The organism is Flagellimonas sp. 2504JD4-2, from assembly GCF_053642935.1.
This window is the reverse complement of sequence record NZ_JBSIOV010000001.1, coordinates 928,884-1,390,256: the sequence shown is the minus strand read 5'-3', so window position 1 is coordinate 1,390,256 and position 461,373 is coordinate 928,884. Positions and strand designations below refer to the sequence as shown.

Sequence of the window (461,373 nt, the reverse complement as noted above, 5' to 3'; positions counted from 1 at the left end):
TGTTTTTCCAACTTTTCCATGATGCTATCTATTTACCTCTAGATTCCGATCGAGGTGACATTCCTTTTAATTTTAAATTTTCTTGGAGCATTTTTCGGGCCTTGAACAATTGTGACTTTGATGTGCCCTCGGAAATCTCCAATATTTCGGCTATTTCATGATGCTTGTATCCTTCTATGGCATAAAGCAAAAAGACCATTTTATATCCTTCTGGAAGCTTATCTATCAACTGTTGCACGTATTCCACATCCAAAATGGATGCACTTTCGCCAGCTTCTTTCGGTCTGGATTCCAACACCTCATCATCATACACCACAAATTGTTTTTTACGCAAGTATGAAATGCTCTCCCTCACCATTATTTTTCGTATCCAACCTTCAAAACTTCCCTGATGCCGAAACGATGTCAAATTTTCAAAAACCTTTACATAGCCGTTCACCATAACATCCTCAGCAAATTGTACATCCTTTACATACTGTCTGCATACGCTCAACATCTTGGCAGCATATTTTTCATACAGAAATTGTTGGGCTTGCCTATTTCCAGCAATTGCCCTTTTGATCAACAACTTCTCATTGGTATATAAAGAAATAATCTTCAACAGCGGTTCCCGGTTTTGTTTCTATAAAGATAGACGAGGCGAATTCCAAAAAGGTTGCCCAGGGGGAAATTTTTTAAGTAGATGTGATTTCAGACCAGTTGAATATCGACTATTGCGAAGAAATTACTTTTTGCGGTCAACTACGTAATTGACCATAAGGGTAAGTGCGCTTTTGTATTCGGAGTCGGGGTAATTGTCCAACAAGGACAGGGCCTCATCCTTAAAAGCCAGCATTTTGGTCACGGCGTACTCCAATCCGCCCATTTCCTTAACATAGGCGATGACTTCCTTGACCCTTTTCTTGTTTTTGTTGTGATTTTTGATGGAACTTATCAACCAGCGTTTTTTTTCACTGTCACTTTGATTGAGCGCATAAATGAGCGGTAAGGTCATTTTTTGCTCTTTGATATCAATTCCAGTGGGTTTTCCGATTTTCTCTGCTCCATAGTCAAAGAGGTCATCCTTTATTTGAAATGCCATTCCACAGAGTTCCCCAAACCTTCTGAAAGTTTCAACATGTTCCGTATCAGGTTTCACCGAACATGCTCCCATACTGCAACAGGCGGCAATGAGCGTGGCAGTCTTTTGTCGAATAATGCTATAATATATATCTTCGGTAATGTCCAACAAACGGGCTTTTTCAATCTGAAGCAACTCTCCTTCGCTCATATCCCTTACCGCATTGGAAATAATATGGAGCAGGTCATAATCTTTATTCTCCAGTGCCACCAAAACCCCTTTTGAAAAAAGGAAGTCCCCTACCAAAACCGCAATCTTATTTTTCCAAAGGGCATTGATGGAAAAAAAGCCTCTTCGTTTATGGCTATCATCCACAACGTCATCATGAACAAGACTGGCCGTATGTATCAATTCGATAATGGAAGCTCCGCAATAGGTCCGGTCATTCACCTGTCCGCCATTGATCAATTTGGCGGTAAGAAAAACAAACATAGGACGCATTTGCTTTCCCTTTCTGTTCACAATGTAATAAGTGATACGATTGAAAAGGGCCACCTTTGAAGACATGGATTTTAAGAACTTTTCTTCGAAAAGCTCCATTTCTTGTTCTATGGGTTCCCTAATTTGCGAAACTATCTTCAATACAACCGTAGTTTGGTGAATTTGGTTTTGAATGCCTAAAAGTAGGGAAAATGAAAGAGTTCATTGGTAGAAGGTGCAAGTTTTAAGTTAGGCAGGCAAAAGTATCGACAATCTGCAATGAACAATGGTCTCGGCAATTGCTAATTGCCAATTGATTATTGATTATTGATTATTGATTATTCAACCTAACTCTTATTGGCCAATTGACCGCAGGCGGCATCTATATCCTTTCCTCTTGACCTTCTCACAGTTACAGTAATTCCATTTTGCTCCAATATGTTTTCGTACATGTCGATGGCATCTATTGACGCTTGTTGAAATTCGCCATCGTCAATAGGGTTGTATTCTATCAAATTGACTTTTGACGGAGCAAACTTGCAGAACTTGACCAAAGCTTTCGCTGCTTCGGGGGTGTCATTGATACCCTCCCATACCACGTATTCGTAGGTTATCCTATTCTTGGTTTTACTATACCAATATTCCAGAGCTTCCCTTAAGTCCTTGAGTGGAAAAGTGGCGTTAAAGGGCATGATGGAAGTACGAACCTCGTCAATGGCCGAATGTAAGGAAACCGCCAGTCCAAATTTGACTTCTTCGTCTGCCATTTTTTTGATCATTTTAGGAACTCCAGACGTCGAAACCGTAATGCGCTTAGGTGACATTCCAAGCCCTTCCGGGGAGGTGATTTTTTCGATGGCCTTGAGCACATTGTTATAGTTCATCAAAGGCTCGCCCATACCCATAAACACAATATTGCTCAAGGGGCGATTAAAATATAGCCGGCTTTCCTGATCAATAGCGACTACCTGATCATAAATTTCATCGGGATTAAGATTTCGCATTCTTTTTAATCGTGCAGTAGCGCAAAATTTGCAATCCAAACTGCATCCTACTTGGCTTGAAACACATGCCGTGGTTCTAGTGTCTGTGGGTATGAGAACAGATTCTACAATCAGTCCATCGTGAAGTCGTACAGCATTTTTAATCGTGCCATCGGAGCTGCGCTGCATTTGGTCAACTTGGATATGGTTGATAACAAAGTTGTCCTCGAGCATTTGTCGTGTTTCTTTGGAAATGTTGGTCATTCCGTCGAAAGAATGGGCAGATTTTTGCCATAACCACTCATAGACCTGGTTTCCTCGAAAGGCTTTATCCCCTTGCTCCACAAAAAAATTACGAAGCTGTTCTTTTGAAAGTGCCCGTATGTCCTTCTTTTTTACCTCCACGTGTCAAATATAGTCAAGAAAAATCCCGTAAGGTATTTGGCCAAACGGGATTCACTCTATGATTTATGTGCTTAAATTTTTCTTTAGATGACCAACATGGCATCTCCATAAGAATAAAAGCGATACTGTTCCAAGATGGCTTGTTTGTATGCTTTTTTCATCAAATCATGACCAATGAATGCAGAAACCATCATCAACAAAGTTGATTTTGGTAAGTGAAAATTGGTAATCATGCAGTTGGCTATGCTGAAATCATACGGAGGGAAAATAAATTTGTTGGTCCAACCTTCAAAGGTATTTAAAGTATGTTCCGATGAAACGGCACTTTCCAAACCTCTCATTACGGTTGTCCCCACCGCACAAATTCTTTTCTTCTCCTGTTTGGCGTTATTTACAATCTCCGTTGCTTTCTCATCAATCACCAACTCCTCACTATCCATTTTATGCTTGGATAGATCCTCTACCTCAACCGGGTTAAAGGTTCCCAGTCCAACATGCAAGGTTACCTCTGCAAAATCAACTCCTTTGATCTCCAGTCTCTTCAATAGGTGTTTTGAAAAGTGCAAACCTGCGGTTGGTGCAGCTACGGCTCCCTCGTATTTGGCATAAATTGTTTGATATCGCTCCTCATCCTCTGGCTCAACATCCCTTTTGATGTATTTTGGTAGTGGAGTTTCACCCAATTCGCGAAGTTTTCTTCTAAAGTCGGTATAAGAGCCATCATAAAGAAAGCGCAAGGTTCTTCCACGAGAGGTGGTATTATCGATAACCTCGGCAACTAAACTCTCATCATCCCCAAAATACAACTTGTTACCAATACGGATTTTTCTAGCTGGGTCTACCAAAACATCCCAAAGGCGCTGTTCTTGATTCAGCTCACGTAATAGAAAAACTTCGATGCGGGCACCTGTTTTTTCTTTGTTTCCGTATAGTCTTGCCGGAAATACTTTGGTATTGTTCAAGACCATAACGTCCCCTTCATCAAAATAATCGATTAGGTCCTTGAACATTTTGTGCTCAATTTTTCCAGTTTCGCGATGAATTACCATAAGTTTGGATTCGTCCCGATTTTCCGCAGGATACTCCGCCAATAATTCTTTAGGTAGTTCAAAGTTGAAGTTTGATAATTTCATGTAGGCTTTTTTAGCGTGTTTTTGAAAGAGCGCAAATATACAATCTCGACATAGGGGATGTCAAGTAATTTGATGATTAAATGTGAATTACAGCTCGTTGATGGAAAAACCTAATGTTTTTAGGTCGTTCCAGAAATCGGGATATGATTTGGAAACCACTTCTGCGTCATTGATTTTCAACGAAGTACGCAATCCCAAAGGTCCAAAGGCCATCGCCATGCGATGATCATTGTACGTATCAATCGCCAGATCTGAAGTAATATTTTGACAAGAATGGAGTGTTAAACTTTCGGCATCAATCTCCACCGAAGCTCCCAATTTTTCCAATTCGGTCTTCATGGCACCCAAGCGATCTGTTTCTTTAATGGGCAAGGTGTGCAGACCGGTAAGGTAACATCCCATTCCGAGTCCCAGACAAGTGACCGAAATGGTTTGGGCGATATCAGGGGCATTGGATAGGTCATAATTGACCTTTTCCAGTTCACATTCACGTGTTTTTGAAAGTGTAATCGTATTATTTAAAAATTCGGTCTCCACACCGAACTCTTTATAGATTTCTGACAAAACACTATCACCTTGCAAGGAGTTTTCTTTATAGGAGGACAACTGAATTTTGGTGCCAACATCACCCATGGCAACGATGCTGTAGAAATAACTTGCCGAACTCCAATCTGACTCAACCACCAAAGTGGTATCCTTCACGCTTGGAGTTGCCGCTACTTTTATAAGATTTCCCTCAAAGTGGGTTGCTACACCTATTTGCTCCAAAAGGCCCAAAGTCATCTTTATGTAAGGAACGGAGGTGATTTTCCCCAAAAGCTCCAACTCCAAGCCATTTTGCAAGCTTGGCGCGATAAGCAGCAAAGAGGAAATATACTGACTACTAATATTGGCCGGAAGGGAAACCCTGCTTTTGGTCAGTTTCTTTCCTTTTATTTTTAATGGAGGACATCCTTCAGTTTCTTCGTACCCAATTTCCGCTCCTAGATCACGAAGTGCTTCAACCAATACTTTTATAGGGCGCTCCTTCATGCGCTTTGATCCAGTAAGGATGACCTCTTTTCCCTCTTGCGAAGCAAAATAACCAGTTAGAAAGCGCATTGCCGTACCAGCGTGGTGGATATCCACTTCTCCAGTTGTTTTTTGCAACCCAGCCTGCATCACCTGCCCATCATCGGAATTGGACATGTTTTCTATGGTGATATTGGGAAAAAGTGCCTGCAACAACAAAGATCTGTTGGTCTCGCTTTTGGAGCCTGTGATCTTTATTGTTTTTTCTATTTTTTTGCTATCAGAAAAGGAAAGTTGGAGTTTCAAATATGTCTAATTTGGTTGAAACCCCAAAGCTAGAAAAAACCGAATTATCAAGCTGTGATGTAATGCTTTTTATTTGAGTTTTTCGTTATTCTGGTGACGATCGTGATCTCGTTTTGTTTTTATCTCCAACTTTTTGTCAAAGGCCTCCTGCAATTCTACTCCGGTCTGGTTGGCCAGGCATAATACCACAAAAAGCACATCGGCCAATTCTTCGCCCAAATCTTTGGTCTTATCCGACTCTTTTTCGCTCTGTTCCCCGTACCGTCTTGCAATAATTCGTGCCACCTCTCCCACTTCTTCAGTAAGCTGCGCCATATTGGTAAGCTCATTAAAATAGCGCACCCCATGGTTTTTAATCCATTCGTCAACTGCTTTTTGGGCGTTTTGGATGTTCATGTCAAAATATGTGTTGATTAAGACTAATGTCCAAAATTATGCTTTCTCAAGAACAATGAAAGATTTATTTTGGATATCAACAGCTTCCGTAAAAAAAGCTTTTATGATATGATAGGCTTCACTTTTGAATTGGACAGCATTTATACCGAGCTTAAAAAAAACATTTACCTTACCAAAACTCTCATTACTCTCAAATCTTAAATATCCCGAATCTTGTGGCAGTTTTAGATTTGTTTTTTCAGGCAAATTCTTAATCTTATAACCGTCCGGTATTGCCATAGAAAGTCGATATTCATAACTTCTGGGATAGCCAAAATCAATCGGATAACTTCTTTCATCAGAAACAAAAGGGTTTTTTTTGAAGAATTTCGTCAAAAAAGGATTCATATAAATGGCGTTGTCCCTTAGAATATTTTCCATTTCAAATTCGAATTGCTCCATCATTTTCGTTTCACCGGAAAGCTCTTTTTCTACACTATAGGATTTTATATAAAGATCATCTCCAAAACCTCCTTCAATTTCACGCAAATATTCCTCCCTATCCTTTTTGTCTATTTTCTTGCGTTGTCTTACGCTTTCATATCCCTCACTAAAAAGGTCAAATTTTCCGAAAGCAATCCCTTCTGCTTTATCAAATGACATTGTCGCCCGTATTGACCTTCTATTTCCTTGTTCAGGTGCAATATTATACCAATAGCTTTTCCTTTCGAAGTCCATTACACGGCCATAATGATTGAGACATCTGAATGGTATCATTCCAAAAGGCTGCATTTTATCTGTTGCGTCCAACAAATAATCTTGGTCGTTAATCCTGGCAATTGCCATGATATAATTGAAATCGCCCATTACAGGGTGACCAAGCTTTGGCAATCCATTCTTTCTTGTACTAGACAACATCATATTGGTCTCTATGCCTGCAGCGTTCAGCAAATTTATCAGGACCATATTAATTTCAGCAACATTGCCCCTTTGTTCATCAAAGGCTTTTTTCACGTTATTATGATGCCATAGTCCATATCCTCCATTCCATGTAAAGTGGTTTTGGACGAATTTATAAATGTTCTTCGCTTTTTCTAAAGGGTCGGAACCCTTCAATAGTTCGTTGGGTACTTTTCTTTCAAAGAAATTCTTTTTTCTTAGCTGATGTCCAACATCTTTGTCATCTTTAAACTCTTTGTCGACATCTTCCCAAGATTTGGTATACTTTGTTTTACTACCCGTAAAATCGATATATTCTGACAGTTCAAATTCCAGTTTGGAACGATAGTTATTTCCCGATAACATATAATCTTCTGATTCTTTGAACGCAGGAACATCTTTCATAGCATACCTCAAAGTTTCACAATCTGATGGACGCCTAGCTATTGGAACACGAAAACAACCCTTTTTGACATTGGATTCATTTATGTCCAACTTTAAATTACCAATAAGAGATCTGTTATACACCCAATTACCAGGAATTTCGGCATAGTATTCTGTATATATCTTGGGAATATTCGATTGAAATTTCCAGCCAGTCAGGTTGAAAAAAAATGGCGATTCGATTTCGTAGCTATATTCTAGTATAGAGCCAACTTCCACTTTTGGGAAAGTGAATTTTCTAATTGATCCGCGAGCACTTATTTCTTCATCAAAAATCTGGTCCTCATCTACAGGTATTTTCTCTTCATTGTTATGGGTGAAAGCCCATATTTTCAAACTTTTTTCGCCAGTACTGGCATTACGATAATAAGGTATTTCTACGGTAGCATGTTCAAAACCTTCTTTTCTTAAAATTTTGATCTTTGCATGATACTTGGTTATGAGCCTTATTTTGTTATATCTAACTTCAAAAAAATTAGCTCCTTTCTCATAAAGATAGATGGCATTGGCCGTAGTATCTCTTTCATATTGGGTGAAGCTTTTTTCAGTTGTTGTAAGCTTCCCAAACTCATGTTCTTCTTGTGAAAAAAGGATTTGGCATATGCCAAAAACGAATATCGCTATTGTCCTTTTCATCTTTATATTTTCGAAAGAACCACCTTTTCTGTTTCTTTTTCTACGATTTGGCGGTAAAACTCTTTTAAGAAATCATAAAATTGAGCTGGAACAACAGCCGTATTTGAACTTAAAGAAGCTCTTAGGCTTATGGTTTTGTCCGTTGCCGACACCAAGTATTTGAAGGAGCCTACATTCTCCGGCAGTGATATTGCCATGGATTCCGGCACAGATTCTACCTTATAACCTTCAGGAATCTTAATATTGATCATATACTTGTCTTCCCATGGAAATCCGTAGTCAACTGGGTATTCCCTTTTTTCCGCTTTAAATGGGTTTTCCATGGTGCAGAGATGGAACATCGGTGAAAAATACAGTTTTCCAGAGATGGTCTCTACGGCATCTTCTTTGAAAAGAGTATAATCTTGAACAATCGGTTTCTCCAAATCAACATTATTTTTCAAATGGTAGTCAGATATTTCAATATCTCCTTGTTCCTGTTCCATTTCTTCCAAAAAAGACTCTTCTGTACCCTGGTTGTAGGAATTCCTAAATAGGTAAGCATTGTTTTCCGTGTATTGCTGTCTCATCTTCGCGTCTATAGAGCCATCTTCATTTAAATCAACATTCATCATCACCATATCCACCGATTTTTTTCTGGGCATAAGATCCATTATTTCCGAGTTGCCATTTTCTGAAACCATTCGGCCAAGCCAATTCAGGCTTCGGGTTGGAAGCACATCCATAGTGCTGTATGCATTTGTTGCGTCCAAAAGGTGGTATTCTGTACCTATTTTGGCAGCAGCGATAACATAGTTGTATCCTTGAAGTGTTGGAAACAACGGAACCCCATGATCCCTTGTACTTATCAAAACCGGATGTGCCTTTACTCCTGCATGCTTGAGCATTGAAACCAACATCAAGTTTATGTCGGCGCTATTGCCAGTTCCATCTTTATAGGCTTTTCTTGTGCCTTCATAGACAGCATAACCACGATAGGTGTTCCATTTTACTTTTTGTTTTACAAACTCCAATACTTTTTTAATTCTTGCCTCTTCCCCATTGATTCCCTGTAAAGCCGCGTCCAGGTCTGCTCTGAAATAACTGCTTTTGTTCAGCTCTCCACCAAAAGATTCGCTTTTATAGATGGTCTTTACCACATTGTCCCATGTTTTGGAATATGTCCTGTAGGTACTTCCTGGAATTTCCAAAGAGACGATTTCAAATTTTACCCCTGAACGGTAGTTCCTAATATTGGAAACAAAATTTTCCTTTTTCATTGCCGGTATATGTTCCAAATCGAAACTTGTGGTCGTTACCTCCAAATTTAGGTTAGTGTCTCTTTTTGATTCAACTTTAGGTACTAGGGGAAGGAACCCTTTTTGGCGCTGTCTAAATTTGAAATATTCCAAGATTCGCATGCTAGCCTCTATCTTTTTAATAGGAATGGCATCTTGAAAGACAAATTCATCAATACTTTGAACATAAGGTGATCTGATCTTATAACTAAACTCCACGACAGAGCCCGATTTAACATTGGGCATGGTAAATTTGACCTGAGTCCTGTACTTGGTTTTTTTAGTTTCAAAAATGCCATCTTTCCCTAGTTTTGATTCAACTACATCATCTCCCTCCAAAGAATAAGTGTATCCTTTTATCGAGATAGCTTTTTCGCCTGAACCTCCACCGTCATATAAATCGATGGTTTCAGTAGCAAAGTGAAAACCTTCCGTGCTATAGATTTTTATCCTTTTGTGGATCTCTGTAATGAGCAGAAGACCTTCACCTTTAGAATACCTATAAAAAGAGTTTCTCTTTATGTATAGATATGCAGCGGGAGCCGAAGAGTCCTTCGCATATAATTTTTCCGATAATTCTTCTTTGGAAACCTTTCCAAATTTGTAATTCTGTGCATTTAACTGAAATCCTATGGTGAACAATAGGATATATATTAGTTTTTTATTCATTGGTATGGTTTGATATGATAAGTTTTAGGTTGTCGTTCTTTGCGACAAACCTTCTAAAGGTTCTATAGGTATTGTATTCTTCTTTTGGATAATCGCCCTTTAAAACAAGAAGCCTTCTTTTGTATAAAAGTGCATGCTCCCCTTGCTTTACAATTTCCATTTCATAAGTGCCAAATTTTGTCTCTTTGAGAACTTTAGGTGGAAGCTCTCCTATGGTATACCCTTCCGGCAATTGTATGGTGGATATATCCTCATCCAAAAAACCTCTTTGTATCCTAAACGGTAATTTTCTGCTTCGGTATCGGTTAGGCACATAGCTGTTATTGTTGAATGCATTCACCGGGATAATCAGGTCTTTTCCACTTTTGGAAGCATATTCCTTAGCTTCAATCTGCACTTTTTCCGAAAAAACCACATGGTCCCTATCGTTTTTAAATCCATATTCCTTTATGTCCAAACCATTTATATTGGACCAAAAGTCCCTGTAATGCATTATAATCTTCTCCTTGGATCTTTTCGGGACGTTGAATCGATTATCATATCGTACCCCTTTGGTTGTGATATTCACCTCCCCTTTTATGGAACCGTCCTCAGCAATCTGGTAGCTCGATTCCATTCTTTGCAGATTTTCATCATTGACATAGGCCGTAGTCTTGACAATTTCACCTCCTTCGGGCTTTACCACCAAGACCTTTCTATCGTCAGTAAAATCTCCAATAAAACCGAATGGATGCACTTGGGACGTACAATCTATCCAATAGTACTGACCCTTGTATGGAATGGTCAAAATTGCATGGTTTCCTTGTAGTAGATCCGCAAAATCTTCGTCGAAGTCCACTTTGGTGTCCCCAGCTTGAACCACAACATAATAAGACTCTACTCCGACTGCTTCTAAAAGGGCTTTGGTATAGTTGGAAAGCCCCTTACAATCTCCATATTTTACCTCATCCACTTCAATGGCACTGATGGGTTGAAACCCTCCTATCCCAATCTGAACACTTATGTACCGCGTATTATCTTGTACATATTGGTATATAATTTTTGCCTTTTCGAGATTATCATCAACCCCTTGGACCAACATTTTTGCCTTTTGAATTGTTCCTTCTTCCAATTGGGTCCTACCCGACAACAGATTTTTATCAATCCATAGCCCCATTTCCTTCCAGTTATCCACGTTTGCATCATAGCCCTTATAATGAAACTTGGGAAGACGCACCGATAATTTTGCGCAAAAAGTATCAAATGGAGGACTGAGACTTTCCCCTTTTAAGGCCGGAATATTATTTGACGTATATACGATCTGTCCACTACCCTCTTCCTTTTGAAAGGTGATTCCCGAAAGATTGTTCTCAATCACAACCGGTTTCAGGTCCTCCTGTGCATACGATACGGCATAACGACTTTTTTCTACAGACGTTCCATAGCCTGGAGTAAAGTACCATTGTGGTAAAATCCCCGTGTCCGAAGTCTCAATGTCATATTTAAACTCTACGGTATATGGGTATTCTACAGGGACATATTGATAGTACAGCAATCTATCATCCAAATACAAGGAGAAGCCATCAACCGCTGCGATGTCCCTAAAATCCTTGCGCTTGATGTGTTCAATTTCGTTTCCTTCAGCATCATAGACAAATGCCTCTATCTTTTTGATTTTTTTCTCTTTATCATAAAACGCCCTAGTTCTGACCCGGTTATCGCCTTGTTTGTTAAGCACAGTAAAAACCTCGTTTACCGAATAGGTCATTTTATTCACCGCCTCAATTTGAATGTCCATTGCATCCACCCTGGCGACAACATTGGCATTTTTAAGGAGCTCAGGGGATATTTCAGAGAATTTGAATTTTTGGGAAAATGAAAAGCAGGAAATTAATCCGAAGAATAAAAAGGTAAGAATTCGCATTTAGATTGGTAGGTTGGTTTATATAATGCTAAAATGCCAATTTTCCCACAAAAAATGAAAATTATTTCGATTAAAACCTGTTATTCCCTGTTCTTAGTGTCCATGAAAATGGTCACAGGGCCATCATTGAGCAGGTCAACTTTCATATCAGTCCCAAAGATTCCTGTCCCCACTTTTCTTCCTAAATCTTGTTCAATTTGATGGACAAGGTCCTCATACAAGGGAATTGCCACTTCGGGCTTTGATGCTTTAATGTAAGACGGCCGATTTCCTTTTTTGGTCTGGGCATGCAAGGTAAATTGGCTTACCACAATAATATCCCCTTCCATATCCAACACGGAAAGATTCATAACGTCTTGGTCATCATTGAAGATTCTTAAGTTGACAATCTTTTTTGATAGCCAGGTTATATCTTCTTTGTTATCGGCATCCTCAATCCCCAATAAAACCAATAATCCAGCACCTATTTTAGAGGTTATCTTTCCTTCTACGGTGACACTTGCCTTTGAAACACGCTGAATTACCGCTCTCATCTAACGCTCTTTATAAATATCAATTCTGTAATTATCCTCTTCCCCAGTAAGCATCTGCACATAGCTACGATATCGGCTCCAAGAAACCTCGTTGTTCTCCAAAGCCTCTTTTATCGCACATTTGGGCTCATCCAAATGCAAACAATTATTGAATTTGCATTCCGGCTTTAGTTTAAAAAACTCTGGAAAGTAATCACCGATCTCATCCTCGTCCATGTCCACAATACCAAATCCTTTTATTCCAGGGGTATCAACAATACGTGCATCAAACGAAAGGTCATACATCTCAGCAAAAGTCGTGGTATGCTGGCCTTGAAGATGTTGTTGGGATATTTCTGCCGTCTTAAGCTTCAATCCCGGCTCCAACGCATTGACCAAAGTGGATTTTCCAACGCCTGAATGGCCAGCAAACATGCTGGTTTTTCCAAGCATCAATTCCCTTACCTGTTCAACGTTGTTTCCTTCTTTTGCGGCAATTTCGAGACAGTTGTAACCTATTTCTCGATACAACTGTACCAAATAATCAACTTCTACCATTTGATCCCCATCATACACATCCATTTTATTGAAGAGCAGCACCACTGGAATATCGTAGGCTTCAGCTGTAACCAAAAAACGATCTATAAAACTGGTAAAAGTCGGTGGATTGTTCAACGTGACCAATAAAAACACTTGGTCCAGATTGGAAGCTATGATATGGGTTTGCTTCGACAGTTTCACAGATTTTCGGACGATATAGTTCTTTCTATCCTTTATCGCTGAAATTACTGCTACGGTTTCGTCGCCCACTTTCTCCAAATCAAAAACAACTTCATCCCCAACTGCAATGGGGTTGGTACTTTTGATACCTTTTATGCGGAACTTTCCCTTTATTCGACATTCATAAAAACTACCGTCTTCCGCCTTCACGGTGTACCAGCTTCCAGTAGATTTATAAACAGTTCCTTGCATTATTTGTTAAAATTTTTATTGCAAAGAAACAATAATCCTGTGATTGGCACGTATATTGTTTAGTATAGTCACAACCACAAAAAATCTCAATCATTATGAAAAAAATGTTTTTTATCGCAGTAATCGCCCTGACTGCAACAATTGAAATGAATGCTCAACAATTTAAGGTTATCACCAGTGTTGAGTCCATTGTACCAAATGGCCTTGGACGTTCCAGAATTGTAAACGCTTTGGAAGACAAGGATTATAGAGAGTACACCAGTGTGCAGACCGATGAGGATAACACAAGAAACAAGTCAAAACGTGGGGAGATCCGTGTAAAGAACTTTGAAGAAACCAAATTATTGAACTTCTATAACCTAGGAGGTATTCGTTTCCAAAACATAGCTGCCAATGACGCGTTACTTACTTCCATGATCAATGATATGGTTGCCAATGGCTGGGAACTGGCCTTTGTAACAAGTGCAGTCGAAAGTGAAGGCGGAAAAGGCGATGGAAAAGGTATTTTTATCACTAGATATATCTTCAAAAAATAAAATACTAACGTTTTATTTTTAAGAAGCCCTTTAAAAAATTAAAGGGCTTTTTTTATTCCCAAATGCAACCTTTTAATTTTTCTTCTTGTCTTTCTGATACTTTAAAGAAAATAATCATGAAGAAATTTTTATTAGTTGCAAGTTTGACGCTGACCATGGGTTTTGGTCTAAGTGCGCAAGAGTATAAGGTAATCACGAGTGTAGAATCCATTGTCCCAAATGGACTAGGCAGATCGCGAATCATCAACGCATTGGAAGACAAGGATTATCGTGAATATACCAGTGTGCAAACTGAGGACGACAATACCCGGAACAAATCGAAACGGGGAAAGATCAGGGTAAAGAATTTTGAAGAGACCAAATTGTTGAACTTTTTCAATATTGGTGGTATCCGTTTTCAGAACATAGCTGCCAACGATGCCATGTTATCATCAATGATCAACGATATGGTAGCCAACGGTTGGGAACTAGCTTTTGTGAGTAGTGCTGTGGAAAGTGACGGTGGGGAAGGTGATGGCCAAGGGATTTTTATTACCCGATATATCTTCAGAAAATAATCATCAATAAAAATAAAAGCCCCTTCAAATGAAGGGGCTTTTCATTAATCAACTTCTTCTTAATCCACCATATACACCCTTCCCCCAATGAAAGTATTCTTGTATACTTTTTTGGGCTTTCCATAGACATGCACATCTCCTCCTGCCTTTACATTTATATCCACCACCTCGGAAGCAAATACATCAGCCTCGCCTCCAGCCGATATTTTAATATCAGTGGTCGCAGTGCGCAAATCTTTACCGTCGAAAATTCCACCTGTGTTGATTACAATACTTTGATTTTTAGCTAATCCGGTCGCTCGAATGATACCTCCGGTAACGGCCCTTACATCAGCGTACTCCACATCCATCCCAATACGAATAACGGCCCCTTCTTGAGCACGCAGTTCTATCTTATTTTTCTTTACCAGTTCATTACAGGTAATTTTAGCCCCTTCATTGCCATCTATTACATCCAAATTGGTATAAAAGACTTCTATCAAGGTATCTTCTCCCAAGAATTTCCTATCCAACTTCATACGAAGCTTCAATACCCCATCCTTGTTCATCCAAATAATGTCATCAACATTTCTTCCCTTGATTACAATCCGATCTTCATCCGATTGTATCAGGTTCACTTCTATCAAATCGAAAACCTTGATTTTACTGAATTCCCCAACTTCTGTATCTATTATTCGTTGAGAAAAAATAGCAGTGGTAAAGCACAAAAGACCTAGTGTAAAAAGTTTTTTCATAGTAGTGTTATTTTATCAATATAGAGATAGGCCAATTGGCGGACTGTTACAGTTTAAAATAAAAAAAACCATTTAGAGCAGAAAATTATCCTGTCCTAAATGGTTGAATACCACTAAAAATCAAGAACTATTTGTTGATGACCTTTTCTTGGTGGTTGATGGATTCCTGGTGAATTGCCTTGAACATACGCAAAACAAATTCCTCGCTAAGCCCTCTTTGTTCCCCTTCCAATATCATATTGCCCAAAATGGCGTTCCATCTGTTGGACTGAAGCACGGCCACATTTCTGTTCTTTTTAAGCTTTCCTATCTCATCTGAAATTTTCATTCTCTTGCCCATGGTATCGATCAATTGGTTATCTATAACATCAATTTGGGCCCTGAGGTTGCTCAATTTACTATTGTATTCAGCTTCCTCATCGGTTTCCTTACGTATGCGCAAATCTCTCATAATCTGAACAAGGGTTTTTGGTGTTACCTGCTGAGCAGCGTCACTCCACGCATTATCCGGGTCATGATGTGTCTCTATCATTAGACCATCAAAATTCAGGTCCAATGCTGTTTGTGATACATCAAAGATCATGTCCCTTTTCCCGGTAATGTGGCTTGGATCATTTATGATGGGTAAATCTGGAAATTTAGACTGCAATTCAATGGCCATTTGCCATTCGGGAATGTTTCGGTATTTGGTTTTTTCATAGGTTGAAAAACCTCTATGGATGACCCCCAATTTCTTAATGTTCGCTGTATGCAATCTCTCAACGGCACCCAACCATAATGAAAGATCGGGGTTTACCGGATTCTTGATCAAAACAATCTTGTCAGTTCCCTCCAAAGCATCGGCTATTTCTTGCACAATGAATGGACTTACCGTAGAACGGGCTCCAATCCAAAGTAGATCCACATCATGTTCCAATGCCAGATCTACATGGGCTCTGTTGGCTACCTCCGTCGCCGTCTTTAATCCAGTTTCTTCTTTGACCTTTTGCAACCACTTTAATCCGATGGCCCCTACTCCTTCAAAGTTACCTGGACGCGTACGAGGTTTCCAGATTCCTGCGCGATAGTAGTTTACATCCGTATCTTTTAGATCATGTGCAATCTTAAGCACCTGATCTTCCGTTTCAGCACTACATGGACCGGCTATTACCAAAGGATGTGGTAATTCCATATCGTCCAGCCATTTTCTCATTTCCTTGTTGTTCTCCATCTTCTTTTTTACTTTTTTGTAAGTGGTATTCCTTTTAATATTTGTTTGATTCTATTTGTATTACTCATTTCATTGTGAACGTTCTCAAAATCGTTGTCGACAATCAATTGCTTGAAGGTTTCCAGGTTTTGAATGTATTCTTCCAGAGTCTCGATTACGTTCTCCTTATTCTGTTCAAAAATCGGAGTCCACATGTCCGGGGAGCTTTTTGCCAACCTCACTGTACTCTCAAATCCACTGCCCGCCATGTCAAAAATATCACGCTCATTTTTTTCTTTTTCAATAACAGTCTTTCCCAACATAAATGAGCTGATATGTGATAAATGGGATACATAGGCTATATGTTTATCATGCGCTTCCGGATTCATATAACGGATACGCATTTTTAGCTTTTGAAAGGTTTCCAATGCCCTTTCCTGAAGCTTAAAAGCTGTTTTTTCCACCTCACAAATAATGTTGGTCTTGCCTTCATACAGACCGCAAATAGCAGCGGAAGGACCTGAGAATTCGGTTCCCGCAATCGGGTGACAAGCCATAAAATTTCTTCGCTTTGGATGGTCCGTTACCGCATCGCAGATGAGTTTTTTTGTTGACCCGGCGTCCATTACAACTGTATCATCACCGACAGCATCCAAGATTTTGGGTAATTCTACCACAAGTGCATCAACCGGAATGGTAACAAAAACCATTTCGGAATCCGATAGGTCATCATATGTCCCCTTTTGATCAATAAATCCAAGGGTCAAGGCCTCATCCAAGTTTTCCCCACTGGCATCTATTCCAACAATATTGGAATCGGGATGCAATGACTTAATGTCCTTCGCAAACGAACCTCCTATCAATCCAACTCCTATGACAGCAATATTCATATCAAAATCTATCAATGGCTTCTTTAATTTTTTCTTCTTTCACACAAAGTGAAAATCGAATATACCCTTCTCCATTACTCCCGAAAATGGTTCCAGGGGCGATGAAAATGTTCTTGTCCAACAGCACACCATCAATGAACTCCTCGGACGAAGCAGATCCTTCCGGTAGCTTGCACCATACAAACATGCCCACTGCATCTTTTGAATACTCACAACCCAGTTTTTCGACCAGTTGGAACATCAATGCTCTCCTCCTAGTGTAGACCTTATCAAGTTCTTCAAACCATTCTGCCCCACTTTGTAATGCTGCGATAGCTCCTTTTTGGATTCCATAGAACATTCCAGAATCCATATTGCTCTTAACTTTGAGCACGGCATTGATGTGTTCGCTGCTTCCCAAAACCATGCCTACTCTCCACCCAGCCATGTTAAACGTTTTACTTAAGCTGTTCAGCTCAAGGGTACAGTTTTTGGCACCTTCAATGGACAAAATGCTAATAGGGTTGTCGGAAAGCACAAAGCTGTACGGGTTATCGTTCACCAGCAAAATCTCATTTGTGTTGGCAAAGTCCACCAATGCTTTAAGTTGCTCAATACTGGCGGTCGCTCCGGTGGGCATATGTGGATAACTCACCCACATTACCTTGGTTTTGGACAAATCTTGCTCAGTAAGCGCCTCCAAATCGGGAAACCATCCATTTTCTGCCTTTAAATCATATGTTTTCGGAACAGCTCCCACCAATTTGGTCACTGATGCATAGGTGGGATATCCCGGATTGGGCAAGAGCACCTCATCACCTTCATTTAAAAAGGCCATACTAATATGCATAATCCCCTCCTTGGAACCCATTAACGGCAGTATTTCAGTGGAAGGATCCACATCCACACCAAATTTCATCTGATAGAAATCGGCTATTGCCCCGCGAAGTTCCGGCAGTCCTTGATAACTTTGGTACTGATGCGCGCCATTATCTGTAATGGCAGCTTTCAACGTTTCCAAAACCTTTGGTGAGGGAGCTAAATCAGGGCTTCCAATCCCCATGTTGATAATGGGTTTACCCTCATTTATCATACCCCTAACCTCTCTTAACTTTCTAGAGAAGTAGTATTCCTGAACTGTATTTAGCCGTTCAGCTGTTATCATGGCAATAATGCGTTTTTATATTCTCCCAACACCCTAAAATCTTCCGACATAATTTCCAACAGAGACTTTGCCTTGGCAAAGTAGTCATAGGTTTCAAATGTGACGTCAACAAAAAAGGCGTACTTCCAAGGTGTCTCAATCACTGGTAGGGATTGAATTTTGGTAAGATTCAAATTACAATCACTCATAACGTTGAGTACGGTAGCCAAACTACCTCTTTTGTGGTCGGTTATAAATCTTAACGATGCCTTGTTAATCTCTTCCTTGGGCAAAACCTTATTTTGCCTTTTAAGGACAATAAATCTTGTGGCATTGTTCTTTATCGTCTGGATTTCAGAAGCAATAATATCCAAATTGTATAATTCTGCCGCGACTTTTGGAGCAACGGCAGCAATATTGGTTAATTGACCTTCTTTTATACGTTTGGCTGTTTCAGCAGTATCAACGCTCTCAACTAACTTAATTTCAGGATATTGCTTAAAAAACTCCTTACATTGTAACAGCGCCATGGGATGGGAATGTACTTCCTCGATGTCTTCAATGTTAGTTCCCGGTAAAACCATCAAATTATGGTGGATACTTAAGTAATGCTCCCCGATAATATGGATGTTGTTATGGTAAACCAGGTTGTAATTGGGAATAATGGAGCCCGCGATCGAGTTTTCAATGGCCATAATACCCTTATCCGCGGTACCATTACACAAATGGTTGATCATGGCATCAAACGAGAGGCATTCCACCAAATCAATGTCGTTTCCGAAAAAATCGTTTGCAACCTGATGATGGTTAGATCCCTTAATTCCTTGAATGGCTATTTTTAAATCCATGGCAAAAAAAAATCCCGATTTACATCGGGACTTTACATCTTTTTTATACTTAGTGTATATCTAGAACAGTCCCGTGCCTCCCTTAAAAAAGAAGTAGAAATAAAAACCGTTCCAGAAATACGTCTTTGTCATTTTGTCAAAATCTTGGGCTAAGATAGGTATTCAATTGAAAAACAAAAGACAAACCCAAAATTTTTTCGATTTTTAGCGAAATTGTTCAATTTGTTACATTTTGCTTCGTAGAAATCCTGATTTTTTACGGATTTTGAATATTTAGCGATTTGGAAAGCTTCAGAAATACCTAGATCTATTGCGAAATTCCATTTCTTATTCCTGCGGAACATCTAAAAGAGTATTTTTGATTCAAATTCATCGAAATGTCCATTAAAGTCAATCGTATCACAAAAACCTTTGGAAAACAAAAGGCGCTGAACGACGTCTCTTTTTCCATAGAAAAGGGAGAAATCGTGGGTTTTTTAGGGCCCAATGGAGCAGGAAAATCCACCATGATGCGAATCTTGACAACCTACTATAAAGCGGACCAAGGTGAAGCTGAAGTCAACGGACATGATGTGCTCAACGAAGAAAAAAATGTGCAAAACAGTGTTGGGTACCTCCCTGAACATAATCCTTTATACCACGAAATGTATGTAAAGGAATATTTGGCCTTTAATGCCGATGTCTATAATGCTCCCAAAGCACGGATCGAAGAAGTTATCGAGCAGACTGGGCTTTCTCCTGAAGCGCACAAGAAAATTGGCCAGCTATCCAAAGGTTATAAACAACGTGTAGGTCTAGCGGCGGCACTGCTGCATGATCCAAAGGTATTGATTCTTGATGAGCCTACCACGGGATTGGACCCAAACCAATTGATAGAAATCCGCAAACTGATCCGTGCCATAGGTAAGCAGAAGACCATTTTGCTTTCGACACACATTATGAAAGAAGTTGAGGCGGTCTGCGATAGGGTAATTATCATCAACAAAGGAGAGTTGGTGGCCGATAAAAAACTGGAGGAACTTCGCGCGGCAACCGAACAGATCATTGAGGTGGAATTTGACTATCGTATAGAAGAAGTACTGTTGAAGAATCTTCCCCATGTCTCACATGTCAAAAATACGGGTGGCTTTGTTTACGAGATAATTTTTAGCACTTCTGAGGATATGCGACCCGCCGTTTTTGATTTTGCGCATGACAACCAGCTAAAGACGCTTCAACTTAGTCGAAAAAACAAAAACCTGGAAAGTTTGTTTACCGAGTTGACCTCTTAATAGGTTTGGACACACTCAATTTATACGGTCCAAATTTGAATCAACGTCCCGGTTTTTAAAATTGGCTTTACTAGTGCTTCCAAATCGGTATTTGAGGGAAAGTGCCATTTCCCTGCCATCGGCAAAATAAACTCCATCCGCAATGACCCCGTTCAAGGCATACTTTTCTTCAAAATTCATGGCACGGGTGATGTCGTTGAAGCGAAAGGTACAGTCCCAATTTTTGAAAAGGGTCTTGGATAGGGAAGCTTCAAAAATTGCAAGTCCGTTTCTTTTAAAAATACCTACCTGTCTCCTGCCCAACATGGTTGCCCCCAAAACCAGGGTAGTATCCTTAGCAATTTTCAGTTGGTGATTGGTGTAGGCATAGATATAGGGTTTTGCACTGGAAAAAGAGGCACCACTATCCTTTAGTTGGTTGTAATTGAGGGAAACCGTGTTATTTGAAGTCCATATTCCCTTGGAATACGGTAAGGTCACACCCGCATAGAATCCATTTTCCTTTTCAAGATTTACAAGTGAAAGTAAGGCTGTATCGGCCTGAGGATCGTATGAAATTGTGAAGTTGGTCGGATTGGAACTTTGGTAATAGGTTATGAACAACGACTTATTTCCTTTTTGATAATTCACTGAGAATTCATCGGTTAAGGTAGGCCGTAGATTAACGTTCCCGGAACCTTCCAAAAATGGATTGATAAAAGCTGTAATGGAGCTGGCCCGTGAAAAATCGGGTCGTTGAATGCTCTTGCCATAGTTGATACTTAGGCTCTTTGTGCTATCCAATGCAACAGTAATATTGGTTTTGGGAAACAGATTGGTGTTTGTTCTGGAAACAATCGGTGAATCGTCTGATGCTATGGCTCCATCAACGGTATTGTGTTCAACGCGCAAACCAGTTTCAAAATCGATCTTCTTACCCAGTTTCCCCGCGACCGAACTATAAGCAGCATATAGTTTCTCCTCATATCCAAAATCGATAAGGGTTTCCTCGTTCTCTGAAAATTGTTGGATCTCGGTGAAGGCATCTGCTTTGGCTTGACTGATGTTGACTCCTAATTCCCACTTTAGTTGTTCAGAAAACTTCCTTTCCACGTCAAGTCGAAACGCCAATGAATTGATGCTGTATTCCTGTTCCCTTGTCTGATCTAAAACAAATGCTGAACCATCAATGCTGTTTGTAATTTCCGTATCCAAAGTTTGTTTGAATCCAGAGTATTGTACCCCAGTAAAAAGATTCCAGGTTTTGTTCAGTTTTTTATTGAAATTGAATGTGGAACTGTAGTAATTCTTGCTATTATCGTTTTGTGTTTGCGTCTCGACAAACTGCTCATTATTTCCATCCACCAAAAATGTATCCGTAAAAAAAGGAGCATCATCGGTTTGTGAACGTATTGTGGAGTTAAAGGAGATATAATCCGAATCATTCCACTGAAAATATAGGCCCAGTCCGCCGTTTATTTGGACCCTATCATTTCGGGGAATCAAAACAAGGTAATCGACCAAGACTTCCCTTTCCGGGATTTCAAACAAAAAACTATTGCTCTCCCATTGCTGCAGCTGATTGTATCCCAAATTCCCGCGAACTGTCCATCTTTCTTTGGCATAGCTTGAGTTGAATCCCAAATAATTGTTGAAATTCCGCTTTGCCGATGCCGTTTCGGTAACACTTCCGCGTAAACCATTATTTTGTCCCCTTTTCAACATAATCAATAGCACCGCACGACCTTCTGCCTCATATTTGGCGGATGGATTGTTGATCAACTCTATTGTTGCAATACCATCAACAGGTAGCGCAGCGAACTCTTCCATGGAAATACGTTGATTGCCCAAGTAAATTAGAGGATTACCCTTTCCTAAAATGGATATGGATTCCCTGTCCGGTGATACTTGCACATTTGGGAGTCGGGATAGCAAATCCACCGGGTCGGGTATGGACGAAAAGTAGGGATTTTGGACATCTACTTTCAGGTTGCCTGCTTTATATTCTAAAGGGCTTTTGGTTGCCACGACCTCAACCTCTCTAAGTTCAGTCGCCCCTTCTTTTAAAACAATATTGAAATCTTTATTCCAAGTTAGCGAAAAGGCTTCTTGGTAAGGTTCAAAACCCAATGCCGAAATCCGAAGTATATAATCTCCTGGGGGAACATCTTCCAAAATAAAATTACCTTCCAAAAGCGTTGCATATTTTTCCAAAGTGTTCGTCCCGTTTTTCAAAAGGAGTACATCACCAATTGAAACCACAAGCCCAGTGTCATCAAAAACCTGTCCTTCAAGTTTGAAGACATCTTGGCCGTAGGCATTGGAAATAATTACAAAGAACAATAGGCTTATCCGTCTCAAAGTATTGTGTTTTGAGACAAAATAAATTCGGAAAATTGCTTAGGAAAGCATCTTTGGGGTATGATTTAGGTACTAGTACCCGTACTTTTTTGCAACAGCTCCTTTCTGTTGGCGACATTTAACTTGCTGTAAATGTTTGTAATATGCGTTTTTACCGTGCTCAAACTGATAAATAGCTCATTGGCGATTTCCTTATTGCTTTTTCCCTGGAGGATTAGACTTCGGATGGTCTGTTCTTGTTTGCTCAGTTCAGAAACCAAAATTGCATGACGCCTTCTTCTGGTAGTAAAGATGATAATACTTAATCCTAGGGTCAGAAAAAACAATCCGAAGTTCAACCATTTACTTTGCGCCAATTTTCGTTCCAGATCCGCATTCGTTAAATATGCCAATCTTCGCTCCAAAAACGCATAGGTTGAAGGATTCAAATCGCTTGATTGCAATTCGGAAAGCAGATTTAGATAGTATGTCTCATTTTCTGAGATATCCCTATCCAACAATTGTTTTCTTTCCAATTCTTTGATCCCGACCAATTTTACCAGCAATATTTGAAGAGAATCTTTTACAAAACCCTTTCGCGGTTTTACTGTTTCTTCTTGGGTGAGGTATTGATGGATCAATTTTGTTTCAAAATCCTTCAGTTTTTGCCATTCCTTATCAGCTTGGTTGGTTGTGGAATAAGCACCAAAAATCCTCTTCCCTTTTTTAAATTCAATTTTATCTTTTGCAGATAACATGAAGGTCACCTTCTTGGCCACTGTATCATTTACAATATTCCGTATCCTCTCAACGTGCAACTGATATATCTTGTCGTTGGTTGAAAAATGTTTCTTATCAAATTTGAAGAAGCCGTTTTTCTGAATATCCGTAATGGCGATTGGTTTCGTTTTGGAATTGTCTTCCACATCGGACAGTCCAACCTGACTTAGATAAATTTTAGGTTTCCAAGAGTCGGCATCCTCAAAATTGACAAATCCGGAAACCGCTTGCTGCGCAGTAAGCTGAAATCCAAGGAAAACCAAGACCAGAACCAAAAAGGGTTTGTACATCACTAAAAGTTGATGACTAAAATTAAGGATTTGAGTCGTAGAAACAATTCTATTTTACATCAAATATCATGTTATCCCGATATTCAAATTGGTACTTTTGCAACTTGAAGGTAAACCCGATTTATGAAAAGGAACAATTCCAAGTTAGAGCTGTCTTCCAAAGCCATGAAAACCTATGGTTATCAGGTGGTGGATGCCATTGTTGAACATTTTGACACCCAAAAGAATAAGTTGCCCGTTGCCATGGGATCAAGGGAAGAAATGGATTCCCTTTTTCTTGAGGAAGCTCCAGAAGAGGGAACAGCTGCCGATAAGGTGCTCGATTTTGTACTTGAAAAAGTCATGACCAACAGCACCAATATGTCCCATCCAAGATCGTATTCCTTCGTTCCGGGACCGAGCAATTATGTGAGTGTAATGGCGGATGCCCTAGCGACCGGATTCAACATTTTCTCGGGTGGATGGGTTGCATCCCCGGCGGCTGCTGAGCTCGAAATCATTACCATTCAATGGTTGCTCAAAATATTTGGATTCCCACAAAAAAAAGGAGGTGGAATTTTCACCAGTGGAGGGTCCATGGCCAATCTGACCGCCTTGACCACAGCTCGGCGCATTAAATGTGGGGACGACTTTTCCAAAGCTGTGATCTATCTTTCTGACCAAGCGCATTCTTCCAATATCAAGGCAATTCGGGTTTTGGGGTTCAAAAAGGAACAGATTCGAATTATTCCTACAGATATTGAGTTCAAATTTGCCATCAACAAGCTTAAAAACTGTATTGCCAAAGACCGTTTGGAAGGGCTTCATCCATTTTGCTTGATCGCCACTTCGGGGACTACAAACACCGGTACGGTTGATCAACTTTCGGAATTGGCCAAAATTTGTAAAAAAGAGGACATATGGTTCCACATTGACGGCGCTTACGGTGCAGCAGCCATTCTGTCTCCAAAGGGAAAACAATTGATGAAGGGGATTGAAAAAGCCGACTCATTGACCGTAGACCCCCACAAATGGTTTTTCCAGCCCTATGAAATGGGGTGTCTTTTGGTTCGAAACCATAAACATCTGAGTCATACCTTTACCGAAAAACCTGAATATCTCAGGGATATTGAAGGGAATACTTCCGAAATCAATTTTTATGATCATGGGATTCAATTGACCAGAAGGTTTAGGGCCCTTAAATTTTATATGTCGATAAAGACCTTTGGACTGAAGGAATTTAGAAATGCCATTACCTATAATATCGATTTGGCCGAAGCCACGGAAACCATTTTACGCAAGAGCGACCAATGGGAAGTGGTTTTTCCCGCTACTTTGGCGGTCATCAATTTTAGGTACCATCCGCTTGGTAAGAAATACAACGAGAAACAACTGGATGAAATCAACCAGTACATCTCAGAAAAAGTGGTTTCGTCTAGAAAAGCACTTTTGGTCACGACCTTGCTGCATGGCCAAGTAGTTTTACGAATGTGCCTGATCAACCCAAGAACCACATTGGATGATGTAAAGGAGACCTTGGCACTTTGCGAGGGTTTTGCAAAAGAATATGTTTAAACCATATGGCCTTATTTAGCCGATAGACGTTTTCGGTGCTCAAAAATGGTAATAAACATACGCACACTTATGTTTCGGGCCCGTTGTTTTGCCTTTTCCGCATTTTCTCCAATGAAGTTGGTGTCAATAGTTTCGATCCAATAACGTAACCAAATTCCAAAGTGTTCATTGGTTATGGTTTGGTCCTTCTTTTCATCCACTTCTGCGTGGACCATTAATGGATTGCCCTTGTATTTTTGGACAAAAAACAGATTGGTTTCCCAAAAGTTGGTCAATTTTTCAATATGCTCCGGCCAATCTTCAATGATGTCATTAAAAAAATGACCTATATCTACATCCTTTCTGACCTTTTCATAAAACTTGGTCACCAAAAAATTTACATCTTCCCTTGTTTCTATCTGCTTTCTGGACATATTAGAGCAAATTTAAGATTAATACCAAAGTGCTGAGAAGAACACTGATAATAAACAGGTTGAAAACCACTTTTGGCTTTTGCTGGGATAAAACAGACGCATTAAATCCCATACAAGCGATCGTAATCAAAAACAATTGGAACATTTGCAACGGAGCTACTCCGTTGACCAATATATAGAGGGCAGCTACTGATCCCAAACAGCTCTGGGCAATGATAAAAATAGCGGCATAACCACTCATATTTTTCTCAAATTCGAATAGTCCTTTGTGATAGAGTTCCATAATACCTGTCATTTGTCATATTATGGAACAAAGCTAATGGGGTTCAAACGCTATTATTTATGACTGAAATCATAAAACACGTTGACCATCTCTATCGAACAATCTTGTGTGATTTGAGCTGGACCATATTCTTTTTTTCCAAGGATTTAATGGCCCTGATCACGGTTTCGACACGTAAACCTGTAAGATCGGCCATCTGCTGACGAGACAATTCCACCAAATACGGTTCTTCGTCAGGGATTTTGTGGATATGCGTTTTGAAATAGTCTATCAGCTTCAACAATCGATGCTCTGGACTTTCTGTTGAAATCTCAGCGACCATTGTGGCCTTATAATGGAGTCGTCCGGCCAATACTTTGGTCAATTCCAAATGTATATCTGGATTCTCTCGAAGCAAGTTGAAGAAACTTTCCTTTTCCAATCTCCAGATACTGCTTTCTTCCACCGCTTCCGCTTGGGCGGGATACTTCAATTCGACAAACAAAGGAGGTTCTCCAAAACTTGAACCTAGTGGAAATATGCCTTGTATAAACTCCTTGCCATCTTCATTGAAGTTGTTCATTTTGATTTTGCCTGAACTTACCTGATAATAATAGCGGGGATGTGTATCAATGGTAAAAAGTACCTCCTTTTTTTCCAGAAACAGCTGTGTAGCCCCATACTTTATCAAAAGCTCTTCCGGAATCATGGTTTTTCTTCAAATTCCACACAGTCCAATCGTATATCGGAATGTTTTAATTGCTTTTCCAGTAAGTTACAGTAATGATCATCGGCTGTTTTTTGATAGAACTTGCAGGCAAAACAGGTCCGTTGTACCGTCAATACCCCTATTTGATTCAGTTGATAAATCAGTTTGCTAAGGGTCTTGAACAGATTTTCTTTTTCCACAGTATCAACCAACTCCAACTGCTCTGCCAGGGGATTTGCAAAGTGCTCCGTTTCAGCAACAATCTTTTTCCCCTTACCGGAAAGGAGAATGGAATAGCTTCGATTGTCTGCTGATGAATGGTCCTTGATCACCAATTCCTTTTTGACCAAAACACGTATGGCATCGCTAATGGTAGGTTTGGTCACATTAAATTCCTGTGCCAAAAAACTCACATTGTTGAACTCACTTTTATGGTAAGCAACAAAAATCAAGATTTGAATCTGGATAGGGCTCAATCCCAATTGCTTCGCCTTTTCCCATAAAAGTGCCTTGAAAGCTTGCGAAATGCGCTCCAAACCAGCAATTATCTTGCTAGAAAGGTCAATTTGCTGATGCTCTGGGTCAAAAATGCTTCTTCTATCCATAATGAACAATGCCTGCCGATAGCTTCGACAGGCAAAGTTAGTTATCCTAATTAAATTAGGAACAATTTTCCATTTCAATGATATGGTAACCTTCCGCTTCGATGCTCTGCACCACATTCGCAGGAGCCGATTGCATATGACAAAATCGACATTCATTAGCGGATAACAGTCCTGTTTGAAAAGGTTTGGAGCTTAAATATTCCTTTCCATAACCAAAAATAACATCCGTGTCCGACACTGTTGATGGCACCAAGATGTCAAAATGCATTACTTTACCATCTTCCCGAGGCACATACGTATCCCAAACTGAAACTTCCATTATTGAACACTATAAGGTAAGGATAGGTCGCCGCTGGCAACACTAAATACTTCATATACACCAAGCATCGGCAAATCCTCCTTGCTTGTGTTCACTTTCATAAATGCGGCAACCCCGTCATACTTGAAATCGGTTTTGTTGTTGATCCGATAATTGGGTACAACCACCTTTATGCTATTGCTTTTGGTTGTCACAGGATATCCAGGAGAGTCCATATACATGGGCATACCAGGATTGGTAGGCGGTAACACAACGGTTTTGTCCGCCTTTTTGAATTGTTTTACCGAAAGTCCACCAGCTACCCGCTTGTCCTCAGTAAGTACAACCCAATGGGGGTGCCATATAATCCCATCGTTATCAAAAACTGAATCACCGTTTTCATCCCACAGTGGAGTATCATCAAAATCGGGATGGGAGGTCAGGGCCAGTGCTACAATTCCTTCAACTGCCCCAAATCCAACATCCGTGGGTTGTAAGCTGGTAGGGAAAACATAACCCAAAACGGGAGCTCCATCCAATTGTCCGGCCGGAATAGGAACTGTGGTACCTGCCTGACCGTTGACCGTAATCTCCCAAACCAAGATTCCAAGATCTGCTTTGTTCGTTACTTGAACGGTCCGAATCTGAAAATCATCATTGTTGTATGGACTTTTCTGGGCACAAGAAGTCAACAAACCACTGCCCAATACCAAAGTCAGCATTAATAATTTTTTAGTTTTCATAGTTTATTCATTTTATTAGGATTCCTAACTTTTTAAATCAAAAAAAATTTAATTCCTCAAATCCTCTATAGACGCACCATAGTTGATATGAAGTACATTGCCGTTGGGTGTCACCAAAGCGGGCACCGATTTAACGCCTCTACTTTCCGCTTCGTCCACTTTTTCCTTGTTCTCCCCAACATGGACTATTGATACATTCTCCGAACCGATAAGGTTAACCAAATCTTGTTCTGCACTTACACATACAGGACAACCTGCATGATAAAAAACTGATTTACTCATTTCTTCTATTTTATGGTTTTTTGCAAAATTGCTTCGCAAATATAGTAAGGATTCCTAATTAAATAAAATATTTATGGAATTAAGTTCATCTTGCACATTAGGATCCGTGCAATTGATCAAAACGGAAATCACTAATTGTTCATCTGGATAAACAAAGAAATTGGAATAGGCCCCAACGCTATTGCCCACATGACCCACAAAGCTTTTGCCCATCGCATCTTGACTCACCTGAAAACCCAAACCGTAATAGGTCGAATTTCCATTGACGTTTTGAGCAGTCAGCATCTCCTCAAGGATCCTGGGGTCCACTACCTTCGGATTTAATATTTCATTACCCAATTTGGTCACATCCTCACTTGTCGACAGGTATCCACCTCCTGCCATTTTATAATGGTTGTTTACTTGTACCGCCTTTTTAAAACCTGATGCCGTCTTCGTGTAAAATTTGGCCAGATTATCAGTTTTGTTTGTCTTTTCATTATTCAAACCAGGTGGAATGGTATTACGCATTGCCAAAGGTTCCAAAATCTTTTCCTTAATATATTCTTCAAACGGGATTCCGACAACTTCTTGCATCGCCAAAGAAAGCAACACAAAGTCAAAACTGTTGTACAGATAACCTTTCCCTGGTTCAAAGATCAATGGATCATTTTTAAAAACCTCTATACCATCCTTTATTGAAAAAGAACGATTTAAAGCAAATTCTTTTCCGCGATAAGTACGTATACCAGCAGTATGACCGGCCAATTGCCTCAATGTAAAATCATATTCTTTTTTAGGGTAGTAGGGTACATATTCATAGAACGAAGTATCTAAATCCACCATCCCTTCCTCTACCATCTTCGCCAATGCAATTCCTGTGATGCATTTTGAAATGCTCGCAATCCGAAATAGTGTGCTTTGTGGATTGACCGTGACCCTTTTTTCAATATTGGCGTAGCCATAACCTTTATCAAGGATAATTTCTCCCCCTTTTGAAATGGTAACCGCCATTCCAGGAACTTTTGCTTCGATTGCCATGTTATAGAGCATCGCATTGGCTTTTTCCAATCCCTCCAAACCTTCCAAAGATTTGACTTTTGAAGGCGCAAAAAGATTCTTCAAATAAGTTACTATTGATTTCAAATTCCCAGGTTTACTCCTTTCGAATGTACTGAGAATTCCTTTTACAAATCCAAAATTTGCGAGTTGGGTGTCAATTCCTAAATATCAGCTGTCCATTGAAAAGTTCCTCTACCTCAACTTCTGGTGGGCGGTTGATACCGATTACGTCCCCAGTTCCACGAATTACTCCAGAAATTCTTTGTTGAGGGTTTACTATAACATCGTTCGAACCACGATGGTCAACTCTTACATTTTGAGCAACCAAGCCTTCAGCTTCTATCCTGGAATCACCTGCCGCCACAACAACATTAAAATTCGTAGTAGTACCTATCAGTTTGAAAAAAGCAATTCCATTAACAACGATATTGACATTCTCGCTTTCCAGTGCCAGATCAAAAGATCCATCGGTAGTTTCGGTTTCAGGATTCGTAAAACTCTCAGAAATCAATCGGAGGTTCGGATAAGTTAAAATGCCGTCACTGGAAATCAACAATCCCGTGCTGCTTCGAATTTCGGTAATGTTGGGTGATGTAACATAGACGGTGGTCAAACCATAGTCCCGAATAAAATTACATCCATTTTCATTTCTTAGGATGAGTCGATTGTCATCAACTTCTGCGGTAACCTCGTTTTGTAAAAACTCTCCGGTCTCAATTTCCACCTGCTGTTCGTTCCCCTGTTTTAAAACCAAATTGATATTCTCGAACACCGTGATAGTGGTGAAATTGGAAACCTCAACGGTTCTTCTTGTCAAATCCCCGGCATTCTGGAAGCAATCGGGAGTATTTTCTCCATTGCATGCGACGAAAAGGAAAACCATAATCAAATAAAAAGACCTCTCGATAGCTCCTTCGACTGCGCTCAGGATGACATTGCTCGAGGTAACTTTGATCACATTTTTCAACTTTCCCAATAGTTTCATTTCACTCCTATAATCTTATTCCAACTCCAAATTCCACGGTTTCAGCTTTGGCAGCATGGGATTTTAAGGTAATTGCTCCAAAAAACTTATCTCCAAAATATCGTTTTAACCCAATTCTATTGTAGACCTGACCTTCAAAATCGAACGGATAATAGACGTAATAGCCCAATTGGGTCACAATACTCATTTTGTTGATGAACAGCTCATGTCCAACAAACAGTCCAACACGTTTAAAATCTGTATCTGCAGCAACATTCAACTCAGGAAATGAAGTAGACTGAAACCGAATCAATTCCTTTAGAAAATTGGAAAAGAACACATCCGTTCCCAGTTGGATGGCACTTTTTCTTCCCAATCGTTTGTCGGCATAGGCAGAAAGTATCCAAAACCCGTATCGTCCAGAATTAATCACATCACTTTCGTTGACGCCTGTCCTAAACGCCAGATTAAAACGAATGGGTTCTGTAATTTTTCCCGTTGCTTCGGGGGCAAGGAATTCAAAGGTTTCCCCGCCATCCAAATCATAGGTCAGCCCAACATTCAGTGCCATCGTATTGGTAGATGTATTGGGTGCCTTAAAATTAGCATTGGAATAGTGAATCAGGGAAAGTCCCGCTTTTAATCCCAGTCCAGAGAACAAATTTTCCTTATGATAATTGAGCATCACCATGGTAGAGCTCAACAGATGAGTACCATAAGCATTGTTCCTAAAATTGTTATTCTTGTCATAGGGATTGGTGTTATAAGCTACCCCCTGACCTACCCGGAACTGTAAATTCCGCTTAAAGAAATAGAAGTTATAATGCGCATACAATCCAAAATTTTCTCCCAAAGTAGAGTTGTTCATATTTTGGTAGATGAACGAAAATCCTGTATCCGGATACCCATATTTCGATTCCCATTCCTCGTTTCCAAACCTTTTTCGGTTAAACCCAAGAATAAGTCCGCCTGGGTGATTGGTTATTAAATGGGAAATGTCGGTATTGTGCAAAAGTATGGAGCCATAAAACTGACTAGCATCCAACACATACTTTTTTGGGGTTTCCTTTGTTTGGGAAAATCCATTAAAGCAGCATAACACAACACATAAATAAAGTAGGCGCTTCATGAAGCGCTAAAGTAGGAAATTAAAAAACCTCCTTGGCAATGGCCTTGATATTATCTGATTTTCCCATCGAATAGTAATGCAAGACCGGAACACCTGCTGCCTTAAGTTCTTTGGATTGTTGAATACACCATTCAACCCCTACTTGCCTTACTTCCTTGTTGTTTTTGCAACCTTCGACAGCATCAATCAAATCTTCTGGAATATCCACACGAAATACTTGAGGTAACAATTGTAGGTGTCTTTTGACGGCAATTGGTTTGATTCCGGGAATAATTGGTACATTGATACCCATTTCACGGGCGGCATCCACAAACGTGAAGAACTTTTTGTTGTCGAAGAACATCTGTGTTACCACATAGTCGGCACCTAAATCCACTTTATGCTTCAATCGTTTTAAATCGGACTTCAGTGAAGGCGCTTCCATGTGTTTCTCTGGATATCCGGCCACCCCGACACAAAAGTCAGCGCAATTGTCTGTTTCGATGACTTCATGCAAATAATTTCCTTTGTTTAAAGCCTGGATCTGACTGACCAAATCCGAGGCATATAGGTGTCCGCCACTGGTTGGAGAAAAATATTTTTCCTCTTTCATAGCATCTCCTCTCAACGCCATTACATTATCAATCCCCAAATAATGACAATCCACCAACAAGTACTCGGTCTCTTCCTTGGTAAAACCACCACACAGTACATGGGGAACAGTATCCACATTATACTTATGCGTAATCGACGCACAAATTCCCAAAGTTCCAGGACGCATACGCGTTAATTTCTTGTCCAAAAGACCATCCCTGTCGATATAAACATATTCCTCGCGAGAGGTAGTGACATCAATAAATGGAGGTTTAAACTCCATCAAAGGGTCAATGTTGTCATAAAGTTCTTGGATGCTCTTCCCTTTTACGGGCGGTATGATCTCAAAACTGAAGAGTGTTTCTTCTTTAGCTTGTTTTATGTGGTCGGTTACTTTCATAAATGTATTCCGTCATTCCCACAATAGTGGGAATCTTATCTATTATAATTTTTATGGATTCCTGTCTTCACAGGAATGACAAATTTCAACTATCAACAATATTGGGAGCTAGCCATTTCTGTGCCTTCTCCAGTTCAATTCCTTTTCTGTTGGCAAAATCCTCTACCTGATCTTGCTTAATTTTTCCAAGTCCAAAATACTTGGCCTGTGGATGTCCAAAATAATATCCACTTACGCTGGCAGCAGGCCACATGGCCAAACCATCTGTCAGTTTTACCCCTATTTTTTCCTCTACACCTAGAAGTTCCCAAATAGTGAGTTTTTCAAGATGGTCAGGACAAGCGGGATAACCAGGTGCCGGTCTTATTCCACGATATTTCTCGTCGATCAGTTCATTATTGGACAAACTTTCTTTGCATGCATAGCCCCAATGCTTTGCCCTCACCTCCTTATGCAGGTATTCGGCAAAAGCTTCCGCCAAACGGTCAGCCAATGCCTTTACCATAATAGAGGAATAGTCATCTAGCTTGTCTTCATACTTCTTCGCCAATTCCTGTGTACCAAATCCAGTGGTCACGCAAAAACATCCCATGTAGTCCTGAATTCCAGAAGATTTTGGTGCTATAAAATCTGCTAAAGCAATATTTGGTACCCCAGCTCTTTTTTTCAATTGTTGACGCAAAGTGCGAAATACCCCCCTCTGTCCGTTGGACATCTCCCCCGGAGAGGGAGAAACTATTTCTATATCATCTTCACCTATTTGATTCGCGGGGAACAATCCAAAAATGGCCTTGGCTTTCAATTGTTTTTCGTCCAAAATTTTCTTGAGCATCTTTTGAGCATCTTCAAAAAGCTCTGTGGCCTGTTTCCCTACTACTTTATCCTTAAGGATGTCAGGATACTTTCCATGTAAATCCCAACTTCTGAAAAATGGGGTCCAATCAATGAAATCTGTAAGTTTTTTTAAATTGAAATCTTCCCAAACTTGAATTCCCACATCCTTGGGTTTCACAATGTCTGATGGATTCCATTCAATCTGGAGTTTGTTGCTTCTTGCCTCTTCCAAAGTCAGATATTCCTTTTGTTTGGTACGATTCAAGAATTTATCCCGAAAGCTTTCATAATCCAGCTTGATTGACTTTTTATACTTATCCGAAGTCTCTTTTTGTAACAAGTCACCGACAACGGTCACTGCCCGGGATGCGTCATTTACATGTACCACGGAATGACTGTATACCGGGTCGATTTTAACCGCAGTATGAGCCTTACTGGTTGTTGCTCCACCTATCAGCAATGGTACACTAAAGTCTTGGCGCTCCATTTCTTTGGCCAAAAAAACCATTTCATCCAGAGAAGGAGTAATCAAACCACTCAAACCGACAATGTCGACCTGTTCTTCTTTAGCCTTATTGATGATTTTCTCAGGTGGAACCATCACACCCATATCCACAATTTCATAGTTATTGCACGCCAAAACCACACTTACAATGTTCTTCCCGATATCGTGGACGTCTCCTTTAACAGTAGCCATTAATATTTTTCCCGCAGCTTGCGTATCGGAATCTTTAGATTCTTCAATAAACGGAGTAAGGTATGCTACCGCCTTTTTCATCACACGAGCTGATTTCACCACCTGAGGTAAAAACATTTTCCCACTTCCAAACAGGTCCCCTACCACATTCATTCCAGTCATCAAATTCCCTTCGATGACCTCAAGTGGTCTGGCAGCCTGTTGACGGGCTTCTTCCACATCCTCTACAATATACTGGTCTATTCCCTTGACCAAGGCACGGGTAATCCTATTTTGCAATGGTTCTTCCCTCCAAGACAAATCAACTTTGCTTTCCTTGGCTTTTCCGACCACCGTTTCAGCGAATTCCAACAATCTTTCTGTGGCATCATCCCGTCTGTTGAGAATTACATCTTCTACATGCTCCAACAAATCTTTAGGAATGTCATCATAGACTTCCAGCAAAGCTGGGTTCACGATTCCCATATTCATTCCGGCATTAATGGCATGAAAGAGAAAAACAGAATGCATGGCCTCCCGAACGGGATTGTTTCCCCTAAACGAAAAGGAAACATTGCTGACTCCACCACTTACACTGCAATAAGGCAGATTTTCCCGCACCCATCTGGTTCCATTGATAAAATCGAGGGCATTGAGCTTGTGTTCATCCATTCCGGTGGCCACGGGAAAGATGTTAAGGTCAAAGATGATATCCTCAGGGGCAAATTTGACCTCATCCACCAAAATTCGGTATGAGCGTTCAGCAATTTCAATTCGTCTTTCATAGGTGTCCGCTTGCCCAACCTCATCAAATGCCATTACGATAACAGCTGCTCCGTACCGTTTTATCAATTTAGCTTGATGGATAAACTGTTCTTTTCCTTCTTTTAAACTGATGGAATTGACCACGCATTTTCCCTGGACAACTTGTAATCCCGCTTCTATGATTTCCCATTTTGAACTATCTATCATAATGGGGACCCTGGCAATATCGGGTTCTGAGACAATCAAGTTCAAAAATCTGACCATAGCTTCCTTACCGTCGATAAGGCCATCGTCCATATTGATGTCTATGATCTGGGCCCCACCTTCTACTTGATGTCGGGCCACATCCAAAGCTTCATCATATTTCTCCTCTTTGATCAGACGAAGAAACTTTTTGGACCCGGCCACATTGGTACGTTCCCCTACGTTGATGAAATTACTTTCAGGGGTAATTACCAAAGGCTCAAGGCCAGATAACTTTAGATATCTTGGTTTTTGATTACTCATACGGAAACAGCAAGTTTTCGTGGTTCATAGTTTTTGACCAAATCGGAAATGGCCTTAATATGTTCTGGAGTGGTACCACAGCATCCTCCAACGATATTCACCAACCCTTTTTCGACATATTCCTTGATTTGGGAAGCCATTTCTTCTGGAGATTCGTCATATTCCCCAAAAGCATTTGGCAATCCGGCATTCGGATGCGCCGAAACACCATAAATCGTTTTTGCAGAGACCACCTCTAAATGGGGAACCAGTTGTTTTGCCCCCAAAGCGCAATTGAATCCTACCGAAAGAATCGGGATATGTGAAATTGAAATCAAAAAAGCTTCCGCAGTTTGACCAGAAAGTGTTCTGCCGGAGGCATCCGTAATAGTACCACTTACCATTACGGGAACTTCAATATTCCTCTCCTCCTTTACTTCCTCGATAGCAAACAGGGCTGCCTTAGCATTTAACGTGTCAAAAATAGTTTCTACCAAAAGGATATCTGAGCCTCCATCCAGTAGCGCTTCCACCTGTTCTTTATAGGCTTCTCGAAGTTCATCAAATGAGACAGCTCTAAATCCAGGGTCATTGACGTCGGGAGACATACTGGCCGTTTTATTGGTAGGACCAATACTTCCTGCTACAAATCTTGGTTTATGGGGTTCCTTGGCTGTAAATTCGTTCGCTACTTCCTTGGCTATGCGCGCAGATTCATAATTGAGCTCATATACCAAATCCTCCATATGATAGTCGGCCATGGCGATGGATGTTCCGGAAAAAGTATTGGTCTCAACGATATCTGCACCAGCCTCAAAGTACTTTCTATGCACCTCAGCAATAGCCTGAGGTTGCGTCAAAGACAGTAAATCGTTATTTCCCTTTAAAGGATGTTCCCAATCCTTAAAGCGGTCACCTCTAAAGTCTTCTTCTTCGAACTTATAACGTTGTAACATGGTGCCCATGGCCCCATCCAACACCAAAATCCGATTGTGTAATATTTCTTCGATACGCGTCATAACACAATTCCCTTTAATTAGGGTTATAAATGGTATCAAGAAAAATGCAGGAATACGTTAGGAAAACATCCTATGTTATCCTTCCCGCATCATGGAGAGTTTTTTTCCATGAGGTCCTGAAACTAGTTCAGGACAAGGGTAGAATGTAGCACCTTCTTTATGTGGATTAAAGGGTTGCTAAGGCTTCAAAGGGTCCAATCCCTCCACCTTTCTTGATAACAATTTCAATTTTTAAATGAACTGGGAACAAAATAACCACACTTTCCAATCAAAAGCAACTTAAATTCCCCTTTTTTACAAGTTAAAACCTTCCAAAGTGGAACAATGGAAGGTTTGACTAACTCAAATAACCTAAAAAAACTTTTAGACTATACTTTGCACCACCTCTTTTTTGGCCTCTTTTTTGGAACCGTCGAATCCGGTCACACCGCCAACAGTGGTATATTTCATGACAAATCGTTTATCTGGATTGATAATCTGATAGGCATATTGGCACATTACCGCCGCCTCATGGAATCCGGATAAGATCAATTTTAATTTTCCTTCATAGGTATTTACATCCCCGATGGCAAAAACTCCGGGTATGTTGGTCTGATAGTCCTTCGAATTATTGACCTTGATCGCATTTTTCTCTATTTCCAGGCCCCAACTGCCAATAGGTCCAAGTTTAGGGGAAAGTCCGAACAACGGAATAAAATTGTCTGTCTCCACATAGGTCTCTCCTTTGGCTTCATCATTATGCTTAATGACCACCGCCTTTAACTCATCCTCTCCGTGTAGTTCTTTCACCTCTGCTTCGGTGTACAATTGGATCTTGCCCAATTTTGCCAGCTCGGAAGCTTTTTCAACAGAATCCAAGGCTCCCCTGAATTCATTTCTACGGTGTACCAAGGATACTTCGGATGCCACATCTGCCAGGTAAATTGCCCAGTCCAAGGCTGAATCACCACCACCGGCGATGACCACTTTTTTATCCCGATATACTTCTGGGTCCTTGATAATATAGGCCACTCCCTTGTCCTCAAAATCACTTATGTTGGAAATCAGAGGTTTTCTAGGTTCGAAAGAGCCCAATCCACCAGCGATGACCACAACAGGGGCATGATGCTTAGTCCCTTTGTTCGTGGTAACAATAAAAGAACCATCTTCTTGTTTTTCCAAAGTATCGGCTCGCTCACCCAAAGTGAACCCGGGTTCAAAAGGCTTGATCTGCTCCATAAGTCTGTCTACCAAATCACCAGCTAAAATCTCAGGATAGGCCGGGATATCGTAAATAGGTTTCTTTGGATAAATCTCCGAGCATTGACCTCCAGGCTGTGGTAGTGCATCAATCAAATGCGTTTTCAACTTTAGCAGTCCCGCTTCAAAGACCGTAAACAATCCTGTTGGTCCCGCTCCAATTATCAGTATATCTGTTTTAATCATAATCTTAATTTAAAGTCTCAGCCAGAGCCGATAATTATACTTTTTCAAACAATTTAATTCCCGTTTCAATGGAGTTCTTTTGAATCTCCGCTATTTTTTGTCGATGTTTTACAACTTCACCAATCACAACTATGGCCGGATTTGACAACTGTTGTTCACTTACCTTCTCCACAATAGTTGAGACTGTGCCAATTCCAATTTTTTCATTGTCCGTTGTACCATTCTGAATGATAGCAACCGGTACATCCGATTTTCCTTCCTTGGCGAAGAGCTCGGTGATCTCATTCAATTTTGACATGCCCATCAAAATCACAACGGTGGCATTTGATTTAGCCGCCAAAGCTACATCCGCGGACAACTTATGCTCTTTGGTAGTACCTGTAATCACCCAAAAACTCTCCGAAGCACCTCTTTTGGTCACTGGAATGTTTTGGGATGCTGGCACCGCCACTGAAGACGAAATCCCAGGAACAACCTCAACATTCAAACCATAGGCTGCCGCATATTCCATCTCCTCGGCTCCCCTTCCAAATACAAATGGGTCACCTCCTTTTAATCGAACCACATGCTTGCCCGAACTTGCCCGTTGCACAATCAATTCATTGATTTGATCTTGCTGGTAGGCATAGCATCCTTTGCGTTTGCCCACAAAAATATGCTCGGCCTTTGAGGCATAATTCAACAGTTCAATATCAACAAGAGCATCATACAATACAACGTCCGAGCTCTGTAATGCCTTGATTCCCTTTAGGGTAATCAAATCCACATCCCCGGGGCCAGCCCCTACCACTGTCAGCTTGCCGTTATACATGTGCCAATTCTAATTTTCTAAAGTCTTCCAACACTTCCAAAACCTGCTTTGCGTCCTCCAAATAGGATTTAGCGAACTCCTGCGTAGGTTTGTTTTTGTTTAATTGAAGTGCTATGTCTTCAAAGCTTATCGCCAAGTCTATTTTACCGGTTTCAACATACAATCTGTCAAAATCCTTGATGATTCCAGAATGCGTGTTTACTTTAACTTTTTCGGATGTTAAAAGTGCCTTGGCTGAGTTTACAATAGATTGATACGAATAGTAAATACTTGCAGCCCATTTTTCTTCGGCCCAGGCTTCTTCCGCCTTCTCAATCTTCTCTTGACTTTCAAAGAATAGCGTAGCTACCAGATCCACAATAACCCCTGCACACTCGCCTATTCCGATTTCTTTCTTGTATTTTTCCTCAGTACCCCAATCGATAAAATCATCTTGGGTGAGGTTTTCAATATCTGTAAGTGGTTTTAGGAACTCATAAAAATATTGTTCTCCTTTTTCCCAGTAATAATCAGCAAAGGAAGCCCCATTCCCGTTTGCATTAAAATCATCCAGAATCAATCTGAGGGCCTGGGGGCCTCGCTTACTTGGGATTTTTACCACTTTGTCGGCAAATCTACCTTTACCGTTTCCAAAGTTTCCGCCACCCAACAGCACTTGAAGTGCTGGAGCCACTAATTTATCCTTGGTACGGATGGACATTCCTTGAAATCCGATGTTTGCCATGTTATGTTGACCACAGGCGTTCATACAACCACTTATTTTGATGACCACATCTGGGTTCTTGATGTACTGTGGATACTCGGCTTTTATAACTCGCTCCAATTCCTCCGCGATTCCTGTACTGCTAGAAATACCAAGGTTACAGGTATCTGTACCTGGACAAGCAGTTATATCCAATGCTTTATTATATCCCGCTTCTACAAAGTCTAATTTTTTCAACTCCGAATAGAAAAATGGGACCAACTCCTCTTTTACAAAAGGGATTAGAATATTTTGACGAAGTGATAAACGAATTTCACCAGCGGCATAATCTTGGACCAGTTTGGCCAATTCCCTTGCTTTATCCGTATAAAAATCACCCAATAACACTTTGATTCCTATAGCTACATAGCCTTTTTGTTTTTGCGGAACCAGATTGGTTGATTTCCATTGTTCGAATTTCTCCTTTTCTTCAATCTGTACTGAAGGAACTTCGACATTGGCAACCACAGGTTTTGGATAACTTTCAAAATCTATGGGATATGATTGAATCGGAATGGCCAATTGTTCTTCTTCCAACAACACCTTGAATCCTTCCAAACCAATATCCTTCAATAAGAATTTCATACGGGCCTTAGCTCGACTTTTACGTTCTCCGTATCTGTCAAAAACACGGATTACCCCTTCCATTAAGGGAACAATTTTATCCGTTGGTAAAAAGCTGTAAAGCTCATCTGCATGGCGAGGTTGGGACCCCAATCCACCAGCCAACATTACTTTAAAACCTCTTTCCCCATTTTTAACCTTGGCAATAAAGCCCAAATCATGCATATAGGAAAGACCTGTGTCTGCATCGCTTGACGAGAAAGAAACCTTGAATTTTCTTCCCATTTCCTGACCTATGGGGTTTCTTAGGAAATATTGAAAAACGGCATGTGCATAAGGAGACACATCGAAGGGTTCGTCAACATCAATTCCAGCAGTTTCACTGGCGGTTACGTTACGAACGGTATTTCCACATGCTTCACGTAGGGTGACATCATCCCGTTCCAACTCGGCCCAAAGTTCAGGAGTACGATCAAGATCCACATAGTGGATTTGAATATCCTGACGTGTGGTGATATGCAGTCTTCCTCTTGAGTACTCATCAGAAACATCACAAATGCGTAGCAATTGGTTGGAGGTTACTTTACCATAAGGTAATTTGATACGAACCATCTGAACTCCTTGCTGACGCTGACCGTAAACTCCACGGGCCAAACGTAGACTCCTGAATTTTTCTTCATCCAATTCGCCTCCTTTAAACTGGCGAATCTTTCTTTCCAATTCAATAATGTCATTTTCAACTACTGGATTCTCTATTTCTGTTCTAAAGCTTCTCATTTTTCTATTTTTCCTATCTGGTTAATAGGTTTTATTCAAAATTGGGTTATCCAATCCGGCGTTGGTTGGTCGCATTTAATTTATGAAACCAACACCTGCCGTTGTATTTGTTCTACTGTCGATAATGATAAAGGAACCGTTTGTACGATGATCTTTGAACCGATCGTAAAAAATAGGTTTGTTCAACTTCAACCTTACTTTGGCAATATCATTCATTTGTAAGCTTGAAACGTTCTCTTCAATCCCTGAATAATCGGGGTGAATCTTATGTTCGATGGCATCTACTTTTGCCAATACCTTGTTTATCCCATGCTGCACCACATACTTACCGCCCGTTGTAAGGTTATCGGAATCCATCCAAGAAACCGTAGCTATAAGTTGTTTGTCTATTGTGGGTAAATCACCTGTTTTCACCAACATATCTCCCCTGCTCACATTGACCTCATCTTCCAAGGTAATGGTCACCGACGATCGTCTTGGCGCTGTTTCGTATTGCTGATCGTAGAAATAAATGCTCTTGATTCGGCTTCGTGTCATGGAAGGCAAAACCACAACATCATCCCCAACATTCAACTCTCCACCATATACTTTCCCTGCGAATCCGCGAAAATCATGAAATTCCTCGGTTTTGGGTCGAACCACATATTGTACCGGAAACCTTGGGGTCCCCACATTGGATACTGCAGCCAAATCCAAACTTTCCAAGTGTTCCAATATGGTCTCGCCATCGTACCAAGGTGTATTCTCGGATTTCTCTACTACGTTGTCTCCCTTTAATGCACTAATCGGGATAAACGTGATTTTTTGATCTGCGTAATCACGTTTGTCCATTAACTGCTCAAAGTCAGCTTTTATCGCATTATATTTTTCTTCCGAAAAATCCACCAAATCCATTTTGTTGATGGCAACAATCACTTCTTTGACACGCAATAAGTTATTAATAAAAAAGTGTCTGTTGGTCTGCTCAATTACTCCTTTTCTGGCATCGATGAGTATGATAGCCGTTTGGGAAGTTGATGCTCCCGTAACCATATTTCTAGTGTATTCCACGTGTCCGGGAGTATCCGCTATGATATAACTCTTGTTTGCTGTTGAAAAGTAGATATGGGCCACATCAATAGTGATTCCCTGTTCCCTTTCCGCTACCAAACCGTCAGTTGCCAACGAAAAATCCAGATAATCGTACCCTTTTTGTTTACTGGTACGCTCAATGGCTTCCAATTTATCGTCTGTCAACGATTTGGTGTCATATAACAGTCTCCCAATCAAGGTACTTTTACCGTCATCCACGCTACCTGCCGTAGCAATTTTCAATACTTCCATAATCCTTTAAAAATACCCTTGTTGCTTTCGTTTTTCCATGGCTGCTTCGGAACGTTTGTCATCTATTCTAGCACCTCGTTCTGAGATTTTTGATTCCCTGATTTCGGCGACCACCTTATCGATGGTATCGGCATAAGATGCTACCGCTGCCGTACAGCTCATATCACCCACAGTTCTGAAACGAACCACTCGCTCCTCCACCACTTCGTCATCAGCGCGGAACACTACATCATCTTCCGCGGACCAAATCAGGCCATCCCGAAGGAACGTATTACGCTTGTGCGCAAAATATATGGATGGAATCTCAATATTTTCTTTTTCAATATAGCTCCAAACATCAAGCTCTGTCCAGTTACTGATTGGAAAAACCCGAACGTTTTGTCCCATTTCAATCTCACCGTTCAACATATCGAACAACTCTGGGCGTTGGTTTTTTTCATCCCATTGGCCAAAATCGTCACGAACAGAAAATATGCGCTCTTTGGCCCTTGCTTTTTCCTCATCTCTACGAGCACCTCCGATACAAGCATCAAACTTGAATTCCTCGATGGAATCCAATAAAGTAGTGGTCTGCAGCATATTTCTACTGGCGTATTTTCCAGTTTCCTCCACTACTTTTCCCTGATCTATTGAATCCTGTACATTTCTCACGATAAGCTCAACGCCCAACTCTTCAACTAATTTATCCCGGAACTCGATTGTTTCTGGGAAATTATGTCCTGTATCAATATGCATCAAAGGAAATGGAATCTTCGCTGGCCAAAATGCCTTTTGGGCCAGTCTCACCAAGGTGATGGAATCCTTTCCTCCCGAAAACAACAATACCGGTTTTTCAAACTGGGCCGCAACTTCGCGGATAATATAAATGGCCTCATGCTCTAGCGCATTGGCCTTTGGTCTTTTTTCCAAATCCAATATTTCAGGTTTTTGTATTTCTTCTAAAAGTGTGCTCAATGTTTTATTTTCTTTTAGGTATGCAATCCACACTCCCGGTTTTCCAACACTTTTGTGGGATCAAAATATTTATGTTCGTTTGGCAAATTGTATTCTTTTAGATAAGCATCCAACTGGGTATCGCTCCAGTGATAGAACGGGCTTACTTTTAGCACTCCATCGCTACTCAAGCTCAGTACATCCAAAGAATCCCTATGAGCGGTTTGTCCTTTTCTCAGGTTGGTGAACCAGACATCTGGTTTGTGCTCCCCCATGGCTCTTCTAAAAGGTTCCAATTTAACTTGTTCGGTGAATACGGCATGTAATGGGTCATCTATTTGCGGAATTCCCATTATGGCATCACGATGGGCAGCAGTTTGTTTTGGTACGTAAAGTTTTATATTCAACCCTAATCTTGAAATCAACTCTTCCGCATGCTTGTAGGTGTTGGGTGTATTATAGCCCGTATCGCACCATACCACAGGAATGTCGTGATCAATATCGGTAACGGCGTGAAGTATCGCCACTTCGTAGGGGCGAAAATTGGTGGTCACCACAGGGGTATTTCCATTTGCGATGGCCCAAGAAATAATTTCTTGTGGATCAATGCCTTTGAACTGTCGATTTAAATTTTCTATGCTCTCTTGTGTAAATGCCATATCGTGTTTTTTTATTTTCCCCAGCCAACCTTGTTCCAAATTCTTTCATGGAAAAAATATAGAATCATTTTGGTGACAAAATCCGCGGAGGCTATGGAAGCGGCCAAGACAACTTCGTCAACAAAAAAATAAGAGATGATCAAAGTATCCAGGGTTCCTACCACCCTCCAGCTTACAGCTTTTGCAATACTTCGAATCGGTCTCTCTGAATTCTTATCTTTTTGGAAAGATGTTTTTTCCTTTTTGTTGCTAAGTATCAGTTGGTCTGCGATCATAACATTATCCTATAGATTTACTAGGAAATACAAACATACATGTTTTATACTAATGGAATCGTTAAAATCGGTATAAAATTACCATTACCCTATCGTTTTTGTAGATTTTAACAAATGTGTGCTGGAATTTTATGAATTTATTGATCCCGAAACAGAATCAGTATCGAATTCGAACTAGGAAATCAGATCGGCTAAGGTGTTATTTCTATAGACTTCAAGAGCGCTATCCCTTATCTGTAGCATCAATTTATTGACAGAACATTTGTTCTCGTCAGGACAGTCATCACATTTTTCGTAAAAATTGAGACTTACACAGGGAACCATTGCTATGGGGCCTTCCAATACCCGCATTACCGCGGTCATTAAGATATCTTCTGGCTCCTTGATCAAATAATAGCCTCCCCCCTTGCCTTTTTTTGAACCTAAAAACCCATTCCGTCTTAAGGTAAGCAATATGCTTTCCAGGAATTTTTGGGAAATGTTCTCATGCTTTGCAATTTCCGCAATCTGAACAGGTTCCCGGCTTTCAAGGGAAGCCAGATAGGTAAGGGCTTTTAAGCCATATTTTGTCTTCTTTGACAGCATCCCACGAAGATAGCGAATTTTAACAATTGGCTGTCCTCATTAGGTCAAAAGGAAAAAATGTTTAGTCCAGTGCCTGTTCGATGTCTGCAATGATATCATCAATATGCTCCAAACCAACTGAAATCCGTACCGTGCCATCAGAAATTCCAACGGATTTTCGTTCCTCGACGGTCAACTTGCTATGTGTTGTCGATGCCGGATGGGTGACTATACTGCGCGAATCCCCCAAATTGGCCGAAAGGGACAACATTTTTACGGAATCAAAGAACTTTCGTCCAGCCTCAAGACCTCCTTTTACCTCGAAAGCAACCACACATCCACCAGCCTTCATCTGTTTTTTGGCCACCTCATATTTAGGATGCGATTTCAAGAAAGGATATTTGACCCATGCTATCTTGGGATGACTTTCCAAAAAAGTAGCTAATTGCAGTGCGTTTGCGCAATGTCTATCCACTCGAAGCGCCAAAGTTTCCAAACTTTTGGACAAAACCCATGCATTGAAAGGGGAAAGCGATGGTCCCGTTATTCTTGAAAAACGGTAAATTTTATCGACAAGATCCTCGTTTCCCACGGTGATCCCCGCCAAAACCCGTCCTTGACCATCCATCAATTTTGTTCCTGAATGAATAACCAAATGTGCTCCAAACTTTATAGGCTGCTGCAAATACGGAGAAGCAAAGCAATTATCGATAATAAAGATCAGGTTATGCTTTTTGGCTACGTTCCCCAATATCTCCAGGTCCAAAACATCCACTCCCGGATTGGTCGGGGATTCAGCATAAATGATTTTGGTCTTGTCCGTAATCAAACTTTCAACCTTGTCCACATCATTAACATTGAAATAGCTGGTTGTAATGTTCCACTTAGGAAAAAACTGGGTAAACAACGTATGGGTAGATCCAAAAATACTCCTGCAAGAGACGATATGGTCTCCACTTTCCAACAGGGCTGCAAAAGTACCGTATACCGCTGCCATACCCGAAGCAAAGGCAAAACCGCTCTCTGCTCCCTCCATTTTGCACACTTTATCGATAAACTCAGAAGAATTGGGATTGGAGTAACGCGAATAGATATTTCGGTCCTTTTCTTCGGCAAAAGAAGCTCTCATATCCTCAGCATCCTCAAAAACAAAGCTTGAGGTCAAATACATTGGGCTCGAATGCTCCAAGAATTGTGTGCGCTCTATTTGCGTTCGAATCGCTTCTGTTTCAAATTGTTTTTTCTGACTCATATTTACTTTTTCGGTGGCTGAGCGGAGTCGAAGCCACATTATTCTTTCTCCTTAAAATATTTGCAATGCGTTTCATTCTTACATTCAGCCAAATTGGGCAAAGTGTCAAATTCTCCATTTATTAATGCTTCTTTTTTGGTACGCGACCACCCCTGAACCTGTTTTTCCCTATAAAAAGCCGCATCAATACTCAAATACTCTTCAACATAAACCAATTGTACCGGCAATCGTTTTTTAGTATGATTAGCTCCTCTTCCATCTTGGTGCTCTTTTATTCGCTTATCCAAATCTATTGTGCTTCCCGTATAGTAGCTTCCATCTGAACATTCCAATAAATAGAGAAATCCTTTCATAATACTTCTTTGTGGCTTCGACTCCGCTCAGCCACCAAAACAAGCTTTGTGTTTTAGCTAAATTCAGCCAAAACTATATTTTTTCCGCTATTCTTAAAATATCACCAAAAACCCCACGTGCGGTGACCGCAGCGCCTGCTCCAGCACCTTGAATCACCAAAGGGTTCTCGCCATAGGATTCTGTGTAAATCTCAATAATGGAATCTGAACCACTCACCTGCCCCAATGCACTTTCTTTGGGCACAGAAACGAGTTTCACATCCAATATGCCTTTGTCTTGTTGCAGGTCTCCATGCAAATCTCCAATATAACGAAGCACGTGGCCCTCTTTCTGGGACTTCTTGACTTTTCCGTATACCTCATCCATAACATTAATCTGTTCTTTGAATTCATCAAAACTTAGAGGTTGTAACTCCTTTGGAATTAAATTTTCAATTTGTATATCATCAAATTCGTTGTGCAAATCAAGTTCCCGGGCCAAAATCAACAACTTTCTTCCCACATCGTTTCCAGAGAGGTCTTCCCTAGGATCTGGTTCTGTAAACCCTTTTTCCATTGCTTCTTTCACAATACTGGAAAACGCAACATCATTTTCTGAAAACGTATTGAAAATATAACTTAACGAACCGGAGAACACCCCTTTTATCCTGGTGATATTCTCCCCAGATAAATGCAACAGTTTTATGGTATCGATAAGTGGGAGTCCTGCCCCAACATTGGTTTCATAGAGGTATTGCTTTTGGTTTTTCTCCAAATGTTTCCGGATTGATTTGTAGTAATCAAATCCCAAGGTGTTTGCAATTTTATTTGAAGAAACCAGATCAAACCCGCTGTCTATAAACTCTTCATAACTGGCCACAAAACCTTCACTTGCCGTGTTGTCCACCACTATCAGGTTTTCCAAATGATTGGTCTTGGCAAATTCAATAATCTCCCCGATTTGATATGGGGTTCCGTTTTTGTCCAAATTCCCCTTCCAGTTTTTCGAAATCCCTTTGGCATTCAACAGCACCTTTTTGGAATTGGATACGGCAAAAATCCGAAGGTCAATATCTTTTCTATTTTCAATGCTGTCTTTAGAATCCAATATTTGGTCTATCAAAGTTCCGCCCACATTCCCATGTCCGAAGATGGCCAGATTTACTTTTTTGGCAATTCCAAAAATCTGTCCGTGCACTACATTGATCGCTTTGTTCAAGTCGGCCTTCTTCAAAACCAAACTCACATTTTTACCAGTCACAGTATTGTTGAAGAGTAAGGGTACCACCTGGTTCTTCACCAAAGCATTAAAGGGTTTATGAAAAGTGCTCAAGTCCATTCCCACGATGGAAATCACTGAAACATCTTTCATAACGGTAATTTGATTTACATCTTGAGATGTGTAATCTGTTTCAAATTCTAAATCGAGTACTTTTTTGGCTTTCCTTGCCTCCTTCGCATCGACCACCAGACCAATTCCTCTTTCGGAAGAGCCTTGGGAGATAATTCCAACATTGATGTTATTCTGACCTAGCGCTTTAAAAATCCGTGCATCAATCCCCACTTTGCCCAAAAGCCCTCTTCCCTCTAGGTTGATCAAGGCAACATCTTCTAAAACCGACAGAGATTTTATCCCTCCATTGTCCGTTTTGGGTCCAATCAATGTTCCTTGGTTGTCATTGTTGAAGGTATTTAGAATTCGCAACGGAATATTTTTCTCAATAAGAGGAATTATGGTCTTCGCGTGCAAAATGTTGGCTCCAAAATTGGCCAGCTCATTGGCTTCAGCATACGAAATAACATCGATCAGCTTAGCATCTGAAACCAAATCGGGGTTTGCGGTATAAATACCGTTCACATGGGTGTAGTTGAGCAATTCTTGGGCATCCAAGAAATTGGCAAGCAAAGCTGCGGAATAATTAGTGCCATTTCTACCCAAAGTTGTGGTTTCCCCAAAGTTATTGGAAGCTATAAATCCGGTTACAATGGGAATTACGTCCGAGTTCAGGTTTTTAAAAGCTCGGATAACATTTTCCTTGGAAACACCCTCATCTACCTCAGCATTGGTGAAATTGTCATCGGTTTTAATCAAATCCCTTGAATCCAGCAATTCTGCATTGACTCCAGCTTCCTTCAACAAAGCTGTTACAGTTCTACCTGAAATCAGTTCACCATAAGACATAAGCTCATCTTTGGTCTTCGCACTGTAATCCCCTGTGAGCGAGACCCCTTTAAGTATTTTCTCAACCGCCTTAAGTTCGTTGGCAATAACGGAAGTATTGGACAATCCTTCTTTCTGATAGTTTTCAAAAAACTTAAGTTCTTCTTCAAAATCTTCGTCGTTGGCCGCTTTCTTAAGCATCGACTCCAGTTGGTCAGTGGCTTTTCCCCTTGCCGAGAGTACCACAGCAAAATGTTCCTTTTCTTGGGCTTTTTTGGAAATAATTTTGAGAACGCGTTCTATTCCTTCTCCATTGGCCAAGGATTTCCCTCCAAACTTTAGAATTTTGATGCGTTCCGACTTTCCATTTTTCTGAAACACAGGCTCCAACAATTTTTCCAACTGCTCAAACTCCATCAAAAAAGCGTCATGTCCATGAAGGGACTGCACTTCCCCATAGGTAACATTGGTATTAACCAGTGCCAATCTTCTAAAGGTTTCTTTGTTTTCCTCAGCAGTAAAGAACAGATCCGAGTTGACACCGATAATGTGAATCTTGGTTTCACTTTCTTGCAGTGCCTTAAACGCTTCATCACCATCTCTTGTGATGTCGATGGTCTTTAGCAATTGGTTCATCAGTTTATAGGCTGACAACTGAAACCGTTCTTGCAGTTTTTTCCCATGGTGCATCAACCAGCTCTCCACATTGAAAACCTGAAGCTCCTCATTGGTACTACGCTTGAACCGTTCTTTAAACGATTCAGGTGTGCGATAACACAGCATGGCATGCATACGGGCATCGTGAACAGGCTGTTTTGAATTCACAAGAAATTGTTCTTGTATCTGGCAATTTGCAATCAACCAATCCGTGGATTTCCAATCTGATGCCACGGGAATCAGATGCTCCGTGATCTTTGGATTTAAGGCCGTCATTTCCCATGCAATACCTCCACCCAGGGAACCGCCAATAATTGCATACAAGCGGTCAATTTTCAATTGATTTAGTCCCTGTAGAAAGGTCTTGGCAACATCTCCAGCCACAAAATCCTTATAATTGTCAATCACAAATCCATCATATCCATTACCTGGAATATTGAAGGCCAAAATGGTAAACTTATCGGCATCAATGCTTTTGCCCTTTCCAATCAAATCGGACCACCAACCTGATTCTCCTGTTACATTCGAGTTTCCTGTAAGGGCGTGATTTACCAAAACAATTGGGGCCGTATGCAACTCCTTTCCAAAAATTTGATAGGACAACTGCAAATCTTGGGTAACGCCACTTATCGTGGTAAAATCCTTTATTTCTAATGTGTGGAGCATATTTGACTTTTGCTCCTTCTCCCTTTAGAGAAGGTTGGGGTGAAGGGTTTACTTCACCTTAATCCTTTCCTAAAAGGAGAGGAAACCTGTTATTATCTTTATGGAACCTACTATTTATCAATTGTTGAAAAAGCTTGTTCTAAATCGGCCTTTAAATCAGCTAGATCTTCAAGTCCCACAGATAAGCGAATCAAATCCTTGGTCACTCCTGTGGATTCCTGCTGAGCATCATCCAACTGCTGATGGGTGGTGCTTGCAGGGTGAATAATCAATGATTTGGTATCTCCAATATTTGCCAAAAGCGAAAAAATCTTGGTTTCATCGGCTATTTTTTTGGCCGATTCGAACCCTCCTTTTACACCAAAGGTGACAATACTACTTTGTCCTTTAGGCAAATATTCATCAGATAACGACTTATACTTGCTTGACTCCAAACCCGGATAATTGACCCAGGTCACCTCATCCCGGTCTTCTAACCATTTTGCTACTGCCAATGCATTTTCACTGTGTTTTTTCATACGGACTTCCAAGGTTTCCAATCCCTGTATAATTTGAAAGGCATTGAATGGACTCAAACATGCTCCATGATCTCGAAGACCTTCGATTCTGACTTTGGCAATGAATGCGGCAGGTCCAAGTGCATCATGATAGACCAATCCGTGGTAACCTGGGGATGGTTCCGTAAATTCCGGGAATTTTCCATTGGCCCAATCGAATGTTCCCGCATCGATAATCGCACCGCCTAAGGCAGTTCCGTTTCCATTGATGTATTTGGTCAAGGAATGGATCACAATGTTGGCGCCGTGTTCTATGGGGTTCTGTAAAGCTGGAGAGGCCACCGTGTTATCAACAATAAAAGGCACTTTGGCCGCTTTTGCTTCCTTGGAAATAGCTTTAAGATCCAATACGTCCAATTTTGGATTGCCTAAAGATTCTACAAAGAAAGCACGTGTATTTTCTTGAACCGCTTTACCGAAATTGGCTGGGTCCGAAGGGTCCACAAAAGTTGTTGTGATTCCCAAACGCGGCAAAGTCACACTAAACAGGTTATACGTTCCCCCATAAAGGCTATTGGAAGAAACAATATGATCTCCAGCTTTTAACAGAACCAACAAGGCTGTATTTATCGCTCCGGTCCCAGATGAAGTAACCACAGAGGCTATTCCTCCTTCCAAAGCGGCCAGACGCTGCTCTAGAATATCATTGGTAGGGTTATTGATCCGCGTATAGATGTTTCCGAATTCTGCCAAGGAGAAAAGATTCGCAGCGTGGTCGGCATTATTGAATACATAGGCCGTACTTTGGTAAATAGGCACCGCCCTTGTTCCTCCGTTGACGGTAACATCGTGCCCGGCATGCAAAGCATTGGTTGAAAATTTTTGATCACTCATGATTTTTTTGCTTTTAATTAAACTATTTCGTTTTTAGATTCCCACTTTCGTGAGAATGACATCGTTTTTAAAATTCATTTTAAAAACACAAAAAAGCCAAACCCTGCTCGACCTTTAGGTCGATAGGAAAAATCAAAAAGTTATAAGAAAGTGAAACCGAAACTATCGGTTGTTGTTATCTATTCCCACATGGGATAGAATTTAGCACCTTCTTGACATAAGCAGCCAAGGGTTGCTAAGGCTTCATAGGGTCTATTCCCTCCACCTTTCTTGATAACTATTCAATACGTGTTTGAACTTGTGAGGACAAATATAGTATCAGAATGTTTTAAAATCCTAATGATTTTGGGAAATTTTGCGGATTTAGCCCCAGAGAACAGAAAATCTCGTCCACCAAGTTAGTTTAATTGAACTCATGCCATCTCGAACAAGGTAGTCACCACTCTTCCGCCTAAACTTGGGGAGTTTACAACTAACAATTGCCTCGCTTCCTTCACCTTTAAATAAAATGGAGCTTCCTGTAAATCTACACCACTTTGTTTTTTTAATCTGATGCCCTGACCTGAAACGATGTCCATATTGGGCGAAAAATCGCCATGAGGTAGGTGTTCCGTCAAAACCACATATTTGAAATCATAGAGCTTGTTTACAATGCTTTTGATTTCTTGGTTGGACAAATGTTGCAATACTTGGCGTAGAACAGCGCAATCGGCCGATGGCAGCTCATCTTTTGCAATATCCAGACAATAGAATTCCAAATTTGGATGCTGGAACTTCTTTTTATTGAAGTTTATCAACTCTTCCACGATATCCACTGCGATATATTTTTTGGTGCTCTCAATCAATGCTTTACCAATATTGAAATCGCCACAACCCAAGTCAACCACGGTCAATGGGTTTTCAAAGGATTTTAAAAGTGATTGAAGCACGTCAACATAAGGTTCTACCATCTCAGGATGGTGAGATCCGTCACCAGAATAGAATTCAGCACCATTATCTCCCCAAAGTTTGGCCTCATAAATTTGCTCCATCGCCGCCTTTGTAGGCCATGGTTTTTTGGTTTTCCGAGCTGAGGTCATTTTCAATTTAAAACTGAAAACTCTATGCTAGAATCTGTAAATACCGTGTGGGTTTGAGTCTTGAAATCCTCTTCATTCGCCTTGAAGATATTGTCTACATAGGTCTGTGGATTCAAATCAATTAAAGGGAACCAAGTGCTCTGCACCTGAATCTGGAGTTTATGTCCTTTTTTGATGGTATGGAAAACGTCTTGCAATTTTATGGTCACATCGGTTTTCTTGTTTGGTGTAAAAGGTTCAGGTTTGGAAAAACTATTTCTAAATCGCCCTCTTAAGACCTCACTACGCACCATCAGATGATAGTTGGACATTTTGAGATGATCCTGCATTTCTTCATTGGTTTTGGTGTCCGAAGGATGCACATCGATCACCTTTACAATCCAATCAGAGGCGGTTCCAGTTGTTGCCACCTTCAATTTGGCGAGAATATCCCCAGCCAAGGTCATATCTTCTTCCATCACATCCGTCTCAAAAACGAGCACATCCGACCTGCGCGCAGCAAAACGCTGATCGTCCGTCATGTACTTTCTTGGGGTAAAAACGGATTTGATATCCTCGGAATAGGGAACGGGTTTTTTTACATCACTAACAAATTGAATATCTGAAACCTCATTTTGTTCTGAGCTCAATTTTTGGTCCTCCGACAGGAACATGGTCTGTTTGTCAACTCCCTGGGGAGGCCATGAATCGTAGGTCTTCCATTCTTTACGTCCAGAATCAAAAACATAGGCTTCTGGAAGTCCACTGTTTTTATCCCCATCCCCCTTTAAGAAATGGTTGAAGAATTTTGTTTCAATATTTTTCTGATAAAACCTGGAAATAGAATCCCCGAAGTAATAGTTGCCTACAACATTTCTATCCACGTTCCTTGCCCAACCTCCGTGGTCCCATGGGCCAAAAACCATGGTATTATAGTTTCCTTCGTTGTGACGTTCAATATTCTTATAGGTTTCCAAGGGGCCATGTAGGTCTTCAGCATCAAACCATCCACCAACAATCATTGTGGCCACATTGGTCTTTACATTCTTCAGGTGTTGAATGATTCCCCTGCTTTGCCATAATCCATCATAATTGGGATGCTCTTTGAGCTCATTCCAAAAATAATCATCCGTAAGGCCCTCAGGTCTCATGGTCGGGGTATCGGCTGTCTCGTATTCAAAAAAGGAATTTAAATTCTTCAATGGCCCAACATCCAAAAAGAACTGATATTGGTCTTCCGTTTGGATATCGGGCAGGGTGTACCAAGCTGTATCAATGGGCTGGTCATTATTCGGTCTTGGAGTCCCAAAAAGGGAAGTAGCCCTAAAATAGCTCAGCAAGTATGCCCCGTTATGATGGAAATCATCAAAAAAGAAGTCGCCAATGCAGGCTTGTGGTGAAGCAGCTTTTAAAGCAGGATGGGCATCAACAGTGGCATAGGTCGCGTAAAACCCGGGATATGAAATGCCCCATACACCAACCCTACCATTGTTGTTTTCCACATTGTTCACCAACCATTCAATGGTATCATAGGTATCTGAACTTTCATCCACATCTTCATCCGAAGTCTTATTTGGAATATAAGCCCTCATATTCTCGTAATGTCCCTCGCTCAACCATCTGCCACGCACGTCTTGGTATACGATTATATTCCCTTCTTTCATTAAATGAACGTTGGGTCCAATTCGCTTTCTGAAATTCCCCTCTCCATAGGGTCTGGAGCTATAGGGTGTTCGCTGCATCAAAATGGGATATTCCTTTGAAGTATCTTTTGGGGAATAAATGGTTGTGTGCAATTTTATCCCATCGCGCATTTCTACATCCACTTCTTGTTTATTGTAGTTGTCGGCTACATAGGTATCTTCAAGTTGGACTTCTGTTTTGACGGTTTTTTTACAGGATGAAATTGCCAATGCCATAACTGACATCAGCATCACAAGGCGACACATTCTTTTCATTTTAAAGAAATTTTGACTGATTGCTAAAACTACGAAGAAATCTCTTTCCCAGAAGGATTCTTTTTCCTTCTTCAAATCATGAAAAACAAAGTAAGCCGTTAAAGTCCGAAGGCCTCTTTTATAGCATCAACACTGTCCAATTTCTCCCAAGTGAAAAGCTCAACTTCCTTTTCAACTTTTCCGTTGTAAGGAGATTCAAAAACCTTTGAGATTTTCTGGGGCTGTTTTCCCATATGACCGTAAGCTGCCGTCTCCAAATAAATAGGATTTCTCAATTTTAACCGCTCTTCTATGGCAAAAGGGCGCATATCGAACAATTCCGAAGCTTTTTCGGCGATTTCTCCATCGGACAACTGCACCTTGGAAGTACCAAACGTATCCACAAAAATAGAAGTAGGCTCCACTACTCCAATTGCATAACTCACCTGTACCAGGATTTCATCAGCTATTCCAGCAGCAACTAAATTTTTTGCTGCATGTCGAGCTGCATATGCCGCGCTTCTATCCACTTTACTAGGATCCTTACCACTAAAGGCTCCGCCTCCATGAGCACCCTTTCCTCCGTAGGTGTCGACAATGATTTTACGTCCGGTCAGACCGGTATCGCCATGGGGACCACCGATAACAAACTTGCCGGTTGGATTGATATGGTATTTAATATCATCATTAAAAAGGACTTGAATGGATTCGGGCAGTAATTTTTTCACCTCCGGGATCAAAATTGAAAGGATGTCCTCCTTTATTTTGGCCAACATCTTTTCATCAGCATCAAACTCGTCATGTTGTGTAGATACTACAATGGTGTCGATACGCTGAGGCACATTTTCATCGGAATATTCAATAGTTACCTGAGCTTTGGCATCTGGTCTCAAATAAGGAATTCTTGTGCCCTCTCTTCTTAAATCAGCCAAAACCTGAAGGATTTTATGCGAAATATCAAGGGCCAAAGGCATATAATTCTCGGTTTCTTTGGTCGCATAACCAAACATCATTCCCTGATCCCCTGCACCTTGCTCTTCCTTGCTTCCCCTGTCAACCCCTTGATTGATATCTTGCGATTGTTCGTGGATCAGTGAAATCACTCCACAGGAATCTCCACTGAACTGATATTCTCCCTTGGTGTAACCTATCTTGTTGATAACGTCCCTTGCAATGTGCTGTACATCGAGATAGGTATCACTTTTAACTTCACCTGCCAGTACTACCTGCCCGGTGGTCACCAAAGTTTCACAGGCAACTTTGCTTTCTGGGTCAAACGCCAAAAAATTGTCTAAAAGTGCATCACTGATTTGGTCCGCTATTTTATCTGGGTGGCCTTCACTTACGGATTCTGATGTAAACAGGTATGGCATGTACGTATTAATTTGTGTGGTAAGATTTGACGGTACAGCCCTAAAAAGTTTACACTCCTTTTTAGCATTTTTTAGCGAGGTTGCAAGCAGTCAAATCTTTCCTCATTGTTGTGACGGCAAAAGTATGCGAAAACTTAAAATCCCCAAAATTAATCTCTATCCAAAGTGAACCCTAAATGTCATACTTGACCTTAAAGATGATGTATCGAGGCTGTACCACATAGGAAGAAGTCCTAAAGAACAGATCATTGAAGGTATCACTGTTCAATACTTGATTGTTGGTCAAATTTGTGGCATTCACACTATACTCCCATTTGCTATCCTTCTTTTGGTAGGATAAACTGGCATTTAAAAAACCGTATTTATTCTCCACGGTGCCCAATTTATCTCGATAGAAGTAGTAATCATAATCCGCTAACAGGATAAACCCTTTCCAGAATGCCATATCGAACTTGGCAAAGGGACGATCCGTAAAAAAGGTAGATTCCGCTCCACCATTATTGTAGTCATTAATGGTATAACGATAACCCACTTCCAAATTTGGGGCATTGACAAAGCTGCTACCCACAGATCCGCGATAACTTTGGGATAACGAGGTAGAATTCCGTGGGGCATCATTTACAATATTATTGGTGTTGGAATAGTTTAAACTGGCCCTGGTACTTACCTTAATTTTTCCAAATGTGCGCTGAAAATTTCCCGATACACTAAAAGTCTCATCTTCCAAATTCGAATTTATGGTAGTATTGGCCTGATTAATGCCTCCAATATCCGTGCTGCTTTTAAAGGCATCTATTCTTTTGCTATATGAAGCGTTGGCAAAAATATTCTGCAAGCTGAACATATTGAAGCTGAAGAAATTCAGCGATACATTGTGGTAAAGTGCGCTCTCCAAATCCCGGTTCCCTTGATAAAGCGAATTGTAATTACTGAATACATACCCTTGCGCAAATCGATTGATATCCGAGAAGTTACGTCGAACGTTGTAATTCAACCTGATGCTTTCCGATTGTTTTAATTGTAGGTTCACAAACAGGTCGGGTACGATATTGAAAAGATCATCTTTTACATCCGAGCCCAACTGCGAGTTGGTAGCTGTATAATTATGCACTGTAAACCCGGGATTAAGAGTAAACTTACCTGCTATGAGTTTGTAATGAAACCCAAAAAACATATCAGAAAAATCATAGCTTACCCTATTGTTCAACTCATCTTGACCAAAATTCAAGGTTGATGCATCGTCTAGAATCTGAAAAATGCTAGAGTTGAAATTCTGACTGCTCTCCGTGGTTCCGAGCGTAAAGTTTAGATTGCTTTTTGGGCCGACAACCCAATAATAATCCAATTTGGCATCAACCCTATTTGTCAATACACGCTGTTCCTGACCAATATTAAAATTACTTTGCGTATCGTCGAACGGGATAATATTCAAAAAAGGCTGTTCTTCACGAATTGCATTGTAAAAAGGATCTTCATCCGTATGAACGTATTGTAGTTCAAGGGCGAAAATATGGTCTTTGTTCAAAGTGTAGTACACGTTTGAATTCTGTGTAATGTTGGTCGGCCTTTGCACCTTGTTTTCCTCAATATTGTCAGTAACATCCGCAACAGAAAGTACGTTTACGGCCTCCTCCTCATCTGAAAGTTTTATGAAAGCATCATAATTCCATTGTAGATGATCAGACGGACTAAAATTGGTTTCAAACTTTATCAATCCCAACTGAGAAACTTGATCGGTTCCAGTAATTGTGGATTCTTGTTGATTGCTGGTGATAAATGTCCTGGCCGCATTGGTTTCCATTAGACTGTTGTTGTACGAATAAATACCAAAACCACTAAAACGCCATGTTTCCGAAGGTTTATAGCTAAAATTGACTGCTCCAAACCGTGAATCGATCTCTTTGGCCCTATTGTTTTGCAGCGTACTTAAGCCCAAATCGTTGGAACCTGTATTGAACAAGGTACCGTTATTTTGTCTGGTAGCGCCCCGTAAGCCTCCGGTGAAATTTCGCAGATCACGTGCGGTATAGGGAAGATCTCCAATATTGTTCAAATCCGTCAGGATATTGATGCTATACTCCGGACTATAATAAAATAATTTTGGATGTGCCACATAACGTTCATCAGCACCGGTACCTCCCGTTACTTCACCAAACCAAAATTTCTTCTTTCCTTCTTTTAGTTTGATATTCAAGGCCACATTATCCTGATTATTGGTCACTCCCCTTAATTGCGACACCTCACTATAGTTGCGCAACACCTCTACCTTGTCCAATGCGTTGGCAGGAATGTTCTTTGAGGCCAACTTGGAATCTCCATCAAAAAAATCTTCTCCTTCTACCATTACTTTGGTTACCTGCTTGCCTTCCACTTCTATCTCACCATCATCGTTCACTTCGATTCCGGGGAGTTTTTCAAGCACATCGGCTAGTTTTTTTTCGGTACCCGAAACGAAAGAATCGGTATTATAGACAATGGTATCTCCCTGTATAGTTATAGGTATTTCGTAAACCACTTCCACCTCATCCAAGCTTTCAGGCTTTTCAAACAGCATAACATCAATTTTTATGTCACTTTCTTCCGTTGTCAACGGAATCTCTCGTGTCTGAAATCCTAAATAACTCACCTTTAAGGTGTATGTTGCATTCGCTTTGATATTGATCTTGTAATACCCCTCGGGATTTGTTATTCCAAAGCCGTCCAATTTTTGATCTGCTTGGTTGATGGCAACAATATTCGCGACATCCAAAGCATTCCCCAAACTATCTTTCACCATCCCGCTAACCGTTACCTTTTGAGCTTGGGCATAGCATCCCAACACCATCAAGATGGCACAAACACAGAATTTGTAGTTTTTCATTCCCTAGCCTCTTATTCGTATCGCATTACCACCACCACGTCTGTTCCCGGCTCGAAACCGCTCTGACATTTCCTCCATTTTTTCGGTCAAAATCTCATCGTATTCGGCTTGACTCACTTTTTTTCCTTTGGATGGTACCTTTATCTCTTCTTTGTCTTCGGCATTCATTACTATTTTACTGCATAGTATAGCGGTCCTGCCATCGTTCACTTCCAATATGAGACCGGGCAGCCCCCAATAGGGCCCCGGTCCCTGGCTAATTGGAATCTCAGGAGCGTACCACGCAGTGATAACCCGCTCCTCAGGTTCTTCAATTCGGGACAAAAGAGAATTGCTTTGTGTACCCGTGCTATCTCTTTTTTCGACTTCATTTTTGTTCTGATCGGGAGCACCTCCCTGGCTTTCCGGTCCACCTCTGCCCCTACGCGCCATTCGCCTTAGACGGTCAAACGACGTTGTGTCGGGCTGGGCTATAGCCGTTGCCTTATAGCAAGTATAGTTTCCTATCTTTTTGGTTTCAGAACCCAATTCCCATTCCCACTGGTTAAGGCTATCTTTTATTAAAAATTGTTTGCCGAACATTTCAGTTTGGTTCAGGTATTCCTGATGTTGCACATTCTTATAATATTTTCCTCCTCCAGCAAAACCAGCAATCACCCTAAAGCCACCTCTACCGCCTCTCTGGGGATTGGATGGAGATTCAAGTTTTTCCTCTTCCACGTAAAGGGAGGTCGCTTGATCAAATGTTAGTTCGTAGGTGCGTTCTGAAAAGTTTTTCATCCGTTCCTTTATCCGTTGTTTTTGGGCCTCGGAAATCTGCCTCCCGTCCAAATTCAAGTCAATGGAGGTCTTACTGAAATAGGTGGCCTTCCCTTGAAATTCCTGGGCAATTCCATTACCAGCAAGTAACATTAAGGATAGGACGGAGAGAATGTATCTCGTGCTTTTCATATCTGTGCTTTTATGTTCAACATTTTCCACAAATTTGGACCCCATCCTTTGAAAATACCGTTAACCAGTGTTAACTAGTGTTAAGCGAAAATAAATTCCCAAAACAAACCTTTACTTTAGAGGTAGTGGAACATAAAAAACATAGGAAGCTAGTTTACCTTATTGGTCTGACCATTCTTGTAACCCTTGGTATTCAAGTGTATTGGAACATCCAAAACTATAAGGCCAACAAACAACGGTTGATCAACGAGGTGCAGATCAGTTTGGACAACAGTGTGGAAGCTTATTATGCAGGGCTTGCCAAAACTGATTTTTTTGCTTTTTTTGGACGACCTAATTCCAGAAATAGGCCAAGACGCAGTGATTTTTTCTGGAAGGTCGTTGGAAAAGACTCTACACGGATAAAAATCAAGATAGATTCTTTTCTTACACAACAAAAACTCGCCAACCAAAAAGACAGCACCAAAGAGTCCATTTCCATTATACAATTTAATGAGCGTGGTAAACGACAATTGACTCCATTACATCTCTTCCGTCAAAAGATGAGGGATAGCTTGGGCGAAATGCGTCAACTCGCCAATAAGTTGGTTGTCGCTGCTATAAATGACAGTATTGACTATAAAGCATTGGATAGTTTATTGGTGCACGAACTCAAGCGAAAAGACATCACCATAGGTTATAAACTCGCTCATTTTAAAGATGATTCCGTAATTTTTGGATCTACGGGAATTTTGCCAAAGACCTTCAAATTAAAGACACACTCAAAGTCCACCTATCTTCCAGATTCACAACAGCTGCAGCTGTTTTTCACAAATCCGACCCTTGCCATTCTAAAACGAAGCCTGACAGGTATTCTACTTTCATTTGCATTGTCAGCGGCCATTATTTTATGTCTTTTGCACCTGCTTCATATCATAACCAAGCAAAAACAACTGTCTGAAATTAAAAACGACCTTATCAGCAATATTACCCATGAGTTCAAAACGCCAATTGCCACGGTAACTACGGCCATTGAAGGGATACGGAACTTCAACCAACAAAACGACAAGGTAAAAACGGAGAAATATTTGGATATCTCCAATCAGCAGATGCAAAAACTGCATCAAATGGTGGAAAAACTTTTGGAAACCGCCACCTTGGACAATGATAAATTAATTATTAATAAAGAACCTTGCGACCTTAAAAAGATACTTGCTCAATTGGTCGAAAAATACCAAATGATCACTTCAGAAAAGGAACTATTGTTCAGCACCAATATTTCTGACATTCAAGTTAAGGTAGATCCTTTCCATTTTGAGAATGCGGTGGCCAATCTTATTGACAATGCCATCAAATATGGCGGTAATCAGATTCAGGTCAATTTGAATTCTTTGATGGATCAAGTCGAAATTATCGTTGCCGATAATGGAGGAAATATATCTCCGACCCAAAGAGACCGGATTTTTGAAAAATTTTATCGAATTCCAAAAGGCAACCGACATGATGTCAAAGGTTTCGGCATAGGGCTATTTTATTCCAAAAAAATTATTGAAAAACACGGGGGCACTTTACAGCTGGTACCCGATAAAACAAACACTATTTTCAAAATCCTTCTATGACCCAACCTACCAAAATAATCTTGGCCGAAGATGAAGCCGCCTTGGGGATGATCATCAAGGAAAGTTTGGAAACACGAAATTTTAAAGTCACCCTATGCGCTGATGGGGAAAAAGCTTTGAGGTCTTACCAACAAAACAAACCTGATCTTTTGGTATTGGATGTAATGATGCCCAAAAAAGATGGTTTTACTTTGGCCCAGGAAATCAGGGCTGAGAATCCGGCAATTCCCATTATTTTTCTGACAGCGAAGTCCCAGACCAAAGATGTGGTGGAAGGATTTGAACACGGTGGTAACGATTACCTAAAGAAGCCATTTAGCATGGAAGAGCTTATAGTGCGTATAAATGGACTTTTAAATAGGGTTCCATTACAGCAAAATTTAGAAGATATCACCATTGGCAAGTTTCGCTTTAATAGCATAAAACAGGTATTGTTCCTTGAAGGCGAGGAAACCACCCTTACCCATCGCGAATCGCAATTACTTTATCATCTTGTCCAAAAAAAGAACCTCATTCTCGATCGTTCGGCCATCCTAAAAACCTTGTGGGGAGATGATGATTTCTTCAATGCGCGAAGCATGGATGTGTTCATTACCAAGCTCAGAAAAAAACTAAAGGCCGATCCGGAGGTTCAAATAATCAATGTCAGAGGCTATGGCTATAAGCTAATTTGTTGATTTCAAAACGGTTCAAATTCTTTGGTTCCAAAGGACCTCAGGGCGCTCAATGATTTTTTAATTTCCTTGGATAGTTTTTGATTGGTTATGCGTATTTTGCTATCCGACTAATTCGTAAATCATGAAAAACAAGGCATTTCTTTCGCTACTATTCTTTTCCATTTCCATCATTGGCTTTAGTCAAGATAAAAAGGATGAAAAAAAATGGGATGTATCCAACCCCTATACAGATTGGACTATCAATGAAGTGGACTTATCAACAGATGAGGGCACTTGGATGAACCTCGATGTCAGTCCAGATGGTAGACAAATCGTTTTTGACATGTTGGGAGACATCTATATCATGCCCATTTCTGGTGGAAATGCAAAAGCCTTGCGTTCCGGCCTTCCCTTTGAGATCCAACCTCGTTTTAGTCCGGATGGGAAGCAAATCTCCTTTACTTCCGATGCAGGAGGCGGTGATAACATTTGGGTTATGGATGTTAATGGCGGCGATGCCAAACAAATCACCAAGGAAAACTTCAGATTACTGAATAATGCAGTTTGGACTCCTGATGGCAACCATTTAATTGCCAGAAAACACTTTACCTCGCAACGCTCTTTGGGAGCTGGAGAAATGTGGCAATACCATATTACTGGAGGAAGTGGTCTTAAACTCACCAAACGTAAAAATGACCAACAAGACGTTAACGAACCTTCGGTTTCAAGCGATAGAAAATATTTGTACTACTGTGAAGATTTATATCCGGGAGGTTTTTTTCAATATAACAAGGACCCCAATTCACAAATCTATGCGGTTAAACGCTACAATTTTGAAACGGGAAAGACCATCACCATCACAGGAGGTCCTGGGAGCGCATCACGACCAACGGTATCGCCAGACAACAAAAAGCTTGCTTTTGTAAAACGTGTTCGCACCAAAACCGTTCTGTTCATCCATGATTTGGAAACCGGCGAAGAATGGCCAATATACGACACCCTAAACAAGGACCAAATGGAAGCCTGGGCCATTTTTGGTACGTATCCCAACTTTAGTTGGATGCCCAACAGCAAGGAAATTGTTTTTTGGGCAGGAGGTAAAATCCAAAAAATCAATATTGAGAATCTTCAGGTTGCTACTATCCCGTTTCAGGTTGACACAAAAATCAAGATTGCTGAAACCCTTCAAGTTCAGCATCAGGTGGACTCCGATGAGTTTAACGCTAAAGTTATCCGTCATGTAAAAACATCACCGGATGGAAAGAGGATTGTTTTTAGTGCTTTGGGACATTTATGGACCAAAACTTTACCCAATGGCAAACCAAAACGTTTGACAAAGAGTACCGACTTGGAATTTGAGCCTTCCTTTTCACCTGATGGAAAACAAATTGTTTATGTGACTTGGGATGATGGCCAATTGGGCGCCATCCATAAAATTTCAGCTACTGGAGGCACCTCTACTAAACTGACTTCAGCCAAAGGCATTTATAGATTCCCTTCCTTTTCCAATGATGGAAGACACATTGTCTACGGAAAACAAGGTGGAAGCAATGACCAAGGGCACACCCATACCAAGGAACCGGGCATCTATGTAATGGATTCCAATGGAAATAATGCGAAAAAGCTAACTGGCAATGGATTGACGCCAACCTTTAGTGCAGATAACAAACGTGTTTTCTACCAAACAGGTGGAAAATTCTTCGGGTCCTTGACCAAAGAGCTTAAAAGTGTGGATTTGAACGGCAAGGACGAACGCACCCATTTTAAGTCAAAATATGCCAATCATATTGTGCCATCCCCTGATAACAAATGGTTGTTGTTCTCCAATTTGCACAAAGCTTATGTGGCACCGATGACGATAACCGGACAAACCATCGAGTTTGACCCAAAAAGCAAAGCTTTCCCGGTCACTCAAGTTGCTAAAGATGCAGGTTATAGCCTACATTGGTCCAACGACAGCCAAAAACTGCATTGGACTTTAGGCAGTGAATATTTTTCCAATGATGTGAACCAAAGGTTCACCTTCCTAAAAAATTCCCCTGATAGTATTCCTCCAATAACCGAAAAAGGAACTGATGTGGGATTGGTATATGAAACAGATCGACCTAAGGGACGGATTGCATTTACCAATGCTCGAATCATCACTATGGAAAATGATCAAGTTTTGGAAAATGCCACTATCGTTATCAAAGACAACAAAATTGAAAGTATAGGTGCCTCTTCGGACATTAGTATTCCGTCAGGCACTGAAATAATTGATGCCCAAGGCAAAACCATTATGCCAGGTATTGTGGATGCGCATGCCCATATCGGCGCTTTCCGAGCTGGATTGAACACTAAAAAACACTGGCAATTATATGCCAATTTAGCGTTTGGGGTCACCACCGCCCATGATCCTTCAGCCAATAGTGAAACCGTATTTGGACTATCTGAATTGGTAAAAAGTGGTGAAATGGTCGGACCTAGAATCTACTCCACCGGATTTATTCTTTATGGGGCCGATGGGGATTTTAAAGCTGTTGTCAATAGTTTGGAGGATGCCCGTTCTGCCATCCGAAGAACAAAGGCATTTGGAGCAACTTCAGTAAAAAGCTATAATCAACCCCGACGTGAACAGCGACAACAGGTGATGCAAGCGGCTAAAGAATTGGGTGTCAATGTAGTCCCAGAAGGTGGATCCACCTTTTTCCATAACATGACCATGATCATGGATGGCCATACAGGAATCGAACACAATATTCCCGTGGCTCCGGTGTACAACGACATCCTGACACTGTGGAGCAATAGTAAAAGTGGATATACACCAACACTTATTGTGAACTATGGAGGCTTGAACGGCGAATATTATTACTATGAGCGGGACAATGTCTGGGAAAATGAAAAGTTGCTAAAATATACGCCAAGACATATTGTTGATTCCCGAAGCCGTCATAGAACCAAAGCTCCCGAAGAAGAATACACAAACGGCCATATTTTGGTGTCCAAAACAGTTACTGAACTTTCCAATGCCGGAGTAAAAGCAAATCTTGGCGCCCATGGCCAATTGCAAGGTTTGGGAGCACATTGGGAACTTTGGATGCTGCAGGCTGGAGGGATGTCCAATTTGGATGCCTTAAAAGCGGCAACCATCAATGGTGCCGAATACATCGGAATGGGAAGTGAAATCGGTTCATTGAAAGTAGGCAAATTGGCCGACTTAATCGTACTTGAAAAGAATCCCCTGGAGGATATTGAAAATACCAATACTGTAACTTACACTATGGTCAATGGACGTCTGTACGATACCAATACCATGAATGAAATTGGGAACGAACCCAAAGAGAGAAGTAAGTTCTACTGGGAAAACAATAAGTACAACCAAGCATTCCCTTGGCATGAACAAACCCAGAGTTTCACGATTCCCAGTTGTAGTTGCCACGCGCTAAAGCATTGAAAATGGTTTTTCGTCGAAACGTTGATAAAACCAACAAAGTTGGTTTTCCCTTCCACAAGATTCGTTGTATATTGTATGCCTTTGTGGCTAACCGCTGCATAAATAACCATTACTATCAAGATCGACAATCATGCACATTGCCGTAGCCGGAAACATTGGAGCAGGAAAAACCACATTGACCACTTTACTCGCGAAACATTACAAATGGGACGCCCAATTTGAAGACGTAGTGGATAATCCTTATTTGGATGACTTCTATACCCAAATGGAACGTTGGAGTTTTAATCTGCAGATTTATTTTTTGAACAGTCGTTACCGGCAGATTCTAAAAATCCGGGAAAGCGGCAAAGATGTCATCCAGGACCGTACCATATATGAGGATGCCCATATTTTTGCTCCCAACCTGCACGCCATGGGACTCATGACCAACAGGGACTTTGAAAATTACAAAAGCCTCTTTGAGTTAATGGAAACCTTGGTGCAACCACCCGATTTGTTGATTTACTTGCGAAGTTCCATTCCCAATCTGGTGAATCAAATCCACAAGAGAGGTCGTGAATACGAAAACAGCATCTCCATTGATTACTTAAGCCGTTTGAACGAGCGTTACGAAGCTTGGGTCAACACCTATGAAAAAGGCAAGCTGCTGGTTATCGATGTGGACAATATCAACTTTGTCGATGAACCTGAGGACTTGGGTCAAGTCATCAATAAGATTGATGCCGAAATTCATGGGTTGTTTTAAAACATTTGGAATACGCACATCTTTACAAATACTTGGTCAAATAACTTCCCATGACCAGAGCTGAAAGATTAGAGTTTTGTACAATCTGCACAAATAGAAAAAAAGATTTTCAAAAAGGTCTTCTTTGCGGGCTAACAAACGATTACGCTGAATTTGAAAACACTTGTGACAGTTTTGATGAGGATGTAACTGAAAAAAATATTAAACTTCTTCGAGATTTGAATGCAAGTGGACATCAAAGTGCAGGTAAATCTTTAGATCCGGACAGGAATAAGCAAAATGGTGCGCTTTGTTTCGTGATAGGGATTATAATACTATTTGTTACGATAAGCTATTCCAACATTTCAGGAATATTGATAATTCCGTTTGGAGCAATCATCTATGGAGGAAGGACATATTTAAAAGGGGTTGAACAAAGCAAAATCCTTGATAAATATGAAGAGTTTGAAGACGAATAAGATAAAATTATACCCCTTTCTTAATAGTCTAAATTAAAAACCAGCTTTTCCCTCATCCAAAAGGCCTGTTCCCTCATTTTCAGTTTTATTCCCATGGTTTTCAACCTAGTTTTAGCTTAGGGTTAACACCCGTTATTGCTAACGCGAAGCTCAAGCTTCATAAATTTTGAAAACATGGAACTGAAGAAAAATCCAAAATTGGAATTGAAAAAGAACAGCACCCTTTATTTTTTGATTGGGTTAACTGTTATTCTACTATTGGCATATGTAGCCGTGGAATGGAAAAGCTACTATAAGACACCGGAGATTGCTGAAAATTTAGGCACACCTGATGTTCTTGAAGAAATACTTCCACCAGTTATAAAGTTACCACCTCCCCCACCACCACCTAAAATTCAAGCTCCTCCCATAATTGAAGTTGTCCCAGATGATGAGGAAATTACTGAAACTGTAATTGAATCCAATGAACCTGATCAAGATACCGAAATAATGGATGTAGAAGATGTTGATTTTGCGGAAGAGCCTATAGATGAAATAATTCATTTTGAAGTAATTGAGGACGTCCCCGTCTTTCCTGGTTGTGAAGTTGAAACAAGTAAAGAAGAAAGAAAAGCCTGTTTCGAACAGATGCTTTTGAAACATATCCGAAGAACTTTTCGCTATCCTGAAATTGCCCAAGAAATGGGTGTACAGGGTAGGGTTCACATGAGGTTTATCATCCAAAAAGATGGTAGTATTGGAAATGTTGAAGTCATGAGAAGTCCTGATAAGAACCTTTCCAAAGAGGCCACTAGAATCATATCCAAACTTCCTAAAATGACTCCGGGAAAACAACGGGGCACTCCGGTAAAAGTTCCTTTTTCCATTCCAATTACGTTTAAATTACAATAATTGTCACACTGAGCCTGTCGAAGTGTTGGCGGAGAAGTATGGCAGTGATTACATCTCGACTGCGCTCGATGTGACATGATACAAACAAAAAAGGCCCGAACCTAAAGGTTCGGGCCTTTCATATGCTATAAATGAATCGAAGTTATTTCTTCGCCTCCTTATATTCGTTTACCAGCTTTTCAACTTCTTCCTTGGTAGTGGCAACAAATTCTTTTACTTCTTCTGTAGTTTCTCCAGCTACTTCCTGAGTTGAAGTCACAACAGCTTTATACGCACCTTCAGCAGTATTGCTGATCTCAACACGAATTTGCTTTTCCACTGGAACGGTTTCCTTGATACCATCCTCAGTGATGGAAATTGTAGTTCCATCAGCCTTCAACATGCTTACCTCATCACCGGCATCCAAATTCACCAAACTTGGAGCGATAACCAAAGCCACAACGGACATCAACTTCAACAAGATGTTTAAAGATGGACCAGAAGTATCCTTAAATGGATCTCCAACAGTATCTCCAACAACAGCAGCTTTATGGGCATCTGAACCTTTTTTACCATCACTTTCAATAGTTTTCTTGGCATTATCCCAAGCACCTCCTGCATTTGACTGGAAAATGGCCATCAAAACACCACAAGTGGTAACACCTGCAAGCAGACCACCCAACATTTCAGCTCCCCCAATAAATCCAACTGCTACGGGAACAGCAATTGCCAAAAGGCCCGGCAATACCATTTCTTTAATGGAAGCTTGTGTTGAAATAGCCACACATTTATCATATTCAGCTACACCATCTGCAGCATCGAAAGTTGCTCTTTGCTCATCGGTAGCTTTGGACATATCTGAATCGACAGCTCTCATTACTTCCAAAGCAGCTTTAAGCTGAGGAATATCCCTAAACTGACGACGTACTTCTTCAATCATTGCCATTGCAGCTCTTCCTACCGCATTCATAGAAAGGGCAGAGAATACAAATGGAAGCATTCCTCCGATCAATAGACCAGCCATGATATCTGGTTGCGAAACGTCAATAGTGGTAACATTAGCCGTTTTCATAAAAGCTGCAAAAAGTGCTAAAGCAGTCAAGGCTGCGGAAGCGATTGCAAATCCTTTACCGATTGCAGCGGTAGTGTTACCTACAGCATCCAATTTATCGGTACGCTCGCGAACCTCGCTTGGCAATTCGGCCATCTCGGCAATACCACCAGCGTTATCAGAAATTGGTCCGTATGCATCAACAGCCAACTGGATTCCAGTGTTTGCCAACATTCCCACCGCGGCAATTGCAATTCCGTAAAGACCAGCAAAGTGATGCGATACCAAAATAGCGGCAGCAATCAAAAGAATAGGAATCATTGTAGACATCATACCCACGCCAAGACCAGCAATAATGTTTGTGGCAGCACCTGTTTCCGACTGACGTACAATAGAGTTAACCGGTTTGGTTCCTGTTCCGGTATAATATTCTGTAACCTTACCAACAGCAAGACCAGCTACAAGACCAGCAATGGTTGCCCAAAAGACACCCATAGCAGAATATGTTGTTCCAGCTTCCACCCAAGATTCAGGCAACATGGAATTAATTATGAAATAGGAAGCGACCAACATTAGTCCAGCCGAACCAAACTCACCAATATTCAATGCGGTTTGCGGATTTCCACCATCTTTAACACGAACGAAGAATGTTCCGATAATGGACATTACGATTCCAACCGCAGCCAATGCCAAAGGCAAATACACAGCTCCCAGTCCGTCATAAGCACCAGCAAATTCCGGAAGCGTAGTAAATACGGCTCCCAATACCATGGTACCTATAATAGAACCAACATAAGATTCAAAAAGGTCAGCTCCCATACCAGCAACATCACCAACATTATCACCAACGTTATCCGCTATGGTTGCTGGGTTTAACGGGTGATCTTCTGGAATACCAGCTTCAACCTTACCGACAAGGTCAGCACCAACGTCAGCAGCTTTGGTATAAATACCACCACCAACACGTGCAAAAAGTGCAATAGACGATGCTCCTAAGGAGAAACCTGAAAGCACATTTAATACTTCACTAATTGCCCAACCTTGACCACTATAGATTATAAAAAGTCCACTTAAACCAAGAACTCCCAATCCTACAACACCAAGTCCCATTACAGCACCACCGGCAAAGGCAACCTCAAGCGCTTTGCCCAAAGAAGTTCTAGCTGCATTTGTTGTTCTTACGTTGGCTTTTGTGGCCACTTTCATTCCAATGAAGCCAGCAAGGGCAGAACAAATAGCTCCCACAATAAAGGAAACGGCAACCATCCCATTGGATCCTTCCTCACTACTTCCCTTGAAGTACAACAAAATCGCAACCGCGATAACAAAAACGCTAAGTATTTTATACTCTGCCTTTAGGAATGACATTGCGCCATCGGCAATATTTTTGGCAATACGAGCCATCTTATCATCCCCAACCTCTTGTTTTGAGACCCATACGTTCTTAATGAATACGTACAACAAGCCCAAAACACCAAATGCGGGCAGAAATTTCACTATTAAATCCATAGTTTGTAGTTATTTAAGAATTTTTTCGATGGCAGCAAAAGTAGTAAAATACAGACGAATAAAAAAAATGCGCTTTGGGTAATCCAAAGCGCATAATATATAGGGTCAAATTCGGTTAAATGGTAAAGGTCCGCTTCTTTTTGTGCTCACTTTCATCATAGCGCTTTACACATTGATGATAGATTTCAATGGCCTCATCAACATTGCCCCAACCCCCGGTATCTACTTTCTTTTCCTCCAAATCTTTGTAGACCGCAAAAAAGTGTTCGATTTCCTTTTTTCTATGGGGATTGATATCGCTTACATCCTCTTTATTATTCCATACCGGGTCATTCACAGGCACACAGATGATTTTTTCATCAGGTCCTTTTTCATCCGTCATATGAAATACGCCTATCGGTTTTACCTCCATTACCACCATCGGATACGTTGGCTCCGTCCCCAATACCAATACATCCAAAGGGTCTTTATCCAAGGCAAGGGTTTCTGGTACAAATCCGTAATCCCCGGGATACATCATGGATGAGAACAAAGTTCTATCAAATCGAATTTTATTGAGGGTAAAATCATATTCATATTTATTCCTACTTCCTTTTGGAATTTCAATCAGCACATCGAAGGTTACTTCTTTCTTTGACATCTTAAGGTTTTAAATTTTTTGCAAAAATAGCCACTCCAAAGGGATTGGCATCAATAAATTGTTGGGTTTGTATGAATTAAAAATTAAATCCGAAGGTTCCGGTAATACCAAATGGCCTTGCATCCGGATTGTCGAGGTAATTCCCCCTAAAATTGAAGTCAATCCGTAAAATTTTGAAGATATTACCAATTCCAAAGGAATACTCCCAGTAGATTTGGTCTTCTGGCGCCATCAAAGGAATATTTGTAGGCGCACTCAAGGCTATATTTTCATCCGAAAGCTGCCCCCAAGCGCCTCTTAATCCTACAATCTCCCGGAGGTTCCAGTTTCGGATTATAGGCAATCGCGAGAACAAGCGTCCATTAAAATTGTGCTCCAAATGAACGGTGGCATAGGTATCGGTCACAAACTCGTAAAAATCCAGATTCGGAAACACATTATATAAGGAAAAAAGTGTCTGGTTTCCGGGCACCACACTTAGTAAGCTCAAAGGTACCTCCCCGAAGGTTTTCCCAAGTTCAATGCTACTGGTAAGTCTACCAAAACCACCAATTTGCCAAGGTTGGCGATAGGAGAACTGGACACGCTCATAGTCAAAATCACTTTCTAAAAACCCGCTAATACCTTTGGTATAGTTAAACAAAAGTGTACTGTGATTGCTATTGATGCTCACCGGTTCCACTCCATAGCCAATGGTTCTCTTCCCGGGTGTATAAATCAGGGTGGTATTGATATCAAACTGTTTCACTTCCGAAGAAATCCCTGTGGGAGATTCTGGGTCCACGTAATCCAGGCTGAAGGCATCTGGCAAAGCCGAACGCAACGTTCGAAAAGAGCTTCCAAAACGAACCCGGAAGTTCTTCACAGGCTCCATTTCCAGATTAACCGTTGAAAGGTTGATGTTGGTCAATCGGTCATTCGCCCCGACGGTTACAAGCGAAGAAGAAGCTATGCTCCTTCCCAGAACATCGTTGGTACTTGTGAGACTTAGTCCCAATTGTTCAACATCCCTTCTATTTCCTCCTGAAAGTATTAGGCGTGTCTTTCTATCCAGCAAGAATTTACCTGAAAGCCCATGTTTAAACTTTTTATCGGTAAATCCGTAAGCCATATAACCTTCCAAACGCCAGGTGTCATTTTGACCAAAGTAGGTCCTTGCTCCTGCCCTTATTCGGGTTCCCTCGGCATCATTGAAGCCAAAAGTGCTGTAAATGTCGCCGATATCAATGTTCCACTTATCTATTTCGATGTATCCAGAACCGAGAATACTTACAATGTCATAATAGGTCCGGAATTTCGGAACCGTCTTTAAGGTATCGAGCAGTTTGAAGATTCCCGATTCGTCATCATTGAGTTTTTCCAATCTGGCGTTCTTCCAAAATATACTATCCCGAGTAAACACCCTGGGATCGTATGGATCCGATTCCGCCTTATAGAATTCTTCGGGACGATTGGTATCAAATTGGTAATTATCGTAAACCGTTGTCCTTTTTCCATAGACTCCACGGGACTTTTCCTTTTTGGAAAAACTGAAATCACTCAGCATATAATCCCTTTTCAATAGGAAAACAGAATCGCTTACCACATCAAAATCCTGCTCAATGTAAATCTCCTTTACCCAGTTTATGTTTGCACTCTTGGTGACCTGCAGATTGATTTTTTTGATGGCATAGGTGGTATCGTTTACCCAAAAATCCCCTTTAAAGGTCAATTCATTCTTCCGGCGGGGGTAGTATATAATGTTATAGCACCATTTGTTATCAATGAACGTACTATCGGAAAGTACATAGTTATAGGTATCGACACCTGTTTTTGACAATGGACTTGTAAAACTCTTGTCAAAAAACTTTAGATAGTTGTCATAAACGTCATAGTCGGAATATAAATCCTCCACAAAAGCGGTTATGGCCTGATTGCCTCCAAAACCGGAGTTTTTATTTCCAAGAACATCCTCCTTTTCCTCGTTGATAATATTGTCACCATAAACTTTGGAGAACGTTTCGTTCAAGAACATGGGTAAATAGGTCTTCCCCGTAATTCGAGAAGTGTCCAAATCCTCAAACATGAACTCCAATCCCCTGAACATTTTACTCTTTATAAGGGCGCTATCGATGGTATTCAAATCAAACTCTACTTTTTCATACTTGTCAAATTGGTATTGTTTGAATTTTCTAACACCATTTTCTCGTTTTTTTGCCCAAATCTTCTTTAAAATATCGATGGCCGGATTGTCCTTTTTAGATTGTTTCCCCGTGTACACCACCACTTCCTTTAGTTGCTCCGTGGATTCAACCAAAACAATTTCCATGTTGAAATTCACCTTTTGGGCAAGTTCAATCTCCCTGGTCTCATAACCAATAAACGAAACCTGGATAGTGCTATAGGTATTATCGGATTCTATATAAAATCTACCATTATCATTGGTGATGGTTCCCTCAGAAGAGTCCATAAATACAATATTGGCAAAAGCAATGGGAGAACCTGACTCGTCAATGATAATTCCGCCGACCTTTGTCTGGGAAAAAGCTGAAACACTAAATAACGTCAGGAAAAAAAATAAAAGGAATCTTTTCATGCTTTGATATGTGCCACTTTGAAAATCCTATAAGATTTTCAAAGGTGTAATGGTCTGTTCGATTTAAAAGTAATTTCTTATCAAAAACTGTTCCTTAAAAAAAGCCTCACCAATCCCGATGGTTATCGGGAACGACGAGGCTAATATACCTTACAAATACGTATCCTTTACTTATATAACACTTTCTTAACAGCTTTGATCACATCCTTGGAATTCGGCAACCATTCCGCCAAAAGTACTGGAGAATATGGCGCAGGAGTGTCTGCAGTGTTCAATTTTACAATAGGAGCATCCAAGTAGTCGAATGCCTTATCCTGTACATGATAAATAATTTCGGTAGCCACATTTCCAAACGGCCATGCTTCCTCCAAAATCACCATACGATTGGTTTTCTTTACAGAATTCAAAATGGCATCATGGTCCATAGGACGAACGGTTCGCAAATCGATGATCTCACAGCTAATGCCTTCTTTTTCCAATTCATCGGCCGCTTTATAGGCTTCTTTGATGATTTTTCCAAAAGAAACAATGGTCACATCGGTTCCTTCTCTTTTAATTTCGGCAACACCCAAGGGAATGGTGTATTCTCCCTCTGGCACTTCACCCTTATCACCATACATCTGCTCTGACTCCATAAAAATAACCGGGTCGTCATCTCGAATCGCGGACTTCAACAATCCCTTTGCATCAGCAGGATTGGAAGGTACAACTACCTTTAATCCCGGGCAGTTGGCATACCAGCTTTCAAATGCCTGTGAGTGCGTAGCTGCAAGCTGACCGGCAGAGGCTGTAGGTCCCCTAAATACAATAGGACAAGCAAACTGGCCACCGGACATCTGTCTGATTTTTGCCGCATTATTTATAATCTGGTCTATGCCGACCAATGAAAAGTTGAACGTCATGAATTCTATAATAGGTCGGTTCCCAATCATTGCAGAACCAACACCTATTCCAGCAAATCCCAATTCGGAAATCGGAGTATCCAAAACCCTTTCAGGACCAAATTCATCCAACATCCCTTTTGAAGCCTTATAGGCACCATTGTATTCGGCTACTTCCTCACCCATTAAATAAATGGTATCATCCCTGCGCATCTCTTCGGTCATGGCCTCTTTGATGGCTTCTCTGAATTGTAGTGTTTTCATTAAGTAGTACTAAAAAGTTTAGTTTGTGTACATAAAAAAATGCACGCAAAAATAGCAAAATCTACAAGAATAACCCCGAGGTACAATTTAAAAAAAGAATGAATATTTATTATGCATGCATAATAAATATCGAATTTTTATAGCTATCTTAGCGCCGTTAAATCCAAAGAGACTATGAAGATTTTAGTTTGCATTAGCAACGTACCGGATACCACTTCCAAAATCAATTTTACGGAGGGGGATACCAAGTTTGATACAAACGGAGTGCAATTTGTGATTAATCCCAATGACGAATTCGGGCTTACTCGCGCCATGTGGTTCAAGGAAAAGCAAGGCGCCACGGTTCATGTGGTGACCGTTGGAGGGGCTCAAACCGAGCCTACAATCCGCAAAGCTTTGGCGATTGGTGCCGATGAAGCGGTTCGCGTAAATGCAGAACCTACGGACGGATTCTATGTGGCCACTCAATTGGCAGAAGTAGTAAAAAATGGAGGTTATGACCTAGTTATTGCGGGCAGGGAATCCATTGATTATAATGGGGGAATGGTTCCCGGGATTTTGGCAACACTTCTCGATATGAATTTTGTAAACACCTGTATAGGATTGGAAGTTGATGGAACCAATGCAACCGCCACTCGTGAAATTGATGGCGGAAAGGAAACCATTAATACTACGTTACCTTTAGTCGTTGGAGGTCAAAAAGGATTGGTTGAGGAAAGTGATCTTCGTATCCCAAATATGAGAGGAATTATGATGGCCAGAAAAAAAGTGCTCAATGTGGTAGAACCTGTTGAGGGCGCCGCACATACCCAAGACCAAAAATTTGAAAAACCTGCAGCCAAAGGACCTGTAAAGTTGGTCGATGCTGAAAATGTAGGCGAGTTGGTCGAGCTATTGCACAACGAAGCTAAAGTCATCTAAATAATCAAATCGCAAATTCCAAATTCCAAAAATATCGTTTTGGCGCTTGGAGCTTGAATATTGAAAATTAAAATATTATGTCAGTATTAGTCTATACCGAATCAGATAAAGGAAAATTTAAAAAGAATGCTTTGGAAGTGGCTTCCTATGCTCATAAAGTAGCCCAAGAAGTTGGTGGAAGTGTAACCGCCGTAACCATAAATGCTGAAGATGATGCCTCTTTGGGCAATTATGGGGTTTCCAAGGTTTTGAAAGTCTCCAATGGTGAATTGGATACCTTTAATGCAAAAGCATACGCCAATGTATTGGCCCAGGCCGCACAGGCAGAAGGTGCAAAAGTAATTGTGGTAAGCTCAAGTGCCGACACCAAGTTTTTGGCTCCGATTTTGGCTGCTAAGTTGGGCGCTGGTTATGTTCCCAATGTAGTCTCTGCGCCGGAGAGTACATCTCCTTTTGTAGTGAAAAGAACAGCTTTCAGTAATAAAGGTTTTGCGCACACTGAAATCAGCTCCGATGTTAAGATTGTCGGTGTTTCAAACAATGCCTATGGCATCCATGAAAATGGAGGTTCTGCCGCAGTTGAAGATTTTAATCCCTCCCTTTCCGATGCGGATTTTGCCGTAAAATCTTTGGAAGTGGACAAAGTTGTCGGAAAAGCTACCATCGCCGACGCGGATATCGTGGTTTCAGGAGGTCGAGGCCTCAAAGGTCCCGAAAATTGGGGCATGGTAGAGGAATTGGCCAATGTGTTAGGTGCTGCCACTGCATGTTCTAAACCTGTCTCCGATTTGGGATGGCGCCCACATGGGGAACACGTTGGGCAGACTGGAAAACCTGTTGCCAGCAACCTGTATATAGCCATTGGTATTTCTGGTGCTATTCAGCATTTAGCAGGGGTAAGTTCCTCTAAAACCAAAGTGGTTATCAACAACGACCCCGAAGCTCCCTTCTTTAAGGCCGCGGATTATGGGATTGTTGGGGATGCCTTTGAAGTGGTGCCTAAACTCATCGAAAAATTAAAGGAATTTAAAGCCCAAAACGCTTAAATTTTGTTAATTTGCCCTTTGCAAGGGGCTGTTCAGATAACTGGTATCGCCACTTATTTGAACAGCTTTTTTGCGTTTTATAGGAAGATCATATGAGCTTAGTACGGTTAAAAATAAAGGGGATATCTTACAGCCAAACGCAAAATGGTGCGTATGCCCTTATTTTGAATGAAGTTGAAGGAGACAGAAAACTTCCCATTGTAATAGGTGCCTTCGAGGCACAATCCATAGCAATTGCACTTGAAAAAGAAATAAAACCACCCAGACCATTGACGCATGATCTGTTCAAGAATTTCTCGGACAGGTTCCAGATTGTGGTCAAGCAGGTCATCATCCACAAATTGGTTGACGGAGTTTTCTACTCCAGCATCATCTGCGAACGCGATAAAGCTGAGGAAATCATCGATGCAAGGACCAGTGACGCCATCGCCTTGGCGTTGCGTTTCAATGCACCCATTTTCACTTACAAGACCATTTTGGACAAAGCAGGTATTTTCTTGAAATTCTCTTCCAAAGAGGATGAAGAAAATGAAGATGATGATAGTATTGTGGTGGATGAAATACTTCAAGAAGGAGAAACCGTGGAGATTGAATCCGGAGCTTCGTCACAGGGATACCGAGAAATGACCTTGGATGAACTCCACAAAGAATTGGATAAAGCAGTTGCCAACGAAGACTACGAAAAAGCTGCCAAACTACGGGACGAGATCTCCAAGCGCAAATAAACCAACTACATGCCGAACAAAACCAGAAGTTTACTCATACTTTTATTATTTACTTGTGCAGTCACTTTTGGTCAAAATGCACTACCAGCGGATTCCTTGGCTGTTCTTCAAGACACTACGATCCTTGATGATATCAGCCAGGCAAAAACCCCTGAGTTGGTACCCAATCAAGATTTTTCCTTCAATAGCCTATGGCGCGGTGCCTTGGGCATGGCAGTTTTAATATTGATTTCATACTTATTTAGTTCGAATCGCCGAGCCATCAACTGGAAAACCGTCGGAATTGGCTTGTCTTTACAACTTTTGATAGCCATTGGGGTACTTAAAGTGCCTTTCGTAAAATTGATTTTTGAAAAAATTGGCCAAGTATTCGTAAGCATCCTTGATTTCACAAGAGCAGGGAGCAAGTTTTTGTTCGAAGGGCTTGTTGTAGACATGGATACCTTCGGATTCATTTTTGCCTTCCAGGTTTTGCCAACGATTATTTTCTTTTCAGCATTGACATCGGTCTTATTTTATTTGGGTGTTATCCAGAAAGTGGTCAAGGCCATGGCTTGGTTGCTGACGAAATCCTTAGGAATCTCAGGTGCGGAAAGTCTTTCCATTGCCGGAAATATCTTTTTGGGCCAGACCGAAGCACCCTTATTGATCAAGGCCTATTTGGAAAAAATGAACAAATCCGAAATCCTTCTGGTCATGATTGGGGGAATGGCGACCGTAGCTGGAGCTGTTTTAGCAGCATATATCGGATTTTTGGGAGGAGATGATCCTGCTCTGCGATTGGTATTTGCCAAACACTTGTTGGCTGCATCAGTAATGGCAGCACCCGGAGCTATTGTAGTTTCTAAAATTCTATATCCGCAGACCGAAAAAATCAATACTGATGTAAAAGTTTCCAACGAAAAAATTGGTGCCAATATTTTGGATGCCATTGCCAACGGAACCACTGAAGGACTCAAACTCGCTATGAATGTGGGTGCCATGCTTTTGGTCTTTGTGGCCTTTATTGCCATGATCAACGGAATCTTGGGTTGGGTCGGTGACTTTACTACATTGAACGGTTGGATCGCCACCAATTCGCCTTACGATAGTTTCTCATTGGAAGCTATTTTAGGAACCGTCTTCGCTCCACTCATGTGGTTGATTGGCGTAAACGGGGATGATGTAATGCTGATGGGCCAACTATTGGGAATCAAACTCGCTGCTAGCGAATTTATCGGCTATATCCAGCTTGCTGAGCTAAAAAATATGTCCAACAGTCTACATTTCACCTATAACAAGTCGGTAATCATGGCCACTTATATGCTCTGCGGATTTGCCAACTTTGCTTCCATCGGTATCCAGATTGGAGGTATCGGCTCCTTGGCCCCAGGTCAGCGGAAAACCCTTTCTGAATTCGGTATGAAGGCTGTTTTGGGTGGATCTTTGGCCTCATTACTTTCCGCCACGATTGCTGGGATGATTCTTGGATAGGTCAGGGTGAAGGATTTTTGGGTAGAGGGTGAAAGGTTTTACCTTCTACCAAATAAACACATAAAATCAACCTCAAGATTTTAAAAGGTTATTGCCATGCGAAATTTTCGAGAGTTGGAAATCTGGAAAGAGGCCAGAATATTGGTTAAAGAAATCTATTTGACCACCAAAAAGCTTCCCAATACAGAAAAGTATGGGTTGATATCCCAAATTAATAGATGTTCTGTTTCCATCACCGCCAACATAGCGGAAGGTTGTGGTAAATATTCCAACAAAGACTTTGTGCGGTTTCTTCAAATAAGTCTTGGTTCTGCTTATGAATTAGAAAATCACCTCATCCTATGTGAGGATTTGGAATTTGTACATCCTGAACACATAACACCTATCATCGAAAAGTTACAACGCCTCCAAAAACGAATAGCCGCCCTAATTAAGTACAACAAACAAAATCCCTAACCTATAACCTTTTACCTTTTACCTTTTACCTTGTACCTTGTACCTTGTACCTTGTACCATACACCTTTAACCATACACCTTTAGCCATGTTCCGTTTACCTCACCATAGTTAATAAAATCTAATAAATCATAACCCCTGCCCTTCTCCCTTAACCCTCAACCCATTAACTTTACACCTATGAAACAATACCACGACTTACTAAAACATGTATTGGAACACGGAAACCAAAAGGGCGACCGTACGGGAACAGGAACAAAAAGTGTCTTTGGCTACCAAATGCGGTTCGACCTATCGGAAGGATTTCCCATGGTGACTACCAAAAAATTGCACTTAAAATCCATTGTGCACGAGTTGTTATGGTTTTTGAAAGGCGATACCAACGTGGGCTACTTGCAAGAAAATGGCGTACGTATCTGGAACGAATGGGCCGATGAAAACGGGGATTTGGGCCCAGTGTACGGACACCAATGGCGCAATTGGAACAGCGAGGAGATTGACCAGATCAAAGAAGTTATCGAGACTTTAAAGCACAACCCCAATAGCCGACGGATGTTGGTCTCGGCGTGGAACCCCAGCGTGCTGCCCGACACCTCTATTTCTTTTAGTGATAATGTGGCCAATGGAAAGGCGGCCCTCCCCCCCTGCCATGCCTTTTTCCAGTTTTATGTAGCCGATGGCAAACTCTCTTGCCAGCTCTACCAACGTAGTGCCGATGTTTTTTTGGGTGTGCCCTTTAACATTGCCTCCTATGCTTTGTTTACAATGATGATGGCCCAGGTATGCGGCTACGAATCTGGCGATTTTATCCACACCTTTGGAGATACCCACATTTACAACAACCATATGGAACAAGTGGAGTTGCAACTAAGCCGCGAACCTCGCCCTTTGCCTACCATGCGCTTAAACCCGGCAGTTAAGAACATTTTTGACTTTACATTTGACGATTTTGAGCTGTTGAACTACGACCCGCACCCACATATTAAAGGAGTTGTGGCGGTGTAAAGATTGCAAAACATACGCTTTTGTGCCATATTTGGGTGTATATAGATGTATTTTACGTCCATATAAACAGGTTACCTGCAATTTTAATGAAAAGGAAAATATTAATTTCGACTTTTCTCTTATTCGGACTTTTGTCCTTTTCTCAAAAAGGAGATGAAAAAGTGGAATATTTGCTAAAAGGCAAATTGATAAATGGATTTGATGGACTTACGCCACTTTGTGGTGTATTAGCCTGGGCGACCGTAACAGAATTCGAAATAATTGAATTTTCGGACAAAGAATATGTTGGAGAAAAAATTCCAATAATATTTACCTGTCCAAACTCCTACCATAAAAATCTCTTTAAAGTTGGGGGAATTTATCACATGGTTCTGACGCAAAATGAAGATTTAAAAAAATGGACGTTTAGGAACGATAAGGCAGATATTCTTTCAAAATATGATATAAAGAATGAATACTGGTTTGTAGAAACAAAAAAAACAGCAGGTAACAATGGCTATAACCCATAGCTTCGTTACAAAATCATAGCCGGGACCGTTGGCAAACATTTTAGAAATGAGAATATTGACATTCATAATTTGTATAGTATTGATTAACCTTTCACCTGATGATAAAACATTTGAGGGTGAATTGATTTATCATCACAACATGAAAATGAACTCTCAAATCTATTCCAAGTCAAGAAATTTTTATGATACTCTAACAATAACATACAAGGACAAGAATTACATAAAGTTGACAAACAAAAAGAACTATGAAAAAATTCTTTTTATTGATTCTCTGAGAAAAATTTATGTAATCTATAAGGACAACTTGAGTAAATCAAAAAAACTCTCTATGAATGAGGATAATCTGAATTTCGGAAAACTATATAATCGAAAAAATTCACATTTTGGAAAAATAGTTTCATCATCAAAATCAGATACAATTTTAAATTTCGACAAAAAAGATTACGAATTAAAGAAGCTTTTTGTGGAACGAGAATATGGAAACGAAACCTATGTTTATTCGAATTCTGAGGAATTTAAGCTGTCTGACAATAGAAATATTCTAAGAAATATCGGAGAACAAATACATCCAGAACAAATAGCATCTGAATTGAAAAATTCTATACTCTTCTTTTATAAGTTGGACGTTAAAAATGCAGACTTATATGAGGAATACAAATTAGTTAAAATCAATAATAAGGAAATTGAAAATCGTGTCTTTGAAATTCCTGAACACAAAGATGCTAAAGGATATAAAAAAGAAAATAAAAAGAACGGTCGATTTAAATTTTACGAATTGACTAAATAAAAAACGCTTGCCAACAATAGCTATAATTCATTGTGGCAAAGAGTTAAAACAAAATTAAATCTATAAATCAAACGGGGGGATTTCGTGGTGTGTAATTTAAGAAATGACGGAGACCATTTCAAATAACGAGAAATCATTAAACATTCTGAATAAATTAATTCTGAATGGATTTTATGAGGGAAATATCAGTCCTAATAGAATTGAATTAAGCAGAAAATACGGATTGTTTAGTTGGAGTTATAATCATAGAATAATAGGAATTCTAAACAGCGAGAATAAATTTGAATTGGTTTTTGACTTCAAATTTCCGATGAACATAGCTGTAAAAGTTGCAATCGGAATCGGCATTATTTTCACAATAGTTTCTTTAATTTATGGGAATTGGTTTTTACCAATACCATTTTTCATTTTACCATTTCTGATTATATATATTGATTTTAAATTGAAAAAGAAAAAGGAAATTACTCTTCTGACTTCAAAGTTTTTGGAATTGTATAAATCGGAATATGAAGCTGTATAAAAACCAATGATTAAATGAAAATTGAAAAATATAACCAAAGACTTCTCGCTATTTTGGGCACGGTAGGAGTGATTTTTTTGATAGTTGCTTTAATAGCATTTATATCAATAACCATAATGGAACACAGAAGATATGATGACGACATTGAAAGTGGAATTTTATCGGATGAAAAAATTGAGGAATTACAAAAAGAAAATAAACGTGAGCAGGTAATTTCATATGAGAATCCACGATTGATTGATACACTCAATTCTGTTTATATCATCCCTGTTTCCCATAAAACTTTGAATGAACCAGAAGACATTGGTAGCACACTCAACGCATTTTCTTCTGCTGACAATTATGAAAAAAGCGATTCTCGTTATTCTTCTTATCACTATGGTGCGTTCAACAATTTGATTGTCTACGATTCAAAAAACAGAGCTAATAAAAGTCTATTTGACAAAAGAGTGAATTTCAATCAAATAAAAGCTGAGTACTTTAAAGATGATATTCTTCTTTTAATGAAAGTGTCCGAAAAAGACACTTATAAAGATGGAGTAATAAATCTTTTGGACTTTAAAAAGCTATATATCTACTCATTTGAAAAAAAGGAATTAAAAAGTATCGGAATTGATGGAATGGATGTTGTAAGCTATAAGTTTATAAACGATGGAAAAGATTTGACCGTACGATTTGGCGTTGATAAAAATGATGATGGACAATATGAAGAACATAATGAGCCGACATTGATAAAAAGATTTGACCTTGAGAGTAGTAAATTGACAGATATTGTGGATAAAGAAATTGACTCTAAACTCCAGCAAACACTTGAAGGAACTAAAAAGTAACGTTGCACAACAATGGCTATAATTCATAGCGAGAACGTTGGCAATAATTTAGAATCCACTAGATGCCCAATACACCAAGTCTTCCAGTAATTTTTGCGATCATATCGAACATTTTATTCGTTGTCTTCATCATTTTTCTTGTACTATATTTTCGAAAAGATAAATTCTCAAATCTTTTCAAATTTGGTAGGAACTACAGAAATAAATCGCTGAAAATAGGCTTAATTTCAGTTACCATTTCTTTAACTGTGTCAGCATCACTATTTAGTTTTTTGGCATTTAGGGACTTGAATCGCATCATAAATGATGATGATTATTTGCATCAGAAATATTTTGTTGTTAGAAAATGGAATGGAATAGTAGTAGAAAAATATATAGATACACTAAACTATAATTATCTAACAATAGAAATTGTTAACGGAATTGATACAATCAAGGTACAGGAGAAAATCATTCAGGATTTTGAGAACTATGATCAAATAGATGTAGGTGATTCAATAGTAAAACAAAGTGGAGAACAAGTAGTGCATTTGTTTAAAAAATCAGGTGCAGTAATTCTAGAGTCTGATCCCCAATAGAACAAATAAACTATTGCCAACAACGCCTATAACCTATCGCCTGCTTTATCTTGGTATAATTTTCCTACATTAGTTTTATATAAAGAATTCTTAGAATGGTCTGCGCTTTCAGATGCCAGGTCATAGCCAGGACCGTTACCATTCATATGGACAAAGAACAGCAATGAAAAAAATGTTACTCATTTTAATAGGCATAATTTACTGCTCTACAATTTATGCACAAGGCCATATAGCGTCTGATAACATTCTTCAAACACAATATTTTTCATTCCATAATAATATATGGATGAACTTACACCATTTCTTATATGAACAAGCAAGCAATGGACAAAAAAACAAATTAAGAGAAGATGGTTTAGGGTTTAGAGATATTGGAGATAGTCTAAAAATATCAGAACTGACCTTACGCGAGAAGCAATTGTTCAATAAAGGAATAGAATTTTACAAGAAAAACATTATCGACCAAGAACTTATCAATTCAGGTCGCATATTTAAATGGTTACAATTTCAGCCGACTGACCAGGCCATAATTGACACCTCTTATTCTAAAGTGTTCACCGAAAACTTAAATCGTTTAAAGCCATTGTACGTGTCCCATTTTTGGCAAAGACACCGAACAGAAAATAACAATTTACTGTTCGCATATATTGACCTAATTAAAAAAATAGAAAGCAAGGTTATACGTAAAATGGAAAAGTTGTCAGGTTCAAAATGGAAAGGTGTAGTAAGGATTGATTTAACCACCTATGGAAATTGGGCCAGTGCGTATTCTCCAGATTTTGACAATATTGTAATTTCCTCAATAGATCCAAATATGGATTCGACCATCTTTATTGAATTTGTATTTCATGAAAGCTCTCATCTGCTATTCCTAAGGAAATCCGATTTTCGAATGTCGTTATTTAAAAAAACTAAAGAATTAAATCTAACACAGCCAAGATCCTTATGGCATGCAGCAATGTTCTATTTAAGTGGTTTGGCTACAAAAGAAGTTTTGAACGAGTACGGTTTAGATCACATTCTAATAATGAAAAAGAAAAATGTATTCGCAAAATATTATCAAAATGAAAAATTCAAATTAATTCTTACAGACTATTATAAGTCAAACATTGAATTGGATGAATTGGCAACTCAACTTTTGCAACTCAATTAAAAACCAAAGACAACAAAATAAGCAATGAATCTCTGAAGGATGCCTATTATAAGCAGGTCATTATCCCCTCAAAACCCCAACAATATCCCTAATCGCAGTGACTGCATGTCGTATTTCCCTTTGGGAAAAGGCGCCTTCCTCCACATAAAACAACATTTCCACCCCTAAATTCAAAACATTGGCCATTTCGGTCGGGGTACCATAGCCTTCTTCAATAAGTTCTGCTAAATTTTCGAGTTGTTCTTTGCTCAGCATGTTTTCTCCTTTTACCCTTCACCCTTTCCCCAATCGAATCCAAAGATAAATCTCGTTCGTGTTTTAAGGGTCATAATAAATTATGACTTTTAATTAACTTGCTTTTCAGAACTTTTAACCCTGCACCATTGATCCAAACATCAATCCAAAATAGAAATGGCCAGTCTTTTTGAACGTACACTTCAACAATTAGGGCATTTTCCTAATCCACAGCTACAGCATATCATTGAGGCGGCTTCCCTTAGGGAAATTCCAAAAAACGAAATCCTGCTCAAGCCCGGAGATATCTGCGAAAGCTTTCAGTTTATTGAAAAAGGCGCGCTATATCAATACCTATTGGACGAGGACAACCAAGAGCATATTTTAGATCTACATTGTACCGGGGATTGGGCCCTGAACGTGCAAAGTTTTACCCAACGCAAACCCTCGGAATCCTTTTTGACAGTATATTCCGATAGCGTGATCTATGAGCTGAACATCCATAAGGTGCACGAGCTTATTGAAAAATATCCTTCCATGATGCAATTGGGTAAGATCTTGGGTGCGGATGCCTTCCGAATTGGGTTTTTGGATAAAAAAATGTCTCCCAAAGAAAAATATGAACTCTTGGTTCAGCAAAAACCTCAGCTTATTCAGGCCTTCCCTTTGTTTATGATTGCTTCCTTCCTGAAAATCTCCCCAGAGACCCTTAGCAGAATCCGAGGCCAAATTTCTTGATTTCGGTCAAGAAGTCCTTTTAGCCCTCCCGGCTACATTTGTTCCAAAACCTAATTTACATTCGTATGAAAACACAAAGTACCCGCACTTCGGGCATATCGCTTTTGATCGGTTCTTTTTTAATGTTCGTCACCATGTTGCTCCATCCTGGCGAAGGTGGCTTTACCCAGGGAATGACCTTTGCCTTGATTTCCCACTCCCTCGCCATTGGCTCCGTACCCTTCAGCGCAGTGGGATTTTTTGGATTGGCCAACGTACTGGGTGAAAAGGATTTTCTATCCAAAATCGGTCTTGCCATCATGTTGTTGGGGCTTTTTGCAGCGGTAATGGCGGCCTCCTTCAATGGATTGGCCCTACCTCTTTTTATAAAAGATGTTTCGCTTGAAACCGCACGTCAATCGGGAGAAATTTTGAGTTACAACCGTGCCCTAAACCATAGTTTCGACTACATTTTGATCGCCGGCATGTTCATTTCAACCTTTTTGTGGTCCTTGGCCATATGGCTTACCAAGGTATTGCCCAGATGGTTGGCCTATCTGGGAATCACACTATTTGTAATTGGAGTAGTAGCCGTGATCTCCGGATTCTATTTCCTGAACGTAAGCGGTTTTCGAATCCTTATTTATGGTTGGGTAATATGGATCGTTGGTGCCGGAATTGCCATGCTGAAACTGGAAAGGAAATAGATCAACCCAATGAGGTTATCCTATGAAGGAAATATTTTGGTCCATAACCAAGGACAAACCAAATAATTGTGATAATTTATTGGATCAAAGACCCATAGCATCCTTTTCGCATGAACCTCGATATTCTCCATGAACCCTTCCAACTGACCCGGGAACAAATTGATTTTTACAAACAAAACGCCTTTATCAAAATCAAGGAGGTATTACCACCTGAAGTAGTTGGCCATATCAACACAGTCATATCCAGCAAAGTGGACGAACTGAACACAGAGACCACAGCCCTCGAGGATAGAGACACCTATGGCAAGGCCTTTTTGCAGATTTTCAATCTCTGGACGCAGGATGAGCAAGTCAAGGAAATCATGTTCAGTAAGCGATTGGCGAAATTGGCAGCAGACCTCATGGAAGTGGATGGGGTTCGTATGTACCATGACCAAGCCCTTTTTAAAGAAGGTGGTGGGGGCATCACCCCGTGGCATGCCGACCAATACTATTGGCCATTGTCCTCGGATAGATCTATAACCTTGTGGATGCCACTACAGGCCGTTCCTGCCAAGATGGGGCCGTTGGAATTTTCAGCCGGAAGCCAGCATATATTGACGGGAAGGGAATTGTCCATAAGTGATGAAAGTGAGAGTTTGATTGGAGAAAAATTGCGGTTGACCGATTGTCCTACAGTATCGGAACCTTTTGATATTGGGGAGGTCAGTTTTCATTCTGGTTGGATTTTTCATCGAGCAGGCGCCAATACCACCAAACAAACCCGAAAAGTGATGACCTGTATTTATATGGATAAGGACATGACCCTTAAAAAACCCGAAAACGATGGTCAGGTCAACGATTGGGAAACTTGGTGTCCTGGAGTCAAAATCGGTTCGGTCATTGACTCACATTTAAATCCCGTTCTTTATGCACGATAATCTGTTCTTGTGACTTAATCCTCCTAGTGAAAAGGGGGAATTTAAGTACCTTTATCACCTTACAGCTAATGCTAAATTAGCTCAAGCTAATCGAAATATTTTGAACTGTTGAGCCGATTAGGACCTAATGCTATGCATAACTTTGAACATCATGCCATGGCCACCCAGTTTAACCTTTGCGTTGCAGGCGAAGATTACCTATATGCCGAAAGTGCCGCCCAACGTTGCTTTCATAGGTTGGACGAGTTGGAGCATATACTGAGCCGCTTTGTGGCAGGAAGTGACATCAGTCGTATCAATAACCTCAAGGCCAATGGACAATTGGCATTGGATTATGAAACATGGGAAGTCATCAAGCAAGCCATCCAAGTACAGGAATGGACATGTGGCGCATTTGATATTGGAGTGGCCGAGCATATGAAGATCTTCCAGGCCACCAAGCAGGGTATCCTCAACGAGTTTGAAATGACACATGCACTCAAAATGGCGCAGAAGGAAAAACAAGCTTCCAGCCTGTATCTAGATCCCGAGAAACCCTTTTTCTATTGCGTGAATCCTGGAATGCAATTTGATTTAGGAGGAATTGGTAAGGGTTATGCTCTCGACCAACTGGCCATGTTGCTGAAGGATATGGCAATAGAGAATTATACCATCAATGCTGGCAGTAGTACGTTGCTGACCCACGGCATACCGAATAATGCCGAACATTGGAGCCATACCCTGGCTTCCACCGAGGAACGAAAGACATTGGCTCTAAAGGATATAGTGGTAAGCGCTTCAGGCACCTTTCACCAGGGCAACCATATTTTTGACCCCCGCACTGGACAAAATAATGGGGTTTCGATTTTTGAACGCATATGGGTCGCGAGTAAAAGTGCCACTTTTTCCGATGCTTTTGCTACTGGATTGTACTTGCTTTCCATAACAGAAATTGAACAGGTGGTGGAACAGGTATCCGACATTTTATGGGTGGGATATAGCATGAAAGGAAAACTACATTTTATAAAACGAAATGACTTATTTTTGAAGGAACTCAACCAATAATCCTTCCCTATACAACAAAAATCTTATGAGTATTCCCAACAAAACGGATCGAAGAAAATTTATTAAAAACTCAACTTTATTTGGCACCGGACTAGTGCTTGCAAACCCCTTTAGTATCACTGCCAACCCTCTTGTAGTTGGAGACAAAGTAAACGTTGGTGTAGTTGGCTGCGGAGGCCGTGGCGGAGGTGTAATCTTTAATAACATTCCTAAAATTCCAAGCGCCAATCTTGTTGCAGTGTGTGATATTGTTGAAAGCCGTAGGGAAAATGCCAAAAAAAAGTTCAACAATCTTTATGGGGCCAAGATAAATGCATATGAAAACTTCTATAAGATGCTTGAAAAGGAAAAGTTGGATGCTGTGGTCCTCACAACTCCAGATTTTTGGCATATGCAACATGCCGTAGACGCCATGGAAGCTGGTCTTCATGTATATTGTGAAAAAGCCATGTCCAACAACATGGATGATGCCCGAAAAATGGCAGAAAGCATGAAGAAAACGGGTAAACTGTTGCAGATTGGGCGTCAACGAAGAAGTGATGACCGCTATCGCTTTACCCAACAGGTATTGTTGGAAAAGGAAAAAATGTTTGGTAGGCTTACACACGCGATCGGTCAATGGAATAGGTCGCGTATATGGACACAACGGCCACAAAAATGGGAGAATATTGAAATCCAGAAGTTAAAGCAATACGGATTTGAGACCATAGATCAGGTGTACAACTGGCGTAATTATAAAAAGCTTGGCGGAGGAGTAGTTTCAGATCTAGGTTCTCACCAGATCGATATTTTCAATTGGTTCTTGGGCGCCTATCCGCATACGATATATGCTACTGGAAACAATTCGTATTTCAACTTTGAACAGGCTGATACCATGGCCACCATATTGGAATATGACACCCCTAATGGCCCGGCCATTGGAGTGTATGAAAACATATCGAACTCTAGGGCAATTGGAGTGTATGAACGTTTTATTGGGGATGATGGCGCGTTTATCATCTCGCAAGGAAAGAATAACAAGATTTATCGTGAATCGCGGGTTGATGGTCAACGATGGCAAAAATATATTGATGCAGGCTACATTACCAATCTTGCAGATATGCAGAAATACAAGGAAAAAGAGTCAGGTGATTCCGGTATAAAGGAAACTGCTCCGCAAATCAGCTACGACATCGATGAAATGCTTGATATGGACAAGGTATATAACATGGCCAGTCATACCGCACACTTGTATAATTTCATTGAATCAGTAAGAGGAGAGGAAAAATTGAACTACGATGCCATAACTTCATATAAATCGGAGGTATGTATTTATAAAATACATGAGGCCATTAATGCCGGAGGCAAACGTATCAAAATTAAGTCGAAGGAGTACGAAGTCTAAAGAATTTTGTTCGCAACTGTTCAGTAGTTTTCTTAAACCATACCTTCTCCTACAAGCCAGCACGCACCCATAGAGAAATCAAGAAAAGATACATATTGACCAAGAGATAATTTATATAAAAATAAAAACACCCAAGCCTTAAACCTGGGTGTTCTTTTACAAACAATTAAACAAACTACCTACTCATTTTCTTTTTCATAGTATAATGGCTTAGTGTGGGAGTTCTCTTTTCACTTTTATTGAATTGGAAAGGTCATAGAAACCATCCAAATCAGCTATATAGTTTCCGGCTTCCAAGCCATTCAACCCTTCTTCATAAGTGATATGCCAAATAAAGCACACCCCTACGCCTGCTGCATCAAAATCAACACCTTCTACAGCTTCCAGTGTTGGCGGCAAGCCTAAAATCTTGTTTTTGTCATCAGTAATTACCCAACCTTGCTTGGATCCGTTCAGATTGGTATCGTCCAACGTAATTCCATAGACCATATCGGGAGTTCCGTCCACCTTGAAAACAAAGGGTCCTCCATCGATGTATCCGGCGTCTAAAGGTTTCCGGACAACTTTTACTGAATTGGACAATGCATAGTACCCATCAAGGTCGGCTACATTGCTACCAGCGCTAAGGCCTGCAAGTCCATCTTCGTACGTTAAATGCCAGATAAAGCAGGTCCCTGGTCCAGCTGCATCAAAGTCAACACCTTTTACGGCATCCAAAGTTGGAGGCAAGCCTAAAATGTTGTTCTTATCATCGGTAATTACCCATGTCTGGTTTGAACCATTCAAATCCGTATCATCCAAAGCTATGGCGCTTACCATATCAGGCGTTCCATCCACCACGAACTTATAGGGCCCTCCGGAAAGATAGCCTGCGTTCAGGGCATTTCTGGTCACTTTAATGGAATTTGAAAGGTCATAGTACCCGGCCAGGTCGGCAACATTTTTACCTGCTTCCAATCCGGTGAGTCCTTCCTCATAGGTGATATGCCAGATCAAACATACACCAGCGCCAGCGTCATCAAAGTTTACACCTTCAACAGCGTCAAGCGTCGGTGGCAGACCCAAGATATTGTTCTTGTCATCTGTAATTACCCAACCTTGCTTAGATCCGTTCAAATTGGTATCATCCAAAGTGATTCCACTGACCATATCAGGGGTACCATCGACGGTAAACGTGAATGGTCCGCCATCGATAGAACCAGCATCCAAGGCATTTCTTGTTACTTTAATGGAATTTGACAGTGCATAAGGTCCTTCAAGATTTGAAACATTGTTTCCAGCTTCCAATCCTGTTAATCCTTCTCCATAGGTGATATGCCAGATCAAACATACTCCGGCGCCAGCTTCATCAAAGTTTACGCCCTCTACAGCTTCAAGGGTTGGCGGAAGTCCTAAAATATTATTCTCATCATCGGTAATTACCCATCCTTGGTTTGGTCCAGTGACATTTGTGTCATCCAAAGTGATACCGCTGACAATGTCGGGAGTTCCATCAACAGTAAAAGTGAAAGGTCCACCGGATATTTTACCTGCAGTGACGTCATTTCTGGTAACCGTGATCGAATTGGACAGTGCATAATCCCCTTCCAGGTCAGCAACATTCTTGCCAGCTTCAAGTCCGGTAAGTCCTTCTTCATAGGTAATATGCCAAATCAAACATAAGCCCACTCCGGCATCGTCAAAGTTGACTCCCTCAACGGCTTCAATGGTCGGGGGAAGACCCAAAATATTGTTTTTATCATCGGTAATCACCCATCGCTGATTGGATCCTGTCAAATCGGTATCATCCAAGGTAATTCCGCTTACCATATCTGCAACACCATCAACCGTAAAAGTGAAAGGTCCTCCAGAAATTGTTCCTGCGTTCAGCGCGTTTCGCGTTACCATGATGGAGTTGGAAAGTGCGTATTGCCCCTCAAAATCCGAGACATTTTTACCAGCTTCCAATCCTACAAGTCCATCCTCATAGGTCAAATGCCATATAAAGCATATCCCTGCTCCGGCTCCGTCAAAATCAACACCTTCAACAGCTTCCAATGTTGGTGGGAGACCCAAGATATTGTTTTGATCATCCGTGATCACATAGATTTGGTTTGTTCCATTTAACTCGGTATCATCCAAAGTGATTCCGCTGACCATGTCCGGGGTACCATCAACCGTAAAAGTGAAAGGTCCACCAGCAAGCGCCCCTGCGTTGAGTCCATTTCTGGTAACCATAATGGAATTGGACAGTTCATACTCTCCGGATAGATCATCTGTATTCTCACCCATTTCCAAACCAGAAAGACCTACTTCATAAACAATGTGCCAAATGAAGCATACCCCAGCTCCTGCGCCATCAAAATCAACGCCTTCAACAGCCTCCAAGGTTGGTGGCAGTCCCAAAATATTGTTTTGATCATCAGTAATTACATATCCCCTGTTGGTTCCCACCACATCGGACTCGTCCAAAGTAATGCCACTTACCATGTCGGGTGTTCCATCAACCGTGAAAGTAAATGGTCCGCCAGATAGTGTTCCTGCATTCAATACCAATGGCGCATCATCTGATTCTGGGTCGCATGAAACCAAAATCAATCCAATGCCCAATAGTGTCATAATAGATTTTAAGTTGCTCATTTTCGTGTTCTTTTAAATTGTACTACAAATGAAAAGGGAAGTTGTTGCAGAAGTATCACGTAAAAATCAAAATTCATTACTCATTGATTTTCAATGAATTACAATTAAAAATCTCTAGAATTGTAAAGATTTGCCCCAAAAACAGACTCTTAACTAGGGATATTCTCAAAATTTTATACGGAATGGTGAACTTTCCGTGATATTTTACTTTTTACTTCGTTGCATCATGAAAAAAGTGTTGATTGTTGAGGATGATATTGAGATCATTCGCCTTTTGGAGATACATCTAAAAGATTTGGGCTGTTATGTGGTAACCGCCAATCGAGGTGACATAGGTCTTCAAAAAGCGGTGGATGAAAATCCAGACCTTATTATATTGGATGTCATGCTTCCCGAAATGGACGGCATCGAAATCTGCCAAAAACTTCGCGCTCGCGAGATCAAAACACCTATTATGATGCTCACCGCACGGTCCGAAGAAATAGACAAGGTTCTCGGATTGGAAGTCGGTGCGGATGATTATTTGACCAAACCTTTTAGCGTACGAGAATTTATCGCCCGGGTAAAGGCCATTTTTAGGCGCCAGAAAATGGACACCATTGAAACCACATCTGAAGGTAACCCAAAACTTATGGAATACGACATTCTTTCCATAGATGTGGATATGCGTAAGGTATTGCTGGATGGAAGAAAAGTGGAACTCTCGCCCAAGGAGTTCGAATTATTGGTGTTGTTATCATCCAATCCTGGAAAAAGTTACGACCGAACCAAGCTCTTAAACATGATCTGGGGATACGACTTTCAGGGATACGAGCACACCGTAAATTCACATATTAACCGACTCCGCTCCAAAATTGAGCCTGATATGAGCAACCCAAAATTTATTTTGACCACCTGGGGTGTCGGATATAAATTCAACGAAGAACTTATAGGCGCCTGACCAAAAACTGACCCATGAAAAACAGTATTCTTTCTGGAAGATTCATCTTAAAGCTTTCCCTTTCTTTTTTGGCCATTTTGTTGTTGGCGGGAATTGGGTACACGGTGACCTCTATTTACCTTTCCAACAAATATTTCCAAGAGACCACCCAGCGATTACATGCCAATCTTGCGCAGGATCTTATCGATGAAAAGTTCAAGAGTGCTGACCCCTTTGATGAAAAAGGTACGGTGAACAAAGCCCTTTTCGGTGACATTATGCACGATATGATGGCGGTAAACCGTGCTATAGAGGTCTACCTGCTTGACAAGCAAGGTTACGTTCAATATTCGGTTGTACTGGACCATGATGCTCCGGAGACCAAGCAAAAAAAGGTAAACCTAAGTCCCATAAAGAAGTTTATCAATGAAAACGGGAGCAACTATACCCTTGGCGATGACCCCAAGGACCTCACCAAACAAACCATCTTTTCCGCCGCGCATTTTAATAAGGACGGCCATGAAGGTTACGTTTATATCATTTTAGCGGGAAAAGACTTTTTGGCCACCAGAAGTGACCTTTTCAATAGCTACTTTATGCGTTTGGGATTGGGAGGTTCAATATTAACATTGATTTTTGCCACCTTATTAGGTGTTTTAGCCATTTGGTACTTGACCCGAAGTTTGCGAAAAATTATATACGCCGCCAAGCGTTTTCAACAGGGAGACCTGCAATATCGCATAGAAAACGCGGAAAAAACCGATTTGGCGAATGTGGCAAGCACCTATAACCATATGGCAGATACCATATTGTCCGATATTGAAAAAATAAAGTCTGTAGATCAATTGAGACAGGAGCTTATTGCCAATATTTCGCATGATTTGCGCACACCTCTTTCCATTATTCAAGGGTATATTGAAACCCTGCACATGAAGGACAATGAGCTTACAGCAGAGGAAAGGGGCGAATATTTAAAAACCATTTCTAAAAGTAGCGAACGCCTTTCCAAACTGATTTCCCAACTGTTCGAATATTCCAAGCTCGAAGCCAATCAAATCCAACCTCAAAAAGAGCCATTTCTTATCAGTGAATTGGCCAATGACATCCATAGAAATTATATGCTATTGGCAGAGCAAAAGAACATTGACTTAAAGCTTTCCATGGCCAAAAACACCCCTTTGGTCTTTGCTGATATTTCCTTGGTGGAAAGGGCCATTCAAAATTTGATGGACAATGCCCTCAAATTTACCCCGGAAGGTGGAAAGGTCACTGTAAAAATAGAGACCGAGGATGATCATGTAGAGGTAATCATCAAAGATTCCGGTCCGGGCATCAAAAAGGACAATCAAGCATTGATCTTTGAACGCTATCGGCAAACCAAGGCCGGTGAACAAAAAGAAGGTGCCGGTCTAGGGTTGGCCATTGTGAAGAAAATCGTGGAAATACATGATAGCAGCATTAAAGTCTTCAGTAAGCCCAATGAGGGAACTTCCTTCAGTTTCAGTCTACCGGTTTACGCGGTTGGCTAAGCCATATTCGTTATCTTTAAGGTGTAAAACCTTGCTATGATCCTTACAGATTCCTTATTGGGGTTCTTTTTGGAAACCCGAAAACACTCGGAATATATTTGCGAACCTCTTGAAATCGAGGATTATGTGGTGCAACCGGTTGTGGATGTTAGCCCGCCCAAATGGCATCTGGGGCATACCACCTGGTTTTTTGAAGAATTTATCCTAAAACCGCATTCCCCGGGATACACCCAATTTGATGAAGACTTCTCCTTTGTGTTCAACAGCTATTATGAAACTGTGGGTAAAAGGGTTGTGCGATCGGATCGGGGAAATTTGTCGAGACCTTCGGTGAAGCAAGTTTACGCCTATCGAAAGTATGTAACGGAGAACATTCAAAAACTATTTGAAACAGCCCAAAACGAGGAACTTAACGCTCTACTGGAGATTGGTATCCATCATGAAAAACAGCATCAAGAACTTTTGCTTACAGATATCAAATATATTTTGGGAAACAATCCTTTGTTGCCAGCTTATTCAGAAAGCTTCGCAGATCATCCGATAGAGACCCATGGACAGGAATGGATTTCCATGGACGAGGGCACGTATGACATCGGACATGATTCCGAAGACTTTTGCTACGACAATGAACTTGGTAGGCACAAAGTGTTTTTGCATTCGTATGCCATCAGCAACAAGCTGGTCACCAATAGTGAGTTCACTGAATTTATCGACGATGGTGGATATCAACGCTTTGACATATGGCATGCGGAAGGCTGGGATTGGGTAAACCAAAACCAAATCTCTTCACCCTTGTATTGGCATAAAATAGAAGGCGAATGGCATCATTACACTTCCAATGGCCTGCAGAAAGTCAACCCAGAAGCTCCCTTGACCCATATTTCCTATTTTGAGGCTTTTGCCTATGCGCAATGGAAAGGACTTCGTTTACCCACTGAATTTGAATGGGAAGCCGCCCAAGCTTATTTACCATGGGGAAAACGCTGGGAATGGACCGAAAGTGCTTACCTCCCCTATCCCAACTATCAAAAAGAGGATGGTGCCCTTGGTGAGTACAATGGTAAATTCATGGTAAGCCAGAAAGTATTGCGAGGTGGCTCAGTAGCCACACCAGAAAAACATACCAGACACACTTACAGAAATTTTTTCCACCCCAATTTACGTTGGCAGTTCACCGGTTTAAGGTTAGCCAAATAATTTCGACATAAATTCCATGCAGAAAAAACAAGCTCCTACCCTTGCCTCCACTTTTGAAGAAGAAGTGTATGAAGGCCTGACCTCATTTCCCAAACATCTGTCCTCCAAATATTTCTACGACGAGATAGGTGACAAGCTTTTTCAAGATATTATGGCCATGCCAGAATATTACCTTACCAATAGTGAGTTCGATATTCTTGAGGCCAACAAAGCAAGTATAGCCGATCTTTTCAAAAAAGAAGGAGAACCCTTTAGCCTTTTTGAACTGGGCGCAGGTGATGGTAAAAAGACAAAAATTCTACTCCGTTATTTTTTAGAACAGGATATTAGCTTCGACTATAGACCCATTGATATTAGCCAGAATGCCTTGGACCAACTTGAAGCATCCATAAAAGAAGAAATTCCCGAGATAGAGGTAAACACCCTACAGGGCACTTATTTTGATACCCTTCGAGATATCGGAAATACCAACGGTAGAAGAAAAGTCATTTTGTTTTTGGGGTCGAACATGGGCAATCTATTGCATCCCCAAGCTATTGAGTTCTTAAAAAACATGCGGGATTCCATCAATGAAAATGATATCATTTTTATGGGTCTGGATCAAAAAAAGGACCCTCAGACCATTTTAGATGCCTATAATGATAAAACTGGCATTACGGAGGCCTTCAACAAAAATATCCTAACCCGTATCAACTCTGAAATGGGCGGAAACTTTAATCTGGACAAATTCCTGCACTGGGAGGTCTATGACCCAGAAACAGGCACGGCAAAAAGTTATCTGGTGTCCAAAGAAACCCAAATGGTTCGAATTGAAAGTTTAGACCTTGAAATACGTCTTAATGCATGGGAAACCATTCATACCGAAATTTCCCAAAAATATGACGACGCCATTGTAGAATGGTTGGCCGAACAGGCGAATCTCAAAATTGTCACGCATTTTACGGATGACAAACAATGGTTTAAAAACTATGTTTTTAAAAAATAGGATATGAAATGAGCCATAACAATTCTTGACACCCAACAAGATGTTCAATGGCGAATTATATCTGACCAATTAAAACAATAAAATTTGAACAGATGAAAGCAATTTGGAACAATACAGTAATAGCAGAAAGTGACGATACCGTGGTTATCGAAAACAACCATTACTTTCCTGCTGAAAGCATCAAAAAAGAATTTTTTAAGTCAAGTGAAACGCATTCCACTTGCCCATGGAAGGGAGTGGCTTCTTACTACACTTTAGAGGTGGATGGAAAGGAAAATCCTGATGCGGCCTGGTACTACCCAGAAACCAGTGAGCTGGCCCGCTCCATAAAAGGTCGTGTAGCTTTTTGGAAGGGAGTCACCATTGAAGCTTAACGCTCCAATGGCGACTTTAGATAGGTTAAAGTTCTAGAACGGCGTTCTCTGTTCCGGCATAATCGTTCCACTGGTAACGATCAGCTTCAGAATCGTTAACGTAAGTGTTGTCTACCAAATATCTGAACTCAAAAGTGTTGTCAGTCGGTAGGTCGAAAATTCCTTTGAATGTTCCGTTCTTTAATTTTCTCAAAGTGCTTCCTTTAGGTTCCCAGTTGTTGAAGTCTCCTACTACTGCTACCTTATCAGCATCTTTCGCAGGCACCGTAAATGTAACTTTACATACAGGCTTGCTTTTTAGGTATTGCTTTTTTATCGCCATGGTATTTTTATTTTCTGATTAAAAACTAGGACAAAGCAATAGATAAAACCTCTTATGCACAATAAGTTAAGTACGATTTGTCAAATTGATAAAATGCGGTTAACAATGGGATTACTTTTGTAAAATCAACCGTCCTTTTTTCAAAAAAAGTAATATTCGGAATTAAGATTTGATGATATCCATAATCCTATCCACTTCATTTTCTGTATTGTAGAAGTGAAAACCCAATCGAATTCCATTTCCGCGACGTACGCAGACCACATTTTCATCCCATAATTTATTATAAAGATGGGTATCTCCCTTGATATTGAATATGGTGCTATGGACCGATCTGTTGACAACGGCATTTTCCAATAGACCCATGGAGGTGAAGCCATCCTTAGCCTTTTGTGATAACTTTTGCAACTGGGCCTCGATATGATTCAAGCCAATGGTCTCTAAAAAGTTGAGAGAAAATTGAAGACTCCCAAAGTTGTATGAATCCAGGTGTCCAGGTTCCAAATATTTGCAAAATGGAATTGAATCCCTTAGGTCCGCGTCCCTATCCACGGAACCATTACCTATGAATTTTGGGTTAAAACGGTCTTTTGCAGCTTCTGACACCAAAACAAAACCGTTTCCATATCCCGACAAAAGCCATTTGTATCCACTGGCTCCCAGCACATCAATTCCCGAATCCGAAAAATTGAAGTCCTGTGTACCGCAGAATTGGGTTCCATCTGCAATAATCAAAAGATTTGGGAAATCGTTTTTCAGTTTTTTGATGAAATCCAGGTCTATTTTTATCCCATTGATCCATTGTATCACACTTAACGCCAAAACATCCACTTTTCCGGTTTCGACTTTTGCACGGATGCTCCCCTCCAATCTTTCATGCATGGGAACGTAATCGAGATCAAAACCCCTAGTTTCAAAAGGCCAGTTTAGCGAGGGATAATCGTTCTCAAGCAAGAGTATTCGATACGCTTTCGGCAATCCCTCCAAAAGTATGTTGAGGCCAATGGTAAAATTGGGAACCAGGGCCACATTCTCCGACGGACAACTAAAAAACCGCCCAACAGCTTCCCTGATGGTGTGCATGCTCTCAAAATTCTTCTGTTTGGCAATACTACCGCCGATCAAATAGTCCAAATCGTGTTCTTGACGCCATTCCAACAAATCTTCATACAACAATCCAGTTGCGGGAGTGTTTGCATAAATGCATTGTTTTAGGACAGGAAATTTTTTTCGGAGATTCTGCATTACCAATCTTTTTGAGTCTAATTAGGTTATATTTGTTGATAAAGATAGCCATTCAATGTTATCCAAAAAGAAGTCTGAAAACACCGTCGATATCGAACAGCACGAACTGCTGGAAAAGGCCCAAAAACGGGTTCGTCAAAAGAAAAGGCTGTTCTCGCATTTTGTCATGTTTTTGATTGGCGGCGTACTGCTGCTATTGGCCAATAAGATTCTAAAATATGGCGAAGCATATGACTGGTCGGTGTGGGCCATCCTTCTTTGGACTTTTCTGTTGCTTCTCCACACTTTCAATGTCTTTGTCACCCATAAATTCATGGGCAAGGATTGGGAACGACTTCAAAGGGAAAGATTAGTGCAGAAACAGAAACAGCGGATTGCAGAAATCCAAAAGGAAATAGAGACCGATTTCCCCATTTCCAACGTCAATAAAAAAAAAGATCAATGAAAGCGTTGATCATTATAGCCGCAGCAGCTGAAAACAATGCGCTGGGGATAAACAACGACCTCCCTTGGCACCTACCGGACGATTTTAAGCGTTTTAAAGCGTTGACCTCGGGGCATAAGATCATTATGGGTAGAAAAACCTTGGAGAGCTTTCCAAAGGCCTTGCCCAATAGGGAGCATATCGTTATCACCAGAGATGAAGGCTATACCCCTAAATTTCCATGTACTGTGGTTCACACCTTGGAGGATGCGGTCGAGAAGGTTGAAGCCGATGAAAGAGCTTTCATTATTGGAGGAGGTGAAATCTATAGACAATCCCTATCGTTTGCAACAGATATCGAGTTGACCAGAATTCACCATACTTTTGAGGCGGATACTTTTTTCCCTGAAATAGATGAGTCTGCTTGGGAATTGATCAAGGAAGAATATCATCCAAAGGATGAAAAGCACCAATACGACTTCACCTATCTTACCTACAAAAGAAAGTGACTTAAATTGATCAGTGAAACGATAATTGTTTGCTTATGGTAGTGGGGGGACACGAATTTCTCTAATTACACAAATCACAACGAGTCACTGAGCCTGTCGAAGTGCTTTGGTTAAAAGTCCAAATAGTTTACTCGGGTGTTTGGCCCTTTCACCAAATTTTGCAAAACCTCAATGGATGCATTGGAATAAAAAATGTGTTCAGCCCTCCAATTTTGGGAATTCTCCAGGCCATTTTTTTTCAAAACCGCCTTTGTTTGACGTGCCACCGCCTCGCCCGAATCAATAATGTTGATATGGGTTGGGAGTAGTTTTTTGAGTTCAGGTATTAAATATGGGTAGTGGGTACATCCCAGTACCAGGCAGTCCATTCCTCTTTCGAGCATGGGATCCACGTAGGTCCGAAGAAGGCTTTGCATTTCTTCGGACTGTATCTGTCCGGCTTCAATCAAATCCACCAGCCCTTTTCCTTCTTGTTCAAAAACTTCGATGCCCTCTGCAAACATTTTGGATGTATTATGGAACAAGCTACTTGACAGTGTTCCCTTTGTTGCCAAAACCCCTACTTTTTTGGTCTTGGTTTGGAGTGCGGCTGGTTTTATAGCAGGTTCGATACCTATAAAGGGAACTTTATAATTGGTGCGTAAAAAGTCAATCGCGTTGGTCGTGGCCGTGTTGCAGGCAACCACGATGAGCTTACAGTTTTTTTTCAGTAAAAACTCGGTGTTCTTTACACAATACTCCAATATTTGTTCTTTGGACTTTGCACCGTAGGGAGCATTCTTACTGTCCGCTAGGTAAATTGTGTCTTCCGAGGGGAGCATTTTCTGGATTTCCTTCCAAATGGAGGTTCCTCCAACACCCGAATCAAAAATGCCAATTGGGTTGTGCATGTCCAAAAATAGATACTATTGAATCAATGGAATAAAAAAACCGCTTTTTTCTGTTGAAAGAAGCGGTTTAAAAATATTTTAAAATCAGTCTTAGAAGCCTAATTCCTGCTTTACTGCTGGAAGCAAATCTTTACCTTTTGATACGATAAGGCTTAATCCTGGGCTTGCATCAATAACGTAGTCGAAACCTTGGGCAGCGGCTACTTTTTCAATAGCAGCTTTGGCCTTGTCAGAAATAGGAGCAAACAATTCTTGTTGTTTTTGCTGCAATTGCTGTAAAGCTGCTTGCTCTGCGTTTTGGATATTTTTTTGAATTTCCTGCAGTTCCAAAGCTCTCTTTTCGTTTTCTTCTTGAGTCTTGGAAGTAGATTCGTTTCTGTATTGTGTTGCTTTATTTTGAAATTCTGTCATTGAACCCTTTATATCAGCAGTATAAGTCTCCTCCAATTTCTTCAATTCAGTTTGGGCAGCTTTCATATCTGGCATTTCAGACAACAATTGCTGCACATTGATATGGGCAACCTTGCTCTGCGCATTTACAAATCCCGTAGCCGCAACAAATAAAACTAAGGCTACAGCAATTTTCTTTACATTTTTCATCGTTCTAAGTTACTATTTTGAAAGTTAATTTTAGCGTTTCAATATTTACTATTGTATTGAATCTTTTTCTTGTTCCTGCGCTTTTTTTCTTTCTTCCAGCTTGGCTTTCCGTTTGGCCTCACGCTCTTCCAATAATTTTTTTCTTCTGGCCTCGTAGGCTTTCTTTCGCTCTTCTCTCAACTTCAGTTGTTCTGCCCTTCTCTCCTCTGCCGACTTTGCTTTCGCATCCCTTGCTACTTCAGCCTTGGCCTGACGTTCTTTTAGGGCTTCGCTTATTTCTTCGTCCTCGTCTGCCTGCTCTTCCTTGAACTTGTCCAATCTGCTCTTTTCCTTGGCTTTTTTGTTGGACTTGCTCACTTTTCGTGTTCTAGCTATCTCCCTTAAAATCAAGTCACTTATATCGTGCCTTTTTTCGGAATACAACATTACAACATCTGCCGATTTATCGAAAATAAAATCGTATCTTTTATTTCCGCCTATTTTTTGAACCTCATTGAAAACTTGATCCTGTATCGGCTGAATCAATAGCTGCTTTTGCAACACCAAATCTCCTTGTGGTCCGAAACGATCTTGTTGATAGTCGAGCATCTCAGCTTCCAATATTTGGATTTCCTCCTCACGTTCTGCAATGAGCTCATCCGTCAACAATACTTTTTCTGCCATTAAATCTTTCTTCATTTGCTCAATAACACTTTGTTTGAGCTCTATTTCCTGCTTCCATTTAACAGCCTTTGCATTTAGCTGTTCCGTCGCTTCCCTATACTCATCCACATTTTCAAGGATGTATTCCATGTCTACATATCCTATTCGGACACCCCTTTGGGAAAAGCCATTCAGCGATAGCATCAAAACAATTAATGACAAAAGAACTTTACTATTCATTTTTGATTCCGCTTTTACAAAGAAAATATCGTGCCAAAATAACTAATTAATTCAAAATGAGCTATTTATTGAAACTCAAAGCTATATTTTCTTAGAGTTAAAATTGCTGACCGATAATGAAGTGCGTTTGCCAGCCGCTTGGTCCCACAGAGGATGGATTCGCATCTGTATCAAATCCATATCCAAAATCAATACCCAAGAGACCAAATGCCGGCATAAAAATACGTAGCCCCACTCCGGCAGATCGTTTTAATTGAAACGGATTAAATTCACTAAAATTGTTAAAGGCGTTTCCTGCTTCCAAAAATGAGAGTGCATATATGGAAGCTGAGGGTTTCAAGGTCAGTGGATACCTAAGCTCCAAAGAGAACTTATTATAGATCGTACCCCCGTCCCTTTCATCCTGACCGGTAATCGCATTTCTGCTGAATGGGGTCAATGAGCTGTTCTCATATCCGCGCAACTGAATCACGTCCCTACCGTCCAGGGTAAAGTTTCCAAGACCATCTCCCCCAACAAAGAATCGCTCGAAAGGTACAGCTCCTATGTCGTTGTTATAACTACCCAAAAATCCAAATTCGGCATTGGTACGAAGCACCAACTTGTCCACCAAATTCGTGTACCAATCTCCTTTGAACTTTATCTTGTAGAACTCCAAAAGCTTAAAACGCTCTTCTTCCAAGCTCTCGATTTCATCACTGAGGGTGACAAATTCGGCCTGTTCCTCAACTGTTCCAATGTTTGGACCTCCAATTTCAATAAGTCTTGTTGTTTTTTCATCAATTTGATTGCGAATCTCTTTGAAATCCTTGTTACCAAAAAGTGAATAGGGTGGAGTAAATTTGGCCGTCAATTCAAAATTTGACCCACGTAATGGAAATATTCTACTTGGCCCTTGCGAACTTCTTGAGATTCCCAAAGTATAACTCAATGAGTTTGAGCTACCGTTACCAAAATTAAAGAGTCCGTTGTTGAAGTTGTTAAAATCATAAAGCTGATACGCGACGGAATGCGAAATAGTAAAGAAATCATCAGGCCATTGAACCCGTTTTGCCAAACCTGCTGAGATTCCTGTAATTGCAAATCCCCTGCTGCGATCTACATCAAATCTACCTCTATTGTTAAAGCTGGTAGCAAATTGTTGTGTTCTAGATAAGGACAAATTGAATCGAACAGGTTTTTTACCTCCCAACCAAGGTTCGGAAAAATTTAAACTGTATACTCTAAAAGTCCTACTGGCCTGTAAACGCAAAGCGAAGGTCTGCCCATCTCCCATAGGAACAGGTTTGTAGGCTTCACCATTAAAAATGTTTTTAAGCGAGAAGTTGCTGAAAGATAGTCCAAGGGTTCCGATAAATCCACCGCCCCCGAAACCTCCTTGAAGTTCGATTTGGCTGGAACCTGATTCTACCAAACTATAGTTTATATCTACGGTACCGGCATTTGGGTCAGGATTTTGGATATCTGGTGCTATTTGTTCTGCATCAAAAAATCCAAGCTGTCCCAATTCTCGGATACTTCTTACAATATTGTCTTTACTATATTTTTGACCTGGTTTAGTACGTAACTCCCTAAAAATCACATGATCATTGGTCTTGTCATTACCGGAAACAGTCACATGATCCAAAAAGGTTTCCTTACCCTCGATAATTCTTATCTCAAAATTAATGGTATCATTTATGGCTGAAACCTCAACTGGGTTGATACTTGAAAAGAGATAACCATTGTTTTGATATTGGTTGGTCAAATCGATAGCATCCGGCTTACTTTCATCCGCAATTCTTTCTTTAAGCAATACTCCATTATAGGTTTGCCCTTTACGGATTCCTAAAATTCGGCTTAAAAATCTATCAGAATACACCGAATTTCCAACAAAATTGATATCTCCAAAGTAGTATTTGTTTCCTTCTTCAACATCAATCTTTAAATCGATACTGTTTTCATCCACCTTAATAAAGGTGTCGGACAACACACGGGCATCCCTGTAACCCCTTTCTGCATAGGCATCTATCAAGCTGGACAAGTCTTCTTTGTAATCTTCATCTATGTATTTTGACTTTTTCCAGAAGCGGTAGAATTTTCTCTTCTTCGTCTTTTTTAATGCCTTTTGTAGTCTTTTATCTGTAAGTTGCTCATTGCCATTAAAAACAATATTCCTGATTTTTACCTTATCCCCTTTTTTGACATTGATAATCATACTTTGGGTATTGGCTCCCACGGTATCATTAGCAGTGGCAATGGTAACTTTGGCATTAAGGAAACCTTGCTTCTTGTATTTATTTTGAAGGTAATTTTTGGTATTGGCAATTAAACTTTCGGTAATCTTTTTGCCTTTTTTAAGGTCGGTATCATTAAGGATGTCCTCAACCTTTCTTTTCTTCACACCATAAACGGTAACATTGGTAAGGGTTGGTCGCTCCAAAATATTCAACTCCAAGAATATCTTATTTCCCTCGATTTTGGTATAATAAAATTCAACATTGCTGAACAACTCCAAGCTCCAGAGTTTTTTGATGACAGCACTAATTTCATCACCAGGAACCGTGATGGGTTGTCCCACACGAAGACCGGTATAAGTTTTTACGGTTTGTTCATTATAACTTTGAAGACCAGTTACCGTAAGTCCACCTAAAATATAATCTTTACCGTTCTCGAAAGAGGTGTCCTGCGCAAAGCTTTGGCCCGTAAAGAGTAAAAGAAGGAGTAGTTGTAAGTATAGTTGGGTGGTATTTTTTATAACCTTAGTTAAGTTGTTCGCTAGTTTTTCCAAATCGTCGTTCTCTATTTTGGTAACTTAATATTGCTTCTACCAAATGATGTTCACTAAAATCGGGCCAAAATACGTTAATAAAATGTAATTCAGCGTATGCAATCTGCCAAAGTAAAAAATTGCTTATTCTTTGTTCTCCACTAGTCCGGATAAGCAGGTCAACATCTGGCATAAAATGCGTGTAAAGATGTGTATTTATAACCGTTTCGTCAATATTTTCAGGTGAAATTATACTATTTTTAACTTTGAGGCTTATTTCCCTAACCGCACTTTTTATCTCTTCGCGGGACCCGTAACTCAGAGCAATTGTAAGCGTCATTCCAGTGTTGTCCTTAGTTTTTGAAATGACCTCCGAAAGCTCTTTTTGGGCCTTTTTTGGCAAAGAATCAAGGTTTCCGATGGTTTTGAGCTTAATATTATTTTTATGGAGTGTTTTCCATTCTTTACGCAACGAAGTCACCAAAAGTCGCATTAAGGTTTCGACCTCAAGCTTTGGTCTGTTCCAATTTTCAGTTGAAAAAGCGTAAAGGGTTAGATATTCAATTTGTAGTTTGGCACAACTCTCGACCGTCTTTCTGACCGCTTCCACGCCATTTTCGTGCCCAAAGATTCTCAGTTTGCCACGTTGTTTGGCCCACCTACCATTGCCGTCCATAATAACAGCAATATGTTTTGGAAGTTTGTCTTTGTCTACGTCCTCTAATGTGTGCATTTTATTGAAAACAATCCTGGCAAGGTTTGCGCCCAAAGGTATACGTTAATGTAATACCAGAAAAGACATACCAGTCATCGCTCAATACATTTCCGAATCTAAATTGCTCAAAATTGGATCCTTCGGGATTGCTTCCGTCCAAATTGTCCGTAAACGTATACCTAGCCCCAATTTCTACACCCAGAATCAAAAACTGATTCAAACGATACTTTGCCCCTACCGTCATTGGAATTGCAAAACTACCGTCTTTTTGGTTAATATCCTGCACTTGTAGGGCATCAAAATAATTAAAATCGTATCTGAAGTAGGTGAAACCCGTATAAAGATAGGGTGTGAAGGCGGGTCCAAGCCTATGTAGATTGTATTCCACGAAGTTGAATTCCAAGCCCGCAGAGAACTCGAGTACAGAATTATCTATACTATATTGTCTTTGTCTTCGCGAAGCCTTACTCGATTTTGAATCATCTGCGGTAAATGTTCCATAAAGCACACTTCCTCTCCACGCGTATCTTTTGCTCTTGTTCCATTTAAAAACCCCACCAAAGGCAGGACCAGAGGGTAAGATATAATTTGTCCTTCCCACATCACCTATCATATTGGCACCACCGGCAAAAAGACCAATCTCATACGTCTGGGCACTGACCTTGAACGCACAGCAGAGTATAATAGCCAGAACTATCCGCATACTATCAAAAAGTTAAACATATTAGAGGTAAAGGAAAGTCAATATGGTATACTGTTAGAATGTTCTCTTTTGTTAAACAGTTTTTAGCTTCTTTTATTGTTTTGAAGGGTTCAATTACGTCTATCTTGGCCCCAGAGTAATTTATTGCGAAGTGTTTTTAAGAAGCTCTCTGATTTGTACTCGATCATTTTAACCGTGAAATTTGATTTTTGTATTCTGATTTCCTTGCCATTTGGGATATCCGCGATTCTGGAATCCAACGACACCAAATGTGTTTCTTCCCGTCCAGAAACCTTCAATCTTATTTGTGTATCATCAGAAATTACCAATGGTCTTGCATTAAGATTATGTGGAGCTATTGGCGTCAATACCAAAGACTTTGCCGTGGGTTCGATAACCGGACCTCCGCAGCTCAATGAATATCCAGTTGACCCTGTTGGTGTAGATACAATTAATCCGTCTGCCCAATATGAGGCCAGAAACTCATCATTCAGATACGTTTCTACGGTTATCATGGAGGTGGTGTCTTTTCTACTCACCGTAACCTCGTTCAGTGCAAAATTCAGTTCCCCAATTTCATCAAGGTCTGAATTTACCTCAACCTCCACTAGACTTCGCTCTTCAATTTTATAATTGCCAGCAGTAAACTCGGTCACCACTCTACGTACTTCTTCCTTCTTAAAAGTGGACAAAAATCCAAGTCGCCCAGTATTCACTCCCACAATAGGTATTCCTAGATCCTTTACATAAGTAACCGCTCTTAACATGGTACCATCACCTCCAAAACTGATGAACATGTCGAAAGAGGAGTCCAAGCCTTCATTTTGCGAAAAAGTATCGAAATCAAACTTAGCAACATAAGCTGCAATAAGTTTTTCAAAACCGGTTTCTATGTATACCGAAGCATTTGCTGCCTCGAGTTCCTCTAGCAACTCCACGATATAGGTTTTATCGTGTTCTTGAAAACTTTGTCCGTAGACAGCTACTTTCATCTTAAACGTTAAGGTATTTTTCGAGGTAGTCCGACCGCTGTTTCAAATCTTCCAAAAACTGGTCGTCGCTATTGCCAAAAACAATGTTGTAGTTATACCTTCTGAATGTTTGGGCGACCTCGTTCAGATTTTCAGAACCTACTTTGAGGGTTATCTCTACAATGTCATTTTGTGAATCGGTGATGAAAGCGCCCAGTAAACGGGCATTGTTGCCCTCAACAATCTGAGCGATTTCGCTAAAGGAATAATCCTTGATTCCTATGGAAACCACGAGTATTCCTCCGGGCTCCCTGAAAAAGGGTGTATTGATAAAGACCGAAACAATATCCTCCAGATCATAATATCCAACAATCACCTCATCCTTGTCCAAGACAGGAAGCACATTGGCCTCGTTTCTAGAAAACATTTCCAGCACATCGAGCCAAGCGGTCTCTTTGGTCACAAAAAAGGTCTCCAGTTCAAATCTAAAATCCTCAATCTTTTTGGCCGGTTCAAAGCAGGCCAAATCGTTCTCGGACAACAATCCAATGAACACCCCATTTTCTGTAACCGCCACATGGGAAAAGGTAGTCTCCTCAAAAAACTGGATCACCTCTTTCAAAGTCTCGGACACCTCGAAAATTGGAACAGTGGATATTATTTGATTCTGGATTTGCATAACAATTTATTCAGGCGCAAAATACTAATTTTAAATCGCAAAAGGCGTGCCTAATTCTTATTTTTGACGTTCAAAATAGGAATACATGACAAAACTAAGTGTCAATATCAACAAACTGGCAACCTTGCGAAATTCACGCGGTGGCAATATGCCCAATCTTTTAAAATCAGCGGTGGATATTGAGTCTTTCGGAGCGGAGGGCATAACCATTCACCCAAGGCCCGATGAGCGCCATATCCGATATCAGGATGCTCGGGACCTTAAAAGTGTGGTGACTACCGAATATAATATTGAAGGGAATCCAATTCCCAGTTTTGTCGATTTGGTCCTTGCTGTAAAACCGACCCAGGTAACACTGGTGCCCGATGCTGAAGACGCCATTACTTCGAACGCGGGTTGGGATACCATAAAACACAAAGGCTTTTTGGTTGAAGTGATTCAAACATTCAAGGAAAATGGCATCAGAACATCCATTTTTGTAGATCCCAATGTTGAAATGGTGGAAGGAGCTGCCGCAACGGGTACCGACCGCATTGAACTCTATACGGAGAGCTTCGCCCATGATTTTGCACTTGGAAAAAAAACTGAAGGAATACAACCTTTTATCGAGGCCGCAAAAAAAGCAAATGAAATAGGTCTGGGCATTAACGCCGGACATGACCTCAACTTGGACAATATTAAATTTTTCAAGGAGAACATCCCTGGATTATTGGAAGTTTCCATAGGGCATGCGCTCATCTGTGAGTCTATTTACCTGGGGATTGAAAACGTAGTTAATATGTACTTACACCGTTTAAAATAATGGAGTTGTTACATTCTAAAATTCTAGGAGAAGGAACACCCTTGGTCATCTTACATGGCTTTTTGGGGATGTCCGATAATTGGAAAACATTGGGCAATCAATACGCACAACATGGGTATGAGGTGCATTTGGTTGACCAGCGCAACCATGGGAAAAGTTTTCATTCCGACGATTTTGATTATGATTTTTTGAGTGCTGATGTACTTCGTTATATGAATCATCACCAGATTGATGCCGCTAGTTTAATAGGACATTCCATGGGTGGTAAGACGGTTATGCAACTAGCGGTAACCGAACCTGAAAGGATATCAAAGCTCCTGGTTGCGGACATTTCTCCAAAATACTATCCACCACACCATCAGCCCATAGTTGATGCCTTGGGAAAATTGGATTTTAGCGTGATTACCAGCCGAAAGGAAGCAGATGAGGTACTTTCCAACTACCTGCCAGAGTTCGGGATTCGTCAATTTCTTTTGAAAAACCTGTATTGGGAGGAACCCGGAAAATTGGGATTCAGGTTCAATTATGACATCCTTAAGGATAAAATGGATGAAATTGGGGAAAACATAAGTTCAAATGCCAAATACGAAGGCGCAACGCTTTTTCTTCGTGGAGACCGTTCCGAATATATTCTGTCCAACGACTTTCCTGAAATCAAAAAACATTTTCCAAATGCCGAAATCGATACGGTTTCCAACGCCGGACACTGGCTTCATGCCGAAAACCCCAAGCAGTTTTTTGAAAAGACGCTTCAATTTCTAAATTCATAAAATTCCTACGTTTTTATTATGCATGCATAATTTTTTTGCCCATTTTATTGCCTGTATAACAAATTTCACCTAGTTTTGGGAATACCGGTTTGAACATAAATCTAACTTAAGCTAACTCAAACAGATTTGAATATGAAAAAGTTATATGCCCTACTCCCCTTCTTAGGGTTGTTCTTGATTGCATGTGAAGACGATGAAACTCCAATTGTTACACCAGACCCGGATCCGGTAGTTTATACAGCTGGTTCAGCCAATTTTTCGAAATATGTTTCTGTAGGTAACTCGTTGACTGCAGGTTTTTCAGATAATGCACTTTTCCAGGCTGGTCAAGAAGCTTCTTTACCCAATATGTTGGCGTCGAATTTCGCTTTGGTCGGAGGTGGAGCCTTTGAAATTCCATTTATGGCGGACAATTTAGGAGGAATGACACTTGGTGGAAATCCGATAAGTGGAAATAGATTGATTTTGGCCTTTTTACCCGACGGTCCCGCGCCCGTTCCAGTTACAGGTGCAGGGAGCACGGAAGTTTCAAATAAGCTTACGGGCTCTTTTAATAATTATGGAATTCCAGGTGCCAAAAGCTATGAATTGTTGGCCCCGGGTTACGGTAGCGTAGCCGGTGTGGCATTGGGAACCGCAAATCCATATTTTGCCCGTTTTTCCTCAGCGGAAGAGGCGACTGTTATTGGAGACGCATCTGTTCAAGGAGCAACTTTTTTCTCCGCTTGGATTGGCGCCAATGACATCCTATTATATGCTACCAACGGAGGTTCAGGGGTTGATCAAACAGGAAATTTGAATCCTGCTACCTATAACAGAAATGATATTACAGACCCTAACGTTTTTGCCGGTTCTTTAAGCGGAATCCTTACGGCAATGACCGCTGGGGGTGCAGATGGGGTTATCGCCAATATTCCGAATGTAACGGATATCCCTTTCTTTACAACAGTGCCATTCGCTCCGTTAGACCCTACGAATCCTGCTTTCGGACCTCAAATCCCTGTATTAAATGCTCAATTTGCTGGGCTAAATCAGGTTTTTCAAGCTTTGGGAGTTCCTGAAAGACAATTTACCTTCTCGGAGTCTGCAGCTAGTTCCGTAATCATAAAGGATGAAGATTTACCTGATTTATCAGCAGCGATAACGGCAGCTTTAATTGGTGTAGGTGTTGACCCTGGCACAGCAACGGTAACAGGGTTATTGTATGGGCAGGCACGTCAGTCCAATGAAAATGATTTATTGGTATTGACCAGCAGTAGTACCATCGCTACCCTAAATGAGGATGCTTTCGCCATGCTACAGGGTCTTGGTGTTGATCCGGTAACCGCAGGACAATTGTCCGTGAACGGAATCACCTATCCTTTGGAAGATCAGTGGGTTTTGACTCCAGAAGAGCAAACTGCCATTGGTACGGCATTAACCGCTTACAATGCCACTATTTCGGCCTTGGCCACACAATTTGATTTGGCTCTTGTAGATGCCAACGCATTGCTGAGCGAATTAAATGCAAACGGCCTTCCATTGGCCGATGGAAGTACTGTGACTTCTACATTCGCCACAGGGGGCGGTTTCTCTTTGGATGGTGTCCATCCTGCACCAAGAGGATATGCCATTTTAGCGAATGCCTTCATCGAAGCAATAAATGAAAAATTTGGGTCTGATCTGCCCGGGGTCAATCCTTTGGATTTTACTGGGCTCTATATCGATTAGAAAACACTACTTAAATTCACTATATTTTAGGCACCGTTTAGGCGGTGCCTTTCTTTTTTCAAATTTTCTTGCTTATGAAACTTATTTTAAGACTTCTTCTGAACGCGGTCGCTGTTGTTATACTATCGTATGTCTTGCCTGGTGTAGGTGTCGATTCGCCCACAACAGCTATAATAGTCGCTTTGGTATTGGGAATTTTAAATTTTTTGGTGAAGCCGGTCCTGATCATATTAACCTTACCAATAACCATTGTTACCTTAGGTTTGTTCCTTTTGATCATCAATGCGATCATCATTCTAATTGCAGCACATTTCATTCAAGGATTTGAGGTAGCCAGCATCTGGTGGGCTATAATTTTCAGTCTCTTGTTGTCATTTTTGCAATCCATTTTGCACTCTATTTTCAAAGAGGACAAAAAGAATTGATTTTGTTTGGCACTCAATGTTTTAAAAAGTTGCTGTCCTTCAGAAAATGCATTACTTTTGCCACCCATTTTTGAATAGCAAATTAGGTAGTAGATGAATATCACAAAAGAGCAGATTGACGAGCTAAATGCAGTTGTAAAAGTTGCCATTAGCAAGGATGACTATCAAGACAAAGTAGAGAAAATCCTGAAAGACTATAGAAAACAGGCCAATATTCCCGGTTTTCGCAAAGGACAGGTGCCCATGGGGCTTATTAAGAAGCAGTATGGCAAGGCTGTTTTGGTAGATGAAGTGAACAAATTGTTGCAAGACAATCTCAACAAGTACCTTACTGAAGAAAAATTGGATGTGTTGGGTAATCCATTGCCCAAGCTACAAGAAGATTTTGATTGGGATAACGACAACCTCGATTTTGAATTTGAATTGGGACTTGCGCCAAGTTTTGAGGTAAAAGTAAAGACCAGAAAAGCGGTCACCCAATACAAAATCGTTGCTGACAAAAAAATGGTTCAGGAGCAGGTAGATCGTATCCAAAAGCAATACGGGAAGTTGGTATCCAAAACAGAGGCTGGCAAATCCGACGAGATTACCGGTACCTTTACCAACGAGACTGAAGAAATAGAGAACAAAACCACCATTGAGCTAGATAAGGTAAAGAGCAAAAAAGCTTTGGACTCCATTCTAGGCAAAAAAGTGGGCGACAAAGTTGAGCTAAAAACAAAAGGCCTGTTTAAAGAAGATTATCTTTTGTCCAGCACATTGGGCATCAATCGCGAAAAAGCGGATAACCTAAATGTAGATGTTACCTTTACGATTGAGGAAATCAACGAGCGCGAACCAGCGGCCCTTGACCAAGAGCTATTTGACAAGTTGTTCGGAAAGGACAATGTAAAATCAGAAAAAGAACTTAAGGATAGGATCAAGGAAGATTCAGAAAAGCAATTCGAGCAGCAATCCGACCAAAAATTGTTGAACGATATTACCGAAAAATTGATTGACGATACCAAATTTGACCTTCCTACAGAATTCCTTCAAAAATGGATCCAGGTAAGTGGTGAAAATCCACTATCAGATGACGAGGCCAAAGAAGAGTTTGAAAAATCGGAAAAAGGCCTTCGTTATCAACTTATCGAAGGTAAGATCATCCAAGAAAATGACCTTCAGGTTCAGTTCGATGAATTAAAGGAATTCGCCAAAGGATTTATCAAATCACAAATGGCGCAGTATGGACATTTAGATCCTCAAGAAGAGGAGCTTGAGAATATTGCTGCTCGCGTAATGAGCAATCAAGACGAGGTGAAAAGGCTTTCCGAGCAGCTGATGAGCCAGAAACTGCTTAGCTTTTACAAGGAACATGCTAACCTCAAGGTAAAAGAGGTTACCTACGATGACTTTGTTAAGGAGGCTTATAGCTAGATCGAGCTAAAAGAAAATTAAGTATCTTTACGGTGCCGAAAAGCTTAGTTTTCGGCACCTTTTTTTTAAGCAAAATCGAAGAAAATCCTATGGATTACGGAACAGAATTCAAAAAATACGCTACCAAGCATCACGGGATAAACAGCATGTACTATGACCAGATTGTAAGTAGTATGCACCCAGTGGGCATGACCCCAAATATCATTGAAGAAAGACAGTTGAACGCCATTGCCATGGATGTTTTTTCCAGGTTGATGATGGACAGAATTATTTTTCTTGGCACTGGCATCAATGATCAAGTAGCAAACATAGTCCAAGCGCAGCTCCTCTTTTTGGAAAGTGCTGATGCTTCAAAAGACATTCAAATCTACATCAATTCACCAGGTGGAAGTGTTTATGCCGGTCTCGGAATTTACGATACCATGCAGTTCATCAAACCTGATGTGGCCACAATTTGTACTGGTATTGCCGCATCAATGGCAGCAGTACTTTTATGCGCTGGTGAAAAAGGTAAGCGTAGTGGACTTTCCCATTCAAGGGTGATGATCCATCAACCTTTATCTGGCGCACAAGGACAGGCAAGTGATATTGAAATTGCTGCCAAAGAGGTACTGAAAATAAAAGACGAATTATATCATATCATAGCCAATCACTCAGGACAGTCGTTTGACAAGGTCTATGAGGATAGTGATCGTGACTATTGGATGAGGGCCGAGGAGGCCAAAAAATACGGTATGATTGACGAAATTTTGGTAAGGGACAAGTCCTAAAACCGAACTAAGAAGTCAAAAAAAGGTCGCTAATAGCAAACAAAACACATATTTTTTACGTTATTAGTGGTTGAACTTTAAATGTTTATATGGCAAAGGAAAACTTGGAATGTTCTTTTTGTGGTAGAAAAAAGCCCGAGACCAACCTTCTTATCGCTGGTCTTGACGCCCATATTTGTGATCGATGTATAGAACAAGCCCATAGTATTGTAGCAGAGGAGTCCAAACAATCCAAAAATCAGGATCTTTCTTCAGAATTGGTTTTGAAAAAACCCGTCGAGATCAGAGATTTTCTGGACACATTTGTGATTGGACAAGAGCGTACCAAAAAGGTAATGTCTGTTGCCGTTTACAACCACTATAAAAGGCTATTACAGCCTAAGGGCAAGGAAGATGATGTAGAGATTCAAAAGAGCAATATTGTAATGGTAGGGCAAACGGGCACAGGAAAAACCCTTATTGCCAAGACCATTGCCAGAATGCTGAATGTTCCTTTGGCCATTGTTGACGCCACTGTTTTGACCGAAGCCGGATACGTCGGTGAGGATGTTGAAAGTATCTTGACAAGATTGCTACAAGCAGCCGATTATAATTTGGAGAAAGCGGAACGAGGTATTGTTTTTATTGATGAAATAGATAAAATCGCCCGTAAAAGTGATAATCCATCCATTACGAGGGATGTTTCAGGTGAAGGAGTTCAACAAGGCCTTTTAAAGCTGCTCGAAGGTACGGTAGTTAACGTTCCACCAAAAGGAGGAAGGAAACATCCGGATCAAAAGTTTATCGAAGTAAATACAGAGAATATTCTTTTTGTTGCCGGGGGTGCCTTTGATGGTATTGAACGCATCATTACCAAAAGATTGAATATGCAGGCCGTTGGATATAGTGCTTCCAAAGCGGAAGACAGATTGGACAACGAAAATATCCTTCAATATATCATTCCTAAAGATTTAAAGGAATTTGGTCTGATTCCAGAGATTATAGGTCGACTTCCCGTATTGACCCATATGAATCCTTTGGATTCAAAAACTTTGAGGGCCATTCTTACTGAACCCAAAAATGCCATTATAAAACAGTACGAAAAGCTGTTTTCCATGGATGGTATTACGTTCAGCATTACAGAGCAGGCTTTGACCTATATCGTGGAAAAAGCAGTGGAGTATAAATTGGGCGCTCGAGGACTGCGTTCACTATGTGAAGCCGTTTTCACCGATGCCATGTTTACCCTGCCGAGTAGCGAGGAAAAGGAATTCAAGGTTACCAAGGCTTATGCAGAGGAAAAACTATCGCATGAGACCATCAAAAAATTAAAGGCTGTTTCTTAGGGTTACACCGCTTTTTTAGTCACCTTATCCAAAAGGTTCAAGCACACATCAGCAATGATTTTTTCATCAGAATACAATTGATGTCCAAAGTTGGGAATCACATTGATTTCTGCTCCAATCCCGTTGGCCCAATCGTCACTCGGGCGGAAATCGTCCTTTCCTCCATAAATTAGATTCATAGGGATGTCCGGTTTCTCATTTTCGAGTCTGATCCTGGTAGGTGAGATTGCAGTAAGCGATTTCATGGGCAATCCTTTTAAGGCTGCCTTCCATGCAACTGTCCCCCCGGTACTAAATGCCAAATAGTGGCTAGCTTCGGTCTCTTTTTTAAGCAAATGGGCAACGGCAGTATCAATTCCGCCTTCCACAAAAGCTTTATGGATATTTTCTTCACTCGAAACCGGTGTATCTATATTGCCCAATTGTTGGCAATCATAAAATTGGATGTTGTAATATTGTTGGAGATATCCAAAATATGAGGTAATCCAAAGTCCTTTTTTCACCCCCCACATATCGGAGATAATAACTAGTTTTTCAGCCATAACTTTACTTCTATTCAGTTTATTAAGATGAGGGAACTCAAAATTTCTGAATCAAACTTCACTCATAAACGAAGAAAATCCATATTTATTTGACCAAAATAGGGGTTTGCTCGATAAAAGGCGAGATTTACGAAAACGTTTTCGTAAATCTGCTGTTCATCTAGCTATTTTGTATCCAGAGACTTACATGGGAAGTGTGAAGTAGCCTATATTTCCCAAATTAGGCCCTTCTATTAAATAAATGACCAACCCTCCAACAAAGACAGTTGCTACCAGCAACAGTGTCTTAAAAGCAGAGAACTTTCGTTTTTTCACCTCCCAGATATCTTTGTACAATATCTGGATTTCTTCTCCTTTTGAAATGCCAATGATCGCGGTATCGGTCAATTCGGTTATTTTAACCTTGATATACTTGTTTTCATAGCGACCCAGCTTAAGCTTGTATTTTTTGTCTACCAGTAATTGTTCTTTGCCATTATTTAGACTTTTATAGGAATGACAGCTTTGCAGCAACAAACAAAGCAGGAAGGAAATACTTATAGTTCGCATGATTGGATAGTTTTTAGATTTCACTCAAAACTATCGGACCATAAAAAAAGGGATGTCCAATAATTTCCAATTTGGAAAAATCCGGACAAACTCAACTTAGAAGATTAACCCCGGTATTCGGAAGGTGTTTTACCAGTAACTTTTTTAAATGCTTGATAAAAGGTAGATTTTGAGTTGAATCCACACTCTAAACCAATAGCCACAATGGTGTAGGCCTCAAAATCAGGGTCTTTCAAGATTCGCTTGGACTCGTTTACCCGAAGTGTATTGATGTAATCTGAAAAACTGATTTGTTCCTCGTTGACTACCTTGGACAAGGTACTGACCCCAATCTGCAATTCCGTTGCAACCTTGTCCAAACTTAAGTTTGGATCTAGAAAAAGTTTGTTTTCAAGTACAAAAGCATCGAATTGGTCAAAAGTGAATTTGTCCCTAGCATTTTTGGCTTGACCTGGAACTGTATTCTTTTCCCGCTTCGATTTAAGTACCGCACGAAGTCCTACCCTATCCTTTAACAATCTATATCTAAAAAAAGCTTTATATGCCACCCAATAAATCAGAATAGAGGATGTTAAGCGCAGAGGATAATAGGAATACGGCGGTTTAATAATTTGTGTAGTGCTGTTTATCCATACGGCAATCCCCCAAAAAAGAAATACCAAAGCTCCCCATCGCAAAAAATGCACAATCCAGGTGAGATCATCATAAACTAAAATCTCAGCATACTGATTCCTATGTTTTTTAAGCAAGGAGATGCACTTCACATAGAGATAAATCGAGTACGATAAGGTTAAAAAATCTTCGATGAGATTGTACCTCTCCAGTATATGGATGGATATGGTTTGTTCGACAACAGCATGTATCAAATAAAAGCGGATCGCCGCGGCCAATAAAAAGAAGGCCACCCCATATCCAAGTAAGGTGGATCTTTTTCTTTCCATCCCCAGGTAATGCAAAAGAAATGTGTAAAATGCTGGTACAATAAGGATATACCAAGGTATGGTTAGATATGCGGTGACATTTTCATACTCCAGAAGGTTCTTATCGATCAACCAAGACTGAAGGTTGTTCAGGGAAAGTAATACAACAAAAAGGTTGAGGAAAAGAATGGGCTTTTCGATTTTCCTTCGCATTGCAAATGTGGCAAATGCAAAGACAAAACCCTGTATGGCTCCTACGATGAGAAATAGATTAAAAACCGCCCTGAAATCCATTGAGAACTTTGGGAAGTTAAGAAATCTCGTTCATTTGAAGCAATTCGTCAATATATGCCCTTTCATTGGACAAGCGGGGAATCTTGTGCTGTCCACCCAATTTGTTCTTGGATTTTAACCAGTCATGGAAAAGGTTTTGTCGTGCGACATGTACCTTGGGCATCCGAAGTGTAATGTTATTATAGCGCTTGGCTTCATAGTCCGAATTCAGGGATTTGAGTGCGTTGTCCAAGAATTCTGTAAAGTAGGCCACATCTTGGGGTGGTTTTCTAAATTCTATGATCCATTCATGAGCCCCCTTTTCACTCCCGTTCATAAATATAGGAGCTGCCGTATAATCCATGATTTGGGCATCCGTCTTTTGGCATATCTGATTTAGTGCCTCCTCTGCATTTTCAATGATGAGTTCCTCACCAAAGGCATTGATAAAGTGTTTGGTTCTGCCTGTAATACGGATTCTATAGGGATTTATCGAAGTAAAGCGCACCGTATCCCCGATTTTGTATCGCCATAAGCCGGCATTCGTGCTTATCACCATGGCATAATTGACCCCTACCTCAACATCCCAAAGGGGAACGGCCTTTTCTTCTTTTCCGCAGGTATTCATAGGAATGAACTCATAGAAAATACCGTAGTCCAGCATTAAAAGAAGGTCTTGGGAATTGTTTCTATCCTGAATCGCAAAAAAGCCTTCCGAGGCATTATAGGTCTCGTAATAATTGAAGTTTTTCCTTGGAAGTAACCGTTTGTACTGGTCGCGATATGGCGCAAAACTCACTCCCCCGTGAAAATACACCTCAAGGTTCTCCCAAATCTCAAAAAGATGGTTTTTACCGGTCTTTTCCAATACATCATTGAGCAGCACCAGCATCCACGAAGGAACTCCCGCCAGGCTTGTCACATTTTCTTGGATACTCTCTTCAATTATTGCCTTCAACTTGGGTTCCCAATCGCTCATAAGCGATACCTTATTGCTCGGGGTACTACTATATTCGGCCCAGAGCGGCATATTATCAATTAAGATTGCGGAAAGGTCACCAAAGAAAGTACCATTGTCCTCATATATTTTTTTGCTACCGCCAAGTCTCAAACTTTTTCCTGTAAAAAGTTGCGAATTCTCGTTGTTGTTGAGGTATAAACAAAGTAAATCCTTGCTCGATTTATAATGGCAGTCCTCCAACGCTTCCGTACTTACCGGTATAAACTTACTTTTGGCGTTGGTAGTACCGCTGCTCTTGGCGAACCATTTTATCGAAGTCGGCCAAAACAGATTTTGTTCCCCCCTTCGACTCCGCTCTATCAAATCGGCGACGTCCTCATAGTTGACAATGGGCACTCTATTCGCAAAATCCTCATACTTTTCTATATCACCAAAACCATACTCTTTGCCTAGTACCGTGTTCTTTGAATAGTCTACCAAATGCTCAAGTACTTCTTCCTGTACATCCAAAGGATATTTTAAAAAAAGCTCAATTTGGTGATAGCGTTTTTTAAGTAACCAAGAAGCTATGGAATTGAATAATGGTATTGGCATTTTTAGGTATCTTTAACCTATAACGAGGTTGGGTGCTAAAGCTAAAATAGATCATCTTACCTTCATTTTCAAATCAGTCTAAAAACATATCCATTCCATTATGCTTTTCGAAGGTGTACTGCGCAAAATGCAAACCGAACTAGGGAATCCCATTCAGTATTATTTGGTTTTTGAGAACGATTTTCTAAACATGAACCAATTGTTGGATAAACAAATACAAATCGATTTCATAAAATACCAATGTTTGAATTGTGGAAGGGAAAGACCCATTTATCGTCAAGGGTTTTGCAAATCATGCTTTTACGAATCTCCTGCAGCCGGGGATTGGATCATGAAACCCGAGCTGAGCACTGCACATTTGGACAAGGAAGACCGTGATTTGGAATATGAGAAAAAGGTGCAATTACAGCCGCATATAGTGTATTTGGCCAACAGCAGCAATGTCAAGGTCGGGGTAACCCGAAAAACGCAAGTGCCTACCCGATGGATAGATCAAGGTGCGCATGAGGCCATTGAAATTGTGGAAGTACCAAATAGATACTTGGCAGGCATCACCGAAGTAGCGCTTAAAGAACACGTAAGCGATAAGACTAGTTGGCGTAAAATGCTTACCAATACCATAGAAGATGTTGACTTAGTGGAATGGCGAAGCAAGTTAAAATCCAATGTCCCTGACGAGGTGCTTGAGTACTTTATTGATTCGAATGTTGAAACCCAAATGGATTTTCCGGTAAAGCAGTATCCGGAAAAAGTTAAAAGTCTGAATTTGGACAAAACACCAAGTTATACCGGCGTTCTTAAAGGTATAAAGGGACAATATTTGCTTTTTGAGGACAGCACTGTCTTCAATATCAGGGGAAGTGAAGGGTATTATGTTGGTATCGACGTTAAGTAATTTTAGCTCTTCCTAGTATTCCCAATGAAAAAAACACTTCTCTTTTTGACCCTCGTGGTCCTGCTTTGTAGCTGTTCCAACAAAAACAAGCAACCGTCCTATGAATCGGAGACTTTGAAAATTGAAGCTCTAAACAAGTCAATTTTTAGGCATGTTTCGTATTTGCAAACCAATGATTTTGGAAAAGTAGGCTGTAATGGCATGGTTTATTTCAACCAAGATGAAGCGATAGTCTTTGACACTCCAACGGACGATGATGCTTCCAAAGAACTCATTGAATGGATTGAAAAGGAACAGAAAAAGGAAATTGTTGCTGTTGTGGTCACTCATTTCCATAAGGATTGTTGGGGAGGGTTAGGTCAATTTCATGGCCTAGGCATAGCATCATATGGCAGTCAAAAAACCATAGGCCTACTCAAACAAAAAGCTTTGGAACTTTTACCGCAACAGGGTTTTGAGGACAGCATAGAAATTAAAGTAGGTGAAGCATCAGTTTTTACCAAACATTTCGGTGCGGGTCACACCATTGACAACGTGGTTGGTTATGTTCCCGAAGAGGAAGCATTATTCGGGGGTTGTCTTGTGAAGTCGGTAAAAGCGGGCAAGGGCAATCTGGAAGATGCGGACGTGCTTGCATGGCCGGAAACCGTGGAAAAGGTCAAACAAGAATTTCCCGACTTGAAAATTGTCATTCCTGGACATGGCAAAAGTGGGGGGACAGAGCTTTTGGATTATACCATTGAATTGTTTGAATAATTTGTGAAAACATCGATTTGAAACAGCAAAAGAAACTCGTAACCTAAAGTTTCCCTGTTAGATTATCCATACATTAGAGTCACAGCATGAAGAAGTACCTGCCACTAATTCTCACTCTATCCATCATAAAATTGGTGATTCATTGTATTGGCAATCAAAATTATGGTTTTCATCGTGATGAACTTCTTCATGTGTCCGTAGGCGAGCATCTAGATTGGGGGTTTATGGAATTTCCACCAATGATTGCTGTATTGGGCAAGATTTCAGTATGGCTTTTTGGTCATTCCCTATCAGGACTTAGGCTTTTCCCAACATTGGCAGGTGTGGGTATCTTAATCTTGTGCTGTTATATGGCAAAAGAGTTAGGAGGAAAATTGAAGGCAGTTTTGATCGCAGGTGTTTGTATTTTATCTTTTTTGCCCTTTTATCGCAACCATACCTTATTCCAGCCCGTTGCCTTTGACCAATTATTTTGGACGCTGGGATTTTACTTTGTAATCCGGTTTATCAACTCAAATGACAAAAAGTTCTTAGTTTTCACTGGAATCACCCTCGGTATTGGTCTAATGAATAAATACACCATGCTCGTTTGGGCCTTTGGATTGACCGTTGGTCTTTTGTTCTATCAAAAAGGAAAACTATTTAAAAATCCTTGGTTATATATTTCTGGTCTTATATCCCTTTTGATCCTACTTCCCAATATTATCTGGCAATTTGAACATGACTTTCCTCTTTTAAAACATATGCAGGCGCTTAGCAAATTTCAGCTTGATAAATCGGGCAGTTTTGATTTTGTATCTGTACAAGCGTCTTTTCCGTTTACATTGGTGGTAAGTCTATTTGGCCTATCGGCATTTTTAATAGATGAACGTTTAAAAAAATATAGAGCCGTTGGTATATCCACCCTAGTTATATTTTTTGCCCTATGGCTACTTAAATCCAAGGCATATTACCTTTTCGCTATTTATCCTGTATTATTTGCAGCTGGGGCCGTAAAAATTGAATCGTTGCTATCCAAAAAACCTCGATTTGTTTATATAATTGTTGGTCTGCTGCTAATTTCATCGGTAGGATTTATTCCAAAAGCAGCTCCAATTTTACCCATCGAAAGTTTTGTGGCATATCAAAATCTTGAGGAAAAAAACGGGCGCATAAAACTGACCAATGATTATGCCGACATGTTTGGTTGGGAAGAGCAAGTGAAATTGGTAGATAGTGTTTATAGGTCTTTTGAAACTATACAACCCAATGATTGCGTAATCTGGGCGGAAAATTATGGTGAGGCAGGAGCCATAAAAATCTTGGGGAAAAAACATGGACTACCTAACCCTATAAGCAGACATGGTAGTTTTTGGAGTTGGGGATATGGAAATAAAAATGCCAAAGTTTGGATTAGCATTGGAAACGAAAAAAATTCTGTAGAATCTGTTTTTGAAGAAGTAACGTTAATAAAAACCATAACCCACAAATATGCCATCGAAGAAGAAAACGAAATTCCACTTTACATTTGTAGAAAACCAAAGGTCGACATAGATACATGGTGGAAAGATTATGAAAAACACATCTTCGACTAATTGGCCAACACTATCTAACCGGCAAAACTGAAAAATGAAAAAGCTAAAATTAACGGTTCTTTTAATGCTCATTGCATTTGGGTTGAAATCCCAAAGTTCCATCATGACCTATAACATCAGGTACAACAATCCAGGAGATAACGAAAACTGGTGGGAAAACCGGAAACAAGATGTCGCAACATTGATAGACTATTACAAACCTGATATTTTAGGCATTCAGGAAGGACTGTATGAGCAAGTAAACTATTTGGATGATACCCTGAACAATTACGCTTTTGCGGGTGTAGGAAGGGATGATGGAAAACAAAAAGGGGAATATGCCGCAATCTTCTTCAATACCGAAAATCTCGAGTTACTAAACACAAAAACCTATTGGCTGTCCGAAACACCCAAGGTTGTTTCGGTCGGATGGGATGCTTCGATGGAGCGCATCGTCACCTACGCAAAGTTCAATGATAAAAACACAGGGCAAATCATTCATGTATTTAATTGTCACTATGACCATATAGGTGAATTGGCCAGGGAAAATTCCTCAAAACAAGTCCTTGAACTTATTAAGGAAATGGGAATTGCCAATGAACGCATTACAGTGATCGGGGACCTGAACAGCCATCCCGAAGAAAGCCCAATCCAAATTTTAGGTACGGAACTTCAAGATGCCTTCGAAAAGAGTTCAAAACCAGCCTATGGCCCTATAGGAACCTTTAACGGCTTTAATCCAAACGAAGATCTCACAAGGCGCATCGACTATATCTTTACAAAAAACATACAGGTGCAAAGTTTCCGTACCATTGATGATCGAAGAAAAAATGGATTGTATCCTTCGGACCACCTACCGGTAATGGCATTACTGGATTAGTTATTAACGGTATCCTTTTTCTTTTTACCCAAAATTCCTCCTAAAATAGACTTCGCAGTATTTTTTACAGGATCCTCAGCACTTGTGGTGTCATTTGTTTGGGTACTATCTTCTTTTTTTCCTCCCAAAAGGCTTCCTAGTGCTTCCTTGACCCCAGAAGATTCTGTTTCGGTGGAATCTTTGTCATCTTTGGCAAACACATCGGACAATAGATCCTTGGCGGTGTCCTTTCCTTGGTTTACCAGCTTTTGCTTTTGGATTTCCACCAGCTGCTTGGTCAATTTGGAAACCCCTGAACTCAAATCCGTACTTACGGAGGGGTTGGTATAATTTCCACCTATATTGGCGACTACGGGAATGGTAATATCCTTCAAGCTTGGGTCATCCATTTTAGCTATCAGATTGTTCACATCTTTTCCCAAATACTTTGCAGGCACATCCAATGTGGCCGTGTACTGCAACTGCTTGTCAAAGGTATGGCTGCCATCCACGTTAACCGCTATGTCTTTATATTTTAAGGCAAATGGTTTCACTTTGACCGATCCATTATCAAAACTCAGAGCAGTTTTCAAATCACTTAAATCCAAATCGTCCGTGTTCAAAAAGTTAAGATTGCTGCTCATTGCTGACAGCAAAGGTGCATTCTGGGCGTTCACTTTGGTGGATAACAATTCTGCCAGCACATCACCTGATATAGACGCCAAATTTGGGGTGAAATCTTCCTTCAAATTCCCGGATATTTTAATATCTGAATTCAGTTTTCCTTGAAGTGCATTGGCCAAAGGAGCCAATACCTTAAAAAGTTCCAATGAAGAAAAGGATTCCCCGATATTAAAATTGTTCATTCCCAAATCCATGTCGAAGGTCGAGGTTTCATCTTTGGTAGAAACGGCACCGGAAACTCCCAAAGTACCACCGAACAAATCGGATGTCAAGTTTTGTACCGTTGCGGTTTCATCTTTGATGAGCAATGTGCCCTTCACATTTTTCAGATTAAGGTTATCGTACAGCACTGTTCCAGCAGAGGCATTGATCGTACAATCCAAAAAAGAAGGAATCTTGATGCGCTCCTCCCCTTCTGAACCTGTATTGCCATTATCTTCATCTGACCTTTCCTCCTCAACCATAAAGTCGTTCAGAGCAAACGTGTTTGAAGCAAGCGAAAAGTCCCCTTTTATATTTTCATCATTGAACATAAACCCAAGTAGGTTCGTCAAAGTACCTGTGGCATTAAAATCTGTTTGTCCTGTTTTTCCTTTAAAGGAATTCAACGAAACGGTTTCCGGGGTAAAAGTTATAGCCGCGGAATTGATCGCCACTGGATTTTTAAGTTCCGAAGAAGCATATTCAAAATCAGACAGCGCCAAATTTCCGTTGGTCTTTGTGTTTTGATACTGGTTGTTTTCCAATGAAGCCATATCAAAAGCGGTGGTTACATCTGCCACAAGAATACCTTTCAAATTATAGTCCGCAGGAACCGGATAGGCCTTTGAAATGTTAGCCAAATCCATTTTCCCATCCAAATGGGCATTCACCTTGGTATTACCCATTAAATCGCTCATTTTAGACTTTAATTCAAACCTATCACGGTCGATAGTGAACATTGCATTCTTAATGTCAACATAGGTATCCTCCACTATTCCGGTCGTATTATTGATTTCGGTATCGATGTAGATATTTTGAACCGATTTGGGCAGGTCAGGATACTTAAAAGAGGCATTTTCCGAATTTATCCTGATGTTGAATGTAGGTATATGCTCTTCATCCACCACGCCCTTAAACTGCCCAGCTACTTCAAAGTTTCCAGTGGTTTGGACGCCTTCAATGTTTTTCGAATAAACCTCGGGTATCACCGCCAAGAAGTTTTTGAAATCTGAGGAAGGGGTCTTAAACGTGATATCCACCTCCTGATTTTCTTCATTTACTTGCACAAATCCATCAAAAACCAAAGGGAGTTGGTTGACCATGGCCTTGTTTTCCAAAAAGGAGTATTTGTTTTGGGTAAGGTCTATGCCGATCAAAGCATCCAGAAAGAGTTTGTTATTGTTCAAATATTTGGTGCTGTCCAGCTCAAAAGACACCAAGGCATCGGTCATCGTCTTTAATTCTGAAGTTTCCAAGGACAGATCACCGGTTCCGGAATGATTCAGCTCGGAAATTGCAAGATGCATGCCACTGACCATATCACTATACATGATTTCGGAATTGGTAATTTCATAAGCATCCATCGCCAAGGTAAAATTGGAAGATTCCCCGCTTTCGGTCGAAGCTACGCTTTCATCTGTTTTACCAATATCGTAGTTCGCATTTTCGGACTCATCAACCCTAATATGGAGCTTTGCTCCATCCACCAGCAGGCTTTTTATGGTAATCGGTTCCTCAGCTGTTTTAAACAGTTCATTGATGGACATTTTGAGCGCTATCCGGTCAGATGCAAACAAGGTATCACCTTCAAAAGGTGCGTTATTTACAAGTGACAGTTGTTCCAGCTCCACATGGGCATTGGGAAAACTCTTGATCAAGCTCAGGCTTGCACTTTCAAAATCCAGGGTCGCATTGATGCTATTGTTCACCTTGTTTTTGATGATGTCGGCTATCTTCCCCTCTAGCAATAAGGGCAAGGCAACAATCAATGCAATCAGGATAAGTAGGGTTATGCCAGTGATTTTTAAGGCTTTAGTTCTCATAATTTGGGCGTTTAAAACAACAAAATAAGCAAGAAGCCCTTAATTAAGGGCAATTTCTTCCCCTAATTTTAGGTTAAATCTTCTCCGTATTAGATATACGAAAAGATAGAGCAAAGGGGTGTCGAGGAGTGCAATAAAAACCTTAAAAACAAATCCACTGATCACAAGTCCGTAAAAAAGTTCCCATGGAATCTCCCCGAAACTGCACAATAGCAAGACTACTGTAAAGGTATCTATAAGCTGGGAAGAAAAGGTTGAAAAGTTATTTCTAAGCCATAGATATTTGCCCTTAGTAAGCCTTTTCCAGAAGTGATAGAGCTGTATATCCACAAATTGAGCCAACAGATAGGCCATCATCGAGGCAAAAACAGCTACAATGGTATTTCCAAATACGGAATTGAACATTTCATTGGATACCGGAGACCAATCGGTTGCTGGAGCGGCAGAAGCCGTTGTGACAATCAACAAGGAAAAGAAGGAGGCAAAAATACCGGCTACAACGACCTGGTTCGCCTTCTTTTTGCCAAAAATCTCCGAAATAAGGTCCGTTATCAAAAATGTGATGGGATAGGGTAAAATCCCAACTGAAATTTCAAATAGGGGCGCTCCAAAAATAGTCACATCCCCAAATGGGTTCCAATAGAAGAATTTTTGAAATATAAGATTGGACACTACCAACGAAGTGATGAACAATGCCCCTAAATAGAGGTAAATGGAAAACGCAACTCTTTTATCTTTTTGCGTCATCCCATTATTTGATGTTAAGACTAAATGGCATTTTGGCCTGGATTCCTTTTTGTTGGGTAAACTGTTTGAACTCTTTCAGCATTTGATAGGCTTCATTTCCGATTTCTTCCTGAATCAAAGCTTCTCCCATTTTGGCCTTTGCACCTCCGAAATTCTCCATAAAACGTTCAAAATCGGACTTGTATTTGGGATATTTTCGAATACCGAACGCATCCAATTCGGCCATTTCAGCGGCAGCGGCAATGGCATCTTCCAAACTTCCCAATTCGTCCACCAAGCCATTTTCCTTGGCATCTACACCACTCCAAACCCTACCCTGGGCCAGCACATCCACTTCTTCGACACTCATATTTCTTCCAGATGCCACACGCTCCAAAAAGGTGTTGTAGGTATCCTCGATGCCTTCTTGCACCACATCACGAAATGAACTCGTCATGGGCTCAAACAGTGAATAGTCAACCGAATTTTTATTGGTTCCCACCTGCTCTGCATTGATTCCGACATTGCCTGCAAGTTCACTTACATTGGGAATGGTTCCGAACACCCCTATAGATCCCGTGATGGTGGTTGGCTCGGCATAAATTTTATCTCCCCCAACCCCAATATAATATCCTCCAGAGGCTGCAACATTCCCAAAGGAAACCACAACCGGTTTTTCTTGCTTGGCCAATTCCACTTCGCGCCAAATAATATCGGAAACCAGAGCACTTCCCCCTGGGGAATCGATACGTAATACAATCGCCTTGACACTTTCACTGTCTGCGGCTCTTTGCAACGCTTTTGTTATCAAACCCTGTCCGATAAATTCTTTTGAACCCTCACCATAATAAATCTCACCTTGGGCATAAACCACGGCAATCTTATCCTTCCCTAAATGGTATTTGGTTCCGCTGGACAATGGAACGTAATCTTGGAAACTCACATAATTGATGTCGTCATCCTCATCGAGTCCAATATTCGTCTTTATCAGATTCTCATACTCATCGAAATATAGGTTTCCATCGACCAAGCCCGAGGCAACCGCAAACTTTGGGGTGCGCCCCCCAAGCGTATCGGCAATGACATTAAGTCTATCTACACTCATTCCCCTTGATGAACCAATCTCTGTGAGCATCTCCCTCCACAAGGAGGTAATGAGTTCTTGTATTTGTTCCCGATTTTCGGGGCTCATTTTATCGGAAAGGTAGGGCTCCACGGCACTTTTATATTTTCCGTGACGAATCACCTCCATTTTGACACCCGTTTTTTCCTGTAAATCCTTAAAATACAGTACTTCAGTGGATAACCCCTTAAAATCCATACCTCCAACCGGATTCAGATAAACTTCATCAGCTATGCTGGCCAAATAATAGTCTTTTTGCGTAAAGAAATCGGAATGTGCATAAATGAACTTTCCGGTTCCCTTGAAGTCTTTAAGTGCCTTGCGTATCTCTTGCACCTGAGCAAGACCGGCCTGCACAAAACTGGTGGTTAGGCTAATTCCTTTTATTTTTTCATCCCCAGCGGCCACTTTTATGGCGTGTACAATCTCATCAAGTCCCGCTTCATCATCCCAAAGTCCTCCGAACGGGTCCTTTTCATCCTTACCCAAGTAATCTCGAATGGGTTCAGTAAAACTTATTTCCAAAATGGAGTTTCTTTTTACCACAACCCCATCATCCGCACTGCCCACCAACGCCAGAAATATCATGAACATACCGAACAGCAAACCAAACGCCACCAAACTTCCTAAAATTGAGGCTAAAAGATTTCTCAAAAAATTCATTAAAAAAATTTTATTCTTGGTCAAATATAACCATTGTTATATTGTTTTGTTTACTTTGTTTTTCTGATTATGGGTCAAAAACAACAGGTATATCTTTCTTTGGGAAGCAACATGGGCAACCGCTTTCTCACCCTACAAAATGCCTTGTTCAGCATTCAAAAAAAAGCTGGGGAAATTCTTGCAGTATCATCAGTATATGAAAACCCTGCCGTGGGTTTTGAGGGAGATGATTTTTTAAACACGTGTATCACGGTCGAGACCGAACTTCCCGCATCAAATTTGCTTGAAACCTTATTACAAATTGAAAGGGATTTTGGTCGTGAACGAAGTGAGCAGGAAGGTTACCGTTCCAGAACCCTGGATATAGACATTATCCTTTATGGGAATGAAATCATTAATACGGACGAGCTGACCATACCACATCCCAGCATGGTCGATAGAAATTTTGTGCTCCGACCTCTGGCTGATATTGCTCCCCAGTATTACCATCCGGTATTGAACAAGGATATCCGAAATCTGCTGCAGCAATGTAAAGATCGAAACCAGCTAAAGAAAACTACACACAAGCTTTTTAAAAATCGACTGGAGCTTTTTTCCCAGCTTCAATTTATTGCTGTCGAAGGTAATATCGGTGCTGGAAAAACCACCTTATCCAAAATGATTGCCGCAGATTTTAATGCAAAACTGGTTTTGGAGCGTTTTGCGGACAATCCTTTTCTTCCCAAATTCTATGAGGATCAATCCCGTTATGCGTTTCCGCTCGAAATGTCCTTTTTGGCGGATAGATACCAGCAATTTACGGACGACACTTCGCAGTTCGACCTTTTTAAGAACTTTATGATCAGCGATTATGACATCTTCAAGTCGTTGATTTTCGCCAAAATCACCTTGCAGCAAGAAGAATTCGACTTATATCGAAAGGTGTTCAACTTTATGTACAAGGAGGTCAAAAAACCGGAAATTTACCTGTACCTCTATCAAAATACCGAACGTTTGTTGGACAATATCAAAAAAAGAGGAAGGGATTACGAGCAAAACATTAGTCCTTCTTACTTGGAACAGATAAACAGGGGGTATTTGGACTTTATCAAAGGCCATCCTAATCAAAATAGCATGATTTTGGATATCAGTGAGCTCGATTTTGTGGACCAACCAAACGATTACAACACCATTTTGGAGGCACTTTCGGACCAGATCCTTTTATCAATTTTTTAAGAGAATTTTCTGAAAAAGTTTGGATATAACGAATGGTTTTATTTTATTAGCCCTCTCTTTATAGAGGAACTAACTAACTCAAACTATATGTTTAGCCCTGAATTCTCAGGGCTTTTTTGTTTTAGAAGCATAGGCTTTTGACCAGATATCCCAAACCACTACTCCAACGCTTACAGAAATATTCAGGGAGTGTTTTGTTCCGAATTGTGGGATTTCCAAAACCATATCGCTAGCAGAAACCACTTCCTGCAAAACACCTTTTACCTCATTACCAAAAACAAAGGCCATCGTCTGGTCGGCATTCACATTAATATCATGCAGCATTGTGGAATTCTCCGCCTGTTCAACGGTTATTACTTTAATTTTGGCCTCTTGAAGTTCTTTTACCAGTTCAAGAGTGTTTTCTCGATATTCCCAATCTACACTATCCGTAGCGCCAAGTGCCGTCTTTCTAATGTCTTTGTGCGGTGGAGTGGCCGTTATACCGCACAAATAGATTTTTTTCACCAGAAAGGCATCGGCGGTGCGAAATACCGATCCAATATTGTTTAAACTTCGGATATTGTCCAAAATCAAAATAATGGGGGACTTCTCCACATTTTTGAAGCCTTCGATATCCAGCCGGTCCAATTCGCTGTTTTCCAGTTTACGACTCATCCATTTTAAAATTTGTTTGTGCTCATTGCATAGGTTTTCAACATCCAAGTGAAAATATCAACAAAAATTTTTGATCTATGGAGAAAACGGTATTTTCGTTTTTACCCGGTTCAAAAATAACGGAAAATCCATCGCTTTGGCAGCTTCTTCAAAAACAAAGAAAGTAACCCCATTAATGCAACAGTACAATGCCATCAAGGTTAAACACCCTGATGCGCTCTTGCTTTTTCGTGTGGGGGATTTTTATGAGACTTTTGGAGAAGACGCGATAAAGGCAAGTAAAATTCTGGGCATCATCCTTACCCATAGAAACAATGGTGGGGACAAGACCGAATTGGCAGGTTTTCCGCACCACTCGCTCAACACCTATTTGCCTAAATTGGTGAAAGCCGGTCAACGTGTGGCCATCTGTGACCAACTGGAAGACCCAAAATTGACCAAAAGCATCGTAAAACGCGGGGTAACGGAACTGGTGACACCAGGGGTTGCCATAAACGACGATATTTTATCTGCCAAACAGAATAATTTCCTGTGTGCGGTCCATTTTGGGCGTAGCAAATTTGGCATTTCCTTTCTGGACATTTCAACGGGGGAATTCTTGACCTCAGAAGGCTCAGCCGAACAGGTCGATAAATTGCTGCAGAACTTTGGACCGAACGAGGTTTTGATTTCCAAAGCACATAAAAAAGAGTTTTTGGATCTCTTTGGGGCCCAATTCCACAGTTTTTATCTAGAGGATTGGATTTTTCAGGAGGATTATGCCCATGAAAGTCTGACGAATCATTTTAAAACCAAAAACCTAAAAGGTTTTGGTATCGACCATCTAGGAAACGGGGTAATTTCCTCGGGTGCTGTGCTTCACTATCTATCCGAAACCCAACATCGACAGTTACAGCATATCAACAAAATTCAACGTATTGCTGAGGAGGAGTATGTTTGGATGGATCGCTTCACCATCCGTAACCTTGAACTGTATCATTCCCATAACCTCAATGCGGTAACCTTGTTGGATATTATCGACAAGACCATATCCCCTATGGGGGGTCGACTTTTAAAACGTTGGTTGGCCCTGCCCTTAAAAAATATGGAGAAGATCCAAGAGCGCCATCAGGTGGTTTCCTATTTGAAGGAAGAAGAATCACAACTCGACAAAACACAGCATTGGATAAAACAAATGGGCGACTTGGAACGCCTGATTTCCAAACTTGCCACGGGAAAAATTAATCCGAAGGAAGTCATCCAATTAAAAAACTCATTGGAAGCTGTCGGGCCGATAAAACAATTGGCCAGTGAAAGCACAAATGCATCGCTTCAACACATTGGTGAGCAATTGGATGATTGTGAAGTACTTCGCGCCAAAGTGAAGGAAATGCTCAATGAAGAGGCTCCGATAAATCTTCAAAAAGGAAATACCATTGCAACGGGATATTCCGAAGAACTGGATGAGCTGCGAAACCTAGCTTTTTCAAGTAAGGACTATCTAGATAAGATGTTGGAGCGGGAAACAGAGCTTACTGGTATTACCTCCCTTAAAATAGCCTCCAACAATGTTTTTGGTTATTATATCGAGGTTCGAAATACCCATAAGGACAAAGTCCCTGAATCTTGGATTCGCAAGCAGACCTTGGTCAATGCCGAGCGGTATATCACGGAAGAGCTTAAAGAATACGAAGCCAAGATATTGGGCGCTGAGGAACGTATTTTGCAGTTGGAACAACAACTATTTGAACAGCTTTTGGTATGGCTGCAAGAATATATTGTTCCGGTGCAAAAAAATGCACAATTGATTGCCCAATTGGACTGCCTTTCGGGATTTGCCCAGCTTGCCAAAGAGCACGATTATGTCTTCCCCAACATGGACAAATCTACCGGTCTTGAAATTAAAGATGGACGTCATCCAGTCATTGAAAAACAATTGCCATTGGGTGAAAGCTATATCACCAACGATGTTGTTTTGAATCGTGATGAGCAACAAATTATTATGATCACTGGGCCTAATATGAGTGGTAAATCGGCCATACTCCGGCAAACCGCTCTTATCGTGCTACTCGCTCAAATGGGGAGTTTTGTGCCAGCTTCCTCGGCCAATATTGGGGTTGTGGACAAGATTTTTACGCGTGTTGGGGCAAGTGACAATATTTCCATGGGTGAATCCACTTTTATGGTGGAAATGAACGAAACGGCCTCCATCTTGAACAATCTTTCGGAACGAAGCTTGGTCTTATTGGATGAAATCGGTCGGGGAACCAGTACCTATGATGGCATTTCCATAGCCTGGGCCATTTCGGAATACCTACATGAACATCCATCCAAGGCAAAGACATTATTTGCGACACATTATCACGAACTCAATGAAATGACCAACACCTTTGGGCGTATCAAAAACTACAATGTTTCGGTCAAAGAATTGAAGGACAATGTACTTTTCCTTCGCAAACTTGTACCTGGTGGAAGTGAACACAGTTTTGGAATCCATGTTGCCAAAATGGCCGGAATGCCGCAACAAGTGATCCAAAAAGCCAATAAAATCCTGAAAAAACTCGAAAAATCCCACTCCAGTGAGGAGATATCGGATAAACTGGAAGCATCGCAACAAGAAATGCAATTGAGCTTTTTTAATCTGGATGATCCTTTGTTGGAGGAAATCAAAGAGGAAATCCTGCATTTGGATATTGACACCCTTACCCCTGTAGAGGCCTTGATGAAGCTCAATGAGATCAAACGATTATTGGGAAAAAAGAAAAAGGCCACCTCTTAAAATATTTCTTTCTTTTTTGCGGAAATGTTTTAAATTTGCATCCGCATCGGCAGTAACTGATGCTGTTGATGTTCTTTAAAATGCGAAAATAGCTTCCCGATGTTGTATATCGGGAGTAGAGCATAAAATCTTTAGAGGATTTTGGTTCACAAGCTATTCGCTTAATATGCGAAAATAGCTCAGTTGGTAGAGCATCACCTTGCCAAGGTGGAGGTCGCGGGTTCGAATCCCGTTTTTCGCTCGACTTCGACTCCGCTCAGTCATCAAGGGTGGAGTTTTTTGTTTAAGTCCTGCTCGAGTGGTGGAATTGGTAGACACGTTGGACTTAAAATCCAATGGCCATTGTGGCCGTGCGGGTTCAAGTCCCGCCTCGAGTACTTAAATCCCTTTTAACTCTTTGGTTATTAGGGATTTTTTATTTTAAAAAATGAAAATTCCCCATATTTTCCCCATATTCTTCATTTCCTTAATCAAACTCGATTTTTAATTACAGAATTGAAGAATATAATTTTGTGCAGAATTGTACCCTAAACGACTTAAAACCTGCCAATCATGACAAGCATCTTTATAATTACCTAATTCCTTATTCAAATTAGCCCTTCCAACATATGCCTCAATATTCTTATTGTCCAATTGAACTATCGTATCATAATCCCTTAATGCCCCATCAAAATCTTTCAAATACAACAGAATTTTAATTCTATTGAAATAATAAAAAATGTTATTGGGTGAGATTTTGATACTAGAATTAATATCTCTTAATCCTGCCTCAAAATTTCCATTTTCTGCTTTTATTTTACCTCTGGTATAATATGCTTCAGAATTTGTTTCATCAATTTTAATTGCATAGTTTATATACCTCATGGCCTTCTCGATTTGCCCTTTGTTAGATAAAAAATTACTGATATTAACCATAATCTTGGAAAAGTCTCTTAGATCCTTGGTTAAATCCATCAATTCATTTTCAAAATTAGGCACTAAATCAAAAAATCTGTCAAAATCACTAGTTGATCTGTCAAAATCTTCCATGATTGCATAAGTTGTACCCCTATGAAGATATCCTTTAAAATTATTTGGCCTTACTTTGATAAAAACTGAGTAATCTTCAACAGCATTTTTATATTCTTTTAAATAATGAAAAGCAGCCCCCCTACCTAAATAAAAAATAGGTTCTTTTGGATTAATGCTAATTGCTTTGTTAAAATTATTCAACGCTTTTTCAGCATTACCATTATTCAAATCCACCCTTGCCTGTTGATTAAAAATATCCGGATCATTTGACCCTAATTTCTTCAACAATCCTAATTCTTTTTTGGCTTTGCCAAATTTCTTTTGGCGGTTGTATATATCCACTAAGGTGATATATGTTGAAACATTCTCTTGATCAATTTTTCTTGCCTTTAGACAGTATTTCTCTGCTTCCTTGTACTTTTTCATTTCAACCAAAACTCTTGCCTTGTTAACCATATAACTGGGTTTTTGTGGTTGAAATTTGATTGCCAAATCAATAAAGTAAAGAGCACTATCCAAATCTTGTTGATGCAATTTGGAGATTGACAAATTATTGTAGGCCCTAAAATAAGTTGAATCCAGTGATATTGCGTTTCGAGCATCGACAATTGCCGCATTAAACTTATTTAGTCCAATATTGGCGACTGCTCTTTTATTAAATGATTCTGGTGTGATAGAGCCTAAATCAATCAATTTATTAAGATCATCCAAAGCCTTATCATATTCTTTTTGCTCCAAGTAAAAAAAACAACGAGCATTACGATAAATTGTATTATCAGGAAATGCTTTAATTAGCGCATCATAATACTCAATCGCTTTTTCCAAATTTCCAATATTGGCATTTGTTAATCCTAAATATTGATAATCAAGAATTTTTTTGTTGGGCATTAATTGGTAATCGGAAGTGCCCTTTAGAAAATAAGACTTGGCTTCATTATAATTTCCCAAATTATAGTGCACAACCCCCATTAATGTACTTATGGTGGATGCAACATATTTAGAAATTGTTTTTTGAGACACTAGGTTTTCAACTAAATTAATATCAAAACTGAAAAATCGATTGTTAACCTCGTTCAATAAAGATTTACTGTCCAATAATGTACTGGTTATATCACTTTTATTGTGGAATTTGAAAATTTTGGTTTGCAAATCTTCAAAATTGATTTTAACAGATAATTTTGTTTTGGTTAAAGCATAGTAGCCCCAGATAACAATTGAAGCATTATTATCCTCCCCCAATTCTTTCGCCTTATCTGAACCGTCCGTTTCGCTTAAAGTGTCATCGACACTAATCAGAGTGACATTATACGTATTTTGAAGGTTTCTTTTGAGTTCATTCAAAATGATGTCAGATACTCTATATTCGTCTGATTTAGGGCCCTCTATTTTGAAGACCATAATTTTCAAATCTGTTGTTGGCCTATATATCTCGTACAGATAGAATCCTGACAAGCAGATCAAACCAATCATTAAACCCCAAATTAGATAGTAAAAGCGTCTTCTAATTTTAAATGGAAATTTTGGTACTCTGGCATCTTTGGATACACTCGATTCTACTTTTTTATTCTTATAAAAATATAGCAGGCCTATCAATAAAAGCAGAATAGTTATCCCCACCAATTTGAGATTTATGCTTTTATCTATGACCCAATTATAAATTCCTTTAATTGCGGATAATACAGATACCAGTATCCACAATAATTTATAGATGTGATCAGTCTTCTTATAGTCAAAATTTAAATTCATAAAATGGCTTCACAGTTCTGAAAATTCATTTATGCTTTTTGGAAATTAAAAACGAACCTCCAATAAGACCCCATCCGTATCATTGTTGCATATTTGCAGGAGTACAATATATAAATTGCCTGATTCTTTTCCCCATTTCTTTCAATATCATTCCACTGATTTAAATATTCAAAAAGTCTTACAACATCAAATAAACATTAGATTAATCAACGAATTCATCGCATTTTATTGGATTTGAAAAGAAGTGAGAATTGAATTGTACAAGTCCCGCCTCGAGTACAAATTAGCCGAGACTTATTTCTCGGCTTTTTTTGTTTGGTATATTATCCAAAATCTACAAGGAAAATTATAACAATCAGATTTTCAATCAACCTCAATAACCATCGACGTTTTGCCAGGTACCGTTATCTGTTGAACTGTATTAAAAGTGGTGTCGGACAGAACATCTTTCCCAGAAAGTGTAGTTCCCAAAATTTCTTCATATATATCTAAGTCTAGGACAACCTCTTTTATATTCTTGTTTAAAATTATCATGACCTTCGCAGCGTCATTATATCTGAACATTACATACACCTCATTGTGGTTGTCTGGAGCAAAGTGCAATAAGTTGCCATTATGGATAACTGAAGCATTCCGTCTCCATTTAAACAACTTCCGAACAAATTTTTGGGCCTCTTTTTCATTTTCCGATAGTCCTTCTCCCGTGAATCCATTGATTTTGTCCCCATCCCATCCCCCAGGGAAATCCGATCTAATAAGACCATGGTCATCACTACCGCGGTTTTTCATTAATATTTCGGTGCCATAATAAAATTGTGGAATTCCACGAACTGTAGCTATATAGGTCAGGGCCAATTTGTAATGATCGTAATCCTCATTTAACTGGGAGTAGATTCTACTCATGTCGTGATTATCTGGAAAAACGACCAAATTGTTGGGGTCAGGATATAAATAGTCCTGCCCCAACTCTTCATAAAGTTCCGTCCAAGAAGATGTCCATGTTTTCTCTTTGTTGAGTGACTTTACCAAAGCATGTTGTAAAGGAAAATCCATCAAGCTTTTCAGATGGGATTCATAACCATTGGCATTCTGCTTTCCTTTTTGCCAAAAGGAAACAATGGTTGGTCTATGTACCCATTCCTCTCCTACTATATTGAAATTGGGATACTCCGTCATCACAGCCTTTGACCAATCACTCATAAAATGCATATCGGGATATGGATAGGTATCCATTCGGATTCCAGAAATTCCCGCATATTCAATCCACCAGATGCTGTTTTGAATTAGATATTTGGCCATAGATGAGTTTCTTTGATTTAAATCGGGCATGGACTCGACAAACCAGCCATCAAAAAACTGCTTAGTGTCCTTTTTGGAAGCGTATGGATCTAGAATTACTGTTTTTCTGTGATTTGTTCCTGTATATTCTGGCCATTGGTTGATCCAATCTTCAAAAGGCAAATCTTTCATCCACCAATGTTCTGAACCACAATGGTTGGCAATCATGTCCATAATAACTTTGATTCCCTGTTTGTTGGCATCTTTGCAAAGATTTTTAAGCATCTCATTGCTGCCAAATCGTGGGTCAACTTTATAATAGTCTGTAGTTGCATAGCCATGATAGCTATTCCTTTGCATTTTATTTTCCAACACAGGATTCATCCAAATGGATGTAAACCCTAGGTTTTTGATGTATTCCAAGCTATTTTTTATACCCTGGATATCCCCTCCATGTCGGCCACCCCAATCCATACGGTCAATTTTGTCTGCAAATCCCTTCACATTGTCATTGTCGCCACTTCCATTAACAAACCTATCCGGAGTAATCAAATAGATGGCATCAGAAGTATCAAAACCTTGTATCTCCCTCCTGCCTTTTTCTCTCTCCATCAATGGATAAGAATAAGTAAACCTATTGTTGCTACTTTGGCTGAAAATGAGGTTTAGGTTGCCAGGTTTTGCTTCTTTGCCAATCTTTAGAGTAAGAAAGAGATAATTGCCACTGGTCGCGGTTTTATACCCCAATAACTCAACACCGGGATAGTCTTCAAGTAGAACCTTGTACTGCCCCATGTTTTCCCCATAAATCAACACTTCTATTTCATTGTATTCCATATGTACCCACCAATTCGGTGGTTCAGCCCTGGAAATAGGATTTTGCCCAAAACATAGTATCAAACCAGAACAAAAAAAAGTAATAATGAAAATAATAATACGGCTCATAACCAACTAGTTTTTTGAAGTTAGGTATTTGTTGGACCACCCCTAATGTTCTGAATCGACCAACATCAATTATATCACCTAAACTACCCTGTGGACCATTGGTTTTCGCTTCATTTTATAATTTGATATGAATTTATGGCAAGACCCAACAATAGGTCAAAAATTCACTGTTTTGTCTCGCTCAATTGTTGAAATAATCCCTTGGAGATTTTCCAGTTGCCTTTTTGAAGGATCTATTGAAAGAGGATTTAGAATTGAAACCTACATCCAGGGCAATGGCCAAAAAGGTTTGGTTTTTATAATTGTCCTGTTGGGCACGGTCAATGAAATCCAAAACTCTGTAATGGTTTACAAAATCCCTGAAATTTTTGTTGAATCCTTCATTGATCGCCCTAGAAAGGACATGGACATTGGAATTCATTTTTTCCGCTAGTTCGGGAAGATTCAAAGCAGGGTTTAGATAAGCTTGTTCCGTTTCCATAACCCGGTTAAGCTCAGTTTTTAATTGTTCCATCTCTGCCTCATTCAAGTGAGGTTTCTCAACCTCCACTTTTTCCTCAGGGTTTATCTTGAATATCTCGGGCTGTTTAATTGCAAAGTATCCCAATGAATAGACGATAAACGAAAATACCACCCACATTATATCAATGAGGACGTTGGTAATACTCTGGAGGTTGTAGCCCTTGAGCAAACCAAATCCACTGATCATCAGAATCACTGACCATATGATTAAGTTTATGGCCATAATGACCATAATATTGTTCAGGTATCGGATATTTTGATCTGTAGAATATGTCTGCTCAATGTTTTTAAAGTAATTATGGATTATGTATTTTATTTTGAACCAATACCAGATATTAAAAAGAAGTGCTGCCACCACCAAAATGTCATAGGAAAAATAGATTGGCGAGTCATAGGATTGAAATAAATCCTTTTCAATGAAAGAGTGGGGCAACTCCAAAAAATATGATGTATAGACAATGCATTGAAGTCCGAAGGGAATAAAATGCACCCAATTCCTTGAATCTACCCCTTTGGATTTATTCAATAATCGTTTAATGTATATAAGAAAGAGAGGGGCATACAGAAAATACACGACATCCGTAAGCAAAGAGATTTTTGGGTAATCGGTATATATATTCCGGTCATAAATAACCACCCTTGCCATTAATGCAAATGAGATCAGGAAGATAAGAACACTTAAGGTCCTATTGGCCCATCTATTGTTATTCTTATAAGAATTGATAATAAATATGAGAAGTATGCCCTGTAAGGCCGTAAGGACCAAAACCAACGTATAGGGATTAAATAACCCAAAAGATTGATCTTCCCAATGGGAAATGGATGAGATAATTGGAATTGATAAGGTTTCGGAGGTTAAGTTGGCAATTCTGTTCGGTCGAGGCCTGCCATAGGCCTTACCTTCTACAGTATTCCAGTTTCCACGTGTAAACTTGTATTCCAATCTGTCCCAAAATACTGGTACGTCAATTGCATAGGTCCCATCGGCTGATCTATTAAGTTGATAGCGCTGATCACCCGGGGTCCAACCGTTAAAATTACCGGTGGCGTACAAAATTGCATTGGGAGGGGTATTCTCTGGAATTTTGGCCAAAACCAATTTTACAGAACTCTTCTTATCGGCTACCCCATCCCTATCAGACCAACCTTTAATTTGAAGGTGCACCCTTTGTTCTCTAGATACAATAGATAGTTTTCGTGTCAAAATGGGTAGTCCATCGTTGTTTACCTCCACATCTTCCCAACTACCCCGGGTTACTTTATACGAAATCCACGAGTGATCAAAAACCTTCAAATCTACCTTAAATGTACCATCTCCCGCTGGTTTCAATCTATAATTTTCGTCGGCGGGATTCCAATTATTAAACGAGCCGGAAAGGTATAGGCTGTCCGTGACCTTCGAACTTTCTGGCAGGGAATCCACAACAAAAGTGACCTGTCCATTAACGGTAAAAATTGTGCACAAAATCAACAAGACCTGAAAAAATCCAGAAGTAAATCTTATTACGCCCTGTTTTCCTTTTGAAGTGCCGATATCCATCAGTGTAATTAAATTGTGCTTGAACCCTTTAAAGGGCTGCGGAAGTTAGAATTCCTATGACACATTTTGTGCAATAAAGATAGTCATCCCTTTTAAAATTTATCGTACCAGAAATGATTTTAACCTACACAAAAATTAAAAGAAATCGTACGGTAAAGGAATCCATAAAAAAAGAGGGCTACCTTGGCAGCCCTCTTTGAACATATAAAAAACTAAACTAATTTATCCCACTTGTGGTTTTGAGCGGGCCAACAATTTTTATGATTTCTAGTTTAACGTCAGATCATATGTATTGCTGTTCAAATCTAGCGTGACGGTGTAGTTACCACCAGTTCCAACGGCAATATTGTCACCTCCCGAATCCAATGAGCCGTCCGCTCCTGTATCCCCAAGGTTCACATCCCAGCTATCGTTAAACCTAAACTTGATTTCTCCAGGAACCAAATCCACTGTGATTGTCCATACATTGTTCACACCGTCATAGGACATATCCGTATCAGGATCGTTCCATGCGTTTGGGGTCGCCGAACCAATGATTGCCCAGTTCCCAATGGTAAAGGTGTTATTGATAATGTCCAAATCTATTTGATAGCTTCCGGCTGATACTGCAATATTATCTCCGCCATTATCCAAAGTACCATCGGCTCCTGTGTCTCCCAAATTCAAATCCCAATTGTTGTTTGCCCTAAATTTTAGCTCTCCATCGGTAAGATCAGTGGAAATTGTCCATACATTTCTTGCAAAGTCAAAAGACATATCGGTATCGGGATCATTCCATTGATTAGGAGTTGCAGACCCAATGATCGCCCAAGTATTAGCTTCCCAAGTATTGTTCAACAAATCCACTTTTATTTCATAATCCAGTGGTCCAGCTAGTGTAACATTGTTCCCAGGGGAATCAACTACCCCGCTGGTTCCATCACCGCTATCGCCATATATACCATTGTCCCAGTCGGGAGCATCGGTAAACTTGAATTCATTGGCAACTTCGGTCAAACTCACATGTCCAACATATAATCCATCTAAATTTGGTGTGCTTACAGACGCAAGTGTCGCGGCTGTAGCTGGGTTCCAACCTTGATAGTTTCCAGGGACATATAATGTCTCGGGAAATGGCGTTTGCTCCTCTTCAGTAAAGGCCCAAATGGCATATCCATTGGCTGGGGCTTTTATATTTACCATTCCAGAGGCATCCGATTTCTCAAAAATAAAGAACTGGTCGGTGTAATCCTTAACGCTTGCATCTATCCAATGCGTTTGCACATCTCTGGACACTTCACTATTGCTAAGGTTGATGTAAAGTACAAGACCTGGTTTTGAGCTGTCTCCGCTTCTTATCGCGATAAATTCATCGGCATCAACATGGCTAACCGACCAATCCCCGGCCGCAAGCTGTGAGCGAATGCTTATCAACTGTTGGATTTTCTGTTTTTGCTCATCTCCGCTATCCTCATAATGGGAGTAGAACACACTTGGATATCCTGGTGCACTCATAATGAAGGCATAGGCATGGGTCTCAAATTCATCAGGGAATTCATTACTTCCGTCCCTCGCCTCAGTATCATGATTTCCAACAAAGGTCACTGCCTTATCAGGTAAGGAACCAAATAAGCTGGGGTCTGTCAATCTGTTCAGATCACCTCCTGTAAATGCATTGCGCATATTGAAAAAGTTAGGGAAATCAAACGCACTGACACCCGATGCCTCTACCCAAGGTTGTACCACGCCTTCCAAATTGCCGTCAAAATTTTCGCCAACAGCAAAACCACCTACAGTGTTTACCCATTCTTTTACAATCTCTGGGGAATATCCCTTAACAAAATCAAATCGCCAGCCATCTACCTTCAATACGTTCATATAGTAATTGGCCACTGACTGCTCTGATTTCCACATCCAATCCTGCACATAAGGATTTAAAAGATCTACATCTGGAAAACCACCAAATTTCCCTTCATCCTTTAAATTCTCTGCATTGGGATGAAAATCGTACTGCGATCTATTGAAAAGACCTGATGCCGGACGAAACAAGGTATAGGTATCCAATTGCCTAAATTCATTATACTCTAATTGTCCACCAGCATTATGGTTTATGACCATATCGGCGATGACGGCAATATCATTATTATGGGCCTTGGTGATCATGGCATCCAATTCGGCTCTGTTTCCAAAACGGGTTTCGATAGTTCCGCTTTGGTCAAAATCCCCGAAATCGAAATAATCCCATGGGTCATATCCCATAGAAAAGGCCCCGGAAAGTCCTTTAGAAACAACTGGTATCCAAATAGCATCCACGCCATTTGCGGCCCAGTCGTCCAATTTGGAATTGATATTATCCCACCAGATTCCTCCTTCAGTAACATCCCAATAAAAAGCTTGCATCAGCACACCTTCCCCGGGCACCAAAACGTCAGCTCTAAGTTGTGAAGTTCCGGTGGCAACATCCGAAGGATCCCTATCTTCTTCAATGGCGATTTCTTGAAAATCATCATTGGTACATGATATAAACGCCAGTGCAGTAAGCACAAAAAATGATTTTATATAGTTTTTAAGTTTCATCTCCGTTGATTTTATTCTATTGTATAGGTTGGGTTGGCTTCATCTGAAAAATCCAGGGTAATGGTATATGTCCCAGCTGAAACTGGAATATTGGCGCCATCCTGATCTAGGGTACCATCTAATCCGTCATCACCATAGTTTAACGCCCAGTCATCGTTGGTTCTAAATTTGATTTCCCCATCAATCAACTCTATGTTCTCTAGAGTCCAAACTCCCTCATTGGCGTAGTCCGGCGTAAAGCGAACGTTTGGCCCATCCCATCCATTGGGTGCAGCAGAACCTACAAGTCCCCAAATATCAATGGGTTCGATAGTATATTCCAATTCATTGAAATCCACAGTCACCAGATAGTTACCTGCTGAAACGGGGATATTGTCCCCACCTTCTTCCAAGGAACCATCCAAACCGGTATCTCCATAGTTCAATGCCCAATCGTTATTTTGTCTTATTTTTATTTCTCCATCAGCAAGGGTCACCAAGGCTCTCCACTGATCAGAGGAAGGATCATAGGTCAGAGGTATATCGGGACCGTCCCATCCATTAATGGTTGCTGATCCTACAAGACCCCAGGTAAACGGCTCAATGGTATATGAAAAATCATTTAGGCTAAAGGATATTTTATAGGTGCCTGCTGTTACAGCTATATTGTCACCGCCTTCATCCAATGTCCCATCTGCACCTGAATCACCATAATTTATGGCCCAATCATTATCCCTTCTGATTTTTACTTCCCCATCAATCAATGTAACATAGGTAACAAATTCATTGCCGATTGAAGTACTATAAAAAGGCACATCTGGCCCATCCCAGCCGTTCGGCGTAGCCGACCCAACCAATCCCCAAGGTGAGGAAAGGTCCAAAACCGTGGAATAACCGGTAATGGTAATGCTCTGGATTTCCGATTCTGCTACCTGAGTTTTTCCAAGTAGCACCTGTACTTTTATGTTTATTTCATTTTCCAGGCCTGCCAAGGCTCCAGCATCGGTAATTGCTTTATTTAATTCTTCTACCAAAAGTGCTTTGGTCAATGCATTGCCAACATTGATGTTCCTCGGAACTCCTTCTGCGGCCCCTACCACCGTAATCACCAAATTATAGGTGGGTACGGCTCCATTAAACCCAAAATCCGGTTCTGTCCAGTTTATGGTCAATGCGGTTTGTCCCTCTTGATCTTCGCTCAGCACAATGGCATCTGAACTTGACAAGCTAATGCTTGTTGTAGCATTTGGATTCACTACTGCATTATCTTCACTAATATCACTACAGCTCGTAAAAAACACAGAGGCTGCAAGAATTAAAAAATGGAATGCTAATATTTTTGTCTTCATCTTGATTGTCTTTTAATTACTGTAGCCTGGATTTTGTTCCAACAAGGGGTTTGCCTGTAGAGCTTCCAATGGAAATGGAAATAAATCATAGTGATCGGGGATTGAAGTACCCTCCGCAGTATTTCCCTTCCACGGCCATATATAAGTGTCTCCTGTGAAACGGTCAAAACGTATCAGGTCCTGTCTTCTGTGACCTTCGTAGTACAGTTCCCGTGCCCTTTCATCGATTATAAAGTCGAGGGTCAAGTCTGTATCGGAGATATTTCCACTGGTATCGCCATAGGCTCTTTCCCTTAGCGCATTTACATAACCCACTGCCTGTGTCATATTACCACCACCATTTCGTAAAAAGGCTTCCGCATACATGAGGTAAGCATCAGAAAGTCTAAATAAAGGGATATCTGTATCGGAAAACCTACTTTCTGTAGTACTTCCATCAGAATAGGCATTTCTAAACTTGGTCGTGGGATATCCATCTTCCCAAGTTTTATAATCAGTCATTTCAAAATTGTGTCCATCGGTCCAGAATATGGCCCTACTGTCCTGCGTGGTCGTCAGGTCGCCAAACAAGCTATATAGAGCCTGGGTACATCGATGTCCGAACCAACCTTCCGTATTTCCAAAATCCCTGATGGGCATGGTAGTATCTCCTAAGCTGGCATTGGTCAAATATGTTGAATTGCCAAAGGACTGGACTGTTGCCCTATCACCAACAAGAGGGAAAATAATCTCCGTTGAAGTAAAGTTATCTCCCTGAAAAATGGATTGGTAATCAGTATCTAAAGTAAATGAAGATTCTGTGATAACATTTTCACTATATACCAATGCTTGGTCATACTGGCTAGTTCCGGTATAAACCTCTGCATTTAAGTAGATTTTTGCCAAGAGCATCTGGACAGCCGCCCTATTTGCCCTGCCATATTCATTTGAAGCTGGGATGGTCTCTTCAACATCCAGTAATTCACTTTCAACAAAGTTGAAAATTGCTTCCCTAGATTCCTTTTCTCTTAAAACACCGGTCACACCATCCTCTTCGGTAACCAAAACCACCCCTCCAAAAAGATCCATTAAATAATAATAGTGCAATGCCCTCAAGTACCTTGCTTCGGCCACTAAAAGATCTGCATCGGCAATACTGGTTCTCTGTACATCTATGATGAAGTTATTTATTTGTGCAATGTTGAAATAACTCCTATTGTACATATAACCAAAGAACTTGTTTGTGGGCACCCAGCCAGAGGCAGTGGTCAAAGGATCCAATCCGCCATCACCCCATCTGTTCTTTGCAATATCTGTCGTAAGTTCCTGCATGTTCCACATACTTCGAAAGAATACGGTTTCACCTGGGTCATCCCCTGCTATATCGGCCTGTTGGTCCCCTCCTCCAGGAACACCCGTTCCATGAAGTACCAATCCGCCATATAAACGGGCCAAAATTCCCAAAACTGCATTGGGATCTGAGTCAAGCAGGTTATCCAAGCTTTCCTCAACTCGTGGTTCTGTGTTTAAATCGTCAGTACAAGACTGGACCGCTAAAACTGACAGAACTATTATTGCTATTTTCCTTATCATGATATTTTCTTTAAAAGTCCAAGTTTAGTCCGAATGTGTATGTTCTTGGCCTTGCATAAGGCGATTGTTCGATTCCACTGAAATTCTCAGGATCTAAACCTTCATAATCGGTGATTACAAAAACATTGTTTACAGATGCGTACAGACGCATACTTAGTTTTTCTGAAATGAATTTATCCAGTTTATAGCCCAAGGTGACATTGTCCAAGCGTAAAAATGTGGCATCGGATAAATAGAAATCAGATAAAGCTTGAAGGTCAGAAGGGTTACTTGGAAAACCATTGTACGTTGTTCCATTATACAGATTCAAAGAATTGGTAATAAACCCAGTATCGTTGGTAGGAATCACAACATCCGCGAATCCTTTGTTCAACAGATTCGCATCATAAATTCTACCTCCCAACTGACCTCTGAAGTTAGCGGTAAAATCAAATTTTTTGTAATACAACGCAGTGCCAAAACCATAAGTCCATTTTGGATCTACAGGAATAAATCTTCTATCGCTATCTGATATGACATTGTCACCATTCTGGTCTACAAAAGCATCTTCCACAGGATTTCCATCACTGTCATACACTTGTTCATACAACCAAAATGTTCTACCCCTGTTTCCAACTGCCGTCTGAAGAACATTGACTCCCGTACCCCTACCGATACCTCCACCACTCGAAAACTGAGTAATGTTTTTTAAGTCTGTCACATAAGTTTCGTTAAATGCTATGTTTCCGTTGAATTGTAAGGTGAACTCCTCTGTTTCCACCGGAGCTATCTGAAGCGCGAGTTCAACACCTTCACTGTCCGTGCTACCTACATTACTTACAAATCGATTTCTCAAAGCTCCCTCTGGTTGCGGTACTTCTGCCAAAAGGTCTTCTGTTTTTCGTTGATAGTAATCAACATTACCAGAAATAAAATTATCCCACAATTCGAAATCCAAACCAAAGTTCAAGGTCCGAGTGGTTTCCCACGTCAATTCTGGATTAAATGGGTTTGCTCTATAGGTGGTGTATGTCTGATTTCCTAAGATATAGCTTACTGTCGGATCTCCATCTACATACAATGCCGTATATGGATAATACCCTGCAGAACCCGTGATGTCTTGTTGACCGGTAAGTCCCCAACCGATTCTTGCTTTTAGTGAGTTGACCACTTGGGAATCCTTTAGAAAATTCTCTTCATTAATTTTCCAGGCCAAAGCTACAGCCGGAAAATAACCCCATCTATTATCTTCACTGAATAGCGATGATCCATCGACCCTTAATGAACCCGTAAATAAATACTTGTCTAAAAAGTCAAGGTTTATACGCCCAAAAAATGATTGTAGGTTAAGTTCATTATAGTAGTTCACTACTTCAGATAGTTCTCTAAATCCATTATCCGTATTGGTTGGAAACTGAACACCCTGCGATTGGAAATTCTGATAAGCATAACCTGCTTGGGCATCTACCTTTCGTACAAAACCATCCAAATATTTGGTGTAGGATAGATAGGCATCCAAGGTCTGATCTCGTTTTATCTGTTCCTCTTGAAAAGTTCTGCTAAAGTTGTTGAAGATTTCCGTGCCATCAAATACCGTAAATGATGCTATCGCATTCTGTAAAAAGTACTCGTTGATATCAGATTCTGAGTAATCCAATCCGAGATTCAATACTGCCGTCAATTCAGGTAACCAATGCAACTTGTATCGCAATTCCATATTCCCTAAAAAGCGATCAGCATCCTCATTTCGTTCCCTTTGTTTTAGTTTTGCCAGTGCATTTGTGGGTCCCACAATACCTTCATCATCTGACAATTGGTAAAATCCTCCAAATTTCCCCCCGTTGGGGTCAAATACAGGTAATGTAGGATTCAAGGTCAGCGCATCTCCTATAGCACCTTCGTCCGCCGCATCTTTCTCTGTTGCGACTCCTTTGGCATTAATGGTCAGTTTTAAGTGTCCATCCAAAAATTCAGGTGAGATATTCAAGGATGCCGTGTACCTGTCCAATTTGGATTCTTTAAGAATCCCTTCTATTCCCGAGTACCCCACCGATGCCCTGAAAGGAATTTTTCCAAGTAAATTGGCCCTCGCACTAAAGTTTTGATCCACACTGAATGAGGTCCTGTAGATTTCATCCTGCCAGTCCGTATCATAAATCACACCATTTAACCCAAGTAATGTGCTGCTCTCTGGAAATTCATTATTTATGAAGTTTACATATTCAGAAGATTCGAAAATGTCGATTTTATCACTTAGTGTTCCTACTTGGACATTTGATGAATAGTTAAATTTTGGAGCTCCTTTACTTCCAGACTTGGTTGTAATAATGATGACACCATTTGAAGCTCTTGATCCATAGATTGCGGTCGAAGATGCATCCTTCAATATGGAAAATGACTCAATATCATTTGGATTGATCAGCGCTAACGGGTTGGACTGACCTGCTGGATTAATGTTCGACAAAGGAATCCCATCTATTACAATTAATGGGCTATTGCTTGCACTTAATGAAGCTCCACCCCTAATCCTAATATTGGGGTTAGAATCAGGCTGTCCACCCGAGTTAACAATTCGAACACCGGTAGATCTACCATTTATCAGCTGGTCGGCTGAAACAATAGCACCTTTGTTCAGATCTTCGGCGGTCAATAGTTCAACAGCTCCGGTAACATCTTTTTTCTCTGTAGAACCGTAACCAATAACGACTACCTCATCCAATTGGGCTGTATCCTCTTCCAACAAAACATCGATGGATGTTCCTGAGGCCTGAATTTCAAGTGTCTTGTATCCTATATAGGAAAACACTAAAATTTCACCTTCATCGACCTCAATTTGATAATTGCCATCAAAGTCGGTCGTAGTACCCGAGGTGGTACCTTTAATGACAATACTTACACCTGGCAGGGGCAATCCGGTTGTAGCCTCATTGACCTTACCACTTATCACATTTTGTGCCATTGCCCAAAAAGGCAATATGAACAACAGCAAAAGTGATTTTCCATTTTTTTTGTTCATTAACTTTTAATTTGAGTGTTGGTTTCTTAAGTTTTTGTTAAAACTATTTCTGAACCATCAAAAATTCGCCTCATTTTATAAAATGGCATAAACTTTTGGGTCTTTCAGGCGGTTAGGGAATTGCGGTTGATGTTTATAGACTTGGTATTTTCGCTAAGGTTCAATGAATAGTATCCACCTTGAACGATTGGACAGAAAACCCCGCGTACGCTGCTATTAAAAAGAAGGATTACATTTACATTTGACCAAAATCAAATGAAGAAAATAATATTATTACTGGTATTGGTAGCCTCATGCAAGGCAATTGACAACTACACAATCCAGCAGGACCCACAGGCAATAAGGGTCCAGCAGCAATTCAGGGCATTCATAGACGGGGAAATTGAGAACCCGCAAACATTTAAACTGATCGAACTTAAATACCTGGACTCCATTACATATATGGACTGTCTGGAAAAGGAGCACCAATACTACAAAAGAACATCGAAGGAGGTAGCAGAACCAGGAAAGGACTATGAGGGCGTGTTGAGGGTGTTGGATTCCATGAGGGGTGTCCTTTCAGCGAACGGGGGGGACAAAATATCGGCCAGTTATGTATATCGGATAAGATACAGTGTAGACGATGACCAGGGCAATAGGGGTGAATTTTTAAGGTATGCAGAATTCGGACAAAGGCCAGAAAATCTTTTCAGAGGGTGGGGTAAAACTATTGAGGAGGCGTCAAAGCTCCCAAAACCCTATCCTGGTGCGTCCCATGCCCGAGCGGTATTTAACGGACATGATTAATAAAAAAACCAAAACCCACGCCGTACTTTGGGTTTTGAACTAAACCAACTCAAACCAATAAAGCCTAAAACTACTGGGTTCTATTAAGCTTTAATGGCTTGCCTACAATGTCATCACTTTCTGAGGGCATGCCCAACAGGTGCAAAATGGTTGGAGCAATTTGATTGGTATACAGTTGTTCTTTAAAATCCACTTCTCCCAAGGCTGGAATATCTTTCCCGAAGGTCACCAACCATACCTCATCAGCTCCTTTTATCTGGGAACCATGACCTGTCCATGTTTTTAGCGGTTGTGTTCCCCGACCATGGTCCGTTGTGATGATAAAAACGGTTTGGTCTTTATAGAAGTCATCCTGTTGTGTAAAATCCCATATTTCCTTGATCAAGGCATCCGTATTATTGGCGGCTTTTAAATAAGCCTGGTAATCTCCTTCATGGGCAAAGTCATCTGTTTCCCCATATGCGATATAAACCAGATTGGGGTGCTCTTTTTTCATATGCTCCAACGCATAATGATGTGTAAAAGCATCCAATCGAACACTACCCCATGGGCTCGGAATCTGTTTCTGTAGTTGGTTCAAGAATTTCTCGCGTTCGTTCAAATCATGCTTTGCAGGTTCAAATCCGGCATTTACAGGGATTCCTGAGCGATTCTCATTAACGATAAAGGGAAAAACATCCCAGCTACCGAAAGCCGCTACCTTGCCTTTGCCCTGCGGAGTGTTGTGATACCTTTCCAAAACCGTGGTATTCGGGTTGTCGAACTTGTTATTACTATCGATTCTAGCATCGTCGGCTTTTCCTGTCAAGATTTCGTTGTAACCGGGATATGAAAACCACATACCATTGGTCAGGTTCATTTTGCTGCCCAAATTCCGGTTTCCGTGCAATTGCCCCATGGCGACCACCTCATTCCAGAAAAAAGGCATAAGCGCCTTCCTTCTTTCTTCAGCTGACTGACGCCAATATTTGGTTTTGAGCATAAGGGTATCATGCACATAATCCTTATTTGTGACCAAAAGCTCATCCGCTCCTGTAAACAATTCTTGCCAGCGCAGACCATCCAGTGTAATCAACACAATCTTCGGTGGTTGGTCATTTTGTGCCTTCATAGCAAACCCGAACATGCACAGGGCAATAAAAAATAGCATCTTCTTCATTTTAGTTGGTTTTAATTGATGTGGTTTCCGAGCAATTCCTCTAATTTAAATGCCAATCTCTGAAACATACGCTACAATATTAGGTAGTTTTTGACATTGGCGGTTTCTCCCACTTATCTTTTTGTTGAGAAAGCACTTTCAATTGGCTCAAAGAAAGAAAGCCGACCATAAATGGCCGGCAATCCACAACGAACTAACTCAAAAAATGTTCGATCAAACGTATAATTCAAGAAATCACAGATTTCCGGAATAAATTCAAAGCTTATTTCGGATTCAAGGTAAGTACAACTTCCCTGGCAGTTTCCCCTCCTACATATACAATTTGAGGAGTATTACCCGTATCCCAAACAACATCGCCAACAGTAATGGTGGCTCCAACAAAATAATTGGCGGCCTCCAGGCCGGTAAACGTAAAGTTACCTTCAGCATCCGTAGTTGTTTGTTGAAGTAAGGATGTATTCTCTGTATACAACTTTACGGTGATGCCCGCCAATATGTTACCATTATCTCCACTTGCGTTTCCGAATATAGACCCTTCATCATCTTTGGTACAGGAAACTACCAAAACCAATGTAAGGATGACATAAAAAATTCTTTTCATTTGTTTATTTTATTTTTTGACCGTGGTAGAAGCCAAAATTTTACTACCACACGAATTGTTGGATTTATTTTGGCTCCATTTTTCTATTCGGTCATGTTTAGATTTTATTCAAGCGTATTTCTCCATTTGGTATCACGCGCAGTAAACCAAACTGGGATATTGGGGTCATCGGTTTGACTGATGATTGCCCAAGCCGCTGGGTCTGTAGCCTGAATACTAGGATTGTACAAAAAGCGCTCCTTCCATTGAAATATTTCGTAAGGCGATCCTGGGTTATCCCCTAGGTATTTTATCAATCGTCTTGCCGATGTCCAAGGCACTTCAAAATTAAATAGGCCATAGTGCAACTGCAGTTGATTGAAAATGGCCTGAACCTTCTCCTGATCTGACAAAGTGTCGAAATGCTGGGCGGCAAATTCCGCAAAAGCAGTGGCATTGTATTCCTTGGTAGGTCTATCCCTTTCTATTCTGGACGGATCCATATTGCTTGGGAATGCAGGCACTGTTTGCTGACTGTAGGAGTTATCGTTATTAATATCATACCAATAATCGCATGACAACTTGATAGCATTTGCATAATGTTGACGGGCCGATCCTGCATTACCAAAGCCACGCACTGCTGCCTCGGCAAGTGAAAGTTCGGTTTCCACAGCATGTAGGGTAGGGTATCTAATGTCAAAATTGTACAATGGACGCACATTGAATTCCGCTATAAGGTTATTATCGGTACCTATTTGGAAATTAGTATCGCTAGAACTTGTAAGGTACCCACGGAAAGCATCCAGTAAGAAGGCCTCACGACCTGCCAAGGTGCCTTCTAAATCTGCACTAAGTGCAATGGTCTGCTCGTCCCCATCCTCAGAACCAAAAGAAACTTCAGTAACATTTACATCCGTCATAATGGGGTGGTTGATATAATAGGTTCTAACTATTTTGTTCAAATAACTATTGGGGTCGCTACCATTGTCCCAGCTTGTTTCAGCACCAATATAACGCCCTAGGATATCCGAAGAGAAAACGTATTTGATTCTGGGATCAACTGTTCCGTTCTCAAGTCCTTCAGCAGCATTATCGCCACTAAAATAGTACAAGGTTTCTCCTTCCACTACCACACTTTCTTCCGTTGGTATACAAAACATGGTATCTTCCAAATAACGTTTTGGAGCACGACTTTCATCCGCTCTTTCGCGGAAAGCTCGTGTTATCCCCAATTCACGTTGCAAGCGGGAGGGATCAACAATAGCAATATCTGCCAATCCAGCTACGTCATTAGCTTCATCAAAAAGTGGTTTTCCCGCCAACTCGTTGATGGTTGCCGAGGTAAGGTCTGGAAGTCTTTCGCTAACGGTCATGGCCCATCTTAATCGCAGGGAGTTTATATACTTCCGCCATTGCATAATGCTTCCATTAAAAATGACGTCTTGATTTTGGAAAACACTCAGCTCGCTGGAATCCAATTCCAAAGTGGACAAATATTCCTCAATCTCGCCCAGTTCAGCAATAATAATGGGATATACTTCTTCTTGACCCAACCATTCAGCTCTATCCCCATCCAAGGCTCCGGCAGATCCGGTCTGAAAATATGGTACATTGTCATATCCGTCAATTCCTCGTTGGTAGGCATATCCCTTCAAGGCATGCAGTAATCGCATAAAAAGTACATCCAACTTGGTACGGTCTGCTTCAGCAATGTTATTGAACTCCTTTTGGGCCCAAAGAATACCCTTTACCCAATTACTGTTCAATTGATTAAAAACTGATCGGTTAAACCCATTGGAACCCCAATCGTTTTCAACATCTCGTAAGGTATAAGGAACCCCAAAGGCTTCTGGAGCAGTAAAATACAACTGTACTCCGGTTCCCATTACACGGGATCCGCTTCGCATTTGATGATATTGAGCTCCATAATCGCCCCTTAAATAAAATCCTTGGGTCAACTGGGAGGTAAAGTATCCGGCAATAATACTAACGCCGGCCCCATCTGCTTGGGTTTTGGAAAAACCGTCTGGATCTTGATACAGTTCCTCTAGCTGATCTTGACAACTATAGGACGTGGCCAAAACCAGAACACATAAAGTCAATTTAGTTAATACATTTTTCATAATTCGCAATTTTATAGTTTAACTCTTAAGGATAATCCTAATGATCTCTGCAGCGGTAATGCTGTAGTAGAAAAAGCACCGGCCGACCATCCAGTTCCATTGCTGGCTTCGGGAATAGAGTTGGGCGCAGCTTTATACAGATAAGCCACGTTGTTGGCAAAAACAGAGATTACTGCCTCTGACAATCCCATTTTCTTAGCAATAACAGGAAGCCTATAATCCAATGACACATTACGCAACGCTATATAATCACTTTTAAAAATGCGGTCTTCTGGAAAGAAGCCATTGGAAAAGTAAGATGATCCATAATAATCCTCGGCAGATACAACTTGGTCATTTGTAGTACCATCGTTACGTACACCATCCAAGATAACTCCGTCGTTAAAAGTAGCCCCATCTCCTGGGTTTGTACCCGCTACTCTGGCACCTTCATCATTTATATAATAGGCCTGACCCCCATTAGCAGCATCCCTAAAGGGTAAACTTTCCCGCAAGACTCCTGCGGCCAACATATAAGTTTCAGCTTCACTTACAAAAGTGGCGCCAAAGGAATAATCTATATTGGCCACCAAGGTGAAATTCTTATAGCTAAATCTATTGAACGCACCTCCCGTGACATCAGGAAGCAATTTTCCTACCTTTCTGTTACTGCTCCGGTTATATGCATAGCGAGCCCCACCATTTTCGACAATACGTGCTCCATTATTGGGGTCGTTGTCATCAGATGGGTTGATGTAGTTCTGGAATCCTTGTTGTTGGATGATAGTCCCATACTCTCCCCCAACTTCGGCAACGTAGTTGAGGCCATTTCTGCTAAACAATAATTGGGAGGTAAGATCATCCGTTAGACCGTTCACCTTGGTCCGAGCGGAAGCAAAGGTCATATCCAGTCCCCATTGGAAATTCTTGTTAAATATTGGTTTGGTCCTAAGACCCAATTCCCAACCGGTGTTCTGTACATCAGCTGCATTTACCCTTACCGTGTTTACCCCAAGTCCTGGAGGAGCGGTAATCTGCATAATCTGATCGTAGGTATTTGCTCTATAGATAGAAAAGTCAATCCCTATTCTTTGGTTTTCAAATAAGAAGGCTTCAAGACCTGCTTCAAACTCACGTTTCCGTTCCGGTTTCAGGTTTTGTACAAACTGGGCATCGATTGGAGGTAGGGAACTTGGAGGACTTAGAATGAATCCATTCCCAGATTGCGATACTCCAAGGTTTACATTTCCAAAATACAATGGCCCTGGTCTTCCCACATCTGCCCATGAAGTCCTAAGTTTTAGAAACTTTACAAAAGAGGGAAGGTTTAAGGAGTTGGAAGCAATCCAAGTCGTGCTTAAACCGGGATAAAAATAACTGTTGTTATTCGGAGGCAGGATAGAGGACCAATCCTGACGAGCCTGCGCTTCGACAAAAATCTGATCTTTCCAATCCACTTGAACAGACCCTAAAACTCCGTAAAGTACATCACGCCCATTATCGTTAATGTAATTGGGCTGCTGACCTGAGGGCAGGTTACTAAAAGAGAAGAAGTTAGGAATTACAAATCCACCTATACGCTCCGCTCCTTTGGTCTGAAAACGATTATCTCTATGGATAGCACCGACAAGACCAGAAAGCCCCCAATCATTAAAGCGAGTATTAAAGTTAAGTGTTCCCTGAATGTAGGATCTTTTGATCTCACGATTTTGATCCCTGAACACGGAGCCACTATTTGGCCCTATCAAACTGGGATCTTCCAATTTACCCCTATAAATACTTCTTTCATCAGTATTATCTATCCCTGCCAAGATTTGTGCACTGAACACTTTACTCAAGGTCAAATCCAAGGTTAGGGACTGGATACCATGAATACGTCTAAACTCACTTTCGTTCTGGGTCCAATCCCAAAGAGAGCTAACCACTGTTCGTCTCCCTGTGGAGATAAATTCGCGTTGCTGATCTTCGCCTTGGAAAAAGTTAAACCCATTTTCAGTTACCAAAAATCTACGCAAGAGGTCTACATCGACGTCACGCGTATACCCTCCCAAGCCGGAAGTGGAACCTTGTGAGTCCGCAGATCCCTCAAAAGAAGCGTTTAGATTATCGGTCACAAAATAGTTACCTACATATTTAATCGAAATAGCATCATTTAACTTGTACGAAGCATTTACGCTAAAAGTGTTTCGGTCGTAATCTCCACCCCGGGTAATAGGTTTGTAATCCATATTGGTGTATGCAAAACGAATAGAACCCTTTTCTCCGCCTGAACTTACAGCAACATTGAGAAGTCTTTGACTACCCGTTCTGAAAAGTTGGTCAAAAACGTCCCTTCTTGTGGGTTGCCAAGGACGTAAAGAACCGTCCCACCAGCGAAGTTGTACACCAGGATCATATCTGGGGCCGAAACCTGGGCCGCTTACATCAAGTGCCCTTTCGCCCACTTCATTGATATAAAAGCCTTGGTCATCGTTTGCATCTATACTTGCGCTACGACCTGTTCCATATTGATCTTGAAGTACCGGCGTAAACGCACTTTGTTCAATCGTTGTGGTCATGGAAGCACTAATACCAAGCCCCTGGCTTCTGGATCCAGACTTAGTAGTAATCAATAGTACCCCATTAGCTCCTTCACTACCATAAAGAACAGAGGCTTTTGCCCCTTTTAGAATTTCCATGGAAGCAATATCCTCCGCATTAATATCATTGATTCCCGTTCCGTTGTCCCTTCCTGTTCTTGCATTTCGTGTAATCCCGGTATCTTGGTCATATATTGGGATACCGTCCACAACTATCAAAGGCCTTGTGGTAGAGTTCTGGTCAAAGGACACCGCATTACGAATGTTAATCTTAAAACCACCTGTGGGTCCACTAGCCGTTCCAGCTACCTGTACCCCAGAAGCAGTTCCATAAAGCGATTGCAAAGCATTTATTGGAGAACCACTGGCAAGTACCCTATCGGAATCCACCTTGGAAACAGCGTAACCCAGTGCTTTTGCTTCCTTTCTGATTCCAAGGGCCGTTACTACAACCTCATCAAGTTCGCTCGCATCTTCCATCATGGTTACATTAATTGTGGTCTGATTCTCCACAGGAACTTCCACAGTTACAAAACCGATATAGGAAAATACCAAGATGGCAGAATCACTGGACACATTTAGGCTATAATTCCCGTCGAAATCGGTAGATGTTCCGTTTCCTGTTCCTTTCTGCACGACGTTAACCCCCGGAAGCGGTTGGCCACTGGAATCAACAGTGGTACCCGATATAGACCTTTGGACAACTGCTGTTTCGGCCTCTGCCTTCCGCCGCTTATTCTTTTTGAGCACTATCTGCTTGCCCAAAATAGAATACACAACGTCTCCATCGTCGAATATCCTATTAAGAATGGATTTAATCTTCTGGTTTCTTACTTTAATACTGACGATTCTTCCCAAGTTAATCTCTTGAGTATTGGCCAAGAACTTAAAATCTGTATTGCGCTCTATCTCGTCGAGCACTTGTTCCACACTGACCTGATCTAGGTCTAGTGAGATTTTCGTTGTTTGCGAGTATGTGCTGGCCTGAATTCTGAACAACGAAACAATCAATAAAATTGTAGTGAGTTTCATTTTGAGATCAAATTTCGGGATGCCCCATAATAGCACACCTGAATTAGTTGTTTTTTTCATACTTTTAAAAGCGTTATTGTGGTTGTACATTAGTTAGAATCACGGTTAGCTATCGGGGGATGTTGGCCCATCCTCCGATTTTGTGATTGTTAGGTTTGTTAGTTTTTGGTCATACAAACTGGTTTTAGTTAATAATAATTTGGCCGTTGGTTATGGTGTAGTCTATATCATAGTTCTCTTTAAAAGCCTCCATAACCTGCTCAATTGTCTCAATGTCAAATGAGGCGTTATAGAACTTTTCATCCAAAGACGCATTGTTGTTTATTATGGTCACATCGTAGCGTCTTTCGAGTTTTTTCCTGATATTTTTGAAAGGTGTATTCTTGAAAACAATCCTTCCGTTTATCCATGAGGTATATATATCGGTGTCGACTTCCTCAATGGTCATTTCACCTGTATTTTTATTCCAAGAAGCTTTCTGATTTGGGACAATTACAAAGGCATCCTGTGCATCGGATGCTTCTGTATCAAAAAGTTGTATTGATCCCTCTACCAAAACAGCATTGATATCATCATCTTCTGGATAGGACGTCACATTGAATTTGGTCCCCAAAACTTTTACCTGAATGTTGTTTGCATCGACCAAGAAAGGATGGTTTTCATCCCTGGTCACATCAAAATATGCCTCACCCCAAACCTCAACTGCCCTGGGAGAGCCTTCTACAAAATGAACTGGGTATTTAATGGTACTTCCGGCGTTAAGCTTTACCTGTGTACCATCGGACAGTACCAAATCAAATTTTTTGCCCAAAGGCACCGTCAATTCGTTATAGACCAATACCTGATTTTGGGCTTTTCGTTGCTCGTAGGAAATGGTATTGCCCTTTTGGAAGCCAACAACATTACCCTTGGAATCCATTATCTTTTTTTGGTCATTCTCCGAGATTACATCTACATTTCCATCCTCCAGTTTCAATACTATCGAATTTGAAGTATCAGGTAACAATGACCCCTCCTGATCTATGAAGAAAAAATATACTGCGCCAAATACAATGGCTACCGTTGCCGCATATTTCAAAAAGGTGTTGAATCTTACTTGACCAATCTTAATGCTTCTGGATGCTTTGGCATTTAAACGTTGTGATATCTGTCCCAACATTTTTTCCTTGAGCTCCCCTGGATCTCCCAGTTCTTGTGGCCAGTCATCGGGTTCATTTCCTTGAAAGCTATTAAAATAGTTCAACAGAAACTCTTCTTCTTTCGCTGTAGTGGCTCCTTTGAGGTATTTATCCAATAGGGCTAAAAAGCTTTTTTTATCCATACCAATATTGCTCGCCCAATGGTGGGCTTTATGTTATAGTGTCAATTTTGATGGGTATCCCCTAGTCGAAAAGAAAAAATTCTCAACTTTTTTTGGTAGGATTAAAACTAGAAGTGGTTAAACAGTCGGTATTACAGTAGGTACCACACTAGGGTAAAAAAGAAAATACCCATTGCATTCCGTAGTATTTTGAGCGCCTTGGTCATATGGTTTTCCACAGTTTTGGTGGATATATGAAGACGATTGGAAATTTCGGCATGACTTAAATGTTCATTTCTACTGAGCTTGTATACCTCCCTACATTTCTTTGGTAAGTGCTCCACGGTATTGTTGATTTTTTCAACCAGTTCATGGTAGAGGTATTCAGATTCTGGGCAATTGTAATGTATTCTATAATCCAAGCCTTCAAAAAGTTCGGCCCTCACATTTTTTTGCCTTTTTCTTATTTGCGCAAACACCTGATAGCGGACACAGGAAAAAAAATAGCTTTTAAACGTTGTCTTTATGCGGATTTCTTGTCTCCTATTCCAAATATCCAAAAACAATTCCTGCACAACATCCTCGCAAAGCTTTTTATCGCCAAGCACATTATACGCAGCCAAAAAGGCAGAATCCCAATACCTGTCGTACAACTTGGTAAGGGCACGCTCATCATTTGCCTTCAAACGACCTAACAGCGCCTCATCGGTGTGTAAAATGGATGTTTTAGCTTGTTTTACCATAAAAATATTCAACGGAGATTTTGCACCTCAAAAAATCCACGGAACCAATTAATAAAAAAAAACCAATATGTTCTTTACAATTTTTTAGCACATTGCAATACTATTTTTGCAATAAATGTTTTTTTGAAGTCCCAGTTACGCAAATTAACATAATTGTGATTCCTTTTCGTACAAGTACATTTTAAAACAATCTATCAATCCTTATCACATAAGCTGAATGGATAAATGGACTTCAAATTTCCATGTTGAGGGTTCAGAATAAACTCGTTCAATACATCAAACAAATTCACCTGAAACCCCCATTTTCACAACAAATTTCAGTTGCAATACTGACCTGTGAAACGTATCTTTAAATAAACCAAACCATATGCTTAAAGTTGGAATTATCGGGGTAGGAAGAATGGGGAAAATCCACCTCGAAAATCTTTCCAGAAAAATTGAAGGAGTTGAACTGATCGCCGCTGTCAATCCAGGAAAGGAAGGGCAAAAATTTGCCTTGAATCAAGGGGTCAAAAATGTTTCGGATGATATTGATATCATAATCAAGGACCCAGAAATTGATGCCGTCCTCATCAGTTCACCCAGCGATACCCATTCCGAATATGCCGTCAAAGCTGCCCAAGCTGGAAAGGCTGTTTTTTGTGAAAAACCCATTGATAAATCCCTCAAAAAATCAAGTGAGACGATAAACACAATTTCCAATTTGAAAGTTCCCTTGATGATTGGTTTCAACCAAAGGTTCGATACCAATTTTTCCAAGGTGAGAGCTGAAATTTTAAATGGAAAAATCGGAAACCTTCGCAGTCTGCAAATTGTAAGTCGTGATCCCGCTCCTCCTCCTATTTCCTATATTAAAAAATCAGGAGGATTGTTCAAGGACATGACCATACATGATTTTGATATGGCCCGGTTTATCATGGGATGCGAAGTAGAAGAGGTTTTTGCCTATGGCAATTGCCTAGTGGACCCGGAAATCGGAGAAGCTGGTGACATTGATAGTGCGACTGTTCTGTTGAAGTTTGAAAATGGCGCTGTTGCCACAATTCAAAACAGTCGTGAATCAAAATATGGATATGATCAACGGCTCGAGGTATTTGGATCTAAAGGTGTCATAAAAGTTGATAATCCACTTAAAAGTGAAGTGTGCATCGCAACTGAAACGGGTTCTGGTCTGGATCGACATCTGAACTTTTTCATGGATCGTTATGAATCCTCCTATCTTGAGGAAATACGGGTTTTTGTAGACGCTCTCCTAAACCAAACTCCCATGCCAGTCACCGGGGAAGATGGGCTCAAAGCCATGATACTGGCTGAAGCCGCCAATAGATCCTTAGAGGAAAATCGTCCCGTAAAAGTTGACAGCATTAAAATCGATGACCTTTAGCGATTGAGAGTCTACCGTTTTTCTTCAAAAACTATTTGTAATTTTTGATGTTCCCTGCGAAGTTGCGCAACGGTGATGCTATCCACCTTGGACTCTGAAAGGTAAAGCCGTTTTAGGTTTGGAAGTTGGGGAACAAGCGAGAGCAATCCTTCGGAAACACCGGTTTTGTATAAATTGATGGATTCCAAATTTTGTAGTTGAGCCAGATGAATCAACCCCTCGTCAGTAATTGTGTTGGTACTGAGGTTCAACTTTATCAAGTTTTCCAATTTACCTATTTGTTCCAAGTGTACATTGTTGACTCCTGAATTGCTCATGTTCAACCAAATCAGCTGATCTTTTAGTCCCAGAAGGGTTACCAAAGCCTGGTCATTCAATTCTTGTTCACTCAAACTAAAGTTCGCTTCCAAAAAGTTGTTGTCCATGATCAACTGATTCAAAATAAAACCGTGGTTTGTCAACGAATCAATAACTTCTTTCTTTGGCGCCTCTACTTTTTGGTTCAGAAGATTATTCTTGTCCAGACCTAAATATTTTTCCACCATCACCTTCATCTTTTCATCAGGTCCCATGGCCACAAAATAACCACTAGGGGGAACGTTCTTTTCAATCCACCATCCAATTATGGCCACTTCATCATCGGATAAAGGTGGCTTGCCCTCGGTGGGCATAAAGTCATCATGGGTCTGTGGTAACGTAATACGTCGGTAGATGTCACTCGAATTTGGGTCGCCCGGCACTACAACTTCTCCGCTTTCCCCGCCCAATGCAAGATTTGCATAAGTGGTCAGGTCTAAATCGCCTTTCTTCTTGTCATCATTGTGACAGCTAACACAACGTCTGTCCATGATCGGTGAAACCAAATCCAAATACACATCCGCTGAATCCAGCACCGTAACTTTTTCCCTTGGAATTGCTTTATCTGGCATCCCGGCCAGATTCCTGACAACATTGGGGGCATATTCCAACAAATACGTGGATCCATGGGTTAGGTTTCCTCCTAAATGTCCTGTGTAAATAATAGTAAATGTCACAAGGGATACCAAAACGGCCCTCGCATACGACGGAAGTTTCAATTGCTTTCTCGAAACAAAATAACAAACTAGTGAAAACAAGAATACAGCAACTCCCATCCACTTATGCCAGAACAAGGTATCTTCATTATAGTCTCCTGACAGCGAAAGAAAATAACCAAAAAGCACCGCGAGAAAGGCACTTATGCTTCCGAGCGCCCACAGATAATGTGTATAATTTTTTAAAGGTTGAAATTTTGGCTTTTTAACGACCCATTCCACCAAAGCGGACAATAGTAAAAACCCTATTGGCAAATGAACAACCAAGGGGTGCATTCTTCCCAAGAAAAGTAGAAAATCCGAAGGACCTTCCATGCCACCACCGTTGAGCAAAGTTATTATCAAGGTCATTCTTTATTTAAGCGGAGTCCCTTTTATGCGTTTCCCATTCGTAGTTAATATTTGAAAATGGTGCGCTCTATAATTATTGTACGTCCAAACGATATTTTTGTCCTTATCGACTTCAAATAGTTTTATTCCCTCTTTGGCACCATAACTTGCAACAACCGTATTTCCGTTAGGAAGTCTTTGTGCTCCACAAGGGTCAACTAATGGGTCTCCATCAAAATCAGCATTGGATATCTGCCAGACGATATTTCCATCGGCATCCAGTTCAACCACACGATTGCCATTGGTAAGGGTGACCAAGGTATTGCCGTTCTTCATCCGAATCGCTGTGAAAGGCCATGTTTTTGCACTTCGCCCTCCAAAATCCTCATAATCTGTGCTAAAGGTATTGACAATTGTTCCATCCGGTTGGTATTCTTTGACCGCAAAGGCCAACAGGTGCGGAACAAGATAGTTCCCGTTTTTTAACTTTCTGGCCATACGGGTCTGCATATGCACATTTTCTGTTTCAGGTTGAAGTGGGGTGCTTTTGACCACTTCGCCCTTTTTATTGATTTCGACGATTCGCGGTTTCTTTCCAGATTCGGTAATCAAAGTGTTCCCATTACGAAGCCTGACCGCTGTTCCAAGTTCCATTTTCTTTTCCGACCTTTTATAGCTAAGAATAACTCTCTTTTGTGCGTCGTACTCCCGAACCTCGCTGGCCCAACAAACCAAAATATTCCCATTTTTAAGCACATAACCATCTCTAGCACCTCTTTTTTGGGAATCCCAAACTACTTCACCTGCTTCATCAATGATGCCGGTAAATTGAGGTCCCGCAACGAAAAAGGAATGGCTAATTCCTGATGGGGATTTTTGAGCCAATAAAAACATTGGCATTAGTAAAAAGGAAATTAATCCAATCTTAAAAGCTGATTTCATCTTCATTTGATTTCTTTTTATGCTAAAACATCCTTGATCACATGGCCATGAACATCGGTCAATCTCATGTCCCGCCCTCCAAAACGGAAGGTAAGGCGCTCATGATCTATCCCCATTAAGTGCATTATAGTAGCATGAAGGTCGTGGACGGTCACTTCATTTTCTATCACCCGATATCCGTATTCATCGGTCTTCCCAAAAATGGTACCTCCCTTTATTCCAGCTCCTGCCATCCACATGCTAAATGCCGAAGGATTATGATCGCGTCCATTTAATCCTTGGGCAAATGGGGTTCTACCAAATTCCCCGGTCCAAACTACCAAGGTTTCCTCCAACAATCCTCTCGATTTAAGATCTTTTATCAAACCGGCGATGGGTTGGTCCACAGCGTGTGCATTTTTCTCATGACCGTCTTTTAAATCTCCATGCTGATCCCAACGATCGGCACTTACTTTTGGACATGTCAATTCAATAAATCGAACTCCTCTTTCCACCAATCTACGTGCCAGCAAGCATTGGGCGGCATACCCTCTTGTGTGGGGATCATCGGAATCAAATCCGTATAATTTCTTGGTCACTTCGGTTTCTTCCTTAAATTCTGTCAATTCAGGAATCGACGACTGCATTTTATAGGCCAATTCATAATTTGAGATTGCTGATTCTATTGCATCGGCCTCCCCAAGAGCTTCCAACTGTTTATCATCCAATTGTTTGATAAAATCCAGTTTTTTCTCCTGTAGGTTTGGAATACCCTCTTTAGGAATGATGTTGGCCACAGGTTGCGGACCTGCCCTAAGTATCGATGCCTGATAGGAAGCTGGTAAAAAGCCATTCTTAAAGTTATCAAGTCCTCCTGGAGGTATCAGCCCCCCATCCAAAACCACATAACCGGGAATATTTTTGTTTTCGCTACCCAAACCATAGGTCATCCAAGAACCCATGCTTGGTCTTCCTTGCAGGCCGCTTCCCGTATGCAAAAAGTAGTTGGCATTGGTATGTTCTGGAAATTGGGAGGTCATAGACCTGATTAGGGCGATATCATCCACACAGGTTGCTATATGTGGAAAAAGGTCGCTTACCGGCATTCCACATTCCCCATATTGTTTAAAATCCCATGGACTCTTCAAAATTTTGCCCACATTATCGAACTGCGTGGCATCAACCTTGAATTTCTTTCGCGGATCCTGTCCGTTTTCCTTGGTAAGTCGCGGTTTGGGATCAAAGGAATCTACTTGCGAAACACCTCCATCCATATACAGGAAAATCACGTTTTTGGCCTTCGGAAGGTGATGGGGTCCCAATTGTAAGTTCGAACCTGTATCCAGTAGTCCTCCTTTAGAGCGCCCACAGGAAAAAGTGGTGACCCCGAATAGGCTCATAAAGGCAAGAGATCCAAATCCGCCTTTACATATGCTCAGCATTTCACGACGTGAAAGCGGTTTTCGCATAAAATTATGGTACTTACTCATCAGATCAGGTATATAAATTCTTTAAGGTTAAAAATACTATGGCAATACTCCTTCCATACTTCCAAGTCCTTGTTTTCATCCATCTCGTCGATGTCCTTCATCGCTTTGATGGCAATCATAAATTTGGAAGCGTTATCAATTTCCTTTTCAGTTGGTTTTCTTGAAAACGTCTGCATATAAATCCATTCAATCTTTTGGTCAAAGGACAAATCCTTCTCCGCCAAAAGCTTCTGTGCCAAAATCTCCGATTGCTGAATTACAAAAGGATCGTTCATCAGAATAAGGGATTGCGCAGGTACATTGGTGACGTCTCGACGGCCAAAAGTGGTAAACGGTATTGGACGATCAAAGGTGGTCATCATAGGTTCCAAAAAGTTTCGTCTTACTTCTTGGTATATGCTTCTTCGGCCGGCACCATCCAATGGCCCAGACTCTTTAGGCTTTCCCCTACCTCCCATAAATTCCGTTAGGTAGGTTGCAACCGGAGGGCCGTAAAGTGTGGCATCCAAAGTACCAGAAGCTGCTAGAATTCCATCACGGATGGCTTCGGACTCCAACCTTCTAATTGGAAAAGAAGCTAAATAGATATTGTTTGGGTCCTTGTCCGAGGGTTCAAGATTGTTTGAGGTACTTCGTTTAAATGTTTCAGAGGTAACGATATACCTGACCATCTCTTTAATGGACCAATCTTGCTCTTGAAACCTTATGGCCAGATGATCCAATAGCTGGGGATGGGAAGGCAATTTCCCTTGAAGCCCAAAGTTGTCCACCGTCTCAACAATTCCTTTTCCGAAAAGATGATGCCAAATGCGATTGACCATTACCCTTGAAGTAAGCGGGTTATCCGTGTGAAGCATAGCTTCAGCCAGCTCCAATCTACCGCTACCGTTGGATTGAAAAGGTGTATCGCCCGCAGGCAATACCGATAAAAACCTTCGAGGGACATTTTCTTCGGAAGGTTCTTGATACCTCCCTCGAATAAAAACTGGACTATCTGTCGCAGAACCATCTGATACTCCATAGATGAACGAACCACTTTTCAGGGGTTCATAGAGTTTCTTAGCGCTGTCTATAGCAGTTATCAGTTCAGGAAAACGAAGATTTAGCCCTCCCTTTTTGATATTGGTGTTGATCGCACCAACCATTTCCGATGAAAAATCTGTTAAAGCGGTTTTATCATCCGAAATTTTTACCTCATTAGGCCATTTAGCATTGTATGAAATGGCATATTGGGCATCGACAAATGCATTTGGAGGTAAGCTATAATTATGTTGTTGGTATTCCCCAGGTAGAATTTCTATATAGGCCTTATGTCCCTTCCAAGGTTCAACGTTAAACGAATAATTCTTCCACGCTGCGCTTTTAACCTTCTGGGTAAGCCCTCCATAAATGGGCCATTGTATCAATTGAAAATTATCGATAATGACTCGAATTGTACTTTGCTCTCCCCTAGCACGAACACCTATAAAATCAGCATCCAAAATGAAATCTGGGGATCGCAATGTTCCCAAAACTCCTGTGCCAAAAGCCTTGCTAGTGGCCCTTCCCTCATCCAGCGCCAACAATTTTCCTGTGGATATGTTGATATTTGGATTTCCCAGCGTTGTTCCATCTCCAAAGGCAAGGCCTGTGGTTACCCAATTGCCAAAGTCTGCATTTCTAAAATCACCAATTTTCTTGAAGCCAGTAGTTGTGTTGGATTCAGACTTAACGGTTGAAGGGTTGGTCGTTGTTGCCAGTAATTTTTCCGCCACTGTCTTTTTCGCGTACTTCTGGATATCCAATATTTCGTTTGCAGTGATTTCTTTAGACGTGGAAAGATCTGCATCCAGAGGTGTAAAACGAGTACTTTCCATAACACCATACATGGCATAATAGTCCGCAGCGGTAATGGGGTCAAATTTATGGTCATGACATTTTGCACAGGACACCGTCAAACCTTGAAAGGTTTTCGTGGTAACATCAATCATGTTATCAATACGATTCGCCTCATCCTGTTTAATATCGACCGGGCTGTGGGTACCTTCGCCCATAGCATAAAAAGCCGTGGCTATCTGTGATTCCAAGATTCCAGTTTCCTTATCGTATCTTTTTTCCTCTAAAAGATCTCCTGCCAAATGTTCTTTCAATAGTTGGTCATAGGGAATGTCGTTGTTAAAGGCCCTAATGAGATAATCACGGTATTTCCATGCACCTGTAATAGGATAATCGAACTCATGACCTTTAGTTTCTGCGTATCTGACCAAATCCATCCAATGTCGGGCCCATCGTTCGCCAAAGGCTTGGGAATTCAAATAACTGTCCACCATTTTCCCATAGGCATCACCTGAGCTATCCAAAACATAATCTTCGACTTCCTTTGCAGATGGAGGAAGTCCTGTTAACAGGTAAGCCACCCTTCTAATAAGCGTATTTTTATCCGCTATGGATGCCTTAACGAGCCCTTTTTGTTCTAATTGATAATCAACAAACTGATCGATATTCGCATTTTTATCCGCTTCATTTACACTGGGTTTGATGAACGACCAATGTGGTTTCCATTCCGCACCCTGTTTGACCCACTTTTCCAAAAGGTCTTTTTCCCTTTGGGTTAGTTTGCTATTGGTTTCCGGGGGAGGCATGATCTTATCTTCATGTTCATGGTTGATCCGGAACATTAGCTGACTTTTATTTGGTTTTCCAGGCACAACGGCAAAACCACCTTCTTTAAGTGCCGCAGTGGCTCCTTCGTAAGTATCCAATCTCAAATCCGCCTTTCGACTACTTGGGTCCGGGCCATGGCATAAATAACAGTTTTGGACAAGGATGGGACGAATGTGAAAATTAAAGTCCACTGTTTTGGGAAGTGGTTCATAAGCAGTATCAGAATTACCACAAGAAAAAAGGATAGCAGACAGCAAACATAGCGTTCCCCCCTGTATTGTTTTTCTTATGATATCCTTGAATTTGAACATAATAGTCAAGTTATAAAATTCTTTTGATCAAGATGTTAAAATGCTCACGTGTGCTCTTTGCGTCAAAAAACTACGCAGAGCCTCTAAATATGATTTTTGGTTCTATGATTTTCTTTTCAAAACTTATGGTATCGCTTTTTATCTGAGCCAATAGCAGCTCAAACGAGCTAGCTACCATTGAGGGAATGGACTGTTGCACCGTTGTCAATTCAGGTTCGCAGGCAATACCCATGGGATCGTTGTCAAAACCAATAACGGCTACATCATCAGGAACGCGAAAGCCCTTCTTTTTTAAATATTTAATGACGCCAATACCCATCTCATCCCTCACGGCTAAAATTCCATCTGGCTTTTCCTCTAATTCCATCAACCGTTGTGCATACTCATAGCCATCTTTCATAAAAAAACCTCCTTCAATAATGTGCTCATCAGCGCATGTCAGGTTGTTGTCTTTTAGCGCTTGTTTATACCCCGCCAAACGGTCACGAAATATCTGATGACGATACCGGGTCGAAATATAGGCTATTCGTCTTTTTCCCGATTTGATCATCGCGGTCACCGCATCATAGGCTCCTTGAAAATTATTGACCACAACCTGTGATGCCTGTGTTTCTTCCGGAGCACGGTCAAAGAAAACGTATGGAATGTTTTCTTCTTTAAGTATATCGAAATGACTGTCATGAACCGTATCCTTGGTTACCGACGCAGCAACACCAGCGACCCTATAACCGATTAGCGAATCAATAATATCTTTCTCAATACCGGGTTTTTCCCCAGATTGAAAAATCATGACCGAATATCCTTCCTCCTTGGCTATCTCCATAAAGTCCGAGACAAACTTTGAGAAGAAATAGGGTCGTAAATCGGGAACTACCACGGCCAGAACATTACTACGCTTGTTTCTAAAGTCCTGGGCCAGACGATTGGGTTTATATCCCAGCTCGATGGCTTTCTTTTTGACCAAATCACGTGTCTCCGGCTTCACAGAACCGGTATCCCGCAATGCACGAGAGACGGTTACGTGGTGAATCCCCAACTCACGCGCGACATCCTTGATGGTTATGGAACCTTTCATTCTCAATTTTCGATAGGTAAATATAAAATGCTCACGTGAGCTTTCCAAGGAATTTATAAAAAATCCAACTTGTCAACTTCCATTTTAACAAAGTTACATCTCCTAATATTTTGAAAGTCAGTGGCTAATCCTCTAAAAGAAGCGTGAAATGGTAAATCTTAAAAAGCTGTCTTCCCTGAAGTTCCCCAAAATCAATTCTTCGTCGGCAATAGAACTGAACACCCTAGCTTCAATTTCAGCTCGCCAATTGGAACCAAACCGTCGTGAAGCTTCCAAGCTAAAAATCTTGCTACTTGACTCTAAATCCGTCACTCCTCCTATCAAAATTGAAGTATCCTGAATATCATTAAACGCCAATCTACTTCCAAAGAAAATATCATTTTGAAGGGCATTCAATGAAAGTTCGTCACGTTCATCGTACAGGTATTCCCCCAGTAGTCCAATATCAAGTCCATTTCCATCAATATTGCTAAAGGTATATTCGAGTCCGGCCACCATTGCCGTAAAATCTTGGGCATCCGCATTTCGGTAAATGGCTTCCAACTTCCATAGAAACGCGTTATGGGTAATTTGCACATCCAGCCCAGTCTGGTGGATTACAGGATAAAACGATGTTATATTTCCCAAAGGATCGAACACGAACAAAGGCTCTCTTCCCGTGCCATAGAAATGGGAAAGTCCGACATCAAAAATTCCAAAATAGTGCTTCCAACGTACCGCAAAGTCCTGTCTCCATTCCTGTGCCCCACTTTCATAACCCAAATCATCCTGATTAATCACAGTTCCAAAACGCAATCTTCCTTTCTCTCCCGGAAAAGTACGTTTCCTATGGTAAGGCAAATAGAAAAAATCAAAAGTTCCCAGTTTACTCGTTATATAGCTGAACTGTACCATGGGTTGACCCAATTTTTCCTCGCCATCGAAGGTTTCCACAGCATCGGTTTGGTTGATAATATCCACCAAATGGTTACTCTCCGCCACTCCCCAATAGACTTTTTTTAATCCGACACTTAATTCCCAGTTATCCTTGGCTTTCTGGTAGTAGAGTTCACGAATATCCCAATGGGTTCGTTCGTCATCGCGGTCCAACCTTAAAAAACCGGTGAAATTCACACTTTCATAGCCTTCATTCCATTCAATTGAATACTCTGGGCGAAATGCCAAAGCTGGATAATGGTCCAATTGTGAAGGAAACTGGGCCTCGTTAAAAAAATAACGGTATTCGGCCTCAAGTTCCAATTCAAATTCGTGGGTGGTTTTACTTTCTTTGGACTCTTGGGCGATTCCCTGAAAAATGCACAAAACCATTGTGGTCAGACCAAAAAATTGACCGTATTTCATATGAAAAATTACATTAGAATTAAAAATCAAGACCAAGGTATTTAATCCGCAAGCCGTACAATCACAATCCCATCCAAAAGCTTACAAAACCAACACCCTGGCCATGTTGTTATCGAGTTAGTCGAAAACGCGAAGGAATCAGTTTCCAGCCCTCTTTAGCGCTACTTCGGTGAAGTCCTCATCCGCTAAATCCGCACCAAAATTGTATTCCCCAAATTTTAGCAATGTTTCCTTATTGCTTTGATGGTTAACCATGTTGAATGTGGCAGCTCTCCAAAACTTGTTTTTATACAGTTTATAATCGCTATAGACCAAGGTTTTCAACAAGGCATTTTTTCGATCATAGAACTCGATTTTCTCCAAACGATATCCCTTGCTCTTGTTGTAGGTAACCACCCTTCTAGTATAACCCGATTTAGGGTCCACGGGATCTTGTTCCACTTCCAACAGATCTCCATCCTCCTTTAAAAATTTGTATCCATATTTTTCCACCTCTTGGGAGGAAAGATCTTCATAGGCAAATTCGCTACCGACGAAGGGACCTGATTTGTTATTTGAAGAAATACGTTTTACCCTTTTTATTGAAGGGAGATACAGCCATTGATCATCGGCACCTACTTTATGGGTAAAGGTCAAGGTTGCCGTTCCTTTTACATCTTTTGGACTTTCGAAAACGATCAGTGACTTATCTCCATCCTCGGTTAATTCCAAGGTGCGGGTGGTCAAAAACCGCTCGCTGGTCTGTCCGTTCTTATTTTTAAGGGTCATTTTGAGTTCCACTATTGAACTTCCGAACCCTTCGTCTGCCTTTTCTGCCGCCTTGGCAATTTGAAGACCGCGTTCTTCTGCTGATTGGGCAAAGGTCGAAGACACCACAAAGGCCATTATTATTGGGATTAAAAAACTATTTCTTTTCATTTTAAAACGATTATTTGTGTTTATGTTTATTTGTCTAATTGCATTTGCATTTTGGCAGTAACCACTTCTTCTTTTTTCTCTTTACTTGTTAAAATCAATAAGGAGGGCAGAAGAATAAAATCTATGATAAGGGCTGCCAAAATGATGATTACCGTAATTCTGGCCATATAACTGTTCAGCGCGAAGGTAGAGGTCGACAAAACCACGAAACCTGCCAACAGCACAAGTGTAGTGGTCACCAATGCTTTACCAACAGTCTCAAAGGCATAAATGATGGCAGCTTTGGCATCATACCCCAACTCGCGTCGTGCTCTTAAAAATTTACTCATAAAGTGCACTGTGTCGTCGACAATGATTCCCAGGGTCATACCAAAAACAATTACCATTCCTGTGTTGATTGTCCCCTTAAACAGGAACCATAATCCAAAACCAACCAATACTGGAGTTACATTGGGAATAATACTCAACAGTCCCAGCTTCACATTTCTTAGGGCTATCATCAGCACCAATGAAATAAGGATCAGCGCTATGATATTCCCCTTGAACATGCTCTCTGCTTGCCTAAATCCAAGTTTTGAGAACATCAGGGTAGGGCTAACTCCTATGGCATGCATGGATTCAGGAGCATTGTCCTTCAACCATTGCTCGGAGCGTTCTGAAAATGCGATCATCTCGGCACTGGAATTATTCTTCAAAGTGACCGTAACCCTGGACTCCGATTTATCCACGTTGATTTGATTGTTCAAATCGAGGCCAAAAGGCAATGAAAGCTCATATAGTAATAAGTATTGTGCAGCCTCTTCCCTGTTTTCAGGAACCTTATAGAAGGATTCATCGTCACCATGCATGGATCGATTCACCCTACGGGCCACTTCGCTAAATGCATTAACGTGTACTACCTCGGGTTGTTCTTCCAACCAATCTTCAAATTGGTTAAGCGTTTTTAGATATTCAGGATTGTTGATTCCCCCACTTTCACCACTTCCAACAGAAAATTCAACATTATAAAAACCAGTAAGGTTTTCGTTTATAAAATCACTATCCTGTCTGAACTGAACAGTGGTATCAAAATATTCAACGAACTCATCATTGAAAACATTTTTGGTAGCCAAGAAAGTGAGAATACCTATAACAAGAGTGGAAACTATGGTCAATCTGACCGGCTGCTGAACCACCAATCTACCCAGGTTGGTATACAATCCTGTTTTAGCCGCTTCACGCTCAACCGCCTTTTTTGATTTCCAGATTGGGAAAATGGACATTAAAGCAGGTAAGGTAGTTGTGGAGTAAAGAAAAGCCATCCCCATTCCGAAAGCAACGATATTCCCTAGGTCCCAAAAAGGAGGCACGTCTCCAAAATTCATGGTTAGAAAACCAATGACCGTGGTAAGACTGGTAATAAAAACAGGCATAAAGTTGAGTCTCATAGATTCTACCAAAGCGTCTTTCTTGCTCAACCCATCCTTACGTACTTTTTGTAGAAAAGTGATAAGGATGTGAATACTATCTGCAACTGCCAAGGTCAGAATCATGGTTGGAAAAACAGCCGATGGCGGAGTTAGTTTGATGCCGTTGAGACCTATAAATCCGACCGCACTTACGATGGAAAAAATCACGACAAACAAAGTTGCAATGGTGGCAAAAATGTTTCGTGTCAAGATTAAAGTAACAACGACCACAAGCAACAACATGACCATGGTAAGCATTAAGTCTTTTTGTGATGACTCAAAGAAAGCTGTGTTCAGCGGAACCAGTCCGGTGGTATAAACATCGAACTCTGGATGGTTTTCCTTGAATTTTGAAATCATATCCCTTGTAGCAATAGTAACTTCAGGAATTTCAGCGGCACTATCTTCTCCGGGCAGCCTTACGGTGATGTTGATTGCCGTAACGCTACCTTCCTCATTGATGATTCTATGTATCAAGAGCGGCTCTTTGAGGGCTATCTCCCTAATTTCTTTGATCTCCTCCACAGTCTTGTTTGCAGAGTCGTAAGCCAAATCATCCACATAAAGATCATCTCCTTGGGCACTGGTATGTTGAAAATTGGTCACAGCGTCTACTCTTGAAGAGTATGGTGTGTTCCATGCCTCAGCAGTGAGTTCCTCTATGGCCACCAAATTTTTCTTGGTGAAAACATTCCCGTTTTTAGGAGCCAAAACAACAATGATATTGTCATCTTTGGTGTATTTTTCCTGGAGGGCATCGAATGCTTCGAGTTCAGGATTTGATTCACTGAAAAATACGTGGTAATCTCCATCGAATTCCATTTTTCCTTGGGAACCCAGTCCCATGGCCAACAAAATGGACAAGATCAAAACAGGCCATTTGTACTTGATTACAAAATTCGCCCAGTTCTTGGCAAACTGGTTGGCTGCATTTTTGGTTTTTTGAATTGCGTTCATTGTAAGGTTTATAAGTGATTTTAGTTTTAGACGATTTATCTCTATTCAATTGGACAATTATGTATTAAATTTTTACTACTAACTGACCGGTCATTTATTACTTTGGCAATAGTTTTTATCTTCTTTTGATTTTATTTCAATTCATACTAATTGACCAGTCATCTAGTACTTAATCAAAAAAAATTAACTGAACATGAATCTTTTGATCATGACCATGTAATTATCAATCGGATAACTACTTTTCATTTCTTTCATTGAAGTCATGGCACCTTTACCGGCATCTTCAAAAAATGCAACGATATCCCTGGCAGCAATGGTGTCATCTATCTCACCCTGCTTCTGGGCTTCTTCAACAACCTCCGCAATTATTCCATGAATAACTTCTTCTTTGAGTACAATGGCCTTTCTTATTTTCTCACTATGTTCCGCCATTTCGCTACCCAAACTGCAAGCAAGACATCCCATTTTGCAATCCAACTCATTCTTCAAAACATCGGTTCGGAATTCATAAAACTCCATCAATCGCTGTTTCGGGGATTTGGATGGTTGCATCAGTATCTCCCTCGCCGGTGTAAAATGCTGTTCAAAGTATGCTTCGATAGCCTTCACGGCGAAATCCTCTTTGCTATCGAAATAGAAGTAAAAAGAGCCCTTTGGGACTCCAGCAGCCTGTACAATGTCGTTAACACTGGTGGCATTATACCCTTTGGACCAAAGAATTTCCATACCCTTTTCTATAAGGGTATCACTTTTTTGCTCGCCTTTTATCGTTTTCAATTCCATTTACGTCGCAAATATATGACCAGTCGTCTAGTAAGCAAAATAATCCCCAAAAATTTAACACAGCTTAAACTTTTAAAACAGTTTTTTTCAGGCTGGGTCAACGAAAAAAGCCCATACGGGAGTTGACCGCTTTGTTAAAATTTCTGGATTTATAATCAATAATTATGTTAAATCGTATATTATATACTATATTGGTATTATGATTGAAACCATAAGCTTACGGGAACAGATTAGTCATTGGCTGCAGGAGCAAATGCTACATGGGAAGGTAAAAAGCGGACAAAAGCTTTCGTTGGCCGAACTATCCAGGGACATAACGGTAAGTGTCACCCCTATTCGAGAAGCTTTGGTGCAATTGGTGCGTACCGGAATCGTAAAGAACATTCCCAATCGGGGATTTTACATTCCCCAGTTGAGCTCAAAAGAAGCCCAGAGTATTTATCCGGCCATTTACGCCCTTGAAAAGCTGGCTTTGGAACAATCCACTATTAGCCCGGGCCAAATCACAACCTTGGCCTCTATTCAATCTGAGTTTGAAAAAGCTTCCACAAAGCAGGAAGCTGTACGGTTGGATCTCCAGTTTCATGACGTGTTAGTGCGTAATTACGATAATGAAGTCATACGCAACATTCTGAAGGATCTTAAGGTACGTGTCTTCTTTTACGAACTTCAGTACATGGACAATCCTAAAAATCATCAAAAATCAATTCATGCCCATTATGCCATCCTGAATTCCCTGATGGATAAGAACATAACAAAAGCTGCTAAGCTGCTTCAAGAGAACTGGGAAACCAGCGCAAACTTTATAGAAAACAGTTATAACACAGAGACATCCTCCTAATCCAATACCAATGACCGATTATATTTATCCCATCAAGAAGTTGAGTCAGCACTTTATCTATGCACTGTTTTTTTTGGTTTCTTGTTCCGGACTTTCACAAAGTCCAAATAAGCAGGAGGATACTGATCACCCCCCCTATATTTTCAATTCGGACAACCTGAAACAGCATTCAAAAAACTTGTCAGAAATCTACAATCAGATGGCAAAATATTACGAGGGGGTTGAAAAGGCCAATCTTGACCTTTTGGATGAGGTTTTCCATAAAAATTGGTTTATGCGTGATACCGACACTCCTGAAGAGGCCACCTTGAACATAGAAAACAAACAAAAGTTTATAAAAAGGGTCCGTGATCATGGGCCATATCCTGGTTACGCCAAGCATAGAGCTTTTACAACCATCGGGTTTGCCAATGACAATCTTGCCTTTGTTCGCATCAACAAAAAGAGTTCCACGAGCTTTTTCCTTTATAAACTAAATGGGGAATGGATGCTTATGGATAAACTATGGGCGACCATGGAGCCATCCAGTTCTGGTCAGAGAGGTTCTTCCAACTTTTCAGAAGTTGATGAATTAATGACCAATTATTTTAAAGCAGTCAGCAGGGAAGATCAGGAAGCACTGGACAAAATGTTACATCCAAACTGGGACAAAAAGGTCATAACCATTGAAAACAAGATCGAAATCATCCGTAAAAGCGACTTTCTAGAAAATATTGGAACCGCTTCCAAGAATGCGGATCATACGAAGCTGTTATCCACAGACCTCTATCACCAGAAGTTAGCTATTGTTAGGGTCGACTTTCCGGAAGACTTCACTACCTCCTTCCTTATTTGTTTTAAGATCAATGGGCAATGGACCATCGCAGGAGAGCGAACGACTATCAAAAAAGCAACTGTCAGTTAATACCGACTATTATTCTTGGGATACAACAGCCAAATCTATTTCTGCTGGATGTAACCCAACAATTTCTTCCAAGAACTTTTCCGTTTCCTGTTGAACAGATTCCAAATCTTTGGAAGTTATGGAACAAGTCATTACGTGGTCTCCTGTATTCGGAAAGGCCATTTTTCTTTTTGAAGTTTCTTCAGTACCAAGTTGGTCGTACATTTCAAGCATGGCAGGAACCGAAACCACTTTATCTTGAATGGAATCGTTTTTATAAAAATATCCGAGAAAGGTAGGCTGTGTCACGTCTTGAAAGGTTTCCGGAAGCATAGTATTGTCCACTAATGTCTGTAGCTGGGTCAAGGCCTCCATCCGGTATTTTGTGGTCCAGTATTTCTTCTTTTCTTCCGTGGCCTCAAACTCATAGTAATCACTTTTCTTAACGGCTTTCGCCAATTGGATTCCCCAAGGTCCTGTCAAAAGTTTTGCGCTTTGGTCGTAAATCTCAACATTGGGGGAATAAAGTAATATTCCGGCAATATCATCATCCCCTCCTGCAAGATGGAGCGCTAAAGTGCCTCCTGTAGAAGTGGCCATAATAATGACCTTATTTCCCAACTGTTTAACAACCGAGATCGCCTCTTTTGCAGAATCCAACACATCATCAGCTGTTAAATCCAACATTCCCTCCTTCTCCTGCAATCCATGACCGGCCAATCGTGGTAAATATAAATTACATCCATATCGCTTCGCTGTTTGCAAATGAATTGGATCTCCCTCCTTGCTGCTAGCAGACCATCCGTGGATATACACAATGCTATATTCTGTTTTTGTGGGAATACTATCGAACCAAATTATTCGGGATTCATTTTCTGGTTTAATATTGGGTATCCGCCCTTCCTTATCATGTATCCACTTTTCCAATTCGGATAATTCCGAAGTTACCACCGGAAGCGTCTTATCCAAGTTGGGTTCGTCCACTTTTGGACCCAATACATAGATTACGCCCAATAATACGATCAACACCAAAAGGCCTTTGAGAATTTTTACAAGAAATTTCATGGAGATGTGTTTAAGCAGGCTTGTTTTAAAAGGATTTTTAAGGAGTTGTATAAATATACTATTTTAGTCAGACGTACTTTTAGCTTTCATGTCAAAACTTAAGATCCTACTGAAAAACCTTGGCCCTGGACTATTGTTTGCCAGCATGGCCATTGGAACTTCCCATTTAGTACTTTCAACAAAGGCAGGAGCTCAATTCGGATGGGTTATGGTGATTCCCATCGTGTTGGCCAATATTTTGAAATATCCGTTTTTTGAATTTGGTATTCGGTACACAACGGTTACCGAAAAAAGTTTGATTCAGGGTTATCTCAACCTCGGAAAAAAGTACCTCTGGATCTATGCTTTTGTAACCATAATTTCAATTTTCACCTTGCTGGCTGCCCTTTATGTGGTCACCGCCGGGTTATTAATGAATTTGTTCAATATTTCCAATCTTAGTGTGGGAATGGTCGCGCTTTGTTTGTTCGCTTTTATTGGAGCCATATTGATTATTGGTAAATATCGTTTTCTTGAAAATTCGTTGAAAGCGGTCATATCCATTTTGTTTGTAGCATTGATCATTACCACGGTGGTCGTACTTAACAAAGGAGGTGTACCCGGTGCAGAATCATACCAAAGACCTGAAATTTTCAATGAAGTCGGCATTCTGTTTTTAATAAGCCTTATGGGATGGATGCCCACTGCGGTGGAAGCTTCGGGATGGGTAAGTCTTTGGAGTATGGAAAACATGAAAACAATGAGAGTAAAACCATCTCTCAAGGAAGCTCTTCAAGAGTTTGGTCTTGGTTACTTTTTGACTGCATTTTTGGCAATTTTCTTTTTAATTATTGGTTGGATGACCTTATATGGAACCGGAACCGAATTGAGCGGAAGTGCGGTTGTTTTTGCGGATCAAGTGGTTAGTCTATTCACCACGAACATTGGTAATTGGGCCTATATTATGATTGCTGTGGCGGCTTTTGCCACCATGTTCAGCACGTGTATGACCGCCCATGATGCCATATCACGAGTAAGTTTAGACGTACTCCAGAAACTTTTCCCAGAGACTACGTCCTTTTCGAGCAAACAAGCTTTTCCAATCACCGTGATTATTATGGCAATCATAAATTGGATAGTAATTGTAGGCTTTGGTGCCAATATGGGCAATTTGGTTGGTCTTGCAACCTTCGTTTCATTTGTGATGGCCCCATTAATTGGATGGATGAACCTTAAAACGGTTATGAGCAATGATATGCCTATGGAATATCGACCTAAAAAGAGATTACAGTGGCTTACCTACATTGGCATGCTGTTCCTTGCACTATTTGCATTGTACTATTGCTGGATCCTACTTGCCTGATCAATTAAAAAGTACGTTGTCATTCAGTACCACAATCAATGATCGCTGGTTTTGCCTGTGTAACATCTCGAGACAATAAACCCCATTGGTACAATTATTCAGGATTTTATCCTCTCCATATCCTATTGAATACAAAATGCTAGTGGAAGGAACACCGTTTTTAACCAAATACGCCTTAATGGTATCCGAGCGGCCCTGGCTAAGCTTAAAGTTGGTACTGCTACCTCCTCTGCTATCGGTATAAGTCTCTATTCTGAGCTGTACCATGGGAAACCCCTTAATAAAGGTAACCGCCTTATCCAATTCAGCTTCAATATCAGGAGTTAGTTGTGTAGAATTTCTATCAAAAAAGAAGTTATTCATTTTCACCACCATTTGCCCTTCTTTTTCTTCCACCAAATCATCGTAAGAAGCTATTTCAATGTCATATTCAGCATTGTCAATGGAATTCAGTTCTTCTTCATTTAGTTCTTTGTTGAAAGTTGAAAATCGCTCTTTTCCAGCCTCCACAATTACTTGATTCTTCCAAGGAATTTCAAGTCTATAGTTTCCTTCATCGTCCGAATATGTTTCAGCTAAGAGCGTACCGTCTGTTTCCCAAAGACGCACGGCAGTTTGTCCAACAACATCTGATTTTCGATTCGTTTTTACCACTTTTCCCTTAAGAGCAAGTGTTCGTAATCCCGGTTTTTTATCGACTTTGAATCCGTAGAGGTCATCTTTTCCTTTTCCTCCCGCCCTATTGGAAGCAAAATATCCTAGAAGTCCATCCCCCTCGTTTCGCATAACCAGTCCAAAATCGTCTTCTGGTGAATTAATTCCTTTTCCCAAATTAACAGGAATACTAAAATTATCGCCTTCAATATTCGATTTATAGATGTCCATTCCTCCAAGTCCGTAAAAAACATCAGAAGAGAAGTAAAAACTGTTTTCGAAAATAAACGGGGCTATTTCGTTACCTGAAGAATTTACCCGTGGGCCCAAATTTATTGGAGCCGACATAATCTGACCGTTGTTGGTGTACACAAAATAGATATCCGTGCCTCCATAACCGTCATCAAAATTGGCTGCGAAATAAAGCTTTCCATTGTTATGATCGTAAAATGGATAATAAAAGGATGTGCTTAAATCTTTTAACAACAGTCTAAGCGGTCCCCCTTTTTGCTGCATGGCAATCGCCAAGGCATTTTTTCCATTTTCATCAAAGGATAGCTCTCCATCCTCTGAATTCGACATCACATAAAAAATACTACGCAATTCTTTTGAATAACTCGGCGTGGCCCTATGAAAATTGGAATTGGCGATGCCTGAAAAGGGAACTGCCGAAGAAACCTGTCCGTCCTGTTGCACAGAAGCTTCATAAATATTTAGATAACCTTGCTCTTGCGACTTTTTCTTTTTACCAATAATTCTTCCACTTGAAAACAATAGTTTGTTATCATAAAAACTCGGTGAAAAATCCAACTGTGGACTATTGGTTTCCAAGTTAAAAATCCTAAAATCCAAGTTCTCAACCAGTGCATCCCCACTTAACAACCGAGCATTGAATTCCATATTCTCAAGAAACTCCTTTGGAAATTTTGATGACATGGTCGTCAAAAAGGCTTCTTTTCTCTCCTTTGTAGAACTCTTTGCGATACTCTGCAGCATTTTGTTCAAATGATGTCTATCATCCAATTTATCCTTTTCATATAACTCTATATAGGCCTTGGCTGCTTTTTCAAAGCTGTTGGTCTTAAAATAGGAGTCGGCAAGGTTTAGGTATTGTTCCTCTGTCAACAAACCTTGGGCTAGATCAGCTTCGTACGCCACAACAGCATTTCTGTAATCGTATTGAAAGAAATAGGTATCTCCTTTGGACCTTTTAGTTTGGGCCAAACCGGCCATCATTCCCAAAATAAAAAAAGACAGCGTGAGGGATATTTTTGTTATTTGCGTCATGTTAGAAGAATCTTGGGGAATCTATTTGCTTGGGTTTGCCTTTTTGTTTTCTATCCTTGTTTCTATTTCTAGAGCCTCTATTTCCAGAACTCTCACGTCCTATATAAAACTTCAATATGGCTTCGTGGCTACCGCCGGCGTATTCTCCAAGTCCATTGGTATTATAGTCATATGTATATCCCATGAACAATGTATTGGATATTTGAATACCTGCCAAACCACTGACAGCATTATCAAATCTATAAGATGCACCTATGGTCAATGCATCAATAAATTGAAAGTTAGCGGATAAATTTATATTTACAGGTGATCCCGATAAATAATTTATCAAAAAAGCGGGTTTGAATTTGGTTCTATCCGAAATTTGAAAAACATAGCCCCCTATTGCATTGAACTGCAAATTGTCTTCCACAATTGTCGCTACTTCATCATTATAAAGTCCATTGGTTAGGAAATTTGGAACTGATAATCCTAGATACCATTCATCTTCCCCATACATGAACAATCCTGCTCCCACAGTCGGGTAAAAGTTACTTTGATTTTCACCTACCAAAGTTGGATCAGCCGGATTTACAAAAGTACCTTCAGAATAATCCAGACTTAAGAACGAACCTCCAGCAACCATTCCAAAAGAAAGTTTGGTGTCATCAGAAAGATTGACCATGTATGAATAGGAAAGGTTGGCATAAGTCTGCTTTGAAGGTCCCAATTCGTCTTGTACCACATTGAGGCCCAATCCGCTTTTCTCATTCGCGAAAGGAATATTGGCCCCAAAGCGAAAAGTGGTCGGAGCTCCGGGAATATCTACCCATTGTGCCCTATACAAACCGGCAATCTCAGGGCTTTCCACAGTACCTACGTACCCTGCGTTAAAACTCCCGATATTATACATGTATTGGGTATACTGGGGCTCTTTTTGAGCATATGTACTCAAAGTAAGGCCCATTAAAAACGCCAATGTTATGTGCTTATATAATTGTATCCCAATGTTTTTTGGCATATCCACTTTATCTTAAAATTTGAATCCAGCCTTTGACTACTTCACTTCCATCTCCATTTAGATCCAATATATAGAAATATGTTCCCTTCGGTAAATCCCCATTGCTTCCAGTTCCATCCCATGAACTGTCATACTGATTCATTTGGAAGACACTGTTACCATATCGATCAAAAATTTCAATAGTATTGTTTGGGTAATCTCCATTTGGGTCTATGAACACCAAGGTATCGTTAATACCATCTCCATTTGGTGAAAATATGTTACAGATAGTTCCCGGATCACTGCACGGACTTTGATTTACCCTCACATCTACTGTAGCCACATTGTTCGATGCTACACCATCTATTGGAAAGGATGAAGTAATGGTAGCAATGTTCTGAAGTAATCCTGAGCTAGAAACTATTACTGTTATTTCTAAAGTTACCACCTCTTCCGAAATCAACTCATCAATAGACCATTCACCTGTTGTTTGGTCATAGGTTCCTTTGGAAGTTGTGTGTGACACATAATCAAACCCTGTATTCCCCCCTACCACTTCGGTGACAACTACATCCAAAACTCTATCCATAGTTGTATTTTCCAGCGTAATGGTAAACGTAATATTACTGTTCAATAAAGGTGAATCGTTGTCCACCTCCTTAGTGATATCCAAATCAATAGGGTCAGGGTTGCATGTTGGAGTCAAGAATGGATCACAGGCATCCAATGGATCGGTGGCGTTCTCTGGAACCGCTGTTGTATTTGGGTCATCCACAACCAACACCTCTTCGCCATCAGTTAGTCCATCGTTATCTGAATCAGCATTATTTGGATCCGTTCCTAAATCCATTTCTTCACCATCTGTCAATCCATCACCATCCGTGTCCACAATACAATCACTTACTGAAATTGTAACTTGTATGGAACTATTTGTACACGGAGCTAATGCACCTGTGGTTGTATATTCAAAAACATAGTTTCCATCCGGCAAACCTTCAAAATCAACATTGTTGTCCGCTCCAATTGAAAGGGTTCCATTTGATGGGTCGGTAATCAAGGCCCAAGTTCCTGGGTCAGCGCCGGTAAGTGTACCATCCAAGTCTATTACTGAGGGACCTCCATTTCCAACGGTACTGCAAGCTTCTCTATTTGTAGGTGTACCAGCAAATGGAGTTTGATTTACCTCGGCAATCACCTCAATTCTGGCGCTGCTACAACTGTTCGCAGTCGCATCAACATAGAAGGAAGTTGTTGTAGTGAGAATTGGTGTTTCAAATGATGGTCCTGTTCCTAAAATCGTACCCCCTGAAGGTACATCATACCAATTCAAAAAGCTACCATCATTTACAACAGCAGTCAAAATTACTGTACCATCGCCACACCTAGTGTCTCCTGCCGTACTTTCAATCGTTGGTGTATCGAATCGCTCAAGGGTTACCGTTAAAACAGGGCTAGCGCAATTGTTGACTGCATCATAGAAAAAACCAAAATAATCACCGGGTCCATCAGCATTTGGATTCAGCAAACTATTTCTGTGTGCGTTGGTATCCAATGGATCAGTACCATTTGTACTCCAGGTAAGCACACTTCCCGCGGGAGCAGTATTTGTGACATAATCGTTTAAATCTACGAAACTACCGTCTCCATTAATGATCTGATCACAGAACTGCGTAGGTTGGTTCATATCCAAACTAGGTGCGCTGTTCCCCGCATTACATGGAATTAAGCAATCTTGCACCGTTACAACTAAATCAACTGATTGGTTAACACAAGGAGCTGTTGCTCCCGTGGTAGTATATGTAAAAGTATAATTACCTAAGGGTTGTCCATTAAAATTGACAATGTTACTAGCATTAATGGTTATAGATGCGCCTCCGGGAGCATCGGTCAACGCCCAGCTACCTGCGTCAGCACCAGATAATTGGTCATCCAAGTCTACCACACTGTCACCTTCATTGGAATCATCGCAAGTAGCTACGTTTGTAGTTATTCCTGCCGAAGGTGTAAAATTCTGGGTTATGGTAACACTAAAAGTCGGACTTGCACAATCATTGAGATCATCATAGAAAAAACCAAAATAGGTGCCCGGTGTACTTACCGTACTTGTTAACAAAAATGTTGTGTCGTCAGATGTATCAGCGCTAGTGTTCCATCTTAAATCTGAACCTGGCGGTATTGCGCTGTTATTATAGGTGTCAAGATCCTGGGTAAATGCATCACAAAAATCATTAACCACCGAATTGTCGAGCGTTGGTGCCGAATTACCGGCCGCACAAGAATCATCATTATTAAAGGTGACCGTTGCCGTGTCTGAAATATCAATGGTCAAAGCGGTATTCCCTAAATTTCCCATTGTAATGGTAACCGTTTCATCTGCTTCAATAACACTATCTACATTTGGCGTGACATCGAAGGTTTCTGATTCGCCGGCCGTTCCAGCAAATGTTAAAGTTTGATTTAAAATCCCAGTGTAATCGTTATCAACAATAGTTGCTGTCCCATCAGTTGTTGAAACTTGAACGGTAAATCCTCCATCAACTGGATTATCCAAAGTTGCAGTAACTGTAATTGCCCCGTTATCTTCATCTCCACTTGCATCAGCAATAGTTACTGCAGCATTGTCATCGTTGTTTATCGTATAGGTCGTGCTGATCTGTGTTGCAAGTGAAGCGTCGCCTGTAGGAGCACTCAGTGTTAAATTTATTGTTTCATTGGCCTCTACCTGAATATCCCCATTAATAGAAAGGGTCGGTACCGCAATCGCCGTACCTACGGTCCCATCGTAAGTAGCCGCTGGGATGTTCACCACCTGCGGGCTGGTAAAGGCATAGTCCACTCCGTTGGTCGCACTCCCGGTACCGGGGTCAGTGACTGTAACCGTGGTTGCCGAGGTCACTGTGCCTGTTATCAAAAGTACGGGAAGGTTGCCACCAGTGTTTTCCGCATCGGAGCCAATGGCCTGTGAGAACTCAACCGTGACGCTGTCGTCGTTGGTTATCGTATAGATCGTAGTGGTCTGTGTGCCCAGGGCCGCATTGCCCGTGGGTGCACTAAGTGCCAAGTCGATGGTCTCGTTGGGCTCAACCGCCGTGTCTCCAGCAATGGAAAGTGTGGGCACCGCTATCGCAGTACCGGCCGTGCCGTCGTAAGTTGCCACGGGGATGTTCACCACCTGCGGGCTGGTGAAGGTATAGTCCACCCCGTTGGTGGCACTTCCGGTGCCCGGGTCCGTAATCGTCACTGTGGTCGCCACAACGACCGTTCCCGTTATAAGCAGGACAGGGAGGTTGCCTCCTATATTCTCAACATCGGAGCCGATTGCCTGAGAGAACTCAACCGTGACGTTGTCATCGTTGTTTATCGTATAGATCGTGGTGGTCTGTGTGCCCAGGGTCGCGTCTCCTGTGGGCGCACTGAGGGCCAGGTCGATGGTCTCGTTGGGCTCAACCGTGGTGTCGCCGGTTATGGAGAGCGTGGGCACCGCTATCGCAGTGCCGACAGTACCATCATAGGTCGCAGCGGGGATGTTCACAACCTGTGGACTGGTGAAGTCATAGTCCACGCCATTGGTCGCGCTGCCCGTTCCAGGGTCCGTCACCGTCACCGTCGTGGCAGAGGTCACCGTGCCCGTTATCAAAAGTACGGGGAGGTTACCACCGGTGTTCTCCACATCGGAGCCAGTGGCCTGTGAGAACTCAACGGTAACGCTGTCGTCGTTGTTTACCGTATAGGTCGTGGTGGTCTGTGTGCCTAGGGTAGCATCGCCCGTGGGCGTGCTGAGGGCCAGGTCGATGGTCTCGTTCGGCTCAACCGTGGTGTCGCCTGTTATCGATAGCGTGGGGACCGCTATTGCTGTTCCGGCCGTACCATCATAGGTCGCAGCGGGGATGTTCACAACCTGTGGACTGGTGAAGTCATAGTCCACGCCATTGGTCGCGCTGCCCGTCCCTGCGTCTGTCACCGTCACCGTTGTCGCTGCTGTCACCGTTCCCGTTATCAAAAGCACGGGAAGGTTGCCGCCGGTGTTCTCCACATCTGAACCCGTGGCCTGTGAGAACTCAACCGTGACGCTGTCGTCGTTGTTTATCGTATAGGTCGTGGTCGTCTGCGTGCCCAGGGTAGCATCGCCCGTGGGCGCGCTGAGGGCCAGGTCGATGGTCTCGTTGGGCTCAACCGTGGTGTCGCCCGTTATGGAGAGTGTCGGTACCGTTATCGCAGTGCCGACAGTGCCGTCGTAGGTTGCAGCGGGTATGTTAACCACCTGTGGGCTGGTGAAGGTATAGTCCACACCGTTGGTAGCGCTGCCCGTGGCTGGGTCGGTCACCGTAACCGTGGTTGCAGCGGTCACCGTGCCAGTAATAAGTAGAACTGGTAGGTTCCCGCCAACGTTCTCCGCATCGGAGCCAGTGGCCTGTGAGAACTCAACCGTGACGCTGTCGTCATTGTTTATCGTATAGGTCGTGGTAGTCTGCGTGCCCAGGGTAGCATCGCCCGTGGGCGTGCTGAGGGCCAGGTCGATGGTCTCGTTCGGCTCAATCGTGGTATCGCCAGTTATGGAGAGTGTCGGTACCGCTATCGCAGTGCCGGCAGTGCCGTCGTAGGTAGCAGCGGGGATGTTCACCACCTGCGGGCTGGTGAAGGCATAGTCCACGCCATTGGTCGCGCTGCCCGTGCCTGGGTCCGTAACCGTCACCGTGGTCACAGCGGTCACCGTTCCAGTAACAAATAGAACTGGTAGGTTGCCGCCGGTGTTCTCCGCATCGGAGCCCGTGGCCTGTGAGAACTCGACGGTAACGCTGTCGTCGTTGTTTATCGTATAGGTAGTCGTGGTCTGCGTGCCCAGGGTGGCATCGCCCGTGGGCGCGCTGAGTGCAAGGTCGATGGTCTCGTTGGGCTCAACCGTGGTGTCCCCCGTTATGGAGAGTGTGGGCACCGCTATCGCAGTACCGGCAGTACCGTCATAGGTCGCAGCGGGGATGTTCACCACCTGTGGGCTGGTGAAGGCATAGTCCACACCGTTGGTAGCGCTGCCCGTCCCAGGGTCCATAACTGTTACAGTTGTCGCTGCGGTCACCGTTCCAGTAATAAATAGAACGGGTAGGTTGCCACCAGTGTTCTCAGCATCGGAGCCCGTGGCCTGTGAAAACTCAACTGTGACGCTGTCGTCGTCGTTTATCGTATAGGTAGTCGTGGTCTGAGTGCCCAGGGTGGCGTCTCCCGTGGGCGCACTGAGGGCCAGGTCTATGGTCTCGTTCGGCTCAACCGTGGCGTCGCCCGTTATGGAGAGTGTGGGTACCGCTATCGCAGTGCCGGCAGTGCCGTCGTAGGTAGCAGCGGGGATGTTCACCACCTGAGGGCTGGTGAAGGCATAGTCCACGCCATTGGTCGCGCTGCCCGTGCCTGGGTCCGTAACCGTCACCGTGGTCGCAGCGGTCACCGTTCCAGTAATAAATAGAACTGGCAGGTTGCCGCCGGTGTTCTCCGCATCGGAGCCCGTGGCCTGTGAGAACTCGATGGTGACGCTATCGTCGTTGTTTATCGTATAGGTCGTGGTCGTCTGTGTGCCAAGTGTGGCGTCGCCCGTGGGCGTGCTGAGTGCAAGGTCGATGGTCTCGTTCGGCTCAACCGTGGTATCGCCCGTTATCGAGAGCGTGGGCACTGCTATTGCAGTACCGGCAGTACCGTCGTATGTCGCCGCTGGGATGTTCACAACCTGTGGGCTGGTGAAGGCATAGTCCACGCCATTGGTCGCACTCCCAGTTCCGGCGTCGGACACCGTAACCGTGGTCGCTGCGGTCACCGTGCCAGTAATAAGTAGAACTGGTAGGTTGCCGCCGGTGTTCTCCGCATCGGAGCCCGTGGCCTGTGAGAACTCAACGGTGACGCTGTCGTCATTGTTTATCGTATAGGTCGTGGTGGTCTGTGTACCAAGGGTGGCGTCGCCCGTGGGCGTGCCCAATGTCAAGTCGATGGTCTCGTTCGGCTCAACCGTGGTGTCTCCCGTTATGGAGAGCGTCGGTATGGTTATCGCTGTGCCGGCAGTACCGTCGTAGGTCGCAGCGGGTATGTTAACCACCTGCGGGCTGGTGAAGGCATAGTCCACACCGTTGGTCGCACTGCCCGTTCCGGCGTCCGTTACCGTAACCGTGGTCGCTGCGGTAACCGTTCCAGTAATAAATAGAACCGGGAGGTTGCCGCCGGTGTTCTCCGCATCAGAACCCGTCGCCTGTGAAAACTCAACTGTGACGCTGTCGTCATTGTTTATCGTATAGGTAGTCGTGGTCTGCGTGCCTAGGGTGGCGTCGCCCGTGGGCGTGCTGAGCGCAAGGTCGATGGTCTCGTTCGGCTCAACCGTGGTGTCTCCCGTTATTGAGAGCGTCGGTATGGTTATCGCTGTGCCGGCAGTACCGTCGTAGGTCGCAGCGGGTATGTTAACCACCTGCGGGCTGGTGAAGGCATAGTCCACACCGTTGGTCGCACTGCCCGTTCCGGGGTCCGTTACCGTAACCGTGGTCGCTGCGGTAACCGTTCCAGTAATAAATAGAACCGGGAGGTTGCCGCCGGTGTTCTCCGCATCAGAACCCGTCGCCTGTGAAAACTCAACTGTGACGCTGTCGTCATTGTTTATCGTATAGGTAGTCGTGGTCTGCGTGCCTAGGGTGGCGTCGCCCGTGGGCGTGCTGAGCGCAAGGTCGATGGTCTCGTTCGGCTCAACCGTGGTGTCTCCCGTTATTGAGAGCGTGGGCACCGCTATCGCAGTTCCCAGGGTGCCATCATAGATTGCAGCTGGGATGTTCACCACCTGTGGGCTGGTGAAGGCATAGTCCACACCGTTGGTAGCACTGCCCGTCCCAGCGTCCGTCACAGTCACCGTGGTCGCCAGCGTAACCGTTCCAGATATCAAAAGTACGGGAAGATTCCCGCCAGTGTTCTCCGCATCGGAGCCCGTGGCCTGCGAGAATTCAACAGTAGCCTGTCCAAATCCAAAACTAAAAGTAAAAAGAAAAGTAAGTGCGGTAAATACTATTTTCCTGTTACCAAAGCAGGAAAGCAATTTACTTGGGGTAGTTTTTAAGTAGCGCAACATTACTTATTTTATATATTTCAGTATCGTTCTTTATTTCATACTTGGTTGGTGATTTGGGAAGAATCAATATTACTAAAAATTAAAAGAAAGCCCACAACTTAACAGATTAAATCTAAGTTTCTCGGGTGAACGGTTATGAAGGTCGGAAAAATCCTATTTTTAAAGGGCTGCCGATGAAGTTTCAGCTCCAGAATCAATCTTTCTAACCAATCCTTGTAGCACCTTTCCAGGTCCTACCTCAACAAATGTTTTTCCACCATCTTTAACCATCTGTTGCACACTTTGCGTCCATTTTACAGGAGCGGTAAGCTGAAGAATCAAATTCTTTTTTATTTCATCAGAATCTGTTACCGCTGTAGTGGTCACATTTTGATAGATAGGGCAGCCAGGTGAGTTAAAGGTAGTGGCTTCTATAGCAGCCGCCAATTCTTCTCTGGCCGGTTCCATTAGGGGCGAATGAAAAGCACCGCCTACAGGAAGCAATAATGCTCTACGAGCTCCAGCTTCCTTAAGCTTCTCACAAGCTGCATTTACAGCTTCAACTTCTCCTGATATTACCAATTGTCCAGGGCAGTTATAATTGGCAGGAACCACTATTCCCTCGGTCTCTTCACAAATCATTTCAACCACATTATCTTCCAATCCCAAGACTGCAGCCATCGTACTTGATTGCATTTCACATGCTTTTTGCATTGCCATGGCCCGTTGCGAAACCAATTTTAATCCATCTGCAAAATTCAATGACCCATTGGCGACCAATGCCGAAAACTCACCCAACGAATGACCAGCGACCATATCAGGTTTAAAATTCTCCCCCAGAACTTTACTCAAAATCACAGAATGCAAAAAAATTGCGGGTTGCGTGACTTTTGTTTGTTTGAGATCTTCAGGAGTTCCTTCAAACATAACATCAGTGATGGAAAAACCTAAAATATCATTTGCATCTTCAAACAATTCTTGGGCTAAAGGTTGGTTTTCGTATAAATCAAGACCCATTCCAACAAATTGGGCCCCTTGTCCTGGAAAAATATATGCGTTCATCGGTTTAGTTTTAAGTGGTGCAAAAATAGGGATTATTTGGGGAGGTAAAGGATGAAAGGTAGGTCGCTGAAAATTTTTCTTACTCTTCTTTAAACCAAGACGAGTACATTACGTATGCATTTGCTATGCGATCTATTTCGCCAGCGCTCAACTCGGGACTTACTTCTTTGATCTTTTTTGCTGGCATTCCGGCATAAATACTCCCTGCTTCAACATGCGTGCCTTGCGTAACAACTGCTCCGGCAGCAATGATTGAGTTACTCTCCACAATACATCCATCCATAATTATGGCACCCATTCCAATCAAGACATTATCTTTGACAGTACATCCGTGCACAATGGCGTTGTGTCCTATGGAAACATTATCCCCAATATGCGTTGGGGCCTTTTTATATGTGCAATGTATTATGGCACCATCCTGCACATTTACCTTGTTTCCCATTTTAATGTAATGTACGTCCCCGCGGATAACTGCATTGAACCAAATACTGCATTGATCTCCCATTGTTACTTCTCCCACAATCGTAGCATTTTCGGCAATAAAGCAATCTTCACCTATAATCGGTGACTTTCCATTCACTGGTTTCAAAATCATCGAACTTAATTATTGAAAATAGGATAGCAAGGTAGCTTTTTTTGAAGCAGAAACCGATAACTCTTTGCCATTGGACAACACAACGCTCCCGCCCTTACCCCTTTTGTATTTTATAACCTTGCCCACGTGTACCAAATAAGATTTATGAATTCGAGCAAAAGCGTAATCGGAAAGTGCATCCTCAAAATATTTAAGCGTTTTACTAACCACGATCTTTTTATGCTCTAAATAAATTTCGGTGTAGTTGTCATCCGCTTTGCAAAAGAAAATATCATTAACATCCAAAACCTGAAAGCCATCTTGTTGCGGTAGGGTAATCTTGCCTTCGGTCTTGGAAGTTTTTGCCTCCAAAACCTGGCCCTCCAGCGCGTTCTCCTTTTCCTTGATTTCTTTCACGTAATCCACCGCTTTCACCAATTCATCAATATTAATGGGTTTCATCAAGTAATACGCGGCATGATTGTTAAGAGCATCCATCGCATATTGGTTGTACGCTGTAACAAACACAGTTTCAAAAGTACGGTCGGGTATTTTATCCAGCAGATCAAAAGCATTTCCAAAGGGCATTTCCACATCTAAAAACACCAGATCAGGTCCATACTGCTGAATCAACTTATGTCCTTCCTCAATATTCGCAGCCTCTCCCAAAAGGTTTATTCCATCGCAGTATTTAGACAGATAGTTTCTTAGTATCTCCCTACTGTTGGCCTCATCTTCAACTATGATCGTTTTTAATTCCATCAATCTTTTTTAAGTTTTAGCGACACTTTTGTTCCAGTTTGGTCTTCATTCAGATCAGAAATAGATACATCGACCTTGTTCTTGTACATATCATTCAAAATTTGAATACGTTTTTTAATGTTGCTCATTCCCTTGGACTTCTGCTTCTTTTGATTGGAGGTTTTTAAAGCAGCCGATTTTTTTCTACCAATGCCATCGTCCATAATATTTATCTCGAGCATGTCATTATCAATCTGTTCTATAGTAATCTTCAAAAGTCCCTTTTCCTCCCGATAACGCAATCCATGCCAAATGGCATTTTCAATATAAGGTTGAAGTAGCATTGGCGGGATTTCAAAAGCTTCAATATCTATTTTTTTATCAATATCGATATCAAAATCAAACTTGTCAGAGAAGCGCGAATGTTCCAGTTTTACATATAGTTCCAACAATTCCAATTCCTTGGAAAGCGGAATAAAATCTTCCTCGGAATTTTCAAGCACACTCCGCATCAACACCGAAAATTCACTGAGAAATCTGTTCGCACTGCGCTCATCGCTTTTAGCGATATAGGTATTCACTGAATTGAGCGCGTTGAAAATAAAATGCGGGTTCATTTGTGTTCGAAGCGATTTCAGTGCCAATAAATTATTGGCCAGTTTTTGTTGTCTATTGCTTCGATAGTATAAAAATGTGGTCAAAGTCATTAAAACAATGCCAAGTCCCAATGAATATATGATCAATTCCTGCTTTTTACTGGCCTCTCGAACCAGTTGTTGTTCGGTTACGGCCAAGCTATACTTGCTTTGAGATAATTCACGCTCTTGCTCCAAACTGGATATGCGATTTTGCTTGTTGGCAATTTCGCGATTAAACCTAGCTGCCCTTGAAATCTCTTGCTCTTTTCTGACATAAAGACTATCCACAACCGCAACATAATTTTGATAGGACTCCAACGCCTTGGAAAAATCACCTTTGTATCGATAAACTTCCGATAGTTTTCTGGTCGCATCCTTTTGTACCACCAAATCATCTTCGCTGTCGGCCTCCACGATGCTTCGTTCCAAATATGGAATTGCCTCGTCCAATTTGTCTTGAGCGATGTAGGCATTGGCAATTTTGTAGTTGATACGCTGTGATGTGATGGAATCGGAATTTAGGAGCCCCACACCTACTTTGGGTACAGCTTGTTGCGGTAATTGTTGTAATTCGCTCAAACTTTGCTTTCGCAACCGGATTTCATCGTCATATCTATTTTTGTCACTATAGAAATCCGCCACTTTTTCATTCTCTTCTATCAATCGTTCTGGAGCAACTTGTTGTGACAGACTGAGTGAGTTGTTATAAAATCCTTCCGCCTCAATAATGCGGTTTTCACCAGCATAGGCATCAGCAATTTTGGAATTTAAATCGATTACCTTAGGTGAAATCTGGTTTTTCTGGGCCACTTCCAAACCTTTTCGATAATAGTCCAAAGCTTCGTCCAAATTGGATAGCGCTTTCTTCACATCTCCCAACGCTTCATAAAGTTCGATACGCTGATAAGGAATTATATTCTTTTCATCCAACAAAGGAGAAAGCGTACTTTCCGAATTTTGAAATTCTCCGTTGAGCAAATAAGCTTTTCCTAGTAGTAAACTGGTCTTGACCGATTGCCGGTTTGACAATGCATCCTTAAAATTGGTAATGGCCAAATCATACTGTTTGTGAAACAGATAAATATCTCCCAAGGTGGTCAATGCTGATGCCAACTCCCTTTTATTTCCTCTTTTTCCAAGCTGGGAAATAGACTTGGCAATAAAATCTATGCTCTTTTCAAGGTCGATTTTCTTATAAAAATTGGCGGAATCCAGAAATCGTTCATGGTTCATGGCACTTCTCGCCTCTTCTTTTCTCTTCTTTTGATCAACACTATAGGGATCATAGCCCTGTACCCGAACATCAATATCCTCACTGGAATTTATACGGTGCCTTACCGTTTCAAACTCAGGACTTTCCACAATTAACATATCCCCTATGGATGCCTGAATCTTAAACTCCCCAAAAACATTGGTCCTAGCATACCTTCCGGAACTTGTGGAAATATCTACGTCGGAAATGGGTTCAAAGTTCTCCATCCCTTTGACAGTTCCTTTGATCTCCATTACAGAGCTACTGTTGCTTACCTGGGAAAACCCGGTAAAAACAGAACTCAACAAAAGGAAAATAATGTATGCTCTTCTGATCATTTGTGCTTTGAAACTTAGGTAAACTTAGTGGATTTGAGGCGTATTAAAAAATAGCCTTCAAGCAAAAAACGTTCTGAAACACCTTCAGTATACCGCCTTACAAATCCAGTCGGACAACTCACTCATTCTAACCGACCATTCCCTCATTTTCGATTTTAATTAAAAAAAGTTGAAAATACTTTTAGGCCATCTTTTAAAAATATTGAATCATGAAAAATGCAAAATACTTAATAGGCTTAGCACTGGCCACACTGACAATAGGAAGCATCTACGGATGCAACATTAAAGAAAGACATCACTTCAACACAGCTTTGGTCACCAAATCGATTGTTGAAAAACCAAGTAAGCAATATGTAAAAATCGCCTTGCTTTTGGATACCAGTAACAGTATGGACGGACTTATCAATCAGGCCAAAGCCCAACTTTGGGATATTGTAAATGAGTTTACCCATGCAAAATGTGGTAACGCTACCCGGCCTTTGCTACAAATAGCGCTTTACGAATACGGAAACGACAATTTAAGTTCGAATGAAGGTTATATCCGTCAGGTAATTGGTTTTAGCAATGATCTGGATGAAATCTCTGAAAAGTTGTTTTCCCTGACCACAAATGGCGGTGAGGAATATTGTGGACAGGTCATTCAGACCTCCTTAAAGCAATTGGATTGGGGAAAGAATCCCGATGACCTGAAAATGATCTTTATCGCGGGCAATGAACCCTTTACACAAGGAAAACTCGATTATCAAGATGCCGCCTATAATGCAAAGGAAAAGGATGTCATTGTAAATACCATTTTTTGCGGCAATTACAACCAAGGTATTTCCACAAAGTGGAAAAATGGCGCAACCATGACCGGTGGTGAGTATATGGCCATAGATCATAACAGACAAGTGGTGCATATCGATACTCCTTATGACGATATTATCATCAAATTGAATGGTCAATTGAACGGAACCTACATTTCTTATGGCTCATTGGGCAGGCAAAAAAAGGCGGTCCAGGCCATGCAGGATAGCAATGCTGTAGAATTGGAAGAAGCAGTAGCTGTTAAACGAGCCGTTAGTAAAAGTTCCAGGTTATATAAAAACTCTGGATGGGATTTGGTAGACGCCGTTGAAGATGATGAAGAAGTGGTTTCCAAATTAAAGGAGGAAGATTTGCCAGCAGAGCTAAAAGGGAAGTCCAAAACTGAAATCAAAGCATACATTGCTTCCAAAAAGATAGAGCGGGAAAAAATCCAAAAGCAAATACAGGAGCTTAACCAAAAACGGGAGGCTTATATTGCCAAAAATCAGAAAGAGGAAGCAGGAGAATTGGAAAATGCGATGCTATCGGCTATCAAAGCACAGGCATCCAAGAAAAATTATAAATGGGACAAGTAATTAACTTCTAATTGCAGGTCGAAAATGGTCTATCCTTTGGATAGGCCTTTTTTAGTTATTGGCAGCTGGGCAGTAACAATCGTAGCGTTTACCTTGATCATTCTGACCGAAATCGTACCCCAGCGTTATCTGATGGAATCCACCATTGTCGAATCGAATATCTCCTGACTGGTATGAATAATTATATGAGAACAGGAAGTTTTTGTAGTTCACCCCAACGATTGGTGTAAACAATTGCAACCTTTGCTCCCCAAATGCGCCATTGGTCTGAAATTGGGCCCCATCGAAGCTTCTACGATAGGATAATCCGCCCCAAACCGTTCCAAAACTGACATCTCTGTACACTTTGGCGTTAAAATCTATGGTTTTTTCCTTGGTAAAATCCGTCAATTGAAAAAGTACAGATGGTTCAATACGGGTTTTTCTCCCAAAAACATATCCAGCTGAAAGCAAATATCGTCTCAAATTATCAAATTCCGCAGCGGTATAAAGATCTCGACCACTACCTAGAATGTTCAAGACGGCAGCATGGGCGTAAAATTCCAAAAGGTTGTAAGATACTCCCAAATCCACATTGAAATAACTAGCTGTATTCTTTACCCCGGTAATTACGGGGTCAGGCACAACTGACCTAAATTCTGTTTCATCCAGACTACTCAAGATAATGCCTGCACTCAACCCAAAGGAAATTTGATTCAAGGTCCTAAAATCGCCTGCTAATTGTAAATGATGCGCATATGTCGCTTTAAATCCGGTCTGGGAATGGTATCCATTGGAGTCATTGAACAAAATCCCACCTACACCACTTCGTTCTCCAACTCTAGAGTTAACGTTCAATGTCTGCAGATTCGGGGCTTCGTCCACACTAAACCATTGCTTACGGGCCGTAAGCCTAATCTTGGTTCCTTCAGCGATTCCAGCCATGGAAGGATATACCAAATAATAGTTATCCGCTAAATAATCAAAGTAAATAGGTATTCCCTCTTGAGCCTTGGTAGTAAGCCCAAAAAATAGGATTAAGATTAATGGGGTCAAATAGCGTCTCATGCAACAGTTTTGGGCTATAGTTGGGGTTTAAAGGTAATCAAACAATTAGATAACGGTTGAAGCAGTACATTATTATATATTTTGACTCTCTTATTTACTTTGGTATTTTTGCACTAAATCGTCGCTATGAAAGAATATAACATCACAGTTGTCGCCACAAATAATGCTAAAATCCTAAAATTTGAGGCGAATCACTTCTTGGTCAAAGGAAGTTATGAATATAAAAACATCGATGAAGCCAAGAACTCACCCCTGGCCCAACAGCTGTTTTATCTACCATTTATCAAAACCGTTTATATTTCCGGCAATTTTGTCGCATTGGAACGCTTTGATATTGTGGAATGGGAAGACGTAAAGGATGAGGTAGCGCAACAACTTGTTGAATATTTGAATGCAGGTGAACCCGTTGTGAGTGAAGAGGACATCAAAAAGAAACAACCTATTACCGTTTATGCGGAGGTGACTCCCAATCCGGCGGTTATGAAATTTGTGTCCAATAAAAGAATCGTACCCGCCACCTATGAGTTCAAAAATATCGAAGAGGCCAAAGATTCGCAATTGGCCCGTGAACTGTTTCATTTTCCTTTTGTAAAAGAAGTGTTTTTGGACGAAAATTATGTTTCGGTATCTAAATATGACGTCGCGGAATGGGACGAGGTTACTATGGAGGTTCGTGAGTTTATCAGGGACTTTTTGGCTGATGGAAAAGAAGCTGTTTCCCAAACAGCGATTGAGAACGCGAAACAAACGGCCGAACAGCAGGTAAACCAAACCCAATACGATGCCACTTCACAACAAATCGTGGATATTCTCGAAGAATATGTGAAACCTGCCGTAGCCAGTGATGGGGGCAATATTCTTTTTCAATCCTATGAAGAGGAAAGCAAAACGGTCAATGTTGTTTTGCAAGGGGCTTGCAGTGGATGCCCGTCCTCCACGTTTACGCTAAAAAATGGCATCGAAACGATGTTAAAAAATATGATGGGCGACAAAGTAAATGAAGTGGTCGCCATCAATGGTTAATTTCGATTGTTTATACTGCCTTTAACATCAATTTTTCCTAAATTGGATAAATTTAAAATCATTAACTATTATGGCAGTATTAAAAGTAATCGAGGTATTGGCCAACTCTGATGAGAGTTGGGAGCAAGCCGCCAAAAACGCATTGGATCAAGCGTCCAAATCCGTCAAAAACATCCGCTCAGTTTACATCAATGAACAAAGCGCATCTGTTAAAGACGGTAAAATTGATGACTATAGAGTAAACGTAAAAATTACGTTCGAAGTAAAATAATCAAGGGCAGCAAAAAGCGCCCTGTTCGGGCGCTTTTTTTATGTCAAAACATTTTTATGATCAAAAGAATAGCCATTTTATTTGTTCTGTTTTCCTTAACCCAGGGATGCACCCAAAAAGCGACCAAAGTGGAGCACAAACACACCAACGCACTAATCAACGAAACCAGTCCCTACCTCCTTCAACATGCACATAACCCTGTAAATTGGGAAGCTTGGAACCCAGAGGTTTTGGAACGCGCCAAAAAAGAGGACAAACCATTGCTCATCAGTATAGGATATGCGGCCTGTCATTGGTGCCATGTCATGGAAAAGGAATGTTTCGAGGATGAAGAAGTGGCTCAAATGATGAACGATAATTTCATCAATATTAAAATTGACCGGGAAGAAAGGCCAGATGTAGATCAAATTTATATGGATGCCATTCAAATGATGTCTGGAAACGGCGGTTGGCCTTTGAACATCGTCGCCCTCCCGGATGGCAGACCATTTTGGGGTGCGACTTACGTCCCAAAGGGAAATTGGATCAAATCCTTAAATCAACTTATCGAACTCTACAAAAATGATAGGTCTCGAATAGTACAGTACGCTACGGATCTATCCAACGGAATAAATGCTATAAATCTTGTAGAAAACAAGGCCGATGCCGACACCTATTCTTTAGATCAGCTGGATAATGCAGTATCGAATTGGTCGAAGCATTTTGATAATTATTTGGGAGGATATAAACGTGCACCAAAGTTTATGATGCCCAATAACTGGGAGTTTTTATTGCACTATGCAACGGCCAATAACAAACCTGAATTGCTTGAACAGGTTAATACCACAATGACCCGAATGGCCTACGGTGGAATTTATGACCATGTGGGTGGTGGTTTTTCGCGATATGCGGTTGATACTAAATGGCATGTGCCGCATTTTGAAAAAATGCTTTACGATAATGGCCAGTTGACCAGTCTTTATGCCAAAGCATATGTGGTTACAGGGAACGAGCTATACAAAAATGTGGTCAATGAAACCATCGAATTTGTAAAAGAAGAACTTTTGGACGAAAACGGCGGTTTCTACTCCTCGTTGGACGCGGACAGCTTGGATGAACATGGAGAACTAGAAGAAGGAGCTTATTATGTATGGACCAAGGAAGAACTAAAACAGTTATTGGCTTCCGATTATGACGTTTTCAAGGATTATTTCAACATCAATTCTTATGGCCTTTGGGAAAATGGGAATTATGTGTTGATACGGGATAAGGATGATGATGAAATTGCCGAAAAACATGATCTTTCAGTATCGGACCTGAGGACAAAAATGAAAGACGCCCTTAATGTCTTAAAACAAGAAAGAACCAAACGTTCCAAACCTCGGTTAGATGACAAAATCCTTACTTCATGGAATGGTCTAATGCTTAAAGGACTTGTTGATGCATATCGCTATTTGGGAAATGAAGAATATCTCAAATTAGCCCTTACAAATGCCGAATTCCTTGAAAAGGAAATGATCAAAGAGGATTTTTCCCTTTTCCGAAACCATAAAGAAGGTAAAAGTAGCATAAATGCATTTTTGGATGATTATGCCACAGTTATTGAGGCCTACCTTGCGCTCTACGAAGTTACTTTTGATGAAAAATGGTTGATGTATGGCAAAAAATTGCTCGATTATACCAAACAACATTTTTCGGACAGTGAATCTGGGATGTTCTTCTATACTTCGGATGAAGACGATTCTTTAATACGAAGAACCGTGGAAACCAGCGATAATGTAATATCCGCTTCGAACTCGATTATGGCTAAAAACCTGCTTAAATACCATAAGTTGTTCTCAAAAGAAGGTTATGGTGAAATGGCGGAACAAATGGTTAAAAATGTACAGGCCGATTTTGACGAAAGTGCCCAAGGGTTTGCGAATTGGTTACACTTGGTGCTCTATAAAAACCAGAATTTCTATGAAATTGCGGTGGTCGGGGAAAACTTCAATGATCTGGGCAAAGAAATTGCAAGTAATTACCTTCCCAATAGCATTTTGGTGGGATCGCCCAAAGAAGGTACTATCGAACTGTTGAAAAGCAGGTACAACGAAGGGCAGACTTTGGTTTATGTTTGTATAGAAGGAGCGTGCAAGCTTCCTGTCACTTCAGCTCAGCAGGCACTGGGACAACTAAAGAATTGACCTTGCTTCAACGTAACGCCTAGGACATTTGGATAAAAATTCGTCAATTCGAGTGTTCTGAAGGTACTTCGGAATGTATCGAGAATCAGAATTTTTATAACAAGAACCTTGTTCTCGATACTTTTTCCTTTGGAAAAAACTCGAACTGACGGTTTTGCATCAAGAAATTTCAAAATGCTCTGGGGGTTTAATGCGGTTAAGTTGCAAAAAATGACAGTTTAATTTTTCTTTGTTTTTTATTTGACTACTATGGAAGAGTTTTGGAATCTTGAACTACAATTGGAAAACGCCCTCAAGCAATTTTTGGATTACCTCCCCAAACTAATTTTGGCGGTTGTAATCTTTGTTGTTGGTTTATGGATAATTAGGCTCATAAATCGGTTGGTTCACAAATTCTTTGAACGTAAGGATTACGATGAAACCTTGGAGAGCTTTTTACAAAGCTTTATCAATATTGGCCTTAAGGTATTACTGATTGTAGCCGTAGTTACTGAACTTGGGGTACAATCTTCTTCACTTATTGCCATGGTCGGGGCCGCAGGCTTGGCGATTGGCCTTGCCCTTCAAGGTTCTTTGGCCAATTTTGCTGGCGGCGTTTTGATTTTGGTCTTTAAACCGTTTAAAGTCGGTGATTGGATTTCCGCTCAAGGTTTGGAAGGCACAGTGAAACAAATTACCATTTTCAGCACCAAACTCAACACTTTTGGGAATCAAGTGGCCATTATTCCCAATGGACAGCTTTCCAACGGCAGTATTGTGAATTATAACATGGAAAATACCCGACGAGATAAGTTTGATGTGGGTATTGGTTATGGCTCCAACATTAAAGAAGCCAAAGAAATCTTGTTGAAGGTTTGCGCAGACAGTCCTCATATTATGACCGACCCGGCACCCGAAGTGTATGTCGGAGAATTGGGTGATAGTTCGGTAAATCTTACTTTACGATTTTGGGCTAAAAATGATGTGTTTTGGCCCGCGCACTTTTATGTTATTGAAGAAACCAAACAGCGTTTTGACCAAGCTGGAATTGAAATTCCGTTCCCGCAAAGAGTGGTTCACGGAGCTGTGGAATAACTATTTTGCTTTTTTGGTTTGCAGTACAAAATCCTTTAGGTAAAAGGGCTCAAAATAAGCCACATCCTCAAAAGTGTTTTCTTGGAATTTCTTGAAGGAAAGGGATGCCATTTCCCTAGCTGAAGGTACTATCGCCGTATTAAAATGGAAATTGTTCCTGTTTAGAACCTCTTGGCACTTCGCTGCACCGCTACCTACTATATGGACCTTCTGGAAAGCGCTGTAATCGCTAAAAGAGTCCTCTGTGATGATTTCCGCCCTTGTTTCCCGAAGTTCGCTAAAATCATGGTCAAACACGGAAGAATAGACCTCCATCCTACGGGCATCCAACACGGGAATCACTACCTCCCCTTCTGTCAATTGCACTTGACAGGCCATACTCTGTAAAGTGGGGACCGAAATCAAAGGTAAGTCCAATGAAAAACACAATCCCTTGGCAGCAGAAACACCAATTCGAAGTCCAGTGTACGACCCAGGCCCCTTACTTACCGCTATTGCATCCAAATCGGAAAAAGATAAGGAGGCCTCGTCCAAAGCCTCCTTTATAAATATATGTAATTGTTCTGAATGGGAATAGTTAATGGCATTGTTCTCTTTCAAACAAATAATGTCATTGCCCTTCGAAATACTTACGGAACAATTCGTGGTAGCTGTTTCTAAATTTAGTATTCTGGCCATAGCGGCCACAAAGATACTAGTTTAGGGAAATCGGAATACCAAAATAGAACTCCAATATCTTCAACCTGAAAATATAGTCGTATTTGGTTCTGATCACATCCGCTTCAGCGTTATCAACCCGTGATTGTGCCTGACTAAAATCAAATGCGTTCATCAATCCAACATTAAAACGCTCCTTCGCATAGTCATAGGCCAATTTTCGGGCTTCCAAAGTTTTTTCTGCAGCCTCATATGCCTTAAGAAAGGTGGTCACATCCACATAGGCCTGTTGAATATTGGTTTCCAAATCCAGTTTATCTTGCTCCAATTGTAGTTTGGCTCTTTCTAACCCGATCTTTGAACGTTTCACGTTATTTCTGGTGCTCCATCCGTTGAAAATAGGAACATTCAATTGCGCCCCATAAGAGATTCCATCAAAAATCCATAATTGATCCGTGAAGTTTGGTGTAAACGGAACTCCATTTGCATCAGGAATCTGTGTTACATCAGAATATCGGGTTCCATATTGGAAAAAAGCTGATACCGTTGGGTAGTTAGCACCCTTAGCAATTTTCAAATCTTCTTCGGCCAATTTCACATTGGATTCCGAAAATTTAATGTCATTTCTAAAGCCAAGCGCCTTATCAAAAATCACCTTAGCAGAATTGTTCAATACATCTGATGGTGGAATATCGAATTCTTCATCCGCTATATCGAAGTTCTCATAATCCGTAATTTGTAACAACTGGGCCAAATTCACCCTTGAAATCAACACTAAACTTCCTCCGTTGACTACCTGCTGCTCTTGATTGGCGGCCGTCGCTTCAATCTCCAAAAGATCACCTCTGGGCGAAACTCCGGATTCGACCAATTCCCTTGTTCGTTTTAAATCTTGTTCGGTGACGGCCAACTGCGCCTCGAAAGTCCTTAACTGTTCCTTATTGGACAACACTTGCAGGTATGCATTGGCCACGCTCAATCGAATATCGTCCTTAAGGTCATCCAACCTGTACTGATTGGCAATAGCGTTTATTTTAGCTCGGTTCAACTGTCTAATATTGCGGAGACCATCAAATAAGGTAACATTTGAGCTTACACTTGCATTAACGTTAAATGCCGTACTGTTCGTTGGAAGGTTGTTTGTAGGATTAATGGAAAAACCCGTGTTACTCGAAACGGTTGATGATGCGTTCAAACCTGGGAGCATATTTCCCAAAGCGTCGGATTCATCGATCTTGGCATTTTCCAAATCGAGTTCAAACTGTTCTATGGTCAAGTTATTTTCAACTGCGTAGGTGACACATTCTTGTAACGTCCATTTTCGCATTTGTGCGTTTGAAATGGTCATCGCAAAGAGCAAGACCAGCAGTGTTACTAATCTACTTTTCATTCGTTTTTTGATTTTTGATTTTATGGGATTAGGCATCTTCTTCAGAGTTTTCCTCATCATCTTGCCCCTTTTTGATCGGTTCAGTCTTGTTCCATTGTTTTACCTCATCAGATTCGTCAAGACCAGAAACTATTTCCACATTTATGCCATCAGAAATTCCTATCTCAATGTCGCGGCGTTCAAACTGCTGCTCACCTGTGGCAACTTCAACATATGGCTTATCGGTTTCTTTATCAAATTGCAATAGGGCTTCCGGAATCACCAAAATACTATCCTTCTTTTCCAAAACCAGTGATGCATTGGCACTGTAACCTGCACGGATAAGAAAGTCATCCTCAATAGCTACATCTCCTTCAATTTTAAACTGAACAGCTCCGGATTCCTCAATACCTTTAGGTGCAATAAATTTTAGATTCGCATCGAATTCCTTATCCTCGATTGCTCCCAGGCTAATTGTTAATGGCATTCCCAATTCCAATTTACCTACCTCTCCTTCATCCACCATTCCTTCAAAAATCATTTTACCTAGATCAGCAATGGAAGCTATAGTAGTCCCGTCGTTAAAGTTGTTACTTTGGATTACTTGGTCACCTTCCTCCACAGGAATTTCTAAAATGGTTCCGGTAACCGTAGCCCTAATGTTTGTATTGGCACTTGCAGAACCTCCGGCAGAACCCCTTCTGATTATTTGATAGTCAGCTCTTGAATTTTTAAGTTCTTGCTGCGCTTGGTCATAAGTCAATTGCTGATTATTGAAATCTTGACTTGAAATAACCCCTTTGTCGAACAAAGCCTTGTTTCTATCATATTCGATTTTGGCATTGTTCAAGGCCAATTCTGCGTTTCGAACTCGACCTGCAGCTTGATTTAAGGACTGCTCGTTGGGAACTACCTTAATTACTGCAATCAAATCCCCAGCTTTGACCTGGGCTCCCTCTTCTAGGTAAATCTTATCGATAATACCAGAAATCTGTGGCTTGATTTCCACTTCATCCTCCGGAATTACCTTGCCCGTGGCCACCGTTTTCTTCTCAATGTTAGAAATGAAAGGTGTGTGGGTTTCGTATTCTATCGTTGATTTACTGTTTGATTTTATAAAAAATGTAGCCGCCCATAAAGCACCAAAAACAAGTACTCCAAGTCCTACCCATTTTAAAATTTTCTTCATTTTCTTGATTATTTAGTTTTTCTATTTTCTTTTATTCTTCTCTTAATGCGTCGATTGGTCGAATGCTTACCGCTCTTTGCGCAGGAATCAATCCAATCAATATTCCCAATATCAGCATCAGTGCAAAGGCACCCACTACCAATGGAATAGGCACGGTTGGATTTGTATACGGGAAATCGATTCCCTGTGTTGCATTATTTACAATATTTAAGGTGAGTGCTCCCAGGATAATTCCCATTACTCCAGCAATCAAAGTCAAGAACAAACATTCAAGAATTATTAGGGTTCTTACCTCTCCTGGAGTGGCTCCAAGCGCTCTTCGTACTCCAAGTTCTTTGGTTCGCTCCTTCACCGAAATCAGCAAAATGGCACCAATTCCAATAATACCCGCCAAGATTGTAGCTATACCCACAATCAAGGAGATAAATGTCAATCCCTTTGAAAAGCCCATTATTTTACTGAAAACCTCTCCAAGATTAAAGGTTCCGAAGGCGCGTTCATCCGTTGGATCAACCCTGTGAATACTTTTAAGTACGGATTTGACATCCTCTTCTACCTGTAATACATCGGCATCGTCATAAGCGGCCATTGAAAACCAACCTACCTGATCTCCGGAGTTATAAAGTCTTCTATACGTTGTAAAAGGGATATAGATATCGCTATCGGAGTCGAATGGTGCATTTTGAACAAATTTGTGCACCCCGACTACCTGAAAATAAATACCGTCTATACGGATATATCCTCCTATGGGGTCTTCATCTTCCTCGAATAGCTCTTGCTGTGTTCGTTCTCCTATGATGCAAACTTTGCGGGCCTGTTCAATATCATCGTCATTAACAAACCTTCCTCCATCATATATCTTCTTCGTGGCAATCTTGGTAAAAACCGGAAAGTCGCCATACACTGGATAGCTTCCAGATTTTGAACCTCTAATAATCGCAGCAGGAGATGAACCAAAGGTGCCTTTTACATTCCTAGGAGCAATGTACTGCAAGTCGGGAATACGATTCTGTAAAACAGTGGCATCTCCCAATTTTAATTGTAACTGGCGTCCTGTCTTAAAACCGCTATAAGGTTTACTGGTGCTTTGAGCCCAAGCAAAAAGGCTGTTCATCGCAACAGTCTCGAACGATTTTTCAAAACCATTATCCATTCCCTTGGCTGCACCGGACATCGCGATGTAGACAAATATTCCCCATAGCACCCCAATAATGGTGATTATGGTACGTATTTTATTTTTCCGGATTGATCCGAAAATTTCTTGCCAGGTATTTCTATCAAATAATAGTCTCATCTTACTCGTCTCTTAGTGCAACTATGGGTTTTATTCTTGCCGCTCTTCGAGCTGGGATGTATCCTGCCAAGGCACCAAAAAGAATCAGAAATATGGTTGCAATTATGGCTATCGTTGTATTTATGTATGGATTCTTAATAAAGAAATCCTCCAATTTTGTGCCTATGGAATTCAAAACCGCCAGACCTATCAACATTCCCAGATAACCGAATATGGTAGTAATGAATACGGACTCGATCAAGATGGAACTGATGACTGCTTTAGGAGTGGCTCCCATCGCTTTTCTAATGCCAATTTCTTTGGTACGCTCCTTCACTACGAAGACCATAATGTTACTAATACCGATTATTCCAGCAATCAGGGTTCCCAAGGCAAAAACTGAGGCTATGATGGCCAAAATATTGGCGAATTGCTGGTTTTGCTTTAATTGATCCGCAACATTCCGTATAAATAGGCCATTGGGATCTGCAGGACTAATGTATTTTTTATCCCTAATAAACTTGTCAAGACTTTTTTGAAAGGCCATTGCACCTGCATATCCTATTTCAGGTTTGAAGCCTATTATAATCTGATCTATTTTATCGGTATTCTTTTCAATAAGTTGTCTTGTGGTATAGGGAATATAAATGTAGCGCTCCTCATTATCCCCTCCATCGTCCTGAAAGACACCGATTACCTTGAAAACGCTTCCGCCAATGTCAATATATTTATCTATTGCATTTTTTGATCCAAACAGGTCCTGTTCCACCAAACGACCAATTACAGCGTATTTCGTTCTGTCCTTGACATCGGTCTCATTGATGTATCGACCTTTCATAATGATTGTTTTCTCATTAAACTGATGGCCGGGACCTACTGCTCTCGTATTGTAGTTGTTGGATTCTTCTTTGTATTTGGTCAGTGCAGAACGCGAAATTCTTGGAGTAACATAATCCAGGAACATTGCAAAGTTCTTTTTGATATCTACAAGATCCGAATTATCAAATTCGATTCTTCTTCTAGATTTATATCCCTTATAGGGCATAGTAGTCCTTCCGGGAAAAAGAAAGAATGTATTGGTGGCATCATCGTTAAAAAACTCCTCAAAAGTATTTCGGAGTCCATTGGTCAGACCAACTAAAGAGACAAAAATAAGGATACCCAATGCCACGGTAAAACCGGCCAAAAAGGTACGTAGCTTATTTTTTTTGATGGACAAGAATATTTCTTGCCATGTGTCTCTATTGAACATATTCGGACGCCCTTACTTGTTTTACTTTTTTGTCCTCTACGATAACACCATCCCTAAGGTGCACGATTCGTTTGCACATATGTGCAATATCTTCTTCGTGGGTCACCACTAAAATAGTATTGCCTTCATCGTTGATTTTTTGGATAAGGTCCATTACTTCGTATGAAGTGGTACTATCCAAAGCTCCTGTCGGCTCATCGGCCAATAGTACTTTGGGCTCAGCCGCCATGGCTCTCGCAATAGCCACACGTTGTTTTTGACCTCCAGAAAGTTCATTGGGTAAATGTGTAGCCCATTCTTTTAATCCTACTTTTTCCAAATAACTCAACGCCTTTTCCTGTCGCTCCTTTCTAGCTACCTTTTGGTAATAAAGTGGAAGGGCAACATTTTCCATCGCGTTCTTATAGTTGATAAGATTGAAGGACTGGAAGACAAATCCCAAAAACTTATTCCTATACTGGGCAGCTTTGGTCTCACTAAGGTCTTTAATAGGAACTCCATCCAAGGTATATTCTCCCGTGTCGGCCTCATCCAACATTCCCAAAATATTAAGCAATGTGGATTTTCCCGAACCTGAGGATCCCATGATGGCAACCAGTTCTCCTGCCTCAGCTTTAAAATTGATTCCCTTTAATACATGCAGGGAATTGCTCCCCATTTTATAGGACTTGTGAAGGTCTTTGATTTCTATCATGATTGGTGATATTAGCTATCTGGCACTTTAATTCCTGTAATATGACTTACAAGTTGTTAAAATGTTACAAGATTATTTGAAATTTTTTGTTAAATGGTTATTCAGCGTTTTCTTCTTCCTCGATTGCGTTCCAAACCTTGATTTTATCTTCCTCACCAAGTCCTGATTTTACTTCAACGAAAATACCATCGCTGACCCCCAATTCGATCTCCCTACGCTCAAATTGTTGTTCTGAAGTTTCAACCTCCACATAGGGTTTTTTGGTCTCATCATCGAATTGGACCAAGGCTTCTTTAAGTGCCAAAACACTATCTGCCCGTGCCAAAATAATTGAAGCATTGGCACTAAGACCTGCTCTAATGAATACAGAATCCTGTTTCTTCAATGTCCCCTTTATTTCAAACTGAATGGCTCCATTCTCCTCTTTTCCTTTGGGAGCAATATAATCCAGCACTGCATCAAAAACCTTATTTTCTATGGCACCTACAGTGATTTCCAAAGGAAGATCTTCTGTTATTCTTCCAACTTCTGATTCATCAACTTTACCCTCAAAAATCATTTTTTCCACATCGGCAACTGCTGCAATTGTGGTTCCTTCATTAAAGTTGTTACTTTCAATAACTTGGTTTCCAACCTCTACAGGCACTTCCAGTACCATGCCTCCAACCGTTGAGCGAATCAAGGTGTTGGCAGCATTGCTCAACCCAGATGTTGTTCCGGTTTTCACAATATCATACCTTTTATTGGCCGCGCCATAAGACTGCCTAGCTTGGTCAAAAGCAACTTGGGCACGTTCCAAATCAGCTTTGGAAATTACTCCCTTATCAAAAAGCGATACCTGTCTTTCGTAATTTCTTTTTTGGTCGTCCAAATTGATTTTGGCTTCATCGATAGCATTCTTTGCATCGTTCAACGCATTCAAATTAGGTACAACCTTTATTTTGGCCAACAGATCTCCGGATTTTACGTAATCCCCCCCTTCAACATAAATCTCTTCGATTACTCCTGAAATGTTCGGTTTGATCAACACTTCTTCCAAAGGAAGAATACTGCCTGTTGCAACTGCTTTTTTTACAATATTTTGTTTTGATAGCTTTTCCGTTTCATACACTACAGGGTCCTCTGTATTCTTTTGATAGAGATAGTACATGGATCCCCCAAACACTACTATTATGAGCAGCAAAATGATTATGGTTACTGACTTTTTCATTGTATTAATTATAGTTTATTTTGATTGATTTAATTTCTATTCAGTTCGAAGAGCTTCTATTGGACGCACACGTATAGCACTGTTTGCGGGTATAAACCCTGCCAAAAGTCCGGACACCATTAATATGACCAATGCACCCGTAACAACACCAACACTTACATTTGGGTTGATGAACATATCCACTGGTCCGACGCTATCCAATAGCGAGTTGATGCCATAGATAACCAGTGAACCAAAAATAATTCCGACCATCCCTGAGATTATGGTCAAAAAAATGGATTCCATAAGAATCTGTTTTTTGATGGACCAAGGTTGTTCTCCAAGTGCCCTGCGAATTCCTATTTCTTTTGTACGTTCCTTGACCACAATAAGCATAATGTTACTCACCCCAATGATTCCGGACAGCAAAACCATGATACCCACGATATATGCGATAGCTTTTAGGCCAACAAAAAGACTCTCTACCCTGTTGAACTGTTCATATAGGTCGAAATAACCGATCGCCCTTTTATCCTCAGGGTGGACCTTATGCCTTTCCCGCATCACATCGATGATATTTTCTTTCAATTTGGATATCGAACTTCCATCATTTGCAGTAATTGCCATCCAACCTACATCTTCGCCTCGGTTGAATGCCTGGGAAAATGAAGTAAAGGGGACATATATTTCTTTTTGTGCCTCTTCCCCATCGCCATCGTTATTCTTCTTCTTATACGTTCCAATAACCATGAAATTGACCCCTTGAATCTTAATATAAGTACCCAGGACCTCCTCGTCTTTTTCATATAGTTCGGACTTTACCCCCTGACCAATGACCGCGACCTTTCTTTTCTCCCTAATGTCATTATGATTGACAAATCGACCGGAGGTGACCGTCATGGGATCCTGGTTAATGATTTCAGGATAATCACCATAAACGTTATAGGCACCGACTCGAATGCCACGAATCACATTACCGGCACCTCGGAATCCACCCAATTGGTTTCTCGGAGAAACAAAACGCAGGTTGGGTACGTTGTCCCAAATGGCTTGAACATCGCTCACTTTAAACTCGAAACTTCTATCCTTGGGTAAACCTTCGTAAGGTTTGGTAGTTCTTCGCGTCCACATGAACATGGTATTGGTCGCAATATCACCAAAATCGGCTCGAATACCGTTTTCAAAGCCTTTGCCTGCGGCCAATAATACTATCAGGATGAAGATTCCCCAACAAACTCCAAATGCGGTGAGTATGGTTCTACCCACATTGCTTGTGAGCACCTCCAATATTTCTCTCCATCTATCCCTATTGAACATTTTAAATTATTCTGCTGGTTACTTATTCTTCCCTTAACGACTCTATTACCTGAACTCTTGCCGCTCTCAACGCGGGCACCAACCCTGCGAGGGCTCCTGCAAAGACCAATACTAAAACCGTTGAAAATGCCACCTTAAAATTTACCGAAGGATTCAAAACATAGTCAATTTGTACATGCGGTCCCAATATTTCGAGAAGGCCCATGCTGAAAATCAAACCGGAAAATCCGGAAATGGCTGTTACAAAAATGGACTCGTGCATGATCATTCCAACTATGGACCAAGGTTTGGCCCCCAAAGCTTTCCGAATCCCTATTTCACGAGTACGTTCCTTGACCACAATGAGCATGATATTGCTCACTCCAACAACTCCGGCAATTATGGTACATCCACCAACAAACCAGAAAAACAGTTTCATGCTGTTGGTAATACCGTAATACCTCTTTGCCTCCTCCATCGCACTCCAAACATTCATGGCTCCATTGTCATCAGGTGCTACAATATGCGCTTGTTGCAAATACGTTCTCAATTCATCCTTAAACTTTACCGCCTGTGCAACGGCTTGGTCAAAATTCTCCACCTCAGGAAGTGTATAGGATAAACTGTTTACTCTATTGCCGCCGTTAAAAACGCGCTGGGCCGTGGTGATAGGAATGTAGATACGTTCTTCCTCCCTATCCTGCATTTCTCCAAAAACTCCAACTATTTTAAAAGGGATGCCCGAAATGTCAATAAACTCTCCAACAGGAGTATCGACATCGGTAAAAACGTCCTTTTTAATTTTATTGCCAATAACCGCAACCTTACCAGTGGAAATCTCATCTTGGTAATTTACAAAACGGCCTTCCACCATTTTAGGTCCTTCTATAAACTGAAAGTCGGCATTGACACCCTGTACACTATAGACCAAGGATTCTTTTCCATAATTCACGGTAATGTTTCGCACAAATATCCGGGGAGATTTATACTCAACAGTCTCCTTGAACATAGAAGTTGTAGCTTCGAAGTTATCGTTGTTGAACTGAATGCGCCTTCCGGGGTTCAGGCCTTTAAATTCTTTGGAAGTAACTCCTGGCCACGCCCATACACTTGTAGTGGCATCTTGCTTGAACTCATGCTCAATACCATTTCGCATTCCTTGGCCGAATCCCAATAAAATAACAAGTATGAAAATACCGGATGCTACGGAGAGTCCGGTTAAAAATGTGCGCAGTTTGTTCTTCCTTATGGTGTCAAATATTTCTTGCCACCTTTCAATGTCGAACATGATGGTTGGTGTTTGATGATTGATGAAATACGTTAACGTACTTCAATATGACAAAATTTATGCCATATTGTTACACTTTAAAGGTAAAAAAAGTGTTAAAACTTTAAAAATATGCTATTTGCGCAACTTTCTGTAGACAAAATAGAAAAGTCCACCCACCAAAATGTAAGGAATAGCCATTAAGTAAACGATGCCATTGTTGATGCCCTCCGCGGTATCGCCCCCGACCTCACTTTCCACAACGGCACGACACATGGCGCATTGAGCTTCGGTTATTTGGGGCAGTAGCACCGCCACAATCAATACTATGCAAAGTTTTATCCTCACTCTTTAAGCTTTAATATTGATAATAGGGTGAAATCATCAGATATACAATTACCCCAGTGACAGCCACATACAACCAAATAGGGAAAGTGTATTTGGCCCATTTTCTATGGGCCTTGTAATCGCCCAAATATCCTTTTGAGTACGTATTCAATACCAAAGGTATAATGACAATGGAAAGTAAAATATGGGTAAGCAAAATAAAATAGTAGATATACTTTATGGTTCCTTCCCCACCAAAGTCAGTTCTTATGGACGTCATATGATAGGCCACGTACATTATCAAAAACATCACCGAAAGTACAATGCATGTGGTCATCAATCTTTGATGCAGCAATTGATTACCTTTTTTAATTGCTATCACCGCCACTACGAGCAAAACAGCTGTAAGCCCATTGATCGATGCATAGATAGGTGGTAAAAAAGTAAGTGGCTTGGCATTTGGAATCTTGTACATGAAAAGCAGTACGACCAATAATGGCACCGCTATGGAAACCGCAGTTATCCATTTTTTAAATTGCTTTTCGTTTGCTGAAATTGCTTCTTTCATTTCTCCAACAGTAATTTATTAATATCCTCTTTTAACATTGTTATCTGTTGTGCCTCGCCCTCGGCATTCACGCCCTGTTTTTCTGTTATCGTTCCTCGGTAATATATCAATGGATTGCCATATTCATCATTCCTTGAACGAATGTAACCCTGTTTGTCCACCAAAGCGAACATTCCGGAATGTTCAAATCCACCTGGAGCATCCTCCACTTCGTTGGCTACAATATAGAACCCTTCCTGTGCCAATTTATAGATCGCATCGCGATCGCCTGTCAAAAGATGCCAATCCTCATCTTCCACTCCGTACTTATCCGCATATTTTTTAAGGATGCCAGGGGTATCATACCGTGGATTTATTGTGAACGAAGCCACACCAAAATCCTTTTGGTCCATAAAAGTATCCTGCAGTTCCACCAAATTTCTGGTCATAATGGGACAAATGGTCGGACAAGTGGTAAAAAAGAACTCAACTACATAGACCTTTCCCAAATAATCTTCATTGGAGACCAATAAGCTGTCCTGGTTTAAGAAGGAAAAAGCAGGTACCTTTCTTTTTTGGCCATTCCCGATAATAAAACCCAATTCTTTTTGTGGGGCATGGACACTCATTCTATCTTTTTCCACCACGTCCCCTTCTTTGAGTTTTTTGGTCATTTCATATACTGCAAAAATGCCAAAAACCAGAATGACGGCTGATATCCAAACGTAATTGTATTTCTTCTTACTATTCGCTCCTGTCGGCATTGTTCTTCTTTAGTGCTAGACGATATTCTGCAAGAATAATCTTTACATCGTCTTCCATTTTATTGTTCAATTCTGCTACGGAGGTGGTATTAAATCCGTACTTGATACCTTCATCCTCGTCATCATTTCTCCCTCTAAGGTTCAGATCTTTATCTATGATGAAAACATAGGAAGTACCCATATCATCATCCAATCGCATTCCTGTTTGCATACTCTCGAAAACCGAAGCTATTTCTTGGTTGGTCCCAAATGCGAAATTCCATTTTTCAACCTCTGACAATTCCCCCAATTCCTTTTTAAGGGCAGCGGCTTTGTGTTCATTGCCTTCTGGAACAAGCATCACAATTTGAAAATCGTTGAACTTCCCGAAACGCTTGTAGATTTTTTGATTTAGGTTAAAAGCATTACCCCTTCTATTTTCAATCCCATCTCCCAAAAAACCCAAAAGGGTAATCTTATCCTTTAAATCAACATCACCATTAAAGTTTGATAAATCCGAGACGTTTTCGGTTAGGGTCGGTAGTTTGCCAAAGTTGTTCACCCCAGAGGCAAAAAAGAGATAGGCCACCAATGGAAGTATAAATAGAACAACTAAGACAAATGTTTTCTTCATAAGATTTTGGGTTGTGCAAAAATAAAAAAGACGGTTTTAAAAACCGCCCTTTTCATTTGTTAATACTTTTCTAGAAATTCCAGGATAAAAACCCTTCCTTGAACACGGTGTAAATATAATCCGCTTCAAACAGGAGTATGAACACCAAATAGCATATCAAAAATATTGGGGTCCATACGATAGCTCTACGCAATGCACTTCTTTCATCGCGCAAGTGCATAAAGTCCCAAGCAATGTAGTATGCCTTTACCAAGGTAAGAATGATAAATATCCAATTGAGGAGTTTCATTCCAATGAAATAGTTTTGGGTCAAAACTTCCGGTTTGTAAATACCCAGAATAACCTCCACAGCTGTAACCAAGGATAAAAAGACCAATACGCCCCAAATCTTCTGTACATTGGATTTAAATTTCCAAAGTCCTCTAAATATTTCCAGTTTATGATCGTGTGCCATTATATATTATTGTTTGGATTCCTGCTTTCGCAGGAATGACATAAAATTATACCAAATAAAAGAATGTAAATACGAATACCCAGACAAGGTCTACAAAGTGCCAGTATAAACCGACTTTTTCAACCATTTCATAATGTCCCCTGCGCTCGTAGGTACCCAAAATAATATTAAAGAAAATTATAATGTTGATTATTACCCCCGAGAATACGTGGAATCCGTGGAATCCTGTTATGAAAAAGAAGAAGTCAGCAAATAAACGACTTCCATATTCATTATGGATAAGGTTTGCACCTTCAACAACTTGGGTTGCATCCTTAAGCTTCGCCAGTGATTCTTCCCGCGACAGCAGAGTTTTTTCTCCTTCCTCATTAATAGTTTCAGTACGAATCAAAATATTAGGTGTGGCCTTGAAACCGGTTACAACCTCATTCAACGAAAACGAAGTTTTATAGCCTTCTTGCATAAACCAAACCCCTTCGCTTTTTTCGTGCTCAACCCTATCCTCAGGTAGTGCTTTTGTAAAATCGGCCAAGGCAGCTCTTTCCCCTGTTTCAGCATCGACAAATTGAAGTATTCTTCCTCCTTTGGTCTCCAACGCACCAAAATCACCTTTTATAAAGGTTGCCCATTCCCAAGCCTGGGAACCAACGAATATGGCACCACCGATAATAGTTGCGAACATGTACCAAATAACCCTGTTCTTCTTCATTTTATGTCCTGCATCCACAGCAAGTACCATGGTTACGGAAGACATAATCAAAATAAAGGTCATAAAGGCTACATAAATCATGGGATAATTTCCATGGAAAAAGGGTACGTGGGTAAATACCTCATCGGCAATTGGCCAAGTCTCAATAAACTTGAACCTTGAAAAGCCGTAGGAAACCAAGAAACCAGAGAAGGTCAAGGCATCCGAGACAATAAAAAACCACATCATCATTTTTCCGTAGCTAGCGTTAAGTGGCTGATTTCCGCCTCCCCAAACGCTTTCTTCTGTACCGGTAGTCACGGTTGTACTCATATTAAAAAGGTCGTTTTAATAAAACTTTCACAAAAATACATCTTTTGGTGTATTCGAAAAGATAAAGTTGAATGAAAACTAAACGGATTCAAATTTATTTCACGAAATACATGAATAGTATTAAATACACCCAAAGAAAATCCAAAAAATGCCAAAATGTAGCACCGAGCTCCAAGCCTAGCATCTGTCCCGGCATATATTTACCACGCAATTGTTGCACCAAGACCACCAACAGTGAAATAAGTCCTGCAACCAAGTGGGCGATATGCACCGCTGCAATCAAAAACACATAGGACATTTTAATGTTGCTGGTGGGACCCGTAAAGTAATATCCGTTTGCCACCATCTGTGAGAATCCCACAAATTGCAACGCAACGAACGTAATCCCCAACACCAAGGTTATGACCAAGAAAAGTGTTCCTTTGGATTGATTATTTCTTCCGACGGCCAATTTGGCCAAATAATAGGTCAAACTGCTCAATATGATGACCGCTGTGCTAACAAAAAATGCATCAGGCAGTTCCAGATCACTAATCCAATCCTCACGCTTACTGCTCACAATATAGGCGCTGGTCCAACCGGCAAAACCCATAATCAAACTCACAATACCGAACCACAGCATCATTTTCTTTGCGCGACGGTTCTTTACTTCAATATCTACTTCGGTCAAATCCATATGATTAGCTAACAAACTTATCTATTACGTATATTATTTGAATGAGTGAAATGTAGGTGACACTGGCCAACATTAATCGTCTTGCTGATGCATTGTCCCTTTTTTCATAAAGCTTAAATGCAAATATCAGCATCACCACTCCGGAAAGCAACACTATTACAGCAGCCGGAATGGACAAGTGCAACCGTCCTGTAAAACCAAAGGCCGGCATAATGGAAATCACAATCATCCAAATGGTGTACAAAATAATCTGAAGGGCCGTTCCGGCATCTTTTTTGCCTGTGGGAAGCATTTTGAATCCTCCCTTTTTATAATCTTCATCCAGCATCCAACCCAACGCCCAAAAGTGTGGGAATTGCCAAAAAAATTGAATCATGAACAAGGTTCCCGGTTCAATACCAAATTCGTTTGTAGCCGCGACCCAACCTAACATAAAGGGAATGGCTCCTGGGAATGCGCCAACGAAAACAGAAAGCGGCGTTTTGGTCTTTAGCGGTGTATAAACACTAGTATACAAAAAGATTGAAATAGCACCGAACATAGCTGTTTTTGGACTCAACATGTACAAAGCTATCACTCCTACAACAGTTAAAGTGATGGCAATCGCCATCGCCATTTGCACCGACATTCTTCCAGCAGGGATTGGTCGGTTGCGGGTCCGGTTCATCAACGCATCAAGGTCCTTTTCAATCACCTGATTGTACGCATTGGAAGCCCCAACCATGCAATATCCACCAAAAGCCAGCAACAAAACAGCTAGCAAATCGATTTGTGGTGCGCCCAAGAAATAACCAGCAATTGAAGAAAAAACCACGCTAACAGCCAGCTTGGCTTTAGTGATTTCCTTAAAATCGGCAAAAGTCAAAGTCAAAGATGTACTTTTTACGGAACTTACGGCAGGTTTCATCCACAAATTCAATTGGCTGGCAAAGATAGCGTCAGGACATCTCATTTCCAACCTATTGTCGGTCTTTATGTTATTTTTGAAGGGACCATACGTCTTATTAATCAAAATCAAACAAAAACCACAGCCATGCGTACTACCTTCTTCTCACTGATATTTCTTTTTGCATTCTCCACATACAGCCAAGATGTCACCATTTCAATAGACACATTGAGTCAAAACGCCTATATGTTGACCGGTAGGGGCGGAAATATTGGTATTTATGTGGGAAATAACCAGGTATTTATGGTCGATGACCAATTTGCGCCATTGAGCAATAAGATAAAAGCAGCAATTGCCACATTAACCGATAAGCCTATTACGTATGTGGTCAACACCCATATGCATGGTGATCATACTGGGGGGAATATCAATTTCAATACAGAAAATACCACCTTGGTCGCCCATGACAATGTCCGGGAAAAACTCAAAGCAAAAGGGCAAAAAAATCTGGAAGACAACAAAATGAGCCAGCAAGATTTTGAGAACAGTCTGCCCGAAATCACTTATTCCGAAGGAATGACTTTTTATGATGGGGACGAAATCGTAATGGCCATCCATGTTCACAACGCACATACCGATGGGGATACCTTGATCTATTTTGTCAATGAAAATGTGCTGCATATGGGCGACACCTACTTTGCAGGACGTACCCCTATATTGACCTAAATAATGGTGGTAGTATCGAAGGTTATATCGCGGCCCACAAAAAAGCCTTAATGGTCATTAATGAGAGCACCAAAATCATCCCTGGCCATGGAAGACCTTCCAACAAAAAGGAGTTGGAAACCTACACCACAATGCTGAAAGACATCCAAAACATTGTTCAAAAGGAAATTGATGCCGGGAAAACGCTGGACCAAGTGAAGAACAATACATCCCTATTATCAAAATATGATGCCACCCATGGCAATGGCTATATCAATCCTGAAAAAATGCGGGAGACGGTATATAAAAGCTTGAAATAGGCTTTCAAAGGCAATATTTAGGTATACTCTATATTAAGAATTAACAACCTTACCTACCCTTTATTTTCGAATTCCCGAGATGTAACCCGCTAATTTGGTGGTTTTAGGGAAATCCATAACAGCATTCGGGAAAAATCGGCAAACAATAAGGCTTGTTCCACATCTATTTTTGCTCAAAACAATTTATTAACCTTAAACATTCATTTATGGAAACTACAATACAAGAGCAAGAATTATTGACAAAAGCAAATGAGGTAACCGATTTATTGGCTGAAGGGAAATTCATTGAGGCCATGGAAAATTATCTCGCTGATGATGTACAACTTTTTGAAGGAAACAATCCTGCTAAAGTTGGCAAGGAATTTTGTCTTTTGGAAGAACAAAAATTATTGGACACAGTAACTGCCTTTCATGGTTATAAAGTAACCAGTGGCCCTGCCGTAAAAGGAGATACGACATTTTATGAAGCTGTAATGGAGTTTGATACCAATGATGGCTCAAAACATAGATTTGAGCAAGTTGTGCGCACGCAATGGAAAGATGGGAAAATTATTAATGAGCGTTATTATCACGCTTAATTTCCCATAGATTTCTCTCAACAAAAAAGCCCTGGCAAAAATACCAGGGCTTTTTCATTCCTGCCTCGACAGGAACAATAAATATCTTATTGCAACTTAAAGGTAATCGGAATACTAAACGGAACCTTTACAGCTCTACCTCTTTGTTTACCAGGAGTCATTTTTGGTAACTTCTGAATAATACGCAGAGCTTCTTTTTCCAAGTTTTTGTCCGGTCCTCTCATCCTAATATTTCCGATACTACCATCTTTCTGGATAACGAAGATTACGTTTACCCTTCCTTGAACACCCATTTCTTGTGCAATTTCTGGGTAGCGGAAGTTTTTACGGATATGCTTCTGCATCATTTCCTGGAAACAAGCCTTTTTGTTTTTAGACCTTTCACATCCAGGAAAAACAGGTACGTCTTCAATAACTGCAAATGGAACTGAGATATCTTCTTCTACCTCTTCAACCTCTACCTCCTCAACTTCCATCACTTCCTCTTCTTGACTAGTTTCGGTGGATTCGATAACGGTTTCTTCAACTTCCTCTTCATCCTCAACAACCTCGATAACTTCCGGAGCAGCTGGTGGCGGTGGCGGTGGCGGAGTCTTTATCTGCTCCGTCATTGGCACCTCTTCGTCCAACTGATCCTCAACGTTCATTGAGATATCATAATCGTTAGACTTATCATATTTCTTCCACTCCATGGCTCCGTAAACCAACCCCAAAACTGCTGCCAACCCTATCACAAAATAGAGCGAACTGTTTTTTCCTACATCTGCTTTTGGATTCTTTTTTAGTTCCATCGTTTTGATTTTAGTATTTGCTAATTTAATATTTAATTGGTTAAATAAACAATTAAAATTTCCATTTTAACGGCCTTTCCTTAGAAAAATACCATTTAATTAAGCCAACTCCTACAATTGCACCAAAAGTATTCGCTAGTACATCTCCAAATTCAGCCATTCTATCTGAGGTGAGTGTATATTGAAGCACTTCCATTAACATTCCATAAAACACCGCCACAAAACCCATTAAAATTACCGCTCCTCCCAGCCTTATACTTCCATGTGTACGCTCGCGCAAAAAAAGGCATCCCAAAACCGAAAAAATCATGTAAAAGACAAAATGGGTTATCTTATCAGCATAGGGTATATCCAATTCACCGGTATCAAGATCTAACCCAGAAAAAGAAAATAAGCTGAGCATTGTAATAAACAATATCCAGCTTACGAATAAAAAGGTAAATGCATAGGTTTTAAGCACCAATCAATGCCTTATAGTCTTCATCGCTCATTAGTCCCTCAGTTTCAGAAAGATCGCTCATCTTAATTTTGATCATCCAACCTTCTCCGTAAGGGTCCGTGTTCACCTTTTCGGGCTCATCTTCCAAAGCCTCATTAAATTCAATAATCTCACCGCTCAAAGGCAAAAACAAATCGGAAACGGTCTTTACGGCTTCCACAGTACCAAAGACCTCTTCCTTATCCAAAGTCTCATCAACCGTCTCGACTTCTACATAAACAATATCGCCCAACTCGCTTTGGGCAAAATCTGTAATCCCAACGGTGGCAACATCTCCTTCGATTTTTACCCACTCGTGGTCCTTAGTGTATTTTAATTCTGCTGGAATATTCATTGTTGAATTTTGTTTAAGTACGTTGACAAATGTAACGGATAAAGCATTGCTTTTCAAGTAAATTTTACAACAAAAAAATATCGGTTAAAAGTGTAGGGAAATCTAACACTCAAAGATTAATTTCCGAAATTGTATCTGAGCGTAAATCCTGTGTTGATCGTTGTCTGTGGAAAGGCCGTAGACACCGCAAATTGAGAGAAGGAGTGGTCGTAAAAGAACAAAGCATTTAAACTTTTGCTCAATGCATAGTCGGCCGTAAACTTTACGGACATTAATTTTTGACCCGAAGTTATCTGGTTATTGTCGATATCCAAATTTCGGATTATGGTAATATTATCCCTAAGGGATAAATCTGCTTTTAAGTTCAAATCTCCTTTAAGCCTGGTTCTCTCTCCACCAATGTTGGTCACGAACTTTACATCCTTAAATCGATACCCTAAGCCCAAGGTATATTCCTTTCCGTTGATCTCTGTCAACAAGTTGTTGTCAAAACTCAATGATAATGTTCTATCGGTTCTGACCTCAGCCAAAAAGCTAAAGGAATTCTTCATTTCAAAATCAACCCGCATTAAGGGGTTGAACTGGTCGGTCAACACCACATTATTAATGATATTCTCCGGCAGAATATCATCTGTTTCAGGATCAAACTGATTATTTTCCCTTTCCAAATTGGTCTGGAATGAATTAATACTATATGCCGCTCGATACCCATGGCTTAAAGAGAAACGCTTGAATTTCTTTTTGAACCATCTGTTCTTCATCAAGCCTGTGTATTTAATGTTCCAATTGGGGATTGGGATTTCCCTGAAGGCATCCAAGTTGACACGATTTACATCCTGTCCGGTGTAGGCAGCGAAAAAAGCGGGCAATAAAACTTCTTGTTGGGTCTTCCCGTAACGTTCTGGAAAACCATCATCATCTAAAGTTCCTGGAGTTTGTCCCCTATCTGAGACCAATCTATTGGCAATGGTTATTCGGTTTTCCTTAAACTGTTCAAACGTTTTGGAATCAAATTCGTCACTCTTATTGAAAATGGTCCCAATCATTACCGTAGAAATACTGAAATTCCCCAATTCGTTGATCAAACCATCATTTCCATTTATCCATTCCTCTGGACTATAATTTTCTTGCAAGCTGCTGGAAAATTGTCTGTCCGCAGTCAAATCTATGGTCAAATCTTGGGTAGGCTGAGCGGTAGCGGTGATGTTCAACTGTCTATTCACATTTCGCAAATACTGTGAATTAAACTCAGGGAATGTCGTCAACCATCCATTCCGGGCAGCTTGGAACCGGACATCCGACTGACTTCCAAAAACAAAACCAAGGGTAGGGCGTGTGGTTCCTATAAATCCGATAGATTGGGTATACCCGGGCAATACCGTACCCCGATTCTCGCTGTAATTGATATTGACCCGTTTAACCATGGTCACTATATCAATCAATGTGTTGTAGGCCTTGCTTGTTTTCTTAGGAGGTCTTTCATCTTCCGCTCCTGATGCCGGGTTGCCAGCTTTATCCCGTCTTACCCTTGCTTGACTGGCCGTAACCTTACCATCCCGTTTTTTCAACCCTAAAAAGTCGTAGAAACGTTGCATGGTCAAATTACCTGTCAGATTGTGGGTGCTTGCGTTCTGAACTGTGTTAATATCCTCCCCGGCTACTTCATTCAAGGCATCTCCACCCCTTTGCCAGTCAAAATTACTGGTATAGGTGTATTGTGCATTGATAAAATTCAGAAATGGGATTTTATCAAATGGCAGCTCATAGTTCAGTTGCATTTGTTGCGAATGCCTATTGGGTTCACCCACATCGAAAAATCCATCCCATAGGTCCAATTCTTGATTGATTCCAGAATCGGGGTCACCATCAAGATTGAAATAGTTACGTACAATATTGTTATTGGATCCTGTGAAATTCAATCGCAACGATTTGCTGATATTATAGTTGAGGGCATATTGCCAGTTGAACAAATAATTGCGCTGTTGCAGCAATGGCAATGACAGGGCTTCAACACCAGGTTCCAATACATCTCTAAACCGTTGTTGGTTAAACGATCTATTTAGATTCGCATTTACCGATAAACTGGTTGGCAACAGGTTAAAGTTTAGCTCTTTCAACCATTGCCAGTATTTACCCATTAAAAGGGAATCGTTCTTTGCAAACGGAGCAACGGGTGCTGGTTTAAAATTGTGGTTATAAACAAATCCGGTGTTCACATTTTGATCTCGCAAGTCGGCCACTTCGAAATCTCTGTGATTGGTCTCATTGTAAGAATAATTGAACGTGAAGTTTTCTACGTCGAAAAAGTTCTCCTTGGCTTCTTCACCTCTATTCTTTCTAACACCAATAAGATTTATACTTGTTCTCTTTGTGTAATCTTCCGCCTGTTTTCTTATGGTTTCGGCATCTTCTGCGGTAGCCGCTGCCGCAATACGGTCATCGAGCTTAAGGTCATCATAAACCGGGTCAAATTCGGGGGTAATCAGGGTTTCCGAAATACCATAGTTGAACGGTATTTGAATTCCCCATTTTTTCGGAAGCAATTGACCAACATTGACATTGGTGACCACATCATAGGAAATAGCATCTTCCCTAGAGCGCTCGTTGGGCATTTGATCAATTGATCCAAAACCAGAGGTACTTCTGCTACCAGTAGCCGTAACATTGGCGAAATCGGCCATGTTCGCATCCAAAGCTGCTATTGCAGCCCATCCGCCATTGTTGTCCAAACCGGCCAAACGCAGTTCGTTGAACCAAACTTCTCCTCGCGCAGGTAGGTCATCAATGTTTTTGACCCCAACCATCATTCCCCGTAAACTTCCCAAAGATGGATTACCTCGTATTCCAATGCGAAGCGTTCCCAATGTTCGAGGGGCAAACTCATCCACGGGAACTGCCTCGCCATTCACAATTTCGTAATAATTGATTTGGTTAAGTGTTTGTTCTGCAATGCCTCTTGATTTTACTTTGTTCAAATCGCTAAGGTCAATATCAATTTCATTGACTTCGGGCCAAATCTCCTCGGCAGAAGTCACATTGAATGAAGTAAATTGCAATGGAAGCTCAATTTGATAGAAGTTCTCCGAGAAATCCGTACCAATTCGAAGGAAACCAACCAAAGGGGTGTCGTCATCTGAGTAGTCTCCATCCAGTATTTTTTCGGCATGCATAAACATTTTGATGCGCTCATACTGTCGCACATCCATATTCACATTTTTAAAGACTCCCCTTGAATCCTCTGACTCCAAGTTTTCCACAACAAATGATAGGGATTGCTCGTTTTGACGGATGATGGTGTTATTGTTATTCAATTGTTCCCTAATAACTCCCGGAGGTAAAACATAAGGTATGGGTTGTCTGCCAAAATTCTCTTCAATGTTTACAGTGTTCACATCGGTAACGGTGCCATCATCGGATGGATCATTATCCACATCGGGTTGCAAAGAGTTGGTGTATGTTCTCCAATCGCCTCTTACCAAATCCAAAGTGGCAAAACGAAGTGCAACATCATCGGAGAAGCCTGTTAGATACATCCGCATAAAACTCACAGAGCGAAAATCAGTAATTCCTCCAACAGCTTCAGTGAAATCGCTTAATGGTATTTTATATTGTATCCACCTTCGATTCAATTGACTCCCGTTTGGAAGTGTAGGTGTCAAACCTTCTCGGATATCGGTTACATATTGATCATCGATTGTTGTGTTTGGCCTAATTTGGATACGATATTCAAAATAGCTGTTTACCGTATTCATGGTCAAATCCCTGTCGATATCCTCAACGTCCGGTAAAGTGGTTGAGCCCCTGTTTGTATTGGTAACCGCTACAGGAGAGTTTCCATCAGGGTTATTGAAATCGATATACCGCTCCAAAATGCTTCCTTCCCTATTTAAATAGTATTGGTAATTATCCAATGCTGGGTCTTCACTGGGACCATTATAGATGGCCGCCTCTTCTGAATCATCCAATCCATCAAAACCGACATCTTGTTGACTACGGTTGGTTTCATCGGCATCAAAAGCATATACCAAAGATTGGGTCGAAGGCACCTCTCCCCATATGGTCTGTCGTGGCGTTTCATTGTTGGTACTCGCTGGAAGTCCATTTTCATACTGCTTTCTCCCATCCTTTAGGATATCTTCAGAGATATTTCCAAGATTGAATACCAATTCACCCACATTACCGTCCACAGTTTCACCATCTATATATGGATCCAATACCCAAAACTGCACAAACTCCACATTGGATTGCTCAAAGTTGGTACTGCTCAACGGTCGCATAATCCCAGCCCATTTTGCCTGAGGGGTTTCTGCAGCAAAGTCTGGGTTGGCATTGTAAGGCCCTTTTTGGTTTGGATAGTAAACCAAATCCAGGGTTCCTTGAACCTGGGTTTGCCCTTGGGCAATATCGGTCTCGGTAAATATTTCGTTGATGAATACCCTTCTGGTAGTACTGAGAGAAACATCGTTATCGGATAACCCTGTAGGTCTTTGGTTGGTATAAAAAATTGGGTCGATGGTATACCAAGCCATTTTTGCCCTTTCATAACCAACATCGATATCCGTTCTATCTTGTAAAAATTCCACTGGTGGACTTGCCAGAGACCATCCCAAAGACGACCTGATATCTATTAATGCCTGCGCACCTTCAAAATCATCAATATACGTTGTGGTCTCTCCTTCAAAATCAGCATTTTTTGGAGAATTGGGCTTTAAAACCGCTACTTCTCCCCGTATGGAAAGGTTGGAAGGCACATCTGTATCAATATTGGGCAGTTTGTTCGCCAAGCGGGTCAAAAATGGGATTTCTGTACTGAAGTTTCCATTTAGGCCAAAGATCGTATTGTTGACCGGTTCAACACCAAAATTTGATTTTTGGGTCAATGGCCTTTCGTTTAAGTTCAATAAAGTTCCTCCCAGCACAAAATTTTCATTGAATTTGTGCTCTACATTAATCCCTGTAAATCTTCTTGTCTGCTGTCCGAAAACCGCGTTGTTCTCTACCGAAATATTTATCGGGGTGTTTGAAGCCGCCAAACTTGGATCCAAAATCTGAACTGTTCCAGCCTGATAATTCACGGTATAGTCTATTCCCTCTTGCAGCTGTCTTCCTCCGGCTGTTACCCTAACAGACCCACGTGGTACGTTAAATGCTCCAATAGGGATACCATTGTTTCCTTCGGATTTGTATCGTCCTTTGATTTGGAAACGGTTCTTTTCGGCATCCTGCAACGAAGCGGCCTTAGTCTTGGCATACATATTTCGAAATACATATCGCTGCTGGTTCACGTTGTATCCCTGGTCATTCTCTACATCATAGACACCTCCACCCAATTCATTAAAGAGAAACTCCCCGAAAGGTTCGATCTTAGTGAAAATTATGCGTCCCGATTGCGTATCCACAGTAATACCGGGAACATAATCGAAGAAACCATCACCACCAGGCTGCACATCATTGTAAACGTTCAACCTGTCCCAATTGAAGACATCAATCAGAATACGTTCTTCCAGTCCCGTAGGCCACCCTGCATTGGGGTCAACAGGCGTAATATAATTTCGAGGTGTCGGGTCTGAGTATAAAATATTCAGTTTAAAATCTTCCTGGCTCAACTGGAATGCACCCGTGGAATAGATATTTTTCATCATCAAATCCCAAATAGGGTCATCCACATTGGTAATGTTACTCTTCAGCAACTTCAGAATCAACGTGTTGTTCTCAATGATAGGATTCACCCCTCCGGAAACCGTGGTGGCATCGACTCCTCCATTGGCAAATTCACCAACCTGGAACACTTGGCCATCTATGGTATACTGAAAAGCGACACCCAATACCTCATCATTGCTCAACCTTTGGTTCAATGAAATGTATCCCAATTGTGAATCGAATTGATAGTCTCTTCCGATCTCCAGTTTTCGTGCATTCTCCAAAATAGCGTAATCAAATCCTTGGTTCACCTGATATCCCGGAATGTTGAACCCTTGTTCCACTGTTGCAATGTCACGTATGGATTGAGTCAAGGCCCCGGTTCCAATCTGGTTGGGATCAAAATCATTTGCATCATTCCGAGGATACCCAGTAGCTATTGCGGCTGGATTGAAGAATCCTGCCGGAGCACCTCCATTGATTCCAATACGCGTCCTGTTTTCCAAAGCCTCACCCAAATCTTGGATAGCGACCACATTTCTCACGTTCAACGTCTGTTGGTTTCGGTTGGTCACCCATACCTCCAGTCTAGTAATCTGAACCTGGCTTCTAATGAAAGGATAGTTCTCCAAAGCTCTATCATAGTTATCCCTAAAATATTGAGCCAAGAAAAAGTGCTTGTCCTCATCATAGTCCAATGCCGTTAAGGCAAATTCGTTGAGTGTTCCTCCTCCTTGTGCCACAACGGTATTGTTTTGGGAACGTTGCTCGGAAAACACAGCGGTAACCGTAGTCTTTCCAAATTGCAATTGGGTCTTGATTCCAAAAAGACTTTGTGCTCCAGAAATCAATGAACTGTTGAGGGGCATGTTCACATTACCGATTTCAATTTTGCGAAGAATATCGTCTTCATCCGGGGTATAATCCAATTTTACCAAATTCTGAAAGTCGAAAGTGGCTTCGGTATCATAATTTGCCGTTACCTGTAGGCGTTCTCCAACTTTCCCCAATAAACTCAAGCTGATGCGTTGATCAAAATCAAAGGAAAGGTTGGTCCGGTTTCGGGGCGAAAGGGCCGGATTATCATTTTTTTGCCATAAAACTCCCAAATCCATGGCAACAGAACCTTGCGGAATCACTTCAATGGTGTTACCTCCGAAAACAGATTCAAAAAAGTTGTTGTTCACATAAAAATTCGGCAGTAAGTTTTTACGGGCTTCTTCGGACCCTGCCTTCTTTCCAACAAAAGCATCAATTTTTTGCTTGAAATAGGATTTCATCTGCTCTTTCTGAACCAAATCGTAATATTGTTCAGGAGTGAGGATTGTTGGATGTGTTATGTTGAAGTCACCGACACTCTCAGTGTAGATATAACGGTCCAATTGAGGGTCGTAGGTGTATTTTGCAATAATGCTGTTGGGGTTTTCCAAAATCAAGCGTCCAAGCGCCACTCCAGTTTGCACAGAGTCTTGAACCTGAACATCGGTTTCTTGTCCCACACTGGTGATGGTGGTCAAGAAACAAGCAATAAAGAAAAAGTGCTTAAATCTTAATGATTTAAGTATCGGTTTTGCCCCTCTTTTCAAACTAGTTACAAATTTTTCAGCGCCAATTTTATAATGTTCTCAACGCTTAATGAAGGATCTTCGGATAATACCTTGTCCACAACCTTTTCGGATTGTCTTCGGACAAAACCAAGAACCTCTAAAGCAGATAACGCTTCTTCTTTGCTAGTATTGTTTGATTGTAGGGAAACTTCACCCATATCGTAGACTTTCAAAATCTTGTCTTTAAGATCGAGAATCACCCGTTGCGCAGTTTTTGCTCCTATCCCCTTGACTCCCTGGATAGTAGGAACATCACCGTTGGCAATCGCATCACGAACTTGAACAGGTGACAACGATGATAACATGGTGCGAGCCGTACTCGAGCCAATACCCGACACGGAAATCAACAATCTGAAAATCTCACGTTCAGTTTTTTCTACAAATCCAAAGAGGGTATGGGAGTCTTCCTTGACCTGTAAATGGGTAAATAATTGTATGTTTTCCTGATCTTTTATTTGCGAAAATGTGTGCAGGGATATATTTAAAAAATATCCAACTCCGTTGCATTCCACAATGACATAGGTAGGATTCTTTTCGACCAGTTTTCCTTTGAGATGGGTAATCATTTTTTTGGATTATCTATTCGGTTTCCATTTTGGCTTTTCTTCTCTTTTCCCGCTCTTGGGCATCTATTACGGCCACTGCCGCCATATTTACCATTTCATCCACACTGGCCCCAAGTTGAAGTATGTGGGCTGACCTTCTAAGGCCTACCATTATAGGTCCTATCGATTCTGCATTGTGCAAGCCTTTGAGTAATTTATAAGTTATATTGGCAGATTCCAAATTGGGAAATATCAAGGTATTTACTTTTTTCCCGGCCAATTTGGAAAATGGAAAATTGTTATGACACAGTTCTTGATCCAATGCAAAATCGGTCTGAATTTCTCCATCTACCACCAACTCAGGCATACGTTCATGTAAAATTTCCACCGCCTGTCTAACTTTTTGGGCATTAGGGTGATTTGAAGAGCCATAGTTGGCATAAGATAACATAGCCATGACCGGATTAAAGCCAAAGGTACTGGCCACATTAGCCGTCATTTTGGCAATTTCAGCTAAATCTTCGGCATTTGGATCAACATTGATTGATGTATCGGCCAAAAAAAGAGGACCTCTGTCCGTAATCATAATATTTACCGTGGAAGCATTTTTTACTCCTTTAGCCCGTCCCAAAACTTCAAAAACAGGCTTAAGCACTTTGGGGTAAGATCTTGAATATCCTGAGATCATACCATCGGCATCTCCTTCTAAAAGCATCATGGCCCCAAAATAGTTTCGTTTGCCCATGTTAATTCGAGCGCTATATTGGGTCTCTCCCTTTCGTTTTCGAGACTCCCATAGCTTCAGAGCGTATCTGGTTCGAATCTCCTTGGATTCATCAGATCTTGGATCGATTATGGTGACATCAGCATCAAAATCCAACTCCTTTTTCAGAGCTTCGATAACTTCCCTATTTCCCAATAATATTGGAATGGCAATTCCCTCATCATGGACAATCTGGGCAGCTTTCATCACATCCAACAGTTCAGCCTCAGCAAATACGATCCGTTTTGGATTCATGCGTGCCCTGTTGTGCATCAATCGCATTACCTTATTGTCGTTACCCGATCGTTGATACAGCTCTTCTTCGTACTTTTTCCAATCCCTGATAGGTGCTTTTGCCACTCCACTGTCCATTGCTGCTTTCGCCACCGCTGGAGGAATTTTGGTAATCAAGCGTGGATCAAATGGTTTTGGAATGATATAATCCTTGCCAAAAGCAAGTCGAGTGGTGTCATAGGCAATATTCACTTGCTCAGGAACAGGCTCTTTGGTCAAATCCGCCAAGGCTCTTACAGCCGCCATTTTCATTTCTTCATTGATCTTGGTCGCCCTAACATCCAAGGCTCCCCTAAAAATGAATGGGAACCCCAAAACATTATTCACCTGATTGGGATGGTCGCTACGTCCCGTTGCCATAATAATATCGTCCCGGGTTTTACAGGCCAGACCGTACTCAATTTCCGGGTCTGGGTTTGCCATTGCAAAAACAATAGGGTTTTTGGCCATGGATTTGAGCATTTCCGGGGTCAGAATGTTTGCAATCGAAAGTCCAATGAAAACATCCGAATCTTTCATCGCTTCTTCCAAAGTGTCTATTTTTCTATCGGAAGCAAATTCCTTTTTTTCCACAGAAAGACTATCTCTATCATTTCGAATGACACCTTTACTATCCAGCATCACAATATTTTCTGCTTTGGCGCCGAAGGCTTTATAGAGGCGTGTGCATGAAACTGCTGCCGCTCCCGCACCACTCACCACAATTTTGACCTTGTCCATCTTTTTATTGGCCAATTCAACAGCATTTAACAATGCTGCAGCCGATATAATGGCGGTTCCATGTTGATCATCATGCATTACAGGGATATCCAATTCTTCCTTCAGTCTGCGTTCAATCTCAAAAGCTTCAGGTGCCTTGATATCTTCCAAATTGATTCCACCAAAGGTGGGTGCAATAGTCTTTACGGTCTCTACGAATTTATCGACATCCGTTGTATCGAGTTCAACATCCATCCCGTCGATATCAGCAAAAATCTTGAACAACAAGCTCTTTCCTTCCATTACGGGTTTTGAGGCTTCAGGGCCTATATTTCCCAATCCCAACACCGCAGTCCCGTTGGAAATAACTGCTACAATATTTCCTTTAGCGGTATACTTATAAACATCTTCGGGGTTTTTCTCAATTTCCAAACAGGGCTCGGCCACACCAGGTGAATATGCCAATGCTAAATCGCGCTGCGTTGCGTATGGTTTGGTGGGAACAACCTTTATTTTACCTGGTTGGGGTTTAGCGTGATATAATAGTGCTTCCCTACGTTGGTTTTCTTTGCTCATACCTGATTTTTAGAACAGCTTGTTAATTTTAGAAGCTTCAAAGGTATTTAAAAATAAAGGCACCAAAACATTTTGGTGCCAATTATTGAACTTAAACTACTTCAAACAATTATGTTAACTATTTTTTTCTTTTACATTTAAACGCAATGCCAAAATCGAAGCAATCACAAAACAAGTTCCAGCAAAGAGCATCGCATTCACAGAGTTTCCTCCAAGTAGGTTTTTGAAAATAGGGCCAAAGGTCAATGTTTGAATCCCCATGGGAATAACGATCATCATATTTAAAATCCCCATGTATACACCTCTTCTCTCCTGAGGAACAATTTTAGAAACCATGCTATAGGGAATTCCCATCATGGCCGCCCATCCAATTCCAAACAGGACCATGGGAAACAAAACCTGAACGGGGTCAGCTATATTAGGAATGGCAAATAATGCCAAAGCCGTTCCAAATAAACTCAGGGCATATATCTTTTTACCTCCAAACCTCATGGTCAGGGGCACCAAAATGAGAGCAACAACAGCGGTTACAATATTATAGGTGGTACTCATTTTGGCTGCTTGAGCTGCTGCTTGAGAAGTATCAAATCCCATTGTGGACCTAAATAAAGGGGTAATAAATTGCCAATAAATAAACAGGGCATACCATTGAAATAAGTAAACCCCTGAAAGCTTCCACATGAACTTGGGCATATCTTTTACTGCATGCGAAATTTCAATAAATGGCATTTTAAATCGCTCAATGAACGGCAACGCTTTATGTCTATTTATTTCTTCCAGCTCTTCATCACTAGGAGGGATTTCAGGTGTTTTCAATACCGACCACAAGATGGTTACAATGGATAAGAAAGAGCCAATAAAAAAAGAATAATACAACCATTTGGGAATAACACCTTCAACCTCTTGACCTCCTCCAAACCAATCTTGAAATAGAAAGATGGAAGCGTTTGCCAGAAGTATACCTGCGCCTACAAACAGACTCTGCATTTGGTACCCAATGCTCAACTGGCTATCTGGTAATTTATCTCCAACAAAAGCACGGTAAGGTTCCATGGCCATATTGTTACCCACATCTAAAATCCATAATAGTCCTACTGCAAACCATAGTGCCGGGCTCAATGGAAAAGCAAACAAACATATACTACCCATAATGGCACCTATAAGGAAAAATGGCTTTCTACGTCCCCATTTTGGAGACCATGTTTTATCTGAAATAGCCCCGATAATGGGTTGGACTATGAGTCCCGTTACTGGTCCAGCGATATTCAAAATAGGTAGAATTTCCTCTGCAGCTCCCAGAAAAAGAAAAATGGGGTTAATGGCACTTTGCTGAAGTCCGAAACTATATTGGATTCCAAGAAACCCAACATTCATATTGAAAATTTGCCAAAAATTCAGTTTAGGTTTAGTTAGTTTCATAAGCGTAGTCGGTGGTTTAAATTATGGAATGGCATGGTCTTCCACACTTTCTCGATCATATCAATATACTGTTTTCTTTAGTGTCTCAATAAAATTTGAGCTATAAAGTGACAATATGATTAACGAAAACGATTGAAATTTAGCAGAATCCTATTTTAGGAAATCGATATTCCTTTGAAGCCCAGAGAATTTGGTCCGTTTTACCGCCGATTTTTTGAAGATTTGCCTAAAAACATCCTCGGTGATTTCTTCCCAATCCTTTTTCGACATGGAAAGTAAATCGGGGTGTGGATCAAATAACGGTTCGCTATGAGGTTTTGAAAATCGGTTCCAAGGGCAGACATCCTGACAAACATCACAACCGAACATCCACTCATCAAATTTTCCTTGAAAGTCTGTTGGAATTTCATTCTTCAACTCGATGGTGAAATACGAAATGCATTTACTACCATCTACCACATAGGGTTGCACAATGGCCTCGGTGGGACAAGCATCAATACAAGCGGTGCAGGTGCCGCAATGGTCTGTTACCGGGGAATCGTATTCCAATTCCAGATCAATGATCAGTTCGGCAATAAAGTAAAAGGAACCTACCTGTTGGGTAAGCAAGTTGCTGTGCTTGCCTATCCAACCCAAACCGCTTCGGGCTGCCCATGCCTTGTCCAAAACTGGTGCGGAATCCACAAAGGCCCGACCGTGCACCTCGCCGATTTCTTCCTGAATAAAATTCAAAAGACTTTTGAGTTTATCCTTTATCACAAAGTGATAATCGGTTCCATAGGCATATTTAGAGATTTTATAGGATTCTGCGCTTTGTGCTTCGGAGGGGTAATAGTTCAATAGCAGGGAAACCACAGATTTTGAGCCTTCAACCAATTTTGTGGGGTCAAGCCGCTTATCAAAATGATTCTCCATATACTGCATTTCGCCATGCATCCCCTGATTGAGCCATTTTTCCAAACGCGGTGCTTCTTCTTCCAAAAACTCTGCTTTGGATATGCCGCAAGACAAAAAACCGAGGCGCTTGGCTTCGGTTTTGATCAAGTCTGTATGTTTATACTTTGGATTCAGTGAATCAATTACTATGGAATTGCACTAAATTACAACTATTTGAAAAATCATAACTAACGATTTTCTTTCCCATCCAGCTCATGCCCAAGTGCCGTGGCCGGGCCAATCTTACTGGATAATTCTTGAATTGAATTCACAGGAAAACCTCCCTCTTCGGCATGCTTCCGGATTAAATCCTTGTTTTCGGCTTTGTACAAACAATACACCTTATCGTCGGTTACATAACTATGAAGCCATTCAATTCCGGTATCCATTTGTTTTAAAACTGCGCAGGATTTTTGGGAAATCCCCTGAAGTTCTTCCGCGGTCAACTCTCCCGCGTTTGGAATTTCCCGCTCGATCAAATAGGTTTTTAGCTCTTTTGTTTCTTTTTCTTCTTGTGCATTTGTAGTGAAGATTGCCATTAGAATCAACACTCCAACTAAAGCACTGCTTCGTGTTGTTTTCATAATTTTATTGTTTTGATTACTGAACCAAAACTAGAATATCCAACTCCGAATAAATATAAGGGAAGATCCAAACACTATAAACTTTAGACCATCATCATAACGTATTCTTGGCATAGGCCAATGGCTGTAAACCAAACCTTTGCTGAAAGCATTTGGTAAAGTATGAGGGACTACTAAAACCTACATCAAAAGTCGTTTGGGAAACATTTCTGTCGGTTCTAAGTAATTCGAGAGATCTTAAAAGTCTATGCTCTCTAAGCAATTCATTGGGAGACATCCCTGTAAGTTCTTTGCTTTTTCTATACAGCTTTGATTTACTCATGGACAATTTAGCACAAAAATCGTCCACTCCCCAATCAGGTTTTTGCAGGTTTTCGAACAGCGTTTCCATGAGTAATTGCAGCGTATTTTCGTGCGTCGGTTTAATGGCCTTCATCCTGTCCCTGTAATTGGAAGACCCGTCCTCCTTATAAATCTCTTTGATTATGGACGCTAATTTAATTGGATGGGATCCATGCAAATGACATAGATACTTTGCCATATCCACAGTTTCCCCAAATAGGTGCTTGCTCTTACTTACCGGCATACCGGCATTCAAACCCATACGCAGCTCTAGAAGTTCGGTTGCTATATGCAAGCTTTTTTGAACCGCAATAGCACAATCCACCGCCTGTGTAACTGAAACAAATGAAGCGATGAACCAATCTCCTTCAAGCTCAACTTCCCTACCCTCGTACTTTTGGAGCTCTTGCCTCATAATCTCATGGTACAGGCCCATCAATTTTTGGGATTTGTTTTTTCCCAATTCATGTCCCAGCAATCGAAAGTCCTTGCATTTGGCTACCAAAATGATTCGAAAGGCTGGGTCATTGAATATTTTGAGGTTTGGATCGTCAATATCAGGATAAGTCTCTGGGTCACTAATTCTTCCCAAAAATGCTTCTACCACATTGCTGTTGACCTGGACGATATCATGGGGAATAAGCCCATGAGCCCTATCATGCATTTCTTTTACCGCTTGTTTGTTGGGTGCATCAATTAAACAAAATGCACTTCCCCTTTCCTCATCCACCCAATAGGTCATACATCGACATCCGTATTCATCTTGAATCTTCAAATCTTCCCGATGCGCTTGGGCTGCATGTTTTGCCTCTATTCCAGGTACGATATGTCTGTCCATGTAAATTGGCATAATCAATTCAATAACGGATGCGTTAAAAAAAGTTCGAAAGCAACCATATAGTCCTAAAGAAAAAGATGTTTTCCTATAGAAAATAAAAAAAATAATCCAAAAAATAGCAGAAATCGTTCATTGCGCATGCTTGCCCTGGACAACCTCTCAGGTTGCATTGATAAAGTCAAGCTAGTTCAATGCAGTTCTCACACAAATTGTATTTGATATTTACCGCAAATCTTGGTCACCTTTTCGAAATCTGGTGGACCTGGCGGTAAAGCAGCCAATTCTTCAAACATGTTTTCAATACCTGATGGAAATACACTTAACATCACCCTAGCCTTTTCGTTTCCGATTACCTTAAATGAATGTGGTATGCCTCTAGGACAAAAGATAATGTCACCAGCACCCAGAGTTGTCATTTTATCCCCAATGGTCATTTCTAATTGCCCAGATAATACCTGAAATACCTCATCTTCGTTTTCATGGACATGTGGAGGAATCCCGAAGCCCGGTTCATTATTTTGTTCGATGAGGGTAAATTGCCCGTTAGTATCCTCACCCACAAGCTTCATATTTTGAAAATCCCCCATAACACTTTGAATTTTACCCTCTTCCTTACGAACTATTTTAGGGTCTGCTTGTAGGTTTTCCTTCTTCGCTGAGGATGCAGAAACGGGATTCAAGGCACATAGGCCAAGTCCCATTACGGAGGTTGACAGGAATTTTTTTCGATTCATAATATTAAAGTTTTTTGTTTTCTGTTGATTTTCCAAGCAAGCGATTGAGTCAAATAGCACAAACATGACTCTGAGTACACTAGGAATCACATCCATTCACCTTCACCAGATTGAAAATCAATCCAAAAGTTTTTCAGGGATTGCCATATCGAAATCCCCGGCTGTTGCCAACACTTTTTGAATGGTTTCAAGGCTTACGGACTTGGCAATGGCGTCTTTTTCATCTTCTTGTATACCAAAAGTTTTAAAAAATTTAGAAAACCCTTTAGGACTGTGAATATTTACCCAAATGCATTTTTGATCAGTTCTATTGTTAAAGGTGTGCAGGGTGCCTGGAGGGATATCCACGGATTCTCCGGGACCCAATGTTTTGGTATCACCATTGATAAAAAACTCCATTTCGCCCTCTACTATTAGAAAAGCTTCCTTGTACGCCGAATGGATATGGGGAGGCGGTCCTTGACTGCCAGCTGGTGTTTCACAAACTATTAAATCGTAATCTCCTGTGGTTGGATGGAAGGTTATTTTATGCCCCAAAACCCATACGCTATTGGATTTTTTCATTTTATGAGATTTTTGTCTCACAATTATAGCGACTTATTTTCAAATTACAAAATTTTATAAGACATTTGTCTCATGAGTGAGAATCATATCGCATCAGGCCGGAAGAAACAAAAGCTTAAAACCCGAAACCGCATTTTGGAAGCGGCCAATCGACTTATAGAATCGGGAAACGATATTACCCTTGAGGACATAGCCAAAGAAGCGGAAGTATCCAGGGCAACCATATACAGGTATTATTCCAACATAGATTCACTTTCCACAGAGTTGGTACTGCACCTCAATGTTCCAAGTACCGATACCATTTTAGAAGAATTCTCAGGTAATGGTGTCAAAACATCCATATTGGGAATCCAAAAAATCTATCTTGATTTTATTCTTGAGACTGAAAAAGCATCAAAAAAGTTTCTAGCAGCTTTTCTTTCAACAACAGATTCCAAATTGGTAAGGGGCCAAAATCGAATTACGGCGCTAAAAGAGTTCTTTAGACAGCATTCAACGGACATAGACGCAAAGACCCAGTCAAAACTTATTCATTTAACCGTATTATTGATGGGTATAGAATCCATTATTGCCACTAAGGACGTATGCGGATTGAACAGCAAAGAATCCGTTGAAACCCTGCAATGGGGTTTGCAAATGATTTTGAAAGGATGCGAAATTGAATAATCAGTAACTGAAACCAAGCTTGCACTAAGCGAACAAGCCTTCTTGGCCTCCACCTTTTAATTTCCCCAAATGTCTGTAGGCCAATTCGGTTACTTCACGACCTCTTGGCGTACGCATGATAAATCCTTGTTGGATCAAAAAAGGTTCATAAACTTCTTCGATGGTTTCGGCGCTTTCAGAAACTGCTGTCGCCAGTGTGGTGATACCTACCGGACCTCCTTTGAATTTATCAATAATGGTGCTCAGTATTTTATTGTCCATTTCATCAAGACCATGGGCATCAACATTCAAAGCTTTAAGGCCAAACTTTGAAATCTCCAAATCGATATTTCCATCACCTTTGATTTGTGCAAAGTCACGAACCCTTCGCAAAAGAGCGTTACAGATTCTTGGGGTTCCCCGACTACGACCTGCAATCTCGATGGCAGCGTCGTTGGTGATGGGTACTTTTAAGATGTCCGCACTTCGTTCCACAATGGTTGAAAGGAGTTCGGTATTGTAATATTGCAGTCTGCTTTGAATACCAAATCTTGCCCGCATCGGAGCTGTGAGCAATCCTGAACGTGTTGTAGCTCCTACCAAGGTAAACGGACTTAAATTGATTTGAACGGTCCTAGCATTGGGACCTGTTTCAATCATGATATCAATTTTATAATCCTCCATGGCGGAATACAGATATTCTTCCACGATAGGACTGAGGCGATGTATTTCATCAATGAACAGAACGTCGCGCTCCTCCAAATTGGTCAAAAGTCCGGCCAGATCCCCTGGTTTATCCAAAACGGGGCCTGATGTGATTTTGATACCCACTCCCAATTCGTTGGCCAAAATATGTGCTAAAGTGGTTTTTCCCAATCCGGGGGGTCCATGGAACAGCGTATGATCCAATGCTTCGCCCCTAAGGTTTGCAGCCTGAACAAAAATCTTTAGGTTTTCCAACACCTGTTCCTGACCGGTAAAATCATCAAAAGTTATGGGCCGCAACGCCCTTTCAACGTCCAGTTCTTCTTGTGAAAAATTATCCGATGTTGGATCTAGGTTTTCATTCATATCCTAACAAATATACTCGAAACCCGATGTACTTGAAACCAAATTGACAAAATAAGCTTGTGCATGGATGTTGTAATTTGTCTTAAAAATCTATGACTTAAATTAGATACATAAAATATGATTCCACAATCCAACATATTATGGTAATACCCACTTATTCCATTGGTATTTTGCAATACATCCCTTTTTTTTATGTCATCTGGTCCGATGATCTGCTTTCCGCCTCAGAAGTTTCGGTTATCAAAAAAACTATAGAAGACGATCCCGTTTTAAGTCCAGATGAAAAAAAACAGCTGTTCGGTTGGCTCAACAGGGAACAACCACCTTCCGATAGCGAATTCAAACAATGGAAACACACTATCTCCACTTCCAAGGTAAAACTTATTGAAAGTGATACCTATCCCTTGGCATCATTAAGTCAGCGATTGGGCAATTTACATTGTGAACAGTGCGATTTTAATGAACATCTAAAACATATTGAAATCAATTTGGGTATTCAACCCAATCATTACAACCATTTATTTGAAGTAGAAGTAGTACATGAAAAAACCTCCAATCAATACAATGCGCAAAATTTAGATGTTCTCTTTAAAGGCTCCCATGTATCGGAAGTTGATGCGTTTCGTTCCTTTCTGAACCAGGATATTTTTAAATGGACCATATCACGAAACAAGGATGATTTCCGGAATAAGGTGCTAAAGCAAGTTTCATTACTGGGAGAAAAAGGATACGGTGCCATGGCCTATCCGGAAGCCCACGGTGGAACGGGAAATATGCCCTCCTATGCGGCCATTTTTGAGCATTTAATGTTTGTAGATGGGAGTTTAGCCGTAAAGTTTGGGGTTCAATTTGGGCTGTTTGGTGGAAGTATTCAAAAGCTGGGCACAAAAAAACATCATGACCAATACTTGGGTGATGCTGGAAAAGCCAAACTATTGGGTTGTTTTGCCATGACAGAGACCGGACACGGTTCCAACGTAAGGGGGATAAAAACAACGGCGACCTATGACAAAAAAAGCGACACCATTGTTATACATACTCCAGGACAAAATGATAACAAGGAGTACATAGGCAATGCTCTGCATTCTACTATTGCCTCAGTTTTTGCACAACTAATCGTTGATGGAAAAAACGAAGGGGTTCACGCCATCTTGGTTCCCCTGCGAGATGAAAACCACAACCTGCTTGAAGGCATTACCATCGAAGACAATGGGTATAAACTTGGATTGAATGGGGTCGACAATGGAAAGATATGGTTCAATCAGGTGCGGGTACCGAGAGCAAACCTTTTGGACAAGTATGGAACAATCAAAGATGATGGCAGTTACTTTTCGGCCATCAAGAATCCCAACAAACGATTTTTTACAATGTTGGGGACCTTGGTCGGGGGACGAATCTGTGTCGCCAAAGGTGCTTTGGGAGGGGCTAAAATGGCATTGACCATCGCCATAAAACATGCATTGAACCGACGACAGTTCAATGATAACGTTAAAATCCAAGAAGATTTGATCATGGACTATCCCACGCATCAACTTCGGTTAACACCAGCGATAGCACAAGCCTATATCTATCATTTTACATTGGAGGAAATGATGCGTAGGTATAGTGATGATTCCCAGCCTGACAAAAGAAAAATAGAAACCCAGGTAGCCGGATTAAAATCCGTAATCACATGGTACGCCAATTCTACCATACAAGAATGTCGGGAAGCTTGTGGTGGAAAAGGTTATCTGTTGGAAAACAGAATTGCCGACCTGAAGGGGGATGTGGACATATTCACAACTTTTGAGGGTGACAACAATGTGTTGCTTCAACTGGCCGCAAAGGGCATTCTTTCCGATTTCAAGGCAGAATTCAATAGTGCCGGATTTACTTCGGTCTTAAAGCTGTTGCGCACCCAATTAGCAGATAAACTTGCCACAATCAATCCCATTTACTCCAACAAAGTGGATTCGGAACATTTGTATAATCCGAAATTCCACAAACATGCCTTTAATTACCGTACCCGTAGGCTGACCTATACCTTGGCCATGCGAATTCGAAACTACATCAAAAAGGGTGTTCCCTCTTATCAGGCCTTTCTAAAGGTTCAAACCCATTTGTTGGCGTTGGGAAAAGCATATAGTGTAGAGTTGGCCTATCAAATATTTTCAGAATACTGCACCACAATTGCTGATGAAAAATATCGCGGTCTCATGGAAAAACTGGGAACACTTTATGCGCTACATGAATTGCATAACGACTCAAGGTGGTATTTAGAGCAAGGATATTTTGGAGGCGTAAAATCAAAAGCGATTCGACAACGGGTGGAACGTTTATCCACGGAACTTCGACCCCATATTGAGGTTTTGGTAGATGGATTCGGAATACCAGCACATTGTCTTACTGCTCCGATCGCCAATTAGGCGTCACTCCAGTTTTTTAATCAATTGGGAGGTATCCATAAATTCGAGAATGGTAATTTGTGGATTGCCGTAGAGGTATGTTTTGGTATTTCCCTTTGCTTGAAGTTCCAAATCCCTGAAGGCATACACCCGGGCACTGGCGGTGTTTTCTATATTGACATTAAATGTACCCGCTTCCATGGTCTGTCCCTTAAATCTGGAATTGCCCGATAGATTTGCCTGAATCCTGTCAGAAGTCCCCTCGAGTGTCAACATCCCATTTTGATCCAATTCGACCAGACTGACCTCGTTAACGGCATAAATATAGGCTTCAGCCCTATTGCTTATACTGACATTCAGCGAATCTACATCAACATTAAAGTCCCCTTTACTGATGCCTTCCATATTAATGTCCATCACGGCGGCACTTGCTTTCAGGTTTAATCTGGCATTTTCAAATGTATCTACAAATAGTTCATCGCTGGTTATTACGTCATCAACTGTTATGCTGCCTTTTTTCAGGGTAATTGCCTTGAGGTCGGTGTAATTTATGGTGATGTCGAACTGTTTCTTGGCCGTAACATTATAAAAGGAGCTAATCACAAGAGTGCTATCCTCAACACGGAATTTTAGTATATCGATGAGGTTGTCGTCGGCCACAATATCATAACCGGGACCGAAGGATTTTTTCAAAACAATATCCAAATCATCATTCAATTGCACTGCGTTGAACGCTGGAAGCTCATCATTGACCTCTGCAACAACTCGGCTTCCTTTTATTCTAGGCTTGCGCTGGGCCATTGCTGCAATATGACACAACAACAACAGTAGAATGGCTAAATTTTTCACAAGTGTTCGTTTTATAGGGTTATTAAAGATATTACAATTAGAGGTAACAATTGTCGTACCAAACACTTAAAACAAAAAAGCCCATCCTAAAGGATGGGCCTATATTTTATAAAGAAACCGCTAATGATTCAGCTCCTCCTCGTTATCCTGTAAAGGAACCGTTTGCGGGACAAAGTCCTGTCCCGGAATTATGTACTCGCCGTTTTCATAGGTCTTGCTATAGTCATAAGCCCAACGGTGTACGTGTGGAATTGCACCTGGCCAGTTACCATGCATATGCTCTTGCGGAGCTGTCCATTCCAAAGTAGTTGCTTTCCATGGGTTTAAAGGACCTTTCTTTCCGTAGAAAACACTTCTTACGAAGTTGAATGCAAATACCAACTGAACGCTTGCCGTAATGATGGCAAAAACCGTCATCAACACTTGTACATTGGTTAATTCATCAAACATTGGGAAAGCTGTGTTTTCATAATATCTACGCGGTACTCCTGCCATTCCCACAAAGTGCATGGGGAAGAAAATACCGTAAGAACCTATTGCGGTCACCCAAAAATGGACATATCCCAAATTCTTGTTCATCATTCGACCCTGGAACAATTTAGGGAACCAGTGGTACACTCCCGCAAAAAGACCATACAAGGCCGATATACCCATTACCAAGTGGAAGTGTGCCACAACGAAATAGGTATCGTGAACATTGATGTCCAAAGTACTGTCACCAAGAATGATTCCCGTTAAACCTCCAGAAATAAAGGTGGAAACCATACCAATAGAAAATAACATACCCGGATTGAGCTGTAGATTTCCTTTCCATATCGTCGTTATCCAGTTAAATGCTTTTACCGCTGATGGAATCGCAATTAACAAAGTGGTGAATGTAAATACAGATCCCAAGAATGGATTCATTCCCGATATAAACATATGGTGACCCCATACAATTGTTGATAGGAATGCGATTGCCAAAATAGAAGCAATCATCGCACGATAGCCGAAGATAGGTTTACGCGCGTTCACCGCCATTACTTCGGAAACAATACCCATCGCCGGAAGAATCACAATATAAACTTCAGGGTGACCCAAGAACCAGAACAAGTGTTCGAACAATACCGGAGATCCTCCCTGATAGTGCAACACTTCACCTTGAATGAAAATATCCGACAAGAAGAAAGAGGTACCAAAGCTTCTATCCATAATCAACAACAGAGCTGCTGAAAGAAGTACTGGGAACGATATTACACCGATAACCGCGGTTACAAAGAACGCCCAGATAGTCAGAGGCAAACGTGTCATTGACATCCCTTTTGTTCTTAAGTTCAAAACGGTCACTATATAGTTCAAAGAACCTAAAAGTGATGAGGCAATAAATACTGCCATGGATACCAACCATAGCGTCATACCAGCGCCAGAACCAGGCTGGGCCGAAGGCAACGCACTCAATGGCGGATAGATTGTCCATCCCGCTGCTGCCGGACCGGCCTCAACAAATAGCGAAATTACCATGATTACAGCTGAGACGAAGAACATCCAAAAAGAAAGCATATTCAAGAATCCCGATGCCATATCACGTGCACCGATCTGCAATGGAATCAATAAGTTACTAAAGGTACCACTCAAGCCTGCTGTAAGTACAAAGAATACCATAATGGTACCGTGCATTGTAATCAAGGCCAAGTACATATCAGCATCCATTACACCGTCAGGAGCCCATTTCCCCAAAAACATTTCGAAGACAGCAAAAGACTCCCCTGGCCATGCCAATTGCATTCTAAACAATATTGACATTGCAATTCCAATGAAGCCCATAATCAAGACACCAGTAATAAGATATTGCTTGGCAATCATCTTATGGTCTTGACTAAATATATACTTGGTTACAAAAGTCTCTTTATGATGATGTCCGTGATCTTCGTGTCCGTGTTCGTGTCCAGTAGCTGACATAATCTTTTCTAAGTTTTATTAAGGTTCTTTTCCTTTCTTATTATTATTCTACGGGTGCAACAGTTTCTTTGAACGTGGCCTGTTCTGCCAACCACTTGTTGAACTCCTCTTCAGTCTCTACAATAATTTTCATCTGCATGTTATAGTGAGACTTTCCACAAATTTTGTTGCACAACAATACATAATCATATTCCCAAGGTTCAGAATTGGGTTCTCCTGCTGCCGCACGCTCGGCCCTGATAGCATTGGTTCTTTTAACCTTTTCTATGACATCTGGATCCAATCTAACTTCTTCCGTTGTTTTGGTCGGAGTGAACGAAAATTGTGTAATCATACCGGGAACGCAGTTCATTTGTGCCCTAAAGTGTGGCATATATGCTGAATGCAATACGTCTTGAGAACGCATCATAAAGTTAACCTTACGACCAACTGGTAAATGCAATTCCTTTACAATAACATCATCTGAGGAGTTCGGGTCCGATTCGTCTAAACCTAGTACATTGGCGCGATCAATGTCGATCAAGCGCACACTTGCATCCCCCAAAACATTGTCCTCACCACCATAACGAGCCGTCCAGTTAAACTGCTGGGCATAAAGCTCAACAATAAGTGGGTCATCCTCGTCATTGATATCCATGATATTGGTCCAAGTGTACAATCCCCATAGGATCAATCCAGCCAAAACAATTACAGGAATAATGGTCCAGATAAACTCCAAACGGTCGTTGTCGGCAAAGAAAAGTGCCTTTTGACCTTCTTTACCACGATACTTATAACCAAAGTAATGCAGTAAAAACTGGGTGATAGTCTGCACAAAAAAGATAATCGCAAACGACACCCACATCAATTGGTCATATTCTCCACCATGCGCAGAAGATGCCTCAGGCAACAACACTTTTGAATACTTGGCAAAACTAAATATGGTTATTCCGTAGATGAAAATTAAAAATACAAACAGTAGATAACCATTGTAATTGTTATCTGAATCGTTAGCCACCTCTGAATAGTCCGATTTTAGTTGTGACAATTCGAAAATCTTGGTCATTTGCCAGATTGCGATTGCTACCAGAACTAAAACAGTCAATGTTAATAATGCAGTCATTGTATCTCTTTCTAAGACTTAATCGTATTAATAATGAAATTGTCTACTTTCTTCAATAAATGGGTTGCGTTTTGGCTGCAAGGGTGCCTTGGTAAGTGTATTGAACACCCAGTACACGAACAATCCGCCAAAGAACAATATTCCCCCTATTTCAGGCACACCAAAATGCCATTGGTCACCCACGGTCGCTGGCATCACCATGTTGAATACATCCAAATAGTGACCCAACAATACCACTATACCAGCCATGATCACAAACCAATTCACTCGTTTGTAATCGCTGTTCATCAACACCAACAATGGGAAGATGAAGTTCATGGCCAACATGGTAAAGAAAGGCAATTTATAATCTTGGAACCTAGCTATATAGTAGGTTACTTCTTCTGGAATGTTTGCGTACCAAATCAGCATAAACTGTGAGAACCATAAATAGGTCCAGAAAATACTGATAGCGAACATAAACTTGGCCAAATCGTGGATGTGGCTGTCGTTCACGTTTTCCAAATATCCTTTGGATTTTAGGTAAATCGCGATGATGGCAATGGTGGTAATTCCTGAAACGAACATACTTGCGAACACATACCATCCAAACAAGGTACTGAACCAGTGTGGGTCCAAACTCATAATCCAATCCCACGACATCATGGACTCAGTGATTAGGTAGAAGACCAAGAACCCGGCCGACCATCTAAAATTCTTTACAAAATTGCTGTTGTCATCAGATTCGTCCTGAGCCAATGACAATCTTCTGGATATTTCCCTATATGCAATCCATCCTCCCAAGAAAATGGCAGCTCTTATTAAAAAGAATGTTGGATTAAGGTATCCAGCTTTTCCTTGCAACAATTTATCATGAGCCACGGTATCGGCATCCATCCATACAAACATATGGTTCATGTGCAGTACGGAAAGTACCAAAATCACGAATACAATGATTCCGCCAGGAACCAAATAAGCCGTAATTCCTTCCATTACCCTAAACAGCATAGGGGACCAACCAGCCTGTGCAGCACGTTGGACAGCATAGAAGGCCAATACGCCCAAAGCGATCATAAAGAAAAAGAAAGCGCCCACGTACAAAGCAGCCCAAGGTCTGTTCTGTAATTGGTGCAATAAGTGCTCATCATGTGATGCATCGTGTTCCCCACCATGTGCATCATCTGTGCCATGGGAAGCTTCTTCCGCGTGTCCACCTCCATGATGGTCATCATGGGCAGCAGCCACGATTGCCTTGGCTTCTTCCACGGTGCTGGGAGCACTTAAAAATCCAGTTGCCAAACAAATCAATCCCAACGCCATAGCGATGAAAGATCCCATTTTTAGCCTGTTTGAAAATGTATACATAATATGCTCTTATCCAATTATTTTGTTAGGTCTTCCTTTAACTTCATCACGTACTCGGATACTTGCCACATCTCTTCCTCATTGGCCAATTGTGCGGCATAGGACCCCATGGAGTTCAATCCATAATAGATGGTATGGTACGTAGTTCCGACAGTAATGTTACGCGCTACATCGTCATAACTTGGAACTCCCAATATCTTTTCACGCTTTACCAAAGTACCCTGTCCTTTTCCTTTTGGACCGTGGCAGATTGCACAATAAATATCATACAACTCTTTTCCTTTGGCCAAATTGGCTTCTCTGTCAAGGGAATCCAAAGGGCTTGGCTCCAATCTTGCCAATTCTTTTCCTTCCAAGGTGTTCTCAAACTTATATGGCATATACCCTCTTGGAATGGTATTTTCAACAGGAAGCATAGCTTCTGTACCCTGAGGAAACAATCCATTGTCCACCCCTTGATAGGTTTCATAACCTACGGGCTCGTACATATTTGGCATATATTGGTAGTTCGGATGATTCTTATCGGCACAAGCCGCAAAAGAAAGGACCAAAACCAAGACAACACTTATTTTACCTAAATGCTTCATATTTTTAAGACTCCTTTTCTGTAACATTTATTTCTACAGCTCCTGTTTCCCACAATAAAGCCGTCAACTCTTTTTCATTGTCCCCAACTCCAACTTCCATCAAAAAGTGATCATCGGTAGTTCTTACATCGGGGTTTTCAGCTTTTTTGAAGGGCCACATCCTACTTCTCAAATAAAATGTGATCACCATCAAGTGGGCTGCAAAAAATACGGTCAACTCGAACATGATAGGAACAAATGCCGGCATGTTCTCCAAATAGCTAAAGCTGGGTTTTCCCCCAATATCCTGAGGCCAATCGGCAATCATGATGTAATTCATCATTACAATAGCCACTATCAATCCCAAACAACCGTACATGAACGATGTAATGGCGATTCGGGTATCTTCCAAGCCCATTGCCTTGTCCAAACCGTGCACTGGGAAAGGGGTGTACACCTCTTCGATATGATGGTGCTCTGCCCTAACCTTCTTTACGGCATGCATCAACACATCATCATCATTATAAAGTGCCTGTATAACTTTTGATGCCATAACTACTTTTTATCGTTTAATTTTTTAGCCTGTCCTGCCCAATCATCGCGCTGTGCCCTTCCAGGGAACGAACCAGTGATTGAATCCAACAAATCATATTCTTTTTCGGTCATTTTACTCACCTGGGCGAAGGTAAAAATCCCTATCTGGTTCAAGGTTTCTTCCATTTGTGGACCGATACCTTTCACTTTTTTCAAATCGTCAGCAGTTTCATTTTCCGCATCAAAGGTTCCTATTGAACCTAAAAGCGAAGAAACTTTTGCCTGGTCTACCTCTGCACTTTCCTCTTTTGGAGCTGCCTTTTCAGCAGTAGCGTTTACTTTTGAAGGCGTTTGGTATAAAGGTTTCCCTGCATCACGTAAGTTTTTGAATCGTTCTCCGGAGGATTTCAAAATAGATTTTACCTCTGCCTGTGCAATTACTGGGAACGTTCTAGAGTACAACAAGAAGAGTACAAAGAAGAAACCAATGGTTCCGATGAAAATTCCGATATCGATAAATGTTGGCGAGAACATTGTCCAAGAAGATGGCAAGTAATCCCTGTGCAACGAGGTAACAATAATTACAAATCGCTCAAACCACATTCCAATGTTTACAACAATGGAGATAAAGAACGAGAACATGATACTGGTACGCAATTTTTTGAACCACATGAACTGCGGAGAGAATACGTTACAGGTCATCATTGACCAGTAGGCCCACCAGTAAGGTCCTGTAGCCCTGTTCAAGAAGGCGTATTGTTCATATTCAACTCCAGAATACCATGCAATGAACAACTCCGTGATATAGGCACATCCAACAATGGAGCCTGTAATCATGATCACGATGTTCATCAACTCGATATGCTGTACAGTAATGTATGCTTCAAGGTTACACACTTTTCTCATGATAATGAGCAGTGTCTGTACCATGGCAAATCCAGAGAAAATCGCACCCGCAACGAAGTACGGTGGGAAGATGGTGGTGTGCCATCCAGGAATCACCGAGGTGGCGAAGTCAAAGGATACAATAGTGTGTACGGAAAGTACCAAAGGTGTTGCCAAACCGGCCAATACCAATGAAACTTCTTCGAAACGTTGCCAATCTTTTGCTCTACCTGTCCACCCAAAGCTCAATAGGCTATAGATTTTCTTTTGGAAAGGTTTTACGGCCCTGTCACGGATCATAGCGAAGTCAGGAAGTAATCCCGTCCACCAGAATACCAAGGAAACAGAAAGGTATGTCGATATCGCAAATACGTCCCAAAGCAAGGGTGAATTAAAGTTTACCCAAAGGGAACCGAATTGGTTCGGAATTGGAAGTACCCAATATCCCAACCATGGACGTCCCATGTGGATAATCGGGAACAAACCTGCCTGGATAACCGAGAATATGGTCATCGCCTCTGCAGAACGGTTAATCGCCATTCTCCATTTTTGACGGAACAGCAACAATACCGCCGATATCAAGGTCCCTGCGTGACCAATACCAACCCACCAAACAAAGTTTGTAATATCCCAGGCCCAGTTAACGGTCTTGTTCAGACCCCAAACCCCAATACCAGTGGATATGGTATAAATGATACATCCCAACCCCCAAAGAAACGCTACCAAAGCAATGGTAAAAACAATCCACCATTGTTTGTTGGCCTTTCCTTCCACAGGAGCAGCGATATCCACGGTAACATCATGGTATCCTTTATCTCCGAGTACTAAGGGCTTTCGAATAGGTGCTTCGTAATGCGACGCCATAATTTATCTTCTAGTTACTTCTTTTTATTTATTGATTAAGCCTCGTTGGTGTTTCTTACTTTAACATGGTAGAACACATTCGGTTTTGTTCCAACATGCTCCAATAGATGGTACATTCTATCATCTTCCTTCAACTCGGCAATCTTACTTTCTTTATCGTTGATATCACCAAATGCCATAGCTCCACTGCTACAAGCAGCTGAACATGCAGTCTGGAACTCACCATCTTTGATGGCTCTTCCTTCCCGCTTGGCATCCAAAATGGTTTTCTGTGTCATTTGGATACACATGGAACATTTTTCCATAACCCCTCTAGATCGTACGTTGACATCTGGATTGATGACCATTTTACCTAGGTCATTGTTCATGTTGTAATTGAACTCATCATTGTCTGCATACAGGAACCAGTTGAATCGACGTACTTTGTACGGACAGTTGTTCGCACAATACCTCGTACCCACACAACGGTTGTACGCCATTTGGTTCTGACCTTGTCTACCATGGGAGGTAGCGGCAACTGGACAAACCGTTTCACATGGTGCGTGGTTACAGTGCTGACACATTACCGGCTGGAAAGCAACCTGCGGATTTGCAGACGCATCTTCCATCTCACGGAAACCACCTAACGAACCATTATCACCCCAAAGACCTTCCATGCCTTCTTTCTTCTCATCATCTTGTTCAAAGGTATCTTCGGAAGAGTAATATCTATCGATACGCAACCAGTGCATATCCCTTGATTTTCTAACTTCTTCCTTGCCAACCACGGGAACGTTGTTCTCGGCATGACAAGCAATTACACATGCACCACAACCGGTACATGCATTAAGATCTATAGAAAGATTAAAGTGGTGTCCAATAGAACGATCAAACTCTTCCCAAAGATCAGCATCTGGGGATGTAACTGGAATCTCTTGATGATTCAATGAAACTTGAGGCATATGATTCCATTCGTGATGGTCTTTGGTATTGAAAATCTCCAAGGTAGTCTCCTTGATGATATCTCCACGTCCCATCAACGTTTTGTGCAACTGTACGCAAGCAAATTCATGCTCACCACCAGTTTTTTCTATACTGACCGACTGTACATCGGAAAAGTTCTTATATAATGTGTAGGCATTAACCCCGGTCGCCATTTCGGCCTGCATTCCTGCCTGCTTTCCATATCCAAAGGAAAGACCAACCGTTCCATCCGCTTGACCTGGTTGAATGATCACAGGAACGTTTTCCAAAACGGTACCGTCCACAGTAAGTTTCACATAACTTCCGTTCAATCCACCGTTGGCGACATTGTAATTTTCCAAATCCAATGCTTCGGCATCCGCTTGGGAAACCGTAACATAGTTATCCCAAGAAGCCCTTGAAATTGGATCAGGGAATTCTTGCAACCATGGGTTATTGGCCTGACGCCCATCTCCCATACCTACTTTGGAATACAGCACCAGCTCGGTACCTTGACTTGTGGCATTCACCAATGCTCTTATCGAAGACGCGATCGGCACGATTTCAGACTGCTCTTCTCCTTCAGTTTCAGCAGGAGCAGCAACGGGCTCTTCAACTTCCTCTGCACTTGCAGCTGCAGTAAAGACACCATCCTGTAAAGCTTTATTCCAATCTGCACCTTGTAGAACTGCAGTGTTCCAGTTTTCTTTGATGTATTCGTAATACGTCTTATCACTTCCCATCCAAGTCAACAAAGCAGTCTGGAATTGTCTAGTGTCAAACAACTCACGAATCGCAGGTTGCATTAAGCTATATTGACCTTTCTTGAACTGGGCATCACCCCAAGATTCCAGGTAGTGCGAAGCTGCGGCAACATATCCAACGGACTGGGCCGTTTCATCGTTATTGAAAGCAAAACTTACTGATACGTCAACTTTTTCAAGACCAGACACAAAATCAGCAGCATTTGGCAATGAATATACTGGGTTAACTCCATCAATGATCAAGGCTCCCACGTGACCGGCATTCATATCGGAAACCAACTTGTTCACCTTGGCTACATCACCTTGACGAACATATTTAGGGTTTTCAACATCAAAAGCCTCACTCGCAAGCAATTTATTGATTGCCAAAACAACCGTTTGGGCATTAACATCATCAAGACCGGTAACCACGACAGCTTTGCTTCCCGCTTTTTTGATTTCCGAAGCGATTTGAGTTACCGCTCCGTCAACATCAGAGGTTCCGCCTCCTACACTGGTTCCATTTAGCTTGCCGTATAATTTGGCCAACGCAATTTTCTGTTGCGTAGGGGTCATTCGGTAGCGCTTATCCGCATTGGCACCTGTAAGCGACATGTTGGATTCCAATTGGATGTGCTTGGACATTTTTCCATTTTTTGGAACACGTCCTTTGGCATATCCGCCATCATATCCTCCTCCTTGCCAATCTCCCAAGAAATCCGCACCGAAAGAAATAATTACATCCGCTTTCTCAAAATCATAATCCGCCAATGCTCTTTCGCCATAAGCTGCGTTAAAGGCATTCAAGGCTGCATCTTCCGAGATAGCGTCGTATGTTACGTGGTTTACATTGTCACCAAATTCGGCTTTGAACTCAGCAATCAATTTATCTGTTGAAGGACTTGCATAGGTCTGGGTCAACAAAGCAACTTGTCTATTGGAACCTTTTAAGCTTCCCAATTTTGCCCTTACCGTTGCGTCCAATACTTTCCATTCGACAGGCTCTCCGTTAGCCATCGGCCCCTGAACCCTTTTGCTATCGTATAGCGTCAATACAGAGGCTTGGACACGTGCATTGGCACTTCCATTTATTCCAGCATCCGTATTGTTTTCAATTTTGATCGGTCTACCTTCCCTTGTTTTTACCAAAATACTGGCAAAGTCAAAACCATCTGCGATAGTTGTCGCATAGTAGTTGGCAACACCGGGCACAATAGTGTCTGGTTGCACAACATAAGGAATGGATTTATGAACAGGCCCCTCACAGGCAGCAACAGTAGCAGCAGCCGTACTGAACCCAACATATTTCAAAAAGTCCCTTCTGTTGGTTGTTGTGGCAGATAGGTTTTCTTTATCTCCCAAAAACTCATCAACAGGAATCTGTTCTGAAAATTCGTTTTGTTTTAGCGTCTCAACAATGGAATCGTTCGGATTTAACTCCGCTACGCTTTTCCAATATTTTTTGTTTGATGCCATACGATATATCTGAGATTATCTTCTTTTAATTCTTAATAGTGACACTTACCACATTCCAAACCACCCATCATAGCAGCGGTCAGGTTCTCTACACCATATTTCTTGGAAAGCTCTGCATGAATGGCTTCATAGTATTCGTTACCTTCCATTTTCACGTTGGTTTCCCTGTGACAGTTGATACACCATCCCATGGTCAACGGAGCAAATTGATAAACAACTTCCATTTCCTCAACAGGACCGTGACAAGTCTGACATTCGATTCCAGCAACGGAAACGTGCTGTGAGTGATTGAAATAAGCAAAATCCGGAAGGTTGTGAATCCTTACCCATTGCACAGGTTGTGTCTCACCTGTGTACTCTTGTTCTTCTTCGTCCCATCCAACAGCTTTGTAAAGCTTTTGAATTTCTTCGTTATAATTCACTCCAATTTTTTGACCCTCCGCCAATGTTTCATCAGCTACTTGATAAATGGACTTATGACAGTTCATACAAACATTCAAGGATGGTATGCCCGAAGTTTTTGAAACTCGAGCTGAAGAGTGACAGTATTTACATTCTATCTTGTTATCCCCTGCGTGGATTTTGTGTGAATAGTGGATAGGCTGCACTGGGGCGTAACCTTGGTCAACACCGATTTGCATCATCCATCCGTAAGCGAAGTATCCACTGGCCAACAATAGGAAAATTGCAGTACACAAAACCAAGAATTGATTTTGGGCGAAAGCCTTCCAAATAGGAATGCTTTTTTCCGCTTTTTCTTTTTCCAGGCTCACACCATTAGCCTCTGCAATTCTTCTCAGTGTTCTGTTCACCAAAATCAACATGATGATCAGTAGCCCAAAAACCAAAGCAAGGGCGCCAAGTATCAATTCGTTTGAAATGCCCGAAGTATCACCAGAACCCCCTCCGTCGCCTCCGTCAGCAGTTGCAACTACAGCGGGCTTAGCTGGTGGAGCTGCGGTATACGCCAAAATATCGTTGATGTCTTGATTTGAAAGCGTTGGAAACGCCGTCATGGCCGCCTGGTTGTACTCTGCATAAATTTTGTTGGCGTAAGCATCACCGGATTTGATCATTCCCGGACTGTTCTTGATCCAAGCATAGAGCCATTCACAATCCAATCCCTCATCTTCCGAAAGCCTTGTAGCTACATTCGCCAATGCGGGCCCAGTCATTTTTCGGTCCAGCGAGTGACAAGCGGCACAATTCTGATTGAAGAGTTGCTTCCCTTTTACAGCATCACCAGGACCACACAGACCTTCTTCGGTAGCTGCATCTTGCGCATAAAATGAAACGGAAAAAAATAGGAGAGAAAAACCTAAAACTTTAGAAAATAGATGGCGGTATAAAACCTTTTTCATATTAACGAAATTTCTATCGAAATCTTTGGCACGGTTATTTCCATTGATATTGAGAACAATAGCTTTACTCGGCCTAAAATCGGTCACAAAAGTACGACATAGAGCCATTTTTTAAAATGTTAAGGTATTTATAATATATAATTTATATACATTCTAAATAAGATGTCTTTTGATCGTTTAATTTTAATGATTTACATTTGTACAAACACCATGTTGAAATGCAAAAGAATATTATGAAAACTCTGTTATTTGTTGCACTTTTTGCAGGTTTTGCCACTCAAATCTCAGCCCAAGAGGGCAACGTTACCATTGAACAAGACCCACGCATTGATGAGTTGCTGAAATTATACGCAGAAGTCAACTCAAAATCTGATTTTTACCAAATTCAGGTCGGATTTGGAAGCTATCAGAAGGCCCAAAATTTAAAAACACAAGTGGATATTGATTTTCCCAATTGGTATTCCAAAATTGAATTTGAATCACCCACATATCGGGTTCGATTGGGAAAATTCAAAACAAAGCTTGAAGCGGAGCGCAAATACTTGGAAGTACGAAAGAAATACCCCAAGGCCATTCTGCTAAAACCGGAAGAAAAGTAGTTCGGAAACAACACAAATAAAAAATCCCGCCAAAAGCGGGATTTTTTTATATCGAAGTTTTTCTCTTTACAGTTTTTTCTTGACTGCAACTTCCTGGAAGGCTTCAACAATGTCCCCTTCCTTGATGTCATTGTAATTTTTGATCTGCAATCCACAGTCGTATCCTTTGGCTACTTCCTTAACATCATCCTTAAATCGCTTAAGGGATGTCAACTCTCCTGTGAATATCACAACTCCATCGCGAATCAGACGAATTTGTGAGTTTCTAAAGATCTTACCAGTGGTTACCATACAACCAGCAATGGTACCGATCTTGGAAATCTTGAAAGTTTCCCTGATTTCGGCATTACCTGTAATCTCCTCTTTCATTTCTGGAGACAACATACCTTCCATCGCATCTTTAAGGTCGTTAATGGCATCGTAGATGATGGAGTACATCCTGATATCGATTTCCTCCTTATCGGCCACCATACGGGCGTTGCCCATTGGCCTTACATTAAATCCTATAATGATCGCATCGGAGGCACTAGCCAACAATACATCTGATTCCGTGATCGCACCAACACCTTTGTGAATGATGTTCACCTGAATTTCATCCGTGGACAACTTCTGGAAGGAATCCGTCAATGCTTCGACCGATCCATCCACGTCACCTTTAAGGATAATATTAAGTTCTTGGAAGTCACCAAGTGCAATTCTTCGTCCAATTTCATCAAGCGTGATATGACGTTGCGTTCTAACGGATTGCTCTCGTTGCAACTGGGAACGTTTGGCCGCAATCTGCTTAGCTTCGCGTTCATCATCCAACACATTGAATCTATCACCCGCCTGTGGTGCACCATCCAATCCTAAAATGGAAATTGGTGTAGCCGGTCCGGCTTTCTTGATGTTTTTACCACGCTCATCCTGCATGGCCTTTACCTTACCGCTGCAAGTACCTGCTAAAACGTAATCCCCGATCTCCAAGGTACCGGTCTGGACCAAAATTGTGGAAACATATCCTCGACCTTTGTCCAAGAATGCTTCAACAACAGTTCCAGTGGCCAATCGGTCTGGGTTTGCTTTCAGCTCCAAAAGTTCAGCTTCCAACAAAACTTTTTCCAACAGTTCTTTTACACCCTGTCCGGTTTTTGCTGAAATATCGTGGGATTGGATCTTACCTCCCCAATCTTCAACCAACAAGTTCATTCCGGCAAGACCTTCCTTGATCTTGTCAGGATTCGCCGTTGGCTTATCAATTTTATTGATCGCAAACACAATCGGCACACTTGCCGCTTGGGCGTGACTTATCGCTTCCTTGGTCTGTGGCATGATATCATCATCCGCAGCCACTACGATAATTGCAATATCGGTAACCTGGGCACCCCTTGCACGCATAGCGGTAAACGCCTCGTGACCCGGAGTATCCAAGAATGTTATTTTTTGTCCATCTTCCAAGCTGACCCCGTATGCCCCGATGTGCTGGGTAATACCACCACTCTCACCGGCAATCACATTTTCCTCACGGATGTAATCCAAAAGGGATGTTTTACCGTGGTCAACGTGACCCATTACGGTTACGATCGGTGCTCTAGGTTTCAAATCCTCTGGAGCATCAACTTCTTCCTCAATGGATTCCTCGATTTCCGCTGTAACAAATTCCACTTCATATCCGAATTCCTCGGCCACAATGGAAAGTGTTTCTGCGTCCAACCTTTGGTTCATGGTCACCATGATCCCCAAGGACATACAGGCAGAAATAATCTGTGTGGTGGTCACATCCATCATCGTTGCCACCTCATTAACGGTAACAAATTCGGTAACCTTTAGGATTTTGCTTTCCAGTTCTTGAAGCTCAAGATCTTTCTCGGTCTGCTGACGGTGTTGATCTCTTTTCTCCCTTCGGTATTTGGCTCCTTTTCCTTTGCCGGATTTACCTTGAAGTTTTTCAAGGGTCTCCCTAACCTGTTTTTGCACTTCTTCTTCGGTAGGCTCCACTTTGGGAACGGAACGCTGGTTTCCTTTACGACCCAAATTGTTGCCACCGCGTTGGCGGTTTCCACCTTGTTGGGGAGCGTTCTTGCTTACGATACGCTTTCTGCGTTTCTTTCTATCGGCATCACTTGTAGTGTTACCATTGGATTTAGCTGGCTCCTCTTTCTTTTTCTTAGGCTTGTTGAATTGGGACAAGTCTATTTTATCACCCGTGATCTTGGGACCACTAAGCTTTTTGTACTGCGTCTGAATGGCAGCAGGTTCTTTAGCTGGTGCCTCTTCCTCTTCCTCTACTTCTTTTTTGGCCTCAACAGGTTTTTTGGCTTCGGCTGGCTTTTCAGCCTCCACTTTTGCCGGTTTTTCCTCAACCTTTGGTTGTTCTACCTCTTTAGGCTCTTCAGCTGCTGGAGTTTCAGGTTTTTTATCAAGGTCAATTTTACCCACGGTCTTGGGACCCGAAAGTTCAGCCTTGGCCTTGATGACCTGCTCCGAACTTCTTCTTTCCCTCGCAAGTCGACGCTCTTCCTGTTCCTGTTCCATTTGGATTCTGAGCGCTTCCTTTTCCTTCCTCTTTTCCTCACCAACCTCCTTCGAAGCTACTTTTTTGCTCTTGTCCGTTTGGAATTCATCCAACAGTACTTGATACACCTCATCTGTAATCTTTGTTGTAGGACGTGCCTCTACCTCATGCCCTACGGAAGAAAGGTAGTCAACTGCCCTATCCAGTGAAATGTTCAATTCCCTTAGAACTTTGTTGAGTCGTATTGTTGGGTTTCCTGCCATAAATTGATTTTCCTTGCCCTAAAATTCGCTGCTAATATATAGTTTAATCTTCAAATTCCTCTTTGAGGATTCGAACGACTTCCTGAACAGTTTCTTCTTCCAAATCTGTTCGCTTTATCAAGTCGCTAACATCTTGTTCCAGTACGCTTCTTGCGGTATCCAGTCCAATCTTTTTGAACTCGTCGATAACCCACGCTTCTATTTCATCCGAGAACTCGGTCAATTCCACATCCTCTTCAACACCTTCACGGAACACATCAATCTCATAACCAGTCAGTTGACCTGCCAAACGGATATTGTGACCACCTCGGCCTATCGCCTTGGAAACCTCTTCTGGTTTAAGGTATACCTGGGCGGTTTTCTTTTCATCGTTCAATTTAACAGATGAGACACGCGCCGGGCTCAATGCTCTAGTGACCATCAATTGTGAATTGTTGGTCCAATTGATCACATCAATATTTTCGTTCCCCAATTCACGAACAATTCCGTGGATTCGAGATCCCTTCATTCCCACACATGCACCTACGGGGTCAATTCTATCATCATAAGAATCCACCGCTACTTTTGCTTTTTCACCAGGAATCCTTACTGCTTTTTTAATGGTGATCAAACCATCAAAAACCTCAGGAATTTCTTGGAAGAACAATTGCTCCAAGAAAATCGGTGATGTTCTGGACATGATAATTGCAGGCTTGTTCCCTTTAAGCTCAACACTTTCGATCACACCACGAACATTGTCCCCTTTTCGGAAAAAGTCGGATGGAATCTGTTTTTCCTTCGGAAGGATGATTTCATTCCCTTCATCATCCAACAAAATGATCGCCTTATGACGAATATGGTGTACCTCAGCCGTGTATATCTCTCCCTCTAAATCCTTGAACTGTTTGTAGATTGTGGTATTATCGTGCTCATGAATTTTGGAAATAAGGTTTTGGCGCAATGCCAAAATAGCCCTTCTACCCAAATCCATAAGTTTTACTTCTTCAGAAACATCTTCGCCCACTTCAAAATCGGGCTCAATTTTTCTAGCTTCCGATAAGGAGATTTCCTCATTGGGCTCTTCCACTTCCCCATCTTGAACTACGACCCTGTTTCTCCAAATCTCCAAATCTCCCTTATCTGGGTTGATAATGATGTCAAAGTTCTCATCAGAACCAAACTTCTTTTTAAGCGCATTTCGGAATACATCCTCCAAAATCGCCATAAGGGTTACCCTATCTATAAACTTATCGTCCTTAAACTCTGAAAAGGATTCGATGAGCGCTAGGTTTTCCATTTTTGAACTACAATTAAAATTTTAATATCACTTTTGCTTCATGGATTTCAGAAAAGGGAATGTCCCGTTTTTTCTGAACTGTAACTTTTCCTTTACCTACGGGTTTGGGCTCACGGGCCTTCCACTCCAAAGTAATGCTATCTTCCGTGGCTTGGATCAGGTTTCCTTCCAATTCTTCCTCACCTGTCCTCACCTTTAATTTTCTTCCAATGTTCTTTTTGTACTGACGAGGCAATTGCAATGGCGAGGCGGCACCTGCCGAGGTCACTTCCAAAGAAAAGTCCTCTTCATCCCTATCGAGGTTATGCTCTATGGCCCTGCTCACATTCATGCAATCTTGAAGGTTTACGCCTTCATCGCCATCCAAAACCACACGGATCGTGTTATCCCCTCCAACGGTAAAATCAATCAGAAACAAGGATGGATGCTCTTCCAATGCCTTGTTCAATAATGACGTTACTCTCTCCTTTAACATAAAAACATCCTTTTAAATCACTTTTAAAAAGATTCCGTCCTTCGACGGAATTAGTTCAACCTATTATTTATTTGCTCGCTAAAAAAGCTCCAAAAAATAAAGTTTTACTAATAAAAGAGGGGACTAAAAGTCCCCTCATGAATACATTTATATCCGTTCAGTGGCGCAAAGATACGATAAAATTTGAGTTTATTGCAAAGGAACCTGGACTTGTTAGATGTCACTTGACTTTAGTCAACGTTTTCCATCCACCATAACTGTTTCCACACTGCTTCTTCCCCATCGTTTTGTTGCGCAATTCCCGGAGTACTTCGTCCGTCTTCAATATATTTTGTCAGTAGGTTTTTAAGCTCTTCAACTTTCTCCCCGTTCGATGCCTGCAGGTTATTCGATTCTGCCGGGTCATTCTTTAGATTATATAATTGTACCCTGGGCAGTCCTTCCAAGGCTTCCTTATTATTAGGTCTAGGAAAACTCCATCCACCCGAACCCGGACACATGATCAATTTCCATTCCCCTTTACGGATGGCAAAACTGCCGTTAATGGAATGATGCACCGTGGCCTCCCTAAAGTTACCTTCAATCGGTTGCTGATTTAAAAGTGGCAACATATTATAACTGTCCTCCGCTTCATTATCCTTTAGTTCATAGCCCGCTATCGCCGCACATGTCGCCGCAAAATCGGTGGTACATATCGTTTGTGGAGTGGTCGAACCGCTTTTTACCCGCTCTGGCCATTTTACTATATAAGGTACACGGTGCCCTCCCTCGAAAATATCGGCCTTATGCCCTCTAAACAAGTAGCTTGGGTAATGGCCCTTTTCAGTCAGTTCTTCAATCTTGGCGGCCGGGGAACATCCGTTGTCACTCGTAAATATTATGATGGTGTTCTCCTCGATTCCCGCATTTTTTACCGCAGTATTTAATTTGCCCATATAATCATCGACCATCATCATAAAATCCCCATATGGATTTAGACCACTTTTGTCTTGCCATTCTTCTGTTGGCAAAATGGGTGTATGGGGAGATGGTAAGGCCAGATAGAGAAAAAATGGATTCTCCTTATCGGCCTGCTCTTCAACATATTTAATTCCCCTTCTAAAGAAGTTTGGGGTCACATCTTCGTGGATAAAGTCCTTGGAAGTCGGACCCTTTCTCCACCATGAGTATTTTCCTGTATTCACCGTAGTTGAATCTGGAATTTCTGTTGCCATTCCATTTTCCACATATACATAGGGAGCCATATCCAACGACCCACTGTGTCCGTAAGCGTAATCGAACCCAAGGTCGTTCGGGGTATTCTTTACTGGTTGGGTATAATCGATATTGACAAAAGTGGTGTCCTGCCACCCGGTGGTCGGTTCCAACTCTGGATTTTTCAATGCCCAATCCCAACCTAAATGCCATTTTCCAATAAAACCGGTATGGTAACCACTCTTCTTTAATATTGATGCCACGGTGGCCCTTGTTTTTGGAATCAATGCCTTCGAAGCACCGATCAAAACCCCCTCCTTAAGGGTGCTCCTCCAATTATACCTTCCTGTAAGAATTCCATATCTGGTAGGTGTACAAACAGCCGAGGAAGTATGCGCATCGGTAAACATCATTCCCTCATGGGCGAGCTGGTCCAAATGCGGGGTCTTTATTTTACTGTTGATGTTGAAGGCTGATATATCTCCGTAGCCCAGATCATCTGCCAAAACAAAGATGATATTCGGTTTTTTTGAAATCTGGTCCTCTTTTTTGGCCCTTTCAGCACAGCTCCAGGTTAACAGCGTTAAAAAGATGGCCAAAATGGCTTTTGTAGCATTGTTCATTTTTTTGGAATTGTTGGTTTAGGTAGGAAAATTACCCAAATAACCTTAAACAAAAAATCCCGATTTCGTTTGAAATCAGGATTTTTAATGGATTTTTTGTTGACCCACTAGGACTCGAACCTAGAACGACTGGACCAAAACCAGCTGTGTTGCCAATTACACCATGGGTCATCTACCAATAAGAGGGTGCAAATTTAAAACAAACTTTCGTTTCGACAAATAATTTGACAAGAATCCAAACTTATTTTTTGCAAGTACCGTTGTTAAAGGTTTTCCAAAATTAACCAGTCGTCTCTACTATATTTACTAAATTCGCCCCAACTTGGTAAACACCAGCTTTTATGTTCGCAAAAGACTTCAAAAAATGGGATACCATATTGGGATGGGTCTCTTTTACCATTGCATTTGTAGTTTATGCCCTTACCGTGGAACCCACTGGAAGTTTTTGGGATGCAGGTGAATATATCACCACCTCCTCCAAATTACAGGTAGGCCATCCTCCAGGTGCTCCCCTTTTGCAAATGATAGGCGCCTTCTTCTCAATATTCGCTTTTGGTGACACCTCCAAAATTGCGTTGATGGTCAATGCGGTTTCCATTGTTTCAAGTGCATTTGCGGTGCTCTTTACCTTTTGGACCATCACCAACTTGACCCGAAAGATGATTTCAAAGAAGAAAGCCATTTCAAACAGCAAGGCAATTGCTATTTTGGGAAGTGGTCTTGTAGGGGCTTTGGCGTTTACTTTTTCCGATAGTTTTTGGTTCAATGCCGTCGAAACCGAGGTGTACGCCATGGCCAGTTTGATCATGGCACTTTTACTTTGGTTAGGACTTAAATGGGTAGATAATCTGGATGACCCCAGGGGCCATCGATGGCTATTGCTCATTTGCTTTGTTATCGGCCTTACCTTCGGAATACAATTTATGGGCTTTTTGGCCATCCCTTCCATTGGATTGCTGTATTATTTCAAAACTTACAAAACGACTACGATACAGAACTTTTTGCTGGCCAATATTGTTGTTGTTACCATATTGATGTTGGTCTATAAATTCTCGTTGACCTACGTCCTAAAATTGTTTGGGTGGAGCGAGGTATTCTTTATCAATAGTATAGGATTGCCATTCAATTCGGGAACCATCATCATGGGGCTTCTTTTTGTGGCCGCCTTTTACTTTGCCCTTCGCTATACCCGAAAAAATGGGTTCCATTTTGGAAACTTGATAGTATTATGTTTGATGTTTCTCTTACTTGGTTTTTCGTCATGGTTGATGTTGCCCATCCGTGCCAATGCCGATACCGTCGTAAATGAAAATGACCCATCTGATGCACGTTCACTGCTAGCTTACTATAATAGGGAACAGTACCCAGGGGTAGAAAGTCCTTTTTATGGCTCCTACTACTCGGACACCTTTGCTCCCGCCGGAGAAGATATCGACGATCGCCCAAAATACGAGAAAGATGAAAAATTGGGTAAATATGTTATAGTCAATAACTACAAAAATGCCATACAAGGGCCCCATGAGAAACATGTCGGTTTCCTTCCAAGGCTTTGGAGTGATCAACATGCGGAAAATTACATGCGCTACTTCGGTGTGCTTGAGTTCAAGATAAAATCGGAGTACATATCCAACAATGACCTTAGGGAAGCCGTGGCACAATTTAAAAATGCCTATGCCCAAGGCGAGCTCGACGCCGAACAGTATATTAGATTTTTAAGGGAGTTTGGAGAGTATATCGAAGTAGAACCACCTACTTTGGGACAAAATTTAAACTATCTCTTTGAGTTCCAGTTCGGATATATGTACATGCGCTACTTTATGTGGAATTTTGTCGGGCGCCAAAATGATATCCAGGGAAAATACGATGAAAATGGAAATTGGCTCAGTGGGATTGGATTTATTGACAGTCTCCGCTTAGGAAGCCAGAAGAATCTGCCCAGTGATTGGGAGGACAATAAAGGTCGAAACACCTATTTCTTTCTTCCCCTACTTTTGGGAATCATCGGTATCGTTTTCCAGATTTCCAAGAACCCGAAACACTTTTGGGTACTCTTTGTCTTTTTTATGTTCACCGGATTGGCCATTCAATTCTATACGAACCCGTATGTTTTCCAACCACGGGAAAGGGACTATTCACTTGTGGGATCCTTTTACATCTTTTGCATCTGGATAGGTATCGGGGTATACGGTCTTTTTGATGAGTTCCGAAAATTTTTGTCGGCAAAAATTGCTGCCCCGGCAATTACAACAATCTGTCTGTTGGCAGTGCCGCTATTGATGGCTTTCCAAAATTGGGATGACCATGACCGTTCGGGTCGATATACCGCAAATTCAACCGCAAAGGCATATCTGGATTCATGCAAGGAAGATGCTGGTGCCATTTTGTTCACCATTGGGGATAATGATACCTTTCCATTATGGTACGTTCAAGAAATTGAGAATCACCGTACGGATGTCCGCGTTGTCAATACCAGCCTGTTTGCCACGGATTGGTATATCGATCAAATGAAACGTAAAGCCTATGAAAGTGAACCGATTCCATCGCAATTGACCCATGATAAATATCGATATGGTTCACGGGACGCTGTGTATTATCAAGGAATAACCGAAAACAGGTGGAATATTAAGGATTTTGTGAATTGGATTGGGAGCGATAAACCCCAGACCAAATACAAATACCTTTTAGAGAAACAAGGAGCCGATATCAGTCAGGTTCCCGAGGGCACTTTGAACATCATTTATTACCCCACCAACAAGATCAGGATTCCGGTCAACAAGAAAAACGTTTTGGAAAGCGGATTGGTCAAGGAAAAAGACTCCGCCCTCATTGTGGATTACATTGATATTGACCTTCCCAAAAGTGCGCTACCTAAAAATAGGATCCTGATGTTGGACCTAATCGCCAACAACGATTGGGAAAGACCGATATATTTTTCAGGCGGAAGTTTTGATAGCGCAGAGTACATTTGGATGAAGGATTACCTTCAATTGGACGGACTGATCTATAAATTGGTCCCTATTAAGACCGAAAATAGAAACTCCTTTGAAATGGGCCGCATCGATACCGACCTCATGTACGATATCGTGAAGAAATGGGAATGGGGTAATTCATCAAGTGATAAAATTTACCATGACCCCCAAACACGTTCCCAAGGTTTGTCGTTCAGAAGCAATCTTGCCCGTTTGACGGAAACATTGATAGATGAAAACAAAATAGACAAGGCCAAGGATGTATTGGACACGGCAATGACCAATATGCCCGTTGAAAAATATGGTTTCTATGCCTTTGTCGAACCTTTTGTTGATGGTTACTATAAAGTAGGTGAAACCGAAAAAGCAAGGGAACTTTTCGAGAAGCTGAAAAAGGTCTATCAAGAACGATTGGAGTATTATTCTGGAGCTCCCCTGGATGAGCAATATGATAATATCGATGATATTCTGGCGGACATGCAGGCCTATCGAAGGACCATTGACATCCTTATCGAAAATCAGGATAGGGAATTGGCCGAATCGGAAACGGTAATCTTCAACGAGTACATTGACAAGTTCTCACAATTTGTAGGGGATCCAGAAGAGGCGGTTGAAGAACCTGCCTTACCAGATCCGGATATGGAAGATTCGATTCCATTGGACACCATTGAATCGGTCCAAGATTCATCAGTTGCCCAAGAATAAGCTGAAATGTAGAAGGTCGGCCTAGATATATTCGTTCAGAATGCCAATTAAGGTATTGGCATCTTGTTCTCCGCTCTGTCTCCAAACCATTTCTCCTTTTTTGTAGATCATCAAGGTAGGTAACCCCTTGATTCGGAGCGCTTGGGACAGCTCTTTGTTTTTGTCGACATCGATTTTGATCACTTTTCCTTTATCACCAAGTGCGGCCGCAACATCACGCAACACAGGATGCATAGAAGTGGATTGATCGTTCCATTCTGCATAAAAGTCCAGCAACACCGGCACCTTTACATCAATAAGTTCACCAAATTTAGACATGTATACTTACTCGGTTTACCAACCAAAAGTAAGAAAATTTGTTAAAATCTTATTGAAGTCGCATTTTATAAGGAAGGGAATGGAGTTAAATTTAGGTTAAACCTTTCTTTTTAAGGGTAATTACCGTGATTTCAGGCCAAATCCCTACACGCCCTGGATAACCAATAAACCCAAATCCGCGGTTCACATTGATGTACTGGCCCAGTTCTTCGTATACCCCGGCCCAATACTTGTAACGCCATTTTACGGGACTCCATTTTACCCATCCCGGAATCTCAACGCCGAACTGCATGCCATGGGTGTGGCCACTAAGTGTCAATTGAAAGTGATAATCGTCATGAATCACCACATCTTCCCAATGGGAAGGATCATGACTCATCAATATTTTAAAGTCGTCTTTGGAAATTCCGGTTTTGGCTTTCTCAAGGTCACCCGCTTTTTTGAATCCCCCGCGACCCCAATTTTCTACTCCTAAAAGCGCAATTCTTTGACCGTCTTTTTCCAAGTAACGGTGCGTATCCAGTAACAGATCGAAGCCCATTTCTTTTTGCATGTTCTTCAAATCGACCAGATTTTGGGCTTTCGCCTCATCGGATTCCCACTGGGTATAATCCCCATAATCATGGTTCCCCAATATGGAATACTTTCCATCTTTAGCTACCAGTGTTCGGAACAAATCCGCCCAAGGCTCCATTTCCTTGGCTTTGTCATTTACCATATCACCCGTAAAGAGGATAACATCACTTTGCTGTTGATTGATCAGATCAATGCCGTAGGCAACCTTTTTTCTGTTGTCAAAACTACCGCTGTGCACATCGGAAATTTGGGTAATCTTATATCCGTCAAAAGCTTCTGGTAAATCGTCAAACTCAAGCTGATACTTTAGTACCTTATAGTTGTATTTGCCCTTGTACATTCCATAAAGCAATGCACCAAATGGTAGGGCCGCTATACTTAAGGCAATCCCGCTGATGAATTTTCGTCGTGAAGGAAAAAATTGGGTCTGCGTTTCGGAAAGGCCGGCAATTTTGTTGTATCCAAACACAAACAATCGAACTACATCCTCCAACAATAAAAAGATTCCCAATCCGACCCCCAACAACAAAAAGGCAAAGAAAATTCCGCCAGCATTGGCAATTTGACCCCGTATCCCATCTCCCGGAGTATAGGTCAATACGCGAATGATGAAATTGGCCAAAGCAGCCAAAAAGAGTAATCCATAGGCCCAGTGAAGCCAGACATTTTTAAAAAGGGTTTTAAACCCCTGATAGCCATAAATGGCCGAAATAATATAAATGATGGATAGAATGATTAAAAACCGGGGCATGCAATTGCTTTTTTACAAAGATATTTCTTTAGTTCTGGAACTGAATCATTTAGGGATTATTTAACGCTGCGTACAATTTGACGAACCTTGTCCAAATTTGTTACAGCGATTTGGTCTTCCCGCAAATGGGAGGCCGAATTCATCGGGATTTTATCGGTAAGGTCAATTTCATTACCGAACGAACTTCCCGAAAAATGAATGGCTTTCAACCCAGCGGTTTTAAATTTTTCGCAATTATCAAGTCGTACACCCCCACCTGCCATTACAAGGGTGCTTTTTGAAATTGAATTTAATTTATCAAGTAAATCCAATCCTTCTTCCGCCGATGTTTGTAGGCCTGATGTCAAAACATAATCCGCACCCAATTTTTCCAATTGTTGAAGTGTCTCTTCAGGATGTGGAACCCAATCGAACGCGCGATGGAAGGCAAACTTCATTGGTCTCGATGCTTCAATCAATATCGCTGTTCTCCGCTCATCCAAACTGCTATCAGTCAGCAATACCCCAGAAACAATTCCATCCACTCCCACTTGTTTACAAAAGGCTATATCCTTTAGCATCACCTCAAATTCCAAATCTGTATAGGTAAAATGACCACTTCGAGGCCTGATCAAAACATGAATGGGAATATTCAATTTATTTCGTACCATCTCAATCAGTCCATGGGAAGGGCTCACGCCCCCTACTCCCAACTCACTACAAAGCTCAATTCGGTCAGCCCCAGCTTCTTGCGCGACTAGGGCAGATTCCAATGAGTTGGCACAAACTTCTACAAGCATATTGCTATCTTTAGCGGGACTAAAAATAAACATCCAAATCATGCAAAGACGCAAATTTCTTAAAAAATCAGGGCTTACTACGGCCGGACTCATGTCCGCACCTGTTTTGGCTTCGTGCAAGACCGAAAGTAAACCTGAAAATGCAGCAATTATCACTTCAGTTACAAAACCCATTGCCATTTGCACTTGGAACTTTAAAAACGCCACAGCCAAAGCCTGGGAAGTTCTTAAAAGTGATGGAAATGCATTGGATGCCGTTGAGCAAGGTGTTATGGTAGAAGAGGCGGATGTTACCAACGAAACTGTTGGCAAAGGCGGAAGACCTGACCGTGATGGCAACGTGACCTTGGATGCCTGCATCATGGACAAAGATGGGAATTGTGGCTCCGTGGTCTATTTACAAAACATTGAGCATCCGGTTTCCGTGGCAAGAAAGGTTATGGAAGAGACTCCCCACATCATACTTGCTGGAAAGGGAGCCGAGCAATTTGCCTACGAACAAGGCTTTAAAAAAACAGATCTACTTACCGAAAGCACTCGCAAACAATATGAAAAATGGAAGAAAAATTCCAAATATGAGACCACAATCAATATTGAGAACCATGACACCATAGGAATGTTGGCCATTGATAAAAATGGCGACATTGCTGGTGCCTGTACCACAAGTGGAATGGCCTACAAAGTTGCTGGACGTGTCGGCGACTCCCCCATTATTGGCGCGGGACTTTATGTTGATAATGAGGTTGGTGGTGCCACGGCAACCGGGGTTGGCGAGGAAGTCATCCGGACCGTGGGCAGTTTTTTAATTGTTGAGTTGATGCGTCAAGGAAAAAGTCCACAGGAAGCTTGCGAAGAAGGGGTAAAACGTATCATGAAAAAGAACGAAGGCCGCAAGGATTTCCAGATTGGTTTTTTGGCCATCAACAAACAGGGGGAAACCGGAGGGTATTGCGTGCATCCCGGGTTTACGTATCGGGAATATTCTGAAAACGGCCATGAAAACAAACAGGTTGAAAGTTTTTATCAAAAAGAATAAAATGTCTGCTTTTTAAAGTAGCGACAACTTGATTCTTTTTTCTACTTTTAAGATTCTTCAATCGAAAAAATTTTAACTGACAATACAATTATGTCTGACCAGAAACGACTTTTTCTTCTTGATGCCTATGCCTTGATATTTAGAGGATACTATGCCTTGATCAAGAATCCCCGTATCAATTCCAAAGGAATGGACACCTCTGCTATTATGGGGTTTGTAAATTCTCTTTTTGATGTGATCAAACGCGAAAAACCGGACCATTTGGCGGTATGCTTTGATAAGGGAGGTAGTGTGGAACGCACCGAACTTTTTGAAGAATACAAGGCCAATCGAGATGAAACTCCAGATGCCATTCGCATTGCAGTACCCTATATCCAAGATATTTTAAAAGCAATGCAAATCCCGGTCGTGGAACTCGAGGGTTACGAAGCAGATGACATTATCGGCACTTTGGCCAAACAGGCCGAAAAAGAAGATTATAAAGTTTTCATGGTCACTCCTGACAAAGATTTCGGTCAATTGGTCTCTGAGAACATTTTTATGTACCGTCCGGCTCGGATGGGCAACGGAATTGAAATTTGGGGCATTCCAGAAGTGCAAAAACGATTCGGTGTGGAACGCCCGGAACAGGTCATTGATTATTTGGGAATGATGGGTGATGCCAGCGACAATATTCCCGGCCTACCAGGAGTTGGAGATAAAACTGCTAAAAAATTCCTAGCGGATTTCGGTTCCATGGAAGGGCTTTTGGCCAATACGGATCAGTTAAAGGGTAAAATGAAGGAGAAGGTGGAACAAAATGCCGAATTGGGTCGACTTTCCAGAAAGCTGGCAGAAATTAAAATAGACTGCGACGTTACCTTCAAAGCCGACGACTACGAAATGTCTGAACCCGATGGCGTTAAAGTACAACAGATTTTTGAGGAGCTCGAATTTAGACGATTGAAGGAACAGTTCATCAAAATTTTCTCGGAGGAGCCCGAGGAACCATCTTCAGATACCAAAACTCCAAAAGCAGTTGAAAAACCCCAAGCTGCTGGCAGTGGTCAATTCAGTCTGTTTGGTGGGAACCCTGCCGATGCACCGGCAACCATAAAGGATGTCAATAGCAGAAATACCGTTTCAGATGTTTCCCATTTATATCAGAGCATTCAACCCGGTCTTGGGCTAAAGCTTTTTATGGAAAAACTGATGCAGCAAACTTCGGTGTGTTTTGATACGGAGACCACCTCTATAAATCCACTGGAAGCAGAACTTGTTGGTATTGCCTTTAGTTGGGAAGCCAAAAAGGGCTTTTATGTCCCCATTCCTGAAGAGAAAGAAGCCGTTACCGAAATTTTGGAAGAGCTTCGACCTTTCTTTGAATCGGAAAACATTGAAAAGGTAGGTCAGAACCTGAAGTATGACATCAAAGTGATGAAAAACTACGGCATTGAGGTCAAGGGTCAACTTTTTGATACCATGCTGGCACATTACCTTATCAATCCAGATATGCGCCACAATATGGATGTTTTGGCAGAGACCTATCTAAACTATACTCCGGTTTCGATTACGGAACTTATTGGCAAGAAAGGTAAAAACCAATTGAGTATGCGGCAGGTTCCTTTGGAAAAACAAACCGAATATGCTTCTGAGGATGCCGATATTACATTACAACTCTCACAACATTTTAGACCTGAGCTCGCAGAGGCCAAAACCGATGAGCTTTTTCAAAATATAGAGGTTCCATTGCTACGCGTATTGGCGGACATGGAGACTGAAGGCATCAATTTGGATAAAGGATTTTTGAATGGTCTTTCCACTGAGCTTGATGGAGATATAAAATCCTTGGAGCAGAAAATCTACGATGCAGCGGGTCAGGAATTCAATATTGCTTCTCCCAAACAATTGGGTGAGATTTTGTTTGATAAGCTAAAGCTCGTAGACAAACCCAAAAAGACCAAAACAGGGCAATACTCCACTGCGGAGGACGTGCTCTCCTACTTGGCCAAGGATCACGAAATAATTCAAAATGTATTGGATTTTAGGGGACTTAGCAAGCTAAAGAGCACCTATGTGGATGCCCTACCCAATGAAGTACAACAACATAGTGGACGTGTCCATACCGACTATATGCAGACCGTGGCCGCCACAGGGCGATTGAGTAGCAATAATCCGAATTTGCAAAACATCCCTATCCGAACAGAACGGGGACGTCAAGTACGAAAGGCCTTCATTCCCAGAGACGGGAATTACACCTTATTGGCGGCGGATTATTCCCAAATTGAGCTTCGTATTATAGCAGCATTGAGCGAAGAAGATACTATGATAGAGGCTTTTAAAAATGGAGAGGATATCCATGCTTCTACCGCCTCCAAGGTTTTTAATGTACCAATTGATGAAGTGACCCGGGAGCAGCGTGGCAACGCCAAAACTGTAAACTTTGGAATTATTTATGGCGTTTCAGCCTTTGGATTGAGCAATCAAACGGACTTAAGTAGAACTGAGGCCAAAGAGCTTATTGAGACCTATTACAAGACCTACCCCAAACTGAGGAACTATATGGGTGAGCAGGTCGACTTTGCCCGCGATAATGGCTACGTTCAAACCGTTTTGGGTCGTCGTCGCTATTTGAAGGATATTAATGCAGGGAATCAAGTGGTTCGGGGCGCAGCCGAGCGAAATGCCGTTAATGCCCCCATTCAAGGTAGTGCGGCTGACATTATCAAAATCGCCATGATCAATATCCATAAAAAGCTATCCGAAGGTGGGTTTAAAACCAAAATGTTGTTGCAGGTGCATGATGAACTGGTATTTGATGCGTACAAGCCCGAATTGGAAGAGGTAAAAGCGCTTATCAAATCTGAAATGGAGAACGCCTATAAATTGGCTGTTCCATTGGATGTTGAAGTTGGCATTGGGGATAATTGGTTGGAGGCACATTGAGCATACAACAGCACCAATTTTTAACAAAAAAATAAAACAAATAATTTATGCACAACCAAAGGATACTAATAATCATTTACCTCTTAATAATTTCCTGTTCAAGTAGTAATGAGAATCAAGAAACTGAAGCACCGGTAATTCAAACAGGAACTCTTCAGGATATAGAAGGAAATGTATATAAAACAGTAAAGATTGGTGCTCAATGGTGGATGGCAGAAAATCTAAAAACAACAAAATACAATGACGGACAGGAGATTCTCCACGAAATTATAAATCTTAATTGGTTTAATAACAAATCAGGTGCGTACGCATGGTATGGTAATGATTCCATTACTTATGCGAATACCTACGGCGCTCTATACAATTGGTATGCTGTGGACACTAAGAAATTGTGCCCTACTGGATGGCATATCCCAACACAAGATGATTGGATAACATTAATTCAGAGTGCTGGAGATTTTGCAGGTATGAGATTGAGGGAATCGGGCCATGCTAATTGGCAAAAATCCGATATACTTGACAACAATTCTCCAGAAAGTGACAAGACAAGGTTCGCTGCTCGACCAGGTGGTGTTAGACATTCACTGGGAGATTTCAGTCTTCTAGGTAGGGAAGGTGGTTGGTGGTCAGCACGATTAATAGAAGAGGGGCGTGCTGAAAAAATAAGATTAAGATACAATTTTGTGGATATGGAATTCTCCACAAATTACACCAACTTAGGGAATTCTTGTCGGTGTGTTAAAGATTGATGTAAATTTTCTTGAATAATTGGAAAATTTTCAGATTCTTCGGACCCTCTCAACTTCTGTTGTTCAAATTTGAAGGTACAGTGGATTAAATATGACAATTGAATATGTTTAATTTTTTTAAAGAGGTCTTCAATCACTTTTTTAATAGCAACACCTTTCAAAAAGGAGCAGCCTTGGCGTATTACGCCGTGTTTTCCATTTTTCCCATCATCATAATTTTGATCTCTATCTTGGGAATGGTGTTTGGTAAACAGGCGGTATCGGGTGAGATTTTCATCCAATTAAAAGATGTTTTGGGCAATGATGCTGCTTTGCAGATTCAAGACATGATTAAAAATCAACACGTCAACCACAACTCAATATTCACAACAATTATCGGATTCATTACCCTTGGGTTGAGTGCTTCTGGGATGCTGAATCAAATCCATAATGCATTCAATGATATCTGGGGTATCAAGGCTAAACCTAAAAGTAGCATCATTCGATATTTTACCAAGCATTTGGCTTCGTTCGCTGTACTCATAGCGTTGTTTTTTATTCTGTTGCTAAGCACTTTGACGAATGCTTTTCTTATTAGACATGGCGCGAACCTTCATCCGGATTATGAATTTTCATTTGCATATGAACACTTGACCTCATTCCTGATCGTTTCGCTCATGTTTGCCATTATGTTCAGGTTTTTGGGAGATACCAAGATACATTGGAAACCCGCGCTGCTCAGTGGACTGTTTACAGGGCTACTCTTTGTTGTTGGAAAAATTGGAATTGGAATGTATTTGGGAAAGGCCCATCTGGCTACAACTTTTGGTTCCGCTAGTGTATTGGCCCTTATAATGCTCTGGGTGTATTATACATCCCAAATTATATTTTTAGGAGCCTCCTTTGTAAAAGTTTTGAGTACCAAAATGAAATACAAAATCGTACCCAGCAAAAATGCAGTAAGCATTGACGCATAAAAAAAGCGCCAAACATGGCGCTTTTTCATTCGCTACAATTTATTTTACTTACCAGCCGAAAGCTAGCTTTAGCTTTGACTTTCTTTCTTTTTTTGCGTTTTTCTTCTTTATCTCTTTTTCTATTTCCCTAACGCGGGCCTCTTTCTCAAAATGTGCAAACATTTCCATGGAAAAAGGATATGCTTGCCATAAAGTTGGATAATGAACTAACTTTTTCATAATGAAACATTTTTTAAGAATAAGTCGGCAAAATTCAAGTGATTTCTACAGCAAGAAATGGTTTGTATTATCCAATATCTATACTTTTTTAACCTGGATACGCCATTGGATTCCTCATTCTTACAAAAATCAATTCAAAGTACTTCTATCAAAGTGCAACAATCCAATGTTTTTTACATCTTTTAGCCATAGCTAATCAATTAACTCCTATGAATTCAAATTACAATTCGCTGATATTATATTTTCTTTTTGCTATATTATTTTTTAATGACCTAAACGTTTCGGCGCAAACAAAGCTAGATCGTTCCCTTGAAGAAGTAGAACCTCAATTAATGGATTATGACTCCTTGACCATTTCTAAAGTAATGGTCCTTGGCACCTTTCACTTTGACAAGTCGGTTTTGAATACCGAAAAACAAAAATCCATTATCCAACTTGTTGAAATTCTAAAAAAGTATAAGCCAACCAAAATTGTTTTGGAATGGGAACCTTCGGCATCCGAACTGGCAAATAAAAATTATCAGGAGTTCCAGGAAAACCCAACATTTATAACCAACAAGGAAAATGAAGTATTTCAATTGGGTTTTCGCTTGGCCAAAACAATGCGCCACGAAAGTTTATTTTTTTTCGACAACCAGACCGAATTCATTGGATCCCTTCAGGATTTTTCCTTTGACAGCTTTAGCGAATACGCTCAAAAAAATGATCCAGGTTTTTTTGACAAATACGAGAAGAAGATTATTGAAACCTTTAGACATAATCAAAACCTTTTAAAAAAAATGTCTCTTTTAGATCAAATTGTCTTGCGCAACTCACCCCGGGCACAACAAATTAACGCACAAAGAATGCACAGTTATGAGGTTAGGGTAGGTATTCAAAAAAACTGGATTGGCCCGGATTGGTTAGGAAGGTGGTACAGAAGAAATGTTAGAATGTTAGCGAATGTTATCAAAATGAACAAACCAAATGATCGAATTTTAGTTATTGTCGGGGATAATCATAAATGGACATTGGATATGTTATTTGAAAACACTCCCGAATTTGAGTTGGTTTCCAGCTGGGAATTTTTCAATAAAGAACTAGAAAATTAATGATGGTAGTTTTCCCAAATTTGGTCCAGCACCTTTAAAAAAGTTTCAAATTCTTTCTTATCCAAACCCTTAATGGCCTGTCTGCGCAATAGGTTGGCATGGGGTTCAATGGTGGCAATTACGCCCTTTCCTTTGGAAGTCAGCTCCAGTTTAAAGCGTTTCATATCACCATCAAACCGGGTTTTGGTTATCCACCCCTTACGCTCAAGGCCCCCAATAACGCGAGAAGTAGTGGCGCGGTTCCTAAAGTTGGATTTTACAATATCGGATTGGGAAACATCATCTCCCAATTGGTAAATGCGATAAAGAATCACCCATTGTTCAATGGTAAGGTCAATTTCCAACTCCTTGAACTTTCTCAGATAAGCATCCTGCACCTTGCGTAGGACCAGATCCAAGTGTAATCCAATTCCCGATATTTCATCAATACGATTGAGCATAAATGCTTATTCTATCATCCTGAGCTTGTCTAAGCCTATAAACTTCCTAAAATCACACTTCGAAAAGCTTAAAGTGGTAATGACAAATTTAAGAGAACAATTTTAACAATTATTTGCACCACCATTGCTAAATATTATTTCAAATTTATTATTTTTGTTGCATCAACAACAATTTTTAATTTTACAATCAAAATATAGCACCTATGGAAACATCTACATTACCCAAATTGCACGATGCAGCCAAAGATTTTATGCCGATCAACGGTACCGATTATTTAGAGCTTTATGTGAGCAATTCCAAACAGGCTGCACATTTTTATAAAACTGCTTTCGGATTTCAATCCTTGGCCTATGCTGGTCTTGAAACCGGTTTAAAAGATAAGGAAAGTTATGTGGTGGTTCAAGATAAGATTCGTTTGGTATTGACATCTCCTCTACGAAGTGGTACTGATATAGGTAGACATATTGATCAGCATGGAGATGGTGTCAAAGTGGTAGCCCTATGGGTAGATGATGCCACTTATGCTTACAACACGGCCATAGAAAAAGGCGCCAAATCCTATATGGAACCACAAACGGAGGAAGATGAGCACGGAAAAATAGTTCGCTCAGGCATCTACACCTATGGTGAAACTGTCCATATTTTTGTGGAAAGAAAAGACTACAATGGCATTTTTATGCCTGGATACAAAAAATGGGAAACTCCTGATTACAACCCAGAACCAACGGGTCTAAAATATGTCGATCACATGGTAGGGAATGTCGATTGGAACAGAATGAACCATTGGGTGGAGTTTTATGAAAACGTCATGGGCTTTGTCAACATCCTTTCCTTTGATGACGATGACATTTCAACAGAGTATACCGCTTTGATGAGCAAAGTGATGAGCAACGGCAACGGAAGGATCAAATTTCCTATCAACGAACCAGCGGAAGGCAAGAAAAAATCACAAGTTGAGGAATATCTTGACTTTTATGAAGGCGAAGGTGTTCAGCATATTGCTGTGGCAACCGATGACATCATTTCCACGGTAAAACAGTTGAGAAGTCGTGGAGTTGAGTTCCTTAGGGTTCCAGATACATACTACGAAGCTGTTACAGATCGTGTAGGTAAAATCGATGAAGATATCGCACCGCTAAGGGAATTGGGGATTTTGGTAGACCGTGATGACGAAGGGTACTTACTCCAGATTTTCACGCGTCCGGTAGAGCCAAGACCTACCATGTTCTTTGAAATTATACAAAGAAAGGGCGCACAATCATTTGGAAAAGGTAACTTTAAGGCACTGTTCGAAGCTATTGAGCGCGAACAAGAAGTCAGGGGAACTTTACATTAATAAGCTATCAGTGTTGAGTTTTGAGTAAACAGTGAACAGTTTTTTAACTCATAACCCAACACTTTTAACTCATAACTCATAACCATGCCCATTTATCATAAACTCGGGAAAATCCCACAGAAAAGACATACCCAGTTTACCAAACCGGATGGTGGCCTTTATTACGAGCAGTTGTTCGGCACCATAGGGTTTGATGGAATGTCATCGCTGCTTTACCAAAACCATAGACCTACACAGGTTAAGGAAATCGGCAAGGCCATTGATGTAAGACCTAAAATTGCGGTAGAAAAAAACATAACTTCAAGAAAGCTCATTGGGTTTGATGTTGCTCCAAAAGATGATTTTTTGGAAGCTCGTGAGCCGCTTTTGGTAAACAATGACATCCATATTGGACTGGCAGCACCCAAAAAATCATTGACATCCTACTTTTATAAAAATGCTGATGCCGATGAAATGTTGTTCATTCATAAAGGGTCGGGCACTCTGCGAACCTTTGTGGGCAATATTCCTTTTGAGTACGGGGATTATCTGATCATCCCGCGCGGTATGATCTATCAAATAGAGTTCGACAGCGAGGATAACCGCATCCTATATTCGGAATCGTTTCGCCCAATCTATACACCAAAAAGATATAGAAATTGGTTTGGACAATTGTTGGAACACTCTCCTTTCTGTGAGCGGGACTATAAGTTACCCCAGGATTTGGAGACCTATGATGAGAAGGGTGATTTTTTGATCAAAGTCAAAAAACAAGGGATGCTGCATAGCTTGGTTTATGCTACACACCCATTTGACGTTGTGGGCTGGGATGGCTATAACTATCCCTACGGATTTTCCATCCATAATTTTGAACCCATTACTGGCCGGGTACATCAACCACCTCCAGTGCATCAAACATTTGAAACCGATGCTTTTGTGATATGCTCTTTCTGTCCAAGATTGTACGATTATCATCCAAAGGCTATTCCAGCACCATACAACCATTCCAACATAGATTCTGATGAGGTCCTGTATTATGTTGATGGAGATTTTATGAGCAGAACCAATATTGCCAAGGGCCATATTTCACTGCATCCATCTGGAATTCCACATGGGCCTCACCCGGGCACCTATGAAGCAAGTATCGGCAAAAAGGAAACCTTGGAGCTCGCTGTGATGATCGACACATTCAAACCCCTGCAGGTTACGGAAAACGCATTGAAAATAGATGACGGCAGTTACTACAAGTCTTGGGTGGAGTAATTCATTAGCACATAATGTCATTCCCATGAAAATGAGAATCCAAAACAAAGAAAAATTAGATTCCTGCCGGAGTTTATGCTGAGCCAGACGAAGCGCAGGAATGACACAAAGAATTTATATGATCATAAACATACCTGAAAACTCAGATTTTTCAATTCACAATATTCCCTTTGGAATTTTTTCAACTGAAGATAGAAGCCCAAGGGCTGGCGTGGCCATCGGTGAACATATTTTAGATTTGGTAGCAGTGGCCGAATTGGACGTATTCGATTTTAACACCGCCGTTCTTGAAAAAGAAGTCCTGAACGATTTCATTTCCTTGGGCAAGAAGATAACCAATAGGGTTCGAAAAGATATTCAACATTGGCTTCAAGATGAAGATTCGGTTTTGGCCGGAAAGCCTGAACTTTTTGTACTTCAATCGGATGCCCAGATGCATATGCCCGTTTACATTGGCGATTACACCGACTTTTACTCCAGTATTGAACATGCCACCAACGTGGGCACAATGTTTCGCGACCCTGCGAAGGCGTTAATGCCCAATTGGAAACATATTCCCGTAGGGTATCACGGTAGGGCCAGCTCCATTATTGCCAGTGGAGAACCTATTCATAGACCAAAGGGACAAACGCTTCCGAAGGATGCTGAGACTCCAATCTTTGGCCCTTCGCAACGCTTGGATTTTGAATTGGAAATGGGCTTTATTACGGGAAAAAATACAAATATCGGAGCGTCCATTTCAACAGATGAGGCCGAAGATTATATTTTCGGAATGGTCCTGCTCAACGATTGGTCGGCCCGAGATATTCAAAAATGGGAATACGTTCCCTTGGGGCCATTTTTGGCCAAAAATTTTGCCTCGCACATCTCTCCATGGATTGTTACCTTGGAAGCCTTGGATCCTTTTAGGGTTTCTGGGCCTGAACAAAATCCAAAAGTTCTCCCGTATTTGGAATTTGAAGGCACAAAAAATTACGATATCAAGCTTGAGGTTGGCATTGCACCTGAAAATGTTGAAGAGCAAGTTGTTTGCCATTCCAACTTCAAATACATGTACTGGAACATGGCGCAGCAGTTGGCACACCACACTGTGAATGGATGCAACATCAATATTGGTGACCTTTATGGTTCTGGAACTATTTCTGGAAAGGATGAAAATTCATACGGTTCCATGTTGGAGCTGGCTTGGATGGGAACCAAACCCCTTAAAATGAAAGATGGTTCGGAGCGTAAGTTCATACAAGATGGGGACACCGTAATCATGAGAGGTTATGCGGAAAAAGGCGATATTCGTGTTGGATTTGGTGATGTCAGCGCTAAAGTGCTTCCTGCCAAATAACATAGCTTTGTCATTCCCGAGAAATCGGGAACCTCTTTGTCTAATTATAGATTCCTGCCTTCGCAGGAATGACAATTAAAAAATCAATGACGAAAACCATAGATCCAATAGCAATTCCGCAACCTGATTTGCATGCATATTTGCTTTCTGCCGTGGCTCCAAGGCCCATTTGCTTTGCAAGTACCATTGATTCAGATGGTAACGTGAATTTGAGTCCTTTTAGCTTTTTCAATGTATTCAGCTCCAACCCTCCTCTTATGATTTTCTCGCCAGCGCGAAGTGGAAGGGATAATTCGCTCAAACATTCACACCAAAATGTAAAAGAGGTGCCGGAAGTGGTCATTAATATTGTGGACTTCCCGTTGGTGGAACAAATGTCACTTTCCAGCACTGCCTATGAAAAAGGAGTCAACGAATTTGTAAAATCTGGATTAACCGAGGTGCCCAGTGAAAAGGTTCGACCTCCGCGTGTTGCGGAAGCTCCCGTTTCCTTTGAATGTTCGGTGACCGAGGTCATTGAGCTGGCAGATACTCCAGGAGCAGGGAATTTAATTTTAGCCAAAGTAGAGCTTATCCATATTAATGAAGCTTTTTTGGATGAAGAAGGAAAATTAGATCCCAAAAAATTGGATTTGGTTGGCAGAATGGGTGGTAATTGGTATACCCGGGCTAGTGGAGATGCGCTGTTTGAAATTCCGAAGCCTATCAGAACCAAAGGTATCGGTGTGGATCAACTACCGGAAGGAGTTCGAAAAAGCGATGTTTTGACCGGAAACAACCTAGGACGATTGGGCAATATGGAGCAGCTTCCCACAAACGGTGAAGTTGAGGAAATTGCTCAAGACGATGAGATCAGGATGCTCTCCAAAAAATTAAAAAACGATCCAAAAAAGCTTAAAACCGAATTGCATTGGGTGGCACAACAAGTTTTAAATGAAAACAACGCTGCAAAAGCGTTGGCCATATTGATGTACGCTGAACAACTAAGCTAATGAGCAACGAAATCGAATCTATTTTCAAGCCTTATTTACAGCCCAAAAAAGCTTATGAGGGTGGCAAGGGCATTCCAGCCAATGGCGGACAGAAAATCTATAAACTTTCTTCCAACGAAAATCCCTTGGGCCAATCCCCCATGGCTACCGAAGCTTTGATAGCAGCGGCTAAAAATGTTCATATTTATCCGGATCAAACCGATATCCGGTTACGAAAAGCCCTAGTGGATGATTTTAAGGGCGAACTCTCCGTTTTCCAATTCATCTGCGGAAATAGTGGTTCCGAAATCATTGATATGATTCTGCGCGCCTTTATCAATGAAGGTGATGAGGTCATTTTTTCCAATCCATGTTTTTTGCCCTACTCGGTTTTCTCAAGGTGGTATGGCGCAAAGCAAATCGATGTTCCCCTAAAGGAACCCGATTATTCATTGGATGTTGAAGGAATTTTGGCAGCAATAACGGATAAAACGAAGATTGTATTCTTGACCAGCCCAAACAATCCGACAGGGACGTATATTCCGAAAGCCATTCTGGATGATTTTCTATCTCGAATTCCAAAAAACATCGTAGTTGTACTTGACGAAGTGTATCGTCATTTTGCCGATGCTGATGATTATGTCTCTGGGCTACCCTATGTAAAAGAAAATCATAACCTAATCGCCATTAATAGTTTTTCAAAAACATATGGTTTGGCTGGACAGCGGATTGGGTATTGCTACACTACGAAGAAAATAGCACAATACCTAAGACAAATACACAAACCCTTTTTGCTTCCCCATACTTCGACGGAAGCTGCCATTGGAGCACTGAATGATGTTGAATTTGTTCAAAATACGGTCAGGACTGTCATTGAAGGCCGAAAATTTCTTTCTGAAGCTTTTGACAGGCTCGGCATTAAATACTGGCCTACCCAAGCAAATTTCTTTTTGGTCGATCCTCCGTTACCGGAATTTGAGTTTACCGACTTTCTAATGCAACATGGCGTCATGGTAAGGCCTGTCTCCCAATTTGGAGCTCCCGGGAAAGTTCGCATTACGATTGGGGATCACGAAGCCAATAAGGCTTTGGTTTCAGCACTGGAAAAACTGGGTTGATTCAAAAAGGTTTTATAAAACGAACCTATAGGTTGCTTTCAACAGGAAAATATTCTGTGGTTTTTGACCTAATATATTGTCTCCCAAACTGGACAACAATCCATCTGATGGGTCCCCATTTTGAGAAACATCTTGGGACCAAACCAGAAAAATTTCAGATCCCGGGATATATTCCCAACGTATTACCAGATTGGAACGAAATTGGACAAAGGAAAAATCCGGATTACCGAAACTAAAGTCTTCGACCCCATTTAAATTCTCATCTATTGAATAGGTGTCATCCACCAAAGTGACCTGATTTCCTTGGTAAGCTTGAAATCTATCTTCAAATTGTTTTGCTGTTGGATTGACGATATGTTTAAAGTTGGAATAACGTCCTCTCGAAATAAAAGGTTGGCCCCAATATTGAATGGTCAAATTTGGATTGATGGTATAGTTCAACCGAAAAGACATGCTCAACGTTCTTTGTTGAATATGACCATTAAGATATCTTGGCGACCCATTTACATCATCAAAATTATCAATGAACTGCAACCTGTCATTATTGGTACTCAAGGATGGGAAGGCAGAAATGCGCAAAGCATTTATGGGTTGATAAGTTGCTCCCGCTTCAACATAATAAAAGCGATAAGATTTGTCAAACGCCCTACTTCCACGTTGAAACATGCTAAAACTCAATTTTTTTCTTCTATCTGTGCTGATACTATTCCACATATTGATTCCCGAAGACTGCCTCAATCTAGGACCTCCCCGCAATGCAAAATTGGAATATTGCATCGCCGTATACGTCATTCCCAAATTTGTAAACCAGTTGTTTTTCCAATTTTGCCAGCTGTTGGTATTAAAGCGCAACACATTATGGTTTCCATTAAAATCCCATGCACTCCAATGGTTGTAGTTAATGCCCACCCTTCTAAATGTGCTATCGGGCTTTAGAGTTTGGTAGCCAATCCAAGTGTAATGACGAATATCATCCGCTTGCCTTTGAAAACCGATATCGTTCAATTCTAGTTCCGGGGAGCGCCATGTCGCACCGGATTCAAACTTCCAATGCCCGTTACCTACCTTCCCAATCTGAAGGTTCCCTCCTGTACCGGAGAGGGATGTTCTTGTTGTATCCAATTCTATGTGATCAGCCCCAACACGTTGAAAGAGATGGGTGATTGACTCCTGTGTATTTTTTATGGATTCCTGGCTACCGGTCACATGGCTAAAGATGATATTTCCCCCAACATACCAGTCACGTTCGTTCCATTGATGTTTGAAATCTATTCCTCCCGTAAATGCAGATTTGTGCAGAAAATCCAATTCTTGGGTCAGGTCATCCCGATTTGTGGCAGTAAAAATTCCCCCGATATACGAATTTCGATTATTAAAATCTTTTTGAAGCCTTCCCACAAAATAATTGGTCAATGGCTCCACTACCTCTTTGCGTTCTTCCCCCACATCGTTGCTTATCAGCGCATATTTTTTGGCCGTAACACTTTCCAGTATTCCGATGGCCCAGCCGTCCTTGGTTTTGCCGCTAAATTTAGCCGCTCCAATTATCGGTGTGTTATCGGGTTGGTCCACAAATTCATTGTCCGACGTATTGGGAGAACCCTGGGGACTTCTTCCAATTCTTCGCGAATAAAAAACATTGTCAAAGCCAAAAGTATCCCCAGCCTCGGACCGTGAGATCCTGAAGTCGAAAATGTTCTTGTTCTCAACAAAAAATGGTCGTTGTTCCCTAAAGAATATTTGAAATCCATCCAAGGCAATGGCAGATGGATCAGCCTCAACTTGGCCAAAATCAGGGTTTACGGTCAAATCAAGTGTCAAATCGTTGGTGACCCCAATTTTGGCATCCAGTCCCACGGTTACATCATTTTCGCTTCCATCCCTAAAGGGATTTCCATCTTCCGCCTCATAGGTTTCTGCGCTGGTCACCGTATAGGGTTGAATCTCCAATTGGTTCTGTGGCTCAATCTGCTTAAGTCCATGTAATTCTCCAAATTCGCTGACCCAACCTGGTGTATCTATGGGTTTCCGCTGCCAAAGCGAACGTTCTTCAGCCCTAAAAAATCTTCGGGTGGATTGTAACCCCCAGACTTGTTCATCTTCCTTCCCAAATTTGAGTTGGCTCAAGGGAATCCGCAACTCGGCGGTCCAACCCTCATGATCAACGTTTGTTTTGGTGTACCATATTGGATTCCAACTATCATCCCAATTGTTACCGTTATTAGAAACAAACTCATCGCCTTTTACCCCAGCCGCCGTAACGCTGAATGAAAATGAAGTTCGTTTGTCGTGATAGCTGTCTATATTGAATTCAATCCAATCACCTTCAAAACCATCCCTTCTAGACAATCGTTTGACAATTTTATCGGGTTCGGAATCGTAACATCTTACACCTATATATAGGTTCTTACTGTCGTAAACAATTTTGAACTTGGTTTGATGGCTTGGTGGAGTGTTCTCGTCGGGTTGAAATTCGACATAATCCCCGGCCCATTCAACAAGGTCCCATGCCTCATCCGTTAAAAGACCATCTACAATGGGTGGTAAAGTTTGCTCTATGGGTTTGGTAACATAAATCTTTTTGGGAACTATCTCTGTGGAATCTTGCGCATGGACATAAGTAGCACAGAAAATAAGCGTGAAGAAAATGATTAACCTTTTCACTTTGCTCGTTTTTTGATTGATTAGCTACCTTAAAGACCCACAAAAATTCAAACAGTTACACCCATCCATACTTTTATATCATTTTTAACAAACCATGGCTGAATCATCCCTGCAACTTTTTAACTTTGCCGGCCGATTGGAAAAAGTAAAAAAATTCCAAATCAACCATTTGTAATTCAATCTAATAATTGTACATTTGCAGCCCGTTTAACGGGATAGGTTTTTAAATCAATAATATTCTAGAAGTGGACACATTAAGTTATAAGACTATTTCTGCCAATAAAGCTACCGTTGACAAGCAATGGTTGTTGGTTGACGCTGAGGGACAAACGCTAGGTAGATTGGCATCAAAAGTAGCCAAGTTGCTTAGAGGAAAACATAAGCCCAATTTTACTCCCCATGTTGATTGTGGTGACAATGTAATTGTTATCAATGCAGAGAAAATCAACCTAACTGGGAACAAATGGGAGGATAAAGAATATCAGAGATATACAGGTTATCCAGGAGGACAGCGTTCCACTTCAGCTAAAGATTTGTTGACCAAGCACCCAGAGCGTATCATTGAAAAATCCGTTAAGGGGATGCTTCCAAAAAACAGATTGGGAGCTGACTTGTTCAGAAACCTAAAAGTATATGCCGGTGCAGAACACGGTCAGGAAGCACAAAAACCAAAAGCAATAAACTTAAACGACTTTAAATAATGGAAGTGGTTCATAAGATTGGTAGAAGAAAAACTGCTGTAGCAAGAGTATATGTTTCTGAAGGAAAAGGAAACATTACCATCAACAAAAAGGATTTGAACGATTACTTTACTACAGCAACATTGCAATATAAAGTAAAGCAGCCGTTTGCATTGACTGGTAATGAGGATGCATTTGATGTCAAGGTGAATGTTTATGGTGGAGGAATCACTGGTCAGGCTGAAGCAGTTCGTTTGGCTTTGTCCAGAGCAATGTGTGAAATAAATGAAGAGAACAGAGCCGTTCTTAAGCCAGAAGGTTTATTGACTAGGGATCCGAGAATGGTGGAAAGAAAGAAATTCGGTCAGAAGAAAGCCCGTAAGAAATTCCAGTTCTCTAAACGTTAATATGTTCAGGTGCTTTGCACCGAATCTATATAAGTTCATTGAAAACCCTGAAGCATTTGTTTATTTCAGGGTTATATTTTTAACCAAGTTGTCGTTGTTCCAAAAAGGAAAAAAAATCGACTTTTTGGAATTTAGTTTAGCATCTAAATGGGTAGGGCGAGCAAATTTGCGACCACCAATCCATTGCTACTACAACGGAACGTAAACTAATTACAAAAAATGGCAAACATTGAAGTAAAAGACTTACTAGAAGCAGGTGTGCATTTCGGACACCTAACAAGAAAGTGGAATCCCAACATGTCTCCTTATATCTACATGGAGCGTAACGGAATCCACGTCATCAACCTTTACAAAACAGTTGCAAAACTTGATGAGGCCAATGAGGCCCTCAAGAAAATTGCTGCATCTGGCCGAAAAATCCTTTTCGTAGCCACCAAAAAGCAAGCAAAAGACATTGTCGCGGATAAAGTATCCAAAGTAAACATGCCTTACATCACTGAAAGATGGCCAGGTGGTATGTTGACCAACTTTGTTACTATTCGTAAAGCAGTTAAAAAAATGGCTGCGATTGACCGCATGAAGAAAGATGGTACTTTCAACACCCTTTCCAAGAAAGAGCGATTGCAAGTTGACCGTCTTCGTGCAAAATTGGAGAAAAACCTTGGCTCCATTGCAGACATGACAAGATTGCCTGGTGCAATTTTCATCGTGGATACCATGAGGGAGCACATTGCAGTGAAGGAAGCTCAAAAATTGAACATTCCAATTTTTGCAATGGTCGACACAAACTCTGACCCAAGACCAATCGATTATGTTATTCCCGCAAATGATGATGCCGGGAAATCAATCGAGGCTATCCTAACCGAGGTGACCAATGCAGTTGCCGAGGGATTGGCAGATCGTAAGAACGAAAAGCAGGAAGAAAAAGGAACCGAAGCTAAAGCTGAAACCAAGACAGAAGCTCCTGTAGAAACTGCGGCTCCAGCTAAAGCTGAAAAAGCCCCTGCCAAAGCTGAAGAAGCTCCAGCGGTTGAAGAAAAACCAGAACCAAAGGCAAAAGAAGAAGCTGCCCCAAAAAAGGAAGCTGCTGAGGTCAAAGAAGAACCAAAAGCAACCAAGGCAAAAGCTGCCAAAGCAGATGATTTGACCAAAGTTGAAGGTGCTGGACCCAAAGCTGCCGAAGCATTAATTGCTGCTGGCATCGATACTTTTGCAAAATTGGCAAAAGCTGACCCAGAAAAAATCAAGGAGATTTTGACTGAGGCTAGCTCAAGAATGGCTCATTTAGACCCTACATCATGGCCTAAGCAGGCACAAATGGCTGCCGATGGCAAATGGGATGAACTAAAAGAATGGCAAGACAACGCCAAAGGTGGGGTTGAATAGCCAATATTTACTGGACAACGTCTAACAATGCACTCTAAGAGTGCCACTTTAATAAATTTAAAAAGAGAGAAAAATGGCAAAGATTACCGCCGCAGAAGTAAATAAATTAAGAAAGACCACCGGAGCTGGAATGATGGATTGCAAAAAGGCCTTGGTTGAAGCAGATGGTGATTTTGAAAAAGCAATAGAAATCCTTAGAAAAAAAGGTCAAAAAGTTGCAGCCAAAAGAGCCGACAGAGATTCTTCCGAAGGTGCAGCTATTGCTAAAGTCAATGCCGACAATTCAAAAGGCGTTGTAATTTCTTTGAACTGTGAAACAGATTTCGTTGCAAAAAACGAAAGCTTTGTTACACTTGCCAATGAATTGGCCGATGTTGCTTTGGATTCTGATGACAAAGATGCTTTCTTGGCATCTGCATTCAACGGGATGACAGTCGCTGAAAAATTGACTGAGCAAACTGGTGTTATCGGTGAGAAAATCGAAATCGGAAGTTTTGAAAAATTAGATGCTCCCTTCGTTGGTTCGTATATCCATGCAGGAAATAAAATCGCTACTTTGGTTGGTTTGTCCGCCAATGTAGATGGTGCTGCCCAAGCCGCTAAAGATGTAGCCATGCAGGCTGCAGCTATGAATCCTGTCGCTTTGAACGAAGAAGGTGTTGATCAATCCGTTATCGACAAGGAAATCGAGATCGCTAAAGATCAATTGCGTCAAGAAGGTAAGCCAGAAGCAATGTTGGACAATATTGCCAAAGGAAAATTGAAGCGTTTCTTTAAAGACAATACTTTGATCAACCAGGCTTTCATCAAAGATAGCAAGCAAAGTGTTGCCCAATATGTGAAATCTGTAGATTCCAGCTTGGAAGTAACCGGTTTCCAAAGAGTAGCTTTGGGATAACCAAAAGCATATGAAACAAAAAAACCGCTACTATGTAGCGGTTTTTTTTTGCCTAAGCTTATTGCTATTTTGATTTAATAAGAATATCCCCATTAAATGTCTTGAACAGCATTTCAGGACCACCCCCATTAATCTTTCCTTGCACCCACTGCTCTATCTTAACTTTATAAGTTCCGGAGGAATTATTTTTATTCACCTCTGGTTGATTGGCCGAAACTTGCATATCAAAATCCGTATAAATGTCTCCCATGTCCGTCTTCGCCTTAACATCGGCCTTCAAAGAGTTGGGGAAGGTAATGTCCAAATCTCCATTCAAACTACTAAAGGCCATATTTGCATCCCCTGAAATACTATTAAAATCAACCTTTATATTACCATTTACGGTATCCGTTGAAGCGGAACCACTCACCGATTTCAGTGTAATCCCCCCATTTACATTGCTGATTTCCATTTCCCCGCTAACACCTTCAACATAAATATTGCCTTCATTTACGGTTGACAATTTAAGTGCAAAGTTCTTGGGAACTTTTACTTGTAGATTGGTAGCTCTGTTCCATTGTTCATTGATTACGCGCACCACATTGTTTTTTTCCTCCGCACTTATGTCCAAGGATGAATTCTCAATTCTCTTCATCCCGTCACGTTTATGCTCTTTCCCATAATGTTCTTTTTTGTTCTCAAAGGAAGCTTTTATAATCACCTCATTACCATCATATGCGACCACATTTATCGAACCGGAAAGTTGATCTATGACCAGTTTTCCGGGAGCCGAAGCATCACTTAAGGGAATTGAAAACAGATCAATGCTCGTTTCCTGTGCTGAAAGATTGCCCATTACTGCGAGCGCAATCAATACTATAACTAATTTGAAGTTTTTCATGACTTTATATTTTTTTGATGAATACATTTCCGTTCAGCGTTTCAAAATCAAAATCGACTTGTCCATTTCCAATCTGAACTATGGGTCTGGCTTCGTACTTATATTTTGGTTTATGCTCCCCACTTGAATTTTTCCGGGTTTTCATATACTGTTTATTAATATCAAAATCCGTAAACATCTCCCCATTCATACTTTTAAAGGAAATCTTGGCCGAAAGTGCTTTTTGATATGAAATATTGATATCCCCATTTAAGGAGTAATACTCCGAGGAACCCGTTGGATTGTTGGCATAGGTGATATTGACAGGCCCGTTGATACAATTTACCAGCGTTTTTCCGGTTACATTGGTCAAGGTGATGCCCCCATTAATATTCCGGGCTTTGATAGAGCTGCCTCGCGTATTTTCAACTAAAACCTCACCGTTATTCACGGTACCCACATCAACTTTGGCGGCATAAGGCACTTTAACGCTAAAGTTCAACCTGTGTTCATAGGCAAGTTCTTCATTATTGTTGCACCAATTATACCTAAGATTGTTTTTGTCGAATTCCATATACGGTGCATCTGGATGTAAAATCACCCCTTTTTTATCCTTAACAACCATAAGTTGAAGCTCTTGCTTTCCCAATTCCAAACCTTCAGAGTCATCGGACATGATTATTTTTTCAACCTCTACCAAAACCTTGTTTCCATTATATCCTTCGACGGAAATAGATCCAAAAATGTTTCTGATGATTAGGCTGTTCTCTGATTCCGGAGCAAACGAAATTTCCTTTTTAATTTTTTCCGTAAGCTTCTTTTGTTGTGCTTTTGAGCTTGGCATTCCCATAAAAAGGACAATACAAGCCATTGTGATTAACTGTTTCATCGTTTTAAAAATTTGACTGTTCGTGATTTGATTTATTCCCAAAGGGAATGATTGATTTATTTAGATAATGGATTCTATGGATTTTCTAATTTTCTTCTTCACCGTTGTATCCAACTGTTTTTCTTGTAACAATTGTTTAAAGGGTTCAATGGACGACTTCTCCTGCAAGGCCACCATTAGATTGGCCAAGGTTACCTGTAATATGGGTGATTCTTGATGCGGGATGGATTGTACCAATCCCTGCCGGACCACTGGGTCATCCACATAATTTGTCAAGGATTCAACGGCCGCCAACCTCACGTTAACATTGGAGTCGTTGTTCAGCGTTTGAAGCAAAGCCATAATTACTTTCTCATCAACAGCATCAAATTTATTTGCCTCACTTACGCCCTGTAATCTTTGATTTGCCGAAGGTTGGTCCAAAAGCGTCAACACCAGCTTTTGTCTCACATGCTCAGTCTCTTCATTGACCATCGCCGGGTTTGTATTTTTGGTCTGATTCCCCAAATTCAAATAATGCCCTATTCCGAAACCCATTGCCAGCAGTAGAATTCCATAAGCCAGTTGCGGTTTAAAGATTGTCGTTATCCATCCCTTGAATACATTCAGAGTATTTTTCTCCTTTGTTTTTTCCACTTCTTCATAGAGCATTGAAAAGAAGGTTTCATCCATTTTCCCAGATGGTAGGGGAGCGTCCAGGTCATTTACGCTTTTTAAGGTGTTGGATAGCTCATTAAATTCGGTTGCATATTCAGGATTCTCGTCGAGGAAATTTTTAAAATCTTTTTTCTCCTTTTCGGACATTTGCCCCGAAAGAAAATCCATCACTTGTATTTCAAACTTTTCTTTGTTCATCATCTCATGCGATTTCCAATTGTAAAAAAATCGTTCTTAAATCTTTTAGGGCACGGTGCACCCTAACCTTTGCAGCTCCTTCTGAGCATCCAATAATTTGCGCTATTTCACTAAACTTTAATTCTCTATACTTGCTCAACACCAACAACTCTCTTTTCTCCCCAGGCAACATGGACAATGCCTGCTTTAGGGCAGCCTTGTTTCCCTCTATCTCGTGGTCAACATTTAATTGGTCCTCAGTCACCAATTTCAACTCATCCGGCGCAATCCCAGATGAAAGGTTTTGTTTTGCCATTTTCTTGTGATGGTCATAATGCACGTTTCTGGCCATCCTAAACATCCAAGCTGCAAAAGCACCTTCTCCGGAATAAGATTTTCTATATTTTAAAATCCTTACAAAGACATTTTGGACCAAATCCTCACTTACTGATGGGTTGTTTCCCAGATTGTAGAAAAATCCAAATAGCCTTTTTTTATGTCTCTCGTACAACAACCCCAACTTGTCCAAGTCCCCACTCTTGACTTTGAGCATTAACGAATTGTCGGTTAGGTTTTGCAACGGGCTACTATTTTTGGCTGTTTGAAGGATATACTTTTGTTTTTTGAAAAGGTTACAAAATGTATGATTTTTTTCTTCAAATTATTCTTGGGCGATCTCTTTTTCGATTAGTTTGCCGTAAATAATTTTGATTATTTTTGTCCCGACTTCAACATATCTCAATGCAATACAAAAGAATTTTATTAAAACTAAGTGGTGAGGCCCTAATGGGTGAACAGCAATACGGAATTGACGCAAAAAGACTTTCGGAATACGCGGAAGACATCAAAGCTGTTGTTGCAAAAGGTGTTGAAGTAGCCATTGTAATTGGTGGAGGCAATATTTTTAGGGGCCTCTCCGGAGCGAGTCAGGGAATGGACCGTGTTCAAGGAGACCATATGGGAATGTTGGCCACAGTCATCAACGGATTGGCCTTACAAAGTGCCTTGGAAATCCAAGGTGTGGAGACAAGGCTCCAATCTGCCGTTAAAATCAATGAGGTGGCAGAACCTTTTATCCGAAGGAGAGCTATCCGTCATTTGGAAAAAGGTAGAGTGGTAATTTTTGGAGGTGGAACAGGGAATCCGTATTTCACAACAGATTCAGCAGCGGTATTAAGGGCGATTGAGGTAAAAGCCGATGTTATCCTTAAGGGAACACGAGTAGATGGAATTTACACCTCGGACCCTGAAAAAGACAAAACAGCGACCAAGTTTGATAGTATTTCCTTTAATGATGTGCTTTCCAAAGGGCTTAAAGTGATGGATACCACGGCATTCACACTAAGCCAAGAAAACGAATTGCCCATTGTGGTCTTTGACATGAACACAAGAGGAAATCTAATGAAAATAGTTTCCGGCGAAAATATAGGAACCGTGGTAAATATTTAAGTTGGCATACAGTTTGAATGCAGTAAATAAAGTTCAAAAATTATGGAAGAAGAAGTAATATTTATACTAGACAGTGCCAAAGAGAGCATGGAGGGTAGCATTTCCCACCTTGAAAAGGCTTTGGTTAAAATTCGTGCTGGAAAAGCTAGTCCGGTTATGTTATCTACGGTCATGGTAGAATATTATGGTTCCCAGACCCCTCTTTCACAAGTTTCTAATATTAACACTCCAGATGCCAGAACACTTTCTGTTCAACCCTGGGAAAAAAATATCCTTTCGGATATTGAAACTGCCATCATAAATTCGAACTTGGGCTTTAATCCTATGAACAATGGTGAAATGATCATCATCAACGTTCCTCCCCTAACCGAAGAACGAAGGATTCAACTGGTTAAACAGGCTAAATCAGAAGCCGAGGATGCCAAGGTCAGTATTCGTAGTGCCAGACAAGAGGCCAACAAGGAGCTTAAATCCCTAGATATCTCTGAAGATCGGTTAAAGAATGCCGAGGTTGACGTCCAAGACCTTACCGATAACTACAGCAAAAAAGTAGATACTATTTTTGGGGTTAAGGAAGGCGAAATAATGAAGGTATAATCTTACGTCATATCCAATTACATTCTCTAGGAACACAACTTATCATTTTCTACCTTTGCGCCCAATAAAACCGGTATGGTAGCTAAGCTAACAAAAGGATTTTGGCCAAGGGTCGCACGGATAATTTTAAGAAATAGGATTCTCATCCTTCTGTGTGTCGCAGCTTTTACGGTTTTTTTGGGTCTTCAGTGGAAACATATGCGGTTTTCCAATACTGAGGCCAACATACTTCCTGATGACCATCCTGCCACAGTGCAATACAATGCGTTCAAAAGTATATTTGGTGAAGAAGGAAACGCCATAGTTCTTGGTATTCGTGACTCCACGCTTTTTACCCCAAGCAAATTCAATCGCTGGAATAAGCTGAGCAAACAACTGGAAGCATTTCCGGAAATTGACTTCGTGGTTTCCACCGACAATCTTAAAGTCTTGATCAAAGACAATGAGAAGCAGGTTTTTGTTATGGAACCTCTAATCAAGGAGACTCCAAAGACCAAAAACGAGGTTGATAAGCTCAAAAATCACCTTTTTAATGAACTTCCGTTTTACGACAATCTTATCTTTAATGCAGAAAGTGGAACCGTCCAGACCATAGCTTATTTGGATAAGGATATCATGAACACCACTGTTCGAAATGAGTTTATTTTAAATGATCTTGCCGATTTGGTCGAGAATTTTGAAAAAGAAACCAATCTTGATGTTCATATTTCTGGCATGCCCTATATCCGAACATGGAATGCCAAGGCCATTGTAGACGAAATTGGATTATTTGTTGGAGCAGCCCTTTTGGTGACTTCTATCATTTTCTTTTTCTTTTTCAGGAGCTTCCGGGCCACTTTGATTTCAATGTGTGTCGTTATAATTGGTGTAATGTGGGCTTTAGGTATATTAGGGTTGTTCCAGTTTGAGATTACCATTCTAACCGCTCTAATTCCACCCTTGATCATTGTTATCGGAATCCCGAATTGCATTTTCTTGATTAACAAATATCAACAAGAGGTCAAAAAACACGGAAACCAAGCACTTTCATTGCAGCGAGTTATTTCCAAAATTGGAAATGCCACCTTAATGACCAACATTACCACTGCTTCAGGGTTTGCCACATTCATAATCTTGGATAGTGACCTACTAAAAGAGTTTGGTATCGTGGCTTCAATCAATATCTTGTGCATTTTCATTCTATCTTTATTAATCATTCCCATCCTGTATAGTTTTATGCCGCTTCCCAAAACGAAGCATTTGAAGCATTTGAACAAAAAATGGATCGATCTTTTCGTAAATTGGATGGAACGCATGGTAAGACACCATCGGATTGCGGTCTATATTACAACCGTTGTCGTTTTGATTCTAAGCATCATTGGAATCTACCAAATTGAAATTACCGGAAGTCGTATTGAAGATTTGCCCAAGGATACACACTACTTCAAGGATATCCAATTTTTTGAGGAAGAATTTGATGGTATAATGCCTATGGAAATTGTAGTGGATACCAAACGAAAAAATGGAGCTTCAAAACCAGCCACCTTGAAAAGAATGGACCGTTTGGGTACTGTAATTGAGGAAACCCCGGAGCTTTCAAAACCTGTTTCCTTGGTTAACCTAGTAAAATATTCCAAACAAGCTTTTTACAACGGCATTCCAAAATATTATCAACTGCCTACCTCCCAGGAGAACACCTTTATCATGGATGTTGTCCGAAAATCTGAAAATGATGGAGATCTTTTGGAAAGCTTTGTTGATAGTACAGGTCAAACCGCACGAGTAACCACCTTTATGCGAGACGTGAAAATTGATCGTATGGAGGAAATTGAGGAAGACATGCAAGAGGCCATTGCAAAAATCTTCCCCTCCGAAAGGTTCAACGTTTTTATGACCGGAAAGGCGTTGCTTTTCTTAAAAGGAACCAAATACTTGGTGAAAAATCTATTGCTCTCCCTGGCGCTCGCCATAGGTTTGATTTCATTGTTTATGGCCTATTTGTTCCGTTCGTTCCGAATGATCATCATATCACTCGTTCCCAACCTGTTACCCTTGGTGATCACAGCCGGCTTAATGGGCTATCTAGGAGTCCCTATAAAACCTTCAACCATTTTGGTATTTAGCATCGCCTTCGGAATATCCGTTGATGATACCATTCACTTCCTGGCAAAATATCGGCAAGAATTGGCCACGCACAAATGGCACATAAAACGGTCTGTTTATGCAGCCCTCCGCGAAACCGGTGTGAGTATGTTTTACACCTCTATAGTACTTTTCTTTGGTTTCTCCGTTTTTATCATCTCAAGTTTTGGCGGGACCAAGGCTTTGGGTGGGTTGGTTTCCGCAACCCTACTCTTTGCGATGTTGGCAAATCTGATCTTGTTGCCATCCCTTCTACTTTCTTTGGAACGTAGTATTGCCAATAAAGAAGTACTTAAAAAGCCGCAAATTGATATTTTGCCGAAGGAAGAAGTCAGCGTTAAGGACAAATAGCGTCTTTCCTCAGCATAAATATGCCTTATCCATTGCCCTCATATTTCATCAAAAAGCTATCTTTACCGCTTAATTTTACGATAAGCTGAAATGAACTCTTATTCCATTAAAGAACTGCTTAAAAAGCAACCTGTTGGAGAAAATGTTGAAGTAAACGGATGGGTAAAGACATTCCGTAGCAACCGCTTTATTGCGTTAAATGACGGTTCTACCATCCATAATCTGCAATGCGTTGTTGACTTTGAAAATTTTGAAGAGAGTTTGCTGAAACAAGTATCCACCGGAGCTGCTTTGAAGGTAACCGGAACCCTTGTTGAAAGTCAGGGAAGAGGACAAAGTATCGAAATCCAGGCTACCGACATTTTTGTTCATGGCGGTGCAGATCCGGAGACATACCCTATTCAGCCCAAGAAGCATTCTTTGGAATTTTTAAGGGAAAAAGCACATCTTAGGGTACGTACCAATACATTTTCGGCAGTTATGCGGGTTCGTTCCGTGCTGGCATTTGCCATCCATAACTATTTCCAACAAAATGGATTCTACTATATGCATGCACCCATTGTTACCGGTTCGGATGCAGAAGGCGCAGGTGAAATGTTTAGGGTGAGTACATTGGATGCGAAAAATCCGCCAGTGGGTGATAATGGCGAGGTGGACTATAGCCAAGATTTCTTTGGAAAGGAAACAAACCTTACTGTTTCCGGGCAGTTGGAAGCTGAGACCTACGCTATGGGATTGGGTAAAGTGTACACCTTTGGACCTACTTTTAGAGCCGAAAACTCCAACACTTCAAGACACCTTGCAGAGTTTTGGATGATAGAACCCGAAGTGGCTTTTTATGATTTGGATGCCAACATGGATTTGGCAGAGGATTTCATCAAATCCATTATTCAATATGTTTTGGATAACTGTGAAGATGACCTTCAATTTTTGGAAAAACGCCTTTTGGATGAGGAAAAATCCAAACCCCAAAACGAGCGTTCTGAAATGGCCCTTATAGAAAAACTGAAATTTGTTGTTGACAATAATTTCAAACGTGTCACCTATACCGAGGCGATTGATATTCTAAAGAACAGCAAGCCCAATAAGAAAAAGAAATTCCAGTTTCCAATTGATGAATGGGGTGCTGACCTGCAAAGTGAGCACGAGCGATTTTTGGTGGAAAAACATTTTAAATGTCCGGTTATTCTTTTTGATTACCCCGCCAACATCAAAGCATTCTATATGCGATTGAACGAAGATGGAAAAACGGTTCGTGCGATGGACGTGCTGTTCCCTGGAATAGGTGAAATTGTAGGTGGTTCGCAACGTGAAGAGCGCTTGGAGGTACTACAACAGAAAATCAAAGCTCTGGACATCGACGAAAAGGAACTTTGGTGGTATTTGGACTTAAGACGTTTTGGTACAGCGGTGCACAGTGGATTCGGACTCGGGTTTGAACGTATGGTACAGTTCGCTACCGGAATGGGAAATATTAGGGATGTAATACCCTACCCCAGAACCCCACAAAATGCCGAGTTTTAAATTGAATTCTTAAATTTATAAGAAGGAAGATTGCAAATCAATCCTAATGCTAAAACAACATTTACAGTTTAAGCTTTCCCAAAAACTATCTCCTCAACAAATTCAGTTGATGAAGTTGATTCAATTGCCTACTCAGGCTTTTGAGCAGCGATTGAAACAGGAGTTGGAAGAAAATCCTGCATTGGAAAGTGGAAAGGCTGAAAATGATACTTTGGAGGATGGATATGAGGATGCTTATGACGATTCTGCTGATAGTGAGAGCATCTCCGCGGATGAAATCAATATAGATGATTATCTAAGCGACGATGAGATTCCGGATTACAGGACCCAAACCAGTAATTACAGCCCGGATGATGATGAAAAAAGCATTCCATATGCTGCAGGAATGTCCTTTAATCAATATCTGATCAATCAGCTCAATACCGTTTATTTGGATGACGAGGAATGGGCGATTGCTGAATTTTTGGTGGGCAGTGTCGATGAAAGCGGTTATATACGCAGGCCGTTAACGGATATCATGGATGATTTGGCCTTCACCCAAAATATATATGTAGAGGAAGGTAAAATTGAGGCCGTCCTCAGGACCGTTCAAGAATTGGATCCTCCTGGTGTGGCTGCCCGTTCTTTGGACGAATGCCTAATTCTTCAACTTAAGCGAAAAGAGAAAACTCCTTCCGTAGAACTGGCCATTTCCATTTTGGAAAAGTCCTTTGATCAATTCACAAAAAAGCACTATTCCAAACTATTGCAAAAGCACCATATCGGTGAAGAAGAGTTAAAAGATGCTATCTCGGAAGTTGAAAGGTTAAATCCTAAGCCCGGCGGTTCCTATGCAGGGAATACCCGTATCATCGAACATATTGTTCCTGATTTTTCAATTAAAATTGTTGAAGGAGAGCTTGAGCTGACCCTGAATGGCAGAAATGCTCCGGAACTGCATGTTTCCAAGGAATACAGTAATATGTTGCAGGGCTATAAAAATTCCAAGGAAAAGTCGAAATCCCAAAAGGATACGGTATTGTTCATCAAACAGAAGCTTGATGCGGCGAAATGGTTTATCGATGCTATTAAACAGCGTCAACAAACTTTGTACGTTACCATGAGTGCCATTATGAACTACCAAAAAGATTACTTTTTGAGTGGTGATGAACGAAGATTACGACCCATGATCCTAAAGGATATAGCTGATCAAATTGATATGGATGTCTCCACGGTATCCCGGGTTGCGAATAGCAAGTATGTAGACACTCCCTATGGCACCAAACTAATTAAGGAGTACTTCTCCGAAGCCATGAAAAATGAGCAGGGAGAAGATGTCTCGACCAAGGAAATCAAAAAGATATTGGAGACGGTTATCCGTGATGAGGAAAAGAAAAAGCCACTAACCGACGATAAATTAGCCAAAATCTTAAAGGAACGTGGATACCCTATTGCACGTCGAACAGTAGCTAAGTATAGGGAACAGTTGGGAATACCTGTTGCCCGGCTTAGAAAGCAAATCTGATGGGACATTTTCTCAACATCATTTCCTATATATTCCATCCCTTGTTCATTCCGATAGGTGGAACCGTGTTTTACTTCTTGGTTACTCCCAAAGCGAGTTCCCTAGAGATTCAAAGCGGTAACATTTTGCCCATTTTTATCCTCACCGTAATCATTCCTATCATATTCTTTCTGATCTTGAAGAATCTTGGGGTGATCAACTCCATCTTTTTGCCCACTGTACAGGAAAGAAAGTATCCATTATATATTAGCTGCGTGCTGTTATTGATGATTCTCTACAAAGTAATCCCGAACAACTATGTGCATGAGTTGTTTTACTTTTTTACCGGGCTACTTACCGCTACAGGAGCCGCTTTGATTCTTTTGTTTTTAAAATTTAAGACCAGCATCCATCTTTTGGGTATGGGAAGCCTCTTAATGTTCATGATTGGTCTGAGCATCCATTTTGAAATCAATATTACCTTGGCCATAAGTATTTTTACCTTGCTCACAGGTCTGGTGGCCACCTCAAGATTGTACCTCAAGGCCCATAGTCGTGTTGAATTATTGATTGGGTTTTTAATTGGGTTTTGCTCCCAGCTGCTTACGCTTAAATACTGGTTATAAAATGTAGAAAATTACTCCTATCCGGAGTACACGAAGGTCGATAGCTTCTCCTCCATCAACCATAACACTATCTTCCAACAAGGGATTTAAACTATAGTAGGCATGGACATTCCAGGTATTGTATCCAAAACTTAGGATCAAACCATATTGTAGTTTTTGAATGTTCTCATTGGAAAACCCTGATTTGCCCGTATCTGTCAACAATCTCGATTTTCCGGAGAACACGTAGCCCAATTTGGCCCCGGTATATATTCTCCAAAATTTATAATCGCTGGCCGTAGAAGTCCTCCATCTTAGCTCAAAGGGCATTTCAACAGCATGTGTCTCGAACTTGCTCCTGCGAAAGCCCTCCACTCCCCCGATTTGATATGTGATGTCGTTGTTGGCTTGTTGTGCAACAATATTGCTATAGTACGAGTTTGTGGCATAGCCCAACCCGATACCAATGCCAAAATTTCTCATTGGAGTGAAAGGGATATCCTTGATAAAACCGGCCTGAAGGTTATACGATAAACTGGATTGCGTCACATTGGTGGGTTTGTTCAGTAGGATATTGAACCCAAGGCCAACATAAAATTGATCCTCCAGATACTTTTCCCCATATTGTTTTTCAGTTTGATTTTCTTGGGAGTACCCAAAAAGAAAAAACATCAACAGTATTGGTACAAGGTAACGTTTCATGTAAAAATAGGGTTGATACTAAAAACAATCCAAATTACACATTTGGATTGTTTTTACACCTAACCTTTAAGGCTTATTGTAGTATTCTTTCGGGATTGCCCTCGTATGTGGTATAATTCACCTTGAGCAAGTTCACCTTTCGGAGTTCTTGCTTGATATCTGAAACAATACCTACGTTTACATTTTCATCAACCTTTAAGGAAACTGTGACCAAGTTTCGAATAGCATCCGGCTTTTTGGCCAATTCCTCAAGTACATAGGGTCCCACTTCATTGACATTTGCCAATCTGTTACCAAGTTGAATTTTTGGTTCTGTACCAAGAACACCCGCTAACTCTGGCGACGGTTTCCCTACAAAAACTTCTATTATCCTGTCCTTTTTTGTCAACTCCTTTACTTGATTTGCATGTGGAAGGTTATTATCCACAAGCAACGTATTATCCTTTATGGTCGTAACCGTCATAAAAAAGAACAGCAGCATAAATACAATATCCGGTAACGATGCGGTCGAAACCGCTGGGAGTCGACCTGTAGTTTTCTTTGAAAATTTCATAATTGACTCTCATTAAAGATTAAACTTGGTTTCGGCTTCTGATAGCTTCATCGGGTACATATCCCGGACCTCCAGTATTTCCTCCTTAAGCTTCTGCTTGGTTTTGGTGGATGTTTCGGGATCGGAATACATTTCCTCCATATCCATAAAGTTCCTATTGAACAATCTTTGTGCCTCCCTATTACGGAGTTCGGTATAGGCCGCTGTAAGCTCGTTCTGCACCTTTACATACATGCCATAACTCGCTTCGCGGTCGCTATTGAATGCAATAATCGCCTTTGTTGGATTATCAGAAGCATCAGGGCTTCTATCACCCTTGCAGTAGTTGCAATACCCATCATTGCCCATTGCTTCGCCTCCGTTGTCCAAAAAAGCAATAGCGGCGGACTTTAGGTCCTTAATCTCCATTAGTTCACTTTCAACCATAAGTTTATCGTTTTTGTTGAGCGTTACCCGAAAAATGTTTCTTTCAGGGATTTTTGGCGGAGGAGTAGTTTCTTCAGGTGGCAACTTTCGGTCGATACCGACATCAGTCTGAATGGTCGTGGTAACCAGAAAGAAGATCAATAACAAAAAGGCAATGTCAGCCATTGATCCCGCATTCACTTCTGGAATCTCATTGTTTCTAGCCATAATAAAATGTTTTGTTGGATTAATGATTCGATTTTATCCCAAAGGGATAATTATGTATCACAACAATTATTCCAAAGAACATGATACCATTAGGCACAAAAAAACGCTCCAAGTATTTCACTTGGAGCGTTCTTCACTAAATCTAAGTAATTGTCTACTGTAGGTTATTGAATGCATCTCCTTCGTAGGTCGTATAGTTGACCTTAAGGGCGTTCACCTCTCTAAGTTGTTGTTTAATATCAGCGATAAGACCCATATTGGCATCTTTATCAACTTTCAACGCAGTAGTCAAAACATTCTGTAATTCTTGTGGTTTTTTGGCACGCTCTGCCAAAATATAAGAACCAACCTCATCTACATTTGCAAACTTATCATTCAATTGGATTTTTGGCTCAGTACCAAAAACCTTTTGATATTCTTGCGTGGGTTTACCTACATAAATATAGATTACACGGTCTTTCTTCTCCAACTTTTTGATTTCAGTTGCGTTTGGAAGCGTATTCTCTACCAACAAAGAACTATCTTTCATCGTAGTTACCGTCATAAAAAAGAACAGTAACATGAACACGATATCTGGCAACGACGCGGTGGAAACCGCAGGCAAATCGCCATCTTTCTTTTTTGCAAACTTTGCCATACGTTATTTACTTTAGTTACTTGTTGTTTCTGCCTCCGACAATTTCTGTGGAAACATATCCTGAATTCGCTTTACTTTATCTTTTAGGTCATCTCTTACACTGGATGGAGTTTCCGGATTCAAATACTCCTGCTCCATTTCAGTAAAGTCACGACCAAAGACTTTTTGGGCTTCCCGATCTCTTAAATCGTTGTAAGCTCCAACCAATTCATTTTGCACGGTAATATAGGTGCTGTACTTGGTCTCACGATCATTCTTTAAGGAGATAATAGCCTTGGACGGATTATCTGAAGAAGCAGGGTCCTTTCTACCTTTACAGTAGTTACAGGAACCATCTGCCCCGTTCTCAAGAAACGCAACTGCTGCACTCCTTAAATCCTTAAGCTGCATCAACTCATCCTCTACCAACAATTGACCATTTTTATTGATGTTTACCGTAAAAATGTTCTTTTGTTTAATTACCACATCTTCTTCTGGCGGCTCCATAGGAGGCAACATACGGTCTAATCCTGCATCAGTTTCAATGGTTGTGGTAACCAAGAAAAAGATAAGCAACAGGAAAGCTATGTCTGCCATGGAACCAGCATTTACTTCTGGCGCTCCTTTTCTTCTAGGCATAACTTTAGGTTTTTACTTAACAAACATTTTCTTCAACCCTGGCAATACCATAAGTGCAACTGCTACAGCCGTAAGGATAAAGAAAACATTTAATCCCATTCCTATATTCTTAACTGTACTTTCGGTCGCTCCTTTATCAGCCATTGCATCGGCTACTGCTTTTGCTTCATCTCCAGAAGAAAGTCCGTAAGAAATAGCAACAACAATTGCTAAACCTCCAATGGCATACAATGCTTTTTTAAGGCTACCTGGAGTGGAAAGCAATTTTTTAAGTCCAAAAAATACTGTTGCGACAACGGCAATAGCCAACAGCAGATACATGATTATGAACATAAAGTTCATAGAACCACTGTTTATCGCATCTGGATCATCACTTGATGGCATACCAAACCACAGGGCAGTGGCTACCAGTCCGATGACAATCAGTACTATTTTAATTATTTTATTCATGATTCTCGATAGTTTTAATTTCGTAATTATTTCTTGTGCGCCGCCAACATATCTATTAAAGATATAGAGGAGTCTTCCATGTCATTTACGATACTATCGATTTTTGCAATGATGTAGTTGTAGAAAATCTGAAGGATAATTGCAGTGATCAAACCAAATACGGTTGTCAATAATGCCACCTGAATATCTCCAGCAATCAAAGATGCACTTAAGTTACCTACAGCAGCAATTTTCTGGAAGGCCGCAATCATACCGATTACCGTACCCATGAACCCAAGCATGGGAGCAATGGCGATAAATAGGGATAACCATGAAACGTTCTTTTCCAATTGTCCCATTTGAACACCTCCATAGGCAACAACAGCTTTCTCAGCAGATTCCAATCCTTCACCTGCTCTATCCAATCCTTGGTAGAAAATAGACGCAACAGGCCCTTTTGTGTTTCTGCACACTTCCTTGGCTGCTTCAACACCGCCAGATGCCAATGCATCTTCTACTTGTTGTTTAAGCTTAGCTGAATTTGTGCTAGCCAGATTCAAATAAATAATTCTTTCAATTGCAACCGCCAATCCCAAGATTAAACACAATAGTACAATTCCCATAAAGGCTGGTCCCCCTTGGATAAACTGTTCTTTTAATACTTGAGTGAAACCTTTGCTGGCTTCGGCCGCAGCTTCGTCTTGCAAGATAGCTGCTGATGCATTTGTAGTTCCCAAAACAAACATTCCGGCAGCAGCCAGAGTAAAGGATATTTTTTTCATTTCTTTCAAACTTAAATTTAGTTAGTTAATAATGTTAAAGATATAAAAATTTTATAATTGAAAAATTTAAAATACCTAGCAGAGAGGAAGGGATTCGAACCCTCGATACACTTTTGGTGTATACACACTTTCCAGGCGTGCGCCTTCGACCACTCGGCCACCTCTCTATTGTTATAGTTAGGCCGACCAATAAACAAAAAAATAATTAGTTAATAAAATTTAAGCAGTTAATTTTAGTGCATTTCACCACGTAAGGATGTCTCAAAAATTGTCTTGAAGAGTTCATTGGAAATTTTACTGCCCAACAGATACATTGCTTTGGTTATTGCTGCCTCGGTCGTAATGTCCTTTCCATTAATCAATTGCATCTCCTTTAGCTTTTCACTCGTTTCATAATGACCCATGGCAACACCCCCACCGGAACATTGGGTTACATTAATAATATGTAACCCTGCCGAAGTGGCTTTTTTCAACTCGTTCAGAAACCAAGGATCCATCGGAGCATTGCCTGCTCCATAGGTTTCAAGTATCAACGCTTTTAATCCGGGAATTCCCAAAATCGATTTCAAAACCGATTCATTAAGTCCTGGAAACAACTTTAATACGGTAATATTATCATCCATAATTTTATGGACCTGCAATGGTTTGTTTCGGTCGGGCCTTTTGAAGAGGTTTGTATAGTGCACATTTAAATGTACGCCCGATTCCACTAGAGGTGGGTGGTTCAGTGAGGCAAATGCCTCAAAATGTTCCGCGTTTATTTTAGTTGTCCGGTTGGCCCGATACAGTTTATACTCAAAATACAATCCCACTTCCTGAACTACGGACTTGCCTTTTTCTTGCAATGCCGCAATTTGAATCGAGGTAATAAGATTCTCCTTGGCATCGGTGCGCAAGTCACCAATGGGCAACTGGGAACCTGTAAAGATTACAGGCTTGCCAAGGTTCTCCAGCATAAAACTAAGCGCAGATGCCGAATAGCTCATAGTATCGCTTCCATGAAGCACCACGAACCCATCGTATTTTTCGTAATTGTCCTCAATCATCGTGGCTATGGTCACCCAATGCCCTGGATTCATGTTGGAAGAATCAATGGGTTCGTCAAAGGAGATCCCGGTTAGCTTACAATCAAGTTGATTTAATTCGGGAATATTGGATATCAGTTCCTTAAAATTGAATGCCTTCAGGGCGCCAGTTTTGTAATCCTTCACCATACCGATGGTACCTCCGGTGTAAATGAGCAGAATGTTGGTCTTGTTCTTCATACTATATGCCAAAAACTTGTTTGGAGTTCTTTGTGGTTATCGCCGCTATTTCGTCCATTGGCATTCCATAGATCAAAGCCAACTTTTCCAGCACCTTAATTATATAGGCGCTTTCATTCCGCTTTCCGCGATAGGGAACCGGGGCCAAATACGGCGAATCGGTTTCAAGAACGATATGTTTCAAATCAATTTCATTCAAAAACTTGTCTATTTTCCCATTCTTAAAAGTTGCAACTCCACCAATACCCAACTTCATATTAAAGGATATGGCCCTATGTGCTTGCTCCAACGTACCTGCAAAACAATGAAAAATCCCATAAAGGTCATCGCCTTTTTCCTGTTCCAGGATTTCGAAAATTTCATCGAAGGATTCACGACTATGAATCACAATGGGAAGTTGATATTTTTTTGCCAATCGAATCTGATACACAAAGGCCTCTTGTTGTTGCTTTAAAAATGTTTTATCCCAATAAAGGTCAATTCCAATCTCACCAACCGCATAAAAGCTTCGTTCTGAAAACAACCGTTCCACATGGGCCAGCTCTTCCTTGTAGTTTTCTTTGACATGTGTAGGATGTAATCCCATCATCAAGAATACGTTTTCAGGATATTTGTTTTCCAAATCAAGCATGGCATCGGTATAGGTGGAATCAATTGCCGGGATAAAGAAGCGCTGTACTCCCGAATCCAACGCATTTTGAATCACTGCATCTCGATCTTCGTCGAAAGCCTCGCTATACAAATGGGTATGGGTATCGGTAATAATCATCAATCTTTCTGTATTAATCCTTAATGACCTTTGCTTTCTGGTATCTGTCAATGGCTTCTTTAAGCTTCAATCCGCCTTTCAGGCTTTGGTCATATAAGAAACCATCCAAATCGGGAAACTCCTCAGCGGTCCACGAAACCAGCTCAGTTCTATTTCTATCCCATAAATCGCTATTAAAAGCGACATATTCTACGATATCGATACTAAAAATTCCCTTATCATTGAAATAGATCCGTTCTTGAGTAATCATAGGCTCCTCGTTTAAAAAGAGAATTCTTTTGCATTCTTTGGAAACTTTCATTTCGACAAAATCCTCCTTCAATTGCATATCCAAAATCTTGTATGTCGGGCTAAAAACAGAGTCCCATTGAAACAATGCGCGGTAATCCTTTTTAGAAAAAGCACTTTTGTAAACGAGTTCATTTAGCCGGACACTATCCGAGAAAAAAGAAGCCGCTTGCTGGTAATTCGATGAATTTAAGGCCCCAATATAATTTTTAGACCATTCGAGCCTATCAATTTCGTTGTTCGCTTGTTTGCACGAACCAAAGACAAAAGGTAGTATTAGGAGAAAATAAATCTTGCGCATGCCAATCAATTGCTTCCGCAAAAATAGGTTTATCTTTAGATGTTTATACGATTTGATTTGAATAAAAAAAAGTCCTTAAAGTCATCTAAAGGTGACAAAAGAAAGCATACGAAATCCCTCAAAAGGTTTTTAGGGTCCAAAAGTTACGTCAGCATCCCCTTGGTGCTTACCGAGACCAACCATTTTGAAATATCGGCAAAAATCAATGGAATCTCTGGTAGGTTTATTTTGGATACCGGAGCTTCGAACACTTGTGTGGGTATGGATAAAATTGATTTTTTTAAAATGGTTTCTGAGGTTTCAGAGATTAAAGCTGCCGGAGCGGGAGCAACAGAAATGGAAACCTTGGTCTCCTCAAAAAACAAAATTCAGATTGGGGAATGGAAAAGGAAAAAACAAAAAATCGTGCTTTTTGATTTGGTCCACGTAAACCAAGCCTTGACTTCCCATAATTCGCTTCCCGTTGATGGTATTATCGGGGCCGATGTCCTAAAAAAAGGAAAAGCGGTTATCGATTATGACAAAAAACTTTTATTCTTGAAGCCATTATAGGAAAGTACTCTTCCCATATGTTAACTTATAAACTTTCACAGATGCTCTTTCAAAATTTAAGAAGGGGAGTACTTGGTTTTTATTTATTCATTTTCCTTTGAACTTCTTTTTCCAAACTCAAATCAAAAAGTTGGGTTTTAGAGCATTGGTTGATCCAAAAAGACAATTGCTCCTTTTTATCAAGGGAATCGAACATTTTCTTTGGCAGATAGGGTCCTTTTTTTCCAAATACAATGTAACGTTTGTGCATTTCGAATTTAATTCCACAAGAAGCTTTACCCCCACTTGTATATAGATAAATTATCTTGTCTCTTTGAATACCTTTATATGATTCATGAACCTTTAATTTATATGCTATCAATCTGATCTGAGTTTTCGCACCGTCTTTGTCCCTAACAAATTTGGAAATCACATTCTTCCCTATCACATCCCCAACCATAACCAAATCAGAGCTCTCTATTTCAGCGGCGATAGAATTAGTCGAAACGCACTTACAATTGGGCACATCCCATATTTGCATAAATGCTACTGAAAGAATAATAACAAAGGTTTTCATTGCCTTCCAATTAATATTATTTCAAAAACCTTTCTCGCTATTAATAAGGGAAAACAGGATTTAAAGCTCCAATGCTTTTTTCACATTGCCATCCATCAACAATTCTTCTGGACTTTCGAGAGCTTCTTTAACAGCCACTAAAAATCCTACGGATTCTTTACCATCAATAATTCTGTGGTCATAGGAAAGGGCGACATACATTATAGGTGCTATGACTACCTGACCATCTTTGGCAATAGGACGTTCCACAATATTGTGCATACCTAAAATCGCACTTTGTGGAGGGTTTATAATTGGAGTTGACAGCATAGAACCAAAGACACCACCGTTGGTTATTGTAAACGTTCCACCTGTCATTTCATCCACAGTAATCTCACCTTCCCTTGCACGAATTGCCAATCGTTTTACCTCTGATTCAACTCCCCTAAAGGTCAGATTCTCCGCATTTCGGATAACTGGAACCATCAATCCTTTTGGACCGGAAACGGCAATACTGATATCGCAAAAATCATAGGATAGCATTTCTTTACCATCGATCATTGAGTTTACTGCGGGATACATTTCCAAAGCACGTACCACAGCTTTGGTAAAGAAGGACATGAATCCTAGACTCACCCCATGCTTTTCCTTGAAAGTTTCTTTATATTCTTTACGCAAAGCAAAAATTGGGGACATATCCACCTCATTGAAGGTGGTCAACATTGCAGTTTCGTTCTTGGCGGCAACCAAACGTTCGGCCACTTTTCTTCGAAGCATGGAAAGCTTAGAACGTGATTCTCCTCTATTTCCGCCTGTTGGGGTTCCCATTGAAGGAACTGCTTTTACCGCGTCATCCTTGGTTATACGCCCATCCCTTCCTGTTCCAGTAACAGAAGCGGCATCGATGCCCTTCTCATCCAAAATCTTTTTGGCCGCTGGGGATGGAGTCCCGGAGGCATATGTTTCCTTTTTAGCTTCAGCTTGTTTGGGAGCCTCGATCTTTGCAGGTTCTTCTTTAGCTTCCGTTTCTTCAGCTACTGGCGCAGCATCACCTTCCGGCTTGGCCGCACTGGTATCAATCAAACAAACTACCTCACCAACAGCAACTGCATCACCCTCCTCGGCTTTCAGGGTTATAATTCCACTTTCCTCAGCTGGAAGTTCCAATGTCGCTTTATCTGAATCTACTTCGGCAATTGCCTGGTCCTTCTCAACATAATCACCATCTTGAACCAGCCATTCTGCAATTTCCACCTCGGTTATCGATTCCCCCGGTGAGGGAACTTTCATTTCTAAAACCATTGTATTCTAGTTTTACACTTTTGTAATTTATCTTCTTACCATGTTGTCCTTGGACTTATCAAAGACATATTCTATAACTTGGGCATGTCTTCTCTGTGAGCGAACCGCACTACCCGCGGCCGGTGCTCCATAAAATCTTCTAGAAGCTACCCTAAATTGTTTTGCTTCGTCAAAATGCATCAACAAATGTCCCCATGCTCCCATGTTTCTAGGTTCTTCTTGGGCCCATACTACATCATCGGCATTTTTATATTTTTTGAGGATGCTTCTCATTTCCTTAGCTGGTAAAGGGAACAACTGTTCCAATCTAACCAAGGCTACATCATCCCGCTTTAATGCTTCTTTTTTGTCCAATAAATCATAGTAAAACTTACCGGTACAGAAGACCAATGTTTTCACTTTGGAAGCTGAAGCATCTACATCATCAATAATCATTTGGAAACTTCCTTTGGACATTTCTTCTTTTGTTGAAAGCACTTTTGGATGCCTCAACAAACTTTTTGGAGTGAAGACGACCAATGGCTTTCTAAATCCAGCTTTCATTTGTCTTCGCAACAAATGGAACATATTTGCCGGAGTGGTCACGTCGGCCACATACATATTATCCTTTGCGCACAATTGAAGGTAACGCTCCATACGGGCAGAGGAGTGTTCGGCTCCTTGACCTTCGTATCCATGTGGCAATAGCAGCACCAGTCCGTTTTGTAATTTCCATTTGTCCTCCGCAGAGGAAAGGTATTGGTCTATGACAATTTGAGCTCCGTTGCTAAAATCCCCAAATTGCGCTTCCCAAATCGTTAGGGTTTTCGGACTTGCCATGGCATAGCCATAATCAAATCCCATAACAGCATATTCAGACAACAAGGAATTGTAAATATGGAATTTCCCGTTTTGATTGCTACCCAATTCATTCAGCAAGGTAACTTCTTCCTCGTGCATTTCTGTTTTAATCACTGCATGCCGATGTGAGAACGTTCCCCGTTCCACGTCTTGACCAGTCATTCTAACATCGTAACCTTCCTCTATCAAAGAACCATAGGCCAACAATTCTCCCATGGCCCAGTCGAGTTGGTTATCCTCAAAATACATTTTGTTCCGAGCCCCTACCAATCGCTCCAATTTGCGCAAGAATTTCTTTCCTTCGGGAAGGGCTGTGATGCTCTTAGCAATGGCATCCAATTTTTTCTGTGGGTATGCCGTTTTGATATCTCCCAACATGGCATCTTCGGCAACTTGACCAAAGCCTTCCCACTCATCTTGCATGAACGGTGTAATTACCGTCTTTTCCACTTTACGTGAGTCCAACAAATCCTCTTCGAGGTTTTTCTTGTATTCTGTTTCCAGATTCTTTACAAAGTCCTTATCTATGATTCCCTCCGCAATCAATCGTTCCGCGTAAATGTCCCTTGGATTCTTATGTTTGGAAATGGATTTATACAGCAAAGGTTGGGTGAATTTAGGTTCATCACCTTCGTTATGGCCGTATTTTCTATATCCCAATAAGTCCAAAAAGACATCCCTTTTATACCGCATACGATATTCCAGTGCGAAAGTGGCCGCGTGCACTACGGCTTCGGCATCATCAGCGTTTACGTGAAGTACCGGAGATAGTGTCACCTTACCCACATCCGTACAATATGTAGACGATCTGGCGTCAAGGTAATTGGTTGTAAATCCAATCTGGTTGTTCACCACAATATGAATGGTTCCACCAGTATGGTATCCATCCAAGCGTGCCATTTGTATCACCTCGTAAACTATGCCTTGCCCCGCAAAGGCTGCATCACCATGCACCAAGATGGGCAGTACTTCAGAAACATTTTCTTCGTGGTGTCTATCCTGTTTTGCTCTAGCAATACCTTCAACAATTCCATTCACAGTTTCCAAATGGGAAGGGTTTGGAGCAATGTTCATATTGACCACTTTCCCCGAATCAGTTTCCCTTCTGGAAGTCCATCCCAAGTGATATTTTACATCGCCATCGAAAATGGTTTCTTCATAATCCTTTCCATCAAATTCACTGAAAATGTCCTTGGGCGATTTTCCAAAAATATTGGTCAACACATTCAAACGGCCTCGGTGGGCCATCCCCATTACAAATTGCTTCACTCCTGCACCTGCCGCCTTTTCGATAATTACGTCCAGCGCTGGAATCAAAGATTCCCCTCCTTCCAAAGAAAAGCGTTTTTGCCCCACATACTTGGTATGCAAAAAGCCTTCAAAAGAAACTGCTTCGTTAAGCTTTCTAAGAATGCTCTTCTTTTCCTCTGGTGTAAAATTTGGATGATTGTCATTGACATTCAGCCAATCCTGAATCCATTGGATACGTTCCGGGGTGCGAATATACATGTACTCCACACCGATGGCATCGCAATAAATCCGCTCTAAATGAGCAACGATTTCTTTGAGGGAACTTGGTCCCTTGCCTATGACTTTACCAGCATCAAATACCGTATCCAAATCCGCGTCGGAAAGCCCAAAATTGGACAAGTCCAAAGTTGGATCATATTTTCTTCTTTCACGAACAGGGTTTGTTTGCGTAAACAAGTGTCCACGGGTCCGATAGCCATCAATAAGCTTTATGACCTGAAATTCCTTTTGAAGTGATTGGGGAATTTCAACTTGTTGACCATTGGACAACGCCAAGGTTCCATTTGCTCCGGCAATATCGAGTTCATCCAAAGAACTCTCCAAGCCAAAATCGAATCCTTGAAAAAAAGCCCTCCAACTGGGCTCAAGGCTATCGGGGCTTGTTAGGTATTTATCGTATAGCTCCGCAAAAAATGAGGTATGCGCAGCATTTAAAAATGAATATTTATCCATTGACAGTTTTTAGCTAAAACCTATCCAAAAATTTAACCAAAAATACAACAAATACTATAGGTAGGTCAACAAACTTGGCCATATTTGACAAAATCTACCTAGGAGTTATATTTATGTTTGAACCAAACCTTCTGCCACTCTCTTTTGAGTATTAAAAAACACATCTCCGCAGATGCATCCGCAGCGTCGAGAGAGCTCATTTTTCTTACCTCTCCTTCCGATATGTCGACCACATATAGAAGATTTAAATATTGTTGAAATTTTTCCAGGATAAGAAAGTAGATCTTCTCACGAAGCACTTCCTTAAACCGCAGCGGTTCCATGTCTTCCGAAAGTTTTAAATCCACATTGGCCAAGGCAAAATCCTTTTGGATCTGTTGTAGCAATGTATGGAACAAAAGCTCCTTTTGTGCAGACTGTAATATTTCTAGGCTTGTATTGAAATTGGATTTCATGCTGTATTTACGTCCAATTTCTTGGACTGGACTTACTCTGATTTGTAAATTTTTCCCTCTTTCATCACAAAATTTACATTTTCCAGCGTCTTTACATTCTGCAACGGGTTTTCATCAACAGCAACAATATCGGCGATAAAACCTTCTTTTAATTGCCCCAGCTCATTTTTCATCCCCAGTAGTTCCGCATTGGTTATCGTAGCGGAACGCAACGCATCGATCACTGGCATGCCCGCTTCATACATATACGTAAATTCTTTTCCATTGTCTCCATGAGGTGATACACCAGCATCCGTACCAAAAGCAATAGGTACTCCTTTTTCATAGGCTTTTTTGAAATTCTTCTCACTTACCGGACCAATCTCCCTAGCTTTTTTAGCAACAATTGGAGGTAAAAAGCCCGGAATTTCCGCCATTTGCGCAGTAGTTTTACCTGCAGAGATAGTCGGCACAAGGTAGGTGTTGTGCTTAACCATCAAATCCATGGTGGGTTCTTTCATCAACGTACCGTGCTCTATTGTTTTTATGCCCGCTTTGATAGCTCTTCGCATTCCTTCATCACCATGGGCATGAGCAGCGGTCAGCATTCCATAATCTTTCGCTGTTTCAACGATGGCTTCGATTTCTTCAACGGTAAACTGAGGATTCTGTCCGCTTTTAGCCACACTTAAAACCCCTCCAGTAGCTGTTATTTTAATGACATCGGCTCCATCTTTATAGCGTTGTCGAACGGCTTTTCGAGCATCTTCCGCGGAGTTAACCACACCTTCTTTTGGACCGGGGTCACCCATTAAGGAAATTTTCATCCCATTGGTTGGGTCAGCATGACCTCCGGTAGTCCCAATTGCTTTACCCGCAGTGAAAATTCGTGGCCCTACCACTAAGCCCTTTGCTATAGCTTTGCGCAGTGCAATATTTACCCCAGAGCCACCCAAGTCGCGAACAGTAGTAAAACCAGCCAGTAAAGTTCGTTTTGCGTATACTGTGGACTGAAATGCCACATCAGCATCATTTTTAGTGAAACGATCCAAGTAACGGGTAGGATTTGATTCTCCTTCAATATGAACATGCATATCAATGAATCCCGGAAGAACGGTTTTGTCCTTCAAATCAACTATTACATCATCGGCATCCCCGACCTGATAGCCATTTTGAATTGACTTAATGGTTTTTCCGGAGACAACAATGGTTTTTTCAGAAAGTATCTTTCCAGAATTTACATCAACAATGTTTCCGCAATGCAAATAAGTATCCTGGGCCAATGCCACGGAACAGCATAGCAAAAAAGAAAATAAAAGGGATTTTTTCATTGGTTTGAAATTTTACAGTTTGCCGAAAATGAAGAAACTGAGAATTTCATCATATCCAGTCATTCACATTATTCGAGTTAGCTAATCACCGTCTTAAATGTAAGCATAGATTTTGTGATAGCCATAAACTGTAATGTCGGAACCAATGCGCAATAAAAAAGCCCATCTTTTTGCATGGGCCTTGATATTATTTTAATTGCGGATTTTTAGTTCCCAATCCCATGCAGATTTCATGGAATCGTCTAAAGTGGAATGTGCCTTCCAACCCAAGACCTTATTTGCCTTTTGCGTATCGGCATAGGCCTTAATCACGTCACCAGGTCTTCTATCGACCACTTTATAGTTCAATTTATCTCCAGATACACGTTCAAAACTCTGGATTACTTCCAATACCGAGCTTCCCTTTCCTGTTCCCAGGTTGAAAACTTCGTAGTTGGATTCATTTTTTTGGTTCAGTAAACGTTGTAGTGCCACCACGTGCGCTTTGGCAACATCCACTACATGTATATAATCCCGGATGCAGGTACCATCCTCAGTTGGATAATCGTCCCCGAAAACTGAAAGTTGTTCTCTTAACCCAACACCCGTTTGCGTTATAAAGGGTACCAAATTTTGAGGTACTCCAATGGGCAATTCCCCAATTTCTACTGTTGGATGGGCGCCTATAGGATTAAAATATCGAAGTGCTATTGCTGAAAGATTCGAATTTACGTTACAGGTGTCCCTAATGATTTCCTCACCGACCTGTTTTGTATTCCCATATGGTGACTCAGCAGGTTTTACAGGAGCATCTTCAGTGATAGGCAATGTATCGGCTTGGCCATACACCGTACAGGAAGAACTAAAGATAAAATTACCCTTATCCTTCTTCGTAAGTTCTTGAAGCATATAGACCAATACGCCCAAGTTGTTTTCATAATAGAGTAATGGTTCAGCAACACTTTCACCCACTGCTTTGGAAGCTGCAAAGTGAATTACGCCCTCCAAATCGCTATGTCGTGCAAAAAAATCTTGCACTTTGGATTTCTCCCGAAGATCAAATTTCTCAAAAATGGGCTGCCTCCCTGTGATTGAGACTATTCCATCCAAAACATTTTCCGAAGAGTTGGAAAGGTTATCGATAATGACAACCTCAAAACCCTCATTTTGAAGCTCAACAACGGTATGGGATCCAATAAATCCCAGACCTCCTGTTACAAGTATTTTCATGGTTAATTATTTACAAAGTCAATGACCAGGTTGGTGATAAATGCTATTTGTTCATCATCCAATTCTGTATGCATGGGGAGCGAAATCACCTCTTTCACCAATTGATTGGTCACCGGGAAATCAGCTTCATCGTATCGCTCATCAACATACGCCTTTTGCAAGTGCAACGGAATTGGATAATACACTCCACATGGAACGCCATTATCATTCAAATGTTGCGCAAGTTTGTCTCTTTTTTCGTTCAAAATACGAAGGGTGTACTGATGAAATACATGGCCGTCAGGACCATCTCGAAGAATTTTTGGGACAACGATATTGGCCTGCCCTTCAAAAGCTTTGGAATATTTATCCGCGGATTCCCTTCTTTTTTTGTTGTACTCATCCAAATTGGGAAGTTTGGCTCGCAAAACAGCAGCCTGAATCGAATCCAATCGGGAGTTTACCCCGACCACATCGTGATGATATCTCTTGTACATGCCATGGTTTACCATTCCTCGAATGGTATGTGCCAAATCATCATCGTTGGTAAAAATTGCTCCTCCATCTCCATAGCACCCTAAATTTTTGGATGGAAAAAAGGAGGTCGAAGCTATATGTCCTATTGCCCCCGCTTTGCGCTTATCCCCGTTTTCAAATTCATGGCTGGCTCCAATGGCTTGGGCGTTGTCCTCAATAACATAGAGGTTATGTTTTTCGGCCAGTTCCATTATGGCGTCCATATTGGCGCATTGCCCGAATAAATGAACCGGAACTATAGCTTTTGTTTTCGGGGTAATCGCCTTTTCGATAGCTTTCGGATCAATATTAAAAGTATCGGGCTCAACATCCACCAATACAGGTATCAGGTTCAACAAGGCAATTACCTCAACAGTGGCGGCAAAGGTGAAGTCAGCAGTAATTACTTCGTCACCGGGTTTTAGACCAAGCCCCATCATACAAATTTGAAGCGCATCAGTCCCATTTGCACATGGAATCACGTGTTTCACATCCAAATAGTCCTCAAGTTCTTTTTGGAAAGCGTGAACATGTGGACCGTTGATAAAAGCAGAGGAATCGAGGACTTCGGTAATAGAGGTGTTTACCTGTTCTTTAATGCCCTCATATTGACCCTTAAGGTCAACCATTTGTATTTTCTTCATCCGAAAAAATCTATGAGTGGACAAAATTAAGAAATAAAGCTGCCATGGCCTATTGTGGAAAGAATGTATTTTAGCGGAAAATGATTTCGGTGCGCGCACTTTATAATATTTTACTGCACTTTTCCTGGGGGGTGTTGCACATAGTGGCCCTCTTTAACACAAAAATTGATCTATTTGTTAAAGGTCGAAAGCGCGCAAGAGCCCTTATAGGTACCAATCCCCTGGCGAACGAAAAAGTAATCTGGATGCATGTTGCCTCTTTAGGGGAATATGAACAAGGGCTTCCCATTATAGAAAAACTCAAATTGGATTATCCTTCACACAAAATAATCCTGACATTTTTTTCTCCTTCGGGATATGAAATCAAAAAAGACAGTACTCCGGCTGAATTAGTCATGTATCTGCCCATGGATACCATTTCCAACGCAAAACGATTCTTGGATGCCTTTGATCCAGAGTTGGCCATTTTTATCAAATACGAAATATGGCCAAACTATTTGTATGAATTAAAACAGAGAAACATTCCTACGCTATTGGTTTCAGCCATATTTTCAAAAAGACAGGCTTTCTTTAAGTGGCATGGAGGTTTTATGCGTAAAAGTTTAAGCACTTTTGAACATTTTTTTGTCCAAAATAGTACCTCGAGAGAATTATTAAGGTCCATTGGATACGACAATGTAAGCGTTAGTGGAGACACCCGTTTTGACAGAGTCTCTAAAATAATGACCCAGGACAATCGGCTTGGGTTTATGGAGAAATTCAAGAATAACCTGTTTTGTTTTGTTGGCGGCAGCACATGGCCCGAAGGTGAAGCACTACTGGTTGACTATATAAATTCAACAGAAAACCCAGCGAAATTTGTAATCGCTCCGCACAACATCAAACCAGCCCATATAGCTGACCTAAAAAATAGCATCACGAAAAGAAACATCTGTTTTTCTGAGATGGATGAAAACGAGCTTGCCGATGTCGAAGTACTTATTGTGGACACTATAGGCTTATTGACCAAAATTTACAGCTATGCCGATGTTGCCTATGTAGGCGGCGCCTTCGCCACTGGACTCCATAATACGCTGGAGCCTGCCACTTTTGGTGTTCCTATAATCATCGGACCAAAATATGAAAGCTTCCAAGAAGCCTCGGACCTTGTGAACAAAAATGGCATTCAGGTAGTTACAAACCAATCAGAGTTTAATAGCCTAATGGATCGCTTCATATCAGATATCGATTTCAGAAGGACAACTGGAGATGTTAATTCCTCATATGTGAATGAAAATACTGGGGCCACTGTCTTAATCTTTGATCATATCAAAACTTTTCTCTAACTTCCGGCGGCCTTAACAAACCAACTTCCAGATGAAAAATCGCATTTTTAGAATTTCACTCACCGCTGCTTTGGCGGGTTTTTTATTCGGCTTCGATACTGTTGTAATCAGTGGCGCCAATTTACCTATCAAAGAACTTTGGAATACAAGTCCATTGTTCCATGGAACTTTCATCATGAGTATGGCACTTTGGGGAACTGTTCTGGGCGCTTTACTTGGTGGTATCCCTACAAAAATATTGGGTAGAAAAAGAACCTTGTTCTGGGTTGGGATACTCTTTTTCATTTCTGCCTTGGGGTGTGCATTCTCGCCTGAACCTTATTTGTTTTCTTTCTTTCGGTTTATTGGGGGAGTTGGTGTAGGTGTGTCATCGGTAGCAGCTCCTATTTATATTTCTGAAATTACGACCAGTAGCAACCGCGGGAAATTGGGCGGATTATACCAATTTTGGCTTGTGTTCGGAATTTTAGTGGCCTTTATCTCAAATTGGGCGCTAAAAGGGTTTGACGGGGCAAACGATTGGCGTTGGATGCTGGGTATTGAAGCGGTGCCTGCATTGCTTTACACACTTATGGTGTTGAAGATTCCAAACAGTCCAAGATGGTTAATATCACAAAAAAAGGATGTCGATGCTGCACGGAGCGTATTCAACAGCATTTACTCACCTGAAGAGACAGAAAACCAACTTCAGGAAATCCAGTCGAATTTGGAGCACTCTACAGCCAATGAAAGCCTTTTTCAAAAAAAGTATTCCAGTATTCTATGGTTAGGGTTTTTGATTGCATTTTTCAATCAATTGTCGGGTATCAATTTCGTGTTGTATTATGCTCCCGAAATATTGGAACAAGCAGGATTAGGGGGAAAAGAATCCCTCTTTAATTCTATTGCAATAGGCATTGTAAACCTGATTTTTACTATCATCGGAGTACGATTGCTCGATAAATTGGGAAGGCGTCAGTTGATTATTATTGGTTCTATAGGGTACATATTCAGTTTAATCATGGTGGGCATTTGTTTCCAACAACAACTTGCTTCCTCATTTACGCTCCTTTTCATATGCCTATTTGTAGCTTCACATGCCATAGGCCAAGGTGCCGTGATATGGGTATTTATTTCCGAGATTTTTCCAAATCGTGTGCGTGCCTACGGCCAGTCGTGGGGTACAAGCACGCATTGGGTCTTTGCCGCATTAATCACGTTGGTGACCCCCATCTTTCTTGATGACCAAGAGGGTTATATGAAGGACACGGTATGGTACATTTATTACTTCTTTGCCGGCATGATGGTGTTGCAACTGTTATGGGCAATATTTAAAATGCCAGAAACGAAAGGAGTTTCTTTGGAAGAGTTGGCCAAAAAGTTGATTCGAAAAAACTAAATAATAACAGAACATACATAAAAATGTCCCTTTAATCGAATAACGGCCAGGAATTTACGATCGATAATTGAATAATTCCGTACATTGAAGGAAATTCACACTATTATGACTGATGAAGTTTCCTTTGGCAACAAGATGCTTGTTGGCTTTTTACGACTTATGGTTTTTGTTCTAGTGCTTATTTTGGTTGCAATCCCAATTTGTATTTTATTGGATTTTATTGGCCTATTATAAATGACTCAACTACACAATTGCCATTGCTATAAGAAAATTGACTAAAAGAGCACCTCTTGCTCCTGCATTTTATCTGCAATAAGTTTGATATATGAATCGATGGTCCTGTCCATATTGACAGGTTCCGAAACATCGATATTCCCCCTCCAAATCAGCTCTCTTTCCTTGTCTACGCAAATACAATACAGGGAGGTCTCTGCGTGATACACATTAAAGGTTTCGTAGTACTCTGCATCATAATAAATGTTTTGATGGTCCAGATAGTCATTACTGAAATTAGTGTACATATTACTAAGATTCTGCATGCGTTCCCTAAAAGTTCTTCTATTTTCCGTACCCACCACCTTGGTGAACAAAATGGCGTCAAATCCCTTGTCCAACAACTGCTGTTCCACCAAAGAAAGTTCTTCTTCCGACTTTTCGGAAGAGGTGAACTTGACGTCAAAAAGGTCTATGCTCCGCATAGCTTCGATGCCCTTTGTGTTAAGCCTGTCCTTCAAGCGGGTCTCGAACTCAACTCGTACATTTTCGTCCTGTGCCATCCCGACCACAAGTACTTTATAGGCATCGAACAATACAATGTCAGGGTTTTTCCATGTACTCACCAGTTTTGTGGAGGAACATCCTGATAAAATCAAAATACAGAGAGCAATCAATTTAGTTTTCATTGTACAGCGGTTTTAATTCATAACCTTTCCTATCTGAAGTTTAAGCATCAATGAGCGATAAACATCCCTTGTCTTTTTTCCAACTGACGTTTGAGGTCATCGATGGTTTCGGCCATGGATTTTTCAAAATCGTTTGTTTTTGCTTTAGCAAAAAGGCGCGGTCCCGGAGCACTTAGTTCAATCTCACAAACCTTATCCTCACCGGCTCTGTCATTTTCAATTTTAAAAAGTACATTGGCCTTGATCACCCAATTGTACTTTTTTCCGACTCTATCAAGCTTTTTCAACAAAAGTTTGCTCAACGAATCACTAGTTTTCATCTTCTGATATTGAATATTTACTACCATGACAATTTGCATTAATGTTTATACCAAATTACCCACTTGGGCATGGCCAAAAAATGACATTTGTCACTGTTTGAAGTCCAATAATCTATTTCAGGGAGAAAGGTTGACCTGTGCTCTGTAAAACGGAGAACCAGAATTCGCTTTCGAGGTCAATCTTTTTTCGTTTTTTGGTCACCTCTGCAATGGGGATATAGACATACTTGTTGTTCACCTTGCTTACCACGAATCTTGTTTTCCCAGCCATGGCGCCGTGCACCGCATGGTAGGCCAATCGACCACAGTAAACACTGTCACTGCTGTTTGCCGGGGCGCTTCGCACAATATAACTAGGGTCTATATATTTAATGGTGACCGGGATATCCGTAAAGTATTCTTTTATTTTTTCTTTGAGGAAAACCCCAATATCGGCATGTTGTATATTTCCAGATGCATCGGTAATCACATCCTTTTTCTTGAACAAGTGTTGGCCTGCTCCTTCAGCCACTACAATGACTGCATGTTTTTTGTTCTCGAGTCGGTTTCTCAAAGCTTCCAAAAACCCATTTTTCCCCTCCAAATCAAAATCCATTTCGGGAACCAGAACAAAATTGACAACTGGCATGGCCAATGACGCGGACGCTGCAATAAAGCCACTATCCCTTCCCATCAATTTAACTATGGAAATCCCGTTATATGCACCAGATGCCTCGTTATGGGCATCCCTTAAAATGGGACTTGCTACGTCAAACGCTGTTTCAAACCCAAAGGATTTGTCAATAAGGTCAATGTCATTATCAATGGTTTTTGGAACACCTACCACACTGATCTTTGCATTTCTTTTTTTGATTTCTTCCCCAAGCGCATTGACACCTTTTAAGGTACCGTCCCCTCCTATGGCAAATAGGATGTCTATCTCATTTTGAATCAAGGTGTCCACCATAACGGAAACACTTTGTGCTCCCCTGGACGAACCCAAATAGGTTCCCCCAAACTGATGGATATCCTTTACTTTTTCGGGATTGAGTTCGATTAAATCATGTCCAAATTCAGGATTTAAACCCTCATAACCATAAGGAACGCCCAGTATCCGTTTAATTCCATAAAAATAATGGAGTGCCATTACAACTCCCCGAATAACATTGTTGATGCCTGGACAAAGTCCGCCACAGGTTACAATAGCAGCGGTGGTTTGTGAAGATTCGAAAAAAATCTGTTGTCTAGGACCTGCTTTTTCCAAACACAAGGGTTCATCTTGATTGGAAACGCAATGTTGATAATGCTCCATCGAAAGATCGAAAACCATTCTATCGGTTTCACCTACGAAATTAAAAATACTATCTCCCCTTACAGTGCTTAACTGAAGGGGAGATTTGAATTTGGGGTCTCCCAATGTGTCAATATCAAATGTAACTTTCTCTTCCAATTCTCTAGTTGTTAAAAATGGTCATCCAAGGCATGGTGTGAGTCAATAAGTGGCCCTCCATTGAGTATTTCTTCGGATGCTTCACTAGCAAACTTATCAAAATTTATGTGGAATGAATGCGCCAATTGAATTGCTTTGCTCACATAAGCACCTTTTTGCAACCAAGTATTCATCGGATCCAAAATTTCCGTCGGAACACCTGGACAGTATTTAGGCATATGCAATCCGAAAATGGGGTGTACTTCCAATTCCACTTCGTCCAATTTACCTTCCAAGATTGCGGAAATCATCGCACGGGTATATTTCAATTTTATTCTAGACCCCACACCGTAAGGACCTCCACTCCATCCGGTATTGATAAGCCATACATTCACTCCTGCCTCGGTCATTTTTTTGCTTAGCATTTCAGCATAAACCGTAGGGTGCAATGGCATAAACGGTTCTCCAAAACAAGCAGAGAACGAAGGCACGGGCTCGTTAATACCTGCTTCGGTTCCAGCCACCTTGGCCGTATATCCCGAAATAAAGTGATAAGCTGCCTGTCCAGGGGTTAATTTGGATACTGGAGGTAGCACTCCAAAAGCATCACACGTCAAGAAAAATATGTTCTTTGGGTTTGAAGCGTAGGAAGGTGTCTGAATATTGTCAATGTGCTCAATAGGGTAACTCACCCGTGTATTTTGGGTTATGCTACTATCAAAGAAATCCACTTCTTTAGTACCTTCTTTGAACACAACATTTTCCAACAGCGCACCAGGTCTGATTGCCCTATAAATGTCCGGTTCTTTCTCCTCCGTAAGATCGATGACCTTTGCGTAGCAACCTCCTTCAAAGTTAAAGATGGTGTTGTCGGCTGTCCAACCATGCTCATCATCCCCTATCAGTTTTCGGTTTGGATCAGCAGATAAGGTTGTTTTTCCGGTTCCTGATAATCCAAAATAAATGGCGGTATCTCCTTCAACACCCACATTGGCGGAACAATGCATGGGCAACACATTTTTATCCACAGGAAGAATTAAATTAAGTGCGGTAAAGATGCCTTTTTTCATTTCCCCCGGATATTCGGAGCCACCCACAAGGGCTACTTTTCTAGTATAGTTCAAAATGGAGAAGTTTCCGGCGATGACCCCAAATTCTTTTGGATTTGGGCATTCATAACCCGGGGCACATAGTACCAACCACTCTTCATCAAAGTCTTCCAATTCTTCTTCAGAAAGCCTTATGAACATATTTTTGATAAAGTAATTGGACCATGGAAATTCCGTGACCGTGCGCACGTTTGTTCGGTACGCTGGGTCGGCACATACGGCCGCATCCCGCACATAAACTTCCTTCCCGGAAAGATAGTTCACAACCTCATCATAAAGCTTATCAAAATTTTCCGGTGAGATGGGTTTGTTGATTCGTCCCCACCAAATTCTATCCTTGGTGTAATCATCTTTAACCAAGAAACGGTCTTTGGGTGAACGTCCGGTGAACTTTCCTGTGTTAATGGCAAGTGTTCCATTATCAGATTCAACTCCCATTCCCTTTTCCAGGGTAATACGTTGTAAGTCCTCAGCACTAAGATTCCAATGTGCCTCGACATCCTTTAAGCCATATTTGCTTAAATCTTTTGTTTTTTCAATTATTTCGCTCATAATCCAATGTTTACTAAGGTTAAAAGTTCCATATCGCTGGAACCAGTATCAGTGTTGTCAAAAAGAACAGGAGAAGCAATGGTCCTCCTACCTTTATGTAATCTATAAATCGATATCCCCCAGAGGAAAGCACCATGGCATTCGTTGTGGTCCCCACTGGGGTCAAAAAGGCTGTTGATGCACTTATGGCCACGCCGATCATAAAGGGTTTTGGTGAAACCCCAAGTGTGGTGGAAGCCATTATGGCAATAGGTGCCATGAGCACCGCAGTTGCCGAATTGTTAATGGTTTGACTAAAAGTTGTGGTCAACAGAAAAATTCCTGCCAACAAGGCAATCGGATGAATGCTTCCCAGCGCATCAACCAAACTGTTCGCAGCCATCTGGGCAACTCCTTTTTTTTGAAGTGCCAAGCCCATCGGAATCATCGCTGCGATCATAATTACACTTGTCCAACTGATGCCCTTATAGGCTTTGGTAATCGGAACACAGCCTGTGAGCATCATAATTCCGGCGCAAATAAGAGCGGCGATAGCTCCTGGCAACAGTTTCATCACCAATAACACTATCATTAAAATCAAAGTAGCCAGGGCAATGTAACTGCGGGGAGTAAGTACGTCCACATTCTTTGAAAGCGCTTCTGGGCTTCCGGAAATGACCAGATTTTCATAGACCGAGGTCAAGGCGTCGATATTTTCCCATTGTCCCCTGATTACAAATGCATCTCCTGCTTTTATTTTGATTTTTCCCGTCAACGGCATATTGTTTCTTGAAGCAGCCAAAAGTTGCACCCCTGTTTGTTCCAAATAATGCCCTAACGGAATTGTCTTGCCGACAAAAACCGATTTGGGGGTAATGATCATTTCTGCCATGCCCACTTCTTGATTGATCAATTCGTTCTTCAAAGTTTCATGTTCAGGTTTTAATGGGATAACTCCCAGATGAAATTTCAAAATGAATCTATCCACATCCTCGACCTCCCCTTTAATGGTAATAATATCATGATAGCGCATATCTGTCTCGGCATCCGGCAATTCGACAAACTGGTGCACACCTTGCAATGGATTGGGGTGTCTTCTTCGTAGTCTCATCAACGAAACCTTATGCGTTTCCTCAAGGTCCCAATCCCCTACTTTGGTATTTATAAGGGGAGACATTGAACGTATCCGAAGGCGATAAAGATTGTCACCAATACTGTAGTTCTCCATCCATTTATGCATTTCTTCATCAATGGCCATAGGCCTGTTCGTTGTGCTATGGCTCGGTAGTAACCGGTATCCAACATATCTGAAATAGAGGATGGAAATCAGCAGCAATGGTAAACCGATGAGCGCAAACTCAAAGAAAGAGAACCCTTCCAATCCATTTTCCACCAAGGCATTGCTTGCAATAATGTTGGGTGGTGTTCCCGTCAGGGTAAGCAAGCCCCCAGTATTGGAACCAAAGGCAACGGGCATCAGCAATTTGGAAGGCAAGGTACCAGCGCTCCAAGCTGCCGTCACAGTTACAGGTAATAAAGCTGCTACCGTGCCTGTATTGCTTACAAATCCAGACAACAAACTAGATCCTAAAGTGACAATGACCAATAATCTCGGAACACTCTTTTTAGCCCATTTTACAAAGTAACGTCCTGCAATAGCGGTCCAACCTGTTCTTGATAAGCCCTCGCCAATGATGAACAAGGCCGCAATCATTATTACCGTTGTATTACTGAACCCAGACAAGGTTTCGGTGATATCCAGTATGCCGGAAAGATAAAGTGACAACATGGACATCAACGCCACTACGTCTGGTGGAAACTTGCCCCACATAAATAGGGCAATTGTAATACCAAGTATTACTAACAATGTGATCATATCTTTTGGCTATGTTGTCAATCCAAGGTCAAAACCGGGATTTCGGAGTGTAAAGTCAAGAGTTTTGTCAAACGTCCTTCTGACGGATCACTCATTTTTGCATGGTTACGCGGTAAAATGGCAAGAAGGTCTATGTTTTTCTTATCGATATAATTCAAAATGCCTTCTTCCACATCCTGGTTCTTTGAAAAAGTATGCTCTTCATAAAAATGCTCCAGATAATACTCCAACAAATTCTCTGTGCTCTCCACCACCGATTCCTCAGCATAAACAGACTCTTTGTATATAGTGAGCACGTGCACCCTCGAATCAAACCAACGAGCAATATCCAACAGAATTCTCAGTACTTTCTTATCATCAATCTCTTCTTTGCCCATTACCAAAGCAATATCTTTTGGTTCTTTTATGCTGCAGCCAAAGGGAATGGATATGACGGGACAATTGGCTTCCAAAACCAATCTAGAGGTGTTGGTTATGGCTTCGTCCGTAACTTGGTCTCCCATGGTTCCCATCATGATCAAATCCGTATAATATTCTTCTCTAGCGGACAGGATGGATTCTATCACCTCGCCTGTTTCGTAGATTAAAACGGGTCGTTTTTTCATCTTTTTTCTAAATGAACGCACCATTTTATCAAAATCATTTTGGAGTGTATCCTTTCCAGCTGGTGATAGTGGCATGGTGGACACATAAAGTGCAAATACATCAGCCTCTCTATTCGGGCCAACAAAATTTATCACATATTCCAAAGCATTTATAGAAGCTTCGGAAAAATCGAAGGGAACCAAAATTTTATCTATACTACTCATACCTATATATTTAATTGAACATAATCTTCACTTCAAAAGTAGAATTGGTCCTTGATCTAAAATATGATGGAAATCATGTTTTGCCTTTCGCTTTGGAAAGAATCAACCTATTTAATAGGATTTCGTACATGCTAATGGACCTGAATTATGGATATCGTAAGAACTTCTGAATTCCAACGATTTAGCTGATTATTATCATGTTTTTTGGTCTTGATGGATTCTAACTTTATGTCTATTAAATAAGATGAGTCATGAAACCGAAAAAGAACCCAAACGCAGATATCGGCCGCAACAGCAGCCTTTATTTTATGATTGGTCTTACCTCGGTACTTTTTGTCACTTGGCAATCGTTAGAGGTGAAGACATACGAAAAAGAATCCATGGCTTTGAACACTATCGAAGTTATGGATGACCTAAAGGAAGATGTTCCCGTCACGGAAATTGTTAGAACCACCCCTCCGCCGCCACCTCCTGCCGCCCCTGACCTGATTGAAATAGTTGAAGATGTTGAGGATATCAAGGAAACGGTAATTGAAAGCACGGAGAGTAGTCAAGAGCTATATATAGAAGATGCCGTGGTCAATGTTGAGGACATTGATGTCGAAGAAGTTGAGGAAGATATCATTGTTCCTTTCGCAGTGGTAGAGCATGTACCTGTTTTTCCTGGTTGCGAGAAATACGAGACTGAGAAGGAACGTAAAGATTGTTTTAATCAAATGGTGCAACAGCACATTGTCAATAACTTTAAATACCCTAAGGCAGCTTTGGAAATGCAGATTTCGGGGAAGGTTTTCGTCCAGTTTGAAATAAATGCTCAAGGGAAAGTAAGTAACATTCAAAAGCGTGGCCCCGATAGGCTTTTGGAGAAAGAAGCTGTGCGCATAATTGCTTCCCTACCTCAAGTGAAGCCTGGAATACAACGGGGAAAACCTACGAAGGTAAGGTATTCAATCCCCATAAACTTCGCCATAAAATAGCAAATGACATTCCATGATATCGAGGCCCTATCAATAAGGGCCTCTTTTTTTTCCCTTGAACCAATTGGTATGGGCATAGTCCTTGGTTCTAGAAGCTGCTTCCCTGCTTTTAACTACCAAATGGGTACGGTCATATTGCCTAGCACGATAGCCCAATAGGTGAAAAAACGATTTTGCCATGAATTTTGCTACTTTAAGGTTCACCTTCATAACTCCTTCCTTCTTTGATTTCCATGCAATTCCGGGCAATCTTACCAACAGGTGATCCACTTTAAATCTTCTAAACCCTTTTGACAACCAAAGCAGTGTTTTTGGGATAGACCTGATAAAGTAAAAACCCTCACCTCCCTGATCCTGATACAATGGCATAAAAATTTGTTTTTTACCATCAGTTTCAATGACTTCCCCATTACATTGGGCTATTTTGGTTCCCTTCGAGATTTTCTGAAAATTCTCAAATCCGGAAAGCATTCGAAAATTACTCCCATAATCAATAAGGTACTGGTAATAGATTTCATAAAAAGCAGGCAAGGAGTTGCTTCCATTATTTAGAGCCATCAATTCATATCCGTCAAAGCTTACAGCTTCTGCTAGGTGCAATGTACAGCGAATAAAATCCACACAGTTTTCAATGGCCTTTGGATCAGTATGCTGACCACTTTCGTATCCCAACGACACATATCCCAAGTCATTGATGTAACTCAAAAGAGCTCCCTCAAGATATTCTTCAATACCTAGAATAATTGGCAGCGAATAGTTGGAGGCAAATTTTCTATTGAGCAAACTGTCATTTAAGACAATAAAGGGTATGGTGTGACTAGATGTGGTGTGTAAATCTATGAAATAGAAAGGCGGCCTTCCATTTTTCAAAATGCTGAGCAGCTGATCATGAAGGTGCAACAACTCAACTTCCTCTGGGTTACATTCCCCATTTTTTTGTTGAATTTCATCAATTCTATCCGGGAACCAAATCCTGTTTAAGTCCTCTTGGTGAAATCTTATTTTTTTACCCAGTGCATTAAGATTTCCAGCTAGGGCATATATTTCTCCACAGATATCCACGTTAAGCCCTCTAAGTTCTTGTATGACATGTTCCAATGCCAAAACCCCGGCATGCTCGTTGCCATGGATTCCTGCAAAGAAAACAAGGGTAGGACCATTTTGATCACCCTTCATATGTCCAATTATTCGTTCGGTATATACTCCTTCAACCACGGACGGACTATCAACTTTAGACATATTATAAATCAACTTTGCTGATTATACCCACAAGATTGGAACCCGAACATACGGGTAGGCATCCTATTTGATAGTCTTCCATGAGCTTTTTAGCAATCTCAATTTTTGTTCGGGGTCTTACAGTAACAACTTTTTTAATCATAATATCCGAAATCTTGGAATGGTTGTCCTGCATATTCCCGAGTTGCTCAATATGACTCCACGTTAAAAGACCCACCAATTCTCCTTTACTGTTTTCTATGGGTAGATGATGAATGTTGTTCCACTGCATGATGGAAACCGCCAAATTTGCAAAATCATCTTCGTAAAGCTTCATCAACTTTGTGGACATTATCTGCTCCACCCATTGGAAGGATTTTTTAGTGTGGTGCACTTTTTCAATATTAGGCCATTGGTGCACAGGTTCATTATGTTTCTGATTGCCATGGATAGCCTTTGTCAATTCGACAAGAGCGGTATCCGTTTTCATTTCTTTTCGCAATCTTCTAAAATTTCTCACCTGCCACTCCGCACCGGTGTTTCCCTTTGTCCTGGCTTCAATAATACCAAGAAGACGGTCAATATCCTTGTCATCAACATTGTATTTCTTCAATCCTTCATAAGCTATCGGCAACAGTTCTTCCCGAATCAATTTTTTCAGGGTCATCGGTTTGCCCAACCATGAAAGTATGGTCTGTCTGCCATTTCGTGCTGATTTTATGAAATTCAGTTTTGCTTCCTTAAAATCCATAATGCTCGATATGGCATCGTACTTTTCAGGTCTACCAACCATTAAACCTACCCAAAAGGCAAAATTTGCCATCTGATCAATAACAGTAGGACCTGAAGGAATATATCTGTTCTCAATACGCAAATGAGGTTTGCCATTTCCAACTCCGTAACAAGGTCGGTTCCACCTATAAACCGTTCCATTAAAAAGATTTAACGCCTCAAGCTTGGGAATGGCCCCATTTTCAAGTAACAAAAGAGCATTATGTTCAATAGGTTTGGTCAAAAGAATACGGTGTGTGGAGATATCCTCTTTAAAGATTTCCACCACCGAATCTTTTTGCCAGTGTTCCCCAAAACTTACCCTTGCCACCTGTTCTTTAGGCTGGTCACTCCATTTTCGGGTATCCAGACTTTGTTGAAAAAGGGCTATTCGCGTCTCTTTCCAAAGCTCCCTTCCCAATAAGAAAGGTGAGTTGCAAGAAATACCGAGTACGGGTCCGGCAATGGCCTGGGCCCAATTATAGCTCTTCACAAAATCATTTGATGATACTTGTAGATGCAACTGAAAACTGGTGTTACATGCTTCAAAAAGCACGGAATCGTGGTGCAGGGACAATTCATCGACCCCCTTTAATTTTAGAGAAAAATGGTCTCCTCTCCAGGCTGTTAAAACATCATTTATCTTATAATAGCGGGGAATAGGGGTCATAAAATCAATCCCCAATTCATTCTTACTTATGGTTGGCAGTATTCCTGTCAGCACCACCTTTGTATCCATTTTATCGGCCTCACGCTCTGCCTTTTTCAGTAATTCCCTTAGCTGCCCTTCAACCTGCGAAAAACATTGTTTGTCCAACCTAAAAGGATCTAGATTAGCCTCAAGGTTATAGCTTGCCAACTCGGTCGTAAAGTGTGGGTCGTTAATGTTCTCAATAAGGCCGAGTGATATGGGCGAAGGTCTAAAATCAGTATCGACCACGCACATTTCCTGTTCTGCGCCGATCCTGGTCACATCATTTTCAATCATATTCCGATCGACCAGTATTTCCAGGGCCTTGATATCATCGATAAGATGCTGAACAAATGCCTTTCGCTCTGCCAGGTCAAATTTGCTTCCTAAAATATGTTCTCCCATATCAGCTAATGAATTCTGATTTGACAGAGACTAAACTACGAAGTGCACATTCCTTAAAATATGATACTTGTCATGGAAAAGATTCGCCTAGCCTGACAATTATCATGTTTTTTGTTTGGGCCCGAAACTACTTTTGAACTGTAACAGAAATCAATTATGTGTCAACTTGTTCAAAAATATAACGTGCCCGGTCCGCGCTACACCAGTTATCCTACCGTACCCTATTGGGATTTGGAGAATTTTTCCGGAAAACTATGGAAATCCAGTGTGGTCAAGGCATTCCATGAAGATTCCCAAAGTGGAATAAGCGTATATATTCATCTCCCGTTTTGTGAGAGTATGTGCACATTTTGCGGTTGCCACAAACGCATTACCAAACGTCATGAGCTGGAATTGCCCTATATCAAAACCGTTCTTAAGGAATGGAGGCTATATGTAGAGCTATTGGGGTCAAAACCACTTATAAAAGAATTGCATTTAGGAGGTGGTACACCGACCTTCTTTTCTCCTGAAAACTTGACACTACTTATTGAAGGAATCCTTCGCAATGGAAAAAAAGCACCGAATGCCCAGTTCAGTTTTGAAGGACATCCAAATAACACAACCAAAGAACACCTACAGGCCCTTTTTGATGTAGGGTTTAAAAGGGTCTGTTTAGGTGTGCAGGATTACAGTACCACAGTGCAAAAAGCCATAAATCGAGTACAGCCCTTTGAAAACGTAAAAAAAGTTACGGATTGGGCCCGTGAAATCGGATATACTTCGGTTGGGCATGATATTATCTATGGACTGCCCTTTCAAACCCTGGAAGATGTAAAACAGACCATAGCCAAGACCAACGCCCTTAAACCAGATAGAATTGCCTTCTACAGTTATGCCCATGTTCCATGGTTAAAAGGGAATGGACAACGAGGTTTTAGAGAGGAAGATCTCCCTTCTTCATCGGAAAAGAAAATGCAATACGAGTTGGGCAAAAAAATGCTGACCGATTCTGGATACAAAGATGTAGGCATGGACCATTTTGCCTTACCTACGGATGGTCTGTATGCAGCTCTGCTGGATGGAACCTTGCATAGAAACTTTATGGGTTACACTCCTTCGAAGACCAAACTGATGATAGGATTGGGAGTGTCCAGTATTGGGGACAGCTGGTACGGATTTGCCCAAAATGTAAAAAGCATAGAAGAATACGAGCATTTAGTTGAAAATGGGGTACTCCCTATTTTCAGAGGACATAGTTTAACCGAAGAAGATGAAATCATAAGAAAGCACATTCTTAATCTGATGTGTCAGTTCAAAACAGAACTGACAGAAGAGGATGGAGAAATCATTGATTTTGATAAAATCATCGAAAACTTGTCAGAACTCCAGTCGGATGGCCTGGTAACCATTGAGGCCAATAGTATTAGCGTTACCAAAAAGGGAAGACCTTTCATCCGAAACGTTAGCATGGCCTTTGACTTAAAATTGCACCGGAAAAAACCTGAAACCAGGTTGTTCTCCATGACCGTTTAATCTTAAAACCAGAAACCATGAAAAGCATCATCGTACCCGTAGATTTTTCAGAGCAGTCAGAAAAAGCATTAAAAGTTGCGGCAACATTAGCAAAAAATCATGATGCTGAACTCCTAGTGCTCCATATGCTCGAACTCTCACCAGCTATTATGAGTGAGTCTGGCTATGTTTCCCAAGAACAGGTAGTCCACTTAATTAGGATTGGTGAAAAGCGGTTTGCCAAGTTTTTGGACAAACCCTATATGAAAGATGTAAAGATCACTCCGGTCATTAAACATTATAAAGTGTTCAGTGAAGTCAATGAGCTGGCCGAAAAACACAATGCGGATCTAATTGTAATGGGATCCCATGGAACGGATGGACTGCAGGAAATATTCATTGGGTCGAACACCGAGCGTGTTGTCCGCACTTCTGATGTTCCCGTTCTAGTTATAAAAAATGATCACGATAAGTTCAAAGTAGAACGATTTGTCTTTGCCTGTGATTTCAACGAAGAAAACATTCCAGCACTTAAAAAAGCAGTGGAAATAGCTAAGTTGTTAAAAGCACAGCTTCATTTGGTATATATCAATACTCCTGGAGATGAATTTTTAAGCACTGAAGATGCCTATAAAAGGATCTCAAAGTTGTTGAACATCGCCACCTTAGGACTTGAGGTTGAAATTTATAACGATTATACCGTCGAAAAAGGAGTTCTCAACTATAGTGAATCTGTTGCAGCTGATCTTATTGGGATACCGACCCATGGTAGAAGAGGGTTGTCCCACTTCTTTATGGGAAGCATTGGAGAAGATATCGCAAACCACTCACAGATACCTGTGATCACATTTAAAATTTAAACTTGGTTTAGTTTATTTGATTGTTTTTAGTTTAACCTAACTTGAAAAAAAAGGGAAGTGTTCACTTCCCTTTTTTATTTCTTCTTCGTTATCGGTGAAACCTATCGTAAGCAGCCTTGTCCAATGCTTCTTGGTGATCTGGATGTGCAATTGATATCAATGCCTTTGCCCTTTGTTTCAAGTTCTTGCCGAACAAATTCACCACTCCATGTTCCGTGGCCACATAATGTACGTGCGCCCTGGTTGTTGTAACGCCAGCACCTTGCTTTAAAAAAGGTGTAATCTTTGAAACCCCTTTGTTGGTAATGGATGGCATAGCGAAAATGGGTTTCCCACCTTCTGAGAGCGAAGCCCCACGGATAAAGTCCATTTGACCTCCAACGCCAGAAAATTGGAATCCTCCAATAGTATCGGCACACACTTGTCCGGTCAAATCAATTTCGATAGCGCTATTTATGGCAGTCACTTTGGGGTTTCTTCGAATTTTGGCCGTATCATTGGTATAAGCGGCCTCCTTAAAATCGCAAAGCGGGTTGTCATCAATAAAATCATATAGCTTTCGGGAACCCACTGCAAAACAGCTTACAATTTTTCCTTGTTTTACGTTTTTTTCCTCCCCAGTAATCACTCCCTTTTCTATTAAGGGTAAAACTCCATCAGAAAACATCTCGGTATGGATTCCCAAGCGTTTGTGGTTAGTTAAATTGGACAAAACAGCGTTCGGAATATTACCAATGCCCATTTGGAGGGTGGCTCCATCCTCAATCAAAGAAGCCACATGGTTTCCAATTTCATGTTCAACGGTCGATATTTCCGTTGGCTCATGCTCGTGGATGGGACAATCGACCTCGATCGCATAGTTTATCTGATCAATATGGATAATACCATCACCATGTGAACGTGGCACCTGGGGGTTTATCTGCGCAATCACTTTTTTGGCCATCTCAATGGCCGGTAATGCGACATCCACAGATACTCCCAAGGAACAATACCCGTGTTTGTCGGGCGGCGATACTTGAATTAGAGCTACATCGAGCGGTAAAATATTCCTTCTGAACAACAAGTGTATTTCACTCAAAAAGATAGGCACGTACGCCCCATTTGGCCCGTTTATCGATTTACGAACGTTGCCGCCAACAAAAAGGCTGTTCATGTAAAAACTCTGGTTACAAGGAGCTTGGGTATATCTCGCATCTCCTTCGGTGTGAATGGAAACGATTTCGACATTTTTGATTTCTTGGTGCCTATCACAAAGGGCATCAATCAGTACGTTCGGGGTCATGGCGGCTCCTTGGAAAAAGACACGATGACCAGATTCTATAACACTTACCGCTTCTTCAGCCGATGTAATTTTCATTTTCTATTTTTTTTGAATTGATAAAAGCCTTTTAGGGTTGATGGCATTCAATGTTGGCGGATGCTGAATTCGTTGAAACTTGCTTTGGTGAAACATAAGGAATTCCCAATCCCAACCCCCTTATAATAAACAAAACTCCAACAAGTACCACAAAAGCTGGAATCAATTTCCGTAAACTCTGTTTTAAAGGGTTTTTGAAAAGTCCTTTGGAGAATACCACGGCTGTCATCAATGGGATGGTACCAGCACCAAACAGAATCATATAGAAACCTCCTTGCATTGCATTTCCATAGGCTATGGCACCCAAAAGGGCCATATAAACCAATCCACAAGGTAAGAAGCCGTTTAAAAAGCCAATGGTCAATAAAGCATCCGGAGTCTTTTTGTTCAGTTCCGCACCCAATCGAGATTTAACTTTGGCCAAAACCCTGTACACTGGTTTTGAGAATTTACCGGTCATAAAATACTTACTGGGCAGCAGTACCAATAAAATCATAACTATCCCAACCCCTATGGAGAGTTTTTGCTGGATTCCGAATAAAGAAAGCCCTCTACCCAACAACCCGAACAAGATTCCTATTACACCGTAGGCCAAAAGGCGTCCGATATGATAGATAGCAACCTGGGTGAGCTTTTTGACATTGTTTTGATGATCCAACGGCAACATAAAGGCAATAGGACCGCACATGCCCAAGCAGTGCAAGCTTCCCAAAAAACCCAATATGAACGCCGATGCCAACATTGTCTAATACGTTAATCGTTCTTTGAACAAAAATTTGTTTCCTTCGTATTGCCATTTTATGGTAATGTCCCAGCGACCGTCCACCAAGCGATTGTCAGGTATGAGCAAATGTGTTTTGGACAAACTTAAAGGAAAGTCTAAATCCAAATGCTTGTTAGACGGTCTATATAGGGACACTGTTCCCGTAATTTTTTTAGGGTCGAATTTTTCTGGAAAAAAAATGGTAATTCCATCTTTTGATTGCTCCAGCTTAAGTGTGGCACCCAATTCTGTCGAGGTATTGGATGCGTCAATTTCCTTTTGATAGGCCAATTCTTGTTTGTAGTATTCCTCGGTGACCAAATCATGGTTTGCGCTGTCATCCATACTCATGCGAACCACAAAGTATAGGATGAAGGTTATAAAAGCGATGAATGCGATTACAATTCCTGTTCCCCAGTTTATTTTCATCTCAGTATTTTTTAGTTATAACTTCTTGGAGCCAAAAATTGGGTCACTGTGGTCTCTATAAGCTCTTCACCACTGTAAACTCCTATTCTAAGCTTGTCTTTATCTCCAGTCAATGCTGAATTATTGATTTCAATGAACAATGTTCCTTCAGCAATTTCCTCAGCTGGAACCTTGAAACTTTCGCCAGAAACAACTTTTATGGTTCCCTTATGCGAAATAAGCTTAAAGCTTACCCCATCGATATCTTTGGAGGTCTTGTTAACCAATTTATAGGTATACACATTACTGATAATGTTGTTCGCTTTTCGTTCGTACAACTGCCCCGGCAATCGTAGAATATTCGCCTCAACATCATTCCTTAGAAACAACATTCCAATCAAAATACCCACTAGCACGGTCAAAACTGCGGTATAGCCCTTCATGCGAGCGGTAAACTTAAACTGGGACTTCTTGTTGATCTCATCCTCACTGGCATAGCGGATCAATCCACGAGGTTTTTTAATGCTGTCCATGATATGGTCGCACTCATCAATACAAGCGGTGCAGTTTACACATTCCAACTGGGTTCCATTTCGAATGTCAATTCCGGTCGGACATACATTCACACATTGAAAACAATCGATACAATCCCCATGGCCCAAGGCGTCGCGGTCTTCATTCTTACGAAATTTTTTGCGACCATTCTCCCCTTCTCCACGTTTATGGTCATACGCCACAACAATGGACTTATCATCGAGAAGCACCCCTTGCAGTCTTCCGTAAGGACATGCAATTATACAGACCTGCTCCCTGAACCAACCAAAAACAAAATAAAAGACCCCCGTAAAAATCAATAGCGGGACCATGGTTCCCAAATGGGCCATCGGACCATCAAATATGTACCGAATCAGTTTATCACTACCAATGAGATAGGCCAAGAAAATATTGGCAATCAAAAAGGAAATGATGAAAAAGATGGTCCACTTCAGCAATCTTTTGCGAATCTTTTTTCCATTCCAAGGGGATTTGTCCAATCTCATCTGGGCGCCTCGATCTCCATCAATCCAAAATTCAATCCTTCGAAAAACCATTTCCATAAAAATGGTCTGGGGACACATCCATCCACAAAAAATACGCCCGTAAGCCACGGTAAACAGCGCAATAAAAATTACCCCAGCAATCATAGAAACCACAACCAGGTGAAAATCTTGGGGCCAAAAGGGAAATCCGAAGATGTTGAATCGCCGCTCCAGCACATTGAACAACAAAAACTGGTGTCCATTGATCTTTATAAACGGAGAGGCAAATAGGAACAACAGCAGGCCATAACTCACATATTTGCGATACTTAAAAAAGCGTCCGCTCGGCTTTTTGGGAAATATCCATGCCCGCTTGCCTTCTTCCGTTATGGTTCCTATGGAATCTCTAAAATTATCTTCCATTGTGATCGTTTATCCCCTCCGTCCTTTCAGGAACTCTCCCCCTTAAAAAGGGGAGGAGCTTTTATTGTTTTATCTTATTCAGCTTCTGCATTTGGATCCACCCAAACATCTCCTTCAGGAGCTTTGGGATTTGCAGGTGTGGTGCCTTTCATCGTCATGATATAACTGGAAACTTGTGCTATCTCCAAAGGTTTCAAGCTTTGCTTCCATGCAATCATTCCTTTTCCAGCACGGCCACCTTCAGAAACAGTGGTAAAAATGTTCTTGATTCCTCCACCCAAAATCCAATATTCATCGGTTAGGTTGGGACCAATACCCCCACCTCCATCGGCCATGTGACAGGCTACACAGTTGGTTGTAAATATCTTTTCGCCAGCGGCCAAATCAGCTGCTTCGGAAAGGAACTCCACTGTATTGGCATCCACCAAATCCTTAGCTGTCTTCTTATATTCTTCAATCGCTACCCTTGCGGCAGCTACTTCTTGCTCATACTCTTCCGCTTGGGTATAATCACCTGCTATATGGAACCTGACAAGGTATATTACACTAAATACGATGGTCCCATAAAAGAGATATACCCACCAAGGCGGCAGTACATTGTCCAACTCACGGATACCATCGTAGTTATGGTCCATGATAATCTCACCTTCATCCTTAATAGCTCGGCTTTTGGTCAAGTTTTGGTAGACGTTCTTCGCCCATTTCCATTCCCATTTCTTGTTCTTGGAAGCCAAATATTTGGCTTTTCCTTCTTCAGAAAGTGTTTGGAACATTACATTTTCGATGGAATGTAATATCAGTTCTATAGCAATCAGGATCATCAAAACCAATAGCAGGAACAACTGCGTAATTGGATATTCGATAATTGCCGGTTTATCCCCGGAGTCTATAAAATATTCCATCAATCCGAAGATTAGGAAGAATAGTACTGGAATACGTATCCACCATGGTGTTCTTGTGCTCATACTACTAAAGTTTATTGTGTTGATCGTTATCTAAAGGCAATTCTCCCATCTCTTTGATGTGTGCTTTGGAGGCGGTAAACACCCACCAAAACAGCAAAACAAAAAACACGAAGAAGATCAAAAGCGATATCATAGGGTAACTGGCGATACCCTCGATACTTTCCATATGGTTTTTTACAAATTTCAACATAACGTTAATTAGATTTGAGATGTCAGATTTAAGAGGTCAGATAGAAAACTCTTTGATTTATCTCCTTTGTCTTACTTCTTAATTCTACCATCTGATTTCTTTTATTTTTTGTTTTGAGAGATTAATTCTTCAGTTTCTTGAACTTTGATATCAGTTCCCAATCGTTGCAGGTAGGCAATCAAGGAGACGATTTCACGATCTCGCATTTCAATAAAATCTTGACCGTTCTCCTGTGCATATTTCTTATCCGCTTCATAGGTTCTTGCAAACTCTGGATCTGCATACAGGTTTTTCTCGATCTGCTCAGCTTGTTCTGCCATGGATTGTGGTGCATTTGCTATATCCTCATCGGTATAGGGCACTCCCAACTTCACCATGACCTCCATTTTGCTTTGCACATCGCTTCTGTCGTGTTCATTTTGAACCAACCATTGATAGGCGGGCATTATGGAACCTGGCGAGGTTATCTGAGGGTCATACATATGGCTTAAGTGCCAATTATCCGAATATTTCCCTCCTATTCGAAGTAAATCAGGGCCGGTACGTTTACTTCCCCAAAGGAAAGGGTGATCATAAACGAATTCTCCAGCCTTGGCATACTCGCCATAGCGCTCTACCTCGCTTCTAAAGGGTCTTATCATTTGTGAGTGACATCCCACACATCCTTCACGTATGTACAAGTCACGTCCTTCCAATTCCAAAGGCGTATACGGTTTTACGCTAGTGATGGTAGGTATGTTTGATTTTACCAAAATCGTAGGTACAATCTGAATGATTCCCCCAATCAAAATGGCTATGGTAGCCAAGATGGTCAATTGAACCGGTTTTCTTTCCAACCAATTGTGGAAAGTCTCGCCAGCCACACGTCTTTTTGAAACCTTGGTCAATGCAGGAGCTTCTGCCAATTCATCTTCAACCCTACTTCCTTTTTTGATGGTTACGACAACATTATAGACCATAATTAGCATTCCCACTATGAACATGGTTCCTCCAATGGCCCTCATCCAGTACATTGGGATAATTTGGGTAACGGTCTCCAAGAAGTTTCCGTAAACCAAAGTTCCATCTGGATTAAATTCTTTCCACATCAAAGCCTGGGTGAAACCTGCAACATACATCGGCAATGCATAGAGTATGATACCCAAGGTGCCAATCCAGAAGTGTAGGTTGGCCAAACTCTTGGAATGCAATGTTGTTTTGAACATTTTAGGCACTAACCAATAAATCATCCCGAAAGTCAGGAAGCCGTTCCATGCCAATGCCCCAACGTGCACGTGTGCAATGATCCAATCACTAAAGTGAGCGATGGCATTTACATTTTTTAAGGACAACATAGGGCCTTCAAAGGTTGCCATACCATAGCCGGTAATGGCGACGACCATGAATTTCAATGTAGCATCGCTACGCACTTTGTCCCATACCCCACGGAGTGTCAACAAACCATTGATCATACCTCCCCAAGAAGGAGCAATCAACATTATGGAGAAAACAACCCCTAAATTTTGGGCCCAATCTGGTAGTGATGAATACAACAAGTGGTGTGGTCCAGCCCAGATATAGATAAATATCAATGACCAAAAGTGAACAATGGACAAGCGATATGAATAAATAGGTCTATTGGCCGCTTTTGGCACAAAATAGTACATCAATCCCAGGAAGGGAGTCGTTAAAAAGAAGGCCACCGCATTGTGTCCGTACCACCATTGCACCAAAGCATCTTGAACCCCGGCATACACCGAGTAACTTTTTAATGCAGAGACCGGCAATTCCAAACTATTGAAGATATGGAGTACCGCAACGGTCACAAAGGTGGCGAGGTAAAACCAAATAGCCACATATAAGTGTCGCTGTCTTCTTTTGAGAATGGTTCCGATCAGGTTCCATCCGAAGGCAACCCAAACCACGGCAATGGCCAAATCTATGGGCCATTCAAGTTCGGCATATTCCTTCGAGGTGGTATATCCTAAAGGCAAGGTAATGGCCGCAGCCACGATTATCAATTGCCATCCCCAGAAATTAAAATTACTCAAGGCATCGCTAAACATCCTTGTTTTGAGCAGTCGTTGCGTCGAGTAATAAACCCCTGCAAAAATTGCATTCCCCACAAAGGCGAAAATCACCGCATTGGTGTGAAGGGGACGCAGTCGCCCAAAACTTAACCATGAAATGCCATCCGTAATGTTCGGAAACAAAAACATAAAGGCCAACAAAAGCCCTATCAGCATTCCGACAACGCCCCAGAGCATAGTGGCGTATAAAAACTTTTGTACGATTTTGTTATCGTATCGAAATTGTTGTATTTCCATATTTATTGGTTTGTACTTTCAGTTTGTTTGATTTCTTGATTTTTAGAAATATTCTTGTCCGAATCGGTCAACAGCTCATCTTCAAAAAGCATTCTTACCGAAGGGGTATAGGAATCGTCATATTGTCCATTTCGTACTGAAAAGACAAAGGCTGCGAAAAAGACAATTGCAACGCTAATGCTTATTGCCAACAACACATATATAACACTCATACCTATACCAAATCTTGGGTAAAACTACTTTGATGGTTTCTCGTAAAAAATGACATATATCAGCTTTTGTTTTTAATTATCGTTGTGGCCAATGGTCGTTCCCGCATAAGGCTCAAAAGAGCAGCTACAATGACAAAATTCTTTCCGATATATTGTCCTAATAAGGTTGGTACCAAAGGTGGTTCTTGAAAAGATTCAGACGGAAACAATAGCAACGGGGTAAATGTTACCGCCATATGGAAAAGTGCCACTATTATGGTTTGTTTTCTCCATAAATTCATCAAAAGGCAAATCCCAATACCCACTTCCATAATGGCCAATAGGACAATGGAAAGTGAATCGGGCAAGAATCCAAAAGACAACTCATGAATTGTACTTTTGGCTAGGTTTTCGGCGGGACTAAGGCTCGGGAAAAATTTCAGGGTCCCGAACCATAAATACACCACACCAATACTTATGGCCAGTAAATTTGACCTCGCTTTTTCTCTTAAGTTTTCAAGTTTAGTTTGAATCATCGTTATTTTGAGTTGAGTTGAGTTTCTTTCCTATCAAGTTTGTCATCAGAGTAGTGAACACCACAATGCTTATAGAGCTTAAAGGCATCAAAATGGCAGCCACAACCGGCTGTAGCTGACCTGTTACCGCGAAGTAGAGTCCGACAAGGTTATAGCAGAGCGAAAGGATAAAGCTCATTTTTATAATCTTGATGGCTCCTTGCGAGAGTCTTACAAAAGTGGGCAACTTTGAAAAGTTGGAGGCATCCAAAATGCCGTCACAAGCTGGGGAAAAAACGTTGATATCCTCAGATATAGTGATACCCACATCACTTTGCGCCAATGCTCCCGCATCATTTAATCCATCTCCAACCATAAGCACTTTGCTGGATTCCTGCAAGCGCGCTATGAACTCGAGTTTGTCCTTGGGTTTTTGATCAAATAGTAATCTGGTTTTTCCTGGAAGTAGTTTTTGCAATCGGTTCTTCTCTCCATCATTATCCCCGGAAAGAATTCCTATGTCCATAGATCTGCCCAGATCTTTGAATAACTCTTCAACACCTTCCCTATACTTATTTTTGAATACAAACCGCCCCTTAAAGTCATCGTCGGAACTGACATAGACAGCGGTATTTGCATGGGATGCTGCCGTTTCTTCGCCTACAAATGTTGCAGAACCCACTTTAATGCTATGTTCCTTGCTCCTTCCTTCAATCCCAAGGCCCGTTTGCTCCTGAAATTCATCCAAAGTTTCAATGTCATTGGATTTTAGGATATTGTACAAGGACCTACTAAGTGGATGGTTAGATGCCCGTAGGGTAGTTTTTAGCAAAGCCTTCTCTTCATTGGTCAACGCTATTCCTTCATAGCTGACAATATCCTTGTTCGAGGTGGTAATTGTTCCGGTTTTATCAAAAATTGCCGTATCGACCTTGGCAAGCCTTTCGATTACGTTGGCATTCTTCAAATAAAATCCTCTTTTTCCAAAAATGCGAAGCATGTTGCCCAAAGTGAACGGAGCGGCAAGCGCAATAGCGCAGGGACAGGCGATAATCAAAACCGCAGTAAATACATTGAGCACCATAGATGGCATGTAGAACATCCAAAATATGCTCGCCACGATGGCAATACTCAAAACCGCGGTCGTAAAACGCTTTCCAATGCTATCGGTGAGTGACTGAAATTCGGAGACTTTGTCTTTTTGAAATACAGCATTACCCCATAGTTCGGTCAAATAGCTCTGCGATACGGATTTTAGCACCTCAACCTCAAGAACTCCTGAAAGTTGCTTCCCTCCGGCAAACAGTTTATCCCCGGATTCCTTGAAAATAGCTTGCGATTCCCCAGTTACGAAGCTGTAATCAATTTCAGCCTCCCCTTTTATCAAAATACAATCAACAGGAATAAGTTCCTGATTCCTTATCAACAATCGGTCACCGACCTCTACTTTGTAGACTTGTACACTCTCCTCCTTTCCATTGGAGTCCAATCGCGTCACTGCAATCGGGAAATAGGATTTGTAATCCCTTTCGAAAGAGAGAAAAGAATAGGTTTTTTGTTGAAAGAACTTTCCAAGTAATAAAAAGAATACCAAGCCCGTAAGGCTATCAAAAAATCCAGAGCCCAAATCGAAAACTATATCGGTGGTACTTCTTAAAAACAAGGTCAATACCCCAAGTGCTATAGGGACATCAATATTGAGAAGTTTGGAACGCAATCCTTTTATTGCGGACTGAAAATAATCTTGGGAAGCATAAAACACCACAGGAAGGGAGAAGGCGAACATCAACCAACGAAACACTGGTTTATATTGCTCCAACCAAAATTCCTCCACTTCAAAGTATTCCGGAAAGGAAAGCAGCATTACATTGCCAAAGGCAAAACCTGCAACCCCTAGTTTATAAATAAGTGACCTGTCTTTTTTCTGATTTTTTTTATTGAATTCTTCCAGGGAAATATAAGGTTCATATCCTATACTACTTAAAAGCATCACCAACGCCTTCAACGAAAAACCTGAAACTTCATAAGTGACACGAATACTTTTTTTCGGAAAGTCTACTTGGGAGTTTTTAACGCCAGAATGAAGTCGGTTCAGGTTTTCCAAAACCCAAATACAGGAGCTGCAATGGATGGTAGGTATGCTCAAATTCACAACTTGAATACCTTCTTCATCGAATTCAACAAGTTGTTTTACAATTTCCCTATTTTCAAGAAAATCGAATTTTTTAGGCACCTCATTTGGGGTAGTACCCGCCCTGGCTTCCAAATCGTAGAACTTTGAAAGTCCGTTCGAGGTGAAAATCTCATACACAGTTTTGCAACCGTTGCAGCAGAAATCCTTCTCATCAAAACAAACCCAATCTTTGCCACATTGATCTCCACAATGATAACATACCCTGTTTGTCATGTACATTTGCTTTACCTTTTGCAAATGTGATGCGCATTTTGGTGAAAAAACATGACATTTATCAGTTCTTGTTCAACACTTTACACCTAATTTTGTGGCATCGGGTAAATTAAAGAGTTATGGAGAGCAGGTGTGAAAATTGTATCATTAGGCAGTTCAACTCTCTGAGGGCCATGAGCAAAGAGGAGTTGAAGAAGGTTTCGGACACCAAAACCACCAAAAAAATCAAAAAGGGAGAACCTCTTTTTGAGGAAGGTGATAAGTTAAACGGTGTCTATTGTGTTCGGGATGGGGTTTCCAAGCTTTCGAAATTGAGTGCAAATGGAAAAGACCAAATAGTAAAGTTGGCCACCAAGGGCGAGGTCATCGGACAACGTTCGGTCATTGCAGAGGAATGCACGAACTTGTCGGCAATCGCCGTTAACGACATGGAGGTATGTTTTATCCCTAAGGAAAGTATAGTTCATACTTTACAAAAAAATCCGAATTTCACTTTGGAGGTCTTGCGGCATATGGCACATGACCTAAAGGAGGCTGATGATGTAATCGTCAATATTTCCCAAAAAACAGTAAAACAACGCATCGCCGAGGCCTTTTTATACCTTAAAAACAATTTTGGTGAGGATGAGGAGGGCTATTTAGCACTTACCCTATCACGGGAAGATATCTCGAATGTAGTGGGAACAGCAACGGAATCTGCCATCCGAATCATATCCGAATTCAAGAAAAAAGGATTGATCCACACTTCTGGAAAAAGAATCGGTATTAAAGATGAACGCAAGCTTACCGAGATGGTGGACGGCTTTTAAACGCGAATATTCCAAAAACTGACATTTGTCATAGTCTGCCCCAGTGCATCGACCTAATTTTATTCCATCTTTATTTTTGATGGAATGCAGAAAATTTTAATCCCTACCGATTTTTCAGAGAACGCTTGGAACGCCATTGACTACGCTATGCAGCTGTTCCGAAAAAGGAGTTGTACCTTCTATTTGCTCAACACCTATACCCCAGTTATCCCTAGTAGTCGTTTTATGGCCAAGATGATTGATGGAGTCCGAGTGGTCGATGCCGTAAGGAATTCCTCCGAGGAGGGATTGAAAAAAACAGTTGATCGCGTAAAACGCAAATACCGTAACAGCAACCATAAGTTCAAAACCATTTCATCTTTTAACCTATTAACAGATGAAGTGACTGATATTGTGGATTCGGAAGGTATTCAACTTATTGTCACCGGAACCAAAGGAGCCTCGGGAATCGAAGAGGTTTTTATGGGCAGCAACACGGTTAGAATCATCAAAAGCACCAAAAAATGCCCCGTTTTGGCTATTCCACAACATTTCAGATTCGTTAAACCTACAGAGATTGCCTTTGCGACCGATTTTAACAGATTCTATACCTCATCTGAGCTCAATCCACTTTTGGAATTGGCCCATATGTTTCAGGCTACCATACGCATTGTCCATGTTCAATATGGTATCAAGGCCCTATCTGAGCTGCAGCAATTCAACTTAAATATGCTCAGACGCTACTTGGATGGGACAGAACACTATGTGCACACGGTTTCTGAACTTCATTCTGTTTCCCAAACCTTGGAAATATTCTCCCAGGAGCTCGACATCCATTTATTGGCACTGTTGAACTATCAGCATAGTTATTTGGAAAAAATGACCCGCGAGCCTGTGGTAAAACGAACCGCATTCCATACCCAAATCCCTTTATTGGTCATTCCTGAATTGGGAATGGAGGGTGTTTCAAATGACTGGGAGGAACAGGAAAATATCGTATCCAAATAATCTTATGATCATATGGGGTTTATTTAGGATGGATTAAAACAGAATCTTCCCATCCTCCTTATATTTATGCATTGTTTTAGCACTAACAACGCATAATAAACTCGATGGACAAAAAACAGCTTATCGCGTGCCATGAGCGCATAAAACCGTTCATTCATAATACTCCCGTACTTACATCAAGACTCGTCGATGAGCTCGTTGACGCCCAAGTTTTTTTTAAATGTGAGAACTTTCAAAGAATGGGGGCTTTTAAAATGAGAGGTGCGACCAATGCAATCATGCAACTTTCCGAAGCGCAACGAAAAAGTGGTGTGGTCACTCATTCTTCTGGGAATTTTGCGCAAGCACTTTCATTGGCTGCCAATAGTTTGGGAGTCAAGGCTTTTATTGTAATGCCGAATAGTGCCCCACAGGTTAAAAAAGATGCCGTCAAAGGATACGGTGGCATTATTACGGAATGTGATTCGACCTTGGAAGCAAGAGAGCATACCACAGCGGAAATCGAACAGCGGGAAGGTGCTACATTTATACATCCTTCAAATGATGATGAGGTTATTTTGGGACAGGGAACTGCCTGCAAGGAATTAGTGGAGCTTCATCCAGATTTAGATGCTGTATTCACTCCCGTGGGTGGTGGTGGATTGATAGCGGGAACGGCCTTGGCCGCGAACTTCTTTAGTGAACATTGCATAACCGTTGGAGGAGAACCTTTAGAAGTTGATGACGCTTACCGCTCGCTAAAAAGTGGTGTTATTGAGACCAACGCTACCACAAACACCATAGCGGATGGCCTTAAAACCCAGTTGGGTGATAGAAACTTCCCCATTATCCAAAAATATGTGGACCACATCGTCCGGGTATCCGAAGCGGAAATTGTAGCAGCCATGCGATTACTTTGGGAGCGCTTAAAAATTGTGTGCGAACCCTCAAGTGCCGTTGCCTTGGCTGCTTTGATAAAAGACAAGCAGCAGTTTAAAGGAAAGAAAGTAGGGGTAATCCTTTCCGGCGGCAATGTGGATTTGGGAAACCTCCCTTTTTAAGAAATTACATCACAATATCATTCTTCCATTCGTAAGGTGCCGGGATATTGTCATCATCAATCAATTGACGGATATCAATTTCTATTCCCCTGCTCAAATCCGTTATGGGTACATCGTTGGGCCCACCTTCAAAGGGATTTTCAGTATTCTCACCAATGGCCTCCATGGTATGAAAAACCCATGCGACAAGCGCACTGAAAGGAATTGAAAACCACACAAAGTGTCTCCCGATAAAAAGCTGTAGGTTTTGGGTAAACTCAAAATAAGCAGGATTGACTTCCAAATAATCGACAACTTTGTTTCCAATAACCTCAAATCCTTCCATAATCCCGAAGGGGATCAATAAGATAAATATCCAAACAAAAACATAGTTCAGCGTTGCAAACTGGCGGGGATATGGAAAGTTTTTGATGCGCTCACTTTTTCCCTGTAAGGTGTAGAACTCGGTGAGCATTGACATCATTTCCATATGTCGGAAATCTTCAATGAGACCATCGTTCATTAATTCCCCCAACCTTCTGGATTGAATGCCCAACAATTGTGAAGCTTGATTTCCCTTGGCAAAAACCTCATCCATCTCCTGTCGGGAGATATATGGGGAAATCGCTTCTTCAATGGGTATGGTGTCTTCACAAACGGTGTATTGGGTAGCCCTGAATTCACTGTTCGATTTTGAATTCTTAAGGTGCATCTCCCAGGGTTTGTCCTTTCGTAATTGATACCGAAGTGCTGTTAACCAAGCTACATGACGATGGACCAATTCCTTCTTGATTTTCTCAAGTTCTTCATCATCCTTGGAACTTTTGGCGTGCGCATTGGTGATAAAATCCTTGACCATAATGGTCCATGACCTTGAGGCATTCACTATACCTCCCCATATTTTTCGGGCTTCCCAAAGCCGGTCGTAAGAAGCGTTGTTCTTAAAACTGACAATAAATGCAACAGCAGTACCCAGAACTCCGAGTGGAAGCCATGGTATATGCAACCATTTCCATCGAAGAATATCAAACAAAAAAACAGGGATAGTTGCCAATAGCAGAAAAAGAAAAATATGCCTTCGTGTCCATCTTATAACTCCCTTTACGGGAAATATGCGTCTTGTATACATGGGCTAAACAATCTAGTTGGTTCCACTACAAAATAGGGAATTTCAACAATTTAACCTCACTTGAGGTTGGCAAATAAAAAAAGTTAAGATTATATAAAAATTTAAAATTACTTGATATATCAATTATATTTGTATCAATGATACATACCGCTACAACATCCAGATTAGAGCATGTGCTTTTTTATATACTGGAAAAATCCATTAAATCCTATCGCCAGTTTGCCCAGCGCAATCTGAAAGAAGTCAATAAGGACATAACCATTGACCAATGGTTGACCCTAAAGACCATATATGACAATCCCAATATTAGTCAACGTGAAATAGCTGAGACCATTTTTAAGGATGAAGCTTCTATTACACGCATGATCGAGTTGTTGGTCTCAAAAGGGTTTTTGTTAAGATCCTCCCATTCTGAAGATAGGCGTAGGTATGGTTTGGAACTGACGCCATCTGGAATGAACGCCCTGGAAGAGGTTATGCCGATTATAATGCAAAATAGGAATACTGCCCTAGAAGGGTTAAGCATGAAAGAGATAGAAATCTTGAAAAATCTCCTGAATAAAATCATCATCAATTGCACAGATATTAAACATCAAAAAACGAAACAGTCATGAAAAAAATCTCAATTCCATTCATTGTCCTTGCACTCGGAATTTTCTACCAATCCCTTGCCCAAACCACTGTAAAGAAAGTCTCCGCAAATGAACAAAAGGAAGTTATCGACTCCATAACAACGATTCTCGGGTCCAGTTATGTTTTCCCAGAAGTTGCTTCAAAAATGAATGCACATTTGTACGATAAGCTCAAACAGGGGGGCTACAAAAATGTCGATGACCCGGATGAGTTTGCCCAGATCCTTACCGATGACCTTCAATCTGTCAGCAAAGATCTTCACCTACGCGTGCGTTTTGATCCTGAAGGAATCTCTCAAAGAAGAAACGCTTCGCTTTCTGCCGAAGATAGTATTGCCTTCGTGGAAAACAGATTAAAGAGAAATAGGGCCCGCAATTATGGCTTTAAGGAAGTTCGCATTCTAGACGGAAATATTGGATATCTCAATCTATCAGGATTTTCCAACGTGGATGCGGAGTCTGGAGCAGCGGCCCAGGCCGCCATGAATTTTTTGAGCAATGTCGACGCCTTAATCATTGACCTTCGGGTAAATGGCGGCGGAAGCCCTTCCATGATACAACTTATTACAAGCTATCTTTATGATGAACATCCCGTTCATTTAAACAGCTTTTACAATAGACCGGAGGATTCCCATTCGCAAACATGGACCCTGCCCTACGTCCCAGGCAAACGAAGTCCAAACGTGGATGTATATATACTGACAAGTTCCAGTACCTTTTCGGCAGCCGAGGAGTTTAGCTATAATCTCAGAAACTTGGAACGTGCAACTCTAATAGGTGAAGTTACCGGTGGAGGTGCGCATCCCGGGGGAACCCAAATCGCTACAGATCGGTTCACGGTTTGGACCCCAACCGGTCGGGCAATCAATCCAATCACCAATACCAACTGGGAAGGTGTAGGAGTTAAACCTCATATTGAGGTATCAGCAAACGATGCCCTAAACGTGGCCAAGATTACGGCCTTGGAGACTCTTGTCGAACGTGCTGGAAACAACACTGACTTTCATTTACAATGGGCCCTTGACGGATACAAGGCTGAAAACACTTCAGTTACGGTCGACAAATCCATACTTAAATCCTATGCTGGAGATTATGGCCCTCGAAAGATACGTTTTGACAATGGAAAGCTCTATTACCAAAGGGAAGGTAATACCCAATATGAACTTATACCAATGACCACGAGCATGTTCCGAATTGATGAAATACCCTATTTCAGGATTAAGATGCTTGAAGAGGATGGCAAAATAGTAGGGGTTCAGGGCTTGTACAGTAATGGAAGAACCGATAAAAGCGTGAAATCTGGGAATTAGAGATGGTGGTCAATGGTGAGTGTCAATGCAAGATCCTGTTTTTTTAGACCTTAATTTCATCAAACACCTCTTTTAGGCACATATTTATTGCAACCTAGGGTTCGGGTAGTTATCTGATTGGTCCTCGATAGTGTTATCCAGACAAGTAAAGTCCTTTTCAACCAAAATAGAGAGGGCAGAAGTGTCATTCCAATCTATGGAATTGCTGTACCCTACCCTATTGTTAGTAGCCCATGTCAATAATTCCTCTTGTGGCATATAAATGGTAATGCCGTTATTTACAAAATCTGCCTCCAATTCAGAGATTCCGGATTTGCCTTTAAGGGCATAGGTCAGGACATTACTTGCAAAATTCGTGGTCTCTTCGTAAAACCCCTCCTTACAGAATGTTTCCACTTCAGTCTTGGTCAACCTAAACCGAACCGAATTACCTTTGATCCTTATTTTCATGCTCTTTTAGTTTGATTTGTTCAAAACAGCTTTATCAACTTTATAATTGATGGTGACCCTAGTACCCTCTCCTGGAATCGAATTAATAAACAAGCGTCCATTAATATAATTTATGCGTTCCTTCATAAAAAAGACACCCATACCTCCCTCGCTATTCTTTTTGGCAACCTTATCCAAAACCGAAGGATCAAACCCTTTACCATCATCATCAATTACCACACTTAAAAGTCCATCAGCATGATTGATGGTCACGAGAATATAATTTGCCTCAGCGTATTTTATGGCATTATTGACCGCCTCCTGGGTCACGCGATAGATATTTGTTTCGGCCAGGGAATCGAAGCGGATGTTCTTCTCTGTTTTGTTCTCATACAAAATATTTTTGCCCGTGAGCTTGCTCAATTCTACTGTCATTTTTTGAAGCGCTGGGAAGATTCCATGATCCTCTAATTCCGGTGGGGTAAGGTTGAAGGTGGCCGTTCGGACACCCTTGATTAAATCAGAAGCAAGTGTTTTCAAATAGGCAATTTTCTCTTTGCTCTTTTCCTTCTGATTCAAATTAATGGACTCAATATTGAACTTTAACGCGGTCAACATTTGCCCAATTCCATCATGTATATCCTTTGCTATTCGCTTCCGTTCCTCTTCCTGCCCCTCCACTATTTGACTGGCCTGCAATTGCTTTTGTTGCATTCGCTCCTCATAGTTCTGTTTGGTGAGCTCCTCAATTTTTAATTGGTTCTTCTTGCGTTCTGTAATATCAGAGCACAATATCAGCACACTTTGTTCCAAGCTGGACTGGTGCATGGGTATAATGGACATGTCCAACCATAAATATTTGCCTTTTTTGGTTTTGATTTCAATCTCCTCGGTGCGGATGCTTTTACGTTTACTGGTCAAAATTTCCCGTAGATACTGTTGTTGTCCTTCATCCTCGGTTAGGATTTCGGCTAGTGGAAGATTCACTTGGGTTTCGGTACGTTCCAACAGCCCCAAAAACTTTTTGCTGATGAAGACTACAGTTCCATCCTTTCTGGTACTGGCGAAAAGTGCCGCATTGTCGATTACAAAATTAAGTTCTTGCAATTGTTGTAAAGAGCGTTCTTTTTCCTCGAAAAGACGTTTTACTTCGGAAGCTGTATTGTCCGATTTTATTTGGCTCTGAATCAATTTGGAAATGGTTTCCCTTATCTGAATGGAAAGTGGTCGAAAGATAAGAACCACTTCTAGAAATAAGATCAACAATGAAATTGCAAGCAGTCCATACTCCTTTAATTTGAGCTTTTGTAATTTTTCCTTGCTCTGGGCATCATACTCATTTACTATGGCGTCCATTTTGGTCAAAAAGGCCTGCTCATTATTCAAAAGTACTTGCAACTGCCCATCATAGGAAGGAGGAACAAGGCTTAGGCCCCCACTATCCCCAAGTATATTTTCTGCCGCTTCGACCATGGTTTCATGGTGGGGATTCAAATCCTTAAACAGATCCAGGATTATTTTATTTTCTTCCTTTGGAAGGCCAATACTATCGTTTCCGTTTTGGAGCCCATCATGAGAAGTTTTCCAAACAAAAAGTGTATGTTCCAGGTCATTTCGGATGCTTTGGTACGCGACCTCGTTGCCACTTGCATTCTTTAACAGCAGCACCTCCTTGACCAGTTTTTGACTAAATGCCCTTTGCCTACCAGCTACATTGATAACTCGTGAATCGTTTAATTGTGAATTCAGGTGTTGCTGAATCAGAATTTGCGCAACGATAATCGTCAAGGCTATGGTCGCCAAAGCCAACAAGTACCACTTTCTAACCCTTAAAAAAGTAGCTGTGTCCAGCGCTTGTTGTTGCTTGTGGTTTTCCATGTCCATCAGTGTTAATCTGATTTTGGCAATTAGCCCGAAATCGCTTTGGTTACCAACGCATGTGCTGTTTTTGAAAATGATAATTGCAGGGCCGCCTGCTGGCCTTTTTCAGACATTTTCCGCCAAGTTTTTTGTAGAATGTCCACAAGTTTTGCCTCTTCATGTTTATGGGCAAAAGGCTCAAAATAATGTTTGAGAAATACCAAACACACCGCATCTTCAAGAGTTTGGGTCTCCTCATTTCTTTTTAGCTGTTTCTTCAGAAGTAAAAATTCAACTTGTCCTATGGTTTCCTCATCATAGCCAACCTCTTCCAAGATTGCTTTTGCCTTGGATACATGGAACTTTTTTAGTTCTTGGCGCCATTTTAAATATCCTGTACGGTTCATTTCGTAATTATCCCTAGGAATTCCCCATCGGCAAATGTGCTGGCATCGCGCTGCAAGCTTTAGTGCTTCTGAGGCATCTGGCGCAAAGGCATTAAGGGTCTCTGTCATTCTAAGCGCATACAGCACTTCCTTGGGGTAGGTTTGTCCCTCCGCCATTTCAGTATTGGGGTCATGGCTGTTGGCCTCATCAAAAAGACGAAAAGCTTCATCCAATTTCTCTGTATTTCCCATATATCCCTTTATATGTCATTCGGAAAAACCAATATACACAAAGTTCTCCTCAATCTTGATGGGATAAGTGGCAATAGCATCTAAGTCTCCGTTGAGATTCTCTCCTGTTTTCAATGAAAAGGTTTTCTTGTGCAACGGGCAGGCTACTTTAGGGTGTTCTCCTTCTACGCCCACCATTCCTCTTGATAGGACCATTTCCATTTTATGGGGACATAGGTTTTGACAGGCATACCATTCCCCTTTTCGGGTAAAATTGAATACCGCAATCTGCTTGTCCTTATATTTTATGCAAGCTCCGCCATTCTTCGGGAATTTGGATGTTTCGGCTGCTTTGAACCAAACGGTTACCTCTTCAAGTTTGGTTGCTTCGTATATGTTCAATTCTGATATCATAATTCAAAAATTTTGCGGTTGTCTGAAAAGGTAGACTCTTCAATGATTAGGTCCAGGCTTTGGGCATTTTTTGTCCGCGCATGGGCACAAACTCAATATTACTATCCTCTTCTTCAGAATTTACAAAGTGGGTATATCGTGCTCGGATTTCTGGGGTTTCCACCGCCTCTTTCCATTCACATTTATAGGTATCGGCATAATGTTGCATTTCCATATCCAACTCCTCTGCGATGCCCAGAGCATCATTGATAACCACGTTTTTCAAATAGGTAATTCCACCTTCGAGTTTTTCCAACCAGGCTGCAGTTCGCGTCAATGGAGTAGCAGTTTTGATATAGAACATCAAGAAGCGGTCTACATATTTAACAGCAGTTTCCTTGTCCACTTTTTCCGCCAATAATTCGGCGTGTTTTGGATTCGCACCACCATTACCGCAGACATAAACATTCCATCCACCTTCAACCGCGATAAATCCAAAATCCTTACATCTAGCCTCTGCGCATTCCCGAATGCATCCTGAGACCCCCCCTTTCATCTTATGGGGCGAGCGGATGCCTTTATAGCGGTTTTCAATTTCAATGGCAAAACTCACGCTCTCATCCATTCCATATCGGCACCAAGTAGAGCCGACACAGCTTTTTACGGTTCGTAGCGCTTTCCCATAGGCATGTCCACTTTCAAAACCTTCCTTGATCAATTCCTCCCAAATCAATGGAAGTTCATGTAATTGGGCCCCAAACATGTCTATACGTTGTCCACCAGTGATTTTGGTGTACAGGTCATATTTCATTCCGATGCGCCCTAGGGCTATGAGCTGTTTTGGGGTGATTTCCCCACCGGCCACCCTAGGCACCACCGAATATGTTCCGTTGCGTTGGATATTGGCCAGGTAACGATCATTGGAATCTTGAATGGTTTCTTGTCGATTGGCCGTCTCATTATAAACACTTGCAAAAATGGCGGCCACTGCCGGTTTACAAACTTCACAGCCATCTCCATGACCCACCGTATCGAGCAGTTCATCATAATCTTGAATGTTTCGAAGCTTTACGATATCATAGAGCTCTTGTCGGGAATAATCAAAGTGCTCGCAAATACGAACTTTTACGGTCTTACCCAGTGCTTTCAAACTTTCAGTTACCAAATCCGCCACCATGGGCTTGCAACCTCCACAGCCGGTAGTGGCCTTCGTGGCCTTAGCCACACTTTTGACACTTTCATGTCCGTCCTCGGTTACCGCGCAACAAACTGCCCCCTTGGTAACAGATTCGCAGGAGCAAACCACTGCCTCATCGGGTAAATCCATAACGTTCCCGATCGCAGCTCCTTCACCTCCCCGAGCTCCTAAAATCAAATCTTCTGGATTTTCAGGTAAGGGCATTTCATTTTGTTGAAGCTGGAGAAGCATATTGTAATCCGCTGCATCTCCTACCAAAATACCTCCCAACAGTTTTTTTCCATCCCTGGAAACGTTGATTCGTTTGTAAAGTCCCAGAAGTTTGTTTTCAAATACAATGGTATGTGCTTCTTCCTCTGTTGTAAAGGGATTTCCAAAACTGGCCACATCAACTCCGATGAGTTTCAATTTGGTCGACATATCAATGTGTTCCGCCATTAAGGTCTCTGCTCCCACAATTTGGTCCAGGGCCACTTGCGCCATTTCATAACCTGGGGCCACCAACCCGTAAATCATTTCATTGTATAGGGCCACTTCACCTATGGCAAAAATATCGGGATCTGAAGTACGCATGGTCTGATCCACCACTATTCCGCCTCGAATGCCGGTTTCAAGATCGCAAGTTTTGGCCAGCTCATCCCGGGGTCTAATTCCCGCCGAAATAATGAGCATATCCACATTCAAAGAATCTCCTTCAGAGAATTCCATTCCCTGGATACTGCCATTTCCCAAAATTTGCTGGGTAGCCTTGTTCAAATGTACTTTGATGCCCATTTCGTTCATTTTGGATTCCAAGGCTTTGCTCCCGTCATCATCCAATTGTCTGGGCATCAATCGTGGGGCAAATTCAACCACGTGGGGTTCAAGACCCATATCTTTAACGGCTTTTGCTGCCTCAAGCCCTAAAAGACCTCCTCCCAGGACAGCAGCTTTGCTTCCTTTAATCCCAGCAGCGTAGTGCATGGTCTGTTCAAGATCCTCAATAGTTCGGTATACAAAAACCCCTTTCTTATCAACTCCCTTAATGGGTGGCACAAAAGGTACAGATCCTGTGGCCAACACCAGATAGTCATAAGCAATGACCTTATCACTCAAAGTAGTCACAGTTTTGTTATCCCTGTGAATATCAACTACACGTTCATTTGTATGGAGCTCTATGTTATGTTCATCGTACCACGATCTAGGCGCCAAGGTCAATTGTTTAGCATCTCCATTTTCAAAAAACTCACTAAGATGGACGCGATCGTAGGCCACTCTCGGTTCTTCTCCAAAAACAATGAGCTTAAAATTCTTGTAATCCCCATGAGCCACAAACTTCTCGCAGAATTTGTATCCCACCATTCCGTTTCCAATAACCACTACCGTTTTCATAATTGTATGCTTCAATTAAAACTGAAGTACAATATTACGTATATTTACGTAGTTTATCATTAATTATATGAGAATAATTACGTATTCTTGTTGTCGAATTGATAAAAGAGCACTATCCTAAATTACAATGATGCAATACACAAAAACTCCCGAAGTTTCTTTAGTCGGCGCAGGTCCCGGAGCCAAGGACCTAATAACCATAAAAGGTTTGCGAGCACTACAAACCGCCGACGCTGTTTTATATGATGCCCTTATTGATATGGACCTGTTGGATGAAGCTCCCGCAGGGATTCCGAAGATATACGTAGGTAAACGTTGTGGAAAACATTATGCAAAACAAGAAGAAATCAATGGCCTACTTGTTGATTATGCCCTTAACCATGGCCATGTAGTTCGTTTAAAGGGAGGAGATCCCTTTGTTTTTGGCAGAGCTTCTGAAGAAATCGCCCATGTGGAGTCTTTTGGTATTCCCGTTACAGTTATTCCAGGAGTTTCAAGTGCGATTGCCGTTCCAGGAAATCAAGGCATCCCATTAACCCAGAGGGGGATTGCCAGTAGTTTTTGGGTGATGACGGCCACAAAAAGAGACGACTCTTTTTCCGAAGACCTCATTTTGGCTGCAAAATCTTCCGCAACCATGGTCATTCTTATGGGGGTTCGAAAATTCATCGCTATTGCTCATGAAATAAGGAAATACAGAGGAGGTTTAACTCCAATAGCACTGATTCAAAATGGAACATTAAAGCACGAAAACTGTATTGTTGGCACCTTAAATAATACTGAAACCCTTTTTGAATCCGTAGATATTTCGCAACCAGGTATCATAGTGGTAGGAAATGTGGTCTCAGAACATCCTTCCTTTTTTGAAGATGATATTCAGCGCGTACTGAACTCCGCAATCTAAAGTATATATTAAGGAATACTTATACACTTACCCAAGAATCCAATCCATCTGTACAGATTCTAAAATTTCAAATTCAATAATTACGGGTCCTTTTTTTTGACAACTTCTAATTTTTGGAATCTAGGAATTTACATCCACGTAAAAATGCAGTTTCTACGTAATATTTTTACATTAACTACGTATTAATACGTAAATATTGCAGTAAGTTTGCTTCAATAATTATGTAACTCAATTTAAAACACACGTATTATGAAGTCAATCACAGTAAAAGCGCTTAGCACACTTTTCTTGCTTGCCGTTATGGCCTGCGGAGGAAAATCCGAGAAGAAATCAAAGGAAACAGCCCAAGCCGATATCCCGGCCGGCACACTGGAAATAGAGAAGCCCCAGTTGACTTTTGGATTTATAAAATTGACGGATATGGCCCCATTGGCTATTGCCAAAGAAAAAGGATTCTTTGAGGAAGAAGGACTGTTTGTTTCGGTAGAGGCACAGTCAAATTGGAAAAACGTACTGGATCGCGTCATCGATGGTCAATTGGACGGGTCACATATGCTATCGGGGCAGCCTATCGCAGCTGGAGCTGGATTTGGGAGGCAAGCAGAATTAGTAACTCCATTTTCCATGGATCTAAATGGAAATGGCATAACGGTTTCCAACGATGTGTGGTCCAAAATGAAACCCAACGTTCCCAAAGACGCTGATGGGAAACCGAAGCATCCTATCAAGGCAGATGCTTTAAAACCTGTGATTTCAGCATATAAAAACAGTGGAAAGCCTTTTAAAATGGGTATGGTATTCCCAGTTTCCACGCACAATTACGAAATCCGTTATTGGTTGGCAGCTGCTGGTATTCACCCCGGTATGTACACCGCGGATAATGTGCAAGGGCAAATTGATGCGGAAGTTTTACTATCGGTGACCCCTCCGCCACAAATGCCCGCCACTTTGGAGGCTGGTACTATTTATGGTTACTGCGTAGGCGAGCCATGGAACCAACAAGCAGTTTTTAAAGGTATCGGAGTTCCGGTAACTACCAACTACGACATCTGGAAAAACAATCCAGAGAAAGTATTTGTAATGACAAAGAAATTTGTGGAAGAGAACCCGAATACCGCTATCGCCGTGACCAAAGCCCTGATTCGTGCCGGAAAATGGCTGGATGTTCCAGAAAATCGTGCCGAAGCTGTAAAGATTCTCTCTATGCCTCAATACGTTGGCGCCGATGAAGTGGTTTTGGCCAATTCCATGACAGGAACCTTTGAATTTGAAAAGGGAGACAAGCGCTCCATGCCCGATTTCAATGTATTCTATAAGTACAATGCCACCTATCCGTTCTATTCCGATGGTATTTGGTTTTTGACACAAATGCGAAGGTGGGGCCAGATTCCAGAAGCAAAACCAGCAGCTTGGTATGAGGAAACCATCAAGGATATCTACAGACCTGACATTTGGAAACAAGCGGCCGAACTCTTGGTTACAGAAGGCCATATTCCGGCCTCTGACATTCCCGTAACGGATGGATACAAGCCTGCCACAGCTGATTTCATTGATGGCAACACCTATGATGCAAAGGACCCTATCGGCTATATCAACAGCTTTGAGATTGGAAACAAAGACGATTCTTCGCTATAAAACACGGTAAAATTTACAACTATGAAGCAAAGTGTGACCGTAAGCAAAACCCAGGAACTGAAATTGGCCAGCGCTGCAAAGGCGATGCTATCCAAATTCAAGATCAAAACACCAAAATTTGATTTTAAAACGATTTTGAAGAAAGCAATTGTACCGCTTGCCTCCATTCTACTTTTTGTAGGGTTATGGCATATGGGTGCTAAGGCCCTTTTCAATGTGGAGGCCAATTTCAAGATTCAAAAAGCGTTGACGGATCAGGGACAGGAAGCGGCAGACGCCATGGCTGCGTGCATCGCCTCCGGTGATATTAGCTGTCAACCCAATACCCTACCCTCACCAGCACAGGTTTGGGAGTCCTTTAATACGCTAATTGCAGATCACAAAGTTATCAGTGCCGATAAATTAGCCTTCAAGGAAAAAACAGCGGCTTTAAATGAAAAGCGTATAGCAGAAGGAAAGGAGCCTATTACCTACACAGGTAGACCTTCCTTCGTAGATCAAATCTTTACAAGCTTGAAAACCGTTTTTGCCGGATTTGTCTTGGCATTCTTTATTGCGGTTCCGATAGGCATAGTCATAGGCTTAAGCGAGACATTGCGTAATTCCTTCAATTGGCTGATTCAGGTTTTCAAACCGGTATCACCTGTGGTATGGTTACTCTTGGTATTTATGATCGTGAAGACCATGACAAAGGATTCTAATTCCGATAGCGCCTTTATCATTTCCTTTATAAGTGTTGGACTTTGTGCCATGTGGGCCACTTTGGTGAATACCGCCATGGGGGTTTCATCGGTGGACAAGGATTACATCAATGTGGCCAAAGTGTTAAAACTAGGGCCCTTACAGAAGATTTTTAAGGTGATTTTACCTTCCTCATTGCCCTTGATCTTTACAGGACTACGCATTACCCTCTCTGTGGCGTGGATGGTGTTGATCGCTATTGAGCTGTTGGCACAAAGTCCAGGTTTGGGCTCATTTGTTTGGGAGGAATTCCAGAATGGCGCCAATGATTCCAACTCCAAGATCATCGTGGCAATGTTCATTATCGGCATCATTGGTTTCCTGCTTGATCGAATCATGCTGGCCATCCAGAATATGGTGTCTTTCAACAAAAATGCAAATGCTTAACATTTGAAGTTATGGCCTATTTAGAATTAAAAAATGTAAACAAAACCTACGGTGAAGGTAAAAATGCCACGGAGGTGTTGACCGGCATCAACCTTACCATTGAAGAAGGAGAGTTTGTGGCTATCGTAGGTTTTACAGGAAGTGGAAAGACTACTTTGGTGAATCTCATCAATGGGCTTTTGAAACCCACAAGTGGAGAAGTCCTTTTTAAAGGAGCACCTGTGATGGACACCAGCCATGATCGCGGTGTGATTTTTCAAAACTACTCCTTATTGCCTTGGTTGAGTGTGGGGCAAAACGTAGCCATGGCAGTAAAAGAAGCGTTTCCCAACCAGAAAAAGAAATTCATCAAGAAGCGGGTGGTACAATATGTTGAAATGGTAAACCTATCGCCGGCCATCAACAAAAGACCCAAGGAGTTGTCCGGAGGTATGCGGCAACGTGTGGCGGTAGCCCGAGCCTTGGCCATGAACCCCGAGATGATCATTATGGATGAACCACTAGGAGCCTTGGATGCGTTAACCCGTGGCAACCTTCAAGATGAAATCCTAAAAATTTGGAGTAAGGACAGACGTACCGCTTTGCTCATCACCAACGATGTGGATGAAGGCATTTATATGGCGGACCGTATAATTCCCTTGCGACCAGGACCGAAAGCGACTCTTGGACCTGAATTCAAAATTGATATTGACCGCCCTCGGGACAAAACCGAATTGAACGACAATCCGGTATACAAAAAAACGCGTAACGCCATTATTGAATATTTGATGGGGATAGGGGAAGAACGAAAAGCGACATCAAAAGAAATTTATGAATTGCCCGAACTGGCTCCCAAAAGCTTTGTGGCATAAAAACAACGAATATGGTACTGGAAGAAATCAAGGCAAAAGAATCACATGAAAACGGCATTTCATTTCCTTCGGACAAAGTTATGCTGGACCTGAAGGACTTGAAAAAAGTGTATCCCACCCCAAAAGGAGATTATGTGGTATTGGAGCATCTCAATCTTCAGATTCTGCAAGAAGAATTTGTAACCATCATCGGTCATTCCGGATGTGGAAAGACCACAATGCTGTCCATGATAGCAGGGCTTAACCCCATTTCAGGTGGCAACATTGCTGTTTTGGGAAATCCTATAAAAGGACCAGGTCCCGATAGAGGAGTAATTTTTCAAGCTCCAAGCCTAATGCCATGGATGACGGCATTGCAGAATGTGCTTCTGGGTGTCAATCGCGTTTTTCCCCATGCGACCAAAGCGCAGCGTAGGGATATAGCCAAATACTACCTGTATAAAGTTGGACTTGATGGAGCTTTTCACAAAAAGGCCAACGAACTTTCTCAGGGAATGCAGCAGCGTGTCGGTATAGCAAGGGCCTTTGCGATAAAACCCAAAGTGTTGTTGTTGGATGAACCTTTTGGCATGTTGGATTCACTGACAAGGGGCGAGCTCCAAGATATTCTCATCGAAATCTGGAATAAGGAGAAAATTACCGCAGTTATGATCACACATGATGTGGATGAGGCCATTTTCCTGGCTGATCGTGTGGTAATGATGACCAGTGGCCCAAGAGCCAAGATTGGTGACGTACTCAACATAGATTTTGAACGTCCCAGAACTCGAAAAGCGGTATTGGAACATGATGATTACTACAAATACCGCAAACATTTAATTGATTTTTTAGAACACTAAATCGAATAACCCGATAAAACTTAAAACTATGAAAAGAGGTTACATTACATTTATCCTAGTTACCCTATTGGTTCAATCTGCTATGCCACAATTTACTCTGGATGGACAATTCAGGCCAAGGGCAGAATATAGAAACGGATTCCAGACGTTGATTCCAGATGCAGCGGACGCTAGTTTCGCTATAAACACCCGCTCCAGGTTGAACGCAGGTTATGCCACTGAAACTTTTAAGGTTTTTATAAGTCTGCAGGATGTATCTGTGTGGGGTGAGAACGCACAGATCATACCGATAGATTCCAACGATTCATTTTCCATTTTTGAAGCTTGGGCTTCTTTGAAATTAGGGAGTAATTGGTCCACAAAATTGGGTCGACAAGTCATTTCCTATGATGACCAACGTTTCTTCGGAGGTTTGGATTGGGCACAACAAGGACGTAATCACGATTTGGCCAAATTGAGCTACAATGGTGAAAATTTCATATTTGATCTAGGTTTGGCCTTCAATCAAGACTTGGACGGAAATGGCGGCCCATTGTTCGGTTTCCAAAATCAGGGCACTGCCTATCCCGCCAACAATCCTTTCCAATACAAGACCATGCAATACGTTTATCTAAGGCAACAATGGGAACATTTCTCTGGAAGTTTCTTAGCTGTCAACACCGGTTTCCAGAATTTTGATGATGCAGACGTTGCTGATGGTGTAAACAGCACCTTTACATTGGGAACGCACCTCAACTATAATAAAGGAAATTTTGGCGCTGCTGCAAACGCATTTGTGCAAGGTGGAAAATTCTTCACCGGACTAGATATTAGTGGTGCATATCTTTTAGGTCTTGATCTTAGCTATAAGGCCAGCAGCTCCGTTGGCTTGGGACTGGGTGTTGAACTTATTAGCGGCGACGATACCTCCACGGCAGGTGAAACAGAAGCCTTTTTGCCCACTTTTGGAACCAATCATAAGTTCAACGGATTCATGGACTATTTTTATGTAGGCAACCACGTCAATTCCGTCGGACTCTTTGATATCCATGCCAGCGCCAACTTTAAGCTAGGTGAAAAATCAAGTCTATTGGCCAAGGTTCTTAATTTTTCAGGAGATCAAGATCTTCCCAGCGGGGAAACCTCCCTTGGCACGGAAATCGACTTGGTGTACACTCAAAAATTTAAAGGTTATGCCCTTAAAATCGGGTATTCCCATTTATTCCCTGCGGACGGTATGTACGAGTTAAAAGGAGTGGCCGAAGCCGATGCTGCCGACACACAAAACTGGGCATGGGCCATGTTGATCATCAAGCCGAAATTCTTTTCTACGGAGAAAAAGGAAAAATAAAGGAAGTACACGCACTTTGCTTCGACGGGGTTGTCTCAATATCATTGGGGCAGCCCTTCGCTTGTTTTAGACCAAGGATTTTTGATGGTGTTTCCATATCAGGAAATCGCTTATTTTTGTGCCATGGGGGATACCGTACTTCAAAAGACCATAAGTATTGTTTTGGCTGATGACCACTTATTGGTCCGCGATGGGATAAGAGCTTTATTGGAAGAAGAATCCAATCTAGAAGTGATAGGAGAAGTATCAAACGGATTCGAAGCCCTCGAAATGGTAAAAAGCCACACCCCTGACATTCTTATCATAGATATCCGTATGCCGCAAATGGGAGGCATAGAGGCAGTGGAACAGTTAAATGTGTCTGGTGGAACAAAAACCAAATGCATCATTTTATCCATGCACGATTCCGAGGAGTATATTCTAAAATCAGTGCAAGCTGGAGCGGCAGGTTACTTGTTAAAGGATACGGATAAAACTGAATTTATTAAGGCCATACATACCGTGCATGAAGGTGGCAAATACTTTAGTGGGGATATTTCAAACGTCCTTGTCAATAATTTACTCCATCCCAATTCTTCAGAAAAAAGTCAACCTAAAAAAAATAAAGAGACTCCCTTTGATCTTACTAACAGGGAGTTACAAGTGCTGCAGTTGGTCTTGCAGGGATTTACCAATAAGGAGATTTCTGAGAAACTGCAGAACAGTAAACGTACCATTGAGACCCATCGGTTCAACCTCATGAAAAAGATGGAGGTCAAGAACTTAATAGACCTATCCAAAAAGGCCGCAAAATACAACTTGACTTAGATTCCGATTCCTCAGTTTTCCTCTTCAATTATTATTGATTTCAAGATTAATAGGCCCCACTTTTGCCGTTTTATCACTACGTATTTATACGTAAATACCTAATTTTCCATCATCAAAAGCAACACAAGATTTTTGGTTTTCAATGCAAGGTAAAGAGACCCATAACACTATATGTTCCTATTGCGGGGTGGGTTGCGGAATTACAGTGACCAAAGACGCAAAGGGAACACTCTCGGTCGAGGGCAACGAGGCCTATCCGGTAAACAAAGGTATGCTTTGTTCAAAAGGAAAAAACCTCAACTATGTGGCCCAAGATATCAGTGACCGAATCCTGCATCCTCAAATGCGCTGGAGCAGAAACCACCCGCTACAAGAGGTCACATGGGACACTGCTTTCAGAAGAGCGGCCGCGGTATTTCAAAGTATCATTGATAAACATGGCCCTGATAGCGTGGGATTTTATGTATCAGGACAGTGTCTCACGGAGGAATATTATTTGGCCAACAAATTGACCAAGGGTTTTATTGGGACCAACAACATAGATACCAATTCACGCCTCTGTATGAGCTCAGCGGTAGTGGGTTACAAAAAAACCGTTGGTGAAGATGCGGTCCCTATTGCTTATGAGGACATAGAGCTTGCAGACTGTTTTTTGATTGCCGGTGCAAATCCTGCATGGTGCCATCCTATATTGTTCAGGAGGTTGGAAAAACACAAAGAGGAGAACCCCAACGTAAAAATCATTGTTGTAGATCCAAGAAAAACACAGACCTGTGCGCTGGCAGACCTCCATTTACAAATACTTCCGGGCACCGATGTCATCCTTTTTAATGCGATGGCCCGCTGGCTGATTGAAAAAAAGAAAATCAACACAGCCTTTATCAGAAAATTCACTTCGAATTTTGAGGCCTGCAAACAAAAGGCATTTGAGCTGAGTTTGAACGAAGCTGCCAAAAAATGTGACATTTCCGTTGATGATATCAAAAAGGCAGCTAAACTCATAGCAAACGCCAAAGGTTTTATCACGATGTGGACCATGGGGCTTAATCAGAGCGTCATAGGAGTGGATAAAAATGTGTCTTTACTCAATCTTTCTTTATTGACCGGACATATTGGAAAACCTGGATCTGGCCCTTTTTCCCTAACCGGACAGCCCAATGCCATGGGTGGTCGTGAGGTCGGTGGCATGGCCAGTCTACTGGCAGCTCACCGTGATTTAGGCAACGAAGGACACCGGAAGGAAGTGCAAGAATTTTGGGGTGGAAAGCCCATCAAAAAAGAACCTGGTCTTACCGCCACCGAAATGTTCGATGCGCTCGAAAAGGGCTCTTTAAAGGCCATTTGGGTAATCTGTACAAACCCGGTGGTAAGCATGCCCAATGCCCACAAAGTGGAAGAAGCGCTCAAAAAAGCCAACTTCGTTGTGGTACAGGACATTTCCCATAATTCGGAGACCACAAAATATGCAGATTTGCTATTGCCGGCTGCTGGATGGCTGGAAAAGGAGGGCACCATGACCAATTCGGAACGCCGTATCAGTTATCTGCCCAAAGTCTTAGATCCTCCTGGGGAAGCGCTTCCTGATGCCGAAATTTTATGGCGTTTTGGCCAGGAAATGGGCTACCCCGGTTTTGATTACAACAATGCAAGTGAGGTCTATGATGAATATTGCCTAATGACAAAGGGAACCAATATTGATATCTCTGGACTTTCCTATGAAAGACTTAAAAAACAAGGTAGTTTTCAATGGCCGGTACCTCATGAAACCCATAAGGGCACACCAAGGTTGTTCGATAATCATCAATACTACACGGCAAACCAAAAGGCCCATTTCAATGCCCCAAAAAATCTTTACAACCAATCGGAACAAACCAACATCGAATATCCACTGATATTGAATACTGGTAGGGTCCGCGATCAATGGCACACAAGAACCAAAACAGGGAAAGTAAAACGCCTGCTTACCCATATTCCAACACCTTATCTCGAAATGAATAAGGTTGATGCCTATCTGTTAGGGCTAAAAGAGGATGACATTGCCATTGTTAAAAGTCGCCGTGGAAGTGTTCGGTTCAAGGTTAAAATCAATTTCGACATTCGGGAAAAAGTGGTCTTTCTGCCCATGCACTGGGGCAAAATCCTCAACAGTGATTTCAGCAGGGCCAATAATCTTACCAATGACATCGTCGATCCCATTTCAAAGGAACCTGATTTCAAGTATTGTGCTGTAAGGGTGGAGAAGTATGAAAAACGAAAGCAAAAGATTGTGGTAATTGGTGCTGGCGCAGCAGCCTATAGGTTCATACAGTCATATCGGGAAAAGAATACCACAGATGAAGTACATGTTTTCTCCAAAGAAGCGTATCCTTTTTACAATCGGGTGCTATTACCTGAATATGTCAATGAGGAATTGGAATGGGACGCGCTACAAAAACTAAAACAAGGTGAGCTGGACAAGCTTCGCGTCCAACTTTATCCCAGCAACGGCATATCCGAAATCGATACGGAAGAAAAGTTGGTATCGGATGAACAGGGAAATAGTCATAAATATGATCTACTGGTGATGGCCACCGGTAGCAGGGCCTTTGTGCCTAGTGAAGTACGGATGGATTTACCCGGCAGGTTCACCATGCGAGAACGCAACGATGCGGATAAACTCAAACGCTATTTGAAGGAAACCGGATTGCCCGCCACGGAGCAGCATGTGGTCATTGTTGGAGGTGGACTTCTGGGATTGGAACTGGCAGCATCCCTAAAAAAAATTGATATAAATATCAGTATAATTCAACGTGCACCAAGGCTCATGGAACGCCAATTGGACCCTGTTGCAAGTCGACTATTGGCTGAAGACGTTAACGAACGTGGTATAAATCTATATTTTGACAATGAGGTCAGTACTGTTTTTGAAGATACCTCGGGCAAACATGCGCTTCTGGTAAATCTAAAAACCGGTCGTACCATTAATTGCAATGCAATAGTCTACGCCATTGGGACGAGACCCAATATAGAACTGGCAAAACAGGCCAATTTGGAAACCCGTAGAGGCGTATTGGTGGATTCTTATCTAAAAACAAGTCATCCCGATATTTTTGCTTTGGGTGAAATTGCTGAATTTGAGAACTCCCTTTTTGGGATTACCTCCGCGGCCGAACAACAAGCGGATATTGCTGCCAACTACATTTTGGGTGATTTGGGAAGCATCTATACGGGATCGGTACTGATGAACATCCTAAAGTTCGAAAACCTTGATCTATGCAGCATTGGCATGGTGAATACCCCTAGCAACGATGACACCTATGAGGAAATTATCTTAATGGATGTGCGCAAACGTTTCTACAAGAAATGTATCGTCAAAGACGACACGCTTAAAGGCGCCATCCTAATGGGAGATAAAAATGAATTTGCAGAGTTCAAGAGATTGATTGAAGAAGAAATTGAGCTGTCCGAAAAACGGGACGAGCTTTTGAGAGGGGCACCAAACTCCAACCCCTTAAAGGGAAAGTTGGTCTGCTCGTGCAGTCAAGTGGGTGAAGGCAATATTCAAGAGGCGATTCGCAATGGCTGCACAGAATTCACAAAACTCTGCGCCGAAACCGGTGCAGGTCTCGGTTGCGGTAGTTGCAAGCCCGAAGTAAAGGCATTAATGGAGGTTGAATTACAAACTGTAACATGAGCCTATGAACGATGATTTGCACCGCATATTGATCAAGGGAGGCGTTACCTCTCCAGGAGAGTTAAAGGATAGTATCACAATGTTGGAGGCTGCTGGACTAAACGAAGTGTATTTTGGTTCACGCCAGGATCTCTTGTTTCCTCTGAACTCCAAGGATGGGATCACTATTGAAAGCGTATCCAAATACAATACGGATGTCATTGGTAACCGAAGCTACCAAAACATCATTTCCTCCTATGTCTCGGCGGATATTTTTGATATGACCTATTGGCTCAAGGGTTCCACATATCTCTACATTTTGGAGGCCTTTGATTATTTGCCCAAACTTAAAATCAACATTACCGATCCCAAACAACGTTTGGTACCCCTGTTTAGCGGAAACCTCAATTTTATCGCTTCCGACCAAGAAGATTATTGGTATTTGCATCTTAATATCCCCGGTTGGACTAATGTTGATTTTTATCCGGTATTGATTTACAGCTGGGATATCGTGACCATTTCCAAGATCATTGAAAAGATATATACCCAAGCTCAAGATGTCGCCTCACTTTTTGATTTGTTGAACGACACCCTGGAGACAAACAACAAAACCGTTCAAAAAAAATTGGAGACTCCCTACCTCACCTTCCCTTACTATGAAGGCATGAATCGTATGGGGCTCGACCAATATTGGCTAGGGCTGTACTGGCGAAACAATAGATATGATTTAAAATTTTTAAAGGATTTCTGTGGATTTTGTTTGGATAACAGTATTGGCAAAATTTGCATTACCCCATGGAAATCCTTTATTGTAAAGGGAATAAAACAAAAACATAGGCCGGAACTCGAGCGCTTCATTGGCCAACGGGGAATCAATGTTCGCCATTCCCAGTTGGAAATGAACTGGCATTTACCCGTGGATGATCTGGAGGCTTTTGAATTGAAAAAGTTCTTGGTGCGTAATTTTGACGAAAACGATATCAGCACCTATGGCCTCACCTTTGGTATAAGCAACGACGTGGGTAAGCGATCGCACTTTGCTTCCATTATTATTGAAAAAAACCAATCGCCCGTAATCGTAAAAAACTTCAAAGTACGTCCAACTTATAATGTATTGCATTTTAAAGCTTTTGACCCCAACACTTTGACATATGTTTCCTATGCCCAAGATGTTGACAAGATGGAACTTCCGGGGCTTTTGATGGAACTCAGCAAAAAATACTTCGAGCAGTTGGGCAATTCTCGGGAAACCGCCCAAGATTCAACAAAGGCTGAGATTGAGGAATTAACCGTTTACCAATGCTCCTTTTGTTTGACCATTTATGATGAGACCGTAGGGGACGAAAAAAATGGCATTGATTCTGGAACTTCTTTCGAAAACCTGCCTGATTCCTATGCTTGTTCTGTTTGTGAATCCAGCAAAGCAAAATTTGTCCCATCCACTATGCGGGTGGAACAAACGTAGAACGCTATATTTTCAATGCGTTCTCCGGTAGTTTGGATCTGATAATATGGCTTATATACGGTCCAAGACCATCGATGATAAATCTGACCAATCCACTAGAAACAAAAAAAGCTTCTCATAATGAGAAGCTTTGTCTTTTTCAGTGCGGGTGAAGGGAGTCCCCTCGACTTCGCTCGGGATAAACTTCCCCTCCCACAAACTCTTTAAAAACAAAAAAACCGCTAGCTTTTTTTAAACCAACGGCCTTACATTATGTGCGGGTGAAGGGAGTCGAACCCCCACGCCTCGCGGCACTAGATCCTAAGTCTAGCGTGTCTACCAATTCCACCACACCCGCAGTTATTTCAAAATGTCATTTGCAAAATTATGATTTCAAGGTAACCCGATCGCTAGACTTTCTAGCGTGCCCGCCCGGATGAACTCCGTTCGGACGGGTCTACCAATTCCACCACACCCGCAGTTATTTCAAAATGTCTTTTGCAAAATTATGATTTCAAGGTACGCCTATCGCTAGACTTTCTAGCGTGCCCGCCCGGATGAACTCCGTTCGGACGGGTCTACCAATTCTACCACACCCGCAAAAAGGTGTGCAAATATAAATCAATTTTCCGATTCGTTGATACCCTCCTTTTAAAAACTTGTTTTTTGTACTTTTAGTGTCCTTTTAAACAATTTCATGGAACAAATAAAAGACTACATTAATACCCACAAAGACCGATTTATTTCCGAGTTGGTCGAACTTCTAAAAATACCATCAATCAGTGCCGATACGGCCTTTTCGCAAGATGTTTTGGAAACGGCAAGAGTGGTGGAAAAAGCCCTTGTCGATGCCGGCTGTGAGAACACTGAAATTTGTGAAACCAAGGGATATCCCGTGGTTTATGGTGATAAGATAATCGACCCTAAGCTTCCAACCATTTTGGTGTATGGGCATTACGACGTACAACCCCCGGATCCTATGGAACTTTGGGAATCCCCTCCTTTTGAGCCTGTTATCAAAAATACCGAACTACATCCCGAAGGGGCAATTTTTGCCCGAGGAGCATGTGATGACAAGGGCCAGATGTTTATGCATGTGAAGGCTGTGGAGTTTATGATCAAGCACAATCAGCTACCTTGCAACGTTAAATTTATGATCGAGGGAGAGGAAGAGGTAGGTAGCAATAGTTTGGCCGATTTTCTGGAAGATCACAAAGACAAATTGTCCAACGATATCATTCTGATTTCAGACACCGGCATGATGGCAAATGATGTTCCATCCATAACCACTGGACTACGAGGATTAAGTTATGTAGAGGTAGAAGTGACAGGACCCAACCGGGACCTACATTCTGGAATATATGGTGGTGCCGTACCCAATCCAATCAATATTTTGAGCAAAATGATTGCCTCCTTGCACGATGAGAACAACCATATCACCATTCCAGGCTTTTATGATAAGGTAGAAGAGGTCTCTGCGGAAGAAAGGGCTGAAATGGCCAAAGCCCCCTTTAGCCTTGATGCATACAAAAAAGCATTGGACATTGGTGACGTTTATGGGGAAAAGGGGTATTCAACCTCAGAGCGTTATTCCATCCGTCCCACTTTGGATGTCAACGGAATTTGGGGAGGATATACCGGCGAAGGGGCCAAAACCGTAATTGCCAGCAAAGCCTACGCAAAAATATCCATGCGTTTGGTTCCAGACCAAGATCCAGAGGAAATTACCGAACTCTTCACCAAGCATTTCGAATCCATTGCTCCCGAAAGTGTGAAGGTAAAAGTTACTCCGCACCATGGCGGTTTGGCCTACGTGACCAAAACGGATAGTCTGGGTTACAAAGCTGCTGCCAAGGCGTATGAAACCACCTTTGGAAAAACCCCGATTCCTGAACGTACTGGAGGAAGCATCCCCATTGTAGCACTTTTTGAGCAGGTTCTTCAAAGTAAGACCATCCTAATGGGTTTTGGGTTGGACAGTGATGCCATCCATTCGCCAAACGAGCATTTTGGGGTTTGGAACTATCTCAAGGGCATCGAGACCATCCCATACTTTTATAAATACTATACTGAATTATCAAAATAAGGGTGTTGCCCATCCGGTTCAAAATTGAACCGGATGGGCCGCGCTATCCGCTACTAGTTTTGGCTCAAAGCCTAAGCTCGCCAAAAGCTAACCGCTAGTATCGCTAACACATGAGCAAACAACACCACAACCATCTTGTTTACCTGCTTTTAGCAACACTTTTTATAAGCACCTCGGGTGCTTTGGGAAAGTTTATAGACTTACCCGTTCCGGTGACGAATTGGTGGCGTTCTTTTTTGGCCTTGTTTGTATTGTACACTTTCTGCAGGTACAAAAAGATCCCCTATAAATTAAAATCGAAAAAGAACATCGTTCCCTTTGTACTAAGTGCCCTGTTCATGGCCGGACATTGGATAACGTATTTCTATGCCTTAAAATTCTCCAATGTCGCCATTGGAATGCTTTCATTGTTTACCTATCCCATCATAACGGCATTCCTGGAACCTTTGTTTATCAAAACTAAGTTTGACCCCGTGTACATTGTGTTGGGAGCGTTGGCTCTTTTGGGCATTTACATCCTAGCTCCCAAATTTGATGTGGAAAGCGCTATGTTCCAGGGTATCTTTCTTGGGTTGATATCAGCATTGCTCTATGCCCTAAGAAACATCATTTCAAAAAAGTTAATTTCCGAGCATCACTACAATGCAACGGCAATTATGCTATATCAAATAGGCATTGTGACCATTGTACTGACACCTTCTCTGTTGTTTATGGACACTTCAAACATTACAACACAATATCCCTACATTATTCTTTTGGCTATTATTACCACAGCTGTAGGTCATACGCTTTTGGTAAACAGCTTAAAGCATTTTACCGTAAGTACGGCAAGTATCATCAGTAGCGTGCAACCGGTTTTGGGCATTATTATTGCCTTTATTTTCTTAAAAGAAATCCCCAGTTGGAATACGTTTTGGGGCGGAATGATTATTCTATCAACGGTAATTATTGAAAGTATTCGAAATCAGAATAAAACCAAACAAGATTAGAAATAGCAATAACGCAACCCTTCAATTTAAGCACTACTACTTGTAAATTAGCTGTTTAACTTAGTGTTTGTCCAAATAAAACAACTGAGGTTTCATATTCAATCTTTGGCCATATAAGCGTTAAGTTCAAATCATGGTAAGGTTTAAATTCTCTCTACATTTGTAGAATTTAAAAATTTATTCTATGTTTGTAGAGTTAATTCTAAATCCATAGAGCATGTCCTTGTCAAAATCCGAAGAAGAACTAATGAATATCATCTGGAAACAACGGAAAGCATTCATGAAGGACCTTCTTGATGCTTATCCTGAGCCAAAACCGGCCACCACTACGGTAGCGACCCTTTTAAAAAGGATGATTGACAAGGGTTATGTCGCCTACAAAAGTTTCGGAAGATCACGGGAATATTACCCCTTGGTCAAAAAGCAGGATTACTTTTCCAAACAGGTAAAAGGTCTCATCAAGAATTTTTTTAATGATAGTCCAAGCCAGTTTGCTTCATTTTTTACCAAAGAGACCGACCTGAGCAAAGAGGAACTTGAGTCTTTAAGAGCACTTATCGATGATCAAATCAAAAGAAAGTAATCATGTTGGAATATATTTTAAAATCTACGGCTTGTTTGACAATCTTGTTTTTGTTTTATAAGATTTTTTTAGAGAAGGAAAGCGCACATATCTTTAAGAGATTTTATCTGTTGGGTGCCTTGGTCCTATCATCGATCATTCCATTATTGGTTTTTGTGGAATATGTTTCCATTGCGGATCCTCATGAAATGGATATCCTGAATGCATCTGGATCAAGTGACCTTTTGGGAGCTGGTTTGGGAACACAAGATTCCAATCTGCAATCCCTCAATTTCGCTACAATACTATGGTCCATCTATTGTGTGGGTCTGCTTTTGTTTGGAATAAAATTTATCCAAAACCTTGCGCAGACCTTAAGGCGTATCCAAAGAAATCCAAAACAAAGATTTGAGCGGTGCACGCATGTGCTCATGCAAGAGAAATTGCCTCCGCATACTTTCTTCAGGTTCATTTTTCTGAACAAACATGAATTGAAAAGTAATAAGATACCCCATGAAGTGCTGGTTCATGAAGAAGCCCATGTGGTCCAAAAGCATAGTTGGGATGTTATTTTCATCGAATTGCTTCACCTTATGCTATGGTTTAATCCGCTTATGATTCTCTTTAAAAGAGCTATAAAATTAAATCATGAGTTTTTGGCGGATCAGGCTGTTCTGGCCAAAAACATGGATACATCAACCTATCAAAATACGCTTTTGGCATTTTCAATATCTGACAACAGCAAACAATTTCAGCCAGCATTATCCAATGCCATCAATTATTCATCAATCAAAAAACGTTTAACAGTCATGAAAACAAAAACATCATCAAGATCAATGCTAATAAGAAGCTTGCTACTGCTACCATTATGTTCACTATTACTTTATGGCTTTGCTGATAAAAAAACAATTCTAAAGACCAATGCAGAGGAAATCTCAAAATCTTCTGTTACACCTCAACAGAAAAGGGCTGTAAATGCATATAAGTCCTTGTCAAATGAGTATCTCAAGGACTTGGAATTATTCTTATCCGAAAATCGACATGATAACAGCGATTTAAAAAAGCAAAAAACTCGAATCGATAGGCTCTTTAGCAGTATCCCCGCGGAGCTTAAAGAAAAATTTGATTTGAAAGAGCTCCCGCCGGTTCCAAAAGCAAAAAGAATAATTCAGCAAAGCGCCACAAGAAAGGAGATGGCGGAATACAATAAGTTGGCCAAGTACTACAATGATATGCCCAAAAACAACATGAGAATTAAATCCAGGGACGTGGCAAGACTTACCTACATTTATAATATTATGTCTGAAAAACAGCGAAAAGATGCAGAACCTTTCCCCAACTTTCCCGAACCTCCCCCACCGCCAAAAGCACCTTCAAGCACAGAGATAAAGGAAGCTGTTCCTCCAAAACCTCCTAAACCTTCCAAAGACGAAGTCAGGGAAGTTGCCCCTCAGCCGCCGATACCACCGGCACCAAAATCCCCAGTTGAGCACATCAAGGAAATAGCAAAAAAAGGAGCTGTGTTTTATTACGAAGGAAACCAAATTAGTGCTGAAAAGGCAATTAACATTGTTGAATCAAACAAGAGTTTAAATATCGATTCCAGAAGTGACTCCAAAAATGGCAAACCCATGGTAAAAATCTCCAAAGATCCCATCGTCATCAACTAGTTCCATCTATAAAACAAAGATTAAAGCCCTGAAAACAGGGCTTTTTTGTGACTCATAGTTACCGGCTTAAGGTAAATAAGAATACCCTTTTCTTGTCTTCCAAAGGAAATATTTTTCAAAAAGCACCTTGGAGAAATCATAAAAAATGTTGGGAATCATAATTGCAAAATTTCTTGGTTTAAACAAGTGATCACTAATAATAATGACTTCCTTTTTACCGGCATCCATAACACAGATTCCGGGTATTTTACCCCAGGCTTTTTTCTTTAGTTTAGTTTTCCCATTACTTATTCGAACAATATTTTCAGCCACAATCTTCCCTGTTTCATCAGAAGGATATCCCGTTTTAGGACCTGAAAAAGGTACTTTACCAGGGGTAAAGGGCAATTTTACATCGACCGCGATTCCCGCAGACCATACATTTGGGAAATCGGGATGCCTATAGTCTTCTCCAACCGGCAAGTATCCAGAAGCGTTGGCCTTGAGTTCTGGCGAATTGGTCACAAAATCAACCCCAAGGAACGGTGGCATCAGCATGGTGAACTTACTTGACAACACCTCTCCCGAAGACAATACAACCATGTCTTTGGTTACTTCCTTTACTCCAACTTCAGTCCGGTAGTGTATGTTGAACATTTTCATGAACGACTTGAGCATGGTTTCACCTCCCGTGATACCATCGATTCCAAAATGGCCTAAAAATGTTTCTGGGGTTATCCAATAGAGCTCCACTTTTTTTCTGATCTTCTGTTCTCGCAACCATTTTTCAACATTGAACAAAAATTCATAAGCCGCGCCCATACATCCAGCATTTTGGGTAGCACCTATCACAATAGGGCCTGGATTTTCCTTAAAATCTTCCAACGCCTTTCTTGTCTTCATCGCGCCTTGCGGAGTACCAATATAATAGGAGTGTTCCGCAACCCCGGGAGCTACATCATATTTTACCTTTGGACCAGTGGCCACGACAAGATGATCATACTTAAAATCTCCTTTGGTGGTATATACCGTTTGGCTGTGCGGGTCAACTTCCAAGGCCTCGGCATGAACAAAATCTACCCCTTTCTTTTTAAGAATACTATCTTTTCTGAATGAAATGTCTTTAATCTCACGGCGTCCAAAAGGGACCCAAATCAAGGAAGGAATAAAAAGAAATATGGGTGATTTATCAATTAACACCACTTTATGTTCTCCTCTTCCTTTTCTTTTAATTTCCAAAGCAGCGGTCATTCCAGCAAAATTTCCGCCGATTATTACCGTAGTCGTCATAACTTCAAATTTTATGAAGTGAAGTTACGCCTCTGTGTCTTCAAAAAATATGACAAAAATCAACTTAAAATATCCAATCGTTTGGAATTCAACCCTTTGTTTCGGACGAAAAGTCATTTTGGATATAAATATTGTAACAAATCTTTTAAAATCGCGTTCTAATAGTCAACCTGTGCTGGGTCTGCACATACTCAGCTTGGTTGAAGTATCAAATCATCAATCAAAATAGAACACTATCATGCTACAACGATTTTTCATTTTCTGCTCTGGGGCAGATACCCACATTCTTGAGAATTGCTCCAATGGCGAGCGCAATAAATATGCCGGTATTGGGGCCACCGTTTTCTTTACCGCCATTATGGCCTTTATTGCCAGCGGATATGCCCTTTATACCGTTTTCGACAATATTTATACTTCCATTTTCTTTGGTTTGATTTGGGGTCTGTTGATTTTTAATCTGGACCGCTATATTGTTTCCACGATTAAAAAAAGGGATAGCTTTAAGAGTGAACTGCTTCAGGCCACTCCGCGGATTATCTTGGCCATGATCATTGCCGTGGTCATATCCAAGCCCCTTGAAATGAAAATTTTTGAAAAGGAAATCAATCAGGTATTGTTGGAGGAAAAAAATGCCATGACATTGGCCAACAAAGAGCAGTTGGCTTTGCAATACACTCCAAAAATTGAAAGTCTGAATCAAGATATTACCAATTTGAAAACCGAAATTGCCGATAAAGAAGCTGAGACCAATGCCTTATACGATATCTATATTACGGAGGCTGAAGGTACTGCTGGCACAGGGATTCTAGGCAAGGGTCCGGTTTATAAGGAAAAAAGAGAGAAGCATGATGCTTATCTGGCCGAATTGCAGCAGCTAAAAGAAACCAATGCCGCTAAAATTGCGGACATAGAAGGGCAAATTGCAGTGCTAAACACCGAATATGCGGAAGTAGTGGCTGGTTCACAACCTATCATTGATGGTTTTGATGGACTTATGGCGCGAATCAACGCTTTGGGCAAGCTTCCATGGTTTCCCTCCTTTTTTATTTTCCTGTTGTTTTTAGCCATTGAAACTGCTCCAATCATTGCCAAACTTTTGGCGCCCAAAGGGGAGTACGATTACAAGTTCGAAGAACAGGAAAGTGTTGTTGCCACTTGGGTTACCCAAAAGGTAGCACAGCGTAAGCTGTTATTCTCAACCGATGGGGAACTCAACCAAAAGATTTACGAGGATATCAAAAACGAAGAGGAGCTGTACCGTTACAAAAAGGAAAAAGCAGAAGAACTGCTCAAACTTCAGGCGGATTCATTTCATAAGGTCCAGATAAAGGGGTTGTAGTTAACATAACCACCTTAAAAATTACTTTAAGTTCCTATGGTGTCCGAAGGATGGAAAGGGTGGAAAGCATAAAATCCCTTCCGTCTTCCAACCTTTGGTTGGAATCCACCTTCCCTTGATCAAGGGAAGGAACGCGTAATATTCCATTAAAGTTTTCGTCAATCCAAAACTCACGTCCACTATTTAGCTTTTGAATCTTAAACTGAAAATCACGAACTTCACTTATCGTTGGATATAAATCATTAAAACGGATTCATATCCGATTAGATAAGTGCAGGTAAACATCTGATGGCAGGGAAGGAATAAATTTTCGTGCTAATTTGTGAAATTCGTGTCAACTTGTGTTGAAAAAACACACCTTAATTCCCTTCAAAGGGACATTCTATTAAATATTGATTTTGGAATAGGCTTTTAGAGCTACTGCCAAGCTATCTTTCCAATGAGGAATTTGAAGTCCAAAGGTGTTTTTGATCTTGGATTTATCCAAAACGCTGAATTTTGGTCGTTCCGCGGGTGTAGGATACTCCTCCGAACGGATAGGTTTTAAGTTGACATCGATTTTATACTGATGAAAAATTTCCTTGGCAAAATCATACCAACTTCCAACGCCCTCATTACTGTAGTTGTATACTCCATAATCTATGCTATGTGCCTTAATAATATGCAAAACCACATGGGCCAGATCCAAAGCGTAAGTCGGTGTGCCCACTTGATCATACACTACTGAAAGCTCTTCGCTCTCCGCTCCCAATTTGAGCATGGTCTTCATAAAATTATGTCCATATTCCGAATACAACCATGACGTTCTTATAATAAAATGTTCTTCCAAATTATTGATTATGGCCCGCTCCCCTTTGTATTTGGTGTCCCCATAAAACCCTATAGGCCTGGCGATATCTTCTTCCAAATAAGGTGTATTTAAAAACCCATCAAAGACAAAATCAGTTGAAATATGAATCAAAACCGTACTGCTCTCATTGCAGTTCATGGCCAAGTTGCGGGCTCCGGTCACATTTATGCGATAAGCCAAATCGTTCTCCGCTTCGGCTTTGTCCACATTGGTAAAGGCCGCACAGTTAATGCAGTAAGCATAGTTTGAAGAAACCAGTTCTTCATTGACAGCATCAAAATCGGTAACATCCAATTCTTTTGAAGATTTGAACACAAACTCTAAATCTTTTGTTTGTTCTTGAGAAGCAAGGGATTTAAATGTACTTCCCAATTGCCCTGATGCGCCTGTGACCAATATCTTCATAGTATATTATGCTTTTATAAAAATACGTTTTATCGTCATACTGAACTTGTTTCAGTATCTCATAATCATGTTAAATGAGACCCTGAAATGTACTTCGACTGCGCTCAGCATTCATTCAGGCTGACGCTCAATCTTAAACTACTTATTAATGTGGAACCGCTTCTTTGAAAACGGGTAAAAACTTATCTTTTTCTGAAATGATCAAATCCTCGCTATCCAATATCCAATCAATATTAAACGTTGGATCATTATAAATTATTCCTCCTTCCGAGGCCGCGTTGTAAAAGTTGTCGCACTTGTACGAAAACTTGGCGGTGTCGCTCAAGGTCACAAAACCATGGGCACATCCCCTGGGAATAAACATCTGCTTTTTGTTATCTGATGAAAGTAAGGTTGAAACTACCTTGCCAAAGGTTTTTGATTCCGGTCTAATGTCCACAGCGACATCCAACACTTCTCCGTCCAATACCCTTACCAATTTGGCCTGTGCATCCTCTCCTTTTTGAAAATGAAGCCCCCTTAGCACTCCCCTGGTCGACATAGATTCATTATCCTGTACAAAAAAAGGTTTTGCCCCGGTAAGCAATTCAAATTTTTCTTGGTTATAACTTTCAAAGAAGTACCCTCTTTTATCTTCGAAGATTTTGGGCTCTATAATAAAGCATCCTTCTATTTCAGTCTTGCGTACTTCCATGTTCTATGATAAAACTTCCAACAATCGCTTACTATACCCACTTTTCAAAAAAGGTTCGGTAAGCTTTTTAAATTGATTTTTGGTAATGAACCCCATTTTGTAGGCTGAGGATTCAATAGCTCCTATTTTAAGCCCTTGTCTTTCTTCAATCACTTGAACAAATTGTGATGCCTGCATCAAGGATTGAAAGGTTCCTGTATCCAACCAGGCCGTTCCCCTATCCATAATGCTCACTTTGAGCTTTCCTCTCCGTAAATATTCTTGGTTGATATCGGTTATCTCCAATTCTCCTCGTGCACTAGGCTCAATATTCTTTGCAATTTCCACAACATCATTATCGTAAAAGTAAATCCCTGGAACCGCATAGTTCGATTTTGGTTGCTTTGGTTTTTCCTCAATGGAAATCACCTTTCCGTCCTCATCAAACTCAACCACACCATATCGTTCAGGATCATTAACGTGGTAGGCATAGATTATGCCTCCATCCGGATTATTGTTGGATTGCAATAGTTCTTCCAATCCTGTTCCATAGAAGATGTTATCGCCAAGTATAAGGGCTACTTTATCATCTCCAATGAACTTTTCACCAATGATAAAGGCTTCTGCCAATCCATTGGGTTCATCCTGTACGGCATATTCGAATCTACAACCATATTTTCTACCATCGCCCAACAAGCGTTGGAACATGGGAAGATCATGTGGGGTTGAAATGATCAATATCTCCCAGATTCCCGACTCGATCAAGGTTGAAAGCGGGTAATAGATCATGGGTTTATCGTAAACGGGCATCAATTGCTTGCTTACCGCCAAAGTGATGGGGTGCAAACGCGTTCCTGAGCCTCCTGCTAATATTATTCCCTTCATCGTTTTTGGTTTTAAGCTAAGCTTTTGCTTTTGTTATTGATGAATTTGTTCAAGTACCAATCGATGGTCTTGTCAATGCCACTTTCAAAATTCTCGTCAGCTTCCCATCCCAAATCATTTTCAATTTTTGAAGCATCAATAGCATATCTAAAATCATGCCCTGCCCTGTCTTTTACGTAGGTAATCAAATCTTTATAAGAAGAACCTTCAGGCCTTGGATGTTTCTGATCCAACAGATCACATACCGTTTGGGCGATGTACAAGTTGTTTCTTTCATTCCGTCCACCAATGTTATACGTTTCACCTGAAACTCCTTTTTCATATGCCAAGGCGATTCCCTTACAATGGTCTAGAACGTAAAGCCAGTCCCTTATATTGGAGCCATCCCCATAAATCGGAATGGGTTCTCCGGCCAATGCTTTGCGAATTATGGTTGGAATGAGTTTCTCATCATGCTGTTTTGGACCATAATTGTTGGAACAATTGGTGGTCACCACATTCATACCATAGGTATGATGATAACTTCTTACTATAAAATCTGAGGAGGCTTTTGAAGCACTGTAAGGACTATTAGGCGCATATGGTGTAGTTTCCATGAACAATCCCTCTTTCCCCAATGTTCCATAAACCTCGTCGGTTGAAACATGATGGAATCTTGAATTTTTATAGGCTTCTTTATACAATCCCGGACTCACCATCCAATACTTTTTGGCAACATCTATCAAATTGAATGTCCCCAAAATATTGGTCTGCATAAAGGCATCAGGATTGGTAATCGAATTATCTACATGCGATTCTGCAGCGAAATGGATAACCCCTTGAATATCAAACTTTTTAAAAACTTTCTCGATAAGCTTTCTATCGCAGATATCACCTTTGATAAAGGTATATCGGTCATGATGCTCGACCTCTTTCAAATTCTTTAAATCACCAGCATAGGTAAGCGCATCAATATTGACCAGATGAACATCGGGGTTTGCCTCTAAAAAATAGGGCACAAAGTTGGATCCTATAAATCCCGCTCCTCCCGTAACTAAAATATTTATCATGCAGAATATGCTTTTGTATTACTCACTTTGTAAATATAATCCTACTTTTTGTGCTCGTTCAATTATTGTTGTGAATGGCTGGTTTTTGTTGGTGGAACACTTTAATATAGGTTTTAAAGCTACATAAACCAATTTATATGGTTTCAAAATTATCTTTCTGACAGGTAATCCTGAAAAACGTAAAATCTTTTTCCTACTTTAGTATTGGACTCTTTTACACCTTAAATGGAAAACCAAGTTACGGAAAAACCTTATATCCTGGCTGTGGATGATGAACAGCTAAACCTTGAACTTATCCGATTTATTTTAGAGCGAAACGATTATCTCTACGAAGGCACCAGTGATGACGATTACTTTTTTGAGTTGTTGGAGCAACGAAAGCCGGATCTTATCCTTTTAGATGTGATCATGCCCCGCATAGAAGGTTTTGAACTCTGTGAGAAAATTAAAAGCTTCGAGGAATACAGGGACATCCCCATCATTTTTTTAACCGGAAAAGTCAATGTCAAGGATAAAGTAAAGGGGTTCGAAGTTGGAGGTGTCGACTATGTGACCAAACCATTTAATGAACAAGAACTCGTCGCACGCATACAAACCCATGTGGAGCTGGTTCGCGCAAAAAACCAAATAGAGCAACAAGCCAAAAACTTAAAGCAGTCCAATGACCTTAAGGATAGAATGTTCTCCATTATTGGTCATGACCTTCGCTCCCCTTTGAGTGCAGCTAAGCTCAAAATGGACTTTATCATGCGTGGAATTATCGATCCGAAGGATGACAAATTCTTGGATGAAACTGTTTATGATCTGCTAAAGACCATGGATGAGGCTCTCAACCTTCTTCAAAACCTGTTGGGATGGGCGAAATCTGAGAGTGATCAAATTCAAATGATTCCCGAGAAATTGAATCTCAACGATTTGGTGGAACAGACGTTCCGACTTTTAAAATTGGGAAGCGATCATAAAAACATAGCAATGCAGAACAATGTCCCGGAAGAGCTTTTCGCCTACGCAGACAATAACATGATCAAAACTGTATTGCGAAACATTCTTTCCAACGCCATAAAGTTTACACCGGTGGAGGGGGTAATCAAAATCAATTCGAAACAATCGAAAGATCATGTGGTCATAGAGGTCGAAGACAATGGCAATGGAATTCCCAAGGAAGACATCAAGAAAATCCTGAATCCGAACGAGCATTTTAGCAAATTGGGAACAGAAAAGGAACCTGGTACCGGTCTCGGACTCATTCTGTGCCAAAACTTTGTCAACAAAAATGGGGGTGACCTAAAGATTCGAAGCAAAGTCGGGGAAGGCAGTACTTTTTATTTTGACCTTCCTGTATTTACAAATCAAAGTTAATTTCTTTGAGCACAGCAGTTAGTTGCCTGCTGCATTCTTGAGCTGTAACGATTTTGCCTTTAATCGACGAAGTAATTTGCACATATCCTCAGTCTTTTTAAGTGCTTCATCAGAAGTGTACTTGCTATTGGTATACGGATTTGTCATTTCTTCCAGCCTACTGACCGTTTTACGAGCTCCCAAAGGGGTACATGGGTCCAAAATAGCACCCGCCACTTGGTACAACCCTCCCAAGGCTTTAAAGACATCGGTTGGAATAACACCACCTGTCCTATCTTCAATCAAATTGCCGACGGGTGTTTCCAAAAAATCAGGGAGCCAATCCCAAAGGCCAGGTACCTCTTTGATGCCTGCACTTCCGATCAAGCCTAGCTCCTTAATATTATCCAATAAATATTTCCTGCGTTTTTGTATGCGTTCCTTATTTCTGGCGATGGAAGCCAGTCTTTGTTCTTCAGCAATTCTAATTCGTTCCGCTTCGGCCGCTGCCGCCTCAGCTTCCTTTTGCTTTTTGATTCTATCGGCTTCTGCTTGGGCTATGGCAGCTTTTATCTTATCACACTTCTCTTTTACCTTTCGCATACATTCGTCATAAGCTTTTTGAGCAACATCAACTTCGGCCTGTTTTTCATCAGCTATTTTTTTGGAAGCATCTGCTTTTGCTTTGGCCTTGTTATAGGGTTCCTTGGCTTGGTCTGCAGCTTCTCGTGCCTCTTTGGCTTTCTTTTTAAGCTTTTCCTCAAGTTCCTTTCTCTTTTTTTCCATTTCCTTGAGCGCATCCGGGCCACTTAACTCTTTTAAGCGATCTTGATATTCATTCACATTGGTGGTACCATCTTGGTAATCGTCATAAGCTTCAGCTCTTAAGACATCCAACAGCTTATGATCAATCATTTTATAAGTATAACCCTCATACGTTATAGTAGCTCCCTCGTCCGGTGGAATTGCATCTGTTTCGGCTTTTTTGGCTTTCTTTTCAAGATCATCCGCGATCTTTTTTAGTCTATCTGCTTCCTTTTTATCCGCATCGTATTTATCCTTCGCAGTTTTGGCGATAGCTTTTTTCGCATTTAAATCGGCCAACAAATCATCGCACGATTTCTTTAATTCCTTACAGGGATCTTTCTCGTCAAAATCGGAACTGATTGCAACCCCCTCTCCTGAATTTGGAAATTCGGGTTCGGGCAATTTTAATTCAGTGGAAATTGAAAATGAACCGGTTTTAATACTTCGCACATTCCATCTTTTAATAAACGCAGCGTCTTGACGTGGAATCATAATGGTTTGGGAATTTCCTCCCTGCAAGGAAACCACGGCAGGGGTCAAATTGGTGACCGTAAGTGGAATCGGTTCTTCAAGAAAGTTCAATCCCGTTATATTGGCCTGTATAAATGTGCTTTGTCCCCTTTTTAAATTTAATTGACCGGCATTGAGCTCATAGTTTACCAATCGTACTTTTTCGTTGGCAACCTCCTCATTGTTTTCCTTTATCTTAAAATTATGCTCCCCCGTACTTAATTTTGGGGATTTGAAAAGAGTCTGAACCGGCGATTCAGCCAGAACCTGGACTGTTTGCCCTCCCAAAGTCAAGGCAGTGGTCTTACTATTTCCATCAAAATTTCCAATGACTTGAGACCTGTCATCACTTTGAATCCCTTTTGGAAAACTGAAACCATTTGGCAATCCTTTATCCAAGAGTTTAGGGCTGTAAGATTGTATCACTTTCCCTTTGGTGTCCAACACCGAAACATTTAGTTGATCTGTATTCAGCACTGCAGAAAACACTTTTTCCTTGATACTGAATTTTCTGTTGCCCAATTGCAAACCATATTCGAGCAACTTCTGGGTGTTTTTTTGGATATCTCTGGTCGAACTACCTACCGCTTCCAAAAAATGAGAACCGGAAATTGGCTTTCCTGCCACATAATTTTCAGGTAAATACGTATAGATATTCCCATGTGGGGTTTTTGTTTTTAACGTGATAAGACCATTATTTGTGGTAGTGGTTTGAGCTGTCGAAATAAGAAAACAAAAAAAGAGACAAAGGGTGGTTAGACGTTTCATAATCAAGGGTGTTTGGTTTGTACATAAATATAACCAAAAACCCCGTAAAAGCCTCAAAAACAGCTAGTTTTGATTTGTATGAAGTGAAGCGAATGCTGGATTGTTAATCCCGCTATTCAACAGACAAGGCCTCAGTTCCCATTCCTCTTTTGGCACGCTCCCATTTTACCGATTGGTTTCCTTTAATGTATCTCGCGAAACCGAGATAGACCGATAGGTTCATGATAAAAAAGTAATATGGGATAAATAATATTTTTAAACGGATTTGTCTGTTTTCCAAAAACCATCCCAATAAAGCAGCGGCGTAGAATAACGCTTGCCCCCAAAACAGGATGCTGAACAATCCGAAAGAGAACAATCCCTCATTTTGTGCCAAAACAAAGTTCACGGGAATAATCAAAAGCAACAATAGCGGCGTTAATGTCCAGCGAAGTACCCTATGCGAAACATATTGAAAGGACAATGTTCCGTATTTGAACACATTCAACAATGCCCTTAATCGAACCACGGATTGGATTCCTCCCGCTGAAATTCGGACTTTACGTTTAAGTTCCTCCTTTACGTTTGCCGATGCATTTTCAATCGCGTAAGCCTCGGGGTTATATTGGATTGTGTATCCAGACATTGCTACTCGAAGCGATATGATAAAATCATCCAATAAAGTATCTTTTTCAACCTCTTGCCATAGTTTCGTTCGAATGGCAAAAAGTTCTCCTGCGGCGCCCACAACCGAATAGAGCTCGGCATCCCATTTTTTCAATTGCGACTCATACTTCCAATACATGCCTTCTCCAGCACCGGCTGCGCTATCCATTTCTTTGGAATAGATGCGTTTTTCTCCGGAAACACAACCTACTTTCGGATTTCTGAACAATCGCACAATCTCCCTAATCGAATTTTCGCCCAAATCGGTATTGGCATCCGAAAAGATGACAATGGGAGTTTCTACAAATTGTACTCCACGATTCATGGCTGCAATCTTTCCAGCTCTTTCGTCTTTATGATAAACCTTTACCCCATCATATTTTTTTAGCAAATCGGGAGTTCCATCATCCGACCCATCGGTTACCCAAATTTGTGTGACCTTTTCTTGGGGATAATTCAAACTCTGGGAATTTCTTACTTTTTGATCCAAAAAATCCTTTTCATTAAAAGCGGTGACAAAAAGTGTCACTTCCGGTTCATAATCTTCATTTCCCTCGAAGGATTTTGCCAATCCCAATATCCTTCTCAGTTTGATGATCAAGAATAACAGTATTCCATATCCCAAATAGGAATAGAAAATAATGAACAACGAAATCCAGAAAATTATTTGTAAAACCTCCATGTTGAATCTTTATTAGACAGCCACCATCTTCTTGGGAACCCGTTCCCATTCCCCAGTGCTGTGATTAAATGTTTTCATAACCCTTGCCGGATTTCCAACCGCCACGGAATAATCCGGAATGTCTTTGGTAACCACACTTCCACCAGCAATTATGCAGTGCTTACCTATGGTCACTCCTGCCAAAATGGTACTATTGGCACCTATCCAGGTCTCCTCCCCGACCACAATTTCCTCTGTTGATACGCCTTGCGCATGGATGGGCTGTGAAATATCCTCATAGTTATGGTTAAGTCCTGAAAGCACAACATTTTGCGCCAAGCGCACATCATCTTTTAAGGTAACCGGGCCAATCAAGGTGTTTCCAAGTCCCACTCTAGTCCTTGCACCAATTTTTACTGCCCCAACCCCATTATTTACCGTGGAAAAATCTTCGATTGTGGAATTCTCACCCAACTCAAAAGTATTCCACGGCAAAACATCCATTCGGGTTCTTCTACAAATGGTTGCGCCTTTACCTTTTTTATGGTAAAAAGGATTTACAAACCATTTGACCCATAATCGAGGCTTTGCCTGATTTTTGGGCACTAATAACCAATGCATGAACTTTTTAATGGCATCGTTGTTTTTGATTTTATCCTTGAACCCCATAATCTTCTATTTAGGCTGATTTTTTAATAGCGTCGTAAATCGCGCGTACATTGTTCTCCCAAGTATGACTTTTCGCAAATGCGATACGTTTATTTTGCAGCTCCGGAGAATTCTCTTCCAAAGCTTTTTCAGCCAATTGGATATATTCCTCTTTGGTTGTGCCTAGATAGACATGGTCCTTGAACATTTCCATGGCCTTGGTCTGGGTGGCCAAGGTGGGTTTTCCCATGGCCAAGTATTCATCAATCTTTCTTGGATAGTTCCCAATGGTCCAATCGTTTACCACTTGAGGATTCATCGCAACGTCAAATCCCTTGACATAACTTGGCAGTTCCGAGGAATCCTTGCTTCCCAAAAAGAAAACATTATCCATATGGTGTAAATTCGATTGTCCAAAATCGTTATCCTCAGGGCCGACCAACACAATGCTCCAATCTTTTCGGGTTTGAGCCATATGCTCCAGTAGTTCAATGTCCAGTCGCATACTTGTCAAATAACCGACATAGCCAATAATGGGTCTTGGAATGGACTCAAACTCCTTAGGAACTTGAATACTTCCGTTTTCATCATTGAAAAGGGAAACATCGCATCCTTGACCGACCATAAAGCTGTTGGGGTTGTGCTGTAATCCATACTCCGCATAAAGCGTGGAGTTATTTACAACTACATCGGCTTGTTGAATCACTTGAGGTTCAATCCGCTCCCCATGTTTTCTCCAGTATGGCACCTTTATTAAGTAATCACGCATGTAGTACGTATAGCTCTTGGGTGCCAAAAATTCTTTCAAATGCAATCCCAGGAACATTGAACTGTCGTTAAAAATCAGGATATTCCTAAATCCAAGCTGGTTCAAGGCTTCTTGAATATCGCCGGAGAAAATCTTGGCATTTCTTCTATTGAAAATTTTAAAGATGGGATGAATCGGAATCCAGTTGATGGATTCTGTCATTGTTTTTGGATAAAGGTTCCACAGGTTTTCCCCTAACTGTACCAAACCATCTTCTTCTCCATTTTTGACCCTAATCCTTTTTTGGATCTTTTCGGTGTTTTTCTCCCTTTTTAAGGAAGCCCTATCCAACGGCGGATTTACATAAAGTACCCTATTGTGCTTGGCAAACTCTGAAGCAATATTCTTGCAATTGCTTCCAATTTCGATGTCCCAAGCTTGAATACCCACAACAACAATGTCTTGACCCTTAATCATATCAACTGTTTTTTAGTTCATGGTGAACATCTTCATATAGCTCAAGTACATTTTTCGCCATGGCCTCCCATGAAAAATGTTTAGCGCGCTCAATCCCTTTTTCTGAAAGTACATCAGCCAACATTTTATCCTCTATCAAGCTTCTCATAGCCTCTGTTATTTCAATCGGTTTCAAAGGATCCACCATTAATGCACTGCCATCTCCGGCCACCTCTGGCATCGAAGATGTGTTCGATGTAATCACCGGTACTCCGCAAGCCATTCCTTCCAAAATGGGAATACCAAAACTTTCACGCAGTGATGGATATAGGAATATGGTGCTCTGGCTTATGATTGCAGGCAAATCCGTATTTGGAACATATCCTGTTAAATGAATCAATTTTCGTATTTCACGCCCTCCAGTGGTTTCCAATAGTTTGAGAAGTTCTTCCTCATCGTAATCCAACATTACAAGCCTATATTCCGCTGGATAAATCTTGTTGAAATCCGTGAAGGCTTTTAAAACTCCTTTGGTATTCTTCTTGGGATCTGTGTTGCCCAAAAAGAAGAAGAAGTTATCCGGAAGGTTATATTTTTCCTTTATTGCCCTGAGTTGTGCGGAATCCGTTACTTTTTTGAAATGGGCCCCAACACCATTGTAAATGGCCGTCAACCGGTTATCCGTAAAGCCAAAATGATTGTTGATACGTTCCTTTTCATAGTTGGAAACCGTAATCACCCTTTTACTTTTTCTAATCACTGGGGGTACAAAATACCTGCGGTACATATTCCCCAATTTTTGATACCATGTCCCTTCCTTTTTGAAAAGGCTTATACTTTCGAGGTAAATGATATCGTGCAATGTTGTGATAATGGGCACCTTCGAAAACAATGGCCCTGTATTGCTTGTGCAGTGCAGAACATCGCACCCTTCCCTATATGCAGCCTTGGGTAATTCTATTTGTTCCCAACCTGGATACCCCCATTTGGAATTCAGTTCCACAATCTTAAAATTGGGTGCATTGGGAATGCAGGTGTTATCAAAATCGGGTTTCACAAAAACCACATATTCATTTTTCTGGTCAATTCTTTGAAGGTTTTTGATCAGCTCCAAAGCCACCATATCCATACCGTGTTTCTTTTTTCTAAAAAGACGTTGTCCCTCTATACCTATTTTCATTTCAATTATTGACTGTTAATGGTTCCGTGCTGGGTATGAATAAACTTTTTGTTGGCTCCTTTTAATTTGAAAAGAGACAAGAACATAACTGCAAAAGCCTTGGGAAGCGTCAGTAAAGCATTGAACGTAGTCTTACTGTAGAATTTTTTCGGAACGGCAAAGGCAAAAGCGAAAATCACCAAACCAAAACTGACGTACCACAAATATCCGGGCACCGCCATTAGGTTTGAAGGCCAAATCAGATTCAGCATAAAGTACGCAAAAGTGATAATCGAAACCAACCCCAATAAAAGCACTCTGGGTGGGGATACCATTTGATAGACCTTATCAAAAAAGTCAATATTGCCCCTGGTCAACAGCTCTTTCAACCCTGGCATAAAATACCTTCCGAAGTAGACAAATTGGGCCGACAACCAACGCTTACGCTGATTGGCAAAGACATCTGATTTTTGAACTTTTTCATCCAAAACCAGGGCATTGTTGAGATATTCAATCTTTGTCCTGTTTTTCAACAGCTTCAATTCAAGCTCTTTGTCAAAGCCCCCTACAGCATTTACATTGGCCATGGTACTCTTGAAAAAGTAATAGTCAAAGGCCATTCCAGATCCAATCAGGGCCGAAGAGAACCCTAAAACCCTGTGCCCCTTACGAAAGATATGGTTGTTAATCTCCTCACTGATCGCATCGAGAATGGCAAATGAAGTATTGGTATTTTTTGCAATGCGGTGCCCCTGCACCACCTTGTATCCTTGATTAAAGGCCTTGTTTATTTTTTCAACAAACCCTTCTTCCATAATGTTATCCGCGTCTAAAATCAAAGCAACATCATAATCATCCCCAATTACCTTCATGGCTTGGTTTAATGCCTTGGATTTGGTGCTTTTATCAAAGGAGACCTCAACTACCCTGAGGGGCAGTTTTTTTAGCTCATCCAAGGTTGCTTTCTGAAAAGAATCCGCAATCACGACAACTTCAAAAAGATGGGTGGGATAGGTTTGCTGAAGCGCCTTTTTGGCAACCTCAACAATCACATTATCTTCTTTATACCCAGGAATCAGTACAGCGAACTTTCGCTGTTTCTGCAGTATTTCGCGCCTTTTGCGAGCTTGAAAAAGGCCTGCAAGGGAAAAAATGAACACATAAATGGATGCAAATCCAAAATACCCTATCAAAAGGATCTCCAAACTATTGACCAAAATTTTGACTACATCCATATTATGCATTCGAATTAACTATTACTACCCTTCTACTAATTCTTTGATGGATTTTTCCTTGAGCAGATTATCAAAGTACTCAATGGTTTTTCCAAGACCTGTCCTTAAATCCACGCTGGGTGCCCATCCTTTCAACTTCTCCTGTGCAAGTGAAATATCCGGTTTACGTTGCATGGGATCATCAGCTGGTAAAGGCAAATGAATAATTTTTGATTTGGATCCTGTTATATCGATAATGTTTTCAGCGAGTTCCAACATGGTAAACTCTCCCGGATTTCCAATATTGATTGGACCGATGAAGTCATCTTCGGTGTCCATCATTTTAATCATTCCATCCACCAAATCGCTTACATATTGGAAACTTCTGGTCTGGGTACCATCACCAAAAATGGTAATATCCTTTCCTTGCAATGCTTGCATGATAAAGTTTGACACCACACGCCCATCATCCGGTTCCATTCGAGGGCCGTAGGTGTTGAAAATTCTAATAATCTTCACCAATACATCGTTGGAATTATGATAGTTCACAAACAAGGATTCAGCACAACGTTTGCCCTCATCGTAGCATGATCTAATTCCTATGGGATTTACATGGCCCCAATAATCCTCTGGTTGCGGATGCAGCTCAGGATCTCCGTACACCTCACTGGTAGATGCTTGAAGGATTTTTGCCTTGATGCGCTTGGCGAGTCCAAGCATATTTATTGCCCCCAAAACTGAAGTTTTGATGGTTTTTATTGGGTTATGCTGATAGTGTACCGGCGATGCTGGACACGCCAGATTGTATATTTCATCTACCTCCAAGAAGTAAGGTAAAGTCACGTCGTGCCTCACTACTTCGAAGTATGGGTTATCCATTAAATGGACAATCTTACTTTTTCTTCCCGTGAAGTAATTATCCATACTTATTACTTCATTGCCCTCTCTTAAGAGTCTTTCACATAAATGGGAGCCAACAAAACCTGCCCCTCCGGTTACCAATATTCGTTTCATTGCGCTATTAAATGTTTACGGTTTCGTTTTCAGTGCTATTCACCACATTTCTGCCGATACTGTAGTACGTAAATCCAATCTCACCCATTTCCTCGGGATCGTATACATTCCTTCCATCAAAAATGAGCTTCTCGTTCATCAGTTTATCCAGAATCCTGAAGTTTGGCATTCTGAACTCGGACCACTCAGTGACCACTATTAAAGCATCTGCCTCAATGATCGCGTCATATTCATCTTTTGCATATTCTATTTTATCTCCCAGAATGCGGTGGGTTTCTTCCATAGCTACTGGGTCATACGCTCTGATATTTGCCCCCATGGCCTTTAACTGATCAATAATCACCAAGGAAGGTGCTTCACGCATGTCATCGGTCTTAGGCTTGAATGACAGTCCCCAAAGTCCGAACTGCTTACCTTTTAAATTCTCTCCAAAGTGAGCTTTGATTTTTTCAACCAATACTGATTTTTGACGATAGTTAACCGCTTCAACTGCTTTCAAAACTTCCAATGAATGTCCATATTCATCAGCAGTGCGGACCAAGGCCTGAACGTCTTTAGGGAAACAACTACCTCCATATCCTGTACCGGGATAAATGAACTTATTTCCAATTCTGGAATCTGATCCAATTCCTTTTCGAACCAAATCGACATTGGCACCGACCAATTCGCATAGGTTGGCGATATCGTTCATGAAACTGATTTTGGTTGCCAGCATTGAGTTCGCCGCATACTTCGTCATTTCAGAAGAGAAAATATCCATGAACAACAGCGGATGACCATTCATAAGGAAAGGCTTGTAAAGTTTACGCATCACTTTTTCCGCGCGCTTGCTTTCAATTCCGACGACTATACGGTCGGGCTTTAGAAAATCATCAACAGCACTCCCTTCCTTAAGAAATTCAGGGTTGGACGCCACATCGAACGGAATGCGGACCTTTCGCTTGGACAACTCCTCTTCTACGGCTGACTTTACCTTGAATGAAGTTCCAACTGGTACCGTACTTTTGGTGATGATTACTTTGTAATCTTCCATATGCTGCCCGATTTCCCGAGCAACTCCCAATACATATTTTAAATCTGCACTTCCATCTTCGTCAGGTGGGGTGCCTACGGCAATAAAAACCGCATCACTATCCTTGATCCCTTTTTTAAGGTTGGTTGTGAAAGAGATTCTGCCCTTGTCAATATTACGTTCTAATAGTACATCGAGTCCTGGTTCGTAGATAGGAACCTCCCCATTGCGTAGTTTTTCAATTTTCTTTTCATCAATATCCACGCAAACGACATTGATTCCGGTTTCTGCGAAGCAGGTTCCTGTAACAAGGCCTACATAGCCCGTTCCGATTACTGTAATATTCATAACTTGATATTTCTATTAAGGTTGATGTTATTTTTCTTTTTAATCATTCGTTTATTTTACATACCAATTAAAATCCTGGGTGCCACCCTAATTGGCCCAATTCACCAACTTTGGATACTGTAATGTAATAGGGATTGATTCGGGAGGAGCGACAAAGTCAGCATAGATATTTATCGCCCATGGCAGATTGATTTCTGTCTTATAATATCTACCTACAGGAATGGCATTAAACTCTCGAAATTCACCTAAATTACCTCCTTCACTTAACGCATAATCAAATCCGTCAGGACCATTTAGTTCTGTAAGAGAACCAGTAGGATTGGTCTCACCGAAACATGGGGAAGCGGTCAAAACCAAAGCACTAAGGACAGTAATTCTTAAAACTTTAAATATCATGGTAGGTATAATATTTTTGTAAATATTATCCTACATTTTAAGAGAGAAAAGTATTTGTTGTAAAGTATTGAATTCGTGTTGTCAATACGCTGCAATGGGGTTCTTGCGACCGAAATTCATCAGTTTTCGCTTCCAAACTTAACCATCATAGTCAAGGTCCAAAACAAATTAAGATTGATGGATATTCAAACTAGTCTTTATACTGGATGTATAAAAGTTGTTCTTCTTTGTTTAACCTTGCGTTAACCTTCTTCCCATAAAAATTAATTACACCCTGCAAATCGACCATGATAAAATCTTTCGAAGAAATCACAAACTCCCCAGGTTGGACGGAAGTTTTTATCATAAATGATTTTTCTTGGCAATTTTCCAGGGCTTCCGACTCATAGGTTTTGGTATTTACGTTCCATTTTATTTCGAAGTCGTTGCCAGAATCCAAATCAGTCAATTCAGCTGTATGAGTCCGTATCTGTTCTCCTATGTTTTCCGTGGTTTGATTTTTAAACAAGGTTTGGAAACATGACATATTCCCCGAGGTTACATAACCATCACTGCTCTTTTCTGGATAGTCATATATTTGATAATTGCCACATATTAAATTGACAATATCTTCAAGTTTATCAGGAGCTGCATAAAGTTTATCATCATCTTCAAACAACTGTATAAAAGGAAATATTACAGGACTTTCATTCATTTGAATACTGCTTTGCACAGCTTGATCTCCCAGATAGGAATATAAATATGTTTTACCGTCTTTTTGCAATACCAAGTTTACAACACTAGTATTGGTCTCACTGGTGAACATTAAATAGACCATAAATCCACTAAAAAAAGTAATACCCAGGACGAGGTAAATTCCCCAACGTTTTTTTCTTTGCGCCATGCTCATTATTTTATCACCTAAAAATAGCAAATATTGCTCCCGACACTTTGTCAATGGATAAAATAGGGGTAGCGATTGATGGTTATTGAAACGGGCTTATCCCATTTCCGCCCTATGGGTCAAATTCCATGAAATGGCCTTCCAAAAAGCCTTGAAATGCTTTAGTTCCCTTTTGATCAGAAATTGCAAGCTGTTCTTAGGAATGGACACAAAGCATTGGAACAATAAACTAATGCCCAACTGTAAAGGTTTGAAGTTACGCCGTGCAAACAAGATTCTATTTCGAGATATATAATAGGTCTTCAATGGACTGAATTTACCCGTAGAAATCGATTCTTTATGAAGGATATGTGATTTCGGTTGATAGTAAATTTTATATCCTGCTCTCTTGATCATTTCCGCCCAATCGTGCTCCTCATAATATAGAAAGTAGATCTCGGTCATCATCCCGACCTTGTCCACGACAGTTCTAGGCACCATCATTGCAGCTCCGTGAATGGATTCGGTTTCTCCTTCAGTGTCAAAACGCCCATCATCCTTTTGATGGTATCCAATACTGTTGTTACGAATGGTCCAATGATTCATTGGGGTATAGCCCGCATATTGTATAAGTTCTGGATTCCAATGGAATTTTATTTTAGGACTCACCATCCCTATGGTTTTATCTTCTTGTAGGGTTTGGACCAGCGGTTCGATGAACCCTTCCGGAACGATAGTGTCATTATTAATGAACAACAGATAATCTCCGGTTGATTGTTTGACCCCGAGATTGTTCCCACCCGCAAATCCAAGATTTTCCCTGCTTTTGATCAAACAAACCCCAGGATATTGTTCTTTGATTATATCGGGACTGTCATTTGGTGAAGCGTTGTCCACCACAATCACCTCAATATTGGGATAAGTCAATCCCTTTAGGGATTCTAACATCTCCAATGTTACTTCAGATTCGTTATAGTTTATGGTGATAATGGACACCAATGGAAAATTTTCTGTCATACGTTGAGTTTTATGCTGCAAGAGCCAGTTCTTCCTGTTCCAATTGTTCTTTTTCTTGCTGGATCTTTCTATCCCATTTTGGGGAAAGGAATATGAAAACCATGCCCACATACATTAAAATCCCTGTGGGAAACTGTCCAAATACCCCATTTCCATAGGAAGCCAACATGATTCCTGCCATACCACAAACCAATGCGGTAATCTGTCCCTTGATCCAATCATCCCGAATTTTAAACATGCAATTGTACGCTCCGGTTATCAGAATAAAGAACAAGATGAACAGGTGCAAATAAAGTCCAACAATACCCATATCGGCCCAAATGGCCACAAACCAACTATCTGTTGCTGTATTGGCCAAAAAAGTATGTGGGGTAAATCGCTGTCCCCAATTACCCGTGGATCCGATACCACCTCCAAAAGGTCGTGAAGCCAAATACCCTGAAAGCTTTTTTTGATTATCCAAACGTACTTGCAAAGAAGCATCGTTAGGGTCAAATGCCGTCCGCATCCTTCGAATCTGGTCGTTGTTATTTCCTATTGTGGTATACTTGAAAAAGACAAAAACGGCAATTCCCGCCATGGCTCCCAACACAATACTTGGAATATGTTTTCTTATGATGATGAACATGACCCCGCCCATGGCTGGAACAGCAATTGCTCCTCTGGTCCCGGAAATCAGCATCCCATAAAGCCCCATAATGGCAACAAAGCCAAAAAATGCCCTTAACTTAAAGTTGTCTTTCATGAACAAGGCCAAAATGCCAAATACCACTCCGGTATGTCCTTGAGATGCCCCAAACTGTCCTGCATCAGAATAAAATGAGAATATCCGAAGCTTTCCAAAAAGCACATGGGTAACTGCACCTCCACCATCCAACCAAGCTTGTTCGAAAGGGTCGACCCCGAGGGTCAACTGCATAATTCCTTTTAAGGTTCCCAGGATACTGATTCCACCCCAAATCATAAAAAAAAGCATCAAATCTTTGGGTCGATTGAACAGGATAAAACACAAGGGAATGATCAACCATTGATACAAGGCTATTCCCCTCATGGCATAAAACCAAGCTTCAATACTTACGGCTTCTGGGTTTACTGCCTGGAACATGGCATATCCAAACCAGACACTCACAAGAATGGTCAATTGGGAACGGGCATTGTTCCAAGGTATGCGTATTCTGAACTCCTTGAAAAAAAGGGCTGCATACATCATGAACAAAAGTCCATCCACAAGCAGGCCCCAAGTACCCGGCAAGTACCTTGAAATTCCGGTCACAAAAAAACTGAAAGCTATTATGGTAATGATACCTATTCTTGGGGAAAGAAAAACATTGATTACGTAGAGCATCCCCAAGGGAAATGCAATAATGCCAATTCCGGCAATAAGGCCTTTTGACGCGATAAGCAAAGCTGATGCGATGACCAACGAAAACAATGTAAGAATGGGCAATGGTTTCTTCAACAAGTCCTGGCCGTATGTTCGCTCAAATGGATTCATGGTGCCAAATAGGTATTAAGACTTTTGAAGAAAAGTATCCCTTCGGGAAAAATCCGTCTGGATTCGATTTGTATTTCTCGGCTCAGATAATAGAAACCGAGAAAAATCCCAATTATGGTGAATATTACTGTTCCAACCGCAACTAAAGCCAATGATTCAAACACAAAAACAGCAACAAAATCGACAATAATATTCGCCATCGTCATGATTATGACCTTGTTCAAGTTCAATCTTGGTTTGTTGATACTGTCCAAAAGGACACCTGTGAATCTATCAATAGGCAGCAGTAAAGTGTACAAAGTGAATATTCTAAAAATCAATGTGAGTTGGGGCAATACCTCAACATATTCATTTCCTCCCAAAATGAGCACAAGCTCTTCCGCGAAAATGAAACATACGATGGATACCGGCACGAACAATAAGGTAATTGCACCGGAATAGGCATAAAACGTTTTCCGCACTCCCGGTATATCACCATCAATGCATTTTTTTGACATCCGTGGATAAGCGGTCATCGTGAAACTACGTAGCGGAATTCCTAAAAGGTCGGTCAACTTCAATGGAATGGCATACATTGCAATTCCGGCGGACCCCAAAATTGGACTCAGTCCAATGATAAAAGTATCAGCGCTTTTCAATAAGCTAGACCCTATCAAGGTTCCCATGGAGTATTTCCCAAAATTGATAAGTTCTTTGGTGGTATCGCTATCGGCATGTTTTAGGTATAGACATCCGTCCCATTTCTTTACCATGCACCAAATACTTGATACAACATTTACCGCCAAGTGGACATAAAGGATTTCAAGGATTCCCAAATGCAACCACCAATGGTTCAAAATGAGAAAAACCACAAATAGCCCAATGTTGGAAAGGCGGACATACATCATGCCCTTAAAGTCTTGCTTCGCCTGGAACAGTGCCATGGAGTTGTTCCAACTTAAATTGGTCAATCCCAAAATGGGATACCAAGCTAAAAACAATATATATCCATAGCTTATTTCAAAACCTCCGGTAAGGACAAAGGCATATAAAATCCAACAAAATGCAGTTATTAGAGCGAGCAGTTTAAGATTGATCTTAAAGCTCGAGCCCATCAGTTTTTTATAATCCTCTTGCTTTGCACCTGCTAATAATCTTACTGAAGAGGTTTGGGTCAATCCAAATCGTAAAAGATCCACGAAAGTGGCCAGTGTAACATAGAGGACCCAATCACCGAAGAGTTCTTTGCTTAATTGCCTGGTCAATAGCATAAAGCTCATCAATCCCAACGCTGCGATAAGCACATTGGTCATCAAGGAGCTCATGTTTTTTTCCCGTACTATGTTCCCCAATCTTTTCAACATTAGGCGACCGTTTTTTTTGCGAAGAATCGGAGTTGCACCAATCGCTTTATAAATTTTCGTATCAAGGATCGTTTTTTGGGTAGGTCACCAACCACAGTTTCCATTTCCAAGATTTTGACCCCATTTAGTATAATGGTAGGTTCCGGCCCAGTGGTTGCCTCATTGAACAGTGCAAGTGCGTTCTGGTCTGCTTCTCCCCAAGCTCTATTGGCCCTTACCACCAAAAAGGAATGGTCCATAGTGGCTGCCAATTTAACGGGGAAAGGATTTTTAATGATCCCTGGCAGCTCCAAGATGATAAAATCGAATAGGTTGAAATCCGCTACCACGGAGTTTTGATCAAACTCTTCAATATTTGAAATCTTATAAAGCTGATCACTTACCTCATAGGTGATTTTTTGGTAACTCTCATCCTGAATGGCCAAGTCAAAATCATCATAGGTAATATGCAGTGTTTTATACCCCAATTCACATAGTTTGTCTATCAGGTGCTTACAAACAAATGTCTTTCCTTCACTTTCCTGTGTTGAAAACAACATATTCGCAACAGGGCCATCTGATTTTTTCTTGAATTGATTAAGTATGATGTCACGCGATATGGCATTTACCGCCTTGTTTTGAAGGTATTTATAGTCGATTTTTTTGTTTTTGCTGCTAATTACCGGGAAAATTGAGGAAACCTTCAACTCCATCTTTTCCTCTGCCCTTTTGGCGGTATTGAGGTTACCATCAAGAAATTCGAGGACCAAAACTGTTATGGCCACCAGAATAAAACCAACCACCGCAGCCACAATGACCAGCATCATCCTCTTGCTCGGATTAGGTTTTATAGGAAAAAATGGAACCTCCGTAATTTTGAGATTTGATTGCAGTTCCACATTTTGTTGTCTTAGTTTGGCCAGTCCCAGACTATGCAGAAGACTTAGATATTCTTGTTCTTCAATGTTTATTTTTCTTTCCAATTTCTTCATGGTTGCACCCAAGGGAGCATACCAAGTATACAGCTCATCAAATTCTATTCGCTTCTGATCTAATATTTGTAGCTCCGCCTTCGCTCCTTCAAAATTGATGGTATTGGACAACCAATCGGTTAGAATGTCCGAAGATGCTACCCCGTGTTTATCATGATCGACAACAAATACCGTATCAACTGCTTTTTTAAGTTCCGTTTTGACCTTGTTCAATCTTTTGGTAGACTCGGCAATTTTTTCCGCATTTGAGGCTTGAACTGTGGAATCTCTTGATAAATCCAAACTTTTCATCGAGATAGCGTAGTTGAGTTCGGCCAGTTCGTTCCTTAAATCCAATATCCTATTGCTCTGAAGCCGTTTCTTCTCATGAGCGCCCAATTTTTTCTCCAACTCTGGAAGTACTGCTTTGGCCGCATGATATCGTTGTTGTACTTCTTGATATCGCAACTCAAAATTTTCTCTACGCGAAGCCAGCTGTTTGGTCTGTTCGTAGTAATTCATGATTTTGTTCCCCTTATTGAAATTGAGCAGTTCTTTTTCAGCGGCGTTGAGTTGACTAGTGGTTTTATTTAGTTGATTTTCAAAGTAATTGACCACTGCATCTGACTGATTTGCCTTTATGTCCGCATTTGCTTTGATAAAAGTTTCTGAAAGAATCAGCAATGTGTTTTGACAAATTCCGGGATCTTCGGATTGATAGGTTATATCAACAAAATCACTTATGGAAATACGTCTGACACCTATCTTCTCCAATATTTTCGCAATACTATAATCGGGATGCTCCAGGTTTAGAAGTTCATTGATAAAATTATCATGTCCTTCTTCTTTATACTGTAAAAAGCTTTCATAGGTTTTTTGTAAATCTCCCTTGATTACCAGCGCTTTCACGTCTTCTGGCACAATCTCCATTAATTCGCCATACTTCTTTTTGGAGATTATCCTAATATCTGCGCTGTCCAAAAGCATATGCTGGGCGAATAGCTTGAGTGCCACCGTTTCTAGTGTAGTTCTTGATTTTATGAGGTTTAGAAGGTTGTCGTAGGCAATATTGGTCTTGCTATAATCAAATTTGGTGTTGTCCAACTCTATGGTCGATCCCGAAGCAAATGCAGTATAGATCCTAGCCTTTGAATCGTATACCTTAGGTTGATTTTGGGTAAGGACAAAAACAAGACCTCCGAGCACAATTGGCACCGTGATAAGGAGCCAAATATGACGCAGCAGTATCCTTACAAAAAACAACAGATTAAACTTCATCGCTACTTAAATATTCAGTTTTATCCCTACAACTTCCTCTAAAAGAAGAACTGCAAGGCTCAATTCGGATTTTTGGGATTCATGGGCCACAATGGCTTCGTTGAGCATTTGACTAAGTCGGGTATATTCCGACACAGGAATAATTCCATTTTTATAGTCGGTCTCAGCACGTAGTGCCTGCACCTTGTACGTATCCACAATGGTTCCATAAACAAATAGCAGTCTGTGTGCTTTTAACAGGCCATTGTAACGGGTAATCACAAGTTCACGAATCCTGACTTTATCAACCTCTTTTTCATACCTGGATTTTTCCGCTTCAGCTTTGGCAGATCTTACGGTATTTTTTCTGTTGAGAATTGCGGAGATTGGTATTTTTAATGAAGGGCCAACGGTGTACCTGTCCTGTTCTGTTGAAAACAAGGTTTGACTCGGTTGTGGCGCCCCAGAAAGTTGGGAAGCCGTAAGGTTATCGAATACCCCATAGCTGTAAACAGCTTCCAAATAAAGGTAATCCAACCATTTTGTCTGTGCCAAACGTTGTCTTGCCTTCCAGTATTTTTGATCGGCATCACGGTACTTCAGCTCTGGCGAATTTTGGTGTGCCAAAGCGATTAGGCTGTCCAATGACGGTAGTACCCGGGTAATATCATTTTTTTTGAGGTTTTCAGCTATAAACTCGTCGATTTCTTGACTTATGGATAATTGCCCCAGCAATAAAAATGTAATTACCATAAATTTCATTCTCATTGCTATACATTTTCTTTTTGGAAAACTGCCCTAAAGGTTCTTAGCACGATCCACATATCAATTAAGAATGCAAATTTGCTATTGGCATATTCCACATATTTTACATCGAGCTGTTTTCGTTCTTCTGGAGACATTTTAGAAGATCTTCCCCTGGCTTCTACCTGCCAAAGTCCTGTAATTCCGGCCGGACCATTGAATCGTTCAGTCCATTCGTCCGTAGTCAACATTTCTGCTTCATACAGTGGCAAGGGCCTATTGCCCACAATCGACATATCTCCTTTTAATACATTGATCAATTGGGGCAACTCATCAATACTAAGTTTCCGTATTATCTTTCCAACTTTGGTTATCCGTGGATCATTATCAAATTTCACAAAGGCACTCTCTGCACTTTTTTTCCTTTGAGTATTGTGCAAGATTTCGTTCACCTCTGTATCATCGCCTATGAGCACGGTACCCTTATCCGGGATTTCTTCGGAGGCCGCAGATTCAGTTTCCTTATCATCATCATCGTTTATATATTGATTTAGATGTTCAAACTCCTTTAAGCGCTTATCTGCGTCAGGGTACATAGACCTCAGTTTTAAAAAATTAAAGATCTTATAGCTGGTTCCGACCCTTTTGGAAATGTAATATACTTTCCCCTTGGACTCCAATCTGATGGCCAGGATTACCAACAAAAGAAAAGGAGACGCCAACAATAAAACGGTAGAGGCAACAGCGATATCAAAACTTCTTTTCCAGAATCCGATCTTATATTCTTTGATTCCTTCTTTTTCCGAAGAAATTTTTTGTTCCCTTAGATTTGATTTGAGTTCTTTCAAGAATCCAATACGCTCTAGCACTTGCTCAAAACTGATGGGGTGAATGAAAATATCGTCGAAACCTTTTTCCAATGCTGCAAGTTTATCTTTCTTGCTCGCCTTTTTACTTAATAGCACAAAGGGTATCTTTTTTGATGGATCGAACACTTCTTCAACATACTCACTGAACTCATTGAGCTGTTTTACGGGAATATTTTGCTCACAAAGAATTGCATCAACATTTTGATTTGCGTTTATCCACTTTTTTGCCTTGAAATCACAGTTAAGATGCAGCCATTTGATAGCATCCACTGTGGTTTGTGACGAGCTTACCTCCACACTTTCGGAAAAACGATGGAATTCATCTGCAAATCTGGTGTTGTCCCCTAGATAAAGTATCCTTGTTTTTTTCTTTGTAAGTACTTCCATACTATTGTCTAATTAACAACTTGTCTACCCGTATCATCAATTCTTCTGGATTGAACGGTTTTACGATATAGTCATCTGCTCCCAACTTAAGGCATTCAACCCTATCAGAGCTACTGTCCCTACAGCTTAAAACTATGATTGGAATGTCGGAGAAGACCCCTGATTGCTTGATTCTTCGAATAAGCTCGAAACCATCCATTTCTGGCATTTCCAGATCAGTAATGATCAAATCAGGCATATTGCCTTCTTGTAGCCAAGAAATGGCTGCCAAACCATTCTCCATCGTGGTAACTGAATGGGACTGCCCCAAAAACTGAGCTACCAATTCACTCAACGATTGCTTGTCATCTACTACTAGTATTTTCATGATATCTGTTTTTGTAGTACTTATTTTAATTTAAAAGTAGGATTTGTATTACTTTATCTAAATTGATTGTTGTAAAAGGCAAGCTTTATGTGGTGTGGGTGTTTAATTGTGATATTGTCCCCACCATGAAGGAAGTCTTAGCAAAACTGTGTTAACGCGCCAACCTAACCCAAGGAGAAACCCAAACTACAGATCATTCCTCAAAATCCTGACGTCGATTTAAGTGGCAAACTACTAAGCATGTGCAATTGAATAATAATATTGTAGGATTTTTCCTTCTTATGGATTATCTTCTCCGCTCAAATCCTACCCAAACCTATCGCTGTGCTTTGGCATTTGAACAAATGCTAACCTTAAACACTATACCATTATGAAGCATAGCGGATTACTTTATGTGTTCCTACTGTGGACATGTTTTACTTTCTCCCAAAATTGCAACTGTGATGTAACATTGACCGGGCTGTCGGCAACTTCTCTCAATCTTGTCTGGGCCTCTCAAACAACCTATTCTCCTGGTGATACTATCTGTATTCCTGCCGGGAATTATGCGGGCATTCGATTCTATGACTTTGAGGGCACCGCTTCACAACCACTTATCATTAAAAATTGTGGTGGAAAAGTGGTTTTGACCGAGAGTGTCTACACTGGGATATCATTCAAGAAAAGTAAATTCATCCGGTTAACGGGAACCGGAGATTCTTCACATACCTATGGTATTGAAATAGCAGGAACAGGGAGCCATGCCGCTGGGGTAAATGTCGAAAATTTTAGTACCGATATCGAAATCGACCATATTGAAATTTCATCCGCTGGGTTTGCCGGAATTATGGCCAAAACTGACCCTTATTGCAACGATCCCGATACCTGGCGGGCAAATGGTTTTGTTTTGGAAAATCTGGACATTCATCACAACTACATTCACAATACCGGTGGAGAAGGCATCTATGTCGGCTTTACCGGCGGGTATAAGATAAATTCCAATAGAAGCTGCAATGGCACCAAGATTTTTGGGCATTGGTTGGAAAATGTAGACATCCATCACAACATTATTGAGAACGTCGACTGGGACGGAATCCAATTAAACCTGGTAAGGGAGAATGGAAAAATCCGAGACAATTACATCAGCAATTATGGTGTTGACAACGTGTATTACCAGGACTTTGCGATGAGTATAGGCGGCGGAATATTTGAGGTATACAACAATACCATGATCAATGGTTCGAGCGGAAACGGACAAGGTATACAATTTATCAGCGCGGAGAGTGGAACCAAAATCTATAACAATGTTATAGTGCGTCCTGATTTTCATGGAATTTTCATGCACAACCGACATGAGTTCGACGATACAACGGAAGGGTATTATATTTTAAACAATACTATCGTAGAACCAGGGAATTCGGGTACTTTTTACAATACGAAGATTACGGAAACCAACGATCCAACGAAACTTTATACTTCGCAGGACGAGGTGCCTTCCTATTTCGTGAACAACCTGATCGTTGATCCGGGCAACGATTACGAAGGGGGAAACACCTGGAAACAAAATCACGAAAGCTATTTTGATTTTAACGACAGGTCAGCGCGGGACAGTTTGTTATCCAATATCTATTCCAACATTATGACGCGCCAAATGGATACTTTGGGATTAACCGATATTTTAAATGATGATTATAGTCCCAGTTCGCAAACATCAGATGTTGTCGACGCTGGTTCCGACGTCTCATCGTGGGGAGTAAGCTTTGATGCGGAAAATGAAACAAGACCATCTGGGACTACCTTTGATATTGGCGCTTACGAATACCAAGTTTCAGGCGGTACTCCCTTGAGAGTAAGGATTCCGGACGAACCCGAATTGATAGATGAACTTCCCAAAAAGTTTAAGGCAACGGTTTTTTATCCCAATCCAACCAGATCAGCCTTTTACCTGAACAATCAGGAAATGAAAAACCCAACAATTCAAATTATCAACTTGGATGGAAAGGTAATGTATGAAGGCAAATACCGTATGGGAACACCTTTTAACGTGGAAGGGTATCGCGCTGGACTTTATTTTATCAAAGTAATATCAGAAGAAAAGTCTGAAACCCATCGACTCATAATCAGGTAAGGAGAAAATTGGGCACCCCAATTATAGGATGCCCATGTTCTGACGTTATATTCTATCTGGACTTAGTATATAATTTGTCTTGGTAGCATTAAGGATTTCCATGACATTGGTGTTTTGTCTACCAATCAATGAGACCACTTTGTTTTGTCGCGCCGATTTTTGGTAAAGTTTCTCAAAAAAGTGTGCAGCTGCAGAATCCAATACAGTAACTTTTTCAAGGCTGACCACCACATTTTCATGTTTTTCCAGGATATGATCAAAATACGAGTTCAAAGCCCCGACATGTTGCGTGGTTACTTTTCCAAGAATTTCAAAAATCCCTCTGTTTTCCTTAATTTCCAATGACATATGCTAAAAGTTTTAGTTGGTTATATCCTATCCATTAACATTTTCAAAAAGTGCTCGTATATATAACGTAAAACAAATGTTAAATTGTAGTATTTTTCCTTCTTTTTTATAAAAGATTCAATCGCTGCATTAATTCAGGTCTGTTTGATCGGCTTATCGGAATAACACTTCGCTCAATCAATACACTATTGTCCTGAATATCTATTATTTGGGTAAAGTTGATAATGAATGACCGGTGTATTTGCAAAAACCGGGATTGAGGCAGTTTTTCCTTGATTTTTTTTAATGTGGAATGGACTCGATATCGTTTATCCAGTGTTTTGATCTCAATATAGTCGCCCTGCGCCTCTATAAGAAGTATATCCCTAAATTTTAGCTTTATGAGTCTGCGGTCAATGTTGATGTAGAGATCTTCATCTTCTGCCTGCACCAATTGGTTTTCCATTTGTTCATCTGCAGCTTGTTTTAAAGCGCTTTTTAATTTGGCCACACATTTTTGAAAACGTTCCTGGGTTATCGGTTTGACCAAATAATCCACTATAAATTCATAACCATAGGCTTCTATGGCAAAATCCTTATCCGAAGTGGTCAATACAATTTTTGGTGGATTATTGACCGTTTCGATAAAATCAACACCTGTAAGTTTGGGCATATGGATATCCAAAAAGATCAAGTCCACACTCTTATGCTTCAAAAACTTCAAAGCTTCCAATGCATTTGGGAATTCTGCCACCACCTCCATTTCAGGAATAGTCTTGCACAATTCCATAACTATGGCCCGTGCACTCGCTTCGTCATCTACTATTATACACCTCATCTTAAGCTATTTTTAAAATGAATTCTTCCACCGACTGTAAAATATCTTCAAACTCATCCTTGAGTTTCGTATCTCCGTACTTCAGGTCCTCTTCGTACTTCACGGCCAATTTGTACCCTCCGGTCAATCCAAGAATGCCTAATTTGTGCTTTATTTTGTGCACAATCTTTGCAGACTCCTCCAAATTGTCACTTTCCAGGGTTTCCAGATAATCGCTTTTTTCCTTGGGAAATTCAGTTTGAATGATCGTCAAGAATTTCTTTTCGAAATCCTCGTTCCCACCTGAAATTTCCTTTATATAATCTAGATTGGGTTGCTCAGCCATTGGGGTTATTTTTAATTGTAAAAAAGAAGGTGGTACCCATGCCCTCAGCCGAGGACAACCAGATATCTCCTTTGTAATAATTTATAATTTTCTTTACCAGCGCAAGTCCAATTCCGGTTGCCCCGGAATTGTTTTCCAGCTTTTTGAACATTCCGAAAATTCCTGTCTGCAAATGCTTGGGAATTCCCTTTCCATTGTCACTAACGCTGAAAAGCCAGCCGTCGAATTCCTCTTTCACATCAATCATGATACAACCATCTTCTTTTTCTTCGGTGGCTGTTATGGCATTTGTGATCAGGTTTTTAAACAGCTGTTCTATTCGGTATTTGCCCGTGAACAGTATGGGCAGGTTCTTGCTCTTTTTTATGACCACGTTCGATGGCACATAAATGGTCCGTTCAATTTCAGCAATAAGATCCTGCAGGTTCACCGTAGATGCATTCTCTTGAATGGAATCTATGGTAGAATGTCTTAAAATACCGTCAATCAAACTGTCCATTTTAGCCAGGTTCTGAAAAATCAACTGCACATTTTCCTTGCTATTCTCCTTAAAGCTTTCTTGCCCATCCTCAAATACCCAACTCACTAATGAGTGAACATTTCGAATTGGGGATTTAAGGTCATGTGATACCATATGGGCATAGTTGTTCAAGGACTCATTCTGTTGTTCCAGATTCCTGAGGAGCATATCTTTTTCCGCTGTCATCTCCACAAGCTTATGCGCCTGTTTCTCAATATCCTCCACCAATTTTTGCGGATTAAAGTCAATGCTTCCGTTGATTCGGTCCGAGGTTTTATCCTGCATGGAAGCGACCGCCTTGCTCAAAGACTCCAAAACTTTGCGCTGGCTGTCGGCCTCCTTGTTCAAACGTAGGTTCGCTGCGTATAATTCTTCTGAACTTAAAGACGTCGCCCGTTGAATCATCTTCAGTTTTTGGTCAAAATCTGAATATGACTTATTAACGGATTCAAAGAACACCTCCAATTCGGAGTTGTCCCACAATTCCTTGGGTAAAAACTTCTTTATTTGTCTTTTAAGCAGCGAATGCATTTACTCACTCAATAATGTTAGTGTCATGGTTTGATTGTGCAGTTGACACTCGTTTTTCCCAGCGAATGGTGCCATTTCACCATAGGAATAGAACCCAGTAATCTTCGCTTGGTTTCCAATAATATCGGCTACCTCCTCTATCTCATCTTCCGTACGCTGGTCCAGTACCAGTTTTCTTCCTACGCAGCTCACCAATATGGCAAGCTCAGGCTTACTTTTCCTATCGCGCATGGCCAATTCAGCCGCGTTGGACGCTCCTTCCGCGATATCATCCATTGTGGACATCATTAACTGAACTTTGGAGTTCAAAGGAACATCTCCAGCTAGAATCATGGAGTTTGCATCCTCATCAATATTTAAGATGGTTCTTACCAACGGTTCTGATTCATCATTTTGCTGTACGGTCAATGGATATAAAAGAGCGGCTTGTGGTAGTTCGGCTGCCTTATCACCAAGATACTTCTTGTACAGGTCAAGTGCCGGTTTACCATCTATCTCGTACAATACGTTTCCTTCAGACTTGGTAATGGTTCTCTCAGGTCCAAATGGAGTCCATCCGCCAAAATTGGCATACGACACTTCTAAATCCTCTCCATAGAAACCTATGGCCACTACCTCCCCTTGCTTGGGATTTTCGTTGTATGAAGTCAAGGTTTTTTCAAATCGAGCGCCGTCTCCACATAAGCCTCCTGTTATTGAAGCATCAAATCCATCAGCGGATTCCAGGCCATCTATCAATCCACTTCCATTTACGAAGCTACCATCTGAAACAATGAACATATGGTTTAAATTTTTAGCGTTGAATTGATTGGAAATGGCCAGTCCCATTTTTTCAATATCCACAAAATCCGATACATTTTCACTCACGATTTCGAATTTGGTACGTTCAAACTCTATCGCCGTTAGGGCAATGCTTTCTTCAAAAACATTGGTTTCTATTATCTCCCCGGAAGTTGACCCAAAAACGAGGTGTCCATCAGGATAAAGTTGTCTTACCTCGTCGAGTAAGCTTTCGGATTCTAACAGGAATCTATCTCCAAAAACCAATACCAATGGTTCTTTTAGGGGTAGATCTTGAATAAATTCCCATTCGCCGTCTTTAAAACGTTTTGCTTGATTTACTTTCATTTTTTCTTGTTTTTAGAATCTTTTTGTAATGTAAAATAGAAGGTTGTGCCTTCGCCAATCTCACTTTCCAACCAAACTTTTCCGTTGTACCTATCAATAATTTTTTTGACAATGGAAAGTCCAATTCCAGTGGAACGTTCGTTATTTCCTATAGATTGAAATATTTGAAAAATCTTTTCGTGATATTCCTTGGGGATTCCTACACCATTATCCTTGATGCTAAATTCCCAGTGGGTCTTATGGTCTTTGTAATCAATCTCCACCAAACCATCCTTTTTATCAATGTTTACCACGGCATTGCTTAAAAAGTTCTGGAACAATTGATGGATTTTGGTCTTGTCCGCTTTTATGGACGGTAATTTTCTCTTGGTTTTAATCTTTACATTTTCAGGGATGTAGATAATCTCCTCGATTTCCTGGATAACCTCGTTCACATCCACAGCTGTATGATCTAAGGTATCGCTGTTGACCGTGGAGTACTTTAAAATTCCTGTGATCAATTTGTCCATCCCCTCGATTTTCTCCTGCATCATCTTAAGATTGTACCTGCCATTTTCATCCAGGGAATCCTTATAATCATCATACAACCAACTGGCCAGTGCACTTACACTTCGCAGTGGGGATTTAAGGTCGTGCGAAACAATATGGGCGTATTCTTGCAAGCCCTTGTTACTTGCTTCGAGTTCCTTCAACAGATTTTCTTTTTGATGCTCAAGATTCTTTTGTTCGGTAATATCCAAATGGATCCCAATCGACCCGATAACCTTTCCTGCATCATCATATCGGGGGGCACCGCTGATCAACCAATATCTTTTTTCTCCATCGGCAACTTTAACTTCCACTTCATAGGAATCTGAAATTCCCTCCTGTCTTTTTTGGTTATGCAGTTCCAATTTCTCCCTGTCCTCTTCTACGATACTTATTGCCTCTTTTGCGTTTTTTCCAATCAGATTATCAGCTGAAAGTCCGATCATATCACTAAAACTTTGGTTGACCATTAAAATGTTTTCATCACTGTCAACCTCAACTAGACCTAGATTCATATTGGCTATTATGCTACTGTATTTTTCCTTTTGTATCTCGAGATTCTTTCTGTAGTTCTTTCTTAAGGTCACATCGTTGTAACTCCACAAGTGTCCTTGATACTCCCCATTGTTGAACAAGGGTATGTAGTCCCGCTCAAAAGTTCGACCATCCAACAGTTCCATTTCGTCTGCTGTGATCACTTCTTTCTTTTTTAGGACCTTATCAATCCTTTTAATCTCGGCTTCGGGCTCCAAGAACATGTTCTTGTATTTATGGATTGATTTTTTACTGTTTATGCCCTTTAAAACATCTGGAGCGACCGGAATACCGAACATGTCACAGAATTTTTGGTTGGCCAGGACAATTTTTCTGTTCTGATCTTCCAACAAAATGCCCGTTTGCAAATTCTTGATAAGTGTGGCCATTCGCTCTTCTGAAGCCCTTAATTTTTCCTCTGAAATTTTTTCGTGGGTTATATCCTCGATCATGGCAACACTGTATTCAATGTCCCCGCTGGAATCCATAAGGGAACTCATGGATGTTTTTCCATATAAGGTGTCACCGTCCTTTTTGTAAAATTTTCGGACAATGGAGAATTTCTTGGAATCATTTTCCAAGCTTTTTTGCACTAGATTTTCATAGAGGTTGCTATCCTCCAATGAGGAAATATCATTGATCGAAAGTTTTTGAAGTTCCAATTCGGTATAGCCTAAAAGATCAACAAAGGATTGATTGGCCTTTATTATTTTATCCTTTACGATCAAGAGAATCCCTAATGAAGAATTTTCAACAATAATGTCCTGCTGCTTTTTTTGGTTTTCCAAGAGCTTTCTTATTTCTACCTCTTGGGTAATATCCCGGATTACTCCTTGCGCTGCTATGGGGCTTCCGTTCTCATTATAAATTAGGCTTGCGTTGATATTTACGTGTTTCTCACCAAGGTTCTTGGTGATGATCCGTGCTGAATAATTTTTCAGAATTCCTACTTGGAGCAGCGTTTTAAAAGATTCTGCTGTATACTCCAAATAATCAGGGTGAACCAAATTGGAAAGATTCACCTCTTCCTTGGTATGGTCATATCCCAAAAACTCTTTAGCAGAAGCGTTCATATTGATAACGTTCGTCATCATGTCCATGACCACGTAGGGATCGATAATATTGATGAAGGCACTATCAATACGATCTCCCTTATTATTCAACAAAGCCTCCAAACGACCGTTGGCTTCCTTAAGGTGCAAAGAAGCGTCATAAAGCTCTTTGGCTTTACTTTCCAATAGGTTTTCGGCCACTTTTCGAGATTTCTTTTCCCGTGCCAGTGCCCGCTTTAGTATGGAAACTTCGTTGCTATCCGTTTTGGACGATTTCGAACCTGACCTCTGTGCCGCTTTCATTCAACAGTTTATATTCAACTTTTACCATTTTCTCGAAATGCTCAAATGTTTTTACGATGAGCCCATGAGCAAGGGCATACAAGCCTCGAGAAGAGCTATAGATCATTTCCAGTGAATTCTCTGTTTTCGAGAGAATCTTGAATCGCGGAAGTTCAGCATCGGGATAGAGTTTTTTCACATGAACATGTATGTGGTCCTCAATACAGTTTAAAAGACCTATGGGACTTTTATAGCTCGATACCACATCAGGGTGCGCCGCTACCAGCCCATTAAACAAATAGTGTCCAAATGAGTACAATAGATTTTGTTGGGAAATACCAGTCGTCCTGCTCAATTCTGACAACAGACTGACCATTTCGTTGAAGCTGTAGGTACCCACAGAAGTATATGCGCCTCCAGAAGGAAGTTCACAATTTTCGATAATGGCATCGACCACTTCCAATCCATAGGTAGTCTCGACCATTTCCAAAAACTCGGTAAAAACAATTCCTTTCATAATAAGAATATTATGATCTAAAAGTAGGAATTGTACTACCTAACTATAAAAATAATGTTGTGAAATACGGTTTTTTGTTAGCCTTTGATCAATTCACTGATTTCCCAGTAGTCAAAAACCTTTTTGAGTTTGGATTCGTAATCCTCGTATTTAAGCGGTTTTATGATGTAACCAGCGATGCCAATTTCAAAACATTTTAAGAGATCCACTCGATTTTCAGATGTGGTCAAAATGATTGTTGGAAGATATCTAAGCCTTTCGTCGTTTTTTATCTGGGTAAGAAATTCTATCCCGCTCATTCGCGGCATATTTAAATCCAAAAGAATGATATCTGGCAACACACCATCCTTTAAGATTTCCCAAGCTTCTTCTCCATTCTTGGCTTCGATAATCTTGTGCTTGGATTCAAACTTTGAAATCGCACGCTGCAACTTCATTGTTTCGATCATGTCATCTTCTATGAATAGCACGTTCATGGCATCATCAATTTAGGATACAAAATTTCAAAATTATATTCAGAAAAGGACTACAAAATAGTTAAATAAAAAAAAACTGTCGATGAATGGCAAAAAAGTTTCGGTGAATTTCAGAGGATTTTTCTTATTATCCTCTATAATGTGTCCAGTTCTTCTTTTAGTTTCTTGGTCAGCCCGGACACCACCAAATCGTATGAATGGTTTACCAGCTCTTTGATTACATCGGGAGGGAGATTATCCAAAAAAAGAGTGTTCCAGTGTTTTTTGCTCATATGGTAACCTGGCGTAATAACTCCATCATACTCCTCGCGAAGCTCAATCGCCCTTTCTGGATCACATTTTAAATTGCACTGTGGTGGAATCCTTTCCAATGGAATCAATGCATACATTTTTCCCATTACTTTAAAGACCAATGTGTGCTCGTCAAAAGGAAACTCTTCGGTAACCCCTTTTTTATGCAAGCAGAAATTCCTTAGTTCCTCAACATTCATTCTTCTATTCCAGACGAATCATACACGATTACCTTTTCCCATAGATCTTTGCATTCTTCAATAAAGACCAAGTGTGCTTCCTCTTTTTGGTAACCTTCCTGGGCTTCTGCAGATTCGAAGGTCACTATTAAGGAATAGGTAAACGAACCATCCACAACCTCACGGGTAGCCACTGGCGGTGTTCCTATAAAATTGGTTTTGGCAAATTTGGAGTTCTCCAGGAACTTCCTAAGCGAAGCTTCAAACTTTGCTCTGTCTGCCTTGTTATCGGGGTCTTTGAACCAAAAGTAAACAGTGTGGGCAAATGCAGAGTCAAAGGTTTTCATAGTATCTGATGTTTGTGCAAAACTGGTTGTTGTGATTATCGCTGTCAATATTAAAGTAATAAATCCCGTTTTCATAATGCTTTTTATTCTTCCAATAATTGTTTTTCTCTATTTGTAATTTCCAGAGCGGAATAATCCAAGGTCCAACCAATGGTCTCAACAATTTTTTCGACCAATAGCACAGCTTGAAGTGCTTCCTTTCTAGCAGTCTGCATAAGACCGCTCTCTGGTATTTTTTGTTTGATGTGTTCTTTGGCTTCTTGATTGACCTTGGTCAAGTCCTCTGAAGAAAAGCTATTGAACAATCCGTTCTTCACATCATAATATTGCAATTCGGGTTCAATGGACAACACCTCGGGTTCCGGAAAATTGGTCAAAATAATTCTTTTGTTCTTGTTATCTGCCTTCAATCCCAATTTCTGAAGGTCATATCCAATATGAGCCTTTGCCTTGACTATGATCAGTGCCTTTTTCTTGCTGCTCAAAAGGTTCATCAATCCGCCCTTGGTATTCTCATAGTGGTAAATCTCGGCAAAATCCCCTTCGACCGAAATCAGTTTGCAAACACTTTTGATCTTGTCCAACAACACTGTGGATTGTTGACTCGTGACCTCCCTGTTTTTCTTTTTTCGAAAGAGGGAAAAGATCCAATACATAAGTATTGCACCAAGTACAAGACCTAAAAAAGCTTCCAATACACTATCCATATCCGTTTACTAATTTATACATTAAATTGCTCCAGGTGATGGTTTAAGTGATATATGGCCGTTTTCTCCCATTTTTCTTTGGATAAATTGCCAAAATAGGGATGCGGGGCAAATTGATAATCCTCGGACAAGTGAACAAACTCAAGAATGAATTTTTTCAATTTTATCTTGTCCTCTTCAAATTCCATTGGCTTTGTCCCCTCTCCCTCTACTTGTCCAAAACCTTTTGGTGAAGGCACTGTTTCACCTCGCTTTGCACGTTCAGTAATTTCCCTTGGGTTTACTTGTCCGTACTCCAGTGCTTTCTTTTGCCCGAATGCCATCCTAAAAAAATCTGTGCAATGGCAAAGCATTTGATGGGCGTTCATTTTACCAAATGAAGGCTGTTCTTCCCTTGACAGATTATCGATCCGTGAAAAGAATCCCTGCATAATCGCTTCGGTGAAAATTTCAGACATATCAGAAACTTATCGGGTGTATCATTTGATAATTTCAAACAAAACTGGTCTGCTTGGGCTGGCATCATTTTCAAAAGGTGCCACCTGAAGGTTTAAGAAGTAGCAACCATCCTCAACCGTATTCGGCACATAAATGAACTCTGTGATGGTAGCTCTGGTTCTGGGCTTACCGGTAGTGTTCCAGAAGGCATTGTGTGCCAAGAGGGCTCCATCGTCCTTTTCCTTATCAACTGATGGAAGATCTATCAACAAGTGTTCTATTTCCTTTTCCACAAGATATTTGGCAGCTTCTTCCAATAAATATGGTGGATTTGTATGGGAATACTGCATGGATCGTTTGTTCTGCATATTCGGAATGGTCCTTATGACCAAGGCCTCCCGTTTTTTATTCCCCAAAGCATATTTTAATTGTTTCTTGGATATCACAAAGTCCTTCCCAAGTCTTTCCGGAGCCACGGTAATCACCTCGGCCAAAAAAAAGAATTGTTTCAGGTTTTGATTTATGGACTGAAAGGCCTCCGTAATATGACCCAAACACTCGGTATGCGTCACATGTGAATGCGGATTGAACCAAATATCATTGAAATTCACCGGTGCGCCTTCGGAAACTTTTCCAATAAAATCCCCCTCTTGATGCGGTGTTATTTTGGGTGCATCCAAGTACCAGGCATTTACATTTTTATCCCCCCCTTCAAGCGGTATGGAAATATCCAAGGGCATTGATAAATCTATTTTGAGGTTTCTGGAATTGTATTTTATACTCGCTATCAAGAATGTAGATATTTGTCATTCCCAACTTGATTGGGAATCTGTTGTACTTGTGGATTCCTGCTTTTGCAGGAATGACAATTTACTACTTTAAATTGATCATGAACAAGTTAGAAGCGATCCCATCCACCAAAAACTTCCCTTTTTGGGTAGCCAATAATTTTCCGTCATCTACAATCAGTAGTTTTTGATCTAAATATTTTTCGGATTGTGTGAGCAAATACTTTGAATATGTTGTTCCAAAATCTTTTTCAATTTTATCAAGCGAAACTCCCCAAATTGTTCGAAGTCCCGTCATCACATATTCATTATATCTATCCTTGGTTGTCAAGGTTTCTGTTTCCTGTGGTACCTCCCCGTTTTCCAAAGCTCGAATATATTTTATGTTGTTCCTGATATTCCAACTTCTGTTTTTCCCATCGAAAGAATGTGCAGACGGACCTATTCCCAAATATTTATTTCCTTGCCAATAGGCAGTATTGTTTTTTGAGAAGAAACCAGGTTTTCCAAAATTGGAAATCTCATAGTTTACAAATCCGTTGTCTTCCAAAATCTCGACCAAAATATCAAACTGTTGCTGGGCCTGTTCGTCATCAACGTCAGGAATTATGCCTTTTTCAATGAACTTTTGGAGCGCTGTTTTGGGTTCCACTGTCAAAGCATAGCTTGAGATATGGGGTAAATCAAAAGCCAGCGCCATGGTAATGTTGGACCTCCATCGGTCATCATCCATTCCAGGGATACCATAGATCAAATCGATTGTGATGTTGTCAAAATACTTTTTTGCTTCCCTAATGCTCTCTTCGGCCTCTTGCGCATTATGGGCCCGGTTCATCAACTTTAAATCCTCGTCATAAAAGGATTGGATTCCTATGCTCAACCGGTTAATGGGGCTTTTTGATAATCGGATAATTTGTTCTTTGGACAAATCATCGGGATTGGCCTCCAGCGTGATTTCAGGATATTCAACTACATCATAATTATGGTATACCGTATGAATAAGGTTTTCTATCTCCTCAATTTCCAAAACTGAAGGAGTTCCACCTCCAAAATAAATGGTTTCAACGGTCTCGGAGGCAAACTCATCCTTCCGCAGCTCCATTTCTTTTTTAAGCGCATTAACCATTTCTTCTCTCTTCCCCAGCTGGGTCGAAAAATGAAAATCGCAGTAGTGACAGGCTTGTTTGCAAAATGGCACATGGATGTAGATTCCTCCCATTGTTAAGTAAAAAGTGAACAGCCTAAGCTTTAGGTATAGTTCTTTTTTGAACCAAACTTACTTGGATTGTTAATCATATAATGTATTAATTTTCCTATTTCCAAATTTCGTGATAATAGCTCTTTAAAAACAATTTCATCTATATAACCACATGCTAAAGAAAATTGTAACCATCCTCGGGTTTCGAGATTTTCCGCATCTGAGTCCGTCAACTTGCTTATAAAGTGTTTTTGATATCTTCTTTTCCCATAGGCCTCAGCAATATTAATTGCAACGCTTCGAGAAGAACGCCTAATTTGGTCCGTTAATGAATAAATCTCCTCTTTTGGATATGATTTAGACAGCTCAAAAATTTCCATAGCAAGGTCAAATGATTTTTGATAAGCCAATAATTCATCATATTTCATGGTTAAGCTTTTAAGATTTGGGATATTGTTCACTTTTTACTTTTTACTTTTCACTTTTTACTTTTTACTTCTTATTCACCTTATCACTATTTTGCTTCACAAAGGCCTCCCATCCTGTATAGTGTTTTCCAACCTCGACCCTACCTTCATTGTAAAAATGGCAAACGGCGGCAGCCAACCCATCGGTACTGTCCAAATTTTTGGGTAGTGTTTTGAGCTTTAAGACACTCTGAAGCATTTTTGCCACCTGTTCTTTGCTTGCATTCCCATTTCCTGTGATGGACATCTTAATTTTTTTAGGCATATATTCCGTAATCGGAACCTGTCTGGAAAGTCCAGCGGCCATGGCCACCCCCTGTGCCCTACCAAGTTTTAGCATCGACTGTACATTTTTACCATAAAATGGAGCCTCAATGGCAATCTCATCGGGATGGTATGTGTCGATGAGTTCCAAGGTGCGCTCAAAAATCAGTTTAAGTTTGGTATAGTGATCATCATATTTTCGAAGCATCAACTCATTCATTTGAACAAAGTGCATCTGCTTGTTGACTACTTTGATAATCCCAAAACCCATAACTGTTGTTCCTGGGTCAATTCCTAAAATAATCTTCTCTGCCAAGGTATTAATTCGTGTTTAAAATAATGGGAAGCTTAAATCGCAAACTGACCGGAATACCACGCTTTAACGCCGGTCTTACCGTGGTCAAATCGTTTAATTGGTCCGATATTTTGCTATTGAAATCTTCGATTTCATTTAAAATATTCTGATTTTCCTCCACCTCTGTAACGGAAATAAAGCCATGTTCATCAATCACAAAATGGACATAGACCGTATCATTTAAATCCGTGTTTACTTGAAATTGCAAGCTATCCAATGCTCGGGAAAAATACCCCAGCATAACGGTTTGGAAACATTCCTGTTGAATTTGTTTGGTGACCGTTTCATCACAATCATCAAAAAGGGGATATTGGTCAACATCGTTCCAATCGATGGCTAGGAGTTCTTCATTCACCCTATTCTTGGTCTGCTCCTCTTTGGATGTGAAAAGTTCACAAGAGGTAAACAAACCCAAAAATGACAACAATATAAGCTTCCGCATACAACCCCTAATATTTGGCTGAAATTACGATTTTTTGGTTATATCCATTTCGGCGATTTCCACATAAATTCCCAATAGTGCTGTAACAAATAGCCCTTATATTTGTCTCATTAGCAAAACCTAGCATGGACATAGCTCTTCTTATTATAGGATTCCTGTTAATGCTCGTGGGTATCTTGGGCAGCTTTCTTCCCGTGCTACCAGGACCGCCTATTAGCTGGGTAGGATTGTTGTTGCTTTATTTGACCAAAGCCGTGCCCGATAATTGGTGGATTTTGGTAGGAACATTAATTCTTGCTTTAGGTGTAACCATTATGGACTATGTGATTCCCGCAGCAGGAACCAAAAAATTTGGCGGGAGCAAAGCTGGTATGTGGGGTACCATTGTTGGGCTTTTGGTTGCAATATTTTTCCCCATATTTGGCCCATTTGGTATAATTATTTGGCCTTTTGTGGGAGCTTTGGTAGGCGAACTTATCAATAAAGCTGACCAAAAAACCGCTATGAAAGCCGCCTTTGGTTCTTTTATCGGTTTCTTGACAGGAACCTTCATGAAGTTCGTGCTAACCGCCGGTTACTTGGTTTTCTTTATTATAGTTACGGTTAAGTACGCTTCTGAACTTTTCTCATTCTAACCACACTACCTTTTCCTCAACAGGTTTGCGTGCTACGGAAGGTGGTTCTTCATCATAATATCCCAAATAGAAAAAGCCAAGGCATTTTTCGCCTTCGCCCAAGTCGATAAACTCATCCATATATTTTATGAGTCCAGGTGAGCTCCAATAGCATCCAATTCCCATTTCGGTGCAGCACAACCACATATTCTGAACAGCCATTGCCGTAGCCGCCAACTCTTCCCATTCTGGTAAACTTTCATTGGGATCCCGTTGCATACAAATGGCAATTACCGCCGCAGCCCGCATTGGGTTTTCTTGCAGTTTCCTGATCTTTATCTGTTTAGGGCTTGGGTCAACTGCTTGATACTTTTCTGAAAGAAACTTTCCCAGAGCCTCTTTTTTCCCGTTCATGAACACCTTAAAACGCCACGGTTCGGTTTTTTTATGGTTCGGTGCCCAATTGGCCGCCTCCAATAGTTTCTGAATGGTTTCCTTTTCAATGGGCCTGTCATTATATTGAACTGGGAAAATACTTCTGCGGTTCTTAATCAAATCAAATACCATGGTCAATTTCTATTTCGCGCAAAGGTACGTATTGCCACCTTTTAATTATGGATTCAAAAGTAAATCGATACAATTCTGCAATGCCGGATTCCTATTATCCTCTTTCCAGACCATGGACAGAACAGCACGTTGTTTTATTTTCTTCAATTCGATGAACTTCACTTCCATTTGAAATCCATATTGCAGCGCCGTGGGCACAATAGCAATACCCAGTTTATTCTCTACCAATTTAAAAATAGTCTGGGCATGAACCGACTTATGCGAAACATTGGGTGTAAAACCCCCATCCTCACAAATACTCATCACCGTATCAAAATATAAGGGACTATAATCCTGGGAAAAGAGAATAAAATCATCCTGTGCGACTTGACGGATTCCCCGGAAGCTTTTTTCATCCAAGGGATAATCTTTTGGCAAGACCAAGGAAAATGTATCTTCAAAAACAGGTTTAATCTTTAGCCCCTTAGGTGCTCGGGACAAGCGGACAAAACCAAGATCCAGTTTATCCCTTAAAATGGCACTTATTTGGGCCTTATTGGAAAGTTCATCCAGACTGGTATGCACAAGCGGATACTTCTTTTTCATATCCAACAACAGTTTAGGAACCACATTTTGCATGGCCGAACCCAAAAATCCAATTCTAATCTCACCTGAATGTCCATCACCAATGAGTTTTAATTGCTTCTGGGTTTGTTCCAAATGATTCAAGATGAATTCCACTTCTCCTTTTAAAAATTCCCCTGCAGGCGTCAAACTCACCTTTTTCTTGTCCCGAACAAACAACTGTGTTTGCAAAATCTCTTCCATTTGCTTGATCTGCGTACTCAATCCTGGCTGCGAGATAAAAAGCTTTTCTGCCGCTTTTCTATAGTGCAGTTCTTCGGCCACAGCCAAAAAATAAATGAAATGTCGTAACTCTATCTGATAATTCATGGTTATTAAATATTACAAAAATAAGTATTGGTAATTATTAATAATGTACAATACCTTTATATTTCTTAAATGAAGCTTATGCAGTTACCCAAAACATTTCATTTTGGCGAAGACCATTTAACGGCAGGTATCGCCATTGGCATCTCTGAAGGTGGGATCAAAGGTGTTTTATCCGATTCATGTTTGGAAAAAATCAAGGCCAGTCAAAACCGGGTTCAAAATATTGTAGAAAAAGGTGAGACCGTCTATGGAATCAACACAGGATTTGGCCCTTTATGCAACACCAAAATTTCCAAAGAGGACACGAAAATCCTACAATCCAATATATTACAAAGCCATAGCGTTGGCGTTGGCAAGCCCATTTCGGAAAAGCTGGCCAAACTAATGCTTATTTTAAAGATTCATGCCTTGGCGAAAGGCTATTCCGGAATAGCGGTGTCCACTATTGAACGTATGCTATGGCATGTTGAGAATGATGCCATCCCTGTGGTTCCTTCGCAAGGTTCTGTAGGAGCTTCAGGTGATCTTGCTCCCCTTTCCCATTTATTTTTACCACTTATTGGCTTGGGAAAGGTCCATTATAAAGGTGAAACGATTTCCACCGGGCAATTGTTCCAAAAAACAGGGCTTAAGTCGGTGGAACTTGGCCCTAAAGAAGGCTTAGCCTTGATCAATGGCACCCAGTTTATCGCTGCACATGGGGTTCTGGTTGTTCAAAAACTCCAGCATTGCTTAAGACAGGCTGATATTGTCGGGGCCATGATGTTGGAAGGACTCCAAGGCTCGATAAAACCATTCTTTGAAGAATTACATGCGCTTCGTCCGTTTAAAGGGAATCAACATGTGGCTGGAAGAATTCGAACCCTGCTTCAAGGCTCTGAAATTTTGGAAGACCATATCGATTGCGAACGCGTGCAAGACCCATATTCGCTCCGATGTATTCCACAAGTTCATGGAGCTTCCCGAAATGCTTGGTTACATCTAAAAGAGTTGTTGGAAGTGGAGCTCAATTCGGTAACGGACAATCCTGTCATTATAAATGATGAACTGACCATTAGTGGTGGAAATTTCCATGGACAACCTTTGGCCATGGCTTTGGATTATGCAGCCCTGGCTGCATCGGAACTTGGCAATATCTCTGACCGAAGAATTTATTTGGCCTTGGAAGGTAACAGTCCCGGAGTTCCTAAATTGTTGATGGAGGACACGGGAATCAATTCGGGTTATATGATTTTGCAATACACTACAGCGGCATTGGCCAGTGAAAACAAAAGCCTGTGTTTTCCGGCAAGTGCGGATAGTATCCCCACCTCTTTGGGTCAGGAAGATCATGTGAGCATGGGATCCATCAGCGGAAGAAAAGCACTTCAGATTATTGAAAATGTCGAAAAAATATTGGCCATCGAGTTGCTTACCGCCTCCCAAGCATTTGAATATAGAAAACCCTTAAAATCTGGTGTTGTATTGGATGAAATCCATAAATTCATTCGAACCAAAGTCTCTTTTGCAGATAGTGATCGTGTTTTTGCGGACGATATTGAAAAGGGAATCGACATCATCCAACAAGGCGGAATCATAAATTTGGTTGAAAAAACAATGAAGGACAAAAACCTTCAGTGGAATGCACCTCATCTAGCAGAATTTGAAACATATTAATCCATGAGCAAACCCATATTAATAGGTCCGTTTACCCAATTACTGCCGATGTCTGGCCTACCCATAAAGGGCGCACTAGCAGATGAGCAATTGCCCATTATTGAAAACGGTGGAATTGTGGTTTCCGAAGGAAAAATTCAGAAAATTGGTGTTTTTAATGATTTAAAGACAAGTGATATCGATATCCATCATATAGAAGGAGAGCAAGTTTGTCTCCCTGGATTTGTCGATGCCCATACCCATATCTGTTTTGGTGGCACCCGCGCAAGGGATTATGCGATGCGCAATGCGGGAATCTCTTACTTGGAAATTGCCAAAGCCGGCGGGGGCATATGGGACACCGTAACCCAAACCCGAAAAGCTACTCAAGAGGAACTTGTTGAGGGAATTTTAGAACGAAGTCAAAAACATTTGCAAAATGGCATCACTACAATTGAGGTAAAAAGTGGTTATGGCCTATCTGTGGAACAAGAATTGAAAATGCTTAGGGCCATTAAACAGGCCAATGATAAAACTGAAGCTGATTTGGTGGCCACCTGCTTGGCCGCTCATATCAAACCCAAAGATTGGAGCGGTAACAACACATATTTGGAGGAAATGACCTCTACCTTGTTTCCCACAATCAAATCAGAAAACCTAGCTACACGAGTAGATGCTTTTGTTGAAGAAAGTGCTTTTTCCTCGGAAGAAATTGCTCCATATTTTCAGAAAGCAAAAGAAATGGGCTTTGATATTACCGTTCATGCCGACCAATTTACTGCTGGAGGAAGTAAGGTAGCTGTGCAATTTGGAGCTTTAAGTGCCGACCATTTGGAGGCAAGCACCGAAAAAGAAATCCAGCTCTTGGCAAAAAGCGATGTAATTTCCATGGCTTTGCCCGGAGCTTCCATGGGATTGGGATGTGCCTATACCCCAGCACGTAAGATTTTGGATGCCGGAGGAGCATTGGCGATTGCCAGCGACCACAATCCCGGGTCAGCTCCTATGGGGGATTTACTTACGCAAGCAAGTGTTCTGGGAACTTTTGAAAAGTTGTCGAATGCCGAAGTATTGTCCGGAATCACCTTTAGGGCAAGTGCTGCTTTAAAATTGACCGACAGGGGAGTTTTACAAATGGGAAGCCAAGCCGATTTTGTGACTTTCCCAACCAACAACTATCAAGAAATCACCTATCACCAGGGACAGTTAAAACCCAATGCCGTTTGGAAAAATGGAAAAAAGATAACGTCATTCTGAACGGATGCTGAGCGGAGTCGAAGCATGTTTCAGAATCACACAAATAGAATAATGAGGCCCTGAAAAAATTCAGGGAGACGAAAAGAAATCATGATAAAACAAGAGTTTAAAGTCAGCATTCTTCAGGGCATTCCTTCAGCATTGCCTTCGAAAAAAGCATATCCCGAAACGGGAAACCCAGCTCCTAAACGCAAGGACATTCTATCCGCGGCAGAGAAAAAACTGGCCATTCAAAATGCGCTGCGTTATTTTCCAAAAGCCTGGCATCGGGAATTGGCCGTAGAATTTGCCGAGGAGCTCAAGACCTATGGTCGAATCTACATGCATCGTTTTAAACCCGATTACCCGATGTATGCCCGTCCAATTGCTGAATATCCGGCAAAAACCAAACAGGCTGCTGCCATTATGTTGATGATCCAAAACAATTTGGACCCAGCCGTGGCACAACACCCTGAGGAACTTATCACGTATGGAGGCAATGGGGCAGTCTTCCAGAATTGGGCGCAGTATCTTTTGACGATGAAATATTTGGCCGAGATGACCGAGGAACAAACCTTGCACATGTACTCAGGGCATCCAATGGGACTATTTCCATCTTCGAAAGAAGCGCCTAGAGTTGTTGTGACCAACGGTATGATGATTCCCAACTACTCCCAACCGGACGACTGGGAAAAATTCAATGCACTTGGAGTTACCCAATACGGTCAGATGACCGCTGGCTCCTATATGTACATTGGCCCACAAGGTATTGTCCATGGAACGGCAATTACCGTAATGAACGCTTTTAGAAAGGTATTGGACAAAGGTGATTCCCCAAAGGGCAAAGTATTTTTGACCGCTGGTTTGGGTGGAATGAGCGGGGCCCAGCCCAAAGCAGGAAATATTGCCGAATGCATCACGGTTTGCGCCGAAGTAAATCCTGAAGCAGCCAAAAAAAGACACGAACAGGGGTGGATAGATGAGTTATTGACGGATTTATCCGAGCTTGTTCAAAGAACAAAAACTGCCATTGCCAACAATGAAGTTGTTTCTCTGGCTTTCATCGGTAACATAGTGGAAGTTTGGGAACGATTCCTTGAAGAAGATGTTTTTGTGCATTTGGGCTCGGACCAAACCTCATTGCACAATCCCTGGGCAGGTGGATATTATCCTGTTGGATTATCGTTTGAGGAATCCAATCTGATGATGGCCGAAAATCCATCAGCATTCAAAACCAAAGTACAGGCGTCATTGCGACGACAAATTGATGCCATCAATAAACACACGGAAAGGGGCACTTATTTCTTCGACTATGGCAATGCTTTCTTGCTCGAAGTATCGCGGGCAGGTGGTGAGGTTATGGCCGAAAATGGTATCGACTTTAAATATCCATCATATGTACAGGATATCTTGGGACCGATGTGTTTTGATTATGGTTTTGGTCCATTCAGATGGGTCTGCACCTCTGGAAATCCAAAAGACCTACAAAAAACGGATGCCATTGCTTTGGAAGTTATGAAGCAAATCAAAGCTGAAGCTCCAGAGGAAATCCAACAGCAAATGCAGGACAATATTAAATGGATCGAGGAAGCAGAACAGAATAAATTGGTCGTAGGCTCCCAGGCTCGGATTTTATATGCCGATGCCGAAGGTCGGGCCAAAATTGCAGATGCCTTTAATACAGCCATAACCCATGGTGAAATATCCGCACCTGTAGTCTTGGGTCGGGACCACCACGATGTCAGCGGCACCGATTCTCCCTTTAGGGAGACCAGCAATATTTATGACGGGAGTAAGTTCACTGCCGATATGGCCATTCACAATGTGATTGGGGACAGTTTCCGCGGAGCGACATGGGTTTCCATTCATAACGGAGGCGGTGTTGGTTGGGGCGAGGTCACGAATGGTGGCTTTGGAATGGTACTCGATGGTTCGGAAGAAGCTTCCATCCGATTAAAGAATATGCTGTTTTATGATGTGAACAACGGTATTTCCCGCAGAAGTTGGGCTCGAAACAAGGAAGCTTTGTTTGCCATCAAAAGAGAAATGGAGCGAACTCCAAATCTTAAAGTAACTTTACCAAATCTGGTGGAGACCGATATTTTGGACCACCTTTTCGATGCATGATGAAACACTATAGCAAACCCAAGAAGGACATTTGGCAAGGTCGGATCAGCAACAAAAGCCTTTATCTTCATGAAAAAGTGAAGTGCGCTCCGTTGGAAGAAATCCCCGAACCACCGAAAAAATCGATTACCTTATTGGGATATGCTTGTGATGAAGGGGTAGAACGAAACCAGGGAAGAATTGGGGCCGTTAAAGGTCCGGAGGTCATTAAAACCAGTTTTGGGAAATTACCCAATCACCTTCCAAGTCATGTACAATTGTACGATGCGGGTTCCATAACCTGTAAAAACAAGGATATGGAAGCGGCCCAAAATGCACTTTCCCAAGCGGTGAGCACACTTTTGGCCAATAAACAATTCCCCATTGTCTTGGGTGGAGGGCATGATATAGCTTATGGACATTATCATGGCATCAAAAACCATCTCGACGCAAAGAAAGAAGGGCAAACTATCGGAATTATCAATTTTGATGCGCATTTTGATCTTCGGAAGAATGTTCCCAATAACAATTCGGGTACTCCCTTCTATCAAATAGCAATGGAGTGTCAAAAAGAGGACAGCAATTTTAATTATCTCTGTTTGGGTATCCGAAAAGATGCCAATGATCGGTCACTTTTTCAAACTGCAAAGGACCTGGATGTCAATTTTATCTTGTCCGACACCTTTCAAATCCAATTTTTGGATGAAATCAATACTTGGATCAATGCTTTTATCAAAACGGTTGATAAAGTTTATGTGACCATAGATTTAGATGGATTTTCTTCCGCTTACGCGCCAGGAGTCAGTGCCCCCTCTCCTATGGGGTTCACGCCTCAAATTGTTTTGGAGTGCCTAAAGACCATTATCGGTTCGGGAAAATTGATAAGTATGGACCTTGCCGAAATGAATCCTAAATATGATATCGATGGACAAACAGCAAAGCTGGCCGCTTCATTGATCCATCATGTGATACACACTTTGTACAAAGCCTGAGGATTCCGCCATACGTTTTAGTTCAGCAAAAGCTTCCCAAAACCCAAGTTCTTGTTAACAAAAAAAGCCTTCCATATGGAAAGCCTTTCATTGGCGAACATCGTTTTAGATGTTTCAACCTGATTCCAATCATATAGATTGAAATCCAACACAACACGGCAAAGATATAAATGATTTTCCGATAAAAGTCAGATTCCCGTTATTCTATTTCTTTTATTGGATATTTTCCATTTTTTAGGAATTATTCCATAAATTAGCTGTTCTCTCAACTGAATAATGGAAAAGACCATTCTACATCTAGATCTGGATACTTTTTATGTGTCCGTGGAGCGTATCATCAATACGGAGCTTAAAAACAAGCCGCTATTGGTGGGTGGCACAAGTGATCGTGGTGTAGTGGCTGCGTGCAGTTATGAGACCCGTGGTTTTGGGGTGCACTCGGGCATGCCCATGAAAATGGCGAAGGAACTTTGTCCTGAAGCCGTGGTCATTCGGGGCAATGCGGGCACATACAGCAAATATTCGGATGTGGTCACGGAAATGATCAAAGAGCATGTGCCGCTTTTTGAAAAATCGAGCATTGATGAGTTCTATGCTGACCTTTCCGGGATGGACCGTTTTTTTGGGTCCTACAAATACGCCTCGGAGATGCGTCAAAAAATCATAAAGGAAACAGGACTCCCAATTTCCTTTGGCTTATCGGTAAATAAGGTCGTTTCCAAAGTGGCCACCAACGAGGCAAAGCCCAACAATCAACTCAAAATAGATTTTGGACGTGAAAAACCTTTTTTAGCCCCGCTGTCCATCAAAAAAATTCCCATGGTGGGAGACAAAACCTATCAAACCCTTCGAAACCTGGGTATCCGAAAAGTACAAACGGTACAAGAAATGCCCATGGACATTATGCAGCGGGTATTGGGCGCCAACGGAAGGGTAATTTGGAAAAGAGCCAACGGAATGGATAATACCCCCGTAATTCCGTTTTGTGACCGAAAGTCAATTTCAACTGAACGCACTTTCGATAAGGACACTATAGATGTGGTGAAGTTGAAGGGCATTTTGATCGCCATGACCGAAAATTTGGCCTATCAGCTACGCCGAGGGGATAAATTGACTGCCTGCATCGCCGTAAAGATTCGGTATTCGGATTTCAATACGTATTCCAAGCAATTGCGCATTCCCTATACGAGTGCGGACCACATCCTTATCCCAAAAATATTGGAGCTTTTCAAGGTTCTATACAATAAGCGAATGCTGGTGCGGCTGATAGGAATACGATTCAGTCATTTAGTTTCAGGAAATTATCAGATCAATCTTTTTGAGGATACCGAGGAGGCCTTAAATCTTTATCAAGCTATGGATTATGTGAGAAATAGATTTGGTAGCCGAAGTGTTGTCCGAGCCTCTGCCATGGGTGCCAAGACCATTGGCAGTATGCATAATCCTTTTAATGGAGAGCCTCCTGTGGTTCTGGCGCACAGAAAACAATGAACGGTTTACAATGGGCAATGAACAATGGACAATGGACAATTAGCAATGGGCAATGGGCAATGAACAATTAGCGATGAACAATGGCAATTAGCAATAACTGACATCTGACATCTGACAACTGACATCTGACAACTGACAACTGACAACTGATAACTGACAATTGTACTTAAACTGCCACACATATTACAGCATGCGTTACGGAACATTTTCCGAACTGGAGCTATTGGAGCTTGCCCAACAAAACCAAGTGACCCAACTAGCGCTCACAGATATCAATAACACCTCTGCTTGCCTCAATTTTGTGCGAAAGGCCCCAGAATATGGAGTTAGGCCTATTTTGGGAATCGATTTTAGAAATGGCGTTGAGCCTTGTTTTATAGGAATCGCCCGAAACAATGAAGGCTATTTGGAGCTAAACAATTTCCTGTCCTACCATCTTTATGATGATTTGGAAATTCCCGAACGGGCTCCAGCGTTCAAAAATGCATTTGTCATCTATCCTTTTGAACAGGTCTTGCTCAATAATCTACAAGATTTTTCAGACCATCAATTTATCGGGATTTCCATACAAGATTTAAGACGGTTGCCCTTTTCAAGATTGGTCAATCTCAAAGACAAATTAGTGGTCCAGCAATCGGTCACCTTTCGCAACAAAAATGATTTTAATGCCCATCGCTTATTACGGGCCATCGACAACAATGTATTACTGAGCAAACTTCCGAAGGAAGAAGAGGCCAATGAAAATGAAAAAATGTTCCCTGTTCAAAATTTGGCAGCTGCTTTTTCAGAATTCAGTTTCATTTTGGAGAATACCGAAAAACTCCTCAATCGCTGTAGCATTCATTTTGATTTTTCCAAAGGTCGAAAACCCCAAAATCTCAGCAGCTATAGTGGAAGTGTGGAAGAAGATGAAAAACTCATTGAAAAACTATGTTATGAAGGGCTTCCTTATCGCTATAAAGAGATAGACAATTCGATTCAAAATCGATTGGATAAGGAGTTGAACCTCATTAAAAAAATGGGGTTTGTTTCCTATTTCCTTATCAATTGGGACATTGTGTCCGAAGCACGCCGAAGGGAGTTTTATTATGTGGGGCGTGGTAGCGGTGCCAATAGCATTGTGGCCTATTTGCTCCGCATTACCGATGTAGATCCCATGGAGCTAGACCTCTATTTTGAACGCTTCATCAATCTTTACCGTGCCAATCCACCTGATTTTGATATCGATTTTTCTTGGCGCGACAGGCCTGCCATGACCCAATATATCTTTGACCGTTTTGACCATGTAGCCCTTTTGGGCACCTATGTTACCTTTAAAGAGCGGGGAGTAATCCGAGAATTGGGTAAAGTTTTTGGGCTCCCGGCACAAGAAATTGATTTTTTGATCACAGGGAGGTACAATCCATCCCAGTTGGACAGCATATCCAAACTCGTCCTTAAATATGGAAAGCTGTTAAAGGACAAGCCCAACTATCTGAGCATACATGCAGGGGGAATATTGATCAGCGAAAAACCTTTACATTGGTTTTCGGCCACCCATCTCCCTCCAAAGGGATTTCCCACCACCCAGTACGATATGGTCATTGCCGAGGATGTCGGCCTCTACAAATTCGATATTTTGGGGCAACGTGGACTAGGCAAGATTAAAGAAGCTTTGGAGATCATTGCCTACAATCAACCGGAAAAACATCAAGAAATCGACATCCATGACATTAAAGGTTTTAAAACGGACACCACCATAAACAACCTTATCAAAACTGCCCAATGCATGGGATGTTTTTATGTGGAGTCGCCCGCTATGCGGATGCTGCTCAAAAAATTGGAGGTGGATAATTACTTGGGATTGGTGGCTGCCAGTTCCATTATTCGACCTGGAGTCGCCAAAAGTGGGATGATGCGAGAGTATATTTTGCGTCACCGCAATCAGGGAAGAGCGGAAGAAAAAGCACATCCCGTAATGCTGGATATTATGCCGGACACCTATGGCGTAATGGTCTATCAGGAAGATGTTATCAAAGTAGCACACCATTTTGCAGGTTTAGATCTAGGTGAGGCCGATGTGCTTCGTAGGGGCATGAGTGGAAAGTTCCGTTCTCGGGAAGAGTTTCAAAAAGTGAAGGACAAATTCATCTCCAACTGTAGAAAAAAAGGTTATGCTGATACTCTTATTTTTGAAATATGGAATCAAGTTGCCAGTTTCGCAGGCTATGCCTTTGCCAAAGGACACTCCGCTTCCTATGCCGTGGAAAGTTATCAAAGTCTTTTTTTACGCGCCTACTTTCCTTTGGAATACATGGTGGCCGTTCTCAATAACGGAGGAGGGTTTTATCGTTCTGAATTTTACATTCACGATGCCCGCATGATAGGTGCTACCATCCATCCTCCCTGTATCAACAATAGCAACATAAACAATCGTATTTGCGACACCCATATTTATTTGGGGTTGATGTACCTGCGTGATTTGGAAAGCAGGGTTATGGAACGCATCATCAAGGAACGAAACCTCAATGGAAGCTTTGCTTCTTTGGAAGATTTTTTGGACCGAACTATCATTTCTGTAGAACAGCTCTCCATTCTCATCCGAATCGATGCTTTCCGCTTTACCGAAATCAACAAACACGAATTACTATGGAAAGTACATTTAATGCTCTCTAAAAATGACCGTTTGGAACACCCTAAACTCTTTCCGCCTCGTCATCAAAAATTCAAGATTCCCAAATTACACACTACGAATCTGGAAACTGCTTTTGAGCAATTGGAACTTTTGGGTTTTTGTCTTTGTAGCCCTTTTAAGCTTTTGGCCGAACCTCCGAAGAATTCCAATGGCCAACGGGATTTACTTCATTATTTAAATAAGCATATCGATATTTACGGCTATCTAATCACCGTAAAAAACACCAATACCCATAGTGGCAAACGCATGCACTTTGCTACTCTTGTGGATCAACACGGCGAAGTCTTCGATACGGTACTTTTTCCGCCAGTGGCCGCCAAATATTATTTTAGGGGGAAGGGCATTTATCGTTTTTATGGAAAAGTGGTAGAGGAGTTTGGCTTTTTGAGTATTGAGGTCATAAAAATGAAAAAACAGGATTACATTCCCGACCCCCGTTATGCGGACATGAAAACCAGCAAAAAAGTATTTGAAAGTAAGATTTCCAATGCGCTGGACGAGCCTAAAACAAATGCTTGACCCATTTTGCGATTCGTTCTGGTAGTCTATAGGGGGCATATCGTATTGGAGGATCTATCCAGTTTCCTCTTTTTACAATCGCTTTTTTATGGGAAAATACATCAAAGGAGGTTTTACCATGATAAGCACCAATCCCACTATGTCCCACTCCTCCAAAAGGCAATTTTTTGTTAGCGACCTGAATTACTGTATCATTAATTGCCCCTCCTCCAAAACCATATCTTGCTATAAATTCTTTTTGAGATGCCCTTTTGTTTGAAAATATGTAGGCCGCCAAAGGTTTTTCATACCGTTTGACAATCTCATCGATATCCGATTGATTCTTATAGGAAAAAATAGGCAGGATAGGTCCAAAAATCTCTCCCTCCATCAATGGACTGTCCAAATCAGGTTCATCGACCAAGGTAAGGCCCATAAAGTTATCCTCACCTACAGTTTTGCCTCCGTAAAGTATGTGTTGATCTTCCAAGAGTGATTTCAAACGCCCATAGTGCCGTTCATTTACAATTCGAGCCAAATCTTGTGATTCGGTCTGGTCCTCTCCATATGTTCCAACAATCTTCTCCTTAAGCTTCTGAACCAATTTATTCTTAACAGAATGGTGCACCAAAAGATAATCCGGTGCAAGGCAGGTTTGACCTAAATTCAAGGATTTACCCCACACAATTCGTTTAGCAGCTAGGGAAATATTTGCAGTTTCATCTACAATACAAGGATTTTTCCCGCCCAACTCCAATGTGACCGGCGTCAAATGCTTAGCTGCACTTTCATATACAATCTTTCCAACTCGTGGACTTCCTGTAAAAAAAATATGGTTCCAACGTTTTGCCAACAACCTTTGGGATACCTCCACTCCACCCTGTACAACGACCACGTATTCATCATCAAATACTTGGCTAATGATTTTTTCAATAATTGCAGAAGTATTTGGGGTAAGTTCCGAAGGTTTTGCCACTACGGTATTGCCAGCGGCTATTGCACCGACCATTGGGGCTAAGGTCAAATAAAAAGGATAATTCCACGGAGCGATGACCAAAACCTGCCCCAATGGTTCCCTATAAATATAATTCTTGGATGGAAAGTTGGCCAAATTACCAGGAACCCTTTCAGGTTGGGCCCAAAATTCAAGATGCTTAAGCATGGTGTTGATTTCCGCCAATACAAACTGCGTCTCGGCCACAAATGTTTCGAACCGTGGTTTTTTGAAATCAGTATAAATGGCTTCGGCAACAGCATCTTCTTGCTTTACAATTTCATCTCGAAGTCGCTTTAGCGCCGCTTTTCTAAATGAAAGATCCTTTGTCTTTTGGATCGAGAAGAATGTTTTTTGCTTTTCGTAAAATTCCATAGCGTGGCATGATTCGATATTGCTATCAAATTAATCCTTTATGTTTTCCCAACAAAGTATGCTAATTATTTAAAAGCAGGCATCCCTGTAATATCCGCTCCGGTAATCAATAAATGGATATCGTGGGTACCTTCATAAGTAATCACACTTTCTAAATTCATCATATGGCGCATAATGCTGTACTCGCCAGTAATGCCCATTCCACCCAAAACCTGCCTTGCTTCCCGGGCAATTTTAATGGCCATATCCACATTATTTCGTTTGGCCATCGAAATTTGGGCTGTGGTCGCACGACCTTCATTTTTAAGTTGACCCAATCTGAAGGCCAAGAGTTGGGCCTTGGTAATTTCGGTGATCATTTCGGCCAATTTCTTTTGCTGTAACTGTGTAGCAGCAATAGGTTTCCCGAATTGGATACGTTCTTTTGCATAGCGCAATGCAGTATCATAACAATCCATGGCCGCACCGATGGCTCCCCACGCAATACCGTAGCGAGCAGAGTCCAAACAACCCAATGGTGCACCTAAACCACTTTTGCCCGGCAATAGGTTTTCCTTCGGTACTTTTACGTTATCAAAAATCAGTTCCCCGGTGGCGGAAGCCCGCAATGACCACTTATTATGGGTTTCCGGGGTTGAAAAACCTTCCATGCCCCTTTCAACAATCAACCCGTGGATTCGTCCTTCTTCATTCTTCGCCCATACTACGGCCACATCGGCAAAAGGCGAATTAGAAATCCAAAGTTTGGCACCATTGAGCAAAAGATGGTCCCCCATATCCTTGTATTTAGTCTCCATTCCCCCAGGGTTGGACCCATGGTTAGGTTCAGTAAGTCCAAAGCAACCCATCCATTCACCGGTTGCTAATTTTGGTAGATATTTTTTTCGCTGCTCTTCCGTTCCATAAGCAAAGATGGGATACATTACCAACGAAGATTGTACCGAAGCAGTAGATCTTACCCCACTATCCCCTCTTTCAATTTCTTGCATAATCAAACCATAGCTAATTTGATCTAGACCGGCACCGCCATACTCCTCTGGAATATATGGACCAAAAGCCCCTATCTCTGCCAGACCTCCAATTATCTCCTTTGGAAATTCCGCTTTTTGGGCATATTCCTCGATGATTGGCGAAATATCACGCTTCACCCATTGCCTGGCCGCATCACGAACCAATTTGTGTTCTTCGGAAAGTAAATCATCCAAATTGTAGTAATCGGGTGCTTCAAATAAATCAGGTTTCATGCAAAAAAAATTTGGCTAAAGGTAAGAATGAAAAACAACAGAGCAAGCTGTTTTTGTTACATTTTTAAATAGAAATCCTTGGTCAGGTCGATATATTCCTCCGTGTATTGATGACGTTCCAACTCTATGGTCAATTCATCTTCCACAACCATTTCTTTGGAAAAACCAAATGCCAAAAGACTCCGCTTTACATCGGTATTTGGATTTCCCTTTACCCTTGTTATGCTGTTTGCAAAAAGACCAAAGCTTTCTGCCAATAAAACAAAATCCCTTTCTTCCTTAAATGGAATAATTACCGAAAAAATACCTTTGGGGTTTAGTAATTTGGATACTCCTTCCAAAAGTTCATCGAACGGAAGCGAATTGGCTTGACGTGCCGTATCCCGAGCTTCATCCCCGCTCGAAACCTCTTCCGAATAGAACGGAGGATTTGAGATAATCAAATCGTATTTGTCCTCAATCTCATCCACAAATTCATCCAAACCTGCATGGTAACAAAATAGTCGGTCTGCCCAGGGTGAAGCTTCAAAGTTCTCGACACACTGTTCATAGGCGCTTTCGTCCACCTCTATGGCATCAATAAGTTCTGCATTACTGCGCTGCGCCATTTGCAGGGCTATCAACCCCGTACCTGCACCGATATCCAAAATGGAATAGGGCTGGGATTTCAATGTAGTCCATGCTCCCAACAAAACCCCATCCGTGCCTACTTTCATGGCACACCGGTCTTGATGGATGGTAAACTGTTTGAACTTAAAGGGCTTCTTCATCCAACCTCCCCGGCTCCCTAGTTTCTGAACCCTCCAACTCAAGTAAGGAATCTCCCAATTTCTTTCGCATGTTATTGGCCAAATATTTGATGTGGGCAACCACATCCGGGTGCTCATCGGCCACATTTTTGGTCTCGCTAACATCGTTTTCAACATCATATAGCTCAATTTCCTCCATATCGATCATACGGTATTCCCCAGGTTGACCGTCTTTCCCTGGTTCCTGTCCATCCATAGTGCGGTAACGATGTGGGAAGTACAATTTCCATTTGCCGTGGCGCACTCCAAACATCTCGTTCACGCGATAATAAAAGAAATAAGCTTCTTGAACCGGTTCTTTGCTTTCTCCGGTCAATACGTTCCATATGCTTTGACCATCGATAATCTTCTCAGGAAGTTTTGCATCGGTGAGTTCAGCGATGGTAGGTAGAATATCAATGGCCATCACGGGCACATTGATTTCCTGTCCAGCTTTAAGTTTGGCCGGATATTTCATAATAAATGGCTCCCTTTGCCCGCCTTCCCAAGCAGTGCCTTTTCCTTCACGAAGAGGCAAAGCGCTTCCAGCGTGGTTGCCATAGGATAACCAAGGACCATTATCCGAAGTAAAAATGACAATAGTGTTCTCCTCCAATCCATTCTCTTTTAACGTGTTCATAATTTGGCCGACCGACCAATCGATTTCCATAATCACGTCGCCGTACAATCCACGTTCAGATTTTCCTTTGAATTTTTCCGAAACAAACAACGGGACATGTGGTTGTGGATGGGGCACATATAAAAAGAAGGGGTTGTCTTTGTTTCTATTGATAAAGTCTACACTTCGTTCTGTTATTTGGGTGGTCAATTGAGATTGTTCCACCACGGTGTCAATTACTGTTTCATTTTCATAAAGAGGTAAGTCTGGAAAATTGAAAATGGGCCCTTGTTGAGGGTGAAATGGCCACATATCGTTTGAATATGGAATGCCAAACCATTCATCGAACCCATGTCTTGTGGGTAAGAACATCGGATGATGCCCCAAATGCCATTTACCATAAATTGCCGTGGTATAGCCCTTATCCTTAAGCATTTCAGCCAAGGTAGTTTCAGAAGCATTGATACCATGGGTATTGTCTGGCCCCAAGGCATTGTGAATCCCGATACGATTCGGATAGCATCCGGTCAAAATTCCTGCCCTGGATGCTGAACAAACCGCTTGGGCCGAATAGTAATTTGTCAGTCTTACACCCTCAGAAGCCATTTGATCCAGATGTGGTGTTTTAATATCGGGAGAACCAAAAACACCTACATCTTGATAGCCTTGGTCATCAGTAAAAATCAGTACAACGTTTGGCGGTGAATTAGGCTTTTCTTGTTTGGTAGTCTTCTCTTTGCACGAAAGAAAACAAAAAACTAGGGCAATTAAATAATAGCGGGTCATGGTTGGCTTTAAAAGTTGGACATAAATATAACCCTAATAGTTATATCAATTCAACTCGGGTTTGTGTAAAGTCAAACGCCCCATTCGTTAGATTACAAGAAAAATCCCCTTGCTCCCAACATACATTCAGAGCTAATTCAAAACACTTAAACACAATTAGTATGAAAAAATTCTTTTTTGTTGTGGCTGTTATGGCGGCGATGACTCATTTACTACAGGCACAGGAGCAAAACAAATTCAGAGTTGGTCTTGACCTAGGATATGCCGTTCCAGACGGTGGGGGTGGGGTTACTATTGCCCTTGAGCCAAAATACAATATTGCCGACAATATGAACATTGGTCTGCGTATTGAATCCGCTGCCATGGCCAAAAATATAAGCGATGGAGGGCTTCCCCAGGAAACAAATCTTGCTGCCAGTTTATCGTATACCGGTACTTTTGATTACTACTTTAATTCCGGAAGTTCATCATTTGCTCCTTTCTTGGGTGGTGGTATTGGATTCAGCTCCTTAGCGAATGCAGAACTAACCGATGAAGATATAGAAGTGGATGGTAAATTTGGAGGTTTGGTCCGTGCAGGGTTTGAATTAGGCAAACTGCGGATAGCTGCCACCTACAATCTGATCGGTAAATCTGAGATTGACGATGGAGCTGAAATTAAAAACTCTTACATCGGAATCTCATTAGGTTTCTATTTTGGAGGCGGTAAGTGGAAGAAGTAAATCCCTTATCCCAAAAAATAATCAGAAAGGAAGCGAGTAGCTTCCTTTTTTATTCACTTCCCAAATAAAGGTCCACCAACCCTTCGGGAGTCTTTACATGAATAATCTTCGACTTCCTATCGACTTTGGAAATGATATCGTCACTTATGGGAATCAACAATTCCTTACCGTCTTTTTCAGCTTCAAAAAGCTCTTGGGATGCACTATCGTTGACCGCCTTAATGGTTCCAATATTTCCATGGACCTCATCCATTAGTGTAAAGCCAATCACTTCATGGAAATAAAATTTGTCCCCGGTTAGCGGTGGAAGCATTTCCAAAGGAAGATACAATTCGGAACCTATGATCTTATTTGCCGAGGATTCGTCCTTTACTTCTTCAAAATCGATACGCAGCAAAGCTGACTTGTGCAGTCGACAACGGTCAATAAAAAATGGAATCAGATTGTTTCCCAATGAAACAAAAACTGATTCCATGTTTTCGTAGATTTCGGGTTCATCGGTATCGAGTTTTACCAATACCTCGCCCTTAAAACTATATTTTGAAACGACTTTGCCCAGGTAGAAGCAATCTTCCTTGCGCATCGCCAGAGTAATTTACTCTTCTTCTTTACTTGCTTCAGCTTCTTCAGCAGGAGCAGCCTCCTCAGCTTTAGCTTCAGGCTCAGCAGTAACTTCTTCTTTTGCCGGCTCTGCAGGAGCTTCTTCTACAACTGGAGTTTCTTCTGCAACAGTTTCAGTAGTTTCGGCTACTTCTTCAGCAACTTCCTCAACAGCTTCTTCTTCTACCTCTGGCAATGCAGCGGCAGCTCTTTTATCGCTAAATTCTTTCTCAGCTTCCAGTGCTTTGGCTTTAGCGTCCGCTTTGGCTTTATCCAGGCCACCAACTTTAGCAGCAATCGCTTTTTCTTTTTCTTCTACCCAAGCATTGAATTTTTCTTCGGCTTGTTCTTCAGTCAAGGCTCCTTTTCGAACACCACCTAATAGATGATGTTTCATCATAACTCCTTTATAAGATAAAATAGCTCTGGCAGTATCAGTAGGTTGTGCACCATTGCTCAACCATTTAACAGATCCATCTACATCCAAATTGATAGTAGCAGGATTGGTATTTGGGTTGTAGGTTCCCAATTTTTCCAAAAATTTACCATCCCTTTTCGATCTTGAATCTGCAGCAACCACCCAATAGAATGGTTTACCTTTTTTACCGTGTCTCTGAAGTCTAATTTTAACTGGCATATCACATTAATTTGTAGGGTGCCCGACCCTGATTATTAATTCTATTTTAATCGCTTTCTACTTAAGCGGGTGCAAATATACTTGATTTCTTTTAATGCACAATGACATTAAAGACTTTCTATTCCCTTTCTGCCAATTGGTCTTTCCCCGGCACCAACTTGGATTGGTGTTCTTGGACCAACTTCTGGATCTCTTGGATAATTTCATCATTCCCTTCGGCAATGTTGAACTGTTCCGATGGATCGTGATTTAGGTGATATAATAGTGGAGTATCATGCGCCATCCGATCACCAAATTGCCCGTAAGCTCCTTGTGTGATAAAGTGGGCTTTATAATCTCCCAAGCGGGCAGCGTATAACTCTGTTCCCCGATAGTATAAAATACTTTTTCGCGGACTTGGGTCATGATGCAATAAGGTTCTGCTCAAATCGACCCCATCCACGATACGGTCCTTTGGGGCTTCAATACCAGCCATGCTGCTAAATGTGGCAAACAAATCCATTGTTGAGCCCAAGCTTGTTACCAAACCTGGCTTAACAAGTCCTGGTCCCCAAAAAATAGCCGGTTCCCGCATACCGCCCTCCCAGGTGGTTCCTTTCCCAGCTCTTAAAAGTCCCGCGCTACCCCCATGGTTCTCAAAAGGCAGCCAAGGTCCATTATCTGAAGTAAACATAACGATGGTGTTGTCTGCTAATCCTTCATCCTCCAAGGCTTTTAAAATTTCACCTATGCCATGATCAATTTCTTCAACCACATCGCCATACAAACCCCGCTTACTTGTGCCCATAAAATCTTTAGAGGCAAACAAGGGAATATGTGGAAGGCTATGCGCCATATAGACGAAGAAAGGTTGATTTTTATTTTGTTTGATAAAGGAAATGGTCTCCTCGGCATATCTTTTTGTAATCGTATTTTGATTTGCCGGGCGCTCAACAATCTCCGTGTTCCGTAGCAACGGCACATTATAGCTTTCTGTTTTAATTCCCTCCGGATTTTCCAAAGCCAACTTTTTATAACCCGGAATATCTTTTCCAACATAATCCATGTCATTGGAATAAGGTATTCCAAAATAATAGTCGAATCCGTTATTGGTCGGCAAATACTGCTGCTTGTGCCCTAAGTGCCATTTTCCGATACATGCCGTGTTGTATCCGGCCTTTTTCAATTGCTCTGCCAATGTAATCTCACTTGCCGGTAATCCATTCTTCGAATTCGGGAAAAGCACACGATGTTTGTTGCTGGCCATTCCACTTCTAACAGGCAATCTCCCTGTGAGCAATGCGGCCCTGCTAGGGGTACAAACGCTTGCACCAACATAAAAATTCGTCCATTTTTGGCCTTCATAGGCCATGCGGTCGAGGTGGGGAGTGCTAATTGTAGGATGTCCATAGGAACTTAAATCACCATACCCTAGGTCATCCGCAAAGATGATGATGAAATTCGGTGGATTATCAACATCCATTTGAGCGCTAGTGCTTAAGGGAATGCCGAAAAAAATTGCAAAAAGTAATACGATGACGGAATGTTTGTTTCCTTGGTTCATTTTCATTTGGTTGAAGTTTATTGGCTATATTATTATGACTAAATAGAACTGTAAATAACATCAAAAAAAATTATCAAGTCAAAATAATACCCATGTCCGTTAGGGTTGAAACAAAATTGGAAAATCATTGGTTAATAACTCCTAAAAACTACTTTTTATAAAACCTTGATGTTTGTATATTTTTAAACGCTATTTATTTGACAGGCAAACAGCGCTCACATGTACTTAATTTTTGATACTGAAACCACTGGATTACCAAAACGATGGGATGCTCCGATCACCGATACGGACAATTGGCCCCGATGCATTCAGATTGCATGGCAATTGCATGATGAAATGGGAAATCTTGTGGAGCATCAAGACATGTTGGTACAACCTGATGGATTCAATGTTCCGTATGAAGCAGAGCAAATCCATGGTATTTCCACGGCGCTGGCAGAACAAAAAGGTAAGCCCTTAACCGAAGTTTTAGAGGCATTCAATGCCGCTTTGAGCAAAGCAAAATTTGTGGTCGGTCAAAATGTAGATTTCGATATCTACATCATGGGATGTGAATTCCATCGTATGGGAATCGAAAATAGCATGGGACAACTCCCTGTTTTGGATACTTGTACGGAAGCCACCGCAGAATTGTGCAAAATTCCCGGTGGTCGTGGAGGGAAATTCAAGTTACCTACATTGACCGAACTGCATGAATTTCTTTTTGGAGAGCCCTTTGCAGAAGCACATAATGCAACAGCGGATGTTGAAGCTACCACCCGGTGCTTTTTGGAGCTGGTTCGTAAAGAGCATTTTTCCATTGAGGAGTTGGATGTACAACCTGATTACTTCGAACATTTCTCCGAAGCCAATCCAAAGGAAATCCAGCTTATTGGATTAAAGCATATCAACCTGAAAAAAGCTTCTAAAGAAATTGCGGATGCCCTTTGGGCCAACGACACAGGTGGAATTTCAGAGGATGAAATCAATCAGAATGTCGAGAGTCTTGCAGACGCCACTTTTGCCCACTTGCACAACCATTCACAGTTTTCGGTGCTTCAGTCCACCATAAACATCAAAAGCTTGGTCAAAACAGCCGCCGAAAACAATATGCCCGCGGTGGCCCTGACCGACCATGCCAATATGATGGGTGCCTTTCATTTTGTAAAAGAAGTAAAGGCCCATAATAAATCGGTCAAAGAAAAGAATGCCGAATTGGTCGAAAAAGGTGAAACTCCTTCAGAAAAGGAAATCACTCCCATTATTGGTTGTGAATTTTATGTTTGCGAAGACCATACCAACAAAAATGTAAAAGATTACGGTTATCAAATTGTGTTGCTAGCCAAAAATAAAAATGGCTATCACAATCTGGCAAAAATGTCTTCCATTGCCTATACCGATGGCTTTTATTACGTTCCTAGAATTGACAAAAAGGTCATTGAACACTATAAAGAGGATATCATCGCCTTTACTGGAAATCTTTACGGAGAAGTTCCCAATAAGATTCTAAACATAGGAGAAAAGCAGGCAGAAGAAGCTTTGTTATGGTGGAAGGAACAGTTTGGGGATGATCTGTACATGGAAATGATGCGACATGGCCAGGAAGATGAAGATCGGGTGAACCAGGTTTTGGTTCCTTTGGCCAAAAAGCACGAGGTAAAAATCGTCGCAACCAACAACACCTATTATTGTGACAAAAAAGATGCGGAGGCGCATGATATTTTGCTCTGTGTAAAAGATGGTGAAAAACAGGCTACGCCTATTGGCCGAGGACGTGGTTACCGTTACGGACTGCCCAACCAGGAATATTACTTCAAGTCTTCGGACGAAATGAAGACGCTTTTTAAAGATGTCCCTGAAGCCATTCTTAACATACAGGAGGTCATTGATAAAGTCGAATCTTTCGATTTGGCACGCGATGTACTGCTTCCAAAATTTGATATCCCGACCAAATTTAAGGTTGAGGAAGATTTAACCGATGGAGGTAAGCGGGGAGAAAATGCATACCTAAGACACATTACCTATCAAGGTGCTGAGAAACGCTATGGTAAAATCACAGATGAAATCACCGAGCGCATCGATTTTGAATTGGGCACCATTGAAAACTCCGGTTATCCCGGTTACTTTTTGATTGTAGAAGATTTTATCAGGGAAGCTCGGAATATGGGCGTTTCTGTAGGTCCAGGTCGTGGGTCCGCAGCGGGTTCCGTTGTAGCCTATTGTTTGGGAATAACCAATATAGACCCACTAAAATACGATCTGCTTTTTGAGCGATTCCTAAATCCAGATAGGGTATCCATGCCCGATATCGATATTGATTTTGATGATGAGGGCCGCGGAAAGGTTATGGACTATGTAATCGATAAATATGGCGCCAATCAGGTTGCACAGATTATTACATACGGTACCATGGCCGCCAAATCCTCAATTCGGGATACGGCGCGGGTTTTGGACCTCCCCTTAAACGATGCCGATCGCATTGCGAAGCTTATTCCAAACATGTCCAAACTGAACAAAATCTTTGGCGTGGAAGAATCCGAGCTGAAGAAAAAGTTCCGTTCGGATGAGCTTGAAAAAGTAAACGAACTACTGAACATTTCGGAAGGAGATGATTTGGAGGGCCAGACGGTTAAAATGGCCCGGGTTCTGGAAGGTTCATTAAGAAATACAGGAATCCACGCTTGCGGGGTCATTATCACCCCAGATGACATTACCAATTTTGTACCTGTTGCCACAGCTAAGGATTCAGATTTATATGTGACGCAATTTGATAACTCTGTCGTGGAGAATGCCGGACTGCTCAAAATGGATTTCCTTGGACTAAAAACCTTGACCTTGATCAAGGATACGGTAAAAATTGTCAAGGCGCGCACGGGAGTTGAGTTGATTCCTGATGAATTTCCGCTGGATGACGAGAAGACTTATGAACTTTTCCAACGCGGTGATACCGTAGGGATATTCCAGTACGAATCCCCGGGGATGCAGAAGCACATGAAAAACCTGAAACCAACGGTTTTTGATGATCTTATTGCCATGAACGCCCTGTATCGACCTGGTCCGATGGAATACATCCCCAGTTTTATTGCCCGAAAGCATGGCGAGGAAGAAATTACCTATGACCTTCCCGATATGGAGGAGTACCTGAAGGAAACTTATGGGATTACGGTCTATCAAGAGCAGGTGATGCTGCTCTCGCAGAAGCTAGCCGGATTCTCTAAGGGTGATGCCGATGTACTGCGGAAGGCAATGGGAAAAAAGATATTTGCTTTACTGCAAAAACTAAAACCCCAGTTTCTGGATGGTGGGGAGAAAAACGGGCACCCGCGGGATGTCTTGGAAAAAATTTGGAAGGACTGGGAAGCTTTTGCCTCCTATGCTTTTAATAAAAGTCACTCTACATGCTACGCTTTTATAGCCTATCAAACAGCCTATTTAAAGGCCCACTACCCTGCTGAATATATGGCTGCCGTGTTATCCAATAACATGAACGACATTAAACAGGTCACCTTCTTTATGGAAGAATGTAAGCGTATGGGGCTGGAAGTGCTGGGACCAGATGTAAACGAATCCTACTACAAATTTGCGGTAAACAAGAACAATGCGGTGCGTTTCGGAATGGGCGCCATTAAAGGGGTTGGTCGTTCTGCTGTGGAGACCATTGTAGAGAATAGAAAAAAGGATGGCCCGTACAAATCCGTTTTCGATTTGGCAAAACGTGTTGAGCTGCGATCAGCCAATAAAAAATCTTTTGAAAACTTGGCTCTCGCCGGAGGTTTTGATTCATTCGGTGACACGCATAGGGCACAGTACTTTCATGATGAAGGCGATGGAATCACTTTCTTGGAAAAAGTAATCAAATCCGCAGCGAAATATCAGGAAAACCAGAACTCTTCCCAAATGGATATGTTCGGAGGAATGAGTGAAGCACAAATTGCTGAACCCACAGTACCTCCGTGCGAAGATTGGGGGACTATGGAAAAACTCCGAAGGGAAAAAGAGGTTGTGGGCATCTATATTTCTGGACATCCTTTGGATGATTTCAAAAAAGAAATCAAGGCCTTTTGTAACAGTAATATCTCCGCTTTCACCGAATTGGAACCTTATGTTAACCGTGAACTGACGGTGGCCGGCGTAATTACGGATGTGCAGCATCGGGTTTCCAAGAATGGGAAAGGCTGGGGACTTTTCACCCTTGAAGATTATAGCGACACCCACGAGTTCCGAATTTTTGGCGAGGAGTATCTGAAGTTTAGGCATTTTTTAATGATCAACTCCTTTGTACATGTCAAAACCTTTGTTCGCGAAGGATGGGTCAATAGGGAAACTGGCAAAAAGGGAGATCCCCGACTGCAGTTCAACGATTTTAAACAGCTTCAAGATGTGATGGATGCCTATGCCAAGAAGCTGACCATCAAATTGGACATAGCCCGTTTGCAAGAAAAACGGATACAGGTACTTAAAGACACCCTAAGATCACACAAAGGGGACCACACGCTCAATTTTGTGGTATACGAAATGCAGGATGAAATCAAACTAAATTTATCCAGCAGGAAACAGAAGGTAAAGATCAATAGTGAACTGCTTTCCACCCTGGAAGAGAACGAGATACATTACAAATTGAATTGACCAAGCCCATAGTTTATGCTGATGGCACAATAATTAAAATGAATCTTTGCGCCGTAAGGAATATGGGCAATATTTGACTAAATTTGCGAATATTAAAACAAATAAAATGGCACTAGAAATAACAGATGCAACTTTTGATGAAATAGTACTTAAAAGCGACAAACCCGTTGTTGTGGATTTTTGGGCGGCATGGTGTGGTCCTTGTAGAATGGTAGGACCTATCATTGATGAAGTAAGTAACGAATATGAGGGTAAGGCGGTAGTCGGAAAAGTTGACGTTGATGCAAACCAGCAATTTGCGGCCAAATATGGTGTACGTAACATCCCTACGGTTCTTGTTTTCAAAAACGGTGAGATTGTAAACCGTCAAGTTGGGGTTTCTCCAAAGAAAGCTTACACTGACGCAATCGAAGCTGTATTATAATATAAGTTTCTAAAAAATAGATTTTAAAAAAGGTTTGGCTTTTGCCAAGCCTTTTTTGTTTTATCTTGATCCTTTAATCGATCATGGACATTAGATCAGAACTTCATAAAGCACAATTGTTCCAAAATCTGGAACTTTTGGCCAACCAGATTGTGGAAGGCTTTATCAGCGGCATTCACAAAAGTCCGTTCCATGGGTTTTCCGCGGAATTCGCCGAACATAAAATCTACAATCCTGGGGAAAGCACCAAGCACATTGATTGGAAATTATATGCCAAAACTGATCGTTTGTATACGAAAAGATATGAGGATGAAACCAACCTAAGGTGCCACATGATCTTGGACAATTCAGCTTCGATGTACTATCCGAAGATAGAAAAGCTGGGATTGGAGAACCTCAACAAAATTGGTTTTGGTGTGTTGGCGATAGCTGCGTTAATGCAAGTCTTAAAAAAACAACGTGATGCGGTCGGCTTGAGCATTTATTCAGATTTGTACAACTTCTATTCTTCGGAAAAAAGCAGTGAACGACATTTTCAAATGCTTTATTCAAAGCTTAATGAGGTTTCAAGTACGGTAAGTGAATCGCAAACCACCAAAACATACACCTATCTGCACCAAATAGCGGAAAAAATCCACAGACGTAGCCTTATATTTCTGTTCTCGGACATGTTTCAAACGGAAACGGAGGAAGCTCAGCTATTTGAAGCACTACGCCATCTAAAGTATAACAAGCACGCGGTGGTTCTTTTTCATATTCTGGATCACAAACATGAATTGAGTTTCGATTTTGAGAACACCCCCAAGCGTTTTGTGGATGTAGAAAGCGGGACACATGTCGATGTATATGCCGACAATATCAAAAATGCCTATAATCAAAAAGTGGAAGCATACGTTGAAAATTTAAAGTTGAAATGCGCCCAATATAAAATCAAATATGTAGGTGTGGATGTGGGCTCTAACTTTTCGCAAGTGTTGAATACTTTTATGATAGAACGGCAGAAATTTGTTTGATCATTATTTTTAAAAAATCTCTTGTCGAATAAGAATTGACAATGTATATTTGCACTCGCTTTGCAAAAAGCAATTTGAACAAGATTTGAATCTGACTGTTGTCAGGGTCTGAAAAGATAAAATCATTGGTCTGGTAGTTCAGTTGGTTAGAATACCTGCCTGTCACGCAGGGGGTCGCGGGTTCGAGTCCCGTCCAGACCGCAAGAAAGTAAAACCCTTCACCTAAGTGAGGGGTTTTTTCGTTTTGGAGCACTTGAGCTTGCTCGAAAGTGCGGAGAAATGAAAAAAAGACTGTGACGGCTTTGCCGTCTAAGGGTTTGGTTCATTGCAGGACCGTCCCTAGTGGCCCATTTCGAGCGAAGTGAGAAATGAATCCCGTCCAGACCGCAAGATAAAGCCTCACATATGTGGGGCTTTTTTTATCCTAAGTATTAATTCCTACAGCCATAACCCATATAGAATTCCATACCCCTTAGAAAACCACAATACCTAAGAACATTTGCTTACCTAAAGTACTGAGAATCGCCTTAATACTTTTAAGTAAGGTGTTGAATGCGAAGGACGACCATTGGGATTTATATTCTAGCACCAGAATTTTATGCTAAACAAATTAATGCTCGATAATAAAGGACAAAGTTCAAAAACGATTTGTTAGCACCAAGTTATTGATCTATACAATGTTAAAACCTTGTCAAAGGGCCTTATAATTGTCGATATTCTTATTTAATCAATTACCTTCTGCAAAATAATGTATGGCCAGAAATAGCAACCTTGAACATCATTCCATATCAATATATTAATTTGAACACGATACTATGAAATCCTTGAAAACAAAAACCAGTCTTTTACTGCTTTTAGTACCAATGCTATTGTTGAACGCACAAGGAGAGCTAAAATCGGTTGAGGGCTATTCACCACAGATTGGTCTAATGGTCTATATGTTAGAAGACTTAAAGGACAGAATTACCCAACAAGTTAAGGACTTAGACCAATCACAAACTGACTTCCTATACGATTCTGATGCCAATAGCATAGGATCATTGATCATGCATTTGGTGTCCACGGAATCATATTACCAAATAGCGACATTGGAGGGTCGGGAATGGACAGAAGATGAGCGAACCGGATTTGGTATGGCAGGCGAACTTAATGAAGAAGTAAGGAGCATTCTTAAGGGTAAGCCGATCAGGTATTATTTGGATTTATGGGATGAAGTCCGTAAAAAAACCCTAAATGGACTCAAAACCAAAAATGATGATTGGTTCTCATCGACTATAGAGGAGGGATTAAACTACCATTATATCTGGTACCACGTGATGGAACATTCGGCCAACCATATGGGGCAAATAGCAACCATAAAGAACCGCTTACCCAAATAAAACCATAAGGTCAAAAACTTTCTCCAGGAGCATCTATGACTTATTATTATGGCATCTCAGGTTTGGTCTTAAATATGGACAAAGAGGCCCAAAATTGGGGTGTTGAATGCGGAGAAGAATTGACTATATTAAGATTTATTGAATAACTTTCGTTTCAGTTTATAAAGTCATGAAGATAAAACTATTAGGGTTTTTGGGAATTCTTCTTTTTTTCCTTTGCGCATGTCAAAAAGGAAAAAAAACGGAATTGTTCAACGGTAAGAATTTAGAAGGTTGGCATATGGACGTTCCTAAACTGGACAGTTTGCCCAATTCCCCAAAACCGTTTGTCGCTAGAGAGGGCATTTTAGTGAGCTTAGGAAAACCTGGAGGTCACCTTATTACTGATTCAACCTTTACGGATTATCGCCTTGAAATTGAATATCGTTTTCCTGGCGAACCCGGCAATTGTGGAGTATTGGTACATGCTTCTACACCTAGGGCATTGTATCAGATGTTCCCAAAGTCGTTAGAAGTTCAAATGAAACACGAAAATGCTGGGGATTTCTGGGTAATTGTAGAAGATATCACGGTAGATGATATGGAAGCGCGAAGAGGGCCAAAGAATGAATGGGGTATTACGGAAGGAACAAAACGCAGAATTATGAACCTTACCGATGGTTCCGAAAGACCGCTTGGAGATTGGAACAACATGGTAATTGAATGCTATCGCGACAAGATCAAAGTCTGGCTTAACGGGGAACTGGTAAACTATGGTTATAATGCTACAGTAAGTAGCGGACAGATTGCCATTCAGGCGGAAGGTGCAGAGGTGGAATTCAGAAAATTGGACCTACAAAATATCAATGGGTTGACGGAATAAGATTTAAGGGCCTGCATTAGGACTCGTTAGTAACATGTCTAAAATTCATAGAATACAACCTAGTTAAGTTTAAGTTCAAAAAAGGAATCAGACAATGTCATTCTTTCGAAATAATCCATTTACCAAGAGTTTTAGAGAATGGCTTAACGCTAAAGTATATCGAAAATGGGTTTTATATTCCTTTATTGCAATCGTATGGATTATTGCCCTCTTAAAATCGATAGGTGTACCAATCCTATAAAAGTTTAAATTAACGATAAATCAATTTTGAGTTTAGAGGAAGAAAATAGAAAGAAGCGAAAGCAAGCAGATTTGACAACCAAGGAATGGTTGGATTTTTTCTTTTTTCCCTCCACTTCAATTTTTGGGAATAAATTATTCCCAACGCATGATTTTCAAAATCAAGAAGTAGAAAGATTACAAAAGTTTGGATTTGACAAAAAAGTAAAGCAAGCAAGCCAGGCTCGAACTTTAGGGCTCATTTTTTATGTTCTAATGTTACTAATCTTAATAAGGCTTATCGACATTTATCTAATGTGAACTAATCAAAGTTCAAACAAACGATTCGCCTACCTTAATACAGGTTATTTGGATTGAGGGTTTGAGGTCTAAATGAATTGTAAGTTTAATATATTTTGAAACAATAAACCATACCAAATGCTACCCCCTCTAAAAACCTCAATACCTCTCGAGAATAATTACCTACCTATAGTCCTGTGGATTGCTTTGCTATTTTTAATAAATTAAAGGGATAAAGCAGGAAAAAGGTGGTACGTCAGTAACTCTTTGAAGGATTCGCAGGGAATTAGGGATAGAACAACCTACATTTTGCTAGCAATAAACTCTTTTAAACTCTTTGGTTTTGGATGTATTCTTTAAAAACTACAGTATAAACATCATTGTTCTTTTATTGCTCCATGTCTCGTTCGGGCAAGCCCAAGAAAATATGTCCATTCCCTATCTAGAGAAAAAATTGGACCGGTACATTGAAAACGAGGGGCCCGAAAAAGTATATATACAAACCGATAAGGACTTTTATAATATCGGTAATACCATCTGGTTCAAAGCATATTTGGTTGATGGGGTTAAACATATGCAAAGCACTAAGAGTAAAGTGCTGCATGTGGTGCTATTGAACGACCAAGACAGTGTCATCGCCAAGCGAAAACTCTTTGTTGATACTATAGGCGCTAGCGGAGATATTAAAATTACAAGTAATCTTGAACAGGGTATCTATAGATTGAGGGGTTATACCAGATATATGTTCAACGAAAAAGAACCTTTCTTTTTTGAAAAAGAAATTTCCATTTGGAATCAAAGAACCAATCAGGACAAGGTCAGCAATGATGTTGCCAAAAAAGAAACCCAAAAGGTTGCAACATCCAAAATATCAAAACCTCGCATGGAGTTTTTTCCAGAAGGGGGATATTCGGTCAGCGATCTTGAGAGCAATATCGGAATTAAGGTGACCGATTCCATTGGTAACGGTATAGCACTGAAGGGTAAAATTGTAGATCAAAATGATACCATTGTATGTTCATTCGAAAGCCATGATTTTGGATTGGGTTTTATAAAATTTGTTCCAAAAGCTGGTAAAAACTATTATGCACGCTTTTTAAACGACAAGATCGAAGAGAAGTTCGCTCTGCCAAAACCTTTGAAAAAAGGGTACGTGATGACGGTCAAAAACAGAGGTGACCATGTGCTATTAAGAGTAGCATCCAATATCCATAGAGGTTTGGCGGGTGCATTAGTAGTAGCTCACCTTCGTGGGCAGGTCATTTTCAAAAAACGCATTGCCACTACCAACGGCAATGATTCCTATTTGGTCAAATTTTTAACCGACGGATTAATGGACGGGGTAGCGCATTTTACGCTGTTTACCGCAGAAGGGGAACCAGTTTGCGAACGACTTGTATTTATTGACCCCCAAGACAACGATACTTCGCTTTCCTTGACAACTGATGGTGAAACATATGGCAACCGTCAACCGGTTGTTACAAGTTTACAGCTTAGCGACAACAATGGCCTTCCGCTAGATGGAGATCTTTCTATGTCCGTTGCGAACTTGGGCAAACATTTGGGAAGTCAAAGCGTATCGAATATTAAAAGTTGGTTGTTATTGGAATCGGATATTGGTAATACCATGCCCAATCCGGACTATTTTTTCGAAAAACCTTCCTTTTCAAAAAAATACATATTGGATGCGTTTATGCTGACTCATGGGTGGCGAAGATTTGTTTGGAAAAAGGTTCTTGACACCACAACATCAGCGCCGTTAACCTTCTTGCCCGAAAAGGGTATTGTGATAAGCGGAAATACTAGGGCCTTCAAAAATCCGGACAAACCAATGAAGGCAGATTTAAAGTTGAGCCTTTTAGGATTGAACAGCGATGTTTACCAAGAAAATGGGAAGACAGATGAACAAGGTCGTTTCCATTTTGGGCCATATGTATTTATGGATACGGCAAAGGTCATTATCGAGGCAAATGGTAGAACCGCCAAAGGGAAAGCTCGGAATGTAACAGTTCAAAGAGCGCCCATTGAAGTGGAAATTCTTCCGAAAAGAATTGGTTCAGAAAGGTATAAGACCTTTTTTTTCAATGATGTTGACCGTGATTTTGAGGAGAACCCTTTCAAAACCCCTATGGACTTTGAGTTTGATCCCAGATTGACCGTGCTCGAAGGGGTGACCGTTTCTGCAAAGAAAAAGACCGAACAGGATATAATCAATGAGGGCATCAGGAAACTTAAGAAACCCTACCTCACCCCTGACTATCGCATGTTTGTCGATTCCACCAGTTTCAGCGTTACAGATGTTCTTAGAAAACGTGGTGTTCGAGCTTCAAGAAGTGCAGTTTACGTTCTAGACGGTATGGTAATAGATGCTGAGATGGCAGAACTTTTGAATCCCTCAAGTATTGTAGTTGTAGATGCGATCAAAACTTATGACAAAAGTGGTCCAAGGATTGCCATGGTCGCCATGTATACCAAGCAAGGTTTAGGCATTCCCCTGGATGATGGGCCTTTTCCAGGAGTCGCCAACTTTGAGGTTGCAGGGTTTTCCAAAACAAGGGAGTATTATGCTCCATATTATGGAAAACACAAAGAAGAACATAATAGGCCGGACTACCGTACTACTTTACATTGGGAGCCCTTTGTTAAAACCACCGAGGAAGAAAGAAATCCGATAACTTTCTATACTGGGGACAACAATGGTGAATATGTAATCAAAGTAGAGGGACTTACAGAAGATGGACGTCCTGTATATGGTTCCCATAAGTTTGTGGTGGAATAATAATAGTCCAAACTTCAAACACTAAAACCTGCAAAGCAACGTTTAAGTAGTGGAACCTACTTAAAATGCTACAATGAAAAAATTGCTGTCCCATATCGGCATTCTTACTCCGCTTATTTTCGTTTTCTTTATTTTTTTCAATCTGGCTTGTTCAAAATCCGATGAAGAACTGCATAGTCCCTTAATTGACCTTGGAATGGATGATGACGAGGTTGAGTCCAGGCTCACCACCTCACTGGTCGGGGAATCTCCTGACGGCGATGGAAATCCTGAAAACCTTTGTGCAGACGGAGAGATGCAACTGATGTCCGATGATCCCTATTGCGGATATGTCGATGTTGGTGAATACGCGGTGAATCAAATTAATGAATACAGGGCCAAGCATGGATTACCTCCTTATGTCAGGGCCATCGAATATGAATTATGTGCGGCTCGTGAAGCTAGATTAGCTGCGCAAAACGACACTTTTCATTGGAGCGATGGTTGTGGCTGGCAATCGCAAGGTGCCGCAGGAGGAGGAAGAGGTGGCGATGATTCTGAAGGCACCGTGGAAAAATCAGTCTGGTGGGTTCCCAAACTTTTTTACCAAGAAGGTCCTGAAGGCGGACATTACCATGCCATGATGGAGAAAAGAAGTCGACGTGTTGCCATAGGTTATTTTGCCATTGACCGAGACAGACATGGCATCGTTGTCAATTACTACGATTAATCAGTCTAATACTAAAAATAGTATCTGATCCAGATAACAAAACCCTCCCAAAATTGAGAGGGTTTTTCATTTTTAGATTGTATTAATTTGATTCCATTAAAAAAGCTCTTCGCTTATTTAGTTCTAATCCAAGAGCTCTAAAGTCACCAAATAAGCGCAATGATCAGAGGCATAGGTGTCCGCAATAATCTTTTTGTCCAGCACCTTCCACCTATTTTTCGGATAGAACATGACATAGTCAATTTTAACGCGTGGATTATCTGAAGGAAAGGTGGGTTCGGGATTTTCTTTATTGTAAGTCCCTTGCCATACCTCTTCCAAGGTGTTGATCGGGGCACTGCCAGGTTTCGCATTTAGGTCCCCGACCAAAATTGTTGGGTATTTGTTCGAGGCAAAAACCTCATTTATTTTTTTTGCCTGTATTTCTCGTCCCTCGTTGGTCTCATGGGCGAAATGTGTTCCCACGAATGCTATGGTATCTTTTGAAGGCAGTTCCGCCACAACCTCAATCGCTGCCCTTGGCTCTTGTCCGTCCAAATAGGGTAAGGCCACATTTCTTGTGCTCAAAAAAGAATATTTTGACAATACTCCTTCACCATATTCTCCGCCATCGTAATACATAGCACGTGCAAAAATCGGAGCCATTTTGGTCCTCCATCCAAGTTCGGTGACCAAATCATATTTTTTGGATCGATTCACCTTATAATCCACTTCCTGCATGGCCACAAAATCGGGGTTTGCGTCTTTGATAAGTTTAGCCAAGACATCCAAATTAAAATCTCCTTTGGTGGTCCTCCCTCCCAAGATATTGAATGATAATACTGTAACCACTTTTTTGCTTTCTTTTTCTTTTTGAGCAGAAATCGGTGAAAAAACAAGTATTAGGAGTAGACCGATTAATATTTTTGACTTCATTGTTTTCATCTGTTTTTGATTGGTTTATTTAATTAGGTGATTTTAATTCAATTTGAATTTGGCAGTAATTCCCAAATGATCGGAGGGATAGCCTGAATGCTTGAATTTTCCTTTAAAATCTTTAACAAGTGCTCCGGCTTCCATTAATTTCAATTTGGCTCCTTTATAGTAGATATAATCGATTCTATTTTTACCACTGGGAGCTGTGAGACAAGGGTATTCTTCTACATCTGGGTACAATTCTCGATAGGCATCGCTAAATCCTTCATTCGTCATAAGCTTACTATGACCGGATTTGCCGATGCCATCATCCAAATGCGAGACAGAATTGAAATCCCCGGCCCAAACTATCGGTATACTATCCGTATTTTTGACCAACGATTCCCAACCTTTTAAGGCTCCTTCCAAATCTTCAGGTTTGTTTGCATTGTACCAATTGGAAAACACCAGTACACTTTTGTTTTCCGACAATCTAATTTTGGCTCCTCCATTGTTAAAAGCATAATTTTTACCATAATTGGAAGCTTCCTCAATCATATAGACCTCTTCAATGGGGAATCTGCTCATTACGGACAAATTAGCTCCCCAAACTGCGCCAATTGCGCTGGAAGCCTCATAGTAGTAAAAACCCAAACTGCTGGAAATTCTAGATCCAGCCCCATACGTTTCCTGCATCAAAACAATATCTGCCCCGGACTGCCTGATCAACTCGATAATCCGTTCCACACCATCAAAACCATCGCGATCTTTTAAAAAATGTGTTCCGCCATGCCATATATTCCAATTTAACACGGTCAGAACTTCATTTTGTATTTCTGGTTCTTGTATCATCTCTCTATGATCAGTAAACAACTTTTGAACCTGATCGTGTGATAGTGCTTTTTTCCAAACCTGGACCTCATCCACAATTCCGGGAAAAGATGCATGCGAATTTCCATTACTCCCAATGTGCAACACATTGGGACTTGCAAAATCCTTGTCGGCCAAATCTCCCAAGCTCAATGTTGCCCTATTGACTCCATCATAAAATAAGCGAGCTTCTTTACGGCCAGCTTTATATGAAAAGACAATTTGATGCCATTTGCCATCAGCCACTGGTTGGTCTATAACCAATGGCTCGTAATTATAATGTGATTTTCCATTACCAATGTTCCATCCCCAGCTCCCATTGCAGCTAAAAAAAGTAAAGCCCTTGTGGATCCTTCTCTTGCCATAGATCCCCATATCGTCCTTCCTGAAATCGGCATTGGAAAGAATAATCGTGGTGTCTTTTGATTTAACCTCGGATTTGACCCAGATTGCCACGGAAAAGTCTTTTTGATCAGTAAACCATTCCCTTCCCAACCCGGTCAACGCTGGAATAGCTTCGGAATCAAGCAAATCCAATCCTTGCCCTTCAATCCCGCTATCGTATTTCTGATTTTTGTAGGACTTCCCCAACCCAGAAAAAGTGTTTTGGTCAAAATCCAGGTTCAACAATACATCCTCATTCTTTTGAGCATAAACCGAATTGGGCACGAATTGTAGTGATCCAACTAAAATCAAAAGGAATACATAAACCAGATAGTTGCTGTTTTTCATTATAAAACAAAATCAATTCAAACTATAACTCAAAATTTCCATCAATCTCTGATCAATGTTTTTCGATTCAGCTATGGATTCCGCCTTCTTTACATCTTTGCCGTACAATGCCAATATCAATTCCGCATTCGAGTTTTCACCTGACATTTTCTTGAGTTTGGAAAGCAATGCTTCTTTATCACCATTCCTTCTTAGCTTATCAAGTGCCAACAGTTTAAAAAGGGTGTTGGTGCTTGCGACATTACCGCCTTTATAATTGGATACCTGCTCAAAATGCGCACTTGCCTCGGTTTGTTTCCCAAGCTTTTCATTGCATAGTGCCAACAAATAATTTGGTAGTCGGTCATCAGGATTATAAGGAGTACCAACTCCTAAATTTTCTGGCCAATTTTTTGATGCCTCAAGTAAATCCGTCGCTTTGGCAAACTGATTTTTATCCATGAGCTGCTTGGCCAGATAAATATGCGCAGCGTTGTAGATATTTTTACTTTCCGAAGCATGTTCAAATGGAAGAATGTTCAACCCTCCAAGAACAGAAATCGCCCTTGAATAGTCGCCGGTGGCAACCAAAGCCTTCGCATGGCTAAGTCCCACGTTGTAGTTGTTAGGAAACTTTCTAACTGCTCTTTTCCCAAAAGCTGCCGCATCTTTATTCTTATCGTTTTCTAGATAAAAAAGCATAAGATCATCCCAATTTTTCCAGTAATCTTTGTTTAAATCGAAAGCCTTCGTATAATCTGCCAATTTGCTTTCATAAGAAGTATTGTCCAAAGTTTGGGCTCTAAATTTGTAAAAGGTATCGTTATTTGGGGCTTCTCCGCACTGCTCTAAAAGAGTATTGGCCTCATCTTTTAAGCCAACCGCCAAATAGTTTTGGGCCAAGTAATATTTGAACTTCCAGTCATTATTGGTGCCAACCGCCCATTTCAGAACCGGTATCATTTCCCGACGATAGGGAAATACAAAATTGGGAGATTCGTTTGCCACATCTTGAATCAAAGCTCCACTCTTATCTCCATTTTTATGTTGAAGCAAATACGCCAAGAGTAGTTTAGACTTGCTGTCGGCCGAGTTTAATTCCAACAATTCCCTAGCGGTCCTATCCTGTCCTAAATTGAGATAATCCAAGGCCAGTTCCAATATCGTCTCAGCTCCAAATTCATTATGAACACTTTTCAAAATCGAGCCTACCTCCTGACCTTCAAATTGTATTTTCTCTAAGGTCGCAAAATGGTGTATTGGACTGATTTTACCCATTTTGTTCAGTTGCTTGGTAAATGCTTCCTTGTTATTGGATTTTCGAAAGGCTACCAGCAAGACTTGTCTTGCATTCAGGTTATATTGATTAAAAGCCAAGGCTTTTTTGGCATAGGTCACCGCCTTTTTCACCTTATCCCCATGCAAATAAATCTCGGCCATCTGCGCGTAGGCGACAGACCGATATTGCACAGAACGCGCAGCCCAGCCTAATGATTCCAATGCGTTGAGCGCATCATCTTGAGCCCAATATGAGATTCCCGCCACATAATTTGCTCCGGGGTTATACGTGTCGAGTTGTAAAAGCGTATTGGTATGTTCCAAAGCTTTGTCATATCGTGTTTTTCGATATTCCGCCTCGGCCAAGAGTAACAATGCCCTAGGATGGGAGGAATCCAAAGTCAGCAACTCAGCTAGCTTTTCATTTGCAAGATCATATTCGCGATATTTCATTGCTTCGGAAGCTTGATGAAACAATTTTTCGACTTCGGATACCTTGATTTCCGGATTATGTTCAAAGTTTCTTTTGAGCAATGTCTTGTTCACTGATGTATATGCGAGCTTATCTCCTCCCAAATAAACTTGTAGGGTATCCGCATCCTTGCAAGGGAAGGTTTTCTCAAAAACCTGCATGGGTTTCATTTCAAGATTTTCCAAAGACACCTCTTCTCCATTAATAAAAATCTGTAGCGGCTGATCAAATGCCTGAAGCGCATTAATTCCCAATTTTGCATTAGCTCCATTCCGCTCGACGTTCAACACTCCATATTCAGATGCTGCTTCCATTCCGCCAATCTGCTTGATAGGGAACCACAGTTCTTGCCATGAATCCATAACATAAGGGTCAAAATTGACCTGTGAAACCGGGTTTTCCGCCCCTGGAAAATATTGATTGAACAATCTTCCAGCTTGAAATTCGATATACTGCCCATCAGTATCTGTGAGCAGGTCTTCCCATATGCCTCCTGACCTTGAGAGTGCCCATAGCCAAAGCTTTTGTCCCGGCATTTCCTCATAGGGAGACAAGTGCCCAAATCCCACATTGCTGTTATGGTAATATCCTCCAAAGTAGTTTTTGTAATCTCCCACGATATGGTAGGACTTTGAAGGTCCGAAGTTATTGTTCTTATACATGGACAAATCTCTTCCCTTATCATCAATAGGCCATTTTTGCCATGTTCCATTATGTTCCAAATAGCCATTTCCAGGGATGAAGAATTCCAGGTCATCGGTGGCCGGCGCCGCTCCTGTCATCCAATTGTAATAGGATTGATTTAGTGGAGTTCCGTTGTACCAAGAAGCATTGGTTTCGAAATAGGCTTTATCTCCTTCAAGTCGCACCTCTACTTGCCAATAGGTTCTAGAGGGTAAATCGAGATTACCTACAATACAACTCACACTGCCATCATCATTCGTCTTTGTTGCATAGTCCACAGGCGTAGCTGTAGAAGGATGGTGCCCTATTATTCCGAAATTGAATTCTATCCCGCCCGAGGTCCAAGGCCCTCTCATAGCTATGTTCCGAAATTTGACCACTTCGTTCCTGTACAAAAATTCATTGCCCGTACTCTTCTCAATAGCACCCCAAACCTTGCCTCCAATTTCAGGAAGCACAAAGACTTCGATATAATCGTTCTCCAATTTTACCACCTTCCATCCCTTTTTTTGGGAGGTATGGGAATAACCTTCAAACTTAAAGTAGGGGAATATCTTTGGGTTTTCCGTAAGAATCGGAACAGGATTAGGAGTTCCGAAACCATAGGTGTCCAATTGTCGGATTTCTTCAGTAATGGTCGCCGATTGGGATAATAACAAGCTTGGCAAGAAAAGAAGTATTGCCAGTACAGCCTGTGTTTTTGAAATTAACAGGTCTGTGGCCTGTTCTAATTGCGTTCTCATTTAATAGTTGGTTTATAAATTGTCATTTTTTTGAAATCAATTCCAAGCTCATCAGCAGTGGTAGGTGATCGGAAGCTACAGGTTCCTGTAGTGCTTCCACCTCGACAACCTTCCATCTGTTTTTTGGTCTTGGAAGAACATAATCGATCTGTTTTCTTGGATTTTTTGAAGGAACGGTGAACAATTCCTCATTTAAATTTTCATAAGCCCATCCTTTTTCTGCTAGGAGTTGCATAGGCACAGAGCCGGGTGTTACATTCAGATCACCTGTAAGAATAGCGAGGGAAACATTTTCTGAAAAAAAAGCCCGTTCTATAACCTCAACGCTTGCTTTTCTTGCTTCTTTGGAACCAATGGTCTCCAAATAGTCGAAATGGGTGTTGACAAACCTAATTTTATCATCTTGCCCGGTTAGTCTTGATATGTCAATATCAACGCACATAGCTTCATATCTACTACTGCTAGCACTTGGAATGGAAACATTGCCGATATTTTCTATCGGATATTTGGATAGGATGGCATCGCCATAAAACAATTGTGATTTTGGAACCGGAATGCCCAATAGGCGATATAGGTTTGGTGCTTCTTTTTCTGTTGATGCTCCAAAGATACCTTCCATATCTGTTAAGCGGGCGAGTTCAGCCACCATGATGGAATCACTTACTTCCTGCAACCCAACAATATCTGGATCTAGCTTGTTGATCACGCTCGCTATTCGTTGAAGGTTTTTTTCTGAATCAGTACCAACACCATAATGAATGTTATAACTGAGGACCTTTATAAGGTGTTTTTCTCCTTTTGCTTTTTGGGCACAGGAGGAGATAAAAGCGCTCATCAAAACCAGGACAAGCATAAGCTTCCTGTATTTTTCCTTTAAAATAGAATCCATTACATCAACTGTTTTTGTGTACAGAAAGAATTTCTTGGTTTATTTAAGAGCTGTTAGGTAGTAGCTTATCATTTATCCCAAGTATAAACCTCAACGGGGCCATTGTTCTTGACAAACACGACTATTTTTTTATCGTTGGCCAAATTCAAAAGTGCTATATCCCGGACCTCTCCATCAATATTCAATCCGTTTTCAGCAACGTCAGTTCCCGCGAAGTTTCCTTTACCATCACCTAAAAGTAATGTCCCTTTGCTGGCATCGTATCTACCGTATTTTACCCGTGTACCAAAAAAGTTGCCTCCTAAAAGGATGTCTTTATGGCCATCCCCGTTGAAATCTTTGGAAAGCATTCCGTATACCGGAGATAGTTGCGCCTCTTTGGGCAATGCCTTAAAAGCAAATTGATCATTTCCTAAATTTTCCAAATAGCCACTGCTGAAATTTTTTGCTTGCAGTATTTGGCTGTCTTCCAATTCTTGAGGGGAAAAAACATCGGTAATCCTTTCATTGGCATAGTCTTCATAGCTTACATATTTGTTTTTTAAGCCATTCAATTGTTCCACCAGGTCATCTTTGGAGAAAACTGGAAATTCTTCTCCCATAATGTATGAGCATAGTACGGGATCTAAGGAACCATTGCCATCAAAATCTTTTACATACAAAGAAACAGGTTCGGAAATTGAAGCTTTAAGCTGTGAGTTCAAGCCAAAGTTGCCGAGGGCGAAATCCACATCTCCATCGTTGTCAAAATCATCAGCAATTATCTTGTTCCATAGTCCTTCTGAGTCTTTTAGCCCTTCAGTTTCGGTAATCTCGTTTAGTTTAGTGCCATTATTTACAAACATCCTAATGGGCATCCATTCGCCTACAACAACAAGGTCTAGTTGGTCATCTGCATTAAAGTCTACCCAAACAGCATCGGTAACCAATCCGGGGAATTCCAATGCTGGATTTGCTTCACCTGTCCCATCTTCAAAATTGCCGTGGCCATCGTTGATCAACACATAACTTCTGGGTGAGGTTGGATATTCACCCGGAACAATCCTTCCGCCAACAAACAAATCCAAATCACCATCGTTATCATAATCCCCTGAGCTTATACATGAACCACTTGTGAGCATTTCGGGCAGGGCATCGGCTTTTTTTGTGAAATCACCTCTCCCATTGTTGATGTACAACCTGTCTTGAAGCTCAATATCATTTTTATCAAAGGCATTCCCTCCACTTACCACATAAAGGTCAAGGTCACCATCGCTATCCGCATCAAAAAAATGCGCTCCAATGTCCTCTGATTTGATATCCGCAGACAGGAATCCATTATTCTGGGCTATAAAACTTCCATTGTTATCTTGATGAAACAATTGCCCCGAACTTCCTTTGGCCCCTCCAATAAACAGGTCTTCCAAACCATCGCCATTCACATCTCCTTTGGCTACTTTAGGCCCTTGTGTTGACAATTGATGTGGCAACAAACGTTCTCTTTTGAAATCGTTGTATTCATTCTCCACATGCTGATAGGTTATTAGGCTATCAACAGTTGAATTGATAAAATGGCCTGAATGCTCACTGATTTTACTTTTAAGAATTGTTATCGCTTCGCTGTTTGAAAGTACATGGGTCGAATTTGCCTGAACGTCCTGCAATTCTTGAACCTTCCCATCGGGCCAATTGATCTTCAATTTTTGAACAACACTATCCTTTCCCAATCCAAAAATGAGATTGTACGGCATTGAGGATTGGTACCCTCTACTTGGCATCATTTCCTGGACAATTGTTTTTCCATTATGCTCCACCACGATTTTTGCACCAATGCCAAATTTGTTGTTCTTGCTTCCCTTTAGTTTTACCTTTAGGTAGTTGTTGTCTTTTATAAGCTCATTGTTATTCCTATATACAAATGCCTTTTCATCTATATTGTTGACAACAAGGTCTAAATCTCCATCATTGTCCAAATCACCGTATGCCGCACCATTTGAAAGAGACTTTTGCTGCAATCCCCAGTCAGCGTTTGCTTTGTTAAACGTTAAATCCCCATTATTGTGGTACATGTAATTCTCAACAACAGCCGACGGCATGTTCTCCAATAGTTCCGATATAGCTGTACGTTGACCTGTTTTGTTCTCATTCAACTTTTCCTGGACAGCATAGTTGATGAAGTCCATATTGGTATAGTCTCGTTTATAACCATTGGTAATGTAGACATCTTTGAATCCATCGTTGTCAAAATCTGCAATCAACGAGGCCCAACTCCAGTCCGTATTTGAAATGCCGGAAAACTGTCCAATTTCGGAGAACGAATTCCCTTGATTGTTCAATTGCATCATATTCCGCATGGTTTGATGGTAAAAACCGGATTTCTCCAAAAGACTATGCTTTTCATAGTTGTCAGGTCCAGATACCATTTTCTGACGGTAGTTATCCTCCGGCAACATATCCAAAGTGATGATATCCGTATAGCCATCGTTATTGACATCGGCAATATCACTTCCCATGGAAAACAGGGAAGTATGCCCTAAATAGTTTTCCAAACTTTCCGTGAATGTTCCGTCTTGATTGTTTAGATAGAGGTAGTCTTGTTCATTGTAATCATTTGATACGTACATATCCAACCATCCATCATTGTTCAAATCCGAAACAGAGATTCCCAAACCAAAACCCAATACATTGGAGACAAGTCCGGCCTCTTCGCTTACATCTTTGAAGTGGCCACCTTCATTTTTGTAGAGCTTGTCGGAATACGCACTGTTCTTGCGATTTTTTAATTTATAGGTAATTCGGTCAAAGCCTGCATACTCTTGAGTAGAATGATTCAATACATAGAGGTCTAAATCTCCGTCGTTATCATAATCAAAAAAGGAAGCTTGTGTTGTATAACCAGAATCATCTATACCAAATTCTTTGGCTTTTTCGGTAAAAGTAAGGTCTCCGTTGTTTATGAATAATAGGTTTTTTCTTTTGCTCGGGTCTTTAGCAGCTGATCGGCAAACATAGATATCCAATAGTCCATCGGCATTTACATCGGCCATTGCCGTACCTGTATTCCATAACCCTTCTGCAAATACTCCGGCCTTCTTTGCTATTTCCTTAAACTTAAAGTTTCCCTGGTTTAGATACAGATGGCTTCCCACCATATTCCCTGTAAAGTAAATATCCAATAGGTCATCATTATTGATGTCGCCTATTGCAACACCTCCCCCATTATAGAGGTAACCGTACTCCAAAACATTGAATTGCTCCGTTTCTTGAAGCCTATTGACAAAGTCAACTCCAGTTGTCCTGGACTCCAATTGCGTGAACATTGTTTCGGGCTGGGTCTCCTTACATGACAGCAAAGAAATCAACAACAGGAACAGTGTAAACTCTTTAAAAAGGGAATTTCTCATATCGATAAATAGGGTAATAAAATTCTTATCCAACTATTGAAACTATGTTGGAAAAAGACAGCACAAGAGAAAAAAAATACCAATGCTAAAAATCACATTGGTATTTTCACTACTTAAACCTAACTCAAACTAATTATTTTTTATCCCACCATACTTTGGTGCTGTTTCTGTCACCACCTGACATTTCAGGAAGCGCTATTGCAGCATTTACGGCATCGCCATTGGTGTCAAATTCACTTTGCACATAGACCATTCTTCTCATGATCTCATCTACCCCTACATCAGGGTTTTGTGATTCAACCCTTGCGTATTGTCTAGGATAGCCTGTTCTTCTAAGTTCAGCCCAAGCTTCCCATCCGTTGGGATATATTGCAATCCATTTCTGGGTGATAATTTGTTCTAGTTGTCTTTCTGCACCACCACCTGCATCAAATGCAATTGGAATATCGGTAACAGGTACAGTACCCGCATCATAAAGAACAGGAACGTTTGCACTAGCGATGTATGCGTCGATAGCTGCCCCATCTGCCCCAGTTTTTTGGGTCATGGATGCTCTAATACCATCTTCATACAAGCTTTGTGCTGTTCCGCCCATTGACCATCCTTCCAGAGCTCCTTCAGCTCTTAGGAAAAAGATTTCCGCAGCGTTCATTAGCTCAATTGGTGGGTTTTCTCCTCCTTTGGCCACATCGATAAATTTCGTTGCCAAATCAGAGTGTCCTGCATTCTTGCTCGTTTCCAAAGAAACCCTTGTTTGACCATTCAACAGTCCTTCATAAGGAATTCCATCTCCATCGGAATCTCCATCAACTGCTGGTGCGAAGTACTCTGCCATTCGAGGATCATCATATCCTTTAAGGATACTTTCCATGGTAGCACTCATTCGGAACTCACCCCAATCGGTAATAGTTTCCAATGGGTTTCTGTTGATATCATCAACATCAACAAAAGCGTTGTCAGCATTGTCAGTAATTACTCCAGCGTTTACCGCTTTTTCAGCTTCAGCTTGCGCTCTGGCTGGATCAGCGTATTTGATACGAAGTGCCAAACGTAAACGAAGGCTATTGGCAAATCTTAACCATTGGGCTCCATCACCACCATAAATTCTATCACTTCCTGCATAGGATGAACCTCCACCTGATAATTGTGCCACTGCCTCATCCAAGGTAGTGAAGAAATTATCATACATGGATTCCTGGGAATCATAGGGCACGGAAAGTTCTCCGTTACCGAAAGCCGAATAAGGAACAGGTCCCCAATAATCGGTAATTCTATGATAGGAATGGACTCTCCAAATTTTGGCCATGGCATTACCCACATCATTGCCGTTTGCCGCGGATAAGTCCTCTATCAACCTGATCTGCGGAGCGGCCTGTCCGTAAAAGGATCCCCAAGCCAAATCAGCCCAACGACCTACCTGAACATAACGGTCAGAATCGAATCCAGATGCTGTGGTAGCAAAGTACTGGCACCAAATGTCCGAAAACAAGTTCTGCGAAATCTGGAAGCGCCAGTGCAAACCATTTACGGCTACATATTGGGCCTGGGCGAAAGCTTGGCCCTGTAGAACCTGACTCTCTTCCAATGCACCAATATCCAAAGCCAAGGGGTTTGTGTTGATTTCAGTGAAGTCGCTGGTACAGCCCGTGAGCATTGCGCCCAGCAAGCTTAAATAACTAATCTTTTTAATGAATCTTTTCATGTCTTTTTCTTTTAAATTTACAACTTTTTTGATTTAGAATCCTACTTTTAGGTTAAGACCTATACTTCTTGTAGCAGGAGGTGCAAATGAACTGAATCCATCAACAGCGGTACCTGTACCAGTAGTTACTTCAGGGTCTACAGTCGCATTGTTTGAAAAGAAAAACAAGTTTCTTCCAACTAAAGAGATCTTAGCTGACTTAATCGGGGTTTTGTCTAACAACGATTGTGGAAATCTATATCCAAAAGTCATCTCACGCATTCTAATGTTAGATGCATCTTCAGCAAATGCTTCACCAGCCGGTGAGTTACGTCCTCCAATTTGTCCCCAAAATGCTTCCGCGGTTACGGAAGTTGTATTTGGTGTACCGTCTGTGTTGACCACCTCTAGATTTGGGAATATGTTCTGACCGAATACCAAGGAACCATCTCTTCCCTGAAGCGTTCTTGTAAGAGCTCCATCGGAAGCCAAAATTGCGTTGGTAAAGGTACCTACTGTACCACCTTGACGTATATCGATCAAGAAACTAAAACTAAAGTTCTTATAGTCGAAGTTATTTAAAATACCACCCAACCAATCTGGGTTGAAGTTACCAATAAGGACATCTTGACCTACAGTAACCTGTGGTAAACCATCTGGAGTCACCAACACTCTACCCTGTGCATCTCGCTCAAAACCTCTAGAGTATACATTACCCCACTCGTCTCCAACGTTCAACTCAAATCTTCTGAAGAAATCACCTCCAAAACTCAAAGTTTCAAGACCTTCGGCTAGCTCGATAACTTCACTATCATTTTTGGTAAAGTTAGCTGTGATGTTCCAGTTGAAATCTGCTGTACGAATTGGATTGGCAGTTACAATAATTTCCACACCCTTGTTTTGGATATCCGCTCCGTTGATAAAACGAGTCGCAACACCAGAACCTTGAGGTACCTGCTGACCAAACAATTGATCCTCACTATTTGACTTATAATAGTTGAAATCAATTCCTAAACGGCTATCCAAGAAACGGGCATCAAAACCAAACTCAATTGAGCGTGTACGCTCTGGTTTTAAATCCGGATTAGGCAAAACAGTTCCCAACTGAATGAAACCACCTGGCTGCAAGCTTGCTATTCTTGTTAAACTAAACGGAGCCGTATCGTTACCTACCTCAGCATAGTTGGCTTTCAATTTCAAGAAAGAAAATGCTTCTGGTAAATCCACCAAATCAGAGAGAACTGCACTTACACCGGCAGAGTAGTAGTCAAATCTATTATTATCTTCCGGCAATGTAGAACTCCAATCACTCCTGTAGGTCAAATCCAAGAAAATGGCATCTTTATAAGAACCTTGGCCAAAACCATATAGTGAATTTACTTCTCTACGGTTTAATGTTTGACTTGCAGTTAAGTTCATGGCATTGCTTATGGCAAATATGTTAGCTGCATTGAGTCCGCCATTGCTTGTTGATACTGATTTGGCATTAGCTTGTCTGTTGTTACCACCAATGCTCGCATTAAAGGCCCAATCATCGTTGATTTGCTTGTTGTAGCTCAAAAGGAAATCCGTATTCCATTCCAATGAGTTGGAATTATTGGTTTGATATTGACCATTGTCAGCAATAATATAAGAATCATTAAAATCTCTATCTTCCCTAGAACCACTGCTTTGATCGATAGCGGTCCTCACCAATAAATCCAAATTATCGTTAAAATGATAGGTCAATGACAAATATCCCAAAACTCTATTGGTAATAATCTCATTAAGGTTTCTGTTTATGGTCCAATATGGATTCGCACCACCATTATTTCCTGGATCCCAATAATTCTGTCTGGTATTACCATTGGCATCAACATATTCGAAAACCTCGATATCTTGTGTACGAATGTTACGAGGCAATCTATAGGCATGTCGTAATGGGTTAGCAAATGATTCACCCGTATCCAATTGATTGTCGATGTTGGTCCGGATATAGTTGATTCTTGCACTTAAATCCAACTTACCTTCAATAATTTCATTATCAATCTTAAAGTTGGCATTGTGTCTTTGCAACTCATTTCCACTAACAATACCCTTTCTATCGTCAAAGGTATATCCAAAAAAGGTCTGTACCCTTTCATTTCCTGAACGGACAGAAATGTTATACGCTTGGCTAAAGCCCGTCTCAAAGAAATCTTTAACATTATCAGATTGAGCATTAAATGGCAATTGCCCTGTGATATCTGGACTTGGAGACCAGTTAGCTACAGAACCCCCTCCAAGAGCAGGACCAAAAGAAAGCAATGAAGCAGGGTTATATGTCCCCCCACTACCCTGACCAAATTGGTTTTGATAATCGAACAAAATATTTGCAGTCTCAGCTGTAGTTGTCGCACTGAAGTCTATTGAAAAGCCACCTGCCGTTCCCGACTTAGTTGTAATTATAATGGCACCATTATTCGCTCGGGCTCCATAGATCGCAGCAGCATTCGCTCCTTTAAGCACGTTGATAGAAGCTACATCGTCAGGGCTAATATCTGCAATATCACCACCTAACGGCACACCGTCTACAACATATAACGGTTGACTACTACCAGCAATGGAACGGTTACCCCTCAATACAACTTTGGAAGCTCCACTAACGCCGTTACCTGATGTTTGTATGGAAAGTCCAGCAACTCTACCCGATAAACTATTCACCAAGTTTTGCTGTGGTCTTGCTTCATCAATACCATCTGTCTCAACGGATTGTGTGGCATAGGTCAGGGATTTTTTCTCTCGCTTAATACCCAAAGCGGTTACCACAACCTCATCCAATTGGCTCGCATCTTCTTGTAAAATAATGTTGATCGTATTAGATGCTCCAACGGTCACACTTTGCGTCAACATTCCCAAATAGGAGAATACCAATACTGAGCCTTCAGATACTTCGATGGTATAGTTTCCATCAAAATCTGTCTGCGTACCGTTCGTAGTACCTTGTTCCAAAATACTTACGCCAGGCAGTGGTCCCCCATCGGAGGCAGCGGTTACGGTTCCGGTCACTGTTTTTTGTACGGCTTCCTTTTCTATAATTGCAGGAGACTCTTTTTCAGGTCTAGGAGAAACAGCAATTGTGCTATTAATCCTTCTAAAACTAAGTGAAGCTTCTTTGCTTATTTGTTCCAATAGATCATATACGGAATGTGACCCGGTGGCAATACTAAATTTTGTTCTTCTGTTCACATCTTTCTCATCATAATTGAATTTGAAAGCGGATTGGTTCTCGATTTCTTCAAAGACATCCAACACTTTTACTTGGCGGACGGAATTCCACTCAAGGTAGATGTCTTTCATGCTTTGCGTATACCCTTCGTTAGCCATTGCGAAATAGCAGAATATTACTTGCAAAATAAATATCCTAGAGAGCATAGCGATTGTTTTAGATAGTTTAAATTTCATACTTTTACATCGGTTTAGTTGATATACATTAATTGAACTTTTGATGATAAGTTTGTCTCCATCGAAAGTGCCATTTTCTTTGGAGCAAACTTATTTTTTACGGGTAGCTTTTCATTCTCATAAGTTTAAGTGTTAGTAGTTTTTATTTAAAAGTTATAGTTACTGCTCTTTCATTTTCTTCATCGATTTCAAAAGAGAATTGTTCCACGAATGCTATTCTGGCCAAAACACTTTCCAAGCTTTCACTGGGGAACTCACCTGTATAGGTTATGGGCCTGTTCAAGTTTTGGACGGTGATATCCACATCGTACCAGTTTTCCAAGGCTTCCACAATTTCATCAAAACCTGCCGCTTTAAACACCAAAATCCTTTTGGTCCACTTGTAAAAGTCCATATCGTCATATGCGGATATATCCAATTTCCCATCTAAGGCATCAAATACCGCCTTACCACCTCTATTGTTAATGATCTCGACATTATCATCTTCCGAAACGGATGCCACAGAGATTTTTCCGGTCACCAATCCAACTTCAACTTTTTTGCCTTTGTGGGCCTTTATATTGAATGATGTTCCAAGTGCCTTGGTCACCAAACCATTAGAATTTACAAGGAAAGGTTTGGCAGGGTCTTTTTTGACTTCAAAAAATGCCTCACCATCTAAAAAGACTTCTCTTTCGCCATTAAATTGGGAAGCATAAGACACCCTACTGTTGTTATTTAAAAAGACAGTTGATCCGTCCGGTAAAGTAATTCTTGATTTTTGGCCCTTAAAGTTCTCTTTCACGATATACCTAACAGAACTAAAAACAGGTTCCAATTTGGCCGAGGTAGAGGTACTATGTCCGATGGATAATGCAATCAACAATAATGCGCATGCCGCAGCTTGAACCGCAATGGAATACCATCCCAACTTTTTAACCCCTGGTATTGGCTTTCTTTTTCCTAAAATAGACTTTAGTAATTCTCCTTGATCCTTATCATCGACTTCACTTCCAGAATGAAACTTCAGTGAGAGTATTATTTCCTTTGCGGCAAAAACGGTATTTCTTTTGGATGGATTGGCCGCCAACCATTTCTTCCAAAAAAAGTGGGAAGCGGGGTTGGGCTTCAAAACCCAGTTTCTAAACTCTGGGTCTGCCAGAAAATCTTCCAATTCATATTCATGATAATCCATACGTTGGCCTCTCTTATACATAAGACGTTAAAAATTGTTAAATGACATCAAAATAAATTGCTTTTCTTCCAAAAAAATAAAACCACTATTGATGTATCTGTTATAATTGCTGCAAAAATCGGAATAATCAATAATTCATTGAAACACTTTCTTTTCCTTTTTTGCCTTACACTTTTCATTCAGCATAACCCACCAAAGCATAACAATGCGCAGATAGTTTTGCGCTGTTTACATTCAGCCGTTAAGTCCAAAAAAGGTGTAGATAGTTTACATGTAAAGGTTAGAGGAAATATGTATCTGCTATTTTTCGGATACTTGCGCCTTCTTTTTTAACTCTGTAAGTGATCTATAGATCAAATTTCTTGCGGCACGCACACTTGAGAAACCCATGACATCTTTAATTTGAGCGTACGAAAGTCCATTGTAATAGAAGTAATAAATGGCCTCCCTTTGCCTTCTAGTCAATTTGTTCAAGGATTCTTGCATCAATTGTATTTGATCTTGCCGAAATTGTCTGCTAATTAGCACACTTTCGTGGGAAGGAGTCAAAAGAAACCCAAATGAGTTCGAAGAATAATTTAGCCTCAAATTCTTCTTTTGTTTCTTTTGCTCGGTAATAATTTTGTTACGGTAACATTTTATAAGAAACGCCTTTACCGAAATCACTTTATGCAATTTATGTCGTTTCTTTCGAATATTGATAAAAGTTTCTTGAAGGGTATCTTTCAACAGATCCTGATCGCCAGAAAATTGACGGCCAAGATTGTATAGCATCTGAAAATAGTGATTATAAATTTTAACAAATGCAGATTCACTGCCATCGCAAAATAGCTTCCATTCTACGGAGGGGTCGAACTCAAACGATTTCGTAACTTTTCCTAAATCACCCCTCTCGTCATCTTTATTATTATCTGATAAAAGCTCAGTAAATGATGACATTTTCTCAAAGATTAGCTTAGTTAGTTTAGCACAATATATAAAAAATATCTTGTGATCGTATTTTTATCAAATCGGAACATCTTTAGATTTTATCACTTCCACCCTTTAATTTCAAACAAAAATTACGAATAATTTAGTCAACGATAGTTGGAGAAAAATGAAGGTTTTACCCTACATAAATCCATGGTTAATGTCGTTTCTCCGATACTTTATGCTACTATGTCAATAGTCCAATTTCCATCACCTTTTCATCCTCTAACCCCTTCCAAACAATCCAATTGATCAATGACATTCTCTACGTCATAATCCACAATTTTTCGCGTGCTATAGCTTCTTTTTATTCCGTTCAAATAGGTATGTACCTCCAAGGTATAATAGCTGTCCACCTTAAATATTGGGTTATGCATCAAATCGTTATCTGCAACTTGGCTGCATTTTCCAAAAGCTCTGGCCACATAAACAATTTTACAATCCATATTTTCAGTGTTAACCCATTCAACCGTGACTTCAATTGAATCCCCTTTTTGATCCTTAAATTTATAGATGGCTCTTTTGGGTATATTCCCAATTTCGTATTCTGATTTCACAAGATCTAAAATCCATTTTTCCAAAAAATTGTTCCTCATAGTGTTTTATACATTACTCTTTTTCAGACCTTTAATAGGCCCTTATTTTTATTTTACTGTCTTGAGGGTGATTTTTGGGCTCCATCTCCTTATAGAGGTGCATCGGATGTATGGAACATGACCTTTTGGAGGATGATAGTTTAGAACAATTCAAACGGTCTCTTAATTGTTCTAATTTCTTTTGGCTTGAAATTTTTTAGTTCTCAAACCACAAATCTTGAAGCCATTTTATGGTGTTATTTCTGGCGGTAGTACTGTGTGATACATCGTCGTAGTCAAAACCGTGACCTACACCACTATATAAGATGAGTTCTATTGGGGCTCCCTTGTCCATAAGCAAATCGACCATGCAAAGTGTATTATCTGTTAAAGAGTCTTCTTCCGGAATATTGTAAAGTATTGGCGCATAAGGGAAGAATATATTTTCTTCCATAGCTTCAGAACTACACGGATGTCTTCCCCAATAGTTATGACCTACTGAACCCCCATAGTAGAAAACACCTCCAGAGAAACCAATTTCCGGTTTGCGCTGAGGAGACAAAACTCCGTCAGAAGCATCATATTCTTTCCCATTTTGACTCTGTGTCCATTCAAAATCATCTGAAATTCTATCTGTGTCAATTAATGTGGCTGCAACGGCACTTGCGCCATCTGAAAAGCCTAAAATAGCAATCTTATCTATTTCCACAACATAGCTCCCATCATCAAAGGTCAGGTTCTGAAGCATGGAAAGTGCTGCATTTGCATCCCTTGGCCTAACAAATTGTGAACTAATCCTAAAGTTATCTGGTAATTCTTCCCACTTACCAGTCTTGGTCAATATTCCCCTACCGGTATAACTATCCACAAAAGCCCCTACAATACAATTTTGAGCCAAAAGGGCTTGCCACTCCCTAAATTGTCCCGACATAGTTTCTGTACTTGGATCGTCATTGCTCCACATTCCACCTGAACCGTGCATGACAACTACAGCAGGTAAGGGCGCATTTTCACAGCCAGCTGGTATAGAAAGATAAATGGGAACTTCAAAATCATCAACGGATACGTAAACAAGGGTTTCTGTTGTCCCCTCGGGTATGGCTCCCACACTTTGTCTCGAGCCAAGATTATTATCCTCGTTACCACAGCCAAGGACTAGCAAACAAATGGCAAATAACCCTGTTAGGTGCCATCTACTTCTTCTTAAAAACATTTTCTTTTAATTTTCATTTATAATTGTTCAATATGTACAGGTGCAATTGGATATCCCCTGGAAAAGGTCTATGCCCAGCGTTACGACATGTGTTCCTGAGGAATACCCAAGTATTTGGTTCATAATAAGTTGATAAGAGTATCCAAAATAAAAGTCCCCTTTTTTCAATCCTATAATCGGAGCCACATATAGAGGATTGCCGGGCTGGTCGTTTAAAAAACGGTACGTAAATCCTGCATAGTAATAATCCAGAAAATCATACCACCTAAGCTTAATGTTCGCATCCGTAACCGAACGGCCATCGTTTTCAAAATATTGAAAGAATACTGATGGTTCCAATTCAAATTTATCCCTAGGGTGTTTGCGATATTTATAGCCTGCATATAGATAATAATTTCTAAGCGTATTGGGTTCAAAAATAGGGTTGAAATTTTCTAGGTTTTTATTCAAGATGTTCCCTGCATTCAAGCTCAAATAAAACCCTCTTTTTCGATATAAAATCCCTAAATCAAAATTCGGATTGTTCGAAGATCGATCATCCACCACTGCCTGATCATTGTTGTTTCGAAAATTTTCAATATCAATCCGAAACTGGTTCATATTGAAACTCAGTGCGAACGAAAAAAAATTGTCCTTGTACTTGTCTATAATTAGATGATGGGCAAAGGAAACTTTACCTCCTCGTTGCTTGGTCTCCCCATTTGAATCATTGTATAGAACCAATCCAATTCCTGATTTATTTCCTAACCTAACATCTGCAGATAGCGATTGGGTATCGGGAGCATTTTCTACGCCCACCCATTGGGTAAGCCCGTTCATTCGAACCTTAACATAATTACCTATTCCTGCGTATGTTGGAGACATCAAAAAAGGGTTGTCCGATAGGTATTGCGACAATTGCGGAATGGTTAATTCTTGTCCTTTTACATAGAAGACCCCAAACAATATCAATAGATACACTATTCTTTTCTTCATCATTAGTTTTTATCTGTATAGGGTAAAATTCCCCACAAATTCACGTTCACTACCATCATTAAGTTTTACGATATACCAATAGTCTCCTGAAGGCAAAGGTCTACCTTCATAAAAACCGTCCCAACCATTTCCTATGGCTCCCATTATGCGGATTTCTCTACCATAGCGATCAAATATAATGGTCTCTATATTTGGGAATCCTTCAATGTTCCTCGGACTCCAAGTATCATTCTGCCCATCATTGTTTGGGGTAAAGAAATTGGGTATTTCTATATCCAAGAATTCAAGCGAAATAGTATCAAAAACCTCGCAACCATTTCCATCCAAAACTCGTACCGTATGCAATCCGCTGTACTGGATAGAATAGGTATTCTCACCAGAACCTGGCTCGTCATTAAAGAAATAAGTATATGGAGGAGCGCCTCCTGTAACCGTAGCAGTAATTTGGTTGATTCCAGAACTGTTCAAGATTAAATTTAATGGCTCTCTATCTTCTATCTCAAAAGGGATGGACTCCATGCAACCATTCGTATGCAGAATAGATAAAAAGTGGGTTCCAACTGAAATATCGGTAAAGTCTGGATTCAATACAAAATCATTCGGATTAACGGAATTCAAAGCGTACATCACATCGGATGCAACAGAAGCATCCATTAAAACAACATCAATACCGTTGGAAAATATGCCTAGGTTGCAGCTATAAATAGGTGTAACTTCAGCACCTAGATTTATTCCATCGGCTTCTATATCAAATACTTCATTCGTTATGCAACCTTGTGCATCGATAATACTTAAGGAATAATTGTCGGAAATCAAATTACCAATAGTAAAATCATCCGTATTGAAAACCATTACTGGCATCGTATTCACTTGGACCGTATAAGGAGGAACTCCATTATTCATGGAAACATTTATGGAACCTGTACCACTGTCCAAACACAACTCGTTGTCCACGCTCACTAAAGCTGAAATTGAATTGATCGTCACATCGAAGCTGTTCTCCACATCGGGACAGGAGCCCGTGCCCGCACTGTACACATAGAGCGTCGTGCTGGT

At 41.1% G+C, this 461,373-nt stretch carries 386 protein-coding genes, 6 tRNA genes and 2 riboswitches (1 of these 394 cut by a window edge); of the genes, 130 read left to right on the top strand and 262 right to left on the bottom strand.

All coding sequences use genetic code 11. The features are described from left to right. From ACULLH_RS06210 to rsgA, 12 genes are all read right to left on the bottom strand, one after another. Nucleotides 1-20: the start of a hypothetical protein gene (locus tag ACULLH_RS06210; RefSeq protein ID WP_454087856.1), read on the bottom strand. Its footprint begins 703 nt before the window's first position; the window shows 20 of its 723 coding nt (coding positions 1-20); its start codon is at nucleotides 18-20; its stop codon lies beyond the left edge, outside the window. Between the two features lie 8 nt (nucleotides 21-28). Continuing rightward, complete coding sequence (locus ACULLH_RS06205; RefSeq protein WP_454087855.1) at nucleotides 29-601, bottom strand: RNA polymerase sigma factor; 573 nt, start codon at nucleotides 599-601, stop codon at nucleotides 29-31. A gap of 123 nt (nucleotides 602-724) precedes the next feature. Further along, a complete protein-coding gene (locus ACULLH_RS06200; RefSeq protein WP_454087854.1) occupies nucleotides 725-1,702 on the bottom strand; it encodes a polyprenyl synthetase family protein in 978 nt (325 codons plus the stop codon). A 185-nt stretch (nucleotides 1,703-1,887) separates the two neighbouring features. After that, nucleotides 1,888-2,928, bottom strand: a complete 1,041-nt coding sequence (gene rlmN / locus ACULLH_RS06195; protein ID WP_454087853.1) for a 23S rRNA (adenine(2503)-C(2))-methyltransferase RlmN — start codon at nucleotides 2,926-2,928, stop codon at nucleotides 1,888-1,890. Between the two features lie 83 nt (nucleotides 2,929-3,011). Beyond that, a complete protein-coding gene (queA, locus tag ACULLH_RS06190; protein ID WP_454087852.1) occupies nucleotides 3,012-4,061 on the bottom strand; it encodes a tRNA preQ1(34) S-adenosylmethionine ribosyltransferase-isomerase QueA in 1,050 nt (349 codons plus the stop codon). Between the two features lie 87 nt (nucleotides 4,062-4,148). Continuing rightward, a complete protein-coding gene (locus tag ACULLH_RS06185; protein ID WP_454087851.1) occupies nucleotides 4,149-5,378 on the bottom strand; it encodes a 3-phosphoshikimate 1-carboxyvinyltransferase in 1,230 nt (409 codons plus the stop codon). A 69-nt stretch (nucleotides 5,379-5,447) separates the two neighbouring features. Further along, entirely contained in the window at nucleotides 5,448-5,774 is a 327-nt protein-coding gene (locus ACULLH_RS06180; RefSeq protein WP_454087850.1) for a nucleotide pyrophosphohydrolase, read from the bottom strand. A gap of 36 nt (nucleotides 5,775-5,810) precedes the next feature. Further along, nucleotides 5,811-7,772 carry a DUF3857 domain-containing protein gene (locus ACULLH_RS06175; RefSeq protein ID WP_454087849.1) on the bottom strand — a complete coding sequence of 654 codons (1,962 nt, stop codon included), beginning with the start codon at nucleotides 7,770-7,772 and terminating at the stop codon, nucleotides 5,811-5,813. A 2-nt stretch (nucleotides 7,773-7,774) separates the two neighbouring features. After that, nucleotides 7,775-9,718: a transglutaminase gene (locus tag ACULLH_RS06170; RefSeq protein WP_454087848.1), complete on the bottom strand. Its 1,944-nt coding sequence runs from the start codon at nucleotides 9,716-9,718 to the stop codon at nucleotides 7,775-7,777. After that, the gene (locus ACULLH_RS06165; protein ID WP_454087847.1) at nucleotides 9,711-11,621 is read right to left on the bottom strand and encodes a DUF3857 domain-containing protein; all 1,911 of its coding nucleotides are present in this window, start codon (nucleotides 11,619-11,621) and stop codon (nucleotides 9,711-9,713) included. The genes ACULLH_RS06170 and ACULLH_RS06165 overlap by 8 nt, the downstream gene beginning before the upstream one ends. An 80-nt stretch (nucleotides 11,622-11,701) precedes the next feature. After that, on the bottom strand, nucleotides 11,702-12,154 hold the full coding sequence (gene dtd / locus ACULLH_RS06160) for a D-aminoacyl-tRNA deacylase (RefSeq protein WP_454087846.1): 453 nt from the start codon (nucleotides 12,152-12,154) through the stop codon (nucleotides 11,702-11,704). Beyond that, entirely contained in the window at nucleotides 12,155-13,105 is a 951-nt protein-coding gene (gene rsgA / locus ACULLH_RS06155) for a ribosome small subunit-dependent GTPase A (RefSeq protein ID WP_454087845.1), read from the bottom strand. It abuts the gene before it with no gap. A 95-nt stretch (nucleotides 13,106-13,200) separates the two neighbouring features. On the opposite strand from rsgA, the gene ACULLH_RS06150 reads away from it, so the two are divergent. Both ACULLH_RS06150 and ACULLH_RS06145 read left to right on the top strand, forming a co-directional pair. Continuing rightward, complete coding sequence (locus tag ACULLH_RS06150) at nucleotides 13,201-13,641, top strand: hypothetical protein (RefSeq protein WP_454087844.1); 441 nt, start codon at nucleotides 13,201-13,203, stop codon at nucleotides 13,639-13,641. Nucleotides 13,642-13,757: 116 nt separating this feature from the next. Beyond that, the gene (locus ACULLH_RS06145) at nucleotides 13,758-14,198 is read left to right on the top strand and encodes a hypothetical protein (RefSeq protein WP_454087843.1); all 441 of its coding nucleotides are present in this window, start codon (nucleotides 13,758-13,760) and stop codon (nucleotides 14,196-14,198) included. 59 nt (nucleotides 14,199-14,257) lie between these two features. Here ACULLH_RS06145 and ACULLH_RS06140 read toward each other — a convergent pair whose 3' ends face one another. The 5 genes from ACULLH_RS06140 to ACULLH_RS06120 all read right to left on the bottom strand — a co-directional run bounded on the left by ACULLH_RS06140 (nucleotide 14,258) and on the right by ACULLH_RS06120 (nucleotide 18,982). Continuing rightward, entirely contained in the window at nucleotides 14,258-14,932 is a 675-nt protein-coding gene (locus tag ACULLH_RS06140; RefSeq protein ID WP_454087842.1) for a head GIN domain-containing protein, read from the bottom strand. Nucleotides 14,933-15,059: 127 nt separating this feature from the next. After that, entirely contained in the window at nucleotides 15,060-16,142 is a 1,083-nt protein-coding gene (locus ACULLH_RS06135) for a chorismate mutase (RefSeq protein ID WP_454087841.1), read from the bottom strand. An 8-nt stretch (nucleotides 16,143-16,150) separates the two neighbouring features. Further along, entirely contained in the window at nucleotides 16,151-17,011 is an 861-nt protein-coding gene (locus tag ACULLH_RS06130; RefSeq protein WP_454087840.1) for a prephenate dehydrogenase, read from the bottom strand. A 1-nt stretch (nucleotide 17,012) separates the two neighbouring features. Next, nucleotides 17,013-18,155, bottom strand: a complete 1,143-nt coding sequence (locus tag ACULLH_RS06125) for a pyridoxal phosphate-dependent aminotransferase (protein WP_454087839.1) — start codon at nucleotides 18,153-18,155, stop codon at nucleotides 17,013-17,015. Then, nucleotides 18,152-18,982, bottom strand: a complete 831-nt coding sequence (locus ACULLH_RS06120; RefSeq protein ID WP_454087838.1) for a prephenate dehydratase — start codon at nucleotides 18,980-18,982, stop codon at nucleotides 18,152-18,154. Before ACULLH_RS06120 ends, ACULLH_RS06125 begins: the two co-directional genes overlap by 4 nt. A 377-nt stretch (nucleotides 18,983-19,359) precedes the next feature. Here ACULLH_RS06120 and gldA point away from each other — a divergent pair, with 377 nt between their 5' ends. Then, a complete protein-coding gene (gene gldA / locus ACULLH_RS06115; RefSeq protein ID WP_454087837.1) occupies nucleotides 19,360-20,253 on the top strand; it encodes a gliding motility-associated ABC transporter ATP-binding subunit GldA in 894 nt (297 codons plus the stop codon). Nucleotides 20,254-20,268: 15 nt separating this feature from the next. Here gldA and ACULLH_RS06110 read toward each other — a convergent pair whose 3' ends face one another. Together ACULLH_RS06110 and ACULLH_RS06105 are read right to left on the bottom strand one after the other, a co-directional pair. After that, a complete protein-coding gene (locus ACULLH_RS06110; RefSeq protein ID WP_454087836.1) occupies nucleotides 20,269-22,593 on the bottom strand; it encodes a TonB-dependent receptor domain-containing protein in 2,325 nt (774 codons plus the stop codon). Between the two features lie 65 nt (nucleotides 22,594-22,658). After that, nucleotides 22,659-23,642 carry a response regulator transcription factor gene (locus ACULLH_RS06105; RefSeq protein ID WP_454087835.1) on the bottom strand — a complete coding sequence of 328 codons (984 nt, stop codon included), beginning with the start codon at nucleotides 23,640-23,642 and terminating at the stop codon, nucleotides 22,659-22,661. 123 nt (nucleotides 23,643-23,765) lie between these two features. Here ACULLH_RS06105 and ACULLH_RS06100 point away from each other — a divergent pair, with 123 nt between their 5' ends. Further along, nucleotides 23,766-25,196, top strand: a complete 1,431-nt coding sequence (locus tag ACULLH_RS06100) for a pyridoxal phosphate-dependent decarboxylase family protein (RefSeq protein ID WP_454087834.1) — start codon at nucleotides 23,766-23,768, stop codon at nucleotides 25,194-25,196. Between the two features lie 11 nt (nucleotides 25,197-25,207). Here the strand turns inward: ACULLH_RS06100 and ACULLH_RS06095 are convergent, their stop codons facing one another. The 30 genes from ACULLH_RS06095 to ACULLH_RS05950 form a co-directional block, all read right to left on the bottom strand. Beyond that, nucleotides 25,208-25,609, bottom strand: coding sequence for a group III truncated hemoglobin (locus ACULLH_RS06095; RefSeq protein ID WP_454087833.1), 402 nt, complete (start codon nucleotides 25,607-25,609; stop codon nucleotides 25,208-25,210). Between the two features lies 1 nt (nucleotide 25,610). Beyond that, nucleotides 25,611-25,892: a hypothetical protein gene (locus tag ACULLH_RS06090; protein ID WP_454087832.1), complete on the bottom strand. Its 282-nt coding sequence runs from the start codon at nucleotides 25,890-25,892 to the stop codon at nucleotides 25,611-25,613. A 91-nt stretch (nucleotides 25,893-25,983) separates the two neighbouring features. After that, nucleotides 25,984-26,580, bottom strand: coding sequence for a Crp/Fnr family transcriptional regulator (locus tag ACULLH_RS06085; RefSeq protein ID WP_454087831.1), 597 nt, complete (start codon nucleotides 26,578-26,580; stop codon nucleotides 25,984-25,986). After that, complete coding sequence (locus ACULLH_RS06080; protein WP_454087830.1) at nucleotides 26,577-27,185, bottom strand: MarR family winged helix-turn-helix transcriptional regulator; 609 nt, start codon at nucleotides 27,183-27,185, stop codon at nucleotides 26,577-26,579. Before ACULLH_RS06080 ends, ACULLH_RS06085 begins: the two co-directional genes overlap by 4 nt. A 55-nt stretch (nucleotides 27,186-27,240) precedes the next feature. After that, the gene (locus tag ACULLH_RS06075) at nucleotides 27,241-27,504 is read right to left on the bottom strand and encodes a DUF2024 family protein (RefSeq protein WP_454087829.1); all 264 of its coding nucleotides are present in this window, start codon (nucleotides 27,502-27,504) and stop codon (nucleotides 27,241-27,243) included. Continuing rightward, entirely contained in the window at nucleotides 27,504-28,226 is a 723-nt protein-coding gene (locus ACULLH_RS06070; protein ID WP_454087828.1) for a hypothetical protein, read from the bottom strand. Before ACULLH_RS06070 ends, ACULLH_RS06075 begins: the two co-directional genes overlap by 1 nt. Before the next feature lie 48 nt (nucleotides 28,227-28,274). Beyond that, the gene (locus ACULLH_RS06065; RefSeq protein ID WP_454087827.1) at nucleotides 28,275-28,508 is read right to left on the bottom strand and encodes a thioredoxin family protein; all 234 of its coding nucleotides are present in this window, start codon (nucleotides 28,506-28,508) and stop codon (nucleotides 28,275-28,277) included. A 54-nt stretch (nucleotides 28,509-28,562) separates the two neighbouring features. Beyond that, nucleotides 28,563-29,633, bottom strand: coding sequence for a serine hydrolase domain-containing protein (locus ACULLH_RS06060; protein WP_454087826.1), 1,071 nt, complete (start codon nucleotides 29,631-29,633; stop codon nucleotides 28,563-28,565). A 70-nt stretch (nucleotides 29,634-29,703) separates the two neighbouring features. Continuing rightward, nucleotides 29,704-30,534 (bottom strand): head GIN domain-containing protein, encoded by an 831-nt coding sequence (locus tag ACULLH_RS06055; protein ID WP_454087825.1) that lies wholly within the window; start codon nucleotides 30,532-30,534, stop codon nucleotides 29,704-29,706. Between the two features lie 7 nt (nucleotides 30,535-30,541). After that, complete coding sequence (locus tag ACULLH_RS06050) at nucleotides 30,542-31,642, bottom strand: acyloxyacyl hydrolase (RefSeq protein WP_454087824.1); 1,101 nt, start codon at nucleotides 31,640-31,642, stop codon at nucleotides 30,542-30,544. Nucleotides 31,643-31,661: 19 nt separating this feature from the next. Beyond that, entirely contained in the window at nucleotides 31,662-32,615 is a 954-nt protein-coding gene (metF, locus tag ACULLH_RS06045) for a methylenetetrahydrofolate reductase [NAD(P)H] (RefSeq protein ID WP_454087823.1), read from the bottom strand. Nucleotides 32,616-32,700: 85 nt separating this feature from the next. Further along, nucleotides 32,701-35,397: a methionine synthase gene (gene metH, locus ACULLH_RS06040; protein WP_454087822.1), complete on the bottom strand. Its 2,697-nt coding sequence runs from the start codon at nucleotides 35,395-35,397 to the stop codon at nucleotides 32,701-32,703. Further along, nucleotides 35,394-36,395, bottom strand: a complete 1,002-nt coding sequence (locus ACULLH_RS06035) for a homocysteine S-methyltransferase family protein (protein ID WP_454087821.1) — start codon at nucleotides 36,393-36,395, stop codon at nucleotides 35,394-35,396. The genes metH and ACULLH_RS06035 overlap by 4 nt, the downstream gene beginning before the upstream one ends. Nucleotides 36,396-36,494: 99 nt before the next feature. After that, nucleotides 36,495-36,617: riboswitch (SAM riboswitch) on the bottom strand. 141 nt (nucleotides 36,618-36,758) lie between these two features. Beyond that, nucleotides 36,759-37,820 carry an NAD(P)/FAD-dependent oxidoreductase gene (locus tag ACULLH_RS06030; RefSeq protein ID WP_454087820.1) on the bottom strand — a complete coding sequence of 354 codons (1,062 nt, stop codon included), beginning with the start codon at nucleotides 37,818-37,820 and terminating at the stop codon, nucleotides 36,759-36,761. Between the two features lie 34 nt (nucleotides 37,821-37,854). Continuing rightward, nucleotides 37,855-38,631 (bottom strand): uroporphyrinogen-III C-methyltransferase, encoded by a 777-nt coding sequence (cobA, locus tag ACULLH_RS06025; RefSeq protein ID WP_454087819.1) that lies wholly within the window; start codon nucleotides 38,629-38,631, stop codon nucleotides 37,855-37,857. Beyond that, nucleotides 38,624-40,714 (bottom strand): HEPN domain-containing protein, encoded by a 2,091-nt coding sequence (locus ACULLH_RS06020; protein WP_454087818.1) that lies wholly within the window; start codon nucleotides 40,712-40,714, stop codon nucleotides 38,624-38,626. The genes cobA (ACULLH_RS06025) and ACULLH_RS06020 overlap by 8 nt, the downstream gene beginning before the upstream one ends. 75 nt (nucleotides 40,715-40,789) lie before the next feature. Further along, entirely contained in the window at nucleotides 40,790-42,037 is a 1,248-nt protein-coding gene (locus ACULLH_RS06015; RefSeq protein WP_454087817.1) for a sulfate adenylyltransferase subunit 1, read from the bottom strand. Between the two features lie 6 nt (nucleotides 42,038-42,043). Next, complete coding sequence (gene cysD, locus ACULLH_RS06010) at nucleotides 42,044-42,946, bottom strand: sulfate adenylyltransferase subunit CysD (protein ID WP_454087960.1); 903 nt, start codon at nucleotides 42,944-42,946, stop codon at nucleotides 42,044-42,046. A gap of 59 nt (nucleotides 42,947-43,005) precedes the next feature. Further along, nucleotides 43,006-43,629 (bottom strand): phosphoadenosine phosphosulfate reductase domain-containing protein, encoded by a 624-nt coding sequence (locus tag ACULLH_RS06005; protein WP_454087816.1) that lies wholly within the window; start codon nucleotides 43,627-43,629, stop codon nucleotides 43,006-43,008. A gap of 11 nt (nucleotides 43,630-43,640) precedes the next feature. Beyond that, nucleotides 43,641-43,904, bottom strand: coding sequence for a DUF2061 domain-containing protein (locus ACULLH_RS06000; RefSeq protein ID WP_454087815.1), 264 nt, complete (start codon nucleotides 43,902-43,904; stop codon nucleotides 43,641-43,643). 174 nt (nucleotides 43,905-44,078) lie between these two features. Further along, complete coding sequence (locus ACULLH_RS05995) at nucleotides 44,079-44,489, bottom strand: RrF2 family transcriptional regulator (RefSeq protein WP_454087814.1); 411 nt, start codon at nucleotides 44,487-44,489, stop codon at nucleotides 44,079-44,081. A gap of 61 nt (nucleotides 44,490-44,550) precedes the next feature. Next, entirely contained in the window at nucleotides 44,551-45,720 is a 1,170-nt protein-coding gene (locus ACULLH_RS05990) for a trans-sulfuration enzyme family protein (protein ID WP_454087813.1), read from the bottom strand. A 38-nt stretch (nucleotides 45,721-45,758) separates the two neighbouring features. After that, nucleotides 45,759-46,073, bottom strand: coding sequence for a GIY-YIG nuclease family protein (locus ACULLH_RS05985; RefSeq protein ID WP_454087812.1), 315 nt, complete (start codon nucleotides 46,071-46,073; stop codon nucleotides 45,759-45,761). Nucleotides 46,074-46,146: 73 nt separating this feature from the next. Beyond that, nucleotides 46,147-49,536: a bifunctional aspartate kinase/homoserine dehydrogenase I gene (gene thrA, locus ACULLH_RS05980; RefSeq protein WP_454087811.1), complete on the bottom strand. Its 3,390-nt coding sequence runs from the start codon at nucleotides 49,534-49,536 to the stop codon at nucleotides 46,147-46,149. Nucleotides 49,537-49,646: 110 nt separating this feature from the next. Then, complete coding sequence (locus ACULLH_RS05975) at nucleotides 49,647-50,927, bottom strand: O-acetylhomoserine aminocarboxypropyltransferase/cysteine synthase family protein (RefSeq protein WP_454087810.1); 1,281 nt, start codon at nucleotides 50,925-50,927, stop codon at nucleotides 49,647-49,649. Between the two features lie 172 nt (nucleotides 50,928-51,099). Further along, nucleotides 51,100-51,207: riboswitch (SAM riboswitch) on the bottom strand. Between the two features lie 133 nt (nucleotides 51,208-51,340). Further along, nucleotides 51,341-52,006, bottom strand: a complete 666-nt coding sequence (locus ACULLH_RS05970) for a class I SAM-dependent methyltransferase (RefSeq protein WP_454087809.1) — start codon at nucleotides 52,004-52,006, stop codon at nucleotides 51,341-51,343. A gap of 2 nt (nucleotides 52,007-52,008) precedes the next feature. Continuing rightward, the gene (locus ACULLH_RS05965) at nucleotides 52,009-53,943 is read right to left on the bottom strand and encodes a CocE/NonD family hydrolase (protein WP_454087808.1); all 1,935 of its coding nucleotides are present in this window, start codon (nucleotides 53,941-53,943) and stop codon (nucleotides 52,009-52,011) included. 98 nt (nucleotides 53,944-54,041) lie between these two features. Beyond that, nucleotides 54,042-55,295, bottom strand: coding sequence for a methionine adenosyltransferase (gene metK / locus ACULLH_RS05960; protein WP_454087807.1), 1,254 nt, complete (start codon nucleotides 55,293-55,295; stop codon nucleotides 54,042-54,044). 172 nt (nucleotides 55,296-55,467) lie between these two features. Next, complete coding sequence (locus ACULLH_RS05955; protein ID WP_454087806.1) at nucleotides 55,468-58,155, bottom strand: carboxypeptidase-like regulatory domain-containing protein; 2,688 nt, start codon at nucleotides 58,153-58,155, stop codon at nucleotides 55,468-55,470. A gap of 3 nt (nucleotides 58,156-58,158) precedes the next feature. Next, nucleotides 58,159-59,106, bottom strand: coding sequence for a GLPGLI family protein (locus ACULLH_RS05950; RefSeq protein ID WP_454087805.1), 948 nt, complete (start codon nucleotides 59,104-59,106; stop codon nucleotides 58,159-58,161). Nucleotides 59,107-59,231: 125 nt separating this feature from the next. Here ACULLH_RS05950 and ACULLH_RS05945 point away from each other — a divergent pair, with 125 nt between their 5' ends. The 6 genes from ACULLH_RS05945 to ACULLH_RS05920 all read left to right on the top strand — a co-directional run bounded on the left by ACULLH_RS05945 (nucleotide 59,232) and on the right by ACULLH_RS05920 (nucleotide 66,887). Then, on the top strand, nucleotides 59,232-60,704 hold the full coding sequence (locus ACULLH_RS05945) for a sensor histidine kinase (protein ID WP_454087804.1): 1,473 nt from the start codon (nucleotides 59,232-59,234) through the stop codon (nucleotides 60,702-60,704). Then, nucleotides 60,701-61,381: a response regulator transcription factor gene (locus tag ACULLH_RS05940; protein ID WP_454087803.1), complete on the top strand. Its 681-nt coding sequence runs from the start codon at nucleotides 60,701-60,703 to the stop codon at nucleotides 61,379-61,381. Before ACULLH_RS05945 ends, ACULLH_RS05940 begins: the two co-directional genes overlap by 4 nt. Nucleotides 61,382-61,502: 121 nt before the next feature. Further along, complete coding sequence (locus ACULLH_RS05935; protein WP_454087802.1) at nucleotides 61,503-64,793, top strand: amidohydrolase family protein; 3,291 nt, start codon at nucleotides 61,503-61,505, stop codon at nucleotides 64,791-64,793. 130 nt (nucleotides 64,794-64,923) lie between these two features. Beyond that, on the top strand, nucleotides 64,924-65,538 hold the full coding sequence (locus ACULLH_RS05930; RefSeq protein ID WP_454087801.1) for a deoxynucleoside kinase: 615 nt from the start codon (nucleotides 64,924-64,926) through the stop codon (nucleotides 65,536-65,538). A 50-nt stretch (nucleotides 65,539-65,588) separates the two neighbouring features. Continuing rightward, complete coding sequence (locus ACULLH_RS05925; protein ID WP_454087800.1) at nucleotides 65,589-65,996, top strand: hypothetical protein; 408 nt, start codon at nucleotides 65,589-65,591, stop codon at nucleotides 65,994-65,996. 174 nt (nucleotides 65,997-66,170) lie between these two features. Beyond that, the gene (locus tag ACULLH_RS05920; protein ID WP_454087799.1) at nucleotides 66,171-66,887 is read left to right on the top strand and encodes an energy transducer TonB; all 717 of its coding nucleotides are present in this window, start codon (nucleotides 66,171-66,173) and stop codon (nucleotides 66,885-66,887) included. 142 nt (nucleotides 66,888-67,029) lie between these two features. On the opposite strand, the gene ACULLH_RS05915 is transcribed toward ACULLH_RS05920, so the two are convergent. From ACULLH_RS05915 to ACULLH_RS05900, 4 genes are all read right to left on the bottom strand, one after another. After that, a complete protein-coding gene (locus ACULLH_RS05915; protein ID WP_454087798.1) occupies nucleotides 67,030-69,426 on the bottom strand; it encodes a sodium-translocating pyrophosphatase in 2,397 nt (798 codons plus the stop codon). 115 nt (nucleotides 69,427-69,541) lie between these two features. After that, a complete protein-coding gene (locus ACULLH_RS05910) occupies nucleotides 69,542-70,066 on the bottom strand; it encodes an inorganic diphosphatase (protein ID WP_454087797.1) in 525 nt (174 codons plus the stop codon). Nucleotides 70,067-70,142: 76 nt separating this feature from the next. Beyond that, entirely contained in the window at nucleotides 70,143-72,641 is a 2,499-nt protein-coding gene (locus ACULLH_RS05905; protein WP_454087796.1) for a DUF5686 family protein, read from the bottom strand. Nucleotides 72,642-72,808: 167 nt separating this feature from the next. Continuing rightward, nucleotides 72,809-73,786: a pyruvate dehydrogenase complex E1 component subunit beta gene (locus ACULLH_RS05900; protein ID WP_454087795.1), complete on the bottom strand. Its 978-nt coding sequence runs from the start codon at nucleotides 73,784-73,786 to the stop codon at nucleotides 72,809-72,811. 174 nt (nucleotides 73,787-73,960) lie between these two features. Between ACULLH_RS05900 and ACULLH_RS05895 the strand changes: the two genes are divergently transcribed. The 12 genes from ACULLH_RS05895 to ACULLH_RS05840 all read left to right on the top strand — a co-directional run bounded on the left by ACULLH_RS05895 (nucleotide 73,961) and on the right by ACULLH_RS05840 (nucleotide 83,787). Further along, on the top strand, nucleotides 73,961-74,707 hold the full coding sequence (locus ACULLH_RS05895) for an electron transfer flavoprotein subunit beta/FixA family protein (protein WP_454087794.1): 747 nt from the start codon (nucleotides 73,961-73,963) through the stop codon (nucleotides 74,705-74,707). A gap of 77 nt (nucleotides 74,708-74,784) precedes the next feature. After that, complete coding sequence (locus tag ACULLH_RS05890; protein WP_454087793.1) at nucleotides 74,785-75,753, top strand: electron transfer flavoprotein subunit alpha/FixB family protein; 969 nt, start codon at nucleotides 74,785-74,787, stop codon at nucleotides 75,751-75,753. A 92-nt stretch (nucleotides 75,754-75,845) separates the two neighbouring features. Next, nucleotides 75,846-76,478, top strand: a complete 633-nt coding sequence (locus tag ACULLH_RS05885; RefSeq protein ID WP_454087792.1) for a bifunctional nuclease domain-containing protein — start codon at nucleotides 75,846-75,848, stop codon at nucleotides 76,476-76,478. A 9-nt stretch (nucleotides 76,479-76,487) separates the two neighbouring features. Then, complete coding sequence (locus ACULLH_RS05880) at nucleotides 76,488-77,951, top strand: NupC/NupG family nucleoside CNT transporter (RefSeq protein WP_454087791.1); 1,464 nt, start codon at nucleotides 76,488-76,490, stop codon at nucleotides 77,949-77,951. A 96-nt stretch (nucleotides 77,952-78,047) separates the two neighbouring features. Further along, nucleotides 78,048-78,407: a four helix bundle protein gene (locus ACULLH_RS05875; protein WP_454087790.1), complete on the top strand. Its 360-nt coding sequence runs from the start codon at nucleotides 78,048-78,050 to the stop codon at nucleotides 78,405-78,407. Between the two features lie 178 nt (nucleotides 78,408-78,585). Further along, entirely contained in the window at nucleotides 78,586-79,410 is an 825-nt protein-coding gene (locus tag ACULLH_RS05870) for a thymidylate synthase (protein WP_454087789.1), read from the top strand. Nucleotides 79,411-79,496: 86 nt separating this feature from the next. Beyond that, nucleotides 79,497-79,919, top strand: coding sequence for a hypothetical protein (locus ACULLH_RS05865; RefSeq protein WP_454087788.1), 423 nt, complete (start codon nucleotides 79,497-79,499; stop codon nucleotides 79,917-79,919). Nucleotides 79,920-79,965: 46 nt separating this feature from the next. Beyond that, nucleotides 79,966-80,706, top strand: a complete 741-nt coding sequence (locus tag ACULLH_RS05860) for a hypothetical protein (protein WP_454087787.1) — start codon at nucleotides 79,966-79,968, stop codon at nucleotides 80,704-80,706. Between the two features lie 103 nt (nucleotides 80,707-80,809). Then, nucleotides 80,810-81,226 carry a hypothetical protein gene (locus ACULLH_RS05855; protein ID WP_454087786.1) on the top strand — a complete coding sequence of 139 codons (417 nt, stop codon included), beginning with the start codon at nucleotides 80,810-80,812 and terminating at the stop codon, nucleotides 81,224-81,226. Between the two features lie 14 nt (nucleotides 81,227-81,240). Beyond that, nucleotides 81,241-82,056 (top strand): hypothetical protein, encoded by an 816-nt coding sequence (locus tag ACULLH_RS05850; RefSeq protein WP_454087785.1) that lies wholly within the window; start codon nucleotides 81,241-81,243, stop codon nucleotides 82,054-82,056. A 248-nt stretch (nucleotides 82,057-82,304) separates the two neighbouring features. After that, nucleotides 82,305-82,634 (top strand): hypothetical protein, encoded by a 330-nt coding sequence (locus ACULLH_RS05845; protein ID WP_454087784.1) that lies wholly within the window; start codon nucleotides 82,305-82,307, stop codon nucleotides 82,632-82,634. A gap of 172 nt (nucleotides 82,635-82,806) precedes the next feature. Continuing rightward, nucleotides 82,807-83,787: a hypothetical protein gene (locus tag ACULLH_RS05840; RefSeq protein WP_454087783.1), complete on the top strand. Its 981-nt coding sequence runs from the start codon at nucleotides 82,807-82,809 to the stop codon at nucleotides 83,785-83,787. A 60-nt stretch (nucleotides 83,788-83,847) separates the two neighbouring features. Here ACULLH_RS05840 and ACULLH_RS05835 read toward each other — a convergent pair whose 3' ends face one another. Continuing rightward, complete coding sequence (locus ACULLH_RS05835) at nucleotides 83,848-84,042, bottom strand: hypothetical protein (protein ID WP_454087782.1); 195 nt, start codon at nucleotides 84,040-84,042, stop codon at nucleotides 83,848-83,850. A 156-nt stretch (nucleotides 84,043-84,198) separates the two neighbouring features. Between ACULLH_RS05835 and ACULLH_RS05830 the strand changes: the two genes are divergently transcribed. The 5 genes from ACULLH_RS05830 to ACULLH_RS05810 all read left to right on the top strand — a co-directional run bounded on the left by ACULLH_RS05830 (nucleotide 84,199) and on the right by ACULLH_RS05810 (nucleotide 88,793). Then, entirely contained in the window at nucleotides 84,199-84,759 is a 561-nt protein-coding gene (locus tag ACULLH_RS05830; protein ID WP_454087781.1) for a Crp/Fnr family transcriptional regulator, read from the top strand. 65 nt (nucleotides 84,760-84,824) lie between these two features. After that, the gene (locus ACULLH_RS05825) at nucleotides 84,825-85,445 is read left to right on the top strand and encodes a hypothetical protein (protein ID WP_454087780.1); all 621 of its coding nucleotides are present in this window, start codon (nucleotides 84,825-84,827) and stop codon (nucleotides 85,443-85,445) included. 110 nt (nucleotides 85,446-85,555) lie between these two features. After that, nucleotides 85,556-86,365: a phytanoyl-CoA dioxygenase family protein gene (locus tag ACULLH_RS05820; RefSeq protein ID WP_454087779.1), complete on the top strand. Its 810-nt coding sequence runs from the start codon at nucleotides 85,556-85,558 to the stop codon at nucleotides 86,363-86,365. Nucleotides 86,366-86,497: 132 nt separating this feature from the next. Further along, entirely contained in the window at nucleotides 86,498-87,409 is a 912-nt protein-coding gene (locus ACULLH_RS05815; protein WP_454087778.1) for an FAD:protein FMN transferase, read from the top strand. Between the two features lie 25 nt (nucleotides 87,410-87,434). Further along, nucleotides 87,435-88,793, top strand: coding sequence for a Gfo/Idh/MocA family protein (locus ACULLH_RS05810; RefSeq protein ID WP_454087777.1), 1,359 nt, complete (start codon nucleotides 87,435-87,437; stop codon nucleotides 88,791-88,793). Nucleotides 88,794-89,003: 210 nt separating this feature from the next. Here the strand turns inward: ACULLH_RS05810 and ACULLH_RS05805 are convergent, their stop codons facing one another. Then, nucleotides 89,004-91,412, bottom strand: a complete 2,409-nt coding sequence (locus ACULLH_RS05805; RefSeq protein ID WP_454087776.1) for a hypothetical protein — start codon at nucleotides 91,410-91,412, stop codon at nucleotides 89,004-89,006. A gap of 226 nt (nucleotides 91,413-91,638) precedes the next feature. Between ACULLH_RS05805 and ACULLH_RS05800 the strand changes: the two genes are divergently transcribed. The 5 genes from ACULLH_RS05800 to ACULLH_RS05780 all read left to right on the top strand — a co-directional run bounded on the left by ACULLH_RS05800 (nucleotide 91,639) and on the right by ACULLH_RS05780 (nucleotide 96,416). Continuing rightward, on the top strand, nucleotides 91,639-92,352 hold the full coding sequence (locus ACULLH_RS05800; RefSeq protein ID WP_454087775.1) for a response regulator transcription factor: 714 nt from the start codon (nucleotides 91,639-91,641) through the stop codon (nucleotides 92,350-92,352). Between the two features lie 14 nt (nucleotides 92,353-92,366). Then, complete coding sequence (locus tag ACULLH_RS05795) at nucleotides 92,367-93,860, top strand: sensor histidine kinase (RefSeq protein ID WP_454087774.1); 1,494 nt, start codon at nucleotides 92,367-92,369, stop codon at nucleotides 93,858-93,860. A 36-nt stretch (nucleotides 93,861-93,896) separates the two neighbouring features. Beyond that, nucleotides 93,897-95,057, top strand: coding sequence for an ergothioneine biosynthesis protein EgtB (egtB, locus tag ACULLH_RS05790; RefSeq protein WP_454087773.1), 1,161 nt, complete (start codon nucleotides 93,897-93,899; stop codon nucleotides 95,055-95,057). A 16-nt stretch (nucleotides 95,058-95,073) separates the two neighbouring features. Beyond that, a complete protein-coding gene (locus ACULLH_RS05785; protein WP_454087772.1) occupies nucleotides 95,074-96,042 on the top strand; it encodes an L-histidine N(alpha)-methyltransferase in 969 nt (322 codons plus the stop codon). Nucleotides 96,043-96,134: 92 nt separating this feature from the next. Beyond that, nucleotides 96,135-96,416 (top strand): DUF427 domain-containing protein, encoded by a 282-nt coding sequence (locus ACULLH_RS05780; protein ID WP_454087771.1) that lies wholly within the window; start codon nucleotides 96,135-96,137, stop codon nucleotides 96,414-96,416. Between the two features lie 25 nt (nucleotides 96,417-96,441). Here ACULLH_RS05780 and ACULLH_RS05775 read toward each other — a convergent pair whose 3' ends face one another. Next, nucleotides 96,442-96,738 carry an isoamylase early set domain-containing protein gene (locus ACULLH_RS05775; RefSeq protein WP_454087770.1) on the bottom strand — a complete coding sequence of 99 codons (297 nt, stop codon included), beginning with the start codon at nucleotides 96,736-96,738 and terminating at the stop codon, nucleotides 96,442-96,444. Between the two features lie 162 nt (nucleotides 96,739-96,900). After that, nucleotides 96,901-97,980, bottom strand: a complete 1,080-nt coding sequence (locus tag ACULLH_RS05770) for an aminotransferase class V-fold PLP-dependent enzyme (RefSeq protein WP_454087769.1) — start codon at nucleotides 97,978-97,980, stop codon at nucleotides 96,901-96,903. 55 nt (nucleotides 97,981-98,035) lie between these two features. On the opposite strand from ACULLH_RS05770, the gene ACULLH_RS05765 reads away from it, so the two are divergent. Then, nucleotides 98,036-98,425, top strand: a complete 390-nt coding sequence (locus ACULLH_RS05765) for a 2TM domain-containing protein (RefSeq protein WP_454087768.1) — start codon at nucleotides 98,036-98,038, stop codon at nucleotides 98,423-98,425. After that, complete coding sequence (locus tag ACULLH_RS05760; RefSeq protein WP_454087767.1) at nucleotides 98,422-98,913, top strand: dihydrofolate reductase; 492 nt, start codon at nucleotides 98,422-98,424, stop codon at nucleotides 98,911-98,913. Before ACULLH_RS05765 ends, ACULLH_RS05760 begins: the two co-directional genes overlap by 4 nt. A gap of 110 nt (nucleotides 98,914-99,023) precedes the next feature. Here the strand turns inward: ACULLH_RS05760 and murI are convergent, their stop codons facing one another. From murI to ACULLH_RS05720, 8 genes are all read right to left on the bottom strand, one after another. After that, nucleotides 99,024-99,803, bottom strand: coding sequence for a glutamate racemase (gene murI / locus ACULLH_RS05755; protein ID WP_454087766.1), 780 nt, complete (start codon nucleotides 99,801-99,803; stop codon nucleotides 99,024-99,026). Between the two features lie 90 nt (nucleotides 99,804-99,893). After that, a complete protein-coding gene (locus ACULLH_RS05750; RefSeq protein WP_454087765.1) occupies nucleotides 99,894-100,403 on the bottom strand; it encodes an OmpH family outer membrane protein in 510 nt (169 codons plus the stop codon). Nucleotides 100,404-100,451: 48 nt separating this feature from the next. Next, entirely contained in the window at nucleotides 100,452-101,285 is an 834-nt protein-coding gene (locus tag ACULLH_RS05745) for an OmpH family outer membrane protein (RefSeq protein WP_454087764.1), read from the bottom strand. 97 nt (nucleotides 101,286-101,382) lie between these two features. After that, on the bottom strand, nucleotides 101,383-104,055 hold the full coding sequence (locus ACULLH_RS05740; RefSeq protein WP_454087763.1) for a BamA/OMP85 family outer membrane protein: 2,673 nt from the start codon (nucleotides 104,053-104,055) through the stop codon (nucleotides 101,383-101,385). Continuing rightward, nucleotides 104,027-104,767 (bottom strand): isoprenyl transferase, encoded by a 741-nt coding sequence (locus tag ACULLH_RS05735; protein WP_454087762.1) that lies wholly within the window; start codon nucleotides 104,765-104,767, stop codon nucleotides 104,027-104,029. Before ACULLH_RS05735 ends, ACULLH_RS05740 begins: the two co-directional genes overlap by 29 nt. Nucleotide 104,768: 1 nt before the next feature. Beyond that, on the bottom strand, nucleotides 104,769-105,452 hold the full coding sequence (gene porG / locus ACULLH_RS05730) for a type IX secretion system protein PorG (protein WP_454087761.1): 684 nt from the start codon (nucleotides 105,450-105,452) through the stop codon (nucleotides 104,769-104,771). Between the two features lie 110 nt (nucleotides 105,453-105,562). Continuing rightward, nucleotides 105,563-106,444: an NAD kinase gene (locus ACULLH_RS05725; protein ID WP_454087760.1), complete on the bottom strand. Its 882-nt coding sequence runs from the start codon at nucleotides 106,442-106,444 to the stop codon at nucleotides 105,563-105,565. Nucleotide 106,445: 1 nt separating this feature from the next. Continuing rightward, nucleotides 106,446-107,102 carry a CBS domain-containing protein gene (locus ACULLH_RS05720; RefSeq protein ID WP_454087759.1) on the bottom strand — a complete coding sequence of 219 codons (657 nt, stop codon included), beginning with the start codon at nucleotides 107,100-107,102 and terminating at the stop codon, nucleotides 106,446-106,448. An 85-nt stretch (nucleotides 107,103-107,187) separates the two neighbouring features. On the opposite strand from ACULLH_RS05720, the gene ACULLH_RS05715 reads away from it, so the two are divergent. The 7 genes from ACULLH_RS05715 to clpX all read left to right on the top strand — a co-directional run bounded on the left by ACULLH_RS05715 (nucleotide 107,188) and on the right by clpX (nucleotide 114,320). Then, a complete protein-coding gene (locus ACULLH_RS05715; RefSeq protein WP_454087758.1) occupies nucleotides 107,188-107,904 on the top strand; it encodes a pyridoxine 5'-phosphate synthase in 717 nt (238 codons plus the stop codon). Continuing rightward, on the top strand, nucleotides 107,904-108,674 hold the full coding sequence (locus ACULLH_RS05710; protein ID WP_454087757.1) for an alpha/beta fold hydrolase: 771 nt from the start codon (nucleotides 107,904-107,906) through the stop codon (nucleotides 108,672-108,674). Before ACULLH_RS05715 ends, ACULLH_RS05710 begins: the two co-directional genes overlap by 1 nt. Nucleotides 108,675-108,806: 132 nt before the next feature. Then, nucleotides 108,807-110,384: a G-D-S-L family lipolytic protein gene (locus ACULLH_RS05705; RefSeq protein ID WP_454087756.1), complete on the top strand. Its 1,578-nt coding sequence runs from the start codon at nucleotides 108,807-108,809 to the stop codon at nucleotides 110,382-110,384. A gap of 74 nt (nucleotides 110,385-110,458) precedes the next feature. Continuing rightward, nucleotides 110,459-110,809: a phage holin family protein gene (locus ACULLH_RS05700; protein WP_454087755.1), complete on the top strand. Its 351-nt coding sequence runs from the start codon at nucleotides 110,459-110,461 to the stop codon at nucleotides 110,807-110,809. A 93-nt stretch (nucleotides 110,810-110,902) separates the two neighbouring features. Further along, a complete protein-coding gene (gene tig / locus ACULLH_RS05695) occupies nucleotides 110,903-112,225 on the top strand; it encodes a trigger factor (RefSeq protein WP_454087754.1) in 1,323 nt (440 codons plus the stop codon). Between the two features lie 89 nt (nucleotides 112,226-112,314). Next, the gene (gene clpP, locus ACULLH_RS05690) at nucleotides 112,315-112,995 is read left to right on the top strand and encodes an ATP-dependent Clp endopeptidase proteolytic subunit ClpP (RefSeq protein ID WP_454087753.1); all 681 of its coding nucleotides are present in this window, start codon (nucleotides 112,315-112,317) and stop codon (nucleotides 112,993-112,995) included. Between the two features lie 89 nt (nucleotides 112,996-113,084). Next, on the top strand, nucleotides 113,085-114,320 hold the full coding sequence (clpX, locus tag ACULLH_RS05685; RefSeq protein ID WP_454087752.1) for an ATP-dependent Clp protease ATP-binding subunit ClpX: 1,236 nt from the start codon (nucleotides 113,085-113,087) through the stop codon (nucleotides 114,318-114,320). A gap of 2 nt (nucleotides 114,321-114,322) precedes the next feature. Here clpX and ACULLH_RS05680 read toward each other — a convergent pair whose 3' ends face one another. The 4 genes from ACULLH_RS05680 to ACULLH_RS05665 form a co-directional block, all read right to left on the bottom strand. Next, nucleotides 114,323-114,862, bottom strand: coding sequence for a hypothetical protein (locus tag ACULLH_RS05680; protein WP_454087751.1), 540 nt, complete (start codon nucleotides 114,860-114,862; stop codon nucleotides 114,323-114,325). 183 nt (nucleotides 114,863-115,045) lie between these two features. Continuing rightward, complete coding sequence (locus ACULLH_RS05675) at nucleotides 115,046-115,411, bottom strand: hypothetical protein (protein WP_454087750.1); 366 nt, start codon at nucleotides 115,409-115,411, stop codon at nucleotides 115,046-115,048. Nucleotides 115,412-115,515: 104 nt separating this feature from the next. Then, nucleotides 115,516-116,625 carry a helix-turn-helix domain-containing protein gene (locus ACULLH_RS05670; protein ID WP_454087749.1) on the bottom strand — a complete coding sequence of 370 codons (1,110 nt, stop codon included), beginning with the start codon at nucleotides 116,623-116,625 and terminating at the stop codon, nucleotides 115,516-115,518. Nucleotides 116,626-116,641: 16 nt separating this feature from the next. Then, complete coding sequence (locus ACULLH_RS05665; protein WP_454087748.1) at nucleotides 116,642-118,159, bottom strand: GH3 auxin-responsive promoter family protein; 1,518 nt, start codon at nucleotides 118,157-118,159, stop codon at nucleotides 116,642-116,644. Between the two features lie 100 nt (nucleotides 118,160-118,259). Here ACULLH_RS05665 and ACULLH_RS05660 point away from each other — a divergent pair, with 100 nt between their 5' ends. From ACULLH_RS05660 to ACULLH_RS05645, 4 genes are all read left to right on the top strand, one after another. Next, complete coding sequence (locus ACULLH_RS05660) at nucleotides 118,260-119,054, top strand: DUF2797 domain-containing protein (RefSeq protein WP_454087747.1); 795 nt, start codon at nucleotides 118,260-118,262, stop codon at nucleotides 119,052-119,054. Nucleotides 119,055-119,078: 24 nt separating this feature from the next. Continuing rightward, the gene (gene bla, locus ACULLH_RS05655) at nucleotides 119,079-119,810 is read left to right on the top strand and encodes a subclass B1 metallo-beta-lactamase (RefSeq protein ID WP_454087746.1); all 732 of its coding nucleotides are present in this window, start codon (nucleotides 119,079-119,081) and stop codon (nucleotides 119,808-119,810) included. Nucleotides 119,811-119,896: 86 nt separating this feature from the next. After that, nucleotides 119,897-121,384 carry an ArnT family glycosyltransferase gene (locus tag ACULLH_RS05650; protein ID WP_454087745.1) on the top strand — a complete coding sequence of 496 codons (1,488 nt, stop codon included), beginning with the start codon at nucleotides 119,897-119,899 and terminating at the stop codon, nucleotides 121,382-121,384. Nucleotides 121,385-121,418: 34 nt separating this feature from the next. Beyond that, entirely contained in the window at nucleotides 121,419-122,243 is an 825-nt protein-coding gene (locus ACULLH_RS05645) for an endonuclease/exonuclease/phosphatase family protein (protein ID WP_454087744.1), read from the top strand. Here ACULLH_RS05645 and ACULLH_RS05640 read toward each other — a convergent pair. Genes ACULLH_RS05640 through sppA form a run of 3 tightly spaced genes read right to left on the bottom strand, consistent with a single transcriptional unit; the run spans nucleotide 122,240 to nucleotide 127,442 of the window. Continuing rightward, nucleotides 122,240-124,930 carry an AsmA family protein gene (locus ACULLH_RS05640; RefSeq protein ID WP_454087743.1) on the bottom strand — a complete coding sequence of 897 codons (2,691 nt, stop codon included), beginning with the start codon at nucleotides 124,928-124,930 and terminating at the stop codon, nucleotides 122,240-122,242. The two genes, ACULLH_RS05645 and ACULLH_RS05640, sit on opposite strands and share 4 nt — an antisense overlap. A gap of 39 nt (nucleotides 124,931-124,969) precedes the next feature. Continuing rightward, nucleotides 124,970-125,677, bottom strand: coding sequence for a queuosine precursor transporter (locus ACULLH_RS05635; protein WP_454087742.1), 708 nt, complete (start codon nucleotides 125,675-125,677; stop codon nucleotides 124,970-124,972). 4 nt (nucleotides 125,678-125,681) lie between these two features. After that, nucleotides 125,682-127,442, bottom strand: coding sequence for a signal peptide peptidase SppA (gene sppA, locus ACULLH_RS05630; RefSeq protein WP_454087741.1), 1,761 nt, complete (start codon nucleotides 127,440-127,442; stop codon nucleotides 125,682-125,684). Between the two features lie 69 nt (nucleotides 127,443-127,511). Between sppA and folK the strand changes: the two genes are divergently transcribed. Further along, entirely contained in the window at nucleotides 127,512-128,657 is a 1,146-nt protein-coding gene (gene folK / locus ACULLH_RS05625; RefSeq protein ID WP_454087740.1) for a 2-amino-4-hydroxy-6-hydroxymethyldihydropteridine diphosphokinase, read from the top strand. 105 nt (nucleotides 128,658-128,762) lie between these two features. Here folK and ACULLH_RS05620 read toward each other — a convergent pair whose 3' ends face one another. Beyond that, nucleotides 128,763-129,314, bottom strand: coding sequence for an RNA methyltransferase (locus ACULLH_RS05620; protein ID WP_454087739.1), 552 nt, complete (start codon nucleotides 129,312-129,314; stop codon nucleotides 128,763-128,765). Between the two features lie 175 nt (nucleotides 129,315-129,489). Between ACULLH_RS05620 and mutS the strand changes: the two genes are divergently transcribed. From mutS to ACULLH_RS05605, 3 genes are all read left to right on the top strand, one after another. Then, on the top strand, nucleotides 129,490-132,072 hold the full coding sequence (mutS, locus tag ACULLH_RS05615; protein ID WP_454087959.1) for a DNA mismatch repair protein MutS: 2,583 nt from the start codon (nucleotides 129,490-129,492) through the stop codon (nucleotides 132,070-132,072). Between the two features lie 168 nt (nucleotides 132,073-132,240). Beyond that, nucleotides 132,241-132,313: transfer RNA gene (locus tag ACULLH_RS05610), tRNA-Gly, on the top strand. A gap of 51 nt (nucleotides 132,314-132,364) precedes the next feature. After that, nucleotides 132,365-132,449, top strand: a tRNA-Leu gene (locus ACULLH_RS05605). Nucleotides 132,450-132,555: 106 nt separating this feature from the next. On the opposite strand, the gene ACULLH_RS05600 is transcribed toward ACULLH_RS05605, so the two are convergent. From ACULLH_RS05600 to ACULLH_RS05570, 7 genes are all read right to left on the bottom strand, one after another. Next, on the bottom strand, nucleotides 132,556-134,829 hold the full coding sequence (locus ACULLH_RS05600) for a tetratricopeptide repeat protein (protein ID WP_454087738.1): 2,274 nt from the start codon (nucleotides 134,827-134,829) through the stop codon (nucleotides 132,556-132,558). A gap of 363 nt (nucleotides 134,830-135,192) precedes the next feature. Beyond that, nucleotides 135,193-137,052 carry a glycoside hydrolase family 13 protein gene (locus ACULLH_RS05595; RefSeq protein ID WP_454087737.1) on the bottom strand — a complete coding sequence of 620 codons (1,860 nt, stop codon included), beginning with the start codon at nucleotides 137,050-137,052 and terminating at the stop codon, nucleotides 135,193-135,195. 181 nt (nucleotides 137,053-137,233) lie between these two features. Then, nucleotides 137,234-139,114, bottom strand: coding sequence for a helix-turn-helix domain-containing protein (locus ACULLH_RS05590; protein WP_454087736.1), 1,881 nt, complete (start codon nucleotides 139,112-139,114; stop codon nucleotides 137,234-137,236). 267 nt (nucleotides 139,115-139,381) lie between these two features. Beyond that, nucleotides 139,382-141,670, bottom strand: coding sequence for an alpha-amylase domain-containing protein (locus ACULLH_RS05585; protein WP_454087735.1), 2,289 nt, complete (start codon nucleotides 141,668-141,670; stop codon nucleotides 139,382-139,384). A gap of 11 nt (nucleotides 141,671-141,681) precedes the next feature. Beyond that, nucleotides 141,682-142,998, bottom strand: a complete 1,317-nt coding sequence (locus tag ACULLH_RS05580; RefSeq protein WP_454087734.1) for a SusE domain-containing protein — start codon at nucleotides 142,996-142,998, stop codon at nucleotides 141,682-141,684. 12 nt (nucleotides 142,999-143,010) lie between these two features. After that, complete coding sequence (locus ACULLH_RS05575; protein ID WP_454087733.1) at nucleotides 143,011-144,570, bottom strand: RagB/SusD family nutrient uptake outer membrane protein; 1,560 nt, start codon at nucleotides 144,568-144,570, stop codon at nucleotides 143,011-143,013. A 10-nt stretch (nucleotides 144,571-144,580) separates the two neighbouring features. Next, nucleotides 144,581-147,565, bottom strand: coding sequence for a SusC/RagA family TonB-linked outer membrane protein (locus ACULLH_RS05570; RefSeq protein WP_454087732.1), 2,985 nt, complete (start codon nucleotides 147,563-147,565; stop codon nucleotides 144,581-144,583). Nucleotides 147,566-147,820: 255 nt separating this feature from the next. On the opposite strand from ACULLH_RS05570, the gene ACULLH_RS05565 reads away from it, so the two are divergent. Further along, entirely contained in the window at nucleotides 147,821-148,351 is a 531-nt protein-coding gene (locus ACULLH_RS05565) for a hypothetical protein (protein WP_454087731.1), read from the top strand. A gap of 70 nt (nucleotides 148,352-148,421) precedes the next feature. On the opposite strand, the gene ACULLH_RS05560 is transcribed toward ACULLH_RS05565, so the two are convergent. The 6 genes from ACULLH_RS05560 to ACULLH_RS05535 form a co-directional block, all read right to left on the bottom strand. Beyond that, entirely contained in the window at nucleotides 148,422-149,510 is a 1,089-nt protein-coding gene (locus ACULLH_RS05560) for a phosphoglyceromutase (RefSeq protein WP_454087730.1), read from the bottom strand. A gap of 262 nt (nucleotides 149,511-149,772) precedes the next feature. Then, the gene (locus ACULLH_RS05555; RefSeq protein ID WP_454087729.1) at nucleotides 149,773-150,111 is read right to left on the bottom strand and encodes a carboxypeptidase regulatory-like domain-containing protein; all 339 of its coding nucleotides are present in this window, start codon (nucleotides 150,109-150,111) and stop codon (nucleotides 149,773-149,775) included. A gap of 104 nt (nucleotides 150,112-150,215) precedes the next feature. Further along, complete coding sequence (locus ACULLH_RS05550) at nucleotides 150,216-152,213, bottom strand: SusD/RagB family nutrient-binding outer membrane lipoprotein (RefSeq protein ID WP_454087728.1); 1,998 nt, start codon at nucleotides 152,211-152,213, stop codon at nucleotides 150,216-150,218. 11 nt (nucleotides 152,214-152,224) lie between these two features. After that, nucleotides 152,225-155,803 (bottom strand): SusC/RagA family TonB-linked outer membrane protein, encoded by a 3,579-nt coding sequence (locus ACULLH_RS05545; RefSeq protein WP_454087727.1) that lies wholly within the window; start codon nucleotides 155,801-155,803, stop codon nucleotides 152,225-152,227. A 184-nt stretch (nucleotides 155,804-155,987) separates the two neighbouring features. Then, the gene (locus ACULLH_RS05540) at nucleotides 155,988-157,124 is read right to left on the bottom strand and encodes a FecR family protein (protein ID WP_454087726.1); all 1,137 of its coding nucleotides are present in this window, start codon (nucleotides 157,122-157,124) and stop codon (nucleotides 155,988-155,990) included. Nucleotides 157,125-157,255: 131 nt separating this feature from the next. Next, nucleotides 157,256-157,846, bottom strand: coding sequence for an RNA polymerase sigma-70 factor (locus tag ACULLH_RS05535; RefSeq protein ID WP_454087725.1), 591 nt, complete (start codon nucleotides 157,844-157,846; stop codon nucleotides 157,256-157,258). A 367-nt stretch (nucleotides 157,847-158,213) separates the two neighbouring features. Here ACULLH_RS05535 and iolG point away from each other — a divergent pair, with 367 nt between their 5' ends. Beyond that, the gene (iolG, locus tag ACULLH_RS05530) at nucleotides 158,214-159,230 is read left to right on the top strand and encodes an inositol 2-dehydrogenase (protein WP_454087724.1); all 1,017 of its coding nucleotides are present in this window, start codon (nucleotides 158,214-158,216) and stop codon (nucleotides 159,228-159,230) included. A gap of 11 nt (nucleotides 159,231-159,241) precedes the next feature. On the opposite strand, the gene ACULLH_RS05525 is transcribed toward iolG, so the two are convergent. The 9 genes from ACULLH_RS05525 to ACULLH_RS05485 all read right to left on the bottom strand — a co-directional run bounded on the left by ACULLH_RS05525 (nucleotide 159,242) and on the right by ACULLH_RS05485 (nucleotide 172,520). Next, a complete protein-coding gene (locus ACULLH_RS05525) occupies nucleotides 159,242-160,654 on the bottom strand; it encodes a c-type cytochrome domain-containing protein (protein WP_454087723.1) in 1,413 nt (470 codons plus the stop codon). Between the two features lie 3 nt (nucleotides 160,655-160,657). Continuing rightward, nucleotides 160,658-161,581, bottom strand: a complete 924-nt coding sequence (locus ACULLH_RS05520; protein ID WP_454087722.1) for a beta-propeller domain-containing protein — start codon at nucleotides 161,579-161,581, stop codon at nucleotides 160,658-160,660. A gap of 11 nt (nucleotides 161,582-161,592) precedes the next feature. Continuing rightward, complete coding sequence (locus ACULLH_RS05515; protein WP_454087721.1) at nucleotides 161,593-163,044, bottom strand: DUF1501 domain-containing protein; 1,452 nt, start codon at nucleotides 163,042-163,044, stop codon at nucleotides 161,593-161,595. Beyond that, nucleotides 163,044-165,998, bottom strand: a complete 2,955-nt coding sequence (locus ACULLH_RS05510) for a PSD1 and planctomycete cytochrome C domain-containing protein (protein ID WP_454087720.1) — start codon at nucleotides 165,996-165,998, stop codon at nucleotides 163,044-163,046. Before ACULLH_RS05510 ends, ACULLH_RS05515 begins: the two co-directional genes overlap by 1 nt. Before the next feature lie 70 nt (nucleotides 165,999-166,068). Beyond that, nucleotides 166,069-167,073, bottom strand: coding sequence for a LacI family DNA-binding transcriptional regulator (locus tag ACULLH_RS05505; RefSeq protein ID WP_454087719.1), 1,005 nt, complete (start codon nucleotides 167,071-167,073; stop codon nucleotides 166,069-166,071). Nucleotides 167,074-167,205: 132 nt separating this feature from the next. After that, nucleotides 167,206-168,414 carry a hypothetical protein gene (locus ACULLH_RS05500; RefSeq protein ID WP_454087718.1) on the bottom strand — a complete coding sequence of 403 codons (1,209 nt, stop codon included), beginning with the start codon at nucleotides 168,412-168,414 and terminating at the stop codon, nucleotides 167,206-167,208. A 138-nt stretch (nucleotides 168,415-168,552) separates the two neighbouring features. Further along, a complete protein-coding gene (locus tag ACULLH_RS05495; protein ID WP_454087717.1) occupies nucleotides 168,553-169,332 on the bottom strand; it encodes an outer membrane lipoprotein-sorting protein in 780 nt (259 codons plus the stop codon). A gap of 26 nt (nucleotides 169,333-169,358) precedes the next feature. Next, a complete protein-coding gene (locus ACULLH_RS05490) occupies nucleotides 169,359-171,737 on the bottom strand; it encodes an efflux RND transporter permease subunit (protein WP_454087716.1) in 2,379 nt (792 codons plus the stop codon). 183 nt (nucleotides 171,738-171,920) lie between these two features. After that, entirely contained in the window at nucleotides 171,921-172,520 is a 600-nt protein-coding gene (locus ACULLH_RS05485; protein WP_454087715.1) for a TetR/AcrR family transcriptional regulator, read from the bottom strand. Nucleotides 172,521-172,719: 199 nt separating this feature from the next. On the opposite strand from ACULLH_RS05485, the gene ACULLH_RS05480 reads away from it, so the two are divergent. Both ACULLH_RS05480 and ACULLH_RS05475 read left to right on the top strand, forming a co-directional pair. Continuing rightward, complete coding sequence (locus ACULLH_RS05480) at nucleotides 172,720-173,361, top strand: GntR family transcriptional regulator (protein WP_454087714.1); 642 nt, start codon at nucleotides 172,720-172,722, stop codon at nucleotides 173,359-173,361. 10 nt (nucleotides 173,362-173,371) lie between these two features. After that, nucleotides 173,372-174,265, top strand: a complete 894-nt coding sequence (locus ACULLH_RS05475; RefSeq protein WP_454087713.1) for a nuclear transport factor 2 family protein — start codon at nucleotides 173,372-173,374, stop codon at nucleotides 174,263-174,265. Nucleotides 174,266-174,274: 9 nt separating this feature from the next. Here ACULLH_RS05475 and ACULLH_RS05470 read toward each other — a convergent pair whose 3' ends face one another. Next, the gene (locus ACULLH_RS05470; RefSeq protein WP_454087712.1) at nucleotides 174,275-175,309 is read right to left on the bottom strand and encodes an alpha/beta hydrolase; all 1,035 of its coding nucleotides are present in this window, start codon (nucleotides 175,307-175,309) and stop codon (nucleotides 174,275-174,277) included. 88 nt (nucleotides 175,310-175,397) lie between these two features. On the opposite strand from ACULLH_RS05470, the gene ACULLH_RS05465 reads away from it, so the two are divergent. After that, nucleotides 175,398-176,651: an NRAMP family divalent metal transporter gene (locus ACULLH_RS05465; RefSeq protein WP_454087711.1), complete on the top strand. Its 1,254-nt coding sequence runs from the start codon at nucleotides 175,398-175,400 to the stop codon at nucleotides 176,649-176,651. Here the strand turns inward: ACULLH_RS05465 and ACULLH_RS05460 are convergent, their stop codons facing one another. The 7 genes from ACULLH_RS05460 to ACULLH_RS05430 all read right to left on the bottom strand — a co-directional run bounded on the left by ACULLH_RS05460 (nucleotide 176,652) and on the right by ACULLH_RS05430 (nucleotide 191,242). Then, nucleotides 176,652-178,592 carry an OmpA family protein gene (locus tag ACULLH_RS05460; protein ID WP_454087710.1) on the bottom strand — a complete coding sequence of 647 codons (1,941 nt, stop codon included), beginning with the start codon at nucleotides 178,590-178,592 and terminating at the stop codon, nucleotides 176,652-176,654. Nucleotide 178,593: 1 nt separating this feature from the next. Continuing rightward, the gene (locus tag ACULLH_RS05455) at nucleotides 178,594-179,592 is read right to left on the bottom strand and encodes a PorP/SprF family type IX secretion system membrane protein (RefSeq protein ID WP_454087709.1); all 999 of its coding nucleotides are present in this window, start codon (nucleotides 179,590-179,592) and stop codon (nucleotides 178,594-178,596) included. 7 nt (nucleotides 179,593-179,599) lie between these two features. Beyond that, entirely contained in the window at nucleotides 179,600-186,658 is a 7,059-nt protein-coding gene (locus ACULLH_RS05450; RefSeq protein ID WP_454087708.1) for a T9SS type B sorting domain-containing protein, read from the bottom strand. 159 nt (nucleotides 186,659-186,817) lie between these two features. Continuing rightward, nucleotides 186,818-187,699, bottom strand: a complete 882-nt coding sequence (gene fabD / locus ACULLH_RS05445) for an ACP S-malonyltransferase (RefSeq protein WP_454087707.1) — start codon at nucleotides 187,697-187,699, stop codon at nucleotides 186,818-186,820. Nucleotides 187,700-187,778: 79 nt separating this feature from the next. After that, nucleotides 187,779-188,294, bottom strand: a complete 516-nt coding sequence (locus tag ACULLH_RS05440) for a gamma carbonic anhydrase family protein (protein WP_454087706.1) — start codon at nucleotides 188,292-188,294, stop codon at nucleotides 187,779-187,781. A gap of 9 nt (nucleotides 188,295-188,303) precedes the next feature. Next, nucleotides 188,304-189,035 (bottom strand): LytR/AlgR family response regulator transcription factor, encoded by a 732-nt coding sequence (locus tag ACULLH_RS05435; RefSeq protein ID WP_454087705.1) that lies wholly within the window; start codon nucleotides 189,033-189,035, stop codon nucleotides 188,304-188,306. Then, a complete protein-coding gene (locus ACULLH_RS05430) occupies nucleotides 189,035-191,242 on the bottom strand; it encodes a tetratricopeptide repeat-containing sensor histidine kinase (RefSeq protein WP_454087704.1) in 2,208 nt (735 codons plus the stop codon). The genes ACULLH_RS05435 and ACULLH_RS05430 overlap by 1 nt, the downstream gene beginning before the upstream one ends. Before the next feature lie 209 nt (nucleotides 191,243-191,451). Here ACULLH_RS05430 and ACULLH_RS05425 point away from each other — a divergent pair, with 209 nt between their 5' ends. Then, nucleotides 191,452-192,624: a vWA domain-containing protein gene (locus ACULLH_RS05425; protein WP_454087703.1), complete on the top strand. Its 1,173-nt coding sequence runs from the start codon at nucleotides 191,452-191,454 to the stop codon at nucleotides 192,622-192,624. A 51-nt stretch (nucleotides 192,625-192,675) separates the two neighbouring features. On the opposite strand, the gene ACULLH_RS05420 is transcribed toward ACULLH_RS05425, so the two are convergent. Further along, nucleotides 192,676-193,671 carry a PorP/SprF family type IX secretion system membrane protein gene (locus tag ACULLH_RS05420; RefSeq protein WP_454087702.1) on the bottom strand — a complete coding sequence of 332 codons (996 nt, stop codon included), beginning with the start codon at nucleotides 193,669-193,671 and terminating at the stop codon, nucleotides 192,676-192,678. Between the two features lie 126 nt (nucleotides 193,672-193,797). On the opposite strand from ACULLH_RS05420, the gene ACULLH_RS05415 reads away from it, so the two are divergent. The 4 genes from ACULLH_RS05415 to ACULLH_RS05400 all read left to right on the top strand — a co-directional run bounded on the left by ACULLH_RS05415 (nucleotide 193,798) and on the right by ACULLH_RS05400 (nucleotide 198,204). Next, nucleotides 193,798-194,694, top strand: a complete 897-nt coding sequence (locus ACULLH_RS05415; protein WP_454087701.1) for a NifU family protein — start codon at nucleotides 193,798-193,800, stop codon at nucleotides 194,692-194,694. 70 nt (nucleotides 194,695-194,764) lie between these two features. Further along, a complete protein-coding gene (locus ACULLH_RS05410; RefSeq protein WP_073178959.1) occupies nucleotides 194,765-194,965 on the top strand; it encodes a dodecin family protein in 201 nt (66 codons plus the stop codon). A 56-nt stretch (nucleotides 194,966-195,021) separates the two neighbouring features. Then, nucleotides 195,022-197,130: a thioredoxin domain-containing protein gene (locus tag ACULLH_RS05405; RefSeq protein ID WP_454087700.1), complete on the top strand. Its 2,109-nt coding sequence runs from the start codon at nucleotides 195,022-195,024 to the stop codon at nucleotides 197,128-197,130. Nucleotides 197,131-197,379: 249 nt separating this feature from the next. After that, complete coding sequence (locus ACULLH_RS05400) at nucleotides 197,380-198,204, top strand: mechanosensitive ion channel family protein (protein WP_454087699.1); 825 nt, start codon at nucleotides 197,380-197,382, stop codon at nucleotides 198,202-198,204. Here ACULLH_RS05400 and tsaB read toward each other — a convergent pair whose 3' ends face one another. The 17 genes from tsaB to cyoE all read right to left on the bottom strand — a co-directional run bounded on the left by tsaB (nucleotide 198,205) and on the right by cyoE (nucleotide 213,699). Next, on the bottom strand, nucleotides 198,205-198,882 hold the full coding sequence (gene tsaB / locus ACULLH_RS05395; RefSeq protein WP_454087698.1) for a tRNA (adenosine(37)-N6)-threonylcarbamoyltransferase complex dimerization subunit type 1 TsaB: 678 nt from the start codon (nucleotides 198,880-198,882) through the stop codon (nucleotides 198,205-198,207). A gap of 16 nt (nucleotides 198,883-198,898) precedes the next feature. After that, entirely contained in the window at nucleotides 198,899-200,251 is a 1,353-nt protein-coding gene (locus ACULLH_RS05390; protein ID WP_454087697.1) for a TolC family protein, read from the bottom strand. Between the two features lie 28 nt (nucleotides 200,252-200,279). Further along, the gene (locus ACULLH_RS05385; RefSeq protein ID WP_454087696.1) at nucleotides 200,280-201,419 is read right to left on the bottom strand and encodes an efflux RND transporter periplasmic adaptor subunit; all 1,140 of its coding nucleotides are present in this window, start codon (nucleotides 201,417-201,419) and stop codon (nucleotides 200,280-200,282) included. A gap of 31 nt (nucleotides 201,420-201,450) precedes the next feature. Beyond that, complete coding sequence (locus ACULLH_RS05380; RefSeq protein ID WP_454087695.1) at nucleotides 201,451-202,713, bottom strand: ABC transporter permease; 1,263 nt, start codon at nucleotides 202,711-202,713, stop codon at nucleotides 201,451-201,453. A 1-nt stretch (nucleotide 202,714) separates the two neighbouring features. Continuing rightward, a complete protein-coding gene (locus ACULLH_RS05375; protein WP_454087694.1) occupies nucleotides 202,715-203,944 on the bottom strand; it encodes an ABC transporter permease in 1,230 nt (409 codons plus the stop codon). After that, a complete protein-coding gene (locus tag ACULLH_RS05370; protein WP_454087693.1) occupies nucleotides 203,934-204,638 on the bottom strand; it encodes an ABC transporter ATP-binding protein in 705 nt (234 codons plus the stop codon). The genes ACULLH_RS05375 and ACULLH_RS05370 overlap by 11 nt, the downstream gene beginning before the upstream one ends. Nucleotides 204,639-204,735: 97 nt before the next feature. Continuing rightward, the gene (locus tag ACULLH_RS05365) at nucleotides 204,736-205,848 is read right to left on the bottom strand and encodes an efflux RND transporter periplasmic adaptor subunit (protein ID WP_454087692.1); all 1,113 of its coding nucleotides are present in this window, start codon (nucleotides 205,846-205,848) and stop codon (nucleotides 204,736-204,738) included. Between the two features lie 36 nt (nucleotides 205,849-205,884). Next, a complete protein-coding gene (locus ACULLH_RS05360) occupies nucleotides 205,885-207,144 on the bottom strand; it encodes an ABC transporter permease (protein WP_454087691.1) in 1,260 nt (419 codons plus the stop codon). A gap of 22 nt (nucleotides 207,145-207,166) precedes the next feature. Continuing rightward, nucleotides 207,167-208,411, bottom strand: a complete 1,245-nt coding sequence (locus ACULLH_RS05355; RefSeq protein WP_454087690.1) for an ABC transporter permease — start codon at nucleotides 208,409-208,411, stop codon at nucleotides 207,167-207,169. A gap of 114 nt (nucleotides 208,412-208,525) precedes the next feature. Then, nucleotides 208,526-208,738 carry a hypothetical protein gene (locus ACULLH_RS05350; RefSeq protein ID WP_454087689.1) on the bottom strand — a complete coding sequence of 71 codons (213 nt, stop codon included), beginning with the start codon at nucleotides 208,736-208,738 and terminating at the stop codon, nucleotides 208,526-208,528. Nucleotides 208,739-208,748: 10 nt separating this feature from the next. Continuing rightward, complete coding sequence (locus ACULLH_RS05345; RefSeq protein ID WP_454087688.1) at nucleotides 208,749-209,285, bottom strand: DUF420 domain-containing protein; 537 nt, start codon at nucleotides 209,283-209,285, stop codon at nucleotides 208,749-208,751. Continuing rightward, entirely contained in the window at nucleotides 209,282-210,028 is a 747-nt protein-coding gene (locus ACULLH_RS05340) for an SCO family protein (protein WP_454087687.1), read from the bottom strand. The genes ACULLH_RS05345 and ACULLH_RS05340 overlap by 4 nt, the downstream gene beginning before the upstream one ends. After that, nucleotides 210,009-210,641 carry a hypothetical protein gene (locus ACULLH_RS05335; RefSeq protein WP_454087686.1) on the bottom strand — a complete coding sequence of 211 codons (633 nt, stop codon included), beginning with the start codon at nucleotides 210,639-210,641 and terminating at the stop codon, nucleotides 210,009-210,011. The genes ACULLH_RS05340 and ACULLH_RS05335 overlap by 20 nt, the downstream gene beginning before the upstream one ends. 70 nt (nucleotides 210,642-210,711) lie before the next feature. After that, nucleotides 210,712-211,095, bottom strand: a complete 384-nt coding sequence (locus ACULLH_RS05330; protein WP_454087685.1) for a cytochrome C oxidase subunit IV family protein — start codon at nucleotides 211,093-211,095, stop codon at nucleotides 210,712-210,714. Nucleotides 211,096-211,141: 46 nt separating this feature from the next. Beyond that, nucleotides 211,142-212,116, bottom strand: a complete 975-nt coding sequence (locus tag ACULLH_RS05325) for a cytochrome c oxidase subunit 3 (RefSeq protein ID WP_454087684.1) — start codon at nucleotides 212,114-212,116, stop codon at nucleotides 211,142-211,144. Between the two features lie 94 nt (nucleotides 212,117-212,210). Further along, complete coding sequence (locus ACULLH_RS05320; RefSeq protein ID WP_454087683.1) at nucleotides 212,211-212,792, bottom strand: cytochrome c oxidase subunit 3; 582 nt, start codon at nucleotides 212,790-212,792, stop codon at nucleotides 212,211-212,213. Nucleotides 212,793-212,796: 4 nt separating this feature from the next. Then, nucleotides 212,797-213,699, bottom strand: coding sequence for a heme o synthase (gene cyoE, locus ACULLH_RS05315; protein ID WP_454087682.1), 903 nt, complete (start codon nucleotides 213,697-213,699; stop codon nucleotides 212,797-212,799). Nucleotides 213,700-213,825: 126 nt separating this feature from the next. Here cyoE and ACULLH_RS05310 point away from each other — a divergent pair, with 126 nt between their 5' ends. The 3 genes from ACULLH_RS05310 (at nucleotide 213,826) to ACULLH_RS05300 (ending at nucleotide 215,281) form a co-directional block, all read left to right on the top strand. Beyond that, nucleotides 213,826-214,404: an MBL fold metallo-hydrolase gene (locus ACULLH_RS05310; RefSeq protein WP_454087681.1), complete on the top strand. Its 579-nt coding sequence runs from the start codon at nucleotides 213,826-213,828 to the stop codon at nucleotides 214,402-214,404. Between the two features lie 50 nt (nucleotides 214,405-214,454). Continuing rightward, nucleotides 214,455-214,703, top strand: coding sequence for a hypothetical protein (locus ACULLH_RS05305; protein ID WP_454087680.1), 249 nt, complete (start codon nucleotides 214,455-214,457; stop codon nucleotides 214,701-214,703). Nucleotides 214,704-214,909: 206 nt separating this feature from the next. After that, a complete protein-coding gene (locus ACULLH_RS05300; protein WP_454087679.1) occupies nucleotides 214,910-215,281 on the top strand; it encodes a SnoaL-like domain-containing protein in 372 nt (123 codons plus the stop codon). Between the two features lie 86 nt (nucleotides 215,282-215,367). On the opposite strand, the gene ACULLH_RS05295 is transcribed toward ACULLH_RS05300, so the two are convergent. From ACULLH_RS05295 to ACULLH_RS05240, 12 genes are all read right to left on the bottom strand, one after another. Further along, nucleotides 215,368-216,072 (bottom strand): energy transducer TonB, encoded by a 705-nt coding sequence (locus tag ACULLH_RS05295; protein ID WP_454087678.1) that lies wholly within the window; start codon nucleotides 216,070-216,072, stop codon nucleotides 215,368-215,370. 52 nt (nucleotides 216,073-216,124) lie between these two features. Continuing rightward, complete coding sequence (locus tag ACULLH_RS05290; protein WP_454087677.1) at nucleotides 216,125-216,532, bottom strand: VanZ family protein; 408 nt, start codon at nucleotides 216,530-216,532, stop codon at nucleotides 216,125-216,127. Continuing rightward, entirely contained in the window at nucleotides 216,525-216,905 is a 381-nt protein-coding gene (gene gcvH / locus ACULLH_RS05285) for a glycine cleavage system protein GcvH (RefSeq protein WP_454087676.1), read from the bottom strand. The genes ACULLH_RS05290 and gcvH overlap by 8 nt, the downstream gene beginning before the upstream one ends. A 116-nt stretch (nucleotides 216,906-217,021) precedes the next feature. Continuing rightward, entirely contained in the window at nucleotides 217,022-224,131 is a 7,110-nt protein-coding gene (sov, locus tag ACULLH_RS05280; protein ID WP_454087675.1) for a T9SS outer membrane translocon Sov/SprA, read from the bottom strand. A gap of 5 nt (nucleotides 224,132-224,136) precedes the next feature. Next, a complete protein-coding gene (ruvA, locus tag ACULLH_RS05275; protein WP_454087674.1) occupies nucleotides 224,137-224,718 on the bottom strand; it encodes a Holliday junction branch migration protein RuvA in 582 nt (193 codons plus the stop codon). A gap of 13 nt (nucleotides 224,719-224,731) precedes the next feature. Then, nucleotides 224,732-227,029, bottom strand: coding sequence for an NADP-dependent malic enzyme (locus tag ACULLH_RS05270; RefSeq protein WP_454087673.1), 2,298 nt, complete (start codon nucleotides 227,027-227,029; stop codon nucleotides 224,732-224,734). Between the two features lie 114 nt (nucleotides 227,030-227,143). Beyond that, on the bottom strand, nucleotides 227,144-228,448 hold the full coding sequence (locus ACULLH_RS05265; protein WP_454087672.1) for an MFS transporter: 1,305 nt from the start codon (nucleotides 228,446-228,448) through the stop codon (nucleotides 227,144-227,146). A gap of 150 nt (nucleotides 228,449-228,598) precedes the next feature. After that, nucleotides 228,599-229,519: a tRNA epoxyqueuosine(34) reductase QueG gene (gene queG / locus ACULLH_RS05260; RefSeq protein WP_454087958.1), complete on the bottom strand. Its 921-nt coding sequence runs from the start codon at nucleotides 229,517-229,519 to the stop codon at nucleotides 228,599-228,601. 53 nt (nucleotides 229,520-229,572) lie between these two features. Next, entirely contained in the window at nucleotides 229,573-229,968 is a 396-nt protein-coding gene (locus ACULLH_RS05255) for a DUF4242 domain-containing protein (RefSeq protein WP_454087671.1), read from the bottom strand. 94 nt (nucleotides 229,969-230,062) lie between these two features. Beyond that, the gene (locus ACULLH_RS05250; RefSeq protein ID WP_454087670.1) at nucleotides 230,063-231,148 is read right to left on the bottom strand and encodes a nickel-binding protein; all 1,086 of its coding nucleotides are present in this window, start codon (nucleotides 231,146-231,148) and stop codon (nucleotides 230,063-230,065) included. A gap of 200 nt (nucleotides 231,149-231,348) precedes the next feature. Next, entirely contained in the window at nucleotides 231,349-231,882 is a 534-nt protein-coding gene (locus tag ACULLH_RS05245; RefSeq protein ID WP_454087669.1) for a cupin domain-containing protein, read from the bottom strand. Nucleotides 231,883-231,999: 117 nt separating this feature from the next. Further along, nucleotides 232,000-232,446 (bottom strand): cupin domain-containing protein, encoded by a 447-nt coding sequence (locus ACULLH_RS05240; protein ID WP_454087668.1) that lies wholly within the window; start codon nucleotides 232,444-232,446, stop codon nucleotides 232,000-232,002. Nucleotides 232,447-232,518: 72 nt separating this feature from the next. On the opposite strand from ACULLH_RS05240, the gene ACULLH_RS05235 reads away from it, so the two are divergent. Next, nucleotides 232,519-233,112, top strand: a complete 594-nt coding sequence (locus ACULLH_RS05235; RefSeq protein ID WP_454087667.1) for a TetR/AcrR family transcriptional regulator — start codon at nucleotides 232,519-232,521, stop codon at nucleotides 233,110-233,112. Nucleotides 233,113-233,136: 24 nt separating this feature from the next. On the opposite strand, the gene ruvB is transcribed toward ACULLH_RS05235, so the two are convergent. Further along, nucleotides 233,137-234,162, bottom strand: a complete 1,026-nt coding sequence (ruvB, locus tag ACULLH_RS05230) for a Holliday junction branch migration DNA helicase RuvB (protein ID WP_454087666.1) — start codon at nucleotides 234,160-234,162, stop codon at nucleotides 233,137-233,139. Nucleotides 234,163-234,302: 140 nt separating this feature from the next. Between ruvB and ACULLH_RS05225 the strand changes: the two genes are divergently transcribed. Next, complete coding sequence (locus tag ACULLH_RS05225; protein ID WP_454087665.1) at nucleotides 234,303-236,567, top strand: acyl-CoA dehydrogenase family protein; 2,265 nt, start codon at nucleotides 234,303-234,305, stop codon at nucleotides 236,565-236,567. 3 nt (nucleotides 236,568-236,570) lie between these two features. Here the strand turns inward: ACULLH_RS05225 and ACULLH_RS05220 are convergent, their stop codons facing one another. From ACULLH_RS05220 to ACULLH_RS05180, 9 genes are all read right to left on the bottom strand, one after another. Next, nucleotides 236,571-237,395 carry a GIN domain-containing protein gene (locus ACULLH_RS05220; protein ID WP_454087664.1) on the bottom strand — a complete coding sequence of 275 codons (825 nt, stop codon included), beginning with the start codon at nucleotides 237,393-237,395 and terminating at the stop codon, nucleotides 236,571-236,573. 120 nt (nucleotides 237,396-237,515) lie between these two features. Beyond that, nucleotides 237,516-239,333, bottom strand: coding sequence for a cytochrome c oxidase subunit I (locus ACULLH_RS05215; protein WP_454087663.1), 1,818 nt, complete (start codon nucleotides 239,331-239,333; stop codon nucleotides 237,516-237,518). A 43-nt stretch (nucleotides 239,334-239,376) separates the two neighbouring features. Continuing rightward, nucleotides 239,377-240,435, bottom strand: a complete 1,059-nt coding sequence (locus ACULLH_RS05210) for a cytochrome c oxidase subunit II (RefSeq protein ID WP_454087662.1) — start codon at nucleotides 240,433-240,435, stop codon at nucleotides 239,377-239,379. Nucleotides 240,436-240,462: 27 nt separating this feature from the next. Continuing rightward, the gene (locus ACULLH_RS05205; protein ID WP_454087661.1) at nucleotides 240,463-241,779 is read right to left on the bottom strand and encodes a quinol:cytochrome C oxidoreductase; all 1,317 of its coding nucleotides are present in this window, start codon (nucleotides 241,777-241,779) and stop codon (nucleotides 240,463-240,465) included. A gap of 17 nt (nucleotides 241,780-241,796) precedes the next feature. Beyond that, entirely contained in the window at nucleotides 241,797-242,366 is a 570-nt protein-coding gene (locus tag ACULLH_RS05200) for a c-type cytochrome (protein ID WP_454087660.1), read from the bottom strand. Nucleotides 242,367-242,370: 4 nt separating this feature from the next. Beyond that, the gene (locus tag ACULLH_RS05195) at nucleotides 242,371-242,898 is read right to left on the bottom strand and encodes a DUF3341 domain-containing protein (protein ID WP_454087659.1); all 528 of its coding nucleotides are present in this window, start codon (nucleotides 242,896-242,898) and stop codon (nucleotides 242,371-242,373) included. A 2-nt stretch (nucleotides 242,899-242,900) separates the two neighbouring features. Further along, nucleotides 242,901-244,628: an NrfD/PsrC family molybdoenzyme membrane anchor subunit gene (nrfD, locus tag ACULLH_RS05190; RefSeq protein WP_454087658.1), complete on the bottom strand. Its 1,728-nt coding sequence runs from the start codon at nucleotides 244,626-244,628 to the stop codon at nucleotides 242,901-242,903. 35 nt (nucleotides 244,629-244,663) lie between these two features. Next, nucleotides 244,664-247,789 (bottom strand): TAT-variant-translocated molybdopterin oxidoreductase, encoded by a 3,126-nt coding sequence (locus tag ACULLH_RS05185; RefSeq protein WP_454087657.1) that lies wholly within the window; start codon nucleotides 247,787-247,789, stop codon nucleotides 244,664-244,666. Nucleotides 247,790-247,821: 32 nt separating this feature from the next. Continuing rightward, the gene (locus tag ACULLH_RS05180; RefSeq protein WP_454087656.1) at nucleotides 247,822-249,150 is read right to left on the bottom strand and encodes a cytochrome c3 family protein; all 1,329 of its coding nucleotides are present in this window, start codon (nucleotides 249,148-249,150) and stop codon (nucleotides 247,822-247,824) included. Between the two features lie 233 nt (nucleotides 249,151-249,383). On the opposite strand from ACULLH_RS05180, the gene ACULLH_RS05175 reads away from it, so the two are divergent. Then, nucleotides 249,384-249,749: an SPOR domain-containing protein gene (locus ACULLH_RS05175; RefSeq protein WP_454087655.1), complete on the top strand. Its 366-nt coding sequence runs from the start codon at nucleotides 249,384-249,386 to the stop codon at nucleotides 249,747-249,749. Between the two features lie 66 nt (nucleotides 249,750-249,815). Here ACULLH_RS05175 and infB read toward each other — a convergent pair whose 3' ends face one another. The 5 genes from infB to ACULLH_RS05150 form a co-directional block, all read right to left on the bottom strand. Continuing rightward, on the bottom strand, nucleotides 249,816-252,506 hold the full coding sequence (infB, locus tag ACULLH_RS05170) for a translation initiation factor IF-2 (protein WP_454087654.1): 2,691 nt from the start codon (nucleotides 252,504-252,506) through the stop codon (nucleotides 249,816-249,818). Nucleotides 252,507-252,549: 43 nt separating this feature from the next. Beyond that, entirely contained in the window at nucleotides 252,550-253,782 is a 1,233-nt protein-coding gene (nusA, locus tag ACULLH_RS05165; RefSeq protein ID WP_454087653.1) for a transcription termination factor NusA, read from the bottom strand. Nucleotides 253,783-253,795: 13 nt separating this feature from the next. Further along, nucleotides 253,796-254,257, bottom strand: a complete 462-nt coding sequence (gene rimP, locus ACULLH_RS05160) for a ribosome assembly cofactor RimP (protein ID WP_454087652.1) — start codon at nucleotides 254,255-254,257, stop codon at nucleotides 253,796-253,798. Nucleotides 254,258-254,487: 230 nt separating this feature from the next. Then, nucleotides 254,488-256,074 (bottom strand): sulfatase family protein, encoded by a 1,587-nt coding sequence (locus tag ACULLH_RS05155; RefSeq protein WP_454087651.1) that lies wholly within the window; start codon nucleotides 256,072-256,074, stop codon nucleotides 254,488-254,490. Between the two features lie 99 nt (nucleotides 256,075-256,173). Continuing rightward, nucleotides 256,174-256,245: transfer RNA gene (locus tag ACULLH_RS05150), tRNA-Gln, on the bottom strand. A gap of 170 nt (nucleotides 256,246-256,415) precedes the next feature. Here ACULLH_RS05150 and ACULLH_RS05145 point away from each other — a divergent pair. Then, complete coding sequence (locus ACULLH_RS05145) at nucleotides 256,416-259,748, top strand: glycosyltransferase family 117 protein (RefSeq protein WP_454087650.1); 3,333 nt, start codon at nucleotides 256,416-256,418, stop codon at nucleotides 259,746-259,748. A gap of 21 nt (nucleotides 259,749-259,769) precedes the next feature. Here ACULLH_RS05145 and ACULLH_RS05140 read toward each other — a convergent pair whose 3' ends face one another. From ACULLH_RS05140 to ACULLH_RS05130, 3 genes are all read right to left on the bottom strand, one after another. Next, nucleotides 259,770-260,066 carry a thioredoxin family protein gene (locus ACULLH_RS05140; protein ID WP_136467482.1) on the bottom strand — a complete coding sequence of 99 codons (297 nt, stop codon included), beginning with the start codon at nucleotides 260,064-260,066 and terminating at the stop codon, nucleotides 259,770-259,772. A gap of 91 nt (nucleotides 260,067-260,157) precedes the next feature. Next, complete coding sequence (locus ACULLH_RS05135; protein WP_454087649.1) at nucleotides 260,158-261,393, bottom strand: metallophosphoesterase; 1,236 nt, start codon at nucleotides 261,391-261,393, stop codon at nucleotides 260,158-260,160. Between the two features lie 56 nt (nucleotides 261,394-261,449). Further along, the gene (locus ACULLH_RS05130; RefSeq protein ID WP_454087648.1) at nucleotides 261,450-262,172 is read right to left on the bottom strand and encodes a copper homeostasis protein CutC; all 723 of its coding nucleotides are present in this window, start codon (nucleotides 262,170-262,172) and stop codon (nucleotides 261,450-261,452) included. A 40-nt stretch (nucleotides 262,173-262,212) separates the two neighbouring features. On the opposite strand from ACULLH_RS05130, the gene ACULLH_RS05125 reads away from it, so the two are divergent. The 4 genes from ACULLH_RS05125 (at nucleotide 262,213) to ACULLH_RS05110 (ending at nucleotide 267,838) form a co-directional block, all read left to right on the top strand. After that, nucleotides 262,213-263,208, top strand: a complete 996-nt coding sequence (locus ACULLH_RS05125) for an isoaspartyl peptidase/L-asparaginase family protein (protein WP_454087647.1) — start codon at nucleotides 262,213-262,215, stop codon at nucleotides 263,206-263,208. A 90-nt stretch (nucleotides 263,209-263,298) separates the two neighbouring features. Continuing rightward, a complete protein-coding gene (polA, locus tag ACULLH_RS05120) occupies nucleotides 263,299-266,133 on the top strand; it encodes a DNA polymerase I (protein ID WP_454087646.1) in 2,835 nt (944 codons plus the stop codon). A gap of 47 nt (nucleotides 266,134-266,180) precedes the next feature. Next, entirely contained in the window at nucleotides 266,181-266,882 is a 702-nt protein-coding gene (locus tag ACULLH_RS05115; protein WP_454087645.1) for a fibrobacter succinogenes major paralogous domain-containing protein, read from the top strand. A 104-nt stretch (nucleotides 266,883-266,986) separates the two neighbouring features. Then, entirely contained in the window at nucleotides 266,987-267,838 is an 852-nt protein-coding gene (locus ACULLH_RS05110) for a YihY/virulence factor BrkB family protein (protein ID WP_454087644.1), read from the top strand. A gap of 48 nt (nucleotides 267,839-267,886) precedes the next feature. Here ACULLH_RS05110 and ACULLH_RS05105 read toward each other — a convergent pair whose 3' ends face one another. Continuing rightward, a complete protein-coding gene (locus ACULLH_RS05105) occupies nucleotides 267,887-268,057 on the bottom strand; it encodes a hypothetical protein (protein ID WP_454087643.1) in 171 nt (56 codons plus the stop codon). A gap of 209 nt (nucleotides 268,058-268,266) precedes the next feature. Between ACULLH_RS05105 and ACULLH_RS05100 the strand changes: the two genes are divergently transcribed. Further along, a complete protein-coding gene (locus tag ACULLH_RS05100; RefSeq protein ID WP_454087642.1) occupies nucleotides 268,267-269,148 on the top strand; it encodes a DUF5694 domain-containing protein in 882 nt (293 codons plus the stop codon). Here ACULLH_RS05100 and ACULLH_RS05095 read toward each other — a convergent pair. Further along, nucleotides 269,145-269,588, bottom strand: coding sequence for a MarR family winged helix-turn-helix transcriptional regulator (locus ACULLH_RS05095; RefSeq protein WP_454087641.1), 444 nt, complete (start codon nucleotides 269,586-269,588; stop codon nucleotides 269,145-269,147). The two genes, ACULLH_RS05100 and ACULLH_RS05095, sit on opposite strands and share 4 nt — an antisense overlap. A 203-nt stretch (nucleotides 269,589-269,791) precedes the next feature. Between ACULLH_RS05095 and hppD the strand changes: the two genes are divergently transcribed. The 5 genes from hppD to hisC all read left to right on the top strand — a co-directional run bounded on the left by hppD (nucleotide 269,792) and on the right by hisC (nucleotide 275,595). Further along, nucleotides 269,792-270,925 (top strand): 4-hydroxyphenylpyruvate dioxygenase, encoded by a 1,134-nt coding sequence (gene hppD / locus ACULLH_RS05090; RefSeq protein WP_454087640.1) that lies wholly within the window; start codon nucleotides 269,792-269,794, stop codon nucleotides 270,923-270,925. A gap of 84 nt (nucleotides 270,926-271,009) precedes the next feature. Continuing rightward, nucleotides 271,010-272,167 carry a homogentisate 1,2-dioxygenase gene (locus ACULLH_RS05085; protein ID WP_454087639.1) on the top strand — a complete coding sequence of 386 codons (1,158 nt, stop codon included), beginning with the start codon at nucleotides 271,010-271,012 and terminating at the stop codon, nucleotides 272,165-272,167. Nucleotides 272,168-272,285: 118 nt separating this feature from the next. Then, nucleotides 272,286-273,506, top strand: a complete 1,221-nt coding sequence (gene fahA, locus ACULLH_RS05080; RefSeq protein WP_454087638.1) for a fumarylacetoacetase — start codon at nucleotides 272,286-272,288, stop codon at nucleotides 273,504-273,506. A gap of 86 nt (nucleotides 273,507-273,592) precedes the next feature. Beyond that, nucleotides 273,593-274,498, top strand: a complete 906-nt coding sequence (locus tag ACULLH_RS05075) for a flavin reductase family protein (RefSeq protein WP_454087637.1) — start codon at nucleotides 273,593-273,595, stop codon at nucleotides 274,496-274,498. Further along, entirely contained in the window at nucleotides 274,498-275,595 is a 1,098-nt protein-coding gene (hisC, locus tag ACULLH_RS05070) for a histidinol-phosphate transaminase (RefSeq protein ID WP_454087636.1), read from the top strand. The genes ACULLH_RS05075 and hisC overlap by 1 nt, the downstream gene beginning before the upstream one ends. 12 nt (nucleotides 275,596-275,607) lie before the next feature. Here the strand turns inward: hisC and ACULLH_RS05065 are convergent, their stop codons facing one another. After that, entirely contained in the window at nucleotides 275,608-278,259 is a 2,652-nt protein-coding gene (locus ACULLH_RS05065) for a DUF5916 domain-containing protein (RefSeq protein WP_454087635.1), read from the bottom strand. A gap of 245 nt (nucleotides 278,260-278,504) precedes the next feature. Between ACULLH_RS05065 and rplM the strand changes: the two genes are divergently transcribed. The 4 genes from rplM (at nucleotide 278,505) to tsf (ending at nucleotide 281,630) form a co-directional block, all read left to right on the top strand. Then, entirely contained in the window at nucleotides 278,505-278,960 is a 456-nt protein-coding gene (rplM, locus tag ACULLH_RS05060; protein WP_454087634.1) for a 50S ribosomal protein L13, read from the top strand. Continuing rightward, on the top strand, nucleotides 278,960-279,346 hold the full coding sequence (gene rpsI / locus ACULLH_RS05055; RefSeq protein ID WP_454087633.1) for a 30S ribosomal protein S9: 387 nt from the start codon (nucleotides 278,960-278,962) through the stop codon (nucleotides 279,344-279,346). The genes rplM and rpsI overlap by 1 nt, the downstream gene beginning before the upstream one ends. 219 nt (nucleotides 279,347-279,565) lie before the next feature. Then, the gene (rpsB, locus tag ACULLH_RS05050) at nucleotides 279,566-280,732 is read left to right on the top strand and encodes a 30S ribosomal protein S2 (RefSeq protein ID WP_454087632.1); all 1,167 of its coding nucleotides are present in this window, start codon (nucleotides 279,566-279,568) and stop codon (nucleotides 280,730-280,732) included. 73 nt (nucleotides 280,733-280,805) lie between these two features. After that, nucleotides 280,806-281,630, top strand: a complete 825-nt coding sequence (gene tsf / locus ACULLH_RS05045) for a translation elongation factor Ts (protein ID WP_454087631.1) — start codon at nucleotides 280,806-280,808, stop codon at nucleotides 281,628-281,630. A gap of 64 nt (nucleotides 281,631-281,694) precedes the next feature. Here tsf and ACULLH_RS05040 read toward each other — a convergent pair whose 3' ends face one another. From ACULLH_RS05040 to ACULLH_RS05025, 4 genes are read right to left on the bottom strand one after another with little or no spacing between them, the layout of a single operon-like run. Further along, complete coding sequence (locus tag ACULLH_RS05040) at nucleotides 281,695-282,510, bottom strand: DUF4097 family beta strand repeat-containing protein (RefSeq protein ID WP_454087630.1); 816 nt, start codon at nucleotides 282,508-282,510, stop codon at nucleotides 281,695-281,697. Nucleotides 282,511-282,514: 4 nt separating this feature from the next. Continuing rightward, on the bottom strand, nucleotides 282,515-283,378 hold the full coding sequence (locus ACULLH_RS05035) for a DUF4097 family beta strand repeat-containing protein (protein WP_454087629.1): 864 nt from the start codon (nucleotides 283,376-283,378) through the stop codon (nucleotides 282,515-282,517). 60 nt (nucleotides 283,379-283,438) lie between these two features. Beyond that, complete coding sequence (locus tag ACULLH_RS05030) at nucleotides 283,439-284,236, bottom strand: hypothetical protein (protein ID WP_454087628.1); 798 nt, start codon at nucleotides 284,234-284,236, stop codon at nucleotides 283,439-283,441. 1 nt (nucleotide 284,237) lies between these two features. Next, complete coding sequence (locus ACULLH_RS05025) at nucleotides 284,238-284,765, bottom strand: RNA polymerase sigma factor (RefSeq protein WP_454087627.1); 528 nt, start codon at nucleotides 284,763-284,765, stop codon at nucleotides 284,238-284,240. A 188-nt stretch (nucleotides 284,766-284,953) separates the two neighbouring features. Here ACULLH_RS05025 and pyrH point away from each other — a divergent pair, with 188 nt between their 5' ends. From pyrH to ACULLH_RS04995, 6 genes are all read left to right on the top strand, one after another. Next, entirely contained in the window at nucleotides 284,954-285,661 is a 708-nt protein-coding gene (pyrH, locus tag ACULLH_RS05020; protein WP_454087626.1) for a UMP kinase, read from the top strand. 42 nt (nucleotides 285,662-285,703) lie between these two features. Next, nucleotides 285,704-286,258 carry a ribosome recycling factor gene (gene frr / locus ACULLH_RS05015; RefSeq protein WP_454087625.1) on the top strand — a complete coding sequence of 185 codons (555 nt, stop codon included), beginning with the start codon at nucleotides 285,704-285,706 and terminating at the stop codon, nucleotides 286,256-286,258. Between the two features lie 75 nt (nucleotides 286,259-286,333). Then, nucleotides 286,334-288,730, top strand: a complete 2,397-nt coding sequence (locus ACULLH_RS05010) for an efflux RND transporter permease subunit (RefSeq protein WP_454087624.1) — start codon at nucleotides 286,334-286,336, stop codon at nucleotides 288,728-288,730. Between the two features lie 90 nt (nucleotides 288,731-288,820). Then, complete coding sequence (gene asnS, locus ACULLH_RS05005; RefSeq protein ID WP_454087623.1) at nucleotides 288,821-290,254, top strand: asparagine--tRNA ligase; 1,434 nt, start codon at nucleotides 288,821-288,823, stop codon at nucleotides 290,252-290,254. Nucleotides 290,255-290,300: 46 nt separating this feature from the next. Beyond that, nucleotides 290,301-291,758 (top strand): RNA polymerase factor sigma-54, encoded by a 1,458-nt coding sequence (rpoN, locus tag ACULLH_RS05000; protein WP_454087622.1) that lies wholly within the window; start codon nucleotides 290,301-290,303, stop codon nucleotides 291,756-291,758. Further along, nucleotides 291,758-292,363, top strand: coding sequence for a hypothetical protein (locus tag ACULLH_RS04995; protein WP_454087621.1), 606 nt, complete (start codon nucleotides 291,758-291,760; stop codon nucleotides 292,361-292,363). Before rpoN ends, ACULLH_RS04995 begins: the two co-directional genes overlap by 1 nt. On the opposite strand, the gene ACULLH_RS04990 is transcribed toward ACULLH_RS04995, so the two are convergent. The 11 genes from ACULLH_RS04990 to ACULLH_RS04940 form a co-directional block, all read right to left on the bottom strand. Beyond that, a complete protein-coding gene (locus ACULLH_RS04990) occupies nucleotides 292,358-293,044 on the bottom strand; it encodes a porin family protein (protein WP_454087620.1) in 687 nt (228 codons plus the stop codon). The genes ACULLH_RS04995 and ACULLH_RS04990 overlap by 6 nt on opposite strands. A 73-nt stretch (nucleotides 293,045-293,117) precedes the next feature. After that, nucleotides 293,118-293,600 (bottom strand): ExbD/TolR family protein, encoded by a 483-nt coding sequence (locus ACULLH_RS04985; protein ID WP_454087957.1) that lies wholly within the window; start codon nucleotides 293,598-293,600, stop codon nucleotides 293,118-293,120. A gap of 9 nt (nucleotides 293,601-293,609) precedes the next feature. After that, entirely contained in the window at nucleotides 293,610-294,230 is a 621-nt protein-coding gene (locus ACULLH_RS04980) for an ExbD/TolR family protein (RefSeq protein ID WP_454087619.1), read from the bottom strand. A 154-nt stretch (nucleotides 294,231-294,384) separates the two neighbouring features. Beyond that, nucleotides 294,385-294,867, bottom strand: a complete 483-nt coding sequence (locus tag ACULLH_RS04975; protein ID WP_454087618.1) for an ExbD/TolR family protein — start codon at nucleotides 294,865-294,867, stop codon at nucleotides 294,385-294,387. 12 nt (nucleotides 294,868-294,879) lie between these two features. Beyond that, nucleotides 294,880-295,485 (bottom strand): ExbD/TolR family protein, encoded by a 606-nt coding sequence (locus ACULLH_RS04970; protein WP_454087617.1) that lies wholly within the window; start codon nucleotides 295,483-295,485, stop codon nucleotides 294,880-294,882. Nucleotides 295,486-295,497: 12 nt separating this feature from the next. After that, entirely contained in the window at nucleotides 295,498-295,935 is a 438-nt protein-coding gene (locus tag ACULLH_RS04965; RefSeq protein WP_454087616.1) for a hypothetical protein, read from the bottom strand. 26 nt (nucleotides 295,936-295,961) lie between these two features. After that, nucleotides 295,962-296,696, bottom strand: coding sequence for a MotA/TolQ/ExbB proton channel family protein (locus ACULLH_RS04960; RefSeq protein WP_190811073.1), 735 nt, complete (start codon nucleotides 296,694-296,696; stop codon nucleotides 295,962-295,964). A 79-nt stretch (nucleotides 296,697-296,775) separates the two neighbouring features. Beyond that, nucleotides 296,776-296,863 (bottom strand) — tRNA-Ser (locus tag ACULLH_RS04955). 66 nt (nucleotides 296,864-296,929) lie between these two features. Further along, nucleotides 296,930-297,961 (bottom strand): asparaginase, encoded by a 1,032-nt coding sequence (locus tag ACULLH_RS04950; RefSeq protein ID WP_454087956.1) that lies wholly within the window; start codon nucleotides 297,959-297,961, stop codon nucleotides 296,930-296,932. Between the two features lies 1 nt (nucleotide 297,962). Continuing rightward, nucleotides 297,963-298,730, bottom strand: a complete 768-nt coding sequence (locus ACULLH_RS04945) for a TatD family hydrolase (RefSeq protein WP_454087615.1) — start codon at nucleotides 298,728-298,730, stop codon at nucleotides 297,963-297,965. 13 nt (nucleotides 298,731-298,743) lie between these two features. Then, on the bottom strand, nucleotides 298,744-299,319 hold the full coding sequence (locus ACULLH_RS04940) for a hypothetical protein (RefSeq protein ID WP_454087614.1): 576 nt from the start codon (nucleotides 299,317-299,319) through the stop codon (nucleotides 298,744-298,746). 39 nt (nucleotides 299,320-299,358) lie between these two features. Between ACULLH_RS04940 and ACULLH_RS04935 the strand changes: the two genes are divergently transcribed. After that, nucleotides 299,359-299,871, top strand: a complete 513-nt coding sequence (locus tag ACULLH_RS04935; RefSeq protein WP_454087613.1) for a retropepsin-like aspartic protease — start codon at nucleotides 299,359-299,361, stop codon at nucleotides 299,869-299,871. Between the two features lie 79 nt (nucleotides 299,872-299,950). Here the strand turns inward: ACULLH_RS04935 and ACULLH_RS04930 are convergent, their stop codons facing one another. The 7 genes from ACULLH_RS04930 to ACULLH_RS04900 all read right to left on the bottom strand — a co-directional run bounded on the left by ACULLH_RS04930 (nucleotide 299,951) and on the right by ACULLH_RS04900 (nucleotide 308,644). After that, nucleotides 299,951-300,427, bottom strand: a complete 477-nt coding sequence (locus ACULLH_RS04930) for a hypothetical protein (protein ID WP_454087612.1) — start codon at nucleotides 300,425-300,427, stop codon at nucleotides 299,951-299,953. A gap of 60 nt (nucleotides 300,428-300,487) precedes the next feature. Beyond that, the gene (gene odhB / locus ACULLH_RS04925; RefSeq protein ID WP_454087611.1) at nucleotides 300,488-301,708 is read right to left on the bottom strand and encodes a 2-oxoglutarate dehydrogenase complex dihydrolipoyllysine-residue succinyltransferase; all 1,221 of its coding nucleotides are present in this window, start codon (nucleotides 301,706-301,708) and stop codon (nucleotides 300,488-300,490) included. Nucleotides 301,709-301,735: 27 nt separating this feature from the next. Then, a complete protein-coding gene (locus ACULLH_RS04920) occupies nucleotides 301,736-304,531 on the bottom strand; it encodes a 2-oxoglutarate dehydrogenase E1 component (protein WP_454087610.1) in 2,796 nt (931 codons plus the stop codon). A gap of 98 nt (nucleotides 304,532-304,629) precedes the next feature. Beyond that, nucleotides 304,630-304,986: a hypothetical protein gene (locus tag ACULLH_RS04915; protein WP_454087609.1), complete on the bottom strand. Its 357-nt coding sequence runs from the start codon at nucleotides 304,984-304,986 to the stop codon at nucleotides 304,630-304,632. Nucleotides 304,987-305,018: 32 nt separating this feature from the next. After that, a complete protein-coding gene (locus ACULLH_RS04910; protein WP_454087608.1) occupies nucleotides 305,019-306,296 on the bottom strand; it encodes an amidohydrolase family protein in 1,278 nt (425 codons plus the stop codon). A gap of 192 nt (nucleotides 306,297-306,488) precedes the next feature. Beyond that, nucleotides 306,489-307,505 carry a UDP-glucose 4-epimerase GalE gene (gene galE / locus ACULLH_RS04905; protein WP_454087607.1) on the bottom strand — a complete coding sequence of 339 codons (1,017 nt, stop codon included), beginning with the start codon at nucleotides 307,503-307,505 and terminating at the stop codon, nucleotides 306,489-306,491. A gap of 2 nt (nucleotides 307,506-307,507) precedes the next feature. Then, nucleotides 307,508-308,644, bottom strand: a complete 1,137-nt coding sequence (locus tag ACULLH_RS04900; protein ID WP_454087606.1) for a DegT/DnrJ/EryC1/StrS family aminotransferase — start codon at nucleotides 308,642-308,644, stop codon at nucleotides 307,508-307,510. A gap of 80 nt (nucleotides 308,645-308,724) precedes the next feature. Between ACULLH_RS04900 and ACULLH_RS04895 the strand changes: the two genes are divergently transcribed. Next, a complete protein-coding gene (locus tag ACULLH_RS04895; RefSeq protein ID WP_454087605.1) occupies nucleotides 308,725-309,969 on the top strand; it encodes a 3-deoxy-D-manno-octulosonic acid transferase in 1,245 nt (414 codons plus the stop codon). A gap of 31 nt (nucleotides 309,970-310,000) precedes the next feature. After that, nucleotides 310,001-311,347 (top strand): sugar porter family MFS transporter, encoded by a 1,347-nt coding sequence (locus ACULLH_RS04890; RefSeq protein ID WP_454087604.1) that lies wholly within the window; start codon nucleotides 310,001-310,003, stop codon nucleotides 311,345-311,347. 275 nt (nucleotides 311,348-311,622) lie between these two features. Here ACULLH_RS04890 and ACULLH_RS04885 read toward each other — a convergent pair whose 3' ends face one another. From ACULLH_RS04885 to ACULLH_RS04860, 6 genes are all read right to left on the bottom strand, one after another. Further along, the gene (locus ACULLH_RS04885) at nucleotides 311,623-312,249 is read right to left on the bottom strand and encodes a hypothetical protein (RefSeq protein WP_454087603.1); all 627 of its coding nucleotides are present in this window, start codon (nucleotides 312,247-312,249) and stop codon (nucleotides 311,623-311,625) included. A 47-nt stretch (nucleotides 312,250-312,296) separates the two neighbouring features. Continuing rightward, nucleotides 312,297-312,596 (bottom strand): HPF/RaiA family ribosome-associated protein, encoded by a 300-nt coding sequence (locus ACULLH_RS04880; RefSeq protein ID WP_454087602.1) that lies wholly within the window; start codon nucleotides 312,594-312,596, stop codon nucleotides 312,297-312,299. A gap of 85 nt (nucleotides 312,597-312,681) precedes the next feature. After that, complete coding sequence (locus tag ACULLH_RS04875) at nucleotides 312,682-313,998, bottom strand: ATP-dependent 6-phosphofructokinase (protein WP_454087601.1); 1,317 nt, start codon at nucleotides 313,996-313,998, stop codon at nucleotides 312,682-312,684. A gap of 11 nt (nucleotides 313,999-314,009) precedes the next feature. After that, nucleotides 314,010-315,638, bottom strand: coding sequence for a phosphoenolpyruvate carboxykinase (ATP) (gene pckA / locus ACULLH_RS04870; protein WP_454087600.1), 1,629 nt, complete (start codon nucleotides 315,636-315,638; stop codon nucleotides 314,010-314,012). Nucleotides 315,639-315,657: 19 nt separating this feature from the next. Further along, nucleotides 315,658-317,493 (bottom strand): SLC13 family permease, encoded by a 1,836-nt coding sequence (locus ACULLH_RS04865; protein ID WP_454087599.1) that lies wholly within the window; start codon nucleotides 317,491-317,493, stop codon nucleotides 315,658-315,660. A gap of 17 nt (nucleotides 317,494-317,510) precedes the next feature. Continuing rightward, nucleotides 317,511-318,302 carry a universal stress protein gene (locus tag ACULLH_RS04860; protein ID WP_454087598.1) on the bottom strand — a complete coding sequence of 264 codons (792 nt, stop codon included), beginning with the start codon at nucleotides 318,300-318,302 and terminating at the stop codon, nucleotides 317,511-317,513. A gap of 251 nt (nucleotides 318,303-318,553) precedes the next feature. Between ACULLH_RS04860 and ACULLH_RS04855 the strand changes: the two genes are divergently transcribed. Further along, entirely contained in the window at nucleotides 318,554-319,279 is a 726-nt protein-coding gene (locus tag ACULLH_RS04855; protein ID WP_454087597.1) for an energy transducer TonB, read from the top strand. Between the two features lie 30 nt (nucleotides 319,280-319,309). Here ACULLH_RS04855 and ACULLH_RS04850 read toward each other — a convergent pair whose 3' ends face one another. Continuing rightward, nucleotides 319,310-320,518 carry a succinylglutamate desuccinylase/aspartoacylase family protein gene (locus tag ACULLH_RS04850; RefSeq protein ID WP_454087596.1) on the bottom strand — a complete coding sequence of 403 codons (1,209 nt, stop codon included), beginning with the start codon at nucleotides 320,516-320,518 and terminating at the stop codon, nucleotides 319,310-319,312. 1 nt (nucleotide 320,519) lies between these two features. Further along, nucleotides 320,520-322,364 (bottom strand): CBS domain-containing protein, encoded by a 1,845-nt coding sequence (locus tag ACULLH_RS04845; RefSeq protein WP_454087595.1) that lies wholly within the window; start codon nucleotides 322,362-322,364, stop codon nucleotides 320,520-320,522. 156 nt (nucleotides 322,365-322,520) lie between these two features. On the opposite strand from ACULLH_RS04845, the gene hemN reads away from it, so the two are divergent. Both hemN and ACULLH_RS04835 read left to right on the top strand, forming a co-directional pair. Continuing rightward, entirely contained in the window at nucleotides 322,521-323,879 is a 1,359-nt protein-coding gene (hemN, locus tag ACULLH_RS04840) for an oxygen-independent coproporphyrinogen III oxidase (protein ID WP_454087594.1), read from the top strand. A 17-nt stretch (nucleotides 323,880-323,896) separates the two neighbouring features. Then, nucleotides 323,897-324,718, top strand: coding sequence for a universal stress protein (locus ACULLH_RS04835; protein WP_454087593.1), 822 nt, complete (start codon nucleotides 323,897-323,899; stop codon nucleotides 324,716-324,718). 88 nt (nucleotides 324,719-324,806) lie between these two features. Here the strand turns inward: ACULLH_RS04835 and ACULLH_RS04830 are convergent, their stop codons facing one another. The 10 genes from ACULLH_RS04830 to ACULLH_RS04785 all read right to left on the bottom strand — a co-directional run bounded on the left by ACULLH_RS04830 (nucleotide 324,807) and on the right by ACULLH_RS04785 (nucleotide 335,262). Next, nucleotides 324,807-326,075, bottom strand: a complete 1,269-nt coding sequence (locus ACULLH_RS04830; RefSeq protein WP_454087592.1) for an acetyl-CoA hydrolase/transferase family protein — start codon at nucleotides 326,073-326,075, stop codon at nucleotides 324,807-324,809. A 31-nt stretch (nucleotides 326,076-326,106) separates the two neighbouring features. Then, entirely contained in the window at nucleotides 326,107-326,817 is a 711-nt protein-coding gene (locus tag ACULLH_RS04825; protein ID WP_454087591.1) for a sulfite exporter TauE/SafE family protein, read from the bottom strand. Between the two features lie 3 nt (nucleotides 326,818-326,820). After that, nucleotides 326,821-327,267 carry a FixH family protein gene (locus ACULLH_RS04820; RefSeq protein WP_454087590.1) on the bottom strand — a complete coding sequence of 149 codons (447 nt, stop codon included), beginning with the start codon at nucleotides 327,265-327,267 and terminating at the stop codon, nucleotides 326,821-326,823. 11 nt (nucleotides 327,268-327,278) lie between these two features. Then, the gene (ccoG, locus tag ACULLH_RS04815; RefSeq protein WP_454087589.1) at nucleotides 327,279-328,688 is read right to left on the bottom strand and encodes a cytochrome c oxidase accessory protein CcoG; all 1,410 of its coding nucleotides are present in this window, start codon (nucleotides 328,686-328,688) and stop codon (nucleotides 327,279-327,281) included. Between the two features lie 74 nt (nucleotides 328,689-328,762). Continuing rightward, on the bottom strand, nucleotides 328,763-329,653 hold the full coding sequence (locus ACULLH_RS04810; RefSeq protein ID WP_454087588.1) for a cbb3-type cytochrome c oxidase N-terminal domain-containing protein: 891 nt from the start codon (nucleotides 329,651-329,653) through the stop codon (nucleotides 328,763-328,765). A gap of 4 nt (nucleotides 329,654-329,657) precedes the next feature. Further along, entirely contained in the window at nucleotides 329,658-329,843 is a 186-nt protein-coding gene (locus tag ACULLH_RS04805) for a CcoQ/FixQ family Cbb3-type cytochrome c oxidase assembly chaperone (protein WP_136467587.1), read from the bottom strand. Between the two features lie 101 nt (nucleotides 329,844-329,944). After that, the gene (gene ccoN, locus ACULLH_RS04800) at nucleotides 329,945-332,149 is read right to left on the bottom strand and encodes a cytochrome-c oxidase, cbb3-type subunit I (RefSeq protein WP_454087587.1); all 2,205 of its coding nucleotides are present in this window, start codon (nucleotides 332,147-332,149) and stop codon (nucleotides 329,945-329,947) included. A gap of 2 nt (nucleotides 332,150-332,151) precedes the next feature. Then, the gene (ccoS, locus tag ACULLH_RS04795) at nucleotides 332,152-332,361 is read right to left on the bottom strand and encodes a cbb3-type cytochrome oxidase assembly protein CcoS (protein ID WP_454087586.1); all 210 of its coding nucleotides are present in this window, start codon (nucleotides 332,359-332,361) and stop codon (nucleotides 332,152-332,154) included. 59 nt (nucleotides 332,362-332,420) lie between these two features. Next, entirely contained in the window at nucleotides 332,421-332,876 is a 456-nt protein-coding gene (locus ACULLH_RS04790) for a hypothetical protein (RefSeq protein WP_454087585.1), read from the bottom strand. Further along, nucleotides 332,863-335,262 (bottom strand): heavy metal translocating P-type ATPase, encoded by a 2,400-nt coding sequence (locus ACULLH_RS04785; protein WP_454087584.1) that lies wholly within the window; start codon nucleotides 335,260-335,262, stop codon nucleotides 332,863-332,865. The genes ACULLH_RS04790 and ACULLH_RS04785 overlap by 14 nt, the downstream gene beginning before the upstream one ends. A gap of 119 nt (nucleotides 335,263-335,381) precedes the next feature. Between ACULLH_RS04785 and ACULLH_RS04780 the strand changes: the two genes are divergently transcribed. The 3 genes from ACULLH_RS04780 (at nucleotide 335,382) to ACULLH_RS04770 (ending at nucleotide 338,098) form a co-directional block, all read left to right on the top strand. Continuing rightward, nucleotides 335,382-336,071, top strand: coding sequence for a Crp/Fnr family transcriptional regulator (locus tag ACULLH_RS04780; RefSeq protein ID WP_454087583.1), 690 nt, complete (start codon nucleotides 335,382-335,384; stop codon nucleotides 336,069-336,071). Between the two features lie 84 nt (nucleotides 336,072-336,155). Continuing rightward, nucleotides 336,156-337,058, top strand: a complete 903-nt coding sequence (locus ACULLH_RS04775) for a universal stress protein (protein ID WP_454087582.1) — start codon at nucleotides 336,156-336,158, stop codon at nucleotides 337,056-337,058. A 104-nt stretch (nucleotides 337,059-337,162) separates the two neighbouring features. Further along, nucleotides 337,163-338,098, top strand: coding sequence for a threonine ammonia-lyase (locus ACULLH_RS04770; RefSeq protein ID WP_454087581.1), 936 nt, complete (start codon nucleotides 337,163-337,165; stop codon nucleotides 338,096-338,098). 4 nt (nucleotides 338,099-338,102) lie between these two features. Here ACULLH_RS04770 and ACULLH_RS04765 read toward each other — a convergent pair whose 3' ends face one another. Next, entirely contained in the window at nucleotides 338,103-339,206 is a 1,104-nt protein-coding gene (locus ACULLH_RS04765) for a bestrophin family protein (RefSeq protein ID WP_454087580.1), read from the bottom strand. Between the two features lie 137 nt (nucleotides 339,207-339,343). On the opposite strand from ACULLH_RS04765, the gene ACULLH_RS04760 reads away from it, so the two are divergent. Both ACULLH_RS04760 and ACULLH_RS04755 read left to right on the top strand, forming a co-directional pair. After that, complete coding sequence (locus tag ACULLH_RS04760; protein ID WP_454087579.1) at nucleotides 339,344-339,820, top strand: MarR family winged helix-turn-helix transcriptional regulator; 477 nt, start codon at nucleotides 339,344-339,346, stop codon at nucleotides 339,818-339,820. Beyond that, nucleotides 339,817-341,148 (top strand): S41 family peptidase, encoded by a 1,332-nt coding sequence (locus ACULLH_RS04755; protein WP_454087578.1) that lies wholly within the window; start codon nucleotides 339,817-339,819, stop codon nucleotides 341,146-341,148. The genes ACULLH_RS04760 and ACULLH_RS04755 overlap by 4 nt, the downstream gene beginning before the upstream one ends. An 84-nt stretch (nucleotides 341,149-341,232) precedes the next feature. On the opposite strand, the gene ACULLH_RS04750 is transcribed toward ACULLH_RS04755, so the two are convergent. The 5 genes from ACULLH_RS04750 to nirB are packed head-to-tail and all read right to left on the bottom strand — an operon-like array spanning nucleotide 341,233 to nucleotide 347,016. After that, complete coding sequence (locus ACULLH_RS04750) at nucleotides 341,233-341,598, bottom strand: DUF7009 family protein (protein ID WP_454087577.1); 366 nt, start codon at nucleotides 341,596-341,598, stop codon at nucleotides 341,233-341,235. A gap of 6 nt (nucleotides 341,599-341,604) precedes the next feature. Next, nucleotides 341,605-343,455 carry a type IV pili methyl-accepting chemotaxis transducer N-terminal domain-containing protein gene (locus tag ACULLH_RS04745; protein WP_454087576.1) on the bottom strand — a complete coding sequence of 617 codons (1,851 nt, stop codon included), beginning with the start codon at nucleotides 343,453-343,455 and terminating at the stop codon, nucleotides 341,605-341,607. Between the two features lie 29 nt (nucleotides 343,456-343,484). Then, on the bottom strand, nucleotides 343,485-344,075 hold the full coding sequence (locus tag ACULLH_RS04740; protein WP_454087575.1) for a DUF4202 domain-containing protein: 591 nt from the start codon (nucleotides 344,073-344,075) through the stop codon (nucleotides 343,485-343,487). A gap of 15 nt (nucleotides 344,076-344,090) precedes the next feature. After that, the gene (gene nirD, locus ACULLH_RS04735) at nucleotides 344,091-344,468 is read right to left on the bottom strand and encodes a nitrite reductase small subunit NirD (RefSeq protein WP_454087574.1); all 378 of its coding nucleotides are present in this window, start codon (nucleotides 344,466-344,468) and stop codon (nucleotides 344,091-344,093) included. A gap of 46 nt (nucleotides 344,469-344,514) precedes the next feature. Next, complete coding sequence (nirB, locus tag ACULLH_RS04730; protein WP_454087573.1) at nucleotides 344,515-347,016, bottom strand: nitrite reductase large subunit NirB; 2,502 nt, start codon at nucleotides 347,014-347,016, stop codon at nucleotides 344,515-344,517. A 127-nt stretch (nucleotides 347,017-347,143) separates the two neighbouring features. Between nirB and cobA (ACULLH_RS04725) the strand changes: the two genes are divergently transcribed. The 9 genes from cobA (ACULLH_RS04725) to ACULLH_RS04685 all read left to right on the top strand — a co-directional run bounded on the left by cobA (ACULLH_RS04725) (nucleotide 347,144) and on the right by ACULLH_RS04685 (nucleotide 359,627). Next, nucleotides 347,144-347,920, top strand: a complete 777-nt coding sequence (gene cobA / locus ACULLH_RS04725) for a uroporphyrinogen-III C-methyltransferase (RefSeq protein WP_454087572.1) — start codon at nucleotides 347,144-347,146, stop codon at nucleotides 347,918-347,920. A gap of 249 nt (nucleotides 347,921-348,169) precedes the next feature. Next, nucleotides 348,170-349,555: a CmpA/NrtA family ABC transporter substrate-binding protein gene (locus tag ACULLH_RS04720; protein ID WP_454087571.1), complete on the top strand. Its 1,386-nt coding sequence runs from the start codon at nucleotides 348,170-348,172 to the stop codon at nucleotides 349,553-349,555. A 21-nt stretch (nucleotides 349,556-349,576) separates the two neighbouring features. After that, entirely contained in the window at nucleotides 349,577-350,683 is a 1,107-nt protein-coding gene (locus ACULLH_RS04715; protein ID WP_454087570.1) for an ABC transporter permease, read from the top strand. A gap of 11 nt (nucleotides 350,684-350,694) precedes the next feature. Continuing rightward, nucleotides 350,695-351,534 (top strand): ABC transporter ATP-binding protein, encoded by an 840-nt coding sequence (locus ACULLH_RS04710; RefSeq protein WP_454087569.1) that lies wholly within the window; start codon nucleotides 350,695-350,697, stop codon nucleotides 351,532-351,534. Nucleotides 351,535-351,545: 11 nt separating this feature from the next. Beyond that, nucleotides 351,546-352,373, top strand: coding sequence for an ABC transporter ATP-binding protein (locus ACULLH_RS04705; protein ID WP_454087568.1), 828 nt, complete (start codon nucleotides 351,546-351,548; stop codon nucleotides 352,371-352,373). Nucleotides 352,374-352,401: 28 nt separating this feature from the next. Continuing rightward, nucleotides 352,402-353,703, top strand: coding sequence for an alginate export family protein (locus ACULLH_RS04700; RefSeq protein WP_454087567.1), 1,302 nt, complete (start codon nucleotides 352,402-352,404; stop codon nucleotides 353,701-353,703). Nucleotides 353,704-353,826: 123 nt separating this feature from the next. Continuing rightward, entirely contained in the window at nucleotides 353,827-354,510 is a 684-nt protein-coding gene (locus ACULLH_RS04695; protein ID WP_454087955.1) for a response regulator transcription factor, read from the top strand. A gap of 142 nt (nucleotides 354,511-354,652) precedes the next feature. Then, nucleotides 354,653-358,183, top strand: a complete 3,531-nt coding sequence (locus tag ACULLH_RS04690; protein ID WP_454087566.1) for a molybdopterin-dependent oxidoreductase — start codon at nucleotides 354,653-354,655, stop codon at nucleotides 358,181-358,183. Between the two features lie 4 nt (nucleotides 358,184-358,187). Then, nucleotides 358,188-359,627: a rubredoxin gene (locus ACULLH_RS04685; RefSeq protein ID WP_454087565.1), complete on the top strand. Its 1,440-nt coding sequence runs from the start codon at nucleotides 358,188-358,190 to the stop codon at nucleotides 359,625-359,627. Nucleotides 359,628-359,882: 255 nt separating this feature from the next. Here the strand turns inward: ACULLH_RS04685 and ACULLH_RS04680 are convergent. Beyond that, nucleotides 359,883-359,964: transfer RNA gene (locus tag ACULLH_RS04680), tRNA-Leu, on the bottom strand. 339 nt (nucleotides 359,965-360,303) lie between these two features. Between ACULLH_RS04680 and ACULLH_RS04675 the strand changes: the two genes are divergently transcribed. The 4 genes from ACULLH_RS04675 to ACULLH_RS04660 all read left to right on the top strand — a co-directional run bounded on the left by ACULLH_RS04675 (nucleotide 360,304) and on the right by ACULLH_RS04660 (nucleotide 364,913). Beyond that, the gene (locus ACULLH_RS04675) at nucleotides 360,304-361,692 is read left to right on the top strand and encodes a dipeptidase (RefSeq protein ID WP_454087564.1); all 1,389 of its coding nucleotides are present in this window, start codon (nucleotides 360,304-360,306) and stop codon (nucleotides 361,690-361,692) included. Nucleotides 361,693-361,802: 110 nt separating this feature from the next. Then, nucleotides 361,803-362,681 carry a DMT family transporter gene (locus ACULLH_RS04670; protein WP_454087563.1) on the top strand — a complete coding sequence of 293 codons (879 nt, stop codon included), beginning with the start codon at nucleotides 361,803-361,805 and terminating at the stop codon, nucleotides 362,679-362,681. Between the two features lie 217 nt (nucleotides 362,682-362,898). Continuing rightward, on the top strand, nucleotides 362,899-363,264 hold the full coding sequence (locus tag ACULLH_RS04665; protein ID WP_249970121.1) for a BlaI/MecI/CopY family transcriptional regulator: 366 nt from the start codon (nucleotides 362,899-362,901) through the stop codon (nucleotides 363,262-363,264). Nucleotides 363,265-363,266: 2 nt separating this feature from the next. Further along, nucleotides 363,267-364,913, top strand: coding sequence for a M56 family metallopeptidase (locus ACULLH_RS04660; protein WP_454087562.1), 1,647 nt, complete (start codon nucleotides 363,267-363,269; stop codon nucleotides 364,911-364,913). 66 nt (nucleotides 364,914-364,979) lie between these two features. Here ACULLH_RS04660 and ACULLH_RS04655 read toward each other — a convergent pair whose 3' ends face one another. Then, nucleotides 364,980-366,182 (bottom strand): NAD(P)/FAD-dependent oxidoreductase, encoded by a 1,203-nt coding sequence (locus ACULLH_RS04655; RefSeq protein ID WP_454087561.1) that lies wholly within the window; start codon nucleotides 366,180-366,182, stop codon nucleotides 364,980-364,982. 238 nt (nucleotides 366,183-366,420) lie between these two features. Between ACULLH_RS04655 and ACULLH_RS04650 the strand changes: the two genes are divergently transcribed. Beyond that, nucleotides 366,421-367,521, top strand: a complete 1,101-nt coding sequence (locus tag ACULLH_RS04650; RefSeq protein WP_454087560.1) for a DUF4407 domain-containing protein — start codon at nucleotides 366,421-366,423, stop codon at nucleotides 367,519-367,521. A gap of 385 nt (nucleotides 367,522-367,906) precedes the next feature. Here the strand turns inward: ACULLH_RS04650 and rfbD are convergent, their stop codons facing one another. The 4 genes from rfbD to rfbB form a co-directional block, all read right to left on the bottom strand. Then, a complete protein-coding gene (gene rfbD, locus ACULLH_RS04645) occupies nucleotides 367,907-368,776 on the bottom strand; it encodes a dTDP-4-dehydrorhamnose reductase (protein ID WP_454087559.1) in 870 nt (289 codons plus the stop codon). Between the two features lie 145 nt (nucleotides 368,777-368,921). Beyond that, nucleotides 368,922-369,470 (bottom strand): dTDP-4-dehydrorhamnose 3,5-epimerase, encoded by a 549-nt coding sequence (gene rfbC / locus ACULLH_RS04640; RefSeq protein WP_454087558.1) that lies wholly within the window; start codon nucleotides 369,468-369,470, stop codon nucleotides 368,922-368,924. Between the two features lie 3 nt (nucleotides 369,471-369,473). Continuing rightward, nucleotides 369,474-370,334, bottom strand: a complete 861-nt coding sequence (gene rfbA / locus ACULLH_RS04635) for a glucose-1-phosphate thymidylyltransferase RfbA (protein ID WP_454087557.1) — start codon at nucleotides 370,332-370,334, stop codon at nucleotides 369,474-369,476. Nucleotides 370,335-370,345: 11 nt separating this feature from the next. Continuing rightward, complete coding sequence (rfbB, locus tag ACULLH_RS04630; RefSeq protein WP_454087556.1) at nucleotides 370,346-371,383, bottom strand: dTDP-glucose 4,6-dehydratase; 1,038 nt, start codon at nucleotides 371,381-371,383, stop codon at nucleotides 370,346-370,348. A gap of 225 nt (nucleotides 371,384-371,608) precedes the next feature. On the opposite strand from rfbB, the gene ACULLH_RS04625 reads away from it, so the two are divergent. Continuing rightward, complete coding sequence (locus tag ACULLH_RS04625) at nucleotides 371,609-372,742, top strand: hybrid sensor histidine kinase/response regulator (protein ID WP_454087555.1); 1,134 nt, start codon at nucleotides 371,609-371,611, stop codon at nucleotides 372,740-372,742. 18 nt (nucleotides 372,743-372,760) lie between these two features. Here ACULLH_RS04625 and ACULLH_RS04620 read toward each other — a convergent pair whose 3' ends face one another. The 17 genes from ACULLH_RS04620 to ACULLH_RS04540 form a co-directional block, all read right to left on the bottom strand. Beyond that, on the bottom strand, nucleotides 372,761-374,806 hold the full coding sequence (locus ACULLH_RS04620; protein WP_454087554.1) for a hypothetical protein: 2,046 nt from the start codon (nucleotides 374,804-374,806) through the stop codon (nucleotides 372,761-372,763). 112 nt (nucleotides 374,807-374,918) lie between these two features. Beyond that, nucleotides 374,919-376,133, bottom strand: coding sequence for a glycosyltransferase (locus ACULLH_RS04615; RefSeq protein ID WP_454087553.1), 1,215 nt, complete (start codon nucleotides 376,131-376,133; stop codon nucleotides 374,919-374,921). Nucleotides 376,134-376,145: 12 nt separating this feature from the next. Then, entirely contained in the window at nucleotides 376,146-376,781 is a 636-nt protein-coding gene (locus tag ACULLH_RS04610) for an acyltransferase (RefSeq protein WP_454087552.1), read from the bottom strand. Between the two features lie 10 nt (nucleotides 376,782-376,791). Further along, nucleotides 376,792-377,985: a glycosyltransferase gene (locus ACULLH_RS04605; RefSeq protein WP_454087551.1), complete on the bottom strand. Its 1,194-nt coding sequence runs from the start codon at nucleotides 377,983-377,985 to the stop codon at nucleotides 376,792-376,794. A 1-nt stretch (nucleotide 377,986) separates the two neighbouring features. Continuing rightward, on the bottom strand, nucleotides 377,987-379,144 hold the full coding sequence (locus ACULLH_RS04600; RefSeq protein ID WP_454087550.1) for a glycosyltransferase family 4 protein: 1,158 nt from the start codon (nucleotides 379,142-379,144) through the stop codon (nucleotides 377,987-377,989). 5 nt (nucleotides 379,145-379,149) lie between these two features. Then, nucleotides 379,150-380,358, bottom strand: a complete 1,209-nt coding sequence (locus ACULLH_RS04595; protein WP_454087549.1) for a glycosyltransferase — start codon at nucleotides 380,356-380,358, stop codon at nucleotides 379,150-379,152. A gap of 24 nt (nucleotides 380,359-380,382) precedes the next feature. After that, nucleotides 380,383-381,351 (bottom strand): UDP-glucuronic acid decarboxylase family protein, encoded by a 969-nt coding sequence (locus tag ACULLH_RS04590; RefSeq protein WP_454087548.1) that lies wholly within the window; start codon nucleotides 381,349-381,351, stop codon nucleotides 380,383-380,385. A gap of 7 nt (nucleotides 381,352-381,358) precedes the next feature. Further along, nucleotides 381,359-382,711 (bottom strand): UDP-glucose dehydrogenase family protein, encoded by a 1,353-nt coding sequence (locus ACULLH_RS04585; protein WP_454087547.1) that lies wholly within the window; start codon nucleotides 382,709-382,711, stop codon nucleotides 381,359-381,361. 87 nt (nucleotides 382,712-382,798) lie between these two features. Continuing rightward, entirely contained in the window at nucleotides 382,799-383,107 is a 309-nt protein-coding gene (locus tag ACULLH_RS04580) for a DUF4842 domain-containing protein (protein ID WP_454087546.1), read from the bottom strand. A 190-nt stretch (nucleotides 383,108-383,297) separates the two neighbouring features. Then, entirely contained in the window at nucleotides 383,298-383,990 is a 693-nt protein-coding gene (locus tag ACULLH_RS04575) for a hypothetical protein (protein ID WP_454087545.1), read from the bottom strand. Between the two features lie 96 nt (nucleotides 383,991-384,086). Then, nucleotides 384,087-384,986, bottom strand: a complete 900-nt coding sequence (locus tag ACULLH_RS04570) for a glycosyltransferase family 2 protein (protein ID WP_454087544.1) — start codon at nucleotides 384,984-384,986, stop codon at nucleotides 384,087-384,089. A 10-nt stretch (nucleotides 384,987-384,996) separates the two neighbouring features. Beyond that, nucleotides 384,997-386,481, bottom strand: coding sequence for an O-antigen ligase family protein (locus ACULLH_RS04565; RefSeq protein ID WP_454087543.1), 1,485 nt, complete (start codon nucleotides 386,479-386,481; stop codon nucleotides 384,997-384,999). After that, entirely contained in the window at nucleotides 386,478-387,824 is a 1,347-nt protein-coding gene (locus tag ACULLH_RS04560) for an oligosaccharide flippase family protein (protein ID WP_454087542.1), read from the bottom strand. Before ACULLH_RS04560 ends, ACULLH_RS04565 begins: the two co-directional genes overlap by 4 nt. Then, nucleotides 387,824-390,052, bottom strand: coding sequence for a GumC family protein (locus ACULLH_RS04555; RefSeq protein WP_454087541.1), 2,229 nt, complete (start codon nucleotides 390,050-390,052; stop codon nucleotides 387,824-387,826). Before ACULLH_RS04555 ends, ACULLH_RS04560 begins: the two co-directional genes overlap by 1 nt. Nucleotides 390,053-390,058: 6 nt before the next feature. After that, nucleotides 390,059-390,799, bottom strand: a complete 741-nt coding sequence (locus tag ACULLH_RS04550; RefSeq protein ID WP_454087540.1) for a TolC family protein — start codon at nucleotides 390,797-390,799, stop codon at nucleotides 390,059-390,061. Between the two features lie 2 nt (nucleotides 390,800-390,801). Then, nucleotides 390,802-392,031: a sugar transferase gene (locus ACULLH_RS04545; protein ID WP_454087539.1), complete on the bottom strand. Its 1,230-nt coding sequence runs from the start codon at nucleotides 392,029-392,031 to the stop codon at nucleotides 390,802-390,804. Nucleotide 392,032: 1 nt separating this feature from the next. Beyond that, nucleotides 392,033-392,398, bottom strand: coding sequence for a response regulator transcription factor (locus tag ACULLH_RS04540; protein WP_454087538.1), 366 nt, complete (start codon nucleotides 392,396-392,398; stop codon nucleotides 392,033-392,035). A gap of 370 nt (nucleotides 392,399-392,768) precedes the next feature. On the opposite strand from ACULLH_RS04540, the gene ACULLH_RS04535 reads away from it, so the two are divergent. Next, nucleotides 392,769-394,505, top strand: a complete 1,737-nt coding sequence (locus ACULLH_RS04535; protein WP_454087537.1) for a T9SS type A sorting domain-containing protein — start codon at nucleotides 392,769-392,771, stop codon at nucleotides 394,503-394,505. Nucleotides 394,506-394,550: 45 nt separating this feature from the next. On the opposite strand, the gene ACULLH_RS04530 is transcribed toward ACULLH_RS04535, so the two are convergent. The 17 genes from ACULLH_RS04530 to ACULLH_RS04450 form a co-directional block, all read right to left on the bottom strand. Beyond that, nucleotides 394,551-394,853: an STAS domain-containing protein gene (locus ACULLH_RS04530; RefSeq protein ID WP_454087536.1), complete on the bottom strand. Its 303-nt coding sequence runs from the start codon at nucleotides 394,851-394,853 to the stop codon at nucleotides 394,551-394,553. A gap of 106 nt (nucleotides 394,854-394,959) precedes the next feature. After that, nucleotides 394,960-395,670, bottom strand: a complete 711-nt coding sequence (locus tag ACULLH_RS04525; protein ID WP_454087535.1) for a LytR/AlgR family response regulator transcription factor — start codon at nucleotides 395,668-395,670, stop codon at nucleotides 394,960-394,962. 1 nt (nucleotide 395,671) lies between these two features. Continuing rightward, the gene (locus ACULLH_RS04520) at nucleotides 395,672-395,995 is read right to left on the bottom strand and encodes an Hpt domain-containing protein (protein ID WP_454087534.1); all 324 of its coding nucleotides are present in this window, start codon (nucleotides 395,993-395,995) and stop codon (nucleotides 395,672-395,674) included. After that, the gene (locus ACULLH_RS04515) at nucleotides 395,988-397,046 is read right to left on the bottom strand and encodes a sensor histidine kinase (RefSeq protein WP_454087533.1); all 1,059 of its coding nucleotides are present in this window, start codon (nucleotides 397,044-397,046) and stop codon (nucleotides 395,988-395,990) included. The genes ACULLH_RS04520 and ACULLH_RS04515 overlap by 8 nt, the downstream gene beginning before the upstream one ends. Continuing rightward, entirely contained in the window at nucleotides 397,047-398,174 is a 1,128-nt protein-coding gene (locus tag ACULLH_RS04510; protein ID WP_454087532.1) for an FIST signal transduction protein, read from the bottom strand. Beyond that, nucleotides 398,171-400,591 (bottom strand): PAS domain S-box protein, encoded by a 2,421-nt coding sequence (locus ACULLH_RS04505; RefSeq protein WP_454087531.1) that lies wholly within the window; start codon nucleotides 400,589-400,591, stop codon nucleotides 398,171-398,173. Before ACULLH_RS04505 ends, ACULLH_RS04510 begins: the two co-directional genes overlap by 4 nt. Further along, nucleotides 400,545-401,087, bottom strand: a complete 543-nt coding sequence (locus tag ACULLH_RS04500; RefSeq protein ID WP_454087530.1) for a heme NO-binding domain-containing protein — start codon at nucleotides 401,085-401,087, stop codon at nucleotides 400,545-400,547. The genes ACULLH_RS04505 and ACULLH_RS04500 overlap by 47 nt, the downstream gene beginning before the upstream one ends. A gap of 77 nt (nucleotides 401,088-401,164) precedes the next feature. Further along, nucleotides 401,165-401,563, bottom strand: coding sequence for a response regulator (locus ACULLH_RS04495; protein ID WP_454087529.1), 399 nt, complete (start codon nucleotides 401,561-401,563; stop codon nucleotides 401,165-401,167). Nucleotides 401,564-401,697: 134 nt separating this feature from the next. Continuing rightward, nucleotides 401,698-402,054 carry an MmcQ/YjbR family DNA-binding protein gene (locus tag ACULLH_RS04490; RefSeq protein ID WP_454087528.1) on the bottom strand — a complete coding sequence of 119 codons (357 nt, stop codon included), beginning with the start codon at nucleotides 402,052-402,054 and terminating at the stop codon, nucleotides 401,698-401,700. Beyond that, nucleotides 402,051-402,380 (bottom strand): Dabb family protein, encoded by a 330-nt coding sequence (locus tag ACULLH_RS04485; protein WP_454087527.1) that lies wholly within the window; start codon nucleotides 402,378-402,380, stop codon nucleotides 402,051-402,053. Before ACULLH_RS04485 ends, ACULLH_RS04490 begins: the two co-directional genes overlap by 4 nt. An 83-nt stretch (nucleotides 402,381-402,463) precedes the next feature. After that, entirely contained in the window at nucleotides 402,464-403,087 is a 624-nt protein-coding gene (locus tag ACULLH_RS04480) for a DUF4230 domain-containing protein (RefSeq protein WP_454087526.1), read from the bottom strand. Nucleotides 403,088-403,101: 14 nt separating this feature from the next. Further along, the gene (locus ACULLH_RS04475; protein ID WP_454087525.1) at nucleotides 403,102-403,545 is read right to left on the bottom strand and encodes a DUF1569 domain-containing protein; all 444 of its coding nucleotides are present in this window, start codon (nucleotides 403,543-403,545) and stop codon (nucleotides 403,102-403,104) included. Between the two features lie 21 nt (nucleotides 403,546-403,566). Continuing rightward, a complete protein-coding gene (locus ACULLH_RS04470; RefSeq protein ID WP_454087524.1) occupies nucleotides 403,567-404,316 on the bottom strand; it encodes a cyclase family protein in 750 nt (249 codons plus the stop codon). 82 nt (nucleotides 404,317-404,398) lie between these two features. Then, a complete protein-coding gene (hemW, locus tag ACULLH_RS04465; protein ID WP_454087523.1) occupies nucleotides 404,399-405,532 on the bottom strand; it encodes a radical SAM family heme chaperone HemW in 1,134 nt (377 codons plus the stop codon). Between the two features lie 29 nt (nucleotides 405,533-405,561). Then, nucleotides 405,562-405,939: a four helix bundle protein gene (locus tag ACULLH_RS04460; RefSeq protein ID WP_454087522.1), complete on the bottom strand. Its 378-nt coding sequence runs from the start codon at nucleotides 405,937-405,939 to the stop codon at nucleotides 405,562-405,564. A gap of 64 nt (nucleotides 405,940-406,003) precedes the next feature. After that, the gene (gene ruvC / locus ACULLH_RS04455) at nucleotides 406,004-406,558 is read right to left on the bottom strand and encodes a crossover junction endodeoxyribonuclease RuvC (protein ID WP_454087521.1); all 555 of its coding nucleotides are present in this window, start codon (nucleotides 406,556-406,558) and stop codon (nucleotides 406,004-406,006) included. Nucleotides 406,559-406,562: 4 nt separating this feature from the next. Beyond that, nucleotides 406,563-407,039, bottom strand: coding sequence for a hypothetical protein (locus ACULLH_RS04450; protein WP_454087520.1), 477 nt, complete (start codon nucleotides 407,037-407,039; stop codon nucleotides 406,563-406,565). 125 nt (nucleotides 407,040-407,164) lie between these two features. On the opposite strand from ACULLH_RS04450, the gene ACULLH_RS04445 reads away from it, so the two are divergent. Further along, nucleotides 407,165-407,674 carry a DUF456 domain-containing protein gene (locus ACULLH_RS04445; protein WP_454087519.1) on the top strand — a complete coding sequence of 170 codons (510 nt, stop codon included), beginning with the start codon at nucleotides 407,165-407,167 and terminating at the stop codon, nucleotides 407,672-407,674. On the opposite strand, the gene ACULLH_RS04440 is transcribed toward ACULLH_RS04445, so the two are convergent. Both ACULLH_RS04440 and ACULLH_RS04435 read right to left on the bottom strand, forming a co-directional pair. Continuing rightward, nucleotides 407,666-408,220 carry a nitroreductase family protein gene (locus ACULLH_RS04440; protein WP_454087518.1) on the bottom strand — a complete coding sequence of 185 codons (555 nt, stop codon included), beginning with the start codon at nucleotides 408,218-408,220 and terminating at the stop codon, nucleotides 407,666-407,668. The genes ACULLH_RS04445 and ACULLH_RS04440 overlap by 9 nt on opposite strands. 45 nt (nucleotides 408,221-408,265) lie before the next feature. Continuing rightward, complete coding sequence (locus tag ACULLH_RS04435) at nucleotides 408,266-409,153, bottom strand: LysR family transcriptional regulator (protein WP_454087517.1); 888 nt, start codon at nucleotides 409,151-409,153, stop codon at nucleotides 408,266-408,268. 78 nt (nucleotides 409,154-409,231) lie between these two features. Between ACULLH_RS04435 and hutH the strand changes: the two genes are divergently transcribed. From hutH to ACULLH_RS04405, 6 genes are all read left to right on the top strand, one after another. Next, on the top strand, nucleotides 409,232-410,809 hold the full coding sequence (hutH, locus tag ACULLH_RS04430) for a histidine ammonia-lyase (protein WP_454087516.1): 1,578 nt from the start codon (nucleotides 409,232-409,234) through the stop codon (nucleotides 410,807-410,809). A 3-nt stretch (nucleotides 410,810-410,812) separates the two neighbouring features. Next, nucleotides 410,813-412,045 carry an imidazolonepropionase gene (gene hutI, locus ACULLH_RS04425; protein WP_454087515.1) on the top strand — a complete coding sequence of 411 codons (1,233 nt, stop codon included), beginning with the start codon at nucleotides 410,813-410,815 and terminating at the stop codon, nucleotides 412,043-412,045. Between the two features lie 90 nt (nucleotides 412,046-412,135). Then, nucleotides 412,136-414,151 (top strand): urocanate hydratase, encoded by a 2,016-nt coding sequence (locus ACULLH_RS04420; protein ID WP_454087514.1) that lies wholly within the window; start codon nucleotides 412,136-412,138, stop codon nucleotides 414,149-414,151. Then, nucleotides 414,148-415,122: a formimidoylglutamase gene (gene hutG / locus ACULLH_RS04415; RefSeq protein WP_454087513.1), complete on the top strand. Its 975-nt coding sequence runs from the start codon at nucleotides 414,148-414,150 to the stop codon at nucleotides 415,120-415,122. The genes ACULLH_RS04420 and hutG overlap by 4 nt, the downstream gene beginning before the upstream one ends. Before the next feature lie 276 nt (nucleotides 415,123-415,398). Beyond that, nucleotides 415,399-416,613 carry a DNA polymerase IV gene (gene dinB, locus ACULLH_RS04410; RefSeq protein ID WP_454087512.1) on the top strand — a complete coding sequence of 405 codons (1,215 nt, stop codon included), beginning with the start codon at nucleotides 415,399-415,401 and terminating at the stop codon, nucleotides 416,611-416,613. A gap of 160 nt (nucleotides 416,614-416,773) precedes the next feature. Then, a complete protein-coding gene (locus ACULLH_RS04405) occupies nucleotides 416,774-419,806 on the top strand; it encodes a DNA polymerase III subunit alpha (RefSeq protein ID WP_454087511.1) in 3,033 nt (1,010 codons plus the stop codon). Here ACULLH_RS04405 and ACULLH_RS04400 read toward each other — a convergent pair. The 4 genes from ACULLH_RS04400 to ACULLH_RS04385 all read right to left on the bottom strand — a co-directional run bounded on the left by ACULLH_RS04400 (nucleotide 419,790) and on the right by ACULLH_RS04385 (nucleotide 424,591). Next, complete coding sequence (locus tag ACULLH_RS04400; RefSeq protein ID WP_454087510.1) at nucleotides 419,790-421,154, bottom strand: aldehyde dehydrogenase; 1,365 nt, start codon at nucleotides 421,152-421,154, stop codon at nucleotides 419,790-419,792. The two genes, ACULLH_RS04405 and ACULLH_RS04400, sit on opposite strands and share 17 nt — an antisense overlap. Before the next feature lie 65 nt (nucleotides 421,155-421,219). Further along, the gene (locus ACULLH_RS04395; protein ID WP_454087509.1) at nucleotides 421,220-422,398 is read right to left on the bottom strand and encodes an acyl-CoA dehydrogenase family protein; all 1,179 of its coding nucleotides are present in this window, start codon (nucleotides 422,396-422,398) and stop codon (nucleotides 421,220-421,222) included. Between the two features lie 56 nt (nucleotides 422,399-422,454). Then, the gene (locus ACULLH_RS04390; protein WP_454087508.1) at nucleotides 422,455-423,168 is read right to left on the bottom strand and encodes a tRNA1(Val) (adenine(37)-N6)-methyltransferase; all 714 of its coding nucleotides are present in this window, start codon (nucleotides 423,166-423,168) and stop codon (nucleotides 422,455-422,457) included. Continuing rightward, nucleotides 423,152-424,591: a sulfatase family protein gene (locus ACULLH_RS04385; protein WP_454087507.1), complete on the bottom strand. Its 1,440-nt coding sequence runs from the start codon at nucleotides 424,589-424,591 to the stop codon at nucleotides 423,152-423,154. Before ACULLH_RS04385 ends, ACULLH_RS04390 begins: the two co-directional genes overlap by 17 nt. Before the next feature lie 161 nt (nucleotides 424,592-424,752). Here ACULLH_RS04385 and ACULLH_RS04380 point away from each other — a divergent pair, with 161 nt between their 5' ends. Beyond that, nucleotides 424,753-425,313, top strand: coding sequence for an outer membrane beta-barrel protein (locus ACULLH_RS04380; RefSeq protein ID WP_454087506.1), 561 nt, complete (start codon nucleotides 424,753-424,755; stop codon nucleotides 425,311-425,313). A 49-nt stretch (nucleotides 425,314-425,362) separates the two neighbouring features. Here the strand turns inward: ACULLH_RS04380 and rimM are convergent, their stop codons facing one another. The 3 genes from rimM to ACULLH_RS04365 form a co-directional block, all read right to left on the bottom strand. After that, nucleotides 425,363-425,896 carry a ribosome maturation factor RimM gene (gene rimM, locus ACULLH_RS04375; RefSeq protein ID WP_454087505.1) on the bottom strand — a complete coding sequence of 178 codons (534 nt, stop codon included), beginning with the start codon at nucleotides 425,894-425,896 and terminating at the stop codon, nucleotides 425,363-425,365. A 12-nt stretch (nucleotides 425,897-425,908) separates the two neighbouring features. After that, nucleotides 425,909-426,550, bottom strand: a complete 642-nt coding sequence (locus tag ACULLH_RS04370; protein ID WP_454087504.1) for a 30S ribosomal protein S16 — start codon at nucleotides 426,548-426,550, stop codon at nucleotides 425,909-425,911. A 118-nt stretch (nucleotides 426,551-426,668) separates the two neighbouring features. Further along, complete coding sequence (locus ACULLH_RS04365; protein ID WP_454087503.1) at nucleotides 426,669-428,099, bottom strand: sulfatase family protein; 1,431 nt, start codon at nucleotides 428,097-428,099, stop codon at nucleotides 426,669-426,671. A 213-nt stretch (nucleotides 428,100-428,312) separates the two neighbouring features. Between ACULLH_RS04365 and dnaE the strand changes: the two genes are divergently transcribed. From dnaE to ACULLH_RS04320, 9 genes are all read left to right on the top strand, one after another. Beyond that, nucleotides 428,313-432,698, top strand: a complete 4,386-nt coding sequence (gene dnaE / locus ACULLH_RS04360) for a DNA polymerase III subunit alpha (protein WP_454087502.1) — start codon at nucleotides 428,313-428,315, stop codon at nucleotides 432,696-432,698. A gap of 91 nt (nucleotides 432,699-432,789) precedes the next feature. Then, a complete protein-coding gene (gene trxA / locus ACULLH_RS04355) occupies nucleotides 432,790-433,122 on the top strand; it encodes a thioredoxin (protein ID WP_454087954.1) in 333 nt (110 codons plus the stop codon). An 83-nt stretch (nucleotides 433,123-433,205) separates the two neighbouring features. Further along, the gene (locus ACULLH_RS04350; RefSeq protein WP_454087501.1) at nucleotides 433,206-434,135 is read left to right on the top strand and encodes a DUF58 domain-containing protein; all 930 of its coding nucleotides are present in this window, start codon (nucleotides 433,206-433,208) and stop codon (nucleotides 434,133-434,135) included. A gap of 127 nt (nucleotides 434,136-434,262) precedes the next feature. Beyond that, nucleotides 434,263-434,336: transfer RNA gene (locus tag ACULLH_RS04345), tRNA-Asp, on the top strand. A 614-nt stretch (nucleotides 434,337-434,950) separates the two neighbouring features. Further along, a complete protein-coding gene (locus ACULLH_RS04340) occupies nucleotides 434,951-435,514 on the top strand; it encodes a DinB family protein (RefSeq protein ID WP_454087500.1) in 564 nt (187 codons plus the stop codon). Between the two features lie 169 nt (nucleotides 435,515-435,683). Beyond that, nucleotides 435,684-436,376 carry a 3-keto-disaccharide hydrolase gene (locus ACULLH_RS04335; protein WP_454087499.1) on the top strand — a complete coding sequence of 231 codons (693 nt, stop codon included), beginning with the start codon at nucleotides 435,684-435,686 and terminating at the stop codon, nucleotides 436,374-436,376. Between the two features lie 267 nt (nucleotides 436,377-436,643). Further along, entirely contained in the window at nucleotides 436,644-436,916 is a 273-nt protein-coding gene (locus tag ACULLH_RS04330) for a hypothetical protein (RefSeq protein ID WP_454087498.1), read from the top strand. Between the two features lie 322 nt (nucleotides 436,917-437,238). Beyond that, nucleotides 437,239-439,674, top strand: a complete 2,436-nt coding sequence (locus ACULLH_RS04325) for a hypothetical protein (RefSeq protein WP_454087497.1) — start codon at nucleotides 437,239-437,241, stop codon at nucleotides 439,672-439,674. A gap of 73 nt (nucleotides 439,675-439,747) precedes the next feature. After that, entirely contained in the window at nucleotides 439,748-440,383 is a 636-nt protein-coding gene (locus ACULLH_RS04320; RefSeq protein WP_454087496.1) for a CAP domain-containing protein, read from the top strand. Nucleotides 440,384-440,506: 123 nt separating this feature from the next. Here ACULLH_RS04320 and ACULLH_RS04315 read toward each other — a convergent pair whose 3' ends face one another. The 13 genes from ACULLH_RS04315 to ACULLH_RS04255 form a co-directional block, all read right to left on the bottom strand. After that, entirely contained in the window at nucleotides 440,507-441,298 is a 792-nt protein-coding gene (locus ACULLH_RS04315) for an endonuclease/exonuclease/phosphatase family protein (protein ID WP_454087495.1), read from the bottom strand. A gap of 42 nt (nucleotides 441,299-441,340) precedes the next feature. Continuing rightward, nucleotides 441,341-442,879 (bottom strand): LamG-like jellyroll fold domain-containing protein, encoded by a 1,539-nt coding sequence (locus ACULLH_RS04310; protein WP_454087494.1) that lies wholly within the window; start codon nucleotides 442,877-442,879, stop codon nucleotides 441,341-441,343. Nucleotides 442,880-442,891: 12 nt separating this feature from the next. Next, nucleotides 442,892-446,035, bottom strand: coding sequence for a DUF5107 domain-containing protein (locus ACULLH_RS04305; protein ID WP_454087493.1), 3,144 nt, complete (start codon nucleotides 446,033-446,035; stop codon nucleotides 442,892-442,894). Between the two features lie 22 nt (nucleotides 446,036-446,057). Further along, complete coding sequence (locus ACULLH_RS04300; RefSeq protein WP_454087492.1) at nucleotides 446,058-446,924, bottom strand: endonuclease/exonuclease/phosphatase family protein; 867 nt, start codon at nucleotides 446,922-446,924, stop codon at nucleotides 446,058-446,060. A 68-nt stretch (nucleotides 446,925-446,992) separates the two neighbouring features. Then, entirely contained in the window at nucleotides 446,993-450,307 is a 3,315-nt protein-coding gene (locus tag ACULLH_RS04295; protein WP_454087491.1) for a VCBS repeat-containing protein, read from the bottom strand. A gap of 133 nt (nucleotides 450,308-450,440) precedes the next feature. Beyond that, nucleotides 450,441-452,009: a SusD/RagB family nutrient-binding outer membrane lipoprotein gene (locus ACULLH_RS04290; protein WP_454087490.1), complete on the bottom strand. Its 1,569-nt coding sequence runs from the start codon at nucleotides 452,007-452,009 to the stop codon at nucleotides 450,441-450,443. 33 nt (nucleotides 452,010-452,042) lie between these two features. Then, nucleotides 452,043-455,306 carry a SusC/RagA family TonB-linked outer membrane protein gene (locus tag ACULLH_RS04285; RefSeq protein WP_454087489.1) on the bottom strand — a complete coding sequence of 1,088 codons (3,264 nt, stop codon included), beginning with the start codon at nucleotides 455,304-455,306 and terminating at the stop codon, nucleotides 452,043-452,045. 247 nt (nucleotides 455,307-455,553) lie between these two features. Next, entirely contained in the window at nucleotides 455,554-456,606 is a 1,053-nt protein-coding gene (locus tag ACULLH_RS04280) for a FecR family protein (RefSeq protein WP_454087488.1), read from the bottom strand. Between the two features lie 279 nt (nucleotides 456,607-456,885). Beyond that, nucleotides 456,886-457,524 (bottom strand): RNA polymerase sigma factor, encoded by a 639-nt coding sequence (locus tag ACULLH_RS04275; protein ID WP_454087487.1) that lies wholly within the window; start codon nucleotides 457,522-457,524, stop codon nucleotides 456,886-456,888. 248 nt (nucleotides 457,525-457,772) lie between these two features. Further along, nucleotides 457,773-458,150, bottom strand: a complete 378-nt coding sequence (locus ACULLH_RS04270; protein ID WP_454087486.1) for a hypothetical protein — start codon at nucleotides 458,148-458,150, stop codon at nucleotides 457,773-457,775. A gap of 196 nt (nucleotides 458,151-458,346) precedes the next feature. Next, a complete protein-coding gene (locus ACULLH_RS04265) occupies nucleotides 458,347-459,342 on the bottom strand; it encodes a dienelactone hydrolase family protein (RefSeq protein WP_454087485.1) in 996 nt (331 codons plus the stop codon). 27 nt (nucleotides 459,343-459,369) lie between these two features. After that, complete coding sequence (locus ACULLH_RS04260; RefSeq protein WP_454087953.1) at nucleotides 459,370-460,317, bottom strand: PorP/SprF family type IX secretion system membrane protein; 948 nt, start codon at nucleotides 460,315-460,317, stop codon at nucleotides 459,370-459,372. Nucleotides 460,318-460,326: 9 nt separating this feature from the next. Further along, nucleotides 460,327-461,373, bottom strand: a 1,047-nt coding sequence (locus tag ACULLH_RS04255; RefSeq protein ID WP_454087484.1) for a T9SS type B sorting domain-containing protein, incomplete at its 5' end; no start/stop codon positions are given.

What these genes read in the sequence shown, in the direction of transcription:
- queA (WP_454087852.1), bottom strand. Translation starts at nt 4,061, where the DNA reads ATGAAATTATCAAACTTCAACTTTGAACTACCTAAAGAATTATTGGCG.
- ACULLH_RS06180 (WP_454087850.1), bottom strand. Translation starts at nt 5,774, where the DNA reads ATGAACATCCAAAACGCCCAAAAAGCAGTTGACGAATGGATTAAAAAC.
- ACULLH_RS06175 (WP_454087849.1), bottom strand. Translation starts at nt 7,772, where the DNA reads ATGAAAAGGACAATAGCGATATTCGTTTTTGGCATATGCCAAATCCTT.
- ACULLH_RS06170 (WP_454087848.1), bottom strand. Translation starts at nt 9,718, where the DNA reads ATGAATAAAAAACTAATATATATCCTATTGTTCACCATAGGATTTCAG.
- ACULLH_RS06165 (WP_454087847.1), bottom strand. Translation starts at nt 11,621, where the DNA reads ATGCGAATTCTTACCTTTTTATTCTTCGGATTAATTTCCTGCTTTTCA.
- dtd (WP_454087846.1), bottom strand. Translation starts at nt 12,154, where the DNA reads ATGAGAGCGGTAATTCAGCGTGTTTCAAAGGCAAGTGTCACCGTAGAA.
- rsgA (WP_454087845.1), bottom strand. Translation starts at nt 13,105, where the DNA reads ATGCAAGGAACTGTTTATAAATCTACTGGAAGCTGGTACACCGTGAAG.
- ACULLH_RS06150 (WP_454087844.1), top strand. Translation starts at nt 13,201, where the DNA reads ATGAAAAAAATGTTTTTTATCGCAGTAATCGCCCTGACTGCAACAATT.
- ACULLH_RS06145 (WP_454087843.1), top strand. Translation starts at nt 13,758, where the DNA reads ATGAAGAAATTTTTATTAGTTGCAAGTTTGACGCTGACCATGGGTTTT.
- ACULLH_RS06140 (WP_454087842.1), bottom strand. Translation starts at nt 14,932, where the DNA reads ATGAAAAAACTTTTTACACTAGGTCTTTTGTGCTTTACCACTGCTATT.
- ACULLH_RS06135 (WP_454087841.1), bottom strand. Translation starts at nt 16,142, where the DNA reads ATGGAGAACAACAAGGAAATGAGAAAATGGCTGGACGATATGGAATTA.
- ACULLH_RS06130 (WP_454087840.1), bottom strand. Translation starts at nt 17,011, where the DNA reads ATGAATATTGCTGTCATAGGAGTTGGATTGATAGGAGGTTCGTTTGCG.
- ACULLH_RS06125 (WP_454087839.1), bottom strand. Translation starts at nt 18,155, where the DNA reads ATGATAACAGCTGAACGGCTAAATACAGTTCAGGAATACTACTTCTCT.
- ACULLH_RS06120 (WP_454087838.1), bottom strand. Translation starts at nt 18,982, where the DNA reads ATGGATTTAAAAATAGCCATTCAAGGAATTAAGGGATCTAACCATCAT.
- gldA (WP_454087837.1), top strand. Translation starts at nt 19,360, where the DNA reads ATGTCCATTAAAGTCAATCGTATCACAAAAACCTTTGGAAAACAAAAG.
- ACULLH_RS06105 (WP_454087835.1), bottom strand. Translation starts at nt 23,642, where the DNA reads ATGTACAAACCCTTTTTGGTTCTGGTCTTGGTTTTCCTTGGATTTCAG.
- ACULLH_RS06100 (WP_454087834.1), top strand. Translation starts at nt 23,766, where the DNA reads ATGAAAAGGAACAATTCCAAGTTAGAGCTGTCTTCCAAAGCCATGAAA.
- ACULLH_RS06095 (WP_454087833.1), bottom strand. Translation starts at nt 25,609, where the DNA reads ATGTCCAGAAAGCAGATAGAAACAAGGGAAGATGTAAATTTTTTGGTG.
- ACULLH_RS06090 (WP_454087832.1), bottom strand. Translation starts at nt 25,892, where the DNA reads ATGGAACTCTATCACAAAGGACTATTCGAATTTGAGAAAAATATGAGT.
- ACULLH_RS06085 (WP_454087831.1), bottom strand. Translation starts at nt 26,580, where the DNA reads ATGATTCCGGAAGAGCTTTTGATAAAGTATGGGGCTACACAGCTGTTT.
- ACULLH_RS06080 (WP_454087830.1), bottom strand. Translation starts at nt 27,185, where the DNA reads ATGGATAGAAGAAGCATTTTTGACCCAGAGCATCAGCAAATTGACCTT.
- ACULLH_RS06075 (WP_454087829.1), bottom strand. Translation starts at nt 27,504, where the DNA reads ATGGAAGTTTCAGTTTGGGATACGTATGTGCCTCGGGAAGATGGTAAA.
- ACULLH_RS06070 (WP_454087828.1), bottom strand. Translation starts at nt 28,226, where the DNA reads ATGAAAACTAAAAAATTATTAATGCTGACTTTGGTATTGGGCAGTGGT.
- ACULLH_RS06065 (WP_454087827.1), bottom strand. Translation starts at nt 28,508, where the DNA reads ATGAGTAAATCAGTTTTTTATCATGCAGGTTGTCCTGTATGTGTAAGT.
- ACULLH_RS06055 (WP_454087825.1), bottom strand. Translation starts at nt 30,534, where the DNA reads ATGAAACTATTGGGAAAGTTGAAAAATGTGATCAAAGTTACCTCGAGC.
- ACULLH_RS06050 (WP_454087824.1), bottom strand. Translation starts at nt 31,642, where the DNA reads ATGAAGCGCCTACTTTATTTATGTGTTGTGTTATGCTGCTTTAATGGA.
- metF (WP_454087823.1), bottom strand. Translation starts at nt 32,615, where the DNA reads ATGAAAGTAACCGACCACATAAAACAAGCTAAAGAAGAAACACTCTTC.
- metH (WP_454087822.1), bottom strand. Translation starts at nt 35,397, where the DNA reads ATGAGTAATCAAAAACCAAGATATCTAAAGTTATCTGGCCTTGAGCCT.
- ACULLH_RS06035 (WP_454087821.1), bottom strand. Translation starts at nt 36,395, where the DNA reads ATGACGCGTATCGAAGAAATATTACACAATCGGATTTTGGTGTTGGAT.
- ACULLH_RS06030 (WP_454087820.1), bottom strand. Translation starts at nt 37,820, where the DNA reads ATGATTAAAACAGATATACTGATAATTGGAGCGGGACCAACAGGATTG.
- cobA (WP_454087819.1), bottom strand. Translation starts at nt 38,631, where the DNA reads ATGTATAACGGCAAGCTGACAGTGGTAGGGGCTGGCCCCGGGGATGTG.
- ACULLH_RS06020 (WP_454087818.1), bottom strand. Translation starts at nt 40,714, where the DNA reads ATGAGAAGCTTTAGAACAGAAATAGAGAATCCAGTAGTTGAAAATGAC.
- ACULLH_RS06015 (WP_454087817.1), bottom strand. Translation starts at nt 42,037, where the DNA reads ATGGAAGTATTGAAAATTGCTACGGCAGGTAGCGTGGATGACGGTAAA.
- ACULLH_RS06005 (WP_454087816.1), bottom strand. Translation starts at nt 43,629, where the DNA reads ATGGCATTTACACAAGAGAGCATAGAAAATTTAAATCGACAGTTCAAA.
- ACULLH_RS06000 (WP_454087815.1), bottom strand. Translation starts at nt 43,904, where the DNA reads ATGATCGCAGACCAACTGATACTTAGCAACAAAAAGGAAAAAACATCT.
- ACULLH_RS05995 (WP_454087814.1), bottom strand. Translation starts at nt 44,489, where the DNA reads ATGCTGTCAAAGAAGACAAAATATGGCTTAAAAGCCCTTACCTATCTG.
- ACULLH_RS05990 (WP_454087813.1), bottom strand. Translation starts at nt 45,720, where the DNA reads ATGAGTCAGAAAAAACAATTTGAAACAGAAGCGATTCGAACGCAAATA.
- ACULLH_RS05985 (WP_454087812.1), bottom strand. Translation starts at nt 46,073, where the DNA reads ATGAAAGGATTTCTCTATTTATTGGAATGTTCAGATGGAAGCTACTAT.
- thrA (WP_454087811.1), bottom strand. Translation starts at nt 49,536, where the DNA reads ATGCTCCACACATTAGAAATAAAGGATTTTACCACGATAAGTGGCGTT.
- ACULLH_RS05975 (WP_454087810.1), bottom strand. Translation starts at nt 50,927, where the DNA reads ATGAGTGATCAAAAATTTTCAACCAATGCTTTGCATGCCGGGCACGAT.
- ACULLH_RS05970 (WP_454087809.1), bottom strand. Translation starts at nt 52,006, where the DNA reads ATGACCTCAGCTCGGAAAACCAAAAAACCATGGCCTACAAAGGCGGCG.
- ACULLH_RS05965 (WP_454087808.1), bottom strand. Translation starts at nt 53,943, where the DNA reads ATGAAAAGAATGTGTCGCCTTGTGATGCTGATGTCAGTTATGGCATTG.
- metK (WP_454087807.1), bottom strand. Translation starts at nt 55,295, where the DNA reads ATGCCATACCTGTTTACATCAGAATCCGTAAGTGAAGGCCACCCAGAT.
- ACULLH_RS05955 (WP_454087806.1), bottom strand. Translation starts at nt 58,155, where the DNA reads ATGAAAAACTACAAATTCTGTGTTTGTGCCATCTTGATGGTGTTGGGA.
- ACULLH_RS05950 (WP_454087805.1), bottom strand. Translation starts at nt 59,106, where the DNA reads ATGAAAAGCACGAGATACATTCTCTCCGTCCTATCCTTAATGTTACTT.
- ACULLH_RS05940 (WP_454087803.1), top strand. Translation starts at nt 60,701, where the DNA reads ATGACCCAACCTACCAAAATAATCTTGGCCGAAGATGAAGCCGCCTTG.
- ACULLH_RS05935 (WP_454087802.1), top strand. Translation starts at nt 61,503, where the DNA reads ATGAAAAACAAGGCATTTCTTTCGCTACTATTCTTTTCCATTTCCATC.
- ACULLH_RS05930 (WP_454087801.1), top strand. Translation starts at nt 64,924, where the DNA reads ATGCACATTGCCGTAGCCGGAAACATTGGAGCAGGAAAAACCACATTG.
- ACULLH_RS05925 (WP_454087800.1), top strand. Translation starts at nt 65,589, where the DNA reads ATGACCAGAGCTGAAAGATTAGAGTTTTGTACAATCTGCACAAATAGA.
- ACULLH_RS05920 (WP_454087799.1), top strand. Translation starts at nt 66,171, where the DNA reads ATGGAACTGAAGAAAAATCCAAAATTGGAATTGAAAAAGAACAGCACC.
- ACULLH_RS05915 (WP_454087798.1), bottom strand. Translation starts at nt 69,426, where the DNA reads ATGGATTTAATAGTGAAATTTCTGCCCGCATTTGGTGTTTTGGGCTTG.
- ACULLH_RS05910 (WP_454087797.1), bottom strand. Translation starts at nt 70,066, where the DNA reads ATGTCAAAGAAAGAAGTAACCTTCGATGTGCTGATTGAAATTCCAAAA.
- ACULLH_RS05905 (WP_454087796.1), bottom strand. Translation starts at nt 72,641, where the DNA reads ATGAAAAGATTCCTTTTATTTTTTTTCCTGACGTTATTTAGTGTTTCA.
- ACULLH_RS05900 (WP_454087795.1), bottom strand. Translation starts at nt 73,786, where the DNA reads ATGAAAACACTACAATTCAGAGAAGCCATCAAAGAGGCCATGACCGAA.
- ACULLH_RS05895 (WP_454087794.1), top strand. Translation starts at nt 73,961, where the DNA reads ATGAAGATTTTAGTTTGCATTAGCAACGTACCGGATACCACTTCCAAA.
- ACULLH_RS05890 (WP_454087793.1), top strand. Translation starts at nt 74,785, where the DNA reads ATGTCAGTATTAGTCTATACCGAATCAGATAAAGGAAAATTTAAAAAG.
- ACULLH_RS05885 (WP_454087792.1), top strand. Translation starts at nt 75,846, where the DNA reads ATGAGCTTAGTACGGTTAAAAATAAAGGGGATATCTTACAGCCAAACG.
- ACULLH_RS05880 (WP_454087791.1), top strand. Translation starts at nt 76,488, where the DNA reads ATGCCGAACAAAACCAGAAGTTTACTCATACTTTTATTATTTACTTGT.
- ACULLH_RS05875 (WP_454087790.1), top strand. Translation starts at nt 78,048, where the DNA reads ATGCGAAATTTTCGAGAGTTGGAAATCTGGAAAGAGGCCAGAATATTG.
- ACULLH_RS05870 (WP_454087789.1), top strand. Translation starts at nt 78,586, where the DNA reads ATGAAACAATACCACGACTTACTAAAACATGTATTGGAACACGGAAAC.
- ACULLH_RS05865 (WP_454087788.1), top strand. Translation starts at nt 79,497, where the DNA reads ATGAAAAGGAAAATATTAATTTCGACTTTTCTCTTATTCGGACTTTTG.
- ACULLH_RS05860 (WP_454087787.1), top strand. Translation starts at nt 79,966, where the DNA reads ATGAGAATATTGACATTCATAATTTGTATAGTATTGATTAACCTTTCA.
- ACULLH_RS05855 (WP_454087786.1), top strand. Translation starts at nt 80,810, where the DNA reads ATGACGGAGACCATTTCAAATAACGAGAAATCATTAAACATTCTGAAT.
- ACULLH_RS05850 (WP_454087785.1), top strand. Translation starts at nt 81,241, where the DNA reads ATGAAAATTGAAAAATATAACCAAAGACTTCTCGCTATTTTGGGCACG.
- ACULLH_RS05840 (WP_454087783.1), top strand. Translation starts at nt 82,807, where the DNA reads ATGTTACTCATTTTAATAGGCATAATTTACTGCTCTACAATTTATGCA.
- ACULLH_RS05835 (WP_454087782.1), bottom strand. Translation starts at nt 84,042, where the DNA reads ATGCTGAGCAAAGAACAACTCGAAAATTTAGCAGAACTTATTGAAGAA.
- ACULLH_RS05830 (WP_454087781.1), top strand. Translation starts at nt 84,199, where the DNA reads ATGGCCAGTCTTTTTGAACGTACACTTCAACAATTAGGGCATTTTCCT.
- ACULLH_RS05825 (WP_454087780.1), top strand. Translation starts at nt 84,825, where the DNA reads ATGAAAACACAAAGTACCCGCACTTCGGGCATATCGCTTTTGATCGGT.
- ACULLH_RS05820 (WP_454087779.1), top strand. Translation starts at nt 85,556, where the DNA reads ATGAACCTCGATATTCTCCATGAACCCTTCCAACTGACCCGGGAACAA.
- ACULLH_RS05815 (WP_454087778.1), top strand. Translation starts at nt 86,498, where the DNA reads ATGCATAACTTTGAACATCATGCCATGGCCACCCAGTTTAACCTTTGC.
- ACULLH_RS05810 (WP_454087777.1), top strand. Translation starts at nt 87,435, where the DNA reads ATGAGTATTCCCAACAAAACGGATCGAAGAAAATTTATTAAAAACTCA.
- ACULLH_RS05805 (WP_454087776.1), bottom strand. Translation starts at nt 91,412, where the DNA reads ATGAGCAACTTAAAATCTATTATGACACTATTGGGCATTGGATTGATT.
- ACULLH_RS05800 (WP_454087775.1), top strand. Translation starts at nt 91,639, where the DNA reads ATGAAAAAAGTGTTGATTGTTGAGGATGATATTGAGATCATTCGCCTT.
- ACULLH_RS05795 (WP_454087774.1), top strand. Translation starts at nt 92,367, where the DNA reads ATGAAAAACAGTATTCTTTCTGGAAGATTCATCTTAAAGCTTTCCCTT.
- egtB (WP_454087773.1), top strand. Translation starts at nt 93,897, where the DNA reads ATGATCCTTACAGATTCCTTATTGGGGTTCTTTTTGGAAACCCGAAAA.
- ACULLH_RS05785 (WP_454087772.1), top strand. Translation starts at nt 95,074, where the DNA reads ATGCAGAAAAAACAAGCTCCTACCCTTGCCTCCACTTTTGAAGAAGAA.
- ACULLH_RS05780 (WP_454087771.1), top strand. Translation starts at nt 96,135, where the DNA reads ATGAAAGCAATTTGGAACAATACAGTAATAGCAGAAAGTGACGATACC.
- ACULLH_RS05775 (WP_454087770.1), bottom strand. Translation starts at nt 96,738, where the DNA reads ATGGCGATAAAAAAGCAATACCTAAAAAGCAAGCCTGTATGTAAAGTT.
- ACULLH_RS05770 (WP_454087769.1), bottom strand. Translation starts at nt 97,980, where the DNA reads ATGCAGAATCTCCGAAAAAAATTTCCTGTCCTAAAACAATGCATTTAT.
- ACULLH_RS05765 (WP_454087768.1), top strand. Translation starts at nt 98,036, where the DNA reads ATGTTATCCAAAAAGAAGTCTGAAAACACCGTCGATATCGAACAGCAC.
- ACULLH_RS05760 (WP_454087767.1), top strand. Translation starts at nt 98,422, where the DNA reads ATGAAAGCGTTGATCATTATAGCCGCAGCAGCTGAAAACAATGCGCTG.
- murI (WP_454087766.1), bottom strand. Translation starts at nt 99,803, where the DNA reads ATGCACAACCCAATTGGCATTTTTGATTCGGGTGTTGGAGGAACCTCC.
- ACULLH_RS05750 (WP_454087765.1), bottom strand. Translation starts at nt 100,403, where the DNA reads ATGAAAAATGTAAAGAAAATTGCTGTAGCCTTAGTTTTATTTGTTGCG.
- ACULLH_RS05745 (WP_454087764.1), bottom strand. Translation starts at nt 101,285, where the DNA reads ATGAATAGTAAAGTTCTTTTGTCATTAATTGTTTTGATGCTATCGCTG.
- ACULLH_RS05735 (WP_454087762.1), bottom strand. Translation starts at nt 104,767, where the DNA reads ATGCACACATTAGAGGACGTAGACAAAGACAAACTTCCAAAACATATT.
- porG (WP_454087761.1), bottom strand. Translation starts at nt 105,452, where the DNA reads ATGCGGATAGTTCTGGCTATTATACTCTGCTGTGCGTTCAAGGTCAGT.
- ACULLH_RS05725 (WP_454087760.1), bottom strand. Translation starts at nt 106,444, where the DNA reads ATGAAAGTAGCTGTCTACGGACAAAGTTTTCAAGAACACGATAAAACC.
- ACULLH_RS05720 (WP_454087759.1), bottom strand. Translation starts at nt 107,102, where the DNA reads ATGCAAATCCAGAATCAAATAATATCCACTGTTCCAATTTTCGAGGTG.
- ACULLH_RS05715 (WP_454087758.1), top strand. Translation starts at nt 107,188, where the DNA reads ATGACAAAACTAAGTGTCAATATCAACAAACTGGCAACCTTGCGAAAT.
- ACULLH_RS05710 (WP_454087757.1), top strand. Translation starts at nt 107,904, where the DNA reads ATGGAGTTGTTACATTCTAAAATTCTAGGAGAAGGAACACCCTTGGTC.
- ACULLH_RS05705 (WP_454087756.1), top strand. Translation starts at nt 108,807, where the DNA reads ATGAAAAAGTTATATGCCCTACTCCCCTTCTTAGGGTTGTTCTTGATT.
- ACULLH_RS05700 (WP_454087755.1), top strand. Translation starts at nt 110,459, where the DNA reads ATGAAACTTATTTTAAGACTTCTTCTGAACGCGGTCGCTGTTGTTATA.
- tig (WP_454087754.1), top strand. Translation starts at nt 110,903, where the DNA reads ATGAATATCACAAAAGAGCAGATTGACGAGCTAAATGCAGTTGTAAAA.
- clpP (WP_454087753.1), top strand. Translation starts at nt 112,315, where the DNA reads ATGGATTACGGAACAGAATTCAAAAAATACGCTACCAAGCATCACGGG.
- clpX (WP_454087752.1), top strand. Translation starts at nt 113,085, where the DNA reads ATGGCAAAGGAAAACTTGGAATGTTCTTTTTGTGGTAGAAAAAAGCCC.
- ACULLH_RS05680 (WP_454087751.1), bottom strand. Translation starts at nt 114,862, where the DNA reads ATGGCTGAAAAACTAGTTATTATCTCCGATATGTGGGGGGTGAAAAAA.
- ACULLH_RS05675 (WP_454087750.1), bottom strand. Translation starts at nt 115,411, where the DNA reads ATGCGAACTATAAGTATTTCCTTCCTGCTTTGTTTGTTGCTGCAAAGC.
- ACULLH_RS05670 (WP_454087749.1), bottom strand. Translation starts at nt 116,625, where the DNA reads ATGGATTTCAGGGCGGTTTTTAATCTATTTCTCATCGTAGGAGCCATA.
- ACULLH_RS05665 (WP_454087748.1), bottom strand. Translation starts at nt 118,159, where the DNA reads ATGCCAATACCATTATTCAATTCCATAGCTTCTTGGTTACTTAAAAAA.
- ACULLH_RS05660 (WP_454087747.1), top strand. Translation starts at nt 118,260, where the DNA reads ATGCTTTTCGAAGGTGTACTGCGCAAAATGCAAACCGAACTAGGGAAT.
- bla (WP_454087746.1), top strand. Translation starts at nt 119,079, where the DNA reads ATGAAAAAAACACTTCTCTTTTTGACCCTCGTGGTCCTGCTTTGTAGC.
- ACULLH_RS05650 (WP_454087745.1), top strand. Translation starts at nt 119,897, where the DNA reads ATGAAGAAGTACCTGCCACTAATTCTCACTCTATCCATCATAAAATTG.
- ACULLH_RS05645 (WP_454087744.1), top strand. Translation starts at nt 121,419, where the DNA reads ATGAAAAAGCTAAAATTAACGGTTCTTTTAATGCTCATTGCATTTGGG.
- ACULLH_RS05640 (WP_454087743.1), bottom strand. Translation starts at nt 124,930, where the DNA reads ATGAGAACTAAAGCCTTAAAAATCACTGGCATAACCCTACTTATCCTG.
- ACULLH_RS05635 (WP_454087742.1), bottom strand. Translation starts at nt 125,677, where the DNA reads ATGACGCAAAAAGATAAAAGAGTTGCGTTTTCCATTTACCTCTATTTA.
- sppA (WP_454087741.1), bottom strand. Translation starts at nt 127,442, where the DNA reads ATGAATTTTTTGAGAAATCTTTTAGCCTCAATTTTAGGAAGTTTGGTG.
- folK (WP_454087740.1), top strand. Translation starts at nt 127,512, where the DNA reads ATGGGTCAAAAACAACAGGTATATCTTTCTTTGGGAAGCAACATGGGC.
- ACULLH_RS05620 (WP_454087739.1), bottom strand. Translation starts at nt 129,314, where the DNA reads ATGAGTCGTAAACTGGAAAACAGCGAATTGGACCGGCTGGATATCGAA.
- mutS (WP_454087959.1), top strand. Translation starts at nt 129,490, where the DNA reads ATGCAACAGTACAATGCCATCAAGGTTAAACACCCTGATGCGCTCTTG.
- ACULLH_RS05600 (WP_454087738.1), bottom strand. Translation starts at nt 134,829, where the DNA reads ATGAATTTAAATTTTGACTATAAGAAGACTGATCACATCTATAAATTA.
- ACULLH_RS05595 (WP_454087737.1), bottom strand. Translation starts at nt 137,052, where the DNA reads ATGAGCCGTATTATTATTTTCATTATTACTTTTTTTTGTTCTGGTTTG.
- ACULLH_RS05590 (WP_454087736.1), bottom strand. Translation starts at nt 139,114, where the DNA reads ATGGATATCGGCACTTCAAAAGGAAAACAGGGCGTAATAAGATTTACT.
- ACULLH_RS05585 (WP_454087735.1), bottom strand. Translation starts at nt 141,670, where the DNA reads ATGAAACTTAAAAACTATATAAAATCATTTTTTGTGCTTACTGCACTG.
- ACULLH_RS05580 (WP_454087734.1), bottom strand. Translation starts at nt 142,998, where the DNA reads ATGAAGACAAAAATATTAGCATTCCATTTTTTAATTCTTGCAGCCTCT.
- ACULLH_RS05575 (WP_454087733.1), bottom strand. Translation starts at nt 144,570, where the DNA reads ATGATAAGGAAAATAGCAATAATAGTTCTGTCAGTTTTAGCGGTCCAG.
- ACULLH_RS05570 (WP_454087732.1), bottom strand. Translation starts at nt 147,565, where the DNA reads ATGAACAAAAAAAATGGAAAATCACTTTTGCTGTTGTTCATATTGCCT.
- ACULLH_RS05565 (WP_454087731.1), top strand. Translation starts at nt 147,821, where the DNA reads ATGAAGAAAATAATATTATTACTGGTATTGGTAGCCTCATGCAAGGCA.
- ACULLH_RS05560 (WP_454087730.1), bottom strand. Translation starts at nt 149,510, where the DNA reads ATGAAGAAGATGCTATTTTTTATTGCCCTGTGCATGTTCGGGTTTGCT.
- ACULLH_RS05555 (WP_454087729.1), bottom strand. Translation starts at nt 150,111, where the DNA reads ATGAAAAGAATTTTTTATGTCATCCTTACATTGGTTTTGGTAGTTTCC.
- ACULLH_RS05550 (WP_454087728.1), bottom strand. Translation starts at nt 152,213, where the DNA reads ATGAAAAATGTATTAACTAAATTGACTTTATGTGTTCTGGTTTTGGCC.
- ACULLH_RS05545 (WP_454087727.1), bottom strand. Translation starts at nt 155,803, where the DNA reads ATGAAACTCACTACAATTTTATTGATTGTTTCGTTGTTCAGAATTCAG.
- ACULLH_RS05540 (WP_454087726.1), bottom strand. Translation starts at nt 157,124, where the DNA reads ATGGATAAAAAAAGCTTTTTAGCCCTATTGGATAAATACCTCAAAGGA.
- ACULLH_RS05535 (WP_454087725.1), bottom strand. Translation starts at nt 157,846, where the DNA reads ATGGTAAAACAAGCTAAAACATCCATTTTACACACCGATGAGGCGCTG.
- iolG (WP_454087724.1), top strand. Translation starts at nt 158,214, where the DNA reads ATGCTTAAAGTTGGAATTATCGGGGTAGGAAGAATGGGGAAAATCCAC.
- ACULLH_RS05525 (WP_454087723.1), bottom strand. Translation starts at nt 160,654, where the DNA reads ATGACCTTGATAATAACTTTGCTCAACGGTGGTGGCATGGAAGGTCCT.
- ACULLH_RS05520 (WP_454087722.1), bottom strand. Translation starts at nt 161,581, where the DNA reads ATGAAGATGAAATCAGCTTTTAAGATTGGATTAATTTCCTTTTTACTA.
- ACULLH_RS05515 (WP_454087721.1), bottom strand. Translation starts at nt 163,044, where the DNA reads ATGAGTAAGTACCATAATTTTATGCGAAAACCGCTTTCACGTCGTGAA.
- ACULLH_RS05510 (WP_454087720.1), bottom strand. Translation starts at nt 165,998, where the DNA reads ATGTTCAAATTCAAGGATATCATAAGAAAAACAATACAGGGGGGAACG.
- ACULLH_RS05505 (WP_454087719.1), bottom strand. Translation starts at nt 167,073, where the DNA reads ATGAAAGGTTCCATAACCATCAAGGATGTCGCGCGTGAGTTGGGGATT.
- ACULLH_RS05500 (WP_454087718.1), bottom strand. Translation starts at nt 168,414, where the DNA reads ATGAAATACGGTCAATTTTTTGGTCTGACCACAATGGTTTTGTGCATT.
- ACULLH_RS05495 (WP_454087717.1), bottom strand. Translation starts at nt 169,332, where the DNA reads ATGAAAAGAAATAGTTTTTTAATCCCAATAATAATGGCCTTTGTGGTG.
- ACULLH_RS05490 (WP_454087716.1), bottom strand. Translation starts at nt 171,737, where the DNA reads ATGAACGCAATTCAAAAAACCAAAAATGCAGCCAACCAGTTTGCCAAG.
- ACULLH_RS05485 (WP_454087715.1), bottom strand. Translation starts at nt 172,520, where the DNA reads ATGGAATTGAAAACGATAAAAGGCGAGCAAAAAAGTGATACCCTTATA.
- ACULLH_RS05480 (WP_454087714.1), top strand. Translation starts at nt 172,720, where the DNA reads ATGATTGAAACCATAAGCTTACGGGAACAGATTAGTCATTGGCTGCAG.
- ACULLH_RS05475 (WP_454087713.1), top strand. Translation starts at nt 173,372, where the DNA reads ATGACCGATTATATTTATCCCATCAAGAAGTTGAGTCAGCACTTTATC.
- ACULLH_RS05470 (WP_454087712.1), bottom strand. Translation starts at nt 175,309, where the DNA reads ATGAAATTTCTTGTAAAAATTCTCAAAGGCCTTTTGGTGTTGATCGTA.
- ACULLH_RS05465 (WP_454087711.1), top strand. Translation starts at nt 175,398, where the DNA reads ATGTCAAAACTTAAGATCCTACTGAAAAACCTTGGCCCTGGACTATTG.
- ACULLH_RS05460 (WP_454087710.1), bottom strand. Translation starts at nt 178,592, where the DNA reads ATGACGCAAATAACAAAAATATCCCTCACGCTGTCTTTTTTTATTTTG.
- ACULLH_RS05455 (WP_454087709.1), bottom strand. Translation starts at nt 179,592, where the DNA reads ATGCCAAAAAACATTGGGATACAATTATATAAGCACATAACATTGGCG.
- ACULLH_RS05450 (WP_454087708.1), bottom strand. Translation starts at nt 186,658, where the DNA reads ATGTTGCGCTACTTAAAAACTACCCCAAGTAAATTGCTTTCCTGCTTT.
- fabD (WP_454087707.1), bottom strand. Translation starts at nt 187,699, where the DNA reads ATGAACGCATATATTTTTCCAGGACAAGGGGCCCAATTTGTTGGAATG.
- ACULLH_RS05440 (WP_454087706.1), bottom strand. Translation starts at nt 188,294, where the DNA reads ATGATTTTGAAACCAGTGAATGGAAAGTCACCGATTATAGGTGAAGAT.
- ACULLH_RS05435 (WP_454087705.1), bottom strand. Translation starts at nt 189,035, where the DNA reads ATGGAATTAAAAACGATCATAGTTGAAGATGAGGCCAACAGTAGGGAG.
- ACULLH_RS05430 (WP_454087704.1), bottom strand. Translation starts at nt 191,242, where the DNA reads ATGATCAGAAGAGCATACATTATTTTCCTTTTGTTGAGTTCTGTTTTT.
- ACULLH_RS05425 (WP_454087703.1), top strand. Translation starts at nt 191,452, where the DNA reads ATGAAAAATGCAAAATACTTAATAGGCTTAGCACTGGCCACACTGACA.
- ACULLH_RS05420 (WP_454087702.1), bottom strand. Translation starts at nt 193,671, where the DNA reads ATGAGACGCTATTTGACCCCATTAATCTTAATCCTATTTTTTGGGCTT.
- ACULLH_RS05415 (WP_454087701.1), top strand. Translation starts at nt 193,798, where the DNA reads ATGAAAGAATATAACATCACAGTTGTCGCCACAAATAATGCTAAAATC.
- ACULLH_RS05410 (WP_073178959.1), top strand. Translation starts at nt 194,765, where the DNA reads ATGGCAGTATTAAAAGTAATCGAGGTATTGGCCAACTCTGATGAGAGT.
- ACULLH_RS05405 (WP_454087700.1), top strand. Translation starts at nt 195,022, where the DNA reads ATGATCAAAAGAATAGCCATTTTATTTGTTCTGTTTTCCTTAACCCAG.
- ACULLH_RS05400 (WP_454087699.1), top strand. Translation starts at nt 197,380, where the DNA reads ATGGAAGAGTTTTGGAATCTTGAACTACAATTGGAAAACGCCCTCAAG.
- tsaB (WP_454087698.1), bottom strand. Translation starts at nt 198,882, where the DNA reads ATGGCCAGAATACTAAATTTAGAAACAGCTACCACGAATTGTTCCGTA.
- ACULLH_RS05390 (WP_454087697.1), bottom strand. Translation starts at nt 200,251, where the DNA reads ATGAAAAGTAGATTAGTAACACTGCTGGTCTTGCTCTTTGCGATGACC.
- ACULLH_RS05385 (WP_454087696.1), bottom strand. Translation starts at nt 201,419, where the DNA reads ATGAAGAAAATTTTAAAATGGGTAGGACTTGGAGTACTTGTTTTTGGT.
- ACULLH_RS05380 (WP_454087695.1), bottom strand. Translation starts at nt 202,713, where the DNA reads ATGAGACTATTATTTGATAGAAATACCTGGCAAGAAATTTTCGGATCA.
- ACULLH_RS05375 (WP_454087694.1), bottom strand. Translation starts at nt 203,944, where the DNA reads ATGTTCAATAGAGACACATGGCAAGAAATATTCTTGTCCATCAAAAAA.
- ACULLH_RS05370 (WP_454087693.1), bottom strand. Translation starts at nt 204,638, where the DNA reads ATGATAGAAATCAAAGACCTTCACAAGTCCTATAAAATGGGGAGCAAT.
- ACULLH_RS05365 (WP_454087692.1), bottom strand. Translation starts at nt 205,848, where the DNA reads ATGAAAAAGTCAGTAACCATAATCATTTTGCTGCTCATAATAGTAGTG.
- ACULLH_RS05360 (WP_454087691.1), bottom strand. Translation starts at nt 207,144, where the DNA reads ATGTTCAATAGGGATAGATGGAGAGAAATATTGGAGGTGCTCACAAGC.
- ACULLH_RS05355 (WP_454087690.1), bottom strand. Translation starts at nt 208,411, where the DNA reads ATGTTCGACATTGAAAGGTGGCAAGAAATATTTGACACCATAAGGAAG.
- ACULLH_RS05345 (WP_454087688.1), bottom strand. Translation starts at nt 209,285, where the DNA reads ATGAAAGAAGCAATTTCAGCAAACGAAAAGCAATTTAAAAAATGGATA.
- ACULLH_RS05340 (WP_454087687.1), bottom strand. Translation starts at nt 210,028, where the DNA reads ATGCCGACAGGAGCGAATAGTAAGAAGAAATACAATTACGTTTGGATA.
- ACULLH_RS05335 (WP_454087686.1), bottom strand. Translation starts at nt 210,641, where the DNA reads ATGAAGAAAACATTTGTCTTAGTTGTTCTATTTATACTTCCATTGGTG.
- ACULLH_RS05330 (WP_454087685.1), bottom strand. Translation starts at nt 211,095, where the DNA reads ATGGCACACGATCATAAACTGGAAATATTTAGAGGACTTTGGAAATTT.
- ACULLH_RS05325 (WP_454087684.1), bottom strand. Translation starts at nt 212,116, where the DNA reads ATGAGTACAACCGTGACTACCGGTACAGAAGAAAGCGTTTGGGGAGGC.
- ACULLH_RS05320 (WP_454087683.1), bottom strand. Translation starts at nt 212,792, where the DNA reads ATGGATTTGACCGAAGTAGATATTGAAGTAAAGAACCGTCGCGCAAAG.
- cyoE (WP_454087682.1), bottom strand. Translation starts at nt 213,699, where the DNA reads ATGAAACCTGCCGTAAGTTCCGTAAAAAGTACATCTTTGACTTTGACT.
- ACULLH_RS05310 (WP_454087681.1), top strand. Translation starts at nt 213,826, where the DNA reads ATGCGTACTACCTTCTTCTCACTGATATTTCTTTTTGCATTCTCCACA.
- ACULLH_RS05305 (WP_454087680.1), top strand. Translation starts at nt 214,455, where the DNA reads ATGGTCATTAATGAGAGCACCAAAATCATCCCTGGCCATGGAAGACCT.
- ACULLH_RS05300 (WP_454087679.1), top strand. Translation starts at nt 214,910, where the DNA reads ATGGAAACTACAATACAAGAGCAAGAATTATTGACAAAAGCAAATGAG.
- ACULLH_RS05295 (WP_454087678.1), bottom strand. Translation starts at nt 216,072, where the DNA reads ATGGAACTAAAAAAGAATCCAAAAGCAGATGTAGGAAAAAACAGTTCG.
- gcvH (WP_454087676.1), bottom strand. Translation starts at nt 216,905, where the DNA reads ATGAATATTCCAGCAGAATTAAAATACACTAAGGACCACGAGTGGGTA.
- ruvA (WP_454087674.1), bottom strand. Translation starts at nt 224,718, where the DNA reads ATGATTACCCATCTCAAAGGAAAACTGGTCGAAAAGAATCCTACCTAT.
- ACULLH_RS05270 (WP_454087673.1), bottom strand. Translation starts at nt 227,029, where the DNA reads ATGAGCAAAGAAAACCAACGTAGGGAAGCACTATTATATCACGCTAAA.
- ACULLH_RS05265 (WP_454087672.1), bottom strand. Translation starts at nt 228,448, where the DNA reads ATGAAACTAACTAAACCTAAACTGAATTTTTGGCAAATTTTCAATATG.
- ACULLH_RS05255 (WP_454087671.1), bottom strand. Translation starts at nt 229,968, where the DNA reads ATGAAAACAACACGAAGCAGTGCTTTAGTTGGAGTGTTGATTCTAATG.
- ACULLH_RS05250 (WP_454087670.1), bottom strand. Translation starts at nt 231,148, where the DNA reads ATGGACAGACATATCGTACCTGGAATAGAGGCAAAACATGCAGCCCAA.
- ACULLH_RS05245 (WP_454087669.1), bottom strand. Translation starts at nt 231,882, where the DNA reads ATGAATCGAAAAAAATTCCTGTCAACCTCCGTAATGGGACTTGGCCTA.
- ACULLH_RS05240 (WP_454087668.1), bottom strand. Translation starts at nt 232,446, where the DNA reads ATGAAAAAATCCAATAGCGTATGGGTTTTGGGGCATAAAATAACCTTC.
- ACULLH_RS05235 (WP_454087667.1), top strand. Translation starts at nt 232,519, where the DNA reads ATGAGTGAGAATCATATCGCATCAGGCCGGAAGAAACAAAAGCTTAAA.
- ruvB (WP_454087666.1), bottom strand. Translation starts at nt 234,162, where the DNA reads ATGAATGAAAACCTAGATCCAACATCGGATAATTTTTCACAAGAAGAA.
- ACULLH_RS05225 (WP_454087665.1), top strand. Translation starts at nt 234,303, where the DNA reads ATGGTAATACCCACTTATTCCATTGGTATTTTGCAATACATCCCTTTT.
- ACULLH_RS05215 (WP_454087663.1), bottom strand. Translation starts at nt 239,333, where the DNA reads ATGTCAGCTACTGGACACGAACACGGACACGAAGATCACGGACATCAT.
- ACULLH_RS05210 (WP_454087662.1), bottom strand. Translation starts at nt 240,435, where the DNA reads ATGACTGCATTATTAACATTGACTGTTTTAGTTCTGGTAGCAATCGCA.
- ACULLH_RS05205 (WP_454087661.1), bottom strand. Translation starts at nt 241,779, where the DNA reads ATGTATACATTTTCAAACAGGCTAAAAATGGGATCTTTCATCGCTATG.
- ACULLH_RS05200 (WP_454087660.1), bottom strand. Translation starts at nt 242,366, where the DNA reads ATGAAGCATTTAGGTAAAATAAGTGTTGTCTTGGTTTTGGTCCTTTCT.
- ACULLH_RS05195 (WP_454087659.1), bottom strand. Translation starts at nt 242,898, where the DNA reads ATGGCATCAAAAGTTATACAGGCACTTTATAATGATGATGATGTGTTG.
- nrfD (WP_454087658.1), bottom strand. Translation starts at nt 244,628, where the DNA reads ATGGCGTCGCATTACGAAGCACCTATTCGAAAGCCCTTAGTACTCGGA.
- ACULLH_RS05185 (WP_454087657.1), bottom strand. Translation starts at nt 247,789, where the DNA reads ATGGCATCAAACAAAAAATATTGGAAAAGCGTAGCGGAGTTAAATCCG.
- ACULLH_RS05180 (WP_454087656.1), bottom strand. Translation starts at nt 249,150, where the DNA reads ATGAAAAAGGTTTTATACCGCCATCTATTTTCTAAAGTTTTAGGTTTT.
- ACULLH_RS05175 (WP_454087655.1), top strand. Translation starts at nt 249,384, where the DNA reads ATGAAAACTCTGTTATTTGTTGCACTTTTTGCAGGTTTTGCCACTCAA.
- infB (WP_454087654.1), bottom strand. Translation starts at nt 252,506, where the DNA reads ATGGCAGGAAACCCAACAATACGACTCAACAAAGTTCTAAGGGAATTG.
- nusA (WP_454087653.1), bottom strand. Translation starts at nt 253,782, where the DNA reads ATGGAAAACCTAGCGCTCATCGAATCCTTTTCAGAGTTTAAGGACGAT.
- rimP (WP_454087652.1), bottom strand. Translation starts at nt 254,257, where the DNA reads ATGTTAAAGGAGAGAGTAACGTCATTATTGAACAAGGCATTGGAAGAG.
- ACULLH_RS05155 (WP_454087651.1), bottom strand. Translation starts at nt 256,074, where the DNA reads ATGAACAATGCTACAAAAGCCATTTTGGCCATCTTTTTAACGCTGTTA.
- ACULLH_RS05145 (WP_454087650.1), top strand. Translation starts at nt 256,416, where the DNA reads ATGTTCGCAAAAGACTTCAAAAAATGGGATACCATATTGGGATGGGTC.
- ACULLH_RS05140 (WP_136467482.1), bottom strand. Translation starts at nt 260,066, where the DNA reads ATGTCTAAATTTGGTGAACTTATTGATGTAAAGGTGCCGGTGTTGCTG.
- ACULLH_RS05135 (WP_454087649.1), bottom strand. Translation starts at nt 261,393, where the DNA reads ATGCCCCGGTTTTTAATCATTCTATCCATCATTTATATTATTTCGGCC.
- ACULLH_RS05130 (WP_454087648.1), bottom strand. Translation starts at nt 262,172, where the DNA reads ATGCTTGTAGAAGTTTGTGCCAACTCATTGGAATCTGCCCTAGTCGCG.
- ACULLH_RS05125 (WP_454087647.1), top strand. Translation starts at nt 262,213, where the DNA reads ATGCAAAGACGCAAATTTCTTAAAAAATCAGGGCTTACTACGGCCGGA.
- polA (WP_454087646.1), top strand. Translation starts at nt 263,299, where the DNA reads ATGTCTGACCAGAAACGACTTTTTCTTCTTGATGCCTATGCCTTGATA.
- ACULLH_RS05115 (WP_454087645.1), top strand. Translation starts at nt 266,181, where the DNA reads ATGCACAACCAAAGGATACTAATAATCATTTACCTCTTAATAATTTCC.
- ACULLH_RS05110 (WP_454087644.1), top strand. Translation starts at nt 266,987, where the DNA reads ATGTTTAATTTTTTTAAAGAGGTCTTCAATCACTTTTTTAATAGCAAC.
- ACULLH_RS05105 (WP_454087643.1), bottom strand. Translation starts at nt 268,057, where the DNA reads ATGAAAAAGTTAGTTCATTATCCAACTTTATGGCAAGCATATCCTTTT.
- ACULLH_RS05100 (WP_454087642.1), top strand. Translation starts at nt 268,267, where the DNA reads ATGAATTCAAATTACAATTCGCTGATATTATATTTTCTTTTTGCTATA.
- ACULLH_RS05095 (WP_454087641.1), bottom strand. Translation starts at nt 269,588, where the DNA reads ATGCTCAATCGTATTGATGAAATATCGGGAATTGGATTACACTTGGAT.
- hppD (WP_454087640.1), top strand. Translation starts at nt 269,792, where the DNA reads ATGGAAACATCTACATTACCCAAATTGCACGATGCAGCCAAAGATTTT.
- ACULLH_RS05085 (WP_454087639.1), top strand. Translation starts at nt 271,010, where the DNA reads ATGCCCATTTATCATAAACTCGGGAAAATCCCACAGAAAAGACATACC.
- fahA (WP_454087638.1), top strand. Translation starts at nt 272,286, where the DNA reads ATGATCATAAACATACCTGAAAACTCAGATTTTTCAATTCACAATATT.
- ACULLH_RS05075 (WP_454087637.1), top strand. Translation starts at nt 273,593, where the DNA reads ATGACGAAAACCATAGATCCAATAGCAATTCCGCAACCTGATTTGCAT.
- hisC (WP_454087636.1), top strand. Translation starts at nt 274,498, where the DNA reads ATGAGCAACGAAATCGAATCTATTTTCAAGCCTTATTTACAGCCCAAA.
- rpsI (WP_454087633.1), top strand. Translation starts at nt 278,960, where the DNA reads ATGGAAGTGGTTCATAAGATTGGTAGAAGAAAAACTGCTGTAGCAAGA.
- rpsB (WP_454087632.1), top strand. Translation starts at nt 279,566, where the DNA reads ATGGCAAACATTGAAGTAAAAGACTTACTAGAAGCAGGTGTGCATTTC.
- tsf (WP_454087631.1), top strand. Translation starts at nt 280,806, where the DNA reads ATGGCAAAGATTACCGCCGCAGAAGTAAATAAATTAAGAAAGACCACC.
- ACULLH_RS05040 (WP_454087630.1), bottom strand. Translation starts at nt 282,510, where the DNA reads ATGAAAAACTTCAAATTAGTTATAGTATTGATTGCGCTCGCAGTAATG.
- ACULLH_RS05035 (WP_454087629.1), bottom strand. Translation starts at nt 283,378, where the DNA reads ATGAAACAGTTAATCACAATGGCTTGTATTGTCCTTTTTATGGGAATG.
- ACULLH_RS05030 (WP_454087628.1), bottom strand. Translation starts at nt 284,236, where the DNA reads ATGATGAACAAAGAAAAGTTTGAAATACAAGTGATGGATTTTCTTTCG.
- ACULLH_RS05025 (WP_454087627.1), bottom strand. Translation starts at nt 284,765, where the DNA reads ATGCTCAAAGTCAAGAGTGGGGACTTGGACAAGTTGGGGTTGTTGTAC.
- pyrH (WP_454087626.1), top strand. Translation starts at nt 284,954, where the DNA reads ATGCAATACAAAAGAATTTTATTAAAACTAAGTGGTGAGGCCCTAATG.
- frr (WP_454087625.1), top strand. Translation starts at nt 285,704, where the DNA reads ATGGAAGAAGAAGTAATATTTATACTAGACAGTGCCAAAGAGAGCATG.
- ACULLH_RS05010 (WP_454087624.1), top strand. Translation starts at nt 286,334, where the DNA reads ATGGTAGCTAAGCTAACAAAAGGATTTTGGCCAAGGGTCGCACGGATA.
- asnS (WP_454087623.1), top strand. Translation starts at nt 288,821, where the DNA reads ATGAACTCTTATTCCATTAAAGAACTGCTTAAAAAGCAACCTGTTGGA.
- rpoN (WP_454087622.1), top strand. Translation starts at nt 290,301, where the DNA reads ATGCTAAAACAACATTTACAGTTTAAGCTTTCCCAAAAACTATCTCCT.
- ACULLH_RS04995 (WP_454087621.1), top strand. Translation starts at nt 291,758, where the DNA reads ATGGGACATTTTCTCAACATCATTTCCTATATATTCCATCCCTTGTTC.
- ACULLH_RS04990 (WP_454087620.1), bottom strand. Translation starts at nt 293,044, where the DNA reads ATGAAACGTTACCTTGTACCAATACTGTTGATGTTTTTTCTTTTTGGG.
- ACULLH_RS04980 (WP_454087619.1), bottom strand. Translation starts at nt 294,230, where the DNA reads ATGGCTAGAAACAATGAGATTCCAGAAGTGAATGCGGGATCAATGGCT.
- ACULLH_RS04975 (WP_454087618.1), bottom strand. Translation starts at nt 294,867, where the DNA reads ATGGCAAAGTTTGCAAAAAAGAAAGATGGCGATTTGCCTGCGGTTTCC.
- ACULLH_RS04970 (WP_454087617.1), bottom strand. Translation starts at nt 295,485, where the DNA reads ATGCCTAGAAGAAAAGGAGCGCCAGAAGTAAATGCTGGTTCCATGGCA.
- ACULLH_RS04965 (WP_454087616.1), bottom strand. Translation starts at nt 295,935, where the DNA reads ATGAATAAAATAATTAAAATAGTACTGATTGTCATCGGACTGGTAGCC.
- ACULLH_RS04960 (WP_190811073.1), bottom strand. Translation starts at nt 296,696, where the DNA reads ATGAAAAAAATATCCTTTACTCTGGCTGCTGCCGGAATGTTTGTTTTG.
- ACULLH_RS04950 (WP_454087956.1), bottom strand. Translation starts at nt 297,961, where the DNA reads ATGAAGAACAAGACCAACATTCTGCTCATTTACACCGGAGGTACCATC.
- ACULLH_RS04945 (WP_454087615.1), bottom strand. Translation starts at nt 298,730, where the DNA reads ATGATTATTACCGATACCCATACCCATTTGTATAGCGAGGCTTTCGAC.
- ACULLH_RS04940 (WP_454087614.1), bottom strand. Translation starts at nt 299,319, where the DNA reads ATGCGCAAGATTTATTTTCTCCTAATACTACCTTTTGTCTTTGGTTCG.
- ACULLH_RS04935 (WP_454087613.1), top strand. Translation starts at nt 299,359, where the DNA reads ATGTTTATACGATTTGATTTGAATAAAAAAAAGTCCTTAAAGTCATCT.
- ACULLH_RS04930 (WP_454087612.1), bottom strand. Translation starts at nt 300,427, where the DNA reads ATGAAAACCTTTGTTATTATTCTTTCAGTAGCATTTATGCAAATATGG.
- odhB (WP_454087611.1), bottom strand. Translation starts at nt 301,708, where the DNA reads ATGGTTTTAGAAATGAAAGTTCCCTCACCGGGGGAATCGATAACCGAG.
- ACULLH_RS04920 (WP_454087610.1), bottom strand. Translation starts at nt 304,531, where the DNA reads ATGGATAAATATTCATTTTTAAATGCTGCGCATACCTCATTTTTTGCG.
- ACULLH_RS04915 (WP_454087609.1), bottom strand. Translation starts at nt 304,986, where the DNA reads ATGAAATCCAATTTCAATACAAGCCTAGAAATATTACAGTCTGCACAA.
- ACULLH_RS04910 (WP_454087608.1), bottom strand. Translation starts at nt 306,296, where the DNA reads ATGAAAAAATCCCTTTTATTTTCTTTTTTGCTATGCTGTTCCGTGGCA.
- galE (WP_454087607.1), bottom strand. Translation starts at nt 307,505, where the DNA reads ATGAAAATACTTGTAACAGGAGGTCTGGGATTTATTGGATCCCATACC.
- ACULLH_RS04900 (WP_454087606.1), bottom strand. Translation starts at nt 308,644, where the DNA reads ATGAAGAAAATACAAATGGTTGACCTTAAGGGTCAATATGAGGGCATT.
- ACULLH_RS04895 (WP_454087605.1), top strand. Translation starts at nt 308,725, where the DNA reads ATGATTTCGGTGCGCGCACTTTATAATATTTTACTGCACTTTTCCTGG.
- ACULLH_RS04890 (WP_454087604.1), top strand. Translation starts at nt 310,001, where the DNA reads ATGAAAAATCGCATTTTTAGAATTTCACTCACCGCTGCTTTGGCGGGT.
- ACULLH_RS04885 (WP_454087603.1), bottom strand. Translation starts at nt 312,249, where the DNA reads ATGAAAACTAAATTGATTGCTCTCTGTATTTTGATTTTATCAGGATGT.
- ACULLH_RS04880 (WP_454087602.1), bottom strand. Translation starts at nt 312,596, where the DNA reads ATGGTAGTAAATATTCAATATCAGAAGATGAAAACTAGTGATTCGTTG.
- pckA (WP_454087600.1), bottom strand. Translation starts at nt 315,638, where the DNA reads ATGAGCGAAATAATTGAAAAAACAAAAGATTTAAGCAAATATGGCTTA.
- ACULLH_RS04865 (WP_454087599.1), bottom strand. Translation starts at nt 317,493, where the DNA reads ATGATCACATTGTTAGTAATACTTGGTATTACAATTGCCCTATTTATG.
- ACULLH_RS04860 (WP_454087598.1), bottom strand. Translation starts at nt 318,302, where the DNA reads ATGAGTAGTATAGATAAAATTTTGGTTCCCTTCGATTTTTCCGAAGCT.
- ACULLH_RS04855 (WP_454087597.1), top strand. Translation starts at nt 318,554, where the DNA reads ATGAAACCGAAAAAGAACCCAAACGCAGATATCGGCCGCAACAGCAGC.
- ACULLH_RS04850 (WP_454087596.1), bottom strand. Translation starts at nt 320,518, where the DNA reads ATGTCTAAAGTTGATAGTCCGTCCGTGGTTGAAGGAGTATATACCGAA.
- ACULLH_RS04845 (WP_454087595.1), bottom strand. Translation starts at nt 322,364, where the DNA reads ATGGGAGAACATATTTTAGGAAGCAAATTTGACCTGGCAGAGCGAAAG.
- hemN (WP_454087594.1), top strand. Translation starts at nt 322,521, where the DNA reads ATGTGTCAACTTGTTCAAAAATATAACGTGCCCGGTCCGCGCTACACC.
- ACULLH_RS04835 (WP_454087593.1), top strand. Translation starts at nt 323,897, where the DNA reads ATGAAAAGCATCATCGTACCCGTAGATTTTTCAGAGCAGTCAGAAAAA.
- ACULLH_RS04830 (WP_454087592.1), bottom strand. Translation starts at nt 326,075, where the DNA reads ATGAAAATTACATCGGCTGAAGAAGCGGTAAGTGTTATAGAATCTGGT.
- ACULLH_RS04825 (WP_454087591.1), bottom strand. Translation starts at nt 326,817, where the DNA reads ATGTTGGCATCGGCGTTCATATTGGGTTTTTTGGGAAGCTTGCACTGC.
- ACULLH_RS04820 (WP_454087590.1), bottom strand. Translation starts at nt 327,267, where the DNA reads ATGAAAATAAACTGGGGAACAGGAATTGTAATCGCATTCATCGCTTTT.
- ccoG (WP_454087589.1), bottom strand. Translation starts at nt 328,688, where the DNA reads ATGGAAGATAATTTTAGAGATTCCATAGGAACCATAACGGAAGAAGGC.
- ACULLH_RS04810 (WP_454087588.1), bottom strand. Translation starts at nt 329,653, where the DNA reads ATGAGCACAAGAACACCATGGTGGATACGTATTCCAGTACTATTCTTC.
- ACULLH_RS04805 (WP_136467587.1), bottom strand. Translation starts at nt 329,843, where the DNA reads ATGTTGAAATTTGTAAAAAACCATATGGAAAGTATCGAGGGTATCGCC.
- ccoN (WP_454087587.1), bottom strand. Translation starts at nt 332,149, where the DNA reads ATGGAAATACAACAATTTCGATACGATAACAAAATCGTACAAAAGTTT.
- ccoS (WP_454087586.1), bottom strand. Translation starts at nt 332,361, where the DNA reads ATGAGTGTTATATATGTGTTGTTGGCAATAAGCATTAGCGTTGCAATT.
- ACULLH_RS04790 (WP_454087585.1), bottom strand. Translation starts at nt 332,876, where the DNA reads ATGATTCAAACTAAACTTGAAAACTTAAGAGAAAAAGCGAGGTCAAAT.
- ACULLH_RS04785 (WP_454087584.1), bottom strand. Translation starts at nt 335,262, where the DNA reads ATGACAAACAGGGTATGTTATCATTGTGGAGATCAATGTGGCAAAGAT.
- ACULLH_RS04780 (WP_454087583.1), top strand. Translation starts at nt 335,382, where the DNA reads ATGGAGAGCAGGTGTGAAAATTGTATCATTAGGCAGTTCAACTCTCTG.
- ACULLH_RS04775 (WP_454087582.1), top strand. Translation starts at nt 336,156, where the DNA reads ATGCAGAAAATTTTAATCCCTACCGATTTTTCAGAGAACGCTTGGAAC.
- ACULLH_RS04770 (WP_454087581.1), top strand. Translation starts at nt 337,163, where the DNA reads ATGGACAAAAAACAGCTTATCGCGTGCCATGAGCGCATAAAACCGTTC.
- ACULLH_RS04765 (WP_454087580.1), bottom strand. Translation starts at nt 339,206, where the DNA reads ATGTATACAAGACGCATATTTCCCGTAAAGGGAGTTATAAGATGGACA.
- ACULLH_RS04760 (WP_454087579.1), top strand. Translation starts at nt 339,344, where the DNA reads ATGATACATACCGCTACAACATCCAGATTAGAGCATGTGCTTTTTTAT.
- ACULLH_RS04755 (WP_454087578.1), top strand. Translation starts at nt 339,817, where the DNA reads ATGAAAAAAATCTCAATTCCATTCATTGTCCTTGCACTCGGAATTTTC.
- ACULLH_RS04750 (WP_454087577.1), bottom strand. Translation starts at nt 341,598, where the DNA reads ATGAAAATAAGGATCAAAGGTAATTCGGTTCGGTTTAGGTTGACCAAG.
- ACULLH_RS04745 (WP_454087576.1), bottom strand. Translation starts at nt 343,455, where the DNA reads ATGGAAAACCACAAGCAACAACAAGCGCTGGACACAGCTACTTTTTTA.
- ACULLH_RS04740 (WP_454087575.1), bottom strand. Translation starts at nt 344,075, where the DNA reads ATGGGAAATACAGAGAAATTGGATGAAGCTTTTCGTCTTTTTGATGAG.
- nirD (WP_454087574.1), bottom strand. Translation starts at nt 344,468, where the DNA reads ATGATATCAGAATTGAACATATACGAAGCAACCAAACTTGAAGAGGTA.
- nirB (WP_454087573.1), bottom strand. Translation starts at nt 347,016, where the DNA reads ATGAAAACGGTAGTGGTTATTGGAAACGGAATGGTGGGATACAAATTC.
- cobA (WP_454087572.1), top strand. Translation starts at nt 347,144, where the DNA reads ATGATGCAATACACAAAAACTCCCGAAGTTTCTTTAGTCGGCGCAGGT.
- ACULLH_RS04720 (WP_454087571.1), top strand. Translation starts at nt 348,170, where the DNA reads ATGAAGTCAATCACAGTAAAAGCGCTTAGCACACTTTTCTTGCTTGCC.
- ACULLH_RS04715 (WP_454087570.1), top strand. Translation starts at nt 349,577, where the DNA reads ATGAAGCAAAGTGTGACCGTAAGCAAAACCCAGGAACTGAAATTGGCC.
- ACULLH_RS04710 (WP_454087569.1), top strand. Translation starts at nt 350,695, where the DNA reads ATGGCCTATTTAGAATTAAAAAATGTAAACAAAACCTACGGTGAAGGT.
- ACULLH_RS04705 (WP_454087568.1), top strand. Translation starts at nt 351,546, where the DNA reads ATGGTACTGGAAGAAATCAAGGCAAAAGAATCACATGAAAACGGCATT.
- ACULLH_RS04700 (WP_454087567.1), top strand. Translation starts at nt 352,402, where the DNA reads ATGAAAAGAGGTTACATTACATTTATCCTAGTTACCCTATTGGTTCAA.
- ACULLH_RS04695 (WP_454087955.1), top strand. Translation starts at nt 353,827, where the DNA reads ATGGGGGATACCGTACTTCAAAAGACCATAAGTATTGTTTTGGCTGAT.
- ACULLH_RS04690 (WP_454087566.1), top strand. Translation starts at nt 354,653, where the DNA reads ATGCAAGGTAAAGAGACCCATAACACTATATGTTCCTATTGCGGGGTG.
- ACULLH_RS04685 (WP_454087565.1), top strand. Translation starts at nt 358,188, where the DNA reads ATGAACGATGATTTGCACCGCATATTGATCAAGGGAGGCGTTACCTCT.
- ACULLH_RS04675 (WP_454087564.1), top strand. Translation starts at nt 360,304, where the DNA reads ATGGAACAAATAAAAGACTACATTAATACCCACAAAGACCGATTTATT.
- ACULLH_RS04670 (WP_454087563.1), top strand. Translation starts at nt 361,803, where the DNA reads ATGAGCAAACAACACCACAACCATCTTGTTTACCTGCTTTTAGCAACA.
- ACULLH_RS04665 (WP_249970121.1), top strand. Translation starts at nt 362,899, where the DNA reads ATGTCCTTGTCAAAATCCGAAGAAGAACTAATGAATATCATCTGGAAA.
- ACULLH_RS04660 (WP_454087562.1), top strand. Translation starts at nt 363,267, where the DNA reads ATGTTGGAATATATTTTAAAATCTACGGCTTGTTTGACAATCTTGTTT.
- ACULLH_RS04655 (WP_454087561.1), bottom strand. Translation starts at nt 366,182, where the DNA reads ATGACGACTACGGTAATAATCGGCGGAAATTTTGCTGGAATGACCGCT.
- ACULLH_RS04650 (WP_454087560.1), top strand. Translation starts at nt 366,421, where the DNA reads ATGCTACAACGATTTTTCATTTTCTGCTCTGGGGCAGATACCCACATT.
- rfbD (WP_454087559.1), bottom strand. Translation starts at nt 368,776, where the DNA reads ATGAAGATATTGGTCACAGGCGCATCAGGGCAATTGGGAAGTACATTT.
- rfbC (WP_454087558.1), bottom strand. Translation starts at nt 369,470, where the DNA reads ATGGAAGTACGCAAGACTGAAATAGAAGGATGCTTTATTATAGAGCCC.
- rfbA (WP_454087557.1), bottom strand. Translation starts at nt 370,334, where the DNA reads ATGAAGGGAATAATATTAGCAGGAGGCTCAGGAACGCGTTTGCACCCC.
- rfbB (WP_454087556.1), bottom strand. Translation starts at nt 371,383, where the DNA reads ATGATAAATATTTTAGTTACGGGAGGAGCGGGATTTATAGGATCCAAC.
- ACULLH_RS04625 (WP_454087555.1), top strand. Translation starts at nt 371,609, where the DNA reads ATGGAAAACCAAGTTACGGAAAAACCTTATATCCTGGCTGTGGATGAT.
- ACULLH_RS04620 (WP_454087554.1), bottom strand. Translation starts at nt 374,806, where the DNA reads ATGAAACGTCTAACCACCCTTTGTCTCTTTTTTTGTTTTCTTATTTCG.
- ACULLH_RS04615 (WP_454087553.1), bottom strand. Translation starts at nt 376,133, where the DNA reads ATGGAGGTTTTACAAATAATTTTCTGGATTTCGTTGTTCATTATTTTC.
- ACULLH_RS04610 (WP_454087552.1), bottom strand. Translation starts at nt 376,781, where the DNA reads ATGGGGTTCAAGGATAAAATCAAAAACAACGATGCCATTAAAAAGTTC.
- ACULLH_RS04605 (WP_454087551.1), bottom strand. Translation starts at nt 377,985, where the DNA reads ATGATTAAGGGTCAAGACATTGTTGTTGTGGGTATTCAAGCTTGGGAC.
- ACULLH_RS04600 (WP_454087550.1), bottom strand. Translation starts at nt 379,144, where the DNA reads ATGAAAATAGGTATAGAGGGACAACGTCTTTTTAGAAAAAAGAAACAC.
- ACULLH_RS04595 (WP_454087549.1), bottom strand. Translation starts at nt 380,358, where the DNA reads ATGGATGTAGTCAAAATTTTGGTCAATAGTTTGGAGATCCTTTTGATA.
- ACULLH_RS04590 (WP_454087548.1), bottom strand. Translation starts at nt 381,351, where the DNA reads ATGAAACGAATATTGGTAACCGGAGGGGCAGGTTTTGTTGGCTCCCAT.
- ACULLH_RS04585 (WP_454087547.1), bottom strand. Translation starts at nt 382,711, where the DNA reads ATGAATATTACAGTAATCGGAACGGGCTATGTAGGCCTTGTTACAGGA.
- ACULLH_RS04580 (WP_454087546.1), bottom strand. Translation starts at nt 383,107, where the DNA reads ATGATATTTAAAGTTTTAAGAATTACTGTCCTTAGTGCTTTGGTTTTG.
- ACULLH_RS04575 (WP_454087545.1), bottom strand. Translation starts at nt 383,990, where the DNA reads ATGGCGCAAAGAAAAAAACGTTGGGGAATTTACCTCGTCCTGGGTATT.
- ACULLH_RS04570 (WP_454087544.1), bottom strand. Translation starts at nt 384,986, where the DNA reads ATGACAGAAAATTTTCCATTGGTGTCCATTATCACCATAAACTATAAC.
- ACULLH_RS04565 (WP_454087543.1), bottom strand. Translation starts at nt 386,481, where the DNA reads ATGAATCCATTTGAGCGAACATACGGCCAGGACTTGTTGAAGAAACCA.
- ACULLH_RS04560 (WP_454087542.1), bottom strand. Translation starts at nt 387,824, where the DNA reads ATGTTGAAAAGATTGGGGAACATAGTACGGGAAAAAAACATGAGCTCC.
- ACULLH_RS04555 (WP_454087541.1), bottom strand. Translation starts at nt 390,052, where the DNA reads ATGAAGTTTAATCTGTTGTTTTTTGTAAGGATACTGCTGCGTCATATT.
- ACULLH_RS04550 (WP_454087540.1), bottom strand. Translation starts at nt 390,799, where the DNA reads ATGAGAATGAAATTTATGGTAATTACATTTTTATTGCTGGGGCAATTA.
- ACULLH_RS04545 (WP_454087539.1), bottom strand. Translation starts at nt 392,031, where the DNA reads ATGGAAGTACTTACAAAGAAAAAAACAAGGATACTTTATCTAGGGGAC.
- ACULLH_RS04540 (WP_454087538.1), bottom strand. Translation starts at nt 392,398, where the DNA reads ATGAAAATACTAGTAGTAGATGACAAGCAATCGTTGAGTGAATTGGTA.
- ACULLH_RS04535 (WP_454087537.1), top strand. Translation starts at nt 392,769, where the DNA reads ATGAAGCATAGCGGATTACTTTATGTGTTCCTACTGTGGACATGTTTT.
- ACULLH_RS04530 (WP_454087536.1), bottom strand. Translation starts at nt 394,853, where the DNA reads ATGTCATTGGAAATTAAGGAAAACAGAGGGATTTTTGAAATTCTTGGA.
- ACULLH_RS04525 (WP_454087535.1), bottom strand. Translation starts at nt 395,670, where the DNA reads ATGAGGTGTATAATAGTAGATGACGAAGCGAGTGCACGGGCCATAGTT.
- ACULLH_RS04520 (WP_454087534.1), bottom strand. Translation starts at nt 395,995, where the DNA reads ATGGCTGAGCAACCCAATCTAGATTATATAAAGGAAATTTCAGGTGGG.
- ACULLH_RS04515 (WP_454087533.1), bottom strand. Translation starts at nt 397,046, where the DNA reads ATGCATTCGCTGCTTAAAAGACAAATAAAGAAGTTTTTACCCAAGGAA.
- ACULLH_RS04510 (WP_454087532.1), bottom strand. Translation starts at nt 398,174, where the DNA reads ATGAAAGTAAATCAAGCAAAACGTTTTAAAGACGGCGAATGGGAATTT.
- ACULLH_RS04505 (WP_454087531.1), bottom strand. Translation starts at nt 400,591, where the DNA reads ATGAAAGCGGCACAGAGGTCAGGTTCGAAATCGTCCAAAACGGATAGC.
- ACULLH_RS04500 (WP_454087530.1), bottom strand. Translation starts at nt 401,087, where the DNA reads ATGAAAGGAATTGTTTTTACCGAGTTTTTGGAAATGGTCGAGACTACC.
- ACULLH_RS04495 (WP_454087529.1), bottom strand. Translation starts at nt 401,563, where the DNA reads ATGAACGTGCTATTCATAGAAGATGACATGATCGAAACAATGAAGTTG.
- ACULLH_RS04490 (WP_454087528.1), bottom strand. Translation starts at nt 402,054, where the DNA reads ATGAATGTTGAGGAACTAAGGAATTTCTGCTTGCATAAAAAAGGGGTT.
- ACULLH_RS04485 (WP_454087527.1), bottom strand. Translation starts at nt 402,380, where the DNA reads ATGAAAACCTTTGACTCTGCATTTGCCCACACTGTTTACTTTTGGTTC.
- ACULLH_RS04480 (WP_454087526.1), bottom strand. Translation starts at nt 403,087, where the DNA reads ATGGATAGTGTATTGGAAGCTTTTTTAGGTCTTGTACTTGGTGCAATA.
- ACULLH_RS04475 (WP_454087525.1), bottom strand. Translation starts at nt 403,545, where the DNA reads ATGTCTGAAATTTTCACCGAAGCGATTATGCAGGGATTCTTTTCACGG.
- hemW (WP_454087523.1), bottom strand. Translation starts at nt 405,532, where the DNA reads ATGGGAGGAATCTACATCCATGTGCCATTTTGCAAACAAGCCTGTCAC.
- ACULLH_RS04460 (WP_454087522.1), bottom strand. Translation starts at nt 405,939, where the DNA reads ATGAAATATGATGAATTATTGGCTTATCAAAAATCATTTGACCTTGCT.
- ACULLH_RS04450 (WP_454087520.1), bottom strand. Translation starts at nt 407,039, where the DNA reads ATGCGGAAGCTTATATTGTTGTCATTTTTGGGTTTGTTTACCTCTTGT.
- ACULLH_RS04445 (WP_454087519.1), top strand. Translation starts at nt 407,165, where the DNA reads ATGGACATAGCTCTTCTTATTATAGGATTCCTGTTAATGCTCGTGGGT.
- ACULLH_RS04440 (WP_454087518.1), bottom strand. Translation starts at nt 408,220, where the DNA reads ATGGTATTTGATTTGATTAAGAACCGCAGAAGTATTTTCCCAGTTCAA.
- ACULLH_RS04435 (WP_454087517.1), bottom strand. Translation starts at nt 409,153, where the DNA reads ATGAATTATCAGATAGAGTTACGACATTTCATTTATTTTTTGGCTGTG.
- hutH (WP_454087516.1), top strand. Translation starts at nt 409,232, where the DNA reads ATGCAGTTACCCAAAACATTTCATTTTGGCGAAGACCATTTAACGGCA.
- hutI (WP_454087515.1), top strand. Translation starts at nt 410,813, where the DNA reads ATGAGCAAACCCATATTAATAGGTCCGTTTACCCAATTACTGCCGATG.
- ACULLH_RS04420 (WP_454087514.1), top strand. Translation starts at nt 412,136, where the DNA reads ATGATAAAACAAGAGTTTAAAGTCAGCATTCTTCAGGGCATTCCTTCA.
- hutG (WP_454087513.1), top strand. Translation starts at nt 414,148, where the DNA reads ATGATGAAACACTATAGCAAACCCAAGAAGGACATTTGGCAAGGTCGG.
- dinB (WP_454087512.1), top strand. Translation starts at nt 415,399, where the DNA reads ATGGAAAAGACCATTCTACATCTAGATCTGGATACTTTTTATGTGTCC.
- ACULLH_RS04400 (WP_454087510.1), bottom strand. Translation starts at nt 421,154, where the DNA reads ATGGAATTTTACGAAAAGCAAAAAACATTCTTCTCGATCCAAAAGACA.
- ACULLH_RS04395 (WP_454087509.1), bottom strand. Translation starts at nt 422,398, where the DNA reads ATGAAACCTGATTTATTTGAAGCACCCGATTACTACAATTTGGATGAT.
- ACULLH_RS04390 (WP_454087508.1), bottom strand. Translation starts at nt 423,168, where the DNA reads ATGAAGAAGCCCTTTAAGTTCAAACAGTTTACCATCCATCAAGACCGG.
- ACULLH_RS04385 (WP_454087507.1), bottom strand. Translation starts at nt 424,591, where the DNA reads ATGACCCGCTATTATTTAATTGCCCTAGTTTTTTGTTTTCTTTCGTGC.
- ACULLH_RS04380 (WP_454087506.1), top strand. Translation starts at nt 424,753, where the DNA reads ATGAAAAAATTCTTTTTTGTTGTGGCTGTTATGGCGGCGATGACTCAT.
- rimM (WP_454087505.1), bottom strand. Translation starts at nt 425,896, where the DNA reads ATGCGCAAGGAAGATTGCTTCTACCTGGGCAAAGTCGTTTCAAAATAT.
- ACULLH_RS04370 (WP_454087504.1), bottom strand. Translation starts at nt 426,550, where the DNA reads ATGCCAGTTAAAATTAGACTTCAGAGACACGGTAAAAAAGGTAAACCA.
- ACULLH_RS04365 (WP_454087503.1), bottom strand. Translation starts at nt 428,099, where the DNA reads ATGAAAATGAACCAAGGAAACAAACATTCCGTCATCGTATTACTTTTT.
- dnaE (WP_454087502.1), top strand. Translation starts at nt 428,313, where the DNA reads ATGTACTTAATTTTTGATACTGAAACCACTGGATTACCAAAACGATGG.
- ACULLH_RS04350 (WP_454087501.1), top strand. Translation starts at nt 433,206, where the DNA reads ATGGACATTAGATCAGAACTTCATAAAGCACAATTGTTCCAAAATCTG.
- ACULLH_RS04340 (WP_454087500.1), top strand. Translation starts at nt 434,951, where the DNA reads ATGAAATCCTTGAAAACAAAAACCAGTCTTTTACTGCTTTTAGTACCA.
- ACULLH_RS04335 (WP_454087499.1), top strand. Translation starts at nt 435,684, where the DNA reads ATGAAGATAAAACTATTAGGGTTTTTGGGAATTCTTCTTTTTTTCCTT.
- ACULLH_RS04320 (WP_454087496.1), top strand. Translation starts at nt 439,748, where the DNA reads ATGAAAAAATTGCTGTCCCATATCGGCATTCTTACTCCGCTTATTTTC.
- ACULLH_RS04315 (WP_454087495.1), bottom strand. Translation starts at nt 441,298, where the DNA reads ATGAAGTCAAAAATATTAATCGGTCTACTCCTAATACTTGTTTTTTCA.
- ACULLH_RS04310 (WP_454087494.1), bottom strand. Translation starts at nt 442,879, where the DNA reads ATGAAAAACAGCAACTATCTGGTTTATGTATTCCTTTTGATTTTAGTT.
- ACULLH_RS04305 (WP_454087493.1), bottom strand. Translation starts at nt 446,035, where the DNA reads ATGAGAACGCAATTAGAACAGGCCACAGACCTGTTAATTTCAAAAACA.
- ACULLH_RS04300 (WP_454087492.1), bottom strand. Translation starts at nt 446,924, where the DNA reads ATGGATTCTATTTTAAAGGAAAAATACAGGAAGCTTATGCTTGTCCTG.
- ACULLH_RS04295 (WP_454087491.1), bottom strand. Translation starts at nt 450,307, where the DNA reads ATGAGAAATTCCCTTTTTAAAGAGTTTACACTGTTCCTGTTGTTGATT.
- ACULLH_RS04290 (WP_454087490.1), bottom strand. Translation starts at nt 452,009, where the DNA reads ATGAAAAGATTCATTAAAAAGATTAGTTATTTAAGCTTGCTGGGCGCA.
- ACULLH_RS04285 (WP_454087489.1), bottom strand. Translation starts at nt 455,306, where the DNA reads ATGAAAGACATCTACCTTGAGTGGAATTCCGTCCGCCAAGTAAAAGTG.
- ACULLH_RS04280 (WP_454087488.1), bottom strand. Translation starts at nt 456,606, where the DNA reads ATGTATAAGAGAGGCCAACGTATGGATTATCATGAATATGAATTGGAA.
- ACULLH_RS04275 (WP_454087487.1), bottom strand. Translation starts at nt 457,524, where the DNA reads ATGTCATCATTTACTGAGCTTTTATCAGATAATAATAAAGATGACGAG.
- ACULLH_RS04270 (WP_454087486.1), bottom strand. Translation starts at nt 458,150, where the DNA reads ATGAGGAACAATTTTTTGGAAAAATGGATTTTAGATCTTGTGAAATCA.
- ACULLH_RS04265 (WP_454087485.1), bottom strand. Translation starts at nt 459,342, where the DNA reads ATGTTTTTAAGAAGAAGTAGATGGCACCTAACAGGGTTATTTGCCATT.
- ACULLH_RS04260 (WP_454087953.1), bottom strand. Translation starts at nt 460,317, where the DNA reads ATGAAGAAAAGAATAGTGTATCTATTGATATTGTTTGGGGTCTTCTAT.